At 67.0% G+C, this 325,125-nt stretch carries 306 protein-coding genes, 5 tRNA genes, 1 other RNA gene, 11 pseudogenes and 1 CRISPR repeat array; of the genes and pseudogenes, 160 read left to right on the plus strand and 163 right to left on the minus strand.

Annotated elements, in window-relative coordinates:
* The first annotated feature begins 651 nt into the window (after window positions 1–651).
* From Q5Y72_RS03740 to drmC, 10 genes are all read left to right on the plus strand, one after another.
* Window positions 652–852 carry a helix-turn-helix transcriptional regulator gene (locus Q5Y72_RS03740; RefSeq protein ID WP_164129467.1) on the plus strand — a complete coding sequence of 67 codons (201 nt, stop codon included), beginning with the start codon at window positions 652–654 and terminating at the stop codon, window positions 850–852.
* Between the two features lie 102 nt (window positions 853–954).
* Window positions 955–1,155, plus strand: a complete 201-nt coding sequence (locus Q5Y72_RS03745; protein WP_305962091.1) for a helix-turn-helix transcriptional regulator — start codon at window positions 955–957, stop codon at window positions 1,153–1,155.
* Between the two features lie 284 nt (window positions 1,156–1,439).
* Entirely contained in the window at window positions 1,440–1,628 is a 189-nt protein-coding gene (gene mads1, locus Q5Y72_RS03750; RefSeq protein WP_164608659.1) for a methylation-associated defense system helix-turn-helix domain-containing protein MAD1, read from the plus strand.
* A 30-nt stretch (window positions 1,629–1,658) separates the two neighbouring features.
* Window positions 1,659–2,753, plus strand: coding sequence for a DNA cytosine methyltransferase (locus tag Q5Y72_RS03755; protein ID WP_305962092.1), 1,095 nt, complete (start codon window positions 1,659–1,661; stop codon window positions 2,751–2,753).
* Window positions 2,725–3,159 carry a very short patch repair endonuclease gene (locus tag Q5Y72_RS03760; RefSeq protein ID WP_305962093.1) on the plus strand — a complete coding sequence of 145 codons (435 nt, stop codon included), beginning with the start codon at window positions 2,725–2,727 and terminating at the stop codon, window positions 3,157–3,159. Before Q5Y72_RS03755 ends, Q5Y72_RS03760 begins: the two co-directional genes overlap by 29 nt.
* On the plus strand, window positions 3,156–6,272 hold the full coding sequence (drmD, locus tag Q5Y72_RS03765; protein WP_305962094.1) for a DISARM system SNF2-like helicase DrmD: 3,117 nt from the start codon (window positions 3,156–3,158) through the stop codon (window positions 6,270–6,272). Before Q5Y72_RS03760 ends, drmD begins: the two co-directional genes overlap by 4 nt.
* The gene (locus Q5Y72_RS03770) at window positions 6,269–10,600 is read left to right on the plus strand and encodes an Eco57I restriction-modification methylase domain-containing protein (RefSeq protein ID WP_305962095.1); all 4,332 of its coding nucleotides are present in this window, start codon (window positions 6,269–6,271) and stop codon (window positions 10,598–10,600) included. The genes drmD and Q5Y72_RS03770 overlap by 4 nt, the downstream gene beginning before the upstream one ends.
* Window positions 10,597–14,586, plus strand: coding sequence for a DISARM system helicase DrmA (gene drmA, locus Q5Y72_RS03775; protein ID WP_305962096.1), 3,990 nt, complete (start codon window positions 10,597–10,599; stop codon window positions 14,584–14,586). The genes Q5Y72_RS03770 and drmA overlap by 4 nt, the downstream gene beginning before the upstream one ends.
* Window positions 14,583–16,424, plus strand: a complete 1,842-nt coding sequence (gene drmB, locus Q5Y72_RS03780) for an MrfA Zn-binding domain-containing protein (RefSeq protein ID WP_305962097.1) — start codon at window positions 14,583–14,585, stop codon at window positions 16,422–16,424. The genes drmA and drmB overlap by 4 nt, the downstream gene beginning before the upstream one ends.
* Entirely contained in the window at window positions 16,424–17,185 is a 762-nt protein-coding gene (gene drmC / locus Q5Y72_RS03785) for a DISARM system phospholipase D-like protein DrmC (protein WP_305962098.1), read from the plus strand. The genes drmB and drmC overlap by 1 nt, the downstream gene beginning before the upstream one ends.
* A gap of 43 nt (window positions 17,186–17,228) precedes the next feature.
* Here drmC and Q5Y72_RS03790 read toward each other — a convergent pair whose 3' ends face one another.
* Together Q5Y72_RS03790 and istB (Q5Y72_RS03795) are read right to left on the minus strand one after the other, a co-directional pair.
* Window positions 17,229–17,639 carry a hypothetical protein gene (locus Q5Y72_RS03790; protein ID WP_305962359.1) on the minus strand — a complete coding sequence of 137 codons (411 nt, stop codon included), beginning with the start codon at window positions 17,637–17,639 and terminating at the stop codon, window positions 17,229–17,231.
* 221 nt (window positions 17,640–17,860) lie between these two features.
* Window positions 17,861–18,337, minus strand: a pseudogene (gene istB / locus Q5Y72_RS03795) (IS21-like element helper ATPase IstB); the annotation flags it as partial.
* A 38-nt stretch (window positions 18,338–18,375) separates the two neighbouring features.
* On the opposite strand from istB (Q5Y72_RS03795), the gene Q5Y72_RS03800 reads away from it, so the two are divergent.
* The 3 genes from Q5Y72_RS03800 (at window position 18,376) to Q5Y72_RS03810 (ending at window position 20,912) form a co-directional block, all read left to right on the plus strand.
* The gene (locus Q5Y72_RS03800; protein ID WP_305962099.1) at window positions 18,376–19,701 is read left to right on the plus strand and encodes a recombinase family protein; all 1,326 of its coding nucleotides are present in this window, start codon (window positions 18,376–18,378) and stop codon (window positions 19,699–19,701) included.
* Entirely contained in the window at window positions 19,698–20,078 is a 381-nt protein-coding gene (locus tag Q5Y72_RS03805; protein WP_305962100.1) for a ParB/RepB/Spo0J family partition protein, read from the plus strand. Before Q5Y72_RS03800 ends, Q5Y72_RS03805 begins: the two co-directional genes overlap by 4 nt.
* 171 nt (window positions 20,079–20,249) lie before the next feature.
* Window positions 20,250–20,912, plus strand: a complete 663-nt coding sequence (locus Q5Y72_RS03810; RefSeq protein WP_305962101.1) for a hypothetical protein — start codon at window positions 20,250–20,252, stop codon at window positions 20,910–20,912.
* 54 nt (window positions 20,913–20,966) lie between these two features.
* Here the strand turns inward: Q5Y72_RS03810 and Q5Y72_RS03815 are convergent, their stop codons facing one another.
* The 9 genes from Q5Y72_RS03815 to Q5Y72_RS03855 all read right to left on the minus strand — a co-directional run bounded on the left by Q5Y72_RS03815 (window position 20,967) and on the right by Q5Y72_RS03855 (window position 28,533).
* Window positions 20,967–21,803, minus strand: coding sequence for a protein NO VEIN domain-containing protein (locus Q5Y72_RS03815; protein ID WP_305962102.1), 837 nt, complete (start codon window positions 21,801–21,803; stop codon window positions 20,967–20,969).
* Window positions 21,804–22,452: 649 nt separating this feature from the next.
* Window positions 22,453–23,484 (minus strand): IS110 family RNA-guided transposase, encoded by a 1,032-nt coding sequence (locus tag Q5Y72_RS03820; RefSeq protein ID WP_305962103.1) that lies wholly within the window; start codon window positions 23,482–23,484, stop codon window positions 22,453–22,455.
* 191 nt (window positions 23,485–23,675) lie between these two features.
* On the minus strand, window positions 23,676–24,818 hold the full coding sequence (locus Q5Y72_RS03825) for a cytochrome P450 (RefSeq protein ID WP_123130139.1): 1,143 nt from the start codon (window positions 24,816–24,818) through the stop codon (window positions 23,676–23,678).
* A 274-nt stretch (window positions 24,819–25,092) separates the two neighbouring features.
* The gene (locus tag Q5Y72_RS03830; RefSeq protein WP_123130140.1) at window positions 25,093–25,452 is read right to left on the minus strand and encodes a cupin domain-containing protein; all 360 of its coding nucleotides are present in this window, start codon (window positions 25,450–25,452) and stop codon (window positions 25,093–25,095) included.
* Window positions 25,443–26,156 carry a 5-formyltetrahydrofolate cyclo-ligase gene (locus Q5Y72_RS03835; protein ID WP_123130141.1) on the minus strand — a complete coding sequence of 238 codons (714 nt, stop codon included), beginning with the start codon at window positions 26,154–26,156 and terminating at the stop codon, window positions 25,443–25,445. The genes Q5Y72_RS03830 and Q5Y72_RS03835 overlap by 10 nt, the downstream gene beginning before the upstream one ends.
* 34 nt (window positions 26,157–26,190) lie before the next feature.
* A complete protein-coding gene (locus Q5Y72_RS03840) occupies window positions 26,191–27,246 on the minus strand; it encodes an NAD(P)H-dependent flavin oxidoreductase (RefSeq protein WP_305962104.1) in 1,056 nt (351 codons plus the stop codon).
* The gene (locus Q5Y72_RS03845; RefSeq protein ID WP_123130143.1) at window positions 27,243–27,581 is read right to left on the minus strand and encodes a carboxymuconolactone decarboxylase family protein; all 339 of its coding nucleotides are present in this window, start codon (window positions 27,579–27,581) and stop codon (window positions 27,243–27,245) included. Before Q5Y72_RS03845 ends, Q5Y72_RS03840 begins: the two co-directional genes overlap by 4 nt.
* Window positions 27,574–28,062, minus strand: coding sequence for a hemerythrin domain-containing protein (locus Q5Y72_RS03850; protein WP_305962105.1), 489 nt, complete (start codon window positions 28,060–28,062; stop codon window positions 27,574–27,576). Before Q5Y72_RS03850 ends, Q5Y72_RS03845 begins: the two co-directional genes overlap by 8 nt.
* 15 nt (window positions 28,063–28,077) lie before the next feature.
* Window positions 28,078–28,533 (minus strand): group III truncated hemoglobin, encoded by a 456-nt coding sequence (locus Q5Y72_RS03855; RefSeq protein ID WP_221175599.1) that lies wholly within the window; start codon window positions 28,531–28,533, stop codon window positions 28,078–28,080.
* 87 nt (window positions 28,534–28,620) lie between these two features.
* Between Q5Y72_RS03855 and Q5Y72_RS03860 the strand changes: the two genes are divergently transcribed.
* From Q5Y72_RS03860 to Q5Y72_RS03875, 4 genes are all read left to right on the plus strand, one after another.
* The gene (locus tag Q5Y72_RS03860; protein WP_305962106.1) at window positions 28,621–29,037 is read left to right on the plus strand and encodes an Rrf2 family transcriptional regulator; all 417 of its coding nucleotides are present in this window, start codon (window positions 28,621–28,623) and stop codon (window positions 29,035–29,037) included.
* A gap of 72 nt (window positions 29,038–29,109) precedes the next feature.
* Window positions 29,110–29,343, plus strand: a complete 234-nt coding sequence (locus tag Q5Y72_RS03865; protein WP_123130146.1) for a hexameric tyrosine-coordinated heme protein — start codon at window positions 29,110–29,112, stop codon at window positions 29,341–29,343.
* Window positions 29,340–29,648: a DUF6522 family protein gene (locus Q5Y72_RS03870; protein WP_123130147.1), complete on the plus strand. Its 309-nt coding sequence runs from the start codon at window positions 29,340–29,342 to the stop codon at window positions 29,646–29,648. The genes Q5Y72_RS03865 and Q5Y72_RS03870 overlap by 4 nt, the downstream gene beginning before the upstream one ends.
* Window positions 29,645–30,088 (plus strand): CBS domain-containing protein, encoded by a 444-nt coding sequence (locus Q5Y72_RS03875; protein WP_183588918.1) that lies wholly within the window; start codon window positions 29,645–29,647, stop codon window positions 30,086–30,088. Before Q5Y72_RS03870 ends, Q5Y72_RS03875 begins: the two co-directional genes overlap by 4 nt.
* A 316-nt stretch (window positions 30,089–30,404) precedes the next feature.
* Here Q5Y72_RS03875 and Q5Y72_RS03885 read toward each other — a convergent pair.
* A pseudogene (locus tag Q5Y72_RS03885) lies at window positions 30,405–30,731 on the minus strand (D-Ala-D-Ala carboxypeptidase family metallohydrolase); the annotation flags it as partial.
* Window positions 30,732–31,120: 389 nt separating this feature from the next.
* Between Q5Y72_RS03885 and Q5Y72_RS03890 the strand changes: the two are divergent.
* Window positions 31,121–32,665 carry a hypothetical protein gene (locus Q5Y72_RS03890; RefSeq protein ID WP_305962108.1) on the plus strand — a complete coding sequence of 515 codons (1,545 nt, stop codon included), beginning with the start codon at window positions 31,121–31,123 and terminating at the stop codon, window positions 32,663–32,665.
* Window positions 32,666–32,717: 52 nt separating this feature from the next.
* Here the strand turns inward: Q5Y72_RS03890 and Q5Y72_RS03895 are convergent, their stop codons facing one another.
* Entirely contained in the window at window positions 32,718–33,338 is a 621-nt protein-coding gene (locus Q5Y72_RS03895) for a hypothetical protein (protein WP_305962109.1), read from the minus strand.
* Between the two features lie 590 nt (window positions 33,339–33,928).
* On the opposite strand from Q5Y72_RS03895, the gene Q5Y72_RS03900 reads away from it, so the two are divergent.
* From Q5Y72_RS03900 to Q5Y72_RS03915, 4 genes are all read left to right on the plus strand, one after another.
* Window positions 33,929–34,828, plus strand: coding sequence for a helix-turn-helix transcriptional regulator (locus tag Q5Y72_RS03900; protein ID WP_305962110.1), 900 nt, complete (start codon window positions 33,929–33,931; stop codon window positions 34,826–34,828).
* A 77-nt stretch (window positions 34,829–34,905) separates the two neighbouring features.
* On the plus strand, window positions 34,906–36,549 hold the full coding sequence (locus Q5Y72_RS03905) for a flavin-containing monooxygenase (RefSeq protein WP_305962111.1): 1,644 nt from the start codon (window positions 34,906–34,908) through the stop codon (window positions 36,547–36,549).
* Between the two features lie 67 nt (window positions 36,550–36,616).
* Window positions 36,617–37,804, plus strand: coding sequence for a methyl acetate hydrolase AcmB (gene acmB, locus Q5Y72_RS03910; protein ID WP_305962112.1), 1,188 nt, complete (start codon window positions 36,617–36,619; stop codon window positions 37,802–37,804).
* A 71-nt stretch (window positions 37,805–37,875) separates the two neighbouring features.
* Window positions 37,876–38,202, plus strand: a complete 327-nt coding sequence (locus Q5Y72_RS03915; protein ID WP_305962113.1) for a DUF1330 domain-containing protein — start codon at window positions 37,876–37,878, stop codon at window positions 38,200–38,202.
* 209 nt (window positions 38,203–38,411) lie between these two features.
* Here Q5Y72_RS03915 and Q5Y72_RS03920 read toward each other — a convergent pair whose 3' ends face one another.
* The 3 genes and pseudogenes from Q5Y72_RS03920 to Q5Y72_RS03930 all read right to left on the minus strand — a co-directional run bounded on the left by Q5Y72_RS03920 (window position 38,412) and on the right by Q5Y72_RS03930 (window position 39,879).
* Window positions 38,412–38,780 carry an IS66 family transposase gene (locus tag Q5Y72_RS03920; protein ID WP_371930764.1) on the minus strand — a complete coding sequence of 123 codons (369 nt, stop codon included), beginning with the start codon at window positions 38,778–38,780 and terminating at the stop codon, window positions 38,412–38,414.
* Window positions 38,763–39,239: pseudogene (locus Q5Y72_RS03925) on the minus strand (phage tail protein); the annotation flags it as partial. The pseudogene Q5Y72_RS03925 and the gene Q5Y72_RS03920, both read right to left, overlap by 18 nt.
* Before the next feature lie 220 nt (window positions 39,240–39,459).
* Window positions 39,460–39,879 carry an acyl-CoA transferase gene (locus Q5Y72_RS03930; RefSeq protein WP_305962114.1) on the minus strand — a complete coding sequence of 140 codons (420 nt, stop codon included), beginning with the start codon at window positions 39,877–39,879 and terminating at the stop codon, window positions 39,460–39,462.
* Window positions 39,880–40,049: 170 nt separating this feature from the next.
* Between Q5Y72_RS03930 and Q5Y72_RS03935 the strand changes: the two genes are divergently transcribed.
* Together Q5Y72_RS03935 and chrA are read left to right on the plus strand one after the other, a co-directional pair.
* Window positions 40,050–40,871 carry a chromate resistance protein ChrB domain-containing protein gene (locus Q5Y72_RS03935; protein WP_305962115.1) on the plus strand — a complete coding sequence of 274 codons (822 nt, stop codon included), beginning with the start codon at window positions 40,050–40,052 and terminating at the stop codon, window positions 40,869–40,871.
* Window positions 40,871–42,238: a chromate efflux transporter gene (chrA, locus tag Q5Y72_RS03940; RefSeq protein ID WP_305962116.1), complete on the plus strand. Its 1,368-nt coding sequence runs from the start codon at window positions 40,871–40,873 to the stop codon at window positions 42,236–42,238. Before Q5Y72_RS03935 ends, chrA begins: the two co-directional genes overlap by 1 nt.
* A 23-nt stretch (window positions 42,239–42,261) precedes the next feature.
* Here the strand turns inward: chrA and Q5Y72_RS03945 are convergent, their stop codons facing one another.
* The 6 genes and pseudogenes from Q5Y72_RS03945 to Q5Y72_RS03970 form a co-directional block, all read right to left on the minus strand.
* Complete coding sequence (locus Q5Y72_RS03945; RefSeq protein WP_305962117.1) at window positions 42,262–42,891, minus strand: DUF6441 family protein; 630 nt, start codon at window positions 42,889–42,891, stop codon at window positions 42,262–42,264.
* The gene (locus Q5Y72_RS03950; RefSeq protein ID WP_305962118.1) at window positions 42,888–43,199 is read right to left on the minus strand and encodes a head-tail joining protein; all 312 of its coding nucleotides are present in this window, start codon (window positions 43,197–43,199) and stop codon (window positions 42,888–42,890) included. The genes Q5Y72_RS03945 and Q5Y72_RS03950 overlap by 4 nt, the downstream gene beginning before the upstream one ends.
* Window positions 43,199–43,536 (minus strand): annotated as a pseudogene (locus Q5Y72_RS03955) (DUF2190 family protein). Before Q5Y72_RS03955 ends, Q5Y72_RS03950 begins: the two are co-directional and overlap by 1 nt.
* Window positions 43,470–43,919, minus strand: a complete 450-nt coding sequence (locus Q5Y72_RS03960; RefSeq protein ID WP_305962119.1) for a phage terminase small subunit P27 family — start codon at window positions 43,917–43,919, stop codon at window positions 43,470–43,472. Before Q5Y72_RS03960 ends, Q5Y72_RS03955 begins: the two are co-directional and overlap by 67 nt.
* Before the next feature lie 286 nt (window positions 43,920–44,205).
* Window positions 44,206–45,453 (minus strand): site-specific DNA-methyltransferase, encoded by a 1,248-nt coding sequence (locus Q5Y72_RS03965; protein WP_305962120.1) that lies wholly within the window; start codon window positions 45,451–45,453, stop codon window positions 44,206–44,208.
* Window positions 45,454–45,717: 264 nt separating this feature from the next.
* On the minus strand, window positions 45,718–47,136 hold the full coding sequence (locus Q5Y72_RS03970; RefSeq protein WP_305962121.1) for a cation:proton antiporter: 1,419 nt from the start codon (window positions 47,134–47,136) through the stop codon (window positions 45,718–45,720).
* A gap of 613 nt (window positions 47,137–47,749) precedes the next feature.
* On the opposite strand from Q5Y72_RS03970, the gene Q5Y72_RS03975 reads away from it, so the two are divergent.
* From Q5Y72_RS03975 to Q5Y72_RS03990, 4 genes are all read left to right on the plus strand, one after another.
* Window positions 47,750–48,571, plus strand: coding sequence for an arsenate reductase/protein-tyrosine-phosphatase family protein (locus tag Q5Y72_RS03975; RefSeq protein WP_305962122.1), 822 nt, complete (start codon window positions 47,750–47,752; stop codon window positions 48,569–48,571).
* A gap of 3 nt (window positions 48,572–48,574) precedes the next feature.
* On the plus strand, window positions 48,575–49,579 hold the full coding sequence (locus tag Q5Y72_RS03980) for an ArsJ-associated glyceraldehyde-3-phosphate dehydrogenase (RefSeq protein ID WP_305962123.1): 1,005 nt from the start codon (window positions 48,575–48,577) through the stop codon (window positions 49,577–49,579).
* Entirely contained in the window at window positions 49,576–50,814 is a 1,239-nt protein-coding gene (gene arsJ, locus Q5Y72_RS03985; RefSeq protein WP_305962124.1) for an organoarsenical effux MFS transporter ArsJ, read from the plus strand. Before Q5Y72_RS03980 ends, arsJ begins: the two co-directional genes overlap by 4 nt.
* A 343-nt stretch (window positions 50,815–51,157) precedes the next feature.
* Complete coding sequence (locus Q5Y72_RS03990; RefSeq protein ID WP_371930755.1) at window positions 51,158–51,721, plus strand: M23 family metallopeptidase; 564 nt, start codon at window positions 51,158–51,160, stop codon at window positions 51,719–51,721.
* A gap of 228 nt (window positions 51,722–51,949) precedes the next feature.
* On the opposite strand, the pseudogene Q5Y72_RS03995 reads toward Q5Y72_RS03990, so the two are convergent.
* The 3 genes and pseudogenes from Q5Y72_RS03995 to Q5Y72_RS04010 all read right to left on the minus strand — a co-directional run.
* Window positions 51,950–52,169, minus strand: a pseudogene (locus Q5Y72_RS03995) (cation diffusion facilitator family transporter); the annotation flags it as partial.
* 11 nt (window positions 52,170–52,180) lie between these two features.
* A complete protein-coding gene (locus tag Q5Y72_RS04000) occupies window positions 52,181–52,801 on the minus strand; it encodes a cation efflux transmembrane domain-containing protein (RefSeq protein WP_052042060.1) in 621 nt (206 codons plus the stop codon).
* Window positions 52,802–53,262: 461 nt separating this feature from the next.
* The gene (locus Q5Y72_RS04010; protein ID WP_036700253.1) at window positions 53,263–53,700 is read right to left on the minus strand and encodes a MerR family transcriptional regulator; all 438 of its coding nucleotides are present in this window, start codon (window positions 53,698–53,700) and stop codon (window positions 53,263–53,265) included.
* Between the two features lie 88 nt (window positions 53,701–53,788).
* On the opposite strand from Q5Y72_RS04010, the gene Q5Y72_RS04015 reads away from it, so the two are divergent.
* Genes Q5Y72_RS04015 through Q5Y72_RS04035 form a run of 5 tightly spaced genes read left to right on the plus strand, consistent with a single transcriptional unit; the run spans window position 53,789 to window position 58,206 of the window.
* On the plus strand, window positions 53,789–56,017 hold the full coding sequence (locus tag Q5Y72_RS04015; RefSeq protein WP_305962125.1) for a heavy metal translocating P-type ATPase: 2,229 nt from the start codon (window positions 53,789–53,791) through the stop codon (window positions 56,015–56,017).
* A gap of 3 nt (window positions 56,018–56,020) precedes the next feature.
* On the plus strand, window positions 56,021–56,644 hold the full coding sequence (locus Q5Y72_RS04020) for a methyltransferase family protein (protein ID WP_036708051.1): 624 nt from the start codon (window positions 56,021–56,023) through the stop codon (window positions 56,642–56,644).
* Window positions 56,641–57,126 carry a signal peptidase II gene (lspA, locus tag Q5Y72_RS04025; protein WP_036700251.1) on the plus strand — a complete coding sequence of 162 codons (486 nt, stop codon included), beginning with the start codon at window positions 56,641–56,643 and terminating at the stop codon, window positions 57,124–57,126. Before Q5Y72_RS04020 ends, lspA begins: the two co-directional genes overlap by 4 nt.
* Window positions 57,113–57,550 (plus strand): disulfide bond formation protein B, encoded by a 438-nt coding sequence (locus Q5Y72_RS04030; protein WP_081962575.1) that lies wholly within the window; start codon window positions 57,113–57,115, stop codon window positions 57,548–57,550. Before lspA ends, Q5Y72_RS04030 begins: the two co-directional genes overlap by 14 nt.
* Window positions 57,547–58,206 carry a DsbA family protein gene (locus Q5Y72_RS04035; RefSeq protein ID WP_036708053.1) on the plus strand — a complete coding sequence of 220 codons (660 nt, stop codon included), beginning with the start codon at window positions 57,547–57,549 and terminating at the stop codon, window positions 58,204–58,206. The genes Q5Y72_RS04030 and Q5Y72_RS04035 overlap by 4 nt, the downstream gene beginning before the upstream one ends.
* A gap of 9 nt (window positions 58,207–58,215) precedes the next feature.
* Here Q5Y72_RS04035 and mntR read toward each other — a convergent pair whose 3' ends face one another.
* The gene (mntR, locus tag Q5Y72_RS04040; RefSeq protein ID WP_371930756.1) at window positions 58,216–58,671 is read right to left on the minus strand and encodes a manganese-binding transcriptional regulator MntR; all 456 of its coding nucleotides are present in this window, start codon (window positions 58,669–58,671) and stop codon (window positions 58,216–58,218) included.
* A 213-nt stretch (window positions 58,672–58,884) separates the two neighbouring features.
* On the opposite strand from mntR, the gene Q5Y72_RS04045 reads away from it, so the two are divergent.
* Together Q5Y72_RS04045 and Q5Y72_RS04050 are read left to right on the plus strand one after the other, a co-directional pair.
* Window positions 58,885–60,639 carry a copper-translocating P-type ATPase gene (locus tag Q5Y72_RS04045; RefSeq protein WP_305962127.1) on the plus strand — a complete coding sequence of 585 codons (1,755 nt, stop codon included), beginning with the start codon at window positions 58,885–58,887 and terminating at the stop codon, window positions 60,637–60,639.
* A 146-nt stretch (window positions 60,640–60,785) separates the two neighbouring features.
* Window positions 60,786–61,271 carry a DUF411 domain-containing protein gene (locus tag Q5Y72_RS04050; protein WP_305962128.1) on the plus strand — a complete coding sequence of 162 codons (486 nt, stop codon included), beginning with the start codon at window positions 60,786–60,788 and terminating at the stop codon, window positions 61,269–61,271.
* Between the two features lie 82 nt (window positions 61,272–61,353).
* Here Q5Y72_RS04050 and Q5Y72_RS04055 read toward each other — a convergent pair.
* Window positions 61,354–62,517 (minus strand): annotated as a pseudogene (locus Q5Y72_RS04055) (glycoside hydrolase/phage tail family protein); the annotation flags it as partial.
* A 144-nt stretch (window positions 62,518–62,661) separates the two neighbouring features.
* On the opposite strand from Q5Y72_RS04055, the pseudogene Q5Y72_RS04060 reads away from it, so the two are divergent.
* From Q5Y72_RS04060 to Q5Y72_RS04085, 6 genes and pseudogenes are all read left to right on the plus strand, one after another.
* A pseudogene (locus tag Q5Y72_RS04060) lies at window positions 62,662–63,330 on the plus strand (recombinase family protein); the annotation flags it as partial.
* Window positions 63,327–63,722: a ParB/RepB/Spo0J family partition protein gene (locus tag Q5Y72_RS04065; protein ID WP_305962129.1), complete on the plus strand. Its 396-nt coding sequence runs from the start codon at window positions 63,327–63,329 to the stop codon at window positions 63,720–63,722. The pseudogene Q5Y72_RS04060 and the gene Q5Y72_RS04065, both read left to right, overlap by 4 nt.
* A 157-nt stretch (window positions 63,723–63,879) precedes the next feature.
* Complete coding sequence (gene hsdR, locus Q5Y72_RS04070; RefSeq protein ID WP_305962130.1) at window positions 63,880–66,258, plus strand: EcoAI/FtnUII family type I restriction enzme subunit R; 2,379 nt, start codon at window positions 63,880–63,882, stop codon at window positions 66,256–66,258.
* A gap of 17 nt (window positions 66,259–66,275) precedes the next feature.
* Complete coding sequence (locus Q5Y72_RS04075) at window positions 66,276–68,423, plus strand: N-6 DNA methylase (RefSeq protein ID WP_305962131.1); 2,148 nt, start codon at window positions 66,276–66,278, stop codon at window positions 68,421–68,423.
* Window positions 68,420–69,208 (plus strand): HipA family kinase, encoded by a 789-nt coding sequence (locus tag Q5Y72_RS04080; RefSeq protein ID WP_305962132.1) that lies wholly within the window; start codon window positions 68,420–68,422, stop codon window positions 69,206–69,208. Before Q5Y72_RS04075 ends, Q5Y72_RS04080 begins: the two co-directional genes overlap by 4 nt.
* Entirely contained in the window at window positions 69,205–70,062 is an 858-nt protein-coding gene (locus tag Q5Y72_RS04085; protein WP_305962133.1) for a DUF3037 domain-containing protein, read from the plus strand. Before Q5Y72_RS04080 ends, Q5Y72_RS04085 begins: the two co-directional genes overlap by 4 nt.
* 385 nt (window positions 70,063–70,447) lie before the next feature.
* Here Q5Y72_RS04085 and Q5Y72_RS04090 read toward each other — a convergent pair whose 3' ends face one another.
* From Q5Y72_RS04090 to Q5Y72_RS04105, 4 genes are all read right to left on the minus strand, one after another.
* Window positions 70,448–71,380, minus strand: a complete 933-nt coding sequence (locus tag Q5Y72_RS04090; RefSeq protein ID WP_305962134.1) for a cation diffusion facilitator family transporter — start codon at window positions 71,378–71,380, stop codon at window positions 70,448–70,450.
* An 11-nt stretch (window positions 71,381–71,391) separates the two neighbouring features.
* Entirely contained in the window at window positions 71,392–72,012 is a 621-nt protein-coding gene (locus Q5Y72_RS04095) for a cation efflux transmembrane domain-containing protein (protein ID WP_089389210.1), read from the minus strand.
* Window positions 72,013–72,186: 174 nt separating this feature from the next.
* The gene (locus Q5Y72_RS04100; protein WP_127898535.1) at window positions 72,187–72,522 is read right to left on the minus strand and encodes a YnfA family protein; all 336 of its coding nucleotides are present in this window, start codon (window positions 72,520–72,522) and stop codon (window positions 72,187–72,189) included.
* Entirely contained in the window at window positions 72,519–72,953 is a 435-nt protein-coding gene (locus tag Q5Y72_RS04105; RefSeq protein ID WP_127898534.1) for a MerR family transcriptional regulator, read from the minus strand. The genes Q5Y72_RS04100 and Q5Y72_RS04105 overlap by 4 nt, the downstream gene beginning before the upstream one ends.
* 91 nt (window positions 72,954–73,044) lie before the next feature.
* Between Q5Y72_RS04105 and Q5Y72_RS04110 the strand changes: the two are divergent.
* Window positions 73,045–73,782, plus strand: a pseudogene (locus Q5Y72_RS04110) (cation transporter); the annotation flags it as partial.
* 147 nt (window positions 73,783–73,929) lie between these two features.
* On the opposite strand, the gene istB (Q5Y72_RS04115) reads toward Q5Y72_RS04110, so the two are convergent.
* The 6 genes from istB (Q5Y72_RS04115) to Q5Y72_RS04140 all read right to left on the minus strand — a co-directional run bounded on the left by istB (Q5Y72_RS04115) (window position 73,930) and on the right by Q5Y72_RS04140 (window position 78,202).
* Window positions 73,930–74,694: an IS21-like element ISPve1 family helper ATPase IstB gene (istB, locus tag Q5Y72_RS04115; RefSeq protein ID WP_114669629.1), complete on the minus strand. Its 765-nt coding sequence runs from the start codon at window positions 74,692–74,694 to the stop codon at window positions 73,930–73,932.
* Window positions 74,691–76,187, minus strand: coding sequence for an IS21 family transposase (gene istA, locus Q5Y72_RS04120; protein WP_443147228.1), 1,497 nt, complete (start codon window positions 76,185–76,187; stop codon window positions 74,691–74,693). The genes istB (Q5Y72_RS04115) and istA overlap by 4 nt, the downstream gene beginning before the upstream one ends.
* A gap of 97 nt (window positions 76,188–76,284) precedes the next feature.
* The gene (locus Q5Y72_RS04125) at window positions 76,285–76,632 is read right to left on the minus strand and encodes a DoxX family protein (RefSeq protein ID WP_305962136.1); all 348 of its coding nucleotides are present in this window, start codon (window positions 76,630–76,632) and stop codon (window positions 76,285–76,287) included.
* 42 nt (window positions 76,633–76,674) lie between these two features.
* A complete protein-coding gene (locus Q5Y72_RS04130) occupies window positions 76,675–77,160 on the minus strand; it encodes a flavin reductase family protein (protein WP_305962137.1) in 486 nt (161 codons plus the stop codon).
* Window positions 77,161–77,189: 29 nt separating this feature from the next.
* Window positions 77,190–77,534 carry a ferredoxin FdxA gene (gene fdxA / locus Q5Y72_RS04135; RefSeq protein WP_305962138.1) on the minus strand — a complete coding sequence of 115 codons (345 nt, stop codon included), beginning with the start codon at window positions 77,532–77,534 and terminating at the stop codon, window positions 77,190–77,192.
* Between the two features lie 65 nt (window positions 77,535–77,599).
* A complete protein-coding gene (locus tag Q5Y72_RS04140) occupies window positions 77,600–78,202 on the minus strand; it encodes a superoxide dismutase (protein WP_305962139.1) in 603 nt (200 codons plus the stop codon).
* A gap of 163 nt (window positions 78,203–78,365) precedes the next feature.
* On the opposite strand from Q5Y72_RS04140, the gene Q5Y72_RS04145 reads away from it, so the two are divergent.
* The 3 genes and pseudogenes from Q5Y72_RS04145 to Q5Y72_RS04155 all read left to right on the plus strand — a co-directional run.
* The gene (locus tag Q5Y72_RS04145) at window positions 78,366–78,956 is read left to right on the plus strand and encodes a helix-turn-helix transcriptional regulator (RefSeq protein ID WP_305962140.1); all 591 of its coding nucleotides are present in this window, start codon (window positions 78,366–78,368) and stop codon (window positions 78,954–78,956) included.
* Complete coding sequence (locus Q5Y72_RS04150; RefSeq protein ID WP_305962141.1) at window positions 78,953–79,405, plus strand: group III truncated hemoglobin; 453 nt, start codon at window positions 78,953–78,955, stop codon at window positions 79,403–79,405. The genes Q5Y72_RS04145 and Q5Y72_RS04150 overlap by 4 nt, the downstream gene beginning before the upstream one ends.
* A 314-nt stretch (window positions 79,406–79,719) precedes the next feature.
* Window positions 79,720–79,815, plus strand: a pseudogene (locus Q5Y72_RS04155) (IS110 family transposase); the annotation flags it as partial.
* A 320-nt stretch (window positions 79,816–80,135) separates the two neighbouring features.
* Here Q5Y72_RS04155 and Q5Y72_RS04160 read toward each other — a convergent pair.
* Window positions 80,136–81,050 carry an NmrA family NAD(P)-binding protein gene (locus tag Q5Y72_RS04160; protein WP_305962142.1) on the minus strand — a complete coding sequence of 305 codons (915 nt, stop codon included), beginning with the start codon at window positions 81,048–81,050 and terminating at the stop codon, window positions 80,136–80,138.
* 157 nt (window positions 81,051–81,207) lie between these two features.
* Entirely contained in the window at window positions 81,208–81,903 is a 696-nt protein-coding gene (locus Q5Y72_RS04165) for an SDR family NAD(P)-dependent oxidoreductase (protein WP_305962143.1), read from the minus strand.
* 126 nt (window positions 81,904–82,029) lie between these two features.
* Here Q5Y72_RS04165 and Q5Y72_RS04170 point away from each other — a divergent pair, with 126 nt between their 5' ends.
* The 4 genes from Q5Y72_RS04170 (at window position 82,030) to Q5Y72_RS04185 (ending at window position 85,641) form a co-directional block, all read left to right on the plus strand.
* Window positions 82,030–82,707: a TetR/AcrR family transcriptional regulator gene (locus tag Q5Y72_RS04170; RefSeq protein WP_305962144.1), complete on the plus strand. Its 678-nt coding sequence runs from the start codon at window positions 82,030–82,032 to the stop codon at window positions 82,705–82,707.
* A gap of 102 nt (window positions 82,708–82,809) precedes the next feature.
* Entirely contained in the window at window positions 82,810–83,571 is a 762-nt protein-coding gene (locus Q5Y72_RS04175; protein ID WP_305962145.1) for an SDR family NAD(P)-dependent oxidoreductase, read from the plus strand.
* Between the two features lie 66 nt (window positions 83,572–83,637).
* Window positions 83,638–84,537, plus strand: a complete 900-nt coding sequence (locus Q5Y72_RS04180; RefSeq protein ID WP_305962146.1) for an NADP-dependent oxidoreductase — start codon at window positions 83,638–83,640, stop codon at window positions 84,535–84,537.
* A gap of 210 nt (window positions 84,538–84,747) precedes the next feature.
* Complete coding sequence (locus Q5Y72_RS04185) at window positions 84,748–85,641, plus strand: YncE family protein (protein ID WP_305962147.1); 894 nt, start codon at window positions 84,748–84,750, stop codon at window positions 85,639–85,641.
* A gap of 207 nt (window positions 85,642–85,848) precedes the next feature.
* On the opposite strand, the gene Q5Y72_RS04190 is transcribed toward Q5Y72_RS04185, so the two are convergent.
* The 23 genes from Q5Y72_RS04190 to Q5Y72_RS04300 all read right to left on the minus strand — a co-directional run bounded on the left by Q5Y72_RS04190 (window position 85,849) and on the right by Q5Y72_RS04300 (window position 107,290).
* The gene (locus Q5Y72_RS04190; RefSeq protein ID WP_305962148.1) at window positions 85,849–86,925 is read right to left on the minus strand and encodes a DUF2793 domain-containing protein; all 1,077 of its coding nucleotides are present in this window, start codon (window positions 86,923–86,925) and stop codon (window positions 85,849–85,851) included.
* Window positions 86,926–86,935: 10 nt separating this feature from the next.
* A complete protein-coding gene (locus Q5Y72_RS04195; protein WP_305962149.1) occupies window positions 86,936–90,901 on the minus strand; it encodes a baseplate multidomain protein megatron in 3,966 nt (1,321 codons plus the stop codon).
* A gap of 9 nt (window positions 90,902–90,910) precedes the next feature.
* On the minus strand, window positions 90,911–91,342 hold the full coding sequence (locus Q5Y72_RS04200) for an NlpC/P60 family protein (RefSeq protein ID WP_305962150.1): 432 nt from the start codon (window positions 91,340–91,342) through the stop codon (window positions 90,911–90,913).
* Entirely contained in the window at window positions 91,339–92,223 is an 885-nt protein-coding gene (locus Q5Y72_RS04205) for a phage/gene transfer agent baseplate hub protein (protein ID WP_305962151.1), read from the minus strand. The genes Q5Y72_RS04200 and Q5Y72_RS04205 overlap by 4 nt, the downstream gene beginning before the upstream one ends.
* Entirely contained in the window at window positions 92,220–92,429 is a 210-nt protein-coding gene (locus Q5Y72_RS04210; RefSeq protein ID WP_305962152.1) for a hypothetical protein, read from the minus strand. Before Q5Y72_RS04210 ends, Q5Y72_RS04205 begins: the two co-directional genes overlap by 4 nt.
* Window positions 92,426–93,070, minus strand: a complete 645-nt coding sequence (locus Q5Y72_RS04215; protein WP_305962153.1) for a lysozyme — start codon at window positions 93,068–93,070, stop codon at window positions 92,426–92,428. The genes Q5Y72_RS04210 and Q5Y72_RS04215 overlap by 4 nt, the downstream gene beginning before the upstream one ends.
* Before the next feature lie 5 nt (window positions 93,071–93,075).
* The gene (locus tag Q5Y72_RS04220) at window positions 93,076–93,207 is read right to left on the minus strand and encodes a hypothetical protein (RefSeq protein ID WP_305962154.1); all 132 of its coding nucleotides are present in this window, start codon (window positions 93,205–93,207) and stop codon (window positions 93,076–93,078) included.
* On the minus strand, window positions 93,200–93,550 hold the full coding sequence (locus Q5Y72_RS04225) for a hypothetical protein (RefSeq protein WP_305962155.1): 351 nt from the start codon (window positions 93,548–93,550) through the stop codon (window positions 93,200–93,202). Before Q5Y72_RS04225 ends, Q5Y72_RS04220 begins: the two co-directional genes overlap by 8 nt.
* Window positions 93,547–94,173 (minus strand): DUF2460 domain-containing protein, encoded by a 627-nt coding sequence (locus Q5Y72_RS04230; RefSeq protein WP_305962156.1) that lies wholly within the window; start codon window positions 94,171–94,173, stop codon window positions 93,547–93,549. The genes Q5Y72_RS04225 and Q5Y72_RS04230 overlap by 4 nt, the downstream gene beginning before the upstream one ends.
* A gap of 3 nt (window positions 94,174–94,176) precedes the next feature.
* The gene (locus tag Q5Y72_RS04235) at window positions 94,177–96,612 is read right to left on the minus strand and encodes a phage tail tape measure C-terminal domain-containing protein (RefSeq protein WP_305962157.1); all 2,436 of its coding nucleotides are present in this window, start codon (window positions 96,610–96,612) and stop codon (window positions 94,177–94,179) included.
* Window positions 96,605–96,748, minus strand: coding sequence for a DUF7697 family protein (locus Q5Y72_RS04240; RefSeq protein ID WP_305962158.1), 144 nt, complete (start codon window positions 96,746–96,748; stop codon window positions 96,605–96,607). The genes Q5Y72_RS04235 and Q5Y72_RS04240 overlap by 8 nt, the downstream gene beginning before the upstream one ends.
* A gap of 83 nt (window positions 96,749–96,831) precedes the next feature.
* Window positions 96,832–97,269 carry a hypothetical protein gene (locus tag Q5Y72_RS04245; protein ID WP_305962159.1) on the minus strand — a complete coding sequence of 146 codons (438 nt, stop codon included), beginning with the start codon at window positions 97,267–97,269 and terminating at the stop codon, window positions 96,832–96,834.
* Window positions 97,269–98,207 carry a phage tail tube protein gene (locus tag Q5Y72_RS04250; RefSeq protein WP_305962160.1) on the minus strand — a complete coding sequence of 313 codons (939 nt, stop codon included), beginning with the start codon at window positions 98,205–98,207 and terminating at the stop codon, window positions 97,269–97,271. The genes Q5Y72_RS04245 and Q5Y72_RS04250 overlap by 1 nt, the downstream gene beginning before the upstream one ends.
* Window positions 98,208–98,231: 24 nt before the next feature.
* Complete coding sequence (locus Q5Y72_RS04255) at window positions 98,232–98,651, minus strand: acyl-CoA transferase (RefSeq protein ID WP_305962161.1); 420 nt, start codon at window positions 98,649–98,651, stop codon at window positions 98,232–98,234.
* A 130-nt stretch (window positions 98,652–98,781) separates the two neighbouring features.
* Window positions 98,782–99,504 (minus strand): hypothetical protein, encoded by a 723-nt coding sequence (locus Q5Y72_RS04260; RefSeq protein WP_305962162.1) that lies wholly within the window; start codon window positions 99,502–99,504, stop codon window positions 98,782–98,784.
* An 87-nt stretch (window positions 99,505–99,591) separates the two neighbouring features.
* Window positions 99,592–100,224: a DUF6441 family protein gene (locus tag Q5Y72_RS04265; RefSeq protein ID WP_305962163.1), complete on the minus strand. Its 633-nt coding sequence runs from the start codon at window positions 100,222–100,224 to the stop codon at window positions 99,592–99,594.
* On the minus strand, window positions 100,221–100,532 hold the full coding sequence (locus Q5Y72_RS04270) for a head-tail joining protein (protein ID WP_305962164.1): 312 nt from the start codon (window positions 100,530–100,532) through the stop codon (window positions 100,221–100,223). The genes Q5Y72_RS04265 and Q5Y72_RS04270 overlap by 4 nt, the downstream gene beginning before the upstream one ends.
* Window positions 100,532–100,867, minus strand: coding sequence for a DUF2190 family protein (locus Q5Y72_RS04275; RefSeq protein ID WP_305962165.1), 336 nt, complete (start codon window positions 100,865–100,867; stop codon window positions 100,532–100,534). The genes Q5Y72_RS04270 and Q5Y72_RS04275 overlap by 1 nt, the downstream gene beginning before the upstream one ends.
* A 75-nt stretch (window positions 100,868–100,942) precedes the next feature.
* Complete coding sequence (locus Q5Y72_RS04280; protein ID WP_305962166.1) at window positions 100,943–102,997, minus strand: prohead protease/major capsid protein fusion protein; 2,055 nt, start codon at window positions 102,995–102,997, stop codon at window positions 100,943–100,945.
* Between the two features lie 5 nt (window positions 102,998–103,002).
* Window positions 103,003–104,532 carry a phage portal protein gene (locus tag Q5Y72_RS04285; protein ID WP_305962167.1) on the minus strand — a complete coding sequence of 510 codons (1,530 nt, stop codon included), beginning with the start codon at window positions 104,530–104,532 and terminating at the stop codon, window positions 103,003–103,005.
* Entirely contained in the window at window positions 104,532–104,741 is a 210-nt protein-coding gene (locus Q5Y72_RS04290) for a phage head-tail joining protein (RefSeq protein ID WP_028030714.1), read from the minus strand. Before Q5Y72_RS04290 ends, Q5Y72_RS04285 begins: the two co-directional genes overlap by 1 nt.
* Before the next feature lies 1 nt (window position 104,742).
* Window positions 104,743–106,746, minus strand: coding sequence for a phage terminase large subunit family protein (locus Q5Y72_RS04295; RefSeq protein WP_305962168.1), 2,004 nt, complete (start codon window positions 106,744–106,746; stop codon window positions 104,743–104,745).
* Window positions 106,694–107,290, minus strand: coding sequence for a hypothetical protein (locus tag Q5Y72_RS04300; protein ID WP_109667485.1), 597 nt, complete (start codon window positions 107,288–107,290; stop codon window positions 106,694–106,696). Before Q5Y72_RS04300 ends, Q5Y72_RS04295 begins: the two co-directional genes overlap by 53 nt.
* Before the next feature lie 111 nt (window positions 107,291–107,401).
* Between Q5Y72_RS04300 and Q5Y72_RS04305 the strand changes: the two genes are divergently transcribed.
* A complete protein-coding gene (locus tag Q5Y72_RS04305; RefSeq protein ID WP_066813809.1) occupies window positions 107,402–107,674 on the plus strand; it encodes a hypothetical protein in 273 nt (90 codons plus the stop codon).
* 138 nt (window positions 107,675–107,812) lie between these two features.
* Window positions 107,813–108,385 carry a DUF3489 domain-containing protein gene (locus tag Q5Y72_RS04310; protein WP_305962169.1) on the plus strand — a complete coding sequence of 191 codons (573 nt, stop codon included), beginning with the start codon at window positions 107,813–107,815 and terminating at the stop codon, window positions 108,383–108,385.
* A gap of 53 nt (window positions 108,386–108,438) precedes the next feature.
* Here the strand turns inward: Q5Y72_RS04310 and Q5Y72_RS04315 are convergent, their stop codons facing one another.
* From Q5Y72_RS04315 to Q5Y72_RS04410, 20 genes are all read right to left on the minus strand, one after another.
* Window positions 108,439–108,663, minus strand: a complete 225-nt coding sequence (locus Q5Y72_RS04315; protein WP_305962170.1) for a DUF7220 family protein — start codon at window positions 108,661–108,663, stop codon at window positions 108,439–108,441.
* Window positions 108,660–110,036, minus strand: coding sequence for a site-specific DNA-methyltransferase (locus tag Q5Y72_RS04320; RefSeq protein WP_305962171.1), 1,377 nt, complete (start codon window positions 110,034–110,036; stop codon window positions 108,660–108,662). The genes Q5Y72_RS04315 and Q5Y72_RS04320 overlap by 4 nt, the downstream gene beginning before the upstream one ends.
* Before the next feature lie 416 nt (window positions 110,037–110,452).
* Window positions 110,453–110,833: a DUF6362 family protein gene (locus Q5Y72_RS04325; RefSeq protein WP_305962172.1), complete on the minus strand. Its 381-nt coding sequence runs from the start codon at window positions 110,831–110,833 to the stop codon at window positions 110,453–110,455.
* Window positions 110,826–111,026, minus strand: coding sequence for a hypothetical protein (locus Q5Y72_RS04330; RefSeq protein WP_028720215.1), 201 nt, complete (start codon window positions 111,024–111,026; stop codon window positions 110,826–110,828). The genes Q5Y72_RS04325 and Q5Y72_RS04330 overlap by 8 nt, the downstream gene beginning before the upstream one ends.
* On the minus strand, window positions 111,023–111,544 hold the full coding sequence (locus Q5Y72_RS04335) for a hypothetical protein (protein WP_305962173.1): 522 nt from the start codon (window positions 111,542–111,544) through the stop codon (window positions 111,023–111,025). The genes Q5Y72_RS04330 and Q5Y72_RS04335 overlap by 4 nt, the downstream gene beginning before the upstream one ends.
* Window positions 111,545–111,977: 433 nt before the next feature.
* A complete protein-coding gene (locus Q5Y72_RS04340) occupies window positions 111,978–114,533 on the minus strand; it encodes a VapE domain-containing protein (RefSeq protein ID WP_305962174.1) in 2,556 nt (851 codons plus the stop codon).
* A 9-nt stretch (window positions 114,534–114,542) separates the two neighbouring features.
* Window positions 114,543–115,862: an ATP-dependent DNA helicase gene (locus Q5Y72_RS04345; RefSeq protein ID WP_305962175.1), complete on the minus strand. Its 1,320-nt coding sequence runs from the start codon at window positions 115,860–115,862 to the stop codon at window positions 114,543–114,545.
* Window positions 115,859–116,608 (minus strand): hypothetical protein, encoded by a 750-nt coding sequence (locus Q5Y72_RS04350; protein ID WP_305962176.1) that lies wholly within the window; start codon window positions 116,606–116,608, stop codon window positions 115,859–115,861. The genes Q5Y72_RS04345 and Q5Y72_RS04350 overlap by 4 nt, the downstream gene beginning before the upstream one ends.
* A complete protein-coding gene (locus Q5Y72_RS04355; RefSeq protein WP_305962177.1) occupies window positions 116,605–117,456 on the minus strand; it encodes a hypothetical protein in 852 nt (283 codons plus the stop codon). Before Q5Y72_RS04355 ends, Q5Y72_RS04350 begins: the two co-directional genes overlap by 4 nt.
* A complete protein-coding gene (locus tag Q5Y72_RS04360; RefSeq protein ID WP_216034541.1) occupies window positions 117,453–117,662 on the minus strand; it encodes a hypothetical protein in 210 nt (69 codons plus the stop codon). Before Q5Y72_RS04360 ends, Q5Y72_RS04355 begins: the two co-directional genes overlap by 4 nt.
* A 10-nt stretch (window positions 117,663–117,672) precedes the next feature.
* Entirely contained in the window at window positions 117,673–117,900 is a 228-nt protein-coding gene (locus Q5Y72_RS04365; protein WP_097031834.1) for a DUF6511 domain-containing protein, read from the minus strand.
* A 140-nt stretch (window positions 117,901–118,040) separates the two neighbouring features.
* A complete protein-coding gene (locus Q5Y72_RS04370; RefSeq protein ID WP_305962178.1) occupies window positions 118,041–118,271 on the minus strand; it encodes a hypothetical protein in 231 nt (76 codons plus the stop codon).
* 82 nt (window positions 118,272–118,353) lie between these two features.
* Window positions 118,354–119,100: a hypothetical protein gene (locus Q5Y72_RS04375; RefSeq protein WP_305962179.1), complete on the minus strand. Its 747-nt coding sequence runs from the start codon at window positions 119,098–119,100 to the stop codon at window positions 118,354–118,356.
* A 19-nt stretch (window positions 119,101–119,119) separates the two neighbouring features.
* A complete protein-coding gene (locus Q5Y72_RS04380) occupies window positions 119,120–119,977 on the minus strand; it encodes an ATP-binding protein (protein WP_305962180.1) in 858 nt (285 codons plus the stop codon).
* Between the two features lie 101 nt (window positions 119,978–120,078).
* Window positions 120,079–120,597, minus strand: coding sequence for a hypothetical protein (locus Q5Y72_RS04385; protein WP_305962181.1), 519 nt, complete (start codon window positions 120,595–120,597; stop codon window positions 120,079–120,081).
* On the minus strand, window positions 120,597–120,890 hold the full coding sequence (locus tag Q5Y72_RS04390; RefSeq protein WP_305962182.1) for a hypothetical protein: 294 nt from the start codon (window positions 120,888–120,890) through the stop codon (window positions 120,597–120,599). The genes Q5Y72_RS04385 and Q5Y72_RS04390 overlap by 1 nt, the downstream gene beginning before the upstream one ends.
* Window positions 120,891–120,988: 98 nt before the next feature.
* The gene (locus Q5Y72_RS04395) at window positions 120,989–121,345 is read right to left on the minus strand and encodes a hypothetical protein (RefSeq protein ID WP_083947703.1); all 357 of its coding nucleotides are present in this window, start codon (window positions 121,343–121,345) and stop codon (window positions 120,989–120,991) included.
* 13 nt (window positions 121,346–121,358) lie between these two features.
* A complete protein-coding gene (locus tag Q5Y72_RS04400; protein WP_305962183.1) occupies window positions 121,359–121,952 on the minus strand; it encodes a hypothetical protein in 594 nt (197 codons plus the stop codon).
* Between the two features lie 117 nt (window positions 121,953–122,069).
* Window positions 122,070–123,065 carry a hypothetical protein gene (locus Q5Y72_RS04405; protein WP_263568449.1) on the minus strand — a complete coding sequence of 332 codons (996 nt, stop codon included), beginning with the start codon at window positions 123,063–123,065 and terminating at the stop codon, window positions 122,070–122,072.
* Window positions 123,013–124,251 (minus strand): hypothetical protein, encoded by a 1,239-nt coding sequence (locus Q5Y72_RS04410; protein ID WP_305962184.1) that lies wholly within the window; start codon window positions 124,249–124,251, stop codon window positions 123,013–123,015. The genes Q5Y72_RS04405 and Q5Y72_RS04410 overlap by 53 nt, the downstream gene beginning before the upstream one ends.
* 454 nt (window positions 124,252–124,705) lie before the next feature.
* On the opposite strand from Q5Y72_RS04410, the gene Q5Y72_RS04415 reads away from it, so the two are divergent.
* The 5 genes from Q5Y72_RS04415 (at window position 124,706) to Q5Y72_RS04435 (ending at window position 132,976) form a co-directional block, all read left to right on the plus strand.
* Window positions 124,706–125,161: a DUF2924 domain-containing protein gene (locus Q5Y72_RS04415; RefSeq protein ID WP_305962185.1), complete on the plus strand. Its 456-nt coding sequence runs from the start codon at window positions 124,706–124,708 to the stop codon at window positions 125,159–125,161.
* Window positions 125,158–126,480, plus strand: a complete 1,323-nt coding sequence (locus Q5Y72_RS04420) for a recombinase family protein (RefSeq protein WP_305962186.1) — start codon at window positions 125,158–125,160, stop codon at window positions 126,478–126,480. The genes Q5Y72_RS04415 and Q5Y72_RS04420 overlap by 4 nt, the downstream gene beginning before the upstream one ends.
* Window positions 126,477–126,872, plus strand: a complete 396-nt coding sequence (locus Q5Y72_RS04425) for a hypothetical protein (RefSeq protein WP_305962187.1) — start codon at window positions 126,477–126,479, stop codon at window positions 126,870–126,872. Before Q5Y72_RS04420 ends, Q5Y72_RS04425 begins: the two co-directional genes overlap by 4 nt.
* Window positions 126,873–126,945: 73 nt before the next feature.
* The gene (locus tag Q5Y72_RS04430) at window positions 126,946–130,179 is read left to right on the plus strand and encodes a site-specific DNA-methyltransferase (protein ID WP_305962188.1); all 3,234 of its coding nucleotides are present in this window, start codon (window positions 126,946–126,948) and stop codon (window positions 130,177–130,179) included.
* Between the two features lie 4 nt (window positions 130,180–130,183).
* Entirely contained in the window at window positions 130,184–132,976 is a 2,793-nt protein-coding gene (locus tag Q5Y72_RS04435) for a BPTD_3080 family restriction endonuclease (RefSeq protein WP_305962189.1), read from the plus strand.
* 46 nt (window positions 132,977–133,022) lie between these two features.
* On the opposite strand, the gene Q5Y72_RS04440 is transcribed toward Q5Y72_RS04435, so the two are convergent.
* The 6 genes and pseudogenes from Q5Y72_RS04440 to phaC form a co-directional block, all read right to left on the minus strand.
* A complete protein-coding gene (locus Q5Y72_RS04440) occupies window positions 133,023–133,409 on the minus strand; it encodes a hypothetical protein (protein WP_305962190.1) in 387 nt (128 codons plus the stop codon).
* Window positions 133,406–133,669, minus strand: a complete 264-nt coding sequence (locus Q5Y72_RS04445; RefSeq protein WP_305962191.1) for a DUF6429 family protein — start codon at window positions 133,667–133,669, stop codon at window positions 133,406–133,408. The genes Q5Y72_RS04440 and Q5Y72_RS04445 overlap by 4 nt, the downstream gene beginning before the upstream one ends.
* A 350-nt stretch (window positions 133,670–134,019) precedes the next feature.
* Window positions 134,020–134,109, minus strand: a tRNA-Ser gene (locus Q5Y72_RS04450).
* A 270-nt stretch (window positions 134,110–134,379) separates the two neighbouring features.
* Window positions 134,380–134,817 (minus strand): annotated as a pseudogene (phaR, locus tag Q5Y72_RS04455) (polyhydroxyalkanoate synthesis repressor PhaR); the annotation flags it as partial.
* 204 nt (window positions 134,818–135,021) lie between these two features.
* The gene (locus Q5Y72_RS04460; protein WP_305962193.1) at window positions 135,022–135,480 is read right to left on the minus strand and encodes a Phasin; all 459 of its coding nucleotides are present in this window, start codon (window positions 135,478–135,480) and stop codon (window positions 135,022–135,024) included.
* A 190-nt stretch (window positions 135,481–135,670) separates the two neighbouring features.
* The gene (gene phaC, locus Q5Y72_RS04465) at window positions 135,671–137,509 is read right to left on the minus strand and encodes a class I poly(R)-hydroxyalkanoic acid synthase (RefSeq protein WP_305962194.1); all 1,839 of its coding nucleotides are present in this window, start codon (window positions 137,507–137,509) and stop codon (window positions 135,671–135,673) included.
* Here phaC and Q5Y72_RS04470 point away from each other — a divergent pair.
* The 3 genes from Q5Y72_RS04470 (at window position 137,508) to Q5Y72_RS04480 (ending at window position 139,919) form a co-directional block, all read left to right on the plus strand.
* Window positions 137,508–137,885, plus strand: a complete 378-nt coding sequence (locus Q5Y72_RS04470) for a hypothetical protein (protein ID WP_305962195.1) — start codon at window positions 137,508–137,510, stop codon at window positions 137,883–137,885. The genes phaC and Q5Y72_RS04470 overlap by 2 nt on opposite strands.
* A gap of 95 nt (window positions 137,886–137,980) precedes the next feature.
* Window positions 137,981–139,351 (plus strand): polyhydroxyalkanoate depolymerase, encoded by a 1,371-nt coding sequence (phaZ, locus tag Q5Y72_RS04475; protein ID WP_305962196.1) that lies wholly within the window; start codon window positions 137,981–137,983, stop codon window positions 139,349–139,351.
* A gap of 85 nt (window positions 139,352–139,436) precedes the next feature.
* Entirely contained in the window at window positions 139,437–139,919 is a 483-nt protein-coding gene (locus tag Q5Y72_RS04480; RefSeq protein WP_305962197.1) for a pyridoxamine 5'-phosphate oxidase family protein, read from the plus strand.
* 37 nt (window positions 139,920–139,956) lie between these two features.
* On the opposite strand, the gene Q5Y72_RS04485 is transcribed toward Q5Y72_RS04480, so the two are convergent.
* Complete coding sequence (locus Q5Y72_RS04485; RefSeq protein ID WP_305962198.1) at window positions 139,957–140,418, minus strand: DUF4177 domain-containing protein; 462 nt, start codon at window positions 140,416–140,418, stop codon at window positions 139,957–139,959.
* A 61-nt stretch (window positions 140,419–140,479) separates the two neighbouring features.
* Window positions 140,480–141,994: an Asp-tRNA(Asn)/Glu-tRNA(Gln) amidotransferase subunit GatB gene (gene gatB / locus Q5Y72_RS04490; protein ID WP_305962199.1), complete on the minus strand. Its 1,515-nt coding sequence runs from the start codon at window positions 141,992–141,994 to the stop codon at window positions 140,480–140,482.
* Window positions 141,995–142,341: 347 nt separating this feature from the next.
* On the opposite strand from gatB, the gene Q5Y72_RS04495 reads away from it, so the two are divergent.
* Entirely contained in the window at window positions 142,342–142,959 is a 618-nt protein-coding gene (locus Q5Y72_RS04495) for a lytic transglycosylase domain-containing protein (RefSeq protein WP_305962200.1), read from the plus strand.
* Window positions 142,960–143,135: 176 nt separating this feature from the next.
* Here Q5Y72_RS04495 and Q5Y72_RS04500 read toward each other — a convergent pair whose 3' ends face one another.
* Window positions 143,136–144,521 carry a M20/M25/M40 family metallo-hydrolase gene (locus Q5Y72_RS04500; protein WP_305962201.1) on the minus strand — a complete coding sequence of 462 codons (1,386 nt, stop codon included), beginning with the start codon at window positions 144,519–144,521 and terminating at the stop codon, window positions 143,136–143,138.
* A gap of 164 nt (window positions 144,522–144,685) precedes the next feature.
* Between Q5Y72_RS04500 and hemA the strand changes: the two genes are divergently transcribed.
* Both hemA and Q5Y72_RS04510 read left to right on the plus strand, forming a co-directional pair.
* On the plus strand, window positions 144,686–145,915 hold the full coding sequence (hemA, locus tag Q5Y72_RS04505; protein WP_305962202.1) for a 5-aminolevulinate synthase: 1,230 nt from the start codon (window positions 144,686–144,688) through the stop codon (window positions 145,913–145,915).
* 108 nt (window positions 145,916–146,023) lie between these two features.
* The gene (locus Q5Y72_RS04510) at window positions 146,024–147,283 is read left to right on the plus strand and encodes a helix-turn-helix domain-containing protein (protein ID WP_371930757.1); all 1,260 of its coding nucleotides are present in this window, start codon (window positions 146,024–146,026) and stop codon (window positions 147,281–147,283) included.
* Window positions 147,284–147,304: 21 nt separating this feature from the next.
* Here the strand turns inward: Q5Y72_RS04510 and trpS are convergent, their stop codons facing one another.
* On the minus strand, window positions 147,305–148,372 hold the full coding sequence (gene trpS / locus Q5Y72_RS04515; RefSeq protein ID WP_305962203.1) for a tryptophan--tRNA ligase: 1,068 nt from the start codon (window positions 148,370–148,372) through the stop codon (window positions 147,305–147,307).
* Window positions 148,373–148,446: 74 nt separating this feature from the next.
* Between trpS and Q5Y72_RS04520 the strand changes: the two genes are divergently transcribed.
* The gene (locus Q5Y72_RS04520) at window positions 148,447–149,148 is read left to right on the plus strand and encodes a rhomboid family intramembrane serine protease (RefSeq protein ID WP_305962204.1); all 702 of its coding nucleotides are present in this window, start codon (window positions 148,447–148,449) and stop codon (window positions 149,146–149,148) included.
* A 7-nt stretch (window positions 149,149–149,155) separates the two neighbouring features.
* Here Q5Y72_RS04520 and murJ read toward each other — a convergent pair whose 3' ends face one another.
* Genes murJ through Q5Y72_RS04535 form a run of 3 tightly spaced genes read right to left on the minus strand, consistent with a single transcriptional unit; the run spans window position 149,156 to window position 154,688 of the window.
* Complete coding sequence (gene murJ, locus Q5Y72_RS04525) at window positions 149,156–150,688, minus strand: murein biosynthesis integral membrane protein MurJ (protein ID WP_305962205.1); 1,533 nt, start codon at window positions 150,686–150,688, stop codon at window positions 149,156–149,158.
* A 6-nt stretch (window positions 150,689–150,694) separates the two neighbouring features.
* Entirely contained in the window at window positions 150,695–153,478 is a 2,784-nt protein-coding gene (locus tag Q5Y72_RS04530; RefSeq protein WP_371930758.1) for a [protein-PII] uridylyltransferase, read from the minus strand.
* 1 nt (window position 153,479) lies between these two features.
* A complete protein-coding gene (locus Q5Y72_RS04535; RefSeq protein ID WP_305962206.1) occupies window positions 153,480–154,688 on the minus strand; it encodes a penicillin-binding protein activator in 1,209 nt (402 codons plus the stop codon).
* 111 nt (window positions 154,689–154,799) lie between these two features.
* Here Q5Y72_RS04535 and rsmI point away from each other — a divergent pair, with 111 nt between their 5' ends.
* The 3 genes from rsmI to gshB all read left to right on the plus strand — a co-directional run bounded on the left by rsmI (window position 154,800) and on the right by gshB (window position 157,241).
* Window positions 154,800–155,798, plus strand: coding sequence for a 16S rRNA (cytidine(1402)-2'-O)-methyltransferase (gene rsmI, locus Q5Y72_RS04540; RefSeq protein ID WP_305962207.1), 999 nt, complete (start codon window positions 154,800–154,802; stop codon window positions 155,796–155,798).
* Window positions 155,799–155,835: 37 nt separating this feature from the next.
* Window positions 155,836–156,231, plus strand: a complete 396-nt coding sequence (locus Q5Y72_RS04545) for a YraN family protein (RefSeq protein WP_305962362.1) — start codon at window positions 155,836–155,838, stop codon at window positions 156,229–156,231.
* 62 nt (window positions 156,232–156,293) lie between these two features.
* A complete protein-coding gene (gene gshB, locus Q5Y72_RS04550) occupies window positions 156,294–157,241 on the plus strand; it encodes a glutathione synthase (protein WP_305962208.1) in 948 nt (315 codons plus the stop codon).
* 26 nt (window positions 157,242–157,267) lie between these two features.
* Here the strand turns inward: gshB and Q5Y72_RS04555 are convergent, their stop codons facing one another.
* Complete coding sequence (locus Q5Y72_RS04555; protein WP_305962363.1) at window positions 157,268–158,782, minus strand: YifB family Mg chelatase-like AAA ATPase; 1,515 nt, start codon at window positions 158,780–158,782, stop codon at window positions 157,268–157,270.
* A gap of 123 nt (window positions 158,783–158,905) precedes the next feature.
* Here Q5Y72_RS04555 and coaBC point away from each other — a divergent pair, with 123 nt between their 5' ends.
* From coaBC to Q5Y72_RS04615, 12 genes are all read left to right on the plus strand, one after another.
* Entirely contained in the window at window positions 158,906–160,144 is a 1,239-nt protein-coding gene (gene coaBC / locus Q5Y72_RS04560) for a bifunctional phosphopantothenoylcysteine decarboxylase/phosphopantothenate--cysteine ligase CoaBC (RefSeq protein ID WP_305962209.1), read from the plus strand.
* Window positions 160,141–161,238, plus strand: coding sequence for a cysteine desulfurase family protein (locus Q5Y72_RS04565; RefSeq protein WP_305962210.1), 1,098 nt, complete (start codon window positions 160,141–160,143; stop codon window positions 161,236–161,238). The genes coaBC and Q5Y72_RS04565 overlap by 4 nt, the downstream gene beginning before the upstream one ends.
* The gene (gene sufB, locus Q5Y72_RS04570; RefSeq protein WP_305962211.1) at window positions 161,216–162,736 is read left to right on the plus strand and encodes a Fe-S cluster assembly protein SufB; all 1,521 of its coding nucleotides are present in this window, start codon (window positions 161,216–161,218) and stop codon (window positions 162,734–162,736) included. The genes Q5Y72_RS04565 and sufB overlap by 23 nt, the downstream gene beginning before the upstream one ends.
* On the plus strand, window positions 162,733–163,044 hold the full coding sequence (locus tag Q5Y72_RS04575; protein ID WP_305962212.1) for a heavy metal-binding domain-containing protein: 312 nt from the start codon (window positions 162,733–162,735) through the stop codon (window positions 163,042–163,044). Before sufB ends, Q5Y72_RS04575 begins: the two co-directional genes overlap by 4 nt.
* 10 nt (window positions 163,045–163,054) lie before the next feature.
* Window positions 163,055–163,810 carry a Fe-S cluster assembly ATPase SufC gene (gene sufC, locus Q5Y72_RS04580; RefSeq protein ID WP_305962213.1) on the plus strand — a complete coding sequence of 252 codons (756 nt, stop codon included), beginning with the start codon at window positions 163,055–163,057 and terminating at the stop codon, window positions 163,808–163,810.
* Window positions 163,810–165,153, plus strand: a complete 1,344-nt coding sequence (locus Q5Y72_RS04585) for a SufB/SufD family protein (RefSeq protein ID WP_305962214.1) — start codon at window positions 163,810–163,812, stop codon at window positions 165,151–165,153. Before sufC ends, Q5Y72_RS04585 begins: the two co-directional genes overlap by 1 nt.
* Window positions 165,126–165,644 (plus strand): hypothetical protein, encoded by a 519-nt coding sequence (locus Q5Y72_RS04590; protein WP_305962215.1) that lies wholly within the window; start codon window positions 165,126–165,128, stop codon window positions 165,642–165,644. Before Q5Y72_RS04585 ends, Q5Y72_RS04590 begins: the two co-directional genes overlap by 28 nt.
* Window positions 165,641–166,231 carry a Yip1 family protein gene (locus Q5Y72_RS04595; RefSeq protein WP_305962216.1) on the plus strand — a complete coding sequence of 197 codons (591 nt, stop codon included), beginning with the start codon at window positions 165,641–165,643 and terminating at the stop codon, window positions 166,229–166,231. Before Q5Y72_RS04590 ends, Q5Y72_RS04595 begins: the two co-directional genes overlap by 4 nt.
* On the plus strand, window positions 166,228–167,439 hold the full coding sequence (locus Q5Y72_RS04600; protein ID WP_305962217.1) for a cysteine desulfurase: 1,212 nt from the start codon (window positions 166,228–166,230) through the stop codon (window positions 167,437–167,439). The genes Q5Y72_RS04595 and Q5Y72_RS04600 overlap by 4 nt, the downstream gene beginning before the upstream one ends.
* A gap of 101 nt (window positions 167,440–167,540) precedes the next feature.
* Window positions 167,541–168,755: an NAD(P)/FAD-dependent oxidoreductase gene (locus tag Q5Y72_RS04605; RefSeq protein ID WP_305962218.1), complete on the plus strand. Its 1,215-nt coding sequence runs from the start codon at window positions 167,541–167,543 to the stop codon at window positions 168,753–168,755.
* Window positions 168,756–168,843: 88 nt separating this feature from the next.
* Window positions 168,844–171,030: an excinuclease ABC subunit UvrB gene (gene uvrB / locus Q5Y72_RS04610; protein ID WP_305962219.1), complete on the plus strand. Its 2,187-nt coding sequence runs from the start codon at window positions 168,844–168,846 to the stop codon at window positions 171,028–171,030.
* A 124-nt stretch (window positions 171,031–171,154) separates the two neighbouring features.
* A complete protein-coding gene (locus tag Q5Y72_RS04615) occupies window positions 171,155–171,988 on the plus strand; it encodes a 2OG-Fe(II) oxygenase (RefSeq protein ID WP_305962220.1) in 834 nt (277 codons plus the stop codon).
* A gap of 10 nt (window positions 171,989–171,998) precedes the next feature.
* Here the strand turns inward: Q5Y72_RS04615 and Q5Y72_RS04620 are convergent, their stop codons facing one another.
* Window positions 171,999–172,280 (minus strand): I78 family peptidase inhibitor, encoded by a 282-nt coding sequence (locus tag Q5Y72_RS04620; protein WP_305962221.1) that lies wholly within the window; start codon window positions 172,278–172,280, stop codon window positions 171,999–172,001.
* Between the two features lie 123 nt (window positions 172,281–172,403).
* On the opposite strand from Q5Y72_RS04620, the gene Q5Y72_RS04625 reads away from it, so the two are divergent.
* A complete protein-coding gene (locus Q5Y72_RS04625) occupies window positions 172,404–172,715 on the plus strand; it encodes an ETC complex I subunit (RefSeq protein WP_305962222.1) in 312 nt (103 codons plus the stop codon).
* A 526-nt stretch (window positions 172,716–173,241) separates the two neighbouring features.
* Here the strand turns inward: Q5Y72_RS04625 and Q5Y72_RS04630 are convergent.
* The 5 genes from Q5Y72_RS04630 to Q5Y72_RS04650 are packed head-to-tail and all read right to left on the minus strand — an operon-like array spanning window position 173,242 to window position 178,748.
* A complete protein-coding gene (locus Q5Y72_RS04630; protein ID WP_305962223.1) occupies window positions 173,242–174,846 on the minus strand; it encodes an FGGY-family carbohydrate kinase in 1,605 nt (534 codons plus the stop codon).
* A 10-nt stretch (window positions 174,847–174,856) separates the two neighbouring features.
* Window positions 174,857–175,585: an SDR family oxidoreductase gene (locus Q5Y72_RS04635; protein WP_305962224.1), complete on the minus strand. Its 729-nt coding sequence runs from the start codon at window positions 175,583–175,585 to the stop codon at window positions 174,857–174,859.
* Window positions 175,586–175,598: 13 nt separating this feature from the next.
* Complete coding sequence (locus tag Q5Y72_RS04640; protein ID WP_305962225.1) at window positions 175,599–176,846, minus strand: sugar ABC transporter permease; 1,248 nt, start codon at window positions 176,844–176,846, stop codon at window positions 175,599–175,601.
* Complete coding sequence (locus tag Q5Y72_RS04645) at window positions 176,843–177,640, minus strand: ATP-binding cassette domain-containing protein (protein WP_305962226.1); 798 nt, start codon at window positions 177,638–177,640, stop codon at window positions 176,843–176,845. The genes Q5Y72_RS04640 and Q5Y72_RS04645 overlap by 4 nt, the downstream gene beginning before the upstream one ends.
* 58 nt (window positions 177,641–177,698) lie before the next feature.
* On the minus strand, window positions 177,699–178,748 hold the full coding sequence (locus tag Q5Y72_RS04650; protein WP_371930759.1) for an ABC transporter substrate-binding protein: 1,050 nt from the start codon (window positions 178,746–178,748) through the stop codon (window positions 177,699–177,701).
* A gap of 236 nt (window positions 178,749–178,984) precedes the next feature.
* On the opposite strand from Q5Y72_RS04650, the gene Q5Y72_RS04655 reads away from it, so the two are divergent.
* From Q5Y72_RS04655 to Q5Y72_RS04725, 15 genes are all read left to right on the plus strand, one after another.
* Window positions 178,985–179,998 carry a helix-turn-helix transcriptional regulator gene (locus Q5Y72_RS04655; protein WP_305962364.1) on the plus strand — a complete coding sequence of 338 codons (1,014 nt, stop codon included), beginning with the start codon at window positions 178,985–178,987 and terminating at the stop codon, window positions 179,996–179,998.
* A 535-nt stretch (window positions 179,999–180,533) separates the two neighbouring features.
* Window positions 180,534–181,745, plus strand: a complete 1,212-nt coding sequence (locus Q5Y72_RS04660) for a tyrosine-type recombinase/integrase (RefSeq protein WP_305962228.1) — start codon at window positions 180,534–180,536, stop codon at window positions 181,743–181,745.
* A gap of 2 nt (window positions 181,746–181,747) precedes the next feature.
* Window positions 181,748–182,362 carry a hypothetical protein gene (locus Q5Y72_RS04665; RefSeq protein WP_305962229.1) on the plus strand — a complete coding sequence of 205 codons (615 nt, stop codon included), beginning with the start codon at window positions 181,748–181,750 and terminating at the stop codon, window positions 182,360–182,362.
* A 90-nt stretch (window positions 182,363–182,452) separates the two neighbouring features.
* Window positions 182,453–182,656, plus strand: a complete 204-nt coding sequence (locus tag Q5Y72_RS04670; protein ID WP_305962230.1) for a helix-turn-helix transcriptional regulator — start codon at window positions 182,453–182,455, stop codon at window positions 182,654–182,656.
* The gene (locus Q5Y72_RS04675; protein ID WP_305962231.1) at window positions 182,656–182,871 is read left to right on the plus strand and encodes a hypothetical protein; all 216 of its coding nucleotides are present in this window, start codon (window positions 182,656–182,658) and stop codon (window positions 182,869–182,871) included. The genes Q5Y72_RS04670 and Q5Y72_RS04675 overlap by 1 nt, the downstream gene beginning before the upstream one ends.
* Window positions 182,868–183,083: a hypothetical protein gene (locus Q5Y72_RS04680; RefSeq protein ID WP_305962232.1), complete on the plus strand. Its 216-nt coding sequence runs from the start codon at window positions 182,868–182,870 to the stop codon at window positions 183,081–183,083. Before Q5Y72_RS04675 ends, Q5Y72_RS04680 begins: the two co-directional genes overlap by 4 nt.
* Window positions 183,080–184,159 (plus strand): bifunctional DNA primase/polymerase, encoded by a 1,080-nt coding sequence (locus Q5Y72_RS04685; protein ID WP_305962233.1) that lies wholly within the window; start codon window positions 183,080–183,082, stop codon window positions 184,157–184,159. The genes Q5Y72_RS04680 and Q5Y72_RS04685 overlap by 4 nt, the downstream gene beginning before the upstream one ends.
* Before the next feature lie 132 nt (window positions 184,160–184,291).
* Entirely contained in the window at window positions 184,292–184,642 is a 351-nt protein-coding gene (locus tag Q5Y72_RS04690) for a head-tail connector protein (RefSeq protein WP_305962234.1), read from the plus strand.
* The gene (locus Q5Y72_RS04695; protein ID WP_305962235.1) at window positions 184,639–184,995 is read left to right on the plus strand and encodes an HNH endonuclease; all 357 of its coding nucleotides are present in this window, start codon (window positions 184,639–184,641) and stop codon (window positions 184,993–184,995) included. Before Q5Y72_RS04690 ends, Q5Y72_RS04695 begins: the two co-directional genes overlap by 4 nt.
* Before the next feature lie 76 nt (window positions 184,996–185,071).
* Window positions 185,072–186,616: a terminase large subunit gene (locus Q5Y72_RS04700; RefSeq protein ID WP_305962236.1), complete on the plus strand. Its 1,545-nt coding sequence runs from the start codon at window positions 185,072–185,074 to the stop codon at window positions 186,614–186,616.
* Window positions 186,617–186,723: 107 nt separating this feature from the next.
* The gene (locus Q5Y72_RS04705) at window positions 186,724–187,959 is read left to right on the plus strand and encodes a phage major capsid protein (RefSeq protein WP_305962237.1); all 1,236 of its coding nucleotides are present in this window, start codon (window positions 186,724–186,726) and stop codon (window positions 187,957–187,959) included.
* Window positions 187,904–188,476, plus strand: coding sequence for an HK97 family phage prohead protease (locus Q5Y72_RS04710; RefSeq protein WP_305962238.1), 573 nt, complete (start codon window positions 187,904–187,906; stop codon window positions 188,474–188,476). The genes Q5Y72_RS04705 and Q5Y72_RS04710 overlap by 56 nt, the downstream gene beginning before the upstream one ends.
* Window positions 188,473–189,699: a phage portal protein gene (locus tag Q5Y72_RS04715; protein ID WP_305962239.1), complete on the plus strand. Its 1,227-nt coding sequence runs from the start codon at window positions 188,473–188,475 to the stop codon at window positions 189,697–189,699. The genes Q5Y72_RS04710 and Q5Y72_RS04715 overlap by 4 nt, the downstream gene beginning before the upstream one ends.
* Window positions 189,700–189,702: 3 nt before the next feature.
* Window positions 189,703–190,215, plus strand: coding sequence for a hypothetical protein (locus Q5Y72_RS04720; protein ID WP_305962240.1), 513 nt, complete (start codon window positions 189,703–189,705; stop codon window positions 190,213–190,215).
* The gene (locus Q5Y72_RS04725) at window positions 190,212–190,715 is read left to right on the plus strand and encodes a hypothetical protein (RefSeq protein WP_305962241.1); all 504 of its coding nucleotides are present in this window, start codon (window positions 190,212–190,214) and stop codon (window positions 190,713–190,715) included. Before Q5Y72_RS04720 ends, Q5Y72_RS04725 begins: the two co-directional genes overlap by 4 nt.
* Before the next feature lie 81 nt (window positions 190,716–190,796).
* Here the strand turns inward: Q5Y72_RS04725 and Q5Y72_RS04730 are convergent.
* Both Q5Y72_RS04730 and Q5Y72_RS04735 read right to left on the minus strand, forming a co-directional pair.
* Window positions 190,797–190,872 (minus strand) — tRNA-Ala (locus tag Q5Y72_RS04730).
* Between the two features lie 205 nt (window positions 190,873–191,077).
* The gene (locus tag Q5Y72_RS04735) at window positions 191,078–191,392 is read right to left on the minus strand and encodes an FYDLN acid domain-containing protein (RefSeq protein WP_305962242.1); all 315 of its coding nucleotides are present in this window, start codon (window positions 191,390–191,392) and stop codon (window positions 191,078–191,080) included.
* 101 nt (window positions 191,393–191,493) lie between these two features.
* Between Q5Y72_RS04735 and Q5Y72_RS04740 the strand changes: the two genes are divergently transcribed.
* Window positions 191,494–192,180: a M48 family metallopeptidase gene (locus Q5Y72_RS04740; RefSeq protein ID WP_305962243.1), complete on the plus strand. Its 687-nt coding sequence runs from the start codon at window positions 191,494–191,496 to the stop codon at window positions 192,178–192,180.
* 31 nt (window positions 192,181–192,211) lie between these two features.
* Window positions 192,212–192,856, plus strand: a complete 645-nt coding sequence (locus Q5Y72_RS04745; protein ID WP_305962244.1) for a GntR family transcriptional regulator — start codon at window positions 192,212–192,214, stop codon at window positions 192,854–192,856.
* Between the two features lie 36 nt (window positions 192,857–192,892).
* On the opposite strand, the gene Q5Y72_RS04750 is transcribed toward Q5Y72_RS04745, so the two are convergent.
* Both Q5Y72_RS04750 and hemB read right to left on the minus strand, forming a co-directional pair.
* Complete coding sequence (locus tag Q5Y72_RS04750) at window positions 192,893–193,528, minus strand: lipid-binding SYLF domain-containing protein (protein ID WP_305962245.1); 636 nt, start codon at window positions 193,526–193,528, stop codon at window positions 192,893–192,895.
* 70 nt (window positions 193,529–193,598) lie between these two features.
* On the minus strand, window positions 193,599–194,594 hold the full coding sequence (gene hemB / locus Q5Y72_RS04755; protein ID WP_305962246.1) for a porphobilinogen synthase: 996 nt from the start codon (window positions 194,592–194,594) through the stop codon (window positions 193,599–193,601).
* Between the two features lie 98 nt (window positions 194,595–194,692).
* Between hemB and Q5Y72_RS04760 the strand changes: the two genes are divergently transcribed.
* The 4 genes from Q5Y72_RS04760 to Q5Y72_RS04775 are packed head-to-tail and all read left to right on the plus strand — an operon-like array spanning window position 194,693 to window position 200,542.
* Window positions 194,693–195,265, plus strand: coding sequence for a hypothetical protein (locus tag Q5Y72_RS04760; protein ID WP_305962247.1), 573 nt, complete (start codon window positions 194,693–194,695; stop codon window positions 195,263–195,265).
* A 38-nt stretch (window positions 195,266–195,303) separates the two neighbouring features.
* Window positions 195,304–198,804, plus strand: coding sequence for a transcription-repair coupling factor (mfd, locus tag Q5Y72_RS04765; protein WP_305962248.1), 3,501 nt, complete (start codon window positions 195,304–195,306; stop codon window positions 198,802–198,804).
* On the plus strand, window positions 198,801–199,940 hold the full coding sequence (locus Q5Y72_RS04770) for an aminodeoxychorismate synthase component I (RefSeq protein WP_305962249.1): 1,140 nt from the start codon (window positions 198,801–198,803) through the stop codon (window positions 199,938–199,940). Before mfd ends, Q5Y72_RS04770 begins: the two co-directional genes overlap by 4 nt.
* A 14-nt stretch (window positions 199,941–199,954) precedes the next feature.
* Complete coding sequence (locus tag Q5Y72_RS04775; RefSeq protein WP_305962250.1) at window positions 199,955–200,542, plus strand: aminotransferase class IV; 588 nt, start codon at window positions 199,955–199,957, stop codon at window positions 200,540–200,542.
* Window positions 200,543–200,657: 115 nt separating this feature from the next.
* On the opposite strand, the gene Q5Y72_RS04780 is transcribed toward Q5Y72_RS04775, so the two are convergent.
* The gene (locus Q5Y72_RS04780; protein ID WP_305962251.1) at window positions 200,658–202,547 is read right to left on the minus strand and encodes an AMP-binding protein; all 1,890 of its coding nucleotides are present in this window, start codon (window positions 202,545–202,547) and stop codon (window positions 200,658–200,660) included.
* A 254-nt stretch (window positions 202,548–202,801) separates the two neighbouring features.
* Entirely contained in the window at window positions 202,802–205,081 is a 2,280-nt protein-coding gene (locus Q5Y72_RS04785; protein ID WP_305962252.1) for an NADP-dependent malic enzyme, read from the minus strand.
* Between the two features lie 158 nt (window positions 205,082–205,239).
* Between Q5Y72_RS04785 and Q5Y72_RS04790 the strand changes: the two genes are divergently transcribed.
* The 6 genes from Q5Y72_RS04790 to Q5Y72_RS04815 are packed head-to-tail and all read left to right on the plus strand — an operon-like array spanning window position 205,240 to window position 210,816.
* Window positions 205,240–205,635 carry a cytidine deaminase gene (locus Q5Y72_RS04790; protein WP_305962253.1) on the plus strand — a complete coding sequence of 132 codons (396 nt, stop codon included), beginning with the start codon at window positions 205,240–205,242 and terminating at the stop codon, window positions 205,633–205,635.
* Complete coding sequence (locus Q5Y72_RS04795) at window positions 205,632–206,921, plus strand: thymidine phosphorylase (protein ID WP_305962254.1); 1,290 nt, start codon at window positions 205,632–205,634, stop codon at window positions 206,919–206,921. Before Q5Y72_RS04790 ends, Q5Y72_RS04795 begins: the two co-directional genes overlap by 4 nt.
* Window positions 206,914–208,101, plus strand: a complete 1,188-nt coding sequence (locus Q5Y72_RS04800; protein WP_305962255.1) for a phosphopentomutase — start codon at window positions 206,914–206,916, stop codon at window positions 208,099–208,101. The genes Q5Y72_RS04795 and Q5Y72_RS04800 overlap by 8 nt, the downstream gene beginning before the upstream one ends.
* A complete protein-coding gene (locus Q5Y72_RS04805) occupies window positions 208,092–209,057 on the plus strand; it encodes an adenosine deaminase (protein ID WP_305962365.1) in 966 nt (321 codons plus the stop codon). The genes Q5Y72_RS04800 and Q5Y72_RS04805 overlap by 10 nt, the downstream gene beginning before the upstream one ends.
* Window positions 209,054–209,689 carry a uracil phosphoribosyltransferase gene (gene upp / locus Q5Y72_RS04810; protein ID WP_305962256.1) on the plus strand — a complete coding sequence of 212 codons (636 nt, stop codon included), beginning with the start codon at window positions 209,054–209,056 and terminating at the stop codon, window positions 209,687–209,689. Before Q5Y72_RS04805 ends, upp begins: the two co-directional genes overlap by 4 nt.
* A 38-nt stretch (window positions 209,690–209,727) precedes the next feature.
* Window positions 209,728–210,816 carry an SPOR domain-containing protein gene (locus Q5Y72_RS04815; RefSeq protein ID WP_305962257.1) on the plus strand — a complete coding sequence of 363 codons (1,089 nt, stop codon included), beginning with the start codon at window positions 209,728–209,730 and terminating at the stop codon, window positions 210,814–210,816.
* Between the two features lie 106 nt (window positions 210,817–210,922).
* Here the strand turns inward: Q5Y72_RS04815 and Q5Y72_RS04820 are convergent, their stop codons facing one another.
* On the minus strand, window positions 210,923–211,072 hold the full coding sequence (locus Q5Y72_RS04820; RefSeq protein WP_305962258.1) for a hypothetical protein: 150 nt from the start codon (window positions 211,070–211,072) through the stop codon (window positions 210,923–210,925).
* A gap of 121 nt (window positions 211,073–211,193) precedes the next feature.
* The gene (gene tyrS / locus Q5Y72_RS04825; RefSeq protein ID WP_305962259.1) at window positions 211,194–212,438 is read right to left on the minus strand and encodes a tyrosine--tRNA ligase; all 1,245 of its coding nucleotides are present in this window, start codon (window positions 212,436–212,438) and stop codon (window positions 211,194–211,196) included.
* A gap of 60 nt (window positions 212,439–212,498) precedes the next feature.
* On the opposite strand from tyrS, the gene Q5Y72_RS04830 reads away from it, so the two are divergent.
* The 4 genes from Q5Y72_RS04830 (at window position 212,499) to Q5Y72_RS04845 (ending at window position 215,363) form a co-directional block, all read left to right on the plus strand.
* Entirely contained in the window at window positions 212,499–213,635 is a 1,137-nt protein-coding gene (locus Q5Y72_RS04830) for an anhydro-N-acetylmuramic acid kinase (RefSeq protein ID WP_305962260.1), read from the plus strand.
* Window positions 213,636–213,702: 67 nt separating this feature from the next.
* Window positions 213,703–213,779: transfer RNA gene (locus Q5Y72_RS04835), tRNA-Asp, on the plus strand.
* Window positions 213,780–213,805: 26 nt separating this feature from the next.
* Window positions 213,806–213,882: transfer RNA gene (locus Q5Y72_RS04840), tRNA-Asp, on the plus strand.
* A 215-nt stretch (window positions 213,883–214,097) separates the two neighbouring features.
* Window positions 214,098–215,363 (plus strand): glutamate-5-semialdehyde dehydrogenase, encoded by a 1,266-nt coding sequence (locus tag Q5Y72_RS04845; protein WP_305962261.1) that lies wholly within the window; start codon window positions 214,098–214,100, stop codon window positions 215,361–215,363.
* 52 nt (window positions 215,364–215,415) lie between these two features.
* Here Q5Y72_RS04845 and Q5Y72_RS04850 read toward each other — a convergent pair whose 3' ends face one another.
* Window positions 215,416–216,048 carry a histidine phosphotransferase family protein gene (locus tag Q5Y72_RS04850; protein ID WP_305962262.1) on the minus strand — a complete coding sequence of 211 codons (633 nt, stop codon included), beginning with the start codon at window positions 216,046–216,048 and terminating at the stop codon, window positions 215,416–215,418.
* Window positions 216,049–216,087: 39 nt separating this feature from the next.
* On the opposite strand from Q5Y72_RS04850, the gene Q5Y72_RS04855 reads away from it, so the two are divergent.
* The 4 genes from Q5Y72_RS04855 (at window position 216,088) to Q5Y72_RS04870 (ending at window position 220,412) form a co-directional block, all read left to right on the plus strand.
* Complete coding sequence (locus tag Q5Y72_RS04855; protein ID WP_305962263.1) at window positions 216,088–216,267, plus strand: DUF3553 domain-containing protein; 180 nt, start codon at window positions 216,088–216,090, stop codon at window positions 216,265–216,267.
* Window positions 216,268–216,423: 156 nt separating this feature from the next.
* Window positions 216,424–217,206 (plus strand): L-ornithine N(alpha)-acyltransferase, encoded by a 783-nt coding sequence (olsB, locus tag Q5Y72_RS04860; protein WP_305962264.1) that lies wholly within the window; start codon window positions 216,424–216,426, stop codon window positions 217,204–217,206.
* Window positions 217,203–218,084 carry a lyso-ornithine lipid O-acyltransferase gene (gene olsA, locus Q5Y72_RS04865; protein WP_305962265.1) on the plus strand — a complete coding sequence of 294 codons (882 nt, stop codon included), beginning with the start codon at window positions 217,203–217,205 and terminating at the stop codon, window positions 218,082–218,084. Before olsB ends, olsA begins: the two co-directional genes overlap by 4 nt.
* Before the next feature lie 63 nt (window positions 218,085–218,147).
* Window positions 218,148–220,412: an adenosylcobalamin-dependent ribonucleoside-diphosphate reductase gene (locus tag Q5Y72_RS04870; RefSeq protein WP_305962266.1), complete on the plus strand. Its 2,265-nt coding sequence runs from the start codon at window positions 218,148–218,150 to the stop codon at window positions 220,410–220,412.
* 171 nt (window positions 220,413–220,583) lie between these two features.
* Window positions 220,584–220,978: direct repeats of the CRISPR family, unit length 29 nt; unit sequence CGGTTCATCCCCGCGCGTGCGGGGAACAG.
* Between the two features lie 78 nt (window positions 220,979–221,056).
* On the opposite strand, the gene cas2e is transcribed toward Q5Y72_RS04870, so the two are convergent.
* The 10 genes from cas2e to Q5Y72_RS04920 form a co-directional block, all read right to left on the minus strand.
* A complete protein-coding gene (gene cas2e, locus Q5Y72_RS04875; RefSeq protein ID WP_305962267.1) occupies window positions 221,057–221,344 on the minus strand; it encodes a type I-E CRISPR-associated endoribonuclease Cas2e in 288 nt (95 codons plus the stop codon).
* Window positions 221,344–222,273: a type I-E CRISPR-associated endonuclease Cas1e gene (gene cas1e / locus Q5Y72_RS04880; RefSeq protein WP_305962268.1), complete on the minus strand. Its 930-nt coding sequence runs from the start codon at window positions 222,271–222,273 to the stop codon at window positions 221,344–221,346. The genes cas2e and cas1e overlap by 1 nt, the downstream gene beginning before the upstream one ends.
* A 9-nt stretch (window positions 222,274–222,282) precedes the next feature.
* Entirely contained in the window at window positions 222,283–223,038 is a 756-nt protein-coding gene (gene cas6e / locus Q5Y72_RS04885; RefSeq protein ID WP_305962269.1) for a type I-E CRISPR-associated protein Cas6/Cse3/CasE, read from the minus strand.
* Entirely contained in the window at window positions 223,035–223,754 is a 720-nt protein-coding gene (gene cas5e, locus Q5Y72_RS04890; protein WP_305962270.1) for a type I-E CRISPR-associated protein Cas5/CasD, read from the minus strand. Before cas5e ends, cas6e begins: the two co-directional genes overlap by 4 nt.
* A complete protein-coding gene (cas7e, locus tag Q5Y72_RS04895; protein ID WP_305962271.1) occupies window positions 223,747–224,826 on the minus strand; it encodes a type I-E CRISPR-associated protein Cas7/Cse4/CasC in 1,080 nt (359 codons plus the stop codon). The genes cas5e and cas7e overlap by 8 nt, the downstream gene beginning before the upstream one ends.
* The gene (casB, locus tag Q5Y72_RS04900; protein ID WP_305962272.1) at window positions 224,823–225,320 is read right to left on the minus strand and encodes a type I-E CRISPR-associated protein Cse2/CasB; all 498 of its coding nucleotides are present in this window, start codon (window positions 225,318–225,320) and stop codon (window positions 224,823–224,825) included. The genes cas7e and casB overlap by 4 nt, the downstream gene beginning before the upstream one ends.
* Window positions 225,317–226,765, minus strand: a complete 1,449-nt coding sequence (casA, locus tag Q5Y72_RS04905; protein ID WP_305962273.1) for a type I-E CRISPR-associated protein Cse1/CasA — start codon at window positions 226,763–226,765, stop codon at window positions 225,317–225,319. The genes casB and casA overlap by 4 nt, the downstream gene beginning before the upstream one ends.
* A 331-nt stretch (window positions 226,766–227,096) precedes the next feature.
* The gene (cas3, locus tag Q5Y72_RS04910; RefSeq protein ID WP_305962274.1) at window positions 227,097–229,610 is read right to left on the minus strand and encodes a CRISPR-associated helicase Cas3'; all 2,514 of its coding nucleotides are present in this window, start codon (window positions 229,608–229,610) and stop codon (window positions 227,097–227,099) included.
* Between the two features lie 487 nt (window positions 229,611–230,097).
* On the minus strand, window positions 230,098–230,652 hold the full coding sequence (locus Q5Y72_RS04915) for a nucleotidyltransferase family protein (protein WP_305962275.1): 555 nt from the start codon (window positions 230,650–230,652) through the stop codon (window positions 230,098–230,100).
* Window positions 230,652–231,656, minus strand: coding sequence for an XdhC family protein (locus Q5Y72_RS04920; protein ID WP_305962276.1), 1,005 nt, complete (start codon window positions 231,654–231,656; stop codon window positions 230,652–230,654). Before Q5Y72_RS04920 ends, Q5Y72_RS04915 begins: the two co-directional genes overlap by 1 nt.
* Window positions 231,657–231,763: 107 nt before the next feature.
* Here Q5Y72_RS04920 and Q5Y72_RS04925 point away from each other — a divergent pair, with 107 nt between their 5' ends.
* The 5 genes from Q5Y72_RS04925 (at window position 231,764) to Q5Y72_RS04945 (ending at window position 237,257) form a co-directional block, all read left to right on the plus strand.
* On the plus strand, window positions 231,764–232,468 hold the full coding sequence (locus Q5Y72_RS04925; RefSeq protein WP_305962277.1) for a GntR family transcriptional regulator: 705 nt from the start codon (window positions 231,764–231,766) through the stop codon (window positions 232,466–232,468).
* Window positions 232,469–232,563: 95 nt separating this feature from the next.
* The gene (locus tag Q5Y72_RS04930; RefSeq protein WP_305962278.1) at window positions 232,564–233,427 is read left to right on the plus strand and encodes an FAD binding domain-containing protein; all 864 of its coding nucleotides are present in this window, start codon (window positions 232,564–232,566) and stop codon (window positions 233,425–233,427) included.
* Window positions 233,424–233,924: a (2Fe-2S)-binding protein gene (locus tag Q5Y72_RS04935; RefSeq protein ID WP_305962279.1), complete on the plus strand. Its 501-nt coding sequence runs from the start codon at window positions 233,424–233,426 to the stop codon at window positions 233,922–233,924. Before Q5Y72_RS04930 ends, Q5Y72_RS04935 begins: the two co-directional genes overlap by 4 nt.
* A 2-nt stretch (window positions 233,925–233,926) precedes the next feature.
* A complete protein-coding gene (locus tag Q5Y72_RS04940) occupies window positions 233,927–236,218 on the plus strand; it encodes a xanthine dehydrogenase family protein molybdopterin-binding subunit (RefSeq protein ID WP_305962280.1) in 2,292 nt (763 codons plus the stop codon).
* Between the two features lies 1 nt (window position 236,219).
* Window positions 236,220–237,257 carry a CobW family GTP-binding protein gene (locus tag Q5Y72_RS04945; RefSeq protein ID WP_305962281.1) on the plus strand — a complete coding sequence of 346 codons (1,038 nt, stop codon included), beginning with the start codon at window positions 236,220–236,222 and terminating at the stop codon, window positions 237,255–237,257.
* A 215-nt stretch (window positions 237,258–237,472) separates the two neighbouring features.
* Here the strand turns inward: Q5Y72_RS04945 and Q5Y72_RS04950 are convergent, their stop codons facing one another.
* Window positions 237,473–238,459 carry a hypothetical protein gene (locus Q5Y72_RS04950; protein ID WP_305962282.1) on the minus strand — a complete coding sequence of 329 codons (987 nt, stop codon included), beginning with the start codon at window positions 238,457–238,459 and terminating at the stop codon, window positions 237,473–237,475.
* A gap of 18 nt (window positions 238,460–238,477) precedes the next feature.
* A complete protein-coding gene (locus tag Q5Y72_RS04955; protein WP_305962283.1) occupies window positions 238,478–238,978 on the minus strand; it encodes an Lrp/AsnC family transcriptional regulator in 501 nt (166 codons plus the stop codon).
* 156 nt (window positions 238,979–239,134) lie between these two features.
* Here Q5Y72_RS04955 and trxB point away from each other — a divergent pair, with 156 nt between their 5' ends.
* The 3 genes and pseudogenes from trxB to Q5Y72_RS04970 form a co-directional block, all read left to right on the plus strand.
* Window positions 239,135–240,139 carry a thioredoxin-disulfide reductase gene (trxB, locus tag Q5Y72_RS04960; protein ID WP_371930760.1) on the plus strand — a complete coding sequence of 335 codons (1,005 nt, stop codon included), beginning with the start codon at window positions 239,135–239,137 and terminating at the stop codon, window positions 240,137–240,139.
* Between the two features lie 79 nt (window positions 240,140–240,218).
* Window positions 240,219–241,550: a 3-phosphoshikimate 1-carboxyvinyltransferase gene (gene aroA, locus Q5Y72_RS04965; RefSeq protein WP_305962285.1), complete on the plus strand. Its 1,332-nt coding sequence runs from the start codon at window positions 240,219–240,221 to the stop codon at window positions 241,548–241,550.
* A 583-nt stretch (window positions 241,551–242,133) separates the two neighbouring features.
* A pseudogene (locus Q5Y72_RS04970) lies at window positions 242,134–242,760 on the plus strand (transposase); the annotation flags it as partial.
* A 173-nt stretch (window positions 242,761–242,933) separates the two neighbouring features.
* On the opposite strand, the gene Q5Y72_RS04975 reads toward Q5Y72_RS04970, so the two are convergent.
* From Q5Y72_RS04975 to gloB, 4 genes are all read right to left on the minus strand, one after another.
* Window positions 242,934–243,185 (minus strand): hypothetical protein, encoded by a 252-nt coding sequence (locus tag Q5Y72_RS04975; RefSeq protein WP_305962286.1) that lies wholly within the window; start codon window positions 243,183–243,185, stop codon window positions 242,934–242,936.
* A gap of 101 nt (window positions 243,186–243,286) precedes the next feature.
* The gene (locus Q5Y72_RS04980) at window positions 243,287–243,889 is read right to left on the minus strand and encodes a hypothetical protein (RefSeq protein ID WP_305962287.1); all 603 of its coding nucleotides are present in this window, start codon (window positions 243,887–243,889) and stop codon (window positions 243,287–243,289) included.
* Window positions 243,890–244,816: 927 nt separating this feature from the next.
* Window positions 244,817–247,141 carry an ATP-dependent Clp protease ATP-binding subunit ClpA gene (gene clpA / locus Q5Y72_RS04985; protein WP_305962288.1) on the minus strand — a complete coding sequence of 775 codons (2,325 nt, stop codon included), beginning with the start codon at window positions 247,139–247,141 and terminating at the stop codon, window positions 244,817–244,819.
* A 225-nt stretch (window positions 247,142–247,366) separates the two neighbouring features.
* Window positions 247,367–248,113, minus strand: coding sequence for a hydroxyacylglutathione hydrolase (gloB, locus tag Q5Y72_RS04990; RefSeq protein ID WP_305962289.1), 747 nt, complete (start codon window positions 248,111–248,113; stop codon window positions 247,367–247,369).
* A 58-nt stretch (window positions 248,114–248,171) separates the two neighbouring features.
* Between gloB and Q5Y72_RS04995 the strand changes: the two genes are divergently transcribed.
* The 8 genes from Q5Y72_RS04995 to Q5Y72_RS05030 all read left to right on the plus strand — a co-directional run bounded on the left by Q5Y72_RS04995 (window position 248,172) and on the right by Q5Y72_RS05030 (window position 255,535).
* A complete protein-coding gene (locus Q5Y72_RS04995; RefSeq protein WP_305962290.1) occupies window positions 248,172–248,969 on the plus strand; it encodes a methyltransferase domain-containing protein in 798 nt (265 codons plus the stop codon).
* 263 nt (window positions 248,970–249,232) lie between these two features.
* Complete coding sequence (locus tag Q5Y72_RS05000; protein ID WP_305962291.1) at window positions 249,233–249,856, plus strand: glycosyltransferase family protein; 624 nt, start codon at window positions 249,233–249,235, stop codon at window positions 249,854–249,856.
* Window positions 249,857–250,189: 333 nt separating this feature from the next.
* Window positions 250,190–250,750, plus strand: coding sequence for a F0F1 ATP synthase subunit delta (locus Q5Y72_RS05005; RefSeq protein WP_305962292.1), 561 nt, complete (start codon window positions 250,190–250,192; stop codon window positions 250,748–250,750).
* Complete coding sequence (gene atpA, locus Q5Y72_RS05010) at window positions 250,750–252,285, plus strand: F0F1 ATP synthase subunit alpha (protein ID WP_305962293.1); 1,536 nt, start codon at window positions 250,750–250,752, stop codon at window positions 252,283–252,285. The genes Q5Y72_RS05005 and atpA overlap by 1 nt, the downstream gene beginning before the upstream one ends.
* Window positions 252,286–252,296: 11 nt before the next feature.
* A complete protein-coding gene (locus Q5Y72_RS05015; protein ID WP_305962294.1) occupies window positions 252,297–253,172 on the plus strand; it encodes a F0F1 ATP synthase subunit gamma in 876 nt (291 codons plus the stop codon).
* Between the two features lie 21 nt (window positions 253,173–253,193).
* The gene (atpD, locus tag Q5Y72_RS05020; protein ID WP_305962295.1) at window positions 253,194–254,618 is read left to right on the plus strand and encodes a F0F1 ATP synthase subunit beta; all 1,425 of its coding nucleotides are present in this window, start codon (window positions 253,194–253,196) and stop codon (window positions 254,616–254,618) included.
* A gap of 9 nt (window positions 254,619–254,627) precedes the next feature.
* Window positions 254,628–255,077, plus strand: a complete 450-nt coding sequence (locus Q5Y72_RS05025; RefSeq protein ID WP_305962296.1) for a F0F1 ATP synthase subunit epsilon — start codon at window positions 254,628–254,630, stop codon at window positions 255,075–255,077.
* A 110-nt stretch (window positions 255,078–255,187) separates the two neighbouring features.
* Window positions 255,188–255,535: an H-type lectin domain-containing protein gene (locus Q5Y72_RS05030; RefSeq protein WP_305962297.1), complete on the plus strand. Its 348-nt coding sequence runs from the start codon at window positions 255,188–255,190 to the stop codon at window positions 255,533–255,535.
* 17 nt (window positions 255,536–255,552) lie between these two features.
* Here Q5Y72_RS05030 and Q5Y72_RS05035 read toward each other — a convergent pair whose 3' ends face one another.
* On the minus strand, window positions 255,553–256,329 hold the full coding sequence (locus Q5Y72_RS05035; RefSeq protein ID WP_305962298.1) for an alpha/beta fold hydrolase: 777 nt from the start codon (window positions 256,327–256,329) through the stop codon (window positions 255,553–255,555).
* Window positions 256,326–256,925, minus strand: a complete 600-nt coding sequence (locus Q5Y72_RS05040) for a 2-hydroxychromene-2-carboxylate isomerase (RefSeq protein ID WP_305962299.1) — start codon at window positions 256,923–256,925, stop codon at window positions 256,326–256,328. Before Q5Y72_RS05040 ends, Q5Y72_RS05035 begins: the two co-directional genes overlap by 4 nt.
* Before the next feature lie 90 nt (window positions 256,926–257,015).
* Between Q5Y72_RS05040 and Q5Y72_RS05045 the strand changes: the two genes are divergently transcribed.
* A complete protein-coding gene (locus Q5Y72_RS05045; RefSeq protein WP_305962300.1) occupies window positions 257,016–258,035 on the plus strand; it encodes a ribose-phosphate pyrophosphokinase in 1,020 nt (339 codons plus the stop codon).
* Window positions 258,036–258,063: 28 nt separating this feature from the next.
* Here the strand turns inward: Q5Y72_RS05045 and purD are convergent, their stop codons facing one another.
* Window positions 258,064–259,320 (minus strand): phosphoribosylamine--glycine ligase, encoded by a 1,257-nt coding sequence (purD, locus tag Q5Y72_RS05050; RefSeq protein WP_305962301.1) that lies wholly within the window; start codon window positions 259,318–259,320, stop codon window positions 258,064–258,066.
* A 77-nt stretch (window positions 259,321–259,397) separates the two neighbouring features.
* Here purD and xseA point away from each other — a divergent pair, with 77 nt between their 5' ends.
* Window positions 259,398–260,954, plus strand: a complete 1,557-nt coding sequence (gene xseA, locus Q5Y72_RS05055; protein ID WP_305962302.1) for an exodeoxyribonuclease VII large subunit — start codon at window positions 259,398–259,400, stop codon at window positions 260,952–260,954.
* A gap of 12 nt (window positions 260,955–260,966) precedes the next feature.
* On the opposite strand, the gene Q5Y72_RS05060 is transcribed toward xseA, so the two are convergent.
* From Q5Y72_RS05060 to trhA, 3 genes are all read right to left on the minus strand, one after another.
* On the minus strand, window positions 260,967–262,166 hold the full coding sequence (locus Q5Y72_RS05060; RefSeq protein WP_305962303.1) for an MFS transporter: 1,200 nt from the start codon (window positions 262,164–262,166) through the stop codon (window positions 260,967–260,969).
* Between the two features lie 8 nt (window positions 262,167–262,174).
* Window positions 262,175–262,819, minus strand: a complete 645-nt coding sequence (gene eda, locus Q5Y72_RS05065) for a bifunctional 4-hydroxy-2-oxoglutarate aldolase/2-dehydro-3-deoxy-phosphogluconate aldolase (RefSeq protein ID WP_305962304.1) — start codon at window positions 262,817–262,819, stop codon at window positions 262,175–262,177.
* Between the two features lie 128 nt (window positions 262,820–262,947).
* A complete protein-coding gene (gene trhA, locus Q5Y72_RS05070) occupies window positions 262,948–263,610 on the minus strand; it encodes a PAQR family membrane homeostasis protein TrhA (RefSeq protein WP_305962305.1) in 663 nt (220 codons plus the stop codon).
* A gap of 224 nt (window positions 263,611–263,834) precedes the next feature.
* On the opposite strand from trhA, the gene Q5Y72_RS05075 reads away from it, so the two are divergent.
* From Q5Y72_RS05075 to tsf, 3 genes are all read left to right on the plus strand, one after another.
* Complete coding sequence (locus tag Q5Y72_RS05075; RefSeq protein WP_305962306.1) at window positions 263,835–265,385, plus strand: trimethylamine methyltransferase family protein; 1,551 nt, start codon at window positions 263,835–263,837, stop codon at window positions 265,383–265,385.
* Between the two features lie 168 nt (window positions 265,386–265,553).
* Window positions 265,554–266,351 (plus strand): 30S ribosomal protein S2, encoded by a 798-nt coding sequence (gene rpsB, locus Q5Y72_RS05080; protein WP_305962307.1) that lies wholly within the window; start codon window positions 265,554–265,556, stop codon window positions 266,349–266,351.
* 93 nt (window positions 266,352–266,444) lie between these two features.
* Window positions 266,445–267,335 carry a translation elongation factor Ts gene (tsf, locus tag Q5Y72_RS05085; RefSeq protein ID WP_305962308.1) on the plus strand — a complete coding sequence of 297 codons (891 nt, stop codon included), beginning with the start codon at window positions 266,445–266,447 and terminating at the stop codon, window positions 267,333–267,335.
* Window positions 267,336–267,539: 204 nt separating this feature from the next.
* On the opposite strand, the gene Q5Y72_RS05090 is transcribed toward tsf, so the two are convergent.
* On the minus strand, window positions 267,540–268,301 hold the full coding sequence (locus Q5Y72_RS05090; RefSeq protein ID WP_305962309.1) for a helix-turn-helix transcriptional regulator: 762 nt from the start codon (window positions 268,299–268,301) through the stop codon (window positions 267,540–267,542).
* Window positions 268,302–268,510: 209 nt separating this feature from the next.
* On the opposite strand from Q5Y72_RS05090, the gene Q5Y72_RS05095 reads away from it, so the two are divergent.
* The 4 genes from Q5Y72_RS05095 to Q5Y72_RS05110 all read left to right on the plus strand — a co-directional run bounded on the left by Q5Y72_RS05095 (window position 268,511) and on the right by Q5Y72_RS05110 (window position 271,522).
* Window positions 268,511–269,095, plus strand: coding sequence for a (d)CMP kinase (locus Q5Y72_RS05095; RefSeq protein ID WP_305962310.1), 585 nt, complete (start codon window positions 268,511–268,513; stop codon window positions 269,093–269,095).
* 52 nt (window positions 269,096–269,147) lie between these two features.
* Window positions 269,148–270,614: an aldehyde dehydrogenase family protein gene (locus Q5Y72_RS05100; protein WP_305962311.1), complete on the plus strand. Its 1,467-nt coding sequence runs from the start codon at window positions 269,148–269,150 to the stop codon at window positions 270,612–270,614.
* A 51-nt stretch (window positions 270,615–270,665) separates the two neighbouring features.
* Window positions 270,666–271,018, plus strand: a transfer-messenger RNA (tmRNA) gene (gene ssrA, locus Q5Y72_RS05105).
* 90 nt (window positions 271,019–271,108) lie between these two features.
* Entirely contained in the window at window positions 271,109–271,522 is a 414-nt protein-coding gene (locus tag Q5Y72_RS05110; RefSeq protein WP_305962312.1) for a VOC family protein, read from the plus strand.
* A 48-nt stretch (window positions 271,523–271,570) separates the two neighbouring features.
* Here the strand turns inward: Q5Y72_RS05110 and Q5Y72_RS05115 are convergent, their stop codons facing one another.
* From Q5Y72_RS05115 to ectA, 4 genes are read right to left on the minus strand one after another with little or no spacing between them, the layout of a single operon-like run.
* Window positions 271,571–273,010, minus strand: a complete 1,440-nt coding sequence (locus Q5Y72_RS05115; RefSeq protein ID WP_305962313.1) for an aspartate kinase — start codon at window positions 273,008–273,010, stop codon at window positions 271,571–271,573.
* A gap of 3 nt (window positions 273,011–273,013) precedes the next feature.
* Window positions 273,014–273,406, minus strand: coding sequence for an ectoine synthase (locus Q5Y72_RS05120; protein ID WP_305962314.1), 393 nt, complete (start codon window positions 273,404–273,406; stop codon window positions 273,014–273,016).
* A gap of 5 nt (window positions 273,407–273,411) precedes the next feature.
* On the minus strand, window positions 273,412–274,707 hold the full coding sequence (ectB, locus tag Q5Y72_RS05125; protein ID WP_305962315.1) for a diaminobutyrate--2-oxoglutarate transaminase: 1,296 nt from the start codon (window positions 274,705–274,707) through the stop codon (window positions 273,412–273,414).
* 57 nt (window positions 274,708–274,764) lie between these two features.
* A complete protein-coding gene (gene ectA / locus Q5Y72_RS05130; protein WP_305962316.1) occupies window positions 274,765–275,319 on the minus strand; it encodes a diaminobutyrate acetyltransferase in 555 nt (184 codons plus the stop codon).
* 227 nt (window positions 275,320–275,546) lie between these two features.
* Between ectA and Q5Y72_RS05135 the strand changes: the two genes are divergently transcribed.
* Complete coding sequence (locus tag Q5Y72_RS05135) at window positions 275,547–276,056, plus strand: MarR family winged helix-turn-helix transcriptional regulator (RefSeq protein ID WP_305962317.1); 510 nt, start codon at window positions 275,547–275,549, stop codon at window positions 276,054–276,056.
* A gap of 15 nt (window positions 276,057–276,071) precedes the next feature.
* Here the strand turns inward: Q5Y72_RS05135 and gnd are convergent, their stop codons facing one another.
* The 4 genes from gnd to Q5Y72_RS05155 all read right to left on the minus strand — a co-directional run bounded on the left by gnd (window position 276,072) and on the right by Q5Y72_RS05155 (window position 279,626).
* Entirely contained in the window at window positions 276,072–277,472 is a 1,401-nt protein-coding gene (gene gnd, locus Q5Y72_RS05140; RefSeq protein WP_305962318.1) for an NADP-dependent phosphogluconate dehydrogenase, read from the minus strand.
* Between the two features lie 61 nt (window positions 277,473–277,533).
* Window positions 277,534–277,989 carry a PaaI family thioesterase gene (locus Q5Y72_RS05145; RefSeq protein ID WP_305962319.1) on the minus strand — a complete coding sequence of 152 codons (456 nt, stop codon included), beginning with the start codon at window positions 277,987–277,989 and terminating at the stop codon, window positions 277,534–277,536.
* 81 nt (window positions 277,990–278,070) lie between these two features.
* Entirely contained in the window at window positions 278,071–278,916 is an 846-nt protein-coding gene (gene pdxY / locus Q5Y72_RS05150; protein WP_305962320.1) for a pyridoxal kinase, read from the minus strand.
* The gene (locus Q5Y72_RS05155; RefSeq protein WP_371930762.1) at window positions 278,913–279,626 is read right to left on the minus strand and encodes an MOSC domain-containing protein; all 714 of its coding nucleotides are present in this window, start codon (window positions 279,624–279,626) and stop codon (window positions 278,913–278,915) included. Before Q5Y72_RS05155 ends, pdxY begins: the two co-directional genes overlap by 4 nt.
* A 173-nt stretch (window positions 279,627–279,799) precedes the next feature.
* On the opposite strand from Q5Y72_RS05155, the gene Q5Y72_RS05160 reads away from it, so the two are divergent.
* Window positions 279,800–281,449: an FAD/NAD(P)-binding protein gene (locus Q5Y72_RS05160; RefSeq protein ID WP_305962321.1), complete on the plus strand. Its 1,650-nt coding sequence runs from the start codon at window positions 279,800–279,802 to the stop codon at window positions 281,447–281,449.
* Window positions 281,450–281,493: 44 nt separating this feature from the next.
* Here Q5Y72_RS05160 and Q5Y72_RS05165 read toward each other — a convergent pair whose 3' ends face one another.
* The 8 genes from Q5Y72_RS05165 to Q5Y72_RS05200 form a co-directional block, all read right to left on the minus strand.
* Window positions 281,494–282,438, minus strand: a complete 945-nt coding sequence (locus tag Q5Y72_RS05165; protein ID WP_305962322.1) for an AEC family transporter — start codon at window positions 282,436–282,438, stop codon at window positions 281,494–281,496.
* Complete coding sequence (locus Q5Y72_RS05170) at window positions 282,435–283,253, minus strand: MBL fold metallo-hydrolase (protein WP_305962323.1); 819 nt, start codon at window positions 283,251–283,253, stop codon at window positions 282,435–282,437. Before Q5Y72_RS05170 ends, Q5Y72_RS05165 begins: the two co-directional genes overlap by 4 nt.
* Window positions 283,250–284,056, minus strand: a complete 807-nt coding sequence (locus tag Q5Y72_RS05175) for a TatD family hydrolase (protein ID WP_305962324.1) — start codon at window positions 284,054–284,056, stop codon at window positions 283,250–283,252. The genes Q5Y72_RS05170 and Q5Y72_RS05175 overlap by 4 nt, the downstream gene beginning before the upstream one ends.
* A 14-nt stretch (window positions 284,057–284,070) precedes the next feature.
* Window positions 284,071–285,183: a DNA polymerase III subunit delta' gene (locus Q5Y72_RS05180; RefSeq protein ID WP_305962325.1), complete on the minus strand. Its 1,113-nt coding sequence runs from the start codon at window positions 285,181–285,183 to the stop codon at window positions 284,071–284,073.
* Window positions 285,180–285,776, minus strand: a complete 597-nt coding sequence (gene tmk, locus Q5Y72_RS05185) for a dTMP kinase (RefSeq protein WP_305962326.1) — start codon at window positions 285,774–285,776, stop codon at window positions 285,180–285,182. Before tmk ends, Q5Y72_RS05180 begins: the two co-directional genes overlap by 4 nt.
* Window positions 285,777–286,922, minus strand: a complete 1,146-nt coding sequence (locus tag Q5Y72_RS05190) for a D-alanyl-D-alanine carboxypeptidase family protein (RefSeq protein ID WP_305962327.1) — start codon at window positions 286,920–286,922, stop codon at window positions 285,777–285,779.
* A 124-nt stretch (window positions 286,923–287,046) separates the two neighbouring features.
* Window positions 287,047–287,721 carry a DUF2270 domain-containing protein gene (locus tag Q5Y72_RS05195; protein WP_305962328.1) on the minus strand — a complete coding sequence of 225 codons (675 nt, stop codon included), beginning with the start codon at window positions 287,719–287,721 and terminating at the stop codon, window positions 287,047–287,049.
* A gap of 67 nt (window positions 287,722–287,788) precedes the next feature.
* Window positions 287,789–288,361, minus strand: coding sequence for a thymidine kinase (locus Q5Y72_RS05200; RefSeq protein ID WP_305962329.1), 573 nt, complete (start codon window positions 288,359–288,361; stop codon window positions 287,789–287,791).
* 193 nt (window positions 288,362–288,554) lie between these two features.
* Between Q5Y72_RS05200 and Q5Y72_RS05205 the strand changes: the two genes are divergently transcribed.
* Window positions 288,555–289,748 (plus strand): multidrug effflux MFS transporter, encoded by a 1,194-nt coding sequence (locus tag Q5Y72_RS05205; protein WP_305962330.1) that lies wholly within the window; start codon window positions 288,555–288,557, stop codon window positions 289,746–289,748.
* Window positions 289,749–289,826: 78 nt separating this feature from the next.
* Here the strand turns inward: Q5Y72_RS05205 and Q5Y72_RS05210 are convergent, their stop codons facing one another.
* From Q5Y72_RS05210 to Q5Y72_RS05230, 5 genes are all read right to left on the minus strand, one after another.
* Window positions 289,827–291,206 carry a DEAD/DEAH box helicase gene (locus Q5Y72_RS05210; protein ID WP_371930763.1) on the minus strand — a complete coding sequence of 460 codons (1,380 nt, stop codon included), beginning with the start codon at window positions 291,204–291,206 and terminating at the stop codon, window positions 289,827–289,829.
* Between the two features lie 223 nt (window positions 291,207–291,429).
* The gene (gene dtd / locus Q5Y72_RS05215; protein WP_305962331.1) at window positions 291,430–291,879 is read right to left on the minus strand and encodes a D-aminoacyl-tRNA deacylase; all 450 of its coding nucleotides are present in this window, start codon (window positions 291,877–291,879) and stop codon (window positions 291,430–291,432) included.
* Entirely contained in the window at window positions 291,876–292,292 is a 417-nt protein-coding gene (locus Q5Y72_RS05220; protein WP_305962332.1) for a DUF6691 family protein, read from the minus strand. The genes dtd and Q5Y72_RS05220 overlap by 4 nt, the downstream gene beginning before the upstream one ends.
* Window positions 292,289–292,714, minus strand: a complete 426-nt coding sequence (locus Q5Y72_RS05225; RefSeq protein WP_305962333.1) for a YeeE/YedE family protein — start codon at window positions 292,712–292,714, stop codon at window positions 292,289–292,291. The genes Q5Y72_RS05220 and Q5Y72_RS05225 overlap by 4 nt, the downstream gene beginning before the upstream one ends.
* Before the next feature lie 68 nt (window positions 292,715–292,782).
* Entirely contained in the window at window positions 292,783–293,010 is a 228-nt protein-coding gene (locus Q5Y72_RS05230) for a hypothetical protein (protein WP_305962334.1), read from the minus strand.
* A 131-nt stretch (window positions 293,011–293,141) separates the two neighbouring features.
* Between Q5Y72_RS05230 and Q5Y72_RS05235 the strand changes: the two genes are divergently transcribed.
* Both Q5Y72_RS05235 and Q5Y72_RS05240 read left to right on the plus strand, forming a co-directional pair.
* Window positions 293,142–293,390: a DUF2312 domain-containing protein gene (locus tag Q5Y72_RS05235; RefSeq protein WP_305962335.1), complete on the plus strand. Its 249-nt coding sequence runs from the start codon at window positions 293,142–293,144 to the stop codon at window positions 293,388–293,390.
* A 38-nt stretch (window positions 293,391–293,428) separates the two neighbouring features.
* Window positions 293,429–294,691, plus strand: coding sequence for an AGE family epimerase/isomerase (locus Q5Y72_RS05240; protein WP_305962336.1), 1,263 nt, complete (start codon window positions 293,429–293,431; stop codon window positions 294,689–294,691).
* On the opposite strand, the gene Q5Y72_RS05245 is transcribed toward Q5Y72_RS05240, so the two are convergent.
* Window positions 294,681–295,634: a hypothetical protein gene (locus Q5Y72_RS05245; RefSeq protein WP_305962337.1), complete on the minus strand. Its 954-nt coding sequence runs from the start codon at window positions 295,632–295,634 to the stop codon at window positions 294,681–294,683. The two genes, Q5Y72_RS05240 and Q5Y72_RS05245, sit on opposite strands and share 11 nt — an antisense overlap.
* 140 nt (window positions 295,635–295,774) lie before the next feature.
* Between Q5Y72_RS05245 and Q5Y72_RS05250 the strand changes: the two genes are divergently transcribed.
* From Q5Y72_RS05250 to Q5Y72_RS05270, 5 genes are all read left to right on the plus strand, one after another.
* Window positions 295,775–297,382 (plus strand): ABC transporter permease, encoded by a 1,608-nt coding sequence (locus Q5Y72_RS05250; protein ID WP_305962368.1) that lies wholly within the window; start codon window positions 295,775–295,777, stop codon window positions 297,380–297,382.
* A gap of 11 nt (window positions 297,383–297,393) precedes the next feature.
* A tRNA-Thr gene (locus Q5Y72_RS05255) sits at window positions 297,394–297,468 on the plus strand.
* A 106-nt stretch (window positions 297,469–297,574) separates the two neighbouring features.
* Window positions 297,575–298,396 carry a TIGR00282 family metallophosphoesterase gene (locus Q5Y72_RS05260; RefSeq protein WP_305962338.1) on the plus strand — a complete coding sequence of 274 codons (822 nt, stop codon included), beginning with the start codon at window positions 297,575–297,577 and terminating at the stop codon, window positions 298,394–298,396.
* 92 nt (window positions 298,397–298,488) lie between these two features.
* Window positions 298,489–300,267: an SLC13 family permease gene (locus tag Q5Y72_RS05265; protein ID WP_305962339.1), complete on the plus strand. Its 1,779-nt coding sequence runs from the start codon at window positions 298,489–298,491 to the stop codon at window positions 300,265–300,267.
* A 135-nt stretch (window positions 300,268–300,402) separates the two neighbouring features.
* A complete protein-coding gene (locus Q5Y72_RS05270; RefSeq protein ID WP_305962340.1) occupies window positions 300,403–300,633 on the plus strand; it encodes a DUF1127 domain-containing protein in 231 nt (76 codons plus the stop codon).
* Between the two features lie 101 nt (window positions 300,634–300,734).
* Here the strand turns inward: Q5Y72_RS05270 and Q5Y72_RS05275 are convergent, their stop codons facing one another.
* Window positions 300,735–302,513 carry an SLC13 family permease gene (locus tag Q5Y72_RS05275; protein ID WP_305962341.1) on the minus strand — a complete coding sequence of 593 codons (1,779 nt, stop codon included), beginning with the start codon at window positions 302,511–302,513 and terminating at the stop codon, window positions 300,735–300,737.
* A gap of 144 nt (window positions 302,514–302,657) precedes the next feature.
* On the opposite strand from Q5Y72_RS05275, the gene Q5Y72_RS05280 reads away from it, so the two are divergent.
* Window positions 302,658–303,401: a YebC/PmpR family DNA-binding transcriptional regulator gene (locus tag Q5Y72_RS05280; protein WP_305962342.1), complete on the plus strand. Its 744-nt coding sequence runs from the start codon at window positions 302,658–302,660 to the stop codon at window positions 303,399–303,401.
* A 198-nt stretch (window positions 303,402–303,599) separates the two neighbouring features.
* On the opposite strand, the gene Q5Y72_RS05285 is transcribed toward Q5Y72_RS05280, so the two are convergent.
* On the minus strand, window positions 303,600–304,487 hold the full coding sequence (locus tag Q5Y72_RS05285; protein ID WP_305962343.1) for a LysR family transcriptional regulator ArgP: 888 nt from the start codon (window positions 304,485–304,487) through the stop codon (window positions 303,600–303,602).
* A gap of 79 nt (window positions 304,488–304,566) precedes the next feature.
* Here Q5Y72_RS05285 and Q5Y72_RS05290 point away from each other — a divergent pair, with 79 nt between their 5' ends.
* From Q5Y72_RS05290 to Q5Y72_RS05305, 4 genes are all read left to right on the plus strand, one after another.
* Window positions 304,567–305,160: a LysE/ArgO family amino acid transporter gene (locus Q5Y72_RS05290; RefSeq protein ID WP_305962344.1), complete on the plus strand. Its 594-nt coding sequence runs from the start codon at window positions 304,567–304,569 to the stop codon at window positions 305,158–305,160.
* Window positions 305,161–305,208: 48 nt separating this feature from the next.
* Window positions 305,209–306,111, plus strand: coding sequence for a DMT family transporter (locus Q5Y72_RS05295; protein ID WP_305962345.1), 903 nt, complete (start codon window positions 305,209–305,211; stop codon window positions 306,109–306,111).
* 158 nt (window positions 306,112–306,269) lie between these two features.
* Entirely contained in the window at window positions 306,270–308,123 is a 1,854-nt protein-coding gene (locus Q5Y72_RS05300; RefSeq protein ID WP_305962346.1) for a coiled-coil domain-containing protein, read from the plus strand.
* 44 nt (window positions 308,124–308,167) lie between these two features.
* Window positions 308,168–309,226, plus strand: coding sequence for a TAXI family TRAP transporter solute-binding subunit (locus Q5Y72_RS05305; RefSeq protein ID WP_305962347.1), 1,059 nt, complete (start codon window positions 308,168–308,170; stop codon window positions 309,224–309,226).
* 70 nt (window positions 309,227–309,296) lie between these two features.
* On the opposite strand, the gene Q5Y72_RS05310 is transcribed toward Q5Y72_RS05305, so the two are convergent.
* From Q5Y72_RS05310 to Q5Y72_RS05330, 5 genes are all read right to left on the minus strand, one after another.
* The gene (locus tag Q5Y72_RS05310; protein WP_305962348.1) at window positions 309,297–311,261 is read right to left on the minus strand and encodes an AAA family ATPase; all 1,965 of its coding nucleotides are present in this window, start codon (window positions 311,259–311,261) and stop codon (window positions 309,297–309,299) included.
* A 225-nt stretch (window positions 311,262–311,486) separates the two neighbouring features.
* Window positions 311,487–312,560: a 2,3-butanediol dehydrogenase gene (locus Q5Y72_RS05315; RefSeq protein WP_305962349.1), complete on the minus strand. Its 1,074-nt coding sequence runs from the start codon at window positions 312,558–312,560 to the stop codon at window positions 311,487–311,489.
* Between the two features lie 137 nt (window positions 312,561–312,697).
* Window positions 312,698–314,497: an NAD(P)/FAD-dependent oxidoreductase gene (locus Q5Y72_RS05320; RefSeq protein ID WP_305962350.1), complete on the minus strand. Its 1,800-nt coding sequence runs from the start codon at window positions 314,495–314,497 to the stop codon at window positions 312,698–312,700.
* Between the two features lie 159 nt (window positions 314,498–314,656).
* Window positions 314,657–316,399 (minus strand): sigma-54-dependent Fis family transcriptional regulator, encoded by a 1,743-nt coding sequence (locus Q5Y72_RS05325; RefSeq protein ID WP_305962351.1) that lies wholly within the window; start codon window positions 316,397–316,399, stop codon window positions 314,657–314,659.
* Window positions 316,400–316,492: 93 nt separating this feature from the next.
* Window positions 316,493–317,485, minus strand: a complete 993-nt coding sequence (locus Q5Y72_RS05330; protein ID WP_305962352.1) for a LysR family transcriptional regulator — start codon at window positions 317,483–317,485, stop codon at window positions 316,493–316,495.
* A 146-nt stretch (window positions 317,486–317,631) separates the two neighbouring features.
* On the opposite strand from Q5Y72_RS05330, the gene chvE reads away from it, so the two are divergent.
* Genes chvE through Q5Y72_RS05360 form a run of 6 tightly spaced genes read left to right on the plus strand, consistent with a single transcriptional unit; the run spans window position 317,632 to window position 325,125 of the window.
* Complete coding sequence (gene chvE, locus Q5Y72_RS05335; protein WP_305962353.1) at window positions 317,632–318,687, plus strand: multiple monosaccharide ABC transporter substrate-binding protein; 1,056 nt, start codon at window positions 317,632–317,634, stop codon at window positions 318,685–318,687.
* A 58-nt stretch (window positions 318,688–318,745) separates the two neighbouring features.
* Entirely contained in the window at window positions 318,746–320,266 is a 1,521-nt protein-coding gene (mmsA, locus tag Q5Y72_RS05340; RefSeq protein ID WP_305962354.1) for a multiple monosaccharide ABC transporter ATP-binding protein, read from the plus strand.
* Between the two features lie 4 nt (window positions 320,267–320,270).
* Complete coding sequence (gene mmsB / locus Q5Y72_RS05345) at window positions 320,271–321,467, plus strand: multiple monosaccharide ABC transporter permease (protein ID WP_305962355.1); 1,197 nt, start codon at window positions 320,271–320,273, stop codon at window positions 321,465–321,467.
* 3 nt (window positions 321,468–321,470) lie between these two features.
* Window positions 321,471–322,460 carry an AraD1 family protein gene (araD1, locus tag Q5Y72_RS05350; RefSeq protein ID WP_305962356.1) on the plus strand — a complete coding sequence of 330 codons (990 nt, stop codon included), beginning with the start codon at window positions 321,471–321,473 and terminating at the stop codon, window positions 322,458–322,460.
* 8 nt (window positions 322,461–322,468) lie between these two features.
* Window positions 322,469–324,211, plus strand: coding sequence for an L-arabinonate dehydratase (gene araD, locus Q5Y72_RS05355; protein WP_305962357.1), 1,743 nt, complete (start codon window positions 322,469–322,471; stop codon window positions 324,209–324,211).
* Complete coding sequence (locus tag Q5Y72_RS05360) at window positions 324,211–325,125, plus strand: Gfo/Idh/MocA family protein (RefSeq protein ID WP_305962358.1); 915 nt, start codon at window positions 324,211–324,213, stop codon at window positions 325,123–325,125. The genes araD and Q5Y72_RS05360 overlap by 1 nt, the downstream gene beginning before the upstream one ends.

A 325,125-nucleotide genomic window follows, 5' to 3' on the forward strand; every position in this document is an offset into this window, starting at 1 on the left:
TAGGCGTGCCGACGTTGCCACACGAACTTGAGAATGGATCAGATTGATGTGGCTTCCGGTGCCCTTGTCATGTGACGGGACGCAGATGTTGTCGAAGATACAAGGCAGGCACCGTTCTCACGTCAGCGAACGTCCGACCTCGGTCGTTTCTCCGGAGAAGCCACCGGCATCGAAGTGTTCAGGTTGCCAGCCTGAAAAGCGCTGGGATTTCAGTAGATTAAAAACTCTGCACCAAATCGGCGCAGTCAACAGCTTCAGAGAATTTGGGCGTTAGAGAACGGTATTCGGGCCGTTTTCGCTTATCGAGGTGAATAGCCCAACCGCTACAACCCTCGAAAACAAAAAGAAAATCCGGTCGCGGCTGGATCGGGAGAACACTTTCGCGAGGGCAAGTGGCGGAGGAGGTGCGCTTTCAACCGGACCGTCTCCTGTGACCCTTGAGGAAGCTCCGGCAGGATTACGTGTCCTAAGATGTTCTGACGGAAATTGCGTGATCTGACATGGCCTTACCCTAAAACTCGCGCCTGCGCGGACCGTCCGATAGGCCCCGCCCGCAACGCGCATCTTCCCGCAACACACTGACTTGAATACGTTTTCTTTCTACGCATTCGTTGTCGCGCGACCACGGAGGTCGTTCGAAAGGAAACGAAAATGCGAGAAATTTGCCTCAGTCAAATCGATCTGGCGGCCCGATGGAGAATTAGCCCGAGGACACTTGAGCGGTGGCGGTGGACTGGCGAAGGACCGAGCTTCATGAAGCTCGGCGGACGCGTGATCTACCGCCTCGAAGATGTGCTGGCGTTCGAAAATCAAGAATTGCGCGACTTGGAGGAGATAAAGGCCGGACGCTGAATCCAGCGCGGGCATCGTCAGCAAAACCCTGCGCGAAGCTTCGTATCGGACGCGCAGGGAATTCGCATTTCGGCCGTTAAGGTCGCACGAAAGGAAACAAAAATGTTTGACACACGTCTGACCCAAATCGAGCTGGCAGCACGATGGAGGATCAGCCACAGGACCCTCGAATACTGGCGCTCTCTTGGTGACGGGCCTCGCTTCATCAAGATCGGACGCCGCGTTATCTACCGGATGGAGGATGTCGTGGCATTCGAAAATCGGGAGCTGAGCGAGATCGCATCGGACAAGGCCGGGGGCTGAACCATACCGATTGCCTGACACCCCCTGTGCGCCAAGACCAGCACAGCACGGCCAATGCAGGGTACATCGCACTGCCGCGCCACCTTCCACGAGGCACAGGGCGCGCTGGTCGATCCCAGCATGCCTTCTTCACCGCGAGTGCCGACGCCGGGCACATCTTCAGCGAAAGCTTGAGCGCAAGCACAGCAAAACAGGTCTAATCCGACTAAATCCGGTTTACTCGGCCAACGGAGGGTGTAAAGATTGTGCTCAAATACGCTGGCTGCACTTGGAAGGGCCGCACCATGACTGATCGCTGGCTCTCCGTCGAGGAGATCGCTGATTATCTCGGTGTCAGCAAAGATACTGTATACGGGTGGATTTCCAAGCGCGAGATGCCAGCGCACAAGGTCGGTCGACTTTGGAAATTCAAGACCGACGAAATCGACGAATGGGTCAGAAACGGAAAGGCCGCCGACGACCTAAGCGCCTGATCACAAACCAGGCGAAAAGTGAGAAGATGAATGAAGGACGTTACTTGCATTGACCTTTTTTGCGGTGCCGGTGGATTGACCCACGGCCTCCAGAAAGAGGGCATCAATGTCGTAGCTGGCGTCGACATCGAGGAAAGTTGCCGACACCCTTTCCAGTTCAATAATGATGCCATTTTCATCAAAGAGGACATCAGCAAGGTGTCCGGTGCGAGACTCGACGAGCTTTTCGGAAATGGCGGGGTAAAGGTCCTTGCCGGATGTGCCCCATGTCAGCCCTTCTCTACATATTCGCAGAGGTACGACGTGCTCAGCAGCCCACGCTGGGGGCTTCTCTATCAGTTCGACCGACTGGTGAAAGAGACGCGTCCAGACATCGTTACCATGGAGAATGTCCCGACCGTTGCGAAACACGCCGTCTTCGACGATTTCTCAGCTTCGCTCGAAAGTCAGGGATACTTCGTTCATAGAGAGGTCATTGACTGCATCAAATACGGCCTTCCCCAGACGAGGCGACGCATGGTCTTGCTTGCTTCAAAACTTGGGCCCATTCGCACCGCCGCACCTGATCTGGAACATGCGCGAAGTGTACGTGATGCAATTGGAGATCTGCCGCCGATTTCCCATGGCGAGAGTTACGCCGCAGACCCGTTACATACCGCATCGCGGCTGTCGCCGCTAAACGTCGAACGTATTCGTGCTTCCAAGCCCGGCGGTTCTTGGCGTGATTGGCCAGAGCATCTGGTCGCCGCGTGTCATAAGAAAGATAGCGGCAAGACGTACCCTGGCGTTTACGGCAGGATGGAGTGGGACAACCCTGCGCCGACTCTGACTACTCAATATTACGGGTTCGGGAACGGACGATTTGGGCACCCGGACCAAGACAGAGCAATTTCATTGAGAGAGGGCGCGATCCTCCAAGGCTTCCCTACGACCTATTCATTCGTGCCTGAAGGCGAGCCTATTCATTTTAAATCCTTGGGTCGAATGATTGGAAACGCTGTCCCAGTAACCTTGGGCGAAGTGATTGGGCGAAGCATCATTGCCCATCTTCAGCAATTTTCTGATGCCGACCTGAATTCGGAAAGTCTATCGATCAATGGCGAATGCAAGCCCCTCGTCGCCTGAGGCCAGCCGTAGAATGGCGCGCGTGCGGCAAAAGGGCACGCGAGCGGAGCTGAATCTCCGCAAGGCTCTGCATGCCCAAGGCCTGCGTTATCGGCTCCATGTTCCACTTCTGGCGAAGCCCAGACGCATCGCAGATATCGTGTTTCCTGCGACCAAGATTGCCGTGTTCGTCGATGGATGCTTTTGGCACGGGTGTCCCGAGCATGCCTCTTGGCCTAAGAGCAACGCCGATTTCTGGCGCCAGAAAATCGAAACCAATCGCTCACGGGACGCAGACACTGACCAACGGCTGCAGGCTCTTGGGTGGGAGTCGGTTCGCATCTGGGAGCATGAAGATGTCAACCACGCCGCGAGCCGCATTGCAGAACTCGTACGCGCACGCAGAAAGAATGGGGCCCAACCATGACCATGACAGCAGACGAATTGATGGCCGCGGTAGCTCACTCTGCTGCGCCGGAACCGGGCCAGCTCGTCGAGGCTCGTCGTCGCCAATGGATGGTCTCGGAAGTCAACGGCGGGTCGGTCGCACCCGGTTTGCCCAAACGGCATCTCGTCCGGTTGGCCTCCATCGACGAGGATGCGCTCGGCGAAGAGATTGAGGTCCTCTGGGAGCTCGAGCCAGGAGCTCATGTCATCGAGAGGGCCGGTTTGCCTCGCTTGACCGGCTTGGACGACCCTTCGACACTGCAAGCCTTCCTTGATGCAGTCGTATGGGGTGCCGCGACGAACGCTGATCGCGGCTATTTGCAGGCCCCATTCCGCAGCGGTGTAAGCATCGAAGATTACCAACTGGATCCGCTCGTGCGAGCAATCGACATGGCGCGCACCAATCTTCTGATCGCCGACGACGTCGGCCTCGGCAAGACCATTGAGGCCGGGCTCGTCATTCAAGAGATGCTCCTGCGTCACCGCGCCCGCACGGTCCTCGTGCTTTGCCCTGCCTCCTTGCAGGAAAAGTGGCGAGTCGAGATGCAGGAGAAGTTCGGGCTCGAGTTCCGGATCGTCGATACTGACTATGTCAAGCGTTTGCGCCGCGAGCGCGGTCTCCACGCTAATCCGTGGACGTCTTTTCCCCGTCTGATCACCTCAATGGACTGGGCCAAACAGGGCGAAGGATTGCGCCTTCTGCGGGACGCACTGCCCCCGCATGTGAGCCATCCCAGGAAGTTCGACCTGCTCATCATCGACGAGGCTCACAACGTCGCCCCGACCGTCGGCCGTTATGCCGTCGAAAGCCTCAGGACGCGGCTTGTTCGTCTGGCCGCGCCACACTTCCAACACAAGCTGTTTCTCACGGCCACGCCGCATGACGGCTATACTGAATCCTTCACCGCGCTCCTCGAGCTTCTCGACGATCAGAGGTTCGCGAGAAATGTCCTTCCGAGTGACCCCCAGTTGACCCGCGTTATGGTCCGTCGACTAAAGAGCGATCTGGTCGACGCCAACGGCAAGCGCATCTATCCCGAGCGGAAACTTGAGGCATTGCCGTTAGAATATGAGGGCGACGAGAGGAATGCCCGGAGCCAACTCGACGCATACATCAAGAGCCGCGAAGGCGGTGCTGATGGAGGACGGGCCGTCGATCACTTCGTACACCAGTTGCTGCGCAAGCGCCTATCATCATCTCCTGCTGCGTTCGCGGCCACGCTGGAGCGGCATATAGCGACGATCGAAGGTCGCTCGGTTAGCGACCGCAGCCAGAAAAAATTCGATGACCGCATTCTTCGGCGAGCGATAGCTAAGACCGAAGAGGACTACGCGGACGACGCGCAGCGCGACGCCGCCGAGGCGGAAGCGATCGAGGAAGCAGGCAAGCACGTCCGGCCACCGACCGACGAAGAACGCCGGATGCTCGACCGGCTGCGATCCTGGGCTCAGCAGGCGGCTCGTCGGTCCGACGCCAAGGCCGCCGCCGTACTGGATTGGCTGGCCAGTCACCTGAAGGACGGTGACAGATGGACGAATGAGCGGGTGATTCTGTTCACGGAGTATCGCGCCACTCAGCAGTGGATGCAGGAGATCCTCGCATCGAACGGCTTCGGGGGCGATAGGTTGGCTCTCATCTATGGCGGCATGGACCCAAAAGAACGCGAGAGCGTGAAGGCCGCGTTCCAAGCGAACCCCTCGGAATCCCCGGTCAGGATTTTGCTGGCGACTGATGCTGCATCAGAAGGCATCGACCTCCAGAACCATTGCCATCTGATGATCCACCTCGAAATCCCATACAACCCGAATGTAATGGAACAGCGGAACGGCCGCATCGACCGCCATGGGCAACGCGCCGGCGAAGTCGTCATATGGCATCCGGTAGATGCCGAAGGCAGCCAAGGCGACGACATCCTGCGCGCGCTCCGCAAGCTGGATGCGATGCGCGCCGACATGGGCAGCGTAAATCCAGTCATTGCGCCGCAACTACCTGATTTGCTTGAAGGACGCCGTCGTGACCTGGATACGAGGGAAGCCGAAATACGCATGGAGAAGTCTCGCCGTTTCGTGAAGGCTGAACGCGATCTTCGCGATCGTGTGGCAAAACTCCACGAACGGCTGAGCGAGACTCGACGTGAACAAAGCCTCGTGCCCGACCACATTCAGCGCGCCGTCAACACCGCACTTCGTCTTGCGGACAAACCTGACCTGGAACCCGTTTCCCTGGCGGGCGCTCCGGATGGCACGGTTTTCCGAATGCCGCCCCTCTCGGGTTCCTGGTCCCGTTGCCTTGAGGGGCTAGAACACCCGTATACACAGAAGGTCCGCCCCATCACCTTCGACCACGATGTGGCCAAGGGACGAGATGACGTCGTCCTCATTCACCTCAACCATCGACTTGTTCAGATGAGCCTGCGGCTCTTGCGCGCGGAAATCTGGGCGCGTGACGACATAAAGAAGCTCCACCGGGCAACCGTACGCTCTCTTCCGGATGGGGAAATCGAAGGACCAGCCGTGGTGGTGATGTCCCGGCTCGTCGTGACCGGCGGGAACCATCACCGCCTGCACGAGGAGCTCACGGAGGCTGGCGGGTATATGCGTGATACCGGTTTCCGACGTGAGGGGGTCACGGAAGTCCGGCGTTGGCTCGAACATTCTCAGCCTGCGGCACTGTCGGATGCAACATTCGACGCCTTGAGGACACGTTTCGACAAGCAGCGTGATAACATTTTGGCGGCCGTCGATGCTCGATCCAAGGACCGTCTCCGTTTTCTGGTGAACACGATCGAGACCCGCAAGCGCAAGGAAGCCGAGGACATCCGCCAAGTTCTGGATGACCTCGAAAAGGCGCTGAAAACCGAGATCGCCGCAGAGCAAATACCCGTCCAGCTCTCACTTTTCTCAGAAGACGAACGGACGCAGCTCAAGCGCGACCTTGCAGCCCTGGAAGCACGCTTGGCCAGAATCCCGAACGAGCGCGAGCAGGAGCTGAAGGCGATTGAGGAACGGCATTCCAATGCCGTCGACCATACGTTCCCCGTGGCCGTCGTGCTGCTGGTTCCGGATTCCCTCGCGACGGAGAAGCGCAGATGAGCAACGATCACGAATGGCTGAACCTGATCGAAGTATCAGGGCCCTTCCTCGCGGTGCCCGTGCTGCGCGACGTCTTTCCTCAAGGCCTCGAGGCGCTGTCCTCGGGACGGCCTCAGCGACTTCGTCGCACCTACGAGGAATGGCGTGATGCCGTCGACACAGACGATCTCGACCTTTCCGCGCTGCACGCGGCCTGGATAGATGATGTGCTGATAAATGCGCTCGAGATGGACGAGACGGTCCTTCGCAGGGGGGGGGCGCTGCCCGAGCAGCTGACTGTCTCGTTGCCAGAACACGGGGTCAAAGTCGCGCCCGATCTGGCTATCGTGAACCCCACGAACTCCGACGAGCCGCTCCTGCTCATCCAAGTTTATGGACCCGATACTGATCTTGATGCGACGCGCCGCTTCGATGGCTTGGCGATTACCCCGGCCGATCGAATGGTCGCTCTACTCCGGGCGACTGGATGTCCAACTGGCGTCGTCACCAATGGCGAGCGCTGGATGCTCGTCCACGCGCCCGTAGGCGCCGTGGCAAGCTTCGCGAGCTGGTACGCGCGCCTTTGGGGTCAGGAACCGGAAACGTTGCGGGCATTCGTCAGCCTGCTGGGCGTCCGCCGCTTCTTCGGCCCCGACGACGGCAAGCTTCCGGCACTCTATGAAAGATCCCTGAAGCATCAGGATGACGTCACCGAAGCGCTAGGAGAACAAGTCCGCCGCGCCGTCGAAGTGCTCGTCCAGGCTCTCGACCGCGCCGACCAGGACCGAAATCGCGAACTCTTGCGTGACGTCGATCCGCGAGAGCTCTATGAGGCCGGCCTGACCGTGATGATGCGGCTCGTGTTCTTGCTGGCTGCCGAGGAACGCGCCCTACTGCTGCTCGGCGACCCGCGTTACGACGCCTTCTACGCCATCTCCAGCCTCCGGATGCAGTTGCGCGCGGACTCCGAGGAAATCCTTGAGCGCCGTCGGTCCGCGTGGTCACGGCTGCTCGCTCTGTTTCGCGGCGTGTATGGCGGGATCGATCACCCGACCCTGCAGCTACCGGCGCTCGGAGGTTCACTATTCGACCCAGATCGCTATCCTTTCCTCGAAGGGCGGAAGAAGGGCACGAGTTGGCGAAGCGATCCGGCCGAACCACTGCCGATCGACGATCGCACCGTTCTCCTGCTGTTGGACGCGATCCAGATCTTCGAAGGTCGCACGCTGTCCTACCGCGCGCTCGACGTGGAACAGATCGGGCATGTCTACGAGGGTCTCCTCGAGCGCACTGTGAAGCGCGTCGATGACGTCACACTCGAACTCGATAGCGGATCGAAGGCGAAGAGCCCGCGTGTGACGCTCGGCGAAATGGAGTCGGCGCGACTCGATGGCGCTGTCAAAGTGGCCGAACTGCTCAAGGAGCGGAGCGAACGATCGGAGTCCGCCATCCGCAACGCCCTCGATCGGACGGCCGACGACCGCCTTTCCGCACGTCTGCTCAGCGTATGTCGTGGTGACGTTGGTCTGCGCGACCGCATTCTACCTTATGCCCCCCTGCTGCGGACCGATCCCTGGGGCTATCCGCTCGTGCACCACAAGGGCGCGTTCGTCGTGGTCCTCGGTGCCGACCGGCGCGAGAGCGGCACGCACTACACGCCCAAGAGCCTGACCGAGAAGATCGTCGCAGAAACGCTGACTCCGGTTGCCTACCGCGGCCCGGCCGAAGGCAAGGCGCCCGAGGACTGGGAACTCAAGAGCGCCGAAGACCTGCTGGATCTCAAGATATGCGACCCTGCGATGGGGTCCGGGGCCTTCCTGGTGCAGGCGTGCCGTTGGCTCTCCGACCGCTTGGTCGAGGCCTGGGCGGCGGCCGAGGCCGACGGCAAGCGGATCGACAGCGAAGGACGCATCTTCGATGATGCGACCGAGGGGTTCGACCCGCTGTCGCAGGACGTCGAGGAACGCGCGATCGTCGCACGTCGCCTCGTGGCGGAACGCTGCCTCTACGGCGTCGACAAGAACCCGCTCGCCGTGGAACTCGCCAAGCTCTCGCTATGGCTCACCACCATGTCCAAGGGGCGGCCCTTCGGCTTCCTCGACCACAACCTGCGCAGCGGTGACAGCCTCCTCGGGATCCATGACATCCGGCAACTGACCGAACTCAGCATGGCCCCGAAAGGGTCGAAGCAGCTCAAGTTGTTCGGGCGGAGCATTCAGGCTGCCGTGGAGAAGGCCATCGAATTGCGCACCCGCCTGCGCTCCATCCCCATCCGGGACATCGGGGATGTGGATGCGATGGCCGCGCTCGATGCCGAGTCACGACGCGCGCTTCTCTTGCCGCAGGTCGTGGCCGATGCCTTCGTCGGGATCATTCTGGCAGAAACGCGTGCGACCGAACGCGCAGACCGACTGCAGGCAGTTGAGGCCTTGGCCGACGCGTCAGCAAACGGGACCGAAGCCGCAGTTGACCGTCTTCGTCGCGATGCGATGACGGACCTACGCATTGATGCGCCGGATGACCGCCCCCGCGATCCGTTCCACTGGCCGCTTCAATTCCCAGAGGTCTTCGGCGATCAACGGGCCGGCTTCGATGCGTTAATCGGAAATCCCCCGTTCCTTGGAGGTCGTCGGATAACGGGTGCGCTTGGAACTGCATTTAGAAGTTGGCTTGTGGGAGTTATTGCCGACGGTCGAAGAGGCTCTGCAGACCTATCTGCATATTTTTTCCTTCGTTCGTGGAATTTGATGCGGGAGGGCGGAGCATTTGGATTACTCGCGGTAAACACGATCTCCGAAGGAGATACGCGACAGGTCGGCCTGGAGGAGATGGTTAGAAACGGGGCTGTTGTTTACGCAGCCTATCCGAACGAGCCTTGGCCGGGAGCGGCATCTGTCGCCACCAGCCGCGTTCACGTTGCCAAAGGGCATTGGGATTCGCAGAAAACTCTGAATGGAAAACCCGTTAATTACATATCCCCATTTCTGTCTGATCGAGAAGAGTGGTCCCCGAAGCCGCTCAAAGAAAACAGCAATTTGGCATTCCAAGGCTCTATCGTCCTCGGAATGGGCTTTGTTCTAACTAAGGACCAAGCCGATGCGATGCTAAGCGTCGATCCAAGAAATCGCGATGTTCTTTTTCCCTTTCTCAATGGTGAGGACCTCAACTCCGATCCAGAGCAAAACCCGAGCCGATGGGTTATCAATTTCTGGGATTGGTCCGAGGAGCGGGCTCGCACATACGACCTGCCATATCAATGGATTGAGGCTAATGTGAAGCCTGAAAGGCAAAGGCGAAAAGACAACGGTGACTACGCTTTACGGCGTCCGCTACCACAGCGGTGGTGGCAGTATGCGGACAAAAGACCTGCCCTATACCATGCCATCGGGCGCGGACAGCTATTTGAGAATCATCCCGCTGGTTTTGAGCCAAACACTGAGCCTATGCCACTCGTGCTGGTCGCGGTGCAAACAACCAAATACTTGTCTCTTGGAATGCAGCCGAACACCTCGGTTTTTTCTCACGCAACGAACGTTTTTGCGATCGAATCATTCGGATATTTTTGCGTTATGAATTCGGCGCTACATTCTGAGTGGGTTAGAACCCATTCATCATCCCTTGAGACGAGGCTCAGATACATCCCAAGCGATTGCTTCGAAACCTTTCCTTTTCCGGATATTTCCGAGCATCTGGAAAGACTGGGCAATGCGTTCCATGGGGAGAGACTGCAAGCCATGCGCGACACAAGGTGTGGCATTACTCGACTCTACAATTCTTACCACGACCCCGAGGCAACGGCGGAGTGCATTCAAGTTCTTCGAGAATCTCAAACTGGAATTGATGAGGCTGTCCTGCAGGCTTACGGCTGGTCCGACATCAACTTGCGACATGATTTTTATGATGTCGAATACCTTCCCGAAAACGATCGGCGAAGATTCACGATTTGTGATGAGGCGCGGGTCGAATTGCTCGCACGACTGTCTAAGCTGAATCAAAGAAGATACCTAAATGAGCTTGAGGCGGACGAAAAAAATAAGAAGATTGACCAAGCCGCACCAAAAAGGAAACGTTCATCTGTCACATCCTCACAGGCCGAATTCAACCTTGTCCCTTCAAAAAGGGCCAATGGCCGATCCGCTGATAATTCAGAAAGCACATCTACAAAGATCGTAACCTTTTTAAGGGCGCGTCGTGCATGGCTGAGCAAGTCGGACATCCTTGCCTATGTCGACATTCCGGATGGCCAGTGGAATGCCGCGATCAATGATCTGTTGGCGCGCGGCACCGTCGAACGTCAAGGCGAACGCCGCGGCGCCCGCTACCGCATTTCTGAGAGTGATAGAAAATGACCGAGTTGATTGAACAAGCCGCCCCTCAGAATGTTGCGTGGATCATCCGCGGCGAGCCTGCCACCAACGGACGTGCACTCCGGATCGAACTCGGCCCGACCGACGAAACCGCCGTCGCTCCTGGTGACTGGACAGTCGTCATAGGGTCCGACGATGTGGTGAGGATCGTCGGACGCATTCTGCGTGTCCGGTCAGATACCGGCGGTCGGACCATCTATTTCGACCAGGCTCAAGCCGTTGACCCCGCAGTTCCCCTGACCACGCTCGGCCTGACCGCGCCGAGCGCACCGGCAACGCGACTGCCTTGGGGTGATTTCCTTCGCGTCCTTCCCTCGCTCGGCGCTGCTTCACCCGACGCGGTGCCGCTTATCAAGGACGTGACCTACGTTCGCGATCTTCTCGAGGTCTCGGTACGGGACGACCTACTCGGCCCAGCGGAAGGGCCGCACGAGCTGATCAAGGACATGAGCGTCCGCGATCGCTATCTGGTCGGCAAGCTCGCACCCCGACGCCCGAGTGACGATCAGGCCGCGCAGGTGGAACCGGCTTCCGGTGCAGATGAGGCGGGCGACCTCGAGGAAGAGCGGGCCGCACCGCTGCACGAGCCCGGGGCGGAGTTTCCGACTGCCACCGGCCGGGTGGAGCCCGAAGACGACGCGCTCGACGAGATCGACACGACGAACAACCAGTCGCTGGTGCCATCGAGCATGGGACTGACCTTCTGCGTCGCCGCAGACGTTCAATCGTTGGCGGTAGACGCCCGGTGGGGGCGTTACGAACGGGTCCCCAATGCTGAGCACGACATCACCAAGACCCGGCGCAATCGCCAGACCGGCCGAGAAGAACAGGTGAAGGTCAAGGTATGGCAGCGCGTCCCGTGTGGCGGTGTCGTCCCCCTGCCGTTGATCGATGGGCCGCTCCCTCCGTCTATCCCCGATCCCGACCAACCGGATGTGCGGCTTCAAGGCACGGTTCGGACGAACAACAAGGGTGAGCGTCTCGTCACTCTGTTCCTCGTGAACGGACAGCTGGAGCCCGAGGACAACAAGGACAGCGCCTGGCTCTTCCAGCCCGAGATCACCGTCGAGGCCCCTGAAGATCTGGATGACAAATCGGTGTTCCGGCGTCGCCCCTCCAACGACGTGGTCGTCGATGACCCCGAGCGTGACCGTCTCGCCCTCATTTATCGTAACCGGCTTGAGTTCTCGGTTGGACACGGCGTTTCCGTTCACGCCGATACGACTTCAGACGATCCGACTAAAGCGCACCGCGTTCGAACCGAGATCATCCCGCGCTACGAAGTAGCCGTGACCGAAACTCCCGGCTCCGATCCCAGGGATCGCCCAGCCATGCAACGCATGGTTGACGAGGGCTGGCTAGACATGACGCGGCTGGCGGAGATGGCGCCGGACGCGCTGCGCGACGCCCTTTCGTGTCTCGTTGAAGATTATGCCGTTTGGATCGGCGAACAGAATGCCCGGTTGGGTGCGGAGATCACCGGCTTCGATGATCCAGGTAAAGACGTCATCGAGCGCTGCCAAGAGATCCTGCGTCGTCTACGAGATGGCATGGAAACACTCTTTGCTGATCCGAAGGCGCTGGAGGCATTCCGCTTCGCCAACCGCTCCATGGCGATGCAGCGTGTCCGAAGCATCTACGCCCTGAAGCGCCGACGGAACGAGACCGTCGACGTGGGCACATTGGACGTGCCCAAGAACAGGTCGTGGCGCCCGTTCCAGCTGGCATTCCTGCTGCTATCGATCCCGTCCCTGGCCGATCCCACTCATCCGGACCGGACGAAGCCGGTCGAGGCGTTCGCGGACCTCCTCTGGTTCCCGACGGGTGGCGGGAAGACCGAAGCCTATCTCGGTGTGGCGGCCTTCGCCATGGCCATGCGCCGCTTGAAAAATGATCTAGCCGGCCTCGACGCTTCACGCGGTCTCGCAGTCATAATGCGCTACACGCTGCGCCTTCTGACGCTACAACAATTCCAGCGGGCCACGACGCTGCTCTGCGCGATGGAGGTCATCCGTCGTGCAGACGATAAGACCTGGGGCAAGGAACCTTTCACGCTCGGTCTCTGGGTCGGTAATCGCGTGACACCGGGCACGACCGAAGCGTCTCACCAGGCTGTCGAGGCCATTCGAAACAACGATCGCAACAAGGCGGGCATTGCATCGCCTGCACAGCTGACCAGCTGCCCTTGGTGCGGTTCGGAGATCTCCGGTGGTCGCGACATCGAGGTCGACAGGATCGCCGGCCAAACGCTGATCCACTGCGGCGACAAGCTGGGCGGCTGCGACTTCTCGAAGGCGAAATCCACAGGGCAGCCTCACCCGGGGCTTCCCGTGAAAGTCGTCGACGAGGAGATCTATCACCGCCCGCCGACGATGATGATCGCAACCGTGGACAAGTTCGCGATGATGGCGTGGCGCCCCGAGGTTCGGAATCTTTTCGGCCGCGTGGAGCAGGAATGCGGGCGACATGGTTTGCTCTGGCCGAGTCACGACTGTGGTACCGGGCACAGAGCAAGGGGGATGTATCCGGCTGCCGGTGTGAAGCCGGTTCGCGCAATCCGACCGCCAGATCTGATCATCCAGGACGAATTCCACCTCATCAGCGGTCCGTTGGGCACCATGGTGGGGCTTTACGAAACGGCCGTCGACGAGCTGAGCAGTTGGGCTCTGGGCGACAAGAAGGTCCGCCCAAAGGTCGTCGCTTCGACAGCCACCGTACGGCGGGCCGACGACCAGGTGCGTAATGTGTTCATGCGCCGCATTTCCGTGTTTCCGCCTTCCGGCCTGGACGTCGAGGACAATTTCTTCTCGGTCCAGAGATCTATCGGCGAGAAGCCGGGCCGACGGTACATGGGAATCTGCGCACCCGGCAGCTCCCGCCCTGCGGTTCTGATCAGGACCTACACGGCATTCCTCACCGCCGCACAGGCGCTGTTTGACCGGTTCGGCCCGGTTGCCGACCCCTACATGACCCTCGTAGGCTACTTCAATTCGCTGCGAGAGCTCGGTGGGATGAAGCGTTTGGCGGAAGACGACGTCCAAACGCGCTCCTTCCGTGTCGAAATGAGCTTGGTGGACCGGCCCGGGCTTTCGCAGCGTAGAGTGGAGGAAATCAGCGAACTAACTTCTCGAGTCTCTAGCCAAGACATTCCTCGATACCTTGACCGGCTCGAGGTCCCCTTTGACGGCATGTTCGACCCGTCACTTGGAAAGTGGGTAAACAACAGGAACCCCGGAGATGCCCGGCCAATCGATGCAGTTCTTGCAACGAACATGCTGTCTGTCGGTGTCGACGTGAATCGTCTCGGTGTCATGGTGGTAAATGGTCAACCTAAGGGCACCGCAGAGTACATTCAGGCAACCAGCCGTGTTGGCCGGACACCGCCGGGCCTCGTAGCCACAGTGCTGACATGGGCACGGCCTCGTGATCTGTCGCACTATGAGACCTTCGAGCATTATCACGCGACCTTCTATCAACATGTCGAGGCCCAGTCCGTAACCCCGTTCTCTCCGCGAGCTCTGGATCGCGGTCTCACAGGGGCAATGCTCTCCATCATGCGCCACGCCTATGACCCCTTTGCACCCAATGACGGCGCTGGCGCCATGAACAGTCCCAGTCGCAATGAAATGCTGGAAACGGTAGGCGCCGTCGCTGCCCGGACGTGGGAAGTGACCGAGGACTCGCAAAAGAAGAAGCTCACTGAAGACGCGATGAAGAGTCGTGCTGACGATTGGGCTAAAGAATCTGGCGTCGGTGGCCGCACGCTCGTCTATCAAAAGCATGGCGCGGGCCCCACATCCTATCCGCTCCTGTCAGTGCCGGGAACAAAGCCTTGGACCAATTGGACGGTTCCAATGTCCATGCGCGAAGTCGAGCCAGGAGTTCGGCTCGTAATGGAAGACGACCGCTCGACAAGTGATCCGACTTGGCGCCCGCGGGTGACGCAGCCCGAGGAGGATCAGCAATGAGTAGGACACCCGTAGGAGAAATTCGTCCGAGCCAGTTGCTTTGGACTTATGGACCAGGCGCCCTCATCGACCTACCGAATATGTCGGTTGTCACGATGGGGATCGACCGCTGGGAAAAAGATAGGTGCCAGCCGATTCAAGAGGCTCGTTTGCTCGCCAATGTCAGAAGCGTGCTCGGGCCTCAGGTCGAGTCGCTGCGCATGCCACCCGTGGGCGAAAGGGAAATCACAGACCCGTTTTCGGCGGCGGCCCTGATCGGCGTGCCGGTTAAGCCCTTCCCTCGATGGCTTCGCTGCGTCAAATGCGGTTTGCTTTCGCCCTATGACGCAGGCTTGTTCAAGCTGAAGGAAAATAGATACCGTCCTGAGCTGACGCGTTTCGTTCATGAAGGGTGCCGGGGGTCAAACAACGATCAACGGGCCAGGGATGCGGACGCTGTTCCGGCGCGCTTCCTGATGGCTTGTCGCGCCGGTCATTTGGATGACTTTGCCTGGCACTGGTTCGTTCACGGTGGGCCCAGTACCTGCCGTGCAACACTGAGGTTCTTCGAGAGCGGAGCTTCTCTGCAGACTGAAAACCTTTGGGTCAAATGCGATGGCTGCGGTGCGTCCAAAAATATGTCACAGGCCTTCGGTCAAGCAGGACGCGACAATCTACCAGCCTGTCGTGGCCGACACCCGCATATCGACCGCTACGACGATGATTGTGCCAATGATCCTAGGGCCATCCTCCTAGGGGCGACCAACAGCTGGTTTCCGGTTACGCTTTCGGTCCTCGCCATCCCGCAAGTCGGAAGCCCTCTTGCGCAACTCGTCGCGGACGGTTGGACATTCTTTGACGACGTCGCCTCAGCAGCGGAAGTGGCGTTTGTCGTCAAGACGCTGAGAAAGACCGCTCAGTTGCCCGGCATCGAGCAGTTCACTGACGAGCAAATCTGGTCTGCTATCGAAAACCATCGCAACGGCGGCTCGGAGGTCGATCAGCGTGACCTGAAAGGACCAGAATGGGACGTCCTCACCGCTGAGAATCCTCCCACCGATTATCCCCATTTCATGAGTACGAAAGTTGGGATTCCCACGGGTTTCGGTTCGGCAATCAAACGCTTGCTGCTCTTGGAGCGGCTACGTGAAGTAAATGCCCTTCTTGGATTCACGAGGGTCGAGTCCCCCGACGAGGGCACAGGAGACCAGGCCGCCCCGCGAGCGCCTCTCGCGCGTGCAGCGCCGAATTGGGTGCCCGCGACTCAAGTTCACGGTGAAGGGATTTTCATTCGCTTCGACACGGATGCTTTGAAGGCTTGGGCAGATAAAGACCCTGTAAAAGCTCTCGATTCGCGGCTCCGACAAGGTCATCGCGGCTGGCGCCAAAAGAGGAATCTGGATCCAAACGAAGGTTATCCAGGGGTGCGCTATGTCATGCTGCACACTCTAGCCCACATGCTGATCCGGGAATTGGCGTTGGAATGCGGATACAATGCCGCTAGCATTCGTGAGCGCATTTATGCAGACGTAGATGACGGCAGGGATCAAGCCGGGTTTCTCATTTACACGGCCGCTGCGGACTCGGATGGAACTCTCGGTGGTCTCGTGGAGCTCGGGAAGCCTGAGAATCTCGGAAGACTTCTGCGCCAAGCTCTGGATCGCGCCCACATCTGCGCCTCGGACCCACTCTGCGCAGAACACGACCCGAGCAAGGACCAGTCTCTTCACGGAGCAGCATGTCACGCCTGTTCGTTCGTCTCTGAGACGTCGTGTGAGCGAGGGAACCGCCACCTCGATCGCGCGCTTGTCGTACCCACGCTCGAGAACCCCGATGTGGCATTCTTCGGGAGCATTTGATGGATGCCTTGCTGATTGCTGCCGCAGACCTCGTGACCCTGTTGTCACCCTCTAGGATTGAAGCCCTCGCTGCTCGTGTCCGCAGATCGGACGCGACAGGGAGTGTTGGAGGCCTGCGCAAACTTGTGACGACTCCGTCAGCTCGAGCAGCGCTTGATCGCCTCATTGCTGTTTGGGAACAGACCGACATCTCAGGAGATGTACTCGCCGGAATACTGATCGGAGCGACTTTCGCCCGAGAGAAGTCACAGCGAGAGAGTACAGTCGAGCTTGTCTGGACAGGTCCGACTACGCCATTCGTTCCTACCCGGCGCACCGAACAGGTCCTTCTAGACATCATCGGTCTAGCGCAAAGCGACCTCTTTCTCGTAAGCTTCGTGGTCTACGACGTTTCTTCGGTCGTAGACGCGTTGAATGCAGCGTCAAATCGCGGCGTCAACATTCAAATTCTTTTGGAAACGTCATCGAGTCACGGGGGCAGCCTATCTGTCGATCCGATTGCGACCATGCGGCGTTATGTGCCTTCGGCAGCGCTATTTGTTTGGACTGAGCGACCCCCACCTTTCACCGAGGGGAGAGTTCATGCGAAAGTTGCGGTAGCAGACGGCAAAGCCGCGTTCCTGACCAGCGCAAATCTCACTGGACATGCCTTAGAAAAGAATATGGAAGCGGGCGTCGTGATCAACGGTGGGCATGTGCCAACAGGGCTTCGCGCGCACCTCCATGCGTTGATTGAAACCAAGGTCATCCGCAAAATTTAGTCCATTCAAATCGGCCAAGTGTGATGATTGCTTGGCACGTAAGTCAATAATCTGTCTCGACATATACGCCCGAGCAATCATATGCGACTGCCGCTGCCGTTGCGCCGTTGTTCATGTAGTTGCGCGGGCTCAGGAGTTGCGTCGCGGCCGGGATGTCGGTGTCGAGCATAGCCTCGACCACCGCCCCGCTGACCTCCTCGACCACCCGGACGCCGATCTCGCTGCTGTTCGGCGCCGCGAGGAGTGTGAGCGTCAGGACGTTGGTCGTGCTCGCGACCGGGAAACTCGCCCCGAGATCGGTGAGCGTGGGCGCGCCGGAAGCATCGTTCTGCACCAATTGCCAGTTCGTGTGGGTGCCGCGCTGGAAGCCGATGCCGATGCAGTTCACCACGGCCGACAACGTCAGGGTCGTGGCCAGCGCTGCCGTCGAGCCATAGAGGCCGAAGAAGCCCATGCCGGTCCCCTGCAGCGTCACCAGCGAAAGCCGGTTCACATAGGTGAAGCCGCCCAGCCCATCTGCGTTACCGCGCCAGCAGACCCAGCCTGTCAATCGGCATCCAATTGGGCCCCCTGATCGGCGTCCAAAAGGGACCCCTCTGGCGGGACGTGAGCTGGCCCGAGGCGGCGTAGCTTTTCAGGTAGCGCAGCCGTCTCGGGCCAGCGTTTCAGCCGGGTTCAGACGCGGGTTTTGAGGCGCCAGCTCTCGTTGCCGGTTTCGACGATGTCGCAGTGATGGGTGAGGCGGTCGAGCAGCGCGGTCGTCATCTTGGCGTCTCCGAAGACCGTCGGCCATTCTCCGAAGGCAAGGTTTGTGGTGACGATGACCGAGGTCTGTTCGTAAAGCTTGCTGATTAGGTGGAACAAGAGCTGCCCGCCGGATTGGGCAAAGGGGAGATAGCCCAGTTCGTCCAGAACGACGAAGTCGAGGCGCATCAAATGTTCGGCCAAGCGCCCGGCGCGCCCGGCGCGGGCTTCAGCCTCCAGCTTGTTGACCAGATCCACGACGTTGAAGAAGCGGCCACGGGCCCCGTTGCGGATGACCGCCCGCGCGATGCCGACGGAGATGTGGGTCTTGCCCGTGCCCGTCCCGCCGATCAGCACGACGTTGCGCTGCTGGTTCAGGAACTCCCCGCGCGCCAGATCACGCATCGCTTCTTCGGGCTGCGGGTCCGACCGCGGGAGGTTTGACCATGGACATGAATACGCGCCCCGGCCGCCGCCTGCGCTGCGCCATCTACACCCGCAAATCGAGCGAGGAAGGGCTCGACATGGAATTCAACAGCCTCGACGCCCAGCGGGAGGCTTGCGAGGCCTATATCGCCAGCCAGAAATCCGAGGGCTGGGTCGCCACCCGCGACCGCTACGACGACGGCGGATTCTCGGGCGGCAATCTGGACCGGCCGGGGCTGAAGCAGCTGCTCGCCGACATCGACGATGGGCTGATCGACGTGGTGGTGGTCTACAAGATCGACCGGCTTAGCCGTGCCCTGATGGATTTCTCGAAGCTGGTCGAGGTGTTCGACCGCAACGGGGTCACCTTCGTTTCGGTCACGCAGTCCTTCAACACGACCACGTCGATGGGGCGGCTGACGCTGAATATCCTGCTCAGCTTCGCCCAGTTCGAACGCGAGGTCATCGGCGAACGCATCCGCGACAAGGTGGCCGCCTCGCGCAAGCGCGGGATCTGGATGGGGGGCTATGTGCCGCTCGGCTACGATGTGCAGGACCGCAAGCTGGTGATCAACGAGGCTGAGGCTGCCTCGGTGCGCCGGATCTTCGAGCGGTTCGTCGAACTCGGCTCGGCCACGATGCTGGCGAAGGAGCTGCGGCGGGAGGGGTTTCGCAGCAAGCAGGGCACGCTGATCGACAAGGGCTACCTCTATCGGGTGCTCCGCAATCGCGTCTATCGTGGCGAGGCCGTCCACAAGGGCAAGGCCTATCCGGGCGAGCACGAGGCCATCGTCACCGACAAGGTCTGGGATCAGGTCGACGCGATCCTGCAGGGCAACCGCCACGCCCGGTCCAGCAACAGCCGCATGCAGACGCCCGCGCCGCTGAAGGGCCTGATCTTCACCGACACCGGCGCGGCCATGACCCCGACCGCGACCAAGAAGCGCGGCAAGCTCTACCGCTATTACGTCTCGATGGACGTGATCAAGAACCGCACGACGGAGGAAGACAGCGGTAGCTATCAAGCACCGACCCGCCTGCCTGCGGGCATGGTCGAGGACGCCATCGCCACCGAGGTGCGGCGCATTCTGCAGACGCCCGAGGTGGTCACGCAGGTGCTGGCGGCGCTGAAACGCAATCAGGTGTCCGAGGCCATCGCGGCGCTGCATGATTTCAACACGCTCTGGGCGCAGCTGTTTCCCCTCGAGCAGGCGCGGATCATCCAGCTTCTGGTCCGGCGCGTCACCGTCACCGCCGCCGGGCTCGAGGTCGACATCCGCCGCGAAGGCGTCGCGGGGGTCATTCGCGAAATGATCGCGCCGCGCGACATGGAGGCCGCCGAATGACCCGAGGCAATGACACGATCCGCGTGCTGATCCCCCTGAAGCTGCGCAAGAAGAACGGGCGACCCAAGATCATGCCGCCCGCCGATTACAGCCCGAGCGAGGATCAGGCGCAGGACCCCCACATCCTGCGCGCCATCGGCCGGGCGTGGGGCTGGCGGCGGCGCATGGAGGCAGGCGAGTTCGCCACAATCCAGGAACTGGCCGAGGCCGTCGGTCTGGCCGAACGTCATGTCAGCCGCCAGCTACGCCTCGCCTATCTGGCGCCGGAGGTGCTGAAGCGCCTGACCTGCAGCCGCGAGGCGTCGGCGGTCAGTCTGTACGATCTGTGTTTTCTGGCGGGGGAGACATGGCAGGAGCAGGCTGCGCGGGTTCTCTAGAAAAAGAAAGTCAAGCGTTCCGAGAACTTACTCCATCCGTGAAGTGTCGAATGCTGTGACCCACGCCAGTTCTCGGAACTGCCAAAGAGCTGGTCGATAGGCCATACTCAGTAGTGTCGGCCATTTCTCACGACTTGACGAAGTGCATCGAGCCAGATCATTTCATGTCTCATGAGCAGATACTATCAGACATTCGCACGGATCGGCGCGGGCCTAGCAGCCATTGCAATGCTTGTTTGGTTCTTGTGGCCCGGCGGGGCATGGCAGTTCGAACCTGAGCCGTTTTTCGCTTTTGGTGTTGCGGTGGTCGTCTGGGCATTTACCGAGTTTAAGTTGAGCGAGGAGGTGATCTATCGAGCATCTACGCCCAATGATATCCGGTTTGGCCGAGAGATCTTTGCGTATGGATCCTGGAACTTCCGAGAACTTTTGAAAGATCACGACTACCATCGCGGCATACACCCTAGATTTCTGACTGAAGCGTCGCTGTTGGTCAGCGAAACAGAGCTCGGAATTGCGCATTTCCAGGATGGGCGGGTCCAGAAAAAATACTTAGACTTCTTCGAGCGCCTGAAGGCCTTTGTCGACTATTTTGGAATGCATTCATCACCCGAGCGGTTTGGATCTGTGATGCTGCAGTCCGTCATTCCAGCCAACCAGTTTGATGAAATGAATGTAGCCCCACATCATCAAGCTGAGATTAATGAAGTAAATCGGCTAGCTACTGAAGCTTGGAAAGCCATGCGGCCTCTCATAACGGAGATTAAAGAACGAATTCCCGAAGTGTTCGACGAACAGATCAGGGGCTGTTGGATCAGGAGTCCCGAAGAGTAAAGAGCGTCGACGCGCGACATGCCGCAATTGACACGTCTGACACCCGCGTCGCTGTCAGTGAAAACTCGCCTGAAAGGACGTCGCGGTCAGCGAAACATGCGCGTTCAGCGGCGGGTGCAGCTCGAACGCTTTCGGCTCGCGGGCGAAGTTCCATAGGCGGAACAGAGACCATTCCGAGCGCCGCTCCTCGGCCACGGCCAGCTCGTTGCGGCTGATGTGGAAAGGGGTGCGTTCCCAGCCATTCGTCGTCTTCACCTCGATCAGGCGCGGACGGCCATCCGGCGCGAAACTGGCGATATCGTAGCCGGCACCATCGCCGTCCTCCTCCGACACCCACCGGACCTTGCGCGCGAGATCGTCGCGGCCCGCTGATTTCAGGGAGGCTCGTTCGTGCGCCAGGACGCGCTCCTCACCGGCACGGCCGAGGGCGCGGTTTCGCTCGTCTCTCGCCGCAACATCGAATTTGCGGGCGATGTGCAGCATCTGCTCCAGTTCCTGTGGAGGCGGCTGGTTCGACAACGTGGGCGGCAGCCCGATCCAGATCGGCCGTGCCTCAGCCAAGCCAGTCGGCGCTCCTGTACGCGAATGGCGACCTAGCCAAGCCGGATTCAGCGCCAGCCAGCGCGCCACAGCATCCACCAGCGTCATCTGGAAATTGAAGGCGGGCTTGTAGCCCGGGATCCAGTCCTCACCCAGCCCCTTCAGCACGGCGCTGATGTTCTGGTGCTTGAACTCGACCGATCCCTCGGAGCGACCGTTCAACAGCGGCAGAAGCCCACGCCGGTGCTCGGCCTTGTTGTAGGGGCGACCTGAGACGTCGTCGGCCAGCATCGCGAAGTAATCCGCGACGATCAGGTCGTTCTCTTGATCGGTCCAGGCCCCGTTTGACATTGCGCCAGGCTAGGGGCCGAAACTGCGTTTGTCATCAGAGACTTCGCGCAAAACTCCCAAGACATACCAACGACCACGCCGCCCGTGTCGCGCCTCTGACTTCATCGAAACAAGCCGGAACCAGCGAAACACAGGCGCAACGCGCTCCGGTCAGTTCGTTGAAATCTATGGGGGTTTTGAACCCGTCTCGCCGGGAGCGAGGGGCGGGTGGAAAGAGACGCTGGGCGTTTGGAGACCGATCTCGCGCAGGCGGCCAGTCTCCGAAGGGCGGATGGTCCCTGCAAACCCCTTTGGTACATAAAGAAAAAGGCCCCGCGAGGGACCTGTTTTCGGGTTTTCGATGTGCAAGTGGCGGAGGGGATGAGCCTGATATCCAACCTTCTCTTGTGGATGCCGCTCTCATTTGCAAGGAATTTCTGAACTTTAGGCATGTGATCGAGTGCGGACTCTTGTCAGGCCTGTTCACGCGGCCCGATAGATGCCGCTGGCCGAGATGGTGATGCGCGGACCGGGGCCAAATCTCCAACAGCGAGCTCGAAGCTCTGAGAAGGTTTCTGGTTTGCCCAACCCGGATCATGTCGATCATGTGCCCATTCGGTTCATGCCTTCCTCACAACTCTGCGGCCCGGCTTCGCTGTCTGCTGCCGGATCAGGCAGCGCAGGCGATCACCGGATCGCGATAGTCTTCATCGTGCGTGAGCATCGCCCAGATGCCGCGCGCCATCTTGTTGGCCAGAGCAAAGGCCGCGACCAACGGCGGCTTGCGTTCCAGCATGCGCTCAAGCCAGGGGTTTTGAGGTGCGCCACGGCGCAGGGCCCAGCGGACCACCGCCATCGCGCCGGTGACAAGCAGTCGTCGGATGTCCCGCTGCCCCATCTTCGATGTTTTCCCCAGCCTCTGTTTTCCGCCAGAAGAATGTTGCCGCGGTACCAACCCGAGCCAGGCGGCAAAATCGCGGCCACGCCGGAACTGGTCCATCGGCGGCGCGAAGGTTTCGACCGCGAGCGCGGTGATCGGTCCGACACCCGGCATGGTCTGCAACTGCCGGGGTATGGCGGCCGCCCTGGACGCGGCGGCGAGCTTTGCCGAAACTGCGGCGAGGCGGGACGTCAACAATTCTATCTGTTCCAGAACCATGCGGCAGATGTCTCGCGCCAGGTCTGGCAGACCCGAACCCGGATCATCGACCACCTTCGCCAACCGCGGGATATACCCGACCCCTTCCGGCGCGACGTGCCCGAATTCAAAGAGGTGCGCGCGCAGGGCATTGATCGCCTCGGTCCGCTGCTTCACGATCTGCTCGCGGGCGCGAAACGCCACCGCCCGGGCCTGCTGTTCTGCGGTCTTGGGTTCGACGAACCGCATGGTTGGACGCGTGGCCGCCTCCGCGATTGCTTCCGCGTCGGCGGCATCGTTTTTCTGACGCTTGATGACCGGCTTGACGTAATGCGGCGCAATCAGCCGCACGCTGTGCCCGTAGGCGGACAATTCCCGCGCCCAATGGTGCGCGCTGGGACAAGCCTCCATCGCCACCTCGCATGCCGGATGATCCGACATGAATCGCGCGAACTGCGGTCGCGCCAGCTTCTTGCGGAACACGACCTCCCCGTCCGCTGCTGCTCCGTGTACCTGGAACACGTTCTTTGCCAGATCGACGCCGATGATGGTAACCTCTTCCATGGATGCCCTCTCCTACAACTTGTGTTTCGACACCACGAGTTTGGCACATCGCGATGCCGTCTGGGGAGAGCGGCATCCACCCCATCTCTACACAAATGCTTAATTTAAAGCAATTTTTTTCAGCCAGCTCCTAGGGGCCACGATCTTTATGCTGGTGATGCCCCATGCCCAGGACAGGGTCCACCGACCGATCAGTGGAGCACGATCCACACCCGGCGGAAGCCGCCGACAGGAGAGACTTCCCGTTCCGGTTCCATATCTTGCGCAAATTCGATCCTGTGCACGGAAGCAAGCAGTGCCCGAAGCGCGATCCGCAGTTGCCAGGTGGCCAACAGCCGGCCCGGGCACACATGTCTGCCGATGCCGTAGACGAGGTTTGCCGCGGCATGGTGCTTTGGGTCGAAATCGCCCCGTCCGAAAACCGCCTCGTCGCGATTGGCCGATGTCCAGTGAAGCTTCACGCGAGCGCCTGCCGGAATGTCCGTGCCGCCGACACGAACGGGACAGGTCGTGACCCGGCGGTTGGAGACGAACGGGTCGTCCAGACGCAGGATTTCGTCGATGATCGCGTCCATTTCAGCGTCCGGGGCCGTGCGCATCCGCGCCGCAAGGTCCGGTTCCCGGCTCAGATGCGCGACGACCACACCAACGCATAGCGCCATCGACCCAAGGTCACCCCCGGTCCAGTTGCGCAGGATCGAGGTCAACTCCGGTTCCGTCAGCGGTCGCCCGTCGACGGTCTCGCGGCAAAGCCGCGCGGTCACGTCGTCGCTGGCCGCGTCTGTCCCGGACAGACGGGGGGCGAGTACGGACCGGATGATCTCGTCGAATTCCCCGGCGACCTCCGCGGTCCGTTCGTAGTCGCCCGATCGGGTGGCAGCGTGGTTGGCCTCCATCCAGTTCAGCAGACGCGGCTCCAACTCGGACGGCCAACCCAGCCACGCACATTGCGCGCGTACCGCGAAGACGGCGCCGATGTCGCCGACCGCATCCAACGGCTTGCCGCGCGGCAGGGCCGCCACCAGACGGACGGCGACGCCTTCGAAAACCGGCAGGAAGGGCTCCAGCGCGTCGCCGGTCAGGTACCGGTCGACAACACTGCGGAATCGGGAGTGGTCCTCTCCGTCCAGACCATTGGGAATCTGCAGGTGGCGGGATACTGCGCTTGAAAAGCGAACGTCGTCGAGGGCGGCGGCGGCGACATCGGCGTGTCGAAGCAATACATATTCGCCGGCGTCGTTCCTGACCACCGGGAAAAGTGGCCGCAATTCATCGGTGTATGCGCGCAGATCACGCCCGGCAGGCGACACGTCGTCAGGCATGTGATCGGTCATCGCGCTGCTCTCATTCTGGCTGGTCTGAACTATCGTGCGTGAGGTTTGTCCGCTGCATCGCGTGGTCGAACTGCCGGTCCTCGCGCCTTGCGCCATTATCGTAGTTGGAACGTGGGATCAGTTACAGCGCCGATCATTCTCCTGCGTGCGTTCGGTAACACGGATCATGCCCGATCCGTGACGGTCGCGCCGCCCTGCACAACGGCACAAGCGTACCTGAACGAAAACACCTGTCGGGAACAATTGAAAACACATGCCGCGCATGCTGTGCATTCTATTCACGACCAGGTTCCGGCGTCTTGCCGTCGGTCGCAAACAGAATTGTCAGAAGCAACGATGCATCCTCCATTCCCTTCACCGAATGCGACTCGTCGCCATCGAGATAGACCCAATCGCCCGCCCGCAAGTCGATTGTCGCGTCGGACAGCCCGAGCTGGGCGTGCCCCTCGATGCATTGGAGGGTGATCCGGCCTGGGACCCTGTGCGAGGGGATCTCGACACCTGCAGGCACGACGAGGCGCACCGCCTCGAAGCTCGACGTGCGGACGATGGCGTGCGTTCTGGCGGCGGAGAGACGGGCGCCGAGCGGGCGGAGATCGACGGCCTCGCCTGCGGCGGCATGTTTCAGCGCCATTGTGGTCTCTCCGTCGCACCAGAGGTGTGCTCTGCGGGGTCATGCTGTTCCGTCCGCTCGGCCAGGCGCATGACCTGCACACCCTCCTCGGTGATGATCGCGTCCAGCGGCACGTCGTGGGGCTGCGGGTAGATCGTCGCGAGTTCGGCCGCCTGCAGGCCTATGCCGATAACGAAGGGGCGCGGCGCGAGATGCGCGAGCGTGCGGTCGAAGTAGCCGCCGCCATAGCCGAGCCGATAGCCGGCCCGGTCCCAGCCGACAAGCGGAGCAAGGGCCACGTCCGGCGTCACGACCTCTGACTCCGGCGGCGGAACAGGGATGTTCCAATCACCCCGCACCATGCGTGTCTCCGGCGTCCAGCGGCGGAAGACGAGCGGGGCCTGTTTGACCTCGACGAGGGGCAGCGCGACCTGGACGCCCGTCCCGTGCAGATCAGCCATCAGGGGGCGCAGGTCGGGCTCGCCCTTGATCGGCCAGTAGGCCGAGAAGACGCGATCCCGCATGTCGCCGAAACGGTCTGCCAGAAGGTCGCGCAGGTGACCCGACAACGCGGCCCCCACGGCGACCCGCGCATCCACGCTCAACGCCTGGCGCTCGGCGCGCAGTCGCAGGCGCTCGGCCCGGCGCCAGCGCGCGACGTCGCGCGCCTGTTCCGGGTCGACGCCCAGCGGATCGAAATAATCGGGCGCGATCTCGCCCGCCATGCAGGGCGGAGAGGCGTAGCGGCCCTCGGACCCGTCATTCCCCGCCATGACGTGCCTCCTCGTGCCCGCAACCGTCGGACCGGAAGCGGCCCAGCAAGACTGTCGCCTCGTCCGCCATCAGGCGCAGGCGCTCGCCGGCGGGAACGACGTCCGTGATCCGCCCCACGCCCTGGCCTGCATAGAGCGCCATCGCCTCCAGATCCCCCGTCGTCGTGCGCAGGGGCGAATCCGTGCTGAACCGCAGGCGGGGAACGCCATCGTCCCAGGCGATGGGCTCCCGCGGCAGGGCGTCGGGGTCGTGACCCAGAAGGCGGTCGCCGAGCGCCTCCGTCACGGTATTGGCCAGAACGCGAACGGCCGCGCCGCGCGGCCAGTTCAAAACGAAGACATCGGTGAGAACCGTGTCCGCAGCATGGGCCGCCGCCAGTCGGCGCTTGTGCCTGTCATGGGCGAAGGATTCGGTGGTCGCCAGAAAGGCCGTGCCGCAATGCACGCCCACTGCCCCCATGGCGAGGGCGGCGGCGAGCCCCCGTCCATCGACGATCCCGCCGGAGACAACGACCGGCACCCGGGACCCGGACAGGATCTCCGCCGTCAGGGCGAAGGCGCCGATGCGCCCGTGGACGTGCCCGCCCGCCTCGACGCCCTGCGCGATCAACACGTCCGCACCCGCTGCCTCGGCATCGCGCGCCGCCTGCACCGTGCCGGCCTGGTGCAGGACGAGGCAGCCCGCCGCCTTCACGCGCTCCACAGCCGAGGGCACCACGTCCCAGAAGAACGAGAAGGCCCCGACGCCGAGGTCGAGACAGCAGGCGATCTGGGCGTCGAGCAGGTCCGGGTCGGTCGCCGCCGGGATCAGGTTGACCGCGAAGGACCGGTCGGTCGCCGCCCGCAGCGCCTGAACTTCGCGCGCGATCAGCTCGGGCGCCTCGCGCACCATGCCGAGCGTCGGATAGCCGCCAGCCTTGGCCACAGCCGCCGCCAACTCCCAGCGGGACACGCCGCCCATGCCGGCCAGCAGGATCGGCACGTCACAGCCCAGCAGATCGCAGAGCGGTGTGCGCAGCGCGGGATACAGGCCATCCGTCATGACGCGGGGTCGTCCTCCATCAGGTCCAGCGCCTTGATCGAATGGGCGAAGGCGGCGCCGGCCCGCATCTCGGCGGCGACCCAGATCGCCTCCATGATCTGCTCCGGCGTGGCACCCGCGCGCCGGGCCGCCCTGACATGGCCCTCGATGCACCAGGGGCATTGCGTGACATGGGCAACGGCCACGGCGATGATCTGCTTGGTGCGCGCATCGAGCGCGCCTTCGGCGAACACCGCCTTGGAGAAGGCGCGGAAGGCGTCGTCCGCCGCTGGCGCAAGGGCGTGCCGCCGCTCGGCATGGGCGCGCGTTGCCTGTGGAAAATGAAGATCAGGCATGAGCGGTGTTTCCAGGCTCGGACTGCGGAAACAGCACGTCGTTTTCCAGCCGCATGTGTTCCTCGAGATCGGTGATGAATTCGTTCAGCCTCGCATAGAGTGCCGTCCAGGTGCCGCAGGCGCCTTCGGGCAGTGTCAGTTCGCGGGTCAGACGGCGGATTTCGGCGACCTCTGCGGCGTGGTCGTCATGATCGGCCCGCATCACGGCGATCGGGTTCTCGATGCCGGGGCCGCCACCCCTGCGGATGGCGGGAAAGAGGATCAATTCCTCCTTCTTCATGTGGACCTCCATCTCGCCGATCATGCGGCGCAGGACGTCCGAGAGCCCATCGGGCACATGGTCGTCGCCGAAGTGCACTTCTTCGACCTTCGCGGCCATCGCGGCCAGCGGCGGCAACTGTTCGCGGTGTCGCGCGTGGTACCGCGTCTCGATGTAGCGGGTCAGTTCGGCGGCGTCGTGGATCGGGGCGGCATCGGACATCTGGGGATCCTTTCATCAGCTCAAGGCGGGAATGGCGTCGGGGGCAGCCTGTGCCTCCGTGACGGCGATGTGGAGCGAGCGGGCAATGCGTTCGGCCCGTTCGATGACATGCGCGGCGCCCGCGGGGGAGCAAACCTCCCGCGCGGTCTCGCGGAACAGTCCCAGCCAGCGTTCGAAATGGGCCCCGTGGATCGGCAGCGGCGTGTGCGCGGGCACCGGGCGGCCATGGTAGCGGCCGGTCATCAGCGCGACCGAGGACCAGAAGGCGACCATGCGCTCAAGGTGAGGGTCCCAGTCCGATATCCGCGCAGCAAAAATCGGGCCGAGCACCGCATCGCGGCGGACCTTGGCGTAGAAGGAATGGACGAGGTCGCGCAGGACGTCCTCGTCGAGGCCCGTTTCCGCCATGATGGCCGCCGTCATCTCCGGCCGGGCGGAGGCGATCTGTGCGGATGGTTCGGCGGTGGACATGACGGCCTCGCGGTTCGGGTCTTGCAAACAAGGCTAGACCTGCTAATAGGTATTGTAAATACCAATTCCTGCAGGGCACTCGCGGCGATGCGCCTCACCTCCTTCACCGACTACGGCCTGCGCATGCTGATGCGCATGGCGAGCGCGCCGGATCGCGCCTTTTCGACCGCCGATCTGGCCGACGAGTTCGGGCTGTCGCGCAACCATCTGGCCAAGATCATGCAGCGGCTTGCGCAGGCCGGGCTGATCGAAACCCGGCGCGGCGGTGGCGGCGGGGCGGCACTGGCCCGGCCTGCGTCGGAGATCCGGCTCGGCGCCGTTGTGCGCCTGCTTGAAGAGGGCCAGCCGCTCGTCGAATGCCTGAGCGGGGGTGGCGGCGCCTGCACGCTTGACGGCCGCTGTCGGCTCAAGGCGCGCATACGCTCGGCCGAGGCGGCCTTTCTCGCCGACCTCGATCGCGCGACGCTCGCCGATATCGCGCTCGAACCATTGAGGGGAGGCTGACAGACCATCAACCCGGCGGTTGCAACCGTCGGGCATCAGAAACAAGCAACCAAAAAACGGAAGGAATGCTCGATGACCACATGGCTCCCCACCTTGAAGACAGCGACACCGCAAGAAGGCTATGAACTGGCCGTCAAGATGGCCCGCGTCGCGATCAAGATGACCCAGCCGGACGCCGAGGTGCGCGACAAGCTGCGCCCGGTCTACGCCGAAAATGCCGACGCGCTGATCGCCTCGAGCCAGGTCGTGGCAACGCATTTCGCCACCGTGGCGGCGGCGAATGACTATTGGAGAGATGCGCCATGACACCGGTCGAACGCAACGCAGACGATTTTGTCATCGACGCGTCCCTGTTGGCGGACGCGTTCGGCCTGTCGCAGGAGGAGACCAGGGCGCGGATGCGCGCGGGGACCATCACCTCGCGCTGCGAGGCCGGGGTGGGCGAGGATGCCGGGCGCTGGCGTCTGACCTTTCACCACGGCGGCCGCGCCTGCCGGTTCATCGTGGATGCGGGCGGACACATCCTGACGCGGGCGACTTTTCCGGTCAGGACTGGCACGCAAAATCCGGGCGCACCCGGCACAGACATCGGACCGGGGGCAGGACCGTGATCCCCGCGACCCTTCTCGAAAGGGCCAGCCGCCGCCTTGTCACGGTCGATCGCTCGGCGCGACTGGTCGACGCCGCGCAGGCCTTCGACCGCCCGGAGACCCTGCTGATCATCGTCTGCGACGAGAGCGGCGTTCTTCGTGGTGTGGTCAGCCGCACGGACATCGTCGCTCGCATCAGCCATTGCACCGGCTGTTCCTGCACGGAATCCGTCCAAGCCGCGATGACCGCCGAAGTCGAGTCCTGCACACCCTCGGAGTCGCTCGATGACATCTGGGCCCGGATGAAGCGGACGGGGTTCATGCATTTGCCGGTGGTGGACGGCGCCGGGGGTCCCCTGGGCGTGCTTGCCGCACGCGATGTGCTCGTGGCCCTGCTCGCGGATCGCGAGCACGAAGAGACCCTGCTGATGGATTACGTCACTGGCATCGGATACCGGTGAGTCGGGCCGGAGTCGCGGCTCGGTCCCATGCGTCGGGTGAAGCCGCCGTCGCTGCCCTTGCGGAAGAGACGGGGCGTGCCATGGGCCTCGGGATTTTCGGTTCGCCCAGCTTCGTTGTGGACGGAGAGGTGTACTGGGTGGATGACCGCCTCGATGACGCGATCTCATGGGCGCGGGAGGGCCGGGTGCGTTGGGAGGATCAGAGGGGCGCCCGAGGTCGGCGTAGCCCTGCCCTTATCCTGCGCAATAGCCCCACCATCCCCAGCACCCACGCCGTCAGCGCCACATAAACCAGCACCTCGGGGATCGGGTCGAGGAAGCCGCGGAACCCGACCTCGCGTGCCGCGGCCTCGAAGGCCACCGGGTCGTGGTTCGCCATGGCGATGTCGAAGGCGGCGCCGTCCAGATGCTTCGACCGCGTGGCGCCGCCGACGGCGCGGTTGTGCTCGGGGCTGCGATAGGCCGAGCGGACGATCAGCGGCTTGCCCAGCCGGTCACGCAGCGCCTGCAGCTTATCGAGCGCGGGTTCGTTGTTCAGCAGCTTGCCGGTGCCCCGGCAGGCGATCTCGGCCGGGCTGAAGTTCGGCCAGCGCCAGGCGCTCTCCGGCACGTCGCGCCAATGGCGGTGGAAGGTCGTGGTCATGATGTCCTCCAGAGACGAAAAAAACCCGCCACATGGGCGGGTCGGGTGAGAAGTGGGAAGGCGGATGTATGTGACGTCGGACGGCTTTGACCGTCACGTCATCAACGACGCCAAAAGGGAGAGCCAGATTTCGTGCAGATCGCAGTGAACGACGGGAGGGAGCCCAGAGCTCCAACCGCAGCAGCCCAATTAAAAAGGTGATAATCGCGCATTTCTGCTTTCAGTCACCGATAGGACAGTCCTTTGCGGACCTTGGGGAAAGTCCCAAACGCTGTGATGTAGCTTCACCGGATCAGCCAGCTGCGATACGGTATGCCTGAGCCCGTAAATAAGACCACGTGGAGCGTGTAACTTTGGACAAAAAAAGCACAAAAAGGCCTTCGATACCAATGCGGGCGGCAAATGCGACCGGGCGTTCGGCGCTGTTTTTGGCTAAGGTCGCTGGGAAAGCTGGTTGGGCAATCGCCAAGCCCGTGGGGCGGCAGACAGGCAAACTCGCCGTAAAAGGGGGTAAAGCGGTCAAAGATCACGCGGCTGTTAAATTCGCGGAATTTGAACTTAGACATACCAAATATACGCCGGAGAACTTCTTTGAAAAAGGGGCGATCTCGCTGGAAGATCTCGTCGATGCGCTGTTGATTGAAAAACGCGGCACGTCGGCAAGGATTGTTACAGCGCTTTCTGGTAAATTGGCTGCGGCAGGCACGACAGTAAGTCTATTTTCCATCGCATCCATTCTCGGAACGGCCAGTACGGGAACGGCCATCTCTTCACTTTCAGGCGCGGCTTTCAATAGTGCCGCGTTGGCCTGGATTGGTGGAAGCGTTGTAACTGGCGGATGGATCGTCTTGGGCGTAGCCGCCGCTGGAGGAGCAGTAGCATATTTCGGGTCTCGCAAGCTTGTTGGGAAATGGACCGGTAAAAGGCGCAAGAAGAAGTCCTTGGACCCGCAAGAAATGCGGTTTGTCGAAACATGTTTGATGTTGGCAACGGCTTTTCGTGAACGGGCCAATCAAAACGCCGTTTTGGACCCTCTCACTGCTGAAACCCTGCATCAGAACTTAAAACATGACCTCCTCGAACAGTTGGATGTCTGCATCGCCAAAGTCAGCGACTGGCCAGAACTTCCGTTGATGCGGCTTGAAGATCGCAAGGTAGATCTGGTCGAATTGTTCGACTCCCTACCAACGGCTCACGTTCACAAGCCGTCAGTCGGAAGAAAACCCACAGCCGCTGCCCCTGTCGTTACAGGCGTCGTATCCGCCACGATATTGAAATTGATGTCGGACACTTTGCCTTCGTTTACGGAAGATGAGGAACTGGTTCTTCAGGCGCTACGTCGGTCGAACAACAGCCTTGCAGATGCCAGTGAACTTGAACTGTCAGAATACGTGCAATCGCTATCCGTTGAGCAAATTGCCGGGCTCAAAAATAATGTCAAGGGAATCTACCACGAGCTCGCGTTTGAGCGGCAAGAGAATCTGGATGGCGACGAATACATCGTCGAGCTTTTTGGTGACACGAACCACGCTGGCGCAGATGTCCGGATTATCAATGTTGAGACCGGCGATGTTGCCGAGGTTCAACTCAAGGCGACAAATTACGCGTCTTATGTACGTGAACACAACGAAAAATACGAAAACATCGACGTGCTCGTGACCAGTGAGGTCGCTGGCTCTTCGCTAGATTGGGCTTCGTCTGGGTTCAGCAATGCCAGCCTTACAGCTGATACGTCCGAGGTTTTTTCCGAGCTCGGGCACGGGGCCGACGCGGACATTGTTAACAGTATGGGCGTCGCTGCGATGGTGACACTCGCGGCGAATGCAAAGTCCATGCTGAAGGGGGAAGCCCTTTCAACAGAAGCGAAACAAAAGATCATTCAGGACGGAGTGGTGGCGGCAAGCGTTGCTGGATTGGTGCAGCTCATAATCTAGTTGTTCCATCCCTTCCGATCGAGCTTGGCGTCGCTACACTGTGTGCGGGTTGTCATTCCTTCCCGCCGCGCTGGAACGCTTCGAACATCAGGGCGCGCATTGCGCGGATGTCGGCTTCGATTCGGGCCAGCCGTTCGGCATCGGTCTTGCGGTCCTCGGCGCGCTGGCGCTCGACGCGGGCGCGTTCGGCCAGCAGCTCACGGTCGAGCCGGGCGAGCATGGCGTCGTTGGTGAAGGCTTTGCGAGCAACGGAGGCCAGCAAGGCGGTGGTGCCGCCGATCAGGGCTGTGATAGCCGCAGTCAGGCCATGGTCTCGAAAGGCCGCGCCGACCTCCTGCGCGAGGGAGTTACGGTCTGTCATGTTGATATCTTTCGGTGATCTGGAGGGATGCGTCAGCCGACCTTGCAGCCCCAAAGGGACGTTTGGTCGGCCGCGAAATACCCATCCTGAGCGCGGAAATACCCTTGCAGCTCGACGGTATCGCCCGCCGTCAGCGGCACCATGGTCTGCAGCCAGATGGCGGTGGCGAGAGACATGGGTGGCGGAGATTTCGCCGAAGGAGCCCCGGATTTCGGTCGCGCCGTTCAGGACCAGCCGTCCGCGCATGCGCGCCGTGGCGCTTGCGTTGATCTTGTAGAGCAGCGTCGCGCCGAAGAGGTAGGTGCCGTCCACCGGCGCCACGAAGTGGTTGTTCGCGGCGTCGAACGCGCCCTGATCGTTGGTGTCGGTGTTGTTCAGGCCGATCTTCGTCCATGTGCCGACACCGACGTAGTTGTCGTAATTGGTGTACGCCTTGAAGCGCGGCAGCCGAGGCTGGTCGACGATGCCGGTGGCGTTGTCGACGCTGAGCCATAATCAGAAACTGGTGCTTGCTCATTGGGCAGCATCGCAGGTGTATCTTACCAGCACTCGTGTCGCGAGCCCCACGCGTTCACAGTATGCTTTCCCGGATGCATCATCAGCGAGGCTCCTGCTGCTACCAGACCTCTTGAGAGTGAGGATGTGCGGCTTCAGATCCTTCATGGCTCATCCGACGAAAGAAATGTTGCGCCGCGAAGCCCTCTCGTGAGAGGCTGACGCAGCGATCCTTTAGCGAGAGGCGTCCAGCACACCAAGTCTTGCCAGGAGGTTTCCATGCGGCTGTCAGGCCTGTTTGAACGTGATTGTCGCTTGTGTCGTGCCGGGGCGATGCCGTGACCGCTAGGCCTATTCCTGTCGCGCGCGATGCCCAGCTGATTACGCCTGAGGAGCTTCCGCTCTGGGTGCCGGGCGACATCCTGACCGACAGTGGCGATCTGCGCTGGAAGGGCATCGGCCAGCGCACCTACCGCTATCGCGGCCTCGACGTCGCGATCCCTCCGATGGATCACTACATGATCGTCCATTACCTGCAAGGGGTTACCCCGATGGATCGGCAGGTCGGCGGGCGCTGGTCGCGGGCGGAATGCCAGCCCGGCATCTTCTCGCTGCTGAGCCTTGCGACCGATTCCCACTGGCATTGGACACGGCCGCTTGACGTCTCGCACGTCTATCTGCCCGGCGAGGTTCTTGCGAAGGTCGCCGGCGACATGCAGGGCCGCGACGTGGCCGAGGTGACGCTTCATGACGTCCTACACGGCAGCGACTCCACGCTCACCGCCATTGCCTCGGAGGTTCTCCGAGAGGTCCGGCGCGGCGGCGATGGCAGCCCGCTTTATGCCGAGGCGGTGTCGATCCAGTTGGCGGTTCACCTGCTGCGCAACTATGCCACCTGCCAGTTCCGCGAGAAGGCGCCCCGTCAGCTGACCCCGGCTCAGCGCCGCCTGCTCGACGACTATATCGACGCCAACCTGGAAGGCAGGCTGACGACCGAGGGCGTGGCGGCGGCCCTCGGCGTGGGTGTCTGGACGCTGAACCGCCTGCTGCGCAGCACGCTCGGCTGCTCGGCCCATGGCCTCATCACCGCCCGAAGGGTGGAGCGGGCGCGTAGGCTCATGTCCGACCGCTCGCTCTTGCTGAAGCAGATCGCCGCAGCGGCGGGCTTCTCGGATCAGGCGCACATGACGCGCGTCTTCCGGTCGCATCTCGGCGCGACACCGGGGCAGGTGCGGGTCGGCACCGATCACCGGATCGTTCAAGAGAGTGTTTCATTCGTTCAAGACCGACAGGAGCGCCGTTCATAGTCTTTCGATAACCCGGGGCAGGTGCTGCCCCTGGTCGAGGGTCCGGGGAGGGACCCTGTTCAGGAGGAGGAAAGGAAATGGCTCTGGATTCTCATATCTTGCCGCAGGCCGAGGCATCGACGGGCCAGCAGGTGCTGGACGCGTTGATCATCGGGGCCGGAGTGGCGGGGCTTTACCAGTTGCACCAGTTGCGCCAGCTGGGCCTGAAGGTGCGGGCCTTCGACACGGCCAGCGACGTGGGCGGCACCTGGTACTGGAACCGCTATCCGGGCGCCAAGTTCGACTCGGAAGCCTATATCTACCAGTATCTGTTCTCGGAGGATCTCTACAAGAACTGGTCCTGGAGCTCGCGCTTTCCCGAGCAGCCCGAGATCGAGCGCTGGCTGGGCTATATCGCCGACAGCCTGGACCTGCGGCGCGACATCAGCTTCTCGACCACGATCACCAGCGCCGTCTTCGACGAGGACCGGAACCGCTGGACCGTCACCACCGACAAGGGCGAGGTCTATGACACCCAGTTCCTTGTGACCTGCGGCGGGATGCTGTCGGCGCCCATGGCGGACGTGTTCCCCGGTCAGGATGACTTCAAGGGCCAGATCGTCCACACCTCGCGCTGGCCCAAGGAGGACATCGACCTTGCGGGCAAGCGGGTCGGCGTGGTCGGCATCGGCGCCACCGGCATCCAGGTGATCCAGACCATCGCCGACAAGGTTGCCGAGCTTAAGGTCTTCGTGCGGACGCCGCAGTATGTGCTGCCGATGAAGAACCCCTCGTACGGCCCCGAGGAGGTCGCCGCCTACAAGGCGCGGTTCGAGGAACTGCGCCAGACGCTGCCAAACACCTTCACCGGCTTCGAACACGACTTCGAGAAGCAATGGAAGGACCTGACCCCCGAGGAACGCCGCGCCCATCTTGAGGACTGCCACGAGAACGGTTCGCTCAAGCTGTGGCTGGGGTCCTTCGGCGAGATGTTCTTCGACCCCGAGGTAAGCGAGCAGGTGTCCGAGTTCGTGCGCGAGAAGATGCGCGCCCGGCTGAAGGACCGAAAGCTGTGCGAGCTGCTGATCCCGACCGATTACGGCTTCGGCACCCATCGCGTGCCGCTGGAGATGAACTGCCTGGAGGTCTACCTGCGCCCGAATGTCGAGGCCGTGCCGGTCAGGGACAACCCCATCGCCCGCATCACGCCTGAGGGGATCGAGCTGGCGGATGGCACCCGCTACGACCTCGATGTCATCATCCTCGCGACCGGCTTCGACGCCGGGACAGGCGCCCTGACGCGGATCGACATCCGGGGCCGCGGCGAGCGTTCGCTGCGCGAGGACTGGGGCCGCGACATCCGCACCACCATGGGGCTGATGGTGCATGGCTATCCGAACATGTTCACGACGGCGGTGCCGCTCGCGCCCTCTGCTGCACTTTGCAACATGACAACCTGTCTGCAGCAGCAGACGGAATGGATCACCGACACGATCCGCACCATGCGGGAACAGGGCAAGACGGTGATCGAGCCGACGGCGGAAGGTGAGGAAGCCTGGGTCCGGCACCATGACGAGACGGCCAGCGCGAACCTGATCTCGAAGACCAATTCCTGGTACCTGGGATCGAACGTGCCGGGCAAGCCGCGCCGCGTGCTGTCCTATACCGGCGGCGTCGGCACCTATCGCCGCAAATGCGCCGAGGAGGCTGCGGCCGGCTATCCTAGCTTCACGATGGCATGAACAGGACCGCGCCGGCGCGGGGAGGCGCCGGCGCGGTCGCACAACGGGAACCGCAAGGGAGGACAGGATGAACGAGGATTTCAGGACCGCCGCCGACCGCGTGCTGAACGGCGTCGTCACCAGCGAGCCGAGGGTGCCGGGGGTCGTCGCGATGGCGACAGACCGGCAGGGCAATTTCTACGAAGGCGCGGCGGGGCAGCGCAGGCTTGACCGCGACGAGCCGATGACGGTGGACAGCGTCTTCGCGCTGTTCTCGACCACCAAGGCGATCACCGCCACGGCTGCGCTGCAACTGGTCGAGGAAGGCAGGCTGGATCTCGACGCCCCGGCCGAAACCTATGCGCCCGATATCGGCACGTTGCAGGTGATCGAGGGCTTCGACGCGCAGGGCGAGCCGATCCTGCGGGCGCCGAAACGCAAGGTCACCACGCGGCAGCTTCTGACCCATACCGGGGGCTTCGGCTACGACTTCTTCAGCGAGACCTACAACCGGCTCGCGCAGGACAAGGGCCAGCCGAGCGTGATCACCGCCTCGCGGGCGGCCATCATGACGCCCCTGCAATTCGACCCCGGCGAGCGTTGGGAATACGGCAGCAACATCGACTGGGTCGGCCAGGTGGTCGAGGGCATCACCGGCAAGCGCCTGGGCGAGGTCTTCCAGTCCCGCATCTTCGAGCCGCTTGGCATCACCGACATGACCTTCGAACTGAACGACCGCCTGCGTGCCCGGCTGGCCGGAATGCATACGCGCAATGCCGACGGTAGCTTGACGGCGACCGACTTCGAACTGCCCGACAAGCCCGAGATCCACATGGGCGGGCATGGCCTTTACGGAACCGTCGGGGACTACATGCGCTTCATCCGCATGTGGCTGAACGACGGACGCGGCGAGAACGGGCAGGTGCTGAAGCCCGAGACGGTCGCCATGGCCGAACGCAACCACCTTGGCGATGCGAAGGTCACCATGCTGCCAGGCGTTATCCCGTCCCTGTCGAACGACGCCGAGTTCTTCCCGGGCCTCTCCAAGTCCTGGTCACTGCCTTTCATGGTCAACGACGAGCCCGCACCGACCGGCCGTCCGGCGGGCGCGCTGGGCTGGGCAGGCTTGGCCAACCTGTTCTACTGGATCGACCGGCGGAATGGCGTCGGCGGCTTCTGGGCCACCCAGATCCTGCCCTTCGGCGACCCGGTATCCTTCACCGGCTACATCGACTTCGAGACGGCCTGGTACCGGTCGCAGAGGCTGGCGGCATGACCACAGGGCAGGGCTGCGGCCCTGCCCACTGCAGGACGATCTTTCAACAACAGCGAAAAAGGAAAGTACCGATGCCATGCTATGTGATCGCCGAGGTGAAGGTCACCGATGACAGCTGGGTTCCCGACTACGCCGCCAAGGTGCACGACATCGCGGCCCGCCACGGTGGCCGCTACCTGTCGCGCAGCGGCAGGATCGAGGCGCTGGAGGGCGAAGCCCCGGATGCCTCACTGATCGCGCTGATCCAGTTCCCCACGCGCGAGGCGGCGTTCCAGTTCGCTAACGACCCGGATTATGCGCCCTTCGTCGAGGCACGAAAGGCCGGCAGCGTCAGCAACCTCTACCTGATCGACGACACCGACTTGGCAGGATCGATCCCTTACCTGGGCAAGGGCTAAGCGCCACACTTGGGGTGCTTCCGATGATCCGCGGTCCCGGCGCAAGAGCCTTTGAGCTGCTACCCGAGTCCGGTCTACCCGGCTTGTCTTCTCCGAGGGTCTACTCGGTCCGTGTATGCCATGAGGATCAAGCAGGCTTGAACCTGTCGTTTATGTAGTAAGCGCCTCGCCGATCCCTATGCAGCGAGGCTTGACCCCTGATCGAAGCTTCAAGGCATGAGGTCCTCGAACCGGCGCCCCGGACGGCCGTCGAGGACCGCTCGCAGGGTCAGCGCGATGTAGTCGAACGGGTTCACGTCGCTCATTTCACAGGTGGCGATCAGGGAGGCGAGCATCCTCCAGTTCTCGGCCCCTACCTCGTGGCCGGCGAAGAGGGCGTTCTTCCGTGTCAGCGCGATCGGGCGGATCTGGTTCTCGACCGGGTTGGTGTCGGGCTCGAGCCGTCCGTCCTCGAGGAAGCGCGTCAGCCCCGGCCAGATGCCGAGCGTATATCGGATGTCTTCTGCCAGCTTTGACGACCGCGGAATGCGCGAGAGTTGCGCCTCGAGCCAGGGCCGGAAGGTGCCAAACGTGGTCAGTAAATCGAAGCCATCGGTCGAGGGGCTGCGAAACACCGCCATCTCGCCCGGCCAGGGAACCGCGTGCGCGGCAACCAGTGGCCGATGCGCCGGCTGGTCCTCGGTCAGCTGCGGCAGGTCCATCAGCACCGCATCCGGCGCGCCGAACACCACGGCGCGCGTCAGCGACGCCGCGCGGGGATCGCCGGGCGGCAGGTCGTAGGTCGCGCGGTCCTGGCGGACCGCCTCGATGCCGCGCGCCTCTGCGTCGGCGATGGAGACGAGCCGCAGATCGACCAGCCTCCCGTCATGCGCGAGCCGGATCGCGTCGGCCGGATCCAGCGCGAGCCGCGAGGGCGGCAAACGGAACGCCGCCGTCTCGCGGCCCACCCACGCCTCCATCAGCGCGCGGCGGCAGCGCCGCTCGGCTTCCTCGGGCGGGACCGCCATCGGGAAGGACTCGGACGCGATGCGCGTCGTGAAGCCGCTGGCGGGCGGCGTTCCATAGGTCGTTTCGAACGCAAGCGCCATCAGCGCCCGCGCCCCCTGGGCTCGTGCCATTGTGTTCTCCTCGGGTTGTCGGGATCAGCCGAGCGGATCGGCCGTGGAATAGTGCAGCACCACCGGGAGTGAGGCGGATCAGACGACAGTCCAGTGGACTGTCGTCCCGCCGAACGCGGCCTACAGGCTGGCCGCAGGTTCACCCAAGCGGGTCGTCAGCTGAATAATGCAAGACGACCGGAATGACCGCCGCCTTGAGGCTGGCCGCGCCCTCGACCGGCAGATCGACGGGCCGTGGCGCTTCCGCCTCGACCCAGTCGCAGAGCCCGCCCAAAGTGCGGTCGTCGGCAAGTGCTGCGCCGATGCTCGCGGTCAGCGTGTCGAAGGCGGCGTCACGGTCGGCGCCCTGCACGACGGCCTCGATCTCGGCCCGGTGCTGGTAGTGGTAGCGCAGCGGCGAGAGCGTCACCTCCGGCTCGCCTGGCTCGCCGTCGCGCAGGATCAGCAGGCCCTCGGCCGGCACGCGCTCGGGCAGCACCTCGCCGCGCAGGGCGGTGGCAGGCAGCGCCGAGAGCCGCGCGTGCAGCGCGGCGAGGGTGGTTTCGCGGGGGGTGGGCATGGAGGGTCTCTTCGATGTCCGAAGCGCCCGAACATGGGCAGCTTGACCTTTGCAATTCTTGACAGTTTCAGAGCACTTCCGGTAACTGGACCCATGGGGATTGCGAGCTCCCCACGAGGCGCCAGCTGAAGATCGCGTTCCTGTTCAACCCCGGCGACGGAGGAACGCACATGCCTGCGCCCAATGCCATTTCGTTCGACAAGCTCACCCGCATCATCGGAACCCCCCGCGCACCGCTTTTGCTCGACGTGCGGTCCGAGGAAGATTTCGCCGCCGATCCACGATTGCTCCCAGGTTCTGTCCGGATCGACGACCAGGCGCTCGCCGCCCTCGCGCCACAGCTCGGCGGCCAGCCTTCGATCGCCGTTTGTCAGGCCGGTCACCGGCGCAGTCAGGGCACTGCCGCCTTGCTTCGCGCCGAAGGTTGCCCGTCCGAGTATCTCGAGGGCGGGTTCGAGGCATGGCGCTCCGCCGGCCTGCCGCTGATCGATCCGGTGAAGCTGCCCGCGCGCGACGCGCAGGGCCGCACCATCTGGGTCACCCGCTCGCGCCCCAAGATCGACCGCATCGCGTGTCCCTGGCTGATCCGGCGCTTTCTCGATCCCCGGGCGATCATCCTGTTCGTGGCGCCCGCCGAGGTGATCGGCGTCGCCGAACGCTACAACGCATCGCCCTTCGACATCGAAGGCGTGTTCTGGAGCCACCGGGACGACCTCTGCACCTTCGACGTGATGCTGGCCGAGTTCGGCCTGAGCATTCCCGCCCTCGACCGGCTCGCCACAATCGTGCGCGGCGCCGATACGGCCCGGCTCGACCTCGCACCCGAGGCCGCCGGTCTGCTTGCGGCTTCGCTCGGCCTGTCGCGGATGTATTCCGACGATCTGGAGCAGCTGGAGGCCGGGATGCTGCTTTACGACGCCTTCTTTCGTTGGGCGCGGGACGCCACCGACGAGACCCACAACTGGCCCACCAACAAGCCGAAGGCAGACTGATGCAGGACCGCGCATACCCCACGCTGGCCGCGGCCACCCGCATCTGGGCCCGCATCGGCCTGTTGAGCTTCGGCGGTCCGGCCGGACAGATCGCGCTCATGCACCGGATCCTCGTCGAGGAGCAGCGCTGGCTGGGCGAGAAACGGTTCCTCCATGCGCTCAACTACTGCATGCTCCTGCCGGGGCCGGAGGCAATGCAGCTCGCCGTCTATATCGGCTGGCTGATGCACCGCACGCTCGGCGGCATCATCGCGGGCGTCCTGTTCGTGCTGCCCGGCGTCGTGGCGATCATGGCGCTCAGCTGGATCTATGCCCTCTACGGCAATGTCGGCCCGGTCGAGGCACTGTTCTTCGGGCTCAAGGCGGCGGTGCTGGCCATCGTGGTGCAGGCGGTGATCCGCATCGGATCGCGCGCGCTTAAAAACGGGGCGATGGTCGCCATCGCCGCCGCCTCCTTCATGGCGATCTTCGGCTTCGCCATTCCGTTTCCGCTCATCATCCTCGTTGCTGGCCTGATCGGGTTCTTCGGCGCGCGTGCGGGCCTGCCCGCATTCCATGGCGGCGACGGACACGGCAAGGTCGGCAAGGTCCAGGTCGACGACGCCGATACGCTGCTGGGCGAGGAATCGCCTGATCACACGCAGGTCAACCGGGGTTGGGCGTTTCGCATCTCTGGGGTGTTCCTCGCGCTCTGGCTGGCGCCGGTTGGACTGTTGTTCGCGGTACTTGGGCCAGAGAACGTGTTTTCGCAGATCGCGGGCTTCTTCAGCGTCATGGCCGTGGTGACCTTCGGCGGCGCGTATGCGGTGCTGGCCTATGTCGCACAGGAGGCGGTGCAGAACTACGGCTGGCTTGCTCCCGGTGAGATGCTGGACGGGCTCGGGATGGCGGAGACCACGCCCGGCCCGCTGATCATGGTGACGCAATTCGTGGGCTTCATGGGTGCTTTCCGCGAGGCGAGCGGCCTGTCGCCCCTGATGGCGGCAACGCTCGGCGGGCTGCTGACGACGTGGGTGACCTTCGTTCCCTGCTTCCTGTGGATCTTCCTCGGCGCGCCCTTCATCGAGCGTCTGCGCGACAACGCAGTGCTGACCGCCGCCCTGACCGCCATCACCGCGGCCGTGGTGGGCGTCATCCTGAACCTTGCCGTCTGGTTCGGTCTGCATGTCGTCTTCGACGAGGTGCGGACCGTTACAGCGTACGGCCTCGATCTGGATGTGCCCGTCTGGTCGACGGTGAACCTCGCGGCTGCGGCACTGGTGCTTGCCGCGCTTGTGGCGGTGTTCCGCTTCAGGCTGGGCGCCGTGACGGTCCTTGCGGGCTGTGCGCTGGCCGGTGTCGCGCTGGCGTCTGTGGGCTTGACATGAAGCCGATCTTGTCATGGCGCGGATCAAATCTTCGCCTCCACCCAATTCGCCACGATCAGCCCCGGCACGCTGTCCAATGCCCGATCTGCATCCCGCGCGAGGTCCAGCCGCTTCGGCAGCTTGACCTGCGGCACCAGCAGGAAGATCGGCGCGGTGACGACGCCCCGGCCGGTCTTCGACCGCGAGGCCACCGCGCGTCCTTTCGTGTTCAGCCGTCCCTCGGTCACGAGCAGGCTCGGTCCGGTGCGGCGATAGACGAACCGTAGCCGCAATCCGCGGCGTTGTTCCCATTCGCCGGGCGTGATCCTTCCGCCGCGCAGGGATTTGCCCGCCGCAGGCAGCGGGATCGCCAGCCAGAACCCGTTCTTCGAACGGATTAGCGGCCCCGTGTCATGGGCGCCCACGATGACCGGGGCCTTCGACCAGACCAGTGCCGCCGCGTCCAGGCTCTCGCCCGACCTCGGGAAGTTCTGGCTCCGGATCGAGTTGGCGAGCCGTGTGCCGAGCCCTGCGCCGGTGATCTGCAACCGCCACGCCGCTTTCAACCCGGTCCCGGCCTCGCGCATCGCGGCCGTCACCGCGCGTTCGCCCGCTGCGACCTCGGCCGCCATCATCGCGACGATGTCGGGATCGATGTCGAGCTTCAGTTTCACGCGGGCCTCAGATCGACGGTCCAGACCAGCCGCTCGCGGTCGCGGGCGGGTTCGCCCTGAATGAGGAAGGCGTCGCCCTCGATCTCGATGCGGTCGCCGGGACGCGGGTTCGCCACCTCGGCCACGCGCAGGTCGATCCGGGTGGTTTCGGACCAGAGCCGCGCGTCGCCGAAGTCGGTGACCGCATCGGCACGCCGGGCGACGACGCGCACCAGCACGGGCGCGCCGCCGTCGGCGATATAGACCGCGTCCCGGCCGATGTTCGGATCGGCGAAGAGCGCGCCGACGGCGGCGGCGAAGGCGCTCATCAGAACGCCGCGTTCAGGCGCACCCGGCCGACGGTGTCGCCCGCGCCGCTCGCCACCGCCTCGACTGCCACGCCGATCAGGGTGTTGTCGGTCGCGACCGTGGTGCAGCGCTTGTTGGTGTCGTCCCAATAGACCTTGGCGCCGACCGTCCAGGCCTGGGAGCCGACCTTGGTGATGTCGAAGACGCCGACGAGCGCGTCTCGACGGGTTCGCCGAGGGCAGCCCCTCCCGCCTCAGCTCCGGCTGCGGCTTGGGGGATTGCCACCCCGCCTAGAAGTCCCACTCCCAGGGCGTCGTGTCGGTCGGGACCTGGATGGCGAGGCGTGCGCGAGCGGATGGCGAAAGGCCAAGCTCGGCCATCAGCCGGGTCATCAGCTCGACCTGCTTGTTGGCAATGCCCATCCAGGGGCTGACCTGAAGATAGCCCGCCGGGGTCTTGAGGATCGCAGGCGTCTCGGCCAGCTTGCGTTCGGCCTCGACCCAGCGGCCATAGCTCTGGCAATAGGCGGCCATCACCGCGCGGTCGATCCGGGTCAGCAGGCCGATGCCGTTCAGCACCCCCGCCAGGCGCTTCCATTCGGCCTTGGCCGTCGGCGACAGATGGGCGGGGCAGGTCGGGGCGCCGGACGGCGGCTTCGGTTCCTGCCCGCTGATCGGACGCTTGCCGGGATTGCCCTCGAGCAGCTTCAGCGCTGTCGGCTTCGGCTTGCGGCCTCTCATCTCAGCGGGCCCGTGTCGATGCGGCCTGTTGCGACCGGCGGGCGGCACGCGCGCGGCCCCTCACGCCCGCACCCCCCGAGTTGGTCGACCAATGCGCGGCATATCCGGCGCACCCAAGGCCGGAAATCCCGGCAATCCGACGCAATCCGGCGATGACGCGGCAAGAGAGACCCGGTCGCCAATTTCGCGGGCGTGACAGATGTCCTCCCCCCGCCGGTCCGCTGGCACGGCCTGTCCGCTTTCGGACGCCCCCCCCCGGGGCGGGATCGGTGATCTGCCTGCGCCATCAGGCCACCTCCCTTGCGCGGTCGCAGGCCACGCTGGCAAAGTCGCGCCCGTCCCCGAGCACCGCCTGCAGGCCGGTGAAGGCCTGCCAGCGGATCAGGGCGACATCGACATAGGCGGGGTCCAGCTCCATCGCGAGGCAGGATCGCCCGGTGGTCTGCGCCGCGATCACGCTGGTGCCCGAGCCGCAGAACGGCTCGTAGATCGCCTGTCCGGGGCTCGAATTGTTCAGGATCGGCCGGCGCATGCAGTCGACCGGCTTCTGGGTGCCGTGCACGGTCGTTGCGTCCTGGTCGCGGCCGGGGATCTGCCACAGCGTCGTCTGCCTGCGATCGCCGGACCAGTGCCCGCTGCCACGCACCGCGTACCAGCAGGGTTCGTGCTGCCAGTGGTAATGGCCGCGTGACAGGACCAGCCGTTCCTTCGCCCAAATAATCTGGCTGCGGATGTCGAAGCCGCTGGCGGTCAGGCTGTCGGCGACGGTGCCGGCATGCAGCGCGCCATGCCAGACATAGGCCACCTCTCCGGGAAACAGCGCCCAGGCCGCGCGCCAGTCGGCCCGGTCGTCGTTCAGCACGCGGCCGGTGCGTTTCGTCTTGGCCGCACCCGCCGCGTTGCGCCAGGCCGGGTCGTAGTTCACGCCATAGGGCGGGTCGGTGACCATCAGATGCGGCTGGATCCCGTCCAGCAGGCGGGCGACGGCGGCGGCATCGGTGGCATCGCCGCAAGCCAGCCGGTGGGCGCCAAGAAACCACAGATCGCCCGGGCGCGAGACCGGGATGGCGGGCGGCGCGGGGACCTCTTCCTCGCGCGGATCGGACGCGCCGCCGTTCAGCAGGGCGTCGATCTCGGCCGTCTCGAAGCCGAGCGAGGCGATGTCGACGCCCAGCCCGGCCAGATCGCCGGCCTCCAGCGCCAGAAGGTCGTGGTCCCATCCGGCCCGCTCGGCCAGCTTGTTGTCGGCCAGGATGTAGGCGCGCTTCCGGGCGTCGTCCAGATGCGCAAGTTCGATCACCGGCACTTCGGAAAGGCCCAGCTTGCGCGCCGCCAGCACCCGTCCATGCCCCGCGATGATGCCGTTCGCGCCATCGACCAGCACCGGGTTGTTGAAGCCGAACTCGCGGATCGACCCGGCGATCAGCGCCACCTGCGCGTCGCTGTGGGTGCGGGCGTTCCGCGCATGGGGGACCAGGGCGTCGACCGAGGTCTGCCTGATCTCCATCGCCTGCTGCTTCGCTCGCGTGCCCATGACCCCGCCCCTGTCTTATTCCGACCAGATCGCATCCATCGGATCGAGTATATCCGAACAGCAAAATTATTATAAGACAGACAGTTAATGACAATCACCGACAGAAGGCGACGTGCTGTCGGGGGGTCCGCAAATGCTAATGCGTGCCACGTCCGGATTAGCGCAGCGGATACGTGTCATGCCGTCCTGAAATCGCGCAGGGAATACGGAGGCGACCGGCCGCTGATCATTCCTGTCCTTTGCTACAAACGATGATCTCTGTGATCACCGATCGTCGTCGACCTTCCGCATGGCCCAAGGCACGGTAAACCCATGGACTACGGTGGAGAGCAGGATGACGAGCGCGACGATTGCCCAGAGCAGGTCCTCATTCAGGAAATCGACATGCGATTGGGCGTAGCTGAGGTAATAGATCGAGCCGATTCCGCGCACGCCGTAGAGGGCTGTCACGCCACGCTCAGACGCAGTCATGTCGCTGCCCAGAAGCGCGATCAGTCCAGAGAGTGGTCGGACGAGCATAAGGAACAGAATCGCGAGAGCAATCTCGCCGAGGCTCAGTGCCTGGAACACGGCCGGCAGTGTGGTGCCGAGGGCGACCAGCAGCAGTGCGGTCAGGGCCTCCTCAAGCGCCGCCGAGAAGTCGTGAAGCCTGCCGTGATAACGGTGCCCCTCCTCGATGCGCCGCAATCGCATCCCGAGGACCGCAACGGCGATAAAGCCGTAGCCTTCGGCCAGTTCGGTCGTGCCATAGCACAGCATGATTCCGGCCAGCGCAATCACCCCGCTGCCGGTATCGGCCAGCAGCGCCCCACGCGGGACCGAGAAGAGCACATGGCCAAGCAGACGCGCACCCACCCAGCCCATTAACACTCCGACACCGATCCGGTATCCGAGATCCACGGTGAGCCAGTCGGCGAGCCACGCGCCGGGATCCGGTCCCTGCAGGGCGACGGCGATGGCAAGATAGACGAACGGGAAAGCGAGCCCATCGTTAAGTCCGGCTTCGGTGGTGAGCGTGAACCGGACAGCGTTCTCGCGCCCTTCGTGAGGCGGTCCGACCTGCACATCGGCGGCCAGAACCGGATCGGTGGGTGCCAAGACCGCGCCCAGCAACAGGGCGCCGGCGAAGGTGAGCCCCGACAGAAGCGTCCCCAGCAACGCAGTCATGGCGATTGTCAGCGGCATCGCGATGGCGAGAAGTCGGATCGTGGGCCACCACTTCTGCAGGGGACCGAGGCGGTCGATCCGCATGCCAGCCCCGAACAATGCGATGATGACGGCAAGTTCGCTCACAATCTCCCAGATCCGCGGCGTCAATCTCGGATCCACCGGGTTCGTGAATGTCGGCAGCGCGAAGGACGCCATTGCGCCCAGAAGGATCATCAGCGGAGCGGCAGTCGGCTCCTCGCGAGACAGAAGCCGGGGCAGCCAAAACGCCAGGATAACGATCGCGCCGGCGCCAGCCATAAGCTGGTGATAGGTCGCGAAGGTGAAAAAGCCGTCGCTAGTCACCTCGCGGGACTCGACGACCGGGTCGGGTCTCGGAGCGATCGAGCCGAGTGGCGCTGCGGCCCAGATGTGAACGGCGTCAGGAGCTTCATGATCACGAAAGGCCTTCGGCTCCGCTTTAGTTCCGAAAGTGACGCGGGAGGCAGCAGACCGCGGAACCTCAAGGTCGATCAAGGGTCGCGCCTCGCGCGCGTGTCTCTGTAACTTCTGGAACCAGGACCCTGTCGGTTGGTGAGCCCTTGAGTGACGGCATAGGACGACCAGCCCCGGCGATTGCCGAAGCCGGTCCCCGCTGCCGTCAGCTGTCCGTGTCGGCCGGAGCCGCCCCGTCGCTCAGGCCCCCGAGATCGCGCAGGCCCTGCGTCTCGAGGTCGGCCGCTACGTTCGACACCGGGCCTGGTGCCGGGGGACGCGCTTCGGCCTTTCGGACTGCGCATGGCATCTGTCCCCGCCCCGTGGTCTGCCATCCCGGCCCTCGGCGCCACGGTCATGAAACCCTCCGCCGAACCGGATCACGCCCGCAAAGATCGCGTGACCGTGATGTCTTCAATCATAAACGGGCGTGTAAGTTATTGATAGAAAGTCATTTCATGACAATCGACGACAAATGACGACAGCAGCTCCCTCGGTGCGGCGAAGCTGCCAATCGGGATCCGAATCAGATCGCCCGTCCGGCGACGACAGGAACGGTCCCTGACGCAAGGCAGGGCGAGGGGCCGGGGCCAGGCCACCTGACCGTCATCGAAACTTCACTGGACTTTTTCGTTGCTTCCGATATTCCGGAATAATGGAAGCAAATAATGCCGCCAGAGCCTTCACCTGTCTCGGCCATCCGGGCCGCCTTGCCGTCTTCCGGCTGCTGATGCGCTTCGCCCCGCGCGGGGTGCGGCCGACCGAGATCGCCGAGGCGCTGGCGCTGAAGCCGAACACCCTCTCGCATCACCTATCGGACCTGACCGGCTGCGGGCTGGCCCGGGTCATGCGCGAGGGACGCTCGCTCCTCTACTCGGTCGATCTGGACCGGACCGAGGCGCTCATCACCTATCTGGCGCTAGATCTGGGACGGGCGCGGCCCGACCTTCTGGCGCCGCTCACCCCGGAGAGACCCATGTCGGAAAGTTTCAACGTCCTCTTCATCTGCTCGGGCAACTCTGCCCGCTCGATCTTCGCCGAGGCCGCGCTTCGCGACTTGGGCGGCGCACGCTTCAACGCCTATTCGGCCGGCACCCGGCCCGGCACGCAGTTGAACCCCTTCGCGCTGGAAGTGCTGGAGCGGAACGGCCACGACACCGCACCCCTGCGCTCGAAGCACCTGTCCGAGTTCCAGGCCGAGGACGCCCCGCGCATGGATTTCGTCTTCACTGTCTGCGACACGGCGGCGGCCGAGGAATGCCCGCCCTGGCCGGGCCAGCCGATCACTGGCCATTGGGGCCTGCCCGACCCAGTCAAGGCCCAAGGAACCGATGCCGAGAAGGCGCTGGTCTTCGCTCAGACCTATGGTGCGCTCTGCCGCCGGATCGAGGCCTTCGTGGCGCTGCCCATGGCCAGTCTCGACCGCATCTCGCTGCAGAACCGCGTCGATGCGATCGACGCCGAAGCGAAGGACTGACCCATGACCCGCATCGCAGTGAACGGCCTGGGCCGCATCGGCAAGCTGGCGCTGCGGCGCCTGATCGACGAAGGCATGGGCGCGCAAATCGTCCTGCTGAACGACGTCGAGGGGGATGCCGACCAGCACGCCCTGCTGATGGAGTTCGACAGCGTCCATGGCCGCTGGCCAGTTCCGGTGGCCGCCGATGGCGATGCGCTAGTGCTGGACGGCCACCGCATCCCGCTGAGCCGCGAGAATACCATCGAGGCGCTGCCGCTGGAGGGAGTCGGTCTGGTCATCGACGCGACGGGCGCCTTCAAGACCGAAGCGAAGATCGCGCCCTATTTCGCCGCCGGCGTGCAGAAGGTCGTCGTCAGCGCCCCGGTCAAGGACGGGGACGCGCTGAACCTCGTGTACGGGATCAACCACGATCTCTATGACGGCAGCCAGCGCATCGTGACGGCGGCGTCCTGCACGACCAATTGCCTCGCGCCGGTTGTGAAGGTCATCCATGAAGCCTTGGGCATCCGCCACGGCTCCATCACCACGATCCATGACGTCACGAACACACAGACCATCGTGGACCGACCGGCCAAGGACATGCGCCGGGCGCGCTCGGCGCTGGCAAACCTGATCCCGACGACCACCGGCAGCGCCACCGCCATCACGCTGATCTATCCCGACCTGGCGGGCCGGCTGAACGGCCATGCCGTGCGCGTGCCGCTGCTCAACGCCTCGCTGACGGACTGCGTCTTCGAGGTCGAACACGAGACTACCGTCGAGGAGGTGAACAGTCTCCTGAAGGCCGCTGCCGAGGGTCCGCTGAAGGGTATCCTCGGCTACGAGACTCGGCCTCTAGTCTCGACTGATTACATCAACGACCCGCACAGCGGGATCGTGGATGCGGGCTCGACCATGGTTGTCAACGGCACGCAGGTGAAGATCTACGCCTGGTATGACAACGAATGGGGCTATGCCTGCCGGATGGTGGACATCGCTCGGATGGTCGCGGAGCGCATGGCATGAACGGGCTGCGCGCCTATGCGGCGGTGACGGCGTCCTATTGGGCCTTCATGCTGTCGGACGGCGCGTTGCGGATGCTCGTTTTGCTGCACTTCAACGGCCTTGGTTTCTCACCTGTGCAGCTCGCCTACCTGTTCCTACTCTACGAGATTGCGGGGATCGTGACGAACCTCGCTGCCGGCTGGCTGGCCGCGCGTTTCGGACTGGCCGCGACGCTTTACGCCGGGCTCGGCATCCAGATCGCGGCGCTGGCCGCGCTGGCGCAGCTGGACCCCGGCTGGAGCGTCGGCGCCTCGGTGATCTTTGTGATGGCGGTGCAGGGGGCCTCGGGCGTGGCCAAGGATCTTGCGAAGATGTCGTCGAAATCGGCGGTCAAGGTGCTGGCGCCTCCGGATGGCGGGCTCTTCCGATGGGTCGCGGCGCTGACCGGCTCCAAGAATGCCGTGAAGGGGCTGGGCTTCTTCCTCGGCGCGGCCCTGCTGGCGCTGGCGGGTTTCCAGGCGGCGACCTGGGGCATGGCGGCGGTGCTGGCGGTGATCCTGCTGGCCGTGGCGCTGTTCCTACCGCCGGGGCTGCCGGGGCGGATGAAGGGTTCGGACCGCTGGTCCGGCTGGCGCTCGGGCGACCCGCGCGTGAACCGGCTGTCCCTCGCGCGAATGTTTCTCTTCGGCACACGCGACGTGTGGTTTGTCGTCGGCATCCCGATTTACTTCCAGGCGGTCCTGTCGGACGGCACCGCCGAGGGCCGACGCGAGGCCTTCTTTCTCGTCGGCGGCTTCATGGCGGCCTGGATCATCCTCTACGGCGCGGTGCAGGCCGCTGCCCCGCGCCTTCTGGGCGGCGCCAACCGACCCGAGGCTTTGGTGACGCGCGACGCGATCCGTTGGGCTGGGCTACTGGTGCCGATCCCCTTCGCACTGGCGCTTGCGGTGATGGTCGCGGGCGATCCGGCGCCTTGGCTTACCGCCCTGCTGGTCCTCGGGCTTCTGGCCTTCGGCTATGTCTTCGCGATCAACTCCTCGGTCCATTCCTACCTGATCCTGGCCTTCGGACAGGCCGAGCGGATCACGCGCGATGTTGGCTTCTACTACATGGCCAATGCGGCGGGGCGGCTGATGGGCACGCTGCTGTCGGGGATCAGCTATCAGCTGGGCGGGCTGGCGCTGTGCCTTGCGACCGCGGGCGCTATGGCGGCGGCCAGCTGGTGGGCCGTGCAACGGGTGGAGCCGCCTGCGTAACGCCGAACAATCTGGCGCTCCCTCCAGCATCTCGGCAACCCCAGGTCGAAATAACTGCAGCTGCAGCGAAGGTCTGCTTGGTCCCGCACAGCGATCCTACCGAATCTTGAAATGCTGCGACAATCGGGAATGTCTGCTCTGGTGAGGCTGCGCCGCAGCGCTACGGATGCTGACCGGCGGCTCTGGCGCGGCTGCTCACGCCCGCTCGGCATCGCTGGCAGGTCGGCTGACAGTTGTTGATCGGTTCTTGTCGGGTGTCCGCCAGCGGAGCGCGGGGGCGGAGGCATCGTGTTGCGCGGTTGCGCGGGTACGCGCGGGGTGCCTGCGGATCCTTTAGCAAGCCATGACGCGCCCGCCGGCATTGTCCGTCGCGATTGACAGCGCCGGACGATTTGCAACAGGTCCCCTTGCGGTCTCCACGAGGGGAATAGCCTCGCTGGATGACGAGACCGTGCGCGCGAACCGCATTCTCGAGCGGCTCGACGAGCTCAGCCACTATCGCTTGGCCCTTGAATCGCTGCCGCTCGCCATGCCGGTCCAGGACGCCTTCCGGTACACCTCGCCCTTTGGCCGGCGCTGGGGGCAAATGCACAAAGGGGTCGACATGGCAGGGCCTGTCGGCACCCCCGTCTACGCCACGGCCGACGGGGTCGTCACCTTCGCCGGCTGGCAGAACGGCTACGGGCGGATCATCATCGTTCGCCACCCCTTCGGTCTGGAGACCCGCTACCCGCACCTCAACGCCATCCGCGTCGAGGTGGGCCAGGAAGTTGCGCGCGGCGAGCGGGTCGGCGACATGGGTAACTCGGGCCGCTCCACGGGATCCCACCTCCACTACGAGGTGCGCGTGAACGGTGAAGCGGTCGATCCGATGGGCTACATTCGCGCCGGCCGGGACCTCCTCTGAGCGCGCCCGCGCGCGCCGGTAGCCGGGCTCTTGCTACGTCAGTGAGGCGAAGGGGCGTCGAACTGCACGTAGAGGTGCTCGACGATCTCGAACTGAAGGTCATGGAACTTGCTTGGGCCCGGTTCGCGGCATGACGCGGGAACTGCACTGCCTGCAGTACGGCGAGCCCGAAATCCAGTACGAGATTGTCCGCCGCCCGAGGAAGACACTGGAGATCGCTGGTGAGCCTGCTGCGACAACGTCGATCCGATCATGACCGAAGGTCATGCGCTCGTCCGCCGGCCGCCGTGCGATCTTGCGCGCGCGAAGGCGCTGAGGGCGAGGCTGCCCGAGAGGATTCGGCAGACAATCTGGGCGCCGGTCAAGCGCGTTGGCCCAGATAAGCAATGGTGACCCGCCGGTCGCGGGACGCGGGGCTGATATGGGCGTGGCCGTGATCGTGAGGCATCGTCTTCTCTCTCAGGTCTCGGCGTCACCTTGATGGACCGCCTTGTGGTGCTCGCCATGCGCGTCGCGCAGGATTCCGATGCCGCCCCAAGCGGCGACGCCGGCGACGGCGATACCGACCACCAGATCGGGCCAATTGCTGCCCAGCCACCAGACGAGACCGCCTGCGACGAGAATTCCGCCGTTTGAAATGAAGTCGTTGATACTGAAGGTGTTGGCCGCTCTGACATTCACGTCCGGATCCTCGAGTCGACCAAGAAGCCGGATGCAGACGCCATTCACGACCGCGGCAATGAGCGCCATGGAAATCATGAGCGGGCCGAGCGGCTCGGAACCGGTGTAGTAGCGACGAACAGCATCGATCAGGATGCCAACCGCCAGAATCAGCAGCAGGCCCCCCGACAAGTTCGCGGCCCAACGCTTCCATTTGTCCGAACGAGACAGCGCGAAAAGGCTGATGGCGTAGACGAAGCTGTCGGAGGTGTTGTCCAGACCGTTGGCGATCAGCGCACTGGAGTCGCCCAGTGCGCCGGTCGCGAAGAAGCCGAACGCAATGGCAACATTCAGCAGCAGAACCGTCCAGAGCGTACGGCGCTGACGTTCATCCGGATCCTTTGACAGTTTTCTGGACATCAGGTTCGCCTCCGTTCGTACTGGCCGGCGGATCAAGGCGGCTCCATCCACCCTGCAGGCGCAAACCACTCGATCCTCGCCGGAAAAGGGTAGCCCTTTGCCCAAGAATCGGTCGAGAGACAGTTTTGGTTCCTCTGGTCCCCAGAAGTTCGAGGGCGGCGCGTGGATTTATGCCCAGCGCTGCGCGGGCCGGGCGGGTTCACGGCAGCGCCCGCAAGGCAGACGCGGCCGCCTGTCACGTCCGGGCGATCGGGTCGCTCGGCCAGCCACGTCCAGAGGATCGACGCCACGATGCAGACGCTTCGGAGTCGATCTGCGCCAGGAACCGGCCGAAGGCGATCAGGCTCGCCACGCCCGGCCCGAGCGAAGCCGCGGAGGCGCCGAGGCGCCACAATGGCGAAACAGCCCGCGATCTCGCGCCAAAGCCGCGGCGGCATAGATCGTCAAGGTCGGCAGCGCCGTCATTCAGCCGCCGCCGTCGGCACGTCGTGGTCATGTGCGCAGTGGGAATGGTCGCTCAGCGACTCGATTACGCGGCAGTCGGCGATGGTCCCTTGTGCGCATTGCCGGATCATCCGCTCCAGCTCGGCTTCCAGCGCCGTCAGCTGCGCGATCCGGGCCTTCACCGCAGCGAGTTGCTCCTTCGCGATGATGTCGGCGGCTGCGCAGGATTGGTCGGGCTGGTCGGAGAGGCTCAGAAGGTCGCGGATGGCGTCCAGCGGAAACCCGAGTTCGCGCGCGTGGCGAATGAAAGCCAGCCGATCCTGTGCGGACTTTCCGTATAGACGCTGGTTGCCGGCGCTGCGCTCCGGCTCGGGCAGGAGGCCGATCTGCTCGTAGTAGCGGATGGTCGGCACCTTCACCCCGGCCGCCTCACCCAGTTTTCCGATGGTGAGCATCAGATTCCCTCTTGAAGCTACAATAGCTAGAGACATTAAGTTCCCGATTCGATGAAGGCAACTGCCCGATCGGGGCGAAGGAAAGACGATGACGGGAACCGACGTGGAAACAGCGACGGCCTGCGACTGGACCGTTTCGGGCATGGATTGCGGCTCCTGCGCGACCAAGATCAAGGATGCGGTCGGGCGCCTCCCCGGCGTCAGCGGCGTGGAGGTCGGCATCATGTCCGAGCGTCTGCGCCTGACCCTGGACGAGGCGCAGACCGGCCGCGACAAGGTTGAAAAGACGGTCCGGGCCCTTGGATACGGCATCGCACCACGCGCCGCGGCGGCCAAGAACGAGTTTGTGATGCCCGGCGGCCCGAAGGCCGGCACGGCCGCGACACGAGACGAAAGCGGCCACGGCAGCCCCAGCCATGTCCATGACGACCCGGCAGACCGCGGCAAGCGCTGGTATCAGACGGGCAAGGGCAAGCTCGTCATCTTTACCGCTCTCCTACTGGCGGTGGCCTGGGGCATAGAGTTGCTGGCGCCTCAGTTCGGCAAGTGGGCCTTTGTCGCCGCCTGCCTGATCGGCGTGGCACCGGTGGCGCAACGCGCCTTTGCCGCCCTGCGGCTGGGCCAACCGTTCACCATCGAAAGCCTGATGACCGTGGCTGCCATCGGCGCCCTTTTCATCGACGCGGCCGAGGAGGCGGCACTGGTCGTGTTCCTGTTCGCGGTCGGCGAGGTTCTGGAAGGTGTCGCGGCGGGCAAGGCCCGGGACGGCATTCGGGCTCTGGCCAATCTGGTGCCGAAGACCGCATTTCTTGAACTGAATGGCGTCACGAAAGAGGTTCCGGCCGCCAGCCTGCGGGTCGGGCAGTTCGTGCTCGTCCGCCCCGGCGACCGCGTCCCGGCGGATGGCGAGATCGCCAAGGGCACATCCGGCATCGACGAAAGCCCGGTCACCGGCGAGAGCATGCCGAAAACGCGGGGGCCGGGCGATCCGGTCTTTGCCGGGTCGATCAACACCGAGGCCGTGCTGCGCGTAATGGTCACGAAGGCGGCCGAGGACAACACCATCGCCCGCATCATCCGTCTGGTCGAAGAAGCCGAGGAGGCCCGCGCGCCGACCGAACGCTTCATCGACCGCTTCAGCCGCTGGTACATGCCCGCCATCGTCACCGTGGCGGCGCTGGTCGTGCTGGTGCCGCCGCTGGCCTTCGCTCAGCCTTGGGATACCTGGATTTATCGTGGCCTTGCGCTTCTGCTGATCGGCTGCCCCTGCGCGCTGGTCATCTCGGTTCCGGCCTCAATCGCCTCGGCGCTATCCACCGGCGCGCGGCGCGGCTTGCTGATGAAGGGTGGCGCGGTGATCGAGGCGGCCTCGAAGGTCAGCCGCATCGCCTTCGACAAGACCGGCACCCTGACCCACGGGCGGCCGATGGTTACCGATATCGTGACCTTCGGCGCCACCACCGAGGCCGAGCTTCTGGCCGTGGCGGCGGGCGTCGAGACCGGATCCAGCCATCCGCTGGCCATCGCCATCCTGAACAAGGCCACGGAAGCGGGCGTTGCAGCCCTGCCGTCGCGCGATGCCAGGGCGCTGATGGGCAAGGGCGTGATCGCGACAGTCGGGGACGCAGCGGCCTGGGTGACCTCCCCCCGCCATGCGATGGAGAACGGCGGCCTCGACGATCCTGGCCTGCGCCAGGCCACCGTCTTCGAAGAAGAGGGCAAGACCGCCGTTGCGGTGTTCCGTGAAAAGACCCCGCTCGGCCTGATCGCCATGCGCGACGAACCCCGCAAGGACGCGGCCGAGGCGGTCCGGCAGCTCAAGGACATGGGTGTCACCCCGGTCATCCTGACCGGAGACAATCCGCGCACGGCCGCTGCCATTGCCGGGGGCCTCGGCATGGAGTTCCAGGCCGACATGATGCCCGAGGACAAGCTCACGGCGATCCGCGACATGAGCGAGCACGGTGGCGTGCTGATGATCGGCGACGGGATCAACGACGCCCCCGCGCTGAAACAGGCGGATGTCGGCGTGGCTATGGGGTCAGGAACCGACGTGGCCTTGGAAACCGCCGATGCGGCGATCCTTCGCGACCGGGTGATCGATATCCCGGCGATGATCCGGCTCGCCCGTGCGGCAATGGCCAACGTCCGGCAGAACGTGGCGATCGCGCTCGGCCTCAAGGCGGTGTTTCTGGTGACGACCATCCTCGGGATCACCGGGCTCTGGATTGCCATCCTCGCCGATACCGGCGCAACGGTGCTGGTCACGCTCAATGCGCTGCGGCTTCTCGCTTTCAAGCCCGAACGCGAGGCATGACGCATGATCTCCGGCTTTGGCTGGGCCGTCCTGGTCCTGATCTTCGGCTATCTGGCGCTGTTCCTCTGGGGCATCGCCATCGCGGCAGATGCATCTGGCCGCTCTGTCTGGCTTTTCGGGCGGGCGTCCGGACGCGACCGCTGGGCGGCCTTCGGCTTTCGTGCGGCCTTCGTCGTCGCCTTGTTCGGGCCACTCTTCTGGCTGGCCTGGCCGATCCTGCACAAGGCCGACCCGCTCTGGACCGAGGGAGAGGTGGCTGCGCTTGGTGCGGTTGGCGTGTTCCTCGCCGGGGTCGGCGCGATGGTGGCTTTTGCCGCGCAGATGTCGATGGGCACATCGTGGCGCGTCGGGGTCGCAAGCGATGCCACGGGCGATCTCGTCTCGGGCGGGCTTTACCGGTTCAGCCGCAATCCGACCTTCCTCGGGCAGTTCGCGCTGCTTGCGGGCGTCGGCTTCGCAATCCCTTCACTCCCGACGATCCTTGCGCCGCTGCTCTTCCTCGGATCGGCCTCCTTGCAGATCCGGTCCGAGGAAGCTGTCCTGCGCCAGTCCCTTGGCGCGGAGTATGAGCGCTACGCGGCTTCAGTCCCGCGCTGGATCGGCTTGCGCCGCAGGAGCGTCAAATGAGCACCCGGCTGATCGTTGCCCTGATCGGTATCACCACGCTGGCCGATCAACTGACGAAGGCGGCGGCGCTGGCGCTGCTCTCTCGCGACGAGACGGTTCCCGTTCTTCCCGGCTTCAGCCTGACGCTCGGCTTCAACGAGGGATCGAGCTTCGGCATGCTGTCGGACGTAATGGCGGGCAAGCCACTGCTGATGGCGGCCCTGACAGGATTTCTGACCCTGATCTTCGCCGTCATGGCAGTCCGGGCGCCGCGCCCGTTCGAGCGGGCCGGTCTTGCGCTGGTCGTTGGCGGTGCGCTTGGCAACATCATCGACCGGCTGCGGCAGGGCGCCGTGACCGACTTCCTCGACCTCTATTGGCGCGACTGGCATTGGCCCACGTTCAACGTCGCGGATATTGCCATCACGCTTGGCGCGGTGTGCATCCTCGCAGCCTCTCTTCCCGCACGCCGTCGCAAGGAGCCTGTTCTTGACCAACACTGACGTACAGAGCCTGTCCCACGACGACTTGCACCTTACGGCCGCATTCCTGATCGCGCTGGCGGCAACACTTGGCGCGCTCTTCATCGGCGAGGTGCTGGGACAGACGCCCTGCACGCTCTGCTGGTATCAGCGCATCGCCATGTTCCCGCTGGTGCCGATCCTTGGCCTGTCGCTGTGGCGAAGCGACGGCATGGCCCGCCCATACGCCCTGCCGCTGGCGCTGGCGGGTCTGGCGTTGGCCGCCTGGCATTCCGGGCTTTACATGGGGCTAATCCCGCAGGACATCGCACCCTGCACCAAGGATGGCCCGTCCTGCTCTGGTCCGGCGCAGATCATTCTGGGCCTGCCTATTCCCTACCTGTCGCTGGCAGCCTTTGCCGCGATCCTTGCCTGTCTCATCTTGCCCAAAGGAAACCGCATATGAACCGCCGCACTCTCTTGATCGGGGCTCCGGCTCTTGGGCTTGTCGCATTCGGCGGCGGTGCGTCCATCCTGAACCGCCAGCGTCAGGCCGAGGCCGAAGCGCTCGCTGCCGCCACCCCCGCGGTGGATCCATCCCTTCTGATCCGCGCCCATTCCCCCAGCTTCGGCCCCGAGGATGCTCCGGTTACCTTGGTCGAGTTCTTCGACCCCTCCTGCGAAGCCTGCCGAGCCTATCATCCGGTGGTGCAGGAAATCCGGCGGCAGTTCCCGAAGCAGGTCCGGGTCGTGCTGCGCTACACGGTGTTCCACGAAGGCTCGGACGAAGCGGTGCGCATCCTCGAAACCGCGCGGATGCAGGACAAGCTCGAACCGGTGCTTGATGCGCTGCTGGAGCGGCAACCCCAGTGGGCAGTGCATGGCATGCCGAGACTGGACGTGGCCTGGCAGGTCGCGGGAGCTGCTGGCCTCGACCTCGAGCGGGCCGAAAGCGACAGGCTGTTTCCGGGGATCACCGGCATCCTCAATCAGGACATGGCCGATGTTGAAGCCCTCGGCGTCGGCCAGACGCCGACGTTCTTTCTGAACGGCACGCGACTGGAAAACTTCAGCGCGGAAAGCCTTGTCGCCGCTGTGCGATCTGCCGTGGAGAATGCCTGAACGGAAGGCTCAGGAACGGTCGGCAAAGGCCGCGAACAAGGCGAGCGTTCGCTCGCTCACGTGATGCTCGATCCCTTCGGCATCGCGCTCGGCTGTCTCGGGATCAAGACCAAGACTGAGCAGGAACCGCAACACGATCTCGTGCCGCTGTTGGCATTCCCGGGCCAGCGCCCGGCCCTCTTCCGTCAGAAAGACCGAGCGGTACTTGGCGCGGGTGATCAGGCCGTCCCGGGCCAGACGGCCGAGTGTCTTGGCGACGGTGGGCGCCGTGACACCCATCTTGGTCGCGATTTCGACCGGCCGTGCCTCGCCGTGTTCGTGGATCAGTTCCGCGATCAGTTCGACGTAGTCTTCCGCCAATTCGTTGCGCCGCGCCTCTCGCACCCCTTGGAACGCCTCCGCGCGTGGGTCGGCGGGGCGCGCCTCGGGCTCGAGAGCTTCTGCTTCAGTGTGGTCATCAGCCATCATCCTTCCAGTCTCGCACGAACCGGATTGACACGTAAAGCCACAGGGATGATTATTAGCCTTGTCTAACTTGTCGCGCCGAGGCTTTGGCGTGCTGCCCACAGGGAAAGCCTTCCCCATGACTGCCAATGTCCGGAAGCAAGCGCGCGATGCGCCGTCCGAATTGGAGGCGTCCCGGTCCATCGCTCCGCCTGACGGCAACGCAGGGTCGCCATGGGCACGGGGGCGGCGTGGATCTACAGCGTCGTTGCGACGCTCGCGCCAGACATCTTCCCGGACGCCTTCCGCCAGCATGACGGGTCGGTCGCGGTTTATTTCGAAGCCGCAGCGGTCATCACCGTGCTCGTGCTGCTCGGACAGGTGCTGGAACTCCGGGCGCGGGAAAGCACCAGCGGCGCAATCCGGGCGCTGCTCGATCTCGCCCCGAAAACCGCACGGGTCATCCGTGATGACGGCACCGAAGAAGAGGTGCAGCTCGACACTGTCCATGTCGGCGACCGCCTGCGGGTGCGGCCGGGCGAGAAGGTGCCCGTGGATGGCGAGGTGCTGGAAGGCCGCAGCGCCGTCGACGAGTCGATGGTGACGGGCGAATCCATGCCGGTGACCAAGGAGGTCGGCTCGCGGGCGATCGGGGGGACCATGAACCAGTCCGGCGCGCTGGTGATCGAGGCCCGCAAGGTCGGACGCGACACCATGCTGTCGCAGATCGTCCAGCTTGTCGCAGAGGCACAGCGCAGCCGTGCCCCGATCCAGCGACTTGCCGACCAGGTGTCGGGCTGGTTCGTGCCGGCGGTGATCGTGGTCGCGGTGCTCGCCTTCATCGCCTGGTCGATCTGGGGCCCGGAGCCGCGCTTCGCCTATGCGCTGGTCGTGGCGGTTTCGGTCCTGATCATCGCCTGCCCCTGCGCGCTGGGTCTGGCGACGCCGATGTCGATCATGTTCGGCGTCGGCCGCGGCGCGCAGAATGGCGTCCTGATCAAGAACGCCGAGGCGCTCGAGCACATGGAGAAGGTCGACACGATCATCGTCGACAAGACCGGCACACTGACGGAGGGGCGTCCCGCCGTCACGGCCATCGTTCCCGCTGCCGGTCTTACCGAGGAGGAGGTGCTGCGCCTGGCCGCCAGCGTCGAGCGGGCGAGCGAGCATCCGCTGGCGCTCGCCATCGTGCGCGCGGCAGAGGAGCGGGGGATCGCGACCGCACCGGTTGCGGATTTCGACTCGCCGACCGGGAAGGGCGCCTATGGCACGGTCGAGGGCAAGCGCATTCCCCTCGGCAACGCAAACTTCCTGGCCGAAGAAGGGGTCGATGTGACGCCGCTGGCCGCGCAGGCTGACCGGCTGCGCCAAGACGGGGCGACCGCGATCTTCATGGGCGTGGACGGAGAGGTCGCCGCAATCTTCGCCATCGCCGATCCGGTCAAGCCCTCCACGCCTGAAGCGCTTGCCGCGCTGAAGGCCCAAGGCATCCGCGTGGTCATGCTCACCGGCGACAACTGGACCACAGCGAAGGCGGTCGCCCGACAGCTGGGCATCGACGAGGTCGAGGCGGAGGTCCTGCCGGACCAGAAGAGCGAGGTCGTGCAGCGGCACAAGGCGGCGGGCGAGGTGGTGGCGATGGCGGGCGACGGCGTCAACGATGCCCCTGCGCTCGCGGCCGCGGATGTCGGCATCGCCATGGGCACCGGCACCGACGTGGCGATGGAGAGCGCGGGCGTCACCCTCCTGAAGGGCGATCTCACCGGCATTGTTCGGGCGCGGCGACTGTCTCAGGCGGTGATGCGCAACATCCGCCAGAACCTTTTCTTCGCCTTCATCTACAACGCGCTCGGTATCCCGATCGCCGCGGGGGTGCTTTATCCGTTCTTCGGCATCCTGCTGTCGCCGATCATCGCGGCAGCCGCCATGGCGCTATCCTCGGTCAGCGTGATCGCGAATGCGTCTCGGCTGCGGGGCGTGAAGCTGTGATGTCCGGGTGGCATCGTGGGCCGTTCCCGCGAGCGCATCTGACAGGCGACATCATGCCGCGGGACGCCGGCGCATTCTCACCCGTTCGTGGGTCGCGCTCCGGACTAGCCGGTGAGATCATGGAGTCCACGAAGAAAGGTTTGACGATGCGGAACGATCACACCATCGGCCGGCGCGCCGTTCTCGCAGCGGCTGCCGCCCTTCCGTTCCTGCTGTCGATGCCCGCCTGGGCACGGGCCGCGGCCCTGCCGCTTGTGACCGTCACCAAGGATCCGTCCTGCGGCTGCTGCGGTGGCTGGATCGAGCATATCGAAGCCGCGGGCTTCCCGGTGCGGGTGGTGGACTCGGACGACGTGTTCAGCCTCAAGGAGCGGCTCGGCGTACCGGCCGAGCTGAGCTCCTGCCATACGGCCGAGGTGGAGGGCTATGTGGTGGAGGGTCATGTGCCAGCCGCCGCGATCCGCCGCCTGCTGGCAGAGCGGCCCGCGGGGACGGGACTTGCCGTTCCCGGAATGCCTGCCGGCTCGCCGGGCATGGATTTTTCCGGCGTCGTTCCCGAACCCTATGAGGTGCTCCTGTTCGGCCCGACCACCCAGACCTTCGGGCGCTACCTCGGCGCGCAGGAAATCTGAGCCAGGCGTCTCCACATGACCGTCCCCCTTGCCACCGATCCGATGCAGCACAGGCCGCGAGCGATGGGCCTCGCCCGCCTCAGCGGCGCATCGCTCCGGCTCGACACCGGAAAGGCAGGTGGCTCATGAGCGGGCGCGCGGGAGTTGCGTTCGCGATGCGCCGCGCCTCGACGAGGGCCGCGCCGTAATCCTCGTCGGCGCGCGCGACCTGCCATTTCAGCGCCTGCGGCAGTTCGGTCTCCTGGCCGCGCGTCAGCTCGAGGACGTCGCCCTCGCGGGCCGCTACCAGATCGTCGGGCGTCACGCTCGCCACCGCGGCCCGGCCGCGCATGACGAAGCGGATCACGCCCTCGGACTCGACGGCGTCGAAGCCGAAATGCCGCGACAGCGTGGTGATGGAGGCGCGCGGGCTTTCGAGCGCGGTGATGGCGTAGCCCTCGACCGCGCCCCAGAGGCCGGTGACGTCGATCCTCGACCCGGGCATCCCGGCCCGCAGGCAGAGGTGCCGCACGAGCGCCGCCAGTGACACCGCGCCGAGCCGCCCCGTCAGCCAGTGGCCGAGCCGCCAGTTCGCACCGTCCGTCCAGACGTCGGTCAGCGCCGGGAAGAACGGATACGGTCGCGCGTCCCAGGTCCAGGCGGCGCATTCGGGCACATGCACCATCCGGCCGCCGTAGACCGAGGACACCGGGTTGTTCGCCGGAACGCCCCACCAGAGATAGGTCGCCTCGAGATAGGCGCGCTGGATCGCATCGTCGCGCCAGCCCCGCGAGAAATACGGCGTGAAGCTCTCGGAGGACTTCGGATCGAAGAACACGTTCGGCTGGTTGGTGCCGCGGTCGATGGCCGGGCAGCCGAGTTCGGTGAACCGGATCGGCTTCGACTGCGGCACCCATTCCGTCGGCGTCGCGCTCTGCACCCCGCCCGGGCGGTTGTAATGCTGGTTCGACCACCAGGCGCGCAGATCCTTGTAGCGGAAGACCCACGGCTTGCCGGCGGCACCGTCGGTGATCGGGGTCCGCAGCTGCGCGGTGCGGTCGGCGGCGCTGGCGTAGAACCAGTCGAAGCCTTCGCCACCCGCGATGTTCGCCTGCAGATATGCCCGATCGTAGATCGCGGGCCAGCCATCGGCGGCGTCAGCATGCTCGAACCCGTCGCGCCAGTCGGAGAGCGGCATGTAGTTGTCGATGCCGACGAAATCGATCTCCGGGTCCGCCCAGAGCGGATCGAGGTGGAAGAACACGTCAGCCCCTCGGCGGTGTCGGGATCGGCGAGCGGCCGGAACACCTCGAAGGAGAGCTGCGGCAGGCGGTTGCCGTAGGTCGAGAGCGCCAGTTCCTCGAAGACGACATACGCGGTGCCGCGATAGGCGGGCGTGTTGACCGCCCCCATCCGCACGCCGCGCGGCAACCGGATCGACAAGAAGTACGTCTATCGGATGCTCAGCAACCGCGCCTACATCGGCGAGGCGGTCCACAAGGGCGACAGCTATCCCGGCGAGCACGACGCCATCATCGACCACGAGACGTGGGACCGCGTTCATGCCATCCTGCAGGAAAGCCCGCGCAAGCGCGCCGCCCGCACCCGCGCAGATACTCCTGCGCTGCTGAAGGGGCTACTGTTCGGCCCAGATGGCGCGGCGTTCTCGCCGACCCACACCCGCAAGGGCGAAAGGCTCTACCGCTACTATGTCAGTCAGACCGTGCTGAAGCATGGTGCTGGTTCGTGTCCGGTCGGCCGCGTGCCTGCGGGCGAAATCGAGGGCGCCGTCATAGACCAGCTCCGCGCCGTGTTCCGCCAGCCGGAGATTGTTGCGGGGACCTGGAAGGCGGCGCGTGCCTACGCCGAAGACATCTCCGAGGCCGACGCACGCGCGGCCTTGCAGCAGCTCGACCCGCTGTGGGACGAACTCTTCCCGGCAGAGCAGGCGCGCATAGTCACGCTGCTGGTCGAGCGCGTGGACATTGGCGAAGGCGGGCTCCACGTCCGGCTGCGCATGGATGGTCTCGGCGGCCTCGCGCGCGAGATGCTGGCCGGAGAAATGGGAGCGGCTGCATGACCCGCGGCACGCCGGTCCCCGAGACGGTGACGCTCCATGTGCCGTTCCGCGTAGTGAAGCGCGGCGGGCGGAAGGAGATGCAGCGACCCTCAGACACCCAAGCGCGCGGGAGGCCGGACAATACGCTCATCAAGGCGCTTGCGCGCGCGTTCCGCTGGAAAAGCATGCTCGACAACGGTGACTTTGCCACGGTAGCCGACCTCGCCGCACAGGAAGGCATCGCTGTCTCCTACCTCACGCGCGTGCTTCGGCTGACGCAGCTTGCACCCGATCTCGTCGAGGCGATACTCGACGCACGGCATCCACCGGGCCTGACGCTTCAGTCGCTGCGAGTGCAGATCCCTGATGACTGGTCGAGGCAGCGCGAGTCCTTGCTGCCAGGGACGGAATAAGGCTTGCGGCATCAGTCGGCCACGCTGTAGCTTCTCCGAGCCGTTGTCAGGCGAAAGAGCTGCCAAACCAAAGAATTGCGCGTTGATCTGAGCCGAGTTCTTTGACAAGCCGTTTGCTGCGCGATGGCATGTCGAAACCGGGCGAAGTAGATTGCGCATGAACGAAGCCGATACCTGCAGAAAGTTCGTCGTCCCGAAACTGCAGGAAGCAGGCTGGGATGATCGCCCGCACGCGATAAACGAGCAGAGAACTTTCACCGACGGCCGGGTCGTGTTTGTCGGTGGCAAGGCTCGCCGCGGAAAACAGAAGCGTTCAGACTATCTTCTCCGATATAATCCGGATTTCCCGATCGCCGTCGTTGAGGCCAAATCCCGCTACCGGCACGCCGCGGAGGGGCTCCAACAAGCCAAAGAATATGCCGAAATACTTGGTCTTCAATTCGCGTATTCGACCAACGGGATCGAGATCGTCGAGTTCGACTACACGACCGGCATCGAGCGAACCATTGCTGATTTCCCAGCGCCTGATGACCTCTGGGCTCGGCTCCGCCGTGCCGAGGGCATTGTCGACGACCAGGTGGCCGAACGGCTGCTGACGCCCACCTTTCCAGACCGAGCCAAACCGCTTCGCTACTATCAGGAGATCGCCGTGAACCGCGCCGTACAGGCGGCGCTTCAGGGCAGGAAGCGGGCATTGCTCACACTGTGCACCGGAGCGGGCAAGACTGCCGTCGCCTTCCAGATCTGCTGGAAGCTGTGGTCGGCACGCTGGAATTTCAAAGGGGTGAACCGGAACCCGAAGATCCTGTTTCTCGCTGATCGCAACGTCCTGGTCGACGATCCGATGGCAAAGGATTTCAGCCCGTTTGGCGACGCCCGTCACAAGATAGCTGGCGGCGTGGCGGTCAAGAGCCGCGACATGTATTTCGCGATCTACCAGTCCATCGCGCGTGACGAGAACCGTCCCGGTCTCTACCGAGAGTATGCGCGCGACTTCTTCGATCTCATCATCATTGACGAATGCCATCGCGGCAGTGCGCGCGACGACAGCAACTGGCGGGAAATTCTCGAGTGGTTCGAGCCCGCAACCCAGATCGGGATGACAGCGACGCCGCGGCGAGAGGACAACGTCGACACCTACAACTATTTCGGCGATCCGCTCTATGAGTACAGCCTCGCGCAGGGCATCGCTGACGGCTTCCTGGCCCCGTATCGCGTCCATCGCGTCATATCGGACTACGACGCTGCCGGCTGGCGTCCAACGCGGGGTGAACTTGATCGCTATGGTCGCGAGATCCCCGACGCCGAATACTCGACGCGGGACTTCGAGCGGGTCGTGGCGCTGCGTGCACGAACGCAGGCCATTGCGAGACATCTGGCGGGCTTCATGGCCGAGACCGACCGCTTCGCCAAGACCATCGTCTTCTGCGTCGACCAGGAACACGCGCTCGAGATGCGGCAGGCGCTCGCCGCCCTGAACACCGATCTCGTGAAGGACCATCCCGACTACGTCTGCCGTGTGACGTCCGACGAAGGCGATGTGGGAAGCGCGCACAGGGCGAAGTTTCAGGATGTCGAGACCCAGACGCCGGTCATTCTCACCACGTCGCAGCTTCTCACGACCGGAGTGGACGCCCCGACCTGCAAGAATGTCGTGCTCGCGCGGGTCGTGGGCTCGATGCCCGAGTTCAAGCAGATCATCGGACGGGGCACCCGCCTCAGGCCCGACTACGGCAAGCTCGCCTTCAACATCATCGACTACACCGGAACCGCGACGCGCATGTTCGCCGATCCCGCCTTTGACGGCGATCCCGTCCGCGAGGACGAAGCGGTCATCAATGCCGACGGCGACATCGTGGAAGAGCGCGAGATCGAAGACGTGGCGCCGGATCCGGACGATCTTCCTGAAGGGCCCGATATCCCGGATGGACCCGTCGAGTTGGGGGACGAGGGCGAGAACGGGCCCCGCAAGTTCTATGTCGACGGCGGCGAGGTAGCGATTGTCCGGCACCTCGTGTACGAACTCGATTCCGATGGGCGGCAGCTCGCCTGCCGCCAGCTTACCGATTACACCGGCGACAAGGTTCGCACGCTCTATCCCAATGCGTCGGAACTGCGCACGGACTGGCTTGACCCTGAACGCCGGGCGGAAATCGTCGAGCGGCTCGAGGAGAAGGGCATCGACCTCGACTCCTTGGCTGATGCAGTCGGAAAGCCGGAGGCCGATCCGTTCGATCTCCTTTGCCATCTGGCATATAACGCGCCGCTGCGAACTCGGCGCGAGCGCGCTGACCGTCTGCTGAGAGAGCAGGACGAGTTTCTGGACCGCTTCGGGCCGGATGCCCGCGAGGTCTTGGATGCCGTGCTTGAAAAGTATGCCGAACATGGCAGTGCCCAGTTCAAGCTACCCGACATCCTGGAAGTGCCCCCGTTCAACGAGTGGGGCAACGTCATCGAAATCGCCGCCCGCTTCGGCGGGGGCAAGGAGCTGCGCAGCGCCGTCACCGAGCTGCAGCGTCTGCTCTACACCGCTTGAATTGAAGGAGATCCAACTTGGCCAGAACCGCCCGTAAGAAGGCTGAGCCGAAGCAACTGACCACTGCCCAGCGTCTCGACAGCATCATCAAGTCCGCCCGCAAGATCATGCGGAAGGACAAGGGGCTGAACGGCGACCTCGATCGGTTGCCGATGCTCACCTGGATCATGTTCCTGAAGTTCCTCGACGACATGGAGCGGATCGAGGAGGGACGCGCGGAGCTCGCAGGCAAGGACTATCGCCCGATCATCGAGGCTCCTTATCGCTGGCGAGACTGGGCGGCGGATGCGGATGGCATCACAGGCCCGGACCTCCTGTCGTTTCTCGTTTCCGAGGTGACGGAGCGTCCGGACGGCACCCGCGGCCCGGGACTCTTCGCCTATCTCCGAGGCTTGCGCGGCGACAATGGGCGGCGAGAGCGGCGCGACGTGATCGCCACGGTCTTCCAGGGCTTCGCCAACCGCATGGAGAGCGGCTACCTGCTGCGCGACGTGGTCAACCTGATCGACGGCATCCATTTCGACTCTTCGGAGGAAGTCCATACCCTTGGCCGCCTCTACGAGACGCTGCTGCGAGAGATGCGCGACGCGGCGGGGGACTCAGGCGAGTTCTACACGCCCCGGCCGGTCGTGCGGTTCATGGTCGAAGTGACCGACCCGAAGCTGGGCGAGACCATCCTCGACCCGGCATGCGGAACCGGGGGATTTCTGACCGAGGCCTTCCAGCATCTCGAGCGCCAGGCCGATACAGTCGAGAAGCGGCGCATCCTGCAGGAGGACAGCTTTTTCGGCGGCGAAGCCAAGTCGCTGCCGTTCCTGCTGTCCCAGCTCAACCTCCTGCTGCACGGCCTGCACGCCCCGCGCATCGACCCTGGCAACGCCCTTCGCTTCCGTCTGGCCGAGATCGGCGAGGATCAGAGGGTCAATGTCATCCTCACCAACCCCCCTTTCGGCGGCGAGGAGGAGGCAGGCATCCTCAACAACTTCCCCGAGGACCGGCGCACGGCCGAAACGGCGCTGCTGTTCCTGCAACTGATCATGCGACGGCTGAAGCGCGCCGGGCGCGGGCGGGCCGCGGTCGTCGTTCCGCACGGCACGCTGTTCGGCGATGGTATCTCGGCGCGGATCAAGGCGGACCTGCTCGAGAAGTTCAACCTGCATACCATTGTGCGACTACGAGAAGGCGTTTTCGAGCCGTATACCGACATCGCCACAAACCTTCTGTTCTTCGATACTTCGGGCCCGTCCACAGATGTATGGTTTTATGAACAGCCTGAACCAGAGGGAAGAAAGAAGTATTCGAAGACTGCACCAATGGCATTTGAAGAGTTTGAAGCTTGCTTAAGTTGGTGGAATGATCGGTGTGAAAATGAGCGCGCTTGGAAGGTATCCGCAAAAGAGCTGATCGAGAGGGACGAGAAAGGCAGTGTTGTCAAGTGCAACCTTGACATCAAAAACCCTCACACGCGCGGCTTTGAAGATGAAAGGCTCCCGAAAGAGATCATTAGGTCTCTTCTGGACCGTCAGAGACTTGTCCTAGACCGCCTACTCGAGGTTAGCGATTACTTTGATAACCAGAAGGATATGGAGCTTAGGCGAGTCGAACTTGGCCGGTTCTTGGTGAAACACACAGAGAAGATCAGTCTAGAGCCTTCTTCAGAGTATAAGCAAATTACGGTTCGCCTTTGGGGTAAAGGTCTTGCGCTTCGTGGTATAAAGCGGGGATCTGAGATTGCGGCAGAGAAGCAGGTTCGCGTTTCTGCGGGACAGTTTCTCATGTCAAGAATTGATGCAAGGCACGGCGCTTTCGGAATTGTCCTAGGTGATTTGGACGGTGCCCTGGTGAGCGGCGACTTTCCAGCTTTTGATATAGATTCAAATATTGTTTTGCCGCACTTTTTTGAATGGATCACAAGAACAGAGGCGTTTGTGGATCTTTGCCGTCGGGCTAGTGAGGGCTCTACAAATCGAGTGCGCCTAAAGGAAGATAAATTTCTTCAAATGGCAATTCCTATTCCTAGCTTGCAAACACAAAAGGACTTTTTGGAGCGGCTAGATGTCTTGGCTGACCTGCAGGTAGAAGGAGCGGCCTCACAGGCGGATCTGTCCGCATTGATCCAGTCGGTCCTTCATTCAGTCTTCAATGGTAAAGCGACAGCCGCATGATACCTCGCGCCGTCCTTACCCGGATCGACCGGGCTGCGGTACAGGGACGAACGGGTCCTGTCCTGTCGGCCTGCGAAGCGCATGTCGAGGAAGAGGTAGAAGTTTTCGTCAAGCTTTCGGCTGGCTGTGACCAGGCGGTTGTGAACTTGGCGAGAGAGGCCATCGCCGCATGTCTTGCGGCCGATCTGGGGCTTCCGGTGCCAAGGCCCTGGCTCGTCGAGATCCCACCGGAGATTTTTCCCGTCGTGACTGACCACCAGATCGCTGACAAGCTGCGCCGCAGTTGCCCTGTGGCGTTTGGCTCGACGCGGAGCACGGGCTTCTCCACATGGAGCAGCGGTCAGCGCCTCTCCGACGCGATGAGGCCAGTGGCCGCTGGCATCCTGCTGTTCGACGCGATCATCCAGAACCCTGATCGGCGGGCGGAGAACCCGAACTGCCTTGTCAGGGGCAATGATCTGAGGATCATCGATCACGAGCTTGCCTTCGCCCACCGCCTGCTCCTCCTGTGGCGCGCGCCATGGGTACTTGGCGGCATGAGGGACTTAGAAACCCCTGGCAGGCATATTTTCGTGCATGAGCTGAAAGGCGCGCTGTTCGACTTCAGCGCGATCAAATCTCGCTGGAGCGCCTTGTCGGATGCGCGGCTGCAGGAGTATGAAGGAGCCATCCCCCCGGAGTGGGCAGCAGCCCGCGCCGACATAGATGCTGCGCTGAAGTTGATCGCCGAGGCTAGGGACAACATCGATGCGTGTATCGGGGAACTTGGGAGGATACTGGCATGACCGCGAAGGAGCCGTATAGCTACGTCGTTCTGCGATACATTCACGATGTCCTTACGGGCGAGTTCGTGAATGTCGGCTTGGTCATGGTCGTCCCTGGTCGACCGCTCATCCTGACGAAATCCCGCAAGACATTCGGCCGTATAAAGAATGTTTTTCCGGATCTGGACAGTGAGTCCTACAAGCGCGCGATCGAAGCCATCGATCGGGGGATGAAGAGCGTTCAGCGTAGTCTGAAAAGTGAGGGCCTTTTCAAAGGCGAGAGGACAGCCGGTGACTATGCGCGGATCGCGTTGCCGCTCGATGACAGCTCGTTGCAGTGGTCGCCAGTAGGCGCCGGCCTGACTGCGGACCCGCAGAAGACCTTCGATCAGCTCTATCTGCGTTTTGTAACGAGGTATGATCGACCGTCTGAGCGCCGACGGAGTGATGACGACGTATGGCGTCCCGTCGAGGCGAAGCTCAAGGAGCATGGTGTAAACGTTGAGCTGGAGCCGAAGCGCATCCAAGGAAACACGGACGCTGTCGAGTTTCGTCATGCGTGGAAGAACGGGCGCTGGCACGTATACGAGCCACTTTCATTCGACCTGTCTGACGCAGACAACATCAAGGATAAGGCACGCCGCTGGCTGGGGCACCTTTCAGCCGTCAAGATTGGCACAACCGAGGATGTTCAGGTTCATTTCATAGTGGGGCGTCCTCAGAACACCTCCTTGGAGCCAGCGTACCGGAATGCCGTCGAGATCCTTCGTCAGGTGCCGTTCGACAACAAGGTGTTTGACGAGGAGCAGATCGAAGACTTCGTGAATCAGATTGAGGACGAAGTGCGGCACCACGAAGGGCGCACTCTGCAATAGACCGCGGCCGTCGCGCGCGCTCAGTTCGAGGACAGTGTCGTCCTCATGCCAAACGCCAATACAAACAGCGATCATCGCTCGCAGCCGATCATTCTTATTATAATCAGTGGCTTGCGAGCTGTTCACCGAAAGCGCAGCGGTTAACAGGTCTGGAGAATATCGGCACGGAGAGAACGCCTGTGCGTCTTTCGGGGCGTGTGCCGGTTAACAGCCCCTCCCGCATAACCCTCGAAAACAACGGAAAAATCCGGCCGTAGCCGGATCGGGAGAACGCTGTCGCGGGGGCAAGTGGCGGAGGGGATGGGCCTGATATCCAACCTTCTCCACCCTAAGTCATTGTTTCCGTTATAGCGATCTTGGGATCGTTACCACACTGCAGCTCGCATCAGTCCGCATCCTCCTTTCCTCCATGTCCATAGAGGCTAGCATTCTGGTGGGCCCGATCTTGTCGCTCGAACTCGAGCGTCGAGTGCGTGATGTCAAATTCGCTCTCAAGCGCCCGCTTTATCGCGTGCTTGATGTCCTCGAGGCGATCCCATGCATTCACCTCGACCACCACATGTGTGTCGAGCGCAGCAGCATGCTCTTCCATCTGCCAGAAATGGGCGTGGTGGATGTCAGCCACCCCGTCGATGCCACGCATCGCGGCGACAACCGCGTCGTTGTCGATGTCCGGCGGGCTGCCGAGCATCAGGGTCCGGATCGGCCCACCGATCTCGGTCAAAGCCAAGTAGAGGATATAGAGCGCGATGCCGATGGTGATCGCCGGATCGACCCACCGCATGTCGTAAAGGATGATCAGCGCGCCACCCACGATCACGGCGACCGATGCCAGGGCGTCCGACAGGTTGTGCAGGAAAAGGGCACGGATGTTCACGCTGCCCTTCTGCATCGAATAGGTGAGCAGCGCCGTCAGCGTGTCCACCACCAGCGCGACACCGCCGAGGATGACCACAGTCCAGCCAGCGACCTGGGGCGGGTCGATCATCCGCATGCCGCCCTCGTAGATGAGATAGAAGCCAACGAGGATCAGCGTGGTGTAGTTGATCAGAGCGGCGACGATTTCGATGCGGCCGTAACCGAAGGTCATCCTCGCGTCAGCGGGCCGCCGCGCGATCTTGCGCGCAGCGAAGGCGATCACGAGGGACGCCATGTCGGAGAAGTTGTGCAGCGCATCGGCGATCAGGGCGAGGCTGCCGGACAGGATGCCACCGACGATCTGGGCGACCGTCAAAAGCGCGTTCGCCCAGATCGCAATGGAAACCCGTCGGTCGCCGGACTTGGGGTCGATATGTGCGTGGCCATGGTCGTGAGACATCGTGTTCTCGCTTAAGTCTTGCCGTCATCTTGATGGACCGCCTTGTGGTGCTCGCCATGCGCGTCGCGCAGGATTTCGATACCGCCCCAGGCGGCGACGCCGGCGACCGCGATACCGACCACCAGATCGGGCCAATTGCTGCCCAGCAACCAGACCAGACCGCCTGCGACGAGAATCCCGCCGTTCGAAATGAAGTCATTGAGACTAAATGTGTTAGCCGCTCGGACGTTCACGTCGGGATCCTCGAGCCGACCAAGGAGCCAGATGCAGATGCCATTAACGACCGCGGCAATGAGCGCCATGGAGATCATGAGCGGGCCGAGTGGTTCGGAACCGGTGTAGAAACGGCGAACGGCATCAATCAGGATACCGGCCGCGAAGATCAGCAGCAGCCCCCCCGACACGTTAGCGGCCGCACGCTTCCATTTGTCCGAACGAGACAGGGCGAAAAGGCTGATGGCGTACACGAAGCTGTCGGAGGTGTTGTCCAGACCGTTGGCGATCAGCGCACTGGAGTCGCCCAATGCACCTGTCGCAAAAAAGCCGATGGCGATGGCCGCATTCAGCAGCAGAACCGTCCAGAGCGTACGGCGCTGACGTTCATCCGGATCCTTTGGCAGTTCTTTGGTCATCAGGTTCGCCTCCGTTCGTGCTGGCCGTCGGATCAAGGCGGCCTCATTTGCCCTGCATGCGCAAGCCACTCGATCCCCGCCAGAAAAGAGGCAGCTTGCTGCCCAAGAATCGGCCGAGAGGCAGTTCTAGTTCCTCTAGTCACTAGAGATCAAGGGCTGCGCGTGGATTTATGTCTAGACGCCGCGCGGGGCGAGCAGGATCAGGGCCGCGCCCGCAAGGCAAACGACGCCGCCTGTGAGATCCCAGCGGTCGGGTCGCTCGCCTTCGGCCAGCCACATCCAGAGCACGGACGCCACGATGTAGACGCCCCCGTAGGCTGCGTAGGCGCGCCCGGCGAAGGCCGAGTCGATCTGCGCCAGGAGCCAGCCAAAGGCGATCAGGCTCGCAACGCCTGGAACCAGCCAAACCGCTGAGGCGCCGAGGCGCCACCAAGCCCAGATCGCGAAACAGCCCGCAATTTCCGCCAGAGCCGCGGCGGCATAGATCGCCAGGGTCGGCAGCGCCGTCATTCGGCGGCCCCGGACGTCCTGTGGTCTTGCGCGCAATGTGAATGATCGCTCAGCACCTCGATCACGCGGCAGTCGGCCACGGTGCCCTGTGCGCACTGCGCGATCATGCGCTCGAGCTCTGCCTTCAGCGCCGTGAGCCGCGCGATCCGGGCCTTGACGGCGGTGAGCTGTTTCTTCGCGATGACGTCGGCGGCTGCGCAGGATTGATCGGGCTCATCGGAGAGGCTCAGAAGGTCCCGGATAGCGTCCAGCGGAAACCCAAGCTCGCGCGCGTGGCGGATGAACGCCAGCCGATCCAGCGCCGAATCCCCATAGAGCCGCTGGTTTCCGGCGCTGCGCTCCGGCTCCGGCAGGAGCCCGATCTGCTCGTAGTAGCGGATCGTCGGAACCTTTACGCCGGCCGCCTCACCCAATTTTCCGATGGTGAGCATCAGATTGCCTCTTGAAGCTATAGCTACTAGAGACCTTACATTCCCGACTCAGTAAATACAACGTCGCCCGCTGGGCGGGTGGAAGGGCGTGATGACAGCGAGCGACAGTGCAACCTACGAGTGGACGGTTTCCGGGATGGACTGTGCGTCCTGCGCCAACAAGGTCCGGGGTGCGGTCGAACGCTTGCCGGGCGTGAGGGACGTCGACGTGGCGCTTATGACTGAGCGGCTTCGGCTAACCCTCGACGACGGGCAGACGCCGCGCGATCAGATCGAGGCGACCGTCAAGCGGCTCGGCTACGGGATCGCAGCGAAAGGATCGAGCCCCGACCGAAAACGCTTCGTGCTGCCGGAGGGCGAGCAAGCGTCCCGTGCGGACCGCTCGCGGGATGGCGCAGGACTCGAGCCCGACACTGCATCGACAGAGCCCGAGACCGGCCCTGCGCCCGGTTCGCGTTGGTATCGAACTGCGAAGGGCAGACTGGTGATCGGCACCGGGCTCCTCCTCGCGGCGGCATGGGCCGTGAAACTGCTCGCTTCCCAGGACGTGGCGACCTGGGCATTCGTCCTCGCCACGCTCATCGGGGTTGCGCCAATCGCGCGCCGCGCCGTGGCGTCCGCCCGAGCGGGTATGCCGTTCACGATCGAGATGCTGATGACCATCGCCGCCACCGGCGCGCTCGTCATCAATGCAGCAGAAGAAGCGGCGCTGGTCGTCTTCCTCTTCGCTGTTGGGGAGGTTCTCGAAGGCGTGGCGGCGAACAAGGCGCGCGACGGGATCCGGGCGCTCGCTCGCCTGGTGCCGAAGACTGCGCTCCTCGAGATCGGCTGTCAACGGCGGTGCAATATCCGGCCACGCGGCGGAGTAAAATCCGGCCACGCGGCGGTGACCGGCGCCATGGCGCGCGCGCTTACCAGATAGCTGGCGCGTGCCATGGCGCATTGGCCCCTTGGGCCAAAACAGCACCATCTGATTTCAGGACTTTTGTTGCTGCTTTCGGGCAGTGCTGTTGGCGAGACGATAACTCTCGCCGTTCATCTCGAGGATGCTGACGTGATGGGTCAGCCTGTCGAGCAGTGCGCCGGTGAGGCGCTCGGAGCCGAAGGTCTCGGTCCATTCATCGAAGGGCAGATTGCTGGTAATCAAGGTCGCGCCGCGCTCGTAACGTTGCGAGATCAGCTCGAACAACAATTCGGCGCCGGTCTTGGACAGCGGCACAAAGCCCAGTTCGTCGATGATCAGCAACTTGTAACCGGCCATTTGCTTCTGAAAGCGAAGCAGACGGCGCTCGTCGCGGGCCTCCATCATCTCACTGACCAGGCTCGCGGCAGTGGTGAAGCCCACGGAGAGCCCCTTCTGACAAGCCGCCAGTCCGAGGCCAAGGGCGATATGCGTCTTGCCCGTGCCACTTGGGCCGAGGGCAATGACGTTCTCGCGACGGTCGATCCATTCGCAGCGGGCCAGTTCCAGCACCTGCATCTTGTTGAGCTTCGGAATGGCGCTGAAGTCGAAGCTGTCGAGGCTTTTGACCGCGGGGAATTTGGCGGCCTTGATGCGGCGCTCGACCATCCGCCGCTCCCGGTCAATCAGCTCCAGTTCGACGAGGCGGGCAAGGTAGCGGACATGGTCCATGCCTTCGGCCGCGCATTGCCGGGCCAGCTTCTGATGTTCGCGCAGGAATGTTGGCAGCTTCAGGGCCTTGAGGTGATGGGTGAGCAGGATTTCCGGGGCGTCGTTCATGCCGCGTCCTCTGCATCGCTCGACAGCAGCCGCATATAGGACCCGGGCCTGGTCTTATCGACTGTCGTCCGCGGCAGATAGGGATAGCAGTCCAGGTCCAGCCGGGGCGGACGGTGTTCAACACGGCAAAGCAGCAGGTGCTTTACGGCGTCAAAGCCGATCGCGCCCATCTGAAGCGCCTGCTTTACCGCGGCATGCAGGTCAGCCAGATCGAAGGTCTCGAGCAACCGCAGGACCTGGACGTATTCGCGTCGGCCATGCCGGTTCATGCGAGCTTCCATCAGCCGGCGCAACGTTGCGAACTCCTCGGGAAGCTCCCAACCTTGCAACGGCGCGGCCTGATCAAATGCGTTGAGCTTCTGCTCCAGCAGCGGCAGGTAGTGGATCGGGTTGAAGATGAGTTCATCGCGATCCCAGCACCGGGGATGGCGGGCAATGACTTCGCCCCGACAGCCAATCACCACGTCATGGACATAAGCCCGGATCCAGACATCCTGATGGGCAAAGGCGACCGGCACCGAGTAGTCATTGGTCTTGTAGCGCACGAGCGATTGCGACGAGACGCGGCCGGTGTCCTGATCGCAGGCGTCAAAGGGTGAAGCAGGCAAGGATCGCATCTCTGCCAGATCGCGCTGCTGCCGCTCGCCGATCGTTTCGCCCTCACCGCGCAGGACATCCTGCTGGCGCTTGCGGCATTGCTCCTCCAGCCAGAGGTTGAACGCCTCCCAGGTCGCGAACTCGGGGAGCGGCACCATGAAGTTGCGGCGGCAATAGCCCACCAGGCCCTCGACATTCCCCTTGTCGTTGCCTTTGCCGGGGCGGCCATAGCGATCCCGGATCAGGTAATGGGATAGAAACCCGCTGAACAGGGCGGCCCGCTTGCGGGTGCCATCGGGCAGGATCTTCGCCACCAGGCACCGGTCGTTGTCATAGACAATCGACTGGGGGACCGCCCCAAAGAAGGCAAAGGCGTGGATATGGCCGTCCACCCAGGCCTCGGCCACAGCCGCCGGATAGGCGCGGACGTAACAGGCGTCGCTGTGCGGCAGATCCAGAACAAAGAAGTGGGCCTTCTGCTCGACACCGCCGATCCTGACCATCGCCTCGCCGAAGTCAGCCTGCGCATGGCCCGGGGGATGCGCCAGCGGCACGAACACTTCCTGGCCCCGCCGTTCCCGCTCCCGAATGTAGTCCTTGATGATCGTGTAGCCGCCGGTGAACCCGCATTCGTCACGCAGCCGGTCGAACACCCGCTTCGCGGTGTGCCGCTGCTTCCGCGGCATGGAGCGATCCGCCTCAAGCCAGCCCTCAATGATCGGGATAAAGGGATCAAGCTTCGGCCGCCTGACCTCGGCCGTCCGCCGGTAGCCCGGTGGCACCGAGAACGTCATCATCTTCGCAACCGTATCACGGGAGATGTTGAAGGCCTTCGCCGCCTGACGCTGGCTCATGCCTGCCGCGCAGGCCTGGCGAACCCTGAGATATAGTTCCACGCTGAAAATCCTCGCGCCCTCCCTGCTGTCGCAGAAAGGGAAAGGGTGGACGACTTTTACGCCGCCCGCAGCAGCTCCATGCCGCCGCTTCCGTGGCCTAATTTCTCACCGCCGTTCTCAGCCATCCGTTCAGCACCACGAGCGCGAGAATGACCAGCGGCGGGATGGCGTGGCCGAGTTCGCCATGCAGCAGTACAGTCGCTGCGGCTGCTGCCATGATCCCGGCTCCTAAGAGACTTCCCGAAAGGCGCGTCCGTGGGATCGCGATCAGCGCGGCCGCACTCCATTCCAGAATACCGGTCAGATAGGGAAACCAGTTGGGATAGCCCCACCGGTCGTAGTCGGCACGGATCTCTGGGCTGGCGAAGATGTTCAGGATGCCGCCGAGTAGAAAAAACGCGGCAAGGGCGCCGGCGAAGATGTGGCGCCAGGGAATGTTGGCCATGGGATGATCTCCGTTTCACTTTTGCGGGTCGGGTCCCCCCGGTCAGAGCGGGCGGACCGTGCTGAAGCGGCGATCGTGCCAGACCAGCGGGCGGCGGACATCGGCGAGGTCGATGCGGTTGGGGTGTCCGACAAAGAGCACGTGATCTGCGGTCTCGATCTCGCCGGCAAGCTTGCAATCTATCGCGACCATGGCGCCGCGCAGGCGCGGATGACCCGAAGGCCACGCCGTCCAGGCGCCATGGTCGAAGCGGCGCTCGGCCGCGACCGACCCGGCAAAGGCCTCGGCCACGGACTGCTGGTCCGCCTGCAGCATGGCGAAAGAGAAGCCGCCCCGCGCGCGGATCAGGCTCGCCAGGTGTGCGCCGGCGTCGACCGAGACTAGGAGGGACGGCGGATCGACGGCCAGCGACAGGGCAGCCGTCACCGTGCGCCCGACGCGCGTCTCTCCGTCGGCCGCAGTCACCACGCACGCCGTGGCGGCCAGCGCCGCCATGGCTTCGCGGAAGGCGCGCTGTGTCTCGTCCATGGTGTCGGTCGTCGGGAAGTTACTTGCAATCATGACGTTTCCTTCTGCCCCGGCTCCGGCGAGAAATGCGTCTGCAGCTTGTTCGGCACGCCGTCCATCGCATCGGCGTTAGCGGGCGGTGCGCCGCGTTCCGTGATCACGGGCCACATCTCAGCATATTTCCTGTTGAATTCGACCCACCTGTCCATTTCCGGCTCTGTATCCGGGCGGATCGCGTCGGCGGGGCACTCTGGTTCGCAGACGCCGCAGTCGATGCACTCGTCGGGGTGGATGACCAGCGTGTTCTCGCCCTCGTAGAAGCAATCGACGGGGCAGACCTCGACGCAATCCATGTATTTGCAGGCGATGCAGTTCTCGGTGACGACGTAGGTCATTGTGCGCTTCCGGCTTTAGCGGACGGCCGCCGCGCACGAAGGCGCGGCAGCCCGAAGGACGCCGATCAGGCGAGGTTCGCTTCGGCGAATTCGTAGTTCGCCAACTTGTCCAGGAAGTTCGTCACGTAGTCCGGCCGCCGGTTGCGGAAGTCGACGTAATAGCTGTGCTCCCATACATCGAGGCCGAGCAGCGCAGTGCCCTCGCCGGTGGCCAAGGGGTTCACGCCATTCGGCGTCTTGGTCACCGCCAGCGTGCCGTCGTCCTTCTGAATCAGCCAGGCCCAGCCCGAGCCGAACTGGCCAACGGCCGCGGCCTTGAACGCGTCCTTGAACTGCTCGACCGAGCCGAAATCCGCATTCAGCTTCGATTCCAGCGTGCCGGGGATGCCGCCGCCGGCGGGCGACAGGGCGTTCCAGAAATGGATGTGGTTCCAGTGTTGGCCGGCTTGGTCGAAGATGCCGGCGCGCGCCTCGTCGCCGTAGGTCGCGGTCACGATCTCTTCCAGCGACTTGCCTTGCAGATCGGCGTTCTTCTCGACGAACCCGTTCAGCGCGGTCACGTAGGCTTGGTGGTGCTTGTCGTGGTGCAGCTCCAGCGTTTCCTGGCTCATGCCGCGCTCGGCCAGAGCGGAATGGGCATAGTTCAGGGCGGGCAGTTCGAAGGCCATCGGATGTCTCCTTTTCGCGCCGGAGGTTGCGCCACAAGGCGCCGTCCGGTAATTTAACAAGTGAGAACTTTGAAAAATCGAGGGCAATATGTCAAGGGACGACTTGGAAAATGCGGCGTGGTCGCCCCGCGCCCCTCCCGAGCGCATTCTGATGACGCTCAAGATGAAGGGAGAGCTGACCTCGGCGCAGGTCGGCACCGAACTGGGCATCACCGGCGAGGCGGCGCGGCAGCAACTTCTGCGGCTGGCCGAGGACGGGCTGGTGCGCGACGAACGCCGCGCCGCCGGACGCGGCCGGCCAGCCGTGTATTGGCACCTGACCGGCAAGGGCCAGGCGCGGTTCCCCGACACCCACGCGGCCCTGACGGTGGACATCCTTCGCAGCATCTCCGAGGTGCTGGGCGAAGATGCGGTGGACCGGATCATCGGCGCGCGGGAAACTACAACTCAGGCGCTGTACCGGCAGGCGATGGCCGATTGCGACACGTTGCAGCAACGCGTCGCTCGGCTGGCCGAGCTGCGAACCGCCGAGGGATACATGGCCCGGGCCGAGGAAGGGCCTGGCGGCGAGATGATCCTGACGGAAAACCATTGCCCGATCTGCGCCGCGGCGACCTTCTGCCAAGGCTTCTGCCGGGCAGAAAAGGCCGTGTTCGAAGCCGTTCTGGGCGAAAACGCCACCGTCGAACGGCGCGAACATATCGTCAGCGGCGGCCGCCGCTGTACCTACGTGATAAGCGAGACGCTGACATGACCGACCAGACACCTACCCGCTCGCCCGAGGCCGTCGCCGAAGGGCTGGACCAAGCGATGATCCGGCGCGTGGTGCACCGGTTCTACGCCGACGCGCGCGAGGATCCGGTGATCGGCCCGGTGTTCCGCACCCACGTGCCCGACGATCAGTGGCAAGCGCATCTCGACAAGATCACCGCGTTCTGGTCGTCGTCGTTGCTGGGCACCGGCTCTTACGACGGGCGACCGATGCCGAAACACCTTGCCATCACCGAGTTGAACGACGATCACTTCCGCCGCTGGCTCGCGCTGTTCCGGCACACGGTGACCGACCTGTGCCCGCCCAACACGGCCGAGCTGTTCATCACCCGGTCGGAGCGCATCGCCGAGGCCTTCCGCATCAACATCGGCATGCACCGGGGCGAGGACTTGATGTTCCGCCCACCGCTCACGCGCGAGGCCTATCCATGAGCGGCAGGGCCCCGATGAAGGTCGCCGGCTTCAGGGGCCGGGACGCGAACTTGAGGCCGCGCGAAACGATCAATGACGCTAACAGAAAACATTGATCTTTCGGACCGCAATACGCTGGGTCTCGCCTCGTGGGCCCGGTACGGCGGCAGGGTCTCGGAGGTCCGAGAGATCCTCCCTATGCCGGAGTTCGCCAGAGGCCAAGGGCTCCCGTTTCACCTCATAGGCGCGGGTAGCAACTGCGTTCTCGATGAGCAGATTGACGCCGTCGTCGGACTCATGGACCTCAGGGGCCGGTCGCTCCAACATGACTCGGACCGCCCAAGGTTGCTCTGACCGCGATCATGCGAAAGCTCGTCGTTCTGGCCAACGCGCTCTTGAGAGACGGCCGGAAATGGTCTGAAAACCCCACTTGTCCAACACGATACCTACTTTGCGCAGCCAAAGACATTTCAACTTGGTTGCAACAAAGCAAGCGCAGTTCATCGGCTGCATGCCCCTCATCTGCGCCACCAGGGCTTCCAGTTCATGGATCCGGTCTGTCAGGATCAACGGCGCCTCGCGATCGACCAGGGCCAGATCCCGCACGGACTGCCGCGCTGCCGGTGCCAGTTCCACCGGAAGAGGAGTTCCCGCCGTTCCAGCGCCCCGAAAAGCAGCAGCGCACTGGACGTCGGCGCGTTTGCCTGGCGCTTGTCACGCGTCGGCCGCTCATCTCCCGAGTGATTTTCTCTCAAAGCCCTTCCTGTCGGACATAGTCGCGAACGGTTAGGGGCTTGATCCAGGGATAGCGGTCGTTGGCGATTGCGTGGAGTTTGCCCTTGCCCGAAAGCATGCCGCGCCAGTACATCAGCGGCAGCCAGGCGTAGACATTCTGCGGTTCGGCCTGCCTGAGCCTCTCGATCTCGCGGTCGAGATCGGTGAGGCTTCCCTTCTTCACGACCTCGATGGTCTTTCCGGAGGCCTCTTCGTAGGCCTTCACCAGCTCGTGGAATGTCAGCGTATCGCCGGCGACTTCGAACACGCTGGGAACCTGTCCTTCGTCAACGGCGGCCTCGGCCGCGAACCGCGCGGCATCCTCGTAGGTCGTGAAGTCCATCGCCCTATCGCCGTCTCCCCAGACGAATGCCTGTCCCGCATCGAGGTCGAATGCCCCGAGGAAGCCGAACAGCACCCGCCGGTCGAGAAAGGCGCCGATGTTGATGTGAACCACCTCAACATCGCCGCGGGCTTTTTCCGCCTCGCGGGCGAAGGCCCGCCGGTCGTCGGTGTTGATGTTCTCGCCGTCGTCCAGGCCGAAGATGTTGTAGGAGAAGCTGGACGGGATGAAGCGGCGGACATTCGCGCGCCGGGCCGCGTCGAGCAGCCGCAACTGGTTCCCGACGATCACGTCGGGACCGCCCTGGATGGCGGAAACGACGGAGAAGGCGCCGGTGAGCGCCGCCGCAAGCTTTTCATCCTGCGCCTGGTCATCGAGATCGAGCGCCACGATCTCGACGCCTCTCTCGCGCAGGCTCGCTAGTTTCCCGGCGCTTTCCGGGCGCACCAAGGCCCGCAGCCGCACATCCGGCTTGTCGAGGAGCGCACCGGCAATGAGGGAGCCCAGCGCACCCGTTGCGCCCGTCAGGACGACGATTTTTTCGGTCATGACAATCCTTTCTACTCAGAGCGGCGTATCCGGCCGCATCATGCTCGTGTTCGTCTGACAGCCATCACGCTGCCGCGACCATATGAATAACCGACATGTGTCGGATTTTCTAGCCCCTATAATATCCTCGCAAGGCAGAACGTCGCTGCCCGGCGGGTCAGCCCTTCTTCGGTTCGATCCAGTGTACGACCTCGCGGTCGTCCGTGCCGATCAGATGGGCGATATAGTCGCCGATCTCCTCCGGACTCGGCCATTCAGGGCGGTCATGGTGGTGGTTTATGCGCCTGCGGGTATTGATGGGAGGCATGAGAAGTTCATGCACCTTCATTCCGGACGGGCGCAGCTCTTCGGCGAGTGTCGTGGCCAGCGATCTCTGCGCGGCCGACATGGCGGCCACCGGTCCCGCGCCGGGATGCGGGCCTTCGGCGCTCTGCCCATTGATGTGCACATAGATCCCGCGCTCCGGGGCGAGCAGGGGCACGAAGGTCTTCATGGCAAGGAAATGCGTGGTCAGATTGTTGCGGACGATCCCCTGCCACTGGTCGAAGCCGACGCCGGTGATGGGAAAGCCCTGCGACCAGCCGCCCAGCACCGCGACGATCACGTCGATGCGGCTGGCCAGTTCGCCGATCCTGTCGCGCAGCGCCTCCGCCGCCTCTGGCGTGTCGAGCGAGCCCATGGCACCTTTCAGGGTGCCCGTCGCGATGTCGCCGACATAGTCGCGCAGGGCGTCGAGCTTCGTCTGCGTGCGCGACGAGGCGATAACACTCGCCCCATGCTTCAGAAAGCTCCGGACGATGCCTTCACCGACGTCGCCGGTGCCACCCAGTACCAATGTCGTGAGATCCTTCATGGTCGGTCCATCCTTCCCCGCATGATGAAACTTGCCGATCCGCCTTGACGGTCGTCACAGGGTCCGGCTAGAAACATAAACGACAGGTGTCGGATTATCCAGCCTCGATTCACACAGAAGGTAGCGATGGATTCACGGACAAAGGAAAAAAGCGTCGGCGACTGGACTGAAGCGGAGGATGCGCGGATTGCGCGGACCCGTGCCCGGCTTGCCGAGGCCGTGCTTTCTCTGGCGGCCGAACGCGATATCACCAGCGCTTCCGTGTCCGAGTTGACGCGTCGCGCAGGTATAAACCGCAGCACGTTTTACGAACATGCCCAGACGCCCGTGGAGCTGCTGACCCGCGTCCTCTCATGCGAGTTGGATGGGGTACGCCGGCGAGGCATGGATCAGCTCGAACGCGACGGCCTGCTGCTGCGTGACCTGACGCGCAGCACGCTTCACGAGATCTTCGAGCATGTCCTCAAGCACGAGGCGGTCTATGGCGGCGCCGGCCGCGCCTCATCGAAGTACGCCCTGCGCGTGGTGCTCGCCGAACACATCGAGCAATCGATCCTGACCATGTTGCGCGAGGGTTTTGTCACCCCGCCGGTGCCGGGGCCGGAAGCGGCCCCGCTCTATGCCGCCTATCTCGCCCATGGCGCGACCGGCGCTGTGGAGGCCTGGCTCCGCCTTCCGCCCCCTCGGGATGAGGGGATGCTGCTTGCCGCCATCGAGGCCATGTACCCTTCCTGGCTCGCGCCGGATATTGCTCTGAGTGACTGTGAGCCGGGCATGAACGCGCTGCAAGGGACGGAGAAATGATCGTTCATGGTACAAATTCGTATAGGGAGAAACGTTATGCCTACAACTGAACTTCTAAGCCGCGGTCCCGTGAAAGGTCGCCTGACCGGGAAGGTTGCGTTGGTGACCGGGGTCGGCAGCGGGCAGGGCCGGGAGGTCGCGCTTCTGTTCGCGGAAGCCGGAGCCGTCGTCGCGGGCTGCGACATCAATCCCGAGGGCCTCAAGGGCACCGAGGCGCTCGCGGCCGAAAGAGGCGTCGGACTCGATCTCGCGCTGGTCGATGCCTCGGACGAGGCGAAGGTCGGTGCATGGGTCGATGACGTGGCGAAGCGGCATGGCGGCCTCGACATCCTTTATAACAACGGCGCCGGCGCCCATTTCGTGCCGTTCGCCGACATGACGCTTTCGCAATGGCGCGACACCTTGCGTCTGGAACTCGACACGGTGTTCATCCCGTCGAAGGCGGCATGGCCGCATCTGATCGCAAGGGGCGGCGGGTCGATCATCAACATCGCCTCGATCGCCGGGATGATGGGCGGCGAGGTCATCGGCAGCGCCGGCGCGGCCGCGCACGCCACCGGCAAGGGCGGCGTGATCAGCTTCACGCGCCAATTGGCGACAGAGGGCGGGGTCCACGGGATCCGGGTCAATGCGATCTCGCCGGGACCGATCGTGACGCCCGCGTCCGAAGCCGTCGTTGCCGCCAGTCCCGACTTCCGAAAATTGTTCGAAGGCATGCCGCTGCTGAAGCGGTCGGGGCGCCCTGTCGACGTTGCCTATGCCGGGCTTTTTCTCGCTTCGGACGAATCCGCCTATGTCACGGGCGCGAACCTGACGGTGGACGGCGGTGCGACGGCCAAGACGGGCATTTCCGTTCTGTCCTGACCTTCAGGGCAACACCTCGGGAAGGCAAGGCGATGGCGCCTTGTTAGGGCATAGGAGCATGACGATATGAGAAGCAGAATTCTGGTCGCCGACCGTTACGGTCAATCCGATGTCCTCGATTTCGTCGAGGAGGAACTTCCCGCGCTCACGCCGGGTCAGGCCCGGATCGCGGTCAAGGCTGCCGGTCTCAACCCGATCGACGCGCGCAGGATGACGGGCGAGATCCGGTTCGGTCCCCTGCCCTTGAGGTTCGGCACCGAGTTCGCCGGGCGCATCGTCGAATTGCCCGCCGAGGCCGGGCCATGGTCCGTCGGCGACGAGGTTCTCGGCTCCGGCGGCGGCTTTACGCACGCCACGATCATCGATGTTCCGATCGGCAATCTCATCCGGCGCCCCTCCACGGTCGATTGGCCTGTGGCCGGCTCGCTGGCCGGAACCGCGCAGACCGCCATGGCCGTCGTCCAGGAGTTGGGCGACATCGGATCGCTGCTGGTCCATGGCGGCGCGGGCGGCGTCGGCACCGTGCTGGTCCAGCTTGCGCGCGAGAAGGGCATCGAGGTCGTGGCCACGGATTCGGGGGCCAACCCTGACTATCTGCGCGCGCTCGGTGCAACGCCCGTCGCCTACGGTCCCGGCCTCGTTGAACGCCTCAGAGAGGTCCATCCCGCTCCGTTCGACGCGGCGATCATCCTGGCCGGCACCGAGGAAGCCACGCACGCGTCGCTCGCCACGGTGAAGCCGGACGGGGATATCGCCTCCACCACGGGTATCCCCGCCCCCTCGGAACGGGTCCGCGCGACGGGCAACAGGCCCAGTCCTGCCAACCTTCAATATGTCGTGGATCGGGTCGCCGACGGCCGGATCAGGTGGGAGGTCAGCGGGACCTACCCGTTTGCCAAAGCAGCGGAAGGCTTTGCCGCCGTCCTGGAAGGGCACACGCGCGGCAAGCGTGTCCTGATTTTCTGATTCCACCGAACGATCGGGAAAGGTGCCGCGCATGTGCGCTGTGGCTTACAAGGCTCCGGGTCCGGTCGAGGGAGCGCAGGCTCTCGTTGACGTCGATCTGGCGAAACCCGTGCCGGGACGGGCTCAAGCCCGCCCCGGCGATCAACGTCACCGCAAACCTCGTCATCGTGCGCTTGTTCGGCAATCATCATAGCTGACGTCAGACACGGAGTGGTCGACACGGTTTCGATCCCGGTTGCGCCCCACAACGTCGATCTGACGCCCGATGGCAAGCTGCTGCTGGCCGTTGGCGATCCTGCCACCGAGGGGGATCACGGGTCGGACGGCCACGGGCACGGCGCGGACGGCGCGGCCGAGGGGCTGCTGGTCATTCTCGATCCGCAGAACATCTCGACGCCCAAAGCGACCGTCGCGGTGGGCTCCCATCCGGCCCATGTGGTCGCTGACCGGCAGGGGCGAGCCTATGTCTCACTGACAGGTGGGGACGAGATCGCCGTGGTCGACCTCGCAAAGGCCGAGGTCATCGGGCGCATCGCGACGGGGGATTATCCGCACGGCCTGCGGCTCAGCCCGGACGAGACCCAGCTTTACGTGGCCAATGTCGAGGACGGGTCGGTGTCCGTCATCGACACCCAGGCACTTTCCGAGATCGCGCGCATTCCGGTGGGCGCGGCGCCGGTCCAGGTCGGGTTCACGCCCTCGGGCGATCAGGTCTATGTCTCGCTGCGCGACGAGAACCGCGTCGCCGTGATCGACACTTCAACCCGCGAGGTGACGAACAGGATCGACGTCGGGCCGTACCCGATCCAGCTCATCGCGACGCAGGATGGGAAATTCGTCTATGTCGCCAATCAGGGCACCGACGCCGAGCCGAACGACACCGTATCCGTGATCGACACCGCGACCGGTCAGGTGGTGAAGACCATCACCACCGGCGGCGGCGCCCATGGCGTATCGGCATCGGCGGACGGGGTCTATGTGTTCGTGACCAACATCGCCGACGACAGCGTCTCGGTGATCGATATGGCGAGCCAGGAGGTCGTCAGCACGGTGCCGGTCGGCGATCGGCCGAATGGCATCGTCTACGGCGGCCCGACCCGCTGAGCGATCGGCGCCGGGGTTCGCTCCGGCGCCAGCTTCATCATCCGGAGTTCTGGTTGAACGCGTGCGATGCTTTCGGCGGTCTTCCCGGCGTTCGTATCTGCGTCTATTGGCTGTAGGGAACCCGATCCCCCGATCTCGGCGCTTCGGATCCCATCATTCTGCACGCGCATGCCTGCTCCCACATCACGGCACAGTCCTTCAGTGCAATTACCCGACCTTGCAGCCCCAGAAGGACGTATGATCGGCCGCGAAGTAGCCGTCGGCGGCTCGGAAAGTGCCCTGCAACTCTACGGTGTCGCCCTGGGCGAGCGGCGCCATGCTCTGCAGCCAGAGCGCCGTCGCCTCGGAGGCGTGCGCCCCGGAAATCTCGCCGCGCGAGCCTCGGATTTCCGTCGTGCCGTTCAGCACCAGCCGCCCGCGCATGCGCGCATTGGTGCTGGAGTTGATCTTGTAGAGCAGCGTCGCGCCGAACAGATATGTGCCGGCGACCGGGGCGACGAAGCGGTTGTTGCCGGCGTCGAACGCGCCCTGATCGTTATAGTCGGTGTTGTTGATGCCGATCTTGGTCCAGCTGTCGACGGCGACATAGTTGTCGTAGTTGGTGAAGCCCTTGAAGCGCGGCAGCCGGGGCTGGTCGACGATGCCGGTGGCGTTGTCGACGATCAGCCCGTCGAAGAAGCTGCTGCCGTCGGCGGAGACGGCAAGCCGGAACCTCTCGGAGCCGAACAGGCCCATCAGCGCCTTGGTGACGAAACCGGTCTGCAGCGTCAGGCCGAGGTCGCGGCCAGCGGCTTCCTTGTTCATGGTGTAGAACAGATCGCCGGTGCCGCCCTCGGCAACTGTCTTCGCCGTCCAGAGCGCGGCGTTCAGCTTGGCCGAGAACGGGTTTGCGGCGTCGGCGGTGGTGCCCAGCCCGAGCAGCGCGAGGCTCTGCAGCGCGGCGGGCGTCGTACTGACCCAGCCCGAACCGCCGTAGACCAGCAACCGGCCTTCATCCTCGACCCATGCCCGCCAGCCGGTCCGGGGCGGCAGGCGCAGCCAGGTCCCATCGGTCCAGAGCGCGACGTTCAGGTCCCAGCCAGCCCACGCGCCGGTGGCGCCGGAGGCGACGATGTAGCGATCGCGGTCGGTAGGACTGACGGGCGGCGCGGTCAGGTCGCGGTCGAGGACGGAGAGCTGCACGAGCCCGTCGAGCAGCCGCAGCGCCTCATTATGGGTGACATGCTTCTGCGCCTGCGCCGCGAGGATGTAGGGCAGCAGGAGATGGGTTGTGGCGTCGGACATGGGATTGCCTTCAGAAGCTGAGCGTGACGGTCTTCGCTGCGCCCCGCCCGACGAGGGCGGAGAGCTGGAAGATGCGGATGGTGAGCGTGTCGCCGGGGCCGAGCAGCGCGCCCCAGTCGGCGGTCTGCTGGGCGGCGGTGTAGACCGCGCTGGTCGTGGTCGTAGACAGCACTCGCTTCACCGTGGCGCCGTCGAGGATCTCGACCTCGTAGGCCTCGATTTCTTCAGCCAGCGACGCCTCGACTGCGCCCCAATTGTCGGCCGAGAGGGCGCGGGACCGCCGCGTCCAGCGGATGGTCAGATCGCCGGGTGTGCGCGGCGCGCGCCAAGGCTGCGCGACATGGGCGACGGAGAACGGCCGCAGCCCCATGCCCACTGGCGTGAAGCTCTGCGCCACATAGGTCTCGTCGCTGACCGGTCGGCTTGCCGGGCCGATGCGCCAGTTCCAGGGCAGCCCGAGATCGGCCTCGGCAATCGGCAGCGGGGCGAGGCTCTCGTCCAGCACTACGACCCGCGCGCCTGCAGGGGCCGGGTTGCCCATCGCGCTCTCGGTGCCGCGCTGGCCACGCAGAAGCCGGGTCAGGCGATAGCGACCGGGCGCCAGCAGTTCCGCCGTGCCCGCCTGCACGATCTCCCAAATGCCCGGCGCGGTTTCCACCGCCAGCGCATTGGCGCCGCCGAACAGGGTCAGGTCGGTGACGCTCTCCAGGGTGCCGGTCAGCAGGTCGACCACCAGCGCGTTGCCGAGGTCGAAGCGCGAGGTGGGGCCCGCGTAGAGGTCCGAAACCAGGACGCCGATCCACGTCCGGCTTCCAAAGGTCGTCAGCAGCTCAAAGCCGTCGCTCGAAGGGCTGCGGAACACCGCCATCTCGCCCGGCCAGGGAACCGCGTGCGCTGCGATGAGCGGCCGATGGGCGGGCTGGTCCTCGGAGAGCTGTGGCAGGTCCAAGAGGACCGCGTCCGGCGCGCCGAACACCACGGCCCTCGTCAGCGATGCCGCGCGGGGATTGCCGGGCGGCAGATCGTAAGCTTCCCAATCCTGGCGGACGGCCTCGATGCCGCGCGCCTCGGCATCGGCGACGGACACCAGCCGGAACTCGACCTCGCGTCCGTCATGGGCAAGCCGGATCACGTCGGCCGGATCGAGCGTGAGCCGCGATGGCGGCAGACGGAAGGCCGCCGTCTCGCGCCCGACCCATGCTTCCATCAGCGCGCGGCGGCAGCGGCGCTCGGCTTCCTCGGGCGGCACCGCCATCGGGAAGCTTTCCGAGGCGATGCGCGTGGTGTCGACGGTGATGCGTCGCGCCTCGACGAGCGCCGCGTCGTAATCCTCGTCGGCGCGGGCCAGCTGCCATTTCAGGGCCTGCGGCAGTTCCGTCTCCTGGCCGCGCGTCAGTTCCAGCACGTCGCCCTCGCTGGTGGCGACCAGATCGTCCGGCGCGATGGTGGCGACGGAGGCCCGGCCGCGCATCACGAAGCGGATGATGCCCTCGGTCTCGACGGCATCAAACCCGAAATGCCGCGAGAGCGTGGTGATCGAGGCGCGCGGGCTTTCCAGCGCGGTGATGGCGTAGCCCTCGACCGCGCCCCAGAGGCCGGTGACGTCGATCCTCACCTCCGGCATGCCCGCGCGCAGACAGAGATGGCGGACAAGCGCCGCGAGCGACACCGCGCCCAGCCTCCCTGTCAGCCAGTGCCCGAGCCGCCAATTCGGCCCGTCCGTCCAGACCCCGGTCAGTTCCGGGAAGAACGGATAGGGCCGCGCGTCCCAGGTCCAGGCGGCGCATTCGGGAACGTGGACCATGCGGCCGCCGTAGACAGACGAGGTCGGGTTGTTCGCGCCCTGACCCCACCAGAGGTAACTGGCCTCGAGATAGGCGCGCTGGATTGCGTCGTCGCGCCAGCCGCGCGAAAAGTAGGGCGTGAAGCTCTCGGACGACTTGGGGTCGAAGAAGACGTTCGGCTGGTTGGTGCCTCGGTCGGTGGCGGGGCAACCGAGTTCCGTGAACCAGACGGGCTTCGATTGCGGCACCCAAGCGGTGGGCGTGCCGCTCTCCACCCCGCCCGGCCGGTTGAAATGCGGGTTCGACCACCAGGCGCGCAGATCCTTGTAGCGGAAGACCCACGGCTTGCCGGCGGCGCCATCGGTGATCAGGGTGCGCACCTGCGCCGAACGGTCGGCTGCCGATGCATAAAACCAGTCGAAACCTTCGCGGCCCGCGATGTTCGCCTGCAGATAGGCCCGGTCGTAGATCGCGGGCCAGCTTTCGGTCGCGTCGGCGTGCCCGAACCCGTCGCGCCAGTCCGACAGCGGCATGTAGTTGTCGATGCCGACGAAATCGATCTCCGGATCGGCCCAGAGCGGGTCGAGGTGGAAATAGACGTCGCCACTGCCGTCGCTGGGATGGTGCCCGAAATACTCGGACCAGTCGGCCGCATAGCCGATCTCCGTCCCCGCCCCGAGAATGGCGCGCACATCGGCAGCGAGCGCCTTGAACGCGGTGACGGCCGGATAGCTGCTGGCGCCCGAGCGGATGGTGCTCAGGCCGCGCATCTCAGAGCCGATCAGGAAAGCATCGACCCCGCCCGCCACCGCGCAGAGATGCGCGTAATGCAGCATCATGCGGCGCAGACCCCAGTCGCCGGACGGGCCGGTCCAGGAGACGGTGTCGCCCGAGATCGCGAAGTCGGAGGGGGCCGCGCTGCCGAAGAAGGCCGCGACCTGGCTCGAAGCCGTGGCCGTCTTGTCCACGCTCCCGGCATAGCCCGCCGCGGGCGAACAGGTGATCCGGCCGCGCCAGGGGAATGTGGGCTGGCCCGTCTCGGCGGCGTTGTCGGAATACGGGTTCGGCAGCGTGTTGCCGGGCGGGACGTCCATCAGGATGAAGGGATAGAAGGTCACCCGCAGCCCGCGCGCCTTCATCTCCTTGATTGCCTCGACGACAGCGAAGTCGGCCGGCGTGCCGCCATAGACGGGGCGATCCTGGTCATCGCGGCTGACGAGGAAGGCATTGGCGCGGCTGACGCCATTGACCGACCAGCCGACCGGCGCCGTGGATTTTGCCGCAACCTCGACGCCGGGGCGCAGCTTGCACGATCCCGCGCGCAGGTCGTCGCCGAACCAGGCGACGACGAGGCTGACGCTCTCGACGGCCGGCGCCATGGCCTGCAGGCGGTCAAGCGCGACCACCATGTCGGCGGTGTCCGCGCACGCGTTCAAGTTTTCGGCTTGCGTCGCGCCGCCCGAGGATTTGCGGATGGATTGGGTGGCATAGGTGAACTCCCCCGAGGCCGGGATCAGGGTGACGGCGCGGGTCAGGCCTTCGGCCGTGTCGGGGTCGGCGAGTGGCCGGAACACCTCGAAGGAGAGCTGCGGCAGGCGGTTGCCGTAGCTCGACAGCGGCAGTTCCTCGAAGACGACATAGGCCGTGCCGCGATAGGCCGGAGTGTTCGCCGCCCCCATCTTGGCCGAAATGAACGGATCGGCCGACTGCGTCTCGTCGCCCGGATACCAGCGCCAGGTGACGCCGGAGAGGTCCATCGGCTTGCCGTCCGCCCAGATGCGCCCGATCCCGGTGATCGGCCCCTCGCAGAGCGCCACGGCAAAGCTTGCATAGTACAGATATTCGGTCGTCTTGACCTTGCCGCCTCCACCGCCCTTGCCGCCGCCCTGCGTGGTTGTCTTTGTCTCCTCGCGGAAATCGGTGGCCCAGATGATGTTGCCGCCGATCCGCATGCGGCCGTAGAGCCGCGGGATCACCGCCCCCTCGGTCGAGGAGGTGATGCGCAAGCTGTCGAGCCGCGCCCCTTCGATCCGCTGCGTCGGTGCGAGCGAGGACACGATCCAGCTGTCAACGACCGAGCCGATGGTGGAGCCGATGAAGCCGCCGATGGTCGCGGCACTCACGCCGAGGATCGCGCCACCGATCGAGCCGCCGATGGCGGCACCGGCGGCACCGAGAATGAGGGTGGCCATGTCGGGGTCTCAGCGTTGCGGGAAGAGGAAAGCGAAGGCGATGCGCCGCCGCCAGGCTGCCGTGAGCGGCTCCTCGATCACGCCGAGCCGCTCGTAGGCATGGAGGAAGGTGTCGGGGCCAGTCAGTATCCCGACATGCTTAGCGATGGCGCGCGGCAGCATCCGAAAGAGGACCAGCGCACCGGGACCGGCATCTGCCGGGACGATCTCCGGCATCATCCGTCGCGCGCCCTCGGCCAGAACTTCGCGCGGGCCCGTCTCGCCCCAGTCCCGGCTGTAGGGCGGGATCGGGAACGGCTCTGGCCCGACGACCTCGCGCCAGACGCCCCGGGCCAGCCCGAGGCAATCGCAGCCGACGCCCTTGAGGCTCGCCTGGTCGTGATACGGCGTGCCGAGCCACGAGCGTGCGACGGCGACGACGCGCGTCGGATTGGCGTTCACAGCACAGACCCCTCGTGGCCGCCATCCTTCGTGGCATAGCGCAGCACCGCGTCCTGGCCGGGGATATGCGGGAAGCCTCGGAAGTTGACGGTGTTGGCGAACCTCGCCCCGCATGTCTCCATGCGCTTGTCGCAACCCGCGCGAATGGTGAAGTCATCGCCCTCAGAGATGGACCGCACCGGCACTTCGAGCAGTGTCAGGACAGCAATGCCGTCGGTGACGTCATGGCCCAGCACCTCGGTGCGCCGCCCCGCATTCGCGCCGCTCGTCCAGTCCAACGTGCCGAAGGTGAACCAGCCGGAGGCGAACCCACCGAGGCCTGAGGCGGTGAAGGCCCGGTCCCGCAGGAGATCGATGACGGCGCCCGTGCCCTTGAACGCCGGATCCTCGAGATCGACGCCGCAGCGCCCATCGCCGAGCGCGGCGTCGCAGGTCGCCTGGAAGGTCCGCCCGACCGTCTGGCCCAGCACATGGGCGAGCGAGCGGACCTCGGCCACGAAGGCCAGCCGCCCGCGCCGAATCTGGCCGATGGCGCCACGCCGCATCAGCACGCGCTGCGCGGTGTCGGCCCAGTTCACCCGCCAGACCTCGACCGCCGCGTTGTCCCAGCGGCCATCGAGGATGTCGGTCTCGGTGATCCGGTCGGAGGTCAGCACACCTTCCGCGTCCTGCGCATCGACCGACAGATCCGAGCCCGAGCGGACCTCGGACGCCGTCAGCCCGCTCTCCGGTTCGAAGTCGGTGCCGTCGAAGCTCAGCGTGCGGTCGTGGTCAGTGAAGCCGAAGGTGACGCCGTCGGCCCGGGCGATACGCCAGCACCAGCCGAGCGTCGTCGTGCCCTCGTCGAGATGGACTTGCAGAGATGGAGCGAGGGATTTCACTTTCGCCCCCAGCCGCGAAGCACCGCCAGAAAGGCCAGTGCGGACGAGACGACACCGCCGCCAGCGCCGGTCAGCGCGTAGAGGTTGAAGGGCCTCAGGTCGAAGGTGCCGGTCGCCAGATCGAAAACAGCCAGCCCGCCCATCGCCAGGCCAGAGGCCGCCAGACAGGCAAGGTAGATCAGCCCACGCGCGAGGTTCCAGTTCATGATGTTGCCTTTCCTTTGAAATGGTCCAAAAGCCTCCGCCACCAGGACGAGGCGACAACGGATTGCGTCGGCACCGGCACGCTTGCGGGGCGCAGCAGCGCCAGCGCCTCGTCCTCGGTCAGGCGCCGGATCGGTCGCGAGAAATCGACGCGGCCGTTGCGGTCGACCGACCAGACGGGGATCGTTCCGGCGGGATAGCAGCCCGTGGCGAAGAGATCGCGTTCTGCCTCGCGGCGCGGGCGGATCGCGGCGGGTTTGAGCCAACCCATGAAGGCTGTTGCCGCAGCTGCCCGGTCGCCCGCGTTCAGGTGCCGGGTCAGCGCCGCCTTGGCGATGCCGCCGGTGTTGTAGTGAAACGAGACCAGCGCATCGAACTCGTGCGGGGCCAGCGGCACCTTCACGGCGCGCAGGACGGCGGCCTCGTAGCGCGCGAGGTCGGACCGGAAGACCCGGAACGCCTCGCGGATCCCGGCGTCGAGATCGGCGGGCATGCCGCGCGGCATGGTGGCCGGGTCAAGCAGACCGGCTGCAGCCGTGTGGCCAATGCCGAAGGTCCAGACCTGTTTCACATCCGTGTAGGGTCCGGGCACGATGCCTTCGTGCCGGACGAGGGCCAGAAAGCCCCGGTCGGTCATCTGCATGGAAATTACCCCAGAAGAGAGAGGATGAGGATCAGCGCGGCGACGGCGAGGCCGACGCCCAGCCGGTGGCGGAAGGCCTGGCCGGGATCGGACGGGTCGCAGCGCAGGGAGCGCGCGAGGCGGAGAAGGTCATGCATCGCCATCGCCTTTCCCGGCATGGTGCAGACGGGCGAGCAGCACCTCGATGAAGGCGGGGCCGAAAACGCCAACCAGATAGGCGGCCGAGCCAGCCGCGCCTCCGGCCGGGATCGCCTCGGGCGGCAGGCCAAGCCAGCGGGTGATGATCGCCATCGACAGGCTGCCCATCCCGGCCGCGATCAGACCGCCAAGCAGGATGTGGCGCAGCGCGTCGCGCAGCCGCATCTTCGTCGTCAGCGCGTTGGTCGCGCCCCCGAGCGCACCCCAGGCGGCGAGGATCACGGCGGTAGAGGCGATCAGTTCCTTCAGCGCCGCCGCCAGAAATCCGGTTTCGTCATTCATCGTCGGATCTCCAGAAGCGGGATGGAGGTGATCGTGCCCAGCCGCTCGAGGTCGAGCGTCACGTCGAGCGCGTCGGTGTCGAAGCGGACCGGGACATCGAACTCGAAGCCAGCGGTGACCGCGACGCCAGCGCCCGGCGCGGTGGTGAAGGTGATGACGCCGGTCGTGGTATCGAGGGACCAGCCTGAGGCCTGGGGTGCGCCATTCAAGGAGATGGTGACCGAACCCGCGACTGGCTTGGTGATCGTCCGCACCCATGTCTGGCTTCCCGAGGTGTAGCGCTTCACCAGCTGGAAAGCGGTCGTCGTGCCATCGCCGGTGGCGATCATCTGATCTGTCGGGGTCGGTGCTCCCGAGGGCAGGCAGGACTTGTGATCGCCCCAGTCCTTGAACCGGAAGCCATGGAGGCGACCGTTGCGGGCCTCGAAGAAGGCGACGACCGCTGCCAGATCATCGGCACGGCGGATGCCATAGGCGACATCGTAGCGACGGCGCGAGTTGGCCCAGCTGGCGTTGCGTTCCTCGTCGCCCGAGGCAAGCTCGACGATTTGCGTGCGCCGTTCCGGCCCACCCCGCGCGCCGCGACTGATGTTGTCGGGAAACCGGACCTCATGGAACGCCATGGCTTACATCCCCCGGCGCCCCAGCGCGACCGCCCGGGCGATGTCCGCCGCTACCTGCGTGCGGGACTGCCGGAAGCTCTCGGCGTCGCGCGCCATGATGGTGACGTTGACCCCGCCGCCCGCGCCGTAGCTCTGCGCTTCGCGGCGCGAGAGCACACGCTCGCCCCGCTGCAGGATCGCGGGCACCTCGTCGTGGCGAAGGCCAACCGCGCCGCCCGAATGCATCCGGGGTGCGGCGGCAAAGGCCATGGCCGGGACCATGCGCGAAGGCCCGGCCGATCCGACCATACCGCCCGCGTGCAGGATATTGGCGAAGATCCTGCCCGCGCCGCCGAGCGCGCCCGAGAGCGCGTTGGCGATGGGGCCGAGGATGAACCGCCGCGCCGCCAGTTTTGCCAGATCGGCGATGAGCGAGGTCACCAGATCGCGGAAGTTCAGCTTGCCGGTCTTCACGAACTCACCGACCGCGTCCTCGGCCGACTGGAAGGCGCTGACAAGGCTCTGGCCGATATCGCCGCCGATCTCACGTGCCCGGCTGGCATAATCCGAGAGCGCCGCCGTCACCGCCTGCCATCCGGTCAGGGCATGCTCCGCCCCTTCGCCAGCGGCGGTTCCGGCGTCGCGGGCAGCACCTCCTGCACCATTGGCAGCGGCAGTGGTGTCGTCGAGCCCGGTCGCGAGCGCATCGGCGGCGGTCGCGGCGTCCGTCAGCGCGACCTCGGCCTCCGTGCCGGACCCGGTCACGGCATCCTTCAGCGCCTGCCAGGCAGCAAGCGGCCGGGTCGCGGCATCGGTCAGCATGCCCGCGGCCTCGCGATAGGCATCGGCTCGGGCACTCGCATCATCCGCCATGGCGCCGAGACCGAGATCGGGCGGAGTGATGTAGGTCCGAGAAAGCGCCGCCGAGAACGCATCGGCCGCCGCGGTACCAGCCGCCGTTGCCGCGCCCTCGAAGGGGTTATCGATCCGGCTCAGGTCGACCGGATCGAGCGTGCCGATCCGCACCCCGCCTTCCCCTGTCGCCCATTCGGGCAACAGGGCCAGCGCGGCGTTCAGCGTCTCGATAAAGCTGTTGATGCGGGTGACGACACCGTTCAGCATCGCCTCGACCCCGCCGATCAGCCCGTTCGCGGCCTGGTAGGCGAAATCGCCGATAGCTCCCGGCAGGCTGCCCCAGATCGCCACCGCGCCGTCATAGGCTCCTTGGAAGATCGCGACGGTGCGGTCACCGAACCCCACGACGCCCGCGACAGTCCCGTCGAGCGCCGAGAGTGCTGCGGCCTTCAGCCCCTCCCATCCGGCGGCCATTCGGGCCAGCGCGGCGTCGAGCGCGAGCCCGACCCGCGACCAGACCTCGGAGGCCAGATCGGAGAGCAGCCGGAACGCTTCGCCGACCCCGCCCACGCGGGCGACGATTTGGGAAAGTTGATAGATCAGCTCCCCGACGCCGACGATCAGAGCACCGATGCCGGTGCGGATCAGCGCCCCGCGAAACACGACGAGCGCGGTGGCCAACCCGCGGACCGACAGCGCGGCGGCGGCCAGCCCTGCGACCCAGCGGCCCGCGAGGAAGGCCGCGAAGGTCACGGCATAGGTGGTCAGGCGGCCGATATTGTCGAAGAGGCCGCGAATGACGATGCCGAGCGGGCCGGTCCGGCTGGCGATAGCGGCCATGGCGTTGGCAACCGCCTCGAGCGCCGGGGCCGCAGCGACGGCCAGCTGGTTCGAGAGCCCGCGCCAGATCAGCTCAAGCCGGGAGATGGCATCGTTCGTGCGCTCGATCTGGTCGGCGTCCTGTTCGGAAACGACGACGCCGAAGGCAAGCACGTCCTCGGTCGCCTGGCGCAGTGTCGCAGTGTCGATGCGCGACATGGCGATGGAGCCTTCCTCGCCGAAAAGCTGACCCGCGACGGCCGCGCGTTCTGCAGCGGGCACGAACTCTTCGATGGCGGCGTTGATCGCGCCGACGCGCTGGTCCAGCGGCAGGGCGATAAGCTCATTGGCCGAGAGCCCCAGCCGGTCGAGCGCGTCGGCCGCGGGACCGCTCCCGGCGGCCGCCTGGCTGAGACGACGCGTCAGATCCTTCGTGGCCTGCTCGATGCCGGACATCGAAACGCCCGCCAACTCGCCCGCGCGCTCCAACGTCTGGATCGAGGCGACGGTGGTGCCGAGCGACTGCGCGAGTTTCGCCTGCGTATCGACGGTCTGGAGGCCCGAGCGGATCATCGCCACGCCAGCGGCGGCGGCTGCAGCCACGGCGGCTGCGGCGGCCACACGCACCCGCCGCGAGAAGGCCGCAAGCCTGGTGTTCGCGGCCTCCATCTCCCGGCTGAGCCGTCCGAAGCCTCGGGCACCGGCTTCACCGACGCCTTCCAGTTCGGCGCGCACCTGCCGACCACCGACCGCCGCAAGGCGGACGCTGACGCGTTTTTCAGCCATTGGGGCGTTCCATCTGTTCGTTGAGTTTCGCAACCATCACCGCTTCGATGACGGGCAGCAGTTCGGCCGCAGCAGTGGTTGGCACGCCGAGGGCGTCGCCAAGGGCGAGCGCCGCCGACATGTCCCAGCCGATCACCGCGCCGGGCAGAACCCGGAGTTGGCCGCCGAGGCGGCCGACCAGGTCCCAGACCTGCCAGCCCTCAAGGGTCAGCGGCCGGTTTAGCCGCGCCGGGCAGTCCGGGCACGTCGTTTGGCAGGCGTCGCAATATCGGTCGCCCCCGCCGAAGAACCATTCGGCGAGAGCGCGGAGTCGTTTTTTTCCTGTTCCAGCAGCAGGCCCTTCGAGACATAGGTCAACTGGAACGCCTCGAAGATCGGCCAGATGTCGAGCAGCGCGTCAATAGCCTCAGGGCTGGGATCGATCGGCTTGCCTTCCGCATTTCCGATACCGTCCCAGGCGAGCACCGCCCGCCGCGCCAGCGCCTTGGCGAAGGCGACGGCGCGTTCCTCGTCGGACGCCTCGTCCGGCACCGCCTCGACGGCGGGATCACTGCGGGTCGCCACCATCAGAGCGGTGGTCAGCGGGCGCAGCTGCACACGGACGCCAGGGGCGAGGTCATGCCAGCGGGGCGCATTGGTCAGGTCGAGCGTCAGCATCAATACGTCTCCACATCGTTCACAAGGGTGGCGGTGCACATCCGGCCGACGACGCTGTCGCGCGCGGCCTGCCAGTCGAAGGTCGCCTGCACGCCCTGCGGCCCGGAAATCTCGATGCGCGGGCGCGGCAGGTAGACGGCGTGAACGGTGAAGGTGAAGCTCTCGCCGGACGGCAGGACGTAGGCGAACTCGAGCTCGCAGGGATCGCCGTTGATCGCCTGCGTCACCAGTGTGCTGTCGGCGAACCGAACCTCGATGGAGCCGGTCAACGCGGCGATGGAGGGATCCGCGCCGTCGATGCGGCCGTCCGAACGGATGGTCTCGATCCGGTCGAGATTGTTGGCATAGGTGATGTCGGCCGAGACCACGTTGCCGAGGGCCGAACCGTTCCGCGTGATCGACCCGTTGAAATGGCCGAAGCGCTTCAGTTCCAGCGCGGCGGGCGTTCCGGCGCTGGCCGTGGTCCCGACCGTCTCGCCCTGCGCCACCAGCCGGGCCGTCGCGGTCAGCAGCCCCGAGCGCTGCATCTGCCAGGTGATCTGGTCGAGCACGCAGCCGGAATACATGGCGTAGCGCGGCACCTCGGGCATGCCGGTCTCGATTGAGAGGCTCGGCAGCGTCCAGGCGCCCGACTGGAATTCGTGCGTCCAAGGGCCGGTGCCCGTGGTCGTCGGTGAGCCGAAGGCCGCTTTCAGCCAGAAACCGAACGCTTCGGCATCGAGCGGCACGACGACGTCGCCGTCGGCCGTCACCGCATCCTTGATCGGTGCCAGCGGATCGCGGCCATAGCCGAGAAGCTCGGAGTTCAGCAGCGGCTGCTCCGCGCCGAGCGTGGTGCTGGCGAAGGGCATCTTCGTGAAGCCGCCAGCGGGCGGCGTGCCATACGTGGTCTCGAACGCAAGCGCCATCTGCGCCCGCGCCCCTTGGGCTCGTGCCATGGTGTTCTCCTCGGGTTGTCGGGATCAGCCGAGCGGGTCGGCCGTGGTGTAGTGCAGGACGACCGGGATCACGGCGGCCTTCAGGCTGGCCGCACCCTCGACCGGCAGATCGACTGGCCTCGGCGCTTCCGCCTCGACCCAGTCGCAGAGCCCACCCAGCGTCCGGTCGGCGGCGAGCGCCGCGCCGATGCTGGCGGTCAGCGTGTCGAAGGCAATGTCACGGTCGGCGCCTTGCACGACCGCCTCGATCTCGGCGCGGTGCTGGTAGTGGTAGGCGAGCGGCGACAGCGTCACCTCCGGCTCCCCCGGCTCGCCGTCGCGCAGGATCAGCAGGCCATCAGTCGGCACGCGCTCCGGCAGCACCTCACCGCGCAGGGCAGTGGCAGGCAGCGCCGAGAGCCGCGCGTGCAGCGCGGCGAGGATGATTTCGCGGGGGGTGGGCATTGGGGATCTCGAAGCCTTGATTGGAGCGGCGCATGTGCCGTAAAAGTTGAGTATGGAATGCTTGTCGAACCACAGTTCGGTTCATTCATTTAAATCTCCGAACTCGAAAGCCACTCCCGTCCAAGACCCATTAATTGAATCGCCTTGAGTACCTTTCTTCCACCGTAAAAGTATAAGCATCATCACCTGTTTTTGTGATGTACAGCGCTCCGCTTGGTGGCGATTCCAGCTCGTACATGAAATTTCCTAGTACGTCCGTTTTACCTCTAAGAAATAAATCAACATGCAGCTCGCTTTCGGACAAGGAAGCAAATATCCCTACTGGAATCAGTGTCTCAAACCGATTTCCACTGCTGTCCATCGAGTGAATCTGTATGTCCATCTGCGTACCCTCAGTTATCGTCTGAAATAGCCACGGCACATGGCAGCGTTGAAACAGAACCCGTGAAACAGAAAGTGCTCCAGGATCGACAACCAGTCCCTCAAAGTCCAAATTTGCACTGTCGGAACGGAGTGTAACTCCATCCGACGAGAATCCTTCCTCGTTCTCTACACGGCTTTGAACCAACAAAACCACATCAAGGATGGCAGAAGGCCTGTTTCCGGTATTGAAAGATGCGATGTCAAAGAAGCACTCGGCCACTCCTGGGGTGGGTGAGAAGCCAAAGGATACCAGCTGTATTCCAAGCGCAGATCGCTGCAGATAGTATTCCTGATACGGGCCGATGCTTGAGACAAGTAAGGCAAGGCAAGAAATGAGAATTGCAAGCCCTTCGGCTACATGCCTTGTGACAAAGTTACCTCTGGACCCTTGGCTATTCGGCGGCATGTTTTTCTGTTCTGTCTCGCTCATACTGCCTCCACGAAATGCCTAGGAGGTTAGGGAAAGCCGCATCTTGCGACAACAAATATCTAGGTCAAGTCGTTGATCCTACGGTTGTTAGGGTAATCCACCCGCTAGCCAGTTCGCCACGATCAGCCCCGGCACGCTGTCCAATGCCCGGTCCGCATCCCGTGCCAGGTCCAGCCGCTTCGGCAGCTTGACCTGCGGCACGAGCAGGAAGATCGGTGCGGTGACCTTGCCGCGACCGGTCTTCGAGCGCGACACCACCGCCTGGCCCTTCGTGTTCAGCCGCCCTTCGGCCACCAGCAGGCTCGGGCCCGTGCGGCGATAGACGAACCGCAGCCGCAACCCGCGTCGCCGTTCCCATTCGCCAGGCGTGATCCGGCCGCCGCGCAGGGACTTGCCTGCGGCGGGCAGCGGAATCGCCAGCCAGACCCCATCCTTCGAGCGGATCAGCGGGCCCGTGTCGTGCGCGCCGACGATCACCGGCGCCTTCGACCAGACCAGCGCTGCCGCGTCCAGGCTCTCGCCCGACCTCGGGAAGCTCTGGCTCCGGATCGAGTTGGCCAGCCGTGTGCCGAGCCCCGCGCCAGTGATCTGCAACCGCCATGCGCTCTTCAGCCCGGACCCGGCCTCGCGCATGGCGGCGGTCACCGCGCGTTCGCCCGCCGCCACCTCGGCCGCCATCATCGCGACGATGTCGGGATCGATGTCGAGCTTCAGTTTCACGCGGGCCTCAGATCTACGGTCCAGACCAGCCGCTCGCGGTCGCGGATGGGCTCGCCCTGGATGAGGAAGGCGTCGCCGTCGATCTCGATCCGGTCGCCGGGACGCGGGTTCGCCACCTCGCCGACACGCAAATCGATGCGGGTGGTTTCCGACCAGAGCCGCGCATCACCGAAGTCGGAGACGACATCCGCGCGCAGGGCGATGACGCGCACCAGCACGGGTGCGCCGCCGTCGGCGATATAGACCGCGTCCCGGCCGATGTTCGGATCGGCGAAGAGCGCGCCGACGGCGGCGGCGAAGGCGCTCATCAGAAGGCCGCGTTCAGGCGCACCCGGCCGATGGTGTCGCCCGCACCGCTCGCCACCGCCTCGACGGCCACGCCTACAGACGTGTTGTCGGTGGCGACCGTGGTGCAGCGCTTGTTGGTGTCGTCCCAATAGACCTTGGCGCCCACGGTCCAGGCCTGCGAGCCGACCTTTGTGATGTCGAAGACGCCGACGAGTGCTGCCTCGACGGGATCGCCGAGGGCGGCGTCCCCGGCCGCGATGCCGAAGATGGAGCCGACGAGCAGGCCATCGCCGGAGGCGACGGCGTAGGGCGCGGTCAGGGTGATGGTGTTGCCGGGCTGGACGTAGTTTTTCATGACGGGGATCCTTGTGGAAAGACGAAGGGCGGCCCGATTGGACCGCCCCGTGTGTCAGGGTTCAGGAAGCGCGCCTTACGCGCCCGGGTTCTTGTAGAGACCGCGCCAGTCGATGGCCTTGGCGCCGAAGTCGAGGCGGCATTTGATCTCGACGCCGTCCACGTCGAAGCCGTTGCGGGTCTCGATGTAGGCGCCCTGCTGGCCCTCGAGATAGGCGTACTCGATGGTGTCGATCTGGTTCGGGCTGGCCGCCAGATACCAGGCGGTCTCGCTGGCGGCGTCGAGGCGCGGCTCGCTGATCGGCGCCAACGTGCGGATCGACTGCGGCACCACGCTGGAGGTCGCGGCGGGCACGAGGTTCTGCGCGACCAGCTGCTCGGCCTTCAGCTCCAGCGAGGCGGGCACGATCAGGAAGGCGGGGCGGACGTTCAGCACCGTCTTCTTGTCGAGCCCCGTCTGCTTGGCCATGGCGGCGCGGGCCGCGCCCACGCTGCTGACATCGAGCGCCGCGCCGGTCCCCGCGAGGTTCTTGTGCGTGGTGTGGAACAGCGCGTTGCCGTCGGCCATCGCCGGGTTGGCGGTGATGATGCCCCAGACCACGTCCGATTCCAGCTGGGCGATGGAGTTGCCGTACATCGCCGGGATCCGGGTGAAGGCGTCGAGATCATCGTTGATCAGCGTCTGGCGCGTGATCGCGACCACCCGGCCATAGGTCTTGACCTTGTAGCTCTCCTTGCTCTCGCCCAGCGTCCCGCGCTTGAACTCGCCGCTCTCGCCGACCTCCAGCAGCTGCGGCGCCTCGCCAAGCTGGACACGGTGCATGGCCTTGAAGTCGGTGGCGAGCACCTGACGGCAGAACAGCATGAAGGTCCGGGGATAGGCCTCATAGGCTTGCCGGAGCGTCTTGTTGGTGACCGCCGACAGGATCTCGGGGAAGTCGGAGGTGGAGTGCAGCGCCCGCGTCGCCACCTCGTCACGCGACAGGCCCCGCGTGTTGACCCCGGCATTGCCGAGGCTTTCGCGGGCCAGTTCCAGCAGCGTCATGCCGCGGTACTGGCGCGCGGCGTCCTCGAGCTGGAAGAGCGTCGGGCTGTAGCGGTGCAGCAGCGCGTTGGCCACCGCGTCGCGGCGGGTGATGCGCTCGTCCCGGCCGCCCAGCGGGACAGAGACATGGGGGAAGGTCCGGGTCTCGTCCGACTTCGCGGCGACCTGGTCGAGGATCAGGCGGCGGGACTCGTCGACGCTGACGCCGCGCTTGACCAGATCCTCGGCGAAGCCGCGCTCGAGGTTCAGCCGCCCGGCCAGATCGTAGATCGTGGAGACGCGATCGCGCTCGGCCTCGCGGGCGCGGGTGGCGACCGCTTCGGTGTCGGGTGCAGGAGTTGCCTGCATCTTCGGCTGCGCGCGTGTCTCACTGGCCGCGACCTTCGGGTCGGGCGCAGCCGCTTTCGGCTCGGTCATGGGGGTGTCCTCGGTTTCGACCGGCGCGGTCGGCTGGGTGGTGGGGGTTGCGGCGTCGCTTGCCGGGGTTTCGGTCTTGTCCGTCATCGGGATCGATCCTTTCGTGCTTGAAGGGGCGTCCCGGCGGTGGAGGACGCAGTCGTGAAGGGGATGCTGGGCGCGGAAGCCCGCGGCGGGGTCAGCCCCGACCGCGACGGCGGAGACCTCGAACGGGGTCCAGTCCACTGCGCGCCAGAGTTCGCGGGCGGCCTCGGGTTTCGAGACCTCGAAGCGGTGGACCTGGTAGCCGATGGAGACCGCGCGGATGTGCCCGGCCTGGATGTCGCGCCAGATCGGCTCGACATCGGCACGCTCGGAGATGCGCACGAGCGCGATGCCCCGGCCGTTCTCGATCCTCGCCGAACCCGGCACGACCGAGCCGATCACTGCATCGAGCGTGTCGAGCTCATGCACCTTCAGGAACGGCGCGCCCGCGTTCAGCCGGTCGAGCCTCACATGGGCGGGATCGAGGCTCAGTTCCTCGTCATAGGGCTCGCCGAAAAAGGTGGCGCGGCGGACGCGGGCCCCGGTCGACCAGACCACCTCGACGGTGCGGCTGTCGGCATCGGCGGTGTTCGGAGCAAGCTCCGCCGACCGGCGCATGGCCGGCAGTTCGATCATCGTGTCCATGAAGGTCAGTCCTGTTGGTCGGCCTGCGCCGGGTCATTGTCCGCGTCGGCGGCCGGGTCGTCGTTCGCCGGATCGCTGCTCTGCGCGCTGCCGGTCTTGGTGACGCGGCGCGGGTCGCTGTCGAGCACCAGCCCCAGCCCGTCGAGCTTGGCGTTGGTGGCGGCGATCTCTGCCAGCACCGCGTCCGGGTTGCGTCCCTGTTTCGCAATCACCTCGGCCAGCGTCATGGTGCCGGACCGGATCGACAGCAGGTTCGCCATCGCGTCCTTCTGCGGATCGACCGCCTCGAACTTCGGCGGCGACCATTCGACCGGCACGGTCGGCGACGGGATTTGGCCTGCAGCCCATGCGGCTTCCGTGAACCATCGCCAGACCGGCGCGCAGAACATCGGGATGAACAGCTGCCACTGCACGGCGTCGATCTGGCGGCGGAACTCGACGAGGCCCGCGCGGATCGAGGAATAGTTCACCTGGCTGAGATCGCCGGTCATTAGCTCGTAGGGCACCCGGAACCCGGCCGAGATCGTATGCAGGCTGGCCCGCTTGTATTCGCCGTAACCGCCGGTAGCGACGGGCTGGTTGAAGCGGATGTCCTTGCCGCCGCGCGCATAGGCGATCAGCCCCGGCTCGAACTGCTCGACCCGGTTGCCGTCGGCGTCAACCACCGAAGGCGCGATGCCCTGCTGTGCCTCGTCGTCGCCAAACACGATGGCGGTGACGCAGGCCTCGGTCTTCTTGCGGACCAGTTCCGCCACCTCGTAATCGTCGAGATCGCGCAAGGACCGGATCACCGGCGCGCCCCAGGGGACGCCGCGCGCCTGAGTCCTCTGCTTCTCGTAGACATGGGCGATCTCGGTCGCCGGGACCGGGCGGCTCTGCAACCCGTTCTGCAAGGCACCATAGGCGTCGCCAGGATGCTCGGCATGGAGCCAGTAGGCGCGGCGCTTGCCGACCGGATCGAACTCGATCCCCTGGACCAGCCGCCCCGCGCCGAGGACGCCGGATTTCGTGGCGTCGAGGAAGTCGGCTTCCAGAACCTGCAATTGCAGCGGCACCGGCAGGCCGTCGCTCGTCCGTCGCAGCCTGCGACGCACCAGGACTTCTCCCGCCTCGACCATCTCGCGGCAGATCAGCGTCTGCAGGCCGTAGAAGTCGAGCTGGCCGTCGGCATCGCACTCCGCCGTCCAGCGTTCGAAGAGCGCGTCCACCTTGCGGTCGAGCGTGTCGTCGCCGCTGGCCGCGCGCGGCATGATGCCTGCGCCGATGATGTTGTTCACCAGCACCGCAACGGCCTTGGCCGCATGCGGGTTGTTGCGGACCAGATCGCGCATCCGGTCGCGCAATAGCGCCCCGGCCACGCCGATCTCGGTGTCGGCCGAGGATCCCGGCGCGCGCCAGCCCTCGGTCCGCCGTCCGCGCGCGGCCCCGTCGTAGCCCCGCGTCAGGGTCTCGAACGCCTGACGCGCCATCACGCGGCGCGCGGCCATGCGCGGGGCCACCGTCGCGATGGCGTGGTCGAACCAGGTCGCCGACATCACCGGTCCCCGCGCGAGAAGCCCGCCAGCCCGGCGACGGGCAGCGGCCGCGTGGTGCCCGCGATGGCGCGCTCGATAGTCCGGATACGGGCGAGCAGGTCCTCGGCCGAGCCGTAATCCACGGACTTGCCGTCATAGCTGACCCGGGTCGTGCCGCTGGCATAGGCGCGGCGCAGCGCCGAGAGCTCGGTTTCCGTCCAGTCGGTCATGTCAAAACCATCCTCCACGCCGCCCGAGCCAGTCGGAGCGGCGCTTGCCCTGCGGGGCCTGTCCCGGCCGGTTGATCTGCCCGGCGGGATCGGTGTCGGTGGGGGCCGCCCCGAGCTGATCCTCGAGGTCGCGCCATTTCTCGTCCGGCCAGCGGTCCGCGCCCGCGATCCAGGCGGCGGCGCGGGCATAGACCCGGCAATCCAGCGCCTCGTTGCGTTCGCGCAGCTTCTGCCATTCCAGCCGGGCGAAGCCGCGTTTCGTGCGCACCGTAACCAGCTGCTCGGCCACGAACTGCTTCAGCCATTCGGTCTCGACCCAGTGCGGCAGATGGACCGAGCCGGGCGGGAACGCCGCCCCGTCGGCCATCTCCTCATCGGTCGGGCGCGCCAGCCGCAGGAAGCGGTAGGTCTCGGCCTTGAAGGTCGAAACCGCCACGGTCCAGAGCCGTGCCCCGCGCCGGAGGCGTTTGCCTCCCTCGGTCGCATCGACGAAGGTCGGCCCCGACACCGGGCTCGAGCGGTTGAACCCCTCGACGCCCTTGACCGGCGACACCTGCCCAAACCCCTGCGCCCGCGACCAGGAATAGACGGCCGGGGCCTCGTAGCCCGTGTCGATCGCGAGCCGCGCGATCCGCAGATGCGCGCCGCGTTCGTGCGGCCAGCTTCGATCCAGCAGCGCCGTCAGTTCCGACCAAGCGTCATGCCGATCCGGTCCGCCCTCGATGACGACGTGATCGACGAGCCAGCTTTCCAGCCCGCGGCCCCAGGCCCAGACATCGACCTCGATCCGGTCCTTCTGCACGTCGGCTCCGGCCGTGAGGAACAGCCCGCCCGCTGGCACCGTGCCGGATGTCCAGCGCTCGCGGCGGTCGTAGAGCCGCTGCCAGTCCGGCGCTTCCCCGGTCTCCACCCAGGTCTCGCCGAGGATGGTGTTGCGGAACGCCTTGATCGCCTCGTCCGACCCCTGCGCCGCGTCCCATGCCCGCACGATCCGCTCCCAGCTCAGCCAGCCGATCGGCGAATAAAGCGCCGAGAGGTGATACCCGACCGTGGTCGGATCGGCGGCCGTGGCGGTCGCCCGCCATTCGCCACCCTCCAGCATCGCCGTCTTGTGGTGCTCCGCGATGGGCTGTTCGCAACCCTCGCAGGGATATTCCGCCGTCTCAGGGCGGCCCTTCTGCCAGCGCAGCCGGTCGAACTTCAGCCACTGCATCACGCCGCAATGCGGGCACGGCACGAAGAACCGGCGCTGGTCGGACGCCTCGAACTCGCGCTCGATGCGCGACAGCCCCCGGATGGTCGGCGTCGACACCAGGTAGACCTTGCGCCGATGGGCGAAGGTCAGCGACCGGGCCTCGGCCAGCGTGACCGGATCGCCTTCCTCGTCGGCCGAGGCGGGATAGGCATCGACCTCGTCGAGGAAGATGTAGCGCGCCGGGGTCGAGCGCAGCCCGACCGCCGAGTTCGCGCCCGTCATGATCAGGATGCCGCCGGCGAACTCCTTCGACAGCATCGTGTTGCCCGCGTCGCGGGACCGGGCCGGTTTGACCCGCTCCCGCAGCTCCGGACTTTCGTCGATCAGCGGATCGATCCGCTGGCGCGAGTTGCGTTTCGCCAATTCCACCGTCGGCTGGACCGCCAGCATCGGTCCCGGCGCCTGATGGATCGCGAAGCCGATCCAGTTGTTGCCCGCCTCGGTCGCGCCGACCTGCGCGGCCTTCATGAACACGATCCGCTGCGTGGGATCGCCAGGGCTCAGCCGGTCCATGATCTCGCGCATGTAGGGCGTGCGTACCGTGCGATACCGCCCTGGCTCGGCCGAGGCGCGGCCCGACAGCATCCGGTGCCGGTCCGCCCATTCCGAAACGGTCAGGTCGGGGTCGGGCCGCAGCCCGTTGCCCCAGGCGCGCAGGATCTCGCCCGCGCCGTCGAAGTCCGTCAGTGCGTCATCGTCACCGGAAATCGGGCCGGACCTCGGCGAGTTCGTCGAGGTGGGCGCGTACATGTCTCTCCAGGACCTTCTGCATCGCGGCGGGCTCCACGGTGATCTGCTGGCCGGTCGCGTCGCTGCACGAGGCAGAGAGCTCGGCCGCCATCAGCGCCGCGGCGCGCGCGGGCCAGTTGACCCAGGCGTCCCGTTCCTCCCGCGCCAGGCGGAAGACCAGCGCCAGCGCGCGGGCGCGCTCGATCAACTCCCCCTTCAGCTTCTGGAGCCGGATGCGCCGCTCCTGCGCCTTCAGCACCTCGTTTGCGGTCTTGGCCTGCAGGAAGGTCGTGCCGCCGCCGACCGCCGGGACAGCCAGCCCCTGTTCGCGGAGCGTGTCGCCGACAGCGGCGACCGCCGCCTCGGGGACAGGCTTCAGCTTCGGCGCGGGCGGCTTCCTCGTCTTCGACGGGTCTGTTGTCTCGGCGCGCCGCGCATCGCTGGCGGCCGCGTTGATGCTGCCGTCGGGATAAAGGACCAGGCGCTCGGCGGTCTTCGCTTTCTGGATCGCGCCCCGCGACAGCCCGACATGGGCGGCGTACTGGCGCTCGCTCATGCCCTGCATCGACGGCTCCGATTATCTTTCCAAATCATGTGCTTATCGAGTTGATAAGCGTCGCGACCGGAGCGAACGTCCATCCCACAAGGACGATGCAACTCAACCGGAGCAACCGAGATGACCACGCGCCTGAACCCGATCACCACCCCGCGCCACGAACTCCGCGCCGAGAAGGCGCGCCGGAACAAGGAGGCCGCACTCGCGGCCTTCATCGGCAAGAAGGCCGAGATCGACGAGATGCTCGCCCGCCTGCAGGCGCTCAGCGACGACCATTTCAACTGCCACCCCGACGAGGCGGGCTGGGCCATGGTCGGCACCCTCGAACACTACGCCAGCCTCCTGAAGCGCATCACCGACAGCGCCTTCGGCGAGGGCGAACACGCCCGCTGATCTCTGGCGCTGCCGGAACTCCCGCCGCGCGCCCTGCGCGGTGAGCCCGAACCGTGGCCCCAGTGGGGCCGCGTAAGTCGGGCGAACGGGTCGTAGAAGGCGCCGCATGACGCGGGCCTCGAGCAAGGAGACGTCCCCATGACCAAGCTGTCCGACACCCAAGCCATCATCCTCAGCGCTGCCGCACAGCGCGAAGACCACATCGCCCTGCCGCTGCCCGATAGCCTGCGCGGCGGAGCCGTCGCCAAGGTGGTCGGCGCGATGCTCGCCAAGGGCTTCCTGCAGGAGGTCGACGCCGACATGCGCAAGGGCGAGCTCGTCTGGCGCGAGACCGGCGACGGCCACGGCGTCACGCTGGTCGCCACCGACGCGGGCCTCGCCGCCATCGGCATCGAGCCCGAGGACGCGAACACCGCGCCTGCGGGCGCGACGGACGCGCCTTCCGAGGAGTCTGCGCCGACGACCCCCACTGAGCCCGCAGCCGCGCCCAAGGCGCGCACGCCGCGCGAGGGCACCAAGCAGGCCACCCTGATCGCCATGCTGCGTGCGCCGGACGGCGCGACAATCGAGGAGATCATGGCCGCGACGGGCTGGCAGTCGCACACGGTGCGCGGCGCGATGGCCGGGGCGCTGAAGAAGAAGCTCGGGCTCGAGGTGACCTCGGAGAAGGTCGAGGATCGGGGGCGCGTGTACAGACTTCCCGCCGCCTGACGCGCCGGACCCCGACAAGCTGATGGCCGCCGTCCCGCCGGGGCGGCGGTCGATCATTTGGCGCTCCGCATCCGGATCGCCTCGAACACGCGCCGCAAGGCGAAGGAACGGGCGATGCTCACCACCGTGAACAGAGCGCCCATCTTCAGGTTCTGCGCTAGCGTCGTGTGCAGCCCGAAGATCGGAAAGATAAGGATCTGCGTGACCACGGCGACGCCGTAGCCGACGACCACGTTGGCGACGGACTCGACCAGCGACATGAGGCGGGACTGCTTCATGCGGCGGACTTGCGCTTCCGCGCGGGTTCGGGGGCAGCGTCCGTGTCCGTCGTATCGGCCGGGGGTTCGGCGTCGTCGTCCAGCCGCTCAGCTCTCACCTGCGCGAAGGTCCGGCCATCGCCGTCGAGGATCCCGTCGCGGCCGGTCTCGGCCTGCCAGCGTTCCACGGCGACATCGACATAGGCCGGGCTGATTTCCATCGCGAAGACGCGGCGGCCGTTGGCTTCGCCCGCCGTGATCTGCGAGCCGGAGCCAGAGAATGGCTCGTAGCAAAGCCCACCGCGCGCAACATGCTGGCGCATCGGGATGCCGAAGGCGTCGAGCGGTTTCGGCGTCGGGTGATCAGGGCGCTCGTCCTTGGCGAAGGACGGCATCTCCCAAGTCGAGGGCAGCGTCTGCTCGGCCACCTTCGGTGGGCGGTTCGGTCGGCGCCAACCCATGAAGCAGGGCTCGTGCTTCCAGAGGTAGTGCGAGCGGGTCAGAACCCCGCGGTCCTTCACCCAGATGATCTGCTGATGCACAAACGCCCCGGCCTTCTCCCAGCAGGCTTCCAGCATCGCCTGGCGGCGGGAGGCGTGCCAGCAGTACCAGGCGGCATCCTCGGCGATGGCCTCGGCGACCGCCGCAGCGATGAAGCCGTCGTAGAGTTCCGCCCCCTGCGAACTGTCGTCCCATGTCGTGCCGTAGGATGCCGACCAGTCCTTGTTTCGCGTCGGGTGGTTGGAGCCGTCGTAGTCGACGAGATACGGCGGATCGGTCGCGAACAGCACCGCCCTCTCGCCGTTCATGAGGCGGCGCACATCGCCAGCGCTGGTGCTGTCCCCGCAAAGCAGGCGGTGATCGCCGAGGATCCAGAGATCGCCCGTGCGCGACGCCGGATTGCGCGGCGGTTCGGGGATGGTCACCGGCGGCACGGAGCCCCCGGCGCCACCGTCGTCACCGTCCCCCTCCGGCACGAAGGCCAGCAGCTTGTCCAACTCGCCGTCCGAGAAGCCGACCAGCGAGAGGTCGAAATCCTCGGCCAGCAGGTCGTTCAGTTCCGCCGACAGCAGCGCCTCGTCCCAGGTGCCGAGTTCCGTCAGCTTGTTGTCCGCGATCCTGTAGGCCCGGCGCTGCGCCTCGGTCAGATGGCCCAGCACGATCACCGGCGCTTCGGTCAGCCCCAACTGCGTCGCGGCCAGGACGCGCCCATGCCCTGCGATCAGTTCGCCGTCCTCGGCGACGAGGCAGGGCACGGTCCAGCCGAACTCGGCCATGCTGGCGGCGATCTTCGCGACCTGGTCCGCGCCATGCGCCTTCGCGTTCCTCGCGTAGGGCTGGAGCTTGGCCAGCGGCCACGTCTCGATCGCGTCCGGGGCGAAGCTCAGCGTCATGGTGGGCAAGGTTCCTCGGTCGGGTGGATGCCGGTGGCTTCCGGACTCCGGATGCCGGGCCGGACTCCACACGGGGTCCAGCGGCTACCAGCGGTGTCCGGTCGGAAGGCCAGCGTTCATTGGTGTTTGCGCGGGGCGCGCGTGGCTCCGGCTTCCGGGTGGCTTCCCAAAAATCCGGCCGTGTCGCTGGCGATGTCCCGCGCTTCGCCCGCCAGCATACGAAAACGCCCAGGAAGGAACCGGAAACTGCCGTGGGCTGGACCCCGGCCGGACCCTCGCTGGATACCGGGGTCCAGAAGGCCCCCGTCAACGCAAAGGGGAGAGCGAGCTTTCCAGCGCACTCTCCCCATCTTGCCTTCGGAATAGCATGGATCTGTTGCAGATGTCGAAGGAAAAAGTGTTGCAACACATTGGAGTCACTGCGCATTCAGGCGCGCAGCGATCTTGGTCAGCGCCAGCTGCCAGCGACGCCAAGCGGTCGTGCGGTCGCAGCCGAGTTCCCCGCTGATCTGCTTCCACGGCACCCGGGCCGCACGCGACCAGACCAGCTTGCGCTCCGCCTCCTCGATCCAGAGCACCCAGTAGAAGGTCTGCTCGAGCCGGGTGATCGCGGCGGCCGAGGGCCAGACCCGCATCGGCTGGGGTTCCATCGCCGCGATCTCGCGGCTGGTCCGCACGATGTCGGGCCAGGTGTTGAAGTAGCCCTGCGCCTTCACCGGTGGCAGCTTGCGCAGGGTGCGGAACGCCTCCTCGAAATGATCGGCGACGCAGTCGGCGGTCCATTCGCGATCAGCCATGGCGCGCCTCCCTGTCGGAAGGACGCGGGCCGTAGAGCTTCTCGCCGAGCTGGCGGACCAGTTCACGCTCGGGCCAGGTGAGGCGGTCGTCATCGGCGGAGACCGCGAGGACGCCCTGTTCCTGCCAGCCCTCGCGCTTGACCTGCTCGGGATCCCGGCGGCGGCCGCCGTAACCGTGGGGATGCCATCTCATGCGACACCCCCGTTCGTCTCGATCGCCCAGAGCAGCAGAGCGATCGCGTCGGCCTCGTTGTCGTCGGCGGGGCTGAAACCGCGGGCGCGGACGGCGGCGACCATGGCGGCCTTGTCGGCGTTGCCCTTGCCTGCGGCATGACGCTTGATCGTGCCGACCGGGACGCCCTCGTAGGGCACGCCGCGCAGTTCGGCCCATGCGGTCAGCGTGGCCATGAGCCCGCCGTAGATGTGGCTCGCGTCGGTGCCTGCGTGGCGGCGGACTTCCTCGAACCAGATCGCGGCGACGGGCCCGGACAGCCGGTCGATCTCGGTCAGCCAGTTGGTGAAGCGCAGATAGCGCATGCCGCCGCCGTCGAAGCGGCCGGGGCGAAAAGACGTCGTGCCGGAGGTGATAAGGCCGTCAAGGCCACGCAAAGCCCAGCCTGTCGTTGTCCCGAGATCGAGGGCAAGGATGGAGTACGCGGAAAGAGGCCCCGGTTCGAGGCGCAGGTCGGCAGTCTGGATGGTCGGCGTCATGTTGAAGGCTCACGGATCGTGGGCCTTCGGCTTTGGTCAAAAGCAGGGAACCATGCCATGCGCGCCCATTCAAGAAAAATGCGCCAGACGATGCTTCTGTCCCACCTGGTCTCGGGTTGTCCCACTTGCCGATCAAAGTGGGACGTCAGATTTTCCTTTCAAAACAAGGCGCGTCCCACCTGTCCCACTTGTCCCACCTTTTTCCCTACGTCGCATGAGGAAGAATGAGGTCGAGGGGGATGTATGTGCTCCATATGGGAAAGAGAGAAGTTGGCGGTCCAAGTGGGACAGGTAGGACAGGATTGATTTGAAATGGTTTTTTCTGTCCCACCTTGGACTTGAAGTGGGACAGGCCGCGAAGTGGGACAGCAGCAAAACGAAAAAGGGCACCCGGTTGGATGCCCCCTCGATGCCTGCCACGGCCATCGCGACGTCAGCCGCGCGGCGACCTGCGGTAACGCCATTCGCGGGTCGCACCCGCTCCGCTGCGGTATCGCTCCCAATCCCGCGACTTCAGCCAGGCCCCCACGCGCATCTGGTCGCCCTTGGTCCATTTCGCGGGCTCGATGCCGAGCGCGCCTTCGAGGATTTCGCCCACCGACACGTCGTGGATCGGCTCGGGACGTTCGAACTCTTCATCCTGCCAATCATCCCAGCCCGCATGGCCGCGATTGACGCTACGGGTGTCGTGGGTCAGCCAGCGGTCGATCCGCGCGTCCCAGGCATCCGCCTGGTAGCGTGCCTCCTGCGCGGCGACGGCTTCCGAAAGGATCGCCGGATCGTCGATCCACCAGATCGCGCCTTCGCGGAAGCGATGAACGGCTTCGGCCCAGAGTTGATCCCGGTCACGGGCGATTGCGGCGATGTCGATGCTGCCACAGCGTAGCGGCCAGAAGCGGCGATTGCCGGTTTCGTCGCGCAGATAGGTGTCGGGGTTCACAGTGCCCGCGAAGACGCATTGGCGTGGCACTTCAACGGTGTAACGGCCATAGGGCGGACGGAAGCGGTCGGTAGTGCGGGTCAGAAAGGCCTTGATGCGCGAGACCTCGGCCCGGCCGATGGCGTCGAGTTCGGCAATTTCCACGATCCAGACGCCCTGCATGTGAATGGCCGCGTCCTTGGACCCGAGCTCCGGCAACTCGTCGGTGAACCAGTCCTCACCCGCCAACACCTTGATGGCTGTCGATTTGCGCGCGCCCTGCGGCCCTTCGAGGATCAGCATGTGATCGGCCTTCACCCCGGGCCGGTAGATCCGGGCCACGGCCGAGATCAGCCAGAGCGCGCCGATGGTGTGATGGAAGGCAGTCGGCGCAGCGCCGAGATAGGTGCTTGTCCAGGTCTCGATCCGAGGCGTGCCATCCCATTTCAGGGTGTCGAGCCAGTCGCGAACCGGATGGATGCGCAGGTCGCGGGCCACCGCGCCGACACCACGGCCGACAACCATCGGGGCGACGTTCAGCCCGCGCAATTGCAGCCACTCGGCCGTGCGCACATCGTCGGCATCGTTCCAGGGGCGCGGAAAGCGGATGGCCGGGTCATCCCACGGCAGCGGCTGGCGCACCACGATACCTTGGGCGAACTCGTCGAAGGCCAGGAGCCCTGCGAAGACCGGATCCGAGGACAGGGCGATGATCACATTGGCCTCGTTGCGCTCAGGCGTGCCGGACAAATCCTGACAGAGCCGCCCGAACCAGGCAGGGCGCGCGATCCTGCCCTGCGGATCGCCTGTCGCATGCACGCGGCGGCGCAGTTCCGTCAACTGCTTGTCGAGGATCGACATGGAGATGCCGGTCGCGGTCTTGATCCGGGCGAGGATCTGGCGTTCGGGCAGCGGATCGAGCCGGGCAAGCGCAAGGCGGCCGAGAAGGCTGGAGAGCGCGGCGAGTTCGGGCGGGTTGGTCAGCGCCTCTGCGGCGGCAATCAGAGCGTCCGGATCGCCAGGCGTCGGAGCTGCAACGGTCGTCGACGTCTCAGGTCCGACCGGCTCGTCTGCCGAAATCTCCGGGCGATAGTGGGACGCACGCGCCCCGCGCATCAGATCGTCGTTGAAATCGTCGCCATGGAGCGGGACCACGATTTCGTTCGAAATGTCGGCCCGGTTCAGCCGATCCGACAGGGTCGCAGCGGCCTGACGACCTGCGTCGCCTGCATCGGCGTAGATCGTGACCCGTGTCGTGCCCGCCGGCCACTGAAACCGCGCGAGACCATCGGCAGAGAGCGCCGCCCAGACGGCGGTGCCGAACAGGGTATGCGCCGCTAGGGCGGTCTCGATGCCTTCGGCAATGCCGAGATGGCCGTCCGCAGGCATGGCGAACAGGCGCACGGCCGCATCCGCTACCGATCCCAGCATCTTCTTCCCGGCAGACGCCTTGGCGCTGCCGTCGTCGAGCAGGAAGGTCCGGTGAATACCCTGAGCGCGGGTGCCGTCTGCCAGGCGTGGCAATGCGATCAGGCCCGGCCAACCGCGTCGCGTGTCGAAATCCGGCAGATCGGGGTGAAACAACAGATCCGGGCATCCCGGATCGGCAACGCCGCGGATGCGGAGGTAGGTTTCGCCGGGCGTGCCAGCGAGCGGCTGTGCGCCGTCGATCAGTCGCGCAATCTCGCCGGTATGATCGGGCTTCGCGCGTGGCGCGTTTCGGGGCGCGGGATGATCCATCCCGGCAATCCGCGCCGCCTCGTCGAAGAGCGCGCCATCGCAGAGCCCGGTTGCCTGCGCGATCAGATCGATCGGCCCTGCGCTTTCGCCGGTGGCATAGTCGAAACCCCAGCCGGCATAGGGCCCATCAAGGTGGATGGTACAAGACCCCTCCTTGCGCGGCGGGCGGCCGGACAGGTCGGCACAGCGCAAGGAGCGACGGTCGCGCGCAAGGCGCGCCTCCGGAAATATACCGGGGAGCCAGTCGCCAGCGGTCGCGGCAAGCCTATCCTTCACGGCGGCCAGATCGTGTCTTGCCTTTGGCACGGTGACGTCGTTGAGATCGATCATCGCGCCCCCTCAGGCCAGAAGGACGAGGCCGCGTTCAGCGCGGGTGATAGCGGTATAGAGCCAGCGGCGGCGGTCGATCTCGCTGCGGCCCAGCCCATCGTCCCAGACGATTACATTCTCCCACTGCGAGCCTTGGGCCTTGTGGGCGGTGATCGCCCAGCCGAAGGTCGCCTCGGTCAGCTTGCGCTTTTCCCGCCAGTCGCGGTCATGGCGCTTGGCGTCGTAGGCAACGTGATCCTCGAAATGCCCCTTGTAGATGCGCAGCCGCCCGGGGCGGCCGTCGCTGTCGAAGGGGGAGACCCGGCGCCCGTCCTCGTCATGCACCACGGCCGAGAAATAGAGGCTGCCCTCGTCGATGATATCCTCGAGGGTCAGGAACATGCCGTTGATCAGGCCAAGCGAATTGTCGTTCTTCAGGCAGATGATCTTTTCCGCGGCGCCAGTGGGCAAATACGTTCCGCCATGGCCAGCCGCCGCGCGCATCGCATTGTTGATCTGCAACCGTGTCGCGTTAAGCCCGCAGATCAGCTGCCCGCCACGCAGCGCCTGTTCCGGCGAGATGTCGCCCTTGCGCATCTTGGCGACATGGGTGTCGTAGGCGCCAAACCCGATGGGTTCGCCCATCCGCGCCATGGTGGCGAGACGGATGATCGCGCTCTCAGTCGCCTGACGGTGGATCTCAGTCAGCATCACGTCCGGCGTATCGCGGGTGAAGGCGCCTTCGCCCTTGATGGGCGGCAACTGTCCAGGATCGCCCAGAACGAGGATCGGCTTGCCGAAACTCATCAAGTCGCGCGCCATCTCCTCGCCCACCATCGACACCTCGTCGAGGACGATCAGCCTTGCATCCGCCGCATCGCTCTGCGGGTTCAGGGCGAAACGGGGATGCTTCATCGCCGAGAGCGCCTGCCGCATGGCCTCGATCGCGGCCTCAGCCGTGGTGCGATCAAAGCCGGTGAGGCGCCGTGCGGCGGTCTCGGCCTCGCGGACCTTCTGCGCTGCGGCTTCGATTTCCGCTTCCGTGGCCTCGATCACAGAGTAGATCAGGCTGTGGATCGTGCGGGCGGGCGTGCCCTTGCGGGTCAGCACCAGCGCCGCCTTGCCGGTGAAGGTGGCGGTGACCACACCCGGCACGCAGGTGCCGTCCTTCGCGCCGCGATGGGGCGACAGGCCAAGCTCATCGAGCGCGAACTTCAACACCGTGCTCTTGCCTGACCCTGCATAGCCAAAGAGCCGGAACACCTGTTGCTGTTCGGTGCGGTTCTCGAACCAGTCGCGGACCTCGGCGATGGCGGCGGCCTGCGCCGCCGATGGGGTAAATTCCGTCATACCTGTCGCGCCTCCACCGCATAATCCTTGACCACCCCGCCGCGCGCGGGATCGCCCACTTCGCATTGGCGCACGAAGATGCACCGGCCGTCTGGCAACTGGCGCCAATGCCCTCGACGCAGATGCCAGCGCGGGCTGGCATGACTGCCACCGAGCCGCTCGGATGTGGCGCGAAGCCGGGCCGGATCGATGGCGACCTGATGCCACGTCCAGCCGCGCACACCATCCCGCGCGAAGGGTTTGCGCTTGACCGGGGCGATCTGGCGTTCGCTGATGCTCGCTGCCGATGCGAGGATCGCGAGCCCGCGCCAGACGATGGCCGCAGCCGCCTGACCGCTTTGTTCCGCCAACCCTTCATCGCGAAGCGCCGGATTGGTGGCGAATTCGGCGATGCCGCCATCGGCGATCCGGACATGGGCATGGATATCGGTCCAGCGTCTGGGGTTGCGCCACAGGGCGAGCCAGACCGCCTCGGTGCCGTCGTCGCGCTGACGTGCATAGACGATCTGGCTGCGGATGGTCCGACTGCGGTCGGCCAACTCAAAAATCGTCTCGGGGTGCGGCAACCGTTGCGGACCTGCCGCCAGGCGGCGGGCCAGCGCATCGACGTCGTCGGAATCGAACTGCGCCTGATCGGCGAAACGCCAGACCGGTGCAAATTCGAACCCTTCGAGCAGGTCCGGCAGCCAGAAGCGCGCGCGATGGGCGCGGACAATCCGCTTGAGATCATAGGCGTCGGGGATCATCGCCTGGGCTCCGCCCGTTCGCGGCTGAAACGCTCCACTGGAGCGTTTCCGGGACGCCGCTCACCCCAGCAGCTAGCCGCCCATGCGCAGGGCGCGTGCCACTTGCCAGCCGCCATGCCACCCCGGCAGACGACGGCCGTGGGTTCGGTCGCCGCCCGGGGCAACCATTCGCCCGCCTCGGACGCCTGCACGACCGTGACCGCGCGATCTGACATCTCCTGCGCCAGGCGGGCATCGAACGGCACCAATTCCGTGTGCAATTCCATCGTGTCGCGGTTCAGCGCGGTGAAGATCGCGGGGTTGGGCAGGTCCATATAGGCCTGATAGAGCGCGATCTGGGCGGCATAGACGGGGCGCGCGATGCTGACGCCGCGCTTGACCACATCCTTCCAGCTGGAGGCCCCGAGTGCCTTGTTTTCCCAGAGCGCGGGATAATCCATCGCCACGGGGCCGGAGACGAAGCAGCCGTCGATATGGCCCTTGAACCGGCCCGCCATGGTCGCGAAGCCGAACTGGCGGCCATCTGGGCGTTCGGTGCGCAGATCGAACCCGGCGATCCGGAACCAGCCCGCGACGATGTCCTCGGCCCGATGGCCAGCCTCGAAGATCCGCAGGATGCGCGGTTCGAACTCCTGGCCTTCGTCCTTGGGGACGGCGAGGTAGTCATACTGGATCTGGCGCAGGCAGTCGCGGCCGAGACCAGAGGAACTGACATAGGTGCGCGGGCGCTCGGCGCGATTGCGCGCCGTCAGGGCAGAATCGATGGCGGATGAAACGGCTGCTGCGATCGGTGGACGCGGCGCGTCCTCGCCATAGAGGCAACCAGAGCCATGGTTCAGGTCGATCATTGGTCGCGCTCCCAGAACCCGCCCGCCTGCGCGATGCAGGTCAGCTTGTGATGCTGGGCCTCGGTCAGCCGGGCGCGCGCGCCGAATGTCTCCAGCTTCTGGCGCAGGCTCTCGCAGAACTCGACCTCGAATTCGGTGATGGCGTTCGCCATCGCGGCGGCGAGAAGGTCGGTCCAGGGGGCGGTCTCATTGTTCAGATCGATCATGACGGCCCTCTCAGAACGGAATCGGATCGTCATGGGCGGTGCCGGTGCGCTCCTTGCGCGCGCCCTGCGCCAACATGCTGTCGACATAGCCGGTGACGGCCGCCTCGATCAGCCGGTCGATATCGGCGGCGGTGCGATGGAAGAAGGGCTCCATGAGCCCGAGGTCGGTCAGCGCTTCGGCAAAGAGCGCCCGCGCGTCGCGGATCGCCTGTGCCTCGCGGGCGGTCTTGTCGATCATGCCATTCATCCTTTGGGCGATTGCACTGCCCACGACCTGACAGCGGAGCGAGCAGAAGCGGTGATAGGGATAGCGATCATGCTGGAGGCGGTGGACGTAGCCGAAGCCGCGGGCCTCTCGGGCGCAGACGGCGCAAAGCGCTACCCCAGCAAGAAATTCGCGATCGGGTCTTCGGGCGGCCAGCCCGCCCTTTGAAGCTTTTCGGACTGCAGCACGATCCAGCGAGAGATCGCGTTGCTGGCCATGGCCTCGAGGTCGCCGAGGCCGAGGCTTGCGATAGGTTGGTGCAGTCTTCCTCGGGCCTCGAGCCATGTTCCGATCTCCAGCGCGGCGGCGCGCGTCACATGCGCCTGCCATTCGTCCGGGGTCATGGGCCGGTCGCCCGGCCCAGCCCCATCGGGCTCAGTGCTGCGTGATCGCACGGAACCACCCGACTGCCGCTTCCGCCGCACCTCAGCCATTGAGCCAGGCGGGCATTGCCGGGGTGCCCGGCGCGGCGGATGCCGGTGCCTGCGTCGCGGCAGCCGCTGCGGGTGCGGTCTGCGCGCCCCAGGCCGGAGCGGCCGTCGCATTGGGCTGCGGTGCCGCGCCCCATGCCGGCGTCGGCGCCTGCCAACCCGGCGCGGCGCTCGCGGCCTTGCGCGGCGGGGCGTTGACGGGTTCCGGCGGGACGGTTTCACCACGCATGACGGCCGTATGCTGCGGCTCGTCGGGCAGAACGACGTTGGCGATGCGGTTCTGGTCGCGGTATTGCGGGTTCGAGGCGGGCTCCACCATGATGCGGGCGGCAAAGACGATGCCGTCGAGATGCTTGAGCCCGGGAAGCACCCGCTTGGCCTTGGCGTCGGGGCTCTCGTCCCTGGGATCGAGCCCGAGAGCGCTGTCGACCATGGCCCGAAAGGTGGCTTTCGAGATCTTCCAGCCGATCGACTGGCCCTTTTCGTCGACCTTGCCGCCAGCCACGGTGAAGCTCTGCCAGAACTTGCGGCGGGCATGCGGGCCTTCGACCACGGTGAATTCGCAATCGAGCATCCGCGCATCGCTGGACTGCGAGGCCTTCAGCAGCCCCGCATCCATCGGCGTCGCACCGTTCACCCCGCCGGGGCGAATGGTCAGCCGCACCTTGGCGAAGGTGCCGTCGGGGATCAGTTCGCCGATGGGGGCCATCTGCGGCTGTGCGTCGTTCAGATCGTAGCTCATGGTCATGTCCTTTCAGGGATCAGGAAGCGAAAGCGGGTTGATGGGGGGCGCGACCATCGATCCGGGCGAGCAGCGCGCCGAGGTCGGGCGGTTCGGTCAGGTCGAGACGGCCGGAGCGGTCCTTGGCTGGAAGGCCCCAGGGATTGCCGGACTTGCAGACCAGGCGGCGGTCGGTGGCAGTCTCGTCCAGCACCCAGCCGCCTTCGGCATCACGGGCGAAAAGCTGCATCGAAACCACCTGGTCCACGATGCCGGGCAATTCCCGCCCGGCCTTGCTGCCTTCCATCTGCGGCTGCCAGGTGACGGCGCCGAAATCGTCGGTCACCTTTTCCAGCACGCCGACGAAGATCACGGTCTTGCCGCGTGCATGCTGGAGGTGCTTCAGCGCTTGGATCACCTCACGCCCCAGAAGCCCGTAGGCACCGCGGACATCCGGCTTGCCGGTCCGGTCCGAGAAGGCCTCGGGCTGCTGGCGGGCATAGGCCATCGCCTGCCGGGTCAGATCGGTGATCGAGTCGACAAAGACGATACGGCGCGCGGCGAGGAAGGCCTCGATGCCGCTGTCGCGATGCTGGGCCTGCAGCCACGCGTGCCGTTCGGTCCCGTACCAGGACTGCGGATGTTGCGCGGGGTCCGGCCCGCCGATCAGCACTGCCAGATCGCGGAAGTCGGTGAAGCTGCGCACCGGGATCGACGCGCCGCGCCAGTCCTGCACCGATTTCATGCCAGCCTCGAGGTCGAGGCAGACGGTTTCGTCGGCCGGGAGGGATTTCAGAAGCGTGGTCTTGCCCACGCCCGGTGGGCCGAAGATGGCGAGCGAGGTCTTGTTCTCGGCGGCCGAGAGGCGTTCGTCGGCGGTGATGATGCGGAAGGCCATGGGATTCTCCGAAGGATTGCAAGGGGCGCGGCGGCGGGGGTGACCGGGTGCCGAAGGGGAACCTGCCCGGCGTTGCCGCTCGGGCGTCCCGCCGCCGCGCGTCACCGGTCTCGGGTCTCGAGCCGGAACACGGGTTTGCCGGTGGTCTCGGACCGGGCGGCTGCGAAGCCTTCGCGCATGGCGTCGGGCCAGGCGCCGAAGCGGCGTTCGGGCACGCGATAGGCGATCTCGAGATACTGGGTCGGATCGTCGCCGGCCTCGCGGATCCGGGTTGCCATCGCGGCCAGCCGGTCCTGATCCCACGTGACCTTCTTCGGCAGGTCGGCGATCACCACCACGCCCGCATCCTCGACTCGCACCGTGCCCGAGGTCTTGCCTTGGGCGGAACGCTCGGCGTCGGTCGCGGAGCCATAACGCTGCGCCAGTGCCGCTTCGAAACGGTCCTTCAGACGCTTGACCCGCGCGGTCTCGGTCGCTGCTTCTTCCTGCAGCGCAAGAAGCAGCGCCGGCGGCATGTCGGCGATCTCGCCGAGGGACAGCCGGTCGAGATCGTCGAACTTCGGCATGTTACCGTCGCGCCCCTCGGTCGGCGCATCTGTGCTGGGGAACGGCATGGCCATCAGCGCCCCTCCCGTTTCAGGGCCGCATCCACGGCGCGGTCCGTGCCGAGAGCCCCGGCTTCGCGAGCCAGACGGTGGAGCTTCTCCAGCGCCGAGGATCGCTGGATGGCCGCGGACAGTTCGGCATTCGCGGCGACGATGGCGATGGCGATATCGTCGACACTCGCGGTCTCGACGGGCAGCGGATCGGTGGCATTGCCGGGACGCCAGGCGGCGGGGATCACCTCCGGCAGATCCTCAAGGCTGCGAAAAGCCTTGCGGAGGCGCGCAAGCGGGCCGTTGATCTCGGTCATGTCGTGGTCTCCGTTGAGGGATGGGGCCGAGTTTCCGGCCAGAAGGAAGTAGAGGGACGGCGGCAGCCGATCTCCGATCCAGGCAAGCGTGGCGCGCATCAGGCGGCCTCCTCTGTCGCGATGAGTTGGGAAAACGGGATCGGCGCATGGCGCGGCTTGGTCCGCGCGATGGCCAGATAGGCGAAGCGGTCGGGGCCGACCCGGACCTGCACCAGATGCACCAGCGCGGCCTCGAAGGCGCGGTGGGCGGCACTGGCCAGCGCCCCGAGCCTGCGGCGTTCCGGTTCCGGCAAGGTGGAAATCACCGCCGTGGTATCGATCCCGAGAAACCCGCGGTGATACTCGAGGCGGTCGCCCGGCATGGCTTGGCCGATCCAGGCGCAGAACTCGATGTCGGTGAGCGGCCGGGCCTTTGCGGGCGTGAATTCGGTGAGGGGCATGACGATCATCTCCATGTCGGTCCTCTACTCACGCTGCTTTCGAACCGTCCCACTCGGCCCCGATCCCGCGCATGGCGAGGTCGAGCCGCAGGCGGGCGATGTGACGGTAGAGGGCGGAGCGGGAGGTGCCGGTACGCTCGACGATCTCTGCGACAGCGCAGGTGCCAAGCGCCGCGCAAAGCCCGCGGGCCTCCTCGGGCAGGCCGCCCAGCACCCGGGCGAGATCGTGGATTGTGTCGGCGTCGTCCGTGGCGGAGCGGTCCTGCCCATGCCAGGCGGCCAGACCATCGGCTTCCGCCAGCAAACTGCCCAGCGGCTCGGTCGCGCCGGAAACGGGGGCGTCGAGCGAAAGCACCGTGCCGCCCTGCATCCTGCGCTGGCGGTGATGACGGATGGCAATGCGCGAGGACTGGTTGCGCAAGACGATGTTGGAGAAAGCGCCGATGCTGCCACGGCGGGCGTCGAAGCCGGGCAGTCGGCAGATCAGGTCGACCAGCAGGTCCTGGCGGAGATCGTCGAGATCGGCGGCGGGCAGCACCAGCTTGCGATGCAGGCGGCGCGCGGCAATGGCCGCCTCGTCGATCAGCGTGCCAAGGTCATTGGGGGAAATGGGAGGGAGCATCTGTTTCGATCCTGGTCGTTTGCGTTGACCAGTCGAAGATGCAACCTGCTGAAATTCTTTATCTCTCGGGCTTCTCCCGGAAACCTCCCGAAAATCTCCCGGTGCCGGAAAACGGGTCTAGGCGATGAACGCGATCCCGGAGGATGCAAGGTCGAGACGTGCGCCGACCTTGGACTTGCGATCGATGAACCCGTTGCTCGGGACCGCATCCAGCCGCTTGTTCTTCCGGAACGCATCGCGCAGCCGGTTGATGCAGCGATCGACCTGTTCGGGATTGCTTTCCCGCCCTGTGCTCGCCTGAAGCGTTGCCGCCAGTGCCTCCTTTGAAACCCAGCCCCCGGCGGCCATGGCCTCCTCTGCGAGCAGGGCGAAGGCGTCGAAGTCTCGCGGCTCGATGTCGATTTCGATGCCTTCGAAGATCACCCGGCGGCCGATACGGTCGATCTGGAGGCGCGCGTCCGGGGCCTGCTGTCCCGTGGGCACCCGAACCCGACCGAGATCGAGCGCGAAGGGGCGATCCGGGTCGTCGCGCAGCAGATCGAGGGCACGGGTGACCGTCAGGCGGAGGCCGTCGAGCTGGCGAGCGACCGCCGTCGGCAAGTCGCAATCGCCGAGACTGATCAGGGCAACAGGCGTTTCGCTGTCGATGGCGCCGCGCACATGGTCCACGATTTCTTGCGAGTTCTCCTCCCGCAGTCGCCGCACAAGGCAGATTTCGGCAGTTCGACCATGCTTTTCGTGGCGACCGAGCCGCCAAATCCTGGCCGAGATCGCAACCGGACCCGGCCCCTTCAGTCCCGACTGCTCGCGTATCGCGCGGCAGAGAGCGGCGATATCGATGTCGAAGGACTGGATATCCAGCGCGTCGTCGTAACGTTCGCACTCTCCGGTCTCTGGATCGACGACGATCAATTCATCGCCGACCACCTGAAAGACCGCAGTGCCATCGTCGCGTTGATCCTCGCGGTCCGCCAAGATTCCCAGATTGCGCAGCGATCGGACGAAGCGCGGATCATAGGGCTCTAGCTCTGCCGCACCGATGGCACGGATCGGATGACGATCACTCTGCCGCAGCAGCAGCCTGATCAGTTCTGCGGCGTTTGCGAATGTCATTGTTTTCCAGCATCTCGAGGATGAGCCGTTCGTGCGAGTGGTCGCGCATGCTGACTGTGCGCGGCGGCCGGATCGTAACCGGGACCACGATCTCGCTGCCGTCCACTTCAATGGTAACGTCGATCTTGGCATGCACGATCCGCACGTCAGCAACCTCGATCTCGGGGGCCAAATCCTTCAAGCGCCTGAGCGCATTCTCGGAATCGCCGAGCGCCAGAAACCACGGCGAGCGACGCAAGCGCCCCGTAGCGGTCAGTTGCGCCTCATCGATGCGCACTTCCCGCAAGGCGACATGCGTGATGTCGCCGTCGGGATCGAAGGTGAACCTGAACCTCTCGCCGTGTCGCTGCAGGGGACCGAGAGTGTAGAGTTCTTCTTTGGCCGAGGCCTCGAAAATGTCGCCATCTCCAAGGACATGGGCGCCGAAAAGCCTTACCAGCTTCTTGGCGTCGGTGGCGGACTTCGAGCCCACAGAGACCGCGCTCCTGCGTCGGTCATACTCGATGGTCGATTGCACGATCTCGCGGAATTTCAGCGTGTCCTCTGCCCCCTCCTGATCGACGTTCTTGGTCTCTGGCTTGGAGCCGTGCAGGATCAGCACGCGTAACAGATCGTCCTCTTCGAACCACCGCACATCGCAATAGTGACCGTTGTAGCGGCCTGCGAAGTGCAGCCGTGCCGATTCGGCGAAGCTGTCTTTTACCCCGGCATCGTGGTGGCGCAGTTCGACGTCCTCCCGTTCCGCGTCGCGTTCGAGCTTGGACGAATGGGCAAGAAATGCCGCTGCGCTGAGGGCGCGGTCGAAGATTGCACGGTGATCGAGCCAGGTGACCAGCGCCATGAAGCGCGGCGTGAAGCGCAGATCGTCAGCTGCCCCGTCGATACGACACGCCGACAGGACATCAATACCAGCCTCCGAGGCGATTTCCTGGATGATTCGTGCGCCGGCATCGGTCGACAGCGTCGAGATATTGTAGAGTGCGAATTGCAGCTTTGCCGGGAATCGCAGGTCAGCCCTGGCGAAGAGCGCGAAAATCGCCTCACGCCGCTTTCCCTCGTCCTCTGGGAGCCCATTCCAGTCGAAATCTATCTGGCCCAGATAGGGGCTCAGCAAACGATGAAGCAGTTCGAGGTCGACGGTGCGCGAGAACGCGCGATCGACGAAATTCTTGATCCTCTTGGCCATGTAATCTCCTCTCGCCCTGAAACCTTGTCGCTTGCGGTCGCAAACCGGTTTGCGCCTCCACGACCCGCTTAACGCTGGCGGAAAATGCATGACCGATTCACCGGGCGAAGGTGAAGCACTGTTCCGATTATGTTCTACCCGGCCGATCAACCATGAGTCGAGTCCCGCCTTTCGCGTAGCGGCTACCTATCCCAGCGGGACGTTGTCCGGTTTACCTGAGTAGAGGCAGGGCAAGCCACCACGGACTTGCTCGCATGAAACGCCCCAATCCCCTGCCACCCGAACAGATGGCGCCCACAGAACGCCGTGCCGAGTTGTGCGGTCTGCTTGCCCTCGGGATGGTGCGTTTGATGCAGCGAGAGCGGGGAGAACCTTCTGACGAAACTGGAGAAATTCGCCTACACTATCCGACCGACCGATGCCGTCATGCAACCCCGCACCCAACGGAGACAGCATGACGACTCACGACCCGATCCCCGCGCGCCTGGCCGCGCTGAAGACCGCCAGCACGCCCGACTTGAAGCAGCAGTGGCGCGACCTGTTCGACAGCGAACCGCCGCCGTTCAACCGGCGCTACCTCGAATCCCGCCTGGCCTACCGGATCCAGGAACTCGCCTATGGCGGGCTCACGCCCGAGACCGTCCGGCGGCTGGAACGGCTGGGCGAAGAACTGGACGGCGGCGACAAGAAGAAGCGCGGCATCCGCGCCGACCGCGACCGCCCCATCACGGGCACGCGCCTGCTGCGCGAGTGGCAGGGCGTCGAACAGATCGTCGCTGTCACCGCAGACGGCTTCGAGTGGCAGGGGCGGCCCTACAAGTCGTTGTCCGCCATCGCGCGGGCCATCACCGGCACGCGCTGGAACGGCTGGGTCTTCTTCGGGCTCAAGAACCACAGGGGGCGGACATGACTAAGCCGCCCGAAAAAACCAAGTCCGTCCGCAAGCTGCGCTGCGCGGTCTACACCCGGAAATCCTCCGAGGAAGGACTGGAGCAGGAGTTCAACAGCCTCCACGCCCAGCGGGAGGCCTGCGAGGCGTACATCGCCAGCCAGCGGTCTGAGGGCTGGGTGCTGGTCCGCGATCAGTATGACGACGGCGGCATCTCCGGCGGCACGCTGGAGCGACCGGGCCTTCAGCGGTTGATGGCAGACATTGAGGACGGGCTGGTCGACGTGGTCGTGGTCTACAAGATCGACCGCCTCAGCCGGTCCCTGGCCGACTTCGCCAAGCTGGTCGAGGTGTTCGACCGGAACGGCGTGACCTTCGTCTCGGTTACGCAGTCCTTCAACACCACCACGTCGATGGGGCGGCTGACGCTGAACATCCTGCTCTCCTTCGCCCAGTTCGAGCGCGAGGTGACGGCCGAGCGCATCCGCGACAAGGTCGCCGCGAGCCGCAAGAAGGGGATGTGGATGGGCGGCGTACCGCCCTTCGGCTATCGGGTGGAGAACCGCAAGCTGGTGGTGGACGAAGACAGCGCGACGCACGTGCGCTGGATCTTCGCCCGCTTCCTCGAGATCGGGTCGGGCACGGAGCTGGCGAGAGAGATCACGAAACGCGGCATCCGGACGCCGCGCGGCAACCGGATCGACAAGAAATACATCTACCGGATGCTGAGCAACCGGGCCTACATCGGCGAGGCGGTGCACAAGGGCGACAGCTACCCCGGCGAGCACGACGCCATCATCGACCGCGAGACGTGGGGCCGCGTCCACGCCATCCTGCAGGAGAGCCCGCGCAAGCGCGCCGCACGCACCCGCGCTGAGACGCCCGCACTGCTGAAGGGGCTGCTGTTCGGCCCGGAGGGCGCGGCCTTTTCGCCGACGCATACCCGCAAGGGCGGGCGGTTGTACCGCTACTATGTCAGCCAGACAGTGCTGAAGCATGGCGCTGGATCCTGCCCCATCGGCCGCGTGCCTGCGGGCGAGATCGAGGCCGCCGTCATCGAGCAGCTGCGCGCTGTGTTTCGGCAACCGGAGATCGTGGCAGGCACGTGGAGGGCGGCCCGCACACAAGACGGCGATGTCACCGAGGCCGATGCCCGCGCAGCACTTCAGCAGCTGGACCCGCTGTGGGACGAGCTTTTCCCCGCTGAACAGGCGCGCATCGTGACCCTGCTGGTCGAGCGGGTCGAGATCGGCACCGAAGGCCTGAGCGTCCGCCTGCGCATGGACGGGTTGGCCGGGCTGGCGCGCGAAATGGCCACAGATATTGGAGCAGCTGCATGACCCGCGCAACGCCGATCCCCGAGACCGTCACCATCCACGTCCCGTTCCGCCTCGTGAAGCGCGGCGGACGGAAGGAGATGGTGCTGCCCGCAGACACCGCCACGCAACCACAGCGGATGGACAACACGCTGGTCAAGGCGCTAGCCCGCGCCTTCCGCTGGAAGCGGATGCTGGAGTCGGGCGAGTTCGCGTCGATTTCCGAGCTGGCCGAGAAGGAAGGGATCGCCTTCACCTACATGGCGCGGCTGATGCGGTTGTCGCTCCTTTCCCCGGAACTCGTCGATGCCGTGATGGACGGCCGCCAGCCCGCGCATATTACGCTCGCCAATTTGATGGACCCGTTCCCGGCCGACTGGAAAGAGCAGCACGCGCTCTGGTCCGACGTTAACTGATTCCCGCGTGCAAAATGGCAACCGGCGCGATAGGTAATTTAAAACAAGACCTTTTCGTGAGTTCGCGCGCCGCATGTCCGACATTTCCGACCTGATCCTGACCCTTTCGCCCGAAGACGGTTCCACCATCGGTAACGGGGCCATGTTGGCACTGCTGCGCGAGCACATGCCCGAACTTGCCGAGGACGACTACATCGCCGCGCGCGATTCTCTGATCGACGAGGGCGTGCTGGGGCGTGGCAAGGGGCGTGGCGGGTCGATCTTCCGCGTTACCGACGATCTGGGCGATGAGGATGACGACCTGGACGAGGATGAGGGCGACGAGGACGACGGGTTTGAACTGACCCACACCGAAGAGGCCGCGCCGCGAAAGCCGCGGGCCAAGGCCGGAAAGAAGGCTGCGCGCAGGCCGGACGGGCCGGTGCAGGTGCTGTCCTACCGCCACGGCGAGACGCGGGTGAACAACCCCGAGGTGGGCATGGTCCATGCCGGCACCGATCCGGATGGCGACAAGACAGTCTGGGCCTATGACCCGCATCTCGACCCGGTGCTGAACTTCGACTCGGCGCGCGCGGGGATCGAACAGCTGATCGACGACGCGCTGGCCTCGGGCGATCCCGAGCGGATGAAGGACGCGCTGCAGGAGCTGAAGCGGCTGCAGGCGCCCTATCTGCACTGGACGGGCAAGGCGGAGCGGACCAGCGTCGAGGTCGATACCGTCTCGCTCCATGTCCATGAACGGGTGGACCCGGCGACGATCCTCGCCAATGCGGCCAAGCGGCTGAAGGGCAAGGATTCCGCAACGCAATGGCGGCAGCCGGACCTGTTCGCGGCGCCGTTCGAGAACCTGCCGCTGCGCCAGGCGCTGGATTTCTACCACCACGAAAAGGGTTGGTCGAACCGGCTGGTGGCGGGGGACAGCCTCTTGGTGATGAACTCGCTTTTGACCAAGGAGAGCATGGGCGGCAAGGTTCAGATGATCTACATCGACCCGCCCTATGGCATCAAATACGGGTCGAACTTCCAGCCCTTCACGAACAAGCGCGACGTGAAGGACCGCTCGGACGACGACCTGACCCAGGAACCCGAGATGATCAAGGCGTTCCGGGACACCTGGGAACTCGGCATCCACTCCTACCTCACCTATCTGCGCGACCGTCTGATGCTGGCGCGGGAATTGCTGACCGAGAGCGGGTCGGTGTTCGTGCAGATTTCGGATGAGAACTTGCACCATGTGACTGAGTTGCTGTCCGAGATCTTCGGATCGCAGAACTTCGTCAGCCTCATCACGTTCAAGAAAACGACGGGTTCGACAGCGAACTTGCTGCCCGGCGTCTCCGACTATCTCATCTGGTTCGCAAAAGACAAAGGCCGCCTGAAATACAATCAATTGTATTTCCAGAAGGAGGCAGGTGGCCTTGGAGGTTCGGCATATGGTCGAATTGAACTGTCAAGTCGAGAACGGCGCTCGCTTTCCAAGAAGGAAAAACTCGATCCGACGAGTATTCCCGAAGGTTCGCGGATTTATCGTGTCGATAACCTCACAAGCCAGAGCCCCGGCACGCGATATGATGTCGCGTATGAGGGCGAAAGTTTCTATCCCAAGGGATATTGGAAAACCGACCAAGCCTTCATGCCGCGCGTGGTGAAATCCAAGCGCGCGCAGAGTTCCGGCGCAAACCTCTATTATGTTCGGTTCATAGAAGATTTTCCCGTCTTTCCGGTTACGGACAATTGGGATGACACCACGATTGCCGGCTTTGCTTCTGACAAACAGTATGTCGTCGAGACCTCGATCAAGGTCATCGAACGCTGCCTCCTGATGACCACCGATCCCGGCGATCTGGTGCTCGATCCGACCTGCGGCTCCGGCACCACTGCCTTCGTCGCCGAAAAATGGGGACGGCGCTGGATCACCTGCGACACCAGCCGCGTGGCGATCACGCTGGCCAAGCAGCGGCTGATGACGGCCAGTTTCGACTATTACGCGCTGCGCTACAGCCAAGAGGGGCTGGGCGGCGGCTTCGACTATGAAACCGTGCCGCATATCACGCTGAAAAGCATCGCCAACAACCCCGACATCGACACGATCTATGACGAGGACCACCCGAAGATCACGGCGGCGCTGGAGGGCCTCAACGCCGCGCTGACGGTCGCCCCGCCAAAGCCGCTCAATCCCGCGCAGGGCGTGCGCAAGGGCAAGCCGGTGGACTTCGCCAAGGGCGACACCCTGCACGAATGGGAGGTGCCCTTCGACTGGCCCGACGATTGGCCCAAGGCGACCCGCACGCCCTTTGACGCTTTCCACACCGCCCGTCAGGCGATGCAGCGCCGCATGGACCAAAGCATCGCCGACCATGCCGAGCAGGAGACGCTCTACGACAAGCCGCGCATCGACCGCTCCAAGCTGCGCATCTGCGGGCCCTTCTCGGTCGAGGCGGTGCCGGCGCCGACTGTCCTGTCGCTCGACGACAGCATCCCACCGCAAGAGGCCAACGAGAGCGTCGCCCGCTCCGGCGAGACCTCGCGCCAGGCGTTGTGGCGCGACGAACTCCTGAAGACCGGCGTGCGCGGCAAGGGCGGCGCCATGCTGCGCTTCGCCGAGTTCGAGACTCTGCCGGGGCTGAAGCACATCCATGCCAGCGGGTCGCTGGCCGAGACGGGCGAGCGCGTCGTCGTCAGCTTCGGCCCCGAGCACGCGGCGCTGGAGCAACGGCAGGTGGAACTGGCGCTGACCGAGGCCGAGACCCTGCGCCCGTCGCCCAAGTTCATCCTGTTCTGCGCCTTCACCTTCGATCCCGAGGCCGCAAAAGACATCGACGAGGTGAACTGGCCCGGCGTGACGCTGCTCAAGGCCCAGATGAACACCGACCTTCTGACCGAAGATCTGAAGAAGGGCCGCAGCTCGAACCAGTCCTTCTGGCTGATGGGCCAGCCCGATGTGGATCTGCGCAAGCGCAAGGACGGGATGTGGGAGGTTCAGGTCAACGGCTTCGACTATTTCGATCCGCGCAAGGGCGATCTGGTCTCTGGCGGCACCAAGCAGATCGCCATGTGGTCGCTGGACGTGGATTACGACAACCGATCCCTGATGCCGCATCAGGTGTTCTTCCCGATGGCGGATGCCAAGGGCGGCTGGAACCGCCTGCGCAAGACCGTGCGGGCAGAGCTGGACGAGGACCTGCTGGAGCAGTTCCACGGCACCGTCTCGCTGCCCTTCGAGGCGGGCGAGAACCGGCGCATCGCGGTCAAGATCGTGGACGACCGCGGGATCGAGTCGCTCAAGATCATGTCGCTGGAGGGATAAGCCCATGTCCCTCATCATCAATTCGCCCTTCGTCTGTCCGGCGCAGCATTGGGTCGAGGCCAAGGGCGGCAAGCTGGAGATCAAGTCTGAACGGCGGCCGGCGAGCTACGAGGTCTTTGACGCGCGCAACAACACCAAGCGCACCGAGGTGCTGGACCTGGTGAACACGATCCGCACCCGCGTGGATCAGTGGCGCGACGACGGTTGGCCCGGCGTGACCATCGTTACCCGCAAGCTGTTGGAGCACTGGCACGACCGCGAGGCGCGGCAGCATCCGTTCTACTTCTGCCAGCTTGAGGCCATCGAGACGCTGATCTGGTGGGTCGAGGGCGCCGAAGCCTACAAGCAGGGCATCGCGATCCCCGGCGATGGCGGCGTCTGGGAGCGGCTCTGCAACAAGATGGCGACGGGCGCAGGCAAGACCACGGTGATGGCGATGATCATCACCTGGCAGGTGCTGAACGCGTTGACCTATCCGAAGCGAAACAAGGATTTCAGCCGGGCCGTGTTCATCGTGGCCCCCGGCCTGACCGTGAAGGAACGGCTGCAGGTGCTGCTGCCCAGCGAGGGCAGCTATTACGACGAGTTCAACCTTTGCCCGTCCGAGGCGCTCCGCCAGAAGCTGAACCAGGCCGAGGTGCTGATCGAGAACTGGCACACGCTGATGCCGCTGAAGGAAGCGGACCGCTCGGTGGTGAAGAAAGGGCGCGAGTCCGACGAGGCCTTCACGCGGCGCGTGCTGGGCAAGCTGGCGGCGCACAAGGACATCATCGTCATCAACGACGAGGCGCACCACGCCTACCGCAAGCCGCCCGAGGTGAAGATCAGCAAGAAGCATGCCGAAGAACATGGCATCGACTTGGATGAAGCGACGCGCTGGATCGAGGGGCTCGACCGCATCCACAAGACCCGGCGCATCCAGCGCTGCTTCGACCTGTCGGCAACACCCTTCGCGCCGACCGGCAAGAAGAGCACCGATACGGCGCTGTTCGACTGGATCATCTCGGATTTCGGCTTGAACGACGCGATCGAGGCCGGGCTGGTCAAGACGCCGCGCGTCGTGGTCCGCGACGATGCTGTCCCGGACGCCAAGACATTGCGCTCGAAACTCTACCACATCTACCGCGACCCGACCGTTTCCGAAGACCTGAACCGCAAGGCCGAAGCGTATGAGGCGCTGCCAAAACTGGTCCAGGACGCCTATACGCTGCTCGGCGCCGACTGGCGGGAAACCCGGGCGCAATGGCAGGAGGCCGGGCATCATTCGCCGCCGGTCATGCTGACGGTCTGCAATCGCACTGAAACCGCAGCCCGCATCGAGACCTATTTCAACAAGGGCGATGCGCATTGGCCCGAATTGCACGCACCGACCCGAACGCTCCGGGTCGATTCCAAGGTGCTGGAGAAAGCTGAGATCGGCGAGACCGCGACCTCCGACAAGGATTACGAGGCACGGCTGAAGGCAATCATCGACGCTGCGACCATCCCCGAGACCCGCCGCCAGCAATTCCGCTCGCTGAAGAAAGAAGAACTGCTGCGGGAGATCGTGGACAACGTCGGGAAGCGAGGAGCGGCCGGACAGGATCTACAGAACGTCATATCGGTTGCGATGCTGTCGGAGGGATGGGACGCCAAGAACGTTACGCACATCATGGGTCTCCGGGCCTTCACATCCCAGCTGCTCTGCGAACAGGTTGTTGGGCGCGGATTGCGTCGGGTGTCCTATGACACGGACGAGAATGGTCTGTTCCTGCCCGAATACGTCAATGTCTTCGGCGTGCCGCTTTCCATCTCGGAAACAGGCGAAGGCGGGGAGGCTCCGCCGCCTCCCAAGCCGACCACCCAGATCGAAGTCCTACCCGAGCGGGCTCATCTGGAACTTCGATGGCCGAACGTGCTGCGGGTTGAAACGGTCGTGAGACCGCAGCTGACCATGGACTGGGGCAAGGTAGCGCCGCTCGTGCTCGACCCTGCCAGCACGCCGATCAGCGCGGAACTGGCTCCGGCGCTCGGGGGCGCGACCGATATGGGCAAGGTGACAGCCATCGACCTCGAGAAGCTGCCAGACGGCTTCCGTCTGCAACGTCTTGTCTTTCAGGCAGCACGAAAGGCCTTCGCCGAACTCAGCCACGGTTTCTCGGGTAGCCACGAGTATCTCGCGGCGCAGCTGGTCAGGATCGTCGAGGCGTTCCTAAACTCCGACCGCCTCGACATCCCGTCGCTGTTCCACTCCGACCCGCTTCGGCGGCGGATTCTGATCGCGCTCAACATCGACCTTGTCGTTCAGCATGTGTTGAGCAACGTCACCGAGCAGAACACGGAACGCCTGACGCCGGTCTTCGACGAGGAAAATCCCATCGGCGCCACCGGCCAGATGCGGACCTGGTACACCACCAAGCCCTGCTTTCCGACCACCAAGTCGCATATCAGCCATCTCGTCGGGGATTCGTCCTGGGAGGGACATGCCGCCAACATTTTCGAGAAGCGCGAAGACGTCATCGCCTATGCCAAGAACGATCATCTCGGCTTCCAGATCTATTACATGTGGGCCGGTTCACGACGCCGCTATGTTCCTGATTTCCTCGTGCGCCTTGCCAGCGGCACCATTCTGGCGCTTGAGATCAAGGGCACCGATAGCCCTCAGAACAAGGCCAAACGGGACGCGTTGAACGAGTGGGTGAAGGCGGTCAACGCGGCGGGCGGCTTCGGCCACTGGGCATGGGATGTCGCGTTCAAGCCCGCGGAAATTCAGGACATTGTCACGAAGCACTCAGCCGTTGTCGAACCTGTTGCATAATGGGATCCGGCGACCAACCGTCGATGCCTGACCTGACCGCGAATTGCTATCTCGGCGGTTTGGCTTCCCCGCCGGCGATAGTCGCAAGAAAGGCCTCATCCAGCTTCGGTTCGTCCCATCGTCCGGCAACGGCAAGCCAACGGTCGAGGTGGTCTCGAAACTCCGCGTCGTCAGCCTTGAGGTGAAAGGTGTAGAGCCGGTCGACGATCTGTCGCATCAGGTTTCGCATCTCGTCGTCGTCGAGATGGGACGCGTCAGACCATGGAATCTGGCGGCCGTCGGCATCGGTGATGAACACGTCCGAATAGTCGCCCTTGTGGGTGACCGGAACGGTCCCGGCGTGCAAGTCCTCGATCCCCGTGTTGCGCACACAGATCATCGCCATCAGCTTCGCCAGCCGGGCGGCGATGCGCTCCTCGTCGGCCGGTTTCATCGTTCCGACCTCTTTGAATCGTCCGACTGCTTCACGAACAATTCGGCGAGAGCCGCCTCCGCTCGGGCCAGTCCGACTTCCGTTAGGGCCAGCGATTTCGCCTTGCCGATGGGATCGTGGATCAGCCCCTTGGCGTGCAGCCGGTCGGTGATCGACCAGTCGATCCCTTTCCAGACGCGATTGCCGTCATGCAGCGTCAGGCTGAGGATCGCCAGCGCCGCGTCGTCGAGCTTATCGGTGTCGAGGTCCGGTTCCGCCATGTATGGCCTCCTTCACCGACAGGATGCCGTCGTCTCCGGAAATTCTCAATCGCGGAAGGGGCTTGCGAGGCTGCAGGGAAAAAGAACGGTTGGATTTCTGTTCCTTTCCACAAACGCCACTGGCATCGAAGTGTTCAGGTGGTGCGAGGAACTGACCCTATATTTTCAAATGGTTACGGGCTCTACACCGAATGCGCGTAGTCGAGAGGTCCGGAGAATATCGGGCTCAAGAGAGCGTGTCCGGCTGCTGTGGCAAGGACGTCAGTGCAAAGCCCCACCCGCATAACCCTCGAAAACAACGAAAAAATCCGGCCGCAGCCGGATGGGGAGAACGCTTTCGCAGAGGCAAGTGGCGGAGCGAGAGGGATTCGAACCCTCGAGACGGTTGCCCGCCTACACACTTTCCAGGCGTGCGCCTTCGACCACTCGGCCACCGCTCCGACGGCGCGGGTCTAGCCTGCGCGCCGGGCGGGCGCAAGTCAGAGGTTGGAAATTCGCTTCTGCAGGTCGGCGAGCTGGCGCCGGATCTCGGCCATGTCCTGTTCGTCCGAGGCGCCGTCATCGGCTGCAGGGGCGGATGGCGCCGCGTCTGATGCAGCTGCCCGTGGCTTGCGGGTGGGGCTGGCGGCGCCGGAGGGGGCAGGGGGCGTGTCGCCCTGGCCCGCCTCGGGATTGATGTCGTCGGGTTCCGGCCCCGAGGCGCCGCCGCGCCAGCCGCCCATCATCGCCTTCATGAAGATCTTCTGCTGGCGCTGCATGGCGTCGAAGCCGGGCATCGCGGCCATCGGGTTCGACATCGAGGCCATGTTCTCCATCAGCTTCGACTGGCCCTCGCGCAGCATCTCGAAGCTGGCGGCGAGGAATTGCGGCACGACCGATTGCGCGCTGGTGGTATAGCTGCGCACGAGGTCGGTCAGCACGTCGAGGGGCAAAACGTTCTCGCCCCGCCCTTCATGCTCGGCGATGATCTGAAGCAGGTATTGGCGGGTCAGGTCGTCGCCGGATTTCAGGTCGACGATCTTCACCTCGCGCCCCTGGCGGATGAAGGTGGCGATATCCTCCAGCGTCACGTAGTCGCTGGTCTCGGTGTTATAGAGCCGCCGGCTGGCATAACGCTTGATCAGCAGCGGCGTGGCTGTAGCGGCCATCGGCGGGCCCTCTCGCAATGTCGTTGGCCCATGATGGGTGCAGCATCACGAAAAGGCAAAGAAAATTTCCGCGTCTTTCGGTTTCGCGCCCCCGCGTCGCGATCGGCGGCAGCGGCCCTGCCGGCCGTCACGGCGCGGTGCCGCGCATGAAAAAAGGGGGGTGGTCGCCCACCCCCCTCCGATCGATCCGTCAGCCGGGCGCGATTATTTCGCGGCGGTGGTGGCGGCAGTGGCTTTCTTCACGGCAGCCTGCGTTTCGCGGGTCGCCTTTTCGGCGGCTTTCTGCACGTCGGCCGACATGTCCTTGCCAGCGGTCAGCATCAGATCGACGGTGTCCATCTGCACTTTCTTGGCGACTTCGGCGAAGGCGGCCATGTGCTCGGCGGCGACTTCGGCCGAGGCCGAGGCGTAGTCGGTCATCGCCTTGGCGTAGTCAGCCGGCTCTTCCTTGACGACGGCCAGCTCGCCCAGGCGCGAGATGCTGTCCTTGGCCCACTGGGCCGAGATCTCGGTCGAACGCTCGGCGGCGGTCAGGGCGACCTTGGCCAGACGCTCGGTCAGCGCGGTTTGCGACTTGACGGCTTCCTGGAACGACGAGGTGTCGATCGGGAAGTTGGCCATCATGTCCTGCAGGGTCTTGGTGAAATCGGGGGTCTTTGCCATGTCAGTTCTCCTATTGCCGCAGCGGTCGGGGTCTGGTCATGTCAGATGCCGCTGCAATTCCTGTCGTGAGGGCAATATGCATGCTGCGGCGCGGCATTTCAAGGGCAATTGCTGCGATGCAGCATAAATTTTTGCTCCCTCCACAAGATCTCGCCTAAGTGCTTGTGAAGGTTGAACCCGCGCGCCGCCGTCAACCCGCGCGTTCATGGACATAGCTGCCCGGCGCCGGCAGGACTTCGCTGTCCGGGGCACGGGCCGGCACCATCACGCCGGCCCGTTCGGCCAACCAGGCGCCCCAGAGCGGCCACCAGCTGTCCTGGTCGAAGCCGGATGATTCGCGCCACGCCTCGTGGCCGTGGTCGAAATCCCTGCCGCCTGCGTAATGGCCATATTTTCGCCTGCCGGGCGGATTGACGATGCCGGCGATGTGGCCCGACTGCGACAGGATGAAGGTCTTGTCGCGCGCCCCCATCTGCGCCACCCCCCGCCAGCAATCCTGCCAGGGCGCGATGTGGTCGTTCTCGCAGGCCACCGCGCACAGCGGCACCTGCACATCGCCCAGCGTCAGCCGGTGCCCCATCAGGTCGAAGCCGTCGCCGGCAAAGCGGTTCTGCTGGCACAAACCGCGAAGATATTGCAGCGCCATGCGGCCCGGCAGGTTGGTGGCGTCGCCGTTCCAGTAGAGCAGGTCGAAGGCGGGCGGCGTCTCGCCCAGCATGTAGCTGCGGATCGCGGGTCCCCAGACAAGGTCGTTGGCGCGCAGGAAGCTCATGGTGCGCGACATCAGCTGGGCGCGCAGCAGCCCGTGGCGTTCGACCTCGTCGGCGATGCCGTTCACGAAATCGTCCTGAAGATAGGTCGTGAACTCGCCCTGATCCGAAAAGTCGGTCAGCGTGGTGAACAGCGTCGCGCAATTCACCCGATCGTCGCCGCGCTGCTGCAGCAGGGCCAGTGTCAGGGCCAGCGTCGTGCCCGCGATGCAGTATCCGACCACGTTCAGCCGAGGCTGGCCGGTCAGCGACCGCACCCGGTCCATCGCGTCCAGATAGGCGCCGACATAATCCTCCATCCCGATATCGGCAAAGCTGGCATCCGGGTTCTTCCAGCTGACGATGAACAGCGTGTGGCCCTGTTCCAAGAGCCAGCGGATCAGGCTGTTCTGCGGTTTCAGGTCGAGGATGTAGAACTTGTTGATCCAGGGGGGGAAGATCAGCAGCGGCAGCGCGTGGACCTGATCGGTCAGCGGCCTGTACTGGATCAGCTCGTAAAGCGGCGCGCGGTGGACGACGCTGCCTTCGCTGGTGCCGATGTTCTCGCCGACGGTGAAGGCCTCGCGGTCGGCCAGCGACACGACCATCTCGCCGCCACTCTGCTCGACATCGCGGACGAGGTTCTCCAGCCCGCGCACGAGGCTTTCGCCCTCGGTCTGCACGGCCCGCTCCAGCGCGTCGGGGTTGGTGGCGAGGAAGTTCGTGGGTGCCATCATATCGACCAACTGGCGGGTCATCCAGTCCACGCGCCTGCGCGCGACCTCATCGGGCAGGTCAAGGTCGCGGGCGGCGGTCTCGAGTGCGCGGGCGTTGATGAGATACTGGTTCTTCACGAAGTTGAAATAGGGGTGGCTCTGCCACAGCGGGTTCTTGAACCGCTTGTCACCGGGCGCATCGTCCTCGGGCGCGGTCAGCTTGCCGCGGGCAAGTGCCATCTGCGCGCGGGTATAGTGCTGCAGCGTCTCGCCCCAGTAGCTGACCTGCCGCTCGATGACCCGGGCCGGCTGGTCGGCCAGCGTCTTCATCCAGGCGCTGGCGGTGGTCATCAGCAGTTCCGGCCCCGGCGCCTCGACGCCGGGATTGGGCATCGCGCGGTCGGTCAGGGCCGCGACCAAGCGGCTGCTCAGCGCCTCGATCCGCTCGATATTCTCCACAAGGCGGCGCGCCGCGGGGCCGCCCCCGGCCTCGGCAAGGCGGTCGAGGTCGGGTCCTTGCGCCGCGCTGGCGTCGCTGGCCGCCGTCGAGGCCGCGCGGGACATGGCATCCTTGCGCTGCAGCGTGGGCGCGGCCGGCGCGGCATCGGGCTGCGGCCGGGCCGGCGCGGGCGGCGACGGCTTGCGGGTCTTCGGCTTCTTCTGCGGCGCAGCGGGGGCTTTTTCCAGCGCGGGTTTGGCGGCCGCCGCACGTGGCGCGGGTGTGGCACGCGGGGCTGCGGCGGCGGCCTTCGCAGAGGGCTTTGCGGCCGCGGTCCGGGCCTTGCCTTCCGCCTTGGCGGCGGCCGGCTTTGCGGCCGCGCTTGCCGGCTTGCGCGAGGCTTTTGCAGGTTTTCCGCTTGTTGCCTTTTGGTCATGCTGCGGCGCAATATTCGTGCCGGACTGTTTCGACTTGCTTGCCATGACCGGATTTCCCCCCTAACAACATGCTGATGATACGCGCAGGGCGGGCAGAGGGTAAAGGCGGCTTTTGATCCGCGCGACCTGTCACTCCGAACACGATCAGTTGACGCCGCAATGCAGCAAATGGTGGGTGCGATGACGATCAAGGGGGTCAAGGGAATCGTTTCCTACGACGCGATGGAAACGATTCGGAACACAAGCGAATGGCTGGGCGCGACGGCCCGGGCCATGTCGTCCTACCCGGCCTTCGCCCTGATCCCGCACCCGGCCTTCAAGCTCATCAGCGCATGGGGCCGCGTGACCGAGCGCAGCTTTGCCCGCATGGTCATCAAGCCCGACTGGGAGATCCAGGCGATCGCGGGCGAGGACGGGCAGGATCACATCGTCTATGTCGAGCCGGTGGTCAGACGGCCCTTCGGCGACCTGATCCATTTCCGCGTCGCGCGCCGCGAGCCGCAGATCCGCAAGGTGCTTCTGGTCGCGCCGATGTCGGGGCATTACGCGACGCTGATGCGCTCGACCGTCGCCTCGCTGCTGCCCGATTGCGAGGTCTATGTCACCGACTGGCACAATGCCCGCGACATCCCGGTCAGCGAGGGCAAGTTCGATATCGAGGACTACACCGGCTATCTGGTCGACTTCATCCGCCATCTGGGCCCGGAAACCAACGTGATCGCGGTCTGCCAGCCGGCGCCGCTGGCGCTGGCCGCCACGGCCATCCTGGCCGAGGAGGATCCCAAGGCCCAGCCGCGGACCCTCACCCTGATCGGCGGGCCGGTCGATCCCGATGCCGCCGCCACCGAGGTCACCGATTTCGGCAACCGCATGACCATGGGACAGCTGGAACATCTGGTGATCCAGTCGGTCGGCTTCAAATATCGCGGCGCGGGGCGGATGGTCTATCCGGGTCTGGCGCAGCTGAGTTCGTTCATCGCGATGAATGCCGAAACGCATGGCCGGGCCTTCCTCGACAAGATCTTCAACGAGGCGCGCGGCACTGCGACCGAGGGCGACAGGCACAACAGGTTCTACGACGAATATCTTGCCGTGATGGACATGACGGCAGAGTTCTACCTGTCGACGGTCGAGCGCATCTTCAAGAATCTCGAGATTGCGCAGAACCGCTTTGTGGTGAATGGCCGGCCCGTCGACATCAGCAAGATCACCGATGTCGCGGTGATGACCGTCGAGGGCACCAATGACGACATCTCGGCGCCGGGGCAATGCGTTGCCGCGCTGGATCTGTGCAGCGGCGTTCCGGCCGAGCGCAAGAAGCAGCACCTGGAGCCGGGCGCGGGCCATTACGGGATCTTCGCGGGCAAGTCCTGGCGTCTGAATATCCGGCCACTTGTGCTTGATTTCATTGACGAACACATGTCGCTGCCCGATGCGTTGCGGCCGCGGAAGCGGCGCGCCCGGGGTGGGGTCGCCGCCGATTGCGGCGTCAACGATCCGCTGGCCGACAGCGGCAAGATCGCCGTCTGAGCCGGTCCGAGGCCGGCGGCGGAACCGCTTGCCCGCTGGAAGGTTGATCCCCGACGCCGCATGACGCGGCCCGAAAGGGATCATGATGTCCGAACAGACTGACCTGCGCGACCGTTTCTGGGATCGGCTCGACGATGTGAATGCCGGGATGCTGGGCCTGCGCAGCGACCTGCGCTTCGTGCCGATGTCGCATTATGCCGACCGCGACTCCGCGGCGCTGTGGTTCATCACCGCCCGGCAGACCGACCTTGCCCGGCATCTTGCAGACGGCCCGCAGCCCGCCCTTCACCTCGTGACCGATGGCCGAGAGGGGCTGTTCGCCCGCATCGAGGGTCAAATCTCGCTGTCCGAGGATCGCGCCAAGCTGGACGAGCTGTGGAACGCCGTCGCCTCAAGCTGGTTCGAGGAGGGGCGGCGAGATGATGACATTCAGCTGCTGCGCTTCGACGCCGGCGAGGCCGAGGTCTGGCTGACCGGCGGCAGCCTTGGTTTCCTGTATCAGATCGCTCGATCTAAGCTGACGGGCGACAAGCCTGACCTGGGTGAACACGGCATGATCGCGATCTGACTGCCCGTGGCCAGGTGCGCGCGGCATGGCTCGCCGATCAGTCCTGATCGGCGGGCGATTTGCGTGGTGCGGGCGGTGTCGCATCGGTCTGGTGATGGTCGTCTCGCGAGGGGGCCGAGACGCCTGACCCGGCCACGGGATCGGCCGGCCGGGGTGCTGCGGCATCCGGGATGTGCGGGCGCGGCTCGGGGGCGCGGGCCGGCGAGGCGGCGACCGGGTATTCTGGCTGTGGCAGGTAGCGTTGCGGCGCCTTTTCTTCCTGCGCCGGCGCCGCCAATCGGCGGAAGATCAGCAGGTTGTGATAGACGGTGTTTCGACCTGTCAGGCCGCTGCGCTCTTCGCTGGGCAAAACGTCGGCCCGCAGGTATTCCCAGCCATCCGCCGCCATCCGGTTCAGTTCTGCCGCCAGCGCCCGGGCATAACGATCCGTCGGGGTTCTGGCCTCCCGGGCCTTTTCGCCGCGGGTCGGGGCAGGGATGGCGGTATATTCGAAGGGCATGATCGGCTCCTGCTGGCGGGGGCGCAAGGCGGCGCGCGGCGATGGGTGAGGGGGCGCGGCGTCAGCCGCCCAGTTTGCGGGCGACCAGCGCATTGACCGCCGCCGGGTTTGCCTTGCCGCCGGTTGCCTTCAGCACCTGCCCGACGAACCAGCCAGCAAGCTTGGGGTTCGCCCGCGCCTTTTCGACCTGATCGGGGTTGGCGGCGATGATCTCGTCCACGGCCTTCTCGATCGCGCCCATGTCGGTCACCTGGCGCATGCCGCGCGCCTCGACGATCGCGGCCGGGTCTCCGCCCTCGGCCCAGAGGATCTCGAACAGGTCCTTGGCGATCTTGCCCGAGATGTCGCCCGAGCCGATCAGGTCGATCACGCCGCCAAGCTGGGCGGCCGAGACGGGCGAGGTCTCGATCCCCAAGCCCTCCTTGTTCAGCCGGCCGAACAATTCGTTGATGACCCAGTTCGCCGCGATCTTTCCGTCGCGACCGCGGGCCACCGCCTCGAAGTAGTCGGCATTCTCGACATCGGCGGTCAGCACGCCCGCGTCGTATTCCGACAGTCCCAGATCCTGAACGAAGCGCGCCTTCTTGGCGTCGGGCAGTTCGGGCATCGAGTCGCGGATCTGAGCGACCCAGGCCTCATCGATTTCCAGGGGCAGCAGATCGGGGTCGGGGAAATAGCGGTAATCGTGTGCCTCTTCCTTGCTGCGCATCGACCGCGTCTCGCCCTTGTCGGGATCATAAAGCCGGGTTTCCTGCACGATGCTGCCGCCATCCTCGAGGATCGCGATCTGGCGGCGGGCCTCGTGGTCGATGGCCGCCTGGATGAAGCGCAGCGAGTTCATGTTCTTGATCTCGCAGCGGGTGCCCAGATGGCTGAAATCCTGCGTCTGCTGATATCGCTCATAGGCGCCGGGCGGGCAGACCGAGACGTTGACATCGGCGCGCAGGTTGCCGTTCTGCATGTTGCCGTCGCAGGTTCCCAGATAGCGCATGATCTGGCGCAGCTTGGCGACATAGGCGGCGGCTTCCTCGGGGCCGCGGATGTCGGGACGGCTGACGATCTCCATCAACGCGACGCCGGTGCGGTTCAGGTCCACGAAGGACATGGTCGGGTCCATGTCGTGGATCGACTTGCCGGCATCCTGTTCCAGATGGATCCGCTCGATCCTGACGCGGCGCGCGATGCCGGGGGCCATGTCGACGATCACCTCGCCCTCGCCCACGATGGGGTGGTAAAGCTGGCTGATCTGATAGCCCTGCGGCAGGTCAGGGTAGAAATAGTTCTTGCGGTCGAAGGCCGAGCGCATGTTGATCACCGCCTTCAGCCCCAGCCCGGTGCGCACGGCCTGCGCCACGCAGAATTCGTTCAGGACCGGCAGCATCCCGGGCATCGCGGCGTCCACGAAGGCCACGTTGCTGTTGGGCTCGGCCCCGAAGGTCGTCGAGGCCCCCGAGAACAGCTTGGCCCGCGAGGCGACCTGGGCGTGAACCTCGAGACCGATGACCAGCTCCCAGTCGCCCTTCGCGCCGGCGATGACTTTCGGCTGCGGGGCAGAGAAGGACAGGTGGTCAAGCATGGGCGGCCTCGTCTGAGGGGTGGTGGTCTTGCCGCGGTTCTAGGCCAGCCCGCGGGCATTGTCACGGCCTGCCGCGCGGCTTGCGCGGCGCCCTTGGTGATTCGCGACCGCGGCGCCCTGCACGGCGAATCGGCAGCGCCGGAGGCGACCGGTGGCAAAGGGTTGAAAAAGGGTTAAGGCGGTGGCGCGGGCGGGGCGCGATCGGCGGATTTCCGACCATGCGGCCGGCCGCCGCGGGCGTGATCCCGCCGAGGTGCGGACGGCACGCTTGCGGGATCATGGCCGTGGCCTCATCGCTGAGGCGACCATAAGGCCGCTTTACATTCCACGAGGTTCGCATGCGCGCGATGATCGCCCCCCTTGCCGCCCTGGCCATGCTGGCAGCCTGCCAGACCAGCGCCGTGACCGCGCCCGACGACGCGGCCGCCAGGGTCGCCGAGGCCGAACAGATGCAGCTGGCCGCCGCACCTCCGATGCGGTGGGGGGACCGCAGCGGGTCGGACGCATGGACGCGCGCGACGCTGGCCGCGCTGGATCGCGAGGGGGTGGCCATCATGTCGCGGGTGCCCCATGACATCAACCAGTTCTGCCCCAACTACGAGCAGCTGACCACAACTGGCCGCAAGGCGTTCTGGGCGGGGCTCCTGTCGGCGGTCGCCAAGCATGAAAGCACCTACAATCCGCGCGCCAGCGGCGGCGGCGGGCGATGGCTGGGCCTCATGCAGATCGCGCCCGCGACCTGGCGGAACTATGATTGCAGCGGCGCGATCACCGATGGCGCTGACAACATGACCTGCGCGGTGCGGATCATGTCTCGGCAGGTGGGACGCGACAATGCGGTGGCCCATGACGGCACCGGCTGGCGCGGCGTCGCCCGTGACTGGGCGCCCCTGCGCAATTCGAAGAAGCGCGCCGACATCGCCGCCTGGACCAGCAGCCAGAGCTATTGCAGCGCCGACGGCTGAGCCTCGGGGGGCAGGGGCGGTCGCGAAGGTCGCTTCGGCCGGGGCCAAGGGGGACTTTGCCGCAAGCCGAAGCGCCTCGCTGTGTGCGGTTTCGCAAGATTCGCGGCGACCGCCCGAGAAGCATTGCAGCTTCGGGTTAACGGACGGTAAACGGCGCAGGCAATTCCGGGGCGGGATCAGCGCAGCGCCGCGAGGATGCGCGCCCAGGACCGCGCGCCCTTCACGAAGCTTTCCAGATCGTATTTCTCGTTCGGCGAATGGATGCGGTCGTCGTCGCGGCCAAAGCCGATCAGCATCGAATCCATACCGAGGATCTCGCGGAAATCGCCGGCGATCGGGATCGAGCCTCCGGCCCCGATGAAGGCGGCCTCGCGGCCCCATTCCTCGCCAAGCGCCCGCTTTGCGGCGGCAAAGGCGGGGTCCGAGGTGTCCATCACGCTGGCCGGGCTGCCGCCATGTTCGTGGAACTCGACGCTGCAATCGACGGGCACGAAGGCGCGGACATGGTCGCGGAAGGCAGCGCGGATGCGCGCCGGGTCCTGCCGGCCGGTCAGACGGAAGCTGACCTTGGCGCGGGCCTCGGCGGGCAGGACCGTCTTGAACCCCTCGCCGGCGTAGCCGCCGGTGATGCCGTTGATCTCGGCGGTGGGCCGGTTCCACAGCATCTCAAGCGGGCTGCGCCCGGCCTCGCCGGCGGGCAGGGACAGGCCCACGCGGCCCAGGAATTCGCCGGCATCGAAGCCAAGCGCATCCCAGTCGCGGGCAAGCTCTGCGGGCAGATCCTCGACACCATCATAGAAGCCGGGCAGGGTGACGCGGCCCGCGCCATCCTTCAGCGCGGCCAGGGCCTGGGCCAGCACCATGACCGGATTGGCCGCCAGCCCCCCGAAGCTGCCGGAATGAAGGTCGCGATCGGCACCCCGGATCACCACCTCCTCACCGACCAGTCCGCGCAGCTGCGTGGTGATCGCGGGTCGCCCGTCCGCATACATGCCGGTATCGCAGATCATCGCCAGCGAGGCGCGCAACGCCCCGGCATTGGCGGTCAGGAAGGGGCGCAGCGAGGGCGAGCCGGATTCCTCCTCGCCCTCGAAAAGCAGGATCAGGTCCGAGGGCAGTTCGCCATGCACGGCCTTCCAGGCGCGGAACGCCTCGACAAAGGTCATCAGCTGGCCCTTGTCGTCCGACGCGCCCCGGCAGCGGATCACCCGGCCGCCGGGCGTGTCCTCGACCGAGGGCTCGAAGGGCGGGCTGGACCACAGCGACAGCGGATCGACCGGCTGAACGTCGTAATGGCCATAGAACAGCAGCGGGCGGGCGTCGCCCGGCGCCGAGCGGGCCAGGACCATCGGATGGCCCGGCGTGTCGTGGACCTGCGCCGCGAAGCCCAGCCCGGCCAGCTGGTCGCGCAGCCACTCTGCCCCGGCACGCACGTCGCCGCGATGCGCCGGATCGGTCGAGATCGACGGGATGCGGAGGAAGTCCAGCAGGCGTTTCAGCGCCGCGTCCTGTCCGGCCCGCAGCTGCGCAAGCACCTCGTCAAGCCTGTGCCGATCACCCATGACATGCCTTTCCCGCGCCGGATTGCCCGCGTGTTCCTTGAGGGACCTTGGTCGCGATGCGACAAATTTGACCTGTCAATGACGCAACATGACATGTATCAACAACCGACCGCGCGTGATCGACCATGATCGCACCCAGCCAGCTATGCAAGGGACCACCCGCGATGAACTATGATGCCGCCCTGGACCAGGCCATCGGTCGCCTGCACGAGGAAGGTCGCTATCGCACCTTCATCGATATCGAGCGGGCGAAGGGGCGCTATCCGCAGGCGGTGTGGAACCGGCCCGACGGAACGCACGATGAGATCACCGTCTGGTGCGGCAACGACTATCTCGGCATGGGCCAGCACCCCGAGGTCCTGGCGGCGATGCACGAGGCGCTGGAGTCCGCGGGCGCCGGCTCGGGCGGCACCCGCAACATCAGCGGCACGACCGTCTATCACAAGCGCCTCGAGGCGGAACTGGCCGACCTGCACGGCAAGGACGCCGCGCTGGTATTCAGCAGCGCCTATATTGCCAATGACGCCACCCTCTCGACGCTGCCGAAGCTGTTTCCCGGCCTGATCATCTATTCGGACGCGCTGAACCACGCCTCGATGATCGAGGGGATCAAGCGCAATGGCGGTGCCAAGCGGATCTTCCGGCACAATGACGTGGCGCATCTGCGGCAGCTGCTGGCGGCGGACGATCCCGCGGCGCCCAAGCTGATCGCCTTCGAGTCGATCTATTCGATGGACGGCGATTTCGGCCCGATCGCGCAGATCTGCGATCTGGCGCGGGAATTCGGCGCGCTGACCTATCTGGACGAGGTGCATGCGGTCGGCATGTATGGCCCCCGCGGCGGCGGCGTGGCCGAGCGCGACGGGCTGGCCGGCCGCATCGACATCATCAACGGCACGCTCGGCAAGGCGTTCGGCGTCTTCGGCGGCTACATTGCCGCCAGCGCCCGCATGTGCGATGCGATCCGCTCTTACGCGCCGGGCTTCATCTTCACCACCTCGCTGCCGCCCGCGGTGGCGGCGGGCGCCGCAGCCTCGATCCGGGTGCTGAAGGGCGCCGGCGGTCAGGTTCTGCGCGACGCCCAGCAGCTGCACGCCAGGATCCTGAAGATGCGGCTGAAATCGCTGGGCATGCCGATCATCGATCACGGCAGCCATATCGTTCCGGTGCATGTCGGCCATCCGGTGCATTGCAAGGCGCTGTCCGACATGCTGCTGCGCGACTATGGAATCTACGTCCAGCCGATCAATTTCCCGACCGTGCCGCGCGGCACCGAGCGGCTGCGCTTCACCCCCTCGCCGGTCCATGACGCCAAGCGAATCGACCATCTGGTTCGCGCTATGGATGCATTATGGTCGCAGTGCTCGCTCAATCGCGCCGAATTGAGTGCCTGACCAAATCCGCGGGTGAACTGCTCTCGCCCCCGTGATAACCTTGCCTTAATCAAGGACTCGTATCGTCCGATTCGGGCGATCGAACATGTGGGCAGGTAGGGCATTCGGATGAGCAGGCTGCGGGCTGAGCACCCGTCAGAGGAGTTTGTGACGGTGGAGGAAGGGTGCCATTTCCTCGATGACGACACGCGCCTGGGCGACCTGATGCGCGGAGAGCGGGCGACACTCGGCAAGTCGCTGCTGGATGTGCAGCGTGAATTGCGGATCAGGGCCTCCTATGTCGCGGCCATCGAGAATTGCGATGTGACCGCCTTCGACACGCCCAGCTTCATCGCAGGCTATGTGCGATCCTATTCGCGGTATCTGGGCATGGACCCCGACTGGACCTTCCGCCGCTTCTGCGCCGAGTCGGGCTTTCAGCCGACGCATGGCATGGCGGCCTCGGCCTCGGGACCGAAGCCGGTGCGCCGCCCCTCGGACCCCGCCGAGGCGCTGGCCAATCCGCGCGCGCTGTTCATTCCGCAGCAGGAAAGCTTCTGGTCCAGTGTCGAGCCGCGGGCCATCGGTTCGGTGCTGGTGCTGGCGGCGCTGGTCGGCGGGCTGGCCTATGGCGGCTGGTCGATCCTTCAGGAGGTGCAGCGGGTGACGCTGTCGCCGGGCGACGACAAGCCCGGTGTCATCACCGCGCTGGATCCTGTCGAGGGGGCCGCGATGTCGGAACCTGCGCTGGATCTCAGCGACACGGCCGATCTGGCACAGAACCTGCCGCAGCCCGAGGCGCTGGACCGGCTGTATCGCCCGCAGATCCTGGAGGCGCCGGTTCTGACTGCGCGCGACGGCCCGATTGCGGCCATCGACCCCGGCCTTGCCGCGCCTGACGAGCCCCGGCCGGCCGCCGATGCGGGTGCCGATGCGCCGCAGGCCCAACCGGTCGAGACCGCGGCGCTGGACGGTGCCGGCGACCTGGACCCGGCCCTCGCCGAGACGGCGTCCGCGGTGCGCACCATGGCGGCCGAGGCGCCGGCGCTGGAGCTGCTGGCGGCGCGGCCCGCCTGGGTCCGGGTCACGCTGGCCGATGGCACGGTGTTGCTGGAAAAGATCATGGATGCGGGCGAACGCTTCGTGCTGCCGCGTTCGGACGAGGCGCCGCTACTGCGGACCGGCAATTCGGGGGCGGTCTATTTCGCCCTTGCCGGACAGACCTACGGTCCTGCCGCGCCCGGCCCGCAGGTGGTCAAGAACATCGAATTGTCGCCTGACAATCTGACCGCTAGCTATGCGCTGGCCGATCTGAACGCCGACCCCGAACTGGCGCAGATGATCGCCATCGCGCAGGCCGATACCGGCCAGACCCGGATCAGCGAATAGGGCCGCGCCGGCCGGCTGCGGTCAGCGGCCGGCGATCCCGCCCTTGCTGCGCAGCAGGCCCATCACATCCTTGGTCCGATTCAGGATCGGCTGCGCGACGGCGTCCGCCCGTGCGGCACCCTCGCCCAGGATCCGGTCGATCTCGGCCGGATCGGCCATGTATTCGGCCATCTTCCGGGTGATGGGCGACAGGCTCGCCACCGCAAGCTCGGCCAGGGCGGGCTTGAAGGCGCCGAAACCCTGGCCCTCGAAGCGCGCCAGCACCGATCCCGGCGTCTCGTCGGCCAGTGCGGCGTAGATGTTGACCAGGTTGCGCGCCTCGGGACGGTCCTTCAGGTCCTCGATGCGGTCGGGCAGCGGCTCGGCATCGGTGCGCGCCTTGCGGATCTTCTGCGCGATGGCGTCGGCATCGTCGGTCAGGTTGATGCGGCTGGCATCCGAGGGGTCGGACTTCGACATCTTCCGGCTGCCGTCGCGCAGCGACATCACGCGCGTGGCAACGCCCTCGATCAGCGGTTCGGTGATCGGGAAATGGGTCACGCCATAGTCGTGGTTGAACTTGGCCGCGATGTCGCGGGTCAGTTCCAGATGCTGCTTCTGGTCCTCGCCCACCGGCACGGCCGTCGCCTGATAGGTCAGGATGTCGGCGGCCATCAGCGCCGGATAAGCCAGAAGCCCGAGGCTGGCATTCTCGCTGTTCTTGCCGGCCTTGTCCTTGAACTGGGTCATCCGGTACATCCAGCCGACGCGGGCGACGGTATTGAACAGCCAGGCCATCTCGGCATGGGCGCTGACCTGGCTCTGGTTGAACAGGATCGACTGCGCCGGATCGACGCCCGCCGCCATGAAGGCCGCCGCGGCCTCGCGGATGCGCGCGCGCAGGATCTCGGGCTGCTGCCAGACGGTGATCGCATGCAGGTCGACGATGCAATAGATCGTCTCGGCCCCCGCGCCCTGCAGCGCGGCAAAGCGTTTCAGCGCGCCGAGGTAGTTCCCCAGGGTCAGCCCGCCCGAAGGCTGGATGCCCGAAAAGATGCGCGGGGTGAAGCCCGAGGTGCCGTGATTGCCCGAAGGGATCGTCTCGCTCATGTCTGGCCTGCTTGGAATTCGCACGCGGCTGGCTTAGCTGTTGGCCGCAGCGACCGCAACCCGAAGGAACCCCGATGCGCGACGGCCTGACCCAGTCCCCCCTGAATCCGCTGCCGCCCGCCGTCTGGGCGCTGGTCCTGCCGGTCCTTGCCTGCGAGGCGGTGTTCGGGCTGGGCCGTCTGGGGCTGATCGGCGGGGCCGAAGGGATCGGACTGCGCCTGTCGGCGATGCAGATGACCGCCTACGCCCCTGAAATGGTGCAGCGCATGTGGTCGCTTGGCGCCATCGACTGGGACCAGCTGTATCGGCTTCTCAGCTACAGCTTCGTGCAGACATCGCTGACCCATGCGCTGTTCGTGCTGGCCTTCACCCTGGCCCTTGGCAACATGGTCGCGCGCGAGTTCCGGCCGTGGGCGGTGATCGTGCTCTATCTGGGCAGCGCGATCGGCGGGGCGATGGTCTACACGGTCGCGGTCTCGGCGCTGCACGGACGGGTGGCGCCGCTGGTCGGCGGCTATCCCGCGGTCTACGGGCTGGTCGGCGCCTTCACCTTCCTGCTGTGGACCCGGCTTGCGGCGGCAAATGCCAACCGGATGCGTGCCTTCACGCTGATCGGGATGCTGCTGCTGTTCCAGCTGGTCTTCGGCGTCGTCTTCGGCGGCGCGGGGCTTGGCTGGATTGCTGAGCTTGCAGGTTTCGCCACCGGCTTCGGGCTCAGCTTCCTCCTCGTCGATGGCGGCGTTGCCCGGGCTCTGCGCCAGATCCGCCAACGCTGAGCGGGGACTAACGCGACCGGCGCGTGGCCGATCTCAGGTCCGACAGCCGATAGGCCCCGGTCACGAAGCTGAGCGTGAAATACAGCACTGCGCCCCCGAAGACGAGGATCGCAAGGCCCGAGACCCGGCCCAGCCCGGCGGTGTCCAGCCAGTGCCTGACCGCCCACAGCGCGGCGGCCATCAGCGCGGCGGCGACCAGCATCCGGGGGGCCGCGCGGATCAGCCGTGCATCCGCGCGGGCGGCCTGGCCCATCGCGCGGGTTCCCCACCACAGCTGGCCGACCATCACCCAGGCCGCGATCGTGGTGCCGATCGCGGCTGCAAGAAAGCCGATCAGCGGCATCAGCCCGAAGGCCACCACCGCGTTCACCAGCATCGAGAAGGCGGCAAAACGGAACGGCGTCCGGGTATCCTCGCGTGCAAAATACAGCGGCTGCAGGATCTTCTGCAGCACGAAGGCCGGCAGGCCGAGGGCATAGACCACCAGGGCCGCGGCGGTCTGGCGGGTGTCATGGGCGGTGAACTGGCCGCGCTCGAACAGGGTGGCGACCATGGGCTCGGCGATGACCGCGATGGCGAAGGCCGCGGGCAGGGTCAGGAACAGCCCGAACTCGGTCGCGCGGCTGTAGGCCGACTGGCCGCCGGCGTGATCCTCGGCGCGCAGCCGCCGCGACAATTCGGGCAGCAGCACCACCGCGACGGCCGCCCCGACGACGCCAAGCGGCAGCTGATACAGCCGGTCCGAATAGCTGAGCCAGGCGATCGCGCCCTCGAAGCGCGAGCCGACCTGCCGCCCGATCAGCAGGTTCAGCTGCACCACCCCGCCCGCGAAGGCGGCGGGCAGGGCCACGGCCAGCAACCGGCGCATGTCGGGCGTCAGGCGCGGGCGGCGCGGCCAGAAACGCCAGCCGGTGCGCCGGGCATCCCACCAGACAAGGCCAAGCTGGGCGATGCCGGTGACCGGCGTGGCCCAGGCCAGCGTCAGGCCCAGGTCCCACCCCCGCCAGCGTCCCAGCCCCATCGCGACGATGAACAGCAGGTTCAACAGCACCGGCGCGGCGGCGGCGGCGGTGAAGCGGCCATTGGCGTTCAGCACCCCCGAGATCATCGAGGCCAGCGAGATCAGCAGGATGTAGGGGAAGGTGATGCGGCCATACTCGACGGCCAGCGCAAAGCGCGCATCGCCCTGAAAGCCCGAGGCCATCAGCCAGACCAGCACCGGCATGAAGATCATCGCCACCGCCGACAGCAGCAGCACCGCCGCGAACAGCCCCGAAAACGCCTCGGAGGCGAAGCGGCGGGCGTCGTCGGGATCCTCGAGCTTCTTCGAGAAGATCGGCACGAAGGCGGTGTTGAAGGCGCCTTCGGCGAAGAAGCGGCGGAACATGTTGGGCAAAGACAGCGCGATCAGGAAGGCCTCGGCGACCGGGCCGGTGCCCAGCCAGGCGGCCATCAGGATGTCGCGCACGAAGCCCGAGACCCGTGACACGAAGGTCCAGAGTCCCACCGACAGGAACCCGCGCACCAGCCCCGATTTCATGCTGTCCTACGCCTCTGCCCGTTTCGCGCCGTCGGCGATCGCCTTGCGCAGCTTCTTCTCCAGCAGGTCGCGCTTGGCCTCGCTGTGCAGCTTCAGCCCGAACATGTCCTTGACGTAGAAGCTGTCGACGACCTGTGCGCCGAAGGTGGCGATCACGGCGCTGACGATCTGGATATGGTTTGCCGCCATCGTCCGGGTCAGGTCATACAGCAGGCCCGGTCGGTCGCGCGTATCGACCTCGATGATGGTATAGATGTCGCTGCCTTCGTTGTCGAAGGTGACATGGGTCGGAAAGCGGAACTCGCGGGTGCGCTTCTTCGGCTTGTCGCGGGACGCAAAGGCCTCGCGGGCGACGATCTCGCCCATCAGGGTGCGCACGATGGTCTGGCGCAACCGGGGCAGGCGGTCCTCGGCGAAGGGGTGACCCTCGGAGTCCTGGACCCAGAACACCGCCGTCGCATAGCCGTCGCGCGTCGTGTAGGTGCGGGCATCGACGACGTTCGCGCCCATCAGTGTCAGCGCCCCCGCCAGCCGCGAGAAGATGCCCGGATGATCGGCCAGCACGAAGGCCGCACGCGTTGCGTCGCGATCCTTGTCGGCGCGCAGGTCGATGCGGATCTCGTCGGGGCCGATCTGGCGCAGCAGCTGCGCGAAGACGGCCTGGGTGTCGGTCGGCAGGCCGGGCCAGTAATTGTCGTAATGCCGGGCGATTTCGGCACGGATCTCGCGCGCGTCCCAGCCCTTTGCAACCAGCAGATGGCGCAGCGAGCGCTTGGCCTCGTTCTGGCGCTTGTCGCGATTCAGTTCCTCGAGCCCGCTTTCCAGCGCCCCGGCGGTTTCCGAATGCAGCTTGCGCAGCAGCGCGGCCTTCCAGTTGTTCCAGGTGCCGGGCCCGACCCCGCGGATGTCGCAGACGGTCAGCACCAGCAGCAGGTCCAGCCGCTTGCGGGTCTTTACCAGCTTGGCGAAGTCGCGCAGCGTGCGCGGATCGGCGATGTCGCGTTTCTGCGCCACGTCGGACATCAGCAGGTGATTGCGCACCAGCCATTCCACGGTGTCGATGTCGTCCTGCGAAAAGCCGAAGCGGGTGGCGATCCGGCGGGCCAGACGCGCGCCGAGGATCGAGTGGTCCTCGGGCCGGCCCTTGCCGATGTCGTGCAGCAGCACCGCCAGATACAGCACCCGCCGGCTGATGCCGCGATCCATGATCTGGCTGGACAGGGGCAGGTCGGCGGGGTGTTCGCCCCGCTCGATCTCGGCCAGGGCGGCGACGCACTGGATCGAATGTTCGTCCACCGTATAGTGGTGATACAGGTTGAACTGCATCATCGCGACGACCGGCTCGAATTCGGGAATAAAGGCGGCCAGCACGCCCAGTTCGTTCATCCGCCGCAGTGCCCGTTCGGGATTGCCGTGCTTCAGCAGCAGGTCCATGAAGATGCGGATCGCCTCGGGATCGGCGCGCATCCGGTCGTCGATGCGGTCGAGGTTGGCGGCGATCAGCCGCATCGCGTCGGGGTGGATCAGGATGCCGGTGCGCAGCGCCTCCTCGAACAGGCGCAGGATGTTCAGCGGATCGGCCAGAAAGCCGTCATCGTCCTGAATCGCAAGCCGGCCGTGCTGGTCGATGAAGCCCGCCTTCAGCTTGCGCCGCCGCCGGAAGATCCGGCCGAGGATCGGCGCATTGCGAACATGGCGGGACTCAAGCTCGGTCAGGAACACGCGGGTCAACTCGCCCACGCGGGTGGCGTGGCGGAAATAGTCCTGCATGAAGTATTCGACGCCGCGCCGGGCCGATGTGTCGCGATAGCCCATGCGCCGCGCCACCTCGACCTGCATGTCGAAGGACAGCACGTCGACCGGCCGCCCGGCGATCAGGTGCAGATGGCAGCGCACCGCCCACAGGAAATCCTCGGCCTGCCAGAAGGACAGGTGCTCGTCGCGCGAAAACACGCCCAGATCGACCAGTTCGACGGCGCGATCGACCCGGTGGATGTATTTCGCGATCCAGTAGAGGGTCTGCAGGTCGCGCAAGCCCCCCTTGCCCTCCTTGACATTGGGCTCCAGCACGTAGCGCTGGCCGCCCTGCCGCTGGTGGCGGGCGGCGCGTTCCTCAAGCTTGGCCTCGATGAATTCGGGAACCGTCCTCGCGAAAAGGTCGGTCCACAGCCGTTCGCGCAACTGCTCGGCCAGCGGCGCATGGCCGGTGACCAGCCGATGTTCGACCAGCGAGGTGCGGATGGTCATGTCACCGGCGCCCAGCCGCAGGCAGTCGTCGATGCTGCGGATCGAATGGCCGATCTTCAGCTTCAGGTCCCACATCATGTAAAGCATCGATTCCACGACGCTTTCGGCCCATGCGGTGATCTTGTAGGGGGTCAGGAACAGCAGGTCGACATCCGAGGCCGGGGCCATCTCGGCGCGGCCATAGCCGCCGACGGCCAGCACGGCCAGACGCTCGCCGCCCGAGGCGGTCTTGACCGGATGCAGCCGGCCGGTGGCGACGTGGTGGATCGCGCAGACGATGCCATCGGTCATCGCGGCAATGGCGCGCACCGTTTCACGCGCCGCACGGGGATGGCCCGCGAAGCCCGCCTCGACGTCGGCCATCGCGGCGGCGCGTGCCTCGGACAGGATCGCCACGGTCGCGGCGCGGATGTCGCGCGGTTCCTTCAGGCCGTGCAGCTTGTCGTCAAGCAGGGCCAGAAAGCCCGGCGTGTCGAAAAGCAGATGTGCCCCCGGAAGGCCGGGGGCGCTTTGCTGCGTGGCGGGGGCAAGGGCCTCGCCCAAGTCAGAAGCCGAACCCGCGGAAGCCGCGCGGCGCCGGGTCGAGGACGACGACCTGGTTGTTGCGGATCGTCGCAACGGCAAGCCCGCGCTGCGCGGTGCCGTCGCGCCGCAGCCGGAACACGCCGCCGACGCCATTGAAGCCCGAGGATTGCGTCAGCCCGTCGGTGGTCAGCGCATTGCGCTTGCCCGCCCGCACCAACGAGGCGATGGCCGCGATGCCGTCATAGGCCAGGGACGCCAGCTCATGGGGCGGCTCGCCATGCTGGCCGCGATAGCGCGCATCGAACTGCGCCTTGAGGTTCTGGTCCGGCAGCGCGAACCAGCCGTTCTGCAGCTGCGCCAGCGTCAGCCTCTGCGGCGGCTGGTCCCAGCGGGTCAGGCCCATGAATTGCGTGACCTGCGAGGTGACGCCCGCGGCGGCCAGCTTTTCGGTCAGATAGGGCAGCACGGCCTGGTTGTTGGCGGTCATGAAGATCGCATCGACCTGGCCCGAGCGCGCGGCCGCGAGGATCTGCGGGGTGGTCCGGTCGATGCCGCTGACCGAGACGGGATGGTTGCTGCGCCCGGCAAGACGGGCGCCGTTGCGGGCGATGGCGGTCTCGATCGCGCGTCCGCCGATCTGGCCGGCAATGTCATCCTCGGCCACCACATAGTAGTTGCGCTTGCCCGAGCGGACGCCGTAGGCCACAAGCCGGTCGGCGACATTCGCGAAGCTGTTGCCGAGGATGAAGACGTTTCCGCCGGCGATCTCGGCATTGTTCGAGAAGGACAGCACGTTGATGCCGCGCGGCATCATGGCGTTGCCGACAGCGTTGGCGGCGTCGGCGAACAGCGGGCCGATGATGATCTGTGCCCCCGCATCGGCGGCGGCGCCGGCCTGCGCGACGGCCTGCGCGGCACTGTCGCCGGTGTCGTAGATGCGCAGGTCGATTGCCGCGCCCTGCGCGTCAGCTGCCGCCATGCGCGCCGCGTTCTTGAGGCTGCGGGCCAGCCATTCCAGGTCCTGCGCCCCGGTGCCGGCCGGCGCCAGGAGGGCGACCCGGACCGGCTGGCCGGGTTCGATCAGCGGGCCGATGCTGGGCCCTGACGCCTGCTCGGCGCCGCCGATCGGCTGGCAGGCTGCAATAAAGGCTGCGGAAACGACCGCTGCCACCCGGCAGATCGCACGGCGCAGCGGCGATCCGGCCCGGGTTGTGGCAGATGCTGACATGTGAAACTTCCCTGCAATATGATCTGATGGCGGCGATTTGGCCGCAGGTTATGAGGATCGCCCGGAATTGGCAATTGTCGCCGGCCCGGGCCATGACAGGGGATCGCGCCGATGGGCGACAGGTTTGAGACGGCCGGGACCGGCCGCCCGGGCGCCGGCGCCGAGCCCGCAAGGCGGCTGGCAGCCCATGTCGCGGCCGATCCGCTGCAGCCGGGCCTCTATCTCGTCGCGACCCCGATCGGGGCGGCGCGCGACATCACCCTGCGCGCGCTGGACGTGTTGAATTCCGCCGACCTTCTGGCCGCCGAGGATACGCGCGTGATGCGGCACCTGATGGACATTCACGGCATCCCGCTGCGGGGGCGCCGGGTGCTGGCCTATCACGACCACAACGCCGACCGGGCGCGACCCGCGCTGCTGGCGGCGCTGGGCGAGGGGGCAAGCATCGCCTATGCTTCGGATGCGGGCACCCCGCTGGTGGCCGATCCGGGATATCGCCTCGCGCGCGATGCTGCCGAGGCCGGCGCGCGCGTCCATGCGGTGCCGGGCGCCTCGGCGGCGCTGGCGGCGCTGAGCCTTTCCGGGCTGCCAAGCGACCGGTTCCTGTTCGCAGGGTTCCCACCCTCCACCAGGGCCGCACGCGCGACATGGCTGCGGCGATGGGGCGGGCTTGACGCCACCGTGATCCTGTTCGAGAGCCCGAGGCGCGTTAACCAGACATTGACAGAGTTGTGCGAGATTGACCCGAATCGTGTCATCGTGGTGGCGCGGGAACTGACGAAGAAATTCGAGGAGGTGATTCGCGGGACCGCTGCGGCGCTGGCCGCCGAACCGCGCATGGCGGCGCTGAAAGGCGAGGTCGTGATGCTGCTTGATCGCCCGACACCTGCGATCGCCGATGCCGGCACCGTGCGCGCCGCCCTGTTGGCGCGAAGGGGGCAGATGACCCTGAAGGATGCGGCGCGCGAGGTGGCGCGCGATCTGGGTCTGCCCCGGCGCGATGTCTATCAGGCCGCGCTTGCGCTTGAGGCGGGCGGCGAGGATGACCACGGGCGCGACCGGGCGCCGGCCTGTCGCGACGGTTCGGGACAGGACAGTTCGAGGGGATGAGATGGGATACTGGTCGAACGCTGCTCGCTGGTCGGGAATGCCCGCGTCCGGGGCCCATGCCGGGTCAGCGCGTTCCGCGCGTGGCAGGGTTGCGCATCTCTCGGGCGCGCTGGCCGAGGACACGGTCGCCCGGCACTTGCAAGGGAGGGGGTTTGCCATCATTGCGCGGCGATGGCGCGGTGCGGCCGGTGAGGTGGACCTGATCTGCCGCGACGGGGAGTGCGTCGTGTTCGTCGAGGTCAAGCAGGCGGCGAGCCTGTCGCAGGCGGCGTGGCGTCTTGGCCGCAGGCAGATGGACCGGCTTTGCGCCGCGGCCTGCGAATATTGCGGGAGCCTTCCTTCGGGCCTTGCGACCGAGATGCGCTTCGATGTCGCGCTGGTCGATGGCTCGGGCCGTGTCGACCTTGTCTGCAACGCCTTCGCAGAGGCCTGAGCGGCCCTTGCATCCCCGCACCGGACAAGGGAAAAGCGGCCATCCCCTTTCAGGAGACTGCCATGAGCCTCTATGTCGCGTTGCAGATGGATCCGATCGAGCATGTGGCGATCGAGGCCGACAGCACCTTTCGCATCGCGCTGGAGGCCGAGGCGCGCGGGCATCGGCTTTTCCACTATACCGTCGACAACCTGCGCTATGACGAAGGTCGGGTGACGGCATGGGGCCGGCCGGTCACGCTGCGGCGCAAGCAGGGCGACCATGTCACCTTCGGGGACTGGGCCGAGCTTGATCTGGCCGATGCCGACGTCGTCTGGCTGCGCCAGGATCCGCCCTTCGACATGGCCTATGTGACCTCGACGCATCTGCTGGACCGGGTTCATCCGGCGACCTTGGTCGTCAACGATCCGTTCTGGGTGCGCAACTGCCCCGAAAAATTGATGGTGCTGGATTTTCCGGAGCTGACACCGCCGACGACGATCGCGCGTGATGCGGCAGCGATCCGCCGCTTTCGCGACCGGCATGGCGACATCATCGTGAAGCCGCTTTACGGCAATGGCGGGGCTGGGGTGTTCCATCTGGACCCCGATGACCGCAACCTCTCGGCCCTGCTGGAACTGTTCGCCGGGATCAACCGCGAACCGATGATCGCACAGAAATTCATCCACGCGGTCAGCAAGGGCGACAAGCGCATCATCCTGGTCGATGGCGAACCCGTCGGCGCGATCAACCGTGTGCCGCAGCAGGGCGAGGCGCGGTCGAACATGCATGTCGGCGGGCGCGCCGAGAAGGTCGGCCTGACCGAGCGCGAGCACGAGATCTGCCGGGCGCTGGGTCCGGTGCTGCGCGAGAAAGGCCTGATCTTCACCGGCATCGACGTGATCGACGGCTGGCTGACCGAGATCAACGTGACCTCGCCCACCGGAATTCAGGAGCTTGAGCGTTTCGACGGGGTCAACGCCGCCGCTCTGATCTGGGAGGCGATCGAGGCTCGGCTGGCCGCGCGCTGATCGCGGCAGAAGGCGCGGGCGGACCCTCAGCCACCGGCAACGAAGGGCAGGCGATAGCTGATCGCCTCCGCCAGGTGATGCGAATGGACCCGCACCGAGTCGTCCAGGTCGGCGATGGTGCGCGCCGTGCGCAGGATGCGATGATAGCCGCGCGCCGTCAGACCCAGCCGTTCGGCGGCGCGGTGGATCAGCGCGCGGCCCTTATCGTCAGGGGCTGCGATCTCGTCGAGCAGCGCCCCGGAGGCGTCGGCATTGGCCCGCAGCCGCGGCTTGTCGACGAACCGGCGGGCCTGCACTGCCCGCGCGGCTGCAACGCGCGCCGCGACCTGCGCCGAAGTCTCGCCGCCCGCGGGCAGTTCCAGATCCATGAAGCCGACGGCCGGCACCTCGAGCCGAAGGTCGAACCGGTCCATCAGCGGCCCCGAGATCTTGCCCATGTAGTCGGCGCCGCAGTTCGGCGCCCTTGCGCAGGCCAGCGCCGCATCGGCCAGGTGACCGCAACGGCACGGGTTGGCCGCCGCCACCAGCAGGAACCGGCAGGGATAGCGGACATGGGCGTTGGCGCGCGCGACGACGACCTCTCCGGTCTCGATCGGCTGGCGCAGTGTCTCGAGGACCTGCCGCGGGAATTCGGGAAATTCGTCGAGAAACAGCACCCCGTTGTGCGCAAGGCTGATCTGGCCGGGCTTCGCCCCGCGACCGCCGCCGACGATTGCCGCCATCGAGGCGGTGTGATGCGGTTCGCAAAACGGCGCCCGGCGCGAGATGCCGCCATCTTCCAGCGTGCCCGCCAGCGAGTGGATCATCGAGGTTTCCAGCGCCTCGACGGGCGACAGTGGCGGCAGCAGCCCCGGCAGTCGCGCGGCCAGCATGGATTTGCCGGCGCCGGGCGGGCCGACCATCAGCAGATGGTGGCGCCCGGCGGCCGCGATCTCAAGGGCGCGCTTGGCGCGTTCCTGGCCCTTGACCTCCGAGAGGCAGCCGACCGGCGGCGCCGAGCCGATGACACCCGGGGTGGCCCGGCCCTGGGGGTGGCGGTCGGTCAGGTGGTCGACGACCTCGCGCAGCGTCGCCGGGGCGATCACCGGCACGGCATCGACCCAGGCGGCCTCGGGGCCGCAGGCGCGCGGGCAGATCAGGGCGCGGTCGTCCTCGGCCGCAGCCATCGCGGCAGGCAGCGCGCCGGCGACGCCGACCAGCCTGCCGTCAAGCGCCAGCTCGCCCAGGCAGACGCAGCGCCCCAATTCGTCCGCCGGCACGATCTCCAGCGCCGCCAGCACCGCCAGCGCGATCGCCAGGTCGAAATGCGATCCTTCCTTGGGCAGGTCGGCGGGCGACAGGTTCACCGTCAGCCGCTTGTTCGGCATCGCGATCGACAGCGCCCCGAACGCGGCCCGCACCCGTTCGCGCGCCTCGCTGACGGCCTTGTCGGGCAGGCCCACGATCGCGAAGCCGGGCAGCCCCGGCGCGGCCGAGCACTGCACCTCGACCAGCCGCGCCTCGAGACCCTCGAACGCGACCGAATAGGCGATGGCGACCATCATTCCCCCTGTGACCTGCCCGGCAATCGTTAACGCGCCGGGCCTTAAGGAATGGTTAACGGCCGCACTTCCTTGCGGCAGGGCGGCCGCGCGGCTATCTGTCGGGCAGAGCGTGGGGGCAAGATGAACGGCAAGCGCATCCTTCTGATCGTCGGCGGCGGCATTGCGGCCTACAAGATCCCGCAGCTGATCCGGCTGCTGCGCGCCGATGGCATCGCGGTCAGCCCGGTGCTGACCAGCGCGGGCGCGCAGTTCACCACGGCGATGACCGTCTCGGTCCTTGCCGGCGAGGCCGCGCATGAAGGGCTGTTCGACATCGTCGCCGAGGCCGAGATCGGCCATATCCAGCTGTCGCGCAATGCCGATCTGGTCGTGGTCGCGCCGGCGACCGCCGACCTGATGGCCAAGATGGCGCAGGGGCTGGCCGACGACCTGGCCTCCACCCTGCTGCTGGCCACCGACAAGCCGGTGCTGATCGCGCCGGCGATGAACGTGCGGATGTGGAACCATCCCGCGACGCAGCGAAACCTTGCGCTGCTGCGCGGTGACGGGGTGCTCACGGTCGGCCCGGACGAGGGCGACATGGCCTGCGGGGAGTTCGGCCCCGGCCGCATGGCCGAGCCCGAGGCGATCATGGCCGCGATCCGGCTGGCGCTGCAGCCCGAGGGCGGGCCGCTGAAGCTGCTGCCGGAAACCAAGGTGCGGCGCGGGCCCATGGTCGGGCGGCATGTGGTGGTGACCTCGGGGCCAACCCATGAGCCGATCGATCCCGTGCGTTACATCGCCAACCGCTCGTCGGGCGCGCAGGGCACGGCCATCGCCGCGGCACTGCGCGATCTGGGCGCGCGGGTCAGCTTTGTCACCGGCCCCGCCAGCGTCGCGCCGCCCGACGGGGTCGACGTGATCCGCGTCGAGACCGCGCGGCAGATGCGGGATGCGGTGGATGCGGCGCTGCCGGCCGATGTCGCGGTGATGGCCGCCGCGGTGGCCGACTGGCGCGTGACCAACGCCCTCGAGCGGAAGATCAAGAAGGACGGGTCGGGCAAGCCGCCGGCGCTGGAGATGTCGGAAAACCCCGATATCCTGGCGTGGGTCAGCGGGCTGAACAAGCGCCGGCCGACGCTGGTGGTGGGCTTTGCCGCCGAGACCAATGACGTGATCGAGAACGCGACCGCCAAGCGCAAGCGGAAGGGCTGCGACTGGATCGTGGCGAACGACGTCAGCCCGTCCACCGGCATCATGGGGGGCACCGAGAACGCCGTGACGCTGATCGGCCCCGACAGCGCCGAGGAATGGCCGCGCATGAGCAAGGAGGCGGTCGCCCGCCGGCTGGCCGAGGCCATCGCCGAGGCGCTTGCGTGAGCCGCACCTATCTGGACTGGAACGCCACGACCCCCCTTCGCCCCGAGGCGAGGGCCGCAATGGCCGAGGCGATGGACCTGACCGGCAACCCCTCTTCGGTCCATGCCGAGGGGCGCGCGGCGAAGATGGCGATGGAAGCCGCGCGCGAGCGCCTGGCCGCCGCGCTCGGCGCCGAGGGGGCGGATGTCGTCTTCACCTCGGGCGCGACCGAGGCGGCGGCGCTGGTGCTGGCAGGGCGCGGCCTCGCCTGCGCGGCGGTCGAACATGACGCGGTGCTGGCATGGTGCAAGCCCGGCCTGCCGGTCGATGCGCAAGGGCTGGTGACGGTGGCCGCGCCGGGCGCGGCGGCGCTGCAATTGGCCAACAGCGAGACCGGGGTGGTGCAGGCGCTGCCCGAGGGGCTGGCAGTCAGCGACCTGACCCAGGCCTTCGGCAAGATCCCCTTCGCCTTCAACTGGCTGGGGATCGGCGCGGGCTTCGTCAGCGCGCACAAGCTGGGCGGCCCCAAGGGCATCGGCGCGCTGATCCTCCGGAAGGGCGCCGAGATCGAGGCGCGGATCTGCGGCGGCGGGCAGGAACAGGGCCGACGCGCCGGGACCGAGAACCTGATCGGCATCGCGGGCCTTGCGGCCGCCGCCGAGGCCGCGCAGCGCGACCTGTCGGCGGGCCTGTGGGACGAGGTCGCGGCCCGGCGCGATGCGCTTGAGGCGCGCCTGCTGGACACCGATCCCACCCTCATCGTGGCCGGAAAATCGGCGCGGCGCTTGCCGAACACCACCTGCCTTCTTACATCGGGCTGGAAAGGCGAAACGCAGGTCATGCAGATGGACCTTGCGGGCTTTGCGGTGTCGGCAGGCTCGGCCTGCTCGTCCGGCAAGGTCCGGGCCAGCGGCGTCCTGCGGGCGATGGGTTACGACGAAGGCCGGGCGCAGTCGGCCATCCGCATCTCGATAAGCCCGGCTTTGGGCGTCGATCAGATGAACCGATTTGCGGATGCGTGGGAAACCGCGTATTCACGCTGGCGCGGCAGGAATGGCCAGGCCCGACGCCTGGCCCCAGGAAGGACAGAGGATGACCGAGACCACCGATCTTGACGTGCGCGAAGGCGTCGACCGCGAGACGGTCGAGACCGTGCAGAACATGGGCAGCTACAAGTATGGCTGGGACACCGAGATCGAGATGGACTACGCGCCCAAGGGCGTGAACGAGGATATCGTCCGGCTGATTTCGGAGAAGAACGGCGAGCCGGCATGGATGACCGAATGGCGGCTTGATGCGTTCCGGCGCTGGACCACCATGTCGGAACCGCGCTGGGCGATGCTGAACTATCCCGAGATCGACTATCAGGACCAGTACTACTACGCCCGCCCGAAAAGCATGGAGGTCAAGCCGAAATCGCTGGACGAGGTCGATCCCAAGCTGCTGGCCACCTATGAAAAACTGGGTATCCCGCTGAAGGAACAGATGATCCTTGCCGGTGTCGAGGGCGCCGACGCGATCCCCGCCGAGGGTCGCAAGGTCGCCGTGGACGCCGTCTTCGACAGCGTCAGCCTGGGCACCACCTTCAAGGACGAACTGGCCAGGGCAGGGGTCATTTTCTGCTCGATCAGCGAGGCGATCCGCGAGCATCCCGAGCTGGTAAAGAAATATCTCGGCAGCGTCGTGCCGCAGTCCGACAACTTCTTCGCCACGCTGAACAGCGCGGTGTTCTCGGATGGCAGCTTCGTCTATGTGCCGCCCGGCGTGCGCTGCCCGATGGAACTGTCGACCTATTTCCGCATCAATGCCGAGAACACCGGCCAGTTCGAACGCACGCTGATCATCGCCGACAAGGGCAGCTATGTCAGCTATCTGGAGGGCTGCACCGCGCCCAAGCGCGACACCAACCAGCTGCATGCCGCGGTGGTGGAAATCGTCATCCTCGAGGATGCCGAGGTGAAATATTCGACCGTCCAGAACTGGTTCCCCGGCGACGAGAACGGCAAGGGCGGGATCTACAACTTCGTCACCAAGCGCGCCGACTGCCGCGAGGCCCGCGCCAAGGTGATGTGGACGCAGGTCGAGACCGGCTCGGCGATCACCTGGAAATACCCCTCGTGCATCCTGCGCGGCGAGGAAAGCCAGGGCGAGTTCTATTCCATCGCCATCGCCAACAACCACCAGCAGGCGGATACGGGCACCAAGATGGTCCATTTGGGCCGCAACACCCGGTCGCGCATCGTGTCGAAGGGCATTTCGGCGGGGCAGGCGCAGAACACCTATCGCGGGCTTGTGTCGATGCATCCGCGGGCGGCGAACAGCCGCAACTATACGCAGTGCGACAGCCTGCTGATCGGCGACAAGTGCGGGGCTCACACGGTGCCCTATATCGAGGTCAAGAACACCTCGTCGCGGGTCGAGCACGAGGCCACGACCAGCAAGGTCGATGATGACCAGCTGTTCTACTGCCGGTCGCGCGGGATGGACGAGGAAGAGGCCGTCGCGCTGGTCGTGAACGGCTTCTGCCGCGAGGTCCTGCAGGCCTTGCCGATGGAGTTCGCGATGGAGGCGCAGTCGCTGGTCGCGATCTCGCTGGAGGGGTCGGTCGGATGATCGTGACCACGACACCGTCGGTCGAAGGCCGCAGGATCACCGCCTATCACGGCGTCGTGACCGGCGAGACGATCATCGGCGCGAATATCTTCCGCGACGTCTTTGCCGGGATCCGCGACATCGTCGGCGGCCGCTCGGGTGCCTATGAAAAGGCCCTTGGGCAGGCGCGCGAGACTGCATTGGACGAAATGCAGGGCCGTGCCCGCGCCGCCGGTGGCAATGCCGTGGTCGGTGTCGATCTCGATTACGAGGTCATCAACAACATGCTGATGGTGTCGGCTTCCGGCACCGCCGTCACCATCGACTGAGGTCAGAATAATGCTGAAAATCCACAACTTGCACGTCAAACTTGAGGAAGAGGACAAGCAGATCCTGAACGGGCTCAGCCTCGAGGTTCCGGCCGGTCAGGTTCATGCCATCATGGGTCCCAACGGGTCGGGCAAGTCAACGCTGTCCTATGTGCTGTCGGGCCGCGACGGCTATGTCGTCACCGAGGGCGATGCCACGCTGGACGGCGACAGCCTGCTGGAGATGGAGCCCGAACAGCGCGCCGCCGCCGGCCTTTTTCTGGCGTTCCAGTATCCGGTCGAGATCCCGGGCGTGGGCAACATGACCTTCCTGCGCACCGCGGTGAACGCCCAGCGCAAGGCGCGCGGCGAGGACGAGATGTCCTCGGGCGAATTCCTCAAGGCGGTGCGCGAGAAGGCCAAAGACCTGCAGATCGACGCCGAGATGCTGAAGCGTCCGATGAATGTCGGCTTTTCGGGGGGCGAGAAGAAGCGCAACGAGATCCTGCAGATGGCGATGCTGGCCCCGCGCATGTGCATCATGGACGAGACTGACAGCGGCCTTGACGTGGACGCGATGCGGCTGGTCAGCGACGGGGTGAACGCGCTGCGCTCGCCCGATCGCAGCTTTCTGGTCATCACCCATTACCAGCGGCTTCTGAACCACATCCAGCCGGATGTGGTGCATATCATGTCGAACGGCAGGATCGTGAAAAGCGGCGGGCCGGAACTGGCCCTGCAGGTTGAAGAGGAAGGCTACGGCGATCTTCTGGCGGAGGCCGGCTGATGAACGAGATCGCCGTTCAGACCAAGGACGTGACGCCGCAGGCCGGTGCCGCCCCGGCGCGTGCCGCCGAGGGGTTGCAGGCCAGGCTTGACGCGACCGATCTGCCGCAGGGCGGCTTCACCGCCGCGGCGCGACGCGAGGCGCTGGACCGTTTGCGGCAGATGGGCCTGCCCGCGCCGCGCGACGAATACTGGCGCTATACCGACCCGCGCCCCTTCAACGCGCCCGTCCCGCAGCCCATCGCGATCGAGGAACGCGCCCCGGATTCGCCGCTGTTCGCGACGCTTGACCGTCTGACGCTGGTGTTCGTGGATGGCCGCTTCGATGCCGACGCGTCGGATCCGCTGGCGCTGGAAGGCATCGAGATCGCGACGCTGGCCCAGGCCGATGCGGCGGAAGATCACTGGGCCGCCGGGCTTTACGGGGTGCTCGAGGCCGCCGGGCAACGGCCCGTGGCCCGCCCCTTCGCCGCGCTGAACACCGCGGCGGCGCGCGATGGCGTGCTGATCCGGGTGACCGGCCGGCCGACGAGGCCGGTCCACATCATGCACCGCCGTGCCACCGCCGAGGCGGATGTCGTCTGGCACCATGTGCTGCGGCTGGAACCGGGCGCGGAACTGACGCTGCTGGAAACCGGCATGGTCGGGGCGCGCTCGAACGGCGTGGTCGAGGCCGATCTGGCCAGGGGCGCGAAGCTGCACCACATCACCGCCAAGCGCGCCGGGCACCAGAAGCTTGGCCTGTCGCACATCTTCGCGCGTGTCGATGCCGAGGCGCAGCTGAAATGCTTCAACCTGTCGGTCAACGGCACGCTGATGCGCCATGAGGGCGTGATCGACATCGTCGGCGACGATGCCTCGGCGCATATCGCAGCCGCGGTGCTGGGCGACGGGCGGGTGGGCGCGTTCCACCATGACGACACGGTGTTCATCACCCACGGCGCCGAGCGCGGCGAAAGCCGTCAGGTGTTCAAGAAGGTGCTGAAGAACGGCGCCGAGGGGGTCTTCCAGGGCAAGATCCTGGTCAAGCCGGGCGCGCAGAAGACCGACGGCTACCAGATCAGCCAGGCGCTGCTTCTGGACGAGGCAAGCCAGTTCCTCGCCAAGCCGGAACTGGAAATCTATGCCGATGACGTGAAATGCTCGCATGGCTCGACGACCGGCGCGCTGGACGAGGACGCGATGTTCTACCTGCGTTCGCGCGGGGTTCCGAAGGATCGCGCCATCGTCTTTCTGGTGCTTTCCTTTCTGGCCGACGCGCTGGACGAGATCGAGGACGAGGTGCTGCGCGGCGAGATCAGCGACCGGTTGGAAGCGTGGCTGACCCGGCGCGCCGCGAAGTGAGGCCCGGCGGCGGCGGCATGCTGCCGCGGGTGATGCAAAGCTGGTGGGCGCCGCGCCGCGTCGTGCGCGGTCTGGTCGGCATGCCCGAGCGGGTGAAGCTGGTGGTGCTGATGGCGGCGATGCTGATCTTCCTGATCGCCCAGGCACCCCTTCGCGCCCGCGAGGCGCAGTTGGACCCGCAGGTGCCCTTCGACGCGCGGATGGGCGGGGCGATGCTGGCGGTCATGTTCCTGATGCCGCTGCTGGCCTACGCGGTGGCCGCGCTGGTGTCGGGCCTGTCGCGGCTGACGCCATGGCGGCTGTCGCCCGAGGATTCGCGGCTGGCGCTGTTCTGGGCGCTGCTGGCCGTGGCCCCGGCGATGCTGCTGTGGGGGCTGGTCGCGGGTCTGGTCGGTCCCGGCACGGCGCAACTGCTGACGCAGGCGGTGCTGGGGCTGGGCTTTCTGGTGATCTGGGGCGCGGGGATCGCCGCGCTGGCGGGGAAGGCATGACGTTCGACGATCTGAAATCACTGGTCGGGCTGACCTTCCGCGAACCGCAGGCTGCGGCACGGGCGCTGATCCGGCTTGATCTGCCGGTCTCGGCGCGCTGGATGGCGCTGCTGGTCGCGGTCGCGGTCTCGGCGATGCTGGCCTGGCTGTCCTCGCAGCTGTTCCCGCTGCCCGAGGGCGGTCCGGCGGTGCTGTCGGTCACCGGACAGCCGCTGGCGATGGCCGGGATGCAGCTGGTCGCAGTCGTGCTCGCCTCGGGTCTGATGGCAGGGGTGGGCCGGCTGTTCGGCGGGCAGGGCCGGTTCGAGGATGCACTGCTGCTGACGACCTGGATCGAGGTCGTGCTGCTTCTGGTGCAGCTGGCGCAGGTCGTGGCATCGCTGGCCCTGCCGCCGCTGTCGGGATTTCTGGGCATCCTCGCCATCGCCCTGTTCCTGTGGCTGACGGTGCAGTTCACCAAGGCGCTGCACGGCTTTCACAGCAGCGCCAAGGTGCTGCTGGTGCTGATCGCCACCGCCTTTCTTGCCGGCTTCGTGCTGTCGGTGATCGCCGCCGCCCTCGGCCTGTTCCCGGAGATGACGCCATGAGCCTTGATGTCGCCGCCATCCGCGCCGATTTTCCCATCCTGTCGCGGCAGGTGAACGGCCGCCCGCTTGTCTATCTGGACAATGGCGCCAGCGCGCAGAAACCGCGACAGGTGATCGAGGCGGTCACCCGCGCCTACGAGGCCGAATATGCCAATGTGCATCGCGGTCTGCATTTCCTGTCCAACCTCGCCACCGACAATTACGAGAAGGTCCGCGCCATCATTGCCCGCTTCCTGAACGCGCCGCGCGAGGACGAGGTGATCTTTACCAGCGGGTCGACCGAGGCGATCAACCTGGTCAGCTATGGCTGGGCAGCACCGCGACTTGTGGCCGGGGACGAGATCGTGCTGTCGGTCCTGGAGCATCACGCAAACATCGTGCCCTGGCACTTCCTGCGCGAACGGCAGGGGGTGGTGCTGAAATGGGTCGAGCCCGAACCCGATGGCAGCCTGCCGCCCGAGAAGGTGCTGGCCGCGGTCGGCCCGCGCACCCGGCTGATCGCGATCACCCACATGTCGAACGTCACCGGCACGGTGGTCGATGTCGGCGCCATCGCGCGCGGCACCCAGGTGCCGGTGCTGGTGGACGGATCGCAGGCGGCGGTGCACATGCCGGTCGATCTGGCCGCGCTGGGCTGCGATTTCTACTGCATCACCGGCCACAAGCTGTATGGCCCCTCGGGGTCGGGCGCGATCTGGATCCGGCAAGATCGTCAGGCCGAGATGCGCCCCTTCATGGGCGGCGGCGACATGATCCGAACCGTCACGCGCGACGCCATCGACTATGCCGACCCGCCGCTGCGCTTCGAGGCGGGAACGCCCGGCATCGTCAACCAGATCGGTCTGGGCGCGGCGCTGGAATACCTGATGGCCATCGGCATGGAGAATATCGCCGCGCATGAACGCCTGCTGCGCGACCACGCCCGCGACCGCCTGCGCGCGCTGAACTGGCTGCAGGTGCAGGGCGACGCGCCGGACAAGGGGGCGATCTTCTCGCTGACCATGCAGGGCGCCCATGCCCACGACATCTCGACCATCCTCGACAAGAGGGGCGTCGCGGTCCGCGCGGGCAGCCATTGCGCCATGCCGCTGATGGAATTCTATGGAATCACCGCCAGCGCCCGAGCATCCTTTGGGATGTACAATACCACCGACGAGGTGGACGCGCTTGTCGAAGGTTTGAGCTTCTGCCGCGAGCTTTTCGCCTGAATCTTGCAAAGATTCGCAAGGTCGCCGAAGAAAGCCCGAAATTTCTTGCCCGATCAGGGCGGAATCTGCATCCCTCGCCCCAACGCAGCAAGGAGGCAGGCATGGCCGAGATCATGGTTCTGGGCGCGGGCATGGTCGGCGTCAGCACGGCGCTGGCGCTGCAGGCGCGCGGGCATCACGTCACCATCATCGAACGCGGCACGCCCGGCCGCGAGACCAGCTATGGCAATGCCGGGCTGATCCAGACCGAGGCGGTCGAACCCTATGCCATGCCGCTGGCGCCCGGCGCGCTGATGCAGATTGCCCTCGGGCGCGGCTATGACGTGAAATGGACACCCTCTGGGCTGCTGTCGCAGCTGGGCGCGGTCTTCAACTACGCCCTGAACTCGCTGCCCGCCGCGCACAAGCGCGCCTCGGTGACATGGGGCAAGCTGATCCGGCAATCGACCGAACGCCACGGTCCGCTGATCGAGGCCGCAGGCGCCGACAACATCATCCGCCGCAACGGCTATATCGAACTGCACCGCACCCCCGCCAAGATGGAGAAGGCGCGCAAGACGGCAGACCGTTTCCTGACCGAATTCGGGGTCGCCGCGCGGCTGATCGATGGCCGCGAGCTGCGCGTCCTGGAACCCTCGATCAGGGTCGAGGTTGCTGGTGCAACCCATTGGTCTGACAGCTGGAACTGTTCCGATCCGGGTGGGCTTGTGGCTGCCTATGCGGCGCTGTTCCAGAAGCGCGGCGGCCGGGTCGTGAATGCCGATGCGGGCGATCTGCACCGCAAGGGTGCGGCATGGATGGTCGATGAGGCCGAGGCCGAACATGCCGTGATCGCCCTCGGCCCCTGGTCGCCGATGATGACCGAGCGTTTCGGCCTGAAGGTGCCGATGGTCTACAAGCGCGGCTATCACCGCCACTACCACATGGATGCGCCGCCGCATCACCCGATCGCGGATTTCGGCAATTCGGTCGTGCTGTCACCGATGCGGCGCGGCCTGCGGATCGCAACCGCCGCCGAACTGACCCCGCATCCCCGGCTGACCCCGCCGCAGCTGAAGCATGGCGAAAAGGCCGCGCGCGAGCTCTTCGAGATCGGCGCCCCGGTCGAGGCCGAGCCCTGGACCGGCCGCCGCCCCTGCATGCCCGACATGCTGCCGGTGGTGGGCCGGGTGCCGGACCAGCCGAACCTTTGGGCGCATTTCGGGCATGGCCATCAGGGCTTCACGCTTGGTCCGGTGACGGCCGAAATCCTCGCCGACGAGATCAGCGGCGGCAAGGGCTGGGACGCCCTGCAACCGTCGCGCCTGAAACGCTAGGCTGCTGACCGCCGCTGTCAGCAGCGGCGGTTGACATTCGCGCGGGCGGACACACCTAGAGTGGCAGTCGCAAGGGGGCAGTCGCCGCATGGGTCACAACAACACGAACGCGCCGGTCGCGCGCTTTCCCGAGGTCGCGCGGCCCAAGCTGGAAGGCGGCCGGCGCTTCGTGATGCACAGCGACTTCCAGCCGGCGGGCGACCAGCCCACCGCCATCGCGGAACTGGCAGGCGGCGTCCGGGCCGGTGAGCGCGACCAGGTGCTGCTGGGCGCGACCGGTACCGGCAAGACCTTCACCATGGCCAAGGTGATCGAAGAGACGCAGCGCCCGGCGATCATCCTTGCCCCCAACAAGACGCTGGCCGCGCAGCTTTACGGCGAATTCAAGGGCTTTTTCCCTGACAACGCGGTGGAATACTTCGTCAGCTACTACGACTACTACCAGCCCGAAGCCTATGTGCCGCGGTCCGACACCTATATCGAGAAGGAATCGCAGATCAACGAGGCGATCGACCGGATGCGGCACAGCGCGACCCGGGCGCTGCTGGAACGCGACGACGTGATCATCGTGGCCTCGGTCAGCTGCATCTACGGCATCGGCTCTGTCGAGACCTATTCGGCGATGACCCAGGACATGGTCGTGGGCGACAGCTATGACCAGCGCGACTTCCTGGGCCAGCTGGTCGCCCAGCAATACCGCAGGCTGGATGCGGCCTTCCAGCGCGGCGGCTTTCGGGTGCGCGGCGATGTCGTCGAGGTCTGGCCCGCCCACCTCGAGGACCGGGCCTGGCGGTTCGATTTCTTCGGCAACGAGCTTGAGGCGATCACCGAATTCGATCCGCTGACCGGCGCCAAAACCGACAATTTCCGCCAGATCCGCATCTATGCCAACAGCCACTATGTCACCCCGCGCCCGACGTTGCAGCAGGCCGTCAAGGGCATCCGCAAGGAATTGATCGAACGGCTGAAGCAACTGACCGACGAGGGCAAGCTGCTGGAGGCGCAGCGGCTGGAGCAGCGCACGAATTTCGATCTGGAAATGCTGGAAGCCACCGGCGTCTGCAACGGCATCGAGAATTACAGCCGCTACCTGACCGGCCGCGCACCGGGTGAGCCGCCGCCCACGCTGTTCGAGTTCATCCCCGACAATGCCATCGTCTTTGCCGATGAAAGCCATGTCAGCGTGCCGCAGATCGGCGGCATGTATCGCGGCGACTTCCGGCGCAAGTTCACGCTGGCCGAACACGGCTTCCGGCTGCCCTCCTGCATGGACAACCGGCCGCTGAAATTCGAGGAATGGGACGCGATGCGCCCGCAATCGGTATTTGTCAGCGCCACCCCCGCCGACTGGGAGATGGACCAGACCGGCGGCGTCTTCACCGAACAGATCATCCGCCCGACCGGCCTGCTGGACCCCCAGATCGAGATCCGGCCGGTCGAGATGCAGGTCGACGACCTTCTGGACGAGGTGCGCCGTGTCGCCGCCGCCGGGATGCGAACGCTGGTCACCACGCTGACCAAGCGCATGGCCGAGGATCTGACCGAATACCTGCACGAGCAGGGCATCCGCGTGCGCTACATGCACAGCGACATCGACACGATCGAGCGGATCGAGATCCTGCGCGACCTGCGCCTTGGCGCCTTCGACGTGCTGGTCGGCATCAACCTGTTGCGCGAGGGGCTGGACATTCCCGAATGCGGGCTGGTGGCCATTTTGGACGCCGACAAGGAGGGTTTTCTGCGCAGCGAAACCTCGCTGATCCAGACCATCGGCCGTGCCGCGCGGAATGTCGAGGGCCGGGTCATCATGTATGCCGACCGGATCACAGGCAGCATGGAACGCGCCATGGCCGAGACCGAGCGTCGGCGCCAGAAGCAGATGGCCTATAACGAGGCGCATGGCATCACCCCGCAGACCGTGCGCAAGAATGTCGAGGATGTGCTTGCCGGTCTGTGGCAGGGCGACACCGACCAGTCGCGGATCACCACCAGGGTCGACAAGCCGATGGTCGGCGCCAATCTTGCCGCCCATCTCGACGCGCTGCGGGTACAGATGCGCAAGGCTGCCGAGAACCTTGAGTTCGAGGAAGCCGCGCGGCTGCGTGACGAGGTCAAGCGCCTCGAAGCCGTCGATCTGGCGATCTCGGACGATCCGCTGGCCCGCCAGTCGGTCATCGAGGAGGCGGCCGAGGCGGCGGTGAAGTCGTCAGGCCGTTCGACCGCCGGTCGCGCAGGGCAGCGCGGAGGCACCAAGCGATCCAAGCGGCGGCGCTGATCGGCCGCCCGGGCGCGGGGGCGGGCGACCTGTCCAGTTGGACAGGTTTCCGGCAAAACCCATTGGCATGAAACGCTTCGCGGGGTTTACTTCGGGACGTGGCTTTTGTCAGTGGAGGAATTTCATGCCGGTGCTTGCCCTTGATCCCGAAACCCTCGAAATGGATGCCGAGGTCGCGAAGGCCGCGGGCAGGGCGGCTGCCGATTCCTACCGCAACAGGCAACCCTATCCGCATGGCGGATTTGACGATTTCCTTCCCGCAGAGGTTCTGGACCGCGTCCGCGAGGACCTGAGGCAACTGCCCGAAAGCGAGACCAGCTTTGACCGGCCGCAGGAGAAGCTGAAGACCAGCTATGTGCCGGAACGTCTGCCGCCCTATACGCGCAACCTTTTCTATGTCCTGAATTCAAGGCCCTTCGTCCAGTTCCTCGAAGCCATGACCGGCATCAAGGGGCTGATCCCCGACCCCTATTTTGCGGGTGGCGGCATCCATGTCGTCGCCAATGGCGGGCATCTGGATATCCATGCGGACTTCAACCACAACGCGATCCTGAATCTGGAACGTCGTCTCAATGTCCTGATCTATCTCAACAAGGACTGGAAGGCCGAGTATGGCGGCTCGTTCGAGATCTGGAACAACGAGATGACCCAGATGGTGTCCACTTTCGTGCCCGAATTCAACCGGATGGTCTGTTTCAATACCGGCTCGACGACCTGGCACGGCAACCCGGCGACCGTCAATCACCCGCAGGGACAGCCGCGGATGTCGATGGCGCTGTATTACTATACCGCGACATGGGACCGGTCGCGCAAGGCGCATACGACGCTGTTCAAGCCGCGCCCCGGGACCGAGGACAAGGCCGACCGCGAGACGCGGCGCGACGAGGTGCTGAAGGATGTGCTGCCGCCGGTGATGTATCGCCGGGTGATCGGGCCGCTGCGCCGGCTGGGCTTCTAGGCGGGCACCGCTATCCGCAACTGACCCGGGCGATCCAGCCCTTCGGATCGACGAAGATGTTCAGCCGGTCCGGGTTGAAGTCTTCGGTGATCTGGTCGCCGGGGCTGATGATCCGCTGTGGCAGACGGGCGGGCAGGGTGACCGCACCGATGTTCTGGCCTATCAGCGGCTGGTGCTGTGCCATGCTGCAGCGCGGCGCCGGAATCGCGCCGGGATCGGCCTGGCAGGCGGCCACCCCCAGGGCCACCGCCACGGCCGCCGCGAGACGGACAGGAACGTATGGTACCGGCATGGCAAATCCCCTCTGCTTCGGGCGGCAACGCCGCCAAGGCGTGGCTTGTTCCGCGCCAGCCCCTTGATCCGTCGCCGATCCTTGGCGATAAGCAGGCTCAAGGAAGGTCAAAGGAATCTCTCCATGCGCGTCCGCATCTACCAGCCTGCCCGCAACGCCATGCAGTCCGGCACCGCACGCAGCCGGGGCTGGGTGCTGGAATTCCCGGCAGCCGATCCGCGCGAGATCGACCCGCTGATGGGCTGGACCAGCAGCGATGACACCCAGAGCCAGGTGCGCCTGCGCTTTGACAGCCGCAAGCAGGCCGAGGATTACGCCCGCGACCAGGGCCTGGATTTCGTGGTTCAGGAACCGCAGGCCCGCGCCGCCAACATCCGCCCCCGCGGCTATGGCGAGAATTTCGCAACCGACCGCCGCGCGCCCTGGACGCATTGAACCCCGCCGGGCTGCCGCGCGCGCTTGCCCGTTCGGTGCCGTCGCGACATCCGCGCCGTCGCAGCCGGCAGGTCGGCGTCCCATCTCTGTTCGTTGGACACCCGACCGCAAGAAGGTCGGCCCTGCGCCTGCCGGGTCTCGCAACAAAATCGGCCGGAATGCCGGCACCGTCTTGAGGCACCCCGCGTGACCTGCAGGCAAGGCGGACCGGAACTCCCGGACGTCGCCCTGCATGATCGCTGAACGCCGCAGCCATCGATGCCCCCAAGACCGCCGCAGCCATCGATGCCCCCAAGACCGCCGGCACAGGCGGGGCGGGACCCGCAGCCGTGACGGAACGCGGTCCAGCGGGTCATGTTGCACCAGCCCTCTGCTGACCGGCCGGATGCTTTCCGTGGCCGGACGTCTCCTGCGACCTCCGGCCAAAGGGGCGCCATGGCGCGCCGATTGACAGCCGGTCGGGACGCGCTGCGGGCGAGCGGCTCACGTCCGCCGACCGAGGTTGCAGCTTCGCCGGCGCGGCCGTTCAGGCCTCGCGCGCTTCGCGCATGACGGATTGCAGGCGGCGGAAGGTCGCGAAGCGGGCGTCATGGACAAGGCTGGCCGAGGGCTCGGGAAGATAGTCCCGTGCCGGACGCGACATGGCGGACATCGCCTGCACCATGTCCGTGAACCGCCCCGACGCGACGGCACCCAGGATGGCGGATCCCAGAAGAACCGGTTCGGCCGCCTCGCTGGACAGGACCGGCTTGCGCGTTCCGTCGGCCAGCAACTGGCGCACAAGGTCCGACTGCCCTGCACCGCCCGAAATCACGATCCGGTCGATCGGCGCGCCAGCCTTGTCCTGAGCCTCGATGATCTGGCGCAGGCCGTAGGCCACGCCGCAAAGCCCGGCCACATACAGCGATATCAGGCTGTCCAGATCGCGCTGCATGCCCAGCCCGGCAATGACGGCGCGGGCATGGGGATCGGCAAAGGGCGCGCGATTGCCCAGGAACTCGGGCACGACGTGAAGCCCTTCGGCAAGCGCCACGGCATCGGACAGCGTCGCGAGCCTTCGGGCTGCGCCGTGGGCAAGCCATACGGGCAACGGCTGGCCCTCGGCCTTGGCACGCGCCTCGGCCTCCGGCGCGGCGGGGTGGAAGGCCACAAGCTGGTCGATCGCGGCGCCGGCGGCCGACTGGCCGCCTTCGTTCAGCCACATGCCGGGCACCATCGCCTGGTAATAGGGGCCCCAGACGCCGGGAACGAAGACCGGATCCCGCGTCGTCGTCATGGTGCAGGACGAGGTGCCGAAGACATAGGCCAGGTTGCTTTCCGCACCGCCGGACAGCCCGACTGTCCCGATGCCGCCGGCATGGGCGTCGATCAGCCCTGCCGCCACCGGAATGCCCGGCCGCAGGCCAAGATCCGCCGCGGCTTGGTCCGTCAGCCCGGCCCCGAGCGGTGTTCCGGGCGGAACGACCCGCTGCCCGATGCGGCGGAAATGGTCATCCGCCAGATCCTCCAGCCCGATGCTGCGGAAATAGGTCGGGTCCCACCGATCCTCATGCGCCAGATAGGTCCATTTGCATGTGACCGTGCAGCTTGACCTGGCCTCGTCGCCTGTCGCCCGCCAGCCCAGATAATCTGCCAGGTCGAAGAAATGCCCGGCCTCCTCGTAGGTCCGGGGCATGTTCTCGCGCAGCCATAGAAGCTTTGGCGTCTCCATCTCGGGCGAGATCACGTCGCCCACATAGCGCAGCACCGGGTGGCCTTGCGCGTTGATCCGCTCGGCCTGGAGGACGGCGCGGTGGTCCATCCAGACGATGATGTTGCGTCGGTCCTCGCCCGAGGCGCTGACGCTGAGAGGGCGTCCGGCCCGGTCCAGAACCACCAGCGAACAGGTCGCGTCGAAGCCGATGCCGGCGATGCGGGCCGGATCGATGCCGGCCCCGGCCACCGCCTCGCGCGTGGCGGCGCAGACGGCGGACCAGATGTCGTTGCTGGATTGTTCGGCGATATCGGCACCCTCTTGCCACATGGCGATGCCGCGCCTGGCGCTGGACAGCATGTGGCCGGCCGCGTCGAACAGCCCGGCCCGCGCGCTGCCGGTGCCCACGTCGATGCCCAGAAAGATCGCGTCCGTCATGCCCGGCCCCCTACAGATCGACGCTGTTCGGCAGGATGACCAGATCGCGGATCACCACGTTGCGGGGGCGTGTCAGCATGAACATCACCGCCTCGGCGACCTCGGTCGGCTGCATCAGGGAACCGTTCGCCAGCGCCTCCTCCATCTTCGCCCTGGGCCAGTCGTCCAGCAGCGCGGTCACGACCGGGCCGGGCAGGACGGCGCCCATGCGGATGCCATGTTGCGAAACCTGCCGCCGCGTGGCGTGCAGGAAGGCCTGCACCGCGAATTTCGATGCGGTATAGACCGGCTCCCATACCACCGGGACGACGCCCGCCACCGAGGACGTGAAGATGATGTCGCCCGTCCTGCGCGCGATCATGCCGGGCAGGACCGCCCGCACGCTGCGGAAGGCCGCGTTGATGTTGAGGTTCAGCATCACGTCCCAGGCGTCGGGATCGCCCTCGGCCGCGGCGCCGCCGACATAGGCGCCGGCATTGGCGTGGAAGATGTCCACGGGACCGGCGATGTCCTCGATCCTGTCGGCCAGCGCATCGACCTGCGGACCGTCCAGCAGGTTCGCGACCAGGGGCCTGGCCGCTGGGCCAAGCGTGTCGCACAGGCTTTCCAGCCGGTCGGCGGCGCGGTCGATCAGCACGACCGTCGCCCCCGCCCCCAGCATCGCCCGGGCACATTCGAGACCGATCCCCGAGGCCGCGCCGGTGACGGCCGCGACCTTTCCGTTCAGGTGACTGCTCATCTCTTGTCCTTCCTCAGGCACGGCCATGGCTTGCGCGCGACTGCCGCGCCAGCGAGTCGACGATGACGGCAATGGCCAGAACCCCGCCGGTGATCATGTAGCGCAGGGACGAGCTGAGGTTCAGCAGCGTCAGCCCGTTCGAGATCGCCTGGATCACGATCACCCCCAGCAGCGCCGACCAGGCCGAGCCGCGGCCGCCGAACAGCGAGGTTCCCCCGATCACCGCGGCGGCGATGGCGTTCAGGTTGACGTCGCCGGTTCCCGCCTGCTGGCTGGACGATGCCAGCCGCGATGCCGCCAGCATCCCACCAAGCGCCGCCAGCGTCGAACACAGCATGAAGGCCGACATGCGGATGCGATTGACATTGATGCCCGACCGGCGCGCGGCCTCGCGGTTGCCGCCGACAGCGAACATGGCGCGGCCCCATTGCGTGCGCGTCAGGGCATAGTTCATCGCGATGACCAGCATCACGAACAGGCCGAACATCCACGGAATGCCGCGACCCTGGTTCAGGTAATGGACGGTAAACAGCAGCAACAGCGTCAGGATGGCGACCCTGGCCAGCAGCACCGACATGCCGCCGGGGTTGGACAGGTTGACCGCCGCCCGCCGGCGCATCCGGTCCAGCCCCAGCCACAGCATCAGGGCACCGGGCGCAAGCGCCAGCAGATAGCTGAACCAGGCGGGCATGACATGGATCTGTCCGAACCGGACCATGAACGATGCATAGGGCAGGTTGATCGATCCGGTCGCTCCCAGCAGGTAAAGCTGCAGGCCCAGCATCGCGAGAAGCCCGGCCAGCGTTGACACGAAGCTGGGCATGCCGAAGCGGTTCAGCAGCGTTGCGTAGACAAGGCCCATGAAGGCGCCGGCCGCCAGGGCCACGAGGATGGCCAGCGGCACCGGCAGTCCCATCTTGACCCAGATCACCCCCAGGATGGCCGAGGCGAGGCCGCTTATTGATCCGACGGACAGGTCGATCTCGCCCAGGATCAGGACGCAGACGATACCGAGCGAGATGCAGCCGACCGCGGCGGCGTCGAACAGCAGGTTCGCAAGGTTGTTCGGCGCCAGAAAGACCGGATTGAGCGACCAGAACACGGTCGCGATCAGGATCAGGCCGACGATCACCGGCAGCATGCCCAGATCGCCCGACCGCACCCGGTCGATGAAGCCGCGGATCGCGCCGGTTATGCCCTCGTCGTGACGCACCCGGCTGTCCGACCGATCCAGGGCAGGTTGGCTTTTGGTGTCGCTCATGTCGCTTCCCCCACTTCTTCAAGCTTGCGCGCCTGACGGCGAGACACGGCATTCTCGGTTGCCCCGGTGATCGCCGAGATCAGGTCCGAGTTGGAATCCTCGGCCGTGAAGACGCCGTTGTTGCGACCGAGGCGCAGCACGACGATGCGGTCGGCGACCGCGCGCACGTCCTCCATGTTGTGCGAGATCAGGATCACGCCCAGGCCCCGGTCGCGCACCCGCTCGATCAGGTTCAGCACCTCGGCAGTCTGGGCGACCCCCAAGGCGGCGGTCGGCTCGTCCAGCATGATGATCCGCGGGTCGGTCAGCAGCGACCGCGCGATGGCGACCGTCTGGCGCTGTCCGCCCGACAGCGAAGCGATCGGCTCGCGAACCGAGGGGATGCGCGCCGACAATTCGCGCAGCAGGGTCCATGCCTGAACCTCCATCTGCACCTCGTCCAGCGCCCAGGGGGACAGTTCCTGGCCGAGGAACAGGTTTGCCACCACGTCCAGATTCTCGCACAGTGCAAGATCCTGGAACACGGTGGCGATGCCCAGCTCGATCGCCCGGCCGGGGCTGTCCATCGTCACCGGCTTGCCCATGAATTCGATCGTCCCGCCGGTCGGTTGGTGAACGCCCGCCAGCACCTTGACCAGCGTCGACTTGCCCGCGCCATTGTCGCCGACCAGCGCGACCACTTCGCCGGGATGAACATCCAGTTCGATATCCGTCAGGGCCTGCACCGCGCCGAATTGCTTCGACACGCCGCGCAACTTCAGGATGGGCTGCGAAGAGCTTGGGCTCTCGGCCATCACGTGCCTCCTTCCATGAGGGGGAATGCGCGCGCGCACCGGCGCGCGCAGCGTTGATCTACTGGAGGATTCCCAGTTCCCGGCAGGCGTCCGCATAATCGGCGGTGCAGACTTCCTCCGGGGTCTGGATGCCCTTGTCGAAAATCTCGGCCTTGATGTTCTCGCGCGTGACGACCGCGGGCACGAACAGTTCCGAGGGGGTGTCGTACAGCGTGGTCTTTGCCTCGGGCGTCTCGCCCTTCAGGAAGGTCACCGCGACCTCGGCCGCGGCGCGGGCCACGATCTCGGAGGGTTTCGAGATCGTGTTGTACTGGTCGCCCGCGATGATCAGCTGCAGCGCGGCGATGGTCGCGTCGTTGCCGGTGACGGGCGGCAGCGGATCGACGCCCGCGGCCTTCAGCGCGGCGATGGCGCCGCCCGCGGTGCCGTCATTGGCCGCCACGATGCCCTTGATGTCGGCGCCAAAGCGGTTGATCTGCCCGGCCGCGAATTCCTGTGCCTTCGGCGGCGCCCAATCGGGCGTGTCGTATTCGGCCAGCGTCTTGTAATCCGAACCGTCAAGCGCCGCGTCGATGCCGTCGCGGATCAGCCCGGCGGCGGCATCGGTGGGCGAGCCGTTGATCTGCAGCACCCCCGCACCGGCTTCCACGCCCTCGGCCTTCATGTGATCGACCAGGGATTGCGCGATCGCCTGGCCGATCCCCTTGTTGTCGAAGGACACATAGTAATCCGCCGGCATGTCCGGGATCGGGCGGTCATAGGCGATGATCTTCACGTCCTGCGACTGGGCCATCTGGACCAGACCCGCCGCCGCGGCCGAATCGACCGGATCCAGCACCACGATCTTCGCGCCCTGCGCGATGACCGAGTTGAACTGCTGCTGCTGCAGCGACACGTCGCCATTGGCGTTCTGATAGATCACCGTGCAGTCCGCGCACAACTCCTCGAGCGCGGCCTTGAAGCCGGGAAAGTCGTGCTGCTCGTAGCGGGTCGACGCCTGGTCGGGCATGAGGAAGGCGATGGTCGCCGCCTCCTGTGCCAGCGCCGTGCCGCCCAACAGGACCGTCATCGACAGTGACGTTGCTGCCAGAGAAATCCGAAATGTCATCCTTGCTTGCTCCCAAATCGGGGCCCTGACCATCGCCGAGCTGCGCCGCGACATCACGGCGATCAAGTCGGCAGATGGACACCTCCCCCAATGCACCGGCGCATTCTCCCCCGATTGCGCCATCGATACAGCATCCATGCTCAATCGATGAAGCTAGATTGCTATGGCTTCCATTTCCTGTCAAGCTGACTCTTGTGGCCAGTGGTGCCACGACAGTGGCTTTCAGTCGGGGACCCATGGTTCAAAGCGGTAGCAGCCCATCAAGGCGAACCACGATCTACGATCTGGCGCAGATTGCTGGCACCAGCCCAAGCGCGGTCAGCGCGATCCTGAACGGCACCTGGAGAAAGCGCCGGATCAGCGCGCGCCTTGCCGAACATGTCGGGCGAATTGCCGAGGAGCAGGGCTATGCCGTCAATCTTCAGGCAAGCCTGCTGCGTCGGGATCGCTCTCGGATCGTCGGCATGATCATCCCTAAATACGACAACCGCTATTTCGGCGCCATCGCCGAGCAGTTCGAGGCGAGGGCCCGAGAACGCGGCCTGTTTCCGGTCATCACCTGCACCCAGCGCGACCCCGCCCTGGAGGTCGAGGCCGCGCGCGAGATGATTTCCTATCAGGCCGAATGTCTCATCGCGACGGGCGCCACCGATCCGGACCGCATTGCCGGTGTCTGCGCGCCCGCCGGGGTTCGAAGCATCAATCTGGACCTGCCCGGAACCGCGATGCCTTCGGTGGTCTCCGACAATTTCGAGGGCGCGCGGGACCTGACCCTGCGCATCCTGGACCGTGTGGAACGCGATTTCGGCGGCCTCGCGCCGCTGTATTTCATCGGGGGGCGCGCCCAGGATCACAACACCCGTGAGCGCCTGCGGGGCTTCATGGCCGCCCATGCCGCGCGGGGCCTGACTGTTCCGTCTGACCGCTGCATCATGCACGGCTATTCCGCAACCAAGACCGAAGCGGCGCTTGCCGGCATCCGGGTCACGGAACATGGCGGCTTCTTCGTGAACTCGACCATCGCGCTGGAGGGGGTGGTCCGGTGGATCTACACTCCTCCGCAATCCCCCGGCCTGTTTCGCTTTGGCTGCTTCGACTGGGATCCCTTTGCCCGCTTCCTGCCTCAGAACATCGGCATGATGCGCCAGGATGTCGACGCCATGCTGACGGCGGTCTTCGATCTGATGGACCATCCGCCCGCCGGTGCGGTGCGCATCCAGACGCCGTGCATCTTTGAGCCGGTGGACTGACAGGCGCGTCTGCCCGGTGCTCGTCGAACATGGCCGGTCGTTCTGCGCGATCGCGCGCGAGACGGGCGGTCAAGACGGTGCCGGCGTCGTTCCCGCAGCCGCCGTCACCTGCCGGGCTCCGAGGGCCGGGCCCGCGCCGGAGATCTGCCGGAACCAGAGATCCGCGACAAGGGGCGAGACCGCGAACCAACGGCCGGTCAGGTCCGCCGGTGGCCGCGCTGCGACAGGCCGTCGGACCGGATGCGCGCGGTGGCCCATCCCGGTCGACGCCCGGGACCGGGTGCAGTCACCGTGGCGGCAAATGCCGTCGTCGAAGAGGATCTGGTGGAGCCAAGGGGAGTCGAACCCCTGACCTCTTGAATGCCATTCAAAAATCGGGCCAAAACGAGCGCCAACAAATCATAACATCACACGTCAAAATGACGCAGTAAAATAAGGATATTGCGCCATTCGTTAGGTTGCGTTACTAACTCTGGGGAACAAGGGCTATCGCCTATTCTGTTCCCCAGTTTGTTCCCCAGACGGACCTTTTGACATGAAGCTGACCGCCGCGACCGTCGATAAGATGCAGCCGACCGACAAGCGCCAGGAGATCCCCGACGCGCTTTGCACCGGCCTTTATTTCGTTGTGCAACCGACCGGAAAGAAGGGCTGGCAGGTCCGCTATAGGCACGGGGGAACACACCGCAGAATGACGCTTGGGGCATATCCGGTCCTGTCGCTGTCAGAAGCCCGTCAGAGGGCGCGGGACGCGCTGGCAGCGGCGTCAGAGGGGCGCGACCCGGCTGGCGAGGTCAAGGACGCCAAAGCCGCGAAGAAGCCCGATGCCGACCGCGACAAGCTGTCAAATGTGATAGACCTGTTCATGAAGCGCCACGCCAGCCGCAACCGTCGTGGCGACGATGTGCTTGCCATGTTCCGGCGCGAGATCATGGACAAATGGGGCGACCGGGATATTCACAGCATTACTAAGCGGGACGTGATCGACGTTCTGGACGGTATCGTCGACCGAGGCAGTCCAGTGACCGCGAACCGCCTTCGGGCGCATTTGAACACGCTGTTCAATTGGGCGAAGGGCAGGGACATTATCGAGGTGAACGCGATGGACGGCGTCAGGCCGCCTGCGCCCGAAAAGCCCCGCAACCGCGTCCTGACCGACGACGAAATCAGACTGTTCTGGAATGCCTGCGACGGGCTTGGCTATCCGTTCGGGCCGATCTACCGGCTGCTGTTGCTGACCGGGCAGCGGCTGCGCGAGGTCGCGGAAATGACGTGGCGCGAGATCGACGGCGACACTTGGACGCTGCCAGAGGCTAGAAGCAAGAACGCGGACGAACACACCGTGCCTCTGTCGCAAGATGCGCAGGCGCTGCTGGCCGGTCTGCCGCGCATCGGCGGGCGCTATGTTTTCACCACGACCGGCAACAGCCCCGTGTCAGGCTTCACCCGCGCCAAGGAGCGCGTTGATAAGCTGATGGCCGAGGCGTCCGACGATCCGATCCCGGCTTTCACGATTCATGATCTGCGCCGCACAGCTGCGACCGGCATGGCAGGGCTGCGCTTTCCGCCGCATGTGGTCGAGGCTATTCTGAACCATCGCAGCGGCACCCGGCGCGGCGTGGCGGGCGTCTATAACCGTCACGACTATGCCGACGAAAAGCGGGCCGCTCTGGACGCATGGGCGCGCTATGTCACGCAGCTTGTCGAGGACGAGCCGGGCAACATCGTGCGGATCGGGGGGCGGTGATCATGCAGACCCGTGGGCGCAAAACTCTGTCACTGACTCACGCGGGTGGATGGCTGCGTGACGAGTTGGACGCGAAGACGATTGCCAGCGTGCTACGGTCAAAGGTCCTGCCGCACGACGAAGGCTTGGTATCAGAGATGGCCGATTTCTTAAAGGATAGGTTGGCAATGATAGATCTGGCCCCGACTGTTCTGCGTGGATCAGAAAGGCAGATCGATAGGATAGAAAATGCAGCGAAAGAACTACTTGCCGCCATTCGGGCCTATAAAGATTTCGCTGAGGTATCTCTTTCGATAGAAGGCGAAATCGCCCAGATGGAGGGCGGACATCGCGGTTCACTACCGTTGTATCAGTGGTTGTTGCGCCTCGCCAAACTACGAGAACGATACTTCAGGAGCTATGATCCGGCCGCGAGCTACCATCGCACAATCCGTCGCCTTCATAGCATGATCAATAATGCTGGCGGCAATGTCGCGATCCATAAGACTTCCAGCTTTGTTCTGTTTCTCTGCGAGATCGAGGCCCTGCGACCCGGTTTGATCTTCCCGCCGGAGACCGTTGAATCCGGCCGCGCGCGCTACGTCGAAAACGCTCTGAGAGCAGGTTCCCCAAACTAGCGCCGCTTTCCGTCTTAATTTGGGAAATTCTCAAACCGCCAATCGTGTGAATATTGGGAAGCCTACCGCAACCAAACGTAGGCAACCCAAATGCAACACAAGCTGATTTCCGCAACCCGACTGCGTAACGAGGTCTTTGACGGCGCTTCGGACATGTGGCTCTGGCGTAAGCTGAATGATCCGACGCTGGAATTCCCCCAGCCGATCAGGATCGCAGGTCGCCGCTATTTCCGTGAAGCCGAGATTTTCGACTGGATCGAAAAGCAGGCCGACGAAGCGCGGGGTGCGATGTAATGGCCCTGAACTTCAAGGATATCGACGACCTCGTTTTGCTGAAACCGGACGGCGTTTTCCAGATCCAGCGCGACGGCGACCGCTATGTCATCGCCGTTCACCGCTTCGGCCAGCCCGACGAATTCATCACCTGCCTTTCGGCTGGCGATGCAAACCGCCGCCGCATGGAACTGACGGATGCGGGCATGACCGGCTTGATCGGAGATGCGCTGTGAACAACATCACCAAGCTTCCGACCGCCGCCGTCAGCTATTACACCGTCCATAAACGCGGCAGAGATTGGGCCGTGGTGTTGGTCACACCTTGCGAGGGAATGCGACCGATCAAGACCGCCTTGCGTGCTTATCGTGTCCGGGACGAGGCGGTTCAAGACGCCAAAGAAACCGCCGCACGGATGCAGCGCCCCTTTAAGGAGGCGCGCGGGTGAGCGCCTTTGCCAAGTGGCAACCCGAATATGCCGCACGAGGGATTGTCACTTTTCCGGTTCGCGACAAGAGGCCCTGCGTCAAAGGCTATTTGAAGCTGGGGCCGAAGGTTAGCGAGCAACTGGCGATCAGGTTCGCAGACGAGGCCGCTTTCGGCTTCGCCTGCAGCCGCAACAAGATCACCGTCTTGGACGTCGACGCGCCCGACGAGCGCCTGCTTGCCGACGCGCTGGACCGGCACGGGCCGACACCGCTGATTATCCGCTCTGGATCGGGCAACTTTCAGGCATGGTATTGTCACGGAGGCGAGCGCCGCCGCGTCCGCCCGGAACCCGACAAGCCGATTGACATATTGGGCGATGGTTTCGTCGTGGCGCCGCCGTCACGCAGCAGTAAGGGCAGATACGAGATCATTGCGGGCAGTCTCGACGATATCGCCAATCTGCCGATCATGCGGGCGTCCTTCGCCAAGGAAGCATATGAGGCGCTGCACCCGGAGGTCATGAACGGTCGCAACCAGCACAGCGATAGGGTTGGCCAACTTGGCCAACCCTCATTTGCCGATGACCAATCCGCCAAGACCGGACAATCCGCCCGCTCCATCCGCCGGGACGCCGAGCGCGGGCAGCGGAACGACACGCTTTTTCGCGAGGCGATGAAACAGGCGAAGGGTTGTCACCGGCTGGAAGAATTGATGGAGAAAACCATGCAGGCAAATGCGCAGCTTACCCAACCGCTACCAGCGGACGAGATCCTGAAGATTGTGGCGTCGGCATGGGGTTACGAATGTGAGGGCAAGAACTGGTTCGGCGTTGGCGGGCGTGTCGTATTCGCCGCGCGCGAGGTCGACGACCTGGCAGCACAAGACCCGCACGCCTATGCCCTGCTGGGGCTGCTGCGCCGCCATCATTGGGGCCGTGATTTCATTCTGGCGAAAGCCTATGCGGACGAACTGGGCTGGACCCTGCGCCGCTTCAAAGCCGCGCGCGACGAACTGCTGCAACGCAATCTGATTGTCTGCGTTCATGCGGGCGGGCGAGGACCAAACGATCCGCCGGTTTACCGCTTCCCGGAATAAGGGGTGCGATTTCACACCCCAATAAGAAACAATACACCCTTCTCTGTGTCTTCCTTCCTTCCTGCCGGGCGATTTCCAAGAACGACAGCATTGCTGACCTAATTGGCATCGGCTATACTGGACCTGCCCGTCGTGACGACGCGCCTGCCCATGGATGGACCAATGCCGCTGCCTGATCTGAACGACCTCAAAGCCTTTGCCCGCGTCGATGGCGATCATGAAGACTGGACCCTGAACACGCTGCTGCAATCGGCAGTCGAATTCGTCCAGACCGCGACGGGGCAGGATTTCACCGTCACCACACCCGACCGCGCCCGCGTCGCTGTCATGGCTCTGGCAGCGCACTGGTATGACAATCGCCTGCCTGTGGCCGAGGCCGTCAACGTGGTGCCGTTCCACGTTCGCAGCCTGATCCATCAACTGCGCGACTGGCAAGACCCTGCCGTCACCGAAGCCTTGGCTGAGGAAGACCCGGCACTGTGACTCGCTTTTACGACACAAGCCGCTGGCAGAAGTGCAGGCGCACGAAGCTGTCGCGCGATCCTGTCTGCGAGGGCTGCGAGGAACGGCTGGCCGCGCATGTGGATCATATCGTCCCGGTGAAGAATGGCGGCGCTGTCTGGAAGCCGGGCAATTGGCAATCGCTGTGCCAAGGGTGCCACAACGACAAGACCCATGCCGAGCGTCAGGGCAAGCCGTGGGTGGCGCCCAAGCATCGGGGCTGCGACGAGCATGGCAACCCGCGCGATCCGGGGCATCTGTGGAACGGGCCGAGGGGCGTTCAATCACGGGAAACCGGGGCGTCACACCCGCGTCCCCCCTCAAAACTGAATTAGTTGAGTAAATCGCATGGGATTGCGCGGGCCGGGGGCAAAGAAACGGAAGGGCGTTGAACCCGCCAAGGCGCGTCGCTTGCCATGGCTCAAGCGCGGGCTGTCGCGCGTCGAGCGTGTCATTGCCTTCATGGAATTCCTGCCGATCACCAAGGGCATCCTGGCCGGGCAGAAAATGACGCTGCTGCCCAATCAGCGGCAATTCATTGAACGCATTTACGGTAATGTCGACGCGGACGGCAGGCGGATCATCAGGACGGCGATCAAGAGCGAACCGCGCGGCAACGGCAAAACCGGCCTGATTGCCGGGTTGTGCCTCTGCCATCTGATCGGGCCGGAAGCGGAACAGCGGGGCGAGATTTACAGCGCGGCGGTCGACAAGAAACAGGCGTCGCTGCTGTTCAACGAAATGTCCGCCATCATCGAGGCGGTTCCCGAATTCGACGAGCGTTGCAACGTTCAGCGGTTTCACAAGATTATCGAGGTTCTGGACGGCGACGGCAAAGGCTCAATCTACGAGGCGCTGTCTGCCGACGTGCGGCGCGGTCACGGGCTGGCCCCTTCGCTGTGGGTTTATGACGAATATGCCCAGGTCCGCACGGATGAGTTGTTCGACAACCTGCAAACCGCACAGGGCAAGCGCAAGGAAAGCCTTGGCATCGTCATTTCGACGCAGGCGGCGACGGATCAGCATCCGCTGTCCATCCTGATCGACGACGCGGCGAAGGGCGAAGACCCGACCGTCTATCTGCAAATGTCTGCGGCACCGGAAGACGCGGACCCGTTCGACGAAACCGTCTGGCAGGCGGTCAATCCGGCATGGGGTATCTTTCTGGACCAGAAGGAATTCCGAAGCCAAGCGGAGCGGGCCAAGCGGGCGCCGTCATTCCTGCCGCGCTTCCTGAACTTGCGGTTGAATATGCGCGTCGAAAGTGAAGCCCGGTTCCTGGCTGCGACGGATTGGCGGGCGTGCGGCGCGGAAATCGACGTCGAGGCGTTGCAGGGGCGGCGCTGCTATCTCGGACTTGACCTGTCGTCGACAGTCGACCTGACCGCGCTGGCGGCTTTCTTCCCCGATACCGGCGATCTGCTGGCATGGTTCTGGAAGCCCAAGGACGGGCTGGACGAGGCCGAGCGGCTGGACCATGTGCCTTACAAGACATGGGTGCGGCAGGGCTTCATCGAGGCGACGCCGGGCAGGGCCATCGACAAGGGTTTTGTCGTCTGCCGTCTGGCCGAGATTGCGGCGCTGTATGACGTGCAGGGCGTTGCGTTCGACCGCTGGGGCATGAGGGAAGTCGAGCGGATCATGGCCGACGAGGGCGTCAAGCTGCCCATGGAAGCATGGGGGCAAGGCTATCAGGATATGGCGCCCGCGCTGGATGCGGTCGAAAAGCTGGTCCTGCAAGGCGAACTCAGGCACCCGAACAATCCGGTCCTGACCATGTGCGTCGCCAATGCCATCGCCACGCTGTCACCGGCAGGCGGTCGCAAGCTGGACAAGGCCAAAGCGACAGGCCGGATCGACGGGCTGCAAGCGGCGGCAATGGCAATCGGTCTGGCCGCAAGGACGCCCGCACCGAAGAAATCCGTCTATGCGCAACGTGGCGTTTTCGTTGCTTAATAACCCTTGTTAGGTCAGTATTATTGACTTATTATGGACCCGTTCGAACAGGCCCGTCGTGATGACGCGCTAGTCCCTGAGAAGGATACAGAATGAAGCTTCATGACTTGCAAGAACAGCGCAGTCAGGCGGTCGCGGAGATGCGCCGCTTGGCTGACGCCGTTGAAACCCGTGGCGACGACTATACCGCCGAAGAGGAAAAGCGTCACGCCGACCTCAAGAAAGACATCACCAATCTCGACGCGAAAATTCAGCGCGCCAAGGACATCGCCGACATCGAACGCAGTGCACCTGCCGTCGTGTCGGGCCGTGGTGATGGCGCCTATGAAGACCGCGCCCGCGATTTCAGTGTCACGACCGCGATCCGCGCCGCCATGGGCGAACGTGTGGACGATGGCCGGGAACGCGAACTCTCGACCGAACTGAAACGCCGTTCGGCGCGTGCCTTCACCGGCATTGCCGTCCCGGACGAAGTGTTCATGGAAAAGCGCACGCTGATGACCTCTGGCGCGGCGGCTGACCTTGTGCCGAACGTCCATCGCGGCGACCTGTTCATCGACATGCGCCGCAGCGCCATCATGACCGCGCGACTGGGCGCGACCGTGCTGGACGGACTGACCGGCACCATCGACATTCCCAAGCAAACCGCATCCTCGGCGGCTCAATGGGTGGCGGAAGACAGCGCGCTGACGGAAACCGACGCGAACTTCACCGACGTGAACCTTGCACCGAAGACCGTCGGCAGCCTGACCAGTTATTCCCGGCGCACGCTGATCAACGCCGTCCCTGCCGTCGAACAGCTTGTCCGTCGCGATCTGGCGGCTGTTGTGGCCCGTGCCATCGACTATCAGGCAATCTTCGGTGATGGCAGCGCAGGCACGCCGACGGGCGTCGTCAATGCCTCTGGCGTCGCGACCTCGACACTGGCGACCCCTAGCTGGGCCGAAGTGCTGGCAATGATTGCGGCGATCCAAAGCGAAGACGCCGACATCGGTTCGCTGAACTGGGCCATGAACCCGGCGGCGGTCGCCAAGCTGCGCGCCACGAACAAGGTCGCGGCGGAACCTGAACACGGCTTCCTGATGACCGAACCCGGCAGTCTGGCGGGCTATGGCGTCGGAACCTCGACCGCCATTCCCACGACCGCAACGCCAGACACGACCGTCATCTTCGGGGCATGGCCGCAACTGCTCATCGGTCGCTGGTCTGGCACCGACATTCTGGTCAACCCGTATGGCTCAGGCTATGCGGCGGGCCGTGTGCAGGTTCGCGCGATGCAGGATGTCGATGTCGCTGTCCGCCATGGCGAAAGCTTCGCCGTCGCGGCTGATCTGGCGGTCTGACATGGAGCGGCGGACGGCGATTGAACTCCGGGCCGCAGGGCGGAAGCTGGAAGGCTATGCCGCCATCTTCGGACAGGACGTGCGCATTCGGGACTTCACCGAAGTCATCCTGCCCGGCGCTTTCTCGCAAACACTGGCAGAGGGCAGGGACATCCTTGCCCTTGCCGATCACGATGCCCGCGCCGTTCTGGCCCGCACCCGATCCGGGACGCTGCGGCTTGCCGAAGACACGCGCGGGCTTCACTTCGAACTGGACGTCCCGAATACCAGCGCAGGCCGCGACATCCTCGAACTTGCGGATCGCGGCGATATTGGCGGGGCGTCTTTCGGATTCACTGTGAAGGATGAACGCTGGACGAACGACCGGCGCGAACTGCGGGCCATCAATCTTCACGAAGTCAGCATTGTCTCGGCGTTCCCTGCCTACGACGGGACAATAGTGCAGGCGAGGCGGCGGCTAGACGGATGGACTCCCCGACTGGTCGCTGCCCGCCGCTTTTTGGATTCCTGCCAATGAGCATCTTCGACCGCCTCCTTCGGCGCAATCGTCACGACGTCGTGACAACTGAAACCCGCGCATCGTCCTGGGACTTGCTGGCGAGCATGGGCCTGCCGACGCTGGCCGGGGGCTATATCGCGCCCGCCGTCATCGAAGGCAACGCCGCTGCCTTCAACGCCATCACCATCATCTCCGAGGCCGTGGCCGCGCTGCCGCTGAACGTCTATCGCAAGGACGGCGACGGCGTGCGCAATGCCGAGGCGTCGCATCCCGTGGCCCGACTGTTCGGTCACGCGCCGAACGATCTACAGACCCCGACGGAACTGGTCGCAATGATGCAGGCAAACTGCCTTGTCCATGGCGCGGCATATGCCGAGATCGAGCGCGACGGCAACGGGCGCCCTGCGGCGCTGTGGCCGATCCATCCGGGGCAAATCAGCATCGAGCGCATTCCCGGCACCCGCCGCATTCGCTATCAGGTCAGCGACGAAATCGGTTCCCGTCGCCTTTTGCCGGATGAAGTGTTCACTCTTCGCGACCGATGGGACTGCCCGTTCACGCCGCGCAGCCGCCTTGACCGTTGCCGCGAGGCGCTGGGCGGTTCCGTGGCGACTGAACGCTTCGCGCAATCGATCTGGCGCAACGGCGCCCGCCTGTCGGGCTTTGTGAAGCACCCGGAACAGATTGGCCCGGATGCCGCAAGGACGCTCAGGGACAGCCTGAACGCGCTTTACGGCGGGGCAGAGAATGCGGGCAAGATCGGCGTTCTGGAAGAAGGCAGCGACTGGGTGCCGGTATCATCAACCGCGCATGATGCCGAACTGTCCGAAGCCCGCCGTCTGGCCGTGCTGGAAGTGGCCCGTATCTTCAACGTCCCGGCGCCGCTGCTCAATGAACTGACCAACGCGAATTACAGCAATGTCGTAGAGATGCGGCGACAGTTTGCGGCGGGAACGGTGCAGCCTTGGCTGGTCCGCTGGGAAGAGGCGATCATGCGCGACCTGTTCAGCGAAGCAGGCCGTCGCAGCCATGAGGTCGAATTCGACACCGACCTGTTGGTCCGGGCCGATTATCTGACCCGCCTGCAAGGCTACCGCATCGGGCGCGAAACCGGGCTCTACAGCGCCAATGACCTGCGCCGCTTCGAGCATATGAACCCGCGCAGCGATGCCGACGCCGACGTCTTCCTCAGCCCGATGAACATGCAGTCCGAACAAAAGGCCGCACCCAAAGAGGAATAAGCGATGCTGGTCATGACACCCGCTGCCAAGGCCATGCTTCGAAAGGAACGGCGGCGGGAACGTGACGCCATGCGCGGCAAGCTGGGCGAGACCCGGCACCGGGCGCTTGTGGATCGGCTGGCCAAGACGATCAGGACCGAACGCGAGGCCGGGCGGATTGCCACGCTCTTCAATCTGGAAGGGCCGCTGCGCCACGCGATCCGGTCCAAGCTGTGCCTTCAGGGCTGGCGCTGGTCCGATGCCGACGCAATGGCCCGCGATCTGCTGGACGCGACATTCATCCGCCTGGGTGCGAATAGGCCGTCGTGGAACGAAGGCCAGCCCGAGTGGCTGATCGACGGCGGCGGGCTGATTGGAAGGCTGGTATGCGCGCGGCGCGGATGCGACAGGCCGCTGCCGGAAGGTCACCGAAAGTTCTGCGGCAAGCTATGCCGCGATGCACATCATACCAGCATTGAACGGCTCTTGCGGGCCGGCGAAAATGCCGCCCTTGATATGGCCGTTGGCCGCGAATGACCGACCCGCTATTCCAAACATTCTGCAAGGGCTGCGGGACCGAATTGCCGAGCGGACCTTATGCCGAGGTTCGGGAATGGTGCGGCGCAAAATGCTACAACGACCATTATCACGCACTTGAAAAAGCCGCCCGGCTGGACGCCAAGCGCAACCGTCCGCCCTGCAAGCAATGCGGCGGACCTGTCGCCATCCACAAGGACCGGCGGGCTGTCTATTGTTCGTTGCCCTGCCAGCAAAAAGGCGTGCGTGCGGAATGGCGGCTCAAACTGGCCCGCATCTGCGAGCATTGCCGCAAGCCCTATGTCCCGAACACTAAGGATCAGCGGTTTTGTGGTCAGTGGTGCCGGGCGCAGGCAACGATCCGAAAGCACCAACCGCGACCGTGCCAATGGTGTGACGCCATGATCCAGAAACCCAAGCTGGCAGCGACGAAATACTGCTGTAGCACCTGCGCAGCACGGGCGCGCGAGGCAGCGCGTAGGGCGAAACGCGAAACCTGAACCTTGTTCCCCCAGTGTTCCCCGAAGGGCGAAGGGGTGCTGACCGTTCGGTCACAATATCGTCTAACTGTCTGATTTTATTGGTGGAGCCAAGGGGAGTCGAACCCCTGACCTCTTGAATGCCATTCAAGCGCTCTACCAACTGAGCTATGGCCCCACCGGAGGTCCGCGGCGGGCGTTCGCCTGTCCGCGTGGGGGGTCGTATAGGGGGGGGCGGGGCGGGGTGCAAGCGGAAAATTCGCGAAGGCGGCGCGGTTTTTCCGGCGCCGCGATGCGGTCCCGCCGGATGCGAAAACGCGGCCCTTCCGGGCCGCGTGTCTCTGGCATCGGGCGATGAATGGCCGCTGCGGGCCGCGGCGCGATCAGTCGTCGTCCTCATCCGCGACATCGGCGATCTCGTCCAGAGAGACATCGCCGTCGTCGTCGTCCTCTTCCAGCAGATCGTCGTCGAGATCGCCGCCCTCGTCGTCGAGATCCTCGTCATCATCGGTCAGGTCGTTCGTGGTCTGCGTCGACGCCTTCTCGCTGACCAGTGTGCGGCCGCGTCCGTCGGTCAGGCTTTCCAGCGTGAACTGGTTGCCGCAGGCCGGGCAGGTCATCGGATTGCTGCGCAAATCGTAGAACCGGGTCGTGCAATGCGGGCACAGGCGTTTCGTGCCCCATTCCTCTTTGGGCATGGTAATCTCCTTCCGCCGCGATTAGGGAATTTGGCGACCCCGTGCCACAGCCATGCGGGGCTGTCAAAGGCTTTTCTGGGTGCGGGTGGCGGGCAGGACGGATGGGCGAGCAGATTATCCTGGCCTGCGGGATGCGGATCGCGCTTCGGCGGTCGTCGCGGGCGCGGCGCATGACGCTGCGGGTGCCGCGCGACGGCGGCGACGCGGTGCTGACCCTGCCCAGTCAGGTGGCCCTGGCCGAAGGCCGCGCCTTTGCCGAGATGCGGCGCGACTGGCTGATGCAGGCCGCGGCGCGCAGGCCGGCGCCCCTGCTGGCCGAGCATGGCGCCCTGCTGCCGGTCGAGGGCGTCCCGCGCAGGCTGGTGCCTGCCGCAGTCGCCGCCGCGCAGCTGCAGCCCGACGCCCTGCTGCTGCCGGCACGGCGGGCCTGCGGGCCGGTGGTGCAGGGCTTCTTGCGGCATCTGGCCCATCAGCGGCTGTGCGTGGCCTGCGACCGCCATGCGGCGCGGCTGGGGCGCGCGGTGCGCGCGATCACGCTGCGCGACACGCGGTCGCGATGGGGCAGCTGTACGACCGGCGGCCGGCTGATGTTCTCGTGGAGGCTGGCGATGGCGCCGCCTGAGATCCTCGATTATGTCGCCGCGCATGAGGTCGCGCATCTGGCGCATATGGACCATTCGGACCGTTTCTGGACGGCGGTGGCGCGGCTGATGCCCGATTACGCCCCTCGCCGCGCCTGGCTGCGCCAGCATGGCGGCGGCCTGATGGCGTGGAAATTCCGCGATTGACCCGCGCCGCGCCGCTCATCACAGATAGCGCATGACCGCGTCCCGCCCGACCGATCCCGCCGCGCATGAGCGCCTGTATCGCAGCCTGCGCAGCCGCATCATGCTGGGCGAGGTGGCACCGGGGCAGGCGATGACGCTGCGCGGGCTGGCGCGCGACTATCACCTGTCGATGACGCCCGCCCGCGAGGCGGTGCGGCGGCTGGTGGCCGAGGGGGCGCTGTCGCTGTCGGCCTCGGGCCGGGTCTCGACGCCGGAACTGTCGGACGAGCGGATCGAGGAACTGGCTGCGCTGCGGGCCCTCATCGAGCCGGAACTGGCCGCGCGTGCCCTGCCGCGGGCGCATTTCGCCCTGATCGACCGGCTGGCCCAGATGAATGGCCGCATCGGCGACGCGGTCGAGCGGCACGATGCGGTCGGCTATATCCGCTGCAATCTGGATTTCCACCGCATGCTGTATCTGCGTGCCCAGGCCCCCGCGATGCTGGCGATGCTCGAGACGATCTGGCTGCAGCTGGGGCCGACGATGCAGGCGCTGTACGGCCGGGCGCGCCGGAACGAGCCTCCGCGCCATCACCGGATGATCCTGGCGGCGCTGCGGGCCGGGGACGAACCCGCGCTGCGGCTGGCGGTCCGGGCCGATGTGACGCACGGGCTGCGGCTGCTGACCGCCGGCTAGGTCGCCGCGCCCGGCTGTGCCTGCGGCCGCCGCGGCCTAGCGGCGCGGCATCGTCGGCAGCGCCGGCATCTGCGGCAGCGCCAGCCCGGTCGGTTGCAGAAGGGACGAGGGGATGATGCGCGAATACTTGGTGCCCTCGATCGCGGCCCCGGCCATCAGCCCGGCCTGCCCGAAGATCATCGCCACCACCGGATATTGCGCGGTGATCGTGTCCGCGCCAAGCGCCATGCCGCCCGCCGGGATCGCATAATAGGCATCCGCCCCCGCCACCCAGCCCGGTGCCGCGCGGAACGCCGAAAGCGCCGCATCGCTCTGGAAGATCAGCACATGGGCGAATTGCTGGGCGCCCGCCTGAAACCCGAACGAGGCCTGCGTCGCCGAATAGTAATCGACCGTGGCGCCGCCGATCCTCAGCGCCCCCTCGCCATAGGCGCCACCGACGCCCAGCGCGGCCTCGGTCATCAGCGGCATGTAGAGAACGCCCCTGGCGGCCTGCACCAGCGGCCCGGCCGAGGGGTAGTTCTGCAACAGGTATTGATGCGTCTGGTCGACCCGCGCATCAAGCTGTGCGCCGGCATTGCTGCCAACCGCGTTCGTGCAGCCTGCCACGGCCAGCGCCGCGCCTGCGGACGCGATCATGCCGCGGCGGGTCATCATCCCGGATCTGCTCATCTCGTCGCCTCGCGTTTCGTGATCCGGCATTGACGGCCGGTTGCGCGCAACGATACGCGAGCCGGCCCCCTCACGCCAGCATTTCGGCCACCGCCGGCGCGAAATAGCTCAGGACGCCGTCGCAACCCGCGCGCCGGAAGCCCAGCAGGCTTTCCAGCATCGCTTCGCGCGACAGCCAGCCGTTGCGGATCGCGCCTTCCAGCATCGCGTATTCGCCGCTGACCTGATAGGCGAAGGTCGGAGCGCCGAATTCGTCCTTCACGGCCCGGCAGATGTCCAGATAGGGCATTCCCGGCTTGACCATCACCATGTCGGCGCCCTCGGCCAGGTCGCGGGCCACGCAGCGCAGCGCCTCGCCCCGGTTGGCGGGGTTGATCTGATAGGTCTTCTTGTCGCCGATCAGCCGCCCCGAGGCCCCCACCGCATCGCGGAACGGGCCATAGAAGGCGCTGGCGAATTTTGCCGCATAGGACAGGATCGCCACCTGCTTGTGGCCGTGGGCCTCCAGCGCGCCGCGCAGCGCGCCGATCCGGCCGTCCATCATGTCCGAGGGGCCGAGGATGTCGGCCCCCGCCTCGGCCTGCACCAGCGCCATCCGCACCAGCGCGGTGATCGTCTCGTCGTTCAGGATCTCGCCATCGACCACGATGCCGTCATGGCCGTTGGCATTGTAGGGGTCCAGCGCGATGTCGGTCATCACCGCGAGATCGGGCACCGTCTCCTTGACGGCGCGGATCGCGCGGTTGCCGATATTGTCGGGGTCCCATGCCCGCTCGCAGCCCTCGGTGCGCAGGTCCTGGTCCGAATGGGGAAAGATGCAGATGGCGGGAATGTTCAGCCGCGCGGCCCGCTCGGCGGCCCGCCGCGCGCCATCAAGGGTCAGCCGCTCGACCCCGGGCATCGAGGCGATCTCGCCCTCGGCACCGGCGACCTCGGTCACGAAGATCGGCCAGATCAGGTTGGCGGAGGCGAGGTTCACCTCGCTGACCATGGCGCGCAGATTGGCGGTGCGGCGCAGCCGGCGCAGGCGCGAGGCGGGAAAGGGGGCGATGATCGGGCTGGCCATGGCGGCGTCCTTTCTGGCGGGCGGCGGGCTGGCAGATGCTTTCCCTTGCCGCGCTGTCGTTCTAAGGTCGCGCGCGACCAAGGACAAGGAACCGCCGCGTGCCGCAATTCGACGGAGTGATCAGCTTTCTGGACAGCCGCTCTTTCGGCACGATCTGGTTCTGGCTGGCGCTGCTGGGCATGTGGTCGGCCTCGGGGCGCAGCGTGCTGGGCGTGCCCGCCGAGGTGCTGTCGGCCGCAAGGCGCGCGCAAGGCGCGGGCGAGCCCGAGGCCCCCGCCGTGATCGCGCTTCTTGACTGGCTGTCGCTGTGCCTGCCGCGCTGGCGGCTTGGCCCGCGCGAGGGTGCGGTCTTTGCCGGCGCCGCGGGCTTCCTGCTGACATCGCTGGCGATCATGGGCTTCGGCTACGGGCTGGAGCTGGCGCAGGCGCTGACGCTGCTGCTGGCGCCCTTCGTGATGCTGTTCTGGATGCGCGTCCGCCTGGCGCGGCGGCTGGCGCCGGTCCTTGCAGCGGGCCACAGCGGCGAACGCCCCCTCGCGGGGGTCGGCGCCGAGGCGGTGCGGCAGATGCAGAGGCATCGCAGGCTGGCCACGCTGCTGTCGATCCTGGCGGTTGCCGCCACCGCGATGTGGGCCGCGCTGTGGGCGGTGATGAACCCGAACGGGCTGTGACGCTTGACACCGCCGCCACGCGCCTTACGTCAGCGGCCATGTCCGATCCCGTGATCCTCTCCGGCGCCCCCGAGGGCTATGATGCAGCCCTGCTGGCCCGCGAGGCCGGCCGCGGCCAGCCGGTCATCCACATCGCCCGCGACGACCGCCGGATGGCCGCGATGCGCGCGGCCCTGCGCTTTCTCGCACCCGATGTGCCGGTGCTGGACTTTCCGGCATGGGACACGACGCCCTATGACCGCATCTCGCCCGCCCCCGAGGTGCAGGCGGCGCGCATGTCCACCCTGGCCGGGCTGGCGCAGGGCGCCATCAAGGGGCCGTTCGTGCTGCTGACCACGCTGAACGCGGCGATGCAGCGCGTACCCGCCCGCGACCTGGTCGCCACGACCAGCTTTGCCGCCCGGGTCGGCGACCGCATCGACGAGGCGGGGCTGCGCGATTTCCTCGTCCGCATGGGCTTTGCGCAATCGCCCACGGTGACCGAGCCGGGCGATTACGCGGTGCGCGGCGGCATCATCGACATCTATCCTCCGGGCGGGGCGGGACCGATCCGGCTGGACCTGTTCGGCGATGTCCTTGACGGCGCGCGCCGCTTCGATCCGGTCAGCCAGCGCACCACCGACAAGCTGTCGGCGGTCGAGATCGCGCCGATGTCCGAGGTGATCCTGGACGAGGGGGCGATCGCGCGGTTCCGGCAGAACTATCGCGCCGAATATGGCGGCGGCACCAGCGATCCCCTGTATGAATCGGTCAGCGCGGGCCGCAAGGCCGCGGGGATGGAACACTGGCTGCCGTGGTTTCACGACCGGATGGAAAGCCTGTTCGACTATCTGCCCGGCGCCTCGGTGATGCTGGACGATCATCTGGGGCAGGTGGCCGACGCCCGGCGCGGGATGATCCGCGAACAGTTCGACGCGCGCTGCGCCGCGATGGCAGCGAAGGGGCGCGCCGACACCGTCTACAAGCCGGTGCCACCCGAGCGGATGTTTCCGACCGAGACCGAATGGCAGGGCTGGCTGGCCGGTCGCCGGGTGCTGCGCCTGTCGGTCTTGGCGCAGCCGCCCGGACCCGGGGTGCTGGATGCCGGCGGCCGCCCCGGCCGCAGCTTCGCGCCCGAACGGCTGGCCGAATCGGTGAACCTGTTCAGGGCACTGGCCGACCATGTTAAGGTCTTGTCCCGCGATCGCCGGGTGGTCATCGCCAGCTTTTCCGACGGCGCGCGGGACCGGCTGGCCGGGCTGCTGGCCGATGAGGGGCTGACCGGCGCGACGGGCCTTGCCGATCTGCGCGACCTGCCCGACCGGCCCGGCGCGATCGGCCTTGCGGTCTGGCCGCTGGACGAGGGCTTCGTCGCGCAGGGTCAGGCGCTTGGCGCGATCGCGGTGATCTCGGAACAGGACGTGCTGGGCGATCGGCTGATCCGCGGCGCCAGAAAGCGCCGCCGGGCCGAGAACTTCCTGCAGGACACCACCAGCCTGACGCCGGGCGATCTGGTGGTGCATGTCGAACATGGCATCGGCCGCTATACCGGCCTCGAGACGATCACCGCGGCCGGGGTGCCGCATGATTGCGTGGCGCTTGAATATGCCGGCGGCGACCGGCTGTTCCTGCCGGTCGAGAACATCGAACTGCTGTCGCGCTATGGCCATGAAGAGGGGCTGCTGGACAAGCTGGGCGGCGGCGCCTGGCAGGCGCGCAAGGCGCGGCTCAAGGAACGCATCCGGCTGATCGCGGACAAGCTGATCCGGGTGGCCGCCGAACGCCTGCTGCGACCCGCTCCGGTCCTGGAACCCGAGGACCACGACTGGCAGGCCTTCGCCGCGCGCTTTCCCTACAGCGAGACCGACGATCAGGCCTCGGCCATCGAGGATGTGCTGGAGGATTTGGCCGCCGGCCGGCCGATGGACCGGCTGGTGGTGGGCGATGTCGGTTTCGGCAAGACCGAGGTGGCGATGCGCGCCGCCTTCGTCGCCGCCTCGCAGGGCATGCAGGTCGCGGTCGTGGCGCCCACCACGCTGCTGGCGCGCCAGCACTACCGGACCTTCGCCGAGCGGTTTCGCGGCACCGCCATCACCGTGCGCCCGCTGTCGCGTTTCGTTTCGGCCCGGGATGCGGCGGCGACCCGGACCGGCCTCGGCGATGGCAGCGTCGATATCGTCGTCGGCACCCATGCCGTGCTGGCCAAGGGCGTGCGGTTTCGCAACCTGGGCCTGCTGGTCATCGACGAGGAACAGCATTTCGGCGTCGCCCACAAGGAACGCCTGAAGGAGTTGCGCAGCGACATCCATGTGCTGACGCTGACCGCGACGCCGATCCCCCGCACGCTGCAACTGTCGCTGACAGGCGTGCGCGACCTGTCGATCATCGGCACGCCGCCGGTCGACCGGCTGGCGATCCGGACCTATGTCAGCGAGTTCGACAGCCTCACCATCCGCGAGGCGCTGCTGCGCGAGAAATATCGCGGCGGGCAAAGCTTCTTCGTGGTGCCGCGCCTGTCCGACCTGCCCGATGTCGAACACTGGCTTGCCGAGAACGCGCCCGAGATCAGCTATATCGTCGCGCATGGCCAGCTGGCTGCGGGCGATCTGGATACGCGGATGAACGCCTTCTATGACGGCAGCCATGACGTGCTGGTGGCCACCTCGATCGTGGAAAGCGGGTTGGACATCCCGACCGCGAACACGATGGTTGTCTGGCGGGCCGACATGTTCGGGCTGGCGCAGCTGTATCAGATCCGGGGCAGGGTGGGGCGCGCCAAGACCCGCGCCTATTGCTATATCACCACCACCCCGCGCAGCCCGCTGACCCCGCAGGCGATCCGGCGGCTGAAGTTCCTCGGCTCGATCGACAGCCTCGGGGCGGGCTTCAACCTGGCCTCGCAGGATCTCGACCTGCGCGGCGCCGGCAACCTGCTGGGCGAGGAACAGTCCGGCCATATCCGCGAGGTCGGCTTCGAACTGTACCAGCAGATGCTGGAGGAAACGATCGCCAAGCTGAAATCCGGCGAGATCGAGGGGACGCCCGAGGACGAGTGGGCGCCGCAGCTGAACCTCGGCGTGCCGGTGACCATCCCCGAAAGCTTCATCCCCGATCTGGACGTCCGGCTGGGTCTGTACCGGCGGCTGGCCGCGCTGACCACCAAGGTCGAGCTCGAGGGCTTCGCGGCCGAGCTGATCGACCGCTTCGGGCCGCTGCCGCGCGAGGTCAACACGCTGCTGCTGGTCATCCGCGTGAAGGCGATGGCCAAGCGTGCCAACATCGCCCGGCTGGATGCGGGACCGAAGGGGGCGACGGTTCAGTTCCATGACGACAAGTTCCCGAACCCCGCCGGCCTGGTCGAATTCCTCACCGATCAGCGCGGCGAGGCCAAGGTCGAGGGCAACAAGATCGTGCTGCGCCGCGAATGGGGCTCGGATGCGGATCGCATCAAGGGTGCCTTCGCCATTGCCCGCGACCTCGCGGCCAAGGTGAAGGCCGGCGCCCGGGTGGATGCGGGCACGCGGGCCGGGCCGGGCGCCAGGGCCGGGGCGGGGACGTGACCGAGGCCGCGGGCAGGCAGATCCGCTTTGATCGCGGGCCGCTGCCCGCAGGCACGCTGTTCGCCGACCCGGTGGCGATGATCCGCGCCGACGATCCGGCCGAGGTGCCTGACGCGCTGGCCGCCATCGAAGACGCGCGATCCGCCGGACGCTGGATTGCCGGCTATCTGGGCTATGAGCTGGGCCATGCGCTGATCCCGCGCCTGGCGCCGCTGATGCCTGCGGGGCGGCGGATGCCGCTGATCCTGATGGGCGTCTTTGCGGCGCCCCGCCCCGCGCCGCCGTTTCCCGATCCGCGGGGCGTGGCGGTGGGCGCGCCCCGGCCGCTGTGGTCGCGGGCGCGCTATGACGCCGCGCTGGCCGAGGTTCACCGGCTGATCGAGGCCGGCGACACCTATCAGATCAACCTGACCTTTCCCGCCGAGGTCGAGGTCGCCGGCGCGCCGCTGGCGATCCATGCGGCACTGGCGGCGCGACAGCCGGTGGGCGAGGGGGCGTATGTCGATCTGGGCGGGCCGGTGGTGCTGTCGCGCAGCCCCGAGCTGTTCTTTGCCGTGGATGCCGCGGGCCTCATCCGCACCAGGCCGATGAAGGGCACCGCGCGGCGCGGCGCGACGCCCGAACTGGACCGCGTGGCGGCGGCGGCGCTGCAGGCATCCGAGAAGAACCGGGCCGAGAACCTGATGATCGTCGATCTGCTGCGCAACGACATCAGCCGCGTCTGCCTGCCCGGAAGCGTTCGGGTGCCGAGCCTGTTCCGCATCGAGGAATACGCGACCCTGCACCAGATGACCTCGACGGTCGAGGGCAGGCTGCGCGCCGGGGTGACGCTGGCCGATATCCTCGCCGCGCTGTTTCCCTGCGGCTCGATCACCGGCGCGCCGAAGATCCGCGCGATGGAGATCATCGCCGGCCTCGAGGCTGCCCCGCGCGAGATCTATTGCGGCGCCATCGGCTGGATCGACCCGGCCGGGCCGATGCGGTTCGGCGTCGCGATCCGGTCGCCCTGGATGATCGCGCCCGACCGGTTGCGCCTGAATGTCGGTGGCGGCATCGTGCATGACAGCGAGGCCGGATCGGAATGGGAGGAGGCGTTGTGCAAGGCCGCATTCCTGGACCTCGCCCCGACGGGCTGAGGGTCATCGAGACCATGCGCGCGGGCGCCGACGGGCGGATCGCGCATCGCGACCTGCATCTGGCGCGGCTTCGGCGCGACTGCCGGGCGGTGGGCTTTCCGCTGGACATGGCCGCGGTCGGCACCGCCCTTGATGCGGTGCCCGCAGGGGCCGAGCTGCGCCTGCGGCTGAGCGTGGATCAGGCGGGGCGGATCGCGATCGAGCGGGCGCCGCGCCCTGACAACCCGGCCTTCTGGCGGGTCGCGGTCGCGGGGCCGCGGCTCTGCTCGGGTGATCCCTGGCTGCGGGTCAAGACCTCGCACCGCCCGGTCTATGACGCGGCCCGCGCCGCACTGGCGCCGGGGGTGGACGAGGCGATCCTGCTGAACGAGCGCGACGAGATCTGCGAGGGCAGCATCACCAGCCTGTTCCTGCGCCGCGGGGGCGTGCTGCTGACGCCGCCTTTGTCCTCGGGCCTGCTGCCGGGGGTGCTGCGCGCCGCGCTGATCGCCAGCGGCGCGGCGCGCGAGGCGGTGCTGCGCCGCGCGGATCTGGACGGGGCCGGCTTGCTGTGCGGCAATGCGCTGCGCGGGTTGATCCCGGCGCGGCTGGTCGCGACCTGACCGCCCCGCGCGGGTGGGGGCGGCTGGTCCCGCCCGGCAGCGGGGCAGGGGTGGCGTCGACGCCCCCCATCGAGGGGGCCGCCGACGCCCGGGGGCTGCGCCCCCGCGCCTGGCCTCAGCCTTGCGGATAGCCGAGGCCGCGCAGGGCGGTGGCGATTTCGTCGAGGATCGCGGGATCGTCGATCGTCGCGGGCATCCTGAACTCTTCGCCATCGGCGATCTTGACCATGGTCGCGCGCAGGATCTTGCCCGAGCGCGTCTTGGGCAGGCGGTCCACCACGCAGGCCAGCTTGAAGGCGGCGACCGGGCCGATCTGGTCGCGCACGCGCTGCACCACCTCGCGCACGACCTGGGCATCCGGCGTGTCGACCCCCTTCTTGAGGCAGAGGAATCCGACCGGCATCTGCCCCTTGAGGCTGTCGGCCACGCCGATCACTGCGCATTCGGCCACCGCAGGATGGCCCGACAGCACCTCCTCCATCGCGCCGGTCGAGAGCCGGTGGCCCGCGACATTGATCACATCGTCGGTGCGCGCCATGATGTAGAGATAGCCGTCCTCGTCCACATATCCTGCGTCGCCCGTCTCGTAGAAGCCCGGGAAATGCGCCAGATAGGATGCGCGGAACCGGTCCTCTGCGTTCCACAGCGAGGGCAGGGTGCCCGGCGGCAGCGGCAGCCGGACGGCAATCGCGCCCAAGGTGCCCGGCGCGACGGGATGGCCGGCCTCGTCCAGCACCTGCACGTCATAGCCCGGCATCGGCACCGAGGGGCTGCCCTTCCTGACCGGCAGCGCCTCGATGCCCAGCGGGTTGGCGGCGATGGCCCAGCCCGTCTCGGTCTGCCACCAGTGGTCGATCACCGGCAGGTGCAACCGGTCCTCGAGCCACTGGATCGTGTCGGGATCGGCCCGTTCCCCGGCCAGGAACACCGCCTGAAGGCATGAGAGATCATGGCGCCGGATGAAGTCGCCCTTCGGATCCTCGCGCTTGACGGCACGGATCGCGGTGGGGGCGGTGAAGAAGCTTTTCGCCTTGTGGTCCTCGATGACCCGCCAGAAGGTGCCGGCGTCGGGCGTGCCGACGGGCTTGCCCTCGAAGACGATGGTGGTCGCGCCGGCGATCAGCGGGCCATAGCAGATATAGCTGTGCCCGACGACCCAGCCGACATCCGAGGCGGCCCAGAACACGTCGCCAGCCTCGATGGCGTAGATGTTGCGCATCGACCAGGCCAGCGCGACCAGATGCCCGGCAGTGTGGCGGATCACGCCCTTGGGCTGCCCGGTCGTGCCCGAGGTGTAGAGGACATAGGCGGGGTGGTTGCCCTCGACCGGCAGGCAATCGGCGGGGGTCACCCCCTTCTGGATGCTGTCCCATGCGAAATCGCGGCCGGGCACCAGCTGCGCGGGCTGCTGGTCGCGTTGCAGGATGACGCAGAATTCCGGCTTGTGGCGGGCGCCCTCGATGGCCGCGTCCAGAAGCGGCTTGTAGGGCACGACCCGGCCGGGCTCGAGCCCGCAGGAGGCCGCGATGATCGCCCGGGGCCGCGCATCGTCGATGCGCACCGCCAGTTCATGCGCGGCGAAGCCGCCGAACACGACCGAGTGGATCGCGCCGATCCGCGTGCAGGCCAGCATCGCCTCGAGCGCCTCGGGCACCATCGGCATGTAGATGATGACCCGGTCGCCCTTGCCCACGCCCCGGTCGCGCAGCGCCCCGGCGAGGCTGGCCACCCGGTCGCGCAAGGCGCGATAGGTGATGCTGGCGGTGGTTCCGGTGATCGGACTGTCGTGGATGATCGCGGGCTGATCGCCGCGCCCGGCCTCGACATGGCGGTCCACGGCGTTCCAGCAGGTGTTGACCAGGCCGTCGGCGAACCATTCGCCCGCCGGACCCTGATCGAAATGGGCGCGCGAGGGGGCGCGGTCCCAGTCGATGGCGGCGGCCGCCTGCATCCAGAAGCCCTCGGGATCGGCCTTCCAGCCTGCGTACAGATCCTTGTATGCCATTGCATGCCTCCTCCACGACGCTGTCGGTCTGTTAGCGGGCCGGGGCGCCGCCACGCAACCATGTTAGCGGGATCGCCCGGCCCGCAGGCGCGCGATTATGCAGAAATCGGCGGCCAGATGCGACAGGGCTTTGCAAACATGGCCGCGCCGCAAAAAGGCCCATGCTGCGCCGCGTCATTTGCAAAGCGGCCGATCGCCCGGCGGGGCGCGGTGATTCGCCCCGCCCCGCCCCGGCCCCGGCAGGGCGGCGGCGCCTAGCTGTAATGCGTCACCGGCGTTCCGGCCAGAACGCTCATGTTCAGCAGGCCGCGCGTGGTGATCGAGGGGGTGACGATATGCGCGCGGTTGCCCATGCCCATCAGGATCGGCCCGACCTCCAGCCCGTTGGCGCGCATCTTCAGCGCGTTGCGCACCGCCGAGGCGGCATCGGTTCCGGGGAACAGCAGCACGTTCGCGGTCCCCTCCAGCCGCGAGCCGGGGAAGATGCGGTCGCGCAGATCGGCGTCCAGCGCCGCGTCGACATGCATTTCGCCGTCATACATGAAGTCGGGTTCGCGTGCATCCAGCAGCGACAGCGCCTCGCGCATCTTGCGGCCGGTATAGGTGTCGAGATTGCCGAATTGCGAATGGCTGCACAGCGCGATCTTGGGGGTCAGGCCGAAGCGGCGCACATGCCGGGCCGCGCCGATCGCCACCTCGGCGACCTGCTGGGGCGTCGGGTCGTTGTGGCATTGCGTGTCGGCGATGAACAGCGGCCCGTCCTCGAGGATGATCATCGACAGCGCGCCCACCGGATACAACCCGTCGCGCGCCAGCACCTGGCGGACATATTGCAGGTGCCAGTTATACTGCCCGAAGGTGCCGCAGATCAGGCTGTCGGCCTCGTCGCGATGGACCATCACGGCGCCGATGGCGGTGGTGTTGGTGCGCATGATCGCCCGTGCGATGTCGGGGCTGACGCCGCGCCGCGCCATCAGCTGATGATAGGTTTCCCAATAATCGCGATAGCGGGGGTCGTTCTCGGGGTTCACGATCTCGAAGTCGCGTTCCGGGCGGATCGGCAGGCCGGCGCGTTCTGCGCGGGCCGCGATCACCTCGGGACGGCCGATCAGGATGGGCGTGTCGGTGGTTTCCTCGAGCATCGCGTTGGCGGCGCGCAGCACGCGCTCGTCCTCGCCTTCGGCGAAGACGATGCGGCGTTCGGTGGTGGCGGCCGCCTCGAAGACCGGCCGCATGATCATCGCCGAGCGGAAGACCGATCCGTCCAGCTTGCGCTTGTAGCCGTCAAGATCCGCGATCGGGCGCATGGCGACGCCCGACTCCATCGCGGCACGGGCCACGGCCGAGGACACGACCCCGACGAGGCGCGGATCGAAGGGCTTGGGGATCAGGTAGTCGGGGCCGAAGGTCAGCGTCTCGCCGCGATAGGCGGCGGCGGCCTCGGCTGCCGTCGTGGCGCGGGCCAGCGCGGCGATGCCCTCGATGCAGGCCAGTTCCATCTCGTCGTTGATCGTGGTCGCGCCCACATCCAGCGCGCCGCGGAAGATGAAGGGGAAGCACAGGACGTTGTTCACCTGGTTGGGAAAGTCGCTGCGGCCGGTCGCGATGATTGCGTCGGGGGCGACGGCGCGGGCCTCGTCGGGCTGGATCTCGGGGTTGGGGTTGGCCAGCGCGAAGATGATCGGACGCGGCGCCATGCGGGCGACCATCTCGGGCTTCAGCACGCCGGGGCCGGAAAGGCCGAGGAACAGGTCGGCGCCGTCGATGACCTCGGCCAGCGACCGCTTTTCGGTGGCCTGGGCATAGGCGGCCTTCTGGGGGTTCATGTCCTCGGCCCGGCCCTCGTGGACCAGACCGTGGATGTCGCACAGCCAGACGTTCTCGCGCCGCACGCCCAGTTTCAGCAGCATGTCGAGGCAGGCGATGCCCGCCGCCCCGCCGCCGGTCGAGACGACCTTGATCTGGTCGAAGGCCTTGCCGGCGACATGCAGCGCATTGGTGGCCGCAGCGCCCACCACGATGGCGGTGCCGTGCTGGTCGTCGTGGAAGACCGGGATGTTCATGCGCTCGCGGCACAGCTTTTCGACGATGAAGCAGTCGGGCGCCTTGATGTCCTCGAGGTTGATCGCCCCGAAGGTCGGCTCGAGCGCGCAGACGATCTCGGCCAGCCGCTCGGGGTCGGATTCGTTCACCTCGATGTCGAAGCAGTCGATATTGGCGAATTTCTTGAACAGGACGGCCTTGCCCTCCATGACCGGCTTCGACGCCGCGGCGCCGATATTGCCGAGGCCAAGCACCGCCGTGCCGTTCGAGACGACCGCCACGAGGTTGCCCCGGGCCGTGTAGCGGCTGGCATTGGCGGGATCTGCCTTGATCTCGAGGCAGGCTTCGGCCACGCCGGGCGAATAGGCGCGGCTGAGGTCGCGGCCGTTGGCCAGCGGCTTGGTCGCCCGGATCTCCAGTTTTCCCGGCCGCGGAAACTCGTGATAATCCAGTGCCGCCTGACGCGCGGTATCCTGCCTGCGCTCTTCCATCTTCGCCCCTCCGTCTGAGTAGATAGTTCACCGTTAAACCAAATCTCGGGCGGGGAACAGGAGGGTTCCTCTTGTGTTAGCGCAGGACGATGCGCAAAACTTGCCGGGCGGGACGGGTCGCGGTTGGCGGCCTGCGCGGCGGGCAGAAGGGAACGGCGATGTCACTGCTGGATGCGGCGCGCGAGGTGCGCGAGATGGCCTATGTGCCCTATTCGCGTTTCAAGGTGGGCGCGGCGGTGCGCGGCCGGTCGGGGGCGGTCTATCGCGGCTGCAATGTCGAGAACGTGGCCTATCCCGAGGGCACCTGCGCCGAGGCAGGCGCCATTGCCGCGATGGTCGCCGCGGGCGAGACCGAACTGGTCGAGGTGGCGGTCATCGCCGACAGTCCGGGGCCGGTGCCGCCCTGCGGCGGCTGCCGGCAGAAGCTGGCCGAGTTCGGCCGCCAGGAGACACCGGTGCTGCTGGCGACCGTGGATGGGGCCAGCATGGCCACCACCATCGGGGAATTGCTGCCCGGACGCTTCGATATCAGTCATATGAGCCATGTCAAATGACCGATCCACGCCCCGTGATCGCGGCGCTGCGCGACGGCCGCGGGCTTGACGGCCCGGGTGCCGCGCTGATCGCGCAGGGGCTTGCCGACGGGTCGGTCAGCGACGCGCAGGCCGGCGCCTTCGCGATGGCGGTGCTGACGCGCGGCACCGGCGACAAGGGCCGGGTGGCGCTGACGCGGGCGATGCGCGACAGCGGCCATGTGATGCGCTGGGACCTGCCCGGCCCGGTGGTGGACAAGCATTCGACCGGCGGCATCGGCGACACGGTCAGCCTGATCCTCGCGCCCCTGCTGGCCGCTTGCGGCGTTCATGTGCCGATGATCTCGGGGCGCGGGCTGGGCCATACCGGCGGCACGCTGGACAAGCTCGAGGCGATTCCGGGCTTCATTTGCGACCAGGCCGAGGAACAGTTTCACCGGATCGTTGAAACCGTGGGCTGCGCCATCGTCGCGGCGACCGGCGATTTCGCGCCCGCCGATAGGCGGCTTTATGCAATCCGCGACGAATCGGCCACGGTCGAGTCGATCGACCTGATCACGGCCTCGATCCTGTCCAAGAAGCTGGCGGCCGGTCTGGACGCGCTGGTGCTGGACGTGAAGGCCGGCAGCGGCGCGTTCCTGAAGACGCCCGAGGCGTCCGAGCGGCTGGCGCGCGTGCTGGTGCAAACCGCCAATGGCGCCGGCTGCCGCGCCTCGGCGCTGATTACCGACATGGATCAGCCGCTCGCCCGCTCGGCCGGCAATGCGCTGGAGGTGGCCGAGGCGATCCGCGTGCTGCGCGGCGAGACGGGGGCCCTGCGCGACCTGACGCTGGCCCTGGCCGGAGAGGTCCTCTTGCTGGCGGGACAATCGACCGAAGGACTGACAGACGCGCTGGATTCGGGCGCGGCCGCCGACCGCTTTGCGCGGATGGTGGCCGCGCAGGGCGGCCCCGCCGATCTCGTGGACTGGCCCGACGCGCATCTTCCGCGGGCCCCGGTGCGCTGCGCGGTGCCCGCGCCGCCGGGCCATGTGGCGCAGATCGACGTGACCGCGCTGGGCCATGTCGTCGTGGCGCTTGGCGGCGGTCGGGTGCGCGCTGGCGAAGGGATCGACCACGCGGTCGGGCTGGACCGTCTGGCGAAGCTGGGCGAGGCGGTCGGCCCCGACGCGCCGCTGGCCGAGATTCACGCCGCCGACGAGACCGCCGCCCGGATCGCCGTCGCGGCAGTGCAGGCCGCCTACCGCGTCGGCACGGCGTCGGCGCCCGGCCCCCTCGTGCGCGCCCGGATCGCCCCGGATGGCTGAGCCGCGCGCCTTTCTGGTCGTGATGGACAGCGCGGGCATCGGGGGTGCGCCGGATGCCGCGCGATTCTTCAACGGCGATCTTCCCGACAGCGGCGCCAATACCATCGGCCATATCGCCGAGGCCGTGGACCTGGCGATGCCCAACCTCGACCGGCTCGGGCTGGGCGCGGCGATCCGGCTGGCTTCGGCTCTGGCACCGCGGGGGCTGGGCAGCCAGCCGCAGGGCCTGTGGGGCGCCGCGACCGAGATCTCGCCCGGCAAGGACACCCCCTCGGGGCATTGGGAGATGGCCGGGGTGCCGGTGCCCTGGCAATGGCATGTCTTTCCGAAGACGGTGCCGGCCTTCCCGCCCGACGTGACCGCCCGGATCTGCGCGCTGGCCGGGACCGAGGGCATCCTTGCGAACTGTCACGCCTCGGGCACCGAGGTCATCGAGGCGTTCGGCAGCCGGCATCTGCGGACCGGCTGGCCGATCTGTTACACCTCGGTCGACAGCGTGCTGCAGATCGCCGCGCATGAAGAACGCTTCGGCCTCGACCGGCTGATCGCGCTGTGCGAGGGGCTGGCACCGATGCTGCACGCGATGCGGGTCGGGCGGGTGATCGCGCGCCCGTTCCTGGGCGATGCGCCGGGCGCCTTCACGCGCACCCCGAACCGGCGCGACTTCGCCATCGCGCCCCCCGGCCCCACGATCCTCGACATCGCCGCGGGGGCAGGGCGCGTCACCCACGCCATCGGCAAGATCGGCGACATCTTCAGCCATCGCGGCATCGCCCGGCTGCACAAGGGCCGGTCGGACGCCGATCTGGCCGAACATCTGATCCGGCTGGGCCACGAGGCCGAAGCGGGCAGCCTGACATTCGCCAATTTCGTCGAGTTCGACACGAATTTCGGCCATCGCCGCGATATCGCGGGCTATGCCGCGCAGCTGGAATGGTTCGACGGCATTGCCGGGCGGCTGATCGCGGCGCTGCACCCCGGCGATCTGGCGATCTTTACCGCCGATCACGGCAACGATCCCAGTTGGCACGGCACCGACCACACCCGCGAACGGGTGCCGGTGCTGGCTGCGGGGCTGGGTCCGCGCGCCATCGGGCTGGTGGGTTTCAGCGATATCGGCGCCTCGGTGCTGGCGCATCTGGGCCTGCCTGCGCCGCAGCATGGAAGGTCATTCCTGTGAAGAAGACCGAACTGCACCTGCATCTGGAAGGCGCGGCGCCCCCCGGCTTCATTCGTTCCCTTGCTGCGGAAAGGCACGAGGATCTGTCGGGCATCTTTGATGCGGCCGGCAATTATGCCTATCGCGGGTTCGAGGATTTCCTGCGCGTCTACGAGGCCGCCAGCAGCGTGCTGCGCGGCCCGCGCGACTACGCCCGCCTTCTGGCCGAGGTGCTTGAACGCAGCGCCGAAGAGGGCGTCATCTATACCGAGCTGTTCGTGTCGCCCGAATTCTGCGGCTGCGGCGATCTGGCGGCGTGGCGCGACCATCTCGCCGCGATGGACGAGGTGGCCGTGCGGATGCGCGCCCAGGGCATCGACAGTCGCGGTATCGTCACCTGCATCCGCCATTTAGGCCCCGACCGGGCGCGCCGCTCGGCCATCTGCGCGGCCGAGACCGCCGGGACCTGGATCACCGGCTTCGGCATGGGCGGCGCCGAGGCGGTGGGCCGGGCGACCGATTACGCCTGGTCCTTCGACTGCGCGCGCGAGGCGGGGCTGGGCCTGACCTGCCATGCCGGTGAATGGTCCGGGCCGGACAGCATCCGCGATGCGCTGTCCCTTGGCTGCACGCGGATCGGGCATGGCGTCCGCGCCACCGAGGACGCCGCGCTGATGCGCGATCTGGCCGAAGGTCAGGTCACGCTCGAGGTCTGCCCCGGCTCGAACATCGCGCTTGGGTTGTTTCGCGGCTGGTCCGCCCATCCGATCGCGCGGCTGGCGGATGCCGGCGTCCGGGTCACCGTCTCGACCGACGATCCGCCGTTCTTCCACACCACGATGCGCCGCGAATACGACCGTCTTGCCTCGGCCTTCGGCTGGGCAGACGACGAATTCCGGCAGATGAACCGATGGGCCATCGACGCCGCCTTCTGCGACGAGGCCACGCGCGACCGGCTGAGAAAGGAGTTTTCGTGACCCAGCAGCACCTGACCGTCATCACCCATCCCCTGGTCCAGCACAAGCTGACGATCATGCGCCAGAAGGATGTCTCGACCGCCGGTTTCCGCAGGCTCCTGCGCGAGATCAGCCTGCTGCTGGCCTATGAGGTCACGCGCGAGCTTGAGGTCACCACCATGACCATCGAGACGCCGCTGTGTTCGATGCAGGCCCCGACGCTCGAGGGCAAGAAGCTGGCGCTGATCTCGATCCTGCGGGCGGGCAACGGGCTTCTGGACGGAATCCTCGAACTGATCCCCTCGGCGCGGGTGGGGTTCGTGGGGCTTTATCGCGATCCGCAGACGCTGACGCCGGTCGAATATTACTGCAAGGTCCCGAACATGCTGGACCAGCGCATGACCATCGTGGTCGATCCGATGCTGGCCACTGGCAATTCCTCGGTCGCGGCGATCGACATGCTGAAGCAGCGGGGCGCGCGGAACCTGCGCTTCCTGTGCCTGCTGGCCGCACCCGAAGGGGTCGCGCGCATGGCCGAGTCCCATCCCGACGTGCCGATCTTCACCGCCGCGCTGGACGAGAGGCTGGACGACCACGGCTATATCGTGCCCGGCCTCGGCGATGCCGGAGACCGGATGTTCGGCACCAAATAGGCCGGGCTTAACGCCCGGTTCAGGTTTTTGGCCTATTCGTGGCCATCAGGAAGATTCGCGGGTGGGTGATGCGGCTGTCGTGGTCAGTGTTTGGGTTCGTGGTGCTGTCGGGCGCGGCAGGTGCGGCGCCGGTGCCGGCGCCGCCCGAGGGATTTGCCGGTCTGCAATATGTCGATGGCCGGGGCTGTGTCTGGCAGAAATCGGGGTTCGACTGGACCGCGCGCCTCGACGCGGCCGGGGTCGCGGTCTGTGGCTTCCCGCCAACCGCTTCGGCCCGGCGCACCGATCCCGCGCTGGACCGGGTGCTGGCGCCCGAACATCCGGCGCAAGCTGCCTCGGCCGAAGACCTGCTGGTGGAGCAGCTGGCATCAGGTCTGCGGCAGGGTGAATTCCGCGCAGATCCCCGCCCGCCCGAGCCACGCGCCGCGCCGCCGGCCGCGACCGCGCCCGATCCCTTGGCGACCAGCCTGAAGGGGCTTGCGGAACGCGAGGCGTTGTTGCGCAGCGCGCTGTCGGGTGGCGAACGCGCCGGCTCGGGGCTGTGCGCCCGTCTGGGCTATGTGCCGGCCGACAGTCCGATTCCGGTCATCGGCGGCGATGTCACCCAGGGGCTATGCCCCGGAATGCGCGCGCCGCGGCCCGAGGAACGGATCACTGCCGGCTTCGCCGGCGACACCCGCCCGCGCGCGGCTGCCGCGGCGGCCGGCGCGGCGGCCCCGCCGGCCGGGCCCGCGACCGCCGCCGCCCGAACCGTCGTCCCATCCCCTGCCGCAGGTTCGGTCGCCACGCGCGCCGCGCCGAGCGTCGCCGGCCGGGGCGCACGGGCGACCAACTCGATCATCGCCCGCCGCGGGCAGCCCGGCCCCAAGGCCGTCGACGAGACCGTCGAGATGATCCCGGCATCGGCGCGCTATGTCCAGGTCGGCAGCTTTGCCGATGACGCGAACGCGACGGTCGTCATCCGGCGGCTGTCGTCGATGGGCTTCCGCGTCGCGCAGCAGCGCATCCGCAAGGGCGATGGTCCCGCGCGGACCATCCTTGCCGGCCCGTTCACCGACCGCCGCGCGCTGGTCGCGGCGCTGGATCGCCTGCGCCGGCAGGGCTATCCGCGGGCTGTCGCGCGCTGAGCCACGACCGACGGCGCCGAGCGGCCAGGGAACGAAAAGGGGGACACGACCGCCCCTCCGTGCCGCCTTCTGCGCGATGGCGCGGCCGCCCCGGGCCGCCGCGCGCTCAAGCGGCGCGGGCGGTGTCGAGATCGGTCCAGACGGGGCGCGGGGCAGCCTCGCGCCGGAAATAGCCGTACATCTGATCCAGCACCGCCTCGATCTGGGCGTTGCGTGCCATGTCGGCGATGCTGATCGGCCTCTTGTCCTGTGCCATGTCCTGTCTCCGGTTGGAGTGTGTTCCTCCGTGCCGATCACCTAGGCAGCACGGCGCGGCACCGCCAGAGGGATGACGCGGCGTCATCCGCCCCTGCAACGCGGCCATGCGCCCCGCGCAATCAGCCGATCCGCACCAGCCGGTGCTTCTTGCGGCCGACCGAGACCTTCAGCCCGTCGCCGATCAGCGCCGCATCGACGGCCATCTGCGGATCGTCGACCGCGGCATTGTTCAGCCGCAGCCCGCCCTCGGCCACCAGCCGCTTGGCCTCCTTGCCGCTGGCGGTGATGCCGGTCTGCACCAGCATCTGCACGACGCTGAGACCCGAGGCCAGCAGCGAGGCCGGCAGCAGCGACACTTCCAGATCCCCCCCCGCACCGCCTTCCTCGAAGACCTGCCGCGCCGTCGCCGCGGCCCGCGCGGCGGCGTCGGCCCCGTGCAGCAGCGTCGTGACCTCGTTGGCAAGCCGCACCTTGGCCTCGTTGATCTCGGCGCCCCGCAGCGCGCCGAGGCGGTCGCATTCCGCAACCGGCAGTTCGGTGTACAGCTTGAGGAAGCGGCCGACATCCGCATCGGTCGTGTTGCGCCAGAACTGCCAGAACTCGTAGGGCGGCAGCATCTCGCCGTTCAGCCAGACCGCGCCGCCCGCCGACTTGCCCATCTTGCGCCCGTCCGAGGTGGTCAGCAGCGGCGAGGTCAGGCCCCAGATCACCGCATCGTCGACGCGCCGCGTCAGGTCGATGCCGTTGACGATGTTGCCCCACTGGTCCGATCCGCCCATCTGCAACCGGCAGCCATGGCGGCGATGCAGTTCGAGGAAGTCGTAGGCCTGCAGGATCATGTAGTTGAATTCCAGGAAGGACAGCGACTGCTCGCGGTCCAGCCGGGATTTCACCGATTCGAAGGCCAGCATCCGGTTGACGCTGAAATGCCGGCCGATGTCGCGCAGGAATTCCAGATAGTTCAGCCCGTCCAGCCATTCGGCGTTGTCCAGCATCAGCGCGCCGTCACCGCCATACTCGAGATAGCGGGCAAAGACCTTCTGCATCCCGTCGATATTGCCGCGGATCGCGGCGGCATCCAGCAGCGGGCGTTCGTCCGAGCGGAACGAGGGATCGCCGACCTTGGTGGTGCCGCCGCCCATCAGGGTGATCGGGCGGTTGCCGGTCTTCTGGAACCAGCGCAGCATCATGATGTTCAGCAGATGGCCGACATGCAGCGATGCCGCCGTCGCGTCATAGCCGATATAGGCCGTGACCGGCCCGGCCAGCAGCGCCGCGTCCAGGGCCGCGATATCGGTGCAGTCGGCCATGTAGCCGCGCTCGGTCATCACGCGCAGGAAGTCTGACTTGGGCTGGTAGGTCATGGGCTGTTTCCTTCTCGACGGGCCGGATATACCGGCAGGCAGGTCAAAGGAAAAGGCGCGATGATCCGGGCTTTGGGAATGATGTCGGGCACCTCGCTGGACGGGGTGGACGCGGCGATGATCGAGACCGACGGGCGCCGTATTGCGGGCTTCGGGCCCAGCCGGTTCCGCGCCTATTCGGACAACGAGGCCGCCGTGCTGCATGGCGCGCTGGGGCGCTGGCCCGGCGCGCCCGGGGTCGATGAGGTCGCCGAGATCTCGGTTGCCGGCCATGCGGCGCTGGCGCAGGACTTTCCCGAGGCCGAGGTGATCGGCTATCACGGCCAGACGCTGGCGCATGAGCCGCAGGGTCGCGGCACGCATCAGGCGGGCGATGGCGCGGCGCTGGCCGGCCTGACCGCGCGTCCGGTGGTCTGGGATTTCCGCAGCGAGGACGTGCGTCGCGGCGGCGAGGGGGCGCCGCTGGTGCCGTTCTTCCACTGGGCCTGCGCCGAGTGGGCGGCGGGTCGGGCTGCGTTGCCGCGGGCGCCGGTCGCGTTCCTGAACCTTGGCGGCGTAGGCAACATCAGCTGGGTCGATCCATCGGCCGCCGCGCCGGAGATGCCGGGGGCCTGCCTGGCCTTCGACACCGGGCCGGCCAACGCGCCGCTGAATGACCTGATGCGCCGGCGCCGGCGCCAGACCCACGACGCCGGAGGTGCGCTGGCCCTTGCGGGCCGGGCGGATGCGGGTATCGTGGCGCGGTTCATGGGCAATCCGTTCTTCGATCGGCCGCCGCCGAAGTCGCTGGACCGCGACCAGTTCGCGACGCTCGCGGCCGAGGTGGACGGCCTGTCGGATGCCGATGCGGCGGCGACCCTCGTGGCGGCGCTGGCCGCTGCGGTCGGTGCGGGCTGGCGATGGCTGCCCACGCCGCCCGCGATGGTCCTGGTGTGTGGCGGCGGGCGGCACAACGCGGCGGTCATGGCCGCGCTGCGGGCGGCATTGCCGGCCGAGGTGGCCCCGGTCGAGGCGATCGGGCTGGATGGCGACATGCTGGAGGCGCAGGCCTTCGGCTGGCTGGCGGTGCGGGTGCTGCGCGGGCTGCCCACCTCGGGGCCGATGACGACCAACGCGCCCGAGCCGGTTTGCGGCGGTCGCATCAGCCGGCCGCGCCGCGCCGCGGGGGCGCCCGATATTTTTCCGATGCGCCCTTGACGCGAAGATGCGCTCTGCGTAAACCGCCCCTCACCCCGGCGGGCGATCAGCCGGGGAAGGTGAGTGTGCGGTTGTAGCTCAGTTGGTTAGAGTACCGGCCTGTCACGCCGGGGGTCGCGGGTTCGAGCCCCGTCAACCGCGCCACACACACCCTTCGCCCGGATTGATGCGCGGTTGTAGCTCAGTTGGTTAGAGTACCGGCCTGTCACGCCGGGGGTCGCGGGTTCGAGCCCCGTCAACCGCGCCATTCCCCCCCGATTCATGCGTCGGTCGCGCGGGTTCGCGCGGAAATCCCGAACTCGGCCGGGTAGGGGGCGCCGCCCCCGTCCTTCGGACTCCCCCGGGATATTTCGGCCAAGGCAAGACGGCGGGCCGGATCTGCCGGATCGGCGCCGATGCGCGGTTGATCATCGCGGTGCGGCGGGGCATATCGGGGGCCGAGCCGGGGTGAGAGTGGGTGGCATGGGCGACAGGGACGATGCAGCGGCGCTGATCGCGCGGATGGGCGAGGCGGCCCGTCTGGCGGCGCATGATCTGGCACTGGCGACGGCCGGGCGGAAGCGCGACGCGCTGATCGCGGCCGCCGATGCGATCCGCGACCAGGGGGCCGCGATTCTGGTCGCCAATGAGCAGGATCTTGCCTTCGGGCGCGAGAAGGGGCTGAGCGGGCCGATGATCGACCGGCTGCGGCTGGATGAGACCCGGCTGCGCGCGATCGAGGACAGCCTGCGCACGGTGGCGGACCAGCCGGATCCGGTTGGCGAGGTGGTCGCCGAATGGGACCGTCCGAGCGGTCTGCATATCCGTCGGGTGCGCACGCCCATCGGGGTGATCGGGGTGATCTATGAAAGCCGGCCCAACGTCACAGCCGACGCGGGGGCGCTGGCGTTGAAGTCCGGCAATGCGGTGATCCTGCGCGGCGGCTCGGAAAGCCTTCATTCCAGCCGGGCGATCCACGGCTGCATGGTGGAGGGTCTGCGCAAGGCGCGCCTGCCCGAGGCGGCGATCCAGCTGGTGGACACGCGCGACCGCGCCGCCGTCAGCGCGATGTTGCAGGCGCAGGGGCTGATCGACGTCATCATTCCGCGCGGCGGCAAGGGACTGGTCGGGCTGGTGCAGCGCGAGGCGCGGGTGCCGGTCTTTGCTCATCTGGAAGGCATCTGCCACGTCTATGTCGACCGCGACGCCGATCCCGGGAAGGCGCGGCGGGTGCTGGTGAACGCCAAGACCCGCCGAACGGGCATCTGCGGCGCCGCCGAGTGCCTTCTGATCGACCGCGCCGCCGATCCGGCGCTGCGGGCCGCGCTGGTTGGGGATCTGGTCGCGGCGGGCGTCGAGGTGCGGGCCGAGGGCGAGCTGGCCGCTCTGCCCGGCACGGTGGAGGCGGTTCCCGAGGATTTCGGCCGCGAATTTCAGGACATGATCATTGCGGCCCGTCTGGTCGACGGCGTCGAGGGGGCGATCGCGCATATCCGCCGCTTCGGCAGCCAGCACACCGAGTCGATCCTGACGGAGAACGACGCGACCGCCGACAGCTTCTTCGCCGGACTGGACAGCGCCATCCTGATGCGCAACGCCTCGACGCAATTCGCCGATGGCGGCGAATTCGGAATGGGGGCCGAGATCGGCATCGCCACCGGCAAGATGCACGCGCGCGGCCCGGTCGGGGCGGAACAGCTGACCAGCTTCAAGTATCTGGTTACGGGCGACGGCGCCGTGCGCGCCTGATCAGGGCGGGTCGGGGGACCGTTCCGTCCGGCGCCTGTGGGGCGCGCGGGCCTCAGAAGGCGATCTCGGCGCCCTGTTCGTCCATGTCCCAGGACAGGCGGCGCCCGGCGGCGCGGGCGGCCTCGGCCAGCAGGGCGAACTGCACCTCGGCCGGCGAGGGGTGGCGGGCAGGGCCCGCCTCGTCGGGGCCAAGCCAGGACCACAGCGCCGGATCGGGCCGCATCCGGTCGGATTCGGCGATCAGCCGCCAGCCCGGCGTGCAGCGCAGCACCACGATGCGGCCGCCCCAGGGCATCGCCGTTTCCAGGCACATCAGCGCCAGCATCACCATGCGGATCTCGGGCCGGGCGAAATCGCCCTCGCCATCCAGTTCGATCCGCAGCCGGCCCTGCGCGGCGGCGCCGTCCAGAAGGCGCGCCAATTCGGCGCGGGGGATGCGCTGGTCGCCCTGCGCCTGGCCGAAGGCCATGCGAAACGCCTGGATCCGGCTGCGCGCGGCGGCCACGGATTCGGCGATCAGCTGCATTTCGGGACATTTGGTGAGGCCGGGGAAGTCGGGCGACATCTCGAGCAGTTCGACACCGTTGCCGATGGCGCCGAGGGGCGAGATCAGGTCGTGGCAGAGGCGCGATCCCAGAAGCGCGGCAAGATCGCCCGGTGCGATGCGCGTTGTGTCGATGCTCATGCGGGGATACCCTTCGCGGCGGGAAACGGAGTTGCGGCAGTGAACGAGATCCTCGAACCCGGCATGATCGTGCGCCACCCCGGCGCGCCGGAATGGGGCAACGGGCAGGTGCAATCGCGCATCGGCGACCGGATTACCGTGAACTTCGCCGAGGCCGGCAAGCAGGTGATCGACGGGCGCCGGGTGGCGCTGGAAATCGTGGGCGCCGCGGGGGCATGAAATTGGTTAATCATGCGATCAGCTTTGCAACCTCGAATTGTGTTAGGCAAGTGCTGATTGCGACATCGCGGCATCCGGCTGCGGGGCTGTGTTGCATTGGCCGCGCCCGCCGCCTAGACAGGCGCGCGCCAGCCCGGCCCGCAGCATGAAGTCCGCATGAAGTCTGACCCCGCCTATTTCGACATCCGGATCGCGACCTCCGAGCAGGACCTGCTGGCCGCGCAGCGGCTGCGCTATCGGGTGTTCGTCGAGGAGCTGGGCGGCGATGGTCCTCTGGTCGATCACGCGGGCCGCTTCGAGCGTGACGAGTTCGACCCGGTCGTGGACCATCTCTGCCTGATCGACCGGCGCCGGCCCGCCGAGGCGCTGGATCATGTGGTGGGCGTCTATCGCCTTCTGCCGGGCTCGCGCGCCGAGGAATTCGGGCGGTTCTACTGCGATGGCGAATATGACCTGACGGCCCTGCGGGCCTCGGGGCGATCGCTGCTGGAACTGGGGCGGTCCTGCGTCGATCCGGCCTGCCGCGGCGGATCGGGCATGTTCCTGCTGTGGAACGCGCTGGCCGATTACGTCCTGGATCACGGCATCGAGATCCTGTTCGGCGTCGCCAGCTTTCACGGCACAGACACCGAGGCGCTGGCCCCGGCGCTGAGCTGGCTGCATCATCACCATCTGGCGCCCGAGGCGCTGCGTCCGGTGGCCCGGCCGAAGGGCTATCAGTCGATGGACCTGATCCCGGCGGGGCAGGTCGATCGGCGCGCCGCGATGGTGGGGATGCCGGCGCTGATCAAGGCCTATCTGCGACTGGGCGGCCTGGTCGGCGACGGCGCCTTCGTCGACCGGGCCTTCAATACCACCGACGTGTTCCTGCTGATGGACACCAAGGCGATGTCCGACAAGCACCGCAGGTTCTACGAAAGCCGCTGGCAGGCGACATGAGCCAGACCCCCGCAGCGCGTGTCGACGCCGGCCGGGCTGCCGCGACCTGGCGCGAGGCCGCGCCTCCGCCGCTGCCGCGGCCGCAGGGCGTGCGGGCCTGGGCCCGGGTGCTGCGGCGCGGCGGCGCGGCGGTTGCCGTGCTGCTGGCTGGGGTGCTGCTGATCCTGCCGATGCGCGGGGCCGAGCGGCTGCTGCACGGGCCCCGCCGGCCCTGGACGGGGCCACATGTGCAATTTGTCTGCCGGCTGGTGCTTGGCTGCATCGGGCTGGGCCTGCGCCGCAGCGGTGCGCCGGCGCGCGGGCCCGGCGCGGTGGTCGCCAACCACGCAAGCTGGCTGGACATCCTCGTGATGAACGCCGCGATGCCGGTGTTCTTCGTCAGCAAGGCCGAGGTGCGCGGCTGGCCCGGCATCAACATCCTGACCGCCGTGACCGATACGCATTTCGTCGTCCGCGATCCCCGCCATGCCCGCACGCAAGCGCAGGAATTCGCCCAGCGCGTCGGCGCGGGGCATCGGCTGCTTTTCTTTCCCGAGGGCACCTCGACCGACGGGCTGCGGGTTCTACCCTTCAAGCCGACGCTGTTCCAGGGTTTTCTTGATCCCGCGCTGCCCCGCGATCTGGCGATCCAGCCGATGAGCGTGGCCTATCACGCGCCGCCCGGCGCCGATCCGCGCTTTTACGGATGGTGGTCCGACATGGCGCTTGGCCCGCATCTGCTGTCCGTGCTGGCCGCACCGCACCAGGGCCGCGCCGAGGTGACCCTGCATGATCCGATCCCGGTGGCGGGGCAGACACGCAAGACCCTGGCCGCGCAGTCCGAGGCCGCCGTGCGCGCCGGGCTGGCGATTGCGCTGCCCCATGCGGAACGAACTTGATCCTGCCCAGCTGCCACAATATGTGGTATGCTATCACGCTTACCCCCACCAAGGAACGCCCCGATGACCCGATTTGCCGCCCCCATTGCCGAACAGATCTGGGACATGAAATACCGCATGAAGGATGCCTCGGGTCAGCCGGTCGACGCCACCGTCGAGGACAGCTGGCGGCGCGTGGCGCGCGATCTGGCCTCGGTCGAGAAGGATCCGGCGGCGTGGGAGCCGGCCTTCTTCGCCGCGCTCGAGGATTTCAAGTTCCTGCCGGCCGGGCGCATCCTTGCCGGCGCGGGCACCGGCCGTGCTGTGACGCTGTTCAACTGCTTCGTGATGGGCACAATCCCCGACAGCATGGCCGGCATCTTCGACATGCTGAAGGAAGCCGCGCTGACCATGCAGCAGGGCGGCGGCATCGGCTATGACTTCAGCACCATCCGCCCGCGCGGGGCGGCGGTGCATGGCGTGGCGGCGGATGCGTCGGGGCCGCTGAGCTTCATGGATGTCTGGGATGCGATGTGCCGCACGATCATGTCGGCGGGCTCGCGCCGCGGGGCGATGATGGCCACCATGCGCTGCGATCACCCCGATATCGAACAGTTCATCGAGGCCAAGCAGGACAGCGCAAGGCTGCGCATGTTCAACCTGTCGGTCCTGGTCACGGACGCCTTCATGGAGGCGGTCAAGGCCGACGGCCCATGGGATCTGCAATTCGGCGGCAAGGTCTATCATACGCTGAACGCGCGCGACCTGTGGAACCGCATCATGCGGGCGACCTATGACTTCGCCGAGCCGGGGGTGATCTTCATCGACCGGATCAACAAGGCCAACAACCTGCATTACGCGGAAACCATCGCCGCGACCAATCCCTGCGGCGAACAGCCCCTGCCGCCCTATGGCGCCTGCCTGCTGGGATCGGTGAACCTGGCCAGGCTGGTGACCGAGCCCTTCACCGACGCGGCCCGGCTGGATCCCGAGGCGCTGGACAGGCTGGTGCGCACCGCGATCCGCATGATGGACAATGTCGTCGATGCCTCGAAATTCCCGCTGCCCCAGCAGCAGGCCGAGGCGCAGGCCAAGCGCCGCATCGGGCTGGGCGTGACCGGCCTGGCCGATGCACTGCTGATGCTGGGGCTGCGCTATGGCGCGCCGGACGCGGTCGAGCAGACGCGGGCGTGGATGAAGGCGATCGCGCATTCGGCCTATCTGGCCAGCGTCGATCTGGCGCGCGAGAAGGGCGCCTTCCCGCTGTTCGATGCCGACCGGTATCTGGCCTCGGGCTTCATGTCGAAGATGGATCCAGTGGTGCGCGACGCCGTCGCGGCACATGGCATCCGCAACGCGCTGCTGACCTCGATCGCGCCGACCGGCACGATCAGCCTCTACGCGGGGAACGTCTCTTCGGGGATCGAGCCGGTCTTCGCCTATGCATATCGCCGCAAGGTCCTGCAGAAGGACGGCTCGCGCAGCGAGGAAGAGGTGGTCGACTATGCCGTTCAGATGTGGCGCGACCTGCATGGCGACGCGGCCCTGCCCGATTATTTCGTGAACGCCCAGACGCTGGCGCCGCGCGATCACGTCGCCATGCAGGCGGCCGCGCAGGACTGGGTCGACAGCTCGATCTCGAAGACCATCAACTGCCCCGAGGACATCTCGTTCGAGGATTTCAAGGATGTCTACCTGGCCGCATGGGATCTGGGCTGCAAGGGCTGCACCACCTACCGGCCGAACGACGTCACGGGCAGCGTGCTGTCGGTCAGCGAGGCGACCGAGGCCGCGCCCGAGGCAGACAAGGGCGCCGATGTCGTCTACCTGACCGAGCCGCTGGACCGGCCGGCGGCGCTAGAAGGCTCGACCTACAAGCTGAAATGGCCGGGCAGCGAACACGCCATCTACATCACCGTGAACGACATCGTGCAGGCGGGCCACCGCCGCCCCTTCGAGGTGTTCATCAACTCGAAGAACATGGAGCATTATGCCTGGACGGTCGCGCTGACGCGGATGATCTCGGCGGTGTTCCGGCGCGGCGGCGATGTCAGCTTCGTCGTCGAAGAGCTGAAGGCGGTGTTCGATCCGCGCGGCGGCGCCTGGATGGCGGGACGCTACGTCCCCTCGATCCTCGCGGCGATCGGCGGCGTGATCGAACGCCACATGATCTCGATCGGCTTCCTCGAGGCCGAGGGGATGGGCCTGAAATCCGACCCCAAGGCCGAGGCGGTGGCCGTGGGCGAGCCCCCGCGCGGCCCGTCCTGCCCGTCCTGCGGCCAGTACGGAATGAGAATGATCGAGGGCTGCATGACCTGCCCCAGCTGCGGCCATTCGAAATGCGGCTGAGGCAGGACGGGCGCCGGTGTGGCGCCCGTCAACTCCTGGCCATCGCAGGGCATAACCTGGCCTTTGGGCAGCCGATTGCTGACCATCGCAGAAATTCTTGCGCGACCACGGTCTAAGGCCCGCTCCTGCCGCTCTGCCGCAGCATCTGTGGCTCCAACTCGCACTCAGCCGCGGTTCATCCCCGCGCGTGCGGGGAACAGGAAACCGGACCCGGTTACCCCTCGGCCGACACCGGTTCATCCCCGCGCGTGCGGGGAACAGATCAGATCGACAAAGCGTTCGGCCAGCAGCGTCGGTTCATCCCCGCGCGTGCGGGGAACAGTTCGTGTCCTTGACCGGGTAGCAGCCGCATCTGGGTTCATCCCCGCGCGTGCGGGGAACAGATTGACTGGCTCAACGTCGCCATCTGGGGCGCCGGTTCATCCCCGCGCGTGCGGGGAACAGCCTGACGATCAAGACCGACGAGCGAGAATACGCGGTTCATCCCCGCGCGTGCGGGGAACAGCGTTGGTCCCGCCATGAACGATCCGGCGCCACCGGTTCATCCCCGCGCGTGCGGGGAACAGTCTTCCTGTAGATCCCTGATCCACCGGGATTATTCGATTGTCAAACAGCTTACCGTGGCGAGCGCCTCGTGTATGCCCTCATTTCTGGCCTTCGACGGGGCGGAACGCAACCAGCTTCAGGCCGTCGAAATCGACCGCGACCCGCCGGTTGCGGCCGGTCGTCACGAAATCGAACCCCTGATCGGTCTGGGCGCGCCAGACCATCACCGCGTCGCCACCGTCGAGATACGCCGTCACCTGATCCCAGATCATCTCCCGCGTCCGGGCCGAATAGTCCCCCACGAAGACGCCCGCACGGACCTCGAGCAGCCAGGCCGCGAGCCGGCCGCGAAGCCGGGGTGGCGCGTTGGTGACCACCACGACCATCATCCCCGATGCCCCGCATCGCCGGAGATGGAGTCGGGGAAGGCCGGTCCCAGGGCTTCCGGCGGCGGGTCGGGACGGGGCAGGTCCCCGGCCTCCAGGACCGCCTCGATGCCGGGGATGATCTTCGACAAGAGCGCCGTGCGGCGGAAGGCATCCCGACAGGCCAGGCGGACGGCACGGTCGGGGGCCATGTCGAGTTTGCCGCGCGCATGCAGGCCGGCGATGCGGAAGGCCTCGGGCACGACGGTGTCGAGCTTCCAGATGTCGGCGATGTCGTAGACGAAGGACAGGGGCTTGCCCGTGTGCAGGAATCCGATGGCGGGGGCATAGCCCGCCGCCAGCACCGCGGCCTCGGTCAGGCCGTGCAGACAGGCGGTGGCCGCGGACAGACAGCGGTTCGGGATGTCGGCCGCCTCCCAGTCGGAGGGATCGTAGCTGCGCCGCCGCCAGTCCACGCCGTGCTGCCGGGCCAGGAGCGCGTAGCTCTCGCGCACCCGCACGCCCTCGATGCCGCGCAGCTGGTCGATGGAGCGCCGGGAGGGCGCATCTTCCCCGAAGCGAAGCTGATACATCCTCCGCACCACCCGCAACCGCGCCGCGTCGTCCAGCGCGATACGCGCCTGCCAGAGCAGCCGGTCGGCCCGGGCGCCCCCGGGCTGGCCGGCCGAGTAGAGCCGCACGCCCGCCTCGCCGACCCAGGTGACCAGCGTGCCCGTGCGCCCGGCCAGCGCCACAGCCGCATGGCTGATGCGGGAGCCGGGTTCAAGCATCAGGCAGGCCAGGCCGCCCACCGGGATGTGCGTGCGCGTGCCGTCGGCGTTCACCGCCACGAAGGCGCCGTCCTGCACGTCGAGCTGCGCGCGTTCCACGAAGACCAGAGAGGCGCGATCCTTGAGCGGGATCGGGTGTGCGGGCGGCAGGCCGGTCATCGCCATGGTTCAGGCTCGGCGGATGAGCATGAGCCCGCAGCCGAAGCCCCGCGCCCGTCCGAACCCCTGCCCGAGCTTTTCCACGAAGACCGCAGGATCGGTCACGGTCAGGGAGCCCGACATGTCCAGGATGCCGTATTGCGGCTGCCCCTTCCGCCGCCCGACATGGCCCGGCAGTGCGGCGGTAGAGTAGTCGCCTACCGTCACGTCATCCGGCACGAATCCGGCCTCCACGCCCTGACGACCGAGCCATTCCGTCGCCGCGTCCTGCGCCATCGACAAACGCTGCTTCGGGCGCTCGCTTTCCACGCCCGGGGGCAGGTCGCGTTGGCCGGGAAGCGGGCGCAGGCGGTCCATGACCAGGTCGATATGCTTTCGCTTCCGCTTACCGTTGGGGGCCAGTTCCGTAGACTTGACCGTTCGCGTGGCGTTAGCCCGCAGGGTGAAGGCAAGCCGGTCGCCCGGCTCCAGCGCCGGAGCAAGCTCGCGGGTTTCCGGCGACTCGAAGAGACGCGAGGGCGCGGGCGGCCGGTGCGACAGCAGCGTGAAGCGCCCGCCGCCCTCGTCGCGCCAAAGGAAGTCGCGCGTGCGGTCCGGCGTGTCGGCGAAGAGCGTCCAGATCAGCCGGTGATGCGCATCGCTGCGGCACCCGCGCTCGCGGGTGTCCATGCCGCCGGCATGCCGGGATGCCGGATCGAGAAGCGGGCGCAGCGCGTCCAGGTCCGGGCCGTGCGCCAGGCGCAGGCGAGACAGCCAAAGCGTCATGCCGCGGCCTCCCCCGCCACGCCGGGCGCGATCTCGCAGGGCAGGATCTTCACTGTGCGGGGCGCGAAATGCCATGCGATGCGGTCTATCGGCCGGTCCTGGCGCGTCTCGACGCGACCGCCCGGCAGATCCTCTTCGGTGGCGATGGCATGGGCGCGCGCCCCGCGCTGCCAGGGTGGCAGGGACAGGCGGGTCAGCGCGGTCGCGGCATCGGACGCCGCCACGATCTTCGGCGCGAGCGGAACCGAGAGCGGGCAGGACTTCCGGCCCAGGTAGAGCGTGAAGGCGGGACGCAGAAGCGCCTCGCGCAGAACGGCCAGCCCATTGCCCCACAGCGCCACGCCGTAGAGCGTGCCCACCCGGTAGTCGCGCAGCGTGATGGAGGTTTCCGCGCCGCCCTTGCCCAGCCGCACGGACTGGCGCGCCAGCCGAAGCGCCTCGCCGCGGGATTGCGGTCGCCGTGCCGCGGCCGAGGGCACGGATTGGACAGTGTGATAGTCCCGAAGGGGGTCGCCCTCGGCGAAGATGGCGACAGCCATCCCCAGCCGGTCCAGGGCAGAGAAGTCGTTCTCCCGCCGGATCCCCATCGCCGCCGCGCAGAGACCCAGCACGGACGACCGGCCCGGCCAAGACCAGCTCCCCCGACGCGCATGGCCGGCCAGTTCTCCCATCGAACCCAGAGTGGCTGCGAGCGTGAAGATCAGGTGGTCACGCATGGGCAGGCACCGAGGCCGCCGCGAAGGTAGCGATCTCGTCCAGCGTGCCGAGACCTGCCTTCACGTCCATGACCTCGACCGCCTCGCAGGCCGGACCATAGGCGCGGTCGAGCTGTTCGGACATGCGCTGCAGCGCATCGACCGAAGTGCGCTCGATGTCGTCGGACTTCAGGTCGACGGGCTTGAAGAAGGCGCCCGTCAGATCGCGGGGCTGGACCGCACCGCGCTCGACACGCATGTAGATGGCCCGCGGATGGTGGGCGAAGGTATTCCGCTTGCCCGAGGGCGTTGCGGTGGCCAGTGCGCGGGCCAGCGCCTCCAGACCCTTGGCTGCCAGCTCCGCGTCCCCGGCCAGGTTCTCCACCAAGAGATCGACGTTGACGCAGGCATAGAGATAATACACCCCCGAGCCGAAGCCGAGTTCGCCCAGGTGGCCCGCGCCCGTATCCTCCCGCTTGTTCAGGTCGTCGACGGCGGAATACCAGTCGTCCTCGGCGATGGCACGGTGGGTCGTGATGGCGTGCGAGACCTGAACCGCAGCCTCGCGGTTGTACTCGGGGTCGCTGGCCAGCATCCGGCCGAACATAGCGATGTCGACGGCCCCATCGGCCTTGCGCAGCACGAGCCGTTTGAGTTCCTTGCCCGTGGGAAATGCCTCGCCCGCAAGCTTGCGCGCCGCGAGATCTCGGGCAAGCCGCCATTCCTCGGGCGAGACGAAGGCGAGCGTGGTGGCCAGCGCGACCTGCGGCTGCCCTTTTGCGGGCGCCTCCAGGGTGGAAAAGATGCCGGCGACCTCCACCGCTACGGCGCGCGCCTGGTCGGCAGGCGCGCCGCCCTTGATCAGTTCATCCTCAAGTTCGGTGCCCAGCCGCTTGGTCCGTGTCCCGATACTGCCAGCGAGGGCAGCATCGAAGTGCTGGCTCTCGCGCAGGGCCCGCTTCACTGACTGGGAGGACAGCCGCAGCCTTTGTGCGCCACCCAGCATGGCCTGCTTGGGCCGGCCTTGGTCGTCGCGGTTGGGGTTGGACGGAGGGTAGGTGGTCAGGACGTGGAACTGGACAAAGGTGGTCACGCGGTCGTCTCCTCATCGGGCGCGGATGTATCGGGTTCGGCGGCAGCACTGTGGGGCTGCCGCCCTCCGTGGTAGTCGATGGCCCAGCGGACGCGGACAGCATCATCCCAGGCGAGAAGGTCAGCGCCCAGCCTGCCCACGTCGCACGCGCGATCCACCATCGGCAGGGCGCGGCGGATCAGGTCGGCCAGCTCCTCGCCCTCGGCGCGGATCAGCCGCTCGAAGCGCAACGGGGACAGGGTCTCGCCCAGCCGCCGCGGCAGCGGTTCGCTGCGGTGCTCGCGCACGGCGGCAAGGACGCGCACCAGCGGCAGCAGCTTCTCTGGCTGTCGCAGAAGGTTAAGATCCTTGCCCAGATCGTAGACCGCGCTTTGGGCGAGGCAGGCGATGGGTCCGCCCCGGGCGAGACGAGCAGCCAGAGCTCGCGCCGCCGGGGAATCGCGGGCACCGATCCGCTGGCTCCACCAGCCGTGAATGATCTTGCTGTGGCTCATGCTGCTGCCTCCTTCTTCTTTCCGGGAAGCGGGAGCACCAACTCGGCGAAGGCTTTTCGGCCGAGCGGGGTGAAGCCATCGAAAGCCATCGCCAGCCCCTTGTGTGCGTCCACGATCGCCTTCTGATCCGGCACCCTGCGATCGGCGAGCCCATCCATCGCCAGTCGTTCGAAGATCGCCATGCCGACCCGGCGCATGTCCTTGAGCCATCGGCGCGCGACATCCTCGGCGGGCTCGGTCGCCAACTCCAGCAATCGAGCCTCGAACGGGCCCTGGGTACGGGTGTAGAATTCCTCGCGCGCGGCTTCACGCGCCTCGCCCCGGGCTTGAACAGGCGCCAGCGCGCCGCGCAGGGCCGCTGCCAGATGCTCTGCCGCACCGACCATGCCGTTGGCCCGAACCGCCTTTTTATCAGGCAGGTTGACCAATGGCGGACGGGCGTGGACGTAGTCGAGAGCCTTCATGTTCTCCATCGCCCATCCGGCAACGATCAAATTGGCGGCGCGCTCCGGGCTTCGACTTTCCCACGCGCGGACCATCGCAGGGCGCTCCCGCAGGCCGTCCATGGCCTGCACGGCTACGCCGAGCCAGTGGCGATAACCGAAAAACCCGGCGCGCGGCCGGACGGGTAACGGATCATCCCCGGCCTTCTGCCGGTAATAGCCGGTCAACGGGTGCGTCCAGCCAGTGTACCGCGTGCCGTTCGGACGCTGAATCACGGCAGTCACCCGATCCCCATCCGCCACCAGCCAGAACCTCCGGGGCATGCCGAAGAACACCTCCGCCCGATGGGCCTGGTGCGGGTATCGCGAGGCCCCGCCCTCAGACGTGACGGTGGATCGCGTCCAAGGCAAATCCTCGGGCCGAGCAGGCCGGCCGTCCGGCACGTTGGCCCAGACGAGTGGCCAGAGGCCGCCGCCCGGGTCGACGAGCACTGTCATAGGCCCCCCGCCCCGGAGCGACGTGAGGTTCCCCCGCCCGCCCGACGGGGCCTGGGTCTGCATTGTGTAAAGCGCCATGGCCGCCAGCGGCAGGTCGAGCGCCTGATAGCGCCCCTCACGGACGGTCAGCGCGCCGCCCTCTCCGCCCGAGTCGATGAACAGGAGGTCGGTGGCCCGCGCCTCGCCTGCAAGCCCGCCCAGTTCCTGCATGAACCGGGGCCCGTCGCCCAGCAGATCGAACGCCGGTGCGAAGGGCATCAGACGCGAGCGAAGCCGTTCAGCGTCCGGTTCTTGGCGGTCCTGCCAGTCGTCCACATGGGCGGGCGGATCGGCGAGCGCCACCAAGCCGATGAGCAGTTCAAGGCAAGCAATGTTCAGGTCTGGGCGTGGCCAGTCGGGACGAAGAAGCGCAGAATCGGCCATCTGCCACGGCGCGATCCGCCGGCGATCACCAGATGTGTCGATCACCGGGATCCAGGCATCGGAAATGAGATTCAGGGGCATGAAAAAAGCCTGTGTGTCAGGACTGCCGAAGTCAAACCTTGCCTGACCGTAAGTGCCGCGGTAATATTGGCGCGCTCAGGCAGGCAAGGGTTATATCAGACCCATCTTCGGAACCTCCTGTGTCGGTGCTCTCTGAACGCTGCAACGATCAGAGAGCTGCCTTTGGGCCTACCAGCGCCGAGTCAGGGGAAGCCTTGGCTCGGCGCGTGTGTATTTGAGCAGAATCAGTGCCCCCTGTCAATGATGCGCTGTCGCGCTCTTAGCTTCGGTTCATCCCCGCGCATGCGGGGAACGGTTCGGCGCACTTCAGCGCTGACACGCCCTTAGTGGGTCATCCCCGCGCAGCCGGGGATGAAAACAGCAAGCCCTCTTTGCCGCTGTAATGCAACCCCTCTGCGATCCTTCCATCCTGATTGACCGGGCAGACCGTCACCGCCTTGCGCCTCCAGTCCGGCCAGCCCGTCGTAAACGCCACGATTTCCGGCGCGCCCTGGTCGGGCAACCCGGAGGAGGCCAGGCGCGCTGCCGCCGCGGTAAGCTCGGAAAGCGCGAGGCTGTCCGCCAATGTCTCGCCCTCCGCCCAAGGGGTCAGGCGACCGGCCTGCCAGCGGGCGAGGACCAATCGCAGCACCGGCTGCCCAAGTCGAGTCGGGAACTCGCTGTCTTCCCATCCCTCCGCCCCGTCCCGATAGCCCAGCGCGAAATCGAGTTTGTTCCGCTCGCCCTGCGCCCGCGCCGCATGGTCCTTGCCCTCGGCCTCCATCTCGGCCCTCACCAGCGCTGCGGGGACATCGCCCGCGTCCAAGCCATGAACCGCCTCGATCAGGCCGCGCAAGTCACCCGGCGGCTCGATCTTGCCGGCACGGAACAGCACATCGGCCGTCCGCCATTGCAGTCCCGGCGGGTAGACATGCGCTCCGGCCCCCAGCACGGGCTGGAGCCAGCGCGCGTCACGCACGTCTTCCGGGTCCGCGGACAACACATGAAGAACAGGCTCGGGGACGGAGCGCGACCCGTGTGGGCGCAGGTCCATGTGCCGCCAGAGCCGGCCCATCCGCTGGATCAGCGCCGCCATCGGGGCGAGGTCCGACACCATCACATCGAAATCCAGATCCAGGCTCGATTCCAGGATCTGCGTCCCGACAAGAACCCTGGCTCCCCGGTCTTTGCTGCTCTTCCCGAAAAGGTCGAGCGCAAGGGCCTCGTGTCGCTTTCGATCGGCCAACGCAAAGCGGGCATGGAGCACGTCCGCCACGACTCCTTTTTCCCGCAGTGCCTGGACAGCGGCGATCGCCTCATCGACCGCATTCCGGATCCACACGCAGGCCGCGCCTTCAGCGACCTGCGTGGCGAGCAGGTCGACGACCTCCTCGGGGGAGCCGATTCGCCTGACCCGGACGGCACCCCGATCCCCGGTATGACAGGGCAGTTCCGGCGCTCCGCCGCCCACCACCGTGAGCGCCGGATAAGCCCGATCCGTCAAGGGCGCCGCTGGCCGGTCCGCACCATCCTCGAAGGCCGCCACCAGCCGCGCCCGAAGGCCGAGCGGCAGCGTCGCAGTCAGCAGGATGGCCGAGCCGCCCATTGCGGCATGGATGCTCAGCAGCGTGACGAGCAACTCCTGAAGATAAGGGTCGCCCATCTCATGGACCTCATCGACAATCAGGATCTTCGACGAGAGACCATAGAGCCGCAGGCATGAATGTCGGGTCGGCAGTACGGCAAGCAGCGCCTGATCGACAGTGCCCACGCCAACGTCGGCAAGGAGCGCCCGGCGCCGATCCTCCGCCAGCCATTCCGAGCAGCCAGGCTCGTCCGGGGATGGCCGGTCACGTCCGATCAGGTCGCGAAACCCGACCGACAGCCCCGCCCGCCCATGCGCCAGGGTGAGCGATGGTCCACTTTCGAACATCCTGCCGACGCAATCCCTGTTGCGCAGGAACATGGCGTCCGCTGTCGCCATCGTTGGCAGGGCAAAGAAAAGGCCGCGTCCCTTTCCTGCCGCCATCATCCGCTGCGCCAGGATCAGCGCAGCCTCGGTCTTGCCGGCGCCCGTCTCGTCCTCGATCACGGCGAGCATCGGACCCTCACAAAGCGCCACGGTCGAGCAAGCTTCCTGCATGGGCCGCAGGTCGAAGTCGAAAAGATCTGCAGTTGAAGCTGCGGGCCAGGAAAAGCCTGCTTTTTCTACCGCCGATGCTGCTTGGGGCCGCGTCTTTGCAAGGTATTCAGCCGGGCCGAGAATGGGTGAATGCGCGCCAAACCAATTTCCGTTCGACCCGATCCAATCCGCCGCGGCGATCAGACCGGGCAACCACCACGACAGTCGGATCATCTCGTCACGGGTCAGATCGGCCAGCGAGGCCTGCGGCCAAAGATTGGAAAACTCCTGGATCACTGATGCAGCATCCGCGAGCGACTCCGCGCCTGCGACATCCAGCATGCGCCCGATCTCGTCGGCCGAGGCCCTCGGCGGGCGGCCGTGGTGCCCCGCCGTCGCGGCATAGAGCGAGAACCGCCATGTCTGGCGAACGTCGCCCCACACCCTCGCCAAAAGCGCATCGTGATGGCGCAGCAGCGCCTCGGTTACCTTCCAGTGGGAGCCGAAATGCTGCGGCGTACCGTTCAGAATGCAATCGCGGAACGCACCCCCGATCTTGCCGAGGTCATGCAGGGCCGACAGCAGAACAAGCGCTTCTTTGCGATGCTTTGGCATATCCCAGGTTGCGAGCATCACTTCGGCAACCGCGGCAACGTCCAGCATGTGATAGACAGCCGCGTGGTGCAATCCGCCCGGCTCCTGCGGGCTCTTGCCGGGCCAATTTTCGATCCATTCGATCGTCATGTCTGGGCTCTTGTGTGCATGGGGCCGAACGCCCAGTCCTCTATGCGCAACATGTCCGGTCAATGAGACCGACGGCAAGGCACAACCGTTGCCTTGACTTCAACCGGATCTGCATATCTTCGACGGAGCCTGGCCGCCGTCCGGAACCGCGTCGTGCATTTGCGGAACTTCGCCATACTCGTCGCGTGCTTGCGGAAAACATCGGACGTTGGCATTTCGCCCTCCTGCTCCGTCGGCATCCCGATGATCTGATCGGCCGCGAACCTCGGTCGCTTTGTGGTCCGCCTCTTGGGTCGGTGGGAAGGAACCGGTCTCAGGTCAGGGCAGTCCGCCAACTTGAAGGAGACCACGAAGAGCGGTTGGGGGTAGGACCCGGGCAGATTTTCAGGCAGAAGCCAGACGACAATAGGCCGTTCGCTGAATCTGTCCTGAGGGGTGCCTTGGTGTCCGCCACGCCCTCGCATTCGGGCGGGCCGATCGGCCTTGATCAGGGCAAGGCGTGGCGGAGGTCCTCGATCGTGTCGATGTCCAGAGCTTCCGCAGAGGGGATCGGCAGCAGGCGTGCGGGGGGCAGGGCGGCGATCAGGGCGCGGGCGCCGTGGTCGCCCTCGGACAGGGTGAGGGCGTGGGCGAAATCCCCGGCCGCGATCAGGGCGGGCGGAAGGCGTCTTGTGCCCTGAAGGCAGGCGGCGGTGCCGTGCATCCCGCTCAGCCGGTGCAGCAGGCCGGGCGTCACATTCGGCATGTCGCCGAGGCACAGCACCAGCCCCCGTGCCTTGCGGCGCCGTGCCTCGCGCAGCGCGGCGCCGAACGAGGCCGACATGGGCAGGCCGGTCCCGACCGACAGGCAGCGCATCCCGGCCGGCAGCACAGCGGCCACCGACGGGGAGGACACCACCGCGATCACCATGTCGCAGCCCGCCGCGCACAGCGCGCGGGCGGGCCAGGTGACCAGTGGCTCGCCCCGCCACGCAGCCAGCAGCTTGTCCTCGGCGCCGAATCGGGTCGAGGCGCCGGCCGCCAGCAGGGCGCCCATCAGCATCAGCCCCTGCCCGTTATCGCGGCCGCGTCCCGAACGGGCCCGTGGTCGCAGGCGATCGCGGCCTGCAAAACCTCGGACAGGGCCGATACGGCCAGCATGCGCGGATCGCGGGATGACGGGATCAATCCGATCGGCCCGCGCACCCGTGCGCGCGCGGCAGCCGGCACGCCGATCTCGGCCAGTCTTTGCAGTCGTGCCGCATGGGTCGCGCGGCTGCCCTGCGCACCGATGTAGAGGGCGGGCCGGTCCAGCAGCCCGCGCAGGATCTGCGGCTCGTAATCATGGTCGTGATAGAACAGCAGTGCGGCGCAGCGGTCGTCGGGCACCAGGTCCGCGAAGTCGGGCAGGTTGTCCAGACGGCGGATCCGGCAACCCATCGCCTCGGCCGCGGTGAGGGTCTGATCCTCGTGCGACACCAGCACATGATCATGGCCAAGTGCGCGGACCAGATCGGCAAAGACCGCGGCCTCGGCGCCAGCGCCAAAGATGACGAAGCGCAGAGGCCGCTTGAAGGGGATGGCGGCCGCCGGACGGTCGGGCGCATCGCAGGCGGTGCGCAGACCGGGGTGCAGCGTCATGCGTCCGCCTGCCGAAAGGCACAGCGTCACCGGCTGTCGCGCGGCCCTCGCGCGGGCCAGCTCGACCAGGATGTCGAAGTCGCGAAGCGCGAACAGCAGGACCTCGATCGCACCGCCGCAGGGAAGGCGCAGGTCGATGAAGGGCGAGCCGGCGCCATAGCGAAGGCGCATCGGCGCGCCGGACTCGCGCAGACGGCCGGCATGCAGGATCAGGTCTGCCTCGATGCAGCCCGAGGACAGCGCGCCCGCAAAGCGGCCGTCGGGCGCGATGGCCATGGCTGCCCCGGCGTTGCGATAGGCGGGCCCCTCGGTCGCGGTCAGCACCGCCATCACGGTGCCGGCGCCCTGCGCCAGCGCGAATGCCCAGGGGTCGGTCAGGGCCGGGTGGCAGCTGTCCTGTCCGCGCGGGGCAGCGGCATGTGTCACGGCAAATCCTCCTTCTTCGCGTCAAGGCGGCCGAGGGCCTGAACAAGATCGTTGACAATCTTTGCCCGAATCTGCAAGCTTAAAATTGTCGACAATCGGAAAGGCTCATGGATCAGATCGTTCCCCGCACTGCAGACGTCCTGCCTTCGGCCCCGGAATGGCGCAAAAGCGGCCCCGAGGCGGAGGAGCGCGTCGTGCGCCTTATCACCGAGGCAATTCAGCAGAATCGCCTTCAACCTGGTGATCGGCTTGTCGAACGAGAGTTATCGGACGGTGCCGTGGCCAACCGCCAGGCGGTGCGTCAGGGCCTTGCGCGGCTGGCGCAGGCCGGGCTGGTGGTGCTGACCCCGAACCGCGGGGCGACCGTCGTGCAATACTCGCCAGAGACGATTCGCCAGATCATGCAGGCGCGGATTGTCAACGAAGGCGCGGCGCTGCGCGACCTGGCCGAGACGATGGACGATGCCGGACGCGACCGGCTGGTGGACATCCTGCGCCGCGAGGCGGCCGCCTATGACGACGGCCGCGTGACCGAGGCGCGGCATCTGTCGCGGGCCTTCCATGCCACGGTGATGGAACTGGCCGGCAACGAGATGATGACCCGCTTTGTCAACGAACTGATCGCCTGCCAGCCGCTGCTGGGCAACAGCAGGACCGGAAAGCAGTCCAGCTTTTCGGGCGTCATCGCCCATACCCGCACGGTTGCCGCCCTGCTGCGCAAGGACGGCGCCGAGGCCGAGGCCATCAACACGCAACTGCTTCTGGCGCTGGAACGCGAATTCCTGCGCGAAGCCACGGCAGAGCCCGGCTGAGGAGCAGACAGGAAAGACACGACCCCCGGCGTAGCCCCGATCGGTAAGCGGCCAGGCATCACGACCAAGCTTGCGACCAGCCAGAGGAGGGCGAATTGCGACGATTCGAATATCACGAGCCGGCGACGCTGGAGGAGGCGTCCCGCCTGATGGGGACGCTGGGGCAGGGGGCCTTCCTGCTGGCAGGGGGCACCGACCTGTTCGTGGAAATCCGCGAACGCCTGCGCAGCGTGGCCCATCTGGTCAACATCAAGCGCGTCCCGGGCCTTGACCGGGTGGAATGGTCCGACCGCGACGGGCTGCGCTTTGGCGCGCTGGTGACGGCGGGCCAGCTGGAAGCCTCGGCCGACGTGGCCGCGCGCTATCCGAACCTGCATGCGGCGATGCGTGCGCTGGCCTCGATCCAGGTGCGCAACCGCGCCACCGTCATCGGCAACATCTGCCGCGCCTCGCCCTCGGCCGATTCGATCCCGCCGCTGGTTGCCGACGGCGCCAGCATCGAGACCTTCCGCCCCGAAGGCGGTCGCAGCATCCCGCTGGCCGAGTTCTTCACCGGGCCGGGCCGGTCGGTGCTGGAACCGGGCGAGATCGCGGTGGCCATCACCGTGCCGCCGCCCGCGCCGGGCAGCCGCCGCGCCTATCTGAAGCATGGCCGGCGCAAGGCGATGGAACTGGCCACGGTCGGCGTCGCGGTCAGCCTCGACACCGCTGACGGCATCTGCACCGGGGCGCGCATCGCGCTTGGCGCGGTGGGGCCGGTGGTGCTGCGCGCGCCGCAGGCCGAGGCGATCCTGACCGGATCGCGGCTGGATGCCGCCACCATCGAGGCCGCGGCCCGGCAGGCGATGCAGGAATGCACCCCGATCAGCAATGTCCGCAGTTCGGCGGACTACCGGCGCGAGATGGTGGGCGTTCTGACCCGCCGCGCCGTCACCCAGGCAATGGAGCAAGCGGCATGACCAAGACGCTTCTGGAACTGACCGTGAACGGCGAGGATCGCAGCCTGGCCATCGAACCCTATCGTTCGCTTCTCGACGTGCTGCGCGAGGAGGCCGGGCTGACCGGCACCAAGAAGGGCTGCGACGTGGGCGATTGCGGGGCCTGCACGGTGATCGTGGACGGCCAGCCCGTGAATGCCTGCCTGATGCTGGCCGTCGAGGCGCAGGGCGCCAGCGTGCAGACCGTCGAGGGGCTGCAACCCGGACCGGACGAGTTGCACCCGCTGCAGGATGCGTTCATGGAACACGGCGCCTCGCAATGCGGCTTCTGCACGCCGGGCATCCTCATCATGGCCAAGCATCTGCTGGACCAGAACCCGCTGCCCACGGACGAGGAAATCCGCTTCGGGCTGTCGGGCAACATCTGCCGCTGCACCGGCTATACCAAGATCTTCGACGCCATCCGCACCGCCGGCCGCCGCATGGCGGCCGCCAAAAGCCAATCCGTGGAGGCATGACGATGACCAAGCAGGATTTCCGCATCGTCGGCAAAAGCGTCAAGCGCCAGGACGTGATCGAGAAGGTCACGGGCGAGGGTCGCTATACCGGGGACTATCACCTGCCGGGCCTTCTGCACGGCAAGATCAAGCGGGCCGAGATCGCCCATGCGCGCATCAAGCATATCGACGTCTCGAAGGCACTGGCCTATCCGGGCGTCAAGGCGGTTCTGACCCATCATGACGTGCCGAAGGTGCTGCATTACGGCTCGCCGCATCCGCGCTCGGCCTCTTGCACCAAGGATCAGTACATTCTCGAGGACAAGGTGCGCTTCTGGGGCGAAGGCGTGGCTGCCGTGGCCGCGGTCAGCGAAGAGATCGCCGACGAGGCGCTGGACCTGATCGAGGTGGAATACGAACCGCTTCCCGCGGTTCTCGACATCGACGCGGCCCAGCAACCGGGCGCGCCGCTGATCCATGATGTCGGACCGGGCGGCAACCTGGTGATCCCGCCGGTCCATATCGAACGCGGCGATGTCGAGGCGGGCTTTGCCGAGGCGGACCTGATCCTCGAAGGCGTGTTCGAGGGCGGCCGCCCGGTTCCCACCTACATGGAGCCGAATGTCTGCGTCGCGGACTGGGACGGGTCGGGCAAGCTGACCTTCTGGACCTCGACCCAGACCTCGTTCATGGTTCGCGGCGCGCTGGCCGAGGTGCTGGACCTGCCTCAGAACAAGGTCCGCGTCCTCGTCGATCACATGGGCGGTGGCTTCGGCGCCAAGCAGGACCTGTTCCAGCACGAATTCCTCTGTGCGCTGCTGGCCAGGCAATGCCGCCGGCCGGTGAAGATGGAGTTCACGCGCAAGGAAACCTTCATCGCCGGGCGCTCGCGCCACCCGTTCCGCATGTGGCTGAAACAGGGCTTCCGCAAGGACGGCACCCTGACCGCGCGCGACATGAAGATCGTGTATGAATCGGGCGCCTACGGCTCGCACAGCCCCGGCGTCACGAATGTCGGCACGGCCTCGGCCACCTCGCTCTATCGCTGCCCGAATGTGCGGCTGGACGGGCGGGCGGTCTATACCAACACGCCGATCGCGGGGGCCTATCGCGGCTATGGCGTGGTGCAGACCTATTTCGCCATCGACATCCAGATCGACGAGGCGGCCGAAAGGCTGGGGATCGACCCCGCGCAAATGCGGCTGCTGAACGCGGTGCGCGAAGGCGATATCGCGCCCTCCGGCCATCCCATCGTCGGGCGCGGGCTGGAAGCCTGCATCAGCCGCGGCATCGAGGCCTTCGACTGGCCAGGCAAGCGCGCGGCCGGCCGCGGCGATCCCGCCAACCCCGCGATCCGCAAGGGCTGGGGAATCGGCTGCGAGATGCACGGATCCTCCGCCTATCCGGGCATCAGGGAACAGGGCAACGCCACCGTCAAGATGAACGAGGACGGCAGCGTCACCCTGCTGACCGGGGCTGCCGGCCTCGGCACCGGCGCGCACACCGCCCTGGCGCAGATCGTCGCCGAGGAACTGGGCGTCACCTTCGAGTCGGTCTCGGTCGTGCATGGCGACACGGATGTCGTCCCCTGGGACATCGGCGCCTTCGCCAGCCACACGACCTATCTCGTCGGCAGTGCGGCAAAGATGGCCGCCGCCGATCTTCGCCAGCGGGTTCTGGCCCGCGCGGCCGAGCGGTTGCAGGAAAGTCCCGAGCATCTGGCGATGGTCGACGGCGTCATCACCGTTCAGGGCAAGCCCGGCCAGACCCTGACGGTGGCCGAGGCGATGGGCCCATCGCGCGGCATCCCGGCCGAGCATCTGATCGCCAACGGCACCTACATGCCGACGAAGTCCTATTCCTTCGCCGCGCATTTCGTCGAGGTCGCCGTGGACACCGAGACCGGCATCATCGAATGCCGCAAGGTGGTCCCGGTCCATGACGTGGGGCGCGTGATCCACCCCATTGCCGCACAGGGCCAGATCGAGGGCGGCATCCAGCAGGGCATCGGCCATACCCTGACCGAGGACTACATCATCGACCGCAGCACCGGCCGGTCGCTGAATGCGGGGCTGGTCGACTACAAGATGCCGCTGTCGATGGACATGCCGGACATCGACACGATCATCCTCGAGGCCGCGCCCGATCCCGGCGGTCCCTGGGGTGCCAAGGGCGTGGGCGAGGACCCGATCATCGCCATCGGCCCGGCCATCGCCAACGCCGTCCACGACGCCATCGGCGTGCGCTTCCACCACTATCCCATCACCCCCGAGGACGTGCTGAACGGCCTGCGGCAGAAACAGGAGAACGCTTGACATGCAGGTTTACGAAATCCAGGACCAGAAGATCCCCGTCACCATCCTCACGGGCTTTCTCGGCGCCGGCAAGACGACGCTGCTGAACTACATCCTGACCGAGCGGCACGGCCACCGCATCGCAGTGATCGAGAACGAGTTCGGCGAGATCGACGTGGATTCGGATCTGGTCCTCGCCTCGGACGAGGAAATCTTCCAGATGAAGAACGGCTGCATCTGCTGCTTCGTGGATGTCCGCAACGACCTGATCCAGGTGATGAAGAAGCTGCTGGCGCAAAAGGACCGCTTTGACCATGTGATCGTGGAAACCAGCGGGCTGGCCGACCCGACGCCGGTCGCGACCAGCTTCTTCATCGACCCCGAGGTGACCGAGGCCGTCCTGCTGGATGCCATCGTGACGCTGGTGGATGCCAAGCATTTCGGCCAGCACCTGCACGACAAGCAGCTGGACGGGCGCGAGAACCAGGCCGTCGATCAGGTGGTCGCCGCCGACCGGATCATCGTGAACAAGACCGATCTGGTCAGCGAAGCCGAACTGGATGCGCTGGATGCGGATCTGCGCGAGCTGAACCAGACCGCCGAGATCCTGCGCGCCCAATATGGCAAGGTCGATCTGGACGCGATCCTGGGGATCAGCGGCTTCACCCCCTCCTATGTCGAGGAACGGGCCAAGCTGCTGGATCTGGACGGCGCGCATGGCCATCACCACAATCACAGCCACGATCCCAGCGTCTCGTCGGTCTCGTTCACCTTCGACCGGCCTTTCGATCAGGACCGGCTGATGGCGTTCCTGAAGCGCCATCTGGCCGAGAACGCCGAAAACGCCTTCCGCACCAAGGGCATCCTGTGGATGGAGGGCGACGAGCGGTTCTTCGTGCTGCAGGCCGTCCACGAGTTGATCGACCTGCGCCCCGATCACCCCTGGCGCGCCGACGAACGCCGCGAGAGCCGCATCGTCTTCATCGGCCGCCAGCTTGACCGCCCGGCGCTGGAGGCCGAACTGCGCGCCTGCCTGTCGCCGCTCGAGGTGGCCGCCTGACCACGGCACCCGCGATGACCGGCCGGCCGCCCGCGGCCGGCCGATGCGGCGCCCCGCGCAACGCCGCCGCGCGTTGCGTGGTGGCCGGCGCAACGGGGCGGCAGCGCCGCGCCCGGCAAATGCAGGGATTTTCGCCGCACAGGGCGTGCACCGGGCAGGCACGGCGCGTGCACAGGCTGTACACCGACAACGCACGGTGGGTTAGTGAACCGTTGTCACGGTGCGCGTTGACTGGGCCTCAGCGCATTCCTCACGCTGGTCTGGGCCTCTGCGCAAAAGGCAAACAACCGCTGCTCCCTGCGGCGGCGTCGTTGCTCGGAAAAGGTGATCAGATTGTGAACGGTCCCCGCGCCAGGAACGAGATTCAAGGTCTGGTTGAGCAGATAGGAAACCGACACCTTCCGAAGGCTGCTTTCGCTGATCCCGGCGCGGCGCAATCTGTGGTCGAACTCTTCCGTGTGCCCGTTCAGTTCATCGGCGATAGCCGCGATCGTCTGATTGTCGAGACGTGTGTCTTGCCTTGCAGCCCATGACCTGAACTCCTCAACGAAATCGTGGTTCCTGAGTTCTTCGAGCACCGGGTGATACGGTCCATCCTTGCCGACAATGTCATAGAGATTGGGGAGCCTGAGCGTTTTTTCGGCAAGGTCGGAAATGATGCTCGCATTGCGAGAATCCAGATACTGATACGGGGACGGCCCGCACAGGTTGCATGTGATGGCGTTGAAGCAAGGGTCAAGCTGCAAGTCATTGAAGTCGTCGAAGTGGTCGATGATGATCATGTCGGCGGCCAGGCGTTCGACAACCGGCTTGGCAGAGATGCTTTCGCCCAGAAAGTCGACATGCTGACTGTGATAGTCGTAACGCCCTTTGCCGCCAAACGACGTGAGAAAGTCGTCATACGTCGTGTTCTCTGCGAGGACATCCAGTCGCGGGGGCGGTTCGTCGTCATTCAAAAGGCAGGATACCCGTTCATCGAGGTTCAGCTGCGCGCCCGGAAACTCGTCGCAGATGAACTTCACGTACTCCAGGTCCCGCATATTTCGAGGGCAGACCACCGGATGGGCAAACCAAATTTCGTCGTAGAGAATGAGCAATCCTGTACAGCCGATCAGGACCGGCGGTGGCCCGGCGTCGTCCCGATCAGGGGCGTTGTAGTCGAATCCTACCGGGGTGGAAAAGCCGACGAAGGCACGCCGCATTTCCTTCTCCTTCGCAGATTACCCCGCCTCGCGCACCCTCTCCTCGACCACCTCGAAGGGCACCGAGGGGTCGTCCTTGGCGGCGCGGATGACCAGCGAGGTCTTGACGCTGGCGACGTTGGGGGCGGCGGTCAGCTGTTCGGTCAGGAAACGCTGGAAGCCGGACAGGTCGGGGGCCACGCATTTCAGGATGAAGTCGATCTCGCCGTTCAGCATGTGGCATTCGCGGACCAGCGGCCAGCCGCGCACGCGGGCCTCGAAGGCCGACAGGTCGCGTTCGGATTGCGAGGCCAGGCGCACCATCGCGAAGACCTGCACCTCGAAGCCCAGCTCGCGCGCGTCGATGTCGGCGTGGTAGCCGCGGATATAGCCCAGTTCCTCCAGCGCGCGGACGCGGCGCAGGCAGGGCGGCGCCGAGATGCCGACGCGGCGCGCAAGCTCGACATTGGTCATGCGCCCGTCGGCCTGCAACTCGGCCAGGATCTTGCGGTCGATGACATCCAGTTTCGCGCCGGCCATGCTGCTCTTTCTTGATTGGGGTTCTGGCGTTTCCGGAAACTACAATGCGGGGCTGTTGCGCGCAACATTGTTTCCTGGACCGGCGCGCATCGCGGCACGTTGCAGAAGCCGCCGCAAGCGATTACCTGATGCACCAGGTTGATGACGGGGCGCAAGATGACTGACGGCACGCATGTGAAACTTCTGATCGTGGGCTCGGGGCCGGCGGGCTATACGGCGGCAGTCTATGGCGCGCGGGCGATGCTGCGGCCGATGCTGATCCAGGGGATGCAGCCGGGCGGGCAGCTGACGATCACCACCGAGGTCGAGAACTGGCCCGGCGAGACCGAGATCCAGGGCCCGGAGCTGATGGTGAAGATGGAGGCCCACGCCGCCGCGATGGGCGCCGAGATCGTGACCGACGTGGTCACCCGGCTGGACCTGGGCGTGCGGCCCTTCGTGGCGGAATGCGACAGCGGCCGGCGGGTTACGGCGGATGCGGTGATCCTGGCCACCGGCGCGCAGGCGCGCTGGCTGGGGCTGCCCTCGGAAGAGAAGTTCAAGGGCTTTGGCGTCAGCGCCTGCGCCACCTGCGACGGCTTCTTCTATCGTGGCCGCGAGGTGCTGGTGATCGGCGGCGGCAACACCGCGGTCGAGGAGGCGCTGTTCCTGACCAAGTTCGCCAGCAAGGTGACGCTGGTGCATCGCCGCGACAGCCTGCGCGCCGAGAAGATCCTGCAGGAACGGCTGTTCCGCAACCCCAAGGTCGAGGTGATCTGGGACCACGCGCTGGTCGAGGTGCAGGGTGCCGAAAGCCCGATGGGCGTCACCGGCGCGGTGCTGGAATCGGTCAAGGACGGCGCCCGGCGCGAGGTCGCGGCCGATGGCGTCTTCGTGGCGATCGGGCATGCGCCGGCCAGCCAGCTGGTCGCCGACCAGCTGGAGCTGCATCACGGCGGCTATGTCAAGGTCGAGCCGGGCAGCACCCGCACCTCGGTTCCCGGCGTCTTCGCGGCGGGCGACCTGACCGACCACGTCTATCGGCAGGCCGTCACCAGCGCCGGCATGGGCTGCATGGCCGCGCTGGACGCCGAGGCCTGGCTGGCCGAGCACGAGGCGGCGGGCCAGCCCGATCCGGCGGCCGCCGAACTGCCGCAGGCCGCGACCGCCAGCGCCGGCTGAGCGGCGTCGGGGGCATTATCGCGGTGGCGGCGGCGGCGCGGCGGCGCTACAACAGCCGCGCAATCGAGAAGGTGTTCCCATGTCCCATTCCGCCGAACCCCGCCCCATGTCCTCGCGCCGCAGCGGGCCGCTGCGCGGCACCGCGCAGGTGCCGGGCGACAAGTCGATCAGCCACCGCGCGCTGATCCTTGGCGCGCTGTCGGTCGGCGAGACGCGCATCACCGGGCTTCTGGAAGGGCAGGACGTGCTGGATACCGCCAGGGCGATGGCCGCCTTCGGGGCCGGGGTGGCGCGGCAGGGCCCCGGCGCGTGGACGGTGCAGGGGGTGGGCGTCGGCGGCTTTTCCGAGCCCGAGGGCGTCATCGACTGCGGCAATTCCGGCACCGGCGTGCGGCTGATCATGGGCGCGATGGCGACCACGCCGATCACCGCGACCTTCACCGGCGATGCCAGCCTGTCGCGCCGGCCGATGGCGCGGGTGACCGATCCGCTGGCCGAATTCGGCGCCCGGATCACCGCGCGCGAGGGCGGGCGGCTGCCGATCACCATCGAGGGCGCCGCCGATCCGCTGCCGCTGCGCTATCGCACGCCGGTCGCCAGCGCGCAGATCAAGTCGGCGATCCTGCTGGCCGGGCTGAACGCGCCCGGCGAGACCGTGGTGATCGAGGCCGAGCCGACGCGGGATCATTCCGAACGGATGCTGGCGGGATTCGGCGCGCAGATCCGCAGCGAGACCACCGCCGAGGGGCATGTGGTCACGCTGACCGGCCGGCCCGAGCTGCGCGCCCAGCCGGTCGCGGTGCCGCGCGATCCCTCGAGCGCGGCGTTTCCGGTCGCCGCGGCGCTGATCGTGCCCGGCTCGGAGATCCGGGTGCCGGGCGTCAGCCGCAACCCGACCCGCGACGGGCTGTATGTCACCCTGCAGGAGATGGGCGCCGACATCGCCTTCGAGAATGTCCGCGAGGAGGGTGGCGAGCCGGTGGCCGACCTGGTGGTGCGGCATGGCCCGCTGCGGGGCGTCACGGTGCCGGCCGGGCGCGCGGCCAGCATGATTGACGAGTTTCCGATCCTGTCGGTGATCGCCGCCTTCGCCGAGGGCGAGACGGTGATGAACGGCGTGGCCGAGCTGCGCGTGAAGGAAAGCGACCGCATCGACGCGATGGCCCGCGGGCTGCGCGCCAATGGCGTGCAGGTCGAGGAGACGCCGGACAGCATGACCGTGCACGGCATGGGCCGCGTGCCGGGCGGGGGGCTTTGCGAGAGCCACCTGGACCACCGGATCGCGATGTCCTTCCTGGTCCTCGGCCTCGCGACCGGGCAGCCGGTGGGCGTCGATGACGGCGGCCCGATCGCGACATCCTTCCCGGATTTCGTCGCGCTGATGCAGGGCCTGGGCGCCGATCTGGGCTGAGCGCCTCGGCCAGGCCGGGGGCAGGGGGGCGCAAGCCGCCCCAGGTCGATCGGCCCCGCGGCCGCCGGCATGGGCCAAGGCCCCGTCGCGGTCGCTGGCTCGTTTCGGGTTGCGCGACACGACCCCGGGCGACGCGCGGTTTCTCGGGGTGGCTCGGGGTGAACGGTCCTGGAGGAGAGGGGCGCCGGTCCGCCCTTCGGACGAGGCTGACCTTCCACAAAAGGCGGCTTCGGGTGCGGGCAGACAAGCGGTCCTTGTGGCCAAGCCCAGAAACCCTTCGGTCCTGGCGCCGTCTGCGACGCCAGCCGGACGGGCAATCCCATGAGGCCTGCCTCATTCTCCGGCGAGACCTGGCCGAGACGTCGGGCCGCCGGGCCAGCCGCTTGCGAAAAATGGTGATATCCCCGCGCCGTGAGGGCCGCGGCGGGGACGTCAGCAGATCCTGTCGGCAGGATGGTGGCGCCTCGTGCCAAGGTCGATGCGGGTGATGGTGTCGATCCCATCGACCTTTGCGAACGGCATTGCCGCAGAAGTCCAGGCGGGCAGGACACACAGCGCGCATCCATGCGGTGAGACGGCCGGCCTGAGCAAGCCCAAGCCCGCCCGCTGCAGCACCCCTCGCCGGTCTGACGAGAACACTGCGCCGAGACAGCGTGATCCACCGCTGATCTGGCTGGACAGGAAAAGTGCCTTGCACGCGCCGCATGAAGGCCGCCCGGGGCGCCCGCCGTTGTTCTCGAACGCCGCGATCCGGTTCTGCGTCGATCGAGGTGCTGTTCAGGCTGCCGCTGGGGCAGACCGCCCGGACGGGGCACGAGCCTCCATCGCCAGGCCGGGCCGGACTGGCCGGTTCCAGACGACTCCATGCCATGCCGCAGGCGGAAGACCTGCCGGAGGACAGCACCGGTATCACGTTCCCGGGCGATCGCAGCGGCAAGCCCGCGAGCATGGCGTTCAGGGCCGCCGCCAAGGGCGCAAGGTCCATCTGGCCATGGAAACCGCCACCTCGGACATCCGTGCCGTGGCGTTCGCCAACAGCCCGGAAGGCGACAGCCGTGTTCTGCCGGACCTGATGGACCCGATCCCCAGGGGCGAGGACATCGGCACCGTGACCGCGGACGGCGTTTCTGACACGCGCCGCTGCCACCGCGCGATCATCGCGCGCGGCGGCGCCGCGATCATACCGATCCGAAGGAGCGGCCGGCCGTGGTGACGGGTGGCGCGCAGGGTTTCGTTGCGCGCCACCCGTGGGCGATGCGCCCATCGCGCCCTGCCGGCTGGCAAACGCGCGGCGGCTGCCCGACCCCGGAACCCCGTCGATCGCACCCGTGTCAGGGCCAGCCGCGGACAGGGCGCGCCGCACGGCCATGCGCTCGTTCAGGCTCATCTGGGGTGCTGGGGCCGGGGTTGCCGGGCGACCGCCCGGCGTTGTGGCGGTGTCGCCGATTGCTGGTGGCGCTGCTGCTGAGATTGCATGCGCTGCGGCGGCCGCAGTTGCGGCTGACGAACCTGTCCCTTGACAACCTGACCGGCGAAGGTGCCGAACCGCCTGTTCAGGTCGTCGCCCGCAACGGGCTTACGAAAACCGGAGGAGAACGAAAGGCCGGACATGACCCGCTGGATCGTCCCACGCATCGTGAACCTCTCACATCGCGCGCTCGGCGGTTCTCGTCGAACCGTTCGTCCCTGATGTTGCACCGTGCCGATGAACCTCTTCTGGCGAGGTCGGCATCCGATCACGCGGGCCTGGTCTGCACGTCGGACGGGACGAGGGCGTCCTTGATGTCCATCTGGAGGCTTTCCTGAACCGCGCGGCGAATATCCGCCATCGCCCCGACCCGCCGGCAAAGGGCATAGCCTCCTCGAGCCGTCCGCCCGGCCAGTGGACATGCATCGTCGGCGCCGTCAGGCTGATCCCGGATTTCCGGGTGCAGATCCGACGGATCTTCGCAGGCTGACCGGCCTGATCGAGGGAATGCGTCTTGATGACGGTGACGGGATCGATGTTCGGGTCGAACTGCCGCGTCGATCCGCAAGGCGTAGCCACGGCGCATATCGGCCGGGACGCAGAACGGTCGGGGGGTCGGGCGCCGATCGGGACGCCTTTCCCATGTGAGCGAAATCGTGACGTCATCCCGGGCGATCCGCATCAGGATGAATCGGCCTGACCCTTCCGACGTCTGCTTCCACGCCCTCGGCTTCGCGCGTTCGAAGGCCAGCAGCGTCGGCTCCAGCCGGACGATGCGGCTGTCGGGACGGCTTACGCGATTTGCCCGGCGGTATCCGGATCTGCCCAACGCCGCCGCATGGTCGTGATGCTGCCGCCAGTGACGATGCACCGCAGGATGCGCAGGGTGTCGGTCCGCGTCTTCCAGGTCCGAGGGTCCGGGGATACCGGAATGCGCGCGCGGCCGGCCCTTGCAGGGGCGATGGATGAGGCGGACGCCCGAAGACCTCGCCTTCCTGCCATTGCCGCCGGTCCGCGCCTTCCGGCTCTGCGGCTGACGATGACCTCGTCCGGACGGTCGAGACAGCGGATTCCACACGCCCCGCGGCCGGGCCTTCCAGGCTGCGATTGACGGAGCGCAGCCCTCGATCCTCCTCGCCGAGGCGCGTTCGAGACGATGACGAAGCCGATGTCGCAGACACCGTTGCCTTGATGATGTGCGCATTCCATCCTGCGGCCATGATCCAGCCGGCAGGATCATCCCCGTCTTCCAGAGCTTCCGATATTCGCGGGTATCGATCGTCGCTCGACAGGGTGTGGGCGCCGAGGCCGGTGGACCGCGCCGATACTCTGGCCGCCGCCGCCGGGCGCCGGCTCGTGGCATGCTTGCCCCTGACAACGGGGGTGGGGACGTCATGAGCGGTCCCGACATTGCCGCAGTCGGGAGCCCCGAGGGATCAGGTCGAAATTGCGGGCAGTCTCGGGCCAGTCTTCTGCAAGGCTTATTGGCGACGCTTCCTGATCACGCGATCTCCGGTCTTTCGACCGTGATCCGTGGTCAAGAAGGCCCCCCGACCGAAGCGAGCCTGGCCGTCGGTGACGGCGCAGACATCCGCGAAGGATTTTTCCGGCCGGTGTTGCGGCGGGACAGGACTCGCGCGACGGCATCGGCCGGACCGGACAAATCATCCCTCGGATAGGACGGCTGCCGGGAGATTTCCCGGCAGCCCTCGTTGCTGTTTCCCAAGACCCGGAACGACCCGGGCGGTCGCGGCGGGGGCCTTGTCCCCCGTCGCGCGGGGCGCGCGCGGCGCCGCGGCTATTCCGCGGTCAGCAGCGGCGTGCGGGCCTTGCCGATGCGCGGCGCGTCGGGGCCCGAGATGTCGAAGACCGGCTTGTCGTCCTCGATCTTGACGCGCACCACGCCGCCCTTGGTCAGCCGGCCGAACAGCAATTCCTCGGCCAGCGGTTTCTTGATGTTTTCCTGGATGACCCGGCCCAGCGGGCGGGCGCCCATGCGGTCGTCATAGCCCTTTTCGGCCAGCCAGTCGGCGGCTTCGGGCGTCAGCTCGATATGCACGTTGCGATCCATCAGCTGGGCTTCCAGCTGCAGCACGAATTTCTCGACCACATGCACGACCACTTCGCGCGACAGCGGCGTGAAGCTGATGACGGCATCGAGGCGGTTGCGGAATTCGGGCGTGAAGGTGCGCTCGATGGCGGCGGTATCCTCGCCCTCGCGCTTGTCGCGGCCAAAGCCGATCGCGGCCTTCTGCATGTCCGAGGCCCCGGCATTGCTGGTCATGATCAGGATGACATTGCGGAAATCCACCTGCCGGCCGTTATGGTCTGTCAGCCGGCCGTGATCCATCACCTGCAGCAGGATGTTGTAGACATCCGGGTGCGCCTTCTCGATCTCGTCCAGCAGCAGCACGCAATGGGGGTGCTGGTCCACGCCGTCGGTCAGCAGGCCGCCCTGATCGAACCCGACATAGCCCGGGGGCGCGCCGATCAGCCGGCTGACGGCGTGCTTTTCCATGTATTCGGACATGTCGAAGCGCAGCAGCTCGACCCCCAGCGTCGAGGCAAGCTGCTTGGCAACTTCGGTCTTGCCGACGCCGGTGGGGCCGGCGAACAGATAGTTGCCGATCGGCTTCTCGGGCTCGCGCAGCCCGGCCCGCGCCAGCTTGATGGCCGAGGACAACGCCGAGATCGCGGCGTCCTGGCCAAAGACCACGCGCTTCAGCGTCACCTCGAGATCGCGCAGCACCTCGGCATCGTCCTTGCTGACATTCTTCGGCGGGATGCGGGCGATCTTGGCCACCACGGCCTCGATCTCCTTCGGGCTGATGGTCTTGCGGCGCTTGCTTTCAGACAGCAGGTGCTGGGCCGCGCCGGCCTCGTCGATCACGTCGATGGCGCTGTCGGGCAGCTTGCGGTCGTTGATGTAACGATGCGCCAGTTCCACCGCGGTGCGGATCGCCTCGTTGGTATAGCGCAGGTCGTGATGCTTTTCGAAATGCGGCTTCAGCCCCATCAGGATCTTGACGGTGTCGGCGACCGAGGGCTCGTTCACGTCGATCTTCTGGAACCGGCGGCTGAGCGCGCGGTCCTTTTCGAAATGCTGACGGTATTCCTTGTAGGTCGTCGATCCCATGCAGCGCAGCTTGCCGCCCGCCAGCGCGGGTTTCAGCAGGTTCGAGGCATCCATCGCCCCGCCCGAGGTGGCGCCGGCGCCGATCACGGTATGGATCTCGTCGATGAACAGGATCGCGTCGGGATGGGCCTCGAGCTCCTTTACGACGGCCTTCAGCCGCTCTTCGAAATCGCCGCGATAGCGGGTTCCGGCCAGCAGCGCGCCCATGTCCAGCGAGAAGATCGTGGCGCCAGACAGCACCTCGGGGGTCTGCCCCTCGACGATCTTCTTGGCCAGCCCCTCGGCGATGGCGGTCTTGCCGACGCCCGGATCGCCGACCAGCAGCGGGTTGTTCTTGCGGCGCCGGCACAGCACCTGGATGCAGCGTTCGACCTCGTCCTCGCGGCCGATCAGCGGGTCCACGTCGCCCTTGCGCGACTTGACGTTCAGATCGACGCAGAATTTCGACAGGGCGGTTTCTTCCTTGGCCTCCGGCGGGGCCTCGGCCTGTTTCTGGCCGGCCGGCTCGTCCGAGCCGACGACCTTGCGATTCTCGCTGAAGGAGGGGTTCTTGGCGACGCCATGGGCGATGAAGTTCACCGCGTCATAGCGGGTCATGTCCATTTCCTGCAGGAAGAACGCGGCATTCGATTCCCGTTCGGCGAAGATCGCGACCAGCACGTTCGCGCCGGTCACCTCTTGCCGGCCCGAGCTTTGCACATGGATCGCCGCGCGCTGGATCACCCGCTGGAAGGCCGCGGTCGGCACCGCCTCGGAGCCCTCGACATCGGTGATCAGGGTGGACAGGTCATCCTCGATGAAATCGATCAGCAGCTTGCGCAGTTCGTCCAGATTGACGTTGCAGGCGCGCATGACCTTCACCGCGTCGGGTTCGTCGGTCAGGGCCAGCAGCAGGTGTTCCAGCGTCGCCAGCTCGTGTCGATGTTCGTTTGCCAGAGCAAGTGCCTGGTGAATGGCCTGTTCCAGGGAGGTCGAGAAGCTTGGCACGGTCGTCTCCTGTCAGTCGGCTGGCGGTATGGGCATATCTTGCGGCCCACCTGCCCAGACTGTCACGATACAGTTAAGATTTGGTGGAATTCGCCCGGCATCAAGTTCTTTTTGACGAAACGCGCGCGTTTTTCCCACGGATGAGGCAGATGTGATGCCCGTGCCGGCGATTTTCAAGTCGGGCCGGCGCGCGGGCCGAATTGGCTTGGCTGTGGCCGGGCCGCATCAGAAGCGGTCCTTCATGGCGCGCAGCCGCCCGAACACCGCCGCGTCCGAGGCGTCCTGCATCTCCAGCCGGTCGCGCAGCGCGTCGACGCGCAGGAAGGGGTTGGTGGCGCGTTCGCAGGCCAGTGTCGCGGGGGCGCAGGGCTGGCTGGCCGCGGCGATGGCGGCCAGGCGGGCGCGCAGGTCGGCATTGTCGGGATCGACACTGGTCGCGAAGGCGCCGTTGCCGGTGCAGTAGTCATGGCCGGAACAGATCAGCGTGTCGGCGGGCAGGGCGTTCAGCCGCGACAGACTGTCCCACATCATCGGCGCGTCGCCCTCGAACAGGCGCCCGCAGCCCAGCGCCATCAGGCTGTCGGCGGTGAAGGCCAGCCCCGAGTCCGGGAAGTGGAAGGCCAGATGGCCGATGGTGTGGCCCGACACGTCGATCGCCTGCGCCGTCTCGCCCAGCACCTCCAGCCGCTCGCCGGGGGCCACGGAGAGGTCCAGCGGCGGCAGGCGGTGGGCGTCGGCGGCCGCGCCGATCACCCGCGCGCCCGTCTCGGCGACGATCCGGGGCACCGCCTGCACATGGTCGTCGTGGTGATGGGTCAGCAGGATCGCGTCCAGCCGCCAGCCGCGGGCCGCGATCTCGGTCAGCACGGGCGCCGCCTCGGGGGCGTCGACCAGCACGGTGCCCGCCGCGCCGTGCAGCAGATAGGCGTAGTTGTCCGTCAGGCAGCGCAGCGTGACCAGTTCCAGCGGCATTGGCAAATCCCCTGCTGTGTGATGTGGTTCAGCCTGACAAAAGCCGGGCCGGGGCGCAATGCACCACGACATCGACGATCTGCGACGGTTCTACTACCAGCGCGCCCTGGGCCGGGTCGTGCAGCGGATCCTGCGCGACCGGCTGACGCAACGCTGGAGCCCGGCGGGCAGCACCGGCATGGCCGTCGCGGGGTTCGGCTTTGCCGCACCGATGCTGCGGCCCTACCTGACCGAGGCGCGGCGCGTCACCGCGCTGATGCCGGGGCCGCAAGGGGTGATGGCCTGGCCCGCGGGGATGCCCAATCACAGCGTGCTGTGCGACGAGACGGCCTGGCCGGTCGATACGGGCAGCATCGACCGGCTGGTGATGCTGCACGGGCTGGAGACCAGCGACCACCCCGCCGCGCTGCTGCGCGAGACCTGGCGGGTGCTGGGCCCGGGCGGGCGGATGATGCTGATGGTGCCGAACCGGGCCGGGCTGTGGGCGGCCTCGGACCGCACGCCCTTCGGCTTTGGCCGCAGCTATACCGCCGGGCAGATCGAGGCGCAGACGCGGGCCGCGGGCTTCACCACCGAATGGCACGGCTCGGCGGTCTACATCCCGCCCTCGGACCGGCGCTTCTGGCTGCGCAGCGCGCAGATGTGGGAACGCACCGGCCTGCGCATCAGCCGGGTGCTGATCGCCGGCGTCACGCTGGTCGAGTTGTCCAAGCATGGCCGCGCCCCCGCCGCGCCGGGGCTGAAGGTGCATGTCCCCAGCCCGCTGGACATCCTCGACGGCGTGGGCCTGCCGCGGCCCGGCCGCGCCCCGGCGACACGGCGTCCCTCGGGGGCGGGGCGATCGCCCGCGCGCTGACTGCGCCCGACCGCTGGTTGAGCAAGGCAGCCAATCGCGCAAAACCTGTCCATAAGGTGAGGTGTCCCATCGGCGGAAAATCGCCTAGACTGACCAAGTGGTAAGTTTTTAGGTGGTATGGTGTCATGTGTGCTGTTTGCGTCTCGCCGGCCCTGGATGGCTGGCCCATTTTTGTCCTCTGCACGGCGGGCGTTCAGCGCCGTGAAGGGCGGCTGACCGAAACCTTGCGATCCCGCGGCCTGCCGTTTCGTGTGCTGGAAACGGTGAGGGGTGCATCGTGCCGCGGCTGGCGCGCGCAGCTGCACCGCCGCGCCTGGCAGCAGCTGCGCGACGAGGATCTGCCCGGGGGCATCATGATCGAGGACGGGGCCCGGCTGATGCCGGGCTTCGTCGAATTCCTGCTGGCCCGCGGCTATCTTCATGCCGACCTGACCCAGTTCAGCCACGGCCGGGCCCGCGCCTGGCTGTGGGGCGGCTGCGAGGCATCCGCGAATGTCGCGCTGCGGCCGCTGGCGGCCAGCACGGGGCTGGCCTCGGGCTATGCGCTGTCCTGGCGCGGCGCGGGAACCCTGCTGGCCGCGGCCGAGGGCGCCGCCCCGGCCGCCTCGGCGCAGCAGGCCGACTGGCCCTGCGACATCGCCCGGCTGGGCGCACTGGTGACCCGGCCGATGCTGGTCGAGCCGCCGGACTGGCTGGCCGATGCCGCGCCGATGCCGGCGCGGGCCGAGCAGCCAGCGCGTCCCTTCGAGATCGCGGCCCGGCGGGCCGAGGGTCCGGACTGGCGCGACCTTGCGGCCGCGACCCTGCCGGTCGCCGCCCCCGATCCGGGTCGCGCGGCGGGACGGGCGCGCGCCGCCTTCGCCCCGTCGCTGCCGACCGCGTTCTAGGCCGCCGCGACCGCGAATCCCGACCATCGCCGCCGGGTCCGTTCCGCGGGCCCGGCGTCGTCGCATCCGCGGGGGTGCGACCGCCTGCCGCACCCCCGCGACAGCGCCCTGTCGACCAATTCTCCCATGCCCCTGAATGCAGGCGAGTCCGGCGGCCCGGCGCCTCTCATTTCCGTGTCCTTCCCGGTTGCCCGGCGCGAAATCACCTGCTAGAGACGCCGCAGATTTCAGGACGGCCCTCCATAAGCCGTGCGACCGCGACCCGCACCCCGTGACTGACCGGCCCAAGGCCCGGCCCGCCAGCGGGGATTGCGCCAACCGTAAAGGACGACCGTGGCCAATTCCGTTTCCATGTCCCACAGCATTGCCGGCCGCTATGCGCAGGCCGTCTTCGACATCGTGAAGGAACAGGGCGGGCTGGAGGCGCTGGCCCGCGAGACCGGCGATCTTGGCGCCGCGCTTGCCGACAGCGCCGAATTGCGCGACCTGATCTCGTCGCCGCTCTACAGCCGGGACCAGCAATCCCGCGCCATCGGGGCGCTGGGCGAGAAGATGGGGCTGTCGGCCACGCTGGCCAACACGATGCAGCTGATGGCCCGCAACCGGCGCCTGTTCGTGCTGCCGCAGCTGGTGCGCCAGCTGCAGGCGCTGATCGCCGAGGAGCGGGGCGAGGTCACCGCCGAGGTGACCAGCGCCATCGCCCTGACCGACGACCAGCAGGCGCGGCTGCGCGACACGCTGGCGCAGAAATCGGGCAAGACCGTGAAACTGAACACCCGCGTCGATGAGGGCCTCATCGGCGGCATGATCGTCAAGCTGGGCTCGCAGATGATCGATTCGTCGATCCGCTCGAAGCTCGCCTCCCTCCAGAATACCATGAAAGAGGTCGGATAATGGGAATCCAGGCTGCCGAGATTTCGGCCATCCTCAAGGATCAGATCAAGAATTTCGGTCAGGAAGCCGAAGTCGCCGAAGTCGGCCAGGTGCTGTCCGTCGGTGACGGCATCGCCCGCGTCTACGGCCTCGACAAGGTGCAGGCCGGCGAGATGGTCGAATTCCCCGGCGGCATCCGCGGCATGGTGCTGAACCTCGAGACCGACAATGTCGGCGTCGTGATCTTCGGCGACGACCGCTCGATCAAGGAAGGCGACACCGTCAAGCGCACCCGCGCCATCGTGGACGTGCCGGTGGGCAAGGCCCTGCTGGGCCGCGTCGTGGACGGCCTTGGCAACCCGATCGACGGCAAGGGCCCGATCGAGGCGACCGAGCGTCGCGTGGCCGACGTGAAGGCGCCGGGCATCATGCCGCGCAAATCGGTCCATGAGCCGATGGCGACCGGCCTGAAGGCGGTGGACGCGATGATCCCCGTGGGCCGCGGCCAGCGCGAGCTGATCATCGGCGACCGCCAGACCGGCAAGACCGCGATCGCGCTGGACACGATCCTGAACCAGCTGAACTACAACGGCCGCGAGGCCGACGGCATGAAGACGCTGCACTGCGTCTATGTCGCGGTGGGCCAGAAACGCTCGACCGTGGCCCAGCTGGTCAAGAAGCTGGAAGAGACCGGCGCCATGGCCTACACCACCGTCGTGGCCGCGACCGCCTCGGACCCGGCGCCGATGCAGTTCCTGGCGCCCTATTCCGCGACCGCCATCGGCGAGTATTTCCGCGACAACGGCATGGACGCGCTGATCATCTATGACGATCTGTCGAAACAGGCCGTGGCCTATCGCCAGATGTCGCTGCTGCTGCGCCGTCCGCCCGGCCGCGAAGCCTATCCGGGCGACGTTTTCTACCTGCATTCGCGCCTGCTGGAGCGTTCGGCCAAGCTGAACGAGGCCAATGGCGCCGGCTCGCTGACCGCGCTGCCGATCATCGAGACGCAGGCGGGCGACGTGTCGGCCTATATCCCGACCAACGTCATCTCGATCACCGACGGCCAGATCTTCCTGGAGACCGAGCTGTTCTTCCAGGGCATCCGGCCGGCCGTGAACACCGGCCTGTCGGTCAGCCGCGTGGGCTCGGCCGCGCAGACCAAGGCGATGAAATCGGTCGCCGGCCCGGTCAAGCTGGAACTGGCGCAGTACCGCGAGATGGCGGCCTTCGCGCAGTTCGGCTCGGACCTTGACGCCGCGACGCAGCGCCTGCTGAACCGCGGGTCGCGCCTGACCGAGCTGATGAAGCAGCCGCAATACCGCCCGCTGACCAACGCCGAGATCGTCATCGTGATCTATGCCGGCACCAAGGGCTTCATCGACAACGTGCCGGTGCGCGAGGTCGTGGCCTGGGAAGACGGGCTGATCCAGTTCCTGCGCAACCAGAAGTCGGACCTTCTGGACGACATGACCCGCAACGACCGCAAGGTGTCGGGCGATCTGGAAGACGCGATCAAGGCGGCGCTGGACGAATACTCCAAGACCCGCGCCTGAGAGGGGAACAGATGCCCAGTCTCAAGGATCTCAAGAACCGGATCGGAAGCGTCAAGAACACGCGGAAGATCACCAAGGCGATGCAGATGGTCGCCGCCGCCAAGCTGCGCCGCGCGCAGGAGGCGGCCGAGGCCGCGCGTCCCTATGCAGACCGCATGGCGGCGGTGATGGCCGGGCTGACCGCGACAGCGTCGGGGTCGGGCACCGCGCCGCGGCTGCTGGCCGGCACCGGCGAGGATCGCCGGCACCTGCTGGTGGTGATGACCGCCGAGCGCGGCCTTGCGGGCGGCTTCAACAGCTCGATCGTCAAGCTGGCGCGCCAGCATGCCGAGCTGCTGCGCGGGCAGGGCAAGCAGGTCGCGATCCTGACCGTCGGCAAGAAGGGCCGCGAGCAGCTGAAGCGCGACTATGGCAGCCTGTTCGTGAGCCATGTCGACCTGTCCGAGGTCAAGCGCGTCGGCTATGACAATGCCCGCGCCATCGCCGAGGACGTGCTGGACCGCTTCGAGGCCGGCGAGTTCGACGTGGCGACGATCTTCTACAACCGGTTCGAGTCGGTGATCAGCCAGATCCCGACCGCCCGCCAGATCATCCCGGCCGAAGCCCCCGAGGGCGACGCCTCCGGGGCCTCGGCGCTTTATGACTACGAGCCCGGCGAAGAGGCCATCCTGGCCGAACTGCTGCCGCGTTCGGTCGCGACGCAGATCTTCGCGGCGCTTCTGGAAAATGCGGCGTCCGAGCAGGGCGCGCGGATGAGTGCCATGGACAACGCCACGCGCAACGCGGGCGACATGATCGACAGGCTGACCACCGAGTACAACCGCTCGCGTCAGGCGGCGATCACCAAGGAACTCATCGAAATCATTTCGGGCGCCGAGGCGCTCTGACCGTAAAGCAGAGGTGACAACATGGCAGAGGCCACTGGTAAAATCACGCAGGTGATCGGCGCCGTCGTTGACGTGCAGTTCGACAACCACCTGCCGGCGATCCTGAACGCGCTGGAAACCCACAACAACGGCAAGAAGCTGGTCCTGGAAGTGGCCCAGCATCTGGGCGAGAACACCGTCCGCACCATCGCCATGGACTCGACCGAGGGCCTGGTCCGCGGCGAGCCGGTCAGCGACAGCGGCGGTCCGATCACCGTGCCGGTGGGCGACGCGACGCTGGGCCGCATCATCAACGTCGTCGGCGAGCCGGTCGACGAGGGCGAGCCGATCCAGGCGACCGAGACGCGCGGCATCCACCAGCCGGCGCCGGAATTCGCCGCGCAGGCGACCAGCTCCGAGATCCTCGTGACCGGCATCAAGGTCATCGACCTGCTGGCCCCCTACTCGAAGGGCGGCAAGATCGGCCTGTTCGGCGGCGCGGGCGTCGGCAAGACGGTTCTGATCATGGAACTGATCAACAACATCGCCAAGGTCCATTCGGGCTATTCGGTGTTCGCGGGCGTCGGTGAGCGCACCCGCGAGGGCAACGACCTCTATCACGAGATGGTGGAATCGGGCGTCATCAAGCCGGACAACCTGTCCGAGAGCCAGGTTGCGCTGGTCTACGGACAGATGAACGAGCCTCCGGGGGCGCGGATGCGCGTCGCGCTGACCGGCCTGACCCTGGCCGAGCAGTTCCGCGACAGCACCGGCACGGACGTGCTGTTCTTCGTGGACAACATCTTCCGCTTTACCCAGGCGGGGTCGGAAGTGTCGGCGCTGCTGGGCCGCATCCCCTCGGCCGTGGGCTACCAGCCGACGCTGGCCACCGACATGGGCGCGATGCAGGAACGCATCACCTCGACGAAGAACGGCTCGATCACCTCGATCCAGGCCGTCTATGTTCCGGCCGACGACCTCACCGACCCGGCGCCCGCCACGACCTTCGCCCACCTCGACGCCACGACCGTGCTGTCGCGGGCGATCTCGGAGCTGGGCATCTATCCGGCCGTGGACCCGCTGGACTCGAACTCGCGGATCCTCGACCCGGCCGTGGTCGGCGAAGAGCATTACCAGGTGGCCCGCGACGTGCAGGGCATCCTGCAGAAATACAAGTCGCTGCAGGACATCATCGCCATCCTCGGCATGGACGAGCTGTCGGAAGAGGACAAGCTGACCGTGGCCCGAGCCCGCAAGATCCAGCGCTTCCTGTCGCAGCCCTTCGACGTGGCAAAGGTGTTCACCGGGTCGGACGGCGTGCAGGTCCCGCTGGAAAAGACCATCGCCTCGTTCAAGGCGGTGGTTGCCGGCGAATACGACCACCTGCCCGAGGCCGCATTCTACATGGTGGGCGATATCGACGAGGTGAAGGCGAAAGCCGAGCGTCTCGCCGCCGAAGCGGCGTAAGGGGGCAGAATGGCCGATACCATGCAGTTCGACCTGGTGTCGCCGGAGCGGAGGCTTGCCTCGGTTCCGGTGCGCGAGGTGCGCCTGCCGGGCAGCGATGGCGACCTGACCGCCATGCCCGGCCACGCACCGACCATCGTCACCCTGCGTCCGGGGCTTGTCACGGTGGTGGCGGCCGACGGCACGCAGACCGAATTCGCGGTGACCGGCGGCTTTGCCGAGATCAACGGGGAATCGGTCAGCCTCCTGGCCGAACGCGGCCATCCGCGTGGCGAGATGACCCAGGAGATCCTTGACGAGATGATCCGGGACGCCCATCGCCGCCGCAAATCGGTCGAGCAGAAGCGCGACAGCGTCGGCGAGGAGATCGTCACTGCGGCCGTGAAGATGCTGGCCGACATGGAGGCCCTGGGCACGCATGTCGGGCTGGACCCGAAACAGGCGACCATTCCCGACTGATCCGGCAGGCCGGGTCGATCGAACTTGACCAATTAGCCAAGCCCCGGCAGATCGCCGGGGCTTTCGCTTTGGGATCAGGGCGGTATAGGCTGCAGGCCGGGAGGAACCGAATGCAGCGGATCAGCCAGGGTGCGGTCGGCGTGACGCGCGGTGCCAGCATGCTGTTCTCGGCCTTCGAGGATGAGGGCCCGATGTGGGCGGACGAGGGGCCGCGCGTGGTCCGGCAGCGGATCACCTTCGCCGAGCCGTTCCTTGCGCCGCCGGTGGTGCATGTCGCGATCGGCATGTGGGACATCGCGGGCGGCAGCAACCAGCGCGCCGACATCTCTTCGGACAGGATCAGCGAGGCGGGCTTCGAGATCGTGTTCCGCACCTGGGGCGATACCCGCGTGGCGCGCATCCGCGCCGAATGGCTGGCCATCGGCGCGGTCCGTCACGAGGATGATTTCGACCTGTGACCCCTGCGCCTGCGCGATCAGCCGCGGTCCAGATTGACCGCGATCAGCCCGGCCACCTCGTCGGGATGGGTGATCGGCAGCATGTGCCCCGCACCCGGCACCTGCGCGCGGCCCACATCCGACAGCCGCGCGGCCAGCGCATCGGTGATCGCATGGATCACCGGGGGCGATTGCGTGCCCGAGATCAGCAGCACCGGCGCGTCGATCGCCTCGAGACCGCCGGGCCGCAACAGGCCGGCGCTGTCGCCCGACAGGGTCGGCACGCTGGCGGCGACAAGCCCGATGCGGGCGCGCATCTGCGCCCGGGCGGGCGGCGGCAGATCGTCATAGCCCTGCGCGCCCCATGCGGCCATGAAGGCGCGGGTGGCCTGGTCGTCGCGGCCGGCGGCCAGCAGGGCGGCCATCTCGGCGTCGCGGGCGTCCTGCACCGGATCGCTGACGGCGGCGAACAGCACCGGCTCGATCAGGGTCAGGCTGCGCAGCGCCTCGGGCGCCGCGATGGCGATGCGCAGCGCCACGGTCGCGCCGAGGCTGTGGCCGATCAGGTCCAGCGGCCGGTCGATGAAGCTGGCCGCGATGCGGGTGACGGCGGTGTGGAAATCGGGATCCTCGGGGCCGGGAACCCACGGCCCGCTGCGGCCATGCCCCGGCATGTCGAAGCCGCGCAGGTCGACACGCCCGCCCAGCCGGGCGGCGATCGCCCCCCAATAGCTGCCGCTGGCCAGCATGCAATGCAGCGCCAGCGCCGGCCGATCCGGCGCGCCCGGCCAGTGGCGCCGAAAGATGCCGCTCACAGGCTGGCCAGGTGCCGGTCGAGGAAGTCGAGGCGGTCCTGCCCCCAGAATTTCTGCCCGGTCTCGCGCACGACATAGAAGGGCGCCCCGAACGCGCCGGCCTCGACCGCCTGTTCCAGGTTGCGGCCATAGGTCTCGGCGCCGACGAACAGCCCGCTGTCGGCCAGACCGGCATCGAAGCCATGCGCGGCCAGGATGTCGCGGATCACGCCGTCCTCGCTGATGTCGCGCTGTTCGGCCCAGACCGCGCGGGTGAAGCCGTGGACCAGCCCGCCCAGATCGCCCCCGCCGGCCTGCTGCGCGGCGATCACCGCATAGGAGGACGGCGCCATGTTGACCGGCCAGTGCGCGGGTTTCAGGTTGAAGGGCATGTCCAGATGGTCGGCCCAGCGCAGCAGTTCCTGCGCGCGGTAGTCCATCCGGCTGGCATGGCGGTTGGCCGGTCGGACGCCGCCGGTGCGGTCGAAGAGTTGCAGCAGGTCGACAGGCTTGTAGGTGACGCCGGCGCCGTGCCGCGCGGCGATCCGTTCCAGCCGCAGGCCGGCCAGGTAGCAGTAGGGGCTGATCGTTCCGAGATAATAGTCGATGCTGGCCATAAAGACGTCTCCTGCGGGGTTTGCCGCAGGCTAGCCCGGTGCTAAGGCGTGTGCAATCTGACGAATCCTCCCCAGAAGGCGCCCCCCTCCATGCCCGTCATGACCGAACCCAAGCTGATTTCCGGCAATTCTAACAAGCCCCTGGCGGCATCCATCGCCAAGCGCATGTCGATGCATCGCGGCATGAATGTCAGCCTGTGCGATGCCCGGATCGAGCGTTTCAACGACCAGGAAATCTTCGTCGAGGTGTTCGAGAATGTCCGCGGCGAGGACATGTACATCATCCAGCCGACCTCGAATCCGGCCAATGACAACCTGATGGAGCTGCTGATCATGTCCGACGCGCTGCGCCGGTCTTCGGCGGCGCGCATCACCGCGGTCATCCCGTATTTCGGCTATGCCCGTCAGGATCGTCGCGCCAAGGCCCGCACTCCGATCAGCGCCAAGCTGGTCGCCAACCTGCTGACCGAGGCGGGCATCGACCGGGTGCTGACGCTGGATCTGCATGCCGCCCAGATCCAGGGCTTCTTCGACATCCCGGTGGACAATCTCTACGCCGCGCCGGTCTTTGCGCTGGACGTCCAGCACCATTTCCGCGGCCGCATGGACGATCTGATGGTGGTCTCGCCCGATGTGGGCGGGGTGGCGCGGGCGCGCGAGCTGGCGACCCGGATCGGTGCGCCGCTGTCGATCGTGGACAAGCGCCGCGAGAAGGCGGGCGAGGTCGCCGAGATGAAGGTGATCGGCGACGTGGCCGGCAAGGCCTGCATCATCGTCGACGACATCTGCGACACCGCCGGCACGCTGGTCAAGGCCGCGCAGGTGCTGACCGATCACGGCGCGACCGAGGTGCATGCCTATATCACCCACGGCGTCCTCAGCGGTCCGGCGGTCGAGCGGGTGGCGAATTCGGTGATGAAATCGCTGGTCATCACGGATTCGATCCAGCCGACCGAGCAGGTCCGGGCGGCACCGAACATCCGCATCGTGCCGACCGCGCCGATGTTCACCCAGGCGATCCTGAACATCTGGAATGGCACCTCGGTGTCCAGCCTATTCGAGACCGACACCCTGCTGCCGATCTATGAAGGGCTGTATTCCTCGGGCTGACGGCCGCCGCGACGGGGACGGCGGGGCGCTACAGCGCCCGCCAGCCGATGTCGCGGCGGCAGAAGCCGCCCGGCCAGTCGATCGCATCGACCGCGCGATAGGCGCGCTCATGCGCCTCGGCCAGCGTGGCGCCGCGGCCCGTGCAGGCCAGAACCCGGCCGCCGCTGGCCGTGATCGCGCCGTCCCGTTCGGTCGTGCCGGCGTGGAACACCATCTCGAAGCTGGTTTCGGGTATGGCATCCAGTCCGTTGATGATGCTTCCTTTCTCGTAATCCCCGGGATAGCCTTTCGCGGCCATCACCACGGTCAGCGCGTGGTCGTCGGCCCAGCTGACGGCGGTCTCGGCCAGCCGTCCTTCGGCGCAGGCCAGCAGCAGGTCCAGCGCCTGCGCGCCAAGCCGCATCATCAGCACCTGGCATTCGGGATCGCCGAAGCGGACATTGTATTCGACCAGCCGCGCCTTGCCGTCGGCGATCATCAGCCCGGCATAGAGGACGCCCTGGAAGGGCGTGCCGCGCGCCGCCATCTCGGCGATGGTCGGGCGGATGATCTGCGCCATCACCTGATCCTGCAGGGCCGGCGTCAGCACCGGGGCGGGGCTGTAGGCGCCCATCCCGCCGGTATTGGGGCCGGTATCGCCCTCGCCGACCCGCTTGTGATCCTGCGCGGTGCCGATCGGCAGGCAGTCGGTGCCGTCGCTGAGGACGAAGAAACTCGCCTCCTCGCCGGCCATGAACTCCTCGATCACGACCGAGGTGTCGCCGAATTCGCCCTCGAAGATCGCCTCGATCGCCTCATGCGCCTGCGCGACCGTCTCGGCCACGGTGACGCCCTTGCCGGCCGCCAGCCCGTCGGCCTTGACCACGATCGGCGCGCCCTGCGCGCTGACATGGTCGCGCGCCGCCGCGGCCTCGGTAAAGCGCGCCCAGCCCGCCGTCGGGGCGGCGCAGGCATCGCAGACCTGCTTCGTGAAGGTCTTGGACGCCTCGAGCTGGGCCGCCGCCTGGCTGGGGCCGAACACCAGGAAACCCGCGGCGCGCAGCGCGTCCGACACCCCGGCCGCCAAAGGGGCCTCGGGTCCGACAACGACGAAATCGATGGCGTTGTCTTGTGCGAATTCAAGGACATCGGCGCGGGAATTGATATCGATTCGGGCACATTCCGCGACCCCCGCGATGCCCGCATTGCCGGGCGCGACGATCAGCCGGTCGCATTTCGGGTTCTGCCGGATCGCCCAGGCCAGCGCATGTTCGCGCCCGCCGCCGCCAAGGATCAGGATGTTCATCTGCCGCCCTCTTGCCTCGCACCCTTCCACTCGGGTCCGGGGCGTTCTAGTCTGGCCCGTGAAGGGGAACAAGCCGCATGGATCTGCTGGAAGACGCGCCGGGCAGCAATGCCCATGAATTCACGGTGTCCGAGCTGTCGGGGGCGGTCAAGCGCAGCCTCGAGGACCAGTTCGGCCGGGTGCGGGTGCGCGGCGAGGTCGGGCGCGTGTCGCGGCCGTCCTCGGGGCATCTGTATTTCGACCTCAAGGACGACCGGGCGGTGCTGGCGGCGGTGACCTGGAAGGGGCAGGCGGCGCGGCTGGCGCAGCGTCCCGAAGAGGGGATGGAGGTGATCGCCACCGGCCGGATGACCACCTTTCCGGGGCAGTCGAAATACCAGCTGATCGTGGACCAGATCGAGCCCGCCGGCGCCGGCGCGCTGATGGCGATGCTGGACCGGCGGCGCAAGGCGCTGGCCGCCGAGGGTCTGTTCGACGAGGCCCGCAAGCGGCCGCTGCCGTTCCTGCCGCGGGTGATCGGGGTCGTGACCTCGCCCTCGGGCGCGGTGATCCGCGACATCCTGCACCGCCTGCGGGACCGTTTTCCGACGCGGGTGGTGATCTGGCCGGTGGCCGTGCAGGGCGAGGGCTGCGCGCCGCAGGTCAGCGCCGCGATCCGCGGCTTCAACGCGCTGCCCGCGGGCGGTGCGATCCCGCGCCCGGACCTGATCATCGTGGCGCGCGGCGGCGGCAGCCTCGAGGATCTGTGGGGCTTCAACGAAGAGTCGGTGGTGCGTGCCGCCGCCGACAGCGCCATCCCGCTGATTTCGGCGGTGGGCCACGAGACCGATACGACGCTGATCGACTTTGCCAGCGATCGCCGCGCGCCCACGCCGACCGCCGCCGCCGAGATCGCCGTGCCGGTGCGCGCCGACCTGGCCGCGCGGCTGGCCGAGGCGGGTGCCCGGATGACGCGGGCCAGCGCGCTGCGCATCGACGGGCCGCGCCAGCGGCTGCGCGATCTGGGCCGCGGGCTGGGCCGGCCCGCCGCGCTGACCGAAGGCGCCCGGCAAAGGCTGGACCTGTGGGGCGCGCGGCTGGAACCGGCGCTGCGCGGGCTGGTGCGGCTCAGCCGGCAGCGGCTGGCCTCGCGGCCGATGCCGGCGGCGACCTTGCGCCAGTTCACCGCCGCCAAGCGGATGGGTCTGGGCCGGGTCGAGACCCGGTTTGACCTCGCCCGCGCCCGGCGGCTGGAACGGCCGCGCGACCGGCTGAAGCAGCTGCAGGAACGGCTGGACAGCTCGATCCGGCGGGCAGGCGCCACCGCGCGCCGCGCGCTGGCGCAGCAGGATCAGCGGCTGGCCGACCTGACCCGGCGGATGGAGGCTGCGCTGCTGCGCGGCCAGCGGCAGCGCCGCGACACGCTGGACCGGCTGGACCGGATGCGCCAGACGCTTGGCTATACCGAGACGCTGAAACGCGGCTTCGCGGTGGTGCATGGCCCCGACGGGCTGGTCACCTCGGCCGAGCGGGCGGGGGTCACGCCGCAATTCCAGATCGAGTTCGCGGACGGGCGGATCGAGGCGCGGCCGGCGACGGCGCCCGACAAGCCGCGCCGGCGCGGCCCGCCGCCCGAACAGCAAAGCCTGCTGTAGCCGCGTCCCGCCTCAGCCCTGCTGCGGGCGCATCACCAGCCAGATCAGCGCCGCGCCCGCCAGCACCAGAAAGGGCAGCATGGCAAGGTTGACCGCGCTCCAGCCCGCCTGCACCGACCCGCCGAGGCAGTTCATCAGCCCGCCCGAAGACAGCGAGGCCAGGAACACGCCGCCGAACACCACAAGGTCGTTGACGCCCTGCACGCGGCCGCGTTCCTCGGGGCGGTGGGCGCGGGTCAGCATCGCGGTGGCGCCGATATAGCCGAAGTTCCAGCCGATCCCCAGCAGGATCAGCGCGCCGAAGAAATGCCCAAGCTGGACCCCCGACAGCGCCACGGCGCCGGCGCAGGCCAGGATCAGCAGCCCCAGCCCCACGATCGGCTCGGCCCCGAACCGGGCGATCAGCGCGCCGGTCACGAAGCTGGGCGCGAACATGGCCAGCACATGCGCGCTGACGATGTCGGCGGCATTGGCCGGGGCAAAGCCGCAGCCCACCACCGCCAGCGGCGTCGAGGTCATCACCAGGTTCATCAGCGCATAGGACACCATGCCGCAGATCATCGCGACGGCGATGCGCGGGGCGCGCAGCAGCACGGCCAGCGGCCGGCCCTCGCTGGCGCCGGGTTCGGGCGCGACCGGCCGGGGGCTGTCGAGGAAGGAAAACAGTAGCGGCCCGGTCAGGTTCAGCGCGATGACCGCGAGGTAGGTCGCCATGAAAGGCACGGCGGTCAGGTCGCTGGTGGCCCGCACGATCGCCGGCCCGATGATCGCCGAGGCCAGCCCCCCGGCCATCACCCAGGAGATGGCGCGGGGCGCGAAATCATCGCTGGCCGCATCGGTCGCGGCAAAGCGATAGAATCCCTGCGCGGACATGTAGATCCCGGTCAGCAGCGCGCCCAGCAGGAACAGCGGGAAGGATCCCGCCCACAGCGCAGCGGCCGCGATCCCCGCGCCAAGCGCCCCCGCCAGCACCGACAGCAGGAAGCCCGACCGCCGGCCGCGCGCCTGCATGTGGCGCGCCATCGGCCGGGCAGTCAGCGCCGAACCCAGCACGATCATCGAGATCGGCAGCGTCGCAAGGCAGGGATTGGGCGCCAGGATCTGCCCGGCCAGCCCGCCGATGATGAAGTTGACGGGCATCTGCGCCCCGAGGATCGCCTGCGCGGCGACCAGCACGATGACGTTGCGCCGCGCCCGGTCCACGGCGCGCAACGGCCCGATCAGCCCTGCCGCAGGGCGGTGGCGGTGCGCGCGCGATCCTCGATGGCGGCCCAGTTGCCGGCCGCCATGTCGGCATCGGTGACGATCCAGCTGCCGCCGACGCAGACGACATTCGGCAGGCTCAGATAGCTTAGGGCATTGCCCGGAGAGACGCCGCCGGTCGGGCAGAAGCTGATCTTCGGCAGCGGCCCGGCCAGCGATTTCAGCGCCGGCGCGCCGCCCACCGCCTCGGCGGGGAAGAATTTAAGCATGTCGAAGCCCGCATCGGCGGCGCGCATCACCTCGGACGCGGTGACGGCGCCGGGCAGCAGGGGCAGGTCAAGCTCGGCGCAGGCGTCGATCAGCCGGTCGGTCAGGCCCGGCGAGACCGCGAAGCTGGCGCCCGCATCCTTGGCGCGGCGCGCGTCGTCGGGGGTCAGCACGGTGCCCGCGCCGACATGCCCGCCCTCGACCGCGGACATGGCGCGGATCGAATCGAGCGCCGCGTCCGAGCGCAGCGTCACCTCCAGCACCGGCAGCCCGCCCGTCACCAGCGCGCGGGCCAGGTCGGCGGCGCGGGCCGCGTCCCTGATGACGATGACGGGGATCACCGGCGCCAGGTTGCACAGGGTCCGGGTCTGCTGCGATTGCTGCGCGGGGGTCATGGCGGCACCTCTTGCGGAAAATTCCCGCCGAACCTGACCCCAACGCGGCCCCGATGCAAGAAGATTGGCCGCCGCGGCCGGCCGCCAGGTGGCGATTGTTAACGCTATCGGCGATTTGGCAACAATGCTCAGATCGCCGCCTGCCGAAAGGCCGTCAGGACCGCGATGTAATGCGCCGCCGCCGCGGTGACCACGAAGCCGTGCCAGATCGCGTTCTGGAACCGCAGCCTCTGCCAGACATGAAAGATCACCCCGACGGAGTAGATGACCCCGCCGGCCACCACCAGCACGACCGAGACCGGCGGCAGGCTGGCGGTGATGGGCCCCAGCGCGACCACGCCGCTCCAGCCCATCAGCAGATACAGCAGGATCGCGGCGCGGTCATAGCGGCCGGGCAGGGCGCATTTCAGCGCGACGCCGATGCCCGCCATCACCCAGATGCCCACCAGCAGCCACAGGATCAGCGGCTGGGCAAGGCCCGGATGCAGGAAGGCGGTGTAGGTCGCGGCGATCAGGATGAAGATCGCCGAATGGTCCAGCCGCCGCAGCGTCCATTTCAGCCGCGAGGGCGGCAGCATGTTGTAGGTGAAGGAAATCGCCAGCGCCCCGATCAGCCCCGCGCCATAGATCCAGGCGGCGACCAGCGCGCCGGTGCTGCCCCACAGCGTGGCGTGGAAGATCAGCGCGGTGACGCCCACAAGCGCCAGCACCACGCCCACGCCATGCACGATCCCGTCGGCCAGAATCTCGTGGAAGTCGTAATCCCTGCCAAACCGCACATGGCTGCCCATCGCCGCCGCACCCCTTGAACACGCATTCGCTACGCCATCAATGATGCGGCGCGCGGCTGCGCAACGCAATTCATCCTTTTGGTCAAATCGAGCCGCCGCACCGCCCGCCCGCGTCGCGGAACTGCCGCGCGATGTCGCATTGCGGCCCGGGACCGGCGCAAACATGCCCCGTGACGGGCAGGGCCGCGCTATCACCAAGGGCAGACCGGAGGGGAGAAGCAGCCATGACCGATGAAGCCGTCGCTGAACGTCGCGGGCGCAGGGCCGGGGGCGGCGCAGCGCGCCGGGCCGAACGCACCGCGCCGCGGACCGAGTTCGCGCGCTTCATCACCCGCAACATCCCCGACCTCGAGATCCTGAACGCCGAGGCCCTGGAGATCATCGAAGCCAATGCCGAGACGGTGCTGGCCGAGATCGGCGTGAACTTCGTCGACAACCCCGATGCCCTGGCGTTGTGGAAGGACGCCGGCGCCGAGATCGACGGCGAACGCGTGCGCATCCCGCGCGGGCTGGCGCGGCGCCTCTGCGCGACGGCGCCACGCACCTTCACCCAGCACGCCCGCAACCCCGAACGCAATGTCGAGATCGGCGGCCGCAACCTGGTGCTGGCGCCCGTCTATGGCCCGCCCTTCGTGCGCGATGTCGCCGCCGGCCGCCGCTATGCCACGATCGAGGATTTCCGCAGCTTCGTGAAGCTGGGCCAGATGTCGACATACCTGCATCACAGCGGCGGCACGGTCTGCGAGCCGACCGACGTGGCCGTGAACAAGCGCCATCTGGACATGCTGCACGCCCACATGACGCTGTCGGACAAGCCCTATATGGGGTCCGTGACGCTGCCCGAACGCGCCGCCGATTCGGTCGAGATGTCGCGGCTGCTGTTCGGCGCGGATTTCGTCGACCGGCACACGGTGATGACCAGCCTCGTCAACATCAACAGCCCGCTGACCTTCGACTCGGTGATGATGGGCGCGCTTGAGGTCTATGCCCGCGCCGGGCAGGCCTGCATCATCAGCCCCTTCATCGTCGGCGGCGCGATGGCGCCGGTCACGGTCGCCGGGACGCTGACGCAGGTGCTGGCCGAGGTGCTGGCCGGCGTCGCCTACAGCCAGCTTGTCCGCCCCGGCGCGCCGGTGATCTTCGGCGCCTTCGTCACCTCGATCGACATGAACAGCGGCGCGCCGACCTTCGGCACCCCCGAGGCCGCCCAGATCACCCTTGGCGCCGGGCAGCTGGCGCGGCGGCTGGGGCTGCCCTATCGCAGCGCGGGGGCGTTCTGCGGGTCCAAGCTGCCGGACGCGCAGGCGGCCTACGAGACTGCCAACAGCCTGAACATCGGCCTGATGTCGGGGGTCAACTTCATGCTGCATGCCTGCGGCTGGCTGGAGGGCGGGCTGGTCAGCAGCTATGAGAAATTCGTGATGGACGCCGACCAGCTGGGCATCCTGCACCGGCTGGCCGCGGGGGTGGACATCTCGGCCGGCGGGCAGGCCATGGAGGCCATCCGCGAAGTCGGGCCGGGCGGGCACTATCTGGGCTGCGACCACACCCAGGCCCACTACAAGGAAGCCTTCTGGCGCAGCGGCGTGCTGGACTACAAGCCCTTCGAGACCTGGGAGGAAGAGGGCGCCCGCGACACCGCCACGCTGGCCGCCGCGAAGGTGGCGCGGATGCTGGGCGACTACGAGGCGCCGCCGCTGGACCCGGCCATCGCCGAGGCGCTGGCCGACTACGTGGCGCGGAAAAAGGCTGCGGTTCCGGACGCCTTCGTCTAGACTGCGCGCGATTGCACTTGCCAATGCCGCGCGCAGGGTCTATCTGCGCGCACACTTCACAGGCTGGGGCGGGCCCCTGCGGGAGACATCCGCAGACGGTCCACCGGTTGGGTCGCCGTTCCGGCGTCCTGAGACCCCTGCCAAGGCGCAAACCGGAAAGGACATGGAATGGCGCTTCCCGAATTTTCCCTGCGTCAGCTTCTTGAAGCTGGCGTCCACTACGGCCACCAGACCCAGCGTTGGAACCCGCGCATGGGCGAGTTCATCTATGGTGACCGCAACGGCATCCACATCGTCGACCTGACGCAGACCGTCCCGATGCTGGACGCGGCGCTGCAGGTGATCCGCGATACCGTCGCCAAGGGCGGCCGCGTGCTGTTCGTCGGCACCAAGCGTCAGGCACAGAAGCCGATCGCCGACGCCGCCGAGCGTTCGGCCCAGTTCTACATGAACCATCGCTGGCTGGGCGGCACGCTGACCAACTGGAAGACGGTCAGCCAGTCGATCAACCGCCTGAAAGCCATTGACGAGACGATGGCCGGTGGTGCCGAAGGCATGACCAAGAAGGAACGCCTCGGGCTTGAGCGCGAACAGGCCAAGCTGCAGGCCAGCCTGGGCGGCATCCGCGACATGGGCGGCCTGCCGGATCTGCTGTTCGTCATCGACGTGAACAAGGAAGACCTGGCCATCCTGGAAGCCCGGAAACTGGGCATCCCGGTCGTTGCCGTGGTCGATACCAACTGCTCGCCCGATGGCGTGGACTACATCATTCCCGGCAATGACGACGCGGCCCGCGCGATCGCGCTGTATTGCGACCTCGCCAGCCGTGCCGCGCTGGACGGGATGTCGGCCCAGATGGGCGCCGCCGGCGTCGATGTCGGCGCGCTGTCCGAAGCCCCCGAGGAGCTGCTGGACGACGGCGAGGCCGAGGCCAAGGCCGCCGAGCAGGCCACCGCAGACGCCTGATCCCGCGCCGGATCGCGACCTGCACAGGTTACACGGAATTGTCGTCAGGCGGGGATATGCCCCGCCTGATGTGTTGAACAAAGGAGACGGATCATGGCTATCACTGCCGCGATGGTGAAAGAGCTGCGCGAGACGACCGGCGCAGGGATGATGGATGCCAAGAAGGCACTGACCGAAACCGATGGCGACATGGAAGCCGCGGTGGACTGGCTGCGGACCAAGGGTCTGGCCAAGGCCGCCAAGAAATCGGGCCGGGTCGCCGCCGAGGGGCTGATCGGCGTGTCCGTCACCGATGGCCGCGGCGTCGCGGTCGAGCTGAACTCGGAAACCGACTTCGTGGCCAAGAACGCCGACTTCCAGCAGCTGGTGCGCGACATCACCGATGTTGCCCTGACCGTCGGCAATGATGTCGAGGTGCTGAAGGCGACCCATCTGAACGGCCGCCCGGTCTCGGACGTGCTGACCGACGCGATCGCCCGGATCGGCGAGAACATGACCCTGCGCCGGATGCATCTGCTGGAGGGCGACACGATCGTCTCCTATGTCCACAATGCCGCCGCCGAGGGCATGGGCAAGATCGGCGTGCTGGTTGCGCTGAAGGGCGACGAGGGCAAGGCCCGCGAGGTCGGCAAGCAGATCGCCATGCACATCGCGGCGACCAACCCCGCCTCGCTGGCCGAGGCCGATCTGGAGCCGGCGCTGATCGAGCGTGAAAAGACCGTGCTGACCGAACAGGCGCGTGAATCGGGCAAGCCCGAGGCGGTGATCGAGAAGATGATCGAAGGCCGCATGAAGAAGTTCTTCGAGGAAGTGACGCTGCTGGGCCAGAAATTCGTCATCAACCCGGACCTGACCGTGGCCGAGGCCGCGGCGGAAGCCGGCGTCGAGGTGACCGGCTATGCCCGCGTTGCCGTCGGCGAGGGCATCGAGAAGAAGGAAGAGGATTTCGCCGCCGAGGTCGCCAAGACCCTCAGCGGCGCCTGATCCGCAGGTGATCGCCGCGCGGGCCCGTGCCCGCCGGCATCGCCAGCCTGCTGCCATCCGGGGCGCCGGTCCGTTGCGGGCCGGCGCCTTCGCTTTTTTCCGCCGTTCCTCCGGGCATCGCCGGATCGCCGGCGCCTCGCTTCCGGCATCGGGCATGGCTCCTGCAGGTGGCCTGCACGGCCCCGGCCGACCCTTGCCAGACCCCTAGCGCCCGGCCTGTCCGGCGTGTTCCTGCACGAACAGCTGGTGGGTCAGATGCGCCTTCAGGATCGCCTGCGCGGTGTTGCCCGCGGCCAGCGCGTCGCGGGCCAGGCGCAGGTGCTTTTCGACCGTGGCCGGCGTGACCGCAAGGATCGTCGCGATGTCGGCGACCGTCTTGCCGGCGGCCTTCCATTCCAGCACCTCGCGCTGGCGGGTCGTCAGGCGGACCCGTGCGGTGTCGTGCCGCAGGGTGGCCATGCGCATGTGCAGGACCCAGGAATGGATCATCACCTCGCGATGCGACCGTTCCCAGATCCGGTCGGCCTCGGCATGGCTGGCGCCGGCGAAGGGCACCAGAAGGATCGTGCCCTGTCCGCGCAGCACCCTGTCCCGCAAGCTGACGACTTGGCCCGCCGCAAGCCCGTGTGCACTGGCCAGTTGCAGCGCCGCGTCCTGGTCCAGCCGCGCCGCCGCGGTCTCGTAGAGGCTGCGCGTCGCGATGCTGCCCGGGCCCTGCCGCGCCCAGTCCGACCAGACCGAGGCGGCGATCAGGTCCTGCTCGGCCAGCGCCTCGGCCAGCGTCGGGGGAAAGTTGCTGTGCAACTCGACCGGGCTGGGCGAAATCTCGGGCGGGATGCTGGCCATGAAGCGGGCCGCGTACAGCACCTGGGCAAACCCGAAATGCCGCATGGCGTCGAAATAGGCGTGGCGCAGGTCGAAAACGGTGTCGGCGTTGATGAATCGTTCCAGGAAATGCGTGGACATGTGACTTAAACAATCGTGAAATGAATGACTTACCCGCACATAGGATGGCAAGGCCACGATTTTTCCAAGGGGAAATCGACGATCGCGCGGATTGCGTGGCCCGATCGGCGCAATTCGGCGCGTCGGCCCGTCGCGCCGAGGCTGGACCTTCGGCGCCGTGATGTGCGAAGCAGGCCGGGCCAGTTTCCCAGCCACGCGGACTTCCTGCCATGCCCTTCGTCATCGCCATCGATGGTCCCGCCGCCTCGGGCAAGGGCACCATCGCCCGCGCATTGGCCCGCCATTTCGGCTTTCACCATCTCGATACCGGGCTGCTCTATCGGGCAACCGGTGCGCGCGGGGGCGATCCGGTGTGCGCCGCGCGCGCGCTGTCTCCCGCCGATCTGGCCCGGCCCGACCTGCGCAGCGCCGAAGCGGGGCAGGCCGCCAGCCGCATCGCGGCGATCCCCGAGGTGCGCGCGGCGCTGGTCGCCTTCCAGCACCGCTTTGCCGCGCAGGAACCCGGCGCGGTGCTGGACGGGCGCGACATCGGCACGGTGATCTGCCCCGATGCCCCGGTCAAGCTGTATGTCGTCGCCTCGGACGAGGTGCGGGCGGCCCGCCGCGCCGCCGAGCTGGGCGCCGATCCCGCCGCGATGCTGGTGCAACTGCGCGACCGCGACCGCCGCGACAGCGAACGCGCCGCGGCGCCCTTGCGGCCGGCCGATGACGCGGTGCTGATCGACACCAGTGACATGGGCATCGACGAGGCCATCGCGGCCGCCATCGCCGTGGTCGACCGGGCGCGGCGCTGAGGCTTGCCACCGCCCGCGCGATGGGCAAACCTGCCCTCCGCAGGAGGACGCCATGACCATCGCCGCAGATCCCGTCGCCGCCGCCTCGCAGGGCGTCTTCATCGACAACCAGTGGCGGCCCTCGGCCAGCGGCGCGACCATCGAGGTCAGCGATCCCGCCACCGGCGCGGTGTTCGCCCGGATCGCGGCGGGCAATGCCGCCGATATCGACGCGGCGGTGTCCGCGGCCCGGCGCGCCCGGGCGGGGGCATGGGGCGCGCTTGACGCGACCGGACGGGGCCGGATCCTGTCGCGCGCCGCGGGTCTGGTGCTGGCCGAGGCCGAGGCGCTCGCGCGGCTGGAATCGCGCGACACCGGCAAGCCCCTCGCGCAGGCGCGCGCCGACATCGCCGCCACCGCCCGCTATCTGGAATTCTATGGCGGGGCCGCCGACAAGGTGCACGGGGACATGATCCCCTTCCTGCCGGGGCATTTCGTCACCACCGAACATGTACCCTTCGGGGTCACCGGCCACATCATCCCGTGGAACTATCCCGCGCAGATGTTCGGGCGCACGATCGCCGCCGCGCTGGCGATGGGCAATGCCTGCGTGCTGAAGCCTGCCGAGGATGCCTGCCTGACGCCGCTGCGACTGGTCGAGATCCTGCGCGATGCGGGGCTGCCGGCGGGCGCGCTGAACTGCGTGCCGGGTCGCGGCGAGGTGGCGGGGGCCGCGCTCTGCGCGCATCGCGGCGTCGACTTCCTCAGCTTCACCGGCAGCCCCGAGGTGGGCGTCGCGGTGCAGGCCGCCGCCGCGGCCCATCATATCGGCTGCACGCTGGAGCTGGGCGGCAAGTCGCCGCAGATCGTCTTTGCCGATGCCGATCTGGACCGCGCGATGCCGGTGATCCTGCGGGCGATCACCCAGAATGCCGGCCAGACCTGTTCGGCCGGCGCGCGGCTGCTGGTCGAGGACGGCATCGCCGGCACGGTGATCGAGCGGCTGCGACAAGCCTTTCCCGCCCTGACGGCGGGGCTGCCGGGCGATGACCGGGACCTTGGCCCGCTGATCAGCCCGGCCCAGCTTGCGCGGGTGCGGGGCTTCTGCGACCGCGCCGATGCCGACGGCATCCCGCTGATCGCCGAGGGGCGGATCGCCGCGAACGCGCCGGCAGGCGGCAATTTCATCGCGCCGCGCGCCTATGGCCCGGTGCCGCGCGATCACCAGCTGGCGCGCGAGGAGGTGTTCGGCCCGGTGCTGTCGCTGATGACCTTTGCGGACGAGGCCGACGCGATCGGCCTTGCCAACGACACCGATTACGGGCTGGTCGCCGGGGTCTGGTCGCGCGACGGCAGCCGCGCGATCCGGGTGGCCCGGCAGATCATGGTCGGGCAGGTCTTCGTCAATGCCTATGGCGCGGGCGGCGGGATCGAACTGCCCTTCGGCGGCATGAAGAAGTCCGGCCATGGTCGCGAAAAGGGCTTTGACGCGCTGTATGAATTCGCGGCGACACGGACGATGGTGATCCGCCACGACTGACCGCACTTGGCGGGGCGCGCTGTCGGCCCGCGGACCCGCGCGGCGCCGCGATGCCTTGCGGGCCCGCCCGCGCGGTCCTATATTGGTCTCGTGCGGCGCAAGCCGGACTATGGACATAAACGCGCTCGTCATAAGCGGATCGGACCCGGGGGCGGTACCCGGCGGCTCCACCATCCATCCCGCGTTGGGGATCATGGGGCCGAAACAGGATCGACGAACGTCTAAAGGGGTTGCTTTGTCCCGGTGAGCTACCACCGTTATCGGTGCGAAAAGTACAGTTGCCAACGACAACCGTGCTCCGGTCGCTCTGGCTGCGTAAGCAGCTCGGGTAACCGAAACCTAAGCCCTTGCGCCTAGCAGCGTAAGGCGGGGCCCGCAGGAGCCTGGCAACAGAATCCTGCACCTTACCCCCCAGTCCGACACCGCCCGCGACCCGCGGCATGGCGTTCTGCGCGCGGCCGCGCTAGGTCCGTGCAGGGCCAAGGGGGAATGTCATGCGTTCAGTCTTTCATCTCGCCATCCATGTGACCGATCTCGACGCGGCGCGGCGCTTTTACGGCGGCGTTCTGGGCTGCGCCGAGGGACGCTCGACCGACAGCTGGGTGGATTTCGACTTCTTCGGGCATCAGCTGTCGCTGCATCTGGGCCAGCCCTTCGCGACCATGCGCAGCGGCCGGGTGGGCGAGCATCTGGTGATGATGCCGCATCTGGGCGTCGTGCTGCCGCTGGAGGAATGGCAGGCGCTGGCCGCGCGTTTGCAGGGGGCGGGCGTCGAGTTCGACATCCCGCCGGTCGTGCGCTTTGCGGGCGAGGCCGGCGAACAGCGCACGATGTTCTTCTTCGATCCGTCCGGAAACCCCATCGAGGTCAAGGGCTTTGCCGATTTCGACCGGGTCTTCGCCCGTTAGGGGCGCCGCGGGCGGGGCCCGCCCCAAGGCCCCGCGCCGCCCATGATCTCAGGCGGCCTCGCGCCGGGCCTCGGGCTCGGCCTCGACGAGGGCCGCGTGCAGGGCGCGGATGGCGGGCGTCATCACTTCGCGCTCGACAATGAACTGCACATCCACCTGGCGCGGCCCCTGGCTGGCGCCGATGGCCGAGAGTCCCCGGTCGGCCAGCGCGTTGAGGCCGCGGCTGAGGACCGCCAGCCCGTCCAGATCGCGCCCGACCGCCGCCACCATCGCGATCGCGCGCGAGCTGACCTCGGCCGCCGGAAACTTCGCCAGCAGGTCGCGCTCGACGCGACGCAGCACCTTCAGGCTGCTGTCGACGTAGTGGGTGATCGTGTTGGCGTTCGAGGCCTTGGAGACGATCCGCACGTCGTGGCGGGTCAGCACCTCGATGATGGCGGCGTCATAGCCCTTGACCCCCACCATGTCCTGTTCGAACAGCTCCAGCGCGAACAGCTCGAGCCCGGTGACGATCTCGACGGCGGCCTCGTCCGCCGGGCGGTCGTCGATCAGCGTGCCGGGATCATCGGGCTCGAAGGCGTTCGTCACGCGCAGCGGCACGCCCGACTGGCGCAGCGTCTTGGCGGCCTTGGGATGGATCGCCTCCATCCCCAGATTCGACAGCTGGTCGGCCACGTCGTAATTGGTGCGGCCCAGCTTGCGCACCGCATCGGTGCCCACCAGCCGCGGGTCGGCCGAACTGAGGTGGAATTCCTTGTGGATGATCGCCTCGCGCGCGCCGGTCAGCGCCGCCAGCCGCGAGAAGGTCACCTCGGAATAGCCGCGGTCATATTCGCGCATCAGACCTTCGGCGCATTGCGCGTAGCCGGTGACGATGGGCATTTCGGTGGCCGCATCGACCCCCTCAATCGCCCCCAGGATGCGGTCGTCGAGGCTGACGGTGCCCTCGTCGCGCCAGCCCGACAGGTCGACGAAGCGCGAATTCACCCCGGCGCGTTGCAGCATCAGGCTGGTGACGAAGGCCGAATGCGCCTCGCCCAGCCCCGACAGCAACTCGCGGGTCTGCAGCATGTGTTCGGACAGCCGGAAATGACCGTAGGAGCACAGGCGCTGCAGGTCGATCAGGCAGTTGCGCGCGCCGATCAGCCGGTCGCGCACGAAGGCGGTGGCGCGTTCGACATCGCCCGGATGGTCCAGCACCGCCTGATGCGCCTCGATCATTGCCGCCTCGACCCGGTCCAGCGCCCTGTGCCAGCCGTGATCGTCCCCGGCGCTGGCGAAGGCCGCATAGACGCCCGCCTCGCCGGTCTTCTTGTGCTCGAGCAGCAGGTCGGTGATGCCGCCGAAGGCCGAGACCACGAAGATCCGGTGGTAGAGATCCGCACCCCGACGATCGCCGATCAGCAGCGTGTCGCGCAACTCGTTCACGCGCGACATCGAGGTGCCGCCGATCTTCTCGACCGTATGTGTCCTGGCTTGCTGGGTCATGGCTCAGGCCGTCTCCGCGACGGGCGCGTAAGAGCCGTCCTCGCGATGCACCTCGGTGCCGGTCACGGGCGGGTTGAAGCAGCAGGCCATCACCAGCTCTTCCTCGGCGCGCAGGGTGTGGCGGTCGTGCAGGTTCAGCGCATACATGACGCCGGGGCGGATCTCGTGCGTCTGGCCGGTGGCCAGATCCGTGATCGAGCCGCGCCCCGACATGCAATAGACGCTTTCGAAGTGGTGCTTGTAGTGGAAGGTATGTTCCGAGCCTGCCTCAAGCGTGGTGATGTGGAAGGAAAACCCCATCCCGTCATCGGCCAGAAGCATCCTGACCGAGGTCCATTTCGCGTCCGACACGGCCCGGTCACTGTTCTTCAGCTTGTTGAAATCACGAACGATCATGTCTGTTACTCCGCTGCGATGCTGGTGGTGGCAAGGACTTCGCGCGCGGCTTCCAGAAGGATATCGAAGCCCGCCTCGAAGGTCTCGACGGGGGTGGTCAGCGGCGCCAGCACCTTGACCACCTGGCCGTCGCTGCCCGAGGTCTCGATGATGAGCCCCTTGTCATAGGCGCGGCCGCAGATCCGGTCGGCCAGCTCGCCGGTGCCGACATCGACGCCGCGCATCAGCCCGCGGCCCTTCAGGAAGGCGCCGGGCACCAACTGGGCCAGTTCCGTCAGCCGTGCCTCGATCAGCGCGGCCTTGCCGGCCAGTTCGCGAGTGAAGGCATCGTCGGACCAGAACTTCTCGATGGCGACGCGCGCGGTGACGAAGGCGTGGGTGTTGCCGCGGAAGGTTCCGTTGTGTTCGGCGGGGCCGAATACGTCATGCTCGGGGCGCACCAGGACCATCGCCAGCGGCAGCCCGAAGCCCGAGATCGACTTGGCCAGCGTGACCAGATCCGGCGTCACGCCCATCTCCTCGAACGAGAAGAAGCGGCCCGAGCGCCCGCAGCCCGCCTGGATGTCGTCGATGATCAGCAGCGCGCCGTGGCGGCGGGCGACATCGGCGATGTCGCGCACGAACGTGGCCGAGGCGGCGTTCAGACCGCCCTCGCCCTGGATCGTCTCCAGCATGATCGCGGCGGGTGCGTCGATGCCGCCCGAGGGATCCGACAGCATCCGGTCCAGCAGCGCCGCGCCATCGACGCCCTCGGCATAGCCGTCATAGGGCAGCCGGGTGACGCCCTGCGTGTCCATGCCGGCGCCGCCGCGGTGATAGCCGTTTCCGGTCGCGGCCAGCGCCCCCATCGTCACGCCGTGGAAGCCGTTGGTGAAGGCGACGATGTTGGTGCGCCCGGTGGATTTGCGGGCGATCTTCATCGCGGCCTCGACCGCGTTCGCGCCGGTCGGCCCGGTGAACATCACCCGGTGATCCATGCCGCGGGGGGCAAGGATGTGGCGATCGAAGGCGTCGAGGAAGGCGGCCTTGGTGGTGCTGTGCAGGTCCAGCCCGTGGGCCAGCCCGTCGCCGGCGATGTGGTTGACCAGCGCCGCCTTCATGTCGGGATCATTGTGGCCGTAGTTCAACGACGAACAGCCGGCGAGAAAGTCGATGTGCCGGCGGCCGGTCTCATCGGTCAGGATCGATCCGCTGGCCGTGGCAAACACCGCGGGGATGCCGCGGCAATAGGACCGGGCCTCGCTTTCGCGGCGCTCGAAGATGGTGGTCTGGGGATTGGTCGGTGCCATGTCCTTGGGCATGAAAAGTCCTTTCGCACGTCGTGCGTTGTCTGGTTCCGGGAAGGGGAAGGGGTCGGATCAGGCGGCGCCGGCGCGCTCGGCCGTGTCGTCGACCTCTTCGGGAAGCGTGATGGTGACCATGTGCTCGGTGGCGTGGCGGCCATCGAAATGCTCGTCGCGCCGATAATGGGCCGCGTCGGTCAGGTCGCCGCCGACCTCGCGGGCAAGGCTGCGGAACAGCGCCCACGACGCCTCGTTGTCGCGGGTGATGGTGGTGTTCAGCTGGCTGGCCTCGGCGCAGGCGTCGCGGCCGATCAGATGCTCGAGCATTCTCAGGCCCAGCCCCAGGCCGCGTGCCCGCGGGCTGACCGCGACCTGCCAGACGAACAGCGCATCCTCGTTCGGGATCATGTGGCCCGAGACCCAGCCGACAACCTCGCCCTCCATCTCGGCAACCACGCAGGTGTCGGCGAAATGCTCGGCCTGCACGAGGTTGCAATACATCGAGTTCTCGTCCAGCGGCTTGCAGGCGCGGACGAGGTCCCAGATGGCGGCGCCGTCTGTGCTGTCCGGCTTGCGCAGGGTCAGCGTCCGGGGGCGCAGGGCGGTGATGTCGGCCATGTCCTTGGGCATGTGGTCCTGATCCTCAATTGCTTCGGCTATCTAACTAGTAAAACCGCCTTGTGGTTGCAACCCGCAGCATAATTTTTGTGCCATATCAGCTAACTAGCTATGAACAATACGGTTTTGAGGGCGCGGAAGGGCAAAGGGCCGCAAATTTCACTTAGTCAAGCGAAATATTTGCGCCACGATCCTTTGATGATTGAACCTTTTGGCCTTGCCGTGGCATGATGGCGCGCATGAGCCAGCACCCCGCCGATCGCGTCGATGACGCGCTGATCGCCCTGCGCCGCATCCTGCGCGCGACCGAGCTTTACGAACGCGATCTGGCGCAGGCGGTGGGGCTGACCCCGGCCAAGCTGAGGGTGCTGCAACTGCTGGACGCGCGCGAGGGTGATCGCAGCACGCCGACGACGCTGGCGCACCAGATGGGCGTCAGCCAGGCGACGGTCACCGCCCTGCTGGACCAACTTGAGAAGCGCGGCTATGTCACCCGGCACCGCTCGGTCGCCGATCGCCGCCAGACCGACGTGGTGCTTGCCCCCCTGGGGGCCGAGGCGCTGACATCGGCGCCCAACGCCCTGCAGCAGCATTTCGTGCAGGGCTTCGCGCGGCTGGCGGACTGGGAACAGGCGATGCTGATCGCCGCGCTTGAACGGGTCGCGGCGATGCTGAATGCCCAGGGCATCGACGCGGCGCCGGTGCTGGCCACCGGCGACATCCGCACCGGGGTCGGCCGCGCGACCTGATCCGCCGGGCGGGTATCAGCCCGCGCTGGACCAGGGCCCGTGCGGGCGGTCAAGGCCGTCCAGCCGCTGGAAGCCATGCGCGCCGAAGAAGTCGCGCTGCGCCTGGATCATGTTCGCGGTCCCGCGTGCGGTGCGCATCATGTCGAACCAGATCAGCCCGTTGGCCAGCGCCGGCAGCGGATTGCCCGCGGCCAGCCCCGCCGTCACCACCTGACGCAGCGCCGGCACGGTCCGGTCCAGAAGATCGGCGAAATGCGGCGCCAGCACGAGGTTGCGATCCGCGTGCTGGTCCAGCGCCGTCGCCATGTCGTTCAGCATCGCCGAGCGGATGATGCAGCCGGCCCGCCAGACCTGCGCGATCCGGGGCAGGGGCAGGGCCCAGCCAAAGCCCTCCGAGGCGGCCGCGATCATCGCGAAGCCCTGCGCATAGCACAGGATCTTGCCGGCGATAAGCGCGGCTTCCAGCGTGGCGTGGTCCAGCCGCACCGGGCCGGGTGCCGCGCCAAAGCGGTCCTCGCCCGCCTCGCGTTCGCCAAGCCGCGCCGAGACATTGCGCGCCATCACCGCCGCGTCGATGACCGGCACCGGCGCCGACAGGTGCTGCGCCTCGATCACCGTCCAGCGGCCGGTGCCCTTCTGGCCGGCCCGGTCCAGGATCACGTCCAGAATCGGCTGGCCGGTGACCGGATCGGCGGCCTCGGCGACGCGGGCGGAAATCTCGACCAGGTAGGATTGCAGCGGGCCGTCGTTCCAGCCCGCGAAGACCTGCGAGATCGCTGCTGCGGGCAGGCCCATCCCGTCGCGCATCAGCCCGTAGATTTCGGCGATCATCTGCATGTCGGCATATTCGATGCCATTATGAACCATCTTCACGAAATGGCCGGCGCCGGACTCGCCCATGCGGGCGGCGCAGGGGCTGCCATCCTCGGCCCGCGCGGCGATGGCGCTCAGCAGAGGTTCGATGCGCTGCCAGTCGGCCTCGCTGCCCCCCGCCATGATCGAGGGGCCGTGCCGCGCGCCCTCTTCCCCGCCCGAGACGCCCATGCCCAGAAAGCCGAAGGACAGGCCCGCCGCGCTGCGCCGGTCGGTGTCGTGGAAATCGGCATTCCCGGCGTCGATCACCAGATCCCCGGCGTCCAGCAGCGGCGCCAGCGCGGCCAGCTGGTCGTCGACCGCCTGGCCCGCCGGCACCATCAGGATGACGACCCGCGGCGCGGCGATCGCCGCCACCAGCTGCTCCAGCGTGTCGGCGGGGGTGATTTGCGCCGACAGCGCCCCGGCGTCGCGGTGAAAGCGGTGCGTCACCGACGTCGTGCGGTTCCAGACCGCGATGGGAAAGCCCTTCTCGGCGATGTTCAGCGCCAGCGCCGCCCCCATCGTACCCAGCCCGATCAAGCCGACCTGCGATTGCGCCATCCCGCCTCTCCTTCGTCGTTTCTGCGTTGCGCGATGTGCATAGGCCCGCGCACGGCCGGTGTCACGCCCCCTCGGTGCCGGTGCCGGGAATGCGGATCAGCGTCTGCATGCCGGTGGCGACATGCCGGCGGGTCGCGCCGGTCACGCCCCAGACGTCCAGCTGGCACACGGTCAGCGTGCGGCCCGGCTTGATGACCCGGCCGGTCGCCTCGAGGCAGTCGCCCTGCGCGGGGTTGATGAGGTTCAGCTTGAACTCGACGGTCAGCACCTCGTCGGCGGGGCCGAACATGGTCAGCCCGGCATAGCCGCCGGCGGAATCGGCGATGGCCGAGGTGCCGCCGGCGTGGAAATAGCCGTGCTGCTGCGTCAGTTCGGGCCGGAACGGCATCCGCAGCGTCACCCGGCCGGCGCCAAGTTCGGCGATGCTGACCCCCAGATGCGCCATCAGCCCCTGCCGCGCAAAGCTGTCGCGCACCCGCGCCGCAATGGCGCCGTCCAGTTCCGCCCCGATCGTCATGCCGCCCCCCTGTGCCGTTTCGGCCAGTCTGGCGCGCGGGGGCCGCGCATGTAAGGTGTGCCGAGCGGCCGTGACGTTGGGTCAGATCGTCAGCAGCGCGCGACGGAAGCCCGGCTCGGACAGCAGGATCTCGCGCGCGCCGAGGCGGGCGGCATGGGCCAGCGCGCGGCCCGTCAGCCGCTGCGCCAGATCGACCGCCGCGCCCAGATCGCGCCCCAGCCCCAGCCCGGCGACCACCAGCCCGGCGAACAGGTCGCCGGTGCCGGGCAGCGAGACCGGCAGATGCGGCGTCAGGTGCCGGCTGAGTCGCGATGAATCGGCGATCACGCTTTCCAGATGGCCCTCGGGCGTGTCCGCCAGCACGCAGCCGGTCGCGACCACGCGCGCGCCCGGCGCCAGCCGCAGCAGCGCCGCCGCCGCGGCGACATCCCCGATGCGGCGCGTATCGCGGCCGGTCAGATGGCCCAGCTCGAAGGCGTTCGGGGTTGCCAGGTCGGCCAGCGGCAGCAGCCGGTCGCGCAGGATCGCGGCGATCTCGGGCGGGACGTAAAGGCCGGGCGCGTGATCGCCCATCACCGGGTCGCACAGATAGCGCAGGCCAGGATGGGCGGCCTTGCTGCGGGCGACGAAATCGGCCGTCAGCGCGGCCACCTCGACCGATCCGATATAGCCGGTCAGCAGCCAGGCCGCCCGCTGCGGCAGGCCCCGTTCCTCTGCTCCGCGCAGAAGGTCGGCGAAAAGATCCGGCGCGACGGGCGCACCGCGCAGCGTCGGGTAATCGGGGGTGTTGGAGAACAGCACCGTCGGGATCGCCGCCACCTCCAGCCCCGCCGCCTGCATCGGAAACAGCGCCGCCGAATTGCCGACATGGCCATGCACCACCTGGCTCTGGATCGAGATGACCAGCGGCGGGGGGTCCGCGCTCACCGCGCGCCCTCCAGCCGCGGGCGCCAGTCCTCGACCCGGCCGCTTTCCAGCCGGCGCTGCGCGTGGCGGCGCCAGCCCTCGGCCAGCACCTCCAGCCCGGCGATGCCGGCCAGTTCGGCCCGGTCGAGCCGGTCCACATACATCGCCCGCCACAGCCGGTGCAGCGTCCAGTCGGGGGCCAGCCGGTCGATCCGCGACAGGCGGTCGCCCGGCGCGACCCGGCCCGCTTCAAGCACGCGGTAATACCAGCCCGTGCGGCCGCTGGCCTGGACCCGGCGGGCCATGTCGGGCAGGCCAAAGCGCAGGTTCAGCTTCCAGCAGGGCTGGCGCCCCTGCGACACCTGCAGCAGCGCGGCGCCCAGCCGGAAGATGTCGCCCACCGCGACCCGATCCTCGGTCAGCCCCTCGGCGGACAGGTTCTCGCCAAAACCGCCCGGCCGGTCCAGCAGCGGATGGGCGCCGATCTCGTCGCGCCAGGCGGGCGCGTGGTCGCGGGGATAGTGATGCAGCGCCTTCTCGATGCCGCCATGCACGCGCCGGTCGGCCTGCATGTCGCCGTGAAACCCCTCGGGGCCCAGCCACAGCGGCTCGTCCGTCTTGGCCTTGGCGATGCCCGACAGGATCTCGCTGCCCGGCAGCGGGGCCACCCGGCCGGTCAGCAGAACCGGGATCAGGTCGGGCTGCGGCGCATGATCAGCGTGGGTATCCATCGCGGCTTTCCTCTGGCGGTTCCGATTCGATAGGCGCGCGGCCGGGTGCCGTCAATCTTGCACCGCGGCGCGATACTGGCGAGGATGCGGCCCGACACATCCCGACGCATCCCGGCCGGGCGGCAGCACGCCGCCGCGCCGGCGGGCGACGCAGGCCCGCAAAGGATCGCCCGATGACCACCGCCCATGACGACGCCGCGCCGCGCCTTGCCATCATCGGGCTGGGGCCCCGGGCGCTCGGTGCGCTTGAATCGCTGCTGGCGCGGGCCGGGACCGATGCCCTGCGGATCGACCTCTTCGATCCGGGCGCATGGCCGGGGGCCGGGCCGAATTTCAGGCCGGACGAGACGCCGCTGTGCCTGCTGAACATCCCGCTGCGGCTGATCGACATCGGTCGCGCCGATCGTGACGGGGCGGCCTTTGGCGACTTCCGCGACTGGCTGGGCGCGGCGGGGCGCGACGACGAGCGGTTTCCGGCCCGGGCCGAGCTTGGCGCCTGCCTTGCGGCGCGCATGGCGGCGCTGGTGGCCGGGGCGCCGGCCTCGGTGCAGATCGTCCACCATGCCCGCCATGTCCGCCGCATCCTGCGGGACGGGCAGGGCTGGTGGCTGGACGCGGGCGGGGACCCAGAGGGCCCCTATGCCGAGATCCTGCTGAGCCAGGGCCAGCCCCAGACCGCGCCCGATGACCAGCTGGCGCGGTGGCAGGAGCACGCGCGGGGCTGCGGGGCGGATCTGGTCGCGGCCTATCCGGCGCGCGACCTGCTGGCCGCGGCGCAGGGATGGGCGGGGCGGCAGGTGGGCATCCGGGGGCTGGGCCTGTCGACGCTGGACGCGCTGCGGATGCTGACCTGCGGGCTGGGCGGGCGGTTCGAGGATGGCCGCTATCACCCCTCGGGGCGCGAGCCGGCGCGCATCCTGCCCTTTTCGCTGGACGGCCATCCGCCGGTGCCCAAGCCCGCCACCGCGGACCTGGACCGCCGCTTCGATCCCGAGGCGGAGGAGACCGCGGCCTTCCTGCAGGCCGTCCGCGCCGCGGTGGACAGCCGAGCCGAGGCCGCGCTGCGCGGGGTCGCGGATGCCTTTCTCGGCCCTGCGCTGCGCATCCTGCGCGAGACCGGCGGCGATGACGATGCCAGGCGGCTCCAGGACTGGCTGGACAGCGAATGCGCGGCGCCGGGCAGCCAGGAGACCCGGCCGGTCGCCGAGGCGCTGCGGGCCGGCATCGCCGAGGCGCGGGGCCGGGTGCCGCCCTCGACGGGCTATGTGGTCGGCCAGCTGTGCCGAAAATGGCAGGACGCGCTGCGGCAGGGCTTCAATCCCGCGCCCGCGGCACCTGCGACGGCCGCAGCCCTCATCGGGTTCGACGAGGGGCTGAAACGCTATTCCTACGGCCCCCCCGTCGCCTCGGCCGAGGATTTGCTGGCGCTGATCGAGGCCGGGCTGGTCGATCCCCGCGCCGCGGCCGATCCCGACATCCGGCTGACCGGGACGGGTTGGCAGCTGGTCGAGGACGACCTGTCGGCGGGCATCACCGCGATGGTCGATGCGGTGCTGCCCTCGCCGGACCTGTCGCGGCTGACCGACCCGCTGATGGCCGACCTCGTGGCGCAGGGGCGCACGGTCGCGCTGCATGACAGGCTGGGCGCGCAGACCCTGCCGGACGGTCGGCTGGTCGGCGCGGACGGCCGGCCGCAGCCGGGCCTCTGCCTGCTGGGCCGGCTGGCGCAGGGCAGCGTGATCGCGGTGGATTCGATCCATGACTGCTTTGGCGCGGCCGCCGCTCGCTGGGCCGAGGGCGTGCTGGGCCGGCTGCGCCCCTGAGGCCATTCGCGGGGCCCCAGGGACGGGCCGGACCCCGTTGGCGGTCAGGGCAGCACGGCCAGCCACATCCAGACGGTCAAGACCGAGACCGCGGTGCCGATCAGGACGGTCGAGGCCGCGACCCGCCGCGCCGCGCCGTAGATGTTGGCGAAGAGATAGGCGTTGACCCCCGGCGCCATCGCCGCCGTCAGCACCGCCGAGCGCATCCCGGCCGTGTCCAGCCCCGACAGGTGGCCAAGGCCATAGGTGATCGCAGGGTGCAGCAGCAGCGACGCGGCGCAGCACAGCGCGATGGTGGTCATGTCGCCCTCGGGCCGATAGCGGTGCAGGATGCCGCCCAGCCCGAACAGCGCCGCGGGCAGCGCGGCCCGGGCGACCATGTCCACCGCCGCCCAGAAGCCCGCCGGCATGACCAGCCCTGCCTGCATCAGCAGGTTCATCACGAGGCCGCAGGCAATGCCGATCACCAGCGGCGTGCGCAGCACCCCCGACAGCGCCCGCAGCGCCACCGTCCCCACCGACAGGCCGCTGCCGCGGGCGCGGGTGAACTCCATCGCGGTGATGCCGAAGGTGTAAAGCAGCGGCGAGTGGATCGAGATGATCGCCCAGTTGCCGGCCAGCGCGTCGGGTCCGAAGGCGCGTTCGGTGATCGGCACGCCCAGCAGCAGCGTGTTCGAGAACAGGCAGGCAAAGCCGATCGAGACGCAATCGGCGGGGCTGCGGCCGAACAGGTACTTCGCCCCGGCCCAGCCCGCGCCATAGCTGGCGAAGGCCCCGGCATAGAAGGCCAGCAGCAGCGGCGCGCGGAACTCGGCCCCAAGGTCCAGCCGCGCCATCGATGCGAACAGCAGCGTCGGCACTGCGAAGTTCTGGGCAAAGCGCATCAGCCCGTCGACGCCCGCCTCGCCGAACCAGCCGCGCCAGGCGACCAGATAGCCGAAGCCGATGACCAGGAAGACCGGCAGGATGATGGTGAACAGCGCGCTCATGTCGCGGCAACCGGCGCGGGCGCGGCCGCCGATGCGGTCAGCACCATGCCGTCATGGGCCGGCACGACATGATCGGGCGTGGCGGCCATCACCTGATCGTAGTCCATGTCGATATGCATGTTCGTCAGCACCCCGCGACGCGGCGCGGCGCGCGCCAGCCAGTCCAGCGCCTGCGCCAGATGCGCGTGGCTGGGATGCGGCTCGGGGCGCAGCGCGTCGCAGATGAACACCTCGGCACCCGCCAGCAGCGGCCAGGCCGTTTCCGGGATGTCGGACACGTCGGGCAGATAGACCAGCCCGCCGATCCGGAAGCCCAGGGCGGTGATCTCGCCATGCTGGACGCGGAACGGGACCAGGTCGATGGCGCCGCCCGGCCCGGTGACGCTGAACGGGCCGTCCAGCGGGCTGAGATCGGCGATCGGCGGGTAATAGCTGCCCGGCGCGGTCTCGAACACATAGCCGAAGCGGGCCATCAGCGCCTCGGCGGTGGGCGCGTCGGCCCAGACGGGCATCTTGCGGCGGGCGTTGTAGACCAGCTGGCGCAGGTCGTCGATGCCGTGGACATGATCGGCATGGGCATGGGTCAGCACCACCGCGTCCAGCGTGCCTACCCCGGCATCCAGAAGCTGCGGCACCATGTCGGGGCCGGTGTCGATCAGCAGCTGCGTCGTGCCGTCCGGCCCGTCGCGTTCGACCAGCAGCGAACAGCGGCGGCGGCGGTTCCTGGGATTGGCCGGGTCGCAGGCGCCCCAGCGCCCGCCCAGCCGCGGCACCCCGCCCGACGAGCCGCAGCCGAGGATCGTCGCGCGGATCACGCGCCACCCCGGGCGGCCCTGGCAAACAGCCGGTCGAAATTCTCCGAGGTCCGGCGCGCGAAATCGGCGTAGTCGATGCCGAACAGATCCGCGCCCACGGCGGCGGTATGGGCGACATAGGCCGGCTCGTTGCGGCGGCCGCGATGCGGCGGCGGGGCGAGGTAGGGGCTGTCGGTCTCGACCAGGATGCGGTCGAGGGGGGCCGCCGCGAAGATCTCGCGCAGCTCGGTGGATCGCGGAAAGGCCGCGATGCCCGACATCGACAGGTAGAAGCCCAGATCCAGCGCGGCGCGGGCCAGCGCGGCGGTCGAGCTGAAGCAGTGCATCACGCAGCCATAGGCCCCGGCGCGGTGTTCCTCGGTCAGGATGCGGGCCATGTCGTCATCGGCGTCGCGGGCGTGGATGATCAGCGGCAGCCCGGTCTGGCGGGCGGCCTCGACATGGATTCGCAGGCTGGCCTGCTGCGCCGCCGCGCTGTCGGCGGTGTAGTGATAGTCCAGGCCCGTTTCGCCGATGGCCACGAATTTCGGGTGCCGGGCCAGCGCGACAAGCTGCTCGACGCTGGCCATCGGCTCGTCGGCCACGCTCATCGGATGGGTGCCGGCAGCGTAGAAGACGCCCTCATGCGCCTCGGCCAGCGCGCGGACCTGCGGTTCCAGCCGCAGCCGCGTGCAGATCGTCACCATCCGGGTCACCCCGGCGGCACGGGCGCGGGCGATCAGCGCGTCGTGTTCGCCGTCGAAATCGGGGAAGTCCAGATGGCAATGGCTGTCGACAATCGGCGTCGGGGCCGCTTGGGTCATGGTCAACCTTCGGGTCAGGCTCGGGCAGGCGGGGCGGATTGCGCGGGGGGCAGATGCGCCAGTTCGGTCAGCATATCCATCACCAGCGCGGCAGGGTCAAGATTGACCGCCCGACCCGCGCGGGCCCGGGCCGACAGCCGCGCCTGCGCCCCGGCCCAGGCCCGCGCCGCCAGGTCGTCGGGCGACAGCCGCGCCATCAGCGCGCCTTCGCCGCGCGCGGCCTGCGGCAGCGGCGCGCCCATCAGCCCGGCGCGCGCCATGCGGGTCAGAAAGCGGTCCATCAGTGTCACCGCCAGATCGAAGGGATCGCCCTCGGCGGTGGCGCGGCCCGCCGCGGTGTCGGCCAGCCGCGCCGCCGCCAGCCGGTCCATCCGCGGCAGGCCCGCGAACAGATCGACGATCTGCTGGTATCGCGCCAGCCCGTCCTGCCCGGCCAGCCGCAGCGCCTCGCCCACCGAGCCGTCTGACAGCGCGGCCAGCGCCTCGGCCTCGGCGTCGACGCCCTGATCGGCCAGCGCCTGCGTCATCTGCCCCGGGCTCAGCGGGGCCAGCCGCAGCGTCCGGCAGCGCGAGCGGATGGTCGGCAACAGCCGCGCCGGCTGATGCGCGATCATCAGGATCAGCGCGTCGGCCGGCGGTTCTTCCAGCACCTTCAGCAGCGCGTTGGCGGCGGCGGTGTTCATCTCGTCGGCGGCGTCGATGATGGCGATGCGGCGGCCGCCCTCGGCCGAGGAGAGGTGGAAGAAGGACAGCAGCCGGCGGATCTCGTCGACGGTGATCTGCGCGCTGAGCCGGCCGGCCTTGTCGTCCCAGGGCCGGCGCACGAGTTGCACCCGCGGCTCGGAAAGCGCGGCAATCCGGCGGGCGGCGGGATCGCCCTCGGGCACCGACAGATCGTCGCTGTCCGCGCCCGCCAGCAGCCAGCGGGCCAGCGACCAGGCCAGCGTCGCCTTGCCGACGCCGCGCGGGCCGGTCAGCAGCCAGGCGTGGTGCATGCGCTGGCCGCGCGCCGCCGCGACGAAATCGCGGATCGCGCTGTCCTGGCCGATCACGCGCCGGGTCAGGCGCGGATGCGGCGCGCCGGGGACGCGGTCGGGTTCGGGGATGTCGCCGGGATCGGTCTTCACAGCGCTGCCCGCACGCGGGCCGCGACATCATCGGCGGTGCCGCTGCCGTCGATCAGCCGCACCCGGCCCGGATATTCCCGCGCCAGCGCCCGGAAGCCCGCCGCCAGCCGTTCCTGAAACCCAAGGCCCAGGCTTTCAAAGCGATCCTCGCCGCCGCCGCGCGCCCTGCCGCGCGCCAGCGCGGTGGCCGGGTCGATGTCGATGACAAAGGTCCGGTCGGGTTCGGTGGCGATCATCAGCGCGTGCAGCCGGTCCACCATGTCGCGCAGATCGCCGCGCGCCGCGCCCTGATAGACGCGGGTGCTGTCGGCAAAGCGGTCGGTGACGACCACCCGGCCTGCTGCCAGCGCCGGGCGGATGGTGCGTTCCAGATGGTCGCGCCGCGCGGCGGTGAACAGCAGGCATTCGGTTTCGGGCGACCACCGTTCGCCGGTGCCCTCGACCAGCAGGCGGCGGATTTCCTCGGCGCCGGGGCTGCCGCCCGGCTCGCGGGTCAGCACGACATCGCGGCCCTCGGCGCGCAACGCCTCGGCCAGCAGCCTCGCCTGGGTGGACTTGCCGCAGCCGTCGATGCCTTCGAAGCTGAGAAACATTCAGAGGCCCGCGGCCGTGATCGCCTTGTTGCCCAGCCGCATGACCGCGCCCTTCATGCGCCCGGCAAAGCCGGCCGCCGGCACGTCCTGCGCCGCGATCAGCGGCGTCACCGCGTCCTTGGCGCCCGGCACGCTGACCACCAGCCTGCCGATCTGCTCGCCCTTGGCGATGGGCGCGGGGATCGGCGAGTCGTAGACCGCCTCGACCTTGACCTGATCCTGCGCGCCTGCCGGGATCAGCACGTTCACGCCGTCGCGGGTGGTCAGGCCGACGCGGCTGGCTGTGCCCAGCCAGACCGGCGCCTCCAGCACGTTCTGGCCGGCCGGCACCAGCGTCTGCATGGTGAACTGGCGGAAGGCCCAGTTGACGATCCGCTCGGCCTCTTCGGCGCGGGCGGTTTCGGTCTCGAGCCCGGTGATGACGAAGATCACCCGCCGTCCGTCCTGCACCGCCGATCCGACCAGGCCGTAGCCGGCCTCTTGCGTGTGGCCGGTCTTCAGCCCGTCGGCGCCGATGCCCAGCTTCAGCAGCGGGTTGCGGTTGAAGCGGTTCGAGGGCGCGCGGTTGTCGAAGGGAAATTCGGTCAGCGCGAAATTCTTGTACAGATCGGGGAAATCCTGCGTCAGGTGCAGCGCCAGCATCCCCAGGTCATGGGCCGTCATGCGGTGGTTCGGGTCGGGCCAGCCCGAGGCATTGGTGAAGACCGAATTGGTCAGGCCAAGCTGGCGGCCCTTTTCGGTCATCTGCCGCGAGAACGCCTCTTCGGTGCCTGACAGCCCCTCGGCGACCACCACGCAGGCATCATTGCCCGACAGCACGATGATGCCCTTGATCAGCTCCTCGACCGTGGGGCGGTCAAGCTCGTTGAGGAACATGGTCGAGCCCTGCATCTGCCGCGCCTTGGTCGAGACCGGCAGCCGCGTGTCCATCTGCACGCGCCCCTCGCGCAGCGCCTCGAACAGCATGTATGTGGTCATCAGCTTGGACATCGAGGCCGGCGGGATCTGCACATCGGCGTTCTTTTCCATCAGCACGGTGCCGGTGGCCACGTCATAGACCCAGGCCGCGCGCGCATTGGTGTCGAAGGCCTGCGCGGGCAGGGCCAGAGACAGCAGGGCGGCAAGCCTCAGCAGAAAAGCGCGCATCGAAGGATCCTTTGCCTGTTTGCCAGCGATGGTTACAGCAAGCCCGGCAGGCTCGCAACGCGGCAGGGCCGGCGAACGCGCGATTTTGAACGCTATGGTTGCATTGCGGCCCGGCCCGCGCGGCTCAGCCCATGCCCAGGGGGTCGCGGCGGGTGCGCGCGCGTTTTTCGTCGCGCTTCTCGCTGAGATAGGCGATGATCCCCCAGCTGGCGCAGTAGACCGCCCCGACGACCAGCACCAGCCAGCCCGGAAGCGGCCCGATCGAGGCGCGTTCCAGCAGCTGCGCCGCGGATTCCAGCGGCGTCGGATGGACGATCAGCTTGCCCAGATAGGCGGCCGTCTGGATCAGCAGGATCCAGAAATAGTTGCGCCGGATGCGCCGGCCGATCGCCGTCCACATGCTGACGTGATAGGCCGGGTGCAGATAGTCCTCGGCCAGACGGTCCTGCCAGTGTTCCTCGAGATGCAGGTCGCCCTCGCGCAGGATCGGCGCCATGAAATGCAGTTCCATCCAGCGGCAGCGGGCGCGCCAGACGTTGAAATAGCGATAGCGCCGCGCCTCGAGCATCAGGAAGAAGATGATCAGGATGCCGACCAGCACCAGCGGCAGGGGCGAGGCCTGCGGCGAGGAATAGGTGATCGACAGCGCCACCCCCAGCGTCACCACCGACCAGTTCGTCGTCGTGTCCAGCCGCGTGCGCCAGATGGTCGAGCGATAGACCTCGCCCCGATAGAGATGCGCCAGCACGCCCATTTCGGCGGCATCCAGCTTCTTGCGGGGCTGCGCGGGTCCGTCCATGCTGTTCACTCCCTGCCCAACAGACTGGCAGGGTTGAAGGATTTGGGCAAGCGTTCAGCAGCGCGGCTCAGGCACCGACGGCCGCGCGCCAGTGCCGGCGGCACAGCGAGACATAGGTTTCGTTGCCGCCGACCTGCACCTGCGCGCCCTCGGTGATCGCCCGGCCGCTGTCGTCGCGGCGGATCACCATCGTCGCCTTGCGGCCGCAATGGCAGATCGTGCGCACCTCGCGCAGATCGTCTGCCAGGGCCAGCAGGGCCGACGAACCCGGGAACAGTTCGCCCCGGAAATCGACCCGCAGCCCGTAGCACATCACCGGGATGTTGAGGTCGTCGGCCACGCGCGCCAGTTGCCAGACCTGATCGCGCGTCAGGAACTGCGCCTCGTCAAGGAAGATGCAGGCGCAGCCCGCGCCGCGTTCGGTGACCAGGGCCAGCAGGTCGGTCGTCGGATCGAAGGTCAGCGCCGCGTCGGCGATGCCGATGCGGCTGGCGATGCGGCCGGTGCCGGCGCGGTCGTCCAGCGCGGCCGTCAGCAGCAGCGTGGCCATGCCGCGTTCGCGGTAGTTGTAGGAGGCCTGCAGCAGCAGCGTGCTTTTGCCGGCATTCATGGTCGAGTAATGGAAATACAGCTTGGCCATGGCGCCAGCAGATAGCCGCGGGCGGGCGTGCGGGCAAGGCGGGGCAGCCGGGCAAGGCACCGCGCGCTGGCGGGGCGAGCGGGCGCGGGCTTGCGTCCCTGGGCCGCCGGTGGCAGATTGCGGGGCGGCGGCGGTGATCCGATGGCCCTGTCCGCCGCGCCGGTTTCCGAATTCACGTCCCGGGTTTCCTTCGATGCGCGATCCCCTGTTCCGCATGGCCCTCGTGCTGGGTCTGCTCTCGGCCGTCGGTCCCTTCGCGATCGACATGTATCTGCCTGCGCTGCCCGAGGTGGTGGCCGATCTCGGCACCACCGAGGCCGGCGCGGCGCTGACGCTGACCTCGTATTTCATCGTCTTCGGGGTGGCGCAGATGATCTATGGCCCGCTTGCCGATGCGGTGGGGCGCAAGCCGCCGCTGGTGATCGGCGTCGCGATCTTCCTGGCGGCGACGGTGGCGGCGGCGCTGGCGCCCGGCATCGGCTGGCTGGTCGCGGCGCGTGCCGCGCAGGGGCTGGGTGCGGCCACGCTGATGGCGGTGCCGCGCGCGGTGATCCGCGACATGGCGACCGGACCGGCCGCCGCACGGATGATGGCGGCGATCATGATCGTCATCGCCATCTCGCCGATGCTGGCGCCGCTGACCGGATCGCTGGTGCTCGCCTGGGGCGGCTGGCGCGAGATCTTCGCGGTGCTCGCCGTGGCGGCCACGCTGAGCCTGGGGCTGATCCTCTTCGTGCTGCCCGAGACGCTGCCCGCCGCGCAGCGCCGGCCGGTGCGGCCGGGACCGATGCTGGCCGGTGCGCGGCGGCTGCTGGGCGACCGGCGCTTCATGGGGCTGACGATGATCGGCGGCTTCGGCCTTGCCAGCTTCTTCGTGTTCCTGGCGACCGCCAGCTTTGTCTATACCGGGCAGTACGGGCTCAGCCCGACGGGGTTTTCGCTGGCCTTCGCGGTCAATGCGATCGGCTTCTTCACGGCCTCGCAATTCGCCGGCCGCCTGTCGGAACGCTTCGGGATGGAGCGGGTGATCGCCCTTGCCATCACCGGCTTTGCCGGCATGGCCAGCCTGCTGGCGCTGATCGTGTGGATGGGCGCCGACAGCCTGCCCGTGGTGATCGCGGGGCTGTTCCTGGCCAATGCTTTCCTGGGCCTGGTGATTCCGACCGCGATGGTCATGTCGCTGGACCCGCATCCCGACATCGCCGGCCTCGCCTCGTCGCTGGGCGGCACGATCCAGATGCTGACCGGCGGGCTGATGATCGCCCTCACGGGGCCCTTCATGCAGAACAGCGCGGTGACGATGGTCGCGGCCATCGCGCTGTGCGGCCTGCTGGCCTGGCTTGCGGCCGCGGCCTCGCTGCCGCGGCTGCGGCTGCGCGCGGCGTAGCACGGCAAAAGGCCGCGGACCATCCGTCCCGCGGCCTTTCGTGATGCGTTGCGGTGGCCGTCCGGGCCTGCGCCCCGGTCAGCCCTTGGCCTGATGGCTGCGCGGCTGGCGCGAGGGGCGCCGGGCAGGGCGCTTGTTGCCGCCCGCGCCCATCGGCTTGCCACGCCCGGCCGGGCCGCGCGCCGTGGGCGCCGGTCCCGCCGGAACCTCGCCGCCGACGACCGGGATCGGCGACTTCATCGCCCGTTCGATGGCGCGCAGTTCACCGACCTCGGCCGGGGCGCAGAAGGCCACGGCGCGACCGTCGCGGCCCGCCCGCGCGGTGCGGCCGATCCGGTGGACATAGTTTTCCGGCACGTTCGGCAGGTCGTAGTTGTAGACATGCGCCACCTCGGGAATGTCGAGGCCGCGCGCCGCCACGTCGGTCGCCACCAGCACCTGCGTCTCGCCCTTGCGGAAGGCGGCCAGGGCGCGCTCGCGCTGGCCCTGGCTTTTGTTGCCGTGGATCGCGGCGACGGCAAAGCCCCATTTCTCCAGCAGCTTGGCCAGCTTTTCGCTGCCATGCTTGGTGCGGCCGAAGACCATCGCCAATTCGCCCGGATGCTTGGCCAGATATTCGGCCAGCAGTGTCGCCTTGTCACCCTGGGTGACGAAGTGCACGCCCTGTTCGATCTTCTTCGCAGCCTGGCCCGGAGGGTTCACGGCGACGCGGACCGGGTCGGTCAGGTAGGTGTCGGACAGTTCCTCCATCAGCTTCGGCATGGTGGCCGAGAACAGCAGCGTCTGGCGTTCCCGGGGTAGCATCTTGGCGATGCGGCGCAGGGTGTGGATGAAGCCGATGTCCAGCATCTGGTCGGCCTCGTCCAGCACCAGATAGGTGGTCGCCTCGAGGCTGATCGCGCGACGCTCGATCAGGTCCATCAGCCGGCCGGGGGTGGCGATCAGCACGTCGACGCCGCGCGACAGACGTTCGGTCTGCACGCCGATCGAGGCGCCGCCGACCACGCGGAAGCTGCGGATCGGGGTGCCTTCCGCATAGGCGTCGATATTCGTCGCGATCTGGGTGGCCAGTTCGCGCGTCGGCGCCAGGATCAGCGCGCGGCAGGTCCTGGGATCGGGCTTCTTGCCGAAATTGATCAGCCGGGTCAGCATCGGCAGGCCGAAGGCCGCCGTCTTGCCGGTGCCGGTCTGGGCAAGGCCCAGCACGTCGCGGCCCTTGACGACGGCGGGAATGGCCTGCGTCTGGATCGGCGTCGGCTGGGTCAGCCCCATCGCGGCGATGTTGGCGTTGATGCGGGCGTCGATGCCCATCTCGGCGAAGGGGCCGGTCGGCAGCGGGTCGCGGGCCGGGGCGCGGCGGCCCTCGTTGGCGACGGCGCCGTGGCCGTGGCGGGGGTTGGGTTTCGCGGTGCCGTTGCCGTTGCGGTTGGGGCGGCGGCGGGTGGGTTTCTGGTCCATGAATGTCTTTCGTCCCCCGCATCCCCCGTATCGGATGCAAGGGCAGGGGCCGCGCCATCGGGGCGCGGTCGAGGCAGGGGTGCGGGCGCGATACGAGGATGCCCGCAAGCCTCCCCGCGTGAATGGGAAACTGGATTGGTGTCGCGCCGTTGGCGAAATCTCGCGGCTACTCACGCGGCAGCAGGCGGCGACCTGTGCCAGATGGGGCAGTCGGGCCGATAAGTCAAGCGCGCTCTGCGGTGTCCAGCCAGATTGTGACTGGCCCGTCATTCACAAGCCGCACCTGCATGTCGGCGCCGAAACTGCCGGTCTGCACGGCGATGCCCAGCCCGGCGAGGCTGGCGGCAAAGCGGTCGTAAAGCCTCTGGCCGTCCTCGGGCGCGGCTGCGGCGGAAAAGCCGGGGCGGTTGCCGCTGCGCGTGTCGGCGGCCAGGGTGAACTGGCTGACCACCAGCGCGCCGCCGCCACTGTCAAGGAGCGACCGGTTCATCCGGTCCTGATCGTCGCGAAAGATGCGCAGCCGGGCGACGCGGCCGGCCAGCCGGTCGGCCGCCGCCTCGTCATCGCCGCGCATGGCGCAGACCAGCAGCAGCAGCCCCGGCCCGGTCCGGCCGATGATCCGGCCCCCGACGGCGACCGAGGCTTCGGTCACGCGCTGGACCAGCGCCCTCATGCGCGGCGGTTCCAGACCGAGAACAGCAGCATCCCCGCCACCATCGCGACAAAGAAGATCAGGAAGGACGGCCCGCCAAACGACAGCGAGGCCATCGCCGGGCCGGGACAGAGGCCGGAGAAGCCCCAGCCAAGGCCGAACAGCGCTGCCCCGGCGACCAGCCTTGCGTCGATGGTCTGCGGCGGCGGCGGCGGCAGGTCGCCGCCGGTCAGCGCGCTGTGCCGTCGCGCGGCGACACGCCAGGCCAGCGCCATCGGCAGGATCGCCCCGGTCAGCACGAAGCCAAGGGTCGGGTCCCACTGGCCGAACACGTCCAGCCAGCCCTGCACCTTCGCCGGATCGGTCATCCCCGAGATGACCAGACCCGCGCCGAACAGTCCGCCCGACAGCGCCGCGATCAGAAGCCGCATCATGCCGTCCACCCCAACGCATGGGCCAGCAGCACGGCGACGCCGCCGGCCAGCAGATAGACCAGCGTGGCCACGATCCCGCGCCGTGACAACCGCGAGATGCCGCAGACCCCATGCCCCGAGGTGCAGCCATTGGCCAGTCGGGTGCCAAAACCGACCAGCAGCCCGGCCAGCACCAGCGCGCCGCTGCCCGCGACCGGGGCCGAGGCCTGGGCCTGCCCCGCGGCGACTAGCAGGCCCGGCACCGCGATCAGCGCGGCGATGAACACCGCGCGTTCGGTCCGGTTCGACCGGCCGCTGCCATCGACAAGCCCGCCCAGAAGGCCGCTGGCCCCCATGATGCGACCATTGCCCAGCAGATACAGCGCCGCCGCGGCCCCGATCATCAAGCCGCCGACCAGCCCGGCGATCCAGTCAGGGTTCATGCCCATGCTCCTTTCGGTGTCGCGGCAGATATATTCGCAGAAAGGAATACGTCAAGGCGCGCGGCGCCTCAGCGGCCCAGAAAGATGCCCAGCACGACCAGCATCAGCCCGATCGTCGATGCGGCCAGCGCGCCCATGTTCACCGCCAGCACGCCGCGCATCTTCTGGCGCAGCGCCCCCTCGTCCAGGCCAGCCCGGCGGGCGCGGGCGACGGTGACGATGCACCAGACCAGCGCGGCCACGCCGGCCAGCGTCAGCGCCGCGCCGGCCCAGATGATCATGTCGAAAATGCCCATGTCTCGGCGCTCCTTGCTGGCGGATCCGGTCGGGCGGGGCCTAGCCGCGATTGCGCCCCGGAACAAGAGCGCCTAACACTCGGCGCCGGAAGGGGCAGCGCCCCGCGCGACACGAAGAAGGGACAGACGCGATGCAGGACGATCAGGCCTATTCCGTCGCAGCCGACGAGCTGCGCCAGTTCATCGAGCAGTTCGAGCAGATGGAGGCGGAAAAGAAGGACATCGCCGAGCGCCAGAAGGAAATCATGGCCGAGGCCAAGGCGCGCGGCTACGATACCAAGGTGCTGAAGAAGATCGTCGCGCTGCGCAAGCGCGACCGCGACGATATTGCCGAGGAAGAGGCGATCCTCGAGATGTACAAGCAGGCGCTGGGCATGTGAGCGCGGGCTCGGGCGCGGACGGCCGGACAGGGGACAGGATGCGGACGCCACATCATCCCGATCTGACGGCGGATGCGACGCCGTGGCTGGACCATCCGGCGCATCGCGGCTGGCTGGCGCAGGACGCTAGGGCGCATCTGGACCTGTTCCGGGCCAGCCTGCGCGACGGGCCGGGATTTCATGTCCTCGGCCATGACGGCCGACCCTTGCCCGACAGCGTCCAGCAACTGCACAGCACGACGCGGCTGGTCCATTCCTTTGCCCTCGGCCATCTGGCAGGCCATCCGGGCTGCGAGGCCGTCATCGATCACGGCATGGCCTATCTGTGGGATCATCACCGCGACCGCGCGCATGGCGGCTATGTCTGGGCGCTGGACGGAGATGCGGTCGCGGATGGCCGCAAGCTGGCCTATGGCCATGTCTTCGTGCTGCTGGCAGGGGCCAGCGCAAGGCTTGCGGGCCACCCCGATGCCGACCGGCTGATCGCCGATGTCGCCGCCGTGCTGGACGCCCGCTTCTGGGAGGACGGCCCCGGCCTCTTCGCCGATGAATGGAACCGCGACTGGACGCCCTTCTCGACCTATCGCGGCATGAACGCGAACATGCACGGGGTCGAGGCGCTGCTGGCCGCCTTCGAGGCCACCGGGCACGAGGTTCACCTGCACCGCGCCGGGCGCATCCTCGACATGTTCATGCACCGCATCGCCCCGGCGCATGGCTGGCGCCTGCCGGAACATTACGGCCCGGACTGGCGGATCGACCCCGACTATGCGGGGGATCCGATGTTCCGCCCGCCGGGCACGACGCCGGGCCATTCCTTCGAACTGGCCCGGCTGCTGCTGCAGCACTGGGACCTCTGCGGCCGGCCCGGCAACGACGCCCCATGGATTGCCCGGCAGGTCGTCGACCGGGCACTGGCCGACGCCTGGGACGCGGCGCGCGGCGGGCTGGTCTATACGCTGGATCACGACGGCCGCCCGGCGATCCCCGCGCGCTACTGGTGGCCGGTGACCGAGGCGATCGGCGTCCTGGCCGCGCTGATCAAGCTGGACCCGCGCGCTGCTGACGAGGCCTGGTACCGGCGCCTGTGGCTGTTCGCCGACGCGCATTTCATCGACCATGCGCAGGGCGGCTGGTTCCCCGAGATCGGCGAGGACGGCCGCCCGGCGGCGACGCAGTTCGCGGGCAAGCCCGACATCTATCATGCGCTGCAGGCGGCGCTGTTCCCGCTGGCGCCGGGGCTGTCGCGCCTTGCACCCGGCCTTGCCGGCGTGCTGGCGCCGCCCGCCATCACGGCATGACGAATTCGACGCCCGGCAGCACCGCGATCTCGGCCACGTCGGCGCGGTAGGCGTCCGTCACGTGATCGACGGTCTGCTGCGTCCAGCCGGGCAGGGCGATGTCCTCGTCCAGCGCATCGGGCAGGATGTGGTCGGCCAGGACCGCGGCGCAGATCCGCCGGCGCTGGGCGATGGTGATCTGGTCACGGCCCGCCAGCGCGGCGCGCAGCCGCGCCATCCCGGCCTCGCCCAGCAGCTCCTGCATGTACAGAAGCGCCCCGGAAAGCGGCGCCTCGGGGGGCATGTCGCCGGCCAGCCGCAGCAGTTCGGGCCAGATCATCGGCACGTCCTCGTGGCACCAGACCACCACCCGCCGCCCCTGCGCGGCCGAGACCAGCCTGCGGATCGTGTCGCGCCAGCGCAGGTCCCGCACCGCGCAGCCCTGCATCATCGCCTCGTAGCTGCAGCCCATCTGCGGCAACAGCTTGCTGAGCAGGACGGCCGGGTTGCGGATCGCCACGAAGAATTCCGCCTGCGTCTGCGGAAACAGGTTCGCCAGCGCCGACACCCGGGCGCCGATCTGCGGATACAGCCCCTCGCGCCCCACCGCGCGCCCGGCGGATCCCAGCAGCAGCGGCGAGGACATCACCACCCGCTGCGGCGCCGCGCTGTCCAGCATGGCGTCCAGCATGATCTGCTGCATCTCGGGCGTGGCGGCGCCGCCCTTCAGCGCCATGATCGCCTCGTCGAACAGGCCGCGATGCCGGGCGGGCGAGACCACCTCGGTGCCGTTCCCGAGCAGCCAGTCGCGGTTGTTCAGCAGCGTCTTGAGCAACCTGTCGCCATCGGTGCCATGCACCCCGATGTGGAAGACCATCTGCATCCGTCCCGCCCGTCCGTTCTTCTTGTCGTGCAACCCAAAGCTGTCGAGCGCGCAGATTAGCCAGCATTCGTGGACAGTCAAACCGCTTTGCAGTATCGCCCCCTGCCATGAGCACAGCCGACGCCCCGCGCCGCCCTCGGAGCAGCCACGATCACGCCCTGCGGCAGGGCGGCGGGCGCGGCTGGTCGCTGGCGGCGCTGCTGATCGCCGCGCTGGTGCTGATGCCGGTGGCGGCGGTCGGCTGGATGGCTCTGAACCCGACCGAGAACATCTGGCCGCATCTGATGGCCACGGTCATGCCGCGCTATCTGGGCAGCACCGTCATCCTGGCGGCGGGCACCGGCGCGCTGGCCGCGGCGATGGGCACCGGTTCGGCCTGGCTGGTCGCCATGCATGATTTTCCCGGCCGGCGCGTCGTGGAATGGCTGCTGCTGCTGCCTCTGGCGGTGCCGGCCTATATCGGCGCCTATGCGCTTGCCGATTTCCTCGACTATTCCGGCCCGGTGCAGACGGCGCTGCGCGGCTGGTTCGGATGGGAAAGCGGACGGGACTACTGGTTTCCAAGGGTCCGCTCGATCGAGATGGCGATCCTGGTGCTGGGTGCGGCGCTTTATCCCTATGTCTACCTGCTGACCCGCGCGGCGCTGCACGAGCAATCTGCCAGCGCCTACGAGGTCGCCCGGGCCCTCGGCTGCGGCCCGTGGCGGCTGTTTCGCAGGGTCGGGCTGCCGCTGGCCCGGCCGGCCATCGTCGCAGGCTCGGCCATCGCGATGATGGAGGCGGTCGCGGATTACGGGGTGGTCAGCTATTTCGGGGTGCAGACGCTGAACACCGGCATCTTCACGACCTGGCTGGAACGGCGCAACGCGGGCGGCGCGGCGCAGATCGCCTGCGTGATCCTGCTGGTCGTGGTGATCCTGGTGTTGTGGGAACGGTTCGGCCGCCGCAATGCCCGCTATCACCAAAGCGCGCGGCATCCGCGCCCGATCCTGCGCCAGCGCCTGGGCGGCGTCGCCGGGCTGGCCGCGATGGCCGCCTGCCTGCTGCCCTTCCTGCTGGGCTTCGTGCTGCCGGTGGCGGTGATCCTGCACTACGCGCTGGCCTATCCGCAGGGCTGGATCACCCCCGGCCTGCTGCGCGCGGCCTGGCACACGGTCAGCCTCGGCGGCATCGCGGCGGTGCTGACCGTCGGGCTGGCGCTGGTGATGGTCTATGGCGTGCGGCTGTCGGGTCGGGCGCTGCCAAGGCTGCTGATGCCGGTGACGACCATCGGATACGCCGCGCCGGGGGCGGTTCTGGCGGTCGGCATCCTGATCCCGCTGGCGGCGCTGGACCACCGGCTGGCCGATGGCTGGCTGGCGCTGACCGGCACCGATCCGGGGCTGATCCTGACCGGCAGCGGCGCGGCCATCGTGCTGGCCTATCTGGTGCGGTTCTTCGCCATCGGGCAGGGCGCCATCGACGGCGCCTTCACCCGCGTCTCGCCCTCGCTGCCGATGGCCGCGCGCTCGCTGGGGCGCGATTCGGGCGGCGTGCTGCGCGATGTGTTCATGCCGCTGATGCGCGGCTCGGTCGGCTCGGCGCTGCTGCTGGTCTTCGTGGATGCCTGCAAGGAACTGCCCGCCACGCTGCTGCTGCGGCCCTTCAACTTCGAGACGCTGGCCACCCGCGCCCATGAACGCGCCAGCCTCGAGGATCTGGGCAATGCCGCGCCGGCCGCGCTGCTGGTGATGGCGGTGGGGCTGCTGGCGGTGGGCCTGCTGGGCCGCGCGAACCTCGGCTTGCGAAAATCGCCGCCGCGCGGTATCGGGGTCGGGCAGGCGGGCTGACCCCGCCTCGGGCCGGTTTAGCTCAGTGGTAGAGCGTCTGCCTTGTAAGCAGGGGGTCGGGGGTTCAAGTCCCTCAACCGGCACCAGCCTTGCCCCGTCACGCAGCGTTTCCATCACATCCTGCACAAGTTGCGGGCATCCGCCCGTCGATCCGGCTTGAGCGTGTCACGGCTTTGTCATAACCACCCGATCATGCGGATTCTGTTTCTGGGCGATGTGATGGGCCGGGCGGGGCGGCGCGCGATCAGCGAGGGTCTGGCCGCGCTGCGCAGCCGCCTCAGGGCCGATTTCGTGATCGCCAATGCCGAGAATGCCAGCGGCGGGCGCGGCATCACCGCGGGCCATGCGCAGCTGCTGCTGCAATCGGGGGCCGATTGCCTGACGCTGGGCGATCACGCCTTCGACCAGAAGGACATGATGGCCTTCATCGACCGCGAGCCGCGGATCATCCGGCCGCTGAACTACGCCCGGGAGGCGCCCGGCCGCGGCGCCGGCGTCTTCAGCGATGCGCGCGGCCGCAAGATCCTGGTCACGCAGGCGCTGGGACAGGTGTTCATGTCGCGGCCCTATGACGATCCCTTCTCGGCGCTTGACGCGGTGCTGCGCGCCCATCCGCCCGGCGGCATGGTGCAGGCCGCGCTGGTCGACATCCATGCCGAGGCCACCAGCGAGAAGATGGCCACCGGGCATTTCTGCGATGGCCGCGCCAGCCTTGTCGTGGGCACCCACACCCATGTCCCGACCGGCGACGCGCAGATCCTGCCGCGGGGCACCGGCTATCTGACCGATGCCGGCATGTGCGGCGATTACGACAGCGTGATCGGCATGGAAAAGGCCGAGCCGCTGCGCCGCTTCATCACCGGCATGGCGCGCGACCGGTTCACCCCCGCCGACGGCGAGGCGACCCTGTGCGGCGTGCTGGTCGAGACCGACGACCGCAGCGGGCTGGCGCGCCGGATCGACCCCGTGCGCGCGGGCGGCCGGCTGGCGCCCACCCATCCGCCCGCCGCATAGCCGCCCGCAGGCCATGCCGCCTTGCAGCGTGACGCGGAATCGGCGCAAGATGCGGCCGGATTGCCGGTGCCCGGCGAAAGCGCGAGATGTGAATGTTCGGAATTGAACTGACCGGGACCCTGTCCGCAGTCACCACGATCGTCCTCATCGCCGGAATGCTGACGCTGTTCATCCGGGAGACCTACCCGCCCGAGGTGACCGCCATCCTCGGGGCGGTGTCGCTGCTGGCGCTGGGCATCCTCGATGTCAGCCATGTTGCGGGGGTGCTGTCGAACCCGGCGCCCTGGACCATCGCCTTCATGTTCATCATCGTGGGCGGGCTGGTCAGGACCGGGGCCCTGGACTGGATCGGGCAGCGGGCCGCGCGCCATGCGGCCGCACGTCCGGCGACCACGCTGGCGCTGGTGTCCTGCGTGGTCTGCGCGATGTCGGCCTTTGTCAACAACACCCCGCTGGTCGTGGTGATGATGCCGATCTTCATGCAGCTGGCCAAGGAGATGGGCACCTCGCCCTCGAAGCTGCTGATCCCGCTGTCCTACCTGTCGATCCTCGGCGGCACGATGACGATGATCGGCACCTCGACCAACCTGCTGGTCGACGGCGTGGCCCGCAATGCCGGCATGGCGCCCTTCGGCATCTTCGAGATCACCGCCGTCGGCCTGCCGATGGCGATCGTGGGCATCATCTACCTGACGATCTTCGCGCCGCGCCTGTTGCCCGACCGCGATTCCATGTCGCAGCTGATGTCGGGGCGCAGCAAGATGAAGTTCTTCACCGAGGTCGCCATCCCCGAGGGATCGGCGCTGGTCGGCAAGGCCCTGGACGAGGTCGACATCTTCACCCGCGACACCGCCCGGGTGATCGACGTGCTGCGCGGCGACGCCTCGCTGCGCCGCGACCTGGCGGCGGTGCGACTGGAGGCAGGTGACCGGATCGTGCTGCGCACGCCCATGTCCGAGGTGCTGGGCATGCAGACCCACAAGGACCTGCGCATGGTGGACAAGCTCAGCTCGGTCCAGACCTCGACCGTCGAGGTGCTGATCACGCCGGGCTGCCACATGGTCGGGCGCAGCCTCGGCTCGATGCGGCTGCGGCGGCGCTATGGCGTCTATGTGCTGGCCGCGCATCGCAAGAACCAGAACATCGGCCGCCAGCTTGACGATCTGGTGGTGCGGGTCGGCGACACGCTGCTGCTCGAGGGGGCATCGGGCGACATCCAGAGGCTGGCCAGCGACATGGAGATGGTCGAGGTCAACGCCCCCTCGGACCGCGCCTATCGCCGCCGCCACGCGCCCATCGTGGTCGCCACGCTGGCGGCGGTGGTGATCCTGTCGGCCTTCGACGTCGCGCCGATCCTGCTGCTGGCCTTCGTGGGCGTCGCCGTGGTGCTGGGCACCCGCTGCATCGACGCGGATGAGGCGCTGGGCTTCGTCGATGGCCGGCTGATGGCGCTGATCTTCGCGATGCTGGCGGTGGGGGCGGGGCTCGAGAACTCGGGCGCGGTGGAGTTGCTGGTCACGCAGATCGCGCCGACGCTGGCCGAGGTTCCCAGCTGGGGGCTGGTGTTGGCGGTCTACCTGCTGGCGACCGCGCTGACCGAGACGGTGACCAACAACGCCGTGGCGGTGATCGTCACGCCGGTGGCGATCTCGCTGGCCGGGCAGCTGGGCGTCGATCCACGGCCGCTGGTGGTCGCGGTGATGATGGGCGCCTCGGCCAGTTTCGCCACGCCGATCGGCTATCAGACCAACACGCTGGTCTATGGTCCGGGCGGCTACCGCTTTTCGGACTTCATCCGGGTCGGCCTGCCGCTGAACCTGCTGATGGCGGTGGTCGCCGCGGCGGTGATCCCCTTCGTCTGGCCACTCTGATCGCAGGGCGTTCCCCATAACGGCCTGAAGCGATTGCAATGCTGCCATGCAGCATCGGCGGTTGTGCGGATCGTCGCCCGGTCCCAGATTGGCGGCAGGGATGGAACGACCTTGAGCAGCACGAAGGAGTCTCCCATGGCTACCACCGCCAATATCGGCCGCAGCGCCGAAGCACCCCGCCTCTCCGCGATCCTCGCCGCACCCTTCCTGGCGATCGGCCGCTTTCTCGTCATGCTGGCCGAGGCCAGCCCGCGGATGCAGGCGCTGGAGCGGCTGAACCGCATCCCCGATGCAGAGCTGAAGGCGCGCGGACTGACCCGCGACGGCGAGATGCGCCGCATCCTGGGCATCAGCGGCAGCATCTGACCCATGCGCCATCGCGGCGCCGATCGGGCGGCCGGGGCCTTGCGCCCCGGTCGCCCTTACCGTTTCGGCCACTGCGCGTTCCGGCGGGGGCGCGCGCAGCGTCAGAGCGGCCAGACGATCAGCAGCATCGGCAGCGCGACGGCCAGCACGATGATCTCCAGCGGCAGGCCCATCCGCCAGTAATCCCCGAAGCGGTAATTGCCGGGCCCGAGGATCAGGGTGTTGTTCTGATGCCCGATGGGGGTCAGGAAGGCGCAGGCCGCGGCCACCGCCACGCCCATCAGGAAGGCGTCGGGCTGCACGCCCAGCTCTTCGGCCAGGCGGATGCCGACCGGCGCGGCGATGATCGTGGTGGCGTTGTTGTTGAGGATGTCCGACAGGCACATCGTCGTCACCATCAGCAGCAGAAGCGCGATCCAGGCCGGGTAGCCCTCGGTCAGCCCGGCCAGCAGCCTGGCGATCAGCGCGGTGCCGCCGGTCTCGTCCAGCGCGATGCCCAGCGGGATCATTGCGCCCAGCAGCACGATTACCGGCCAGTCCACATGGTCGTAGATCTCGTTGATCGACAGCACCCCGGTCAGCACATAGCCGATCACGACCACGCCCAGCGCGATCGGCATGCTGACCAGTCCCAGGCTGGTCGCCAGCACGGCCAGCGCGAACAGCCCGATGGCGGTGCGCATGTGCCCGTCGCGCTGGACCGGCAGGCTGCCGCCGTCGATGCGCAGCAGCCCCGACGCCGCCAGCACGTCCTCGGCCCGGCTTTCGGGCACCAAGAGCAGCAGCAGATCGCCGGCCGCGATCTCTTGCCGGGGCAGCGCGTCCCGCAGCGCCACGCCCCGCCGGCGCATTCCGATCAGCACGCTGTCATAGCGGTTCACCAGCCCGAAGGACTGTGCCGAGCGGCCGATGATGTCGGCGCCCACCGGCACCAGGCATTCCAGCAGACTCTGGCCCTCGACATCCTTGCGGGCGCGCGGCTCCAGCCGGCCGTCGGGAAAGGCCAGGCGGTCGGCGGCGCGGAATTCGTCCAGCGACGAGGGGGCGGCGCGCAGCAGCAGGACGTCCTGCGGCGCGAGGATCGCGGCATCGGGATCGTCCGAGACGGCATGGCCGTGGCGCATCAGCCCGATGATGCGCACGCCCGCCTTCAGCGCGTCCGCGCGGGCGTCGCCAAGGCTGGCGCCGGCCAGGCTGCTGGCCTCGGTGACGACCAGCCGCGCGAGATAGCGGCGTGCCCCATCCGCCGCGCCGACCGGCCCGCCCCGCCCCGAGACCGGGATCAGGCGCCAGCCGAAGAGGCCTATGAAGGCGATGCCGGCCACAGCGACGGCGGCGCCCACCGGCAGGAAGTCGAACATCCGGTAAGGCTCGCCCAGGACCTCGGCGCGAAACCCCGAGACGATCAGGTTCGGCGGGGTGCCGATCAGCGTCAGCATGCCGCCGAGGATGGTGGCGAAGGCCAGCGGCATCAGCGTCAGCCCGGCGACCCGGCCCGCCTTGCGCGCGGCCTGCAGGTCGATGGGCATCAGCATGGCCAGCGCCGCGATGTTGTTCATGAAGCCCGACAGCAGGCCGCCGACGCCGCAGAACAGCAGGATGTGCCCGGTCAGGCTGCGCCGATCCGAGGCCAGCATCCGGGTCAGCCGCGACACCGCACCGGACCGCGTCAGCCCCGCCGTGGCGATCAGCACCAGCGCCACGACCATCGTGGCCGGGTTGCCGAAGCCCGAAAATGCCTGCTGCGCGGGAACGATGCCGACCAGCACCGCGGCCATCAGCCCGGCGAAGGCCACCAGGTCATGCCGCCACCGGCCCCAGAACATCAGCACCATCATCGCCGCAAAGATGGAGAAGAGGGCGATCTGCGCGAAACTCATCGGGGAAGGTTCCTTTCTGGCGGGTGCGGGGCCGACGGAACCAACGCGGGGCCGGCCGATCGGGTTCGCCTTGCGATGGCGGGCCGGGCTGGACTAAAAGCGCCCGAATCCGGAACTGATCTGCATTGCGAAGGACGACCGATCATGGCAGGCCATTCGAAATGGGCCAATATCCAGCATCGCAAGGGCCGGCAGGATGCCGCCCGCTCGAAGCTGTTTTCCAAGCTCGCCAAGGAAATCACCGTGGCCGCCAAGATGGGCGACCCGGACCCCGAGAAGAACCCCCGGCTGCGGCTGGCGGTGAAGGAGGCGAAGGCCAAGTCGGTGCCCAAGGACGTGATCGACCGGGCGATCAGGAAGTCGATGGGCGGCGATGCCGAAACCTACGAGGAGATCCGCTACGAGGGCTATGGCCCGAACGGGATCGCGCTGGTGGTCGAGGCAATGACCGACAACCGCAACCGCACGGCGTCCAACGTGCGCAGCTATTTCACCAAGTCGGGCGGCGATCTGGGGCAGACCGGATCGGTCAGCTTCATGTTCGACCGGGTGGGCGAGATCATGTATCCGCTGGCGGCCGGCGATTCCGAGACGGTGATGCTGGCTGCGATCGAGGCGGGCGCGGATGACGTCGAGACCGATGAGGAGGGCCACTGGATCTACTGCGCGGACACGGCGCTGAACGAGGTCTCGACGGCGCTGGAGGCGGCGCTGGGCGAATCCGAGACGGCCAAGCTGATCTGGAAGCCGCAGGCCCCGACCGAGATCGGCGATGTCGAGACGGCGCAGAAGCTGATGAAGCTGATCGACGCGCTGGAGGATGACGACGACGTGCAGAACGTCACCGGCAATTTCGACCTGAGCGAGTCGGTGGCCGCGCAGCTGTAAGCTGCGCGGCTCCTTGCCGGGGGCGGTTGCCGGGGGGCGCCACGCCCCCCGGACCCCCCCGGCCCCCCCGGACCCCCTGCGGCACATCGCGCCCGCGGGACCCCGGGTTGCCGGTCTCGTCCCGAAACAACCGCGCCATCCGGGGGCGGCGCCCCGTCGGCCAAGCGCCCCGTCGGCCAAGCGCCCCGTCGGCCGGGCTCAGCCGGCATCTCCGGCCGGCCCCGCAGGACGCAGCGCGGCGCGGGCGGCGATGGTCAGCGCACGGGTCAGCGGCGCGATCGCCCCGGCGGTTATCCGCGCCGTCTGCAGGAACAGCGGCACGTCCAGAGGCAAATGCGGCGCAAGGTCGACGAGCCGCCCCGCGGCCAGATCCGCGGCCACCAGGCCTTCCGGGTTCATTCCCCAGCCCAGGCCGACGCGGGCCGCCTCGGCAAAGGCGTGGGTCGAGGGGATGCGATGCTGCGGCAGGGCGATGCGCCGGCCCGTCACTCGGCGCACCCATCTGTCCTGAAGCGCGTCCTTGCCGTTGAAGACCAGGGCCGGGGCGCGGGCGAGGCTGTCGGGATCGATGCCGCCGGCGAAATGGCGGGCCGCGAAATCAGGGCTGGCGGTCGCCCGATAGCGCATCGCGCCAAGGCCGTGGCTGTCGCAGCCGCCGACCGGGCGGCCCTCGCCGGTGATCGCGGCGGCCACCAGCCCCGAGCGAAGCCAGCCCTGCGCATGGTCCTGGTCGTCGATGACCAGATCGATGAGGCCCGGCGCGGCACGCATCGGCGCCATCGCCCAGGTGGCGAGGCTGTCGGCGTTCACGGCGATGCGGATTACCGGCGGAGCGTCCCCGCCCGGCCCCGCAAGCGCGCCCTCGAGCAGCCGCACCTGATCGAGATGGGCGGCAAGGCGCAGCCCGGCGGGGGTTCCACGCAGGGGCGGGCCACGGTCGATCACCGCGGTGCCGAGCCGATCCTCGAGCCCGCGGATGCGCTGCGAGATCGCCGAGGGCGTCACCGACAGCGCCTGCGCCGCGGCCTCGAACGAGCCGCGGCGCAGGATCTCGGACAGGGCCAGCAGGGCGGGATAGTCGAACATTAGCAACGCTTCATCGGCACAAGGTGAATTCACTTCACTTGACGCCTGAACGGCGCGATCAGCAAGCCCGGAGGTGCGCATGACGTCATATTTCACCGGGCTGGGCACGGGGCTGTCGCTGATCGCGGCGATCGGCGCCCAGAACGCCTTCGTCCTCAAGCAGGGGCTGATGCGCCGGCACGTCCTGGCCGTCTGCCTGTTCTGCGCCGTGTCGGATGCGGCACTGATCCTTCTGGGCGTGGGCGGCATGGGGATGCTGGGCACGCGCTGGCAATGGCTGGCCGAGGCGATGCGCTGGGGCGGCGTGGTGTTCCTGATCGCATACGGCGCGCGATCCTTCCGGGCGGCGCTGCGCGGCGGCGCCGGGTTGCGCCCCGAGGGCGACGGCGCGGGGTTGGCGGCGACGATCGCGGCGCTTGCGGCGCTGACCTGGCTGAACCCGCATGTCTGGCTGGATACGGTCGTGCTGCTGGGCGCGATCGCGCAGCAGACGGCCTGGCCGACGGGCTTCGCTCTTGGCGCGATCAGCGGTTCGTTCCTGTTCTTCTTCGCGCTGGGCTATGGGGCGCGGCTTCTGGCGCCGGTCTTTGCCAGCCCCGCGGCCTGGCGCTGGCTGGAGTTCGGGGTCGGCTGGGTCATGTGGTCCATCGCAGCCGGGCTGGCGCTTGGCTGAACCGGGCTTGCGCCGGCGGCGGAAACCGGCAGATTGCAGGTCATGCAAATGGAACGCGAGACACGGCGGGACCTGATCGGCATCGGCTGGATGCTGGCCACCGGCCTGTGTTTCGTGGCGGTCAACGGCATCGTGCGCGGGCTGGACGGCGCGCTGCCGGCCCCGCAGGCGGCGTTCATCCGGTTCCTGTTCGGGCTTGCCTTCCTGCTGCCGGTGATCGCCCCGGCCCTGCGCGGCGGCTTTCCGGCGCCGGTCTGGCGGATGTTCGCGCTGCGCGGCGGGCTGCATGTCGTGGCCGTCGTCGCCTGGTTTCATGCCATGTCGCGCATCACCGTGGCCGAGGTGACCGCCATCGGCTTTCTGAACCCCATCGTGGTGACGCTGGGGGCGGCGCTGTTCATGGGCGAAAGGCTGGCGGCGCGGCGACTGGCGGCGGTCGGGGTGGCGCTGCTGGGCGCGCTGGTGGTGCTGCGACCCGGCCTGCGGGTTCTCGATCCCGGCCACCTGTCGCAGGTCGCCGCCTCGCTGGCCTTCGGCGCGTCCTATCTGGTCGCCAAGCGCCTGTCCGAACGCGTGCCGGCGGCGATCGTGGTGGCGATGATGTCGCTTTGCGTCGCGATCGGCCTTGCGCCGCTGGCGCTTGCGGTCTGGGTGCCGCCCAGCCTGTCGCAGGTGCTGTGGCTGGGCGTGGTCGCGGTCTTCGCCACGCTTGGCCACTACACGATGACGCGCGCCTTCGCGGCCGCGCCGCTGACCGTGACCCAGCCCGTCACCTTCCTGCAGCTGATCTGGGCCAGCCTGGTGGGCGTCTTCGTCTTTGCCGAGCCGCTGGATGGCTGGGTGATCCTGGGCGGTGCCATGATGATCGCCGCGATCAGCTATATCACATGGCGCGAGGCGCAGATCCGCGCCCGCACCAAGACGCCGCCCGTCGGGGCGACGAAGGCCTGACCGCCGCACCGTGCGGCCCTGCCATGCGGGGCCATCTCCTGACCATGAACATTGACAAGACCGGTCCGTTTGGCATGATTTGGGTCTGGGGAGTAATGGTGGTGCGTGTGAATTGGTCAGCAGGCCCGGCAGCGGCGCTTTGTCTACTTGTTTCTGTGGTGCCGCCGGCGGCGCTGGCACAGCAGGATCCTTCGCAGCGCGCACATTCGCTGCGCCAGATCATCGCGGCGATGGACGACGAGGTGGGCCAGCTTGAGGCACGGGCGCAGACCGCGCGCGACCAGCTGGCCGGACTTCTGGACGAGGTCGCCCCGGCCGAGGCGCGCATCGCCGCCCTGCGCGACGAGATAGCCGGCCTCGAGGCGCAGCGCGACGAACTGGCCGCCGCCAATGCCGACACCGCCGCGCGGCAGGCCGAAGCCGAGCGCGCCGATGCCGAGGCGCAGGCCGGCAATGCCGAGATGGCCGGCACCATCGAGGCCCGCCGCGCCGAGCTTGCCGAACTCGAATCGCAGCAGGCCGCGTTGCAGGGGGCGCTGCGCGAGCTTGCCGCGAACCGCGACAGCCTGACCGCCGAGACGCAGGCCGCGCAAGAGGCCGCGACCGCGGCCCAGGCGGAACTGGCAGCGCTCGAGCAGCAGCGGACGCAGGCGGGATCGGACGCCGAGGCGGGCCGGCAGGCGCAGGCGGCCCTTGCAGCCGATGCCGAGGACCTGCGCAGCGAGATCGCGGCCCTGACCAGGCAGCGTGACGCCCTGAAGGCCGGGGTTGCCGAGGCAGGCGAGGCGCGGTCGGGTCTGGATGCGGTCGCCGGGCAGGTCGCCGAGGCCGAGGCCCGGCTTGCCGCGCTGCAACAGCAACTGGCGCAAGCCGGCCAGCAGCACGAGGCCCTGAAGGCGCAGTCCGAGGAGGCGCAGGCAACCATCGCCGGGCTGGCCGACGACCGCAGCGCGGCGCAGGCCGAGGCCGAGGCCGCGCGGGCGGAACTGGCGCGGCTGACCGAGGAGGCACAGCCCCTGCGCGACGAACTCGGCGCGCTGCGCGACGAGATCGCCGGCCTCACCGCCCAGCGCGACGAGATGCAGGCGCAGATCGAGGCCAGCGGCGAACTGGCCGCCGAACGCGACCGTCTGGCCGCCGCGCTCGAGGCCCGGCAGGGCGAGGCCGCCGAGTTGGACGAGACCTTGGCCGCGCGCCGCGCCGAGCTTGCGACGCTTGAGGAGGAGGCCGCGGCGCTGCGTGCGGGCATCGAACAGCTTGGCGCGGATCGTGCGGCGATGCAGGCCGAAGGCGATGGCGCGCGGCAGGCGGCGCAGCAGCAGCAGGCCGCACTGGCCGAACTGACCGGGCAGGCCGAGCCGCTGCGCAGCGAGATCGCGGCGCTGACCGCCAGCCTTGCCGAATTGCGCGACGAGGCCGAGACCGGCCAGACGCAGGCTGCGCAGTTGCGTGACGAGATCGCCGCGCTGACCGAACAGCGCGACGGGCTGCAGGCCGCTATCGCCGAGGCCGGCGAGCGGGGGGCCGAACGCGACCGGCTGGCTCAGGAGGTGGCCGCGCGGCAGGCCGAACTGGCCCGCCTGACCGGGGAAGAAGAGGGCTTGCGCGGCGCGGTCGCCGCGCTCGAGGAACGCCGCGCGGCCCTGGCGGCCGAAACCACGACGCCGACCGCTGCGGCGCCGGCGCCTGCCGAGGCGATCCCGGCGGCCGCGGCGGCGACGCCCGACCTCGCCCCCGACATTGCATCCGAGGCCGGATCGGAGGCCGCGTCCGAGGCCGCAGCCGCCGAACAGCCCGCCGAACCGCCCGCGCCCGCGCGGCCACGCGCGCCGGCTGATGTCGGCGCGGTGCTGGCCACCGCGCCCGGCCTGCCGGACGATCCGGCGGCGCGCGCGCGGCTGCGCGATCTGCTGGTCGCCGGGGCCTGCGCGCCCGACGCGCTGGCCGCGGTGCAGAACCCGATCAACCGCCAGGCGCTGCTGGCGCTTGTCTCTCGGCTCGACCCCTGCTGAACGCCCGCGCGACATTGCCGCGCATCACGATGAAGGAGAGAAGGATGCGAGTGAGGTTTCTTTTCCGCAGGCTTGCCCTGGTCGCCGGGCTGCTTGGCGCGTCGCTGCTGCCCGGCCACGCGCAAGAGCCGCAGATCAACATCATGACAGGCTCGCCGACGGGCACCTACATCCAGTTCGGGCGCGACATGCAGGGGCTGATGTCGCAATGCGGCAAGCAGATGGGCGTGGTCGAATCCGCCGGCGCGCTGGAGAATTTCCTGGCCGTGCGCCAGCGTCGCTTCACCCAGTTCGGGATCGTCCAGAACGACGTGCTGGAATACATGCAGACCTTTGCCGGGCAGGACCCGGTGGTGGCGCGCACCATCCGGGGGGTGCGCATCGCCTTCCCGCTTTACGACGAAGAGGTGCATATCCTCGCCACCAGGGACATTCCCGATTTCAGCGCGCTCGGCGGCAAGCGGGTGGGGATCGGCAACGAGAACAGCGGCACTTTCCTGACCTCGTCGCTGATGCTCTCGCTGGCCGGGCTGAAGCCGTCCGAGACGCGGACGCTGGGCCCGCAGGAGGGGCTGGCCGCCCTGAAGGCGGGCGAGGTCGATGCCTTCATCTATGTGGCCGGGGCGCCGGCCTCGCTTTATGCGGAAGGCGAGATCGACCCCGCGAAGTTCCACCTGCTGCCGATCCGCAACGAGACGCTGCGCAGCGTCTACACGCCCAAGACGCTGCCCGCGAATACCTATCCCTTCCAGACCGAACCCCTCGACCTCGTCGCGGTCAAGGCGGTGCTGATGACCTTCGAATACGACATGCGGGGCAATGCCTATCACCGCGCGGCCTGCGAGGCGGTGTCGGACCTGTCCTCGCTGATCCTGACGCGGATCGACGACCTGAAGGCGAACGGCCATCCGAAATGGAAGGATGTCGACCTGAGCGCGATCCCGCCGGGCTGGGACATCGGCGCCTGCGTCAATCGCGGCATCGCGCCCGATTATGTGGCCAACTGCACCGCGCCGGTTCCCGCAGCCAGCACCGGCAGCGATGCCGAAAGCGATGCGAACGCGGCCTATCGGCGCAGCATCTGCGAGGTGATGGGCTGCTGACGCGGCCTCGCGGGCGGATGGCCGCGATGGCTGCGCCGTTCCGCCGGCGCCTTGCCTGCGGGGCGGCGCGTCAGCCGGGAGGCGGCACGGCGTAGATCCAGCCGGTCGAGGCCAGTTCGCTGCCGTCGTCGTCCAGCGTGGCGATCCGCCAGCTGTGGACGGGGCCGTCCAGGAGGATCGCCGAAAGGTCGGTTTCCTGCCGGTTCGGCATCGCTTCCTCGCCGTCGCGCAGATATTCGACCGCGAAACGCGCGGGGCTTTCGTCCCGTGGTGCGCGCCAGTGGATCTCGACCCCGCCATCCGCGAACAGGACCTGCGCGACGGGAATGGCGGGCAGGGTCGATGGTCCGGCCGCGACGTCCTGCAGCGCCGCGACCCGCGACGGCGCGCCGCCCAGATTGCCGGCCAGCCGATACCAGGCCAGCGCGCGGCGCGCATCGGCTGGCACGCCGTCGCCGATCTCGAAGGCCTGGCCCAGAAAGCTTGCCGCGCGCGGATTGCCCCGCAGCGCGGCCCGCTGATAGTGGAAGGTGGCCAGTTGCGGGCGGAACCGGCCGATCTGGAGGCCCTGGTCCAGAAGCGCCTTTGCATCGGGGGGGGCGGCACCGCCCGAGATGCGCAGCATCGGCGCGGAATCGTCGATCCAGGCGGGCGGAAGGCTGTCCGGGCCCGGGGCGCGGGCCTCTTCCAAGGGCTCGGGCCGGGCACCGGGTGCATCGGCGGGCGCATCGGCGGGGGGCGGCGCGGCGCCCTCCGGCGTCGCCATCCCGGCGGGCGCGTCGGTGCGGCCCTGGGCGCCATACCACAGCAGCCCTCCGGTGACGCCCGCGGCCAGGGTGCCCGAGATCAGAAGAAAGCGCAGCGACCGCCGCGGCGGCGCCGAACCCTCTGACGGCGCTGCGCGCGGCGGGGCGGGCCTGGGCCTGGCCGCCGCGGCCGACGGCAGGGGCTGGCGCGGGGGCAGGTCGGCGGGACCCGCAGGCGCCACGATCGGCGCGGCCAGCGCGACCGGTGCCGACAGCGTGGCGGGGGCCGACAGCGTGACAGGGGCGGGCAGCGTGGCGGGGGCGGGCAGCGTGACGGGGGCGGGCAGCGTGGCGGGGGCCGACAGCGGAACGGGCGCGGAATCCCGCGCCGGCGCCCCCGCCTTGTCGCGCCCGGCCGCGGTCGGCAGGTCGGCTGCGGCGCCGGTTCCGGGCTGTGGGGGCTGCCCAGACCGGGCTGCGATGCCGGCCGGCCCGTCGCGCGCATCGCGCAGGGCCTTTTCGGCAAAGGCCGCGGTGATCCGCGACAGCCCCGCCGCGTCGGCATCGCGCAGGCAGATCTGGGCCATCTGGTTCAGCACGCCCGGCACCCCCTGCGAGGCCTGGTGCAGCACCTGAAGGCTGGCCTGGTCGAAGGGCGACACGCCCTCGTGGCACGGGCATTGCGCATTGACCAGCCGATGCGCGACATAGCCCGCCGTCTCGCTGGCCCGGAAGGCCGGCAGATGCGCCTGCCCGCGGATCAGGTCATAAAGCCCCGGCCGCGGCTGCGCCGCCAGACGCGCGCGCAGTTCGGGCAGGCCGGCGATGACGATGGGGACGCGCAGGGCGCCCTCTTCATGCAGCCGGGCCAGCCGGCGCAACTGATCCAGCGCGGCATCCGACAGTTCCTCGCCATTGTCCACGATCAGCAACCCACGCGGCTGGGCGGTCCCGCCCTCGTCGAGGAACTGGCGCAGATCGGCGGAGAGTTCGTCGCCGGCCTCGGCCTCGGGCTCGGCGGCGAAGGGATCCTCGCCCTCGTCGTCGGCGCCGTCGATCCAGGCTATGCGTTCATCCTGCTGGAACCGTGCGGCAAGGGCGCGCAGCATCAGCGACTTGCCGCTGCCCGGATCGCCGGTCAGCAGGGTCACGGCATGGCCCGAGGTGACGCCGTTCTCCAGCGTGGTCATGGCGGTGCGGTGACCGATCGCGGGATACATCCAGACAAAATTCTGGCCCGCGCGAAAGGCGGGGCAGAGGCGACCGGGCTGCAAGCTCAAATCGATCATCTGTCAGCGGCACTCGCGAAGCGGCAGATCCTGCCGGCACTCAACACCAAAATACCGAGGCTGTTCAGCTTTTCCCACACGTCCCGCAAGGATACGCTGCTGCTCGTCGGGGTCAAGAATTGTTGGCGACGGCAGGGCACAAAAGCCGTACCGCCGCGATCCGCGGGCCTGGCTGCCCCGGCCGCGGGCAGGCGCGGGCGGGGTCAGGGCGGGGTCAGGGCGGGGTCAGCGCGACAGGTCGATCAGGATCTTCAGCTGGGTGCCGGCCGGATCCAGAAGCCGGTCGAAGCCCTCGGTCACCGCCTCGTCGAGCCCGATCCGGCGCGTCACGACCTTCTCGGCCGGCAGCGCGCCCGAGGCGATCATCTGCGCCACGCGCGGCCAGTAATGGGTGGGATAGGCCCAGCTGCCCCGGATATCGACATCCTTGAAGGTGACCGCGAACCAGTCCAGCGGATTGTCATGCGGGTGCAGCCCGGTCTGGACCACCACCCCCTGCTTGCGGACCGCGTCAAGGCAGGCCTTCAGCGCATGTTCGTTGCCCACGCATTCGATGGCCACGTCGCAGCCGACTCCGCCCTCGGTCGCGGCGCGCACCGCATCGCCCACGCCGGTCCGGCCGGGGTTCAGCGTCAGCACCTCGGGCAGCAGGTCGCGCACCAGCGCCAGCCGCGTCTCGTTGGGGTCCGACACGAACAGCCGCACCGCGCCCGCCGCCCGGGCCGCCATCAGCGTCAGCACGCCGATGGGTCCGGCCCCCGTCACCAGCACGCTGGAGCCGGCAAAGACGCCGCCGCGGTCGCAGGCATAGACGGCGACGGCGGCAGGCTCGATCAGCGCCGCGGCCTCGTCCGACAGCGCCGCAGGGATCGGCACGACGTTGTAATCGTTCAGCAACGCCTTTTGCGCCATGCCGCCCGAATGCCATGACAGCCCGGCCAGGGCAAGCCGGTCCGACAGGTGGAACAGCCCGCGATCGGCATAGTAGTCGCCGGCCCGCGGCATGATCAGCGGCTGCACCGAAACCCGGTCGCCGGGCGCGACATGGGTGACGCCGCTGCCCACCGCCTCGACCACCCCGCCGAATTCATGGCCCAGCACCTGCGCGCCGCTGGCGCCGGTGAAGGGGTGCGGCTCTTTCGGAACGAAGATCGGGCCATAGGCATATTCATGCAGGTCGGTTCCGCAGATGCCGCAATAGGTGTTGCGGATCAGCACCTGGCCGGGGCCGGGCGCGGGCGGGGCGGCGATGTCTTCGATCCGCAGATCCTTGGCGGCGTGGAAACGCAGGGCTTTCATGGCATGTCCTCATGTCGTGGTGATGGGCCGGGCCCGGCGCAGGGCCGGCCCGTCAACCGCCCCGGCACGGGGGCCGGCAGCGGGGCGCGATCGGTGGGGGGAAATCCGGCGACGTTCCCCGCCGCCGGGCAGGGGGGTCAGCCGAGGTGATGCACCTCTTGCAGCCCATAGACCGGCGTCGGGATGCCCGCCTGCCGCGCCTTCAGTTGCAGGGCCAGATACAGCGAGTAATGCCGCGACTGGTGCAGGTTGCCGCCGTGGAACCACAGCGCCTGTTGCCGGGTGGGTTTCCACATGTTGCGCTGCTCGCCCTCCCAGGGGCCGGGGTCCTTGGTCGTGTCCGAGCCGAGGCCCCAGACCTTGCCGACCCTGTCGGCCACGTCCTGCCCGATCAGGTCGGCCGCCCAGCCATTCATCGAGCCGTAGCCGGTGGCATAGACGATCAGGTCGGCGGGCAGTTCCTCGCCGCTGTCCAGCAGAACGCCGGTCTCGGTGATCTCGGCCACCTGGCCATGCGCCAGCTTGACCTCGCCATCGATGATCAACTGGCTGGCGCCGACGTCGATGTAATAGCCCGATCCGCGGCGCAGGTACTTCATGAAAAGCCCCGAGCCGTCATCGCCGAAGTCCAGCCTGAATCCCGCCTTTTCAAGGCCCTCGTAGAAGTCCTTGTCGCGTTCCTTCATCTGGTCATACAGCGGGATCTGCCATTGATGCATGATCCGGTAGGGCAGCGACGCGAAGATCAGGTCGGCCTTCTCGGTGGTCATCCCGTTCTGCACGGCCTGTTCGGAATACAGCGCGCCCAGCCCGATCTCCATCAGGCTGTCGGACTTGACGATATGGGTCGAGGACCGCTGCACCATGGTCACGTCGGCATCATGTTCCCACAGCGCCGCCGCGATGTCATGGGCCGAGTTGTTCGAGCCGATGATGACCACCTTCCTGCCCGCATAGGCGTCGGGGCCGGGATGCTGCGAGGAATGATGCTGGTCGCCCTTGAAGCGGTCCATGCCGGGAAAATCGGGGATGCGCGGCTTGCCCGACATCCCGGTGGCCAGCACCAGTTCCCTGGGGTGCAGCGTCACCTGCTGGCCGTCGCGGTCCACCACCACGGTCCATTCGCCCTTGTCGGCGTCATAGCTGGCGCGGGTGCAACTGCTGCGCGTCCAGTAGTTCAGCTCCATGACCTTGGCATACATTTCCAGCCAGTCGCCGATCTTGTCCTTGGGCGCGAAGACCGGCCAGTTCTCGGGGAACTTGATGTAGGGCAGGTGGTCGTACCAGACCGGGTCGTGCAGGCACAGCGACTTGTAGCGCTTGCGCCAGCTGTCGCCGGGGCGGTCGTTCCTTTCGATGATGATCGTCGGCACGCCCAGTTGCCGCAGCCTTGCGCCAAGGGCGATGCCGCCCTGTCCGCCGCCGATGATGACGGTATGCGGCTGGCGGTCATAGCCCAGTTCGGCGGCCTCGGCCTCGCGTTCCTCGCGCCAGCTTTGGCGGTTCTTGCCGGCGCCGTGTCTGGCCCCCAGCGGGCGGGAAAAGCCCTTGGCTTCCTCATGGCCCTTGAGTTCCTGAAGCGCGGTCAGAAGGGTCCAGATGCGCCCGTCGCGCAGCCGCACGAGGCCGCAGCCGCGCCCGACCGCCGTTTCAAAGCGGAACCACGCGGTGATGATGCCGTCCTCCTCGCCGGGGATCTCGGCCGGGTCCAGCGCCCAGCCGGTCGGCCTGACATGGCCCAGCTGCGCGCGCAGCATGTCGGCCACCTGGTCCTGCCCCTCCATCGTGCGAAGGTTCCAGGTAAAGCTGACCAGGTCGCGCCAGTAGCAATCGGTCACGAAGCACGAGGCGGCGCGGTCGATGTCGCCCGCCTCCAGCGCCGCCCCGAACTCGTCCATGACCGCCTGAGCGCGGTCGGTGACGGTGGAATCCAGCATGTTGTCCTCCCATTGGTGATGCTCCCACGGGCAGGCTGCGGGCTGGCGGGGCGTGGCGACAGGAAAAACCGACGCCGCGGCGCGGAAATTCGGCAGCGGGCCGGTCCGGCGTTGCAGGCGCAACGGCGCGCAACACGGCGCGCAACGCGGCGCGCAGCATCAGCCGGGCGGGGTCAGCCCCAGCCGCTGCATCCGGCGCAGGACGGTGGACCGGTTCACGCCAAGCCGGCGGGCCGCGCAGGCCATGTTCCAGCCGCAGGCGTCAAGGATGGCCCGAAGATCCTCGTCGGGATCGGCTGCCGGGGGCAGGGCCAGCAGCGCGGGTGGCAGGTCGGTCTGGTCGATCACCTGACCCTCGGCCAGCAGGCTTGCGGTGTCCAGCGTGGCGGCCAGTTCGCGCAGGTTGCCCGGCCAGTCGCGGCCGCGCAGGTCCGATCGGGCGGCGGCGGTCAGGCGCAGCCCGTCCGTGGCCCCGCCGCGCAGCAGCCGATCCACCAGCCAGTCGAAATCCTGCCGCAGCCGCAATGGCGGCAGGTGCAGCGCGGCACCGGCGATGCGAAAGAACAGATCGGCGCGAAAGCTGCCATCGCGGACCATCTGGCCCAGATCGCCGCGGCTGGTGGCGATGACCCGCAGCCGCGTCGTGGCAAGCTGGCGCAGCATCACGGCCTGCGCCTCCGGGCACAGGTCGTCGACACGGCGCAGGAACAGCGTGCCGGTCGCCCCGGCGGTCCAGTCCTGCGCGGCGAGGGCTGCGGGGTCCTGTCCGGCGCAGTCCAGCGCGACGAAGGCGGCGGGGCGCGGCAGGCACATGTGGATCGCGCGCGCCAGACGCTCTTTGCCGGTGCCGGTCTCGCCGCCGATCAGCAGCGAGACCCCGCTGCAGGCCAGCCGCGCGGCGCGCGACAGCATGCGCTGCATCGCCGGATCGGCGCCGGCGAGGCTGGACAACCCGCCCGGCAGCAGCGGCAGGCCGCGCGGCAGGCGCGCGGTCTGCGGCGCGATGGCATGGCCGAACAGCGACCGGCCGTCGCGCAGCCGCACCAGCCGATCCTCGGTCGGCCGGCCCCGCATCAGGTCGGGCAGATCGTCGACGCCCAGTTCCAGAAGCTGGTCCAGCCGCTGCCCAAGCAGCGGTCGGGACCCGCCCAGCGCCGCCTGCGCGGCATGGGTCAGCCCGATGATGCGGCCCTCTGGATCCAGCGCGATCGCGGCTTCGGGATCGACCTCCAGGAATTCCGGGCTGGCCGACAGCCGCAGCACCCAGTCGCGCCGGGTCATCGCCATCAGGTTCGCCATCTCGACCCGCCGGGCCGAGGCGCGCACCAGGTTCATCGCCAGGCTCTGGCTGGCCTTGGGCTGGGGCGAGCGCAGCAGCGACAAATCCAGCACCGCGGCCAGCTGGCCCGAGGTGTCGAAGATCGGCGCGGCGGTGCAGGACAGCGGCGTGTGGTGCAGGTCGAAATGGTCGGTCTGGTGGATCGTCACCGCCTCGCCGGTCACGATGCAGGCGCCGACGCCGCAGGTGCCGGCCAGATGCTCGGACCAGTCCGAGCCGAGATAGAGGCCCGCCCGGCGCAGATCGTCCTCGAAGCGGGTGTCGCCGAAGAAGTCCACCGTCACGCCCTTGGCATCGGCCAGCAGCAGCACGTAGTTCTGGCCCGCCACCTGCCGGAACAGCGCGTCCAGCCCCGAACGGGCTATGGCGATCAGCCGTTCGGACTGCTCGCGGTGGCTGCGCAGTTCGGCATCGGTGACGATATGCGCGGGCGAGGGGCGGGCGGGGTCGAGGCCGTAATGCTCGACGCAGCGCCGCCAGCTGTCGGACACGATCCCGTCGCGCCCGGTCGCCTGACCGCGCAGCACAAGGTCGATCTCGGCGACATGATCGCGGTCGCGCATCGGCTGTCCTTCCCCGCTGGCCCTCCCCAAGGTCGCACGCCCCGGCCGCTGTGGCGCGCGGATGCTCCAGACTTGCCACGAAACGGGCCGTCCTCAAATGGCCCATTGGTCGCGGTCGGCCCGGATGCCCCGCCCGGGCAGTACCTCGCGCATCGCGCTGGCCGAGCTTTGCGCCAGCCGGTCGCGCAGCCGCAGCGCCAGGGGCGACAGCGGCCGGCGGCGCAGGTCCAGCAGGTAATAGGCCGAGACGCGCAGGTCCTGCGCCAGCCGCAGCTGGGCAAAGCCCGCGGCGATCGGCGGCTGGATCAGCAGGTCCGCAACCTCCTGCGAGACCGCGGCGATGGCGTCGCCCTGCGCCAGATAGGCCATGGTCAGCAGCAGCGACGGGCTGTTGACGATATTGGCCGGCTCGGGCAGGCCGACATCGGCAAAGGCCGCCAGCGCCGCCTCGCGGATCGGGGCGCCGCGCTGCTGCATCACCCATTCGCAGTCGGCCAGTTCGGTCAGCGTCACGCGGGGCGCGCGGGCCAGCGGGTGACCGGCCCGGCACAGGAAGGCCACGCCCTCGTCGCGCATCGGCAGGATGTTGAAGTCGTGGCTGTCGAAGTCGGGCAGGATCCGGGCCAGCACGAAATCCATCTCGCCGGCCAGAAGATGGGTCAGCAATTCGCGCGAGGGCATCACGTCCACGGTGATGTCGGCGGCCGGCGCCTCCTGCTTGACCTGCCGGATCGCGCTGACCAGATAGCTGACGGCAGGCCCGGTCACCGCGCCGACGCGGACCGCCCCGGCATAGCCCTCGCGCAGGCCGCGCACGTCGGTGGCGATGCTGGACATCTCGCGCAGGATGGCGCGGGCGCGGCGCAGCACGGTGCGGCCGATCTCGGTCGGCTCCATCCCCTTGGGCTGGCGCAGGAACAGCGCCGCGCCGATCAGCCGCTCGGTCTCGGCCAGCATCCGCGAGGCGGCGGGCTGGGTCATCGCGCAGGCCTCGGCGGCGACCTGAAGCTGGCCGTGTTCGGCGATCTGCTGGATCAGGCGCAGCTGGGCGGGTTTCAGCGTCAGGCGCTGGGCGGGCGGTGACATATCATTTCCGTCATGCAGATTGTTCGAGATGTCATTTTACGCGCATGTCGCGGGCTTGCTAGAGTTTTCCTTGGCCGTCCCGATGAGCGTCGGGCGGACAGGGGATGACAGACGGCCGCGCCAAGTGCCGTCACAGGGAGGAACGCATGAAACTCAGCAACGCGGCGATCGCGCTGGCGATCGGAATCTCGTGGCTTGCCGTGGGCGCCAGCGCCGAAACGGTGGGCATCTCGATGCCGACGAAATCCTCGGCCCGCTGGATCGACGACGGCAACAACATGGTCAAGCAGTTCGAGGAAGCCGGCTACGAGACCGACCTGCAATATGCCGAGGACGACATTCCGAACCAGCTGGCCCAGGTCGAGAACATGATCACCAAGGGCGTCGACGTCCTGGTGATCGCGGCCATCGACGGCACCACGCTGTCGAACGCGCTGGCCAATGCCGCCGCCGCCGACATCAAGGTGATCGCCTATGACCGGCTGATCCGCGACACGCCCGATGTCAGCTATTACGCGACCTTCGACAACTTCAAGGTCGGCGTGGAACAGGCCAATTCGCTGGTTGCGGGCCTGAAGGAACGCTTTCCGGACCAGAAGCCGTGGAACGTCGAGCTGTTCGGCGGCAGCCCGGACGACAACAACGCCTATTTCTTCTATGACGGTGCGATGTCGGTGCTGCAGCCGCTGATCGACGACGGCTCGATCGCGGTCGTGTCGGGGCAGATGGGCATGGATACCGTCGGCACGCTGCGCTGGGACGGCGCGGTGGCACAGGCGCGGATGGATAACCTGCTGTCGGCCAACTACACCGACAAGCAGGTTCACGGCGTGCTGTCGCCCTACGACGGGCTGTCGATCGGGATCCTGTCATCGCTCAAGGGCGTGGGCTACGGGTCGGGCGACATGAAGATGCCGATCGTGACCGGCCAGGACGCCGAGGTTCAGTCGGTCAAGTCGATCCTGAACGACGAGCAATATTCGACCGTGTTCAAGGACACCCGCGAACTGGCGCGCGTCACCGTCGGCATGGTCGATGCGATGATCAAGGGCGGCGAGCCCGAGATCAACGACACCGAGACCTACGACAACGGCGTCAAGGTCGTGCCGTCCTACCTGCTCGAGCCGGTTCCGGTTGACAAGTCGAACTGGGAACAGGTGCTGATCGAGTCCGGGTATTACACGAAAGACCAGATCGAGTGATCGGAAGCGGCCGCCCGCCCGCCCTCGGGCAGGCGGGCGGCCCGACCGGAGGATGCCGATGACCGCCCTTCTGGAAATGCGCCACATCACCAAGACCTTTCCCGGCGTGAAGGCGCTGGACGACGTCAGCTTGGCAGTGGCCGAGGGAGAGATCCACGCCATCTGCGGTGAAAACGGCGCCGGCAAGTCCACGCTGATGAAGGTGCTCTCGGGCGTCTATCCCGCCGGCAGCTACGACGGCGAGATCGTCTATGCGGGCGAGACGGTGCATTTCACCGGCATTCGCGACAGCGAGGAGCGGGGCATCATCATCATCCATCAGGAACTGGCGCTGGTGCCGCTGCTGACCATCGCCGAGAACATCTTCCTCGGCAACGAGCGGGCCAGCCGCGGCGTGATCGACTGGCCCGAGACCTTCCGCCAGACCGAGGGCCTGCTGGCCAAGGTCGGCCTGCGCGAGACGCCGGGCACGCGGGTCGAAAGCCTGGGCGTGGGCAAGCAGCAACTGGTCGAGATCGCCAAGGCCCTGTCCAAGAACGTCCGCCTGCTGATCCTCGACGAACCCACCGCCGCACTGTCCGAAAGCGACAGCCAGGCGCTGCTGGACCTGCTGCTGGAGCTGAAGGCGCAGGGCGTCACCTCGATCATCATCAGCCACAAGCTGAACGAGGTGCGGCGGGTGGCAGACAGCGTCACGGTGATCCGCGACGGCGCCACCATCTCGACGCTGGATGCCCGCGAGGGCGGGCTGACCGAGGATCGCATCGTGCGCGACATGGTCGGCCGCGACATGGCGCATCGCTATCCCGCCCGCCAGCGCCGCGCCGGCGACACCGTGTTCGACCTGCGCAACTGGTCGGTCTGGCATCCCGAACATGCCGACCGGCAGATGATCCGCGACCTGTCGATGACGGTGCGCGCGGGCGAGGTGGTCGGCATTGCCGGGTTGATGGGCTCGGGACGGACCGAACTGGCCATGAGCATCTTCGGGCGCAGCTATGGCCGGCGCATCTCGGGCGAGGTGCGCATGCATGGCCGGCCCGTCGATGTCTCGACCGTGGACCGCGCCATCTCGGCGGGGCTGGCCTATGTCACCGAGGACCGCAAGACGCTTGGGCTGATCCTCGAGGACACGATCCGCCGCAACACCGTGCTGGCCAATCTCGGCGCCGTTTCGCAGCGCGGCGTGATCGAGGAGGGCCGCGAGACCGAGGTGGCCGAAGGCTATCGGCGGATGCTGAACATCCGCACGCCCTCGGTGTTCCAGAAGGTGGTGAACCTGTCGGGTGGCAACCAGCAGAAGGTGGTGCTCGCCAAATGGCTGTTCACCGAGCCCGACCTGCTGATCCTCGACGAGCCGACGCGCGGCATCGATGTCGGCGCGAAATACGAAATCTACAGCATCATCAACGACCTCAGCGCGGCGGGCAAGGCGGTCATCCTGATCTCGTCGGAAATGCCCGAACTGCTGGGCATGTGCGACTGCATCCATGTGATGAACGAGGGCCGCTTCGTGGGCGAGCTGGCGGCCGAGGCGGCCAGCCAGGAAGCCATCATGTCGATGATCGTCAGGGAATAGGATCATGGATCTGGAACAGACCTCGGGGCATCCGCAGGGCATCGGCATCGGCGCCTATGTGGCCCGGCACATCCGCGAATACGGCCTGCTGTTCGCGCTGATCGCGATCATGCTGTTCTTCCAGGTGGTGACCGGGGGTGTGCTGCTGAAGCCCGTCAACATCACCAACCTGTTCCTGCAGAACAGCTATATCATCATCATGGCCCTGGGCATGCTGCTGGTGATCGTCGGCGGCCATATCGACCTGTCGGTGGGCTCGGTCATGGGCTTCATCGGCGCGCTGGCGGCGGTGATGATCGTCAGCTGGGGCCTGCCGGTGATCGTCGCGGTGGCGATCTGCCTGGTCACCGGCATGGCGATCGGCGGCATCCAGGGTTATTTCGTGGCCTACTGGAAGATCCCGTCCTTCATCGTCACGCTGGCCGGGATGCTGGTGTTTCGCGGGCTGTCGCTGTGGCTGCTGGCCGGACAGTCGATCGGACCCTTCCCGCGCAGCTTCCAGGCGCTGTCCACCGGTTTCATCCCCGACCTGTTCGGACTGGGCCGGCCCAATGCGCTGGCGCTGGCGGTGGGCGTGGTGGCGGTGCTGCTGATCCTGTGGATGGGCCTGCGCGGCCGCGCCCGCAACGCCCGTTACGGCATCGAGGACGAGCCCTGGGGGCTGTTCCTGCTGCGCAACGCCATCGTCGCGGCGGCGCTGCTGTTCGTGACCTGGAAGCTGGCCTGGTTCCGCGGCCTTCCCAACGTGCTGCTGTCGATGGTGGTGCTGACGGTGATCTACGTCTTCGTGACCGAGCGCACGACCCTCGGCCGGCGGGTCTATGCGGTCGGCGGCAATGCCAAGGCGGCCAAGCTGTCGGGCATCCGCACCGAGCGGCTGACCTTCCTGACCTTCGTCAACATGGGCCTGCTGGCGGCGCTGGCGGGGCTGGTCTTTGCGGCGCGGCTGAACACCGCCACGCCCAAGGCGGGCTTCGCGGTCGAACTGGACGTGATCGCCGCGGTGTTCATCGGCGGGGCCTCGATGGCCGGTGGGTCGGGCAAGATCGTCGGCGCGGTGGTCGGCGCCTTCATCATGGGGGTGATGAACAACGGCATGTCGATCCTGGGCATCGGCATCGACTACCAGCAGGTCATCAAGGGCCTGGTGCTGCTGGCCGCCGTCTTCTTCGATGTCTACAACAAGAACAAGGAAGCCTGAGCCATGCTGCTGTCGCAACTGATCCTGCCCGACGGCAACCGGGCCGTGGCGGCGCGCGACGGCGGGCCGGCGCATCTGGTGCCAGGTGCTGCCTCGACGCGCGATCTGGCGCTGGCCGCGATCGCGGCGGGGCGCGGCCTTGTCGCCGAGATCGCGGCCCGCGGACCGGGCGCCGCGGTCGATCTGGACGCTGCGCTGGCCGAGGGGCGGATGCTGCTGCCCCTCGATCATCCCGACGCCGCGCATCTGCACCTGACCGGCACAGGCCTGACCCATCTCGGCAGCGCCGCGACCCGCGACGCGATGCATCAGGGCGCCGATCCCGAGACGCTGACCGACAGCATGAAGATGTTCCGCATGGGGCTGGAGGGCGGCAAGCCCGCCGCGGGCCAGGTCGGTGCGCAGCCCGAATGGTTCTACAAGGGCAACGGCCATGCGGCGGTCGCGCCGGGCGCGGCGCTGGCCAGCCCCGGCTTTGCGCTGGACGCGGGCGAGGAACCCGAGATCGCCGGGCTTTATCTGATCGGCACCGATGGCCAGCCGTTCCGGCTGGGCTTCGCGCTGGGCAACGAGTTCTCGGACCATGTGACCGAACGCGGCAACTATCTGTGGCTGGCCCATTCCAAGCTGCGCCCGGCCAGCTTCGGCCCCGAGATGCTGCTGGGCGATCTGCCCGCGCATGTCGAGGGCAACAGCCGCCTGCATCGCGATGGCGCGGTGATCTGGGAAAGACCCTTCCTGTCGGGCGAGGCGAACATGTCCCACAGCCTCGCCAATCTGGAACATCACCACTTCAAATACGGCCTGTTCCGCCAGCCCGGCGACGTGCATGTGCATTTCTTCGGCACCGCCACGCTGTCCTTTGCGGACGGCATCACCACCCGCGCGGGCGACGTGTTCGAGATCGCCTGCGACGCCTTCGGGCTGCCCCTGCGCAATCCGCTGACACTGCAACCCGACGACGCGGCCCCGGTCGCGGTCGCCGCACTCTGAGGCCCGCCATGCCCTTCACCCCCGCCCCCTGGCCGCGCCAACTGCGCTCGCAGCACTGGTATGGCGGCACCTCGCGCGACACGATCTATCATCGCGGCTGGATGAAGAACCAGGGCTATCCGCATGACCTGTTCGACGGCCGCCCGATCATCGGCATCCTGAACACCTGGTCCGACCTGACCCCCTGCAACGGCCATCTGCGCGAACTGGCCGAGAAGGTGAAGGCCGGTGTCTGGGAGGCGGGCGGCTTTCCGGTCGAGGTGCCGGTATTCTCGGCGTCCGAAAACACCTTCCGCCCCTCGGCGATGATGTTTCGCAACCTCGCCGCGCTGGCGATCGAGGAAACCATCCGCGGCCAGCCGATGGACGGCGCGGTGCTGCTGGTCGGCTGCGACAAGACCACGCCCAGCCTGATGATGGCGGCGGCCTCCTGCGACATCCCCTCGATCGTGGTCACAGGCGGGCCGATGCTGAACGGCTATTTCCGGGGCGAGCGGGTCGGGTCCGGCACGCATCTTTGGAAGTTCAGCGAGGCCGTGAAGGCCGGCGAGATGACCCAGGAGGAGTTCCTGGAAGCCGAGGCCAGCATGTCGCGATCCTCGGGCACCTGCAACACCATGGGCACCGCCAGCACCATGGCCTCGATGGCCGAGGCGCTGGGCATGGCGCTGTCGGGCAATGCCGCGATCCCGGCCGTGGATTCGCGCCGCCGGGTGATGGCGCAGCTGTCGGGGCGGCGCATCGTGCAGATGGTCAAGGACGACCTGAAACCCTCGGACATCCTGACCAAGCAGGCCTTCGAGAACGCCATCCGCACCAATGGCGCCATCGGCGGGTCCACGAACGCGGTGGTGCATCTGCTGGCGCTGGCCGGGCGCGTGGGCGTCGACGTGACGCTGGACGACTGGGACCGCTGCGGGCGCGACGTGAGCACCATCGTGAACCTGATGCCCTCGGGCCGGTATCTGATGGAGGAATTCTTCTATGCCGGCGGGCTGCCGGTGGTGCTGAAACGCCTCGGCGAGGCGGGGCAGCTGCACAGGGATGCGCTGACGGTCAGCGGCGGGCCGATCTGGGACGAGGTGAAGGATGTCGTCAACTGGAACGAGGATGTCATCCTGCCGGCCGACCGCCCGCTGACCGATCAGGGCGGCATCGCGGTGCTGCGCGGCAATCTGGCGCCGAACGGGGCGGTGCTGAAACCCTCGGCGGCCAGCCCGCACCTGCTGACCCATCGCGGCCGCGCCGTCGTCTTCGAGGATATCGACGACTACAAGGCGCGGATCGAGGATGACGCGCTGGACATCGACGAGACCTGCGTGATGGTGCTGAAGAACTGCGGGCCGAAGGGCTATCCGGGCATGGCCGAGGTCGGCAACATGGGCCTGCCGCCCAAGGTCCTGAAGAAGGGGATCACCGACATGGTGCGGATCAGCGATGCCCGCATGTCGGGCACCGCCTATGGCACGGTCGTGCTGCACACCTCGCCCGAGGCGGCGGCGGGCGGGACGCTGGCGGTGGTCCGCGACGGCGACATGATCGAGCTGGACGTGCCGAACCGCCGCCTGCATCTGGACATTTCCGACGACGACCTGGCCGCGCGGCTGGCCGGCTGGCAGCCGCTGCCCGACCAGCCCGCCAGCGGCTATGCCTGGCTGCATCAGGCGCATGTGATGGGCGCCGATACCGGGGCGGATCTGGATTTCCTCAAGGGCTGTCGCGGAAATCCGGTCGGAAAGGACAGCCACTGATGAAACTCGCGCTCGTCGGCATCGGCAAGATCGCGCGCGACCAGCATGTGCCCGCGCTGACCGCCAGCCCGGACTGGGACCTCGCCGCCACCGTCTCGCGCCACGGCACCGTCGAGGGCGTCGAGGCCTTCAGCGACATCGCCGCCATGCTGGAGGCCCGGCCCGACATCGGCACGGTCAGCCTGTGCCTGCCGCCGGTGCCGCGCTTCGAGGCCGCGCAGGCGGTGCTGCGGGCGGGGCGTCACCTGATGCTGGAAAAGCCGCCCGGCGCCACGCTGGCCGAGGTCCATGTGCTGCGCGACATGGCGGCGGCGCAGGGCGTCAGCCTCTATGCGACCTGGCATTCGCGCCGCGCGCATGGCGTCGCCCGCGCCAGGGCCTGGCTGGCCGGGCGCGAGATCCGCGAGGGCCGGGTCATCTGGCGCGAGGATGTGCGCAAATGGCATCCCGGCCAGGACTGGATCTTCGAGGCGGGCGGCATGGGCGTCTTTGACCCCGGCATCAATGCCGCCTCGATCCTCACCGGGATCCTGCCCCGGCCCCTGCGCCTGATCGCGGCCGAGATCGAGGTTCCGGCCAACCGCCAGGCCCCGATCGCCGCGCGGCTGGAATTCGACGGCAATATCCGCGCCGATCTGGACTTCCGCGAAGAGGGTCCGCAGGTCTGGGACATGGAATTCGCCACCGATGGCGGCCACCTGGCGCTGCGCAACGGCGGCAACAAGCTTGAGATCGACGGCAAGTCGGTGGCGGGCGACGATCAGGTGATGGGCAGCGAGTATGCCGCGCTCTACGCCGACATGGCCGATCTGGTGCGCAACGGGGCCTCGGATGTGGACCTCGCACCGATGGTGCTGGTCGCCGATGCCTTCATGCTGGGCCGGCGGATCACCGCGCCGCCATTCCACTTCTGA

The sequence above is a fragment of the Paracoccus spongiarum genome, assembly GCF_030732095.1.
In the GTDB taxonomy this organism is placed as follows: Bacteria; Pseudomonadota; Alphaproteobacteria; order Rhodobacterales; family Rhodobacteraceae; genus Paracoccus; species Paracoccus spongiarum.

What these genes read in the sequence shown, in the direction of transcription:
- Q5Y72_RS03740 (WP_164129467.1), top strand. Translation starts at nt 652, where the DNA reads ATGCGAGAAATTTGCCTCAGTCAAATCGATCTGGCGGCCCGATGGAGA.
- Q5Y72_RS03745 (WP_305962091.1), top strand. Translation starts at nt 955, where the DNA reads ATGTTTGACACACGTCTGACCCAAATCGAGCTGGCAGCACGATGGAGG.
- mads1 (WP_164608659.1), top strand. Translation starts at nt 1,440, where the DNA reads ATGACTGATCGCTGGCTCTCCGTCGAGGAGATCGCTGATTATCTCGGT.
- Q5Y72_RS03755 (WP_305962092.1), top strand. Translation starts at nt 1,659, where the DNA reads ATGAAGGACGTTACTTGCATTGACCTTTTTTGCGGTGCCGGTGGATTG.
- Q5Y72_RS03760 (WP_305962093.1), top strand. Translation starts at nt 2,725, where the DNA reads ATGGCGAATGCAAGCCCCTCGTCGCCTGAGGCCAGCCGTAGAATGGCG.
- drmD (WP_305962094.1), top strand. Translation starts at nt 3,156, where the DNA reads ATGACCATGACAGCAGACGAATTGATGGCCGCGGTAGCTCACTCTGCT.
- Q5Y72_RS03770 (WP_305962095.1), top strand. Translation starts at nt 6,269, where the DNA reads ATGAGCAACGATCACGAATGGCTGAACCTGATCGAAGTATCAGGGCCC.
- drmA (WP_305962096.1), top strand. Translation starts at nt 10,597, where the DNA reads ATGACCGAGTTGATTGAACAAGCCGCCCCTCAGAATGTTGCGTGGATC.
- drmB (WP_305962097.1), top strand. Translation starts at nt 14,583, where the DNA reads ATGAGTAGGACACCCGTAGGAGAAATTCGTCCGAGCCAGTTGCTTTGG.
- drmC (WP_305962098.1), top strand. Translation starts at nt 16,424, where the DNA reads ATGGATGCCTTGCTGATTGCTGCCGCAGACCTCGTGACCCTGTTGTCA.
- Q5Y72_RS03790 (WP_305962359.1), bottom strand. Translation starts at nt 17,639, where the DNA reads ATGGGCTTCTTCGGCCTCTATGGCTCGACGGCAGCGCTGGCCACGACC.
- Q5Y72_RS03800 (WP_305962099.1), top strand. Translation starts at nt 18,376, where the DNA reads ATGGACATGAATACGCGCCCCGGCCGCCGCCTGCGCTGCGCCATCTAC.
- Q5Y72_RS03805 (WP_305962100.1), top strand. Translation starts at nt 19,698, where the DNA reads ATGACCCGAGGCAATGACACGATCCGCGTGCTGATCCCCCTGAAGCTG.
- Q5Y72_RS03810 (WP_305962101.1), top strand. Translation starts at nt 20,250, where the DNA reads ATGAGCAGATACTATCAGACATTCGCACGGATCGGCGCGGGCCTAGCA.
- Q5Y72_RS03815 (WP_305962102.1), bottom strand. Translation starts at nt 21,803, where the DNA reads ATGTCAAACGGGGCCTGGACCGATCAAGAGAACGACCTGATCGTCGCG.
- Q5Y72_RS03820 (WP_305962103.1), bottom strand. Translation starts at nt 23,484, where the DNA reads ATGGAAGAGGTTACCATCATCGGCGTCGATCTGGCAAAGAACGTGTTC.
- Q5Y72_RS03825 (WP_123130139.1), bottom strand. Translation starts at nt 24,818, where the DNA reads ATGACCGATCACATGCCTGACGACGTGTCGCCTGCCGGGCGTGATCTG.
- Q5Y72_RS03830 (WP_123130140.1), bottom strand. Translation starts at nt 25,452, where the DNA reads ATGGCGCTGAAACATGCCGCCGCAGGCGAGGCCGTCGATCTCCGCCCG.
- Q5Y72_RS03835 (WP_123130141.1), bottom strand. Translation starts at nt 26,156, where the DNA reads ATGGCGGGCGAGATCGCGCCCGATTATTTCGATCCGCTGGGCGTCGAC.
- Q5Y72_RS03840 (WP_305962104.1), bottom strand. Translation starts at nt 27,246, where the DNA reads ATGACGGATGGCCTGTATCCCGCGCTGCGCACACCGCTCTGCGATCTG.
- Q5Y72_RS03845 (WP_123130143.1), bottom strand. Translation starts at nt 27,581, where the DNA reads ATGCCTGATCTTCATTTTCCACAGGCAACGCGCGCCCATGCCGAGCGG.
- Q5Y72_RS03850 (WP_305962105.1), bottom strand. Translation starts at nt 28,062, where the DNA reads ATGTCCGATGCCGCCCCGATCCACGACGCCGCCGAACTGACCCGCTAC.
- Q5Y72_RS03855 (WP_221175599.1), bottom strand. Translation starts at nt 28,533, where the DNA reads ATGTCCACCGCCGAACCATCCGCACAGATCGCCTCCGCCCGGCCGGAG.
- Q5Y72_RS03860 (WP_305962106.1), top strand. Translation starts at nt 28,621, where the DNA reads ATGCGCCTCACCTCCTTCACCGACTACGGCCTGCGCATGCTGATGCGC.
- Q5Y72_RS03865 (WP_123130146.1), top strand. Translation starts at nt 29,110, where the DNA reads ATGACCACATGGCTCCCCACCTTGAAGACAGCGACACCGCAAGAAGGC.
- Q5Y72_RS03870 (WP_123130147.1), top strand. Translation starts at nt 29,340, where the DNA reads ATGACACCGGTCGAACGCAACGCAGACGATTTTGTCATCGACGCGTCC.
- Q5Y72_RS03890 (WP_305962108.1), top strand. Translation starts at nt 31,121, where the DNA reads ATGCGGGCGGCAAATGCGACCGGGCGTTCGGCGCTGTTTTTGGCTAAG.
- Q5Y72_RS03905 (WP_305962111.1), top strand. Translation starts at nt 34,906, where the DNA reads ATGGCTCTGGATTCTCATATCTTGCCGCAGGCCGAGGCATCGACGGGC.
- acmB (WP_305962112.1), top strand. Translation starts at nt 36,617, where the DNA reads ATGAACGAGGATTTCAGGACCGCCGCCGACCGCGTGCTGAACGGCGTC.
- Q5Y72_RS03915 (WP_305962113.1), top strand. Translation starts at nt 37,876, where the DNA reads ATGCCATGCTATGTGATCGCCGAGGTGAAGGTCACCGATGACAGCTGG.
- Q5Y72_RS03930 (WP_305962114.1), bottom strand. Translation starts at nt 39,879, where the DNA reads ATGCCCACCCCCCGCGAAACCACCCTCGCCGCGCTGCACGCGCGGCTC.
- Q5Y72_RS03935 (WP_305962115.1), top strand. Translation starts at nt 40,050, where the DNA reads ATGCCTGCGCCCAATGCCATTTCGTTCGACAAGCTCACCCGCATCATC.
- chrA (WP_305962116.1), top strand. Translation starts at nt 40,871, where the DNA reads ATGCAGGACCGCGCATACCCCACGCTGGCCGCGGCCACCCGCATCTGG.
- Q5Y72_RS03950 (WP_305962118.1), bottom strand. Translation starts at nt 43,199, where the DNA reads ATGAGCGCCTTCGCCGCCGCCGTCGGCGCGCTCTTCGCCGATCCGAAC.
- Q5Y72_RS03960 (WP_305962119.1), bottom strand. Translation starts at nt 43,919, where the DNA reads ATGAGAGGCCGCAAGCCGAAGCCGACAGCGCTGAAGCTGCTCGAGGGC.
- Q5Y72_RS03965 (WP_305962120.1), bottom strand. Translation starts at nt 45,453, where the DNA reads ATGGGCACGCGAGCGAAGCAGCAGGCGATGGAGATCAGGCAGACCTCG.
- Q5Y72_RS03975 (WP_305962122.1), top strand. Translation starts at nt 47,750, where the DNA reads ATGGAAGCAAATAATGCCGCCAGAGCCTTCACCTGTCTCGGCCATCCG.
- Q5Y72_RS03980 (WP_305962123.1), top strand. Translation starts at nt 48,575, where the DNA reads ATGACCCGCATCGCAGTGAACGGCCTGGGCCGCATCGGCAAGCTGGCG.
- arsJ (WP_305962124.1), top strand. Translation starts at nt 49,576, where the DNA reads ATGAACGGGCTGCGCGCCTATGCGGCGGTGACGGCGTCCTATTGGGCC.
- Q5Y72_RS03990 (WP_371930755.1), top strand. Translation starts at nt 51,158, where the DNA reads ATGACGCGCCCGCCGGCATTGTCCGTCGCGATTGACAGCGCCGGACGA.
- Q5Y72_RS04000 (WP_052042060.1), bottom strand. Translation starts at nt 52,801, where the DNA reads ATGTCCAGAAAACTGTCAAAGGATCCGGATGAACGTCAGCGCCGTACG.
- Q5Y72_RS04010 (WP_036700253.1), bottom strand. Translation starts at nt 53,700, where the DNA reads ATGCTCACCATCGGAAAACTGGGTGAGGCGGCCGGGGTGAAGGTGCCG.
- Q5Y72_RS04015 (WP_305962125.1), top strand. Translation starts at nt 53,789, where the DNA reads ATGACGGGAACCGACGTGGAAACAGCGACGGCCTGCGACTGGACCGTT.
- Q5Y72_RS04020 (WP_036708051.1), top strand. Translation starts at nt 56,021, where the DNA reads ATGATCTCCGGCTTTGGCTGGGCCGTCCTGGTCCTGATCTTCGGCTAT.
- lspA (WP_036700251.1), top strand. Translation starts at nt 56,641, where the DNA reads ATGAGCACCCGGCTGATCGTTGCCCTGATCGGTATCACCACGCTGGCC.
- Q5Y72_RS04035 (WP_036708053.1), top strand. Translation starts at nt 57,547, where the DNA reads ATGAACCGCCGCACTCTCTTGATCGGGGCTCCGGCTCTTGGGCTTGTC.
- mntR (WP_371930756.1), bottom strand. Translation starts at nt 58,671, where the DNA reads ATGGCTGATGACCACACTGAAGCAGAAGCTCTCGAGCCCGAGGCGCGC.
- Q5Y72_RS04045 (WP_305962127.1), top strand. Translation starts at nt 58,885, where the DNA reads ATGGGCACGGGGGCGGCGTGGATCTACAGCGTCGTTGCGACGCTCGCG.
- Q5Y72_RS04050 (WP_305962128.1), top strand. Translation starts at nt 60,786, where the DNA reads ATGCGGAACGATCACACCATCGGCCGGCGCGCCGTTCTCGCAGCGGCT.
- Q5Y72_RS04065 (WP_305962129.1), top strand. Translation starts at nt 63,327, where the DNA reads ATGACCCGCGGCACGCCGGTCCCCGAGACGGTGACGCTCCATGTGCCG.
- hsdR (WP_305962130.1), top strand. Translation starts at nt 63,880, where the DNA reads ATGAACGAAGCCGATACCTGCAGAAAGTTCGTCGTCCCGAAACTGCAG.
- Q5Y72_RS04080 (WP_305962132.1), top strand. Translation starts at nt 68,420, where the DNA reads ATGATACCTCGCGCCGTCCTTACCCGGATCGACCGGGCTGCGGTACAG.
- Q5Y72_RS04085 (WP_305962133.1), top strand. Translation starts at nt 69,205, where the DNA reads ATGACCGCGAAGGAGCCGTATAGCTACGTCGTTCTGCGATACATTCAC.
- Q5Y72_RS04090 (WP_305962134.1), bottom strand. Translation starts at nt 71,380, where the DNA reads ATGTCTCACGACCATGGCCACGCACATATCGACCCCAAGTCCGGCGAC.
- Q5Y72_RS04095 (WP_089389210.1), bottom strand. Translation starts at nt 72,012, where the DNA reads ATGACCAAAGAACTGCCAAAGGATCCGGATGAACGTCAGCGCCGTACG.
- Q5Y72_RS04100 (WP_127898535.1), bottom strand. Translation starts at nt 72,522, where the DNA reads ATGACGGCGCTGCCGACCCTGGCGATCTATGCCGCCGCGGCTCTGGCG.
- Q5Y72_RS04105 (WP_127898534.1), bottom strand. Translation starts at nt 72,953, where the DNA reads ATGCTCACCATCGGAAAATTGGGTGAGGCGGCCGGCGTAAAGGTTCCG.
- istB (WP_114669629.1), bottom strand. Translation starts at nt 74,694, where the DNA reads ATGAACGACGCCCCGGAAATCCTGCTCACCCATCACCTCAAGGCCCTG.
- Q5Y72_RS04125 (WP_305962136.1), bottom strand. Translation starts at nt 76,632, where the DNA reads ATGGCCAACATTCCCTGGCGCCACATCTTCGCCGGCGCCCTTGCCGCG.
- Q5Y72_RS04130 (WP_305962137.1), bottom strand. Translation starts at nt 77,160, where the DNA reads ATGGACGAGACACAGCGCGCCTTCCGCGAAGCCATGGCGGCGCTGGCC.
- fdxA (WP_305962138.1), bottom strand. Translation starts at nt 77,534, where the DNA reads ATGACCTACGTCGTCACCGAGAACTGCATCGCCTGCAAATACATGGAT.
- Q5Y72_RS04140 (WP_305962139.1), bottom strand. Translation starts at nt 78,202, where the DNA reads ATGGCCTTCGAACTGCCCGCCCTGAACTATGCCCATTCCGCTCTGGCC.
- Q5Y72_RS04145 (WP_305962140.1), top strand. Translation starts at nt 78,366, where the DNA reads ATGAAGGGAGAGCTGACCTCGGCGCAGGTCGGCACCGAACTGGGCATC.
- Q5Y72_RS04150 (WP_305962141.1), top strand. Translation starts at nt 78,953, where the DNA reads ATGACCGACCAGACACCTACCCGCTCGCCCGAGGCCGTCGCCGAAGGG.
- Q5Y72_RS04160 (WP_305962142.1), bottom strand. Translation starts at nt 81,050, where the DNA reads ATGACCGAAAAAATCGTCGTCCTGACGGGCGCAACGGGTGCGCTGGGC.
- Q5Y72_RS04165 (WP_305962143.1), bottom strand. Translation starts at nt 81,903, where the DNA reads ATGAAGGATCTCACGACATTGGTACTGGGTGGCACCGGCGACGTCGGT.
- Q5Y72_RS04170 (WP_305962144.1), top strand. Translation starts at nt 82,030, where the DNA reads ATGGATTCACGGACAAAGGAAAAAAGCGTCGGCGACTGGACTGAAGCG.
- Q5Y72_RS04180 (WP_305962146.1), top strand. Translation starts at nt 83,638, where the DNA reads ATGAGAAGCAGAATTCTGGTCGCCGACCGTTACGGTCAATCCGATGTC.
- Q5Y72_RS04190 (WP_305962148.1), bottom strand. Translation starts at nt 86,925, where the DNA reads ATGTCCGACGCCACAACCCATCTCCTGCTGCCCTACATCCTCGCGGCG.
- Q5Y72_RS04195 (WP_305962149.1), bottom strand. Translation starts at nt 90,901, where the DNA reads ATGGCCACCCTCATTCTCGGTGCCGCCGGTGCCGCCATCGGCGGCTCG.
- Q5Y72_RS04210 (WP_305962152.1), bottom strand. Translation starts at nt 92,429, where the DNA reads ATGAACTGGAACCTCGCGCGTGGGCTGATCTACCTTGCCTGTCTGGCG.
- Q5Y72_RS04215 (WP_305962153.1), bottom strand. Translation starts at nt 93,070, where the DNA reads ATGCAGATGACCGACCGGGGCTTTCTGGCCCTCGTCCGGCACGAAGGC.
- Q5Y72_RS04220 (WP_305962154.1), bottom strand. Translation starts at nt 93,207, where the DNA reads ATGCATGACCTTCTCCGCCTCGCGCGCTCCCTGCGCTGCGACCCGTCC.
- Q5Y72_RS04225 (WP_305962155.1), bottom strand. Translation starts at nt 93,550, where the DNA reads ATGAATGACGAAACCGGATTTCTGGCGGCGGCGCTGAAGGAACTGATC.
- Q5Y72_RS04230 (WP_305962156.1), bottom strand. Translation starts at nt 94,173, where the DNA reads ATGGCGTTCCATGAGGTCCGGTTTCCCGACAACATCAGTCGCGGCGCG.
- Q5Y72_RS04235 (WP_305962157.1), bottom strand. Translation starts at nt 96,612, where the DNA reads ATGGCTGAAAAACGCGTCAGCGTCCGCCTTGCGGCGGTCGGTGGTCGG.
- Q5Y72_RS04245 (WP_305962159.1), bottom strand. Translation starts at nt 97,269, where the DNA reads ATGCTGACGCTCGACCTGACCAATGCGCCCCGCTGGCATGACCTCGCC.
- Q5Y72_RS04250 (WP_305962160.1), bottom strand. Translation starts at nt 98,207, where the DNA reads ATGGCACGAGCCCAAGGGGCGCGGGCGCAGATGGCGCTTGCGTTCGAG.
- Q5Y72_RS04255 (WP_305962161.1), bottom strand. Translation starts at nt 98,651, where the DNA reads ATGCCCACCCCCCGCGAAATCATCCTCGCCGCGCTGCACGCGCGGCTC.
- Q5Y72_RS04260 (WP_305962162.1), bottom strand. Translation starts at nt 99,504, where the DNA reads ATGAGCGAGACAGAACAGAAAAACATGCCGCCGAATAGCCAAGGGTCC.
- Q5Y72_RS04270 (WP_305962164.1), bottom strand. Translation starts at nt 100,532, where the DNA reads ATGAGCGCCTTCGCCGCCGCCGTCGGCGCGCTCTTCGCCGATCCGAAC.
- Q5Y72_RS04275 (WP_305962165.1), bottom strand. Translation starts at nt 100,867, where the DNA reads ATGAAAAACTACGTCCAGCCCGGCAACACCATCACCCTGACCGCGCCC.
- Q5Y72_RS04280 (WP_305962166.1), bottom strand. Translation starts at nt 102,997, where the DNA reads ATGGACACGATGATCGAACTGCCGGCCATGCGCCGGTCGGCGGAGCTT.
- Q5Y72_RS04285 (WP_305962167.1), bottom strand. Translation starts at nt 104,532, where the DNA reads ATGTCGGCGACCTGGTTCGACCACGCCATCGCGACGGTGGCCCCGCGC.
- Q5Y72_RS04290 (WP_028030714.1), bottom strand. Translation starts at nt 104,741, where the DNA reads ATGACCGACTGGACGGAAACCGAGCTCTCGGCGCTGCGCCGCGCCTAT.
- Q5Y72_RS04295 (WP_305962168.1), bottom strand. Translation starts at nt 106,746, where the DNA reads ATGTACGCGCCCACCTCGACGAACTCGCCGAGGTCCGGCCCGATTTCC.
- Q5Y72_RS04300 (WP_109667485.1), bottom strand. Translation starts at nt 107,290, where the DNA reads ATGCAGGGCATGAGCGAGCGCCAGTACGCCGCCCATGTCGGGCTGTCG.
- Q5Y72_RS04305 (WP_066813809.1), top strand. Translation starts at nt 107,402, where the DNA reads ATGACCACGCGCCTGAACCCGATCACCACCCCGCGCCACGAACTCCGC.
- Q5Y72_RS04310 (WP_305962169.1), top strand. Translation starts at nt 107,813, where the DNA reads ATGACCAAGCTGTCCGACACCCAAGCCATCATCCTCAGCGCTGCCGCA.
- Q5Y72_RS04315 (WP_305962170.1), bottom strand. Translation starts at nt 108,663, where the DNA reads ATGAAGCAGTCCCGCCTCATGTCGCTGGTCGAGTCCGTCGCCAACGTG.
- Q5Y72_RS04320 (WP_305962171.1), bottom strand. Translation starts at nt 110,036, where the DNA reads ATGACGCTGAGCTTCGCCCCGGACGCGATCGAGACGTGGCCGCTGGCC.
- Q5Y72_RS04325 (WP_305962172.1), bottom strand. Translation starts at nt 110,833, where the DNA reads ATGGCTGATCGCGAATGGACCGCCGACTGCGTCGCCGATCATTTCGAG.
- Q5Y72_RS04330 (WP_028720215.1), bottom strand. Translation starts at nt 111,026, where the DNA reads ATGAGATGGCATCCCCACGGTTACGGCGGCCGCCGCCGGGATCCCGAG.
- Q5Y72_RS04335 (WP_305962173.1), bottom strand. Translation starts at nt 111,544, where the DNA reads ATGACGCCGACCATCCAGACTGCCGACCTGCGCCTCGAACCGGGGCCT.
- Q5Y72_RS04340 (WP_305962174.1), bottom strand. Translation starts at nt 114,533, where the DNA reads ATGATCGATCTCAACGACGTCACCGTGCCAAAGGCAAGACACGATCTG.
- Q5Y72_RS04345 (WP_305962175.1), bottom strand. Translation starts at nt 115,862, where the DNA reads ATGACGGAATTTACCCCATCGGCGGCGCAGGCCGCCGCCATCGCCGAG.
- Q5Y72_RS04350 (WP_305962176.1), bottom strand. Translation starts at nt 116,608, where the DNA reads ATGATCCCCGACGCCTATGATCTCAAGCGGATTGTCCGCGCCCATCGC.
- Q5Y72_RS04355 (WP_305962177.1), bottom strand. Translation starts at nt 117,456, where the DNA reads ATGATCGACCTGAACCATGGCTCTGGTTGCCTCTATGGCGAGGACGCG.
- Q5Y72_RS04360 (WP_216034541.1), bottom strand. Translation starts at nt 117,662, where the DNA reads ATGATCGATCTGAACAATGAGACCGCCCCCTGGACCGACCTTCTCGCC.
- Q5Y72_RS04365 (WP_097031834.1), bottom strand. Translation starts at nt 117,900, where the DNA reads ATGATCGACAAGACCGCCCGCGAGGCACAGGCGATCCGCGACGCGCGG.
- Q5Y72_RS04370 (WP_305962178.1), bottom strand. Translation starts at nt 118,271, where the DNA reads ATGACCCCGGACGAATGGCAGGCGCATGTGACGCGCGCCGCCGCGCTG.
- Q5Y72_RS04375 (WP_305962179.1), bottom strand. Translation starts at nt 119,100, where the DNA reads ATGAGCTACGATCTGAACGACGCACAGCCGCAGATGGCCCCCATCGGC.
- Q5Y72_RS04380 (WP_305962180.1), bottom strand. Translation starts at nt 119,977, where the DNA reads ATGGCCTTCCGCATCATCACCGCCGACGAACGCCTCTCGGCCGCCGAG.
- Q5Y72_RS04385 (WP_305962181.1), bottom strand. Translation starts at nt 120,597, where the DNA reads ATGGCCATGCCGTTCCCCAGCACAGATGCGCCGACCGAGGGGCGCGAC.
- Q5Y72_RS04390 (WP_305962182.1), bottom strand. Translation starts at nt 120,890, where the DNA reads ATGACCGAGATCAACGGCCCGCTTGCGCGCCTCCGCAAGGCTTTTCGC.
- Q5Y72_RS04395 (WP_083947703.1), bottom strand. Translation starts at nt 121,345, where the DNA reads ATGGAGATGATCGTCATGCCCCTCACCGAATTCACGCCCGCAAAGGCC.
- Q5Y72_RS04400 (WP_305962183.1), bottom strand. Translation starts at nt 121,952, where the DNA reads ATGCTCCCTCCCATTTCCCCCAATGACCTTGGCACGCTGATCGACGAG.
- Q5Y72_RS04405 (WP_263568449.1), bottom strand. Translation starts at nt 123,065, where the DNA reads ATGACATTCGCAAACGCCGCAGAACTGATCAGGCTGCTGCTGCGGCAG.
- Q5Y72_RS04410 (WP_305962184.1), bottom strand. Translation starts at nt 124,251, where the DNA reads ATGGCCAAGAGGATCAAGAATTTCGTCGATCGCGCGTTCTCGCGCACC.
- Q5Y72_RS04415 (WP_305962185.1), top strand. Translation starts at nt 124,706, where the DNA reads ATGACGACTCACGACCCGATCCCCGCGCGCCTGGCCGCGCTGAAGACC.
- Q5Y72_RS04420 (WP_305962186.1), top strand. Translation starts at nt 125,158, where the DNA reads ATGACTAAGCCGCCCGAAAAAACCAAGTCCGTCCGCAAGCTGCGCTGC.
- Q5Y72_RS04425 (WP_305962187.1), top strand. Translation starts at nt 126,477, where the DNA reads ATGACCCGCGCAACGCCGATCCCCGAGACCGTCACCATCCACGTCCCG.
- Q5Y72_RS04430 (WP_305962188.1), top strand. Translation starts at nt 126,946, where the DNA reads ATGTCCGACATTTCCGACCTGATCCTGACCCTTTCGCCCGAAGACGGT.
- Q5Y72_RS04435 (WP_305962189.1), top strand. Translation starts at nt 130,184, where the DNA reads ATGTCCCTCATCATCAATTCGCCCTTCGTCTGTCCGGCGCAGCATTGG.
- Q5Y72_RS04440 (WP_305962190.1), bottom strand. Translation starts at nt 133,409, where the DNA reads ATGAAACCGGCCGACGAGGAGCGCATCGCCGCCCGGCTGGCGAAGCTG.
- Q5Y72_RS04445 (WP_305962191.1), bottom strand. Translation starts at nt 133,669, where the DNA reads ATGGCGGAACCGGACCTCGACACCGATAAGCTCGACGACGCGGCGCTG.
- Q5Y72_RS04460 (WP_305962193.1), bottom strand. Translation starts at nt 135,480, where the DNA reads ATGGCAAAGACCCCCGATTTCACCAAGACCCTGCAGGACATGATGGCC.
- Q5Y72_RS04470 (WP_305962195.1), top strand. Translation starts at nt 137,508, where the DNA reads ATGGCATCCTTGCGCTGCAGCGTGGGCGCGGCCGGCGCGGCATCGGGC.
- phaC (WP_305962194.1), bottom strand. Translation starts at nt 137,509, where the DNA reads ATGTCCCGCGCGGCCTCGACGGCGGCCAGCGACGCCAGCGCGGCGCAA.
- phaZ (WP_305962196.1), top strand. Translation starts at nt 137,981, where the DNA reads ATGCAGCAAATGGTGGGTGCGATGACGATCAAGGGGGTCAAGGGAATC.
- Q5Y72_RS04480 (WP_305962197.1), top strand. Translation starts at nt 139,437, where the DNA reads ATGTCCGAACAGACTGACCTGCGCGACCGTTTCTGGGATCGGCTCGAC.
- Q5Y72_RS04485 (WP_305962198.1), bottom strand. Translation starts at nt 140,418, where the DNA reads ATGCCCTTCGAATATACCGCCATCCCTGCCCCGACCCGCGGCGAAAAG.
- gatB (WP_305962199.1), bottom strand. Translation starts at nt 141,994, where the DNA reads ATGCTTGACCACCTGTCCTTCTCTGCCCCGCAGCCGAAAGTCATCGCC.
- Q5Y72_RS04495 (WP_305962200.1), top strand. Translation starts at nt 142,342, where the DNA reads ATGATCGCCCCCCTTGCCGCCCTGGCCATGCTGGCAGCCTGCCAGACC.
- Q5Y72_RS04500 (WP_305962201.1), bottom strand. Translation starts at nt 144,521, where the DNA reads ATGGGTGATCGGCACAGGCTTGACGAGGTGCTTGCGCAGCTGCGGGCC.
- hemA (WP_305962202.1), top strand. Translation starts at nt 144,686, where the DNA reads ATGAACTATGATGCCGCCCTGGACCAGGCCATCGGTCGCCTGCACGAG.
- Q5Y72_RS04510 (WP_371930757.1), top strand. Translation starts at nt 146,024, where the DNA reads ATGAGCAGGCTGCGGGCTGAGCACCCGTCAGAGGAGTTTGTGACGGTG.
- trpS (WP_305962203.1), bottom strand. Translation starts at nt 148,372, where the DNA reads ATGAGCGAGACGATCCCTTCGGGCAATCACGGCACCTCGGGCTTCACC.
- Q5Y72_RS04520 (WP_305962204.1), top strand. Translation starts at nt 148,447, where the DNA reads ATGCGCGACGGCCTGACCCAGTCCCCCCTGAATCCGCTGCCGCCCGCC.
- murJ (WP_305962205.1), bottom strand. Translation starts at nt 150,688, where the DNA reads ATGAAATCGGGGCTGGTGCGCGGGTTCCTGTCGGTGGGACTCTGGACC.
- Q5Y72_RS04535 (WP_305962206.1), bottom strand. Translation starts at nt 154,688, where the DNA reads ATGTCAGCATCTGCCACAACCCGGGCCGGATCGCCGCTGCGCCGTGCG.
- rsmI (WP_305962207.1), top strand. Translation starts at nt 154,800, where the DNA reads ATGGGCGACAGGTTTGAGACGGCCGGGACCGGCCGCCCGGGCGCCGGC.
- Q5Y72_RS04545 (WP_305962362.1), top strand. Translation starts at nt 155,836, where the DNA reads ATGCCCGCGTCCGGGGCCCATGCCGGGTCAGCGCGTTCCGCGCGTGGC.
- gshB (WP_305962208.1), top strand. Translation starts at nt 156,294, where the DNA reads ATGAGCCTCTATGTCGCGTTGCAGATGGATCCGATCGAGCATGTGGCG.
- Q5Y72_RS04555 (WP_305962363.1), bottom strand. Translation starts at nt 158,782, where the DNA reads ATGGTCGCCATCGCCTATTCGGTCGCGTTCGAGGGTCTCGAGGCGCGG.
- coaBC (WP_305962209.1), top strand. Translation starts at nt 158,906, where the DNA reads ATGAACGGCAAGCGCATCCTTCTGATCGTCGGCGGCGGCATTGCGGCC.
- sufB (WP_305962211.1), top strand. Translation starts at nt 161,216, where the DNA reads ATGACCGAGACCACCGATCTTGACGTGCGCGAAGGCGTCGACCGCGAG.
- Q5Y72_RS04575 (WP_305962212.1), top strand. Translation starts at nt 162,733, where the DNA reads ATGATCGTGACCACGACACCGTCGGTCGAAGGCCGCAGGATCACCGCC.
- sufC (WP_305962213.1), top strand. Translation starts at nt 163,055, where the DNA reads ATGCTGAAAATCCACAACTTGCACGTCAAACTTGAGGAAGAGGACAAG.
- Q5Y72_RS04585 (WP_305962214.1), top strand. Translation starts at nt 163,810, where the DNA reads ATGAACGAGATCGCCGTTCAGACCAAGGACGTGACGCCGCAGGCCGGT.
- Q5Y72_RS04595 (WP_305962216.1), top strand. Translation starts at nt 165,641, where the DNA reads ATGACGTTCGACGATCTGAAATCACTGGTCGGGCTGACCTTCCGCGAA.
- Q5Y72_RS04600 (WP_305962217.1), top strand. Translation starts at nt 166,228, where the DNA reads ATGAGCCTTGATGTCGCCGCCATCCGCGCCGATTTTCCCATCCTGTCG.
- Q5Y72_RS04605 (WP_305962218.1), top strand. Translation starts at nt 167,541, where the DNA reads ATGGCCGAGATCATGGTTCTGGGCGCGGGCATGGTCGGCGTCAGCACG.
- uvrB (WP_305962219.1), top strand. Translation starts at nt 168,844, where the DNA reads ATGGGTCACAACAACACGAACGCGCCGGTCGCGCGCTTTCCCGAGGTC.
- Q5Y72_RS04615 (WP_305962220.1), top strand. Translation starts at nt 171,155, where the DNA reads ATGCCGGTGCTTGCCCTTGATCCCGAAACCCTCGAAATGGATGCCGAG.
- Q5Y72_RS04620 (WP_305962221.1), bottom strand. Translation starts at nt 172,280, where the DNA reads ATGCCGGTACCATACGTTCCTGTCCGTCTCGCGGCGGCCGTGGCGGTG.
- Q5Y72_RS04625 (WP_305962222.1), top strand. Translation starts at nt 172,404, where the DNA reads ATGCGCGTCCGCATCTACCAGCCTGCCCGCAACGCCATGCAGTCCGGC.
- Q5Y72_RS04630 (WP_305962223.1), bottom strand. Translation starts at nt 174,846, where the DNA reads ATGACGGACGCGATCTTTCTGGGCATCGACGTGGGCACCGGCAGCGCG.
- Q5Y72_RS04635 (WP_305962224.1), bottom strand. Translation starts at nt 175,585, where the DNA reads ATGAGCAGTCACCTGAACGGAAAGGTCGCGGCCGTCACCGGCGCGGCC.
- Q5Y72_RS04640 (WP_305962225.1), bottom strand. Translation starts at nt 176,846, where the DNA reads ATGAGCGACACCAAAAGCCAACCTGCCCTGGATCGGTCGGACAGCCGG.
- Q5Y72_RS04645 (WP_305962226.1), bottom strand. Translation starts at nt 177,640, where the DNA reads ATGGCCGAGAGCCCAAGCTCTTCGCAGCCCATCCTGAAGTTGCGCGGC.
- Q5Y72_RS04650 (WP_371930759.1), bottom strand. Translation starts at nt 178,748, where the DNA reads ATGACATTTCGGATTTCTCTGGCAGCAACGTCACTGTCGATGACGGTC.
- Q5Y72_RS04655 (WP_305962364.1), top strand. Translation starts at nt 178,985, where the DNA reads ATGGTTCAAAGCGGTAGCAGCCCATCAAGGCGAACCACGATCTACGAT.
- Q5Y72_RS04660 (WP_305962228.1), top strand. Translation starts at nt 180,534, where the DNA reads ATGAAGCTGACCGCCGCGACCGTCGATAAGATGCAGCCGACCGACAAG.
- Q5Y72_RS04665 (WP_305962229.1), top strand. Translation starts at nt 181,748, where the DNA reads ATGCAGACCCGTGGGCGCAAAACTCTGTCACTGACTCACGCGGGTGGA.
- Q5Y72_RS04670 (WP_305962230.1), top strand. Translation starts at nt 182,453, where the DNA reads ATGCAACACAAGCTGATTTCCGCAACCCGACTGCGTAACGAGGTCTTT.
- Q5Y72_RS04675 (WP_305962231.1), top strand. Translation starts at nt 182,656, where the DNA reads ATGGCCCTGAACTTCAAGGATATCGACGACCTCGTTTTGCTGAAACCG.
- Q5Y72_RS04710 (WP_305962238.1), top strand. Translation starts at nt 187,904, where the DNA reads ATGTCGCTGTCCGCCATGGCGAAAGCTTCGCCGTCGCGGCTGATCTGG.
- Q5Y72_RS04715 (WP_305962239.1), top strand. Translation starts at nt 188,473, where the DNA reads ATGAGCATCTTCGACCGCCTCCTTCGGCGCAATCGTCACGACGTCGTG.
- Q5Y72_RS04720 (WP_305962240.1), top strand. Translation starts at nt 189,703, where the DNA reads ATGCTGGTCATGACACCCGCTGCCAAGGCCATGCTTCGAAAGGAACGG.
- Q5Y72_RS04725 (WP_305962241.1), top strand. Translation starts at nt 190,212, where the DNA reads ATGACCGACCCGCTATTCCAAACATTCTGCAAGGGCTGCGGGACCGAA.
- Q5Y72_RS04735 (WP_305962242.1), bottom strand. Translation starts at nt 191,392, where the DNA reads ATGCCCAAAGAGGAATGGGGCACGAAACGCCTGTGCCCGCATTGCACG.
- Q5Y72_RS04740 (WP_305962243.1), top strand. Translation starts at nt 191,494, where the DNA reads ATGGGCGAGCAGATTATCCTGGCCTGCGGGATGCGGATCGCGCTTCGG.
- Q5Y72_RS04745 (WP_305962244.1), top strand. Translation starts at nt 192,212, where the DNA reads ATGACCGCGTCCCGCCCGACCGATCCCGCCGCGCATGAGCGCCTGTAT.
- Q5Y72_RS04750 (WP_305962245.1), bottom strand. Translation starts at nt 193,528, where the DNA reads ATGAGCAGATCCGGGATGATGACCCGCCGCGGCATGATCGCGTCCGCA.
- hemB (WP_305962246.1), bottom strand. Translation starts at nt 194,594, where the DNA reads ATGGCCAGCCCGATCATCGCCCCCTTTCCCGCCTCGCGCCTGCGCCGG.
- mfd (WP_305962248.1), top strand. Translation starts at nt 195,304, where the DNA reads ATGTCCGATCCCGTGATCCTCTCCGGCGCCCCCGAGGGCTATGATGCA.
- Q5Y72_RS04775 (WP_305962250.1), top strand. Translation starts at nt 199,955, where the DNA reads ATGCGCGCGGGCGCCGACGGGCGGATCGCGCATCGCGACCTGCATCTG.
- Q5Y72_RS04780 (WP_305962251.1), bottom strand. Translation starts at nt 202,547, where the DNA reads ATGGCATACAAGGATCTGTACGCAGGCTGGAAGGCCGATCCCGAGGGC.
- Q5Y72_RS04785 (WP_305962252.1), bottom strand. Translation starts at nt 205,081, where the DNA reads ATGGAAGAGCGCAGGCAGGATACCGCGCGTCAGGCGGCACTGGATTAT.
- Q5Y72_RS04790 (WP_305962253.1), top strand. Translation starts at nt 205,240, where the DNA reads ATGTCACTGCTGGATGCGGCGCGCGAGGTGCGCGAGATGGCCTATGTG.
- Q5Y72_RS04795 (WP_305962254.1), top strand. Translation starts at nt 205,632, where the DNA reads ATGACCGATCCACGCCCCGTGATCGCGGCGCTGCGCGACGGCCGCGGG.
- Q5Y72_RS04800 (WP_305962255.1), top strand. Translation starts at nt 206,914, where the DNA reads ATGGCTGAGCCGCGCGCCTTTCTGGTCGTGATGGACAGCGCGGGCATC.
- Q5Y72_RS04820 (WP_305962258.1), bottom strand. Translation starts at nt 211,072, where the DNA reads ATGGCACAGGACAAGAGGCCGATCAGCATCGCCGACATGGCACGCAAC.
- tyrS (WP_305962259.1), bottom strand. Translation starts at nt 212,438, where the DNA reads ATGACCTACCAGCCCAAGTCAGACTTCCTGCGCGTGATGACCGAGCGC.
- Q5Y72_RS04830 (WP_305962260.1), top strand. Translation starts at nt 212,499, where the DNA reads ATGATCCGGGCTTTGGGAATGATGTCGGGCACCTCGCTGGACGGGGTG.
- Q5Y72_RS04845 (WP_305962261.1), top strand. Translation starts at nt 214,098, where the DNA reads ATGGGCGACAGGGACGATGCAGCGGCGCTGATCGCGCGGATGGGCGAG.
- Q5Y72_RS04850 (WP_305962262.1), bottom strand. Translation starts at nt 216,048, where the DNA reads ATGAGCATCGACACAACGCGCATCGCACCGGGCGATCTTGCCGCGCTT.
- olsB (WP_305962264.1), top strand. Translation starts at nt 216,424, where the DNA reads ATGAAGTCTGACCCCGCCTATTTCGACATCCGGATCGCGACCTCCGAG.
- olsA (WP_305962265.1), top strand. Translation starts at nt 217,203, where the DNA reads ATGAGCCAGACCCCCGCAGCGCGTGTCGACGCCGGCCGGGCTGCCGCG.
- Q5Y72_RS04870 (WP_305962266.1), top strand. Translation starts at nt 218,148, where the DNA reads ATGACCCGATTTGCCGCCCCCATTGCCGAACAGATCTGGGACATGAAA.
- cas2e (WP_305962267.1), bottom strand. Translation starts at nt 221,344, where the DNA reads ATGGTCGTGGTGGTCACCAACGCGCCACCCCGGCTTCGCGGCCGGCTC.
- cas1e (WP_305962268.1), bottom strand. Translation starts at nt 222,273, where the DNA reads ATGACCGGCCTGCCGCCCGCACACCCGATCCCGCTCAAGGATCGCGCC.
- cas6e (WP_305962269.1), bottom strand. Translation starts at nt 223,038, where the DNA reads ATGACGCTTTGGCTGTCTCGCCTGCGCCTGGCGCACGGCCCGGACCTG.
- cas5e (WP_305962270.1), bottom strand. Translation starts at nt 223,754, where the DNA reads ATGCGTGACCACCTGATCTTCACGCTCGCAGCCACTCTGGGTTCGATG.
- casB (WP_305962272.1), bottom strand. Translation starts at nt 225,320, where the DNA reads ATGAGCCACAGCAAGATCATTCACGGCTGGTGGAGCCAGCGGATCGGT.
- casA (WP_305962273.1), bottom strand. Translation starts at nt 226,765, where the DNA reads ATGCCCCTGAATCTCATTTCCGATGCCTGGATCCCGGTGATCGACACA.
- cas3 (WP_305962274.1), bottom strand. Translation starts at nt 229,610, where the DNA reads ATGACGATCGAATGGATCGAAAATTGGCCCGGCAAGAGCCCGCAGGAG.
- Q5Y72_RS04915 (WP_305962275.1), bottom strand. Translation starts at nt 230,652, where the DNA reads ATGCTGATGGGCGCCCTGCTGGCGGCCGGCGCCTCGACCCGATTCGGC.
- Q5Y72_RS04925 (WP_305962277.1), top strand. Translation starts at nt 231,764, where the DNA reads ATGGATCAGATCGTTCCCCGCACTGCAGACGTCCTGCCTTCGGCCCCG.
- Q5Y72_RS04935 (WP_305962279.1), top strand. Translation starts at nt 233,424, where the DNA reads ATGACCAAGACGCTTCTGGAACTGACCGTGAACGGCGAGGATCGCAGC.
- Q5Y72_RS04940 (WP_305962280.1), top strand. Translation starts at nt 233,927, where the DNA reads ATGACCAAGCAGGATTTCCGCATCGTCGGCAAAAGCGTCAAGCGCCAG.
- Q5Y72_RS04945 (WP_305962281.1), top strand. Translation starts at nt 236,220, where the DNA reads ATGCAGGTTTACGAAATCCAGGACCAGAAGATCCCCGTCACCATCCTC.
- Q5Y72_RS04950 (WP_305962282.1), bottom strand. Translation starts at nt 238,459, where the DNA reads ATGCGGCGTGCCTTCGTCGGCTTTTCCACCCCGGTAGGATTCGACTAC.
- Q5Y72_RS04955 (WP_305962283.1), bottom strand. Translation starts at nt 238,978, where the DNA reads ATGGCCGGCGCGAAACTGGATGTCATCGACCGCAAGATCCTGGCCGAG.
- trxB (WP_371930760.1), top strand. Translation starts at nt 239,135, where the DNA reads ATGACTGACGGCACGCATGTGAAACTTCTGATCGTGGGCTCGGGGCCG.
- aroA (WP_305962285.1), top strand. Translation starts at nt 240,219, where the DNA reads ATGTCCCATTCCGCCGAACCCCGCCCCATGTCCTCGCGCCGCAGCGGG.
- Q5Y72_RS04975 (WP_305962286.1), bottom strand. Translation starts at nt 243,185, where the DNA reads ATGCGTGGGACGATCCAGCGGGTCATGTCCGGCCTTTCGTTCTCCTCC.
- gloB (WP_305962289.1), bottom strand. Translation starts at nt 248,113, where the DNA reads ATGCCGCTGGAACTGGTCACGCTGCGCTGCCTGACGGACAACTACGCC.
- Q5Y72_RS04995 (WP_305962290.1), top strand. Translation starts at nt 248,172, where the DNA reads ATGCACCACGACATCGACGATCTGCGACGGTTCTACTACCAGCGCGCC.
- atpA (WP_305962293.1), top strand. Translation starts at nt 250,750, where the DNA reads ATGGGAATCCAGGCTGCCGAGATTTCGGCCATCCTCAAGGATCAGATC.
- Q5Y72_RS05015 (WP_305962294.1), top strand. Translation starts at nt 252,297, where the DNA reads ATGCCCAGTCTCAAGGATCTCAAGAACCGGATCGGAAGCGTCAAGAAC.
- atpD (WP_305962295.1), top strand. Translation starts at nt 253,194, where the DNA reads ATGGCAGAGGCCACTGGTAAAATCACGCAGGTGATCGGCGCCGTCGTT.
- Q5Y72_RS05025 (WP_305962296.1), top strand. Translation starts at nt 254,628, where the DNA reads ATGGCCGATACCATGCAGTTCGACCTGGTGTCGCCGGAGCGGAGGCTT.
- Q5Y72_RS05030 (WP_305962297.1), top strand. Translation starts at nt 255,188, where the DNA reads ATGCAGCGGATCAGCCAGGGTGCGGTCGGCGTGACGCGCGGTGCCAGC.
- Q5Y72_RS05040 (WP_305962299.1), bottom strand. Translation starts at nt 256,925, where the DNA reads ATGGCCAGCATCGACTATTATCTCGGAACGATCAGCCCCTACTGCTAC.
- Q5Y72_RS05045 (WP_305962300.1), top strand. Translation starts at nt 257,016, where the DNA reads ATGCCCGTCATGACCGAACCCAAGCTGATTTCCGGCAATTCTAACAAG.
- purD (WP_305962301.1), bottom strand. Translation starts at nt 259,320, where the DNA reads ATGAACATCCTGATCCTTGGCGGCGGCGGGCGCGAACATGCGCTGGCC.
- xseA (WP_305962302.1), top strand. Translation starts at nt 259,398, where the DNA reads ATGGATCTGCTGGAAGACGCGCCGGGCAGCAATGCCCATGAATTCACG.
- eda (WP_305962304.1), bottom strand. Translation starts at nt 262,819, where the DNA reads ATGACCCCCGCGCAGCAATCGCAGCAGACCCGGACCCTGTGCAACCTG.
- trhA (WP_305962305.1), bottom strand. Translation starts at nt 263,610, where the DNA reads ATGGGCAGCCATGTGCGGTTTGGCAGGGATTACGACTTCCACGAGATT.
- Q5Y72_RS05075 (WP_305962306.1), top strand. Translation starts at nt 263,835, where the DNA reads ATGACCGATGAAGCCGTCGCTGAACGTCGCGGGCGCAGGGCCGGGGGC.
- rpsB (WP_305962307.1), top strand. Translation starts at nt 265,554, where the DNA reads ATGGCGCTTCCCGAATTTTCCCTGCGTCAGCTTCTTGAAGCTGGCGTC.
- tsf (WP_305962308.1), top strand. Translation starts at nt 266,445, where the DNA reads ATGGCTATCACTGCCGCGATGGTGAAAGAGCTGCGCGAGACGACCGGC.
- Q5Y72_RS05090 (WP_305962309.1), bottom strand. Translation starts at nt 268,301, where the DNA reads ATGTCCACGCATTTCCTGGAACGATTCATCAACGCCGACACCGTTTTC.
- Q5Y72_RS05095 (WP_305962310.1), top strand. Translation starts at nt 268,511, where the DNA reads ATGCCCTTCGTCATCGCCATCGATGGTCCCGCCGCCTCGGGCAAGGGC.
- Q5Y72_RS05100 (WP_305962311.1), top strand. Translation starts at nt 269,148, where the DNA reads ATGACCATCGCCGCAGATCCCGTCGCCGCCGCCTCGCAGGGCGTCTTC.
- Q5Y72_RS05110 (WP_305962312.1), top strand. Translation starts at nt 271,109, where the DNA reads ATGCGTTCAGTCTTTCATCTCGCCATCCATGTGACCGATCTCGACGCG.
- Q5Y72_RS05115 (WP_305962313.1), bottom strand. Translation starts at nt 273,010, where the DNA reads ATGACCCAGCAAGCCAGGACACATACGGTCGAGAAGATCGGCGGCACC.
- Q5Y72_RS05120 (WP_305962314.1), bottom strand. Translation starts at nt 273,406, where the DNA reads ATGATCGTTCGTGATTTCAACAAGCTGAAGAACAGTGACCGGGCCGTG.
- ectB (WP_305962315.1), bottom strand. Translation starts at nt 274,707, where the DNA reads ATGCCCAAGGACATGGCACCGACCAATCCCCAGACCACCATCTTCGAG.
- ectA (WP_305962316.1), bottom strand. Translation starts at nt 275,319, where the DNA reads ATGCCCAAGGACATGGCCGACATCACCGCCCTGCGCCCCCGGACGCTG.
- Q5Y72_RS05135 (WP_305962317.1), top strand. Translation starts at nt 275,547, where the DNA reads ATGAGCCAGCACCCCGCCGATCGCGTCGATGACGCGCTGATCGCCCTG.
- gnd (WP_305962318.1), bottom strand. Translation starts at nt 277,472, where the DNA reads ATGGCGCAATCGCAGGTCGGCTTGATCGGGCTGGGTACGATGGGGGCG.
- Q5Y72_RS05145 (WP_305962319.1), bottom strand. Translation starts at nt 277,989, where the DNA reads ATGACGATCGGGGCGGAACTGGACGGCGCCATTGCGGCGCGGGTGCGC.
- Q5Y72_RS05155 (WP_371930762.1), bottom strand. Translation starts at nt 279,626, where the DNA reads ATGGATACCCACGCTGATCATGCGCCGCAGCCCGACCTGATCCCGGTT.
- Q5Y72_RS05160 (WP_305962321.1), top strand. Translation starts at nt 279,800, where the DNA reads ATGACCACCGCCCATGACGACGCCGCGCCGCGCCTTGCCATCATCGGG.
- Q5Y72_RS05165 (WP_305962322.1), bottom strand. Translation starts at nt 282,438, where the DNA reads ATGAGCGCGCTGTTCACCATCATCCTGCCGGTCTTCCTGGTCATCGGC.
- Q5Y72_RS05175 (WP_305962324.1), bottom strand. Translation starts at nt 284,056, where the DNA reads ATGACCCAAGCGGCCCCGACGCCGATTGTCGACAGCCATTGCCATCTG.
- tmk (WP_305962326.1), bottom strand. Translation starts at nt 285,776, where the DNA reads ATGTTTCTCAGCTTCGAAGGCATCGACGGCTGCGGCAAGTCCACCCAG.
- Q5Y72_RS05190 (WP_305962327.1), bottom strand. Translation starts at nt 286,922, where the DNA reads ATGCGCGCTTTTCTGCTGAGGCTTGCCGCCCTGCTGTCTCTGGCCCTG.
- Q5Y72_RS05195 (WP_305962328.1), bottom strand. Translation starts at nt 287,721, where the DNA reads ATGGACGGACCCGCGCAGCCCCGCAAGAAGCTGGATGCCGCCGAAATG.
- Q5Y72_RS05200 (WP_305962329.1), bottom strand. Translation starts at nt 288,361, where the DNA reads ATGGCCAAGCTGTATTTCCATTACTCGACCATGAATGCCGGCAAAAGC.
- Q5Y72_RS05205 (WP_305962330.1), top strand. Translation starts at nt 288,555, where the DNA reads ATGCGCGATCCCCTGTTCCGCATGGCCCTCGTGCTGGGTCTGCTCTCG.
- Q5Y72_RS05210 (WP_371930763.1), bottom strand. Translation starts at nt 291,206, where the DNA reads ATGGACCAGAAACCCACCCGCCGCCGCCCCAACCGCAACGGCAACGGC.
- dtd (WP_305962331.1), bottom strand. Translation starts at nt 291,879, where the DNA reads ATGAGGGCGCTGGTCCAGCGCGTGACCGAAGCCTCGGTCGCCGTCGGG.
- Q5Y72_RS05220 (WP_305962332.1), bottom strand. Translation starts at nt 292,292, where the DNA reads ATGATGCGGCTTCTGATCGCGGCGCTGTCGGGCGGACTGTTCGGCGCG.
- Q5Y72_RS05225 (WP_305962333.1), bottom strand. Translation starts at nt 292,714, where the DNA reads ATGAACCCTGACTGGATCGCCGGGCTGGTCGGCGGCTTGATGATCGGG.
- Q5Y72_RS05230 (WP_305962334.1), bottom strand. Translation starts at nt 293,010, where the DNA reads ATGGGCATTTTCGACATGATCATCTGGGCCGGCGCGGCGCTGACGCTG.
- Q5Y72_RS05235 (WP_305962335.1), top strand. Translation starts at nt 293,142, where the DNA reads ATGCAGGACGATCAGGCCTATTCCGTCGCAGCCGACGAGCTGCGCCAG.
- Q5Y72_RS05240 (WP_305962336.1), top strand. Translation starts at nt 293,429, where the DNA reads ATGCGGACGCCACATCATCCCGATCTGACGGCGGATGCGACGCCGTGG.
- Q5Y72_RS05250 (WP_305962368.1), top strand. Translation starts at nt 295,775, where the DNA reads ATGCCGGTGGCGGCGGTCGGCTGGATGGCTCTGAACCCGACCGAGAAC.
- Q5Y72_RS05260 (WP_305962338.1), top strand. Translation starts at nt 297,575, where the DNA reads ATGCGGATTCTGTTTCTGGGCGATGTGATGGGCCGGGCGGGGCGGCGC.
- Q5Y72_RS05265 (WP_305962339.1), top strand. Translation starts at nt 298,489, where the DNA reads ATGTTCGGAATTGAACTGACCGGGACCCTGTCCGCAGTCACCACGATC.
- Q5Y72_RS05270 (WP_305962340.1), top strand. Translation starts at nt 300,403, where the DNA reads ATGGCTACCACCGCCAATATCGGCCGCAGCGCCGAAGCACCCCGCCTC.
- Q5Y72_RS05275 (WP_305962341.1), bottom strand. Translation starts at nt 302,513, where the DNA reads ATGAGTTTCGCGCAGATCGCCCTCTTCTCCATCTTTGCGGCGATGATG.
- Q5Y72_RS05280 (WP_305962342.1), top strand. Translation starts at nt 302,658, where the DNA reads ATGGCAGGCCATTCGAAATGGGCCAATATCCAGCATCGCAAGGGCCGG.
- Q5Y72_RS05285 (WP_305962343.1), bottom strand. Translation starts at nt 304,487, where the DNA reads ATGTTCGACTATCCCGCCCTGCTGGCCCTGTCCGAGATCCTGCGCCGC.
- Q5Y72_RS05290 (WP_305962344.1), top strand. Translation starts at nt 304,567, where the DNA reads ATGACGTCATATTTCACCGGGCTGGGCACGGGGCTGTCGCTGATCGCG.
- Q5Y72_RS05295 (WP_305962345.1), top strand. Translation starts at nt 305,209, where the DNA reads ATGGAACGCGAGACACGGCGGGACCTGATCGGCATCGGCTGGATGCTG.
- Q5Y72_RS05305 (WP_305962347.1), top strand. Translation starts at nt 308,168, where the DNA reads ATGCGAGTGAGGTTTCTTTTCCGCAGGCTTGCCCTGGTCGCCGGGCTG.
- Q5Y72_RS05310 (WP_305962348.1), bottom strand. Translation starts at nt 311,261, where the DNA reads ATGATCGATTTGAGCTTGCAGCCCGGTCGCCTCTGCCCCGCCTTTCGC.
- Q5Y72_RS05315 (WP_305962349.1), bottom strand. Translation starts at nt 312,560, where the DNA reads ATGAAAGCCCTGCGTTTCCACGCCGCCAAGGATCTGCGGATCGAAGAC.
- Q5Y72_RS05320 (WP_305962350.1), bottom strand. Translation starts at nt 314,497, where the DNA reads ATGCTGGATTCCACCGTCACCGACCGCGCTCAGGCGGTCATGGACGAG.
- Q5Y72_RS05325 (WP_305962351.1), bottom strand. Translation starts at nt 316,399, where the DNA reads ATGCGCGACCGCGATCATGTCGCCGAGATCGACCTTGTGCTGCGCGGT.
- Q5Y72_RS05330 (WP_305962352.1), bottom strand. Translation starts at nt 317,485, where the DNA reads ATGTCACCGCCCGCCCAGCGCCTGACGCTGAAACCCGCCCAGCTGCGC.
- chvE (WP_305962353.1), top strand. Translation starts at nt 317,632, where the DNA reads ATGAAACTCAGCAACGCGGCGATCGCGCTGGCGATCGGAATCTCGTGG.
- mmsA (WP_305962354.1), top strand. Translation starts at nt 318,746, where the DNA reads ATGACCGCCCTTCTGGAAATGCGCCACATCACCAAGACCTTTCCCGGC.
- mmsB (WP_305962355.1), top strand. Translation starts at nt 320,271, where the DNA reads ATGGATCTGGAACAGACCTCGGGGCATCCGCAGGGCATCGGCATCGGC.
- araD1 (WP_305962356.1), top strand. Translation starts at nt 321,471, where the DNA reads ATGCTGCTGTCGCAACTGATCCTGCCCGACGGCAACCGGGCCGTGGCG.
- araD (WP_305962357.1), top strand. Translation starts at nt 322,469, where the DNA reads ATGCCCTTCACCCCCGCCCCCTGGCCGCGCCAACTGCGCTCGCAGCAC.
- Q5Y72_RS05360 (WP_305962358.1), top strand. Translation starts at nt 324,211, where the DNA reads ATGAAACTCGCGCTCGTCGGCATCGGCAAGATCGCGCGCGACCAGCAT.